This window comes from Rhodococcus sp. SMB37, from assembly GCF_004345605.1.
In the GTDB taxonomy this organism is placed as follows: Bacteria; Actinomycetota; Actinomycetes; order Mycobacteriales; family Mycobacteriaceae; genus Rhodococcus.
Map to the genome: position 1 here is coordinate 115,344 of NZ_SLVY01000001.1, position 461,373 is coordinate 576,716.

Annotated in this window: 428 protein-coding genes, 8 tRNA genes, 11 pseudogenes and 1 riboswitch (2 of these 448 running past the window's edge); of the genes and pseudogenes, 170 read left to right on the forward strand and 277 right to left on the reverse strand. The window is 66.1% G+C overall.

All coding sequences use genetic code 11. From position 1 onward, the window contains the following. The 16 genes from EV641_RS00570 to EV641_RS00645 form a co-directional block, all read right to left on the reverse strand. On the reverse strand, nucleotides 1-834 hold the start of the coding sequence (locus tag EV641_RS00570; RefSeq protein ID WP_132470086.1) for a primosomal protein N'. The gene continues 1,185 nt to the left of window position 1, outside the view; only the first 834 of its 2,019 coding nucleotides appear in the window; it begins with the start codon at nucleotides 832-834; its stop codon lies off the left edge, out of view. Between the two features lie 18 nt (nucleotides 835-852). Further along, nucleotides 853-2,067, reverse strand: coding sequence for a methionine adenosyltransferase (gene metK / locus EV641_RS00575; protein WP_132470088.1), 1,215 nt, complete (start codon nucleotides 2,065-2,067; stop codon nucleotides 853-855). 161 nt (nucleotides 2,068-2,228) lie between these two features. Next, complete coding sequence (coaBC, locus tag EV641_RS00580) at nucleotides 2,229-3,500, reverse strand: bifunctional phosphopantothenoylcysteine decarboxylase/phosphopantothenate--cysteine ligase CoaBC (RefSeq protein ID WP_132470090.1); 1,272 nt, start codon at nucleotides 3,498-3,500, stop codon at nucleotides 2,229-2,231. Then, nucleotides 3,497-3,799: a DNA-directed RNA polymerase subunit omega gene (rpoZ, locus tag EV641_RS00585; protein WP_054720830.1), complete on the reverse strand. Its 303-nt coding sequence runs from the start codon at nucleotides 3,797-3,799 to the stop codon at nucleotides 3,497-3,499. Before rpoZ ends, coaBC begins: the two co-directional genes overlap by 4 nt. 91 nt (nucleotides 3,800-3,890) lie before the next feature. Beyond that, a complete protein-coding gene (gene gmk, locus EV641_RS00590) occupies nucleotides 3,891-4,502 on the reverse strand; it encodes a guanylate kinase (protein ID WP_132470092.1) in 612 nt (203 codons plus the stop codon). A 5-nt stretch (nucleotides 4,503-4,507) separates the two neighbouring features. Further along, nucleotides 4,508-4,828, reverse strand: coding sequence for an integration host factor, actinobacterial type (gene mihF / locus EV641_RS00595; RefSeq protein WP_054720859.1), 321 nt, complete (start codon nucleotides 4,826-4,828; stop codon nucleotides 4,508-4,510). A gap of 400 nt (nucleotides 4,829-5,228) precedes the next feature. Continuing rightward, the gene (gene pyrF, locus EV641_RS00600; RefSeq protein WP_132470094.1) at nucleotides 5,229-6,071 is read right to left on the reverse strand and encodes an orotidine-5'-phosphate decarboxylase; all 843 of its coding nucleotides are present in this window, start codon (nucleotides 6,069-6,071) and stop codon (nucleotides 5,229-5,231) included. Beyond that, nucleotides 6,068-9,406 carry a carbamoyl-phosphate synthase large subunit gene (gene carB / locus EV641_RS00605; protein WP_132470095.1) on the reverse strand — a complete coding sequence of 1,113 codons (3,339 nt, stop codon included), beginning with the start codon at nucleotides 9,404-9,406 and terminating at the stop codon, nucleotides 6,068-6,070. Before carB ends, pyrF begins: the two co-directional genes overlap by 4 nt. Further along, entirely contained in the window at nucleotides 9,406-10,590 is a 1,185-nt protein-coding gene (gene carA / locus EV641_RS00610) for a glutamine-hydrolyzing carbamoyl-phosphate synthase small subunit (protein ID WP_054717519.1), read from the reverse strand. The genes carB and carA overlap by 1 nt, the downstream gene beginning before the upstream one ends. A gap of 105 nt (nucleotides 10,591-10,695) precedes the next feature. Then, a complete protein-coding gene (locus tag EV641_RS00615; RefSeq protein ID WP_132470096.1) occupies nucleotides 10,696-11,187 on the reverse strand; it encodes a transporter in 492 nt (163 codons plus the stop codon). Beyond that, a complete protein-coding gene (locus tag EV641_RS00620; RefSeq protein WP_132470750.1) occupies nucleotides 11,187-12,509 on the reverse strand; it encodes a dihydroorotase in 1,323 nt (440 codons plus the stop codon). The genes EV641_RS00615 and EV641_RS00620 overlap by 1 nt, the downstream gene beginning before the upstream one ends. 29 nt (nucleotides 12,510-12,538) lie before the next feature. After that, nucleotides 12,539-13,480, reverse strand: a complete 942-nt coding sequence (locus EV641_RS00625) for an aspartate carbamoyltransferase catalytic subunit (RefSeq protein WP_132470097.1) — start codon at nucleotides 13,478-13,480, stop codon at nucleotides 12,539-12,541. After that, nucleotides 13,477-14,094 carry a bifunctional pyr operon transcriptional regulator/uracil phosphoribosyltransferase PyrR gene (pyrR, locus tag EV641_RS00630; RefSeq protein WP_132470099.1) on the reverse strand — a complete coding sequence of 206 codons (618 nt, stop codon included), beginning with the start codon at nucleotides 14,092-14,094 and terminating at the stop codon, nucleotides 13,477-13,479. Before pyrR ends, EV641_RS00625 begins: the two co-directional genes overlap by 4 nt. A gap of 221 nt (nucleotides 14,095-14,315) precedes the next feature. Then, nucleotides 14,316-14,840, reverse strand: a complete 525-nt coding sequence (gene nusB, locus EV641_RS00635; RefSeq protein WP_132470101.1) for a transcription antitermination factor NusB — start codon at nucleotides 14,838-14,840, stop codon at nucleotides 14,316-14,318. Beyond that, a complete protein-coding gene (gene efp / locus EV641_RS00640; RefSeq protein WP_054719624.1) occupies nucleotides 14,841-15,404 on the reverse strand; it encodes an elongation factor P in 564 nt (187 codons plus the stop codon). A gap of 35 nt (nucleotides 15,405-15,439) precedes the next feature. Next, nucleotides 15,440-16,540, reverse strand: a complete 1,101-nt coding sequence (locus tag EV641_RS00645; protein WP_054719628.1) for an aminopeptidase P family protein — start codon at nucleotides 16,538-16,540, stop codon at nucleotides 15,440-15,442. Between the two features lie 75 nt (nucleotides 16,541-16,615). Here EV641_RS00645 and EV641_RS00650 point away from each other — a divergent pair, with 75 nt between their 5' ends. The 4 genes from EV641_RS00650 to EV641_RS00665 all read left to right on the forward strand — a co-directional run bounded on the left by EV641_RS00650 (nucleotide 16,616) and on the right by EV641_RS00665 (nucleotide 19,220). Further along, nucleotides 16,616-17,224, forward strand: coding sequence for a B-4DMT family transporter (locus EV641_RS00650; RefSeq protein ID WP_132470103.1), 609 nt, complete (start codon nucleotides 16,616-16,618; stop codon nucleotides 17,222-17,224). A 77-nt stretch (nucleotides 17,225-17,301) separates the two neighbouring features. Next, nucleotides 17,302-17,730 (forward strand): helix-turn-helix domain-containing protein, encoded by a 429-nt coding sequence (locus EV641_RS00655; protein ID WP_054719622.1) that lies wholly within the window; start codon nucleotides 17,302-17,304, stop codon nucleotides 17,728-17,730. Further along, complete coding sequence (locus EV641_RS00660) at nucleotides 17,727-18,563, forward strand: alpha/beta fold hydrolase (protein WP_132470105.1); 837 nt, start codon at nucleotides 17,727-17,729, stop codon at nucleotides 18,561-18,563. The genes EV641_RS00655 and EV641_RS00660 overlap by 4 nt, the downstream gene beginning before the upstream one ends. A gap of 63 nt (nucleotides 18,564-18,626) precedes the next feature. Further along, the gene (locus tag EV641_RS00665; RefSeq protein ID WP_132470106.1) at nucleotides 18,627-19,220 is read left to right on the forward strand and encodes a TIGR03086 family metal-binding protein; all 594 of its coding nucleotides are present in this window, start codon (nucleotides 18,627-18,629) and stop codon (nucleotides 19,218-19,220) included. Nucleotides 19,221-19,224: 4 nt separating this feature from the next. Here the strand turns inward: EV641_RS00665 and aroB are convergent, their stop codons facing one another. Genes aroB through EV641_RS00685 form a run of 4 tightly spaced genes read right to left on the reverse strand, consistent with a single transcriptional unit; the run spans nucleotide 19,225 to nucleotide 22,758 of the window. Next, complete coding sequence (gene aroB, locus EV641_RS00670) at nucleotides 19,225-20,334, reverse strand: 3-dehydroquinate synthase (protein ID WP_132470108.1); 1,110 nt, start codon at nucleotides 20,332-20,334, stop codon at nucleotides 19,225-19,227. Then, nucleotides 20,331-20,891: a shikimate kinase gene (locus EV641_RS00675; protein ID WP_054720107.1), complete on the reverse strand. Its 561-nt coding sequence runs from the start codon at nucleotides 20,889-20,891 to the stop codon at nucleotides 20,331-20,333. The genes aroB and EV641_RS00675 overlap by 4 nt, the downstream gene beginning before the upstream one ends. 4 nt (nucleotides 20,892-20,895) lie before the next feature. Continuing rightward, nucleotides 20,896-22,083 carry a chorismate synthase gene (gene aroC / locus EV641_RS00680; RefSeq protein ID WP_132470110.1) on the reverse strand — a complete coding sequence of 396 codons (1,188 nt, stop codon included), beginning with the start codon at nucleotides 22,081-22,083 and terminating at the stop codon, nucleotides 20,896-20,898. Between the two features lie 48 nt (nucleotides 22,084-22,131). Then, nucleotides 22,132-22,758: a prepilin peptidase gene (locus tag EV641_RS00685; protein WP_241996707.1), complete on the reverse strand. Its 627-nt coding sequence runs from the start codon at nucleotides 22,756-22,758 to the stop codon at nucleotides 22,132-22,134. A 153-nt stretch (nucleotides 22,759-22,911) separates the two neighbouring features. Between EV641_RS00685 and EV641_RS00690 the strand changes: the two genes are divergently transcribed. Beyond that, nucleotides 22,912-23,274, forward strand: a complete 363-nt coding sequence (locus tag EV641_RS00690; protein ID WP_132470752.1) for a DUF1622 domain-containing protein — start codon at nucleotides 22,912-22,914, stop codon at nucleotides 23,272-23,274. On the opposite strand, the pseudogene EV641_RS29610 reads toward EV641_RS00690, so the two are convergent. The 6 genes and pseudogenes from EV641_RS29610 to EV641_RS00715 all read right to left on the reverse strand — a co-directional run. After that, a pseudogene (locus EV641_RS29610) lies at nucleotides 23,261-23,798 on the reverse strand (DUF6596 domain-containing protein); the annotation flags it as partial. The gene EV641_RS00690 and the pseudogene EV641_RS29610 overlap by 14 nt on opposite strands. A gap of 181 nt (nucleotides 23,799-23,979) precedes the next feature. After that, complete coding sequence (locus EV641_RS00695) at nucleotides 23,980-24,825, reverse strand: shikimate dehydrogenase (protein WP_132470111.1); 846 nt, start codon at nucleotides 24,823-24,825, stop codon at nucleotides 23,980-23,982. Beyond that, nucleotides 24,815-26,494, reverse strand: coding sequence for an endolytic transglycosylase MltG (locus EV641_RS00700; protein WP_241996709.1), 1,680 nt, complete (start codon nucleotides 26,492-26,494; stop codon nucleotides 24,815-24,817). The genes EV641_RS00695 and EV641_RS00700 overlap by 11 nt, the downstream gene beginning before the upstream one ends. After that, a complete protein-coding gene (gene ruvX, locus EV641_RS00705; protein WP_199233112.1) occupies nucleotides 26,491-27,015 on the reverse strand; it encodes a Holliday junction resolvase RuvX in 525 nt (174 codons plus the stop codon). Before ruvX ends, EV641_RS00700 begins: the two co-directional genes overlap by 4 nt. Further along, nucleotides 27,012-29,678 carry an alanine--tRNA ligase gene (alaS, locus tag EV641_RS00710; RefSeq protein ID WP_132470115.1) on the reverse strand — a complete coding sequence of 889 codons (2,667 nt, stop codon included), beginning with the start codon at nucleotides 29,676-29,678 and terminating at the stop codon, nucleotides 27,012-27,014. Before alaS ends, ruvX begins: the two co-directional genes overlap by 4 nt. A gap of 121 nt (nucleotides 29,679-29,799) precedes the next feature. Next, nucleotides 29,800-31,212, reverse strand: coding sequence for a replication-associated recombination protein A (locus EV641_RS00715; RefSeq protein WP_132470117.1), 1,413 nt, complete (start codon nucleotides 31,210-31,212; stop codon nucleotides 29,800-29,802). A gap of 179 nt (nucleotides 31,213-31,391) precedes the next feature. On the opposite strand from EV641_RS00715, the gene EV641_RS00720 reads away from it, so the two are divergent. Next, on the forward strand, nucleotides 31,392-33,017 hold the full coding sequence (locus tag EV641_RS00720) for an alkaline phosphatase D family protein (RefSeq protein ID WP_241996711.1): 1,626 nt from the start codon (nucleotides 31,392-31,394) through the stop codon (nucleotides 33,015-33,017). Nucleotides 33,018-33,027: 10 nt separating this feature from the next. Here EV641_RS00720 and EV641_RS00725 read toward each other — a convergent pair whose 3' ends face one another. Together EV641_RS00725 and aspS are read right to left on the reverse strand one after the other, a co-directional pair. Then, nucleotides 33,028-34,194, reverse strand: a complete 1,167-nt coding sequence (locus EV641_RS00725; protein ID WP_054718223.1) for a hypothetical protein — start codon at nucleotides 34,192-34,194, stop codon at nucleotides 33,028-33,030. Between the two features lie 380 nt (nucleotides 34,195-34,574). Beyond that, a complete protein-coding gene (aspS, locus tag EV641_RS00730) occupies nucleotides 34,575-36,368 on the reverse strand; it encodes an aspartate--tRNA ligase (protein WP_054718231.1) in 1,794 nt (597 codons plus the stop codon). 139 nt (nucleotides 36,369-36,507) lie between these two features. Between aspS and EV641_RS00735 the strand changes: the two genes are divergently transcribed. Continuing rightward, complete coding sequence (locus tag EV641_RS00735) at nucleotides 36,508-37,422, forward strand: neutral zinc metallopeptidase (RefSeq protein WP_132470119.1); 915 nt, start codon at nucleotides 36,508-36,510, stop codon at nucleotides 37,420-37,422. 96 nt (nucleotides 37,423-37,518) lie between these two features. Here EV641_RS00735 and EV641_RS00740 read toward each other — a convergent pair whose 3' ends face one another. The 4 genes from EV641_RS00740 to EV641_RS00755 all read right to left on the reverse strand — a co-directional run bounded on the left by EV641_RS00740 (nucleotide 37,519) and on the right by EV641_RS00755 (nucleotide 40,214). Then, complete coding sequence (locus tag EV641_RS00740; protein ID WP_054713184.1) at nucleotides 37,519-38,295, reverse strand: hypothetical protein; 777 nt, start codon at nucleotides 38,293-38,295, stop codon at nucleotides 37,519-37,521. A gap of 26 nt (nucleotides 38,296-38,321) precedes the next feature. Beyond that, the gene (locus tag EV641_RS00745) at nucleotides 38,322-38,792 is read right to left on the reverse strand and encodes a nucleoside deaminase (RefSeq protein ID WP_132470121.1); all 471 of its coding nucleotides are present in this window, start codon (nucleotides 38,790-38,792) and stop codon (nucleotides 38,322-38,324) included. Between the two features lie 36 nt (nucleotides 38,793-38,828). Beyond that, on the reverse strand, nucleotides 38,829-39,128 hold the full coding sequence (locus EV641_RS00750; RefSeq protein WP_132470123.1) for a protease inhibitor I42 family protein: 300 nt from the start codon (nucleotides 39,126-39,128) through the stop codon (nucleotides 38,829-38,831). 213 nt (nucleotides 39,129-39,341) lie between these two features. Beyond that, on the reverse strand, nucleotides 39,342-40,214 hold the full coding sequence (locus tag EV641_RS00755; RefSeq protein WP_132470125.1) for a TIGR03620 family F420-dependent LLM class oxidoreductase: 873 nt from the start codon (nucleotides 40,212-40,214) through the stop codon (nucleotides 39,342-39,344). Nucleotides 40,215-40,254: 40 nt separating this feature from the next. On the opposite strand from EV641_RS00755, the gene EV641_RS00760 reads away from it, so the two are divergent. Continuing rightward, nucleotides 40,255-41,964 carry an alpha/beta hydrolase gene (locus EV641_RS00760; protein ID WP_132470127.1) on the forward strand — a complete coding sequence of 570 codons (1,710 nt, stop codon included), beginning with the start codon at nucleotides 40,255-40,257 and terminating at the stop codon, nucleotides 41,962-41,964. Between the two features lie 65 nt (nucleotides 41,965-42,029). On the opposite strand, the gene EV641_RS00765 is transcribed toward EV641_RS00760, so the two are convergent. Next, nucleotides 42,030-44,825 carry an aconitate hydratase gene (locus tag EV641_RS00765; protein ID WP_132470129.1) on the reverse strand — a complete coding sequence of 932 codons (2,796 nt, stop codon included), beginning with the start codon at nucleotides 44,823-44,825 and terminating at the stop codon, nucleotides 42,030-42,032. A gap of 212 nt (nucleotides 44,826-45,037) precedes the next feature. Here EV641_RS00765 and EV641_RS00770 point away from each other — a divergent pair, with 212 nt between their 5' ends. Continuing rightward, nucleotides 45,038-46,219, forward strand: coding sequence for an aminotransferase class I/II-fold pyridoxal phosphate-dependent enzyme (locus tag EV641_RS00770; RefSeq protein WP_132470131.1), 1,182 nt, complete (start codon nucleotides 45,038-45,040; stop codon nucleotides 46,217-46,219). Between the two features lie 42 nt (nucleotides 46,220-46,261). Here the strand turns inward: EV641_RS00770 and EV641_RS00775 are convergent, their stop codons facing one another. After that, complete coding sequence (locus tag EV641_RS00775; protein ID WP_054713187.1) at nucleotides 46,262-46,612, reverse strand: hypothetical protein; 351 nt, start codon at nucleotides 46,610-46,612, stop codon at nucleotides 46,262-46,264. A gap of 460 nt (nucleotides 46,613-47,072) precedes the next feature. Between EV641_RS00775 and EV641_RS00780 the strand changes: the two genes are divergently transcribed. From EV641_RS00780 to idi, 4 genes and pseudogenes are all read left to right on the forward strand, one after another. Beyond that, complete coding sequence (locus EV641_RS00780; protein WP_054713188.1) at nucleotides 47,073-47,171, forward strand: potassium-transporting ATPase subunit F; 99 nt, start codon at nucleotides 47,073-47,075, stop codon at nucleotides 47,169-47,171. A 7-nt stretch (nucleotides 47,172-47,178) separates the two neighbouring features. Then, nucleotides 47,179-48,876, forward strand: a pseudogene (gene kdpA, locus EV641_RS00785) (potassium-transporting ATPase subunit KdpA). Between the two features lie 89 nt (nucleotides 48,877-48,965). Further along, nucleotides 48,966-50,423: pseudogene (locus EV641_RS00790) on the forward strand (HAD-IC family P-type ATPase); the annotation flags it as partial. A gap of 82 nt (nucleotides 50,424-50,505) precedes the next feature. Then, nucleotides 50,506-51,063, forward strand: coding sequence for an isopentenyl-diphosphate Delta-isomerase (idi, locus tag EV641_RS00795; RefSeq protein ID WP_132470133.1), 558 nt, complete (start codon nucleotides 50,506-50,508; stop codon nucleotides 51,061-51,063). Between the two features lie 54 nt (nucleotides 51,064-51,117). On the opposite strand, the gene EV641_RS00800 is transcribed toward idi, so the two are convergent. After that, on the reverse strand, nucleotides 51,118-51,474 hold the full coding sequence (locus EV641_RS00800) for a VOC family protein (RefSeq protein ID WP_132470134.1): 357 nt from the start codon (nucleotides 51,472-51,474) through the stop codon (nucleotides 51,118-51,120). 224 nt (nucleotides 51,475-51,698) lie between these two features. Between EV641_RS00800 and EV641_RS30080 the strand changes: the two genes are divergently transcribed. Next, entirely contained in the window at nucleotides 51,699-51,833 is a 135-nt protein-coding gene (locus tag EV641_RS30080; RefSeq protein ID WP_277874470.1) for a hypothetical protein, read from the forward strand. A 233-nt stretch (nucleotides 51,834-52,066) separates the two neighbouring features. Here the strand turns inward: EV641_RS30080 and EV641_RS00805 are convergent, their stop codons facing one another. Next, nucleotides 52,067-52,657 (reverse strand): TetR/AcrR family transcriptional regulator, encoded by a 591-nt coding sequence (locus EV641_RS00805; protein WP_054713190.1) that lies wholly within the window; start codon nucleotides 52,655-52,657, stop codon nucleotides 52,067-52,069. A gap of 65 nt (nucleotides 52,658-52,722) precedes the next feature. Here EV641_RS00805 and EV641_RS00810 point away from each other — a divergent pair, with 65 nt between their 5' ends. Then, a complete protein-coding gene (locus EV641_RS00810; RefSeq protein ID WP_241996713.1) occupies nucleotides 52,723-53,775 on the forward strand; it encodes an alpha/beta hydrolase in 1,053 nt (350 codons plus the stop codon). A gap of 9 nt (nucleotides 53,776-53,784) precedes the next feature. Here the strand turns inward: EV641_RS00810 and EV641_RS00815 are convergent, their stop codons facing one another. Then, nucleotides 53,785-54,177, reverse strand: a complete 393-nt coding sequence (locus EV641_RS00815) for a hypothetical protein (protein WP_132470136.1) — start codon at nucleotides 54,175-54,177, stop codon at nucleotides 53,785-53,787. A 27-nt stretch (nucleotides 54,178-54,204) separates the two neighbouring features. Beyond that, nucleotides 54,205-54,317, reverse strand: a riboswitch (SAM riboswitch). A gap of 145 nt (nucleotides 54,318-54,462) precedes the next feature. Between EV641_RS00815 and EV641_RS00820 the strand changes: the two genes are divergently transcribed. The 3 genes from EV641_RS00820 to EV641_RS00830 are packed head-to-tail and all read left to right on the forward strand — an operon-like array spanning nucleotide 54,463 to nucleotide 56,443. After that, complete coding sequence (locus tag EV641_RS00820; protein WP_054713192.1) at nucleotides 54,463-55,326, forward strand: formate/nitrite transporter family protein; 864 nt, start codon at nucleotides 54,463-54,465, stop codon at nucleotides 55,324-55,326. An 11-nt stretch (nucleotides 55,327-55,337) separates the two neighbouring features. Beyond that, nucleotides 55,338-55,787: a cyanase gene (cynS, locus tag EV641_RS00825; protein ID WP_132470138.1), complete on the forward strand. Its 450-nt coding sequence runs from the start codon at nucleotides 55,338-55,340 to the stop codon at nucleotides 55,785-55,787. 44 nt (nucleotides 55,788-55,831) lie between these two features. Then, nucleotides 55,832-56,443, forward strand: a complete 612-nt coding sequence (locus tag EV641_RS00830) for a hypothetical protein (protein WP_054713193.1) — start codon at nucleotides 55,832-55,834, stop codon at nucleotides 56,441-56,443. Between the two features lies 1 nt (nucleotide 56,444). Here the strand turns inward: EV641_RS00830 and EV641_RS00835 are convergent, their stop codons facing one another. Beyond that, nucleotides 56,445-57,629: a winged helix DNA-binding domain-containing protein gene (locus EV641_RS00835; RefSeq protein WP_132470140.1), complete on the reverse strand. Its 1,185-nt coding sequence runs from the start codon at nucleotides 57,627-57,629 to the stop codon at nucleotides 56,445-56,447. 27 nt (nucleotides 57,630-57,656) lie between these two features. Here EV641_RS00835 and EV641_RS30225 point away from each other — a divergent pair, with 27 nt between their 5' ends. Beyond that, nucleotides 57,657-58,040, forward strand: coding sequence for a pyridoxamine 5'-phosphate oxidase family protein (locus tag EV641_RS30225; RefSeq protein ID WP_347238207.1), 384 nt, complete (start codon nucleotides 57,657-57,659; stop codon nucleotides 58,038-58,040). A gap of 272 nt (nucleotides 58,041-58,312) precedes the next feature. Here EV641_RS30225 and EV641_RS29370 read toward each other — a convergent pair. Further along, a pseudogene (locus tag EV641_RS29370) lies at nucleotides 58,313-58,729 on the reverse strand (PPOX class F420-dependent oxidoreductase); the annotation flags it as partial. An 850-nt stretch (nucleotides 58,730-59,579) separates the two neighbouring features. Here EV641_RS29370 and EV641_RS00845 point away from each other — a divergent pair. Both EV641_RS00845 and EV641_RS00850 read left to right on the forward strand, forming a co-directional pair. After that, nucleotides 59,580-60,995 (forward strand): hemolysin family protein, encoded by a 1,416-nt coding sequence (locus tag EV641_RS00845; RefSeq protein WP_054718120.1) that lies wholly within the window; start codon nucleotides 59,580-59,582, stop codon nucleotides 60,993-60,995. After that, nucleotides 60,988-62,001: a hemolysin family protein gene (locus EV641_RS00850; RefSeq protein WP_132470144.1), complete on the forward strand. Its 1,014-nt coding sequence runs from the start codon at nucleotides 60,988-60,990 to the stop codon at nucleotides 61,999-62,001. Before EV641_RS00845 ends, EV641_RS00850 begins: the two co-directional genes overlap by 8 nt. A gap of 12 nt (nucleotides 62,002-62,013) precedes the next feature. On the opposite strand, the gene EV641_RS00855 is transcribed toward EV641_RS00850, so the two are convergent. Beyond that, complete coding sequence (locus EV641_RS00855) at nucleotides 62,014-63,888, reverse strand: SEC-C metal-binding domain-containing protein (RefSeq protein ID WP_132470146.1); 1,875 nt, start codon at nucleotides 63,886-63,888, stop codon at nucleotides 62,014-62,016. Between the two features lie 78 nt (nucleotides 63,889-63,966). Here EV641_RS00855 and EV641_RS00860 point away from each other — a divergent pair, with 78 nt between their 5' ends. Beyond that, entirely contained in the window at nucleotides 63,967-65,472 is a 1,506-nt protein-coding gene (locus EV641_RS00860) for a glycosyltransferase family 39 protein (protein WP_132470148.1), read from the forward strand. A gap of 27 nt (nucleotides 65,473-65,499) precedes the next feature. On the opposite strand, the gene EV641_RS00865 is transcribed toward EV641_RS00860, so the two are convergent. The 3 genes from EV641_RS00865 to EV641_RS00875 form a co-directional block, all read right to left on the reverse strand. After that, a complete protein-coding gene (locus tag EV641_RS00865; RefSeq protein WP_132470150.1) occupies nucleotides 65,500-66,285 on the reverse strand; it encodes a pirin-like bicupin family protein in 786 nt (261 codons plus the stop codon). Between the two features lie 18 nt (nucleotides 66,286-66,303). Continuing rightward, nucleotides 66,304-67,311 carry a pirin family protein gene (locus EV641_RS00870; protein WP_132470755.1) on the reverse strand — a complete coding sequence of 336 codons (1,008 nt, stop codon included), beginning with the start codon at nucleotides 67,309-67,311 and terminating at the stop codon, nucleotides 66,304-66,306. Between the two features lie 82 nt (nucleotides 67,312-67,393). Next, a complete protein-coding gene (locus EV641_RS00875) occupies nucleotides 67,394-67,897 on the reverse strand; it encodes a VOC family protein (RefSeq protein ID WP_054713579.1) in 504 nt (167 codons plus the stop codon). A 108-nt stretch (nucleotides 67,898-68,005) separates the two neighbouring features. On the opposite strand from EV641_RS00875, the gene EV641_RS00880 reads away from it, so the two are divergent. The 3 genes from EV641_RS00880 to EV641_RS00890 all read left to right on the forward strand — a co-directional run bounded on the left by EV641_RS00880 (nucleotide 68,006) and on the right by EV641_RS00890 (nucleotide 69,359). Then, on the forward strand, nucleotides 68,006-68,476 hold the full coding sequence (locus EV641_RS00880) for a MarR family transcriptional regulator (RefSeq protein WP_054713578.1): 471 nt from the start codon (nucleotides 68,006-68,008) through the stop codon (nucleotides 68,474-68,476). A gap of 83 nt (nucleotides 68,477-68,559) precedes the next feature. Beyond that, nucleotides 68,560-68,889, forward strand: coding sequence for a GNAT family N-acetyltransferase (locus EV641_RS00885; RefSeq protein ID WP_132470152.1), 330 nt, complete (start codon nucleotides 68,560-68,562; stop codon nucleotides 68,887-68,889). Further along, nucleotides 68,886-69,359, forward strand: coding sequence for a carboxymuconolactone decarboxylase family protein (locus EV641_RS00890; RefSeq protein ID WP_132470154.1), 474 nt, complete (start codon nucleotides 68,886-68,888; stop codon nucleotides 69,357-69,359). Before EV641_RS00885 ends, EV641_RS00890 begins: the two co-directional genes overlap by 4 nt. Here EV641_RS00890 and EV641_RS00895 read toward each other — a convergent pair. Then, nucleotides 69,319-70,020, reverse strand: coding sequence for a phosphatase PAP2 family protein (locus tag EV641_RS00895; RefSeq protein WP_241996714.1), 702 nt, complete (start codon nucleotides 70,018-70,020; stop codon nucleotides 69,319-69,321). The two genes, EV641_RS00890 and EV641_RS00895, sit on opposite strands and share 41 nt — an antisense overlap. 79 nt (nucleotides 70,021-70,099) lie before the next feature. On the opposite strand from EV641_RS00895, the gene EV641_RS00900 reads away from it, so the two are divergent. Next, the gene (locus EV641_RS00900) at nucleotides 70,100-70,519 is read left to right on the forward strand and encodes a glutaredoxin domain-containing protein (RefSeq protein WP_132470156.1); all 420 of its coding nucleotides are present in this window, start codon (nucleotides 70,100-70,102) and stop codon (nucleotides 70,517-70,519) included. Continuing rightward, nucleotides 70,516-71,043, forward strand: a complete 528-nt coding sequence (locus EV641_RS00905; protein ID WP_241996716.1) for a thioesterase family protein — start codon at nucleotides 70,516-70,518, stop codon at nucleotides 71,041-71,043. The genes EV641_RS00900 and EV641_RS00905 overlap by 4 nt, the downstream gene beginning before the upstream one ends. Before the next feature lie 13 nt (nucleotides 71,044-71,056). Here EV641_RS00905 and EV641_RS00910 read toward each other — a convergent pair whose 3' ends face one another. Next, the gene (locus tag EV641_RS00910; protein ID WP_132470158.1) at nucleotides 71,057-71,965 is read right to left on the reverse strand and encodes a LysR substrate-binding domain-containing protein; all 909 of its coding nucleotides are present in this window, start codon (nucleotides 71,963-71,965) and stop codon (nucleotides 71,057-71,059) included. Nucleotides 71,966-72,055: 90 nt separating this feature from the next. Between EV641_RS00910 and mqo (EV641_RS00915) the strand changes: the two genes are divergently transcribed. After that, nucleotides 72,056-73,459 (forward strand): malate dehydrogenase (quinone), encoded by a 1,404-nt coding sequence (gene mqo, locus EV641_RS00915; protein ID WP_132470160.1) that lies wholly within the window; start codon nucleotides 72,056-72,058, stop codon nucleotides 73,457-73,459. Nucleotides 73,460-73,497: 38 nt separating this feature from the next. Here the strand turns inward: mqo (EV641_RS00915) and EV641_RS00920 are convergent, their stop codons facing one another. Continuing rightward, a complete protein-coding gene (locus EV641_RS00920; RefSeq protein ID WP_199233090.1) occupies nucleotides 73,498-76,086 on the reverse strand; it encodes a multicopper oxidase domain-containing protein in 2,589 nt (862 codons plus the stop codon). Between the two features lie 119 nt (nucleotides 76,087-76,205). Continuing rightward, nucleotides 76,206-77,228, reverse strand: a complete 1,023-nt coding sequence (locus EV641_RS00925; protein ID WP_132470162.1) for an Rv2578c family radical SAM protein — start codon at nucleotides 77,226-77,228, stop codon at nucleotides 76,206-76,208. Between the two features lie 153 nt (nucleotides 77,229-77,381). On the opposite strand from EV641_RS00925, the gene EV641_RS00930 reads away from it, so the two are divergent. Beyond that, nucleotides 77,382-77,720, forward strand: coding sequence for a type VII secretion target (locus EV641_RS00930; RefSeq protein WP_132470165.1), 339 nt, complete (start codon nucleotides 77,382-77,384; stop codon nucleotides 77,718-77,720). After that, nucleotides 77,717-78,943 (forward strand): hypothetical protein, encoded by a 1,227-nt coding sequence (locus EV641_RS00935; protein WP_132470168.1) that lies wholly within the window; start codon nucleotides 77,717-77,719, stop codon nucleotides 78,941-78,943. The genes EV641_RS00930 and EV641_RS00935 overlap by 4 nt, the downstream gene beginning before the upstream one ends. A 77-nt stretch (nucleotides 78,944-79,020) precedes the next feature. Here the strand turns inward: EV641_RS00935 and EV641_RS00940 are convergent, their stop codons facing one another. The 3 genes from EV641_RS00940 to EV641_RS00950 form a co-directional block, all read right to left on the reverse strand. Beyond that, nucleotides 79,021-79,575: a hypothetical protein gene (locus EV641_RS00940; RefSeq protein WP_241996781.1), complete on the reverse strand. Its 555-nt coding sequence runs from the start codon at nucleotides 79,573-79,575 to the stop codon at nucleotides 79,021-79,023. Nucleotides 79,576-79,660: 85 nt separating this feature from the next. Further along, nucleotides 79,661-80,935: a histidine--tRNA ligase gene (gene hisS / locus EV641_RS00945; RefSeq protein ID WP_132470174.1), complete on the reverse strand. Its 1,275-nt coding sequence runs from the start codon at nucleotides 80,933-80,935 to the stop codon at nucleotides 79,661-79,663. A gap of 60 nt (nucleotides 80,936-80,995) precedes the next feature. Continuing rightward, on the reverse strand, nucleotides 80,996-81,679 hold the full coding sequence (locus tag EV641_RS00950; protein WP_199233113.1) for an MBL fold metallo-hydrolase: 684 nt from the start codon (nucleotides 81,677-81,679) through the stop codon (nucleotides 80,996-80,998). Between the two features lie 149 nt (nucleotides 81,680-81,828). On the opposite strand from EV641_RS00950, the gene EV641_RS00955 reads away from it, so the two are divergent. From EV641_RS00955 to EV641_RS00965, 3 genes are all read left to right on the forward strand, one after another. Continuing rightward, the gene (locus EV641_RS00955) at nucleotides 81,829-82,701 is read left to right on the forward strand and encodes a peptidylprolyl isomerase (RefSeq protein ID WP_132470180.1); all 873 of its coding nucleotides are present in this window, start codon (nucleotides 81,829-81,831) and stop codon (nucleotides 82,699-82,701) included. Continuing rightward, complete coding sequence (locus tag EV641_RS00960) at nucleotides 82,701-83,471, forward strand: peptidylprolyl isomerase (protein WP_054716571.1); 771 nt, start codon at nucleotides 82,701-82,703, stop codon at nucleotides 83,469-83,471. The genes EV641_RS00955 and EV641_RS00960 overlap by 1 nt, the downstream gene beginning before the upstream one ends. Before the next feature lie 171 nt (nucleotides 83,472-83,642). Continuing rightward, nucleotides 83,643-84,461 carry a peptidylprolyl isomerase gene (locus EV641_RS00965; protein WP_241996718.1) on the forward strand — a complete coding sequence of 273 codons (819 nt, stop codon included), beginning with the start codon at nucleotides 83,643-83,645 and terminating at the stop codon, nucleotides 84,459-84,461. Nucleotides 84,462-84,479: 18 nt separating this feature from the next. On the opposite strand, the gene EV641_RS00970 is transcribed toward EV641_RS00965, so the two are convergent. The 21 genes from EV641_RS00970 to EV641_RS01070 all read right to left on the reverse strand — a co-directional run bounded on the left by EV641_RS00970 (nucleotide 84,480) and on the right by EV641_RS01070 (nucleotide 106,304). Further along, on the reverse strand, nucleotides 84,480-86,792 hold the full coding sequence (locus EV641_RS00970) for a RelA/SpoT family protein (protein WP_132470183.1): 2,313 nt from the start codon (nucleotides 86,790-86,792) through the stop codon (nucleotides 84,480-84,482). Nucleotides 86,793-86,847: 55 nt separating this feature from the next. Beyond that, on the reverse strand, nucleotides 86,848-87,375 hold the full coding sequence (locus tag EV641_RS00975) for an adenine phosphoribosyltransferase (protein ID WP_199233114.1): 528 nt from the start codon (nucleotides 87,373-87,375) through the stop codon (nucleotides 86,848-86,850). Nucleotides 87,376-87,401: 26 nt separating this feature from the next. After that, a complete protein-coding gene (locus EV641_RS00980) occupies nucleotides 87,402-89,156 on the reverse strand; it encodes an ABC transporter substrate-binding protein (RefSeq protein ID WP_132470189.1) in 1,755 nt (584 codons plus the stop codon). A gap of 1 nt (nucleotide 89,157) precedes the next feature. After that, nucleotides 89,158-90,363 (reverse strand): protein translocase subunit SecF, encoded by a 1,206-nt coding sequence (gene secF / locus EV641_RS00985; protein ID WP_132470192.1) that lies wholly within the window; start codon nucleotides 90,361-90,363, stop codon nucleotides 89,158-89,160. Then, nucleotides 90,360-92,135, reverse strand: coding sequence for a protein translocase subunit SecD (gene secD, locus EV641_RS00990; RefSeq protein WP_132470195.1), 1,776 nt, complete (start codon nucleotides 92,133-92,135; stop codon nucleotides 90,360-90,362). Before secD ends, secF begins: the two co-directional genes overlap by 4 nt. Before the next feature lie 134 nt (nucleotides 92,136-92,269). After that, nucleotides 92,270-92,608, reverse strand: a complete 339-nt coding sequence (yajC, locus tag EV641_RS00995) for a preprotein translocase subunit YajC (RefSeq protein WP_054713330.1) — start codon at nucleotides 92,606-92,608, stop codon at nucleotides 92,270-92,272. A 157-nt stretch (nucleotides 92,609-92,765) separates the two neighbouring features. Continuing rightward, the gene (ruvB, locus tag EV641_RS01000; protein ID WP_054713329.1) at nucleotides 92,766-93,857 is read right to left on the reverse strand and encodes a Holliday junction branch migration DNA helicase RuvB; all 1,092 of its coding nucleotides are present in this window, start codon (nucleotides 93,855-93,857) and stop codon (nucleotides 92,766-92,768) included. Next, nucleotides 93,854-94,453 (reverse strand): Holliday junction branch migration protein RuvA, encoded by a 600-nt coding sequence (gene ruvA, locus EV641_RS01005; protein WP_054713328.1) that lies wholly within the window; start codon nucleotides 94,451-94,453, stop codon nucleotides 93,854-93,856. The genes ruvB and ruvA overlap by 4 nt, the downstream gene beginning before the upstream one ends. Next, entirely contained in the window at nucleotides 94,450-95,028 is a 579-nt protein-coding gene (ruvC, locus tag EV641_RS01010; RefSeq protein WP_054713335.1) for a crossover junction endodeoxyribonuclease RuvC, read from the reverse strand. The genes ruvA and ruvC overlap by 4 nt, the downstream gene beginning before the upstream one ends. Before the next feature lie 135 nt (nucleotides 95,029-95,163). Next, nucleotides 95,164-95,916 (reverse strand): YebC/PmpR family DNA-binding transcriptional regulator, encoded by a 753-nt coding sequence (locus EV641_RS01015; RefSeq protein ID WP_132470198.1) that lies wholly within the window; start codon nucleotides 95,914-95,916, stop codon nucleotides 95,164-95,166. Between the two features lie 65 nt (nucleotides 95,917-95,981). After that, a complete protein-coding gene (pdxT, locus tag EV641_RS01020) occupies nucleotides 95,982-96,599 on the reverse strand; it encodes a pyridoxal 5'-phosphate synthase glutaminase subunit PdxT (RefSeq protein ID WP_132470759.1) in 618 nt (205 codons plus the stop codon). A 77-nt stretch (nucleotides 96,600-96,676) separates the two neighbouring features. Beyond that, nucleotides 96,677-97,507 carry an acyl-CoA thioesterase II gene (locus tag EV641_RS01025; RefSeq protein ID WP_132470201.1) on the reverse strand — a complete coding sequence of 277 codons (831 nt, stop codon included), beginning with the start codon at nucleotides 97,505-97,507 and terminating at the stop codon, nucleotides 96,677-96,679. Nucleotides 97,508-97,575: 68 nt separating this feature from the next. Then, nucleotides 97,576-98,478, reverse strand: coding sequence for a pyridoxal 5'-phosphate synthase lyase subunit PdxS (gene pdxS, locus EV641_RS01030; protein ID WP_132470204.1), 903 nt, complete (start codon nucleotides 98,476-98,478; stop codon nucleotides 97,576-97,578). 214 nt (nucleotides 98,479-98,692) lie between these two features. Then, nucleotides 98,693-99,772: an NUDIX domain-containing protein gene (locus EV641_RS01035; RefSeq protein ID WP_054713326.1), complete on the reverse strand. Its 1,080-nt coding sequence runs from the start codon at nucleotides 99,770-99,772 to the stop codon at nucleotides 98,693-98,695. Further along, entirely contained in the window at nucleotides 99,769-100,896 is a 1,128-nt protein-coding gene (locus EV641_RS01040; RefSeq protein ID WP_054713325.1) for a glycosyltransferase family 4 protein, read from the reverse strand. Before EV641_RS01040 ends, EV641_RS01035 begins: the two co-directional genes overlap by 4 nt. Beyond that, nucleotides 100,897-101,799: a phosphatidylinositol mannoside acyltransferase gene (locus tag EV641_RS01045; protein ID WP_132470207.1), complete on the reverse strand. Its 903-nt coding sequence runs from the start codon at nucleotides 101,797-101,799 to the stop codon at nucleotides 100,897-100,899. A 16-nt stretch (nucleotides 101,800-101,815) separates the two neighbouring features. Next, on the reverse strand, nucleotides 101,816-102,490 hold the full coding sequence (pgsA, locus tag EV641_RS01050; protein ID WP_132470210.1) for a phosphatidylinositol phosphate synthase: 675 nt from the start codon (nucleotides 102,488-102,490) through the stop codon (nucleotides 101,816-101,818). A gap of 109 nt (nucleotides 102,491-102,599) precedes the next feature. After that, nucleotides 102,600-103,121, reverse strand: coding sequence for an HIT domain-containing protein (locus EV641_RS01055; protein ID WP_054713333.1), 522 nt, complete (start codon nucleotides 103,119-103,121; stop codon nucleotides 102,600-102,602). Between the two features lie 41 nt (nucleotides 103,122-103,162). Beyond that, nucleotides 103,163-105,241 (reverse strand): threonine--tRNA ligase, encoded by a 2,079-nt coding sequence (gene thrS, locus EV641_RS01060; RefSeq protein WP_132470212.1) that lies wholly within the window; start codon nucleotides 105,239-105,241, stop codon nucleotides 103,163-103,165. Nucleotides 105,242-105,395: 154 nt separating this feature from the next. Further along, nucleotides 105,396-105,719 carry a DUF742 domain-containing protein gene (locus tag EV641_RS29615; protein ID WP_241996720.1) on the reverse strand — a complete coding sequence of 108 codons (324 nt, stop codon included), beginning with the start codon at nucleotides 105,717-105,719 and terminating at the stop codon, nucleotides 105,396-105,398. 513 nt (nucleotides 105,720-106,232) lie between these two features. Then, a tRNA-Val gene (locus EV641_RS01070) sits at nucleotides 106,233-106,304 on the reverse strand. Nucleotides 106,305-106,731: 427 nt separating this feature from the next. Between EV641_RS01070 and EV641_RS01075 the strand changes: the two genes are divergently transcribed. The 5 genes from EV641_RS01075 (at nucleotide 106,732) to EV641_RS01095 (ending at nucleotide 107,193) form a co-directional block, all read left to right on the forward strand. Beyond that, nucleotides 106,732-106,804: transfer RNA gene (locus EV641_RS01075), tRNA-Gly, on the forward strand. Between the two features lie 25 nt (nucleotides 106,805-106,829). Next, nucleotides 106,830-106,900, forward strand: a tRNA-Cys gene (locus EV641_RS01080). Nucleotide 106,901: 1 nt separating this feature from the next. Beyond that, nucleotides 106,902-106,976: transfer RNA gene (locus EV641_RS01085), tRNA-Val, on the forward strand. Between the two features lie 48 nt (nucleotides 106,977-107,024). Further along, a tRNA-Gly gene (locus tag EV641_RS01090) sits at nucleotides 107,025-107,100 on the forward strand. 18 nt (nucleotides 107,101-107,118) lie between these two features. Next, nucleotides 107,119-107,193: transfer RNA gene (locus tag EV641_RS01095), tRNA-Val, on the forward strand. A gap of 52 nt (nucleotides 107,194-107,245) precedes the next feature. Here EV641_RS01095 and EV641_RS01100 read toward each other — a convergent pair. Beyond that, a complete protein-coding gene (locus tag EV641_RS01100; RefSeq protein WP_054713324.1) occupies nucleotides 107,246-107,749 on the reverse strand; it encodes an alpha-isopropylmalate synthase regulatory domain-containing protein in 504 nt (167 codons plus the stop codon). 364 nt (nucleotides 107,750-108,113) lie between these two features. On the opposite strand from EV641_RS01100, the gene EV641_RS01105 reads away from it, so the two are divergent. After that, nucleotides 108,114-108,671 (forward strand): GNAT family N-acetyltransferase, encoded by a 558-nt coding sequence (locus tag EV641_RS01105; protein WP_132470218.1) that lies wholly within the window; start codon nucleotides 108,114-108,116, stop codon nucleotides 108,669-108,671. 101 nt (nucleotides 108,672-108,772) lie between these two features. On the opposite strand, the gene zapE is transcribed toward EV641_RS01105, so the two are convergent. Continuing rightward, on the reverse strand, nucleotides 108,773-109,783 hold the full coding sequence (zapE, locus tag EV641_RS01110) for a cell division protein ZapE (RefSeq protein WP_054713331.1): 1,011 nt from the start codon (nucleotides 109,781-109,783) through the stop codon (nucleotides 108,773-108,775). Between the two features lie 175 nt (nucleotides 109,784-109,958). On the opposite strand from zapE, the gene EV641_RS01115 reads away from it, so the two are divergent. From EV641_RS01115 to msrB, 3 genes are all read left to right on the forward strand, one after another. Next, nucleotides 109,959-111,518, forward strand: a complete 1,560-nt coding sequence (locus tag EV641_RS01115) for an alpha/beta fold hydrolase (RefSeq protein WP_199233092.1) — start codon at nucleotides 109,959-109,961, stop codon at nucleotides 111,516-111,518. 60 nt (nucleotides 111,519-111,578) lie between these two features. Continuing rightward, nucleotides 111,579-112,862: a glycosyltransferase family 87 protein gene (locus EV641_RS01120; RefSeq protein ID WP_241996721.1), complete on the forward strand. Its 1,284-nt coding sequence runs from the start codon at nucleotides 111,579-111,581 to the stop codon at nucleotides 112,860-112,862. A gap of 77 nt (nucleotides 112,863-112,939) precedes the next feature. Continuing rightward, a complete protein-coding gene (gene msrB, locus EV641_RS01125) occupies nucleotides 112,940-113,368 on the forward strand; it encodes a peptide-methionine (R)-S-oxide reductase MsrB (protein ID WP_054717584.1) in 429 nt (142 codons plus the stop codon). On the opposite strand, the gene EV641_RS01130 is transcribed toward msrB, so the two are convergent. The 6 genes from EV641_RS01130 to hemE form a co-directional block, all read right to left on the reverse strand. Next, nucleotides 113,331-114,056: an HAD family hydrolase gene (locus EV641_RS01130; protein ID WP_054717582.1), complete on the reverse strand. Its 726-nt coding sequence runs from the start codon at nucleotides 114,054-114,056 to the stop codon at nucleotides 113,331-113,333. The two genes, msrB and EV641_RS01130, sit on opposite strands and share 38 nt — an antisense overlap. Nucleotides 114,057-114,132: 76 nt before the next feature. Next, a complete protein-coding gene (locus EV641_RS01135; protein WP_132470224.1) occupies nucleotides 114,133-115,407 on the reverse strand; it encodes a serine hydrolase domain-containing protein in 1,275 nt (424 codons plus the stop codon). A gap of 43 nt (nucleotides 115,408-115,450) precedes the next feature. Beyond that, nucleotides 115,451-117,739, reverse strand: a complete 2,289-nt coding sequence (locus EV641_RS01140) for a molybdopterin-dependent oxidoreductase (protein WP_132470761.1) — start codon at nucleotides 117,737-117,739, stop codon at nucleotides 115,451-115,453. Nucleotides 117,740-117,768: 29 nt separating this feature from the next. Continuing rightward, on the reverse strand, nucleotides 117,769-118,464 hold the full coding sequence (hemQ, locus tag EV641_RS01145; RefSeq protein WP_132470226.1) for a hydrogen peroxide-dependent heme synthase: 696 nt from the start codon (nucleotides 118,462-118,464) through the stop codon (nucleotides 117,769-117,771). A gap of 5 nt (nucleotides 118,465-118,469) precedes the next feature. Further along, complete coding sequence (locus tag EV641_RS01150; protein WP_132470228.1) at nucleotides 118,470-119,828, reverse strand: protoporphyrinogen oxidase; 1,359 nt, start codon at nucleotides 119,826-119,828, stop codon at nucleotides 118,470-118,472. Further along, nucleotides 119,825-120,922 (reverse strand): uroporphyrinogen decarboxylase, encoded by a 1,098-nt coding sequence (gene hemE / locus EV641_RS01155; protein WP_132470232.1) that lies wholly within the window; start codon nucleotides 120,920-120,922, stop codon nucleotides 119,825-119,827. Before hemE ends, EV641_RS01150 begins: the two co-directional genes overlap by 4 nt. Before the next feature lie 117 nt (nucleotides 120,923-121,039). Between hemE and EV641_RS01160 the strand changes: the two genes are divergently transcribed. The 5 genes from EV641_RS01160 to EV641_RS01180 all read left to right on the forward strand — a co-directional run bounded on the left by EV641_RS01160 (nucleotide 121,040) and on the right by EV641_RS01180 (nucleotide 127,938). Further along, nucleotides 121,040-121,615 (forward strand): DUF3000 domain-containing protein, encoded by a 576-nt coding sequence (locus tag EV641_RS01160; protein WP_132470235.1) that lies wholly within the window; start codon nucleotides 121,040-121,042, stop codon nucleotides 121,613-121,615. Between the two features lie 10 nt (nucleotides 121,616-121,625). Beyond that, nucleotides 121,626-122,888 carry a ribonuclease D gene (locus tag EV641_RS01165; protein ID WP_132470238.1) on the forward strand — a complete coding sequence of 421 codons (1,263 nt, stop codon included), beginning with the start codon at nucleotides 121,626-121,628 and terminating at the stop codon, nucleotides 122,886-122,888. Between the two features lie 139 nt (nucleotides 122,889-123,027). Beyond that, complete coding sequence (locus EV641_RS01170) at nucleotides 123,028-124,236, forward strand: thiolase family protein (protein ID WP_132470240.1); 1,209 nt, start codon at nucleotides 123,028-123,030, stop codon at nucleotides 124,234-124,236. Between the two features lie 2 nt (nucleotides 124,237-124,238). Beyond that, the gene (locus EV641_RS01175) at nucleotides 124,239-126,347 is read left to right on the forward strand and encodes a 3-hydroxyacyl-CoA dehydrogenase NAD-binding domain-containing protein (protein ID WP_132470242.1); all 2,109 of its coding nucleotides are present in this window, start codon (nucleotides 124,239-124,241) and stop codon (nucleotides 126,345-126,347) included. A gap of 187 nt (nucleotides 126,348-126,534) precedes the next feature. After that, nucleotides 126,535-127,938, forward strand: coding sequence for a sugar porter family MFS transporter (locus tag EV641_RS01180; protein ID WP_277874471.1), 1,404 nt, complete (start codon nucleotides 126,535-126,537; stop codon nucleotides 127,936-127,938). Nucleotides 127,939-127,962: 24 nt separating this feature from the next. Here EV641_RS01180 and dxs read toward each other — a convergent pair whose 3' ends face one another. The 5 genes from dxs to EV641_RS01205 form a co-directional block, all read right to left on the reverse strand. Continuing rightward, nucleotides 127,963-129,876 carry a 1-deoxy-D-xylulose-5-phosphate synthase gene (gene dxs, locus EV641_RS01185; protein WP_132470245.1) on the reverse strand — a complete coding sequence of 638 codons (1,914 nt, stop codon included), beginning with the start codon at nucleotides 129,874-129,876 and terminating at the stop codon, nucleotides 127,963-127,965. Between the two features lie 152 nt (nucleotides 129,877-130,028). After that, nucleotides 130,029-131,648, reverse strand: a complete 1,620-nt coding sequence (locus EV641_RS01190; protein WP_132470248.1) for an MDR family MFS transporter — start codon at nucleotides 131,646-131,648, stop codon at nucleotides 130,029-130,031. Continuing rightward, complete coding sequence (locus EV641_RS01195) at nucleotides 131,645-132,130, reverse strand: MarR family transcriptional regulator (protein WP_132470251.1); 486 nt, start codon at nucleotides 132,128-132,130, stop codon at nucleotides 131,645-131,647. Before EV641_RS01195 ends, EV641_RS01190 begins: the two co-directional genes overlap by 4 nt. A gap of 119 nt (nucleotides 132,131-132,249) precedes the next feature. Next, nucleotides 132,250-133,542 (reverse strand): TRAM domain-containing protein, encoded by a 1,293-nt coding sequence (locus EV641_RS01200; protein ID WP_132470254.1) that lies wholly within the window; start codon nucleotides 133,540-133,542, stop codon nucleotides 132,250-132,252. After that, on the reverse strand, nucleotides 133,539-135,563 hold the full coding sequence (locus EV641_RS01205) for an APC family permease (RefSeq protein ID WP_132470256.1): 2,025 nt from the start codon (nucleotides 135,561-135,563) through the stop codon (nucleotides 133,539-133,541). Before EV641_RS01205 ends, EV641_RS01200 begins: the two co-directional genes overlap by 4 nt. 797 nt (nucleotides 135,564-136,360) lie before the next feature. On the opposite strand from EV641_RS01205, the gene EV641_RS01215 reads away from it, so the two are divergent. Together EV641_RS01215 and EV641_RS01220 are read left to right on the forward strand one after the other, a co-directional pair. Beyond that, nucleotides 136,361-137,029 carry a TrkA family potassium uptake protein gene (locus EV641_RS01215; protein WP_054717223.1) on the forward strand — a complete coding sequence of 223 codons (669 nt, stop codon included), beginning with the start codon at nucleotides 136,361-136,363 and terminating at the stop codon, nucleotides 137,027-137,029. Between the two features lie 10 nt (nucleotides 137,030-137,039). Then, nucleotides 137,040-137,693 carry a TrkA family potassium uptake protein gene (locus EV641_RS01220; protein WP_132470259.1) on the forward strand — a complete coding sequence of 218 codons (654 nt, stop codon included), beginning with the start codon at nucleotides 137,040-137,042 and terminating at the stop codon, nucleotides 137,691-137,693. Here EV641_RS01220 and EV641_RS01225 read toward each other — a convergent pair. Beyond that, nucleotides 137,690-138,400, reverse strand: a complete 711-nt coding sequence (locus EV641_RS01225; RefSeq protein ID WP_054717235.1) for a DUF3159 domain-containing protein — start codon at nucleotides 138,398-138,400, stop codon at nucleotides 137,690-137,692. The genes EV641_RS01220 and EV641_RS01225 overlap by 4 nt on opposite strands. Before the next feature lie 61 nt (nucleotides 138,401-138,461). Further along, the gene (locus tag EV641_RS01230; protein ID WP_054717226.1) at nucleotides 138,462-138,839 is read right to left on the reverse strand and encodes an OB-fold nucleic acid binding domain-containing protein; all 378 of its coding nucleotides are present in this window, start codon (nucleotides 138,837-138,839) and stop codon (nucleotides 138,462-138,464) included. A 132-nt stretch (nucleotides 138,840-138,971) separates the two neighbouring features. Here EV641_RS01230 and EV641_RS01235 point away from each other — a divergent pair, with 132 nt between their 5' ends. Then, nucleotides 138,972-139,718, forward strand: a complete 747-nt coding sequence (locus EV641_RS01235; RefSeq protein ID WP_054717229.1) for an alpha/beta hydrolase — start codon at nucleotides 138,972-138,974, stop codon at nucleotides 139,716-139,718. A gap of 48 nt (nucleotides 139,719-139,766) precedes the next feature. Here the strand turns inward: EV641_RS01235 and EV641_RS01240 are convergent, their stop codons facing one another. Continuing rightward, on the reverse strand, nucleotides 139,767-140,612 hold the full coding sequence (locus tag EV641_RS01240) for a DUF3710 domain-containing protein (protein ID WP_132470262.1): 846 nt from the start codon (nucleotides 140,610-140,612) through the stop codon (nucleotides 139,767-139,769). A 1-nt stretch (nucleotide 140,613) separates the two neighbouring features. Beyond that, nucleotides 140,614-141,084, reverse strand: a complete 471-nt coding sequence (gene dut, locus EV641_RS01245; protein WP_054714462.1) for a dUTP diphosphatase — start codon at nucleotides 141,082-141,084, stop codon at nucleotides 140,614-140,616. 60 nt (nucleotides 141,085-141,144) lie between these two features. On the opposite strand from dut, the gene EV641_RS01250 reads away from it, so the two are divergent. Next, nucleotides 141,145-141,648: a DUF3093 domain-containing protein gene (locus EV641_RS01250; protein ID WP_241996723.1), complete on the forward strand. Its 504-nt coding sequence runs from the start codon at nucleotides 141,145-141,147 to the stop codon at nucleotides 141,646-141,648. A gap of 92 nt (nucleotides 141,649-141,740) precedes the next feature. Here the strand turns inward: EV641_RS01250 and EV641_RS01255 are convergent, their stop codons facing one another. Further along, nucleotides 141,741-142,043 (reverse strand): DUF4193 domain-containing protein, encoded by a 303-nt coding sequence (locus tag EV641_RS01255; RefSeq protein WP_054714450.1) that lies wholly within the window; start codon nucleotides 142,041-142,043, stop codon nucleotides 141,741-141,743. A 420-nt stretch (nucleotides 142,044-142,463) separates the two neighbouring features. Between EV641_RS01255 and cei the strand changes: the two genes are divergently transcribed. Next, a complete protein-coding gene (gene cei / locus EV641_RS01260; RefSeq protein WP_054714468.1) occupies nucleotides 142,464-143,147 on the forward strand; it encodes an envelope integrity protein Cei in 684 nt (227 codons plus the stop codon). Between the two features lie 108 nt (nucleotides 143,148-143,255). Here the strand turns inward: cei and EV641_RS01265 are convergent, their stop codons facing one another. Continuing rightward, nucleotides 143,256-144,158: an inositol monophosphatase family protein gene (locus tag EV641_RS01265; RefSeq protein ID WP_241996724.1), complete on the reverse strand. Its 903-nt coding sequence runs from the start codon at nucleotides 144,156-144,158 to the stop codon at nucleotides 143,256-143,258. Between the two features lie 128 nt (nucleotides 144,159-144,286). Between EV641_RS01265 and ppgK the strand changes: the two genes are divergently transcribed. Next, nucleotides 144,287-145,072: a polyphosphate--glucose phosphotransferase gene (gene ppgK, locus EV641_RS01270; protein ID WP_054714471.1), complete on the forward strand. Its 786-nt coding sequence runs from the start codon at nucleotides 144,287-144,289 to the stop codon at nucleotides 145,070-145,072. Between the two features lie 134 nt (nucleotides 145,073-145,206). Further along, nucleotides 145,207-146,556 (forward strand): RNA polymerase sigma factor, encoded by a 1,350-nt coding sequence (locus tag EV641_RS01275; protein WP_054714453.1) that lies wholly within the window; start codon nucleotides 145,207-145,209, stop codon nucleotides 146,554-146,556. 99 nt (nucleotides 146,557-146,655) lie between these two features. Here EV641_RS01275 and EV641_RS01280 read toward each other — a convergent pair whose 3' ends face one another. Further along, complete coding sequence (locus tag EV641_RS01280) at nucleotides 146,656-147,000, reverse strand: DUF952 domain-containing protein (protein ID WP_132470267.1); 345 nt, start codon at nucleotides 146,998-147,000, stop codon at nucleotides 146,656-146,658. Nucleotides 147,001-147,285: 285 nt separating this feature from the next. Here EV641_RS01280 and EV641_RS01285 point away from each other — a divergent pair, with 285 nt between their 5' ends. Further along, nucleotides 147,286-147,486 (forward strand): hypothetical protein, encoded by a 201-nt coding sequence (locus tag EV641_RS01285; RefSeq protein WP_054714459.1) that lies wholly within the window; start codon nucleotides 147,286-147,288, stop codon nucleotides 147,484-147,486. A 113-nt stretch (nucleotides 147,487-147,599) separates the two neighbouring features. On the opposite strand, the gene EV641_RS01290 is transcribed toward EV641_RS01285, so the two are convergent. Continuing rightward, a complete protein-coding gene (locus tag EV641_RS01290) occupies nucleotides 147,600-149,327 on the reverse strand; it encodes a DEAD/DEAH box helicase (protein WP_132470270.1) in 1,728 nt (575 codons plus the stop codon). A 221-nt stretch (nucleotides 149,328-149,548) separates the two neighbouring features. Here EV641_RS01290 and EV641_RS01295 point away from each other — a divergent pair, with 221 nt between their 5' ends. Further along, nucleotides 149,549-150,835, forward strand: coding sequence for a YihY/virulence factor BrkB family protein (locus tag EV641_RS01295; protein WP_132470273.1), 1,287 nt, complete (start codon nucleotides 149,549-149,551; stop codon nucleotides 150,833-150,835). Here the strand turns inward: EV641_RS01295 and EV641_RS01300 are convergent. Beyond that, nucleotides 150,808-151,044, reverse strand: coding sequence for a DUF3039 domain-containing protein (locus EV641_RS01300; RefSeq protein ID WP_054714474.1), 237 nt, complete (start codon nucleotides 151,042-151,044; stop codon nucleotides 150,808-150,810). The two genes, EV641_RS01295 and EV641_RS01300, sit on opposite strands and share 28 nt — an antisense overlap. 73 nt (nucleotides 151,045-151,117) lie before the next feature. Here EV641_RS01300 and EV641_RS01305 point away from each other — a divergent pair, with 73 nt between their 5' ends. The 3 genes from EV641_RS01305 to EV641_RS01315 all read left to right on the forward strand — a co-directional run bounded on the left by EV641_RS01305 (nucleotide 151,118) and on the right by EV641_RS01315 (nucleotide 154,210). Then, nucleotides 151,118-151,477 carry a DUF3099 domain-containing protein gene (locus EV641_RS01305; RefSeq protein WP_132470275.1) on the forward strand — a complete coding sequence of 120 codons (360 nt, stop codon included), beginning with the start codon at nucleotides 151,118-151,120 and terminating at the stop codon, nucleotides 151,475-151,477. Nucleotides 151,478-151,573: 96 nt separating this feature from the next. Then, nucleotides 151,574-153,052 carry a methyltransferase gene (locus EV641_RS01310; protein ID WP_132470278.1) on the forward strand — a complete coding sequence of 493 codons (1,479 nt, stop codon included), beginning with the start codon at nucleotides 151,574-151,576 and terminating at the stop codon, nucleotides 153,050-153,052. A 195-nt stretch (nucleotides 153,053-153,247) separates the two neighbouring features. Further along, nucleotides 153,248-154,210: a sigma-70 family RNA polymerase sigma factor gene (locus EV641_RS01315; protein ID WP_132470281.1), complete on the forward strand. Its 963-nt coding sequence runs from the start codon at nucleotides 153,248-153,250 to the stop codon at nucleotides 154,208-154,210. Nucleotides 154,211-154,308: 98 nt separating this feature from the next. Here EV641_RS01315 and EV641_RS01320 read toward each other — a convergent pair whose 3' ends face one another. Both EV641_RS01320 and EV641_RS01325 read right to left on the reverse strand, forming a co-directional pair. Continuing rightward, nucleotides 154,309-156,960 (reverse strand): bifunctional GNAT family N-acetyltransferase/acetate--CoA ligase family protein, encoded by a 2,652-nt coding sequence (locus tag EV641_RS01320; RefSeq protein WP_132470763.1) that lies wholly within the window; start codon nucleotides 156,958-156,960, stop codon nucleotides 154,309-154,311. 88 nt (nucleotides 156,961-157,048) lie between these two features. Beyond that, nucleotides 157,049-158,320, reverse strand: coding sequence for an acetoin utilization protein AcuC (locus EV641_RS01325; protein ID WP_132470283.1), 1,272 nt, complete (start codon nucleotides 158,318-158,320; stop codon nucleotides 157,049-157,051). Nucleotides 158,321-158,423: 103 nt separating this feature from the next. On the opposite strand from EV641_RS01325, the gene EV641_RS01330 reads away from it, so the two are divergent. Together EV641_RS01330 and galE are read left to right on the forward strand one after the other, a co-directional pair. Further along, nucleotides 158,424-159,110: a metal-dependent transcriptional regulator gene (locus tag EV641_RS01330; RefSeq protein ID WP_054713536.1), complete on the forward strand. Its 687-nt coding sequence runs from the start codon at nucleotides 158,424-158,426 to the stop codon at nucleotides 159,108-159,110. Nucleotides 159,111-159,160: 50 nt separating this feature from the next. Beyond that, nucleotides 159,161-160,156 carry a UDP-glucose 4-epimerase GalE gene (gene galE / locus EV641_RS01335; protein ID WP_132470286.1) on the forward strand — a complete coding sequence of 332 codons (996 nt, stop codon included), beginning with the start codon at nucleotides 159,161-159,163 and terminating at the stop codon, nucleotides 160,154-160,156. Here galE and EV641_RS01340 read toward each other — a convergent pair whose 3' ends face one another. Continuing rightward, entirely contained in the window at nucleotides 160,157-161,287 is a 1,131-nt protein-coding gene (locus EV641_RS01340) for a DUF4192 domain-containing protein (RefSeq protein WP_132470289.1), read from the reverse strand. Between the two features lie 213 nt (nucleotides 161,288-161,500). Beyond that, nucleotides 161,501-162,247 (reverse strand): DUF5642 family protein, encoded by a 747-nt coding sequence (locus EV641_RS01345; RefSeq protein WP_241996731.1) that lies wholly within the window; start codon nucleotides 162,245-162,247, stop codon nucleotides 161,501-161,503. A gap of 144 nt (nucleotides 162,248-162,391) precedes the next feature. On the opposite strand from EV641_RS01345, the gene EV641_RS01350 reads away from it, so the two are divergent. From EV641_RS01350 to EV641_RS01365, 4 genes are all read left to right on the forward strand, one after another. Beyond that, nucleotides 162,392-163,333: a PAC2 family protein gene (locus EV641_RS01350; protein WP_054713537.1), complete on the forward strand. Its 942-nt coding sequence runs from the start codon at nucleotides 162,392-162,394 to the stop codon at nucleotides 163,331-163,333. 220 nt (nucleotides 163,334-163,553) lie between these two features. Next, nucleotides 163,554-164,591 (forward strand): alpha/beta hydrolase, encoded by a 1,038-nt coding sequence (locus tag EV641_RS01355; protein ID WP_132470292.1) that lies wholly within the window; start codon nucleotides 163,554-163,556, stop codon nucleotides 164,589-164,591. Nucleotides 164,592-164,623: 32 nt separating this feature from the next. Beyond that, the gene (locus tag EV641_RS01360) at nucleotides 164,624-167,128 is read left to right on the forward strand and encodes a DEAD/DEAH box helicase (protein WP_132470295.1); all 2,505 of its coding nucleotides are present in this window, start codon (nucleotides 164,624-164,626) and stop codon (nucleotides 167,126-167,128) included. 31 nt (nucleotides 167,129-167,159) lie between these two features. Then, nucleotides 167,160-167,933, forward strand: coding sequence for a LysR family substrate-binding domain-containing protein (locus tag EV641_RS01365; protein WP_132470298.1), 774 nt, complete (start codon nucleotides 167,160-167,162; stop codon nucleotides 167,931-167,933). A 25-nt stretch (nucleotides 167,934-167,958) separates the two neighbouring features. Here the strand turns inward: EV641_RS01365 and EV641_RS01370 are convergent, their stop codons facing one another. Further along, a complete protein-coding gene (locus EV641_RS01370) occupies nucleotides 167,959-168,888 on the reverse strand; it encodes a LysR substrate-binding domain-containing protein (RefSeq protein ID WP_132470301.1) in 930 nt (309 codons plus the stop codon). A 176-nt stretch (nucleotides 168,889-169,064) separates the two neighbouring features. Here EV641_RS01370 and EV641_RS01375 point away from each other — a divergent pair, with 176 nt between their 5' ends. Beyond that, nucleotides 169,065-169,655 carry a peroxiredoxin gene (locus EV641_RS01375; protein ID WP_054716170.1) on the forward strand — a complete coding sequence of 197 codons (591 nt, stop codon included), beginning with the start codon at nucleotides 169,065-169,067 and terminating at the stop codon, nucleotides 169,653-169,655. After that, nucleotides 169,652-170,191 (forward strand): carboxymuconolactone decarboxylase family protein, encoded by a 540-nt coding sequence (locus tag EV641_RS01380; protein ID WP_054716159.1) that lies wholly within the window; start codon nucleotides 169,652-169,654, stop codon nucleotides 170,189-170,191. The genes EV641_RS01375 and EV641_RS01380 overlap by 4 nt, the downstream gene beginning before the upstream one ends. 78 nt (nucleotides 170,192-170,269) lie before the next feature. Here EV641_RS01380 and EV641_RS01385 read toward each other — a convergent pair whose 3' ends face one another. Continuing rightward, nucleotides 170,270-170,986 (reverse strand): hypothetical protein, encoded by a 717-nt coding sequence (locus EV641_RS01385; RefSeq protein ID WP_132470304.1) that lies wholly within the window; start codon nucleotides 170,984-170,986, stop codon nucleotides 170,270-170,272. Between the two features lie 41 nt (nucleotides 170,987-171,027). Here EV641_RS01385 and EV641_RS01390 point away from each other — a divergent pair, with 41 nt between their 5' ends. Beyond that, entirely contained in the window at nucleotides 171,028-171,291 is a 264-nt protein-coding gene (locus EV641_RS01390; protein WP_132470307.1) for a hypothetical protein, read from the forward strand. Nucleotides 171,292-171,300: 9 nt separating this feature from the next. Here the strand turns inward: EV641_RS01390 and EV641_RS01395 are convergent, their stop codons facing one another. Beyond that, nucleotides 171,301-172,494 carry an aminotransferase class III-fold pyridoxal phosphate-dependent enzyme gene (locus tag EV641_RS01395; protein WP_054716173.1) on the reverse strand — a complete coding sequence of 398 codons (1,194 nt, stop codon included), beginning with the start codon at nucleotides 172,492-172,494 and terminating at the stop codon, nucleotides 171,301-171,303. A 124-nt stretch (nucleotides 172,495-172,618) separates the two neighbouring features. Between EV641_RS01395 and EV641_RS01400 the strand changes: the two genes are divergently transcribed. Together EV641_RS01400 and hrpA are read left to right on the forward strand one after the other, a co-directional pair. Beyond that, entirely contained in the window at nucleotides 172,619-173,566 is a 948-nt protein-coding gene (locus EV641_RS01400; RefSeq protein WP_054716167.1) for a TIGR03621 family F420-dependent LLM class oxidoreductase, read from the forward strand. Between the two features lie 63 nt (nucleotides 173,567-173,629). Then, a complete protein-coding gene (hrpA, locus tag EV641_RS01405) occupies nucleotides 173,630-177,523 on the forward strand; it encodes an ATP-dependent RNA helicase HrpA (protein ID WP_132470310.1) in 3,894 nt (1,297 codons plus the stop codon). Nucleotides 177,524-177,557: 34 nt separating this feature from the next. Here hrpA and nrdR read toward each other — a convergent pair whose 3' ends face one another. Together nrdR and EV641_RS01415 are read right to left on the reverse strand one after the other, a co-directional pair. Beyond that, nucleotides 177,558-178,034 carry a transcriptional regulator NrdR gene (gene nrdR / locus EV641_RS01410; RefSeq protein WP_054718166.1) on the reverse strand — a complete coding sequence of 159 codons (477 nt, stop codon included), beginning with the start codon at nucleotides 178,032-178,034 and terminating at the stop codon, nucleotides 177,558-177,560. A gap of 190 nt (nucleotides 178,035-178,224) precedes the next feature. After that, nucleotides 178,225-178,590 (reverse strand): hypothetical protein, encoded by a 366-nt coding sequence (locus tag EV641_RS01415; protein ID WP_054718155.1) that lies wholly within the window; start codon nucleotides 178,588-178,590, stop codon nucleotides 178,225-178,227. A 187-nt stretch (nucleotides 178,591-178,777) separates the two neighbouring features. Between EV641_RS01415 and lexA the strand changes: the two genes are divergently transcribed. Next, complete coding sequence (gene lexA, locus EV641_RS01420) at nucleotides 178,778-179,488, forward strand: transcriptional repressor LexA (protein WP_054718158.1); 711 nt, start codon at nucleotides 178,778-178,780, stop codon at nucleotides 179,486-179,488. A gap of 125 nt (nucleotides 179,489-179,613) precedes the next feature. Here lexA and EV641_RS01425 read toward each other — a convergent pair whose 3' ends face one another. From EV641_RS01425 to ptsP, 3 genes are all read right to left on the reverse strand, one after another. Then, the gene (locus EV641_RS01425; RefSeq protein WP_054718161.1) at nucleotides 179,614-180,756 is read right to left on the reverse strand and encodes an acyl-CoA dehydrogenase family protein; all 1,143 of its coding nucleotides are present in this window, start codon (nucleotides 180,754-180,756) and stop codon (nucleotides 179,614-179,616) included. A 106-nt stretch (nucleotides 180,757-180,862) separates the two neighbouring features. Continuing rightward, on the reverse strand, nucleotides 180,863-182,119 hold the full coding sequence (locus tag EV641_RS01430) for a solute carrier family 23 protein (protein ID WP_132470764.1): 1,257 nt from the start codon (nucleotides 182,117-182,119) through the stop codon (nucleotides 180,863-180,865). A 104-nt stretch (nucleotides 182,120-182,223) separates the two neighbouring features. After that, complete coding sequence (ptsP, locus tag EV641_RS01435; protein ID WP_132470313.1) at nucleotides 182,224-183,891, reverse strand: phosphoenolpyruvate--protein phosphotransferase; 1,668 nt, start codon at nucleotides 183,889-183,891, stop codon at nucleotides 182,224-182,226. A gap of 112 nt (nucleotides 183,892-184,003) precedes the next feature. Here ptsP and EV641_RS01440 point away from each other — a divergent pair, with 112 nt between their 5' ends. The 4 genes from EV641_RS01440 to EV641_RS01455 are packed head-to-tail and all read left to right on the forward strand — an operon-like array spanning nucleotide 184,004 to nucleotide 188,105. Next, nucleotides 184,004-184,771, forward strand: coding sequence for a DeoR/GlpR family DNA-binding transcription regulator (locus EV641_RS01440; RefSeq protein ID WP_132470315.1), 768 nt, complete (start codon nucleotides 184,004-184,006; stop codon nucleotides 184,769-184,771). Beyond that, nucleotides 184,768-185,772 (forward strand): 1-phosphofructokinase, encoded by a 1,005-nt coding sequence (pfkB, locus tag EV641_RS01445; RefSeq protein ID WP_132470318.1) that lies wholly within the window; start codon nucleotides 184,768-184,770, stop codon nucleotides 185,770-185,772. The genes EV641_RS01440 and pfkB overlap by 4 nt, the downstream gene beginning before the upstream one ends. Then, nucleotides 185,772-187,820, forward strand: coding sequence for a fructose-specific PTS transporter subunit EIIC (locus tag EV641_RS01450; protein WP_132470321.1), 2,049 nt, complete (start codon nucleotides 185,772-185,774; stop codon nucleotides 187,818-187,820). Before pfkB ends, EV641_RS01450 begins: the two co-directional genes overlap by 1 nt. 27 nt (nucleotides 187,821-187,847) lie before the next feature. Next, nucleotides 187,848-188,105 carry an HPr family phosphocarrier protein gene (locus EV641_RS01455; RefSeq protein WP_054718318.1) on the forward strand — a complete coding sequence of 86 codons (258 nt, stop codon included), beginning with the start codon at nucleotides 187,848-187,850 and terminating at the stop codon, nucleotides 188,103-188,105. Nucleotides 188,106-188,118: 13 nt separating this feature from the next. Here EV641_RS01455 and EV641_RS01460 read toward each other — a convergent pair whose 3' ends face one another. The 5 genes from EV641_RS01460 to EV641_RS01480 all read right to left on the reverse strand — a co-directional run bounded on the left by EV641_RS01460 (nucleotide 188,119) and on the right by EV641_RS01480 (nucleotide 193,275). Then, complete coding sequence (locus tag EV641_RS01460) at nucleotides 188,119-189,180, reverse strand: hypothetical protein (protein WP_054718323.1); 1,062 nt, start codon at nucleotides 189,178-189,180, stop codon at nucleotides 188,119-188,121. 8 nt (nucleotides 189,181-189,188) lie between these two features. Further along, nucleotides 189,189-190,652: a GTPase HflX gene (gene hflX, locus EV641_RS01465; RefSeq protein ID WP_132470324.1), complete on the reverse strand. Its 1,464-nt coding sequence runs from the start codon at nucleotides 190,650-190,652 to the stop codon at nucleotides 189,189-189,191. A gap of 73 nt (nucleotides 190,653-190,725) precedes the next feature. Continuing rightward, nucleotides 190,726-191,592 carry a diaminopimelate epimerase gene (gene dapF, locus EV641_RS01470; protein WP_132470327.1) on the reverse strand — a complete coding sequence of 289 codons (867 nt, stop codon included), beginning with the start codon at nucleotides 191,590-191,592 and terminating at the stop codon, nucleotides 190,726-190,728. 10 nt (nucleotides 191,593-191,602) lie between these two features. Next, a complete protein-coding gene (miaA, locus tag EV641_RS01475; protein ID WP_132470330.1) occupies nucleotides 191,603-192,547 on the reverse strand; it encodes a tRNA (adenosine(37)-N6)-dimethylallyltransferase MiaA in 945 nt (314 codons plus the stop codon). After that, nucleotides 192,544-193,275 carry a class III extradiol dioxygenase subunit B-like domain-containing protein gene (locus tag EV641_RS01480; RefSeq protein ID WP_241996734.1) on the reverse strand — a complete coding sequence of 244 codons (732 nt, stop codon included), beginning with the start codon at nucleotides 193,273-193,275 and terminating at the stop codon, nucleotides 192,544-192,546. The genes miaA and EV641_RS01480 overlap by 4 nt, the downstream gene beginning before the upstream one ends. Before the next feature lie 140 nt (nucleotides 193,276-193,415). Between EV641_RS01480 and EV641_RS01485 the strand changes: the two genes are divergently transcribed. Next, on the forward strand, nucleotides 193,416-194,831 hold the full coding sequence (locus tag EV641_RS01485; RefSeq protein ID WP_132470333.1) for a DUF349 domain-containing protein: 1,416 nt from the start codon (nucleotides 193,416-193,418) through the stop codon (nucleotides 194,829-194,831). An 80-nt stretch (nucleotides 194,832-194,911) separates the two neighbouring features. On the opposite strand, the gene EV641_RS01490 is transcribed toward EV641_RS01485, so the two are convergent. Both EV641_RS01490 and miaB read right to left on the reverse strand, forming a co-directional pair. Beyond that, nucleotides 194,912-195,544 (reverse strand): hypothetical protein, encoded by a 633-nt coding sequence (locus tag EV641_RS01490; protein ID WP_132470336.1) that lies wholly within the window; start codon nucleotides 195,542-195,544, stop codon nucleotides 194,912-194,914. Beyond that, on the reverse strand, nucleotides 195,532-197,061 hold the full coding sequence (miaB, locus tag EV641_RS01495; protein WP_132470339.1) for a tRNA (N6-isopentenyl adenosine(37)-C2)-methylthiotransferase MiaB: 1,530 nt from the start codon (nucleotides 197,059-197,061) through the stop codon (nucleotides 195,532-195,534). The genes EV641_RS01490 and miaB overlap by 13 nt, the downstream gene beginning before the upstream one ends. A gap of 271 nt (nucleotides 197,062-197,332) precedes the next feature. Here miaB and EV641_RS01500 point away from each other — a divergent pair, with 271 nt between their 5' ends. From EV641_RS01500 to EV641_RS01515, 4 genes are all read left to right on the forward strand, one after another. Next, nucleotides 197,333-198,061 carry an amino acid ABC transporter ATP-binding protein gene (locus EV641_RS01500; protein WP_054714974.1) on the forward strand — a complete coding sequence of 243 codons (729 nt, stop codon included), beginning with the start codon at nucleotides 197,333-197,335 and terminating at the stop codon, nucleotides 198,059-198,061. A gap of 47 nt (nucleotides 198,062-198,108) precedes the next feature. Next, nucleotides 198,109-198,942 (forward strand): glutamate ABC transporter substrate-binding protein, encoded by an 834-nt coding sequence (locus EV641_RS01505; protein WP_132470342.1) that lies wholly within the window; start codon nucleotides 198,109-198,111, stop codon nucleotides 198,940-198,942. Between the two features lie 104 nt (nucleotides 198,943-199,046). Continuing rightward, nucleotides 199,047-199,727: an amino acid ABC transporter permease gene (locus EV641_RS01510; RefSeq protein WP_132470345.1), complete on the forward strand. Its 681-nt coding sequence runs from the start codon at nucleotides 199,047-199,049 to the stop codon at nucleotides 199,725-199,727. Further along, entirely contained in the window at nucleotides 199,724-200,629 is a 906-nt protein-coding gene (locus tag EV641_RS01515) for an amino acid ABC transporter permease (RefSeq protein WP_054714965.1), read from the forward strand. Before EV641_RS01510 ends, EV641_RS01515 begins: the two co-directional genes overlap by 4 nt. A 17-nt stretch (nucleotides 200,630-200,646) precedes the next feature. Here the strand turns inward: EV641_RS01515 and recX are convergent, their stop codons facing one another. From recX to EV641_RS29375, 8 genes are all read right to left on the reverse strand, one after another. After that, nucleotides 200,647-201,261, reverse strand: a complete 615-nt coding sequence (gene recX, locus EV641_RS01520) for a recombination regulator RecX (RefSeq protein ID WP_132470348.1) — start codon at nucleotides 201,259-201,261, stop codon at nucleotides 200,647-200,649. A 10-nt stretch (nucleotides 201,262-201,271) separates the two neighbouring features. Continuing rightward, a complete protein-coding gene (locus EV641_RS01525) occupies nucleotides 201,272-201,904 on the reverse strand; it encodes a GDSL-type esterase/lipase family protein (protein WP_054714968.1) in 633 nt (210 codons plus the stop codon). A 33-nt stretch (nucleotides 201,905-201,937) separates the two neighbouring features. Continuing rightward, entirely contained in the window at nucleotides 201,938-202,423 is a 486-nt protein-coding gene (locus EV641_RS01530; protein WP_054714970.1) for a hypothetical protein, read from the reverse strand. Nucleotides 202,424-202,559: 136 nt separating this feature from the next. After that, nucleotides 202,560-204,695 (reverse strand): intein-containing recombinase RecA, encoded by a 2,136-nt coding sequence (gene recA, locus EV641_RS01535; RefSeq protein WP_132470351.1) that lies wholly within the window; start codon nucleotides 204,693-204,695, stop codon nucleotides 202,560-202,562. A gap of 191 nt (nucleotides 204,696-204,886) precedes the next feature. Next, nucleotides 204,887-205,081: a DUF3046 domain-containing protein gene (locus EV641_RS01540; protein ID WP_054714978.1), complete on the reverse strand. Its 195-nt coding sequence runs from the start codon at nucleotides 205,079-205,081 to the stop codon at nucleotides 204,887-204,889. Between the two features lie 59 nt (nucleotides 205,082-205,140). Continuing rightward, a complete protein-coding gene (locus EV641_RS01545; protein WP_199233093.1) occupies nucleotides 205,141-206,286 on the reverse strand; it encodes a nucleotide disphospho-sugar-binding domain-containing protein in 1,146 nt (381 codons plus the stop codon). Between the two features lie 73 nt (nucleotides 206,287-206,359). After that, nucleotides 206,360-207,082, reverse strand: coding sequence for a PIG-L deacetylase family protein (locus EV641_RS01550; protein ID WP_132470354.1), 723 nt, complete (start codon nucleotides 207,080-207,082; stop codon nucleotides 206,360-206,362). A 22-nt stretch (nucleotides 207,083-207,104) separates the two neighbouring features. Next, nucleotides 207,105-207,281, reverse strand: coding sequence for a hypothetical protein (locus EV641_RS29375; RefSeq protein WP_169688772.1), 177 nt, complete (start codon nucleotides 207,279-207,281; stop codon nucleotides 207,105-207,107). 246 nt (nucleotides 207,282-207,527) lie between these two features. On the opposite strand from EV641_RS29375, the gene EV641_RS01555 reads away from it, so the two are divergent. From EV641_RS01555 to EV641_RS01565, 3 genes are read left to right on the forward strand one after another with little or no spacing between them, the layout of a single operon-like run. Next, nucleotides 207,528-208,124 (forward strand): biotin transporter BioY, encoded by a 597-nt coding sequence (locus EV641_RS01555; RefSeq protein WP_054718942.1) that lies wholly within the window; start codon nucleotides 207,528-207,530, stop codon nucleotides 208,122-208,124. Between the two features lie 15 nt (nucleotides 208,125-208,139). After that, the gene (locus EV641_RS01560) at nucleotides 208,140-208,820 is read left to right on the forward strand and encodes an ABC transporter ATP-binding protein (protein WP_132470356.1); all 681 of its coding nucleotides are present in this window, start codon (nucleotides 208,140-208,142) and stop codon (nucleotides 208,818-208,820) included. Further along, on the forward strand, nucleotides 208,817-209,422 hold the full coding sequence (locus EV641_RS01565; RefSeq protein WP_132470359.1) for an energy-coupling factor transporter transmembrane protein EcfT: 606 nt from the start codon (nucleotides 208,817-208,819) through the stop codon (nucleotides 209,420-209,422). Before EV641_RS01560 ends, EV641_RS01565 begins: the two co-directional genes overlap by 4 nt. A 54-nt stretch (nucleotides 209,423-209,476) precedes the next feature. On the opposite strand, the gene EV641_RS01570 is transcribed toward EV641_RS01565, so the two are convergent. The 5 genes from EV641_RS01570 to pgsA (EV641_RS01590) all read right to left on the reverse strand — a co-directional run bounded on the left by EV641_RS01570 (nucleotide 209,477) and on the right by pgsA (EV641_RS01590) (nucleotide 213,049). Further along, on the reverse strand, nucleotides 209,477-210,286 hold the full coding sequence (locus tag EV641_RS01570) for a hypothetical protein (protein WP_132470362.1): 810 nt from the start codon (nucleotides 210,284-210,286) through the stop codon (nucleotides 209,477-209,479). Between the two features lie 36 nt (nucleotides 210,287-210,322). Beyond that, a complete protein-coding gene (locus EV641_RS01575) occupies nucleotides 210,323-211,135 on the reverse strand; it encodes a PspA/IM30 family protein (RefSeq protein WP_132470365.1) in 813 nt (270 codons plus the stop codon). Nucleotides 211,136-211,343: 208 nt separating this feature from the next. Further along, complete coding sequence (locus EV641_RS01580; protein WP_132470367.1) at nucleotides 211,344-211,772, reverse strand: helix-turn-helix transcriptional regulator; 429 nt, start codon at nucleotides 211,770-211,772, stop codon at nucleotides 211,344-211,346. Between the two features lie 102 nt (nucleotides 211,773-211,874). Next, entirely contained in the window at nucleotides 211,875-212,360 is a 486-nt protein-coding gene (locus tag EV641_RS01585) for a CinA family protein (protein WP_241996736.1), read from the reverse strand. A gap of 20 nt (nucleotides 212,361-212,380) precedes the next feature. Next, entirely contained in the window at nucleotides 212,381-213,049 is a 669-nt protein-coding gene (pgsA, locus tag EV641_RS01590) for a CDP-diacylglycerol--glycerol-3-phosphate 3-phosphatidyltransferase (protein WP_132470373.1), read from the reverse strand. Nucleotides 213,050-213,091: 42 nt separating this feature from the next. Here pgsA (EV641_RS01590) and EV641_RS01595 point away from each other — a divergent pair, with 42 nt between their 5' ends. Then, nucleotides 213,092-213,619: an amino-acid N-acetyltransferase gene (locus EV641_RS01595; protein WP_199233094.1), complete on the forward strand. Its 528-nt coding sequence runs from the start codon at nucleotides 213,092-213,094 to the stop codon at nucleotides 213,617-213,619. Between the two features lie 59 nt (nucleotides 213,620-213,678). Beyond that, nucleotides 213,679-213,963, forward strand: coding sequence for a YciI family protein (locus EV641_RS01600; protein WP_054718948.1), 285 nt, complete (start codon nucleotides 213,679-213,681; stop codon nucleotides 213,961-213,963). On the opposite strand, the gene EV641_RS01605 is transcribed toward EV641_RS01600, so the two are convergent. Further along, complete coding sequence (locus EV641_RS01605; RefSeq protein WP_054718955.1) at nucleotides 213,953-214,978, reverse strand: TerC family protein; 1,026 nt, start codon at nucleotides 214,976-214,978, stop codon at nucleotides 213,953-213,955. The two genes, EV641_RS01600 and EV641_RS01605, sit on opposite strands and share 11 nt — an antisense overlap. Before the next feature lie 190 nt (nucleotides 214,979-215,168). Next, nucleotides 215,169-217,586 carry a DNA translocase FtsK gene (locus tag EV641_RS01610; RefSeq protein WP_132470767.1) on the reverse strand — a complete coding sequence of 806 codons (2,418 nt, stop codon included), beginning with the start codon at nucleotides 217,584-217,586 and terminating at the stop codon, nucleotides 215,169-215,171. Between the two features lie 34 nt (nucleotides 217,587-217,620). Between EV641_RS01610 and EV641_RS29620 the strand changes: the two genes are divergently transcribed. After that, nucleotides 217,621-218,046, forward strand: coding sequence for a hypothetical protein (locus EV641_RS29620; RefSeq protein ID WP_132470376.1), 426 nt, complete (start codon nucleotides 217,621-217,623; stop codon nucleotides 218,044-218,046). 29 nt (nucleotides 218,047-218,075) lie between these two features. On the opposite strand, the gene EV641_RS01620 is transcribed toward EV641_RS29620, so the two are convergent. The 4 genes from EV641_RS01620 to thyX all read right to left on the reverse strand — a co-directional run bounded on the left by EV641_RS01620 (nucleotide 218,076) and on the right by thyX (nucleotide 222,298). Continuing rightward, the gene (locus tag EV641_RS01620; protein ID WP_054720249.1) at nucleotides 218,076-218,699 is read right to left on the reverse strand and encodes a TIGR03085 family metal-binding protein; all 624 of its coding nucleotides are present in this window, start codon (nucleotides 218,697-218,699) and stop codon (nucleotides 218,076-218,078) included. A gap of 55 nt (nucleotides 218,700-218,754) precedes the next feature. After that, entirely contained in the window at nucleotides 218,755-220,566 is a 1,812-nt protein-coding gene (locus EV641_RS01625; RefSeq protein ID WP_132470379.1) for a ribonuclease J, read from the reverse strand. Continuing rightward, complete coding sequence (gene dapA / locus EV641_RS01630) at nucleotides 220,566-221,471, reverse strand: 4-hydroxy-tetrahydrodipicolinate synthase (protein WP_132470382.1); 906 nt, start codon at nucleotides 221,469-221,471, stop codon at nucleotides 220,566-220,568. The genes EV641_RS01625 and dapA overlap by 1 nt, the downstream gene beginning before the upstream one ends. Before the next feature lie 71 nt (nucleotides 221,472-221,542). After that, nucleotides 221,543-222,298: an FAD-dependent thymidylate synthase gene (gene thyX, locus EV641_RS01635; RefSeq protein WP_054720473.1), complete on the reverse strand. Its 756-nt coding sequence runs from the start codon at nucleotides 222,296-222,298 to the stop codon at nucleotides 221,543-221,545. 125 nt (nucleotides 222,299-222,423) lie between these two features. Here thyX and EV641_RS01640 point away from each other — a divergent pair. Continuing rightward, a pseudogene (locus EV641_RS01640) lies at nucleotides 222,424-222,849 on the forward strand (toxin-antitoxin system HicB family antitoxin); the annotation flags it as partial. 299 nt (nucleotides 222,850-223,148) lie between these two features. After that, nucleotides 223,149-223,589 carry an SRPBCC family protein gene (locus EV641_RS01645; protein ID WP_054720546.1) on the forward strand — a complete coding sequence of 147 codons (441 nt, stop codon included), beginning with the start codon at nucleotides 223,149-223,151 and terminating at the stop codon, nucleotides 223,587-223,589. An 18-nt stretch (nucleotides 223,590-223,607) separates the two neighbouring features. On the opposite strand, the gene EV641_RS01650 is transcribed toward EV641_RS01645, so the two are convergent. The 12 genes from EV641_RS01650 to EV641_RS01705 all read right to left on the reverse strand — a co-directional run bounded on the left by EV641_RS01650 (nucleotide 223,608) and on the right by EV641_RS01705 (nucleotide 239,417). After that, nucleotides 223,608-224,075, reverse strand: a complete 468-nt coding sequence (locus EV641_RS01650) for an NAD(P)H-dependent oxidoreductase (RefSeq protein WP_132470387.1) — start codon at nucleotides 224,073-224,075, stop codon at nucleotides 223,608-223,610. A 39-nt stretch (nucleotides 224,076-224,114) separates the two neighbouring features. Next, nucleotides 224,115-224,606: a hypothetical protein gene (locus EV641_RS01655; protein WP_054720389.1), complete on the reverse strand. Its 492-nt coding sequence runs from the start codon at nucleotides 224,604-224,606 to the stop codon at nucleotides 224,115-224,117. Next, entirely contained in the window at nucleotides 224,603-225,361 is a 759-nt protein-coding gene (dapB, locus tag EV641_RS01660; protein WP_132470390.1) for a 4-hydroxy-tetrahydrodipicolinate reductase, read from the reverse strand. The genes EV641_RS01655 and dapB overlap by 4 nt, the downstream gene beginning before the upstream one ends. 83 nt (nucleotides 225,362-225,444) lie before the next feature. Further along, nucleotides 225,445-226,779, reverse strand: a complete 1,335-nt coding sequence (locus EV641_RS01665; RefSeq protein ID WP_132470393.1) for a pitrilysin family protein — start codon at nucleotides 226,777-226,779, stop codon at nucleotides 225,445-225,447. Between the two features lie 124 nt (nucleotides 226,780-226,903). Then, on the reverse strand, nucleotides 226,904-227,635 hold the full coding sequence (gene narI, locus EV641_RS01670) for a respiratory nitrate reductase subunit gamma (RefSeq protein WP_132470396.1): 732 nt from the start codon (nucleotides 227,633-227,635) through the stop codon (nucleotides 226,904-226,906). Beyond that, nucleotides 227,632-228,324 carry a nitrate reductase molybdenum cofactor assembly chaperone gene (narJ, locus tag EV641_RS01675; protein ID WP_132470399.1) on the reverse strand — a complete coding sequence of 231 codons (693 nt, stop codon included), beginning with the start codon at nucleotides 228,322-228,324 and terminating at the stop codon, nucleotides 227,632-227,634. Before narJ ends, narI begins: the two co-directional genes overlap by 4 nt. Further along, nucleotides 228,321-229,994 carry a nitrate reductase subunit beta gene (gene narH, locus EV641_RS01680; RefSeq protein ID WP_054713198.1) on the reverse strand — a complete coding sequence of 558 codons (1,674 nt, stop codon included), beginning with the start codon at nucleotides 229,992-229,994 and terminating at the stop codon, nucleotides 228,321-228,323. Before narH ends, narJ begins: the two co-directional genes overlap by 4 nt. Continuing rightward, the gene (locus EV641_RS01685) at nucleotides 229,994-233,692 is read right to left on the reverse strand and encodes a nitrate reductase subunit alpha (protein ID WP_132470402.1); all 3,699 of its coding nucleotides are present in this window, start codon (nucleotides 233,690-233,692) and stop codon (nucleotides 229,994-229,996) included. Before EV641_RS01685 ends, narH begins: the two co-directional genes overlap by 1 nt. After that, nucleotides 233,689-234,936, reverse strand: a complete 1,248-nt coding sequence (locus EV641_RS01690; RefSeq protein WP_132470405.1) for a nitrate/nitrite transporter — start codon at nucleotides 234,934-234,936, stop codon at nucleotides 233,689-233,691. The genes EV641_RS01685 and EV641_RS01690 overlap by 4 nt, the downstream gene beginning before the upstream one ends. Before the next feature lie 254 nt (nucleotides 234,937-235,190). Beyond that, on the reverse strand, nucleotides 235,191-237,491 hold the full coding sequence (locus tag EV641_RS01695) for a polyribonucleotide nucleotidyltransferase (protein ID WP_132470408.1): 2,301 nt from the start codon (nucleotides 237,489-237,491) through the stop codon (nucleotides 235,191-235,193). Between the two features lie 310 nt (nucleotides 237,492-237,801). After that, complete coding sequence (gene rpsO, locus EV641_RS01700) at nucleotides 237,802-238,071, reverse strand: 30S ribosomal protein S15 (protein WP_054713197.1); 270 nt, start codon at nucleotides 238,069-238,071, stop codon at nucleotides 237,802-237,804. Nucleotides 238,072-238,451: 380 nt separating this feature from the next. Beyond that, complete coding sequence (locus EV641_RS01705) at nucleotides 238,452-239,417, reverse strand: bifunctional riboflavin kinase/FAD synthetase (RefSeq protein ID WP_199233097.1); 966 nt, start codon at nucleotides 239,415-239,417, stop codon at nucleotides 238,452-238,454. A gap of 111 nt (nucleotides 239,418-239,528) precedes the next feature. Here EV641_RS01705 and EV641_RS01710 point away from each other — a divergent pair, with 111 nt between their 5' ends. Next, nucleotides 239,529-240,425 carry a metal ABC transporter substrate-binding protein gene (locus EV641_RS01710; RefSeq protein WP_132470413.1) on the forward strand — a complete coding sequence of 299 codons (897 nt, stop codon included), beginning with the start codon at nucleotides 239,529-239,531 and terminating at the stop codon, nucleotides 240,423-240,425. On the opposite strand, the gene EV641_RS01715 is transcribed toward EV641_RS01710, so the two are convergent. Then, a complete protein-coding gene (locus tag EV641_RS01715) occupies nucleotides 240,426-241,646 on the reverse strand; it encodes an RNA-guided endonuclease TnpB family protein (RefSeq protein ID WP_132470416.1) in 1,221 nt (406 codons plus the stop codon). An 83-nt stretch (nucleotides 241,647-241,729) separates the two neighbouring features. On the opposite strand from EV641_RS01715, the gene EV641_RS01720 reads away from it, so the two are divergent. The 4 genes from EV641_RS01720 (at nucleotide 241,730) to EV641_RS01740 (ending at nucleotide 244,733) form a co-directional block, all read left to right on the forward strand. Continuing rightward, the gene (locus EV641_RS01720) at nucleotides 241,730-242,512 is read left to right on the forward strand and encodes a metal ABC transporter ATP-binding protein (RefSeq protein ID WP_241996738.1); all 783 of its coding nucleotides are present in this window, start codon (nucleotides 241,730-241,732) and stop codon (nucleotides 242,510-242,512) included. Continuing rightward, complete coding sequence (locus tag EV641_RS01725) at nucleotides 242,512-243,387, forward strand: metal ABC transporter permease (RefSeq protein ID WP_132470769.1); 876 nt, start codon at nucleotides 242,512-242,514, stop codon at nucleotides 243,385-243,387. The genes EV641_RS01720 and EV641_RS01725 overlap by 1 nt, the downstream gene beginning before the upstream one ends. A 9-nt stretch (nucleotides 243,388-243,396) precedes the next feature. Further along, nucleotides 243,397-244,092, forward strand: a complete 696-nt coding sequence (locus tag EV641_RS01730) for a metal-dependent transcriptional regulator (protein WP_132470419.1) — start codon at nucleotides 243,397-243,399, stop codon at nucleotides 244,090-244,092. A gap of 374 nt (nucleotides 244,093-244,466) precedes the next feature. After that, entirely contained in the window at nucleotides 244,467-244,733 is a 267-nt protein-coding gene (locus EV641_RS01740; protein WP_241996739.1) for a hypothetical protein, read from the forward strand. Nucleotides 244,734-244,874: 141 nt separating this feature from the next. Here the strand turns inward: EV641_RS01740 and EV641_RS01745 are convergent, their stop codons facing one another. Next, nucleotides 244,875-245,588: a hemerythrin domain-containing protein gene (locus EV641_RS01745; protein ID WP_158289111.1), complete on the reverse strand. Its 714-nt coding sequence runs from the start codon at nucleotides 245,586-245,588 to the stop codon at nucleotides 244,875-244,877. 88 nt (nucleotides 245,589-245,676) lie between these two features. Between EV641_RS01745 and EV641_RS01750 the strand changes: the two genes are divergently transcribed. Next, nucleotides 245,677-246,600, forward strand: a complete 924-nt coding sequence (locus EV641_RS01750; RefSeq protein ID WP_132470425.1) for a LysR family transcriptional regulator — start codon at nucleotides 245,677-245,679, stop codon at nucleotides 246,598-246,600. Here EV641_RS01750 and truB read toward each other — a convergent pair. From truB to rimP, 11 genes are all read right to left on the reverse strand, one after another. Further along, nucleotides 246,565-247,482 carry a tRNA pseudouridine(55) synthase TruB gene (gene truB / locus EV641_RS01755; protein WP_132470428.1) on the reverse strand — a complete coding sequence of 306 codons (918 nt, stop codon included), beginning with the start codon at nucleotides 247,480-247,482 and terminating at the stop codon, nucleotides 246,565-246,567. The genes EV641_RS01750 and truB overlap by 36 nt on opposite strands. 2 nt (nucleotides 247,483-247,484) lie before the next feature. Then, nucleotides 247,485-248,147, reverse strand: coding sequence for a 4'-phosphopantetheinyl transferase Npt (gene npt, locus EV641_RS01760; protein ID WP_054717557.1), 663 nt, complete (start codon nucleotides 248,145-248,147; stop codon nucleotides 247,485-247,487). A 41-nt stretch (nucleotides 248,148-248,188) separates the two neighbouring features. Beyond that, a complete protein-coding gene (locus EV641_RS01765) occupies nucleotides 248,189-249,127 on the reverse strand; it encodes a metallophosphoesterase (protein WP_132470430.1) in 939 nt (312 codons plus the stop codon). Between the two features lie 6 nt (nucleotides 249,128-249,133). After that, nucleotides 249,134-250,483, reverse strand: coding sequence for an MATE family efflux transporter (locus tag EV641_RS01770; protein WP_241996741.1), 1,350 nt, complete (start codon nucleotides 250,481-250,483; stop codon nucleotides 249,134-249,136). Nucleotides 250,484-250,500: 17 nt separating this feature from the next. Continuing rightward, on the reverse strand, nucleotides 250,501-251,493 hold the full coding sequence (locus EV641_RS01775) for a bifunctional oligoribonuclease/PAP phosphatase NrnA (RefSeq protein WP_132470432.1): 993 nt from the start codon (nucleotides 251,491-251,493) through the stop codon (nucleotides 250,501-250,503). Between the two features lie 7 nt (nucleotides 251,494-251,500). After that, complete coding sequence (gene rbfA / locus EV641_RS01780) at nucleotides 251,501-251,950, reverse strand: 30S ribosome-binding factor RbfA (RefSeq protein ID WP_132470434.1); 450 nt, start codon at nucleotides 251,948-251,950, stop codon at nucleotides 251,501-251,503. A 61-nt stretch (nucleotides 251,951-252,011) separates the two neighbouring features. Further along, on the reverse strand, nucleotides 252,012-252,302 hold the full coding sequence (locus EV641_RS01785; protein WP_054717566.1) for a DUF503 domain-containing protein: 291 nt from the start codon (nucleotides 252,300-252,302) through the stop codon (nucleotides 252,012-252,014). Nucleotides 252,303-252,390: 88 nt separating this feature from the next. Beyond that, nucleotides 252,391-255,282 (reverse strand): translation initiation factor IF-2, encoded by a 2,892-nt coding sequence (infB, locus tag EV641_RS01790; protein WP_132470436.1) that lies wholly within the window; start codon nucleotides 255,280-255,282, stop codon nucleotides 252,391-252,393. 92 nt (nucleotides 255,283-255,374) lie between these two features. Further along, nucleotides 255,375-255,749 (reverse strand): YlxR family protein, encoded by a 375-nt coding sequence (locus tag EV641_RS01795; protein WP_199233098.1) that lies wholly within the window; start codon nucleotides 255,747-255,749, stop codon nucleotides 255,375-255,377. A gap of 54 nt (nucleotides 255,750-255,803) precedes the next feature. Next, entirely contained in the window at nucleotides 255,804-256,832 is a 1,029-nt protein-coding gene (gene nusA / locus EV641_RS01800; RefSeq protein WP_054720053.1) for a transcription termination factor NusA, read from the reverse strand. Then, nucleotides 256,829-257,449, reverse strand: a complete 621-nt coding sequence (gene rimP / locus EV641_RS01805; protein WP_132470438.1) for a ribosome maturation factor RimP — start codon at nucleotides 257,447-257,449, stop codon at nucleotides 256,829-256,831. Before rimP ends, nusA begins: the two co-directional genes overlap by 4 nt. A 174-nt stretch (nucleotides 257,450-257,623) precedes the next feature. Here rimP and EV641_RS01810 point away from each other — a divergent pair, with 174 nt between their 5' ends. The 3 genes from EV641_RS01810 to EV641_RS01820 all read left to right on the forward strand — a co-directional run bounded on the left by EV641_RS01810 (nucleotide 257,624) and on the right by EV641_RS01820 (nucleotide 259,050). Beyond that, on the forward strand, nucleotides 257,624-258,094 hold the full coding sequence (locus tag EV641_RS01810; RefSeq protein WP_241996743.1) for a hypothetical protein: 471 nt from the start codon (nucleotides 257,624-257,626) through the stop codon (nucleotides 258,092-258,094). Next, the gene (locus EV641_RS01815) at nucleotides 258,091-258,537 is read left to right on the forward strand and encodes a ferritin-like domain-containing protein (protein ID WP_132470442.1); all 447 of its coding nucleotides are present in this window, start codon (nucleotides 258,091-258,093) and stop codon (nucleotides 258,535-258,537) included. The genes EV641_RS01810 and EV641_RS01815 overlap by 4 nt, the downstream gene beginning before the upstream one ends. A 78-nt stretch (nucleotides 258,538-258,615) precedes the next feature. Continuing rightward, nucleotides 258,616-259,050 carry a VOC family protein gene (locus EV641_RS01820; RefSeq protein ID WP_054719527.1) on the forward strand — a complete coding sequence of 145 codons (435 nt, stop codon included), beginning with the start codon at nucleotides 258,616-258,618 and terminating at the stop codon, nucleotides 259,048-259,050. Between the two features lie 19 nt (nucleotides 259,051-259,069). Here the strand turns inward: EV641_RS01820 and EV641_RS01825 are convergent, their stop codons facing one another. The 4 genes and pseudogenes from EV641_RS01825 to EV641_RS01840 all read right to left on the reverse strand — a co-directional run bounded on the left by EV641_RS01825 (nucleotide 259,070) and on the right by EV641_RS01840 (nucleotide 263,171). Then, complete coding sequence (locus EV641_RS01825; protein WP_054719524.1) at nucleotides 259,070-259,549, reverse strand: carboxymuconolactone decarboxylase family protein; 480 nt, start codon at nucleotides 259,547-259,549, stop codon at nucleotides 259,070-259,072. Next, nucleotides 259,546-260,647 (reverse strand): annotated as a pseudogene (locus tag EV641_RS01830) (dihydrodipicolinate reductase). Before EV641_RS01830 ends, EV641_RS01825 begins: the two are co-directional and overlap by 4 nt. 80 nt (nucleotides 260,648-260,727) lie before the next feature. Then, nucleotides 260,728-261,381, reverse strand: coding sequence for an O-methyltransferase (locus EV641_RS01835; protein ID WP_132470444.1), 654 nt, complete (start codon nucleotides 261,379-261,381; stop codon nucleotides 260,728-260,730). Between the two features lie 47 nt (nucleotides 261,382-261,428). Continuing rightward, the gene (locus tag EV641_RS01840; RefSeq protein WP_132470446.1) at nucleotides 261,429-263,171 is read right to left on the reverse strand and encodes a proline--tRNA ligase; all 1,743 of its coding nucleotides are present in this window, start codon (nucleotides 263,169-263,171) and stop codon (nucleotides 261,429-261,431) included. Nucleotides 263,172-263,225: 54 nt separating this feature from the next. On the opposite strand from EV641_RS01840, the gene yaaA reads away from it, so the two are divergent. Next, nucleotides 263,226-263,969, forward strand: coding sequence for a peroxide stress protein YaaA (yaaA, locus tag EV641_RS01845; RefSeq protein WP_054715773.1), 744 nt, complete (start codon nucleotides 263,226-263,228; stop codon nucleotides 263,967-263,969). A gap of 48 nt (nucleotides 263,970-264,017) precedes the next feature. On the opposite strand, the gene EV641_RS01850 is transcribed toward yaaA, so the two are convergent. From EV641_RS01850 to mqo (EV641_RS01860), 3 genes are all read right to left on the reverse strand, one after another. Continuing rightward, nucleotides 264,018-265,445 (reverse strand): MFS transporter, encoded by a 1,428-nt coding sequence (locus tag EV641_RS01850; protein ID WP_132470770.1) that lies wholly within the window; start codon nucleotides 265,443-265,445, stop codon nucleotides 264,018-264,020. A 43-nt stretch (nucleotides 265,446-265,488) separates the two neighbouring features. Continuing rightward, nucleotides 265,489-266,721: a uroporphyrinogen-III C-methyltransferase gene (gene cobA, locus EV641_RS01855; RefSeq protein ID WP_054715776.1), complete on the reverse strand. Its 1,233-nt coding sequence runs from the start codon at nucleotides 266,719-266,721 to the stop codon at nucleotides 265,489-265,491. A 107-nt stretch (nucleotides 266,722-266,828) separates the two neighbouring features. Beyond that, the gene (gene mqo / locus EV641_RS01860) at nucleotides 266,829-268,355 is read right to left on the reverse strand and encodes a malate dehydrogenase (quinone) (protein ID WP_132470448.1); all 1,527 of its coding nucleotides are present in this window, start codon (nucleotides 268,353-268,355) and stop codon (nucleotides 266,829-266,831) included. A gap of 215 nt (nucleotides 268,356-268,570) precedes the next feature. Between mqo (EV641_RS01860) and EV641_RS01865 the strand changes: the two genes are divergently transcribed. Then, on the forward strand, nucleotides 268,571-269,614 hold the full coding sequence (locus EV641_RS01865) for an alpha/beta hydrolase (RefSeq protein ID WP_132470450.1): 1,044 nt from the start codon (nucleotides 268,571-268,573) through the stop codon (nucleotides 269,612-269,614). Then, nucleotides 269,611-270,984: a mycothione reductase gene (gene mtr, locus EV641_RS01870; RefSeq protein ID WP_132470452.1), complete on the forward strand. Its 1,374-nt coding sequence runs from the start codon at nucleotides 269,611-269,613 to the stop codon at nucleotides 270,982-270,984. The genes EV641_RS01865 and mtr overlap by 4 nt, the downstream gene beginning before the upstream one ends. Before the next feature lie 57 nt (nucleotides 270,985-271,041). Here mtr and EV641_RS01875 read toward each other — a convergent pair whose 3' ends face one another. Beyond that, nucleotides 271,042-271,593, reverse strand: coding sequence for an alpha/beta hydrolase (locus EV641_RS01875; RefSeq protein WP_132470771.1), 552 nt, complete (start codon nucleotides 271,591-271,593; stop codon nucleotides 271,042-271,044). Nucleotides 271,594-271,722: 129 nt separating this feature from the next. Between EV641_RS01875 and EV641_RS01880 the strand changes: the two genes are divergently transcribed. The 3 genes from EV641_RS01880 to EV641_RS01890 are packed head-to-tail and all read left to right on the forward strand — an operon-like array spanning nucleotide 271,723 to nucleotide 273,748. Beyond that, entirely contained in the window at nucleotides 271,723-272,079 is a 357-nt protein-coding gene (locus EV641_RS01880) for a GntR family transcriptional regulator (protein ID WP_199233119.1), read from the forward strand. Further along, the gene (locus EV641_RS01885; protein ID WP_132470457.1) at nucleotides 272,079-273,017 is read left to right on the forward strand and encodes an ABC transporter ATP-binding protein; all 939 of its coding nucleotides are present in this window, start codon (nucleotides 272,079-272,081) and stop codon (nucleotides 273,015-273,017) included. The genes EV641_RS01880 and EV641_RS01885 overlap by 1 nt, the downstream gene beginning before the upstream one ends. Further along, nucleotides 273,014-273,748, forward strand: a complete 735-nt coding sequence (locus tag EV641_RS01890; protein WP_132470460.1) for a hypothetical protein — start codon at nucleotides 273,014-273,016, stop codon at nucleotides 273,746-273,748. The genes EV641_RS01885 and EV641_RS01890 overlap by 4 nt, the downstream gene beginning before the upstream one ends. Nucleotides 273,749-273,768: 20 nt before the next feature. Here EV641_RS01890 and map read toward each other — a convergent pair whose 3' ends face one another. After that, entirely contained in the window at nucleotides 273,769-274,626 is an 858-nt protein-coding gene (gene map / locus EV641_RS01895; protein ID WP_132470463.1) for a type I methionyl aminopeptidase, read from the reverse strand. A 77-nt stretch (nucleotides 274,627-274,703) separates the two neighbouring features. After that, on the reverse strand, nucleotides 274,704-276,329 hold the full coding sequence (locus EV641_RS01900; RefSeq protein WP_132470466.1) for an AMP-binding protein: 1,626 nt from the start codon (nucleotides 276,327-276,329) through the stop codon (nucleotides 274,704-274,706). A gap of 114 nt (nucleotides 276,330-276,443) precedes the next feature. On the opposite strand from EV641_RS01900, the gene EV641_RS01905 reads away from it, so the two are divergent. Then, nucleotides 276,444-277,301 carry a LuxR C-terminal-related transcriptional regulator gene (locus EV641_RS01905; protein ID WP_132470469.1) on the forward strand — a complete coding sequence of 286 codons (858 nt, stop codon included), beginning with the start codon at nucleotides 276,444-276,446 and terminating at the stop codon, nucleotides 277,299-277,301. A 25-nt stretch (nucleotides 277,302-277,326) separates the two neighbouring features. On the opposite strand, the gene EV641_RS01910 is transcribed toward EV641_RS01905, so the two are convergent. The 5 genes from EV641_RS01910 to dxr form a co-directional block, all read right to left on the reverse strand. Beyond that, complete coding sequence (locus tag EV641_RS01910) at nucleotides 277,327-279,093, reverse strand: penicillin-binding transpeptidase domain-containing protein (RefSeq protein ID WP_241996790.1); 1,767 nt, start codon at nucleotides 279,091-279,093, stop codon at nucleotides 277,327-277,329. Nucleotides 279,094-279,210: 117 nt separating this feature from the next. Continuing rightward, a complete protein-coding gene (locus EV641_RS01915) occupies nucleotides 279,211-280,047 on the reverse strand; it encodes a GNAT family N-acetyltransferase (RefSeq protein WP_054717061.1) in 837 nt (278 codons plus the stop codon). A gap of 123 nt (nucleotides 280,048-280,170) precedes the next feature. Next, nucleotides 280,171-281,322, reverse strand: a complete 1,152-nt coding sequence (gene ispG, locus EV641_RS01920) for a flavodoxin-dependent (E)-4-hydroxy-3-methylbut-2-enyl-diphosphate synthase (protein ID WP_132470474.1) — start codon at nucleotides 281,320-281,322, stop codon at nucleotides 280,171-280,173. 45 nt (nucleotides 281,323-281,367) lie between these two features. Then, on the reverse strand, nucleotides 281,368-282,585 hold the full coding sequence (locus EV641_RS01925) for a site-2 protease family protein (protein WP_132470477.1): 1,218 nt from the start codon (nucleotides 282,583-282,585) through the stop codon (nucleotides 281,368-281,370). Nucleotides 282,586-282,600: 15 nt separating this feature from the next. Further along, nucleotides 282,601-283,755: a 1-deoxy-D-xylulose-5-phosphate reductoisomerase gene (gene dxr, locus EV641_RS01930; protein WP_241996745.1), complete on the reverse strand. Its 1,155-nt coding sequence runs from the start codon at nucleotides 283,753-283,755 to the stop codon at nucleotides 282,601-282,603. A 155-nt stretch (nucleotides 283,756-283,910) separates the two neighbouring features. On the opposite strand from dxr, the gene EV641_RS01935 reads away from it, so the two are divergent. Then, a complete protein-coding gene (locus EV641_RS01935; protein WP_132470483.1) occupies nucleotides 283,911-284,156 on the forward strand; it encodes a DUF2631 domain-containing protein in 246 nt (81 codons plus the stop codon). A gap of 114 nt (nucleotides 284,157-284,270) precedes the next feature. Here EV641_RS01935 and EV641_RS01940 read toward each other — a convergent pair whose 3' ends face one another. The 3 genes from EV641_RS01940 to EV641_RS01950 are packed head-to-tail and all read right to left on the reverse strand — an operon-like array spanning nucleotide 284,271 to nucleotide 287,507. After that, on the reverse strand, nucleotides 284,271-285,038 hold the full coding sequence (locus tag EV641_RS01940; RefSeq protein WP_132470486.1) for an enoyl-CoA hydratase-related protein: 768 nt from the start codon (nucleotides 285,036-285,038) through the stop codon (nucleotides 284,271-284,273). Nucleotide 285,039: 1 nt separating this feature from the next. Next, a complete protein-coding gene (locus tag EV641_RS01945) occupies nucleotides 285,040-286,308 on the reverse strand; it encodes an acetyl-CoA hydrolase/transferase C-terminal domain-containing protein (protein WP_132470489.1) in 1,269 nt (422 codons plus the stop codon). Beyond that, nucleotides 286,305-287,507 (reverse strand): CoA transferase, encoded by a 1,203-nt coding sequence (locus EV641_RS01950; RefSeq protein WP_132470491.1) that lies wholly within the window; start codon nucleotides 287,505-287,507, stop codon nucleotides 286,305-286,307. Before EV641_RS01950 ends, EV641_RS01945 begins: the two co-directional genes overlap by 4 nt. Nucleotides 287,508-287,613: 106 nt before the next feature. Between EV641_RS01950 and EV641_RS01955 the strand changes: the two genes are divergently transcribed. Continuing rightward, nucleotides 287,614-289,125, forward strand: coding sequence for a class I adenylate-forming enzyme family protein (locus EV641_RS01955; RefSeq protein ID WP_199233100.1), 1,512 nt, complete (start codon nucleotides 287,614-287,616; stop codon nucleotides 289,123-289,125). Nucleotides 289,126-289,216: 91 nt separating this feature from the next. Beyond that, a complete protein-coding gene (locus EV641_RS01960; protein WP_241996746.1) occupies nucleotides 289,217-289,993 on the forward strand; it encodes an SDR family oxidoreductase in 777 nt (258 codons plus the stop codon). Between the two features lie 15 nt (nucleotides 289,994-290,008). On the opposite strand, the gene EV641_RS01965 is transcribed toward EV641_RS01960, so the two are convergent. The 6 genes from EV641_RS01965 to EV641_RS01990 all read right to left on the reverse strand — a co-directional run bounded on the left by EV641_RS01965 (nucleotide 290,009) and on the right by EV641_RS01990 (nucleotide 297,327). After that, nucleotides 290,009-291,004 (reverse strand): oligopeptide/dipeptide ABC transporter ATP-binding protein, encoded by a 996-nt coding sequence (locus EV641_RS01965; protein WP_132470494.1) that lies wholly within the window; start codon nucleotides 291,002-291,004, stop codon nucleotides 290,009-290,011. Continuing rightward, complete coding sequence (locus EV641_RS01970; protein WP_132470497.1) at nucleotides 291,004-292,122, reverse strand: ABC transporter ATP-binding protein; 1,119 nt, start codon at nucleotides 292,120-292,122, stop codon at nucleotides 291,004-291,006. Before EV641_RS01970 ends, EV641_RS01965 begins: the two co-directional genes overlap by 1 nt. Next, a complete protein-coding gene (locus tag EV641_RS01975) occupies nucleotides 292,119-293,045 on the reverse strand; it encodes an ABC transporter permease (protein ID WP_054712547.1) in 927 nt (308 codons plus the stop codon). The genes EV641_RS01970 and EV641_RS01975 overlap by 4 nt, the downstream gene beginning before the upstream one ends. Further along, on the reverse strand, nucleotides 293,042-293,977 hold the full coding sequence (locus EV641_RS01980; RefSeq protein ID WP_241996747.1) for an ABC transporter permease: 936 nt from the start codon (nucleotides 293,975-293,977) through the stop codon (nucleotides 293,042-293,044). The genes EV641_RS01975 and EV641_RS01980 overlap by 4 nt, the downstream gene beginning before the upstream one ends. 80 nt (nucleotides 293,978-294,057) lie before the next feature. Further along, entirely contained in the window at nucleotides 294,058-295,659 is a 1,602-nt protein-coding gene (locus EV641_RS01985; RefSeq protein ID WP_132470503.1) for an ABC transporter substrate-binding protein, read from the reverse strand. A 93-nt stretch (nucleotides 295,660-295,752) separates the two neighbouring features. Continuing rightward, nucleotides 295,753-297,327: an ABC transporter substrate-binding protein gene (locus EV641_RS01990; protein ID WP_347238205.1), complete on the reverse strand. Its 1,575-nt coding sequence runs from the start codon at nucleotides 297,325-297,327 to the stop codon at nucleotides 295,753-295,755. A gap of 258 nt (nucleotides 297,328-297,585) precedes the next feature. On the opposite strand from EV641_RS01990, the gene EV641_RS01995 reads away from it, so the two are divergent. Genes EV641_RS01995 through EV641_RS02005 form a run of 3 tightly spaced genes read left to right on the forward strand, consistent with a single transcriptional unit; the run spans nucleotide 297,586 to nucleotide 301,514 of the window. Continuing rightward, on the forward strand, nucleotides 297,586-298,569 hold the full coding sequence (locus EV641_RS01995; RefSeq protein ID WP_132470506.1) for an MDR family oxidoreductase: 984 nt from the start codon (nucleotides 297,586-297,588) through the stop codon (nucleotides 298,567-298,569). Between the two features lie 11 nt (nucleotides 298,570-298,580). Beyond that, nucleotides 298,581-299,777, forward strand: a complete 1,197-nt coding sequence (locus EV641_RS02000; protein WP_132470508.1) for a MaoC family dehydratase N-terminal domain-containing protein — start codon at nucleotides 298,581-298,583, stop codon at nucleotides 299,775-299,777. Nucleotides 299,778-299,807: 30 nt separating this feature from the next. Further along, the gene (locus tag EV641_RS02005) at nucleotides 299,808-301,514 is read left to right on the forward strand and encodes a class I adenylate-forming enzyme family protein (RefSeq protein ID WP_241996748.1); all 1,707 of its coding nucleotides are present in this window, start codon (nucleotides 299,808-299,810) and stop codon (nucleotides 301,512-301,514) included. Nucleotides 301,515-301,589: 75 nt separating this feature from the next. Here the strand turns inward: EV641_RS02005 and EV641_RS02010 are convergent, their stop codons facing one another. From EV641_RS02010 to EV641_RS02030, 5 genes are read right to left on the reverse strand one after another with little or no spacing between them, the layout of a single operon-like run. Then, nucleotides 301,590-302,678, reverse strand: a complete 1,089-nt coding sequence (locus tag EV641_RS02010) for an acyl-CoA dehydrogenase family protein (protein WP_054712552.1) — start codon at nucleotides 302,676-302,678, stop codon at nucleotides 301,590-301,592. Further along, complete coding sequence (locus EV641_RS02015) at nucleotides 302,675-303,886, reverse strand: acyl-CoA dehydrogenase family protein (protein WP_132470511.1); 1,212 nt, start codon at nucleotides 303,884-303,886, stop codon at nucleotides 302,675-302,677. Before EV641_RS02015 ends, EV641_RS02010 begins: the two co-directional genes overlap by 4 nt. Next, complete coding sequence (locus EV641_RS02020) at nucleotides 303,883-304,713, reverse strand: enoyl-CoA hydratase/isomerase family protein (protein WP_054712555.1); 831 nt, start codon at nucleotides 304,711-304,713, stop codon at nucleotides 303,883-303,885. The genes EV641_RS02015 and EV641_RS02020 overlap by 4 nt, the downstream gene beginning before the upstream one ends. After that, nucleotides 304,710-305,681, reverse strand: a complete 972-nt coding sequence (locus EV641_RS02025) for an acyl-CoA dehydrogenase family protein (RefSeq protein ID WP_132470775.1) — start codon at nucleotides 305,679-305,681, stop codon at nucleotides 304,710-304,712. The genes EV641_RS02020 and EV641_RS02025 overlap by 4 nt, the downstream gene beginning before the upstream one ends. Continuing rightward, the gene (locus EV641_RS02030; RefSeq protein ID WP_132470514.1) at nucleotides 305,681-306,850 is read right to left on the reverse strand and encodes an acyl-CoA dehydrogenase family protein; all 1,170 of its coding nucleotides are present in this window, start codon (nucleotides 306,848-306,850) and stop codon (nucleotides 305,681-305,683) included. The genes EV641_RS02025 and EV641_RS02030 overlap by 1 nt, the downstream gene beginning before the upstream one ends. 121 nt (nucleotides 306,851-306,971) lie before the next feature. Between EV641_RS02030 and EV641_RS02035 the strand changes: the two genes are divergently transcribed. From EV641_RS02035 to EV641_RS02120, 18 genes are all read left to right on the forward strand, one after another. Then, nucleotides 306,972-307,775 carry an FCD domain-containing protein gene (locus EV641_RS02035; protein ID WP_132470516.1) on the forward strand — a complete coding sequence of 268 codons (804 nt, stop codon included), beginning with the start codon at nucleotides 306,972-306,974 and terminating at the stop codon, nucleotides 307,773-307,775. 369 nt (nucleotides 307,776-308,144) lie between these two features. Continuing rightward, the gene (locus EV641_RS02040) at nucleotides 308,145-309,734 is read left to right on the forward strand and encodes an SMP-30/gluconolactonase/LRE family protein (protein ID WP_241996750.1); all 1,590 of its coding nucleotides are present in this window, start codon (nucleotides 308,145-308,147) and stop codon (nucleotides 309,732-309,734) included. A 7-nt stretch (nucleotides 309,735-309,741) separates the two neighbouring features. Then, nucleotides 309,742-310,587, forward strand: coding sequence for an SDR family oxidoreductase (locus EV641_RS02045; RefSeq protein WP_132470519.1), 846 nt, complete (start codon nucleotides 309,742-309,744; stop codon nucleotides 310,585-310,587). Between the two features lie 27 nt (nucleotides 310,588-310,614). Continuing rightward, complete coding sequence (locus EV641_RS02050; RefSeq protein WP_132470522.1) at nucleotides 310,615-311,997, forward strand: aromatic ring-hydroxylating dioxygenase subunit alpha; 1,383 nt, start codon at nucleotides 310,615-310,617, stop codon at nucleotides 311,995-311,997. Between the two features lie 32 nt (nucleotides 311,998-312,029). Continuing rightward, nucleotides 312,030-313,856 (forward strand): NAD(P)/FAD-dependent oxidoreductase, encoded by a 1,827-nt coding sequence (locus EV641_RS02055; protein WP_132470525.1) that lies wholly within the window; start codon nucleotides 312,030-312,032, stop codon nucleotides 313,854-313,856. Further along, complete coding sequence (locus EV641_RS02060; protein ID WP_132470527.1) at nucleotides 313,853-314,773, forward strand: SDR family NAD(P)-dependent oxidoreductase; 921 nt, start codon at nucleotides 313,853-313,855, stop codon at nucleotides 314,771-314,773. Before EV641_RS02055 ends, EV641_RS02060 begins: the two co-directional genes overlap by 4 nt. After that, nucleotides 314,763-316,469: a thiamine pyrophosphate-binding protein gene (locus EV641_RS02065; protein ID WP_132470530.1), complete on the forward strand. Its 1,707-nt coding sequence runs from the start codon at nucleotides 314,763-314,765 to the stop codon at nucleotides 316,467-316,469. Before EV641_RS02060 ends, EV641_RS02065 begins: the two co-directional genes overlap by 11 nt. A 53-nt stretch (nucleotides 316,470-316,522) precedes the next feature. Then, complete coding sequence (locus tag EV641_RS02070; protein WP_132470533.1) at nucleotides 316,523-317,956, forward strand: aldehyde dehydrogenase family protein; 1,434 nt, start codon at nucleotides 316,523-316,525, stop codon at nucleotides 317,954-317,956. Nucleotide 317,957: 1 nt separating this feature from the next. Further along, the gene (locus tag EV641_RS02075) at nucleotides 317,958-318,503 is read left to right on the forward strand and encodes a nuclear transport factor 2 family protein (protein WP_199233101.1); all 546 of its coding nucleotides are present in this window, start codon (nucleotides 317,958-317,960) and stop codon (nucleotides 318,501-318,503) included. 25 nt (nucleotides 318,504-318,528) lie between these two features. Further along, complete coding sequence (locus EV641_RS02080) at nucleotides 318,529-319,464, forward strand: SDR family NAD(P)-dependent oxidoreductase (RefSeq protein ID WP_132470536.1); 936 nt, start codon at nucleotides 318,529-318,531, stop codon at nucleotides 319,462-319,464. Continuing rightward, the gene (locus EV641_RS02085; RefSeq protein WP_132470539.1) at nucleotides 319,461-320,030 is read left to right on the forward strand and encodes a nuclear transport factor 2 family protein; all 570 of its coding nucleotides are present in this window, start codon (nucleotides 319,461-319,463) and stop codon (nucleotides 320,028-320,030) included. Before EV641_RS02080 ends, EV641_RS02085 begins: the two co-directional genes overlap by 4 nt. A gap of 25 nt (nucleotides 320,031-320,055) precedes the next feature. After that, nucleotides 320,056-320,883 carry a TauD/TfdA family dioxygenase gene (locus EV641_RS02090; protein WP_132470541.1) on the forward strand — a complete coding sequence of 276 codons (828 nt, stop codon included), beginning with the start codon at nucleotides 320,056-320,058 and terminating at the stop codon, nucleotides 320,881-320,883. After that, nucleotides 320,880-321,623, forward strand: coding sequence for an SDR family NAD(P)-dependent oxidoreductase (locus tag EV641_RS02095; RefSeq protein WP_054712580.1), 744 nt, complete (start codon nucleotides 320,880-320,882; stop codon nucleotides 321,621-321,623). The genes EV641_RS02090 and EV641_RS02095 overlap by 4 nt, the downstream gene beginning before the upstream one ends. Nucleotides 321,624-321,661: 38 nt before the next feature. Further along, the gene (locus EV641_RS02100; protein WP_054712583.1) at nucleotides 321,662-322,258 is read left to right on the forward strand and encodes a carboxymuconolactone decarboxylase family protein; all 597 of its coding nucleotides are present in this window, start codon (nucleotides 321,662-321,664) and stop codon (nucleotides 322,256-322,258) included. 22 nt (nucleotides 322,259-322,280) lie between these two features. Next, the gene (locus EV641_RS02105) at nucleotides 322,281-323,507 is read left to right on the forward strand and encodes an ABC transporter substrate-binding protein (RefSeq protein WP_158289112.1); all 1,227 of its coding nucleotides are present in this window, start codon (nucleotides 322,281-322,283) and stop codon (nucleotides 323,505-323,507) included. Nucleotides 323,508-323,572: 65 nt separating this feature from the next. Continuing rightward, nucleotides 323,573-325,585: an ABC transporter permease gene (locus tag EV641_RS02110; protein ID WP_132470546.1), complete on the forward strand. Its 2,013-nt coding sequence runs from the start codon at nucleotides 323,573-323,575 to the stop codon at nucleotides 325,583-325,585. Then, nucleotides 325,578-326,411 carry an ABC transporter ATP-binding protein gene (locus EV641_RS02115; RefSeq protein WP_241996752.1) on the forward strand — a complete coding sequence of 278 codons (834 nt, stop codon included), beginning with the start codon at nucleotides 325,578-325,580 and terminating at the stop codon, nucleotides 326,409-326,411. Before EV641_RS02110 ends, EV641_RS02115 begins: the two co-directional genes overlap by 8 nt. Then, complete coding sequence (locus EV641_RS02120; RefSeq protein WP_132470548.1) at nucleotides 326,404-327,180, forward strand: ABC transporter ATP-binding protein; 777 nt, start codon at nucleotides 326,404-326,406, stop codon at nucleotides 327,178-327,180. The genes EV641_RS02115 and EV641_RS02120 overlap by 8 nt, the downstream gene beginning before the upstream one ends. Here the strand turns inward: EV641_RS02120 and rlmN are convergent. Beyond that, a complete protein-coding gene (gene rlmN, locus EV641_RS02125) occupies nucleotides 327,177-328,286 on the reverse strand; it encodes a 23S rRNA (adenine(2503)-C(2))-methyltransferase RlmN (RefSeq protein ID WP_132470551.1) in 1,110 nt (369 codons plus the stop codon). The two genes, EV641_RS02120 and rlmN, sit on opposite strands and share 4 nt — an antisense overlap. 121 nt (nucleotides 328,287-328,407) lie before the next feature. Here rlmN and EV641_RS02130 point away from each other — a divergent pair, with 121 nt between their 5' ends. After that, the gene (locus tag EV641_RS02130; RefSeq protein WP_132470553.1) at nucleotides 328,408-329,253 is read left to right on the forward strand and encodes a CoA ester lyase; all 846 of its coding nucleotides are present in this window, start codon (nucleotides 328,408-328,410) and stop codon (nucleotides 329,251-329,253) included. A gap of 47 nt (nucleotides 329,254-329,300) precedes the next feature. Here EV641_RS02130 and EV641_RS02135 read toward each other — a convergent pair whose 3' ends face one another. The 6 genes from EV641_RS02135 to rpsB form a co-directional block, all read right to left on the reverse strand. Then, entirely contained in the window at nucleotides 329,301-330,041 is a 741-nt protein-coding gene (locus EV641_RS02135; protein ID WP_199233102.1) for a class I SAM-dependent methyltransferase, read from the reverse strand. Between the two features lie 23 nt (nucleotides 330,042-330,064). After that, the gene (locus EV641_RS02140; RefSeq protein ID WP_132470555.1) at nucleotides 330,065-331,000 is read right to left on the reverse strand and encodes a phosphatidate cytidylyltransferase; all 936 of its coding nucleotides are present in this window, start codon (nucleotides 330,998-331,000) and stop codon (nucleotides 330,065-330,067) included. 2 nt (nucleotides 331,001-331,002) lie between these two features. After that, nucleotides 331,003-331,560, reverse strand: a complete 558-nt coding sequence (gene frr / locus EV641_RS02145) for a ribosome recycling factor (RefSeq protein ID WP_054719480.1) — start codon at nucleotides 331,558-331,560, stop codon at nucleotides 331,003-331,005. 28 nt (nucleotides 331,561-331,588) lie between these two features. Next, a complete protein-coding gene (gene pyrH, locus EV641_RS02150; RefSeq protein WP_132470557.1) occupies nucleotides 331,589-332,317 on the reverse strand; it encodes a UMP kinase in 729 nt (242 codons plus the stop codon). Nucleotides 332,318-332,494: 177 nt separating this feature from the next. Next, on the reverse strand, nucleotides 332,495-333,319 hold the full coding sequence (tsf, locus tag EV641_RS02155) for a translation elongation factor Ts (protein WP_132470559.1): 825 nt from the start codon (nucleotides 333,317-333,319) through the stop codon (nucleotides 332,495-332,497). Nucleotides 333,320-333,451: 132 nt separating this feature from the next. Then, on the reverse strand, nucleotides 333,452-334,279 hold the full coding sequence (gene rpsB / locus EV641_RS02160; protein ID WP_132470561.1) for a 30S ribosomal protein S2: 828 nt from the start codon (nucleotides 334,277-334,279) through the stop codon (nucleotides 333,452-333,454). A 320-nt stretch (nucleotides 334,280-334,599) separates the two neighbouring features. Between rpsB and EV641_RS02165 the strand changes: the two genes are divergently transcribed. Continuing rightward, complete coding sequence (locus EV641_RS02165) at nucleotides 334,600-335,082, forward strand: M23 family metallopeptidase (protein WP_132470563.1); 483 nt, start codon at nucleotides 334,600-334,602, stop codon at nucleotides 335,080-335,082. Between the two features lie 36 nt (nucleotides 335,083-335,118). On the opposite strand, the gene EV641_RS30230 is transcribed toward EV641_RS02165, so the two are convergent. Both EV641_RS30230 and EV641_RS02175 read right to left on the reverse strand, forming a co-directional pair. Continuing rightward, entirely contained in the window at nucleotides 335,119-336,108 is a 990-nt protein-coding gene (locus tag EV641_RS30230) for a MinD/ParA family protein (RefSeq protein ID WP_132470780.1), read from the reverse strand. 702 nt (nucleotides 336,109-336,810) lie between these two features. After that, nucleotides 336,811-337,749 (reverse strand): tyrosine recombinase XerC, encoded by a 939-nt coding sequence (locus EV641_RS02175; protein ID WP_132470565.1) that lies wholly within the window; start codon nucleotides 337,747-337,749, stop codon nucleotides 336,811-336,813. 87 nt (nucleotides 337,750-337,836) lie between these two features. On the opposite strand from EV641_RS02175, the gene EV641_RS02180 reads away from it, so the two are divergent. Next, nucleotides 337,837-339,000: a multidrug effflux MFS transporter gene (locus EV641_RS02180; RefSeq protein WP_054715256.1), complete on the forward strand. Its 1,164-nt coding sequence runs from the start codon at nucleotides 337,837-337,839 to the stop codon at nucleotides 338,998-339,000. Nucleotides 339,001-339,019: 19 nt separating this feature from the next. Here EV641_RS02180 and EV641_RS02185 read toward each other — a convergent pair whose 3' ends face one another. Further along, entirely contained in the window at nucleotides 339,020-339,802 is a 783-nt protein-coding gene (locus EV641_RS02185) for a siderophore-interacting protein (protein ID WP_054715254.1), read from the reverse strand. A gap of 96 nt (nucleotides 339,803-339,898) precedes the next feature. Between EV641_RS02185 and EV641_RS02190 the strand changes: the two genes are divergently transcribed. After that, entirely contained in the window at nucleotides 339,899-340,177 is a 279-nt protein-coding gene (locus EV641_RS02190; RefSeq protein ID WP_132470567.1) for a hypothetical protein, read from the forward strand. 80 nt (nucleotides 340,178-340,257) lie between these two features. Here the strand turns inward: EV641_RS02190 and EV641_RS02195 are convergent, their stop codons facing one another. From EV641_RS02195 to EV641_RS02240, 10 genes are all read right to left on the reverse strand, one after another. After that, entirely contained in the window at nucleotides 340,258-340,464 is a 207-nt protein-coding gene (locus EV641_RS02195) for a hypothetical protein (RefSeq protein ID WP_054715250.1), read from the reverse strand. Between the two features lie 60 nt (nucleotides 340,465-340,524). Beyond that, nucleotides 340,525-341,700 (reverse strand): DNA-processing protein DprA, encoded by a 1,176-nt coding sequence (gene dprA / locus EV641_RS02200; RefSeq protein WP_132470569.1) that lies wholly within the window; start codon nucleotides 341,698-341,700, stop codon nucleotides 340,525-340,527. Further along, nucleotides 341,697-343,205: a YifB family Mg chelatase-like AAA ATPase gene (locus tag EV641_RS02205; protein ID WP_054715246.1), complete on the reverse strand. Its 1,509-nt coding sequence runs from the start codon at nucleotides 343,203-343,205 to the stop codon at nucleotides 341,697-341,699. The genes dprA and EV641_RS02205 overlap by 4 nt, the downstream gene beginning before the upstream one ends. Beyond that, complete coding sequence (locus EV641_RS02210; RefSeq protein ID WP_132470571.1) at nucleotides 343,205-343,561, reverse strand: YraN family protein; 357 nt, start codon at nucleotides 343,559-343,561, stop codon at nucleotides 343,205-343,207. Before EV641_RS02210 ends, EV641_RS02205 begins: the two co-directional genes overlap by 1 nt. Before the next feature lie 170 nt (nucleotides 343,562-343,731). Next, nucleotides 343,732-344,046 carry a DUF2469 domain-containing protein gene (locus tag EV641_RS02215; protein ID WP_006550963.1) on the reverse strand — a complete coding sequence of 105 codons (315 nt, stop codon included), beginning with the start codon at nucleotides 344,044-344,046 and terminating at the stop codon, nucleotides 343,732-343,734. A gap of 37 nt (nucleotides 344,047-344,083) precedes the next feature. Beyond that, nucleotides 344,084-344,782, reverse strand: coding sequence for a ribonuclease HII (locus EV641_RS02220; protein ID WP_132470573.1), 699 nt, complete (start codon nucleotides 344,780-344,782; stop codon nucleotides 344,084-344,086). Next, on the reverse strand, nucleotides 344,779-345,519 hold the full coding sequence (lepB, locus tag EV641_RS02225; RefSeq protein WP_054715258.1) for a signal peptidase I: 741 nt from the start codon (nucleotides 345,517-345,519) through the stop codon (nucleotides 344,779-344,781). Before lepB ends, EV641_RS02220 begins: the two co-directional genes overlap by 4 nt. Before the next feature lie 290 nt (nucleotides 345,520-345,809). Further along, nucleotides 345,810-346,151: a 50S ribosomal protein L19 gene (rplS, locus tag EV641_RS02230; RefSeq protein WP_054715236.1), complete on the reverse strand. Its 342-nt coding sequence runs from the start codon at nucleotides 346,149-346,151 to the stop codon at nucleotides 345,810-345,812. Nucleotides 346,152-346,234: 83 nt separating this feature from the next. Further along, nucleotides 346,235-347,143 carry a hypothetical protein gene (locus EV641_RS02235; RefSeq protein ID WP_132470575.1) on the reverse strand — a complete coding sequence of 303 codons (909 nt, stop codon included), beginning with the start codon at nucleotides 347,141-347,143 and terminating at the stop codon, nucleotides 346,235-346,237. A 155-nt stretch (nucleotides 347,144-347,298) separates the two neighbouring features. Beyond that, nucleotides 347,299-349,665, reverse strand: coding sequence for a Tex family protein (locus tag EV641_RS02240; RefSeq protein ID WP_132470576.1), 2,367 nt, complete (start codon nucleotides 349,663-349,665; stop codon nucleotides 347,299-347,301). Between the two features lie 125 nt (nucleotides 349,666-349,790). On the opposite strand from EV641_RS02240, the gene EV641_RS02245 reads away from it, so the two are divergent. Beyond that, nucleotides 349,791-350,750 carry a serine hydrolase gene (locus EV641_RS02245; RefSeq protein ID WP_132470578.1) on the forward strand — a complete coding sequence of 320 codons (960 nt, stop codon included), beginning with the start codon at nucleotides 349,791-349,793 and terminating at the stop codon, nucleotides 350,748-350,750. Nucleotides 350,751-350,756: 6 nt separating this feature from the next. Here EV641_RS02245 and trmD read toward each other — a convergent pair whose 3' ends face one another. The 21 genes from trmD to EV641_RS02350 all read right to left on the reverse strand — a co-directional run bounded on the left by trmD (nucleotide 350,757) and on the right by EV641_RS02350 (nucleotide 374,187). Next, nucleotides 350,757-351,461, reverse strand: coding sequence for a tRNA (guanosine(37)-N1)-methyltransferase TrmD (trmD, locus tag EV641_RS02250; protein WP_132470579.1), 705 nt, complete (start codon nucleotides 351,459-351,461; stop codon nucleotides 350,757-350,759). A 3-nt stretch (nucleotides 351,462-351,464) separates the two neighbouring features. Next, nucleotides 351,465-352,079 carry a ribosome maturation factor RimM gene (rimM, locus tag EV641_RS02255; RefSeq protein ID WP_054718066.1) on the reverse strand — a complete coding sequence of 205 codons (615 nt, stop codon included), beginning with the start codon at nucleotides 352,077-352,079 and terminating at the stop codon, nucleotides 351,465-351,467. An 8-nt stretch (nucleotides 352,080-352,087) separates the two neighbouring features. Next, nucleotides 352,088-352,330: an RNA-binding protein gene (locus EV641_RS02260; RefSeq protein WP_054718064.1), complete on the reverse strand. Its 243-nt coding sequence runs from the start codon at nucleotides 352,328-352,330 to the stop codon at nucleotides 352,088-352,090. Continuing rightward, a complete protein-coding gene (rpsP, locus tag EV641_RS02265; protein ID WP_054718069.1) occupies nucleotides 352,330-352,770 on the reverse strand; it encodes a 30S ribosomal protein S16 in 441 nt (146 codons plus the stop codon). Before rpsP ends, EV641_RS02260 begins: the two co-directional genes overlap by 1 nt. Before the next feature lie 172 nt (nucleotides 352,771-352,942). Continuing rightward, nucleotides 352,943-354,010, reverse strand: coding sequence for an amidohydrolase family protein (locus tag EV641_RS02270; protein ID WP_241996755.1), 1,068 nt, complete (start codon nucleotides 354,008-354,010; stop codon nucleotides 352,943-352,945). A 65-nt stretch (nucleotides 354,011-354,075) separates the two neighbouring features. Beyond that, on the reverse strand, nucleotides 354,076-355,647 hold the full coding sequence (gene ffh, locus EV641_RS02275; protein WP_054717743.1) for a signal recognition particle protein: 1,572 nt from the start codon (nucleotides 355,645-355,647) through the stop codon (nucleotides 354,076-354,078). A gap of 136 nt (nucleotides 355,648-355,783) precedes the next feature. Beyond that, a complete protein-coding gene (locus EV641_RS02280; protein WP_132470583.1) occupies nucleotides 355,784-358,285 on the reverse strand; it encodes a [protein-PII] uridylyltransferase in 2,502 nt (833 codons plus the stop codon). After that, complete coding sequence (locus EV641_RS02285) at nucleotides 358,275-358,613, reverse strand: P-II family nitrogen regulator (protein WP_054717737.1); 339 nt, start codon at nucleotides 358,611-358,613, stop codon at nucleotides 358,275-358,277. The genes EV641_RS02280 and EV641_RS02285 overlap by 11 nt, the downstream gene beginning before the upstream one ends. Nucleotides 358,614-358,739: 126 nt before the next feature. Beyond that, entirely contained in the window at nucleotides 358,740-360,047 is a 1,308-nt protein-coding gene (locus EV641_RS02290) for an ammonium transporter (protein ID WP_132470585.1), read from the reverse strand. Between the two features lie 211 nt (nucleotides 360,048-360,258). Next, nucleotides 360,259-361,800, reverse strand: a complete 1,542-nt coding sequence (gene ftsY, locus EV641_RS02295; protein ID WP_132470586.1) for a signal recognition particle-docking protein FtsY — start codon at nucleotides 361,798-361,800, stop codon at nucleotides 360,259-360,261. Nucleotides 361,801-361,812: 12 nt separating this feature from the next. After that, nucleotides 361,813-365,439, reverse strand: coding sequence for a chromosome segregation protein SMC (smc, locus tag EV641_RS02300; protein WP_132470588.1), 3,627 nt, complete (start codon nucleotides 365,437-365,439; stop codon nucleotides 361,813-361,815). Between the two features lie 22 nt (nucleotides 365,440-365,461). Further along, a complete protein-coding gene (locus EV641_RS02305) occupies nucleotides 365,462-365,722 on the reverse strand; it encodes an acylphosphatase (protein ID WP_132470781.1) in 261 nt (86 codons plus the stop codon). 42 nt (nucleotides 365,723-365,764) lie between these two features. Continuing rightward, entirely contained in the window at nucleotides 365,765-366,202 is a 438-nt protein-coding gene (locus tag EV641_RS02310) for an OsmC family protein (RefSeq protein WP_132470590.1), read from the reverse strand. Between the two features lie 69 nt (nucleotides 366,203-366,271). After that, nucleotides 366,272-367,153, reverse strand: a complete 882-nt coding sequence (gene mutM / locus EV641_RS02315) for a bifunctional DNA-formamidopyrimidine glycosylase/DNA-(apurinic or apyrimidinic site) lyase (RefSeq protein ID WP_132470592.1) — start codon at nucleotides 367,151-367,153, stop codon at nucleotides 366,272-366,274. Between the two features lie 7 nt (nucleotides 367,154-367,160). Then, nucleotides 367,161-367,925: a ribonuclease III gene (gene rnc / locus EV641_RS02320; protein WP_132470594.1), complete on the reverse strand. Its 765-nt coding sequence runs from the start codon at nucleotides 367,923-367,925 to the stop codon at nucleotides 367,161-367,163. 11 nt (nucleotides 367,926-367,936) lie between these two features. Then, the gene (gene rpmF, locus EV641_RS02325; protein WP_006551208.1) at nucleotides 367,937-368,119 is read right to left on the reverse strand and encodes a 50S ribosomal protein L32; all 183 of its coding nucleotides are present in this window, start codon (nucleotides 368,117-368,119) and stop codon (nucleotides 367,937-367,939) included. 2 nt (nucleotides 368,120-368,121) lie between these two features. Further along, a complete protein-coding gene (locus EV641_RS02330) occupies nucleotides 368,122-368,685 on the reverse strand; it encodes a YceD family protein (RefSeq protein WP_132470782.1) in 564 nt (187 codons plus the stop codon). Between the two features lie 162 nt (nucleotides 368,686-368,847). Continuing rightward, a complete protein-coding gene (locus tag EV641_RS02335) occupies nucleotides 368,848-369,606 on the reverse strand; it encodes a DivIVA domain-containing protein (protein WP_132470596.1) in 759 nt (252 codons plus the stop codon). A 128-nt stretch (nucleotides 369,607-369,734) separates the two neighbouring features. Next, nucleotides 369,735-370,226 (reverse strand): pantetheine-phosphate adenylyltransferase, encoded by a 492-nt coding sequence (gene coaD, locus EV641_RS02340; protein WP_132470598.1) that lies wholly within the window; start codon nucleotides 370,224-370,226, stop codon nucleotides 369,735-369,737. Then, nucleotides 370,223-370,789, reverse strand: a complete 567-nt coding sequence (rsmD, locus tag EV641_RS02345) for a 16S rRNA (guanine(966)-N(2))-methyltransferase RsmD (protein WP_132470600.1) — start codon at nucleotides 370,787-370,789, stop codon at nucleotides 370,223-370,225. The genes coaD and rsmD overlap by 4 nt, the downstream gene beginning before the upstream one ends. Further along, nucleotides 370,786-374,187 carry a pyruvate carboxylase gene (locus EV641_RS02350; protein ID WP_132470602.1) on the reverse strand — a complete coding sequence of 1,134 codons (3,402 nt, stop codon included), beginning with the start codon at nucleotides 374,185-374,187 and terminating at the stop codon, nucleotides 370,786-370,788. The genes rsmD and EV641_RS02350 overlap by 4 nt, the downstream gene beginning before the upstream one ends. A 209-nt stretch (nucleotides 374,188-374,396) precedes the next feature. On the opposite strand from EV641_RS02350, the gene EV641_RS02355 reads away from it, so the two are divergent. Continuing rightward, nucleotides 374,397-374,582 (forward strand): hypothetical protein, encoded by a 186-nt coding sequence (locus tag EV641_RS02355; protein ID WP_054717699.1) that lies wholly within the window; start codon nucleotides 374,397-374,399, stop codon nucleotides 374,580-374,582. A 16-nt stretch (nucleotides 374,583-374,598) separates the two neighbouring features. Here EV641_RS02355 and recG read toward each other — a convergent pair whose 3' ends face one another. Further along, a complete protein-coding gene (gene recG / locus EV641_RS02360; RefSeq protein ID WP_132470604.1) occupies nucleotides 374,599-376,905 on the reverse strand; it encodes an ATP-dependent DNA helicase RecG in 2,307 nt (768 codons plus the stop codon). A gap of 44 nt (nucleotides 376,906-376,949) precedes the next feature. Next, nucleotides 376,950-378,611, reverse strand: coding sequence for a DAK2 domain-containing protein (locus EV641_RS02365; RefSeq protein ID WP_132470783.1), 1,662 nt, complete (start codon nucleotides 378,609-378,611; stop codon nucleotides 376,950-376,952). A 192-nt stretch (nucleotides 378,612-378,803) separates the two neighbouring features. On the opposite strand from EV641_RS02365, the gene rpmB reads away from it, so the two are divergent. Both rpmB and EV641_RS02375 read left to right on the forward strand, forming a co-directional pair. After that, on the forward strand, nucleotides 378,804-378,995 hold the full coding sequence (gene rpmB, locus EV641_RS02370; RefSeq protein ID WP_054720034.1) for a 50S ribosomal protein L28: 192 nt from the start codon (nucleotides 378,804-378,806) through the stop codon (nucleotides 378,993-378,995). An 88-nt stretch (nucleotides 378,996-379,083) separates the two neighbouring features. After that, nucleotides 379,084-379,884, forward strand: coding sequence for an enoyl-CoA hydratase-related protein (locus EV641_RS02375; protein ID WP_054720031.1), 801 nt, complete (start codon nucleotides 379,084-379,086; stop codon nucleotides 379,882-379,884). Nucleotides 379,885-379,909: 25 nt separating this feature from the next. On the opposite strand, the gene EV641_RS02380 is transcribed toward EV641_RS02375, so the two are convergent. From EV641_RS02380 to EV641_RS02390, 3 genes are all read right to left on the reverse strand, one after another. Further along, on the reverse strand, nucleotides 379,910-380,608 hold the full coding sequence (locus tag EV641_RS02380) for a uracil-DNA glycosylase (protein WP_132470606.1): 699 nt from the start codon (nucleotides 380,606-380,608) through the stop codon (nucleotides 379,910-379,912). A gap of 62 nt (nucleotides 380,609-380,670) precedes the next feature. Beyond that, complete coding sequence (locus EV641_RS02385; RefSeq protein WP_132470608.1) at nucleotides 380,671-381,192, reverse strand: gamma carbonic anhydrase family protein; 522 nt, start codon at nucleotides 381,190-381,192, stop codon at nucleotides 380,671-380,673. Between the two features lie 9 nt (nucleotides 381,193-381,201). Continuing rightward, nucleotides 381,202-382,197 carry a thiamine-phosphate kinase gene (locus tag EV641_RS02390; protein WP_277874472.1) on the reverse strand — a complete coding sequence of 332 codons (996 nt, stop codon included), beginning with the start codon at nucleotides 382,195-382,197 and terminating at the stop codon, nucleotides 381,202-381,204. 110 nt (nucleotides 382,198-382,307) lie between these two features. On the opposite strand from EV641_RS02390, the gene EV641_RS02395 reads away from it, so the two are divergent. Then, nucleotides 382,308-382,913 (forward strand): DUF3515 domain-containing protein, encoded by a 606-nt coding sequence (locus EV641_RS02395; protein ID WP_132470610.1) that lies wholly within the window; start codon nucleotides 382,308-382,310, stop codon nucleotides 382,911-382,913. Between the two features lie 10 nt (nucleotides 382,914-382,923). On the opposite strand, the gene EV641_RS02400 is transcribed toward EV641_RS02395, so the two are convergent. Beyond that, nucleotides 382,924-384,477 (reverse strand): acetyl-CoA hydrolase/transferase family protein, encoded by a 1,554-nt coding sequence (locus tag EV641_RS02400; protein WP_132470612.1) that lies wholly within the window; start codon nucleotides 384,475-384,477, stop codon nucleotides 382,924-382,926. Between the two features lie 159 nt (nucleotides 384,478-384,636). Here EV641_RS02400 and EV641_RS02405 point away from each other — a divergent pair, with 159 nt between their 5' ends. The 5 genes from EV641_RS02405 to EV641_RS02425 all read left to right on the forward strand — a co-directional run bounded on the left by EV641_RS02405 (nucleotide 384,637) and on the right by EV641_RS02425 (nucleotide 390,201). Then, nucleotides 384,637-386,739 carry a RecQ family ATP-dependent DNA helicase gene (locus EV641_RS02405; protein WP_132470614.1) on the forward strand — a complete coding sequence of 701 codons (2,103 nt, stop codon included), beginning with the start codon at nucleotides 384,637-384,639 and terminating at the stop codon, nucleotides 386,737-386,739. A gap of 142 nt (nucleotides 386,740-386,881) precedes the next feature. Then, nucleotides 386,882-387,400: a diaminobutyrate acetyltransferase gene (gene ectA, locus EV641_RS02410; protein ID WP_054717728.1), complete on the forward strand. Its 519-nt coding sequence runs from the start codon at nucleotides 386,882-386,884 to the stop codon at nucleotides 387,398-387,400. Between the two features lie 68 nt (nucleotides 387,401-387,468). Further along, nucleotides 387,469-388,752, forward strand: coding sequence for a diaminobutyrate--2-oxoglutarate transaminase (ectB, locus tag EV641_RS02415; protein WP_054717731.1), 1,284 nt, complete (start codon nucleotides 387,469-387,471; stop codon nucleotides 388,750-388,752). A 45-nt stretch (nucleotides 388,753-388,797) separates the two neighbouring features. Then, on the forward strand, nucleotides 388,798-389,199 hold the full coding sequence (locus EV641_RS02420) for an ectoine synthase (protein ID WP_054717734.1): 402 nt from the start codon (nucleotides 388,798-388,800) through the stop codon (nucleotides 389,197-389,199). Between the two features lie 63 nt (nucleotides 389,200-389,262). After that, on the forward strand, nucleotides 389,263-390,201 hold the full coding sequence (locus EV641_RS02425; protein ID WP_132470616.1) for a D-isomer specific 2-hydroxyacid dehydrogenase family protein: 939 nt from the start codon (nucleotides 389,263-389,265) through the stop codon (nucleotides 390,199-390,201). Here the strand turns inward: EV641_RS02425 and ligD are convergent. Continuing rightward, nucleotides 390,195-391,160 carry a non-homologous end-joining DNA ligase gene (gene ligD / locus EV641_RS02430; RefSeq protein ID WP_132470618.1) on the reverse strand — a complete coding sequence of 322 codons (966 nt, stop codon included), beginning with the start codon at nucleotides 391,158-391,160 and terminating at the stop codon, nucleotides 390,195-390,197. The two genes, EV641_RS02425 and ligD, sit on opposite strands and share 7 nt — an antisense overlap. Before the next feature lie 129 nt (nucleotides 391,161-391,289). On the opposite strand from ligD, the gene EV641_RS02435 reads away from it, so the two are divergent. The 5 genes from EV641_RS02435 to EV641_RS02450 all read left to right on the forward strand — a co-directional run bounded on the left by EV641_RS02435 (nucleotide 391,290) and on the right by EV641_RS02450 (nucleotide 395,141). Continuing rightward, entirely contained in the window at nucleotides 391,290-391,895 is a 606-nt protein-coding gene (locus tag EV641_RS02435) for a phosphoribosylanthranilate isomerase (protein ID WP_132470620.1), read from the forward strand. A 51-nt stretch (nucleotides 391,896-391,946) separates the two neighbouring features. Further along, nucleotides 391,947-393,485, forward strand: coding sequence for an ATP-dependent DNA ligase (locus EV641_RS02440; RefSeq protein WP_132470621.1), 1,539 nt, complete (start codon nucleotides 391,947-391,949; stop codon nucleotides 393,483-393,485). A gap of 24 nt (nucleotides 393,486-393,509) precedes the next feature. Beyond that, nucleotides 393,510-394,352, forward strand: a complete 843-nt coding sequence (locus EV641_RS02445) for a Sir2 family NAD-dependent protein deacetylase (RefSeq protein WP_132470623.1) — start codon at nucleotides 393,510-393,512, stop codon at nucleotides 394,350-394,352. 181 nt (nucleotides 394,353-394,533) lie between these two features. After that, a complete protein-coding gene (locus tag EV641_RS29120) occupies nucleotides 394,534-394,728 on the forward strand; it encodes a hypothetical protein (protein WP_158289113.1) in 195 nt (64 codons plus the stop codon). Next, a complete protein-coding gene (locus EV641_RS02450) occupies nucleotides 394,725-395,141 on the forward strand; it encodes a PIN domain-containing protein (protein WP_054719805.1) in 417 nt (138 codons plus the stop codon). The genes EV641_RS29120 and EV641_RS02450 overlap by 4 nt, the downstream gene beginning before the upstream one ends. Before the next feature lie 53 nt (nucleotides 395,142-395,194). Here EV641_RS02450 and EV641_RS02455 read toward each other — a convergent pair whose 3' ends face one another. From EV641_RS02455 to EV641_RS02505, 11 genes are all read right to left on the reverse strand, one after another. Then, the gene (locus tag EV641_RS02455) at nucleotides 395,195-395,689 is read right to left on the reverse strand and encodes a dihydrodipicolinate synthase family protein (RefSeq protein ID WP_054719810.1); all 495 of its coding nucleotides are present in this window, start codon (nucleotides 395,687-395,689) and stop codon (nucleotides 395,195-395,197) included. Nucleotides 395,690-395,980: 291 nt separating this feature from the next. Further along, the gene (gene proB / locus EV641_RS02460) at nucleotides 395,981-397,081 is read right to left on the reverse strand and encodes a glutamate 5-kinase (RefSeq protein WP_132470625.1); all 1,101 of its coding nucleotides are present in this window, start codon (nucleotides 397,079-397,081) and stop codon (nucleotides 395,981-395,983) included. Nucleotides 397,082-397,094: 13 nt separating this feature from the next. Then, nucleotides 397,095-398,549 (reverse strand): GTPase ObgE, encoded by a 1,455-nt coding sequence (gene obgE, locus EV641_RS02465; RefSeq protein WP_054720127.1) that lies wholly within the window; start codon nucleotides 398,547-398,549, stop codon nucleotides 397,095-397,097. A 135-nt stretch (nucleotides 398,550-398,684) separates the two neighbouring features. Beyond that, nucleotides 398,685-398,948: a 50S ribosomal protein L27 gene (gene rpmA / locus EV641_RS02470; protein WP_054720124.1), complete on the reverse strand. Its 264-nt coding sequence runs from the start codon at nucleotides 398,946-398,948 to the stop codon at nucleotides 398,685-398,687. A 36-nt stretch (nucleotides 398,949-398,984) separates the two neighbouring features. Beyond that, on the reverse strand, nucleotides 398,985-399,296 hold the full coding sequence (rplU, locus tag EV641_RS02475) for a 50S ribosomal protein L21 (protein ID WP_054720120.1): 312 nt from the start codon (nucleotides 399,294-399,296) through the stop codon (nucleotides 398,985-398,987). A 224-nt stretch (nucleotides 399,297-399,520) separates the two neighbouring features. After that, nucleotides 399,521-402,787, reverse strand: coding sequence for a translation initiation factor IF-2 N-terminal domain-containing protein (locus tag EV641_RS02480; RefSeq protein ID WP_132470626.1), 3,267 nt, complete (start codon nucleotides 402,785-402,787; stop codon nucleotides 399,521-399,523). A 389-nt stretch (nucleotides 402,788-403,176) separates the two neighbouring features. Then, entirely contained in the window at nucleotides 403,177-403,596 is a 420-nt protein-coding gene (gene ndk, locus EV641_RS02485; protein WP_054717293.1) for a nucleoside-diphosphate kinase, read from the reverse strand. A 17-nt stretch (nucleotides 403,597-403,613) separates the two neighbouring features. After that, a complete protein-coding gene (locus EV641_RS02490) occupies nucleotides 403,614-403,943 on the reverse strand; it encodes a DUF4233 domain-containing protein (protein WP_132470785.1) in 330 nt (109 codons plus the stop codon). A gap of 128 nt (nucleotides 403,944-404,071) precedes the next feature. Beyond that, entirely contained in the window at nucleotides 404,072-405,511 is a 1,440-nt protein-coding gene (locus tag EV641_RS02495; protein ID WP_132470628.1) for a folylpolyglutamate synthase/dihydrofolate synthase family protein, read from the reverse strand. Beyond that, nucleotides 405,508-408,177, reverse strand: a complete 2,670-nt coding sequence (locus tag EV641_RS02500) for a valine--tRNA ligase (protein WP_132470630.1) — start codon at nucleotides 408,175-408,177, stop codon at nucleotides 405,508-405,510. Before EV641_RS02500 ends, EV641_RS02495 begins: the two co-directional genes overlap by 4 nt. Before the next feature lie 61 nt (nucleotides 408,178-408,238). Further along, nucleotides 408,239-410,230, reverse strand: coding sequence for an alpha/beta fold hydrolase (locus EV641_RS02505; RefSeq protein ID WP_132470631.1), 1,992 nt, complete (start codon nucleotides 410,228-410,230; stop codon nucleotides 408,239-408,241). A 151-nt stretch (nucleotides 410,231-410,381) separates the two neighbouring features. Here EV641_RS02505 and EV641_RS02510 point away from each other — a divergent pair, with 151 nt between their 5' ends. From EV641_RS02510 to EV641_RS29125, 8 genes and pseudogenes are all read left to right on the forward strand, one after another. Next, on the forward strand, nucleotides 410,382-410,681 hold the full coding sequence (locus EV641_RS02510) for a hypothetical protein (RefSeq protein ID WP_132470632.1): 300 nt from the start codon (nucleotides 410,382-410,384) through the stop codon (nucleotides 410,679-410,681). A gap of 127 nt (nucleotides 410,682-410,808) precedes the next feature. Then, nucleotides 410,809-411,600, forward strand: a complete 792-nt coding sequence (thiD, locus tag EV641_RS02515) for a bifunctional hydroxymethylpyrimidine kinase/phosphomethylpyrimidine kinase (protein ID WP_132470634.1) — start codon at nucleotides 410,809-410,811, stop codon at nucleotides 411,598-411,600. 159 nt (nucleotides 411,601-411,759) lie between these two features. Beyond that, nucleotides 411,760-412,002: pseudogene (locus EV641_RS30235) on the forward strand (SAV_915 family protein); the annotation flags it as partial. Nucleotides 412,003-412,082: 80 nt separating this feature from the next. Then, complete coding sequence (locus tag EV641_RS02525; RefSeq protein WP_132470636.1) at nucleotides 412,083-412,367, forward strand: hypothetical protein; 285 nt, start codon at nucleotides 412,083-412,085, stop codon at nucleotides 412,365-412,367. Nucleotides 412,368-412,371: 4 nt separating this feature from the next. Further along, nucleotides 412,372-412,980, forward strand: a complete 609-nt coding sequence (locus EV641_RS02530) for a hypothetical protein (protein ID WP_132470638.1) — start codon at nucleotides 412,372-412,374, stop codon at nucleotides 412,978-412,980. After that, on the forward strand, nucleotides 412,956-413,309 hold the full coding sequence (locus EV641_RS02535) for a hypothetical protein (protein ID WP_054716514.1): 354 nt from the start codon (nucleotides 412,956-412,958) through the stop codon (nucleotides 413,307-413,309). The genes EV641_RS02530 and EV641_RS02535 overlap by 25 nt, the downstream gene beginning before the upstream one ends. Nucleotides 413,310-413,371: 62 nt before the next feature. Then, on the forward strand, nucleotides 413,372-413,905 hold the full coding sequence (locus EV641_RS02540; protein WP_132470642.1) for a hypothetical protein: 534 nt from the start codon (nucleotides 413,372-413,374) through the stop codon (nucleotides 413,903-413,905). Nucleotides 413,906-414,343: 438 nt separating this feature from the next. Further along, the gene (locus tag EV641_RS29125) at nucleotides 414,344-414,484 is read left to right on the forward strand and encodes a hypothetical protein (RefSeq protein ID WP_158289114.1); all 141 of its coding nucleotides are present in this window, start codon (nucleotides 414,344-414,346) and stop codon (nucleotides 414,482-414,484) included. A gap of 84 nt (nucleotides 414,485-414,568) precedes the next feature. On the opposite strand, the gene EV641_RS02545 is transcribed toward EV641_RS29125, so the two are convergent. The 4 genes from EV641_RS02545 to EV641_RS02560 all read right to left on the reverse strand — a co-directional run bounded on the left by EV641_RS02545 (nucleotide 414,569) and on the right by EV641_RS02560 (nucleotide 416,835). Beyond that, the gene (locus tag EV641_RS02545) at nucleotides 414,569-414,979 is read right to left on the reverse strand and encodes a DUF302 domain-containing protein (protein ID WP_054716536.1); all 411 of its coding nucleotides are present in this window, start codon (nucleotides 414,977-414,979) and stop codon (nucleotides 414,569-414,571) included. Between the two features lie 36 nt (nucleotides 414,980-415,015). Next, nucleotides 415,016-415,285, reverse strand: a complete 270-nt coding sequence (locus EV641_RS02550; RefSeq protein WP_054716523.1) for a metal-sensitive transcriptional regulator — start codon at nucleotides 415,283-415,285, stop codon at nucleotides 415,016-415,018. Nucleotides 415,286-415,354: 69 nt separating this feature from the next. Next, complete coding sequence (locus EV641_RS02555) at nucleotides 415,355-416,233, reverse strand: sulfite exporter TauE/SafE family protein (RefSeq protein WP_132470644.1); 879 nt, start codon at nucleotides 416,231-416,233, stop codon at nucleotides 415,355-415,357. Between the two features lie 2 nt (nucleotides 416,234-416,235). After that, nucleotides 416,236-416,835, reverse strand: a complete 600-nt coding sequence (locus EV641_RS02560) for a rhodanese-like domain-containing protein (protein WP_054716526.1) — start codon at nucleotides 416,833-416,835, stop codon at nucleotides 416,236-416,238. 124 nt (nucleotides 416,836-416,959) lie between these two features. On the opposite strand from EV641_RS02560, the gene EV641_RS02565 reads away from it, so the two are divergent. From EV641_RS02565 to EV641_RS02575, 3 genes are all read left to right on the forward strand, one after another. Beyond that, nucleotides 416,960-418,339, forward strand: coding sequence for an MBL fold metallo-hydrolase (locus EV641_RS02565; RefSeq protein ID WP_054716530.1), 1,380 nt, complete (start codon nucleotides 416,960-416,962; stop codon nucleotides 418,337-418,339). Between the two features lie 28 nt (nucleotides 418,340-418,367). Beyond that, nucleotides 418,368-418,550, forward strand: coding sequence for a hypothetical protein (locus EV641_RS29630; RefSeq protein ID WP_132470646.1), 183 nt, complete (start codon nucleotides 418,368-418,370; stop codon nucleotides 418,548-418,550). 139 nt (nucleotides 418,551-418,689) lie between these two features. Next, entirely contained in the window at nucleotides 418,690-419,685 is a 996-nt protein-coding gene (locus EV641_RS02575; RefSeq protein ID WP_132470648.1) for an iron-containing redox enzyme family protein, read from the forward strand. 43 nt (nucleotides 419,686-419,728) lie between these two features. Here the strand turns inward: EV641_RS02575 and EV641_RS02580 are convergent, their stop codons facing one another. After that, complete coding sequence (locus EV641_RS02580) at nucleotides 419,729-420,499, reverse strand: class I SAM-dependent methyltransferase (RefSeq protein ID WP_132470650.1); 771 nt, start codon at nucleotides 420,497-420,499, stop codon at nucleotides 419,729-419,731. 125 nt (nucleotides 420,500-420,624) lie between these two features. After that, a complete protein-coding gene (locus tag EV641_RS02585; RefSeq protein WP_054717439.1) occupies nucleotides 420,625-421,230 on the reverse strand; it encodes a GNAT family N-acetyltransferase in 606 nt (201 codons plus the stop codon). 155 nt (nucleotides 421,231-421,385) lie between these two features. Between EV641_RS02585 and EV641_RS02590 the strand changes: the two genes are divergently transcribed. After that, complete coding sequence (locus EV641_RS02590) at nucleotides 421,386-423,704, forward strand: FdhF/YdeP family oxidoreductase (protein ID WP_132470652.1); 2,319 nt, start codon at nucleotides 421,386-421,388, stop codon at nucleotides 423,702-423,704. After that, nucleotides 423,704-424,516, forward strand: a complete 813-nt coding sequence (gene fdhD, locus EV641_RS02595) for a formate dehydrogenase accessory sulfurtransferase FdhD (RefSeq protein WP_054717437.1) — start codon at nucleotides 423,704-423,706, stop codon at nucleotides 424,514-424,516. Before EV641_RS02590 ends, fdhD begins: the two co-directional genes overlap by 1 nt. 16 nt (nucleotides 424,517-424,532) lie before the next feature. Here fdhD and EV641_RS02600 read toward each other — a convergent pair whose 3' ends face one another. Further along, nucleotides 424,533-425,717 (reverse strand): alpha/beta fold hydrolase, encoded by a 1,185-nt coding sequence (locus EV641_RS02600; RefSeq protein ID WP_132470654.1) that lies wholly within the window; start codon nucleotides 425,715-425,717, stop codon nucleotides 424,533-424,535. A 61-nt stretch (nucleotides 425,718-425,778) separates the two neighbouring features. Between EV641_RS02600 and EV641_RS02605 the strand changes: the two genes are divergently transcribed. Then, the gene (locus tag EV641_RS02605; RefSeq protein ID WP_054717203.1) at nucleotides 425,779-426,420 is read left to right on the forward strand and encodes a helix-turn-helix domain-containing protein; all 642 of its coding nucleotides are present in this window, start codon (nucleotides 425,779-425,781) and stop codon (nucleotides 426,418-426,420) included. Nucleotides 426,421-426,456: 36 nt separating this feature from the next. Here the strand turns inward: EV641_RS02605 and EV641_RS02610 are convergent, their stop codons facing one another. From EV641_RS02610 to EV641_RS02635, 6 genes are all read right to left on the reverse strand, one after another. After that, nucleotides 426,457-427,245, reverse strand: a complete 789-nt coding sequence (locus tag EV641_RS02610; protein WP_054717205.1) for an SDR family oxidoreductase — start codon at nucleotides 427,243-427,245, stop codon at nucleotides 426,457-426,459. Nucleotides 427,246-427,294: 49 nt separating this feature from the next. Further along, a complete protein-coding gene (locus EV641_RS02615; RefSeq protein ID WP_054717212.1) occupies nucleotides 427,295-427,951 on the reverse strand; it encodes a PaaI family thioesterase in 657 nt (218 codons plus the stop codon). After that, the gene (locus tag EV641_RS02620; protein ID WP_132470656.1) at nucleotides 427,948-428,817 is read right to left on the reverse strand and encodes a MaoC/PaaZ C-terminal domain-containing protein; all 870 of its coding nucleotides are present in this window, start codon (nucleotides 428,815-428,817) and stop codon (nucleotides 427,948-427,950) included. Before EV641_RS02620 ends, EV641_RS02615 begins: the two co-directional genes overlap by 4 nt. Nucleotides 428,818-428,823: 6 nt before the next feature. After that, nucleotides 428,824-431,013 (reverse strand): acyl-CoA dehydrogenase, encoded by a 2,190-nt coding sequence (locus EV641_RS02625; protein WP_132470658.1) that lies wholly within the window; start codon nucleotides 431,011-431,013, stop codon nucleotides 428,824-428,826. Nucleotides 431,014-431,050: 37 nt separating this feature from the next. Next, entirely contained in the window at nucleotides 431,051-432,214 is a 1,164-nt protein-coding gene (locus tag EV641_RS02630; protein WP_132470660.1) for a steroid 3-ketoacyl-CoA thiolase, read from the reverse strand. A 122-nt stretch (nucleotides 432,215-432,336) separates the two neighbouring features. Continuing rightward, on the reverse strand, nucleotides 432,337-432,942 hold the full coding sequence (locus EV641_RS02635; RefSeq protein WP_132470662.1) for a TetR family transcriptional regulator: 606 nt from the start codon (nucleotides 432,940-432,942) through the stop codon (nucleotides 432,337-432,339). A gap of 227 nt (nucleotides 432,943-433,169) precedes the next feature. Between EV641_RS02635 and EV641_RS02640 the strand changes: the two genes are divergently transcribed. After that, complete coding sequence (locus EV641_RS02640) at nucleotides 433,170-434,093, forward strand: 3-oxoacyl-ACP reductase (protein WP_132470663.1); 924 nt, start codon at nucleotides 433,170-433,172, stop codon at nucleotides 434,091-434,093. Between the two features lie 24 nt (nucleotides 434,094-434,117). Further along, complete coding sequence (locus EV641_RS02645) at nucleotides 434,118-434,861, forward strand: SDR family oxidoreductase (protein ID WP_054716291.1); 744 nt, start codon at nucleotides 434,118-434,120, stop codon at nucleotides 434,859-434,861. A 72-nt stretch (nucleotides 434,862-434,933) separates the two neighbouring features. On the opposite strand, the gene clpX is transcribed toward EV641_RS02645, so the two are convergent. From clpX to EV641_RS02670, 5 genes are all read right to left on the reverse strand, one after another. Beyond that, on the reverse strand, nucleotides 434,934-436,211 hold the full coding sequence (gene clpX, locus EV641_RS02650; RefSeq protein WP_132470664.1) for an ATP-dependent Clp protease ATP-binding subunit ClpX: 1,278 nt from the start codon (nucleotides 436,209-436,211) through the stop codon (nucleotides 434,934-434,936). Between the two features lie 229 nt (nucleotides 436,212-436,440). Then, nucleotides 436,441-437,103, reverse strand: coding sequence for an ATP-dependent Clp protease proteolytic subunit (locus EV641_RS02655; protein WP_054716287.1), 663 nt, complete (start codon nucleotides 437,101-437,103; stop codon nucleotides 436,441-436,443). A gap of 49 nt (nucleotides 437,104-437,152) precedes the next feature. Further along, complete coding sequence (locus EV641_RS02660; protein ID WP_132470665.1) at nucleotides 437,153-437,779, reverse strand: ATP-dependent Clp protease proteolytic subunit; 627 nt, start codon at nucleotides 437,777-437,779, stop codon at nucleotides 437,153-437,155. Between the two features lie 110 nt (nucleotides 437,780-437,889). Next, nucleotides 437,890-439,278, reverse strand: a complete 1,389-nt coding sequence (gene tig, locus EV641_RS02665) for a trigger factor (protein ID WP_132470666.1) — start codon at nucleotides 439,276-439,278, stop codon at nucleotides 437,890-437,892. Between the two features lie 68 nt (nucleotides 439,279-439,346). Next, nucleotides 439,347-439,423, reverse strand: a tRNA-Pro gene (locus tag EV641_RS02670). A gap of 159 nt (nucleotides 439,424-439,582) precedes the next feature. On the opposite strand from EV641_RS02670, the gene EV641_RS02675 reads away from it, so the two are divergent. The 3 genes from EV641_RS02675 to EV641_RS02685 all read left to right on the forward strand — a co-directional run bounded on the left by EV641_RS02675 (nucleotide 439,583) and on the right by EV641_RS02685 (nucleotide 441,834). After that, a tRNA-Gly gene (locus EV641_RS02675) sits at nucleotides 439,583-439,656 on the forward strand. 138 nt (nucleotides 439,657-439,794) lie between these two features. After that, entirely contained in the window at nucleotides 439,795-440,976 is a 1,182-nt protein-coding gene (locus EV641_RS02680) for a WS/DGAT domain-containing protein (RefSeq protein ID WP_054716284.1), read from the forward strand. Between the two features lie 84 nt (nucleotides 440,977-441,060). Next, nucleotides 441,061-441,834, forward strand: coding sequence for a DUF1542 domain-containing protein (locus tag EV641_RS02685; protein WP_132470667.1), 774 nt, complete (start codon nucleotides 441,061-441,063; stop codon nucleotides 441,832-441,834). Between the two features lie 16 nt (nucleotides 441,835-441,850). On the opposite strand, the gene EV641_RS02690 is transcribed toward EV641_RS02685, so the two are convergent. Together EV641_RS02690 and EV641_RS02695 are read right to left on the reverse strand one after the other, a co-directional pair. Further along, nucleotides 441,851-442,648: a zinc finger domain-containing protein gene (locus EV641_RS02690; protein ID WP_132470668.1), complete on the reverse strand. Its 798-nt coding sequence runs from the start codon at nucleotides 442,646-442,648 to the stop codon at nucleotides 441,851-441,853. Nucleotides 442,649-442,652: 4 nt separating this feature from the next. Then, nucleotides 442,653-443,129, reverse strand: a complete 477-nt coding sequence (locus EV641_RS02695) for a ribose-5-phosphate isomerase (protein ID WP_054719228.1) — start codon at nucleotides 443,127-443,129, stop codon at nucleotides 442,653-442,655. 98 nt (nucleotides 443,130-443,227) lie between these two features. On the opposite strand from EV641_RS02695, the gene EV641_RS02700 reads away from it, so the two are divergent. Further along, nucleotides 443,228-444,169, forward strand: a complete 942-nt coding sequence (locus EV641_RS02700) for an iron-siderophore ABC transporter substrate-binding protein (RefSeq protein WP_054719225.1) — start codon at nucleotides 443,228-443,230, stop codon at nucleotides 444,167-444,169. 62 nt (nucleotides 444,170-444,231) lie between these two features. Here EV641_RS02700 and EV641_RS29380 read toward each other — a convergent pair. The 5 genes and pseudogenes from EV641_RS29380 to EV641_RS02720 form a co-directional block, all read right to left on the reverse strand. Continuing rightward, nucleotides 444,232-444,710, reverse strand: a pseudogene (locus EV641_RS29380) (LLM class flavin-dependent oxidoreductase); the annotation flags it as partial. Beyond that, nucleotides 444,708-445,673 (reverse strand): annotated as a pseudogene (locus EV641_RS29385) (styrene monooxygenase/indole monooxygenase family protein); the annotation flags it as partial. The pseudogenes EV641_RS29380 and EV641_RS29385, both read right to left, overlap by 3 nt. Further along, nucleotides 445,634-445,942: pseudogene (locus tag EV641_RS02710) on the reverse strand (acyl-CoA dehydrogenase); the annotation flags it as partial. The pseudogenes EV641_RS02710 and EV641_RS29385, both read right to left, overlap by 40 nt. A 180-nt stretch (nucleotides 445,943-446,122) precedes the next feature. Next, a pseudogene (locus tag EV641_RS02715) lies at nucleotides 446,123-447,261 on the reverse strand (acyl-CoA dehydrogenase family protein). 231 nt (nucleotides 447,262-447,492) lie between these two features. Then, nucleotides 447,493-448,122 carry a DsbA family protein gene (locus EV641_RS02720; protein ID WP_054720715.1) on the reverse strand — a complete coding sequence of 210 codons (630 nt, stop codon included), beginning with the start codon at nucleotides 448,120-448,122 and terminating at the stop codon, nucleotides 447,493-447,495. A 161-nt stretch (nucleotides 448,123-448,283) separates the two neighbouring features. Here EV641_RS02720 and EV641_RS02725 point away from each other — a divergent pair, with 161 nt between their 5' ends. Further along, nucleotides 448,284-449,525, forward strand: a complete 1,242-nt coding sequence (locus EV641_RS02725; RefSeq protein ID WP_132470670.1) for an FAD-dependent oxidoreductase — start codon at nucleotides 448,284-448,286, stop codon at nucleotides 449,523-449,525. Between the two features lie 63 nt (nucleotides 449,526-449,588). Continuing rightward, complete coding sequence (pepN, locus tag EV641_RS02730; RefSeq protein ID WP_132470671.1) at nucleotides 449,589-452,171, forward strand: aminopeptidase N; 2,583 nt, start codon at nucleotides 449,589-449,591, stop codon at nucleotides 452,169-452,171. Nucleotides 452,172-452,290: 119 nt separating this feature from the next. Here pepN and EV641_RS02735 read toward each other — a convergent pair whose 3' ends face one another. The 3 genes from EV641_RS02735 to EV641_RS02745 all read right to left on the reverse strand — a co-directional run bounded on the left by EV641_RS02735 (nucleotide 452,291) and on the right by EV641_RS02745 (nucleotide 453,728). Continuing rightward, a complete protein-coding gene (locus EV641_RS02735; protein WP_199233105.1) occupies nucleotides 452,291-452,761 on the reverse strand; it encodes a DUF5130 family protein in 471 nt (156 codons plus the stop codon). After that, the gene (locus tag EV641_RS02740; RefSeq protein ID WP_054719867.1) at nucleotides 452,748-453,014 is read right to left on the reverse strand and encodes a hypothetical protein; all 267 of its coding nucleotides are present in this window, start codon (nucleotides 453,012-453,014) and stop codon (nucleotides 452,748-452,750) included. The genes EV641_RS02735 and EV641_RS02740 overlap by 14 nt, the downstream gene beginning before the upstream one ends. An 87-nt stretch (nucleotides 453,015-453,101) precedes the next feature. Beyond that, nucleotides 453,102-453,728, reverse strand: a complete 627-nt coding sequence (locus EV641_RS02745; RefSeq protein WP_132470672.1) for an HNH endonuclease — start codon at nucleotides 453,726-453,728, stop codon at nucleotides 453,102-453,104. A gap of 189 nt (nucleotides 453,729-453,917) precedes the next feature. Here EV641_RS02745 and EV641_RS02750 point away from each other — a divergent pair, with 189 nt between their 5' ends. Then, complete coding sequence (locus EV641_RS02750; RefSeq protein WP_054719864.1) at nucleotides 453,918-454,310, forward strand: globin; 393 nt, start codon at nucleotides 453,918-453,920, stop codon at nucleotides 454,308-454,310. 28 nt (nucleotides 454,311-454,338) lie between these two features. On the opposite strand, the gene EV641_RS02755 is transcribed toward EV641_RS02750, so the two are convergent. The 5 genes from EV641_RS02755 to ettA all read right to left on the reverse strand — a co-directional run. Beyond that, nucleotides 454,339-455,034: a hypothetical protein gene (locus tag EV641_RS02755; RefSeq protein WP_132470673.1), complete on the reverse strand. Its 696-nt coding sequence runs from the start codon at nucleotides 455,032-455,034 to the stop codon at nucleotides 454,339-454,341. Continuing rightward, a complete protein-coding gene (locus tag EV641_RS02760; protein WP_241996756.1) occupies nucleotides 455,027-455,461 on the reverse strand; it encodes a thioesterase family protein in 435 nt (144 codons plus the stop codon). Before EV641_RS02760 ends, EV641_RS02755 begins: the two co-directional genes overlap by 8 nt. A gap of 3 nt (nucleotides 455,462-455,464) precedes the next feature. Next, nucleotides 455,465-460,255, reverse strand: coding sequence for an NAD-glutamate dehydrogenase (locus tag EV641_RS02765; protein WP_132470674.1), 4,791 nt, complete (start codon nucleotides 460,253-460,255; stop codon nucleotides 455,465-455,467). Between the two features lie 125 nt (nucleotides 460,256-460,380). After that, on the reverse strand, nucleotides 460,381-460,797 hold the full coding sequence (locus tag EV641_RS02770; protein WP_132470788.1) for an acyl-CoA thioesterase: 417 nt from the start codon (nucleotides 460,795-460,797) through the stop codon (nucleotides 460,381-460,383). Between the two features lie 7 nt (nucleotides 460,798-460,804). After that, nucleotides 460,805-461,373, reverse strand: partial view of an energy-dependent translational throttle protein EttA gene (ettA, locus tag EV641_RS02775; RefSeq protein WP_132470675.1) — the 3' portion only. The gene runs 1,105 nt beyond the window's last position; the window shows 569 of its 1,674 coding nt (coding positions 1,106-1,674); its start codon lies off the right edge, out of view; the stop codon is at nucleotides 460,805-460,807.

A 461,373-nucleotide genomic window follows, 5' to 3' on the forward strand; every position in this document is an offset into this window, starting at 1 on the left:
TGGGTAGGGCGAGCGTGGTTCACAGTGCAGGTCGTCGCCGTCGTCCCACACGACGAGCAGCCCGATACGCGGTGTGGGTGCGAACACCGCGGCGCGGGTACCGACGACGATGCGGGCCGAGCCGCGCAATGCGGCGAGCCAGCGTCGATACCGCTCGGCCGGGCCGAGCCCTGCGGCGAGACCGACGACGTGGTCGGCACCGGACACATCGACACACGCGGCCAGTACTCGATCGAGGTCGCGCTGATCGGGAACGACGAGGACCGCGGCGCGGTCGGTGGATGCGACGAACGCGGCGAGTTCAGCGAGCCGGCGTGGCCAGTCTTCCCCGGGCAGCGCCTGCCATGCGGCACGAACCGTGCGACCGGCGCCCAGGGCTTCGAGGAAGTTCTCGCCGTGCCGATAACGCACCCATGCCGCGTGATCCATCTCGGGTACCGCTGGTACGTCGGTGACTCGGGGGGCTTCGGCTTCGACGCGGGCGTGGCGCGGCGGGACCGCGAGCCGTAACACGTCGGCGCGGATTCCGGCGTAGCGGGTGGCCACCTCGTCGGCGAGTTCGACGATCTCCTCGGTGAGAACTACCTCGCCGGACACCACGCGGTCGAGCCAGCCGAGTTTTCCTGGATGGTCACTCGTGGCGACTCGGGACAGGAGGAATCCGTCGACGAGTCGCCCCGCGAACCGCACACGCACGCGGACGCCCGGTCGGGCATCCGCGTCGAGGTCGTGCGGGATCAGGTAGTCGAATTCGCGGTCGAGGTGCTGCAGCGGAAGCAACGGAAGTACCCGTGCGACCGGGTCGGCCTCGGCGGCGCGGCGCGGTTCGGCCACCACTGGCCCGTCGCCGGGTTACAGACCGGCAGCCGCGCGGAGCTTCTCGGCGCGGTCGATGCTCTCCCACGGCAGGGAGATGTCGGTGCGGCCGAAGTGGCCGTACGCAGCGGTCTGCGCGTAGATCGGGCGCAGCAGATCGAGGTCGCGGATGATCGCGCCGGGACGCAGATCGAACACCTCGCCGATGGCCTGCTGGATCTGCGCGGGATCTGTCTTCTCGGTGCCGAAGGTCTCCACGAACAGGCCCACGGGCGCGGCCTTCCCGATGGCATAGGCGACCTGCACCTCGATGCGGTCGGCCAGCCCGGCGGCGACGGCGTTCTTCGCGACCCACCGCATGGCGTAGGCGGCCGAACGGTCGACCTTCGACGGGTCCTTTCCGGAGAACGCACCGCCGCCGTGGCGGGCCATGCCACCGTAGGTGTCGACGATGATCTTGCGACCGGTCAGGCCGGCGTCGCCCATGGGGCCGCCCAGCACGAACGACCCCGACGGGTTGACCAGCAACCGGATGTCGGAGGTGTCGAGCTGCGCGAGGTTCGGGTCGGCCAACACGGCGTCGACGACATGGCTGCGCAGGTCGGGGGCGAGCAGGTTGTTCAGGTCGATGTCCGCGGCGTGCTGCGTGGAGATGACGATGGTGTCGAGGCGAACCGGAGTGTCACCGTCGTACTCGATGGTTACCTGGGTCTTGCCGTCGGGCCGCAGGTAGGGAAGCACTCCGGTCTTGCGGACCTCCGTGAGGCGGCGGGCGAGCCGGTGCGACAGGGAGATCGGAAGAGGCATCAGTTCCGGGGTATCGGAGCAGGCGTAGCCGAACATCAGGCCCTGGTCGCCGGCACCCTGAAGGGCCACCTCGTCGTCGGTCAGCGTGCCGGTACGTGCTTCGTGGGAGACGTCGACGCCGCCCGCAATTTCCGGCGACTGTGCACCGATCGCGACATTGACGCCGCACGAGTTTCCGTCGAACCCTTTGGAGGACGAGTCGTATCCGACTTCGAGGACACGGTCGCGCACGATCTTGGGGATGTCCGCGTAGGCGGAGGTCGTGACTTCACCGACGACGTGGACCTGCCCGGTGGTGACCAGGGTTTCCACCGCCACGCGCGAGCGAGGATCCGCGGTGAGCAGCGCGTCGAGGACGGAGTCGCTGATCGCGTCACAGATCTTGTCCGGGTGTCCTTCTGTCACGGACTCACTGGTGAAAAGCCGACCGCCGGTCTTGCTCACAGAACTCCCTCTCGACTGTTGGATGTAGCGCTGAACCGTACCTGGTGGAACACGAACGCTGCAGATCGGAACACATCCGACCCTGTGCCGACGCTACTGCTCCCGGCGCGTCGGCGCGAGTGCTGAAAATCACTCGAGCAAAAGTATCGAGCGCGGCCCGATCAACTCGACGGGGGAAGCAGCGGGCGCAATGCGTCGAGCACGCGACTTGCCATCAGCGCCTTGGAGCCGTGCGCGAGCGCGGTCTCCGAGCCGTCTGCCGCGAGCAGCCATCCGTCGTTGTGGTCGACTTCGAAGGCCTTGCCGTCACCGACCGCGTTGACCACGAGCAGATCGCATCCCTTGCGGGCGAGTTTCGCGCGGGCGTAGGTCAGGACGTCGCCCTGCTCGTCGCCGGTCTCGGCAGCGAACCCGACGATGACCGTCTCGGCCGACAGGGTGCCGTCGTTGCGGGACCGCACCAGGCCGGCGAGGATGTCGTCGTTCTTGGTCAGGGCCACCGAGTCCGGCTCCCCCGCCCCCTTCTTGATCTTGCTGCTGGCGAAGGCTGCCGGACGGAAATCGGCGACCGCCGCCGACATGATGACGGCATCGGCACCGACGGCGTGTTTGGCGACGGCATCACCCATCTGCTGTGCGGTCTGGACCCGCACCACGTCGACGGCGGCCGGATCGTCGAGTCCGGCGACGGCCCCGGCGACCAGGGTGACGTCGGCGCCACGCTGCGCGGCGAGGCGTGCGAGCGCGTAGCCCTGCTTGCCGGAGCTGCGGTTGCCGAGGAAACGGACGGGGTCGAGCGGTTCACGAGTACCGCCGGCGGAGATCACCAGACGGCGACCGGCGAGGTCTCGGGGCAGCGCATCGGCACGCTCGAGCAGCAGCGAGGCGAGCGCGAAGATCTCGTCCGGTTCGGGCAGGCGCCCGGCTCCGGTGTCCTTACCGGTCAGGCGTCCCGACGCGGGCTCGACGACGATGTTGCCGCGGCGGCGCAGGGTGGCGACATTCTCAACCGTGGCGGGGTGTTCCCACATCTCGGTGTGCATCGCGGGCACGAACATCACCGGACAACGCGCAGTGAGCAGCGTCGCGGTCAGCAGATCGTCGGCGCGTCCCGTCGTGGCACGCGCCATCAGGTCGGCGGTCGCGGGGGCGATCACGACCAGGTCGGCCTCCTGCCCGAGCCGCACGTGCGGTACTTGAGGCACATCGGTGAACACACCTGTGTGCACAGGGTTCCCGGAAAGCGCTTCGAAGGTGGCACTACCGACGAATTCCAGAGCGGATTCGGTTGGCACGACTCGAACCTGGTGCCCGGACTCGGTGAGTGCACGGATCAGGGCACAGGACTTGTAGGCGGCGATGCCACCGGCAACCCCGACGACGACGCGACGGCGCCCGGAGTCCGGGGCGCCGTCGACAGCCGGAGCGTTCACTCGCCTTCGGTGTGCTCGAGCAGATCCGAGTGGATCTCGCGCATCGCGATCGACAGCGGCTTCTCCTGCAGGCCCGGCTCGACCAAGGGGCCGACGTACTCGAGGATGCCGTCGCCGAGCTGGTTGTAGTAGTCGTTGATCTGGCGGGCACGCTTGGCCGCGTAGATCACCAGCGCGTACTTCGAGGACGCACGCTCGAGCAGCTCGTCGATCGGCGGGTTGGTGATACCCAGCGGGGGGTCGTAGACCGGGAGGGCGTTGCCCGCCGTGTCGGTCGCGGCTGCCTGAATGCTGCTCACTCGGTGTTCTCCTGAGTATTGGCGGGAATGAAAACTGGGGCGGACGCGCACCCGAACCGCCCTCGACCGACGTATCGGTCGCGAACATCGGCTAGGTGACGTGGGGTCCAACCAACAAGGATACCAACTCTGCACAAGCGCGGTCGACATCGTCGTTGACGATCACAGTGTCGAACTCGTCTTTCGCAGCGAGTTCGGTGCGCGCGGTCTCGAGCCGGCGGGCCACGACGTCGTCGGATTCGGTGCCACGACCGGTCAGGCGCTCGACGAGCACCTCCCAGCTGGGCGGTGCAAGGAACGCGAGTGTGGCCTCGGGCATCGCCGCGCGGACAGCGCGGGCTCCCGCGAGGTCGACCTCGACGAGGACGGGCCGTCCGGCGTCGAGAGCCTCCCTCACGGGTGCGGCCGGGGTTCCGGATCGTTGCAGGCCACCGTGGATGTCTGCCCATTCGAGTAACTCGCCGTTGACGATCATGCGGTCGAAGGCATCCCGGGTGACGAAGTAGTAGTCGTGTCCCTCGACTTCGCCGGGTCGCGGGTCGCGCGTCGTCGCCGACACGCTGAACAGCAGATCCGGGACGAGGGTGCGCAGGCGGCGCACGACAGTCGACTTCCCGACAGCGGAGGGGCCGGCCAGAACGACCAGCCGACCCCTTCGCGTCTCGGGTGCGCTGTCCGACACAGGTTGTGCGTCAGCTACCACGGTGCTCAGGCTTCGAAATCGAACCTGGCAAGCAGTGCCTTGCGCTGGCGATCGCCGAGTCCGCGCAGACGGCGGGTGGGAGCGATCTCCAGTTCGGTCATGATCTCCTGCGCCTTGACCTTGCCGACCTTCGGCAGTGCCTCGAGCAGGGCAGACACCTTCATCTTGCCGAGGATCTCGTCGTTCTCGGCATCAGCGAGCACCTGCTTGAGGTCGGTGCCGCCACGCTTCAGGCGCTCCTTGAGCTCTGCCCGGGCACGACGGGCAGCAGCCGCCTTCTCCAGAGCAGCGGCGCGCTGCTCGTCAGTCAGCTGGGGAAGGGCCACGGTTCCTCCGTCTCATCGTTGGAAAACAGTCTTCGACCGCTGTAACCAGCGGCGATAGCGACCGTACTCACGCACGCCGACGATTGCGAACCCGACCCCCGCCGTTCCACTCGAAAATCCGTGCGGTAGTGCACGCGGATCCCGCAGCGCGTAACGCGCAGGTCGAAGCACTCCCAGAACGACCACCAACTCCCCCACCGAAGAAAAACCGCAGGTGAGAGGCACATGACACCGCCTTGATCACCTTCCGGCGGCAGGTGCGCCCCGACGCCGCGCACGGAGCACAGCGTCCTCGGAGCGCGGCATGAAAAAAATCTGCGCCCTGCGCGTGTCGCGCAGGGCGCAGAGCTGGGAAAAGGCGTGCACCGTGCATGTTCAGGCCGTGGTCAGGCCCCGAGGGTCAGGCCCGGAGGAACGAGAACTCGTCGACCGTGCGGGCCACCGCAGCGCGCAACGCCGCGACGGACGGCCCGGCACGCAACACCTCACGTGAGACGTTCGGCACCACCGACCGGAGCGCATCGCCCGCGAGACGACGCACGTCGTCCGCGGTACCGCCCTGCGCCCCCACTCCCGGCATCAGAATCGGCCCGTGCAGCTCACTGAGGTCCGGCGCGGCGCCCAGGGTTGCCCCGACCACCACACCCACCGACCCGAGAGGCTCGGCGCCCGCGTTGCGGGCGGCCGCTTCGTCGACCATCACCTGAGCAACGGTGCGGCCGTCCTCCACCCTTGCGCGTTGCACCTGGGCGCCCTCAGGGTTGGAGGTGGCCGCGAGCACGAACACCCCACGCTGGGTCTGTGCGGCCAGCTCCAGGGCCGGAGCGAGCGCTCCGAAGCCCAGGTAGGGCGATACCGTGACAGCGTCGGAGCGCAACTCAGAAGTGCAGGAGAGCCAGGCACGTGCGTAGGCGTCCATCGTCGAGCCGATGTCACCCCGTTTGGCGTCGGCGAGCACCAGGGTGCCCGAACTCCGCAGCGCTCCGATGGTGCGTTCGAGGACGGCGATTCCCGCCGACCCGAACGCCTCGAAGAACGCCACCTGCGGCTTGACCAGTGCGACCCCGTCGAACGCCTCGACGCACCGTTCACTGAACGTCTCGAGCCCGGCTACATCGACGGACAGGCCCCATTCGCTGAGCAGCTGCGGGTGCGGGTCGATGCCCACGCACAGCGGCCCACGCTCGGCCAGAGCCGACGCGAGCCGCTCCCCGAACGGCGTCCCAGGTGTGTGCTCGGTCACTGTGCGACGCTGTCGCGCAGCCGCGCCTGCAGACGCTGGAGCGAGGAGACCCCGATGTCACCGCGCAGGGCCGCCTCGATGCCCTGGATCGCAGCGGACGCACCCTGCACGGTGGTGACACACGGAATGTTGGCCGCGACCGCCGCACTGCGGATCTCGTACCCGTCGACGCGAGGACCGGAGTTCCCCCACGGGGTGTTGATCACCATGTCGACATCGCCGGCGCGGATCCGGTCGACAATGTCCGGAGCGCCCTCCGGGCGGTCCTCACCTGACACCTTGTACACCTGCTCGCACGGGATACCGTTGCGACGCAACACCTCCGCAGTACCGACGGTGGCCATCACGTGGAACCCGAGATCTGCGAGACGCTTGACCGGGAAGATCATCGACCGCTTGTCCTTGTTGGCGAGCGAGACGAACACCACGCCGGAGGTGGGCAGCGGTCCGTACGCGGCGGCCTGGCTCTTGGCGAACGCGGTGCCGAAGTCTTCGTCGATTCCCATGACCTCACCCGTCGATTTCATCTCGGGGCTGAGCAGGGTATCGACGCCGGTGCCATCGGCGCGACGGAACCGGTTGAACGGCAGCACCGCTTCCTTGACCGCGACAGGGGTGTCGAGCCGGGTGTCGCTACCGTCGCCGGTCGCGGGCAGGATGCCCGAGGCACGCAGTTCGGCAATGCTCTCGCCGAGCATCACCCGTGCGCACGCCTTGGCGAGCTGCACCGCGGTGGCCTTCGACACGAACGGCACCGTGCGGCTCGCGCGGGGATTCGCCTCGAGGACGTACAGGATGTCGTCCTTGAGTGCGTACTGGACGTTCAGCAGACCTTTGACTCCGATGCCCTTCGCGAGCGCTGCCGTGGAACGGCGGACGTTCTCGATGTCGGCGCGGCCGAGGGTGATCGGGGGCAGCGCGCACGCCGAGTCGCCGGAGTGGATGCCGGCCTCCTCGATGTGCTCCATGATGCCGCCGATGTACACGTCGGTGCCGTCGCACAGGGCGTCGACGTCGATCTCGATCGCGTCGTCGAGGAACCGGTCCACCAGCACGGGACGGTCATCGGAGATCTCGGTGGCGTTCTCGATGTAGGTGGCAAGGGCCTTCTCGTCGTAGACGATCTCCATACCGCGCCCGCCGAGCACGTACGACGGGCGCACCAGCACCGGGTACCCGATTCCGGCGGCGATCTCGCGTGCGCCGTCGAAGGTGGTGGCGGTGCCGTACTTCGCTGCCGGCAGGTCCGCCTCGTCGAGGACACGACCGAACTCGCCGCGGTCCTCCGCCAGGTCGATCGCCTCGGGGCTGGTGCCCACGATCGGGACGCCCGCGTCCTTCAGCCGGCGCGCGAGCCCCAGCGGAGTCTGACCGCCGAGCTGCACGATCACGCCCTCCACCGTGCCGGATTCGCATTCGGCGCGATACACCTCGAGCACGTCCTCGAAGGTGAGCGGTTCGAAGTACAGGCGATCGGCCGTGTCGTAGTCGGTGGACACGGTCTCCGGGTTGCAGTTGACCATGACGGTCTCGTAGCCGGCCTCCGACAGGGTCAGCGCCGCATGCACACACGAGTAGTCGAACTCGATGCCCTGCCCGATGCGGTTCGGGCCCGAGCCGAGGATGAGTACCTTCGGCTTGTCCGGCTGGGGCGCGACCTCGGTCTCAGCGGCGGGGTCGAGCTCATACGTCGAGTAGTGGTAGGGGGTCTTCGCCTCGAACTCGGCGGCACAGGTGTCGACCGTCTTGTACACGGGGTGGACGCCGAGCTCCCCGCGAAGGGCTCGTACGTCGTTCTCGGACGAGAACTGTGCGGGACGCAGCTGCGCGATCTGACGGTCGGAGAACCCGTGGTGTTTGGCGTACCGCAACTCCGTCGCGCCGAACTCCTCGGCCGAGCGCACGTCCTCCCCCAGCTCGATGATCTGCTGGAACTGGTCGAGGAACCACGGGTCGATCTTGGTGGCGTCGAACAGCTGCTCGACGGTCGCGCCGAGATCGAGCGCGCGCGCGATCTGGTAGAACCGTCCGTCGGTAGGGGTCTTGATCGCCTCGAGCAGCTCGTCGAGAGTGCCCTCCACCTCGGGGCCGGTCCAGAATCCGGCACGCTTGGTTTCGAGCGAGCGCAGTACCTTGCCGAAGGCCTCGGTGAAATTGCGACCGATCGACATGGCCTCACCGACGGACTTCATGGTGGTGGTGAGGGTGCCATCGGCACCCGGGAACTTCTCGAACGCGAAGCGCGGGGCCTTGACCACGACGTAGTCGAGCGTCGGCTCGAAGCAGGCCGGGGTTTCCTTGGTGATGTCGTTGACGATCTCGTCGAGCGTGTAGCCGATCGCGAGCTTGGCTGCCATCTTCGCGATCGGATAGCCCGTCGCCTTCGAGGCGAGCGCCGAGGAACGAGACACGCGCGGATTCATCTCGATGACAACCAAACGTCCATCCCGCGGATCCATCGCGAACTGGATGTTACAGCCGCCGGTGTCGACACCGACCTCGCGCAGAATCGCGATCGACAGGTCGCGCATCGCCTGGTATTCGCGGTCGGTCAGCGTCATGGCGGGGGCGACGGTGATCGAATCACCGGTGTGCACACCGACCGGGTCGACGTTCTCGATCGAGCAGACGATCACGACGTTGTCGCGACCGTCGCGCATCAGCTCGAGCTCGTATTCCTTCCATCCGAGGATCGACTCCTCGATCAGGACGTTCGCGGTCGGCGATGCGGCCAGACCGCCACCGGCGATACGTTCGAGATCCTTCTCGTCGTATGCCATTCCGGAGCCGAGGCCACCCATCGTGAACGACGGGCGAACCACGACGGGGTAACCGAGCTCGGCCACGGTCGCGCGAACCTCGTCCATCGTGTAGCAGACGGCCGAGCGGGCGGATTCGCCGCCGCACTTCGCGACGATGTCCTTGAATTTCTGCCGGTCCTCGCCGCGCTGGATGGCGTCGAAGTCGGCGCCGATGAGTTCGACGTCGTACTTGTCGAGGATTCCTTGCTCGGACAGCGCAACCGCGGTGTTGAGTGCGGTCTGACCGCCGAGTGTCGCGAGCACCGCATCGATGGGGGTGCCGTTCGCGGCCTCGGTCGCGAAGACCTTCTCGACGAATTCGGCGGTGATCGGCTCGATGTAGGTCGAGTCGGCGAACTCCGGGTCGGTCATGATCGTGGCGGGGTTCGAGTTGACGAGCGAGACCCGCAGGCCTTCCTCGCGCAGCACACGGCAGGCCTGAGTGCCGGAGTAGTCGAACTCGCAGGCCTGACCGATGACGATCGGACCGGAGCCGATGACCAGGACGTGGGAGAGATCGGTACGGCGTGGCATCAGTTCTTCTCTCCCTCGAGCATGCGGGTGAAACGGTCGAACAGGTAGGCGGCGTCATGCGGTCCGGCGGCCGCTTCCGGGTGGTACTGCACGGAGAACGCGGAGCCGTCGGCGAGCTTGACGCCTTCGACGGCGCCGTCATTGGCACATGTGTGGCTGACCACCGCGCGTCCGAACGGGGTGTCGAACTCCTGGCCCGCCTCCCCTTCGAGCGCGAACCCGTGGTTCTGCGCGGTGATGGCGATTCGGCCGGTCTCGTGTTCGACGACCGGGATGTTGATGCCGCGGTGGCCGAACTTCATCTTGTAGGTGTCCAGTCCCAGCGCGCGGCCGAGGATCTGGTTGCCGAAGCAGATTCCGAACAACGGCAGACCCTGCCCGAGCACTTCCTTCGTCAGGTGCACCGCGCCGTCGGCGGTGGCCGGGTCGCCGGGTCCGTTGGACAGGAACACGCCGTCGGCCTTCAGATCCAGGATGTCGTGCAGCGTCGCGGTGGACGGCAGCACATGCACGCGGATACCGCGCTGCGCGAACATACGCGGGGTGTTGGTCTTGATGCCGAGGTCGATCGCCGCGACGGTGAAGCGGGCGTCACCGACGGTGGGTTCGACGACGTATCCGGTGCTGGTGCTCACCTCACCGGCGAGGTCGGCGCCGAGCATCGACGGCTGGCTCTTGACGCGATCGAGGAGGGCGTCGATGTCGAGGTCGTCACCTTTCCATGCGAGGGTGTCGCCGGAGAACACGCCCGCGCGCATCGACCCGCGGGTGCGCAGGTGCCGCACAAGCGCGCGGGTGTCGATGCCCGCGAGACCGACGACGTCCTGTCGCTCGAGTTCGTCCTGCAGCGATCCGGTGGCACGCCAGCTCGACGTGCGGCGGGACGGATCGCGGACCACGAATCCGGCCACCCAGATCTTCGATTCAGAGGCCTCGCCGGTCGGCCCGACCGATTCGTTGTCTTCCTGGTTCCAGCCGGTGTTGCCGATCTGCGGCGCGGTGGCCACGACGATCTGGCGGTGGTAGCTGGGGTCGGTCAAAGTTTCCTGGTATCCGGTCATGCCGGTGCTGAACACGGCCTCGCCGAGGGTCTGCCCGACCGCGCCGAAAGGGATACCTCGGAAGACGCGCCCGTCCTCGAGGACCAACACTGCGGTGCCACCGCCGAATGTTCTGCCGCTCATGCGTTGTCTCCGTTCTGTTCGACCTCACCAGAGCCGGCCGCAGGGGCTGAATTCTCGCGTGTCGTGATTGTCGTGATCGTCATCGTCGTTGTGATCGTCACAGTCCTATGAATTTTCGTTCTCGTCGCGGGTCCAAGCCGGGTACACCGACTTGTCGTCGCCGCGGAATCCGGTGTCGATCTCGGTACCCGAGGGCAACTCCCAGCGGATGACCAGGACTCCGCCCTTGGTCATCACCTTCCCCGCAAGTCCTCGTTCGGTTCGGATGGCGCGGATCGAGTCCTGCGGAATCCAGATTGGTGTCTCACCGGTGCGGCTCAGCAGGATTCCCTTGGTGTGGCGACTCAGCTCCGACTCTGCGCGGTGCCCGAGGTCGCCGACGGCGATGCGGTCCTGCCAGCTCGGCGCGAGGGTGCTGCCCACGTACAGGCCGGTGCTCGGGGCGATCAGTTCGCCGCCGAGATCATCGGGCAGCGCGGGCAGTTCCCCCACGACATCGGCCTGCCGCCGGGCGCGTCCCCGCCAGCCCTTCCACATCAGCAGGACCAACACCACCCACAGTGCGACGAAGGCCAGGGTCAGCAGAATGCGGTCCATCAGAGCACCCACTCTCCGCCGTGACGCGGGAACACTGCACCGTCACGGGCCGTGATCCGCCCGCGCAGCGCGGTGACCGTGACCTTGCCCGGCAGGGTCATCGCTTCGTACGGGGTGTTGTGCGAGATGCTTGCCAGGTCGGGTCCGCTCACGGTCCACTCGGTGTCCGGGTCGACGAGCACCACGTTGGCGGGTTCACCGACCGCGAGCGGCCGACCTTGATCGTCGAGTCCGACGATCTGCGCGGGCCGCTCGCTCATCACCTTCGCGACGCCGCGCCAGTCGAGCAGCCCGGGGCGCACCATCGTGTCGATCACGATCGACAGAGCCGTCTCGAGTCCCAGCATGCCCGGGCGGGCCTGGGAGAACTCGCAGCACTTGTCCTGCTCGGCGTGCGGAGCATGGTCGGTGGCCACACAGTCGATGATGCCTGCGGCCAGGCCTCGGCGGAGCGCTTCGACATCGGAACGTTCACGCAGCGGCGGGTTGACCTTGTTCACTGCGTCGTAGGTTTCGAGCCGCGAGTCGTCGAGCAACAGGTGGTGCGGTGTAACCTCGGAACTGATCGAAATACCTTGCGCGCGAGCCCATTCGACGAGCGCAACGGTGCCGGCGGTAGAAGCATGGCAGATGTGCACACGAGCCCCCGCATCGCGGGCGAGCAGTGCGTCGCGGGCGACGATCGACTCCTCGGCCGCGCGCGGCCACCCTGCCAGGCCGAGCCGCGCGGCGGTGGGGCCTTCGTGTGCAACCGCGCCGACCGTCAGGCGCGGTTCTTCCGCGTGCTGCGCGATGAGCACTCCGAGCGAGCCGGAGTATTCGAGCGCACGCCGCATGATCAGCGGGTCGTAGACGCATTTGCCGTCGTCGGAGAACATCTTGACCTGGCCGACGCCCGCGGCCATGGTGCCCATCTCGGCGAGCTGCTTGCCTTCGAGCCCCACGGTCACGGCGCCGACGGGGTGCACGTCGACGAGGCCGCATTCCTGGCCGCGGCGCCACACGTGGTCGGTGATGACCACCGAGTCGGCGACCGGGTCGGTATTGGCCATGGCGAAGACAGCGGTGTAACCGCCGAGCGCGGCGGCAGCAGAGCCCGTCTCGATCGTCTCGGTGTCCTCGCGGCCGGGTTCGCGCAGGTGGGTGTGCAGATCCACGAATCCGGGCAGCATGATCTGCCCGGTTCCGTCGATGATGGTCGCGTCGGCGGGCGCGGACACAGCGGTGCCGATCTCGAGGATCTGTTCGTCGCCGAGCAGGACGTCGACCGGATCTCCTTCGCCGTAGAGCCGGACGTTACGGATGAGCACCTGCGGCGTCACCGGTGTATCTCCTGTTCCTGAGGTGTGGGTCACGACAACTCCCCTTCCGCGCCGACGAGCAGCCGGAAGAGCACGGCCATGCGGACGTGCACACCGTTGGTGACCTGCTGGAGGACGGCGGTCTGCGGTGCATCGGCGACCGGAAATCCGATCTCCATGCCGCGCAGCATCGGACCGGGGTGCAACACCACGGCGTGCTCGGGCAGCATCGCGGCGCGGCGGGCGTTCAGTCCGTAGCGGATCGAATACTCACGCGCGGACGGAAAGAACCCGCCGTTCATGCGTTCGGCCTGCACGCGCAGCATCATCACCGCGTCGAGTGCGGGCAGTTCGGCGTCGAGCGAGTCCGCGACGGTCACCGGCCACGTTTCGACCCCGACGGGCAGCAGCGTGCGCGGGGCGACGAGCACGACCTCCGCGCCGAGCATGCTCAGCAGCAGCGCATTCGATCGGGCGACGCGGCTGTGCAGGACGTCGCCGACGATCGCGATGCGGCGACCCTCGACCGAGCCGAGCCGCTGGCGGATCGTCAGGGCGTCGAGCAGCGCCTGAGTGGGGTGTTCGTGGGTGCCGTCGCCGGCGTTGATCACCGCGGGGCCCGATCCGGATTCGTTGGTCCACTCCGCGATGCGGTGCGCGGCACCGGATGCGGGGTGTCGGATGATCAGGGCGTCCGCGCCGGCGGCGTGCAGGGTCAGTGCGGTGTCGCGCAGCGACTCGCCCTTTGCCACCGACGAACTCGACGCGGACACGTTGATCACATCCGCGCTCATCCATTTTCCGGCGACCTCGAAGGAGACGCGGGTACGGGTGGAGTTCTCGAAGAACACCGTCATGACGGTGCGGCCGCGCAGCGTGGGCAGCTTGCGGACCTCACGGCCGAGCAATGCCTGTTCGAAGCGTTCGGCGTCGTCGAGAAGCTCGGTCGCGGAGTCCCGGGTCAGGTCCGCGATGGAGAGCAGGTGCTTCACGAGATCTTGCCTCCCGAGATTTCCACGGCATCACGGCCGTCCTGTTCGTCGAGCAGTACCCGGACGTCTTCGGTACGCGCGGTCGGCACGTTCTTCCCGACGTAGTCGGCGCGCAGCGGCAGTTCGCGATGCCCGCGGTCGACGAGCACGGCCAGCTGGACGGCGTCGGGCCGGCCGAGGTCGCGCAACGCGTCGAGGGCGGCACGCACCGAACGGCCGGAGAAGAGCACGTCGTCGACGAGGACGACAAGCGTGTGATCGACGCCCCCTTCGGGCACCGAGGTGCGTTCGAGGGGGCGGTGCGGCTTGGTGCGCAGGTCGTCGCGGTAGAGGGTGATGTCGAGTGATCCCACGGGGACCCGCACACCGGAAAATTCTTCGATGCGGTCGGCGAGGCGGTTCGCCAGGGTGATGCCGCGGGTCGGGATTCCGAGCAGGACGACGCGGGGTGCGCGGTCGTCGGAGGCATCCAGTGCGGTCTTCTCGATGATCTGATGCGCGATTCGTGCGATGGTCCGGCTGACATCAGCAGCGGACAGTAGTTCGCGGGCCGGTGCGGCCACGTCGGGTGTCGACTCGGGTGAAGCTGTGGACCTGTCCTCGGACATGGCCATCCAGCGACCTCCTTCTCCGCCTCACTGGACGGGTCGTTAAAGGATGCCTGACGGTCAATGAGCCTATCAGCGGGCCGGGAGCGTCCGGCCTGGTTCGCAGGTGAAGCTCAACACAGCCGCTCGGGAACGTCGGCCGTCGACATCGAGGAAAACGTGTCGAGCGGGCCCGCCAGGCGAACCTGGGCGGACCCGCTCGACACGGAACAGCAGAGTGGGGCCCGTCAGGCCCGGTCGGTACCAGCCGAGTCCGTGTCGGGGGTCCTGCCCTCGGCGGCCGGACGTGCCGAGGTGGCCGCAGCTGCGGCACGCACCTGGTCGGCGAGGGCCACGATCTGGCCGAGCACACCGTTGATGAAGGCCGGCGAGTCGTCGGTCGAAAGCTGCTTGGCCAGCTCGACGGCCTCGTCGACGGCCACCACCGGCGGCACATCCGTGGTGTGGAAGAGCTCCCAAACCGACAGCCGCAGGATCGCGCGATCCACGGCCGGCAGACGATCGAGGGTCCACTCGTGCAGGTGGTCGGCGATCGTGCGGTCGATCTCGTCGAGGTGCTCGGCGACACCGCGGATGATCGTCTGTGCGTAGGGGGGCACCGGCGCAACCTGATCGTCGCGGACGGCGAGCGCCACCCGATCGGCCGCGAGGTCGACCGGGTGGGTATCGCGGGCTTCCGCCTCGAACAGCAGGTCGACGGCGCGCTTACGTGCCTTGTGACGGGCTCCGAGTTTCTTCTGGGTACCGGACACTCAGGAGTTCACTCGCCCCAGGTAGTTGCCGTCGCGGGAATCGACCTTGAGCTTGTCACCGGTGTTGATGAACAGTGGCACCTGGATCTCGGCGCCGGTCTCGAGGGTCGCAGGCTTGGTGCCGCCGGTCGAGCGGTCACCCTGCAGGCCGGGGTCGGTGTGCTTCACCACGAGCTCGATCGTGACGGGCAGCTCGACGAACAGCGGGACATCCTCGTGTGTCGCGACCTGGACCGGCATGTTCTCGAGCAGGAACTTCGCGGCATCGCCGAGCAGTTCGGGCGTGATCGAGATCTGGTCGTAGGTCTCGCCGTCCATGAAGACGTAGTCGGTGCCGTCGTTGTACAGGTAGGTCATGTCGCGACGGTCGACCGTGGCGGTCTCGACCTTGACACCGGCATTCCACGTCTTGTCGACAGTCTTGCCCGACGTCACATTCTTGAGCTTCGTGCGCACGAACGCGGGGCCCTTGCCCGGCTTGACGTGCTGGAACTCGATGATCTGCCAGAGCTGGCCTTCGATCTTCAGAACGAGCCCGTTCTTGAAATCACTGGTGTCAGCCACTTACTTCGCGTCTCCTAGAGTCGGGGGACCGCCCCTTATACGACGGTCAATGTCTTGGCGGTGAGCGTCAACAGCTCCGGAGTCTGCTCGCGCACCACGAGCGTGTCCTCGATCCGCACGCCTCCGCGCCCCGGGAAGTACACACCCGGCTCGACGGTCACCGCCGCACCGGCGACAAGTGTACCGGGCGCGGCGGCACCGATTCCCGGCGCTTCGTGGATCTCGAGGCCGACTCCGTGCCCGAGGCCGTGCAGGAACAACTCTGCGTGCCCGGCCGCGGCGATGATCGAGCGGGCGGCCGCGTCCACGGCTGCACACTCGATACCCGGCGCGAGGGCTTCCCTCCCGGCTCGTTGGGCACGCAGGACCACGTCGTAGACGTCACGTTGCCACTCGGCGGCGCGGTCGAGGACATAGGTGCGGGTCATGTCGGAGTGATACCCACCTATCTGCGCGCCGAAATCGAACTTGACGAAGTCACCGGACGCGAGGACCGCACCGGTCGGACGGTGGTGCGGTACGGCAGAATTGGCGCCGGTCGCGACGATCGTCTCGAACGAGATGCCGTCGGCTCCGTGCTCGAACATGCGCCATTCGAGGTCGCGCGCGACCTCTTTCTCCGTGCGCCCGGGCCGCAGGCCACCCGCGGAGATCAGGTCGGCGAGTGCTCGATCCGCGGCACCACACGCCTGACGGATCAGGTCGATCTCGTGCTCGTCCTTGACCATGCGCAGACGCTCGACGAGGCGTGGGGCGGCGACGAAGGACACACTGGAGTCGAGGGTGTCCCACTCGGCACGGTCGTCGACGGTCACGACATGACTTTCGAAACCCCATGATCTGCGCGGGCCCCGCCCTGCCGTACCCACCAGGTGACCGGCCGACGCGCGGGCGATCTCGGCGCGCAGGTCGGGAACCTGCTCGGCCACCTGGGACAGGTAGCGACCGTCGGTGCAGATCATGGTGCGCGACTCGTCGGCATCGTCGTCGGTCGATACGAGCAGCGCGGCATTGGATCCGGTGAATCCGGTGAGGTATCGGATGTTGAGCAGATCGGTCACCAGCAGGGCGTCGAGGCTGCGGTCGACAAGGAGTCCGCGCAGCGCCGCGCGGCGAGAAGCATGATCGGCGGGCATGTCGTTCAACCTACCGCGAAGACGGAATGTGGGACCGGCCACACTTCTCTCGAGGCAGGCGTTACTCTCGGGTACATGAAATCCTGGTTGCTTCGCGGGCTCGGGCTCGCCCTGGTCCACGTCGTCGTGCGTGTCCTGCTCGGTGCCGCACTGATCCAGTGGCCCCTACAGGGGTCGGTCCTGCGATGGGCCGGACTGGCCGTGGTCGTTCTCGCGGCGGTGGCATGGGCCGGCCTCGACGGGATCCGGGATCGTCGGGCCCACCCCGACGCGGACGACGGCGACGATCTGACGATGCGGTGGCTCGCTGCCGGTGCGGTCACAGGCCTCGTCGGCGGCTTCGTGACATGGCTGGTCGACACCGTCACCTCCATCCCGGTGGGCGTGAAGTCGTTGTTCTTCGAATTGACATCCGGCGCCGCCTTCACCGTGCTGCTGGTATTCCTTCCCGCGATGGCCGCGGTCGCGGTCGGCCGGTTCCTGGTACGGCACGACAAGCCCAGCGACGACGACTGGTCCGATCACTCGAACCGTCCGGAGCGCATACCCGCGATGGCTGCGACGGGCCCCTCCACCACGGACTCGACCCGAGGCATCGCCCCGACAGACGCGTGGAGCAACGACGAGGCACCGACGGAGGTGTTCCCGGCAGTCGATCCGACCACCCGGAACCGCGACGCCTGACACGACCACATAATTTCCCCAAACAACCCTATCGTTCCCTATTGATACATGCATATGGGTAACGATAGGGTTGTCTTATGTCTGAAGTCCTGTATTCGGTGGACCAGGTCGCAGAGCGCCTGGGACTGCACGTGCGCACCGTCCGCAACTACGTGCGTGACGGGAAGCTCCCCGCGGTACGCATCGGCAAGCAGTACCGGATCGCCCACGAAGATCTCGAGGCGTTCACCGGGCGACCCGTGCCACCACCGCTCCGCGACAGCACCCCGACCGAGAGGCACAGTGAGGTGTCGAGCATCGTCGAGATCGACGCCGTCGACCCCCACACCGCCTATCGCCTCAGCACCCTGCTCACCGCGTCGGTTGCGCATCGCGGCGATGGCCCGAAACTGCGTCTCGACACGGTCTACGACGAACAGCGCGGGCGTATGAAGGTGATCATCCTCGGCGGCCTCGCCGACACCGCACACCTGCTGGAATCCGTCGAGGCGGTGCTCGAGTCATGAGCGCCATCTACCGGTCCGAAGCCGGCGGTCGCCGGATCGTGCAGCGCTATCGCGAACAACTCGACGCGTGGCCCGTGCCGGCCGCGCACTTGCTGATCGACACCCGCGAGGGCGAGACCTTCGCGCTCGCGTGCGGTCCCGCCGATGCACCCCCCGTGGTGCTGTTGCACGGGTCCGGCGCGAACTCGTCGACGTGGCGGGGCGACATCGCATCCTGGTCTCGGAAGTTCCGAGTGTTCGCGGTGGACATGGTGGGCGAGCCCGGCCTCAGTGCCCCGTCCCGCCCACGCCTCGACACCGATGCGGTCACCCTGTGGCTCGACGACGTCCTCGACGGACTGGGCCTGACCCATTGCACCCTGGTGGGAATGTCGCTCGGCGGATGGAGCGCGCTCGACTACACCCTCCGCAGACCGGATCGGGTCGACCGACTTGCGCTGTTGTGCCCCGGCGGGATCGGACGGCAGACAACCGGACGTGTCGCCGCAGTCGCGGCGCTGAGCCTGTTCGGACAATCGGGTCGACGCCGATCCGCAGCGCGGATGACCGGGCTCGCCCCGGACGATCCCGTCCTCGACGAGATCACCGCCACCTTCGGAGTCTTCCGGCCCCGCACCGAGCGTCTTCCGGTGTTCGACGACGCTGCGCTGGCCGGCATCGGCGTTCCTGTGCTGGCGATCGTCGGTGACCGCGACCTGATGTTCGACTCTGCCGACACCGCGACACGGCTCGACCGTGCCCTGCCCGCCGCCCAGGTGCACATCCTGCCCGGTGTCGGGCACGCGATCCTCGGCCAGACCGAGACGGTTCTCGACTTCCTGCGTCAACCGTAGCGGCGCTCAGTTTCCCGCTCGGCCGCAGTCGGTACTGACAGAACCATCGACCGAGGAGAGACCATGTCCGAAATGCTCGACCTGTCCCCTGCCGCCGACCGGATGGCCGACGCCCTCGACGAGATCGACGACGATCACCTGGATCGGCCCACACCCTGTGATGGGATGCCGGTCCGGGTTCTCGTCGACCACGTGCTCGGCCTGTCGCTCGCGTTCGAGGCCGCCGCACGCAAGGATCTCGGTGCTCTCACCGAGAGTGCTCCCTCACCCGGCGCGGTCGACCTGCCCGACGGCTGGCGCACAGTGGGCCGGAACCGTCTCGACGCGCTCCGCCGGGCATGGGAAGATCCGACCGCGTGGTCGGGCCCGACCCGAGCGGGCGGCCTCGACCTACCCGGCAACATCGCGGGTCTCGTCACGCTCGACGAACTCGTCGTGCATGGCTGGGATCTCGCCGTCGCCACGGGTCGGTCGTACTCGTGCACGCCCGTCGACATCGCCGCGTGCACCGCATTCGCCGAGTCGATCACCGACGAACAGCGTGACGCCGGTGGCCTGTTCGGTCCGGCGGTTCCCGTTCCGGATAGCGCATCGGACCTCGATCGGTTGATCGGGCTCACCGGTCGCGATCCGACGTGGGCACCCGACGGCGCCTGACGGATTACAGCAGAACGGTGCCCGCATCGGCCGTGCCCTGCCGGGCCACCTCGGAATAGGCGGCCGCCAGCAGCGACGGATCCGGGCCCTCGAGCCGACCGGGCTTCGCGAGGCCGTCGAGCACCACGAACCTCAGCATGCCTGCGCGGTTCTTCTTGTCGGTCTGCATGCCCGCAAGCAGGTCGCCGAACGCATCCGACGCGTACGTGGTGGGCAGACCCACCGATTCGAGGACCGTGCGATGCCGGTCGGCGGTGGCGTCGTCGAGACGCCCCGCGAGCCTGCCCAGCTCGGCGGCGAATACCAGACCGACGGACACCGCCGCGCCGTGGCGCCACTTGTACCGCTCGCGGCGCTCGATCGCGTGACCGAGCGTGTGACCGTAGTTGAGGATCTCGCGCAGGCTCGATTCCAACAGATCCGCAGCGACGACTTTCGCCTTGACCTCGACAGACCGTCGGATCAGTTCGGGCAGCACGGTTCCGGTCGGGTCGAGTGCCGCCTCCGGGTTCTCCTCGATCAGCTCGAGGATCACCGGATCGGCGATGAAACCGGTCTTGATCACCTCTGCCATACCCGCGATGATCTCGTTGCGCGGCACTGTCTCGAGGGTCGCGAGGTCGACGAACACCGCTGACGGTTCGTGGAACGACCCCACGAGATTCTTGCCCGCCTCCGTGTTGATGCCGGTCTTGCCGCCCACGGCCGCGTCGACCATGGCGAGCAGCGTCGTCGGAATGTGGTAGACCCGCACACCGCGCATCCAGGTTGCGGCCACGAAACCCGCGAGGTCGGTAGCGGCGCCGCCACCGAGGCCGACGATCGCGTCCGAACGGGTGAGCCCGATCTTTCCGAGCACCTCCCAGCAGAAGCCCGCAACCGCAAGTTCCTTGCCGTCCTCGGCATCCGGGATCTCGATGCGATGTGCGTCGATGCCGGTCTCCGCCAGAGCTTCCCGCACTGCTTCCGCAGTGGCGGTCAACGTGGGTTGGTGGAAGATCGCGACGGTGCGAGTGCCCGCGAGTGTCTCGACGACGTCGCCGAGCAGTCCACGTCCGATGACAACCGGGTAAGGCTGGGAAGTTTCGACGTCGATGCGTACCGGTTCGGTCACGGTGTGCTGCTCCGATTCTCTTCGCTGGTCGTGGTCTTCGAGTCTTCTTGGGCCGGATCGAGTTTGGCGAGGACCTGCTGGACGACTCGGCCAGGGCTGCGGCCGTCGGTGCGCACCCGGATCGTCGCGGATTTCCGGTAGAGTGGCCGCCTACGCCGCATCAGATCGCGGTATTTCTGCGCGGGATCCCCGCCGTTGAGCAGGGGTCGGGTGGTGTTCGTTCCGGTCCTGCGCAAGCCTTCCGCGACGCTGATCTCGAGGTAGACCACCGTGCAGCCCACAAGCCGCTCACGAGTCCGCTCCGACAGGATCGCGCCGCCACCGAGCGACACCACTCCATCGTGCGAGGCCAGAGCCTCCGCGACGACCTGCTCCTCGATCCGGCGGAACTCCGGCTCTCCGTCCTCGGTGAAGATTTCGGGAATCGTTCGCCCGGTGGTGCGCTCGATCTCCACGTCGGTGTCGAGCAACGGCACATCGAGTGCCTGGGCGACCCGACGTCCGATGGTGGACTTTCCGGCTCCGGGTGGCCCGATCAGGATTGCGCGCGGCGCCATGATGTCACCGCGGCGGACGCGCCGCGATCCCCTTCACGTAATGGTCGACGTTGCTCGCCGTCTCGGCCAGCGAGTCACCACCGAACTTCTCGAGCGCGGCCTGCGCGACGACGAGAGCGACCATCGCTTCGGCCACCACACCCGCTGCAGGTACCGCACACACGTCGGAGCGCTGGTGGATCGCGACGGCCTCGTCACCCGTGCTCATGTCGATGGTGGAGAGGGCTCGCGGCACCGTCGAGATCGGCTTCATCGCCGCGCGCACGCGCAGCGCTTCACCGTTGGTCATGCCGCCTTCCAGCCCACCGGCGCGGTTGGTCGACCGGATCACCCCGTCCGGACCCGGTACCATCTCGTCGTGGGCGGCGCTGCCGCGGCGACGCGCGGTTTCGAAGCCGTCGCCGACCTCGACGCCCTTGATGGCCTGGATGCCCATCAGCGCAGCGGCGAGGCGGGAGTCGAGGCGCTCGGCGCCACTGACGAACGACCCGAGGCCCACCGGCAGGCCGTGCACCACGACCTCGACGACACCGCCGAGGGTGTCACCGTCGCGCTTGGCGGCCTCGATCTCGCTGATCATCGACTCTTCGGCTGCCTTGTCGAAGGCGCGAACAGGACTCGCATCGATCGCGTCGAGGTCTGCACCCGACGGCCCCGGGCCGACGTACGGATCGGAGGCGCCGATGGAGATGACATGAGAGACGACCTCGGCACCGAACACCTGGCGCAGGAAGTTGCGGGCCACGGTTCCGGCGGCGACGCGGGCCGCGGTCTCGCGCGCACTCGCGCGTTCGAGCACCGGGCGTGCGTCGTCGAAGCCATATTTGAGCATGCCCGAGTAGTCGGCGTGGCCGGGGCGGGGACGGGTCAGGGGTGCGTTGCGCGCCTGCCCGGCGAGCAGTTCCGGATCGACCGGGTCGGCAGCCATGATGGTTTCCCACTTGGGCCATTCGGTGTTGCCGATCTCGACGGCGACGGGGCCGCCGAGAGTGCGTCCGTGCCGGACGCCCCCGATGATGGTGACCTTGTCGGCCTCGAACTTCATGCGTGCGCCGCGTCCATAACCGAGGCGTCGCCGCGCGAGCTGCTCCGAGATGTCGTTCGACGTCACCTCGACACCAGCAACCATGCCCTCGAGCATCGCAACGAGGGCGGGACCATGGGATTCTCCGGCAGTTATCCAGCGCAGCACGCATCCATCCTTCCATGGTCTCCGGGTGAGTTGTGACGCCACCCTGGGTCAACCGGCGGCCAACACTGCGAGCACCGTCGCGACACACATCGACGGACCGTGCGGCACCACCGTCGACCCGGACGATCGCTCACCCGACGAGACTCGTTCGAAACGCCGGTACAGGAGCACGAGCGACCCGACGACGGCGGTCAGCAGAGGCGGGAGCAGCAGCGCGATCATCCATGCCTGTGCTCCGGCGACACCCGCGGCGCCGCCCAATCCGATCGCGAGTTTGACGTCGCCGGCACCCAGCGAGCGTGCGAAGAGTAGATGCGCGGTGAGCATCGTCGCGGTCAGCAGGGCCGCGCCGACGGCAGCCGCGCGACCGTGTCCCGCACAGGCCCCGATCGTCACGACCGTCAGTCCCCCACCGAGGGTCAGCACATTGGGAAGCCGTTGGACCAGCACATCGACCCCACTGCAGCACACGCACCACCACATCAAGAGGGCGAGCGCAGCCGTCTCGGGCCACGTCGTCGTGGTGGCGAGGGCCCCACCGGCCGCACACGCGGCCTCGCATGCGCCGCGCCACGGTTCCACTCCGGACAGTCGCGCCGTGAGCCTCCGCACACACACGCCGACCACCGCTCCGAGGAGCGCCATCACTACGGCCATCACAACAGCGGGGATCACCGTCGCAGCATGGGCCGTTCACGCCGACCGCGGATGCCGCCGAGCCCGGAATCGCCGAATCTGTGGATCGATGCGCCACCTGTGGACAACTCGGCGTGCAAGCATGATCAGGTCGGTCGTTTCGGTTACGCCGGGTGGGAGGGAGTTTCACTGATGCAGGTGGCAGAACTTCTCGAGCACGTGGGATCCGCGATCGATGTCGTCGGTGTCGCATGCATCGTTCTCGGCGCGGCCCTGTCCAGCTGGATCGCACTGGATTCGTGGCGGCGAAGGAGCGGGGCGAGGATCTACGAGCCTTATCGCCGAAATCTCGGGCGCTCCATCCTGCTCGGACTCGAGTTCCTGGTCGCGGCCGACATCATCAAGACCGTCGCGGTCACTCCCACGTTCACCTCGGTCGGAGTGCTCGCGATCATCGTCCTCATCCGGACCTTCCTCAGTTGGTCGCTCCAGCTCGAGATCGAAGGCCGGTGGCCATGGCAGAAGGAGGAGGAGCCCGCCGTTACGGTGAGCTGAGCTCATCGCGGCAACCCAGCAGGAACTGTCGTTCGACGTCGTTTCCGGTCTGTTCGGCCGCGAGGGTGTACTCGTCCGCGGCCTCCGTCCTGCGGCCGAGGCGTCGCAGCAGATCGGCGCGCACGGCGTGGGCGCGACCAGATACAGCCGGTCGTGGAGCTGCACGATCTGAGACCACTCGGTGGCGGCAACAGTGTGTGCATCCGAGTGCAGGCGGCGATGGCCGCCTGGATCTGGTACGGGCCCGGCGTGTTCCACCGCAGACAATGGCGGACGAGGGCCTGCCCCTCCTCGACGAGCGCGCGGTCCCACAGCGACCCGGTCCTGATCTGCGAAGAGCACGAGTTCACCATCGTCCGTCGTCCGTGCCGGACGGCGCGATTCACCGAGCAGCATCAGCGCGAGCAGGCCCGAGGTCTCTGGATCGTCGGGCAACAGCCCGGTCGGGGACGGGCCAGACGGATGGCTTCGGCACACAGGTCGACAGCGACGAGATCACTGCCCGAGCTCGACGTGTGCACTTCGGGCTTCCGCCTGGCTGGTCGTGCGGGTCTGCTCACATCGTGCGCGGTCTAGTGTGCGCCGCCGCGCGGTCGTGATGATCCAGTGTTCCCTTCGGGCCTGCGCCGGCATTTCCCGGCCTCTCACCTACTACACGAACGGTAGGCGCCGGATTCGACAACGATCCGAAGATTTCTCGATTCGCTAGCCGAGGCCGACGGCCGCAGCCATCGCGTCCCTCGGTGCGGGACTGCCCGTGAACTGTTCCACCTGACCGAACGCCTGATGCAGCAGCATCGTCAGTCCGGAGACGACGACGCTGCCACGCGCGTGTGCGGCCTCACCCAGCGGAGTCGGCCACGGGTCGTAGATCGCGTCGAGGATGAACGGTGCCTGCGCCAACGTGTCGGAATACGGTGCTGCCGCGGCAGCGGGCACCGTCGAGACCAACGCTCCGGACGCCGCACACACCTCACCCAGTGCCGGATCGTCGAACGACACCCACTGCGGCGTGACTCCCACGGCCTCGGCGCAGTCGAAGGTTTCGGCTGCTCGCTGCTCCGAGCGCGCCACGATGGTCACCTCTCGGGCACCCAGGTCGGCGAGGCCGACGATCGCGGGGCGGGAGGTGCCGCCGTTGCCGACGACGACCGCGGACCGTCCCGTCAGGTCGTTTACACCGATGGTGCCGAGCGCGCCGCTGACACCGTCGATGTCGGTGCAATCGGCACGCCAGCCGCCGTCGATGCGGACGAGGGTGTTCGCCGAGCCGATCGCGACCGCCCGCTCGGTGCGTTCCGTCGCGAACTCGAGCGCGGCGAACTTGCCGGGCATCGTGACGGACAGGCCGACCCACTCGTCGCCGAGACCGGACACGAGATCCGGTAGCTGCTCACCCGTGCATTCGATGCGCTCGTAGGTCCAGTCCGTCAGTCCGAGTGCCCGATACGCGGCGAGATGCAGCAGCGGGGACTTCGAATGACCGATCGGGCTGCCGAGTACTGCGGCCTTGCGGGGTCTTTTCGTACTGTTCGTACTGTCATCTACCACTGTCGAGGATTCCGCTTTCGAGAGCCAGCCGAGTATTGACGAGGTGTTCCTCGTAGGTGTCGGCGAACAGTGTCGTGCCCTGGTCGTCGATCGTCACGAAGTATGTCCATTCGCCCGGTTCCGGGTTTTCCACTGCCTGCAGGGCACCGATGCTCGGAGACGAGATCGGGGTGGCCGGCAGACCGACGCTCGCGTACGTGTTCCACGGCGTCACGCGGGCGCGGTCCGCATCGGTGGTCGCAAGTTCGGTCTCGTCGAGCGCATAGTTGACCGTCGAATCGAACTGCAGCATCTGGTCGATCTCGAGTCTGTTGAGGATCACCCGTGCGACCCGCGCGAAATCGTCCGGCATGGCTTCACGCTCGACCAGGGACGCAGCGACGAGCATCTCGTACGGTGTCAGGCCCACCGTCGGTGCTGCGGCTGCAATTCCCGTCTCGTCATATCGGTCGGCGCTACCGGTCACGAGTGTGCGCAGCACCTCGGTAGGTTCGGCCGAAGGGTCGAAATCCCAGCTACCGGCGGCGATCAGGCCTTCGAGTTGACGCTCCCGGTTCGGGACCTGCGCCACCGCGTCGCGCGCCCATACCGGGACCCCGAGTGCATCCAGTTCGGTGTTCGCCCCCGCTGCAACGAGTTCGTCGTAGGTCAGGCACTGTGTGACACCGGCATCGTCGTAGCAGCTTGCTTCCGCGATGAGGGTGTAGATGCCCTTGCGGACGGCGCCGGTGTTGACATCGCGGATGTCATGGAGCTGCCGGCCCTCCGAGATGACGAGCGCGCCTACCCGGCTTTCCGGGGCGACGAAGGCAGTGACCGCGTCGACACCGGAGATGTTGGTGGGGATCGCATAGAAGCCTGGGTGCACGGCGTTCATGCCGGCATTCTGCACCGCGGCATTGTAGAAAGCGCCGGCACTGGCGGTCACACCCTTGTCGGCGACTTCGCTGCTGATCTCGGATGCGGTCTCGCCGGGGTGCACCTGCACGATCGCGACGGGGCCCGCGGGTCCGGTGAAGTCGGGCGGCAGTCCCGGCCCCAAGAACCGGTTGTAAGCAAAGTAACCGCCGCCCACCACCACGATGAGCAGCAGCACGGCTGCCAGCGAGCCGACAACCTTGCCTCGCTTACGCCGCTTCGCCGATGCGGTGGTCTCGGCCCGCTGTACCGCCGAAGCGCCCACGGCGGCAGGGGCTGCGCGATCGTCGTCGTCATCCCGCCACTCGGCATCCGCGTCGTCGTCAGCGGGGATCGCGGCGATGGTCTCGGTCCGGTCGAACACACCTGGCTCGTCGTAGTCCGGCTCGTCGTAGCCTGACTCGCCGTAGCCCGCCGCGGCGTAGTGATCGTCTTCTCGACGATGAGCATATGAGTAACCACCGACGTATTCGTCGTCGTGACGGGTCCGCCGGGGTTCGTCCTCGAACGGTGCTTCCTGCTGTGGCGGAGGGCCATCGAACACCCCCTCCTCGAAATGCAGCACGTTGGTGGGGTCGTCGTCCGGATGCCGACCGGCTCCCGGTCGGTGCTGGCCGTATTCGTCGCGCTGGGGCGACGCGGGCGGGATGAAGCGACCTGCGGGGTCGTAGTGACCGGCGTAAGGGTCGCTGAACATTCCGCCCTGCCGAGCCTCGGGAGTGTCGTCGCCGTACCGTCCGTCCCGGCTCACCGGCCGCTCCCCTGGTCCCCGTCTGCCACGTTCAATGCTGCACTCCGCTCGTCCAACCAACCTTGCAAGATGGCGACGGCGGCGGCCTGGTCTATCACTGGCCGCGCACCGCGCGCGCTGACTCCGCTGTCGCGAAGCGCACGCGCCGCAGTGACCGTGGTGAAGCGTTCATCGGCCATCCGAACGGGAACCTCGGGAATTTGCCGACGAAGTCGACGCGCAAATTCGCTCGCCAGCTTCGCGGCCTTCCCCGGCTCGCCGCGCAGGGTCTGCGGCAGCCCGACGATAACCTCAACCGCCTCATATTCCATAACAATCTGGACAATGCGCCGGAGATCGGGCGCGTCGGGGCCACGTTGCTTGGACCGTGCCACAGTCTCGACCGGGGTCGCGAGGATACAGTCGGGGTCGCAGGACGCCACGCCGATCCGCACACTGCCGACATCGATACCGATTCGACGGCCCCGGCCAGGATCATCCGAACCGGGACGATCAGGGCCGGGTCGCTCGGCCACGATCAGCCGGCCAGCTCGCGCAGCCGACCGCGGAACGCATCGAGCGCCGCATCGATACCCGAGGCGTCCGAGCCTTGTCCCTGGGCCATGTCGGGCTTGCCGCCTCCGCGACCACCGATCGCCGGCCCGAAGCTCGACACGAGGTCGCCGGCCTTGATGCCCTTGCCCCGCGCAGCGTCGTTGGTCGCCACGACGAACGGCACTTTGCCGTCGGTGCTGCCGAGCAGCAGCACCACGGCCGGATCGCTGCCGAGCCGTCCACGGATGTCGGACACCAGGGTGCGCATGGCATTACCGGACACACCTTCCGGCGCCCGGCCCGCCACCACGAGGACGTCGCCGATGCGCTCCGCCTTGTCGGCGAACGAACCTGCCGCGGCAGCCACACTCGCGGCGCGACTCTTCTCGAGTTCCTTCTCGGCGACCTTGAGACGCTCGAGAAGCGATTCGACTCGTCCCGGAACCTCTTCCGAAGGCACCTTGAGGGTCGACGACAGACCCGCGAGCAACGCGCGTTCCTTGGCCAGGTGCCGGTAGGAATCAAGGCCGACGTAGGCCTCGACGCGGCGGACACCCGAGCCGACGGACTGCTCGCCGAGCAGCGTGACAGTGCCGACGTGCGACGAGTGCTGCACGTGCGTGCCACCGCACAGTTCCATCGAGAACGGCCCGCCCATCTCCACGACACGTACTTCGTCGCCGTAGTTCTCACCGAACAGCGCCATCGCGCCCATCTTCTTGGCCTTGTCCAGGTCGGTGACGAAGGTGTTCACCGGGTAGTTCGCGGCGACCGCCTCGTTGGTGACAGATTCGATGTCCCGCTTCTGCTGGTCCGACAGCGCACCCGGCCACGAGAAGTCGAAACGCAGATAGCCGGGCTTGTTGAGTGAACCGGCCTGCACGGCGTTCGGGCCGAGGACCTCCCGCAGCGCCGCGTGCACCAGGTGAGTACCCGAGTGCCCCTGGGTGGCGCCCTTGCGCCATTCCGGATCGACCTGAACGAGGACGGCGTCGCCTTCGACGATCTGGCCCTCGAGCACCGTGACCTTGTGCACCCACAGCTGCTTGGCGATCTTCTGCACATCGTTGACCTTCACGCGCAGGCCGGTGGCGGTGATGGTGCCGACATCGGCGATCTGACCGCCGGACTCCGCATACAGCGGGCTGCGGTCGAGGATCACTTCGACATCCTGTCCCGCGCTCGCGGCGTGCAGGCGCTCACCGCCGGTGATGACGGCAAGCACGTGTGCCTCCGAGACGAGCTCGCCGAAGCCGGTGAACTCAGTGGGGCCGCGGTCGAGCAGTTCCTTGTAGACCGTCAGGTCGGCGTGGGCGTGCTTGCGTGCGCGGGCATCGTCCTTCGCACGCTGCCGCTGCTCGGCCATGAGCGAGCGGAAGCCGTCCTCGTCGACTGTGAGACCGGCTTCCGACGCCATCTCGAGGGTCAGGTCGATCGGGAACCCGTAGGTGTCGTGCAGCGCGAAGGCCTCGGAGCCGCCGAGCACGGTCTTGCCCTGGGCCTTCACCGACTCGACAGCACCTTCGAACAGCTTGCTGCCGGTGCCGAGGGTCTTGAGGAACGCCGTCTCCTCACCGACAGCCACGGTCTCGATGCGCGCGAAATCGGTGGACAGCTCGGGGTACGACGGGGCCATGGTGTCGCGCACGACGGCCATGAACTCGGCCATCGTGGGCCGCTCGGCGCCGAGCAGGCGCGCGGAACGGACGATGCGGCGCAGCAAACGGCGCAGGACGTAACCGCGGCCGTCGTTGCCGGGGTTGACGCCGTCGACGATGAGCATCGCAGCGGTGCGCGCGTGGTCGGCGATGACACGGAAACGCACGTCGGAGCTGTGATCGGAGCCATAACGACTCCCGGTCAGTTCCTGCGCCTTGTCGATGACGGGGCGCAGCAGGTCCGTCTCGTAGACGTTCTCGACTCCCTGGAGCAGGAACGCGACACGTTCGACACCCATACCGGTATCGATGTTCTTCTTCGGCAGCGGGCCGAGGATCTCGAAGTCTTCCTTGCTGGTGCCCTCGCCACGCTCGTTCTGCATGAACACGAGATTCCAGATCTCGATATAGCGGTCCTCGTCGGCCTCCGGACCGCCTTCGACGCCGTAGTCGGGGCCGCGGTCGTAGAAGATCTCCGAGCACGGGCCGCACGGGCCGGGGATGCCCATCGACCAGTAGTTGTCCTTCATCCCGCGACGTTGGATCCGCTCGGCCGGGACACCGATCTTGTCGTGCCAAATCGAGTATGCATCGTCGTCGTCGAGATAGACAGTTGCCCAAAGCTTTTCGGGATCGATCCCGTAACCGCCCTTGTCGACGGAGTCTGTGAGCAGCGACCACGCGTGCGTGATGGCTTCTTCCTTGAAGTAGTCGCCGAACGAGAAGTTGCCGGCCATCTGGAAGAAGGTGTTGTGCCGGGTGGTGATCCCCACCTCTTCGATGTCGAGGGTGCGCACACACTTCTGCACCGAGGTCGCCCGCGAGTAGGGCGGAGTCTGCTGCCCGAGGAAGAACGGCACGAAGGGGACCATGCCTGCGTTGACGAACAGCAGGTTCGGATCGGCCAGGATCAGCGAGGCGCTCGGCACTTCGGTGTGGCCTGCCTTCACGAAGTGGTCGAGAAAGCGCCTGCGGATCTCGTGGGTCTGCACGTCGATGGTCCTTTGTGGTCTGACGGTGGCGGAGCTGCCCGGCAAGGGGCGGACGATCAAGTCAATCGGCCGCCTTTCAGCTTATCGCGCCACCGCGAGCGGATTATCAGGACCGCGGCGGCTACCGCGGTCCGCGCACGATCCGACGCAGCTTCGGCAGCCGCGACGACAGATCACGCTCGACGCCGCGGCCCGTCGGCTCGTAGTAGTCGACACCCACCAACTCGTCGGGCGGGTACTGCTGTGAGAGGACACCGTCCGGGTGGTCGTGGGGATATCGGTACCCGATGGCGTTACCGAGCTTCTGCGCACCCTGGTAGTGACCGTCACGCAGGTGACTCGGCACGGGCCCGGCCTTACCCGCCTTCACATCGCCGATAGCAGCGAACAGTGCGGCGGTCACCGATCCGGACTTCGGCGCGGTGGCAATGTGGATGGTGGCCTGCGCGAGGGCGAGCTGGGCCTCGGGCATACCGACCTGCTGGACCACCTGAGCCGCGGCCACTGCCGCCTGGAGCGCGGTGGGGTCGGCCATACCGACCTCCTCGCTGGCCTGGATCATCAGGCGCCGGGCAATGAACCGCGGGTCCTCCCCCGCCACGATCATCCGCGCAAGATAGTGCAAGGCGGCATCGACATCGGAGCCGCGCAGCGACTTGATGAAGGCACTGGCGACGTCGTAATGCTGATCGCCGTCGCGGTCGTACCGGACCGCGGCCCTGTCGATGCTGGATTCGACGGTCGGCAGGTCGATGACGGCATCGGTGTCGCCGGCCCGGTCGAGAGCGGTTTCCGCGGAGGCTTCCAACGCCGTCAGGGCGCGGCGGGCATCGCCGCCGGCGAGCCGGACGAGGTGATCGAGCGCGTCATCGGTGATCACGACCGCCCCGTCGAGCCCCCGCGGATCCGTGCGGGCCCGTTCGAGCAACGCGCGGATGTCTTCCGGGCCGAGAGGCTGCAACTGCAGCACCAGCGACCGCGACAGCAGAGGTGCGACGACGGAGAAGGACGGATTCTCGGTCGTGGCCGCCACCAGCAGAACGATCCGGTTCTCCACCGCGGCGAGCAGAGCGTCCTGCTGGGTCTTGGAGAAGCGGTGGACCTCGTCGATGAACAGCACGGTCTGCTCGCCGTGGGTGAGCCGGCGACGCGCGAGATCGATTACGGCGCGGACGTCCTTCACGCCTGCGGACAGCGCGGACAACGCTTCGAAGCGTCGACCCGTGGCCCCGGAGATGAGCGACGCGAGGGTGGTCTTGCCGGTTCCCGGAGGCCCGTAGAGGACGACGGAAGCGGCACCTGAGCCTTCGACGAGTCGCCGCAGCGGCGCACCCGGCTCGAGTAGGTGCTGCTGGCCGAGGACCTCGTCGAGGTTCGCCGGGCGCATCCGTGCCGCCAGCGGTGCGTTCGGCCCGGTCGGGCCGACCGGGGCGCGACGGATCGACGGTTCCAGGTCCGGCTCCGGTTCGCGCGGCGCTTCGAACAATGCGTCCGGTTCGGCCGACGGGTCGTTCGCACCGAAAAGATCACTCACGCCGACGACGCTACAAGCGCCACCGTCCTTCGAGCGAATGTGCAGTCGATCTCCTCGCATCGAAGGAGTGTGCCGTTCGCTCGGAAAGCGGTGCCCGGAAGACGAACGCTCGGTGAAATCTCGGAAGGAATTCCGCTCCTTCGTCGGACGCGCGCCGCGAACTGTGTTCGGATCGGTGCGTGATCTCTACGCGATTGTCCCGCCGCACTTTGCTCCGCTCCGGAGTCGGTGTCGCCGGCGCCGCCGCACTCGCCGCCACCGGGAGCACGGCATCGGCGTCACCAGAGATGTTCCACCACGGCGTCGCCTCCGGAGATCCGCTCCCGGACGCGGTGATCCTGTGGACACGGGTGACCCCGTCGCCTGAGGCAACACCCGGTTCGGGGCTCGGACCCGAGACAACGGTGCGGTGGGAACTCTCCCGCGACGCGAACTTCAGGACGATCGACGCGACCGGAACAGTCACCGCGTCCGCCGCATCGGACCACACCGTCAAGATCGATGCGACCGGACTCGCCCCAGCAACCGAGTATCACTACCGTTTCGTCGCCGGAGATATCGAGTCGCCGACGGGACGCACCCGCACCGCACCCGCACCGGGCGCACCGACGGGACAACTGCGCTTCGGGGTGGTGTCGTGCTCGAATTGGGAGGGCGGCTACTTCGGTGCGTACCGGCATCTCGCGGCCCGCGACGACCTGTTCGCGATCCTGCATCTCGGCGATTACTTGTATGAATACGCCGCCGGCAAGTTTCCTGTCTCCGAGACCACCCCCCGGACCCACGCACCGGCCAACGAGATCGTGACCGTGACCGACTACCGGATCCGGCACGGCCAGTACAAGACCGACCCCGATCTGCAGGCCCTCCATGCGACGGTGCCGTGGATCGTCGTGTGGGACGATCACGAATCGGCAAACGACGCCTACGCCGGCGGTGCGGAGAATCACGATCCGGCGACCGAGGGCGATTGGGCCACGCGCAAGGCCGCCTCGGTCAGGGCCTACTCGGAGTGGATGCCGGTCCGAATGGATGGCACCCGCCTCTACCGGCGACTCCAGTTCGGGGACCTCGCCGAACTGTCCATGCTCGATCTGCGCAGCTACCGGAGCCAGCAGGTCGGCCCGGGCGCGGAGTGGCGCACCGCCGACGACGACACCCGCACGATCACTGGGCCGGAACAGATGGCGTGGTTGACCGCGGGGCTGACGAGCTCGCAGACGAAGTGGCAGTTCGTGGGTAACTCGGTGATGATTGCACCGGTGCTCTTCCCGCCCCTGGACCCGCACACGACAGGCGCGCTGACCGAGCTCCTCGGTGTGCCGGCGAACGGGATCCCATACAACGCCGACCAGTGGGACGGCTACCCGTCCGACCGTCGCCGACTGCTCGACGCGATCACCGCGGCGGGCCGTCGCAACGTAGTGTTCCTCACCGGCGACATCCACACCTCGTGGGGTGCAGACATCCCGATCGACGCCGCCGCGTACCCGAGCGCAGGAACGGTGGCGACGGAGTTCGTCGTGCCGTCCGTGACCTCGGCGAACATCGACGAGTTGCTCGGGGTTCCGCCGCGGACGGTCGGCCCGGCGCTCGAATCGGCCATCCGATCCACCAATCGGCACATCGAGTACGTCGAACTCGACTCGCACGGCTACGGGGTACTCGACGTCGCACCGGAGGCGGTGCAGATGGAATGGTTCCACCTGCACAATCCCTCCGATCCCCGGACCGGCGTGACACGGGCCGCGGGGCTACGAGTTGCCGCAGACAGCGCGAGGACGGAGCCGGCACCACCGATCTAGAGCGACGACGTCAGGACTCCCCGCGCTGATCCAGATGCAACAGGACAGCGCGCGCGTGTGCCGCCACATCGTCGTGTCCGGTGTCGGTCGCGAAATCCGCCAGCAACGACCACCGCGAGCTCAGCGCAGGGATCCGCGCCACAGACAGTTCGTGCGTCCGCACCGACGCGATGCGGGCGTGATCCTCGGGCAGGAACAGGTGGGTGCTCAACCAGACGCAGGCGAGTTGAGCGTCGAGGAGACGCTCGGCGAGAACTTCGTCGTAAGCGAGTTGCGGCCACATGCCCACCACCTCGGCGCGCCAGGCATCCGCCATGGCCCGCACCCGCTCGGAGGTCAACGGTGCTGCACACAGGCACAGTGGGAACGAGGTGAGCGCGTACGCGATGTCGAGGGTCGCGTCGCGGAACCCACCCCATTCGTAATCGAGAAACTGCACCCCGTCGTCGCCGACGACGATGTTGTCGGGGCACAGATCCGACGGACTGAATGCGCGGAATCGGCCCCCGGTGAACAGTTTCGCTGCGCGTTCCGCGCGGTCGAGTACCGACTGGGAAACGGTGAGCCCGAAGTCGGTGGCAAGCAGTTCGGGCACGCCCCGGACCGCGTCGATGGCCTGTTCGGCCACCGCATCGCTGACGGATACGACGCCGGCTCTGCGGAGCAACGCCGAGAAGTCTTCCTCACGGCCGACGGTCGCGGCATGCATGCGACCGAGAGCCTGCGCGAGCGCCATGAGCGTGTTTCCGACGGTATCGGTGTCGCCGCTGCGCAATAGCGTCGCCAGCGGGGTGGCGTCGCCGAGGTCGCTGAGCACCAGCAACCGGGTCTCGAAGTCGTAGGCGAGCAGTTCCGCTCCGGGTCGATGGTCCTTGGCGAGCGCGGTTGCGAACTGGTACGACACGGCTTCGCGGAGGAAGGCGACCTCCTCGTCCGTCGTGGCGCCGCGGAGGTCGACATGGCCGGCGCCGCGGGTCGGCGGCACCTGCTTCAGGACGAGAGTGCGGGGCAGCGAGAAGGGGTTGGCAGCAACTCGCACGCGAAGAACCACCGAGCGGCCACTGCCGCCGAGATCCACAGGATCCGCGAGCGTAACCGGGGCGCCGGTGCGACGAGTGAGCAGCGTCTCCGCTGCTTGCACTACCTCCGAAACGGGGTCTGCCAATGTTGCGGTCATCACCGATCAATCTACATTGTCGCGGCCACCGACAGGGCGTGCGGAATTCCCCACCGACTCGGGACCAAGGTCCATTTCGACCGAATCAGCGACGCCGCATTGCCTCGCCCGGCCGAGTTGCGCCTGATCATCGACATGTTTCCCCGAAACGGACAATCCGCACCCGAGTGTCCGGCCTCCTCGAAAGTTCTTCTCGGAAGCGCGAATCGAGGAGGTCTTTTCGGTGCGAAGATCGTCGACAGTCACAACTTCGGTATATCAAGATGTTCCGTCGTATCCGAAATCCGTATCTCGAGATCGACGAACGGGGCGCGTTCACAGAGATGGACGCGCCCCGTCAGTGTGGGGGCAAGACTTCCGCGGCGGCCGCCGCGGTCAACCTACTGCGCGGCGGCTGCCGCGGTGTCCTTCACATCCTCGGGCTTGAAGTCCATTCCGGACTCCTTACGCTGCGCCTCGCTGATCGGGCCGGGCGCGTCGGTGAGCGGGTCGACTCCCCCACCCGACTTGGGGAACGCGATGACCTCGCGGATCGAGTCCACACCGGCGAGCAGTGCAGTGATCCGGTCCCAGCCGAAGGCGATACCGCCGTGCGGCGGCGCACCGTACTTGAATGCCTCGAGCAGGAAGCCGAACTTCTCGTTTGCTTCGTCCTCGGGAATTCCCATCACCTTGAACACACGTTCCTGGATGTCGGGCCGGTGGATACGAATCGAGCCGCCGCCGATCTCGTTGCCGTTGCAGACGATGTCGTAGGCGTAGGCCAGCGCCGAGCCCGGATCGGTGTCGAACGTGTCGAGGAATTCTGGCTTCGGCGAGGTGAATGCGTGGTGCACCGCCGTCCACGCGGACGAACCGAGAGCGACGTCACCGGACGCGGTCGCATCGGCGGCCGGCTCGAACATGGGGGCGTCGACCACCCACACGAACGCCCACGCATTCGGGTCGATGAGGTCGAGCTTGCGAGCGATCTCGCCGCGCGCTGCACCCAGCAGGGCCCGCATCGGTTTGGTCGCACCGGCCGCGAAGAAGATGCAGTCGCCGGGAACGGCACCCACATGTGCGGCGAGCCCGGCCCGCTCGGTGTCGGTGAGGTTCTTCGCGACGGGGCCGGTCAGCTCGCCGTCCTCGCCCACGAGTACGTACGCGAGGCCCTTGGCACCGCGCTGCTTCGCCCACTCCTGCCACGCGTCGAGCTGACGACGCGGCTGCGACGCACCTCCCGGCATGACGACCGCACCGACGTACTCCGCCTGAAAGACCCGGAAGGTGGTGTCCTTGAAGAACTCCTTGCACTCGACGAGCTCGATGTCGAAGCGCAGGTCCGGCTTGTCGCTGCCGAAACGTCGCATGGCGTCGGCGTACGTCATGCGCGGGATCGGTGTCTCGAGCTCGTATCCGACCAGGCGCCACAGCGCGTGCAGTACCTCTTCGGCGAGCAGGATCACGTCGTCCTGGTTCACGAACGCCATCTCGATGTCGAGCTGGGTGAACTCCGGCTGCCGGTCGGCGCGGAAGTCCTCGTCGCGGTAGCAGCGCGCGATCTGGTAGTACCGCTCGATGCCACCGGCCATGAGCAGCTGCTTGAACAGCTGCGGTGACTGCGGCAGAGCGTAGAAGTTGCCGGGCTGCAGGCGCGCAGGCACCAGGAAGTCACGGGCACCCTCGGGTGTCGAGCGCGTCAGCGTCGGAGTCTCGACCTCGACGAACTCGTGATGAGCGAGCACCGAGCGGGCAGCGGCGTTGACCTTGCTACGGAGCCGGATGGCCTTGCCCGGCCCTTCACGGCGCAAGTCCAGGTACCGGTACTTGAGGCGGGCCTCTTCGCCGGCCTGATCGTCGAGCTGGAACGGCAGTGGCGCCGCCTCACCCAGCACCTCGAGTTCGGTGGCGTTGACCTCCACCGCTCCCGTCGGGATCTCGAAGTTCTGATTGCCTTCGGGCCGGATCTCGACGACTCCGGTCACCTTCACGCAGTATTCGGCGCGCAGCTTGTGCGCCTGCTCGAGCACCTCTGCGTCACGGAACACCACCTGGGACACGCCGGAGGCGTCGCGCAGGTCGATGAAGATGACCCCGCCGTGGTCGCGGCGCCGGGCAACCCAACCGGTGAGGGTGACGGTTTGCTCGGCGTGCTCGGCTCGCAACGAGCCGGCGAGATGGGTGCGCAGCACGGAATTCCTTTCGAAACGATCATCGACGGGGTTCGTCGCTGCAATCCTACGAAAGACACGAATTGCCCGAGCACACACGTGCCGAATCGGTCGTGCCAGACTTGTGCGGCTCGAGTGGCTCGACGACAAGGCGGATGCGATGACGTTCAACCAAGGCGCACGTCGGGATGCGGACAGAATCCGTGTCGGCGGCGGGGGACGCGGCGGCAAGATCGCGCTCGGCGGCGGCGCCGGCGGCCTGATCGTCTTGATCCTGGCGCTGTTGTTCGGCGGCGATCCGTCGTCGTTGCTCGGCTCCGGCACCCCGGACCAATCCGGGCAGTACAGCCCCGGAGGCACACTCGAGGGATGCGAAACCGGAGCCGACGCCAACTCCGACGTCGACTGCCGTGTCGCCTTCACGGTCGAATCTCTCGACACGGTATGGGAGCAGGAGCTCGTCAGACAGACCGGTGTCGCCTACGAGCTGCCGGAGGTCGAGCTGTTCACCTCCGCGACCTCGACCGGGTGCGGCAACGCCACGAGCGACATCGGCCCGTTCTACTGTCCTGCGGATCGGACCGCGTATTTCGACACCAGCTTCTTCCAGCAGCTCGTGACACAGTTCGGTTCGAGCGGCGGACCGCTCGCCCAGGAGTACGTGGTCGCGCACGAGGTGGGTCATCACCTGCAAAATCAGCTCGGAGACCTCGGCCGCGCGCAGTCCGATCCCCGCGGCCCCGAGTCGGGCGCGGTACGCACCGAACTCCAGGCCGATTGCTACGCCGGGGTGTGGGCGCACTACGCGGACACCCTCCCCGACCCGGACACCGGAGTGCCGTTCCTGACACCGCTCAGCGAGAACGACATCCGCGACGCGCTGTCAGCGGCCTCTGCGGTCGGCGACGACCGCATCCAGTCCGCGGCGACGGGTCGCGTCAACCCGGAAGCATGGACCCACGGCTCGTCCGAGCAGCGCCAGAAGTGGTTCATCGCGGGATACAACACCGGGCAGATCGCAGCGTGCGACACCTACTCCGCTGCCGATCTGGACAACCCTGCCGCGCTTCGCTGACGACCGGCTTCACGAGACCTCAGGCCACCAGTCGTCCACCGTTCGGTCACACGTTGCGCGGCGGCCGAGTTGCCGCCCTGGCCACCGAGCAGCCGTTCACGGGACGGGGTCCACGACGAGCCGCACCACCTCGTCGTCGGTCCTCCACCATGCGTCCGGATTCTCTCGCGCTGCGGTGTAGACGACGGCGGCGGCATCCCCGGTGATCACTCCTGGCGATCCGGGGTCTCCCGTCATGAACGTTGCGGGATCGGGACCGGGCCACGACGGGACATCGTCGTCCGGGGCGGTCCCCGCGGTCGGTGCGTGGACGTGCACAGTGTCCGGATCATAAGGCTCGGCGTCACCCTCGGCCAGGTCCCAGGCGCCCTCGATCACGCCGCGCAGTGCTTCTCGATTCTCGAGCGCGCTCGACGGGAGATCCCGCTCGAATCGCGTACCGAACGCGTAGACACGCAATTCGGAGGCGTCACCACGTCCGTGGAAGGTGATGGTGGTCGTCGCTTGATCGGTCACACCGGGACTTCCGACATCGGTGCCCAGATCGATGAGGTACTGCCCCTCGAGTTCGTCGGCGAAACGAGCGACATCGTCCGGATCCGCCTGTACCACCAGATATTCCGGCGGAGCCATAGTGGCGGGTTCGTTTCGCCCGGTGAAGACCACACGGCCGTCGCCGTAGACCGAGATCACCGGTGACCGAATCGCCTCGACCACGTACGGCGTCCATCCGTGGCCGCTGGACCCGACGCTGAACACCAACTGGTCGGCCGGTAGCGGTTCCGAGTGCTCGCTCGGTGAGCCGCATGAGACCACCACGAGCGCAGCGACACCGACCCAGGCGAGCTCGAGCGGTCGATGCGCCGACGACACTGTTCCCCCCGTCCGTTGCCTCCGATTCAGGGTAGGCGATCGGATGACGGAGCGACGCCGATATCTTCATCCCACAGTTCCGGCGACTCATCGATGAACCGGGTCATCAGCGCGACACAGCGAGGGTCGTCCAGCACAGTCACCGACACTCCGTTGTCGGCAAGCCAATCGTGACCACCGTAGAACGTGACCGCTTCCCCGACGATGACCGACCCGATACCGAACTGGCGCACCAGGCCACTGCAGTACCAGCACGGCGACAGCGTCGTCACCATGACCGTCGACCTGTAATCGCGTCGGCGGCCGGCCGCGCGGAACGCAGCGGTCTCGGCGTGGATCGTCGGATCGTCGTCTTGGACGCGTCTGTTGCGCCCCCGGCCGAGCAGTGCGCCATCGGCGTCGAACAGCGCCGCTCCGATCGGTATGCCACCCTCGGAAAGTCCCTGCTCGGCCTCGGTGAGGGCGACGTCGAGGAGCGCGTATGCGTCGATGTCCATCCCGCGAAACCTCAGGTCACCTTCAGTGAAGAAGACTCACGTCACCGTGACGGTCATATCGGCGAGCGCCGCGGACAGGTCCAGGTGCCGGCGCATCCGCAGCGACAACGGCCATGCCCCCGGCCGCTTCGCACGGAGATAGAACACCCGTTCGCTCGTGGCTCCGGGCAACGGATTCTTCGAGGGGACGAACCTGATGTCGCGCAGGTTGAGTCCCTTCCCGATCCGGGTCGTCGACCAGCAGTAGTCGCGGGAAGTGTTCTCCGGCAGATGCAATTCGATGGTGTCCCCCACATCGACCGTCAAATCGCGCGGACCAGTGGTGATGTGCTTCATGGATCCAGGGTACGGCGATAATGTGATGTAGACCACCACTATGGACCGTGACCACCACCTTCGCCGACGGCGTCGGCACCGGGTCGTCGTTCCGGTAGACCCGGCTGTCCAGCCGGTCCGGTTGCTCACACCGGGCCGAGCGAGTGGCTCACTCGTCTCGTTCAGGAGATCCAGCGATACATTCGCTCGGGCGCGGGTGGGGTTTTCTTCGAGTCAGGCGATGAGTGCGGCGGCGAGGTCTCGGTATGCCTGTGTGGGGAACGATGTCGGGTCTGCTGTCAGTACCTGGATGGGCACCTCGTCGGCGCCGGCCTCGTAGTGCCGTTCGATCCCGGCGACGACACGTTCGATGCTGCCCGACGGAATCAGTGCCTCGCGCAACCGCTCGCTGCCTGCTCCCGCCACATCGACCTCGGTGTAACCGAGACGCAGGAGATTGTTGGAGTAGTTCGGAAGCGACAGGTAGCCCCGCATGTACTCCTGTGCGATTCCTCGGGCGGTGTCTTCGTTCTCGTCGAGCACCACGGCGACTTCGGGTGCCAGAAGCGGGCCGTCGCCGAGAATTTCCCGGGCCTGTGCAGTGTGTTCGGCGGGAACGAAATAGGGATGTGCGCCCGCGGTGCGCTCGGCCGACAGCGTCAGCATGCGGGGACCGAGCGCTGCCAGCGCGACACGACCCGCGGGAACCGGGGTGTCCGTTGCATCCAACGCATCGAGGTAGTCGACCATGCGGCTGTAGGGCTTCGTGTAGCGGCCGGCTTCGGTCGCGTCGACGACGGGCCCGTGGCTCGTGCCCAGGCCCAGCAGGAAACGTCCGGGATGGTCTCGCTCGAATCCGTCGACGGACGCCGCGGCGTCCGACGGGTCCGCGTGCCAGATACTGATGATTCCACTCGCAACACCGAGCTTCGATGTCGCAGCGAGCACCTCGCCGTAGATCGAGGGCACCCCCTCGCCGAACCCACCCGACGTCCATAGCCTCGAATAGCCCAACTCGTCGAGTTCCCGCGCCGCATCGAGAGCGGCTTCCCTGGTTTTCCGACTCAGCCAGAATCCGCCGCCCCATACACTCACTCGTCGTGTCATGATCCGACACTATCTGCCCGCGTCGGGATACCGTCGGCGGATGACGACCGCATCGGCCCTCGACGGCACCCCGACCGTCGAACAGCGGCCGTACTACTCTGTATTCGGGCTGGATTTCGTCGGGCTCGTGGTTGCGGTGTTCTTCTTCGCGTGGAGTCTGAGTCCGTCGCTGATTCCCCGGGAATGGCTGTATCAAGGTCTCATCAGCGGAATCACGAGCGTCACAGGATACGGAATCGGAGTTCTGCTCGCCTATCCGGCGCGCCGCTGGATCGCACCGCGACTCACATGGTGGCGCAGGCGACGCACCGCCCGCATCATTGCGCAGATCGTCGTGACTGTTCTTGCTCTCGTCACGGTGACCGGATCCCTGCTGGTCGCGGCGAACTGGCAGAACGATATCCGCGCGCTCATGGGTATCGAGGACACCACGTCGTTCGCGTATCTGCGTACCGGACTGGTCAGTGTCGCGATCTTCGCTGTTCTCCTGCTGATCGGGCGTGGCCTGCGCCGCGTGGCCCGCGGGTTCGCGCAGTTCCTCAGTGCACGGCTGCGCATCCCGGTTCCCGCAGCTCATGTGATCGCACCAGCGGTGCTGGCGGTGGCGGCGGTGGTCTTCGTCGACCAGGTGATCCTCGCGAGCACGTCGACCGCCGCACGATTCGTGTTCGCGTCCGACAACAACAGCACCGATCCGGGCGTCGCACAACCGCTGGAACCGGAACGGTCCGGCAGTTCTGCGTCGACATCGTCGTGGGACAGTCTCGGCAGGCAGGGCCGCACGTTTGCCGACGGTGGCCTGCGGGCCGACGAATTGACCGAACTCAACGGCACTCCCGCCCGTGAACCGATCCGGGTGTACGCGGGGCTTCAGGCCGATACCTCCACCGAATCACAGGTGCAGTTGATTCTCGACGAACTGGACCGGACCGAGGCGTGGGAGCGGGACATCCTGGTGGTGTCGGGGACGACGGGCACCGGGTGGGTCAATCCGGTTGCGGCGGATTCGATCGAAATGATCTACAACGGTGATTCGGCGATCGCGGCGATCCAATATTCGTTCCTGCCGAGCTGGATTTCGTTCCTCGTCGACGGTTCGGCCGCGAAAGCGGCCGGTGACGCGCTCATCCACGGCGTGCACGAGCGATGGGCGCAACTTCCCGAGGATCGACGCCCGAAGCTGGTGGTGTACGGCGAGAGTCTCGGATCGCAGTCTGCCGAGGCGGCGTTCGACGGCCTCGTCGATCTGCGCAGTGACATCGACGGCGCACTGTTCGTGGGTCCGCCCAACTCCAACTCGCTGTGGCGGAGCATCGTCGCCGCTCGCGATCCCGGCTCGCCGGAGGTACTTCCGGAGTACCACGACGGTCTCGAAGTGCGTTTCGCTGCGAGTCGTCAGGATCTGGGATCCTCCGACGGACCATGGCACGATCCGCGCGTGCTGTACCTGCAGCATGCATCGGACCCGGTGGTGTGGTGGGGCCCCGGGTTGCTGTTCGAGCGACCCGATTGGCTCGCCGAGCCACCGGGCGCGGACCGGGTGCCGTCGATGCGCTGGTATCCGATCGTCACGTTCTGGCAGGTGGCGGCGGACATCATGGTCGGCACGTCGCCTCCGGTCGGGCATGGTCACAACTACGAGGACGTCATCCCGTACGGGTGGGCGGCGGTCACGGCGCCCGGCGAGTGGACGGACGCCGACACCCAGCGGGTCGCGGACGCGATCTCCGACATGCACCTCGGCGACTGAACCGCTCGAATCGGCCTACCGCGCCGATGGTCCGAACATGTCGGCAGGCAGTCCGGCAGACGCGGTCATACGGCGAGCCGGCGGAGCACGTACTGCAGGATGCCGCCGTGCCGGAAGTATTCCGCCTCTGCCGGGGTGTCGATGCGCACCTTCGCATCGAACTCGATGTCTCCCGCGCGCACGTGCACGGTCTCGGGTATCGCATCGACTCCCGCCAGCCCGGTGATCTCGAATTCTTCCTCCCCTGTCAGGCCCACGCTCTCGGCCGAAGCGCCGTCGGGGAATTGCAGTGGCAGCACTCCCATTCCGATGAGGTTCGAACGGTGGATACGTTCGTACGACTGAGCGATCACCGCGCGCACTCCCAGCAGCAGAGTGCCCTTGGCCGCCCAATCACGCGACGAGCCCGATCCGTACTCGGCGCCGGCCAGTACGACCAACGGTGTGCCGTCGTCCGCGTATCTCTGTGCGGCGTCGTAGATGTCCATCTGTTCGCCGGTGGGAAGGTACCGGGTCACCCCCCCTTCGACGTCGGGGACGAGTTGGTTCCGCAGCCGAATGTTGGCGAAGGTGCCGCGGATCATCACCTCGTGATTGCCGCGCCGCGACCCGTACGAATTGAAGTCCGCCGCATCGACACCGTGCTCCTGTAGATAGCGTCCGGCGGGACTCTCGCGGCGGATCGCGCCGGCCGGGGAGATGTGGTCGGTGGTGACCGAGTCGCCGAGGAGTGCCAGCACCCGCCCACCCGCGATGTCGCGCAGCGGCTCGGGTTCGGCTGTCATCCCGTCGAAGTACGGTGGGCGCCGCACATATGTCGAATCGTCCTTCCACTCGAACACCTCACCGGTGGGGACATCCAGGTTCCGCCATGTGTCGTCGCCGTGATACACGTCGGCGTAGCCGGATTCGAACATCTCCGAGCGCACGCACTCGTCGATGACGGATTGGATCTCCTCGGTGGACGGCCAGATGTCGCGCAGGAACACGGGGTTGCCGTCGGTGTCGGTGCCGAGTTCGCCCTCGAGGAGGTCGACGAGCATCGACCCCGCGAGTGCATAGGTGATCACCAACGGCGGCGAGGCGAGGAAGTTCATCTTCGTCTGCGGATGGATCCTGCCTTCGAAATTACGGTTGCCCGACAGAACGGCCGACACGTTGAGATCGTGTTCGTCGACCGCGGAGGCGATTTCGTCGAGCAGGGGACCGGAGTTGCCGATACACGTGGTGCATCCGTATCCCACGAGGTTGAAGCCGAGCTTCTCGAGATACGGCGTGAGTCCCGCGCGTTCGTAATAGTCGGTGACGATCCTCGACCCGGGTGCGAGGGTGGTCTTCACCCACGGTTTGCTGCGCAAACCCTTCTCCACCGCCTTCTTGGCAAGTAGGCCCGCAGCGATCATCACCGAGGGGTTCGACGTATTGGTACACGACGTGATCGCCGCGATCACGACGTGACCGTGGTCGAGTTCGAATTCGGGCCCGTCGCCGATGCGCACGGGCACCTTTTTCGACGGCGGATCGGCTGCGGCGAAGTCGTCGGGCAGGGGATTACGCGGTGGTGCGCTGGTGTCCTTACCGAAGATGGCGACGGGATCGCTCGCAGGAAACGACTCGATCGAGCCTTCGTCGAGACCCACCTCCTGCACTTGTGCGACGACGCCGGGCACATCAGCGCCTGCGAGCAGCGCGCCGACCGCCTGGGGTGCGAGAGCCACCGGGATCCGGTCCTGTGGCCGTTTGGGGCCGGCGATCGACGGCCGCACTGTCGACAGGTCGAGTTCGACGACCTGGCTGTATGCGGGTTCGCGGGCGGGATCGTGCCACAACCCTTGTTCCTTCGCGTACGCCTCGACGAGACGCACCTGATCGTCGGATCGGCCGGTGAGGCGCATGTAGTCGAGGGTGATGTCGTCGATCGGGAAGATGGAGATGGTCGAGCCGTATTCGGGACTCATGTTGCCGATCGTGGCGCGATTGGCAAGCGGCACATTCGCTACGCCGGGTCCGAAGAACTCGACGAATTTTCCCACCACGCCGGTCTTGCGCAGCATTTCGGCGACGGTGAGAACCAGGTCGGTGGCGGTGGTGCCCTCCCCCAGTTCTCCCTTGAGCTTGAATCCTACGACTTGCGGGATCAGCATCGAGGCGGGCTGGCCCAGCATCGCGGCCTCGGCTTCGATTCCGCCGACGCCCCACCCGACGACACCGATTCCGTTGATCATCGGGGTATGCGAATCAGTTCCGACCAGCGAATCCGGGTAGGCCAGCGTCTCTCCGTCTTCGGTCTCGCGGGTGAAGACGACCCGACCGAGATACTCGAGGTTGACCTGGTGGCAGATGCCGGTGCCCGGTGGGACGACCTTGAAGTCGTCGAAGGCGCCCTGCGCCCACCGCAACAGTTCGTAGCGTTCGCGGTTACGTGAGAATTCGAGATCGGTGTTGATGCGGAATGCGTCCTCGGTGCCGAACACGTCGGCGATCACCGAGTGGTCGATGACGAGTTCGGTGGGGATGAGCGGATTGATCCGGGTGGCGTCGCCACCGCGGGTCGTCACGGCATCGCGCATCGCGACGAGGTCCACCACGCACGGCACACCGGTGAAATCCTGCATGAGCACGCGGGCCGGCGAGAACTGGATTTCAGGATTGTGGGTGGAGGCCGGATCCCATCCCGCGACCGCTTCGATCTGTTCCCGCGTGACCAGCCGGCCGTCCTCGGTGCGCAGCAGATTCTCGAGCAGGACCTTGAGGCTGTAAGGAAGATGGTCCGCGCCCGGCACGCCGTCGATGCGATAGATGCGGTAGTCGGTGTCTCCGACGGTGAGTGTGTCTCGTGTGCTGAAACTGTCGTGACTCATATCGTGCCTCCTGGGCTGCACAGCTGGAGTGCGTGTTCGACACCGTCGCACCTCGATCACCGTGCCGAAACGGTGTCACCTCGACGCTACGACACCTGCCGCAGTCCGTCAGAGGATCTGACGGTAGGGAGCATCGGCGCGTACTCGGCACAGCGGCCCACGCAATACTCGTGGAGGTCCCCTCGAACGCAATTCGTGAACGGAGTTCAGGCGTGAAGCAGAAATCAGCAGGTCAGTCGACCCAGGCCATCCACGGCACCAGCATCACCGATGCCCACGGCGCGCCGCACCTGCCGGTCTACAACACGACGACCTTCGCGTTCGAGAACACTGCGGCGCTGCTCGACGTCGCCGATGGCCGCCGGAAGGGCCCGCTCTACACGCGCTACGGGCTCAATCCGACGATCTTCGCGCTAGAGGAGACGATGACGTCGATCGAAGGCGCCGGGAGCGCATTGGCCTTCTGCTCGGGCATGGCCGCGGAGACCGCACTGTTCGCTCAGTACGGACGCGAGGGCATCGTGTGCGTCGGCGACGCCTACGGCGGCACCATGGAACTGCTCACCACGCAACTGTCCCAGCTCGGCATCACCACCACATTCCTGCTCGGCGACGAAGTCGATCGTCTGGACGAGGTGCTCCGCGGAGGGCCGAAACTGGTGTTCTTCGAAACCCCCACGAACCCCGCACTCGGCATCTACGACGTCGCCGCGATCGCCGAGACCGCGCACCGTCACGGTGCGCTCGTGGCGGTCGACAACACGTTCGCCTCGCCCGTCAACCAGCGGCCACTCGCACTCGGCGCCGACCTCGTCTCGTACTCGGCTACCAAGTATCTCGGCGGGCATTCGGATGTCACGGCCGGGCTCGTGCTCGGCGCGGACGAGCTGATCGAACCGTTGAAGCCGTGGCGCAAGAGTTTCGGGTCGTGTATTGCACCAGAGCCGGCAGCGTTGTTGTCGCGGAGCCTGCGCACACTGATCGTCCGCGTCAAGCAGCACAACGCGAATGCACAGGCGGTTGCGGAAGCGATGGAAGCCGACCCTCGGGTCGCACGGGTGCTGTACCCGGGTCTGCCGAGCTTCCCCGGGCACGCGCTCGCCGCGAAGCAGATGTCAGGTTTCGGCGGCATCGTGACGATCGAGATCGCCGGTGACACCGAGACGACCGTGCAGGTGGTCGACCGCCTGGACCTGTTCGCGTTGGCGCCGAGTCTCGGTGGCGTCGAAAGCCTGGTGACGCAACCGGTGACCACCACCCACTACGACCTCTCACCTCAGGAGCGGCGACGACGCGGAATCACCGGCTCGATGATTCGGCTGTCGGTCGGCCTCGAGGATGCCGACGACCTCATCGCCGACCTCACACAGGCCCTCGAGGTCGTCACCATATGATTGCCGACGACGGCCCCCGAACGGCCCGTCTCGCCGCGCTCGTCACCTCAGCGCTCGAGCACTCACCGGATCGAGATGGGACCTGAAGACAGAGGTCAGCCACGTCAGTGTGGCCATCACGAATCCGAATCCGGTGACGAACAAGGGATGCGTGACAGCACCCACCAGACTTCGGTCGCCGGCGTCGGTGCTCGCGGCCACCCGAGCCGTTTCTGTGAGGTGACCCGACGGAATCCACGTCGGCGCGGGGTCGGAGTCGCCCGACCGGAAGTACCACAATCCGGACGGGTAGATCCGGTACGGGCCGGACACTTCGAGCTTTCGGCCCTCGTAGCGTGCTGACACAATCTGTGCCGGGTCGTCGGTTCGGGCGGTGGGTGCGTTATTGCTCATGCGATCACGTCCCGGTACATCGGAGGTTGTGCGTTGGGGCACCGTGTGCTGTGGGTGACATCTGCGGCAACTACCACGCCCGAGCCTAGCCCCGAGTGCGGGCGGTCGCAGTGCCGAGCAGTGCGAGAAGAAACACCGCAACAAACGTCGAGGGCGGTTCGATACCGGCGAACGACGCTTCCCCGGTTCGGACGGATCTCCCCGAGGCCGACCCGGATCACTCGGCGACATGGCGTAAGCAAATCGTCAGGACACCGGATGGCAGCGTCAAGATTTCGTTTGGATCGAAGCCGAGCGGGCCTCTCCGGCGCGATGGTGTTATGCGGCGCCGACCGGCGCCGATCCGTGTCGACGACAGGAAAAGAGCCTATGTGGCGCTGATGATCGCTGGGATCGTGATGTGTGCCCTGACATTGCGTGCCCTCCACAGCATCGATCTCCACAGGACTGGAGAACGCAGATGACGTGGGCCGGAGTGACGAGCACCGTCCTCACCGTGGTCGCAGCGGTGATCGTGGTGTATCTCCTGGTCGCATTGCTCGATCCGGAGAGATTCTGAGGCCGCGATGACTCCTGCTGTTGCTGCGGGACTGCAGATCGCTCTGGTCATCGCAGTCCTCGCAGCGGTATACGTCCCCCTCGGCGACTACATGGCAAAGGTCTACACCACCGACACCGACCTACGGGCGAACGACCTGAGGATCGAGTCGCTGGTCTACCGTGCCTCCCGTATCGACTCCCGCGCTGAACAGACCTGGTAGGGATACGGCACGAGTGTGCTGGGATTCTCCCTCGCGAGCATCATGCTCCTCTACGGTCTGCAACGCCTCCAAGGTGTATTGCCCGTTGAACAACGGACTCGAGGGCGTGAGTCCCGCGGTCGCGTTCAACACCGCCATCTCGTTCGTCACCAACACGAAACTGGCAGTCGTACGTTCCTGAAACCACGATGAGCCCGCTGATCCAATCGGCCGGACTCGCGGTGCAGAACTTCGTGTCCGCCGCGGTGGGCATGGGTGTCGCCGTCGCGTTGATCGCGGGCTCGTACGCGTCGGACGGGGCGGGGAGATCGGCAATTTCTCGGTGGATCTCACCCGCGGCACGCTACGCATCCTGCTCCCCCTCTCGTTCGTCATCGCGATGATCCTGCTGAGTCAGGGAGTGATTCAGTCCTACCGGATCGGTTTCGCCGCACCGGGACTCGATGGGCACGCGATGACCACAGCGTTGGCTCCGGTCGCGTCACAGGAGGCGATCAAGGAACTCGGCACAACAGTGGCGGCGTGCTCGCCGCAAACTCGGCGCATCCGTTCGAGAACCCGACGCCGGTGAGCAACATCGTGGAGGTCATTGCAATCCTGCTCATCCCGGTCGCGCTCACCCGCACATTCGGCACCATGATCGGTCATCGCCGACAAGGCCTGACGGTGCTGGCCGTGATGGCGACGCTCTACACCGTGGTACTCGCAGTGACTCTCGCGGCCGAATCCCGCACACACGGTGTCGCCGCCGATGCAGCCGGCGCGATGCTCGAGGGCAAGGAAGTGTGCTTCGGCATTCCGGGATCGGTGCTGTTCGTGGTTTCCACCACGGGCACGAGCACCGGTGCGGTGAACTCCGCCCACGACAGCATGTCGCCGCTCGGAGGGGCGCCGTTCTGCTGAACATGCTGTTCAGCGAGATCGCGTCGGGTGGCGTCGGAACCGGACCATACGGAATTCTCGTCATCGCGATGGTGGCGGTGTTCGTCGGTGGTCTGCTCGTCGGTCGTACACCGGAATTCCTCGGCAAGAAACTTCGCACGCGGGAGATCACCCTCGCCGCGCTGAGCATCCTGGTGATGCCGGCCCTCATGCTGGTCGGCACTGAAATCGCCGTCATCCTGCCGGCAACGGCCGGTGCTCTCGGCAACTCGGGAGATCCCGGAACGCCCGGTGTGATCCACGGATTCACCGAGGTGCTCTACGCGTACGCGTCGGCGGCGAACAACAACGGCAGCGCCTTCGGCGGTCTCACCGTCACGAACGACTGGTTCCAGGCGAGCCTCGGGATGCATGTTGTTCGGGCGATTCCTGCCGATCGTCTTCGTCCTCGCTCTCGCCGGGTCCCTGGCGTCCGCGCAACGTGTACACGCAGGCGCCGGCACTCTGCCCACCTCGGGTGTCGCGTTCGCCGGACTTCTGACCGGCACAGCCGTTCTGGTGGCGGCACTGACCTTCTTCCCCGCCCTTGTGCTGGGCCCGATCGCGGAGGCATTGCATTGACCGCGTCCACTACTCCCCTCACGTCCCCCGACTCTCGACCCTCCGACTCTCGAACCTCCGGGGCGCGCACCGACCGCGTCACCGCGGGCGTGTTCGACTCCCGTCAACTCGCCTCCGCCGTACCCGGCGCATTCCGCAAACTCGACCCGCGCCACGTCGCACGCAATCCCGTGATGTTCGTCGTGCTGGTGGGATCGGTGATCGCAACGGTCACGGCCGTCGTCGACCCGAACATGTTCGCGTGGGCGATCGCCGTGTGGCTCTGGTTCACCCTGCTGTTCGCCAACTTCGCCGAATCCGTAGCCGAAGGGCGCGGCAAAGCCCAGGCCGAGTCGCTGCGAAAGACCAAGCAGAACACCATGGCCCGGCGGTTGACCACCCCGGATCACGAGGAGCCCGTCAACGGCACCGAGCTGCGGGTCAGCGACCTCGTGGTGGTCGAAGCCGGAGAGCTCATCCCCGGCGACGGCGATGTGGTGGAAGGCATCGCGACGGTCGACGAATCCGCGATCACCGGCGAATCCGGGCACACGTTCGTCGACCGCATGATCGCGCTCGTCGAAGGTGCCGTCCGGCAGAAGACGCCCAACGAGATCGCGTTGAACATCCTTCTCGCGCTCTGACCATCGTGCTGCTGCTCGCGGTGGTCGCCGTCGGGCCGATGAGCGCGTACACCGGCGCGGAGCAGGAGCCGCTAGAGCTGATCGCGCTGCTGGTGTGCCTGATCCCCACCACGATCGGCGCGCCGCTGTCCGCGATCGGTATCGCCGGGATGGACCGGCTCGTGCAGCGCAACGTCCTGGCCAAGTCGGGTCGTGCGGTCGAGGCGGCCGGCGACATCGACACGCTACTACTCGACAAGACCGGCATCATCACCTATGGCAATCGGCGCGCCACCGCTTTGCACCCCGCACCCTGGGTCACCGAACACGATCTGGCCGGTGCAGCGAGATTGTCCAGCCTGTCGGACGGCACCCCGGAGGGGCGCAGCATCGTCGAACTGTGCGCCGAGCGGTACCGGCTCGACTCCCACAGTTCGACCGCCGAGGGACGGCGCCGATTTCGTGCCGTTCACCGCCCAGACCCGGATGAGTGGCGTCGACATCCGTGACAACGGAACTATCGTCCATATCCGCAAGGGCGCCGCCGACACCGTCGCACACTGGCTGCGCGAACAACAGGGCACCGTCCCCGGCGAAGTGACCGCAACGGTCGACGACATCGCGCGTCGCGGCGGCACGCCGCTGGTGGTCGCACGCGGGGCCGAGGTCGCCGGCGTCGTAGAACTCTCCGATGTCGTCAAAACCGGCATGGCCCAACGATTCGCGCAGCTGCGTGCGATGGGCGTCCGCACCGTGATGATCACCGGCGACAACCCGCTGACCGCCAAGGCCATCGCGGCAGAAGCGGGCGTAGACGACTATCTCGCCGAGGCGACACCCGAGGACAAGCTGGCACTGATCCGCTCGGAAAAGCAGGGTGGCCGTCTCGTCGCGATGACCGGCGACGGCACCAACGACGGACCCGCGCTCGCGCAGGCGGACGTCGCCGACCCTGGACGCACAGGTAGGCTCGATCCGGGGAATGTCAGACGTCGCCCGACACTCATGAGCACCTACGGAGACCCAGATGACTGCGCTTGCCCACGAGGAACTCGTGGTTCTGCTCGACGAGGACGAGCGACCCATCGGTACAGCTCCGAAAGCCACCGTCCACCACACGGACACCCCGCTCCACCTGGCGTTCTCCTGCTACGTGTTCGATGACGCGGGTCGAGTCCTCACCACGCGACGTGCGCTGAGCAAGATCACGTGGCCCGGTGTGTGGACGAACGCGTGCTGTGGTCATCCCGGGCCGGACGAATCCTTCGAGGACGCTGTGCGCCGCCGCCTCGAGCAGGAACTGGGCCTCGCGGTCGAGGACGTCACGTGCGTGTTGCCGCACTTCCGGTACCGCGCGACGGCAGCCGACGGAACCGTCGAGAACGAGGTCTGCCCGGTATTCTGCGCACGTGCCACATCCGGCCTCGAACCCGAACCGTCCGAGGTGATGGAGTGGTCGTGGGTGTCGTGGGCCGATATGCAGACCGCGGCAACCGTTCCGTGGCTGATCAGCCCGTGGGCAGCCGAGCAGATCCCGCAACTCTCGCACGCCGGAGTTGCACGGTGGTCCGACGCCGCAGGCTGACCTTCCCTGGCGCTTGCCAGGCTACGGTCCCCGACGTCCGACCGCCGAGATGATTCACGCTTCGGACCACACACCCAATTCGTTTCCACTCGGATCGAGGAAGGTGAACCGGCGCCCACCCGGAAAGTCGTACGGTCCCGACGAGATGATGCCTCCGGCACGCTCGACCGCACCGACGGAGGCGTCGAGGTCTCGGGAGTACAGCAAGACCAGTGGTCCGGCTGCGCCCGGTGCGCGCAGAGTTGTCAGTCCGCCGACCTCCCCGTCACCCCCGACTGCGCGAATACCGGCGTACTCAAGCCCGTAGTCGTTGAAGTTCCAGCCGAAGGCGGTTTCGTAGAAGGCACGTAATGCAGGAAGGTCGGTAGCGCCGAGTTCGATGTAGTCGATTGCGTGATGTGTGTTTCCCATGAGGCCATGGTGAACCTACCCACCGACATGCACCGAGGGCCCCAGCATCCCGTCACGACGCCCGTGCCTCGCTCGATCGAGGCGGCGACGGGATCGTCTCCGCGCTCTCCGACCGCCTCCGCGGGCCGACGATCACCGATCGCACTCCCCCCCCGGGCGATCATCGAACGGACGATGCCGGATTTGCGGAGGACTCGTGCGAGAGCATCCGCGGCGCCGGTCTCGTGGAGTGGTTGCGACGCGGTGCCGAGCAGGATCTGCGGTTCGGGGCCCGATCGGCTTCCTTCGATGAGCAGCGCTTCCTCGTCGACCTCGCGAACCACGACCTCGCTGTGCCCGGACATCTCCCCGAGCAGTAGAAGCACGTATTCGATATCGGTGCCGGGGTCGTGCGTGGCGATCAATCGAGCCCGGTGACCGCCGCACGTCAGGGCCTCGTCCAATTCCAAGGGCACCCGATCGGAGTCCGAGATGTCGATCCGATTGGCGGTATCGTACGAATGTGTCGTCGATGTCCTCATGACATCCTCCGATCTTCGTTCCTTGCCACACCAGCATCGCAGTGAGGTCCGACACAAACTCGGGTAGTTCACTACTCGCTCCCGCCCGTGATGTCTCCGATGGTGCGGTCGATCTCGCGGGTGACGAGATCGACCGCACCATCGGCGTCCATCCCCGCAACCAGCACGGATTGCGTCGCGCCGTTGCTCAGTGCCACCAACCTCATGGCCTCGTCGTGCGCATCGGCCTCGGACAGGCCGGCGCGACGAAGAAGTCGATCGGCCTCGCCGACGGTCCCCCGCGACGCCTCGGCAAGGAACGACCTGATCCACGGGTCGTTCGTCGCCTTCGCGAGGTAGGCATACCAGACCGACACACCCACACGCGAGGGTGCATCGGTGGGAACAGGCTGGATGAGCAATGCCGCGAGGGCTGATCTCGGGTCGCCTGAGGATCCACGTTCGCGATAGTTCTTCTCGGCACCGGAGACCATTTCCTGTGCTCCGGACCGGATCAGATGTTGTTTCGATTCGAAGTAGTGCTGGATCCTGCCGATCGAGACGCCGGCCTCGACCGCCACCGCCTGGAAGGTCACCCCGTCGATACCTCGTTCGTGGATCACGGCCCACAGTGCCCACACGATCTCTCTGCGACGCTCGGCATGGTCGACCAATTTCGGCATGACAGAATTTTACAATATTTCTATACTGCAAACAGTATGGATCGTCGAAATCGAGGAGAAGACACGTGAGTGAGCACACCGCAGGCACAGACGCCCGGTCCGACCATCCACCACCCACCCGTCTTCACCATCGACTGCTCGGTCACCGATGGTTTCTCCGTAGCGGATTCGTCGTGATTGCCGCGCTTGCCGCACTTGGCGCAATAAGCGTGGGGCAGTTCTTCTTCGGAGCTCCGAAAGTCGGGCACTTCCGCGACGCAGAGGGGCGCCGTACCTACGTCGAAGCGTATGAACAGGCAATGTCCGCACTCCCCTCCCCTACGGCAACCCTCGACGTCGCGACCCGTTTCGGCTCGGTTCGTGTCTACGAGTGGAGTTCACCGGAAACCGAGGACACCGCTCCGGTCGTCCTGGTACCCGGTCGGTCGTCGGGTGTCCCGATGTGGGCCGAAAACCTCACCGCGTTCCTGCCACACCGCCGCGTCCTCGCCTTCGACTCGCTCGGTGATGCCGGGTTGTCGGTGCAGAGCGTTCCGCTGGTCTCCTTCGGTGACCAGGCAACGTGGATCGACGACGCACTCGACGAGCTCGCCGCCGAACCCGTCCACATCGTCGGCCATTCGTTCGGTGGCGCAATTGCAGCGACATACGCACGGCAATTCCCTGATCGCGTGCGATCGCTGACGCTCCTCGAACCCGTCTTCACCTTCGCGTATCCGTCCACTCGCATGATGGCCTGGACGATGGTGTCGAGCCTCCCGCTCCTGCCGAAGACCTGGCGCAACACCGCCCTCGGCAAGGTCGGCGGGGCCGAGTTCGACCCGAGTGACGACATGGCAAAGATGATCGCCGCGGGTTCGGAGCACTATTCGGCAGCACTGCCGACGCCCTCACCCTTCAACGACGACGAGATGGACGCTCTCACCATGCCCACCTATGTCGCCATCGCGGAACGGGATTCACTCGCCGGCGGCGACACCGCCGCGCAGCGGGCACGAACGCTCCCGCGCGCGACGGTCGACATCTTTCCCGAGACCACCCATTCTTTACCGATGCAGGCGAAAGATATTCTGGCGGTGGATCTTCCCTCGTTCTGGATCGAGGCCGAAGAGAGTTGATCCGAATCGTCACCGCCCGGGCACGTAGGTCAGCGCCGGGACACGCCCCGGCACACACTCGTTCCAGTGATCAGGAGCTGCGAGGGTGAAGGTCGCGGGCACATGAGGATCGGAACCCGGCAGAATCAGCACCCTCCACTGCGGAACCCAGGTCCCGATCTCCCCACCCGCGTGGACCGCACGGGCGATCGCGGCGGTGTCGTGGTGCCGGAATGCGAGCCGTATTCCGTCCCAGGACAATTCGACGTGGGTATCGTCCAGCACGCACACGAGCGCACCGACACTGAGGTCGGAATCGTCGAACGCCTTACGGGCGCGGATGAAATGGACGTGGTGACCGTCGCCGAACGAGGAGCACTCGTGGACGTCTGCGCGATCGGTACTGCGGATACGGTCGGTCATCTTCATTCCTCCGGGTCGGCCCCGGGCGGGGCGCTCGTGCCCGGGCCGGTCGGCCGCGAGCCGCTTCGTCATCCGAGCCACCCGCGAGCGTGGGGTTGGCGTGCCGTCGAGTCGGAGCTTGGCGACGGCATCTCGTGAAGCACCGCCAATATACATGAGCGAGAGACCTCACAACCAGAGCGACCCCCCTCGGAGGAGAACGCAACGCATCCTTATTGCCCCGAAACGCACTGGTGACGGGCACTACTGACACTGGTCGGGCACTGTTCGCACCAGGAGGTTGCTGTGTCCTACGTTCCACCCGCCGAGTTGGCCCGCGCGATGGTCGACGCCGGCCAGAGCAAGGTCCTCATGTCCACCCGCGACACCCTGATCAGGGCGTACATGGCCGGTGCCATCCTCACGCTCGGAGCGGCGTTCGCGATCACCGTCACGGTGCAGACCGGCAACGCGCTCCTCGGAGCGATCCTCTTCCCGGTCGGATTCTGCCTGCTCTACCTGCTGGGTTTCGATCTGCTCACCGGAGTGTTCACGATGGTCCCCATCGCCTATCTGGACAAACGTCCGGGGGTGACGATCGGATCGATGCTCCGGAACTGGGGACTGGTCTTCGTCGGCAATTTCTTGGGCGCCTTCACGGTGGCCGTGCTGATCACATTCATCCTCACCTACGGTTACTCGATCCCGCCGGACGCGGTCGGTGAGCGTCTCGGCGAGATCGGCGAGGCCCGCACCCTCGGGTATGCAGAGCATGGTGCTGCCGGCATGGCGACCCTGTTCTTCCGTGGAATGCTGTGCAACTGGATGGTGTCCACCGGCGTCGTCGCAGCGATGATGTCGAAGAGTGTGCCGGGCAAGGTTCTCGTCATGTGGATGCCCGTCATGCTGTTCTTCTACATGGGATTCGAGCACTCGGTCGTCAACATGTTCCTGTTCCCGTCCGGTCTGCTGCTCGGTGGAGACTTCACCCTCGGTGACTACCTGATCTGGAACGAGATCCCGACGGTTCTGGGCAATCTGGTCGGCGGTGTCGTGTTCGTCGGTCTCGCCCTCTACATCACCCACGTACGGACGCAGCCCACACGTTCGGTCGCGACACCGGCCCCGGACTCTGTCATGGTGGCGGACAAGACACCCGAAACCGTGTGAAGGGACCTTCCATGACTCCGATTCTTCCGAAGCACGAAGCTGCAACCCTGATCGACGCTGCCCGTCTCCGTCAGGGACTCACCTGGGCGGAATTGGCCGATCTCCTCGGCACCCCCTTGGTGTGGACCACGGCAGCGCTGCTCGGGCAGCACCCGATGACCCTCGAGCAGGCACGGTCGGTGTGCGAGCGACTCGGCCTCGACGAGACGGTGGAGGAAAGCCTGAGGCTTCAGCCGAGCCGGGGCACGTCGCCGGAGGTGATGGCGGATCCGACGATCTACCGCTTCACCGAAGCCCTGTCGGTCTACGGTCAGGCACTGAAGGCGCTGATCCACGAGGAATTCGGCGACGGCATCATGAGCGCCATCAACTTCGAAGTCGACATCGCGCGGCGCCCGCATCCGGACGGGGACCGGGTGGTGGTGACACTCGACGGAAAGTTTCTCGACTATCGCTGGTAGGAGAGAGGGTCCGGCCGAGAACGTGCCGACGCTAGCGTGATCGGATGGCCTCGTTCACTCCGATCTCTCCGGTCAAGCTGGCCGAACTCCTCACCGAGCAAGTGCGCGCACGACCGGGCCCGGTCGTCGTGGGGATCTCGGCCTCGGATGCCGCGGAGCCCATCGTTCTGGCGAACCGGGTGGTCGAAAACCTTCGCGCCGCAGGACGTCCCGCGAACGCAGTCTCACTGCACGATTTCGTCCGGCCGGCGTCGCTCCGTCTCGAACACGGACGCACCGATGAGCAGAGCTACCGGTCGAGCTGGTTCGACTACGACGCACTGGACCGTGAGGTGGTCTCGTCCCTGAAGAAACGGCAGCGTTTCCTGCCGCGGCTGTGGGACGAGGCCACCGATCGTTCGGCTCGTGCCCACCGGATGGATGCCGCCGACGATCACGTGGTGGTCGTCGCGGGTCCGATGCTCCTCGGCCGCGCGCTCAGGTTCGATATGACCGTCGAGCTGAGAATGTCCCGGGGCGCGCTCGAGCGGCGGACTCCTTCGGATGATCGGTGGACGATCGCGCCATTGCTCGCACACGGCGCCGACGTCTCTTCCGAGGCCGACATCGTCGTGCGTTTCGAGCACCCCGATCGGCCCGCGGTGCACGACGGTTGAGCTACCGACTCGCCAGGGTCTTGGCCAATGGCGAGGGGAATCTCGGCATCACCCGCACACTGCCGAGCCATTGGTCGAGCCGGGCGGCTTCGTCGGTGAGGAATGCTTCGGCATCCTTCCCTGCATCCTCGAGCATGTGGAGTCGGACGGCGCCGTCGTCGTCCTGCCACCACGTACCGACGATCCTGCCGTCCCACCACGCCGTCGGTCCGGCGTTTCCGTTTGTGTCGAAGAGTTGCTGCTTGTACGGGCCGAGGTACCACTCTCGCTCGAACCACCCCATCGTCGTGGGATCGAGCGACGGCAACAACGCGCCCCACGGCTCGACAGCCGGCGCAGGGTCGAGATCGTCGGGAAGCAGGTAGCCGGTACGTCCGTCGAGGTCCACTTCCACGGCCGCGAGTTCGGTCAAGGCGGCCCGGACCCCTCTGAACGTAGAGCCGAGCCACCACTTGATGTCGGCTTCGGTGCCCGGCCCGAATGCGCGCAGCCACATCTCGACGAGGTCCCGAAGTCCTTCGGCTTCGCTTCGCGCTTCGACCTCCTCCCCCAACCACGCGGCAGTGCGCGCCCAGTTCGGTCGCGAGATTCGCCATGGTCCGTTGTTGGAGGCCCTGACCACCTCACCCGAGGCCGAGAGCACCGTCATCACGCGCGGAGCGAACGGAACTTTCCCGCCCCATGATTTTCCGATGCCGTAATCGATCGATGCGTCGAGAATAGGTATTTCGGAACGTAATTCGGATGAGGTGGCTTCCCGGCCGCCGGCCAGGGCATCGAGGACCTCCACGGTGGCCTCGTCGAGCCACTGTGCGCCGTCCTGGTGCAACCCGGCACGTTCGACGTCTTTGATCACGCTGCGGCGCTGGGCAGCTGCGACCCGACTGCTTGCGCCGGCCTGCGCCGCCGGCAGCGCCGCACGCGGAAACACGAAGACGGTGCGACGCATCGCGAGGTGCTTGACCAGAGTTCGGTCCGTGTAGAGCGCGTCGTCGAGTTCGGCCACGGAGAAGTCGTCGACGCGCGACCACGCCGAGAGATACACGGTCGCGGGATCGGTGCCGTGCAGGCACACCATACTCTTGGCGGCCTCGACTGCATCGGGGGCGCGATGCGCCGGGGAAATTCGGTGGCGAGCCGCGAGGCGCGCTCTGCGTTCACCTAAGTCGACAGTCCGAAGCACCATGCGCTCACTCTAGATGCGGGGGCCGACATGCGTTGTTACTGTCCTGTCGTGACCTGGAGCGAAATTCGCGATTCCGCCGAGTTGACCGAACTTTTCGGCGAGCCGACCTTCCGCGCGGCGCACAAGGTACGTGCAAGGTTGCATCCGTACGACGTGGATTGGCTTGCCGCATCACTGTTCTGTGTCGTCGTCACGACCGACGAGACCGGTCGATGCGACGCATCACCCAAAGGTGGTCGACCCGGCAAGGTGGCGTATGTGATCGACGACCGCACCATCGAACTCGCCGGGCGCCCCGGCAACCGGCGCATGGACGGCTTCCGAAACATCCTGCGAAACCCGTTCGTGGGCACGAACTTCTTCATCCCAGGACGCGGCGACACTCTACGGTCAACGGTCGCGCGCGCCTGATCACCGATGCGCCGTTCTTCGACGACCTCGTCGTCCATGATCACCGTCCGATCCTGTGCCTCGTGATCGAGATCGAAGAGATCTTCCATCACTGTGCCAAGGCATTCATGCGGTCCGCGTTGTGGGACCCGGACACCTGAGATCCGGACGCGCTGCCCTCGGTGGCGACACTGTCGAAGACGATGGTCCTCGACGGTCCCGAGACCCTCGAAGAACTCGAACGGTATTACGGTCCGTCCTACGCCGACCAGCTCTATCGCCCGCAGCAGCCGTCCCCACGAGTCGATGGTGATCCGGATGAGCGATTTGTCCTGCGCGCGCATCGCGTCGCGGTATTCGTCCCAGTCCGGGTGCTCCCCGGAGATGCAACGGAAGTAATCGACGAGCGGTTCCACCGCGTCAGGCATGTCGAGCACCTCTGCGACGCCGTCGACCTGGACGTACGCGCCGTTGAACTCGTCGGACAGGACGCACACGGTTGCGCGGGGGTTGCGGCGCAGGTTCACCGATTTGGCCCGCTGCGGGTAGGTGGCGATGACGATTCTTCCGTCGTCGTCGACTCCGAGAGTCACGGGCGAGACCTGCGGCGTGCCCGATTCCCGCCACGTGATCAGTACGCCGCGATGACGGGGGCGGACGAAGCCGAGCAGATCGTCGCGCGAGACGTGGTCAGCGGTTGCAATTACCATGACGCCCAGGATAGGCGGCGTGTCCGCACCCGGCCTCGATGTTCGGAAACGACTCGGACCCGGAGGCCGTAGCCCCCGGGTCCGACAGTCGACGGCCTTACTGCTGGGCGCTGCTGATTCCTTCAGCGGAACCGGTGAAGAAGTCGAGTGCGCCGAAGAGATCAGCGGCGTTGACGAAGAATTCGGCCAGGTCAGCGAGCATGATGTAAATCCCATCTGTGGAGAATCAACAGCGGTCCGGTCGCGGCAGCGACCGCGACTCAATTGTTACCTGAGAAATCGGATTCCGCAGCGCGGACGCACTGAGAAACAAATCACATTCCGCTGATTCGAGTTGAATCACGAACTGATCACGAATATGAGAGAATTTTCATTTATGCAGTTCAAGTGCATGAACATGCCTCGACCCTCCCCTTCGTGGAGCATTTTGGCAGCGCTCGAAATTGATCTCGAAAAATATCCGGGAGAAGATCGAATTACACACCATGGAGCAAACTTTGCGCTCCGCATAATTCACACAACGGACAAAAGGAAATTACCCCCCAATTCGATTGCCAGGTTTTTCACGACATGCCGAACCGGGTCCTTCCACACATTCACCCGTGGCTGTTCGACGGCCTGCCGTCCCTCATGACGGGGTCGCACACCGACAGACACCGATACCTCGGGGGCGGTCGGCACCCTGCGCCAGCGTCGGCCCCCTATCCTGAGTGGGTATCTGTCCGCGTATACACACAGAGAGAACTATGAGACGCGCCAAGCGCAAACCTCGAAGACCCGCCCCGTCCCCTTCCGTGGACGACCACCCCGTCCCTGAACCTCGGTTCGTTCCCGACACCCGGGATCCCCGATGCTGACCGCGCTCGGGATCGCCTTCGGAATCTTGGTAGTCCTGGCCATCACCGCTCTGACCGGTTACTTCGTGGCCCAGGAATTCGCCTACATGGCGGTCGACCGCTCTCGGATGAAGGCCCGCGCCGAAAGCGGAGACAAATCCGCCTCGCGCGTCCTGTCGGTCACTCGCCGCACCTCCTTCATGCTCTCCGGCGCACAGCTGGGTATCACCGTCACAGGCCTGCTCGTCGGCTACGTCGCCGAACCTCTGATCGGTAGCGGCCTCGGTGTGGCGCTCGGAGGCGTGGGTGTGCCCACAGCAGTCGGCATCGCGGTCGGCACCGTCCTCGCGGTGTTGTTCTCCACCGTGGTCCAGATGGTGTTCGGTGAGCTCGTCCCGAAGAACCTTGCGATCGCACGGCCCGAATCCGTCGCCCGGTGGCTCGCGCTGTCCACCACGGTGTATCTGAAGATCTTCGGGTGGCTGATCCGCCTGTTCGATGCTTCGTCGAACCTGCTGCTGAAGGCGTTGCGGATCGAGCCGGTCCATGACGTGGAGCATTCGGCTACCCCCCGCGACCTCGAGCACATCGTTGCGGAATCCCGCGACACCGGTGAACTGCCGCCCGAACTGTCGAAGCTGCTCGACCGGATCCTCGACTTCCCGACCCGCACCGCGGAACACGCGATGATTCCCCGTGCCCGTGTGGACTTCGTCGATGTCGACGAATCCGTCGCCAGTGTCCTCGAGAAGATGGGCGGCGGTCACACCCGCTACCCGGTCACCGGCACCTCGTCGGACGACGTTCGGGGTGTCGTGCATCTGCACGACCTCCTGAAGACCGAGAATCCGGCAGGTACAGCAGGAGACCTGTGCCGACCCGCGGTGATCGTCCCGACGACCCTGGCGTTGCCCGAGGTGCTTGCGCAGCTCAACGCCGAAGGCGAGGAGATGGCGCTGGTGATCGACGAATACGGCGGATTTGCCGGAGTCGTCACTGTCGAGGACATCGCCGAGGAAGTCGTGGGCGAGATAGCCGACGAGCACGATCCGGCACTCGAAACCCAGGTGATTACCCGATCAGGTGACGGATGGCTCATCCGAGGCGATGCACACCTCGACGAAGTGGTCCGCACGCTCGACGCCGAGCTCCCCGAGGGCGATTACGAGACCCTCGCAGGCCTGGTGATCGCAGAGTTCGGCGGGCTCCCCGAGGTCGGTGACACGGTGACGATCGAAGTCGATCCGGATCCGGCCGATCTGGTACGCGAGTCGCATCCCGCCGCGAAGTTCCTCGTTGCCGAGGTTCGTGCGGTCGACAAGCATGTTCCGTCCTCGGTGCACGTGACGCTACACACCGACGGCGAGACGAACGACAACACAGTGGGAAACGACGACAAGACGGACGGCGAGGTGAAGAACCATGAGTAGTCCCTGGGTGGTCGCAGTCGCGACCGTGGTGTTGATCGCAGCGAGCGCGTTCTTCGTCGCCGTCGAGTTCGCGCTGATCGCCGCGCGGCGTCACCGACTCGAGGATGCGGCGCCGGAGAGTCGTTCGGCTCGTGCTGCATTGCGCAGCGCCTCGGAATTGTCGGTGCTGCTGGCCGGTTCGCAGCTCGGGATCACCGTGTGCACCCTGGCTCTCGGTGCGATCACCAAGCCGGCGGTCCACCACTGGCTCACTCCGGTGTTCGAGAGCTGGGGTGCGCCGTTGTGGCTCGCCGACGTCGCCGGATTCGTGCTGGCGCTGATCATCGTCACCTTCCTGCACCTCGTTGTCGGTGAGATGGCTCCGAAGTCCTGGGCTATCGCGCATCCGGAGAAGTCGGCGACTTTGCTCGCGCTTCCGATGCGCGCCTTCATGTGGGTCACGCGACCGGTCATCGTGCGGCTCAACCACATGGCGAACTGGGTGCTCCGCAAGCTCGGAGTGGAGCCGGTGGACCAGGTCGCGTCGGGTCAGGACCCGGATGCCCTACGTCATCTCGTCGAGCATTCGGCCACGGTCGGGACACTCGACGAGCGGTACCACGGTCATCTGAGCAGTGCACTCGAACTCGAGTCGCTCACGGTCGGTGACATCGTCACACCCGACGCGCATCCGAGCAGTGTCCGGCCCGAGGCCACCGTGGCGCAGATTCAGGCCGTGGTGCGCCGCACCGGGCACCTTCGCCTCCTCGTGCGTGGCAACGGGCACATCGACGGTGTCGTCCACGTGCGCGACAGCCTGCAGGCCGGTGACGGTGTCACTGCCGCAGACCTGATGCGCCCGGCGCTGACATTCGATGCGGCGATTCCGGTGTACGAAGCGCTGGCGACGATGCGCGAGACGAGGAATCATCTCGCGACGGTGACCGATGACGGTCGGGTCGTCGGGCTGATCACCCTCACCGACGTGCTGGCACGATTGCTCCCGTCGGAGCAGGACGCCGCCTGAGGTCCTTCGACGTCACCGGTCGCTGTCCCCGAGCACACGCCCCACGGCCTGCGGGGACAGCTCCGGTGCGTCGAGGAGCGCGCGCATCGCCTCGTGCCGGCCGTCCGGAACCGGGTGCACACCGATGTAGTTGTGCCACTCGCCACCGACCGGCAGTGGTCGGACCACGACGGTTGCGCCGGCGCTCACGTCGTTGCCCACGGTCCGGTCCATCACCCGTGTTCGCTCGCCGTTCCTCGTGTCGCGAAGGGTGAACCCCTCGCCGGAACGCACCTCGTCGAGTACACCCATGACGAGCGGCGCACCTCGCCACCGTTGCGCGAGGTCGCGTTCGTCGTCGGGAAGCGTTGTGGCCCAGTGTTCGACGAAATCGTCGAACGCTCCACCATCGAACAGGACGACGTCCGATACCAGTCGCACGTCGTCGTTGGCCTGATCGACCTCGGCGAAAAGCCGTTGCCAACGCGGTTGGTCGATGATCAGACCGGCCTTCGCGTACAACCAGACGGCGCGGCGCTCGAGCGGCGCGTCGCTCCTACCGAGATGGCACACCTTGTACTTGTGGCCGGAACCGCACCAACAGCGGTCGTTGCGGCCCAGCTCGGGGTGCTCGACCGGTTTGAAATGCTGCAGGAAGGGATACATCGCGTGCTGTGTTCCGGTGGGGGTGCGCTCGAGCAGCAGCAGACCTGCAGTCGCATCGCCTCGCATCGAGGCGAAGGTCGCGAGGCCTTCCAGTGCCGGTGAGAAGCCGGGATTCTCGGATGTTGCGAGCTGGTAGCGCCGCTCCGCCTCGTGCACGTCGCCGCGCGCGAGCTCGGCCTGTCCGATCATCCAGTGTGCAGCAGCCCGGGTGACGCGGGGCCCGCGCCGCAGGAGTTGTTCGGCGGCGCGGGCGACCTCGTACGGCTCGATCCCGAGCCGGAGCAGGGCCTCATCCTGCACCAGTCGTGCAACAGCCGGATCTGCGAGTGGTGTCAGTGTTTCGGGGTCCTCGAAGTATTCCTCCGGGTACGCATCGAGCGAAAATTCGACGTCGTCTTCCTCTAGTGACCACGACATCAGAAGCGCCAGGAAACGTGTGGCGGCGCGCGCCGAGCCCGCGTCGAGCCCGAACGCTTTGCCGAACCATCCGGACGCGGCCGTCTCGTGTTCGGCCGGACTCGCGGCCGGCTCAGTACCCGTCCGGGTCAGCTTGTTGCCGGTGCGTTCGAATCCGGTGCCGGCGAGTTGTTCGCTCACCGGAGCGCACGTGTCGCGGGCCAGGTGTGGGTCGGCGACGAGTGCCTCGAGCAGCTGGAGTTCGATGAAGAGGTCGGTTTCGCCTGCGCGTGCCGACATCGCCGATACCCACTCACCGAGTGTGCCCGGTGCCGGTTCTTCGCTGACCTGCCGGACGGTGACATCACCGTGTCGGACGGTGAGGGCGACGAGGTCGCCGGCCCTGCACGAGGCCAGGAAATCCTCGGGCAGGACGACGACCCCGAATTGCGCCCAGGGCTTGTCGGTCAGCGAACGGGACGCGAGGATCTCGTCGTGGAATCCGGGAACGCCCACACTGATCGGCGGTTGGTTCGGGAGAACCAGTGCAGGGAGCAACACGTCGAACATCTCGAGGGCATTCGCCGCGATCTCTTCCGCGGTGAGCCGATGAGTGAAGACGCGCCCGTCCAGGACGGCGTCGAGTGCGACGTAGCGCCCGTCGCGCAACTCGGTTATCACGGGGTCGACGAGAGCATCGTCGAGTTCGATCGCGGCCTCGATCCGCGCGGCGTCGCCGAAGCCTCGGCCGGAGAGCGCAGCGGCGAGCTCCGAGAGGGTGTGCGGGCCGTTCTCGCGGAGCAGTGCTGTCGCGGCGGCAGAGAGGTCGGCCGAAGAGGAATCCACATTCTGAGCCTACGGCGGCCGCCCGACAGGCACGATAAGCTCTGCATCGCCCGACCATCGAGGGATGGCGCGACACACATGACGACATCACGTTCTCGACCGACACCGTCGCGTGAACCTACGGTGGTGTGGCCGTGGCTCGGAGGCCTCGCGCTGCTCGTCTCGCTCGTGCTGCTCGCCACCGCCGGCCGGTACGGATATCACCGTGACGAGTTGTATTTCGTTCGTGCTGGGCAGGAACCGGCGTTCGGATACGTCGATCAACCGCCGCTCACACCGCTGTTCGCACGGGCTGCGGCCGAGCTCTTCGGTGAGTCACTCGTGGGTCTGCGTGTGTTCTCTGCAGTCGCTGCAGGCCTGATCGTGTTGTGCACCGGTCTGATAGCGCGCGAGTTCGGGGCTGGTCGCACCGCTGCGGTGCTCGCAGCCGCGTGCATGTCGGTGTCGGCGTGTCTCGCAGCTGTGGGACATCTGTTGTCGACCTCCACGTTCGATCTGCTCGCGTGGACGGTTCTGAGTTGGCTGTTGGTGCGTGCCCTGCGAGATGGCGGACCCACCTGGTTACTCGTCGGCGTGGTGGCGGGAATCGCCTTGCAGAACAAGGTGCTCGTCGCGATCTTCCTCCTGGCTGTCTTCGTCGGGGTGCTGGCGACCGGACCGCGTTCGGCGCTGCGCACCGCATGGATCCCCGTGAGTATGCTCGCCGCAGTGGCGGTGTGGTCGCCGTACCTGATCTGGCAGGCCGGGCACGGATGGCCGCAACTCGAGTTGTCGACCGCGATCGCCGCGGGAAGCTCGGGCACGAGCGAGTCACGGTGGCTGATTCTGCCGTTCCAACTGGTGATGGTGAGCATCTGGCTGGCGCCCGTATGGATCGCCGGTCTCTGGCGGCTCACGTACGACCCAACTGTGCGAACCTACCGGGCATTCGCAGTTGCGTACGCGCTGCTCGCGATCCTCTTCCTGGTGACCGGCGGTAAGCCCTACTACCTGGCCGGGATGTTCCCGATCCTGCTTGCAGCGGGTGCAGCGCCGGTCGTGCGATGGGCACACACGAGGCTTCGGGCAGGCCTGGTGGGTGTCGCGCTGGCGTTGAGCGCCGTAACCTCGGCGTTCCTGTTCCTGCCGCTCGTTCCCGCGGAGGATCTGCGGGAGACCCCGGTCGTGGCGCTGAACTACGACGCGGGGGAAACCGTGGGCTGGCCCGAATTCGCGGCCACTGTCGCCGACGTGTACGCCGCCCTACCCGCGTTCGAGCACCCCGACACCGTCTTTCTCGGCGGGAACTACGGCGAGGCCGGCGCGATCGATCTGTACTCGTCACATGTGGTTCTGCCGCCCGCGTACAGCGGGCACAACAGCTACGCGTCGTGGGGCCCACCGCCCGAGTCCACTCGCACCGTCATCGCGGTCGGGTTCGACGAGTCGGTGCTGCGCCGCTGGTTCGGGTCGGTGACACCGGCCGCGCGCGTCGACAACGACGTCGATCTCGACAACGACGAACAAGGCGAGACGATTTGGGTGTGCCGCGACCGCACCTCGTCGTGGGACGAGATGTGGCTGCGGCTGCAGACCATCGGTTAGGACAGTCCGGGGACCCGCGGGTTGGATTCAACCTCCGACGGTGGCGTGCATCTCCCATACGAGAACTTCGGCGCCGGTATCGGTGGTCAGTTGTTGCCCACCGCCGCCGCTGACGCGCACTGCGTCTCCTTCGGCGAGTAACCCCACCCCTTCGAGAGCAGCGTTGCCACGCGCGACGAACAGGTGCAGGAACGGTGCGTCGGGAAGTGAGACCGGGTGCCCGGGCTGCATCCGCGACACATGCAGCGCCGCATGTTGATTCCGGATACGGATCGCCGCATGGCCGGCGTGGTCCTTCATTCCGGAGGCGACGGGAACGAGGCCTCCGGAGAGCAGTTCGTGGTCGATCTCGAGTTGCTCGTATCCCGGGGTCACCCCGGCCTCGTCGGGCAGCACCCACATCTGGACGAAGTGCACCGGTGTGTCGTGCTGCTCGGCGTGCAGGCCGGTGGCGCCGTCGAAGCGCCACGAGTCGTTCTTCTCCGAATGCAGAATTCCGGAGCCGGCAGTCATGCGCTGAGCCAGCCCCGGGTAGATGACACCGGAATGGCCGGTCGAATCCTGGTGGACGAGTGAACCCTGCAGCACCCAGGTGACGATCTCCATGTCCTGATGGGGGTGCGTGTCGAAGCCCTGGCCGGGTGTGACGGTGTCGTCGTTGTTGACCATCAGAACACCGTGGTGGGTGTTTGCGGGGTCATAGTGGTGGCCGAAGGAAAAGGAATGCTTCGAATCGAGCCAGGCGATCTTCGTCTTCAGTCGGTCGTCTGCACGGCGGACATCGAGGCGAGGTTCGTGGACGGTGGTGCTCATGATGATCAGTTCTCCGGGTCAGCAGTTCGGATCTACGGTGGGCGGGTTGCGACGGGAGCGGATCTGCGCGTTCGGCAGACTCGGCGCGGGCAGGCGCGCGACGTCACCCACGTAGCCTTCGACGCTCCCGAATCTGTCGGATTCGTTCTGCCACGCGTCGCGGTAGGCGACGATCTCGTCGTGGGAACCAGCGACGAAGTTCCACCACATGACGATCTCCTCGCCGAACGGCGTCCCTCCCAGCAGGATCAGGCGAGCGGGTTCGCCGGCGCGGTTGGTCAGGGTCAGCCGGGGTACGCCGGTGCCGACGTAGCCGAGCGCTGCTCGTGGCAGAACGGTGTCGAAGAGTGCCACTTCTCCGGTGTCGACGAGGACTCCGTGTTCGAACTCGTGGTCGACGTCGAGCGTGAGGGTGGCGTCGGGGTCGACAATGATCTCGACACCGAGCAGCGGTGTGAAGGTGTGCACCGGCGAGGTGTCGCCGGCGAGGCTGCCGAGGAAAACCTTGCCGGTGCCGCCGCCGAGGTCGGTCGGCTCGGGCACGTGATGCTGGAAGTCGCGAGGAGCGTCGCGGTCGGAGTCGGGCAGCGCCACCCACAGCTGGACTCCGTGAAGGGTGCTCGTCGCCGGTGTCGAGACCTCCGAGTGGCAGATGCCGTGGCCACCGGTCATCAGGTTCATCTCGCCCGGCAACACCATGGCGTGCACCCCGTTGCTGTCCCGGTGCTCGACCTCCCCCGTGAAAAGCCAGCTCACGGTCTGCAGACCGGTATGAGGGTGGGGTGCGACATCCATGCCGCCGGTGACGGAGACGTCGTCGGGTCCGTAATGGTCGACGAAACACCACGCGCCGATGAGTGAGCGCTGTCGTTGGGGCAGCGTGCGTCGCACGGGCATGGCACGCGGACCACCGAGAGGCACCTCGCGTGAGGTGATGATCTCGACGCGTGGATTCCGGGTGTCGCCGACCGGATGGTTCTCGGCCTGGCAGAAGATCTCGGTGGGGGTGCCGTCCGTGTTGCTCATCTCGATCGTGGCCTTCCGGTCTGGTGCGGAACTCATGGTTCAGTCTGCGCTACCGGCGCTGTAGACACCGGCGGGAACTGACTCAGAGGATGGTCGAGCCGTACATTTCCCCGAGCGGATCGGCGATGAGCTCGAGACGTTCGCCGTCAGGTCCCGGGAAGTACAGCGAGACCTCGCTGTGTTCGACGAGTTCTATGTCGGCGGCGACGAGTTTGTCGCGCAGGTATTCCCACTTGGAGGGGTCGATGCTGATCGCGATGTGATGCAATCCGCCCAGCACCTCCCGGTAGGATCCGACATCGAGCCCGGGGAAGTCGAAGAACGCCAAGAGGTTTCCGTTGCCGATGTCGAAGAAGAAGTGCGACGATCCGGGATAGTCGCGGTTCTCGATGAGTTCGACCAGCGGAAATTCGAGCAGTTCCTGATAGAACTTCACGGTGCGCTCGACGTCGCTGCTCACGATCGCCGTGTGGTGCAATCCGCGCGCCGACGACTCCGGACGTGAGCCCTCGGGCCGCAGATAGCGCTCGCGGATTTCCTCGCGTCGTTGCGCAAACGAATCATGGACCTGCGCGGTGGCGGTCATGTCGGCCCTCTTTCACTCACCGGCAGCGGACACCTGCCGACTAGTTGATCCCTCAATCATTATGACAGAGTTATAGTTGCGTCGTCAACTACCTGCTACGGTTGAGGTATGGAACCGACAAATTGGCTGACCCACGACGAGCACCGGTTGTGGCGGTCCTACCTCGACGCCACCCGCATGCTCATCCAGGACCTGGACAAGCAGCTGGTACGCGACTCAGGGATTTCGTTCGCCGACTACGAGATTCTCGTCCTGCTCTCCGAAGCAGAAGACCGCAGGCTTCGGATGCGAGAACTCTCCGACGCAAGCACCACGACACGCAGCGGCATCACCCGCGCGATCACCCGAATGGAGGCCGCCGGGTGGGTGGAACGCGTCGAATGCGAATCCGACAAGCGTGGTGCCTGGGCCGCATTGACCGACAAGGGCGCCGCGACACTCGCCGACGCCGGGCCCGGACATGTCGCCGCGGTACGCGCAACGATGTTCGACGTCCTCTCCCCCGACGACATCACCGTGATGGCCGACGTCTTCACCGCGATGCGCGACCACATGCAGTTACACCGGCGCACCGGCTGACCTGCGAAACGCTCATACGACCGATACCCGCACCCTTCGCAGCTACGCTCGAAGCCGACCGCCATTTCCGGAAGGATGCAGAAATGCCCACGGACACCCCCGATCCCCGCCTCGCCGATATCACCATCTCCCACAATCCCCAGCAGAACCGCTACGAGATTCTCGACGGCGACACGGTGATCGGACACACCGACTACCGCGCAGGTGAAGGCACCCAGCGCGTATTCGTCCACACCGAGGTGGACGAGAACTACGGCGGTCTCGGCCTCGCCGGCCGCCTCGTGAAGTTCGCTCTCGACGACGTCGCGTCACATGGCGGGCGCATCGTTCCGGTATGCCCGTACGTCGCGAAGTACGTGACCAAGCATCACGACTACGACGACATCGTCGACCGGCCCGGTGGACCGGCATGAACCACGCCGACCGCATCTCCATCGACAAGCAGACCCGCCCGGTATACCGCGCGCAAGTGGCCGTCGCGGTCGCCGTCCGGGACGCCGTGAGTGAAGCAGGCCTCGATCGAAAGCTCGCCGAGCTCGTCAATATCCGCGTCTCGCAGATCAACGGGTGTGCCTACTGCCTCGACGTACATATTCGTGACGCACTGAAAGCGGGCGAGAAGGCCCAGCGCCTCGCCGTACTGCCCGCATGGCGCGACACCGACCTGTTCACCGACGCAGAGTGCGCCGCACTGACACTCGCCGAACTGGTGACCACCTTGCCGTCGTCGTACGAACAGGACTGCCGCTACGCCGAGGCCCGGACGGCATTGAACGACGAGCAAATCTCCGCGATCATCTGGGTCGCGATTGCCATGAACTCGTTCAATCGCATCTCGATTCTCAGCCGCCACCGAGTTCGCCCGGACGACTGGAAGGCCTGACCGGCTCGGATCCCGAGGGTCGTCCGATCCGAGCCGCGACCGGGAGTAGCGCCGCGGTCACCAACGAGACCACCAGCACACCCAACGCCATACCCGAGAACACGTCGTGTACGTAGTGCACACCGACGGTCACGCGCGAAAGACCGAGCACCATGGCCAGCGGGGCGACCAACCAGAGTGACCGTCGGACGGCGAGCACACACGCGGTGGCGAACGACGCTGCGATCACGGAATGATTCGACGGCCATGACCAGTCACCGATCTCCGGACACTCCAGAACGGTCGCGATACCCAGGGTCCGGCACGGCCGCGGTTCGGTCACCACCAGCTTGATGAATTCGCTGAGCAGGTATGCGGCGACCACCCCGGCCCCGGCGACCACGAGAGTGCGGAAAGCACGTCGATCCTCACGCCAGGACCACACGGCGAGTGCACCTGCGGTGGCCACGAGGACAAGCAGTCCTTTGTCTGCGACGACACCCGCTGCCGGCCCCAGGAACGACGCTTCGAATGTCTGCGCGACCGCAAGATAGAGCTCATCACGGACGGGCACGGCTGCCACAGCGAGCAGTGCCAGGACGACCGCTGTCGGCATGGCAGGGAGAAGCATCGACTGGACCAACCTCGGGGGAATACGAGGTGAACGCTCGGTGACAACCATGATCGACAACGCTAGCGTGACGGCTCTCCCTCTCCGAGTCCGGCTCGCCCGAGATGCGAGCGCCAGTACGCTGTGACCCATGTGGAGAACCTGGGTTCCGTCGCTGGCGATCGTCGCAGTCGCGGTGCTCGTTCTGACAACCGGAGCGCTCACCCCGGCCTCGATCGCCATCACGGTCGTTCTGCTCGCGCTCGCCTGGATCGGATCTCCGTTGGTCTTCCCGCGCCATGTCGACGATGCGACCGCCCGCCGCGAGGCCGCCGATACGAACACTCCGGTGATCTACTGGCGTCCGGGGTGCATGTTCTGCATGCGCCTGCGGGCATCCCTGCTCCGCCGCGCCGATCAGGCAATCTGGGTGAACATCTGGCGCGACCCCGCAGCAGCGGAACGGGTCCGGGAGGTCAACGACGGCAACGAGACCGTGCCGACCGTGTTCGTCGCAGGGAGTGCGCACAGCAACCCCGCCCCCGAGTGGATGCGCGCGCAACTCCGTTGAGCGAGATCGACGCCGCCTCCCTCGTCTCACCCCGGGTATCGTGGACCGACGATCACACCTGCACGCGAAAGGCCGAACCCTCGATGCGCCACGATCCGCGACGTCTGTCGCAGGACCTGTATCCGCTGCGCCGTACAGTCACTCCGTTGTTCGGAGACGTCGACGCGCTCGGACACGTCAACAACGTCTCGATCGCCCGATACTTCGAGCAGGCCCGTGTCCTCGTGATGGAGGAACTCACCTCCGCTCTCGGCGGACCCGCGTTCGAACGCGCGGTGCTGGCCCGGATCGAGATCGATTATCTCGCCGAGGTCTTCTATCCCCACGAAGTCGTGATCTCCACCGGCGTGTCGAAGGTGGGTACCTCGTCGCTGGTACTCGGCTCGGCGCTGTTCCAGCACGGCCGGTGCGTTGCGCTGGCGACCTCCATCGACGTCGGCACGAAACCGGAAGGCGGTGCGGCGCCGATCTCCGACGAGGTGCGCGCTGTGCTCGACAAGTATCTGCTCGATCTCCCGAACTGATCGTCTCTGCCGATCACCGTCCTCCGGGAACGAACGCTCCTGCTCTGCGCACGATGTGTTCGTGCAACCGCGCGACGGCCGGAGTCGGGCGGTGGTGTCCGCTGACGAGCCCGATGTCGCGGTCCCGGTTGCCCGTCAACGGAATCCCGACGAGGTCGTCGCGGGACACGGAAGCCGGCAACAACGCAACACCCAACCCCTGTGCGACGAGTGCGCGGGCCGTCTCGAACTCACCGATCTCGAATGCGACGTTCGGAACGAACCCTGCCTCCTTGCACCAGGAATCGAGAAGTCGACGCAGGTGGAATACGGGCGGATTCGCGATGAAGTGCTCTGCGGCGAGGTCTGTGAGGGCGACCTCGCCACGGTCGGCAAGCCGATGCGACGGGGCGACATACAGCAGAATGCGTTGCTTCCCGAGTAGCACGACAGCCAGATCGTCCGGGGGTGGAATCACGACGGCGAGATCGAGACGACCCTCGCGGACCATCGCGCACAGCGCTTCGCCGTGAGCCTGGACGAGACCGAACCGGATGCGCGGTGCCGTGTCGTGGAATTCGGCGAGCAGCGAGGGAATGCTCACCGGGCCGAGCGTGAGGGGAAACCCGAAACGAACCGATCCACTGTCGGGGTCAGCGTTGCTGCGTACGACATTCACTGCGTCGTCGAGCACCCTGACCACGCCGCGGGTACGTTCGTGCAGTTCGCGACCAGCAGCGGTCAGTGCGACACCCCGACCGACCGGCTGGAACAGCGCCACCCCGAGGATCTGCTCGAGCGATTTCAGTCGCCTGCTCAGTGACGACTGCGGCACACCGAGGACAGCGGCCGCGTGAGTGATGTGTCCTTCCGTCGCGGCGGTATCGAACGCTGCGAGCAGTGGCACGATCTCGGCGATCCGACCCGACCTGTATCCATCCATATTCGGATGATAATCCACAAAATATCTCATTGGACGGATTGATATCTGCGGAGGAAGCTGGGGACACCAGCGAGAGAAGGAGTGTTTCCCATGAGCGACAACACATCCGACACCATCCACGATGTCGTCCTGATCGGAGGCGGGATCATGTCCGCCACCCTCGGCGCCATGATGTCCCGCCTCGAACCCGACGCCTCGATAGTCCTCCTCGAGCGCCTAGACGAAATCGCCGGTGAGAGTTCCAGCGCATGGAACAACGCCGGCACCGGACACTCCGGCTACGCGGAACTCAACTACATGCCCGACCCCACCGACGGCGCGACAGCGCAGGACATCGCGCACCGATTCCGCCTCTCCCGACGGTTCTGGTCGTCACTGGCAGCCGATGACACCATGCCGGAGTTCCTCACTCCCGCACCGCACATGGACATCGTGTTCGGCGAACGAGACGTCGAATACCTGCGCGCCCGGGTCGACACCCTGCGGACATCGCCGACGTTCTCCGACATGGAATTCACCGAGGACCCCGAGACCATCCGCGAGTGGGCTCCCCTGCTGGTCGAGGGCCGCACCCACACCGGACCCATGGCCGCCTCACGCCACCACGCCGGCACCGACGTCGATTTCGGTGCACTGACCAGATGGCTCGTCGACGACATCGCGACCCGCGGCACCGACGTACGTCTGCACCACGAAGTCATTCGGCTGCACCGCTGCGACGACGGACTGTGGGTGATCACCGGTCGAGACCGGGCAAGTGGGCAAGGTTTCCGTCTCACATCACGGTTCGTCTTCGTCGGTGCCGGCGGCTACGCACTGGAGTTGCTCCAGAAGGCCCGGGTCGATGAGGTGCGTGGATACGCCGTGTTCCCCGTCGGCGCACAGTTCTTTCGCACCGACAACCCGGTGGTCGTCGCACGGCACGACGCGAAAGTCTACGGCCAGGCCGACGTCGGTGCTCCGCCGATGTCGGTGCCGCACCTCGACGTGCGCGTGGTCGACGGGACACGGTCGTTGATGTTCGGACCGTACGCAACATTCAGCACCCGGCTACTCCGACACGGCCGGCTGTCCGACCTGTTCCGCACGATCCGCCTGCGCAACGCCGCCGTGATGGTCACCGCAGGCCTGCGCAACCTGGCTCTCGTGCGATACCTCCTCGGGCAACTCGCCTCGTCGAAGAACCGCAAGTTCGCGCAACTCCTCCGGTTCTACCCGGGCGCAGATCCCGCTGACTGGTACCTCGTGCAGGCCGGACAGCGTGCACAGCTCATCAAGCCGGACGAGCACGGCCACGGCGTACTGACATTCGGAACCGAGCTCGTCACGAGCGCCGACGGGACGATCGCGGGACTTCTCGGTGCGTCACCGGGAGCGTCCATCGCCCCTGCCGTCATGGTCGATCTGCTCACACGGTGTTTCCCGGACCGGCAGGACGCGTGGGCATCAATGCTCGGCAACCTGATGCCGAACCGGTCACACGACGCAGCGTGATCCGACTCTGCACTGGTCTCATTCGATTGTGCCCCACGTCATCCGACGACGATCCTGCCCATCGCGCCGCGGTCACCGTCGACCATCCGATGATTGAGGAATGTGTAGATGCCGGGTTCGAGGAACCGGAGTTCGACGAACCCGCCCTGCGCGACCGCGAGGTCGAGGACCTGCGAGCCCCCGCTGTCGGGGTCGCCGGCGCGCAACAGGTAGGTGCCCTCCTTGTATACAGTGTCGAATTGCGAACCGACGATGTGGAAGGCGACCGGCTCGTTGGGGCCGGCATCGAGGACCCAGATGCGCAGGCGGTCCCCGACCTCGGCGTGCAGTGGGCGGTGCACGTACTGGTCGGCGAACGCGTTGAACATCACCAGATCCGGAGTGCCGGCGGCGACCTTCACAGCGTCGACCTCTCCGTCGCCGAGATAGGCGTCCGACTGCACCATCAGGTATTCCGCGTCGACCGCTGAGAGGCTCGGCGGGTCGATGACGACGGCTCCGAACATCCCGGCAGCGATGTGAACGGCCATCGGCGTAGTAGCGCAGTGGTACAGCCAGATTCCACTGTGCTCGGCACGGAAGCGATAGATCAGCTCCTCACCCGGGTTGATCGTGCGCATCGGCCCGTCAGGCCCGACCATGCCGGCATGGAAATCGATGGAGTGCCCCATACTGCCGTGGTTGACCATCGTGATCTCGAAGACGTCGCCGACCCTCCCCCGCAGGGTCGGGCCCATCGCTTGTCCGTTGTAGGTCCACATGGTCTGCGGTACACCCACGGCGTATTCACCCGGGACCTCGGTGATCTCGAAGGTGTACCGATGTAACGTCCCGTCGGATGCGGGCGCGAGCAACGGGTCGCGGGCCACGAAATCCGTGTCGGGTTCGGCGGCGAGGTCCACCGTCGGCGCTCCCGCTGCCGAGCCGTGGTCGTGGACCATCGCGCCGCCGCCACCGCCGTCCGCGACGATGTGGACCACCATGCCCTGCTGCCGATGCCCGACGATCGAACACCACCCGTCGATATCGGCACCGACCACACCGACCTCGAGGGTCGACGACTCCCCTGGCGCCAGCCTGCCTGTGTCGTGTCCGGTCGCGAGAACCAGATCGTGCACCTGATCGTCGGAGTTGGTGACGGTGAGGACGAGACGATCACCTGCCGGAACAGTGATGGTATCGGGTGTGAAGCGCATCCCGACCGCTTCGATGTGGACCTCGGTGGTGTTCCCGGTCGGGGTGACACCGGCCGATGCGTCCTGACCACCGAAATCCCCACCGATACCCGACATGACGGCGGCCACGAGCGCAAGGCACGCCAACGCGGAGGTCGCCTGAAGCCCACGCTGATGGGTGGCCGGGACGTAGTCGGGTACGGTCCGCCCCGACATCACCGCCCGACGACCCGCCACCGACGCCTTGGCGCTGGTGATCATGACCGGCAGGAACATCACGAATGCGATCATGACCAGCGCGGTGCCCCCGACCCGCATCCAACTCTCGAGTGGCATCAGGAACAGCAACAGACCGATGTTGATGACGACGATTCGCCAGACCCACCACCGATTCATCTTGTCGACGCCCGCGCTGACGACCGCGGGCCCCCCACCCATCAGCGTGGGCAGCAGATGGCTCATGACGCCGAACAACAGTTGCGCCGCGAATCCGGCCAAGAAGGGAACGGTCATCAGCGTTGCCCGGTCCGGATCCATCGGACCGGTCGCGAGGACGATCGCCAGGACCGCAAGCGACCCGAGCAGCCACAATATCGCCGCGGTCACGGACGCGACGGCATATCCGTTGGGCGGATGCGAGAAGGCGCCGCGCAACAGCGGTGCTGCCACAACGATCCACCCGATGAGATAGACCGCGCAGCCGGCCGCCGCGATGAGCGGATACCCGGCCAAGGCACCCACCATCAGCGCGGCGATACCGACGAGCAGGATCGCCAGAGCCGCGGGACGTCGCTCCACACCGGCCTTGTCCATCCCGATCAGATTCGGATACATCACGGTGAGCACACCCGCGGCGGCCAGACCCAGGAACCCGAGCAGATTCATGGCCTGGTGGGCCAGAAGGAATCCGGCTTCTGCCTGCTCGGTCGCCCCGTACGCCAACACCGCACCGAATCCGGCGCCGAACGGCAACATCGCCGACGAGGCGACGAGGAACCACACGCTCTGCGCGTGCTCCGCCGGGCTGTCACCCGCCTCGACTCTCGCGCGCTGCGCTCGCCGGATCAGTAACAGCAGCGAGATCGCATGCCACGCCACCATCGCTCCGATGAGCACCGCTCCGACGAAGGTGACGGGGAACCACCCGCCGACGACACCGATGATCGTGACGACGATGCCTGCGTTGAGGAGATAGATCTTGACGAGTTGAGGTCTCCGCTCCGATTCGGGGAGGTGATACCCCAGGAAGCGTTCGGCAAGAGTCTGCGACCACACCACGATCGAGTTGGTGACAGCGCCGAGGGTGAACAGATGCACGAGCAGCCATCGCGACTCAGGAAGGAACGGGTGGGTGAGCCCGGCAACGATCAGGAGTACGAGCCATACCCGCACGGGCATGCCCGCTCGCTGGTGCCAACTCTTGGGTCGTTTCACCGTTCTCGTGGTGGTCACGGATCGATCGTAGGACTGCACCGACGATGAATACTACCCATTGTCGTAGCCCCCACGTCAAGGAAAACCGAAGGTCCTCGAATCGGCCGACCTAAGGCTCTATCATAGGGTTTCACACCTCAGAAGAGCGTCGGAGGACCCACCGGCAGGGGCTCCCGAGACCGATCCGGAACCTCGGCGCTTCGATGCCCCGAGCGCCCAACTCCCAGCCCGTACTGCTCGACGAGCGGATCGACCCGGGCATCGAGCCAGCGCGTGTACTCCCGGGATACATAGGCACCCCGACCGTAGAGTCGCCGGTACCGCGGCAGCAGAGCGGGATGCTCCGAACCCAACCACGACAGGAACCATCCCCGCGTGGATCCGCGCAGGTGCATCGGGATCACGGTGACCCCCGACGCTCCCGCCACCGCGAGGTCGGCAAAGAGCCCCTCGAGGTGCCGCTTCGAATCCGTGAGGTACGGGATGACCGGGGCAACCATCACATGACAGGACATCCCCGCATCGGCGATCGCACGAATGAGATCGAGTCTGGCCTTCGGGGACGGCGTGCCCGGCTCGATCTGTTGTTGCAGTTCATGGTCTCCGATAGCCAACGAGACGGAGACGCTCACGTCGACCTGACGCGACGCGAGCGTGAGCAGTGGCAGGTCGCGTCGGAGAAGTGTGCCCTTCGTCAGAATCGAGAACGGGGTGCCGGATTCCGCGAGAGCTCGGATGACGCCCGGCATCAACCGATATCGACCCTCGGCGCGCTGATACGGATCGGTGTTGGTACCGAGCGCAACGTGCTCGCGCTTCCAGGACTTGCGCGCGAGTTCCCGGCGAAGGACGGCTGCGACGTTGGTCTTGACCACGAGCTGAGTGTCGAAGTCATGACCGGCGTCGAGGTCGAGGTACTCGTGCGTGGGGCGCGCGAAACAATATCGGCACGCGTGACTGCAACCTCGGAACGTGTTGACCGTGTACTCGAACGGCAGACGGGACGCCTCGGGCGTCTTGTTCAGCGCGCTCTTGCACAACACCTCGTGGAAGGTGACGCCGTCGAATTCGGGTGTCCGCACGCGGCGCACAAGACCGGAGCGCTCGAGCCCGGGCAGCGCACCGTCGTCTGGATCTACCGCCTGCGTCGTCCACCGCATACCCACAGTCGAACACTCGTACGAGCAGGTGTCAACCGTTTCCTCGAATCGGTGTTCGACCGACACCGCCGCCCACTCGGCCCCGGAGTCCCGGTCGCACCCTCGGACACCTCGAGCTAAAGTGCTCCTCACGTTGATATCGAGGGGGGTTCGATGAGCGGTTTGTTGCCCGGTGCCGGAATCCGGGTGGTTCCCGATGGTGTCCGAATGTATGGAAGCACTAATCTTCATGCAGCAGAACAGGTTGCACGTGCCGGATCGATGGACCTGGGGACGAATGTCGCGTCACTGAGTCCGGCCATGGGACTGATCGGTGCCGATTTTCTCGCGGCCTTCGCGGCTGCACAGAGCGAACACACGCGCGCGGTGGGGCAACTGACCCTCGCGTACGCATCCAATGGCGTTGCGGCACATGAGGCCGCCGCCGCGTACGACGGCACCGACGCTGCCACCACCATCGCGCTCGCACGTTCCGGTGGGAGCCCGGCGTGAAATCCGTCGCGCCGATCCAGGCGCCCGAGGTATCCCCCACCGTGCTCGACGCCTTGCGCGCATCACCGGTGGCGCCCGTACTCGACATGCCGCTTCCACCGGCTCCTGAGCTTCCTGCCTTCGTGCCGCCGGCAACACCCGGACCGGAAGCGGTCGAGGAACTGCTGCAGTCCATTCCGGTTCCCACACTGCCCGAGCTCGACGAACTGCTCCGCCCCATCGTCGAGCTCGGAAACATGTTCGGTACCGGTGTCTGCGAGACACTCGACCCCTCGACCATCCTGCAGCAGGGTTCACGGCTGCTCGACGGCGCTGCTTCACTCGGCCGATCGGCGCTGTCCGCCCTTCCCGAATCGTGGGAGGGCAGCGCCGCCGACATGACAGCCGATCACTCGACCAGGGCGCAGCTCGCGTCCTACGAATTGAGTGAGCGCGGAAACCTCATCGGTCAGGTGACCCGCGCGGCGACCGCTACCGTGGAGCGAGGGAATATCGAGTTGACCGGCATCGCACAGTCTTTCATCGCCTCCGCTGTCGCGACCGCCCCGGTCGCGATGACTCCGCCCGGGCAGGCGGCGCTGATCGCGTCGGCAGTCGAGCACGTCAGTTCTGCGCTTGCCGTCGTCGCACGCACCCGCGGAGAACTCACCGGGCACACCGTGGCGATGAATGCATTGACTCCCCCGATCCCGGTGCCGGCACCGACCATGACCTCGATGCCGCTCGATCCGGGTGTGCTCGCGAGCACGGTCTCGGGGACGGTGCCGCACATCGGTGGGGTCTTCTCCGGCGCTGCCGGCGAACCGATCTCGACCCTCCCCACCTCCACCGCGCCCACCGGCGCAGCCGCCACGATGGCGACCTCGGTCACGTCGGGTGTCGGTGCCGCAGGTCTCGGCGCGGGAAGTATGGGAACGGCGTACGGCAGTGCTGTCGGCAGCTACGGTGCGGCGAACGCCGGCGCGACAGCGATACCGTCTGCCGGGGCACCTTTAGCCATGGCACCGCCCTCCGGCACAGGCGCAGCCGGTAGCACGGGCACCGGGACCACCCGCGGCCCTGTCCTCGGCGGCGCACCTGTGGCCGCAGCGAACCGCACCGAGGACACCGCGCACCGCAGTTCTCGGGGAATTCTCGTCACCTCCGGCACCAGCAGCGAAGTGGTCGGAGAACTGCCGTTCGTGACCCCTGCGGTGATCGGGGCCGTCGACGACGAGTGGTGATCGGACCGGCGGCCAGCACATCCGCCGGGATTTCCGCTCAGGGTGGCCCTTCCGGATCCCGAGAAGATCCGGAAGGGCTACTCGACGAGTGATGCCACCTCATGATCGGTCAGCGTCGTCTGCGGAACTCGTCCCGCGGCGCGGGCCAGTTCGACCGCGCGATACAACGGGCGTTCGCCCAGCCCGGCACCGCGCGCTTCCGCGCGCAGTTGCTCTACGAACACCGACGAAATCGCCGCCGCGGACGCGAGTTCACTCGACGCGAAGGCGTCCGCCAACTTCCGTAGTGCAACGATGTCCAGCTCACGGCCACCTTCGCCGCTGTACAACGCGACCGGAACCAGGATCAGGCCGTGGCTGCCATCGTTGACCCGCACGATGACCTGCGACACCCGGGCCGCACGCACGAGGAGTTCGATCCCCGCGAGGTGCTCGAGTTCGACGCGACGTGATCGGAACAGTCCACTCGCAGTGATCACCGTTCCGTCGAGCCGGATATGCCGCTTCGTCGCGGCGAACGCGCCGAGAGCGGGCGCGAGGCCTACGACGGCGGCGATCAGGGCCGCAACCCACCAGGGAGCAACGAGCCACACGACCGCGCCCACGATCAGACCCGCGAGAACAGCCAGCATCGCGAGTTTCCGGGCGCGCGGCGCCAGCAGCCGCGCCGGAATCAGATCGAGGGCCACCGGCTCCGGCCTCGGCGCTTGCCGACCGTCAGGCGCGGTCAACTGCCTCACCCACGCGTGCGACGACGTCGGTAAGCGGCACTGTCTCCTGCTCACCGTTGCGGAGATCTTTCACGACGATCTCCCCGTCCTCGAGTTCCCGGTCGCCGAGCACCAGGGCGACGACGGCACCGGACTTGTCGGCCGCCTTCATCGCACCCTTGAGACCGCGACCGCCGTAAGCCAGGTCGACGCGGATTCCCGCGGTCCTCAGCCGGTGAGCCACCGGGACGAGCGCTGCCTTGGCTGCATCGCCCATCGGAATGCCGTAGACCTCGCACCGTGCCGGGCTGGCCGCCGTCTTACCCTCCGCGGCGAGCGCGAGGATCGTGCGATCGACGCCGAGTCCGAATCCGATGCCGGACAACGGCTGTCCGCCGAGCTGTTCCATGAGTCCGTCGTATCGGCCACCGCCGCCGATGCCGGATTGTGCGCCGAGTCCGTCGTGCACGAACTCGAACGTGGTCTTGGTGTAGTAGTCGAGTCCGCGCACCATGCGGGGGTTGACCACGTACGGCACGCCGAGGGCGTCGAGGTGTGCGCGCACCTCGTCGAAGTGCGCCTGCGCTGTGCCGGACAGATGGTCGAGCATCAGCGGTGCGTCGGCGGTCATCTCCCGAACCTCGGGACGCTTGTCGTCGAGCACGCGCAGCGGATTGATCTCCGCACGGCGACGCGTCTCCTCATCGAGGGGCAGACCGAAGAGGAACTCCTGCAACCTTTCCCGATATTGCGGCCGGCAGGTGTCGTCGCCCAGCGAAGTGAGCTCGAGGCGGAAATCCTCGAGCCCCAGAGCACGGAAGCCCGAATCTGCAATGGCGATGACCTCGGCGTCGAGTGCAGGATCGTCGATGCCGATTGCCTCGACTCCGACCTGCTGCAACTGCCGATAGCGCCCTGCCTGGGGTCGTTCGTAGCGGAAGAACGGGCCCGAGTACGACAACTTGACAGGCAGCTGTCCGCGGTCAAGGCCGTGCTCGATCACCGCACGCACGACGCCGGCGGTGCCCTCCGGTCGGAGTGTCACCGATCGATCACCGCGATCGGCGAACGTGTACATCTCCTTGGAGACCACATCGGTCGACTCACCGACACCACGCGCGAACAGTCCGGTGTCCTCGAAGATCGGCAGCTCGATATGCCCGTATCCCGCCAGGCGCGCGGCTCGGGTCAAACCGTCGCGTACCGCCACGAACTCGGCGGACTGGGGGGGAACGTAATCGGGCACGCCTTTGGGAGCCGAAAACGTGGAGGCCTTGCTCACTGTCGCTGCTTTCTCTCGTCGGAAGATTCGGGGCCCCGGCAATGGCGGGCAGAGCCGCTGTCAGCGGGATCCGGTGAGGCCGACCAGGAACGGGTTCGAGGCCCGTTCCTGCCCGATCGTGCTGGAACCGCCGTGCCCGGGCAGGATCGCTGTGGTGTCGTCGAGCACGAGCAGCTTCGCAGCGATCGACTCGAGCAGTTGCTCGTGGTTTCCGCCCGGCAGGTCGGAACGGCCGATCGATCCCTGGAACAACGTGTCGCCGGTCAGGGCAACGTCGAACTCGACACCGTCCGGGTTGCTCGTGCGGGTGCGCAGCACGACGGAGCCCTGGGTGTGGCCGGGTGTGTGATCGACGACGAACCTCATGCCCGCGTGCTCGATTTCGTCGCCGTCGGCGAGTTCGATGACCTCGTGCGGCTCGGTGAACGTGGTTCCCTCGAGCAATGGGGCCAGGCTGGAGCCCAATCCCACCCCGGGATCGCTGAGCATGTGGCGATCGTCCGGGTGGATGTAGGTGGGGATCGAGAACCGATCGGCAACGGACTGAGCGGACCAGACATGATCGAGGTGACCGTGTGTGAGCAACACCGCACGCGGCGTCATGTCGGAGCCGGTGAGGAACTCGATCAATGGCTCCGCGGCGTCCTGGCCCGGGTCGACGACGACGCACTCTTTCGCGTTGTCCTGCGCAAGGATGTAGCAGTTCGTCTGGAACATCCCCGCGGGAAATCCGGTTACGAGCACGAGCATCGCTCCTACGGTGTGGGCATTCGTGGTCTCGTACAGCCTAAGCGCTGTGCCCTGACGCCCCGTTCTCAGGTTGGGGTGGCAAACTCGACTCGGCCTGAACGCGGGCACCAGCACATCGATCGGTTCACGGGAGGACAACTGCAGTGCCGAGCAATGCACAGCGGCGCCAGGCCGCGAAACGCAAACTCGAGCGTCAGCTCGAGCGCCGAGCGGAACGCGAGCGCAAACGGCGTCGTCTGACTATCGGATTGTCGGCACTCGGGGTCGTCGTGGTGGTCGGCGTGGCCGCTGCCCTCTGGTCCATGAACGGGGACTCCGAAGACACCGCCACCGACACCACCGCCACCGACTCGTCCGAACCCGACTACCCGACAGTGCCCGACGGCCGGGCCGAAGCTCTCGCCGAGTCGGTGAGCTGCGAGTATCCGGCCGACGGCCGCGAACCGTCGAAGCCGGTGGAGCCACCGCGCACCGACGGGATCCTCACCTCCGGCGAGGCCAACACCGACATCAGCGTCAGTGTCGAGACGACCCAGGGCAACATCGGGTTGATCCTGCACAACGACGATTCGCCGTGCACGGTCAACAGCTTCCTGTCCCTCGCAGCCCAGGGCTACTTCGACGCCACCACCTGCCACCGGCTGACGACGGCCCCCAGCCTGCAGGTGCTGCAGTGTGGCGACCCGACGGGGTCCGGGTCCGGTGGGCCCGGCTACCAGTTCGCGAACGAGTTCCCCACCGACCAGTTCGCGGCCGATGACCCCGCATCGCAGGAACCGATGACCTACAAGCGCGGCACCCTCGCGATGGCGAACGCCGGACCGGGGACCAATGGGAGCCAGTTCTTCCTGGTGTACGGCGATTCCGTCCTGCCACCGCAGTACACGGTATTCGGTGAGATCGACGAGACCGGGCTCCGGACCCTCGACAAGATCGCGGCGGACGGAGTTGCCGGTGGCGGCCAGGACGGCGCCCCGGCCCTCGAAACAACTCTCACGAGTGTGAGGATGGACTGATGATCCGATTGCGCACCACCGTTGCCGCCGGCGCAGGCCTGGCCCTTCTGCTGGCCGGCTGTACCGATGACTCCGCGAGCGAGACCACGAGCACATCCATCAGCTCCGAAGCCGAGCAGCCGCCGGCGATGGGTGTGCTGCCGGAGCGTCCCACGGACGGCGACCCCGTCTCGTGCACCTACACACCGGACGGACAAGCCGCGAAGGATGTGACCCCGCCGTCCGACTCGGACGTGCCGGCGGCCGGCATCTCCGAAGTGTCGATGACAACGAGCGCCGGACCCATCGGGTTGCTGTTGGATCGGGCGTCCGCACCGTGCACGGTGAACAGCTTCGTCTCACTCGCCGAACAGGGCTATTTCGACGACACCCCCTGTCACCGGCTCGTGACGTCGCCGGGGCTGCAGGTGCTTCAGTGCGGTGACCCGACCGGCGCCGGGACCGGTGGCCCGGGTTACGGCTTCGACACCGAGTACCCGGAGAACGTCTACGCACAGGGCTCCCCGCAGCTGCGCCAGCCGGTGGTCTACCCACGCGGCACGATCGCCATGGCCAACACCGGACAGCCAGGCAGCAACGGCAGCCAGTTCTTCCTCGTCTACGAGGACTCGCAGCTGCCTCCGATGTACACGGTGTTCGGCACGGTCGACGAGGCCGGCCTCGCAGTCATCGAGGAGGTCGCCGCTGCAGGCGACGATGGTTCGATGTCCGCCGGCGGCGGAGCCCCGAACCTTCCTGTCCAGATCGAATCGGTGACCGTCTCGTCGTAGACCACAGCTACCGAATGCACGGGGTGCTCCTCGCCACCACGCGGGGAGCACCCTGTCTTCTGTGTCGACCTGAGTCTTCTGTGTCGACCGCCGCATCGCCCGCCTGCAGTTTACGGAAAAGCGACAACACCTCTATCAAATCGTGATTCGGTCCGCTACGCTTCCGACCCTGTGATATCTCCTACATCGACCGGCTCGTCCGGATTGCGCGGTCTCGCCGCCGCCGCAGGCGTGCTCCTCGGTGCAGCACTGACGGCCGGGTGCTCGAGCGGCGAGGCCTCGACTCCCCCACCCACCACCACAACAACGCAGGCCCCCAGCCACGCACTGACCAGCGAATCCGTATCGCGATACCCCCGTCTCCCCGATGTGCCGCCGTTGGATACCACCACCGTCTCCTGCTCGTACACAACTTCGGGATCGGCCGCACGGACCGCGACACTTCCCTCGACGTCCGCATCGACGACCGGCACCGCCGAAGTAGCGTTCGAGACATCGATCGGCCGTATCGATCTCGTCCTCGACAGAGGCCATGCCCCCTGCACGGTCAACAGTTTCGTCAGCCTCGCGCAACAGGGCTTCTACAGTGGCACCTCATGCCATCGACTCTCCGACGAAATCGGTCAGCAGTACTACCAGTGCGGGGATCCGACCGGTACCGGCACCGGAGGCCCCGGCTACACCTTCCCCGACGAATATCCCGTGCAGCAGTTGACGGCACAGACCGCCACGGGAAGGCCTCCGGAAATAGTCGCCTACCCGCGCGGGACCGTAGCCGTGGCGGACAGCGGCCGAGCCGACACGAACGGGAGTCAGTTCTTCCTCGTCACCGGCGACACGCTGCTGCGCCCCGATTACACCGTCTTCGGTCGCATCACCGACGAGTCACTGGCACTTCTCGATGCCGCAGCGGCGACAGGTCACGACGCCAGCTCGGTTCTGGGCGGCGGCGTACCGAACACCCCTGTGACGATCACGTCGGTGGGGTGACCGCTCGGTCGGCCGACGCTAGGCCGCCGACGTCACGCGGTAGACGTCGTACACACCCTCCACGTTGCGGACCACGTTCAGCACGTGACCGAGATGCTTCGGATCACCCATTTCGAAGGTGAAGCGGCTCACCGCGACCCGGTCACCGGTCGTGGTGACGGACGCGGACAGGATGTTGACCTTCTCGTCGGCCAGCGCCTTCGTCACATCCGAGAGCAATCGGTGCCGATCGAGTGCCTCGATCTGGATCGCGACGAGGAACACCGATGACGGCGACGGCGCCCACTCGACCTCGATGATCCGTTCCGACTGCTCACGCAGGGAACCCGCATTCGTGCAGTCGGTGCGGTGCACACTCACCGATCCGGTGCGCGTCACGAATCCCATGATCTCGTCACCCGGGACCGGGGTGCAGCACTTCGCCAGCTTCGACACGGTGCCCGGTGCGCCGGGGACGAGGATCCCGGAGTCGCCGCTCTGCCGCGACCGGGTGGGGATCGTGGATGGAGTGGACCGTTCGGCGAGTTCTTCTTCGACGCCGCCGACGCCGCCGAGCAACGCCACAAGGCGCTGCACGGCGTGCTGGGCCGACACATGATGCTCGCCGACCGCGGTGTAGAGCGCCGACACATCGGCGTAGTGCAATTCCTTGGCGACGGCAACCATCAGGTCCGCGTTCATCAACCGCTGCAAGGGCAGCCCGACCCGGCGGACTTCCTTCCCGATCGCGTCCTTGCCCGCTTCGAGCGCCTCTTCACGGCGTTCCTTCGCGAACCACTGCCGGATCTTCGCCTTCGCGCGGGGCGAGACGACGAACGTCTGCCAATCGCGGCTCGGTCCGGCATTCGGGTCCTTCGACGTGAATACCTCGACGACTTCGCCGTTCTCCAGCTTGCGTTCGAGAGCGACGAGCCGCCCGTTGACCCGAGCACCGATACAACGATGCCCGACCTCGGTGTGTACCGCGTACGCGAAGTCCACCGGCGTCGAACCCGACGGCAGTGTGATCACTTCCCCTTTCGGGGTGAACACGAAGATCTCCTTGACCGCGAGGTCGTAACGCAGTGATTCGAGGAATTCCCCCGGATCGGCCGCTTCACGCTGCCAGTCGAGGAGTTGGCGCATCCAGGCCATGTCGTCGACCTCGGCGACATCGCCCGAGTGCCGGCCCTTCGTCTCCTTGTACCGCCAGTGCGCGGCGATGCCGAACTCGGCGGTCCGGTGCATGTCGCGGGTCCGGATCTGCACTTCGAGCGGCTTGCCTTCGGGACCGATGACCGTGGTATGCAGCGACTGATACACGCCGTACCTGGGCTGCGCGATGTAGTCCTTGAACCGCCCCGCCATCGGTTGCCACAGGGAATGCACGACGCCGACAGCCGCGTAACAATCACGGACCTCGTTGCACAGGATCCGCATTCCCACCAGGTCGTGGATGTCGTCGAAGTCGCGGCCTTTGACGATCATCTTCTGGTAGATCGACCAGTAATGCTTGGGGCGGCCCTCGACGGTTGCGTCGATCCGGGAGGCAGCGAGCGACGACCCGATCTCGTCGCGGACTTTGGCCAGGTAGGTGTCGCGGGACGGGGCACGGTTCGCGACCAGTCGCACGATCTCCTCGTACTTCTTCGGATGCAGGATCGCGAACGAGAGGTCCTCGAGTTCCCACTTGACGGTCGCCATCCCGAGCCGGTGGGCGAGCGGCGCGATGACCTCGAGGGTCTCGCGGGCCTTGCGTGCCTGCTTCTCGGGCGGCAGGAAGCGCATCGTGCGCATGTTGTGCAAGCGGTCCGCCACCTTGATCACCAGCACCCGAGGATCGCGGGCCATTGCGATGATCATCTTGCGGATGGTCTCGGCCTCCGCGGCGTTGCCGAGCACCACCTTGTCTAGCTTGGTGACACCGTCGACGAGGTGCGCAACCTCCTCACCGAACTCCGAGGTGAGCTGTTCGAGGCTGTACCCGGTGTCTTCGACCGTGTCGTGCAGCAACGCTGCGATCAACGTCGTCGTGTCCATGCCGAGTTCGGCGAGGATCGTCGCGACCGCCAGCGGATGAGTGATGTACGGATCGCCGGACTTGCGACGCTGACTCGCGTGCCGTTCCTCCGCGACGTCGTAGGCCCGTTGCAGCTGCGACAGGTCGGCCTTGGGATACAGCTCCCGGTGGATCGTCACCAGCGGTTCGAGCACCGGTTTGACGGTGGCGCCGCGCTGCCCGGTGATCCGGCGTGCGAGCCGGGCCCGCACGCGCCGCGACGCCGAACTCGACGCGGGTGTCGGTGCCGGTGCCGCACCAGCGCTCTGGGACTTGTCAAGATTCTGGGTCATCCCCGCTCCTCCCATCGCTGGCTCCGGCACTCCGGCTTCCCGCCAACTGTAATCCTCAGAGACGCACGAGCGACGTCAGCGGGTAGCTTTCCAGCCGTGCGCGCCCGCCGAGCGCTTCGAGCTCGGTCACCACCGTGACCCCGACGATGTCCGCCCCGACCCGCTCGAGCAGTTCGAGAGTGGCGCGCAGTGTCCCGCCGGTGGCGAGCACATCATCCACAACGAGCACTCTGCGCCCACGCAGCGACGGCGACTCGTCGGGGATCTCGATGGCAGCCGTGCCGTACTCGAGCGAGTACTCGCACTTCTGCACCGGCGGCGGAAGCTTGCCCGCTTTGCGCACAGCGAGCACCCCCACACCGAGCTCGCGCGCCATTCCTCCGCCGAGCAGGAATCCACGGGCATCGATCCCGGCGACGAGCTCGGCATCCGGAGCAGCCGAGGCCAGCGCCGAGACGACTGCCGAGTATGCCGGGCCGTGGGCGAACACCGGCGTGAGGTCGGCAAAGCGAACACCGGGGCTCGGGAAATCATCGACCCAACGCGTGTGGGCCGTCACCGCAGCAGCGGCCTCTCGGAGCAGGTCAGGATCGGCAGTGCGAAGAGCGTTCACCCCGTAAGTATCCACCGATCCATGTTCCACCCTGCACCTGCAGCCGTCGGGTTGGCGACAGCTGCGCGCATGTCCGGGGCGAACCCGATCGTGCGCGGCTGCAGGAACAGCGGCAATGTGGGCATCTCGTCCCACAGAATCCGCTCACCTTCCTCCGCCAGGCCCAGTACCGCCGCGTTGTCACCGGCAACCAGGAGACCGTCGAGAATCTCGTCGATACGCCCGTTCGCGTAGCCACCGATGTTGCTTCCCGCACGGGAATTCAGTGCACTGCGTGCGTCTTCCATGTCGGCCCGGCCACCTGCTCCGGACACTCCGGCGGTTCCGCTGAGGACGGCGTCGATCTCGCCCGAACCCAGCTGTGACGGGACGAACGTCTCGGACCCCGCGTCGACGACATCGATACCCGCGTCACGACACGACTCGGCGATCAATTCGACGGTGCGCGCGCGGCGCATGTCCGGTGCGGTATACCCGATCCGCACCTGAATCCGCTCTTGCCCCGAACGTTCACGTTCACTGCGCGCAACATCGACATCCACCGTGTCGAACCGCTCGGACGGACCGGACACGAGTGGATACAGCGGCGAGCCGCTCGGTAGCAAGCGCGACCCCACCGGGCCCGACTCCTCGTCATCGGTCGCGGCGCCGAGTTCGTCGAACAGTTGCTGCCGCGGTACACACGACGCCAGGGCTCGACGAGCCGCGGGGTTCTCGAAGACTCCGTTCGTCGCGAGGACCAGCTGTTCGAGGTTTCGCGAGACCACGGTGGCCTCGTCGACCGTCTCCCCGAGCTCCGAGGTGTGACCGAGTGCTCCGTCGGCACTGTCGACGACCTGCACACGCCCTTCTTCTGCCGCGGTCTGCGCTGCGGTCCCGCGTGGCCACACGACGATCCGGTCGGTGCCCGGTGGGTTGCCCCACCACCGCTCGTTCGCCACGAGGACGAGACCGTCTTCCGCGGTGTAGGACTCGATCCGATACGGCCCCGACGACGGCAACAGGGTCGGGTCCAGGGCACCCGGCGTCAATGTCCATCCGGTGTTCCAGAACTCGGCGATCGGCCGGGCAGCGTCGACATCGTCGCCGGTCAGAACTCCGACGAGGTCGGTGACCCCGGATGCCCGCGCTACGACGTGCGACGGCATCAACGCGGTTGCACCGAACAGCGACCTCCAGTCGGTGTCACCGCGACCCGGCCGGAACACCACGGTGGCGTCCTTCGAACCCGGTGCGCAGTCGATGCGCTCGATGTCGGCGTATCCGCCGCGCAGCGCCGCATCGAAGAGGTTGGATTCGGCACCCGACTCGTCCGACTCGGTGAATCGGCCGCTCGCAGCGGCCCAGGTGAGCACAAGATCGTCGCACGACATCGGCACACCGTCGGAGTAGACACTCCCCGGGGACAGCCGGTATTGAACGGTGAGCTGCTCACCCGGGACCGCGGTCGCGGTGCCGATGTCGGTATCGGCGATGACGCGACCCGCCGGGCCCACATACCCGAAGCCCGGCAGAACCCTGGCCAGGGCCTGCGGCGCACCCGAGGCGGCACCGTCGACCGTATTCGCGTTGTACCCGGTCACCGTGTTGTCGATCATGTAACCGATCGACGGCAGCGGCTCCTCGTCCGTGCTACAGGCCACGGTGGTCGCGGCGGCCGCGGCGAGCGCCGCGCCGACCGCGACCATCCGTCGGGAGAATCGGCTGCGTCGTGTGTGGGGTCGTCGCTCGTTGCATTCACTCGCAGCCATGTCAGGACCTTCTCTTGGCGCGCTTTCCGGTCGGGCGGGCACCTGGTTTCGGCGTCCTCTGTGGCACGGCCGGGCGCGGTGCAGCATGGCGCGCAGCAGTGGGCACCGCCGACGAGGTCTCGACCCCCGCCGGTGCAAGCTCGCCCGTACGGCCGTTCTCCGCCCGCGCAGCTGCTTCTTCCCGCTTCGCCAGCACCTTGCGGGTGTGCTTCGCGATCGGGCCGCGCCATTCCTTGAGCGTAACGAGGAGGGGGCTCGCGAAGAACACCGACGAGTACGCACCGACCACGATGCCAACCAACTGCACGAGAGCGAGGTCCTTGAGCGTTCCCACGCCGAGCATCCACACGGCGATCACCATGAGCGCGATCACCGGGAGCACGGAGATGACCGTGGTGTTGATCGACCGCATGAGGGTCTGATTGACGGCGAGGTTGGCCTGCTCCGCGTAGGTACGTCGGTGCAGGTGCAGGATTCCACGGGTGTTCTCCTCGACCTTGTCGAAGACGACCACCGTGTCGTACAACGAGAATCCGAGGATCGTGAGCAAGCCGATGACTGTCGCCGGTGTCACCTCGAATCCGACCAGGGAGTAGACACCGGCGGTCACGATGATGTCGAAGAACATCGCGGCGATCGCGGCGATCGCCATGTCACGCTCGTACCGCACCCCGATGTAGACGCTGACGATCACCAGGAACACCAAGAGTGCGATCAGTGCCTTCTGGGTGATCTGCCCACCCCAGGTCTCGCTGACGTCGGCGACGCTGATCGCATTGCGCGAGGGCTCGCCCTCGGCATCCACCGGCTGGAACTCGTCGAAGAGCGCTGTCTGTACCGCTTCGACCTGGCCGAGGTCGAGAGCCTCGGACCGGATCTGGAAGGTCGCGCCCGCGCCCGCGCCCACGGTCTGTACCGATTCCGGTTCGAATCCGACCGCGTCCTCGAACACCGTTTCGACGTCCGTGGCGGTCGCCTCGGCAACCACCGGCATCTGGATCCGGGTGCCACCCTCGAAATCGATACCCCACGTGAAGCCCCGTAGGAGCATGCTCAGCAGTGCAACCGCGACGATCGCACCCGTGAGCATGTAATACCGTTTGCGCTGCCCGATGATCTCGAACGCGCCTGTGCCTGTGTACAGGCCGGAAAGCCGGCCCTTCCTCGAGACGGTCGATGCCGTTGTCGTCGTGTCGGTCACCGTCACGCCTCCTTCGCCGCAGCCGCAGCGAGCTGACGCTCACGCGCCACCTCTTGAATCGCGCCGAGACCGTTCATGCTCGGCTTGGACCACGTCTTCGACTTGGACGCGAGATGCACGAGTGGCCAGGTCACCAGGAAGACCACGACGACATCGAGGATCGTCGTCAGGCCCAGGGTGAATGCGAAGCCTCGCACCTGACCGACCGCCAGCACGTACAGCACCGCGGCTGCAATGAAGCTCACCGCGTTGCCCGACAGGATGGTGCGACGGGCACGAGCCCATCCGCGCGGCACCGCCGACCGGAAACTGCGTCCCTCACGGATCTCGTCCTTGATTCGTTCGAAGAAGACCACGAACGAATCAGCGGTCATACCGATACCGATGATCAGACCGGCAATACCCGCGAGGTCGAGCGTGTACCCGATGTACCGCCCGAGCAGCACCATGATGGCGTAGACAGCGAGACCCGCAAGCACCAGCGACAACGCGGTGAGCAGACCCAGCATCCGGTAGTACACCAGGCAGAAGAGCAGAACCAGAACCAGACCGACTGCGCCCGCGATCAGGCCTGCTTCGAGCGACGCGAAGCCCAAGGTTGCAGAGACCGTTTGCGCCTCGGACGCGACGAACGACAACGGGAGCGAACCGTACTTGAGGGTGTTCGCCAACTCGGTCGCCTGGGTATTGGTGAACTGGCCCGTGATCGATGTGGCGCTACCTGCCGGCGTCGCGCCCTGGATGACCGGGGCGCTCACCACCTTGGAGTCGAGCACGAACGCGGCCTGCGAACCGATGTTCGCGGCGGTGTACTGCGCCCAGGTGTTGCTGCCCTCGTTGTCGAACGTCAGGCTCACCTCGTAGCGCGACTGCTGACTGTTGAAACCGGAGGTCGCGTCGTCGATCTGCTGACCGTCGATGATGCTCGGTCCGAGCAGATAGATCGCCGTGCCATCGGTCGAACACGCCACCAGCGGCAGCGCAGGGTCATCGTTGCCCGCCAACGGATCGGGGGCCGAGCAGTCGAGTGCCAGCGCGGCCTCCTGCTGCACCATCGGGTCGTCGCTCTGGCGGGTTGCCATTGCTGCGGCGATGTCGGCCGCGGCCTGCTCCTGCTGAGTGAGCGGCTCGGAATCCTCCGGAGCCGGGGCAGGCTCGTCCGTCGGTGGTGCTGGCTCGGCCCCCGGCTCAACGGGAGCATCGGTCGGATCCTGCGCGGGGAACGGCCGGCCCTGCGGTTCCGGAGCATCGTTCGCGGGCTGCTCCGCAGTCTCGGGCTGTGCGGGTGCTGCCGGGTCGGTGCCCTCCGGTGCCAGTGGGTCGGTGCCCTCCGGTGTCAGTGGGTCGGTGCCCTCCGCCGGCGCCTGTTCGGTCAGCTGATCCGCCGTCATGGAACTGTCGATCGGGCCACCGATCACGGGACGGATGTACAGACGGGCTGTCTGGCCCAGCGTCTTGGCCTGCGAACTGTCGTCGCCGGGCACGGTGATCACCAAGTTGTCGCCGTCGACGACCACTTCGGAACCCGACACGCCGAGACCGTTGACGCGGGTCTCGATGATCTGCTGAGCCTGCGACAGGCTCTCCCGGCTCGGCGTGCTCCCGTCAGGTGTGCGCGCTGTCAGCGTCACCCGCGTGCCGCCCTGCAGATCGATGCCGAGTTTCGGAGCCGGCGACTTGTCCCCGGTGAAGAAGACCAGTGCATACAGCGCGACGAGAATCACCCCGAACAGGGTGAGTGCGCGCGCGGGATGCACCGATCCATTGGAAGGTGCCACGGTCTGTCAGTCTCCTCGATACGAGTGAGTGGGTCGGTGAAAACGGCCGCGCAGGGCGCGGCGGATCGACACCGGCTACTGCGGTGTCGACCACGCTGGACGTGTCGGCCGGTCGAGACGGCCGAGCGTACGCCTCAGTGCTCGCTCGGGCCCGTCTCGGGTGATGCGGCGTTGTCATCCTTGCGCAGCGAAATCGAATCGAGGTCGTCGGCCACGGCCGACTCCTCGATCCGCTCACGGATGACCAGGCGCGACCAGACCGTCACCACGCCCGGGGCAACCTCGAGATCGACCGTGTCGTCGCGCAGTTCTGTGACTGTGGCGTGCAGGCCCGCTGTGGTCACGACGCGGTCGCCGACGCGCAGGGAGTCCTGGAGCGCAGTGACCTTCTGCATCTCCTTCTTCTGCCGCCGCACGCCCAGGAATGTGGGCACGAGCAGGGCAAGAATCAGGAGCGGGAAGAGCAATTCCATCGTTGAAGTCAGTCCTCGGGTTCGTAACCGGTGTCACGGTGGCATCCACCACAGCAACGCTCTGTCGGCCCCCGTGGACCGACGCAATAGACCAGTGTGCCACTACCGCGCATGCGAAGGTATGTCCCGCCGTCCGGTTTGCCGCGATAGGGCCCGTTCACTCCTCGGCAGACAAATCGACCTGCGGCTCGCGAGCACGCACCTCGATCCCCCCGGCTGCCGCGTCCGGAGGGGGTGTCAACCCCAACTGCAACCATGCGGCCTGCGTCGCGACCCGTCCCCTCGGAGTGCGCGCCACCATGCCCGCACGCACGAGAAACGGCTCGCAGACCTCCTCGACGGTGGCAGGCTCCTCCCCCACGGCGACCGCAAGCGTCGACACGCCTACCGGCCCGCCGCCGAAGCTGCGCACGAGCGCGCCGAGCACTGCGCGATCGAGCCGATCGAGCCCGATCGGATCCACGTCGTACACCTCGAGGGCGGCCTGCGCGATCGCGCGTGTGACGATTCCGTCGGCGCGAACATCGGCGTAGTCGCGGACACGCCGCAGCAGCCGGTTCGCGATACGCGGAGTACCGCGGGAACGATCGGCGATCTCCGCGCTCGCATCCTCGTGCAGTTCGATACCGAGGATGCGCGCCGAACGCTGAAGAATCCGCCGGAGTTCGGGCGGGTCGTAGAAGTCCATGTGGGCGGTGAAGCCGAACCGGTCGCGCAGCGGACCGGTCAGGGCACCGGAACGCGTGGTCGCGCCGACCAGTGTGAACGGGGCGACCTCGAGTGGGATCGACGTGGCGCCCGGGCCCTTGCCGACGACGACATCCACACGGAAGTCCTCCATCGCCAAATAGAGCATCTCCTCTGCCGGTCGGGCGATCCGGTGGATCTCGTCGATGAAGAGAACATCGCCTTCCACCAGGTTCGACAGCATCGCGGCGAGGTCGCCGGCACGTTCGAGTGCCGGCCCGGACGTCAGCCGGAGCGAGGACCCGAGTTCCCCGGCGATGATCATCGCCATCGAGGTCTTCCCCAGTCCGGGCGGACCGGACAGGAGGATGTGGTCGGGCGTACCGCCGCGCATCTTGGCACCGCGAAGCACCAATTGCAGCTGCTCCCGCACCCGGGGTTGGCCGATGAAGTCGTCGAGGCTCTTCGGACGCAGGCTCGCTTCGATCTCGCCGTCGGACGAGGTGTACTCCGCCGTGACCGCCGATTCCTCGGCGAAAGGATCGGGAGTGTCGTCGGTCATCGTGACTTACCCAACGCCGACAGCGCCGCACGCAACGCAGCGGACGTGTCGGCAGCGGGGTCCGCGTTCAACACCGCTTCGGTCGACTGCTCCGCTTGCTTGAGCGGAAAGCCCAGGCCGACGAGTGCCTCGACGACCTGCTCCCTGATCGGCGAGGACACCGCAGACGGAGTCGGCGAGTCCTCACCGACTCCGTATGCGGCGACCTTGTCTCGCAGTTCGACGATCATTCGCTCGGCGCCGCGCTTGCCGATGCCGGGAACCCGGGTGAGCGCCGCGGTGTTCCCGTCCGCGAGGGCCGCGCGCAGCGCTGTGGGCTCGAGGACGGCAAGGGTCGCCATCGCGAGACGCGGGCCCACACCCGACACGGTCTGCAGCAGTCCGAAGAGGTCGCGCGCCTCCGGATCGGCGAATCCGTAGAGGGTCATGGAGTCCTCGCGGACGATCATCGCCGTCACGAGTCGTATTTCGGCGCCACGACGCAATGTCGCGAGGGTCGCCGGCGTGGCATTGACGCGGTACCCGATTCCCCCTGATTCGACGACGACGTGGTCGAGCGCAATCTCGAGGACTTCCCCGCGCACCGAGGCGATCACCGTGTCCCTGCCTTCCGGGCCGCGACCTGGTCGCGTAACCGTTGCTCGTACCGTCGCTTCTGTTCTTCTGCCGCAGCTTCCGCTGCTGCCAGCCTCGCCAGCATCGGCGCCCGCCAACAGTGACAGATGGCCAGGGCCAATGCGTCGGCCGCGTCGGCCGGTTTCGGTGGAGTGTCGAGCCCGAGAATGCGGGTGACCATCGCGGTCATCTGTTTCTTGTCGGCATTGCCGTTACCGGTGACCGCGGATTTGACCTGGCTGGGGGTGTGGAACATTACCGGGATGCCACGTCGAGCGGCGGACAGGGCGACCACGCCCCCGGCCTGCGCGGTTCCCATCGCGGTGCGGACATTGTTCTGCGAGAAGACGCGCTCGACGGCGACGACATCCGGCTTGTAGCGGTCGAGCCAGTCTTCGGCGGCATCGGAGATCAGCAGCAGCCGACCGGCGAGGTCGAGATCGGTGGGCGTGCGGATCACATCGACGGCAACGGGCACGACGACCCGGCCTCGACCGGTGTCGACCATCCCGAATCCACATCGTGTCAGCCCGGGGTCGACACCCATCACACGCAACCGCCACACCCCTTCACACACTACGAACAGTTGTTCGAGAGCCTAGCGGAACACTCCGACTGTCGCCCGAACGACACGCGCCGCGCGAACGACCTGCCGTGGCGCCGACCCGAGGGCCGGTGCCACGGCGGTGGGTCAGGCGTCGAGTTCGGCGAGTACCTCGTCGGGGATGTCGACGTTCGAGTAGACGTCCTGCACATCGTCGCAGTCTTCGAGCGCATCGATGAGCTTCATGACCTTCCGTGCGCCCTCCGCATCGACAGGCACTTCGACCGACGCACGGAAGTCGGGATCCGCCGCGTCGTAGTCGATTCCCGCATCGATGAGCGCGGTACGCACGGCAATGAGATCAGTCGGCTCGGACACGATCTCGAACGAGTCTCCGAGGTCGTTGATCTCTTCGGCGCCCGCGTCGAGGACGATCTCGAGGAGGTCGTCGTCGGACCGGCCGTTCTTCTCGAGCGTGACGACGCCCTTGCGGGTGAACAGGTAGGCGACCGAGCCCGGATCGGCCATGTTGCCGCCGTTCCGTGTCATCGCGGTCCGCACCTCGCCCGCAGCACGATTGCGGTTGTCGGTCAGGCACTCGATGAGCAGTGCTACACCGTTGGGGCCGTATCCCTCGTACGTGATGTTCTGCCAGTCGGCGCCGCCGGCTTCTTCGCCCCCACCGCGCTTGCGAGCGCGTTCGATGTTGTCGTTCGGTACCGAACTCTTCTTCGCCTTCTGGATGGCGTCGAACAGGGTCGGATTCCCGCTGGGGTCACCACCGCCGGTACGAGCTGCCACCTCGATGTTCTTGATGAGTTTCGCGAACATCTTGCCGCGCTTGGCGTCGATGGCCGCCTTCTTGTGCTTGGTGGTGGCCCATTTGGAGTGGCCGCTCATTCGCTTCGAGCCCCTTCCGGCGATGTGAAGTCGGTGAAACCGACAGTTCGGAGAGTCGAGTCTACCTACCGGGCCCCAGCGTGTGAGCGCACAGCCTCGACGAAGAGTCGATGGACCCGCAGATCACCCGTCACCTCCGGGTGGAAGGAGGTCGCGAACACCCCGTCCTGCCGCACCGCCACGACCCGCCCCTCGGCCGGACCCCGGGGAACCCGGGCGAGGACCTCGATGTCGGGTCCGACCCGCTCCACCCAGGGCGCGCGGATGAACACCGCCCGCACCGGACCGCCGTCGACTCCTGTCATATCGAGGTCGGTCTCGAACGAATCCACCTGGCGACCGAAGGCGTTCCGCCGCACGGTGATGTCGAGCGCGTCGAGATGCTCGGCATCCGGCCGAGTGTCGAGCACCTCGGTGGCAAGCAGGATCATCCCGGCGCACGAGCCGTAGGCAGGGAGTCCCTCCTTCAGCCGCGCCCGCAGCGGTTCGAGTAGGTCGAACACCCGGAGCAACCTGCTCATCGTCGTCGATTCGCCACCGGGAATCACGATGCCGTCGACCGCGTCGAGTTCACTTTCGCGGCGCAGCGCGACGGTGCGCGCACCGACCGCTTCGAGCGCGGCTCGATGCTCCCGCACGTCGCCTTGGAGTGCGAGCACCCCGATCGTCGGAGTTGTGTGCAGCAGCGAAGTCGCCACGGCGGTCCCCCTTCCTCTCGTGTCGTCGGTGGCCGCCGCACTCACTACCGGGGGTCGGCAGATCAGGAGTCACGCAGGTAGCGCGTGAGTCCTTCCTGCACGACTGCCGCGACCATGTTTCCTCTGTTGTCGTAGATCCGGCCCTGTGTCAACGCACGGCCGAACCCCGCGGAGGGTGACGTCTGGTCGTAGAGCAACCAGTCGTCGGCTCGGAACGGTCGCAGGAACCACATGGCGTGGTCGAGCGACGCGTCCTGGGTCTTTTCGTCGGGGTGGATGACGTGGGCGGAGCCGAGCAGGGTCATATCGCTCATGTAGGCGAGGGTGCACACGTGGAAGACCGGATCGTCCGGAAGCGTTGCACGCGAGCGGAACCACACCCGCTGGTGCGCGGCCACCCCGCGGTCGGCAACCATGTGCTCCGGCGGCACGAATCGGAAATCCCAGTTCGACCACTCATGCAGCGCCCACGCGAACTCTTCGCGCCCCTGTTCGACGAGTGTCTTCGCGTCGGGGAGCTCCTCAGGCTTGGGCACCGTGGGCATCTCGTCCTGATGTTCGAGGCCCCGATCGTCGTCGTGGAAAGACGCCGACATCGTGAAGATCGCACGGCCTCCCTGCACGGCGGTGACCCGGCGCGTGCAGAAAGAGCGCCCGTCCCGGATCCGGTCGACCTGGTACACGATGCCCTTCGTGGGGTCTCCTGGACGGAGGAAATAGCCGTGCAGGGAGTGGACCTGAAATTCCGGGACCACGGTGCGTACTGCCGATACCAGCGCCTGCCCCGCCACTTGGCCGCCGAAGGTCCGTGGCAGCAACGTCTCCGTTGCGATGCCGCGGAAGATGTTCTCTTCGATTCGTTCGAGCTCGAGGATGTCTTCGATCTTCGCCATGCGGGACCTTTCCGTCTTGTACCCGGAAGTAGGTTATCCGCCGGACGACCCGGACAAGTCAGGGACGGCTACCATCCGCGCTCGGCGAGCCGGTGCGGCACCGGGATGTCGTCGACGTTGATGCCGACCATGGCCTCGCCCAGTCCGCGCGACACCTTCGCGAGCACATCGGGGTCTTCGTAGAAGGTAGTGGCCTTGACGATTGCGGCGGCGCGCTGTTCGGGGTTGCCGGACTTGAAGATTCCGGAACCGACGAACACGCCTTCCGCACCGAGCTGCATCATCATTGCGGCATCCGCGGGGGTGGCGATACCCCCCGCCGTGAACAATGTCACCGGCAGCTTCCCTGCTTTCGCGACCTCGACCACGAGGTCGTAAGGAGCCTGCAGTTCCTTCGCCGCGACGTAGAGCTCGTCCTCGGGAAGCGAGCTCAGCCGCCGGAGCTGCTGCCGGATCTGCCGCATGTGAGTCGTGGCGTTGGAGACGTCGCCGGTGCCGGCCTCACCCTTGGAGCGGATCATCGCCGCACCTTCGTTGATACGCCGCAGCGCTTCCCCGAGGTTGGTCGCGCCACACACGAACGGAACCGTGAATGCGAACTTGTCGATGTGGTTCTCGTAATCGGCCGGCGTGAGGACCTCGGACTCGTCGATGTAGTCGACCCCGAGGGCCTGCAACACCTGGGCCTCGACGAAGTGTCCGATACGGGCCTTGGCCATCACCGGAATGGAGACCGCGCTGATGATCCCGTCGATCATGTCGGGATCGCTCATCCGGGACACCCCACCCTGCGCGCGGATGTCCGCGGGCACGCGTTCGAGTGCCATGACTGCCACCGCGCCCGCGTCCTCGGCGATCTTGGCCTGGTCGGGGGTGACCACATCCATGATCACACCGCCCTTGAGCATTTCGGCCATGCCACGCTTGACGCGGGCGGTACCGGTGGGGGCAGTGGTGTCCGGGGTACTCACAGCTGAACTCCTCAGAAGAAACTCGACACAGAACTCGGGTGCAGCGAACCGACACAGCAGTCCGGCGCAGCAAATCCGGCACGATGAAGTCGGCGCGGAAGGGCGTCGCGCAGAAGTGCATCGCGACCCGCCGAGCCTATGACCGCAAGCCGGTGGTTCCCCATATCCAGTCGCGATGCGCTGGCCTTCTCAGGTCGCTGTCGGAATTCTCGGGTCAGCGAATGGCGCGCAGTGGAGTGTTCGGTGCGGTTTCCTCGTGCGTGCCGGCAATACGTCTGGCCTCGTCGAGAAGCTGCGGGAGATCCTGCGGATACAGCGGTTCTCCCGAGGCGACGAGTTCGCTGAGTCCTTCGGTGTCGAACCACCTGAACTCGAGGCCCATTCGATGCTCGAGCTCGGTGAACCCTTCCGAGCCTGGCTCGAATCCGGGTGTCTGCAGGACGAAGAACAGTTCTTCGGAATGAAGGACCTCACCGTTGAACGGGAAGACGGCCACTCGCCGCCACACGGGTCCGACGAGCTGCTCGGCTGCGACGACGTGCCCGGTCTCCTCTGCGAGTTCCCGGACGGCCGCGACACGCAGGTCCTCACCCGGCTCTACGGCACCACCGACGGTGAACCAGAAGCACACCTCCGGACGGGCCGGATCGTGACCGCGAAGCAGGAGCACGCGTCCGGTGTCGTCGAGCAGCACCACCCGGGCCGAGGTGCGGGCCCGGTCCGGTGTCGGCGACTGTGATGGGCCGGCACCGACATTCTCGACGGTCTCGTATCTCTCGACAGTGCCTCCCTTGTCGACTTCGCGTTCGGCGATCTCGAAATAGGTCGGCAGCGGCGCGGTGCCACCGAGGTGGAGCCACCGCACCGGGCGACGAGTGCGCAACGCAAGTGTGTCGCGCACAGCGTCGTTGTGGAATCGTCTGGCGATGAGAACCCGGGCCTCGGCGTCGGCAAGTTCGGCGACCAGTTGCGGGCGCAGACGCTCGACGTCGAGACCGGCCAGTGCAACGGAGAGTTCGTTCTCCGCGGTCTCCCGATGCGCACGGTCCGCACGTTCCGCCCGGTCGGCCAGCACCGACAACCGACGACCGTCCGAGGCGGACGTGGATGCCGCGATGCTCCGCACCACCACGGCACGGCGGGCGAGGGCAGCATCGAGCGCATGCCACGACAGGTTCGACCGCACGTGCAGCCGGTCGAGGCGATTCGCTGTCCCGTACGCCCACAGTCCGAGCAACAGGACAACGGCTGCGATCAACGCCAGGACGAAGACCGTCAGAGCGCTGAGCGTCACGACCGCACCTCCCGTACCGGCCCCGCGCCGACAGTGACCGTCTCGTACACCCGCAGGATCTGGTCGGCCACCACGGGCCAGTCGTAGGTCTCCACGACCTCGGATCCGGCCTCGACCAACGCGGCACGGCGGTCGTCGTCATCGAGGACCTCCAGGATGCCGTCGGCGAGCGCCTTCGAGTCACCGATAGGGACGAGCACCCCTGCTCGGCCGTCGCGCAGCACCCGCCTGAACGCATCGAGTTCGGAGGCGACGACGGCGGTGCCGGCCGCCATTGCCTCGACGAGCACGATTCCGAAGCTTTCTCCGCCGAGGTTCGGTGCGCAGTACACGTCGGCGCCACGCATCGCGGAGGCCTTCTCGTCGTCGTCCACCTGTCCGAGGAACCGGAGGTGACCTGCGTGGGGTCCGGCATCCTTGCGGAGTCCGTCCTCGTCGCCGCGACCCACGACCAGGATCTCGATGTCCGGGTATCGCGCCACCAGTGCGGGCAGCGCCCCGACGAGCACGTCCATGCCCTTGCGGGATTCGTCGAATCGGCCGAGAAAGAGCACAGTCCGGCCCGCTCGCGGATAACCGGGGAGGGGCGGAGAGTGTCGGAAGAACGGAACGTCGACCCCGTTCGGGACTTCCACGGCGTCGGCTCCGAGGGAGGTGACCTGCCAGCGGCGGGCCAGCTCGGAGACTGCAATGCGACCGCTGATCTTCTCGAGAAACGGCTGCAGAACCCCTTGGAAGGTGCTCAGTACCAACGACTTCGTCGTCGACGTGTGGAACGTCGCGACGATCGGCCCCTCGGCGATCTTCAATGCGAGCATCGACAAGCTCGGTGCGTTCGGTTCGTGGATGTGGAGGACGTCGAAGTTGTTGTCGTTGATCCAGCGGCGCACCCGCGCGTAGGAGACCGGCCCGAAGCTCAGCCGGGCCACCGATCCGTTGTACGGGATCGCGACTGCTCTACCTGCAGAGACGACGAAGTCGGGCAGCGTAGTGGTCTCGGAGGCGGGCGCAAGCACGCTCACCTCGTGACCGCGGGCGATGAGAACCTCGGCGAGGTCCACGACGTGGGCCTGGACACCACCCGGTACATCGAACGAGTACGGGCACACCATTCCGATCCTCACTCACTCCTCCATTCGGGCGCGTCGTGAGTCGGACAGATCGTCCATCCACAGTGGTTGCAACATGTGCCAGTCTGCAGGGTGTGCCGCTATATCGGCGGCGAATCGGTCGGCCAGTTGCTGCGTGGCGCTGCCGATACCGCCGCTGACATCGACCTCCGGGTGGACCTGGAATCCCCACCCGTCGTCGGTGAACCAGCAATGCACGGGAAGTAGCGCCGCGCCGGTGTCGATCGCCAGTTTCGCGGGTCCGGCAGGCATCCGCGTGGGTTCTCCCATGAACGTCACTGGCACGCCCTTGCGCGCGAGATCGCGCTCCCCAAGCAGGCAGACGACCTTGTTGTCGCGCAGACGTGCCGACAGCTCGACGAACGGGGGACTCTCGCCACCCGAGAGCGGGAACACCTCGAATCCGAGGCCTTCCCGGTACTCGACGAAACGGCGGAACAACGACTCGGGGCGCAGACGCTCGGCCACCGTGGACAACCCGCCGTATGTGCGGACGCACCACACTCCGGCCATGTCCCAGTTGCCGCTGTGCGGCAGAGCCAGAACCGCGCCACGTCCGGCAGTCAACGCTGCCTCGATGTGTTCGCGACCCTCGACCGCAGAATCGATCGCCGCCGCGGTGGCGTCGAGATCCATCGACGGAAGACGGAAGGATTCGCGCCAATAACGCGCATACGACCGGACCGAAGCCCTGATCAGATCATCGGGTACCTGTTCTGGAGAAACCTCGAGAACGCGGGCGAGATTGCGGCGCAGTTGATTCGGTCCGCCGTCCCGGCGAGCAGCGAAGTCGGCGCCCGCATCGAACAGCCGTGTCGCTACACGTTCCGGCAACAGTCGCACCAGCCGCCATCCCGCTGCGTACCCGAGGTCCGAGAGCCGCTCGGCCGTATTCATGCCCGACCCTCGCCGTTCACGACCGCTCCCCGTTGTCGGTGTCCGTCTCGGGCGTCGGGGCCGATGTCGGCGCGATCGGCAGCAGTTCACGTGCTCCCGGCGAGTTCCGCACCGCGAGTACCCGCTGGATCACTGTGATGACCGATCCCACAGCGAGCGACCACATCGCGATGTGAATGGCCCAGTCGAGACCGAGGCCGGTCAGGCCGGAGCCGACGAGCACGATCACGAGGCGATCCGGACGCTCGATGAGACCGCCGTCGGCCGACAGGCCGCTCGCCTCGGCACGCGCCTTGGCGTACGAGATCACCTGCGAGGACACGAGGCAGATCAGCGTCGCGACCACCAACGGCCTGCTCTGCTCGTGATAGATCGCCCACCACGCGAGACCTGCGAAGATCGCTCCGTCTGCAACTCGATCGCACGTGGCGTCCAGGACCGCACCGAAACGTGTTCCGCCGCCGCGGGCACGTGCCATTGCACCGTCGAGCATGTCGAACATCACGAACAGCCAGATGACGAGTGTGCCGACGAACAGGTGGCCGGCCGGGAACAGTGTGAGGGCAGCTGCGATCGTGGCAACAGTGCCGATGATGGTTACCGCGTCCGGGGTCAGCCCCGTGCGGTTCAGGGCATGACCGAGCGGTGCGGTCACCTTCGATACCGATGCGCGACCGAAGAAGCTCAGCATTCCGAGACCCCCGAATTTCCCATCGACCGACGTATCCGGAATCCGATCCTGCCATGATGCACCGTGAGACCGCGGATGCGGTCGGGAGCGTGCCCGTCTCCGGCCGGCGTCACTCGTCCCATGCCGAGGCCAGCAATGCGCGGGTGTCGCGCAGCAGCTGCACCATCACCTTGGATCCACCGAGGACGGTGATGAAGTTCGCGTCGCCACCCCACCGCGGCACCACATGCAGGTGCAGATGTTCGGACAGCGAACCTCCCGCGGCGGCGCCCAGATTGAGTCCGACGTTGAACCCGTGGGGACGCGACACCTTCTTGATCACCCGAAGCGCCCGCTGAGCGAACGCCATGAGCTCGGTGCTCTCGTCCACCGTGAGATCTTCGAGATTCGCCACCCGCCGGTAAGGCACCACCATGAGGTGGCCCGGGTTGTACGGGTAGAGGTTGAGCACCGCGTAGACGGTTTCGCCGCGGGCGACGACCAGGCCCTCTTCGTCGGCCATCTTCGGGATCTCGGTGAACGGCTCGTACGGCTCGCTCCGCAGTCCCGGGGATTCGGTGATGTACGACATGCGGTGCGGGGACCACAGCCGCTGCAGGTCGTCGGATTCACCGACACCGCGGTCGATCATCGAATCGGCGGTGTCGGCGGGCCCGGGAGTTCCCTCGCCTGTCAAGAGCTCGCTCCCTGCTCTGCCGGACGTACCAGCTCCGCGGTGGGAGAGGCGTTCTCGCGTCGGCGAACCCACTCGGACACCATGCTCACGGCCTCGCCGACGGGCACACCGTTGACCTGGGTGCCGTCACGGAACCGGAAGCTCACCGCACCGGAAGCCACGTCGCGTTCGCCGGCGAGCAGCATGAAGGGAACCTTCTGCTTGGTGTGGGTTCGGATCTTCTTCTGCATGCGATCGTCGGACACATCCACCTCGGCGCGGATCCCGGCCGACTTCAGTTCGGCGACGACGTCGAAGAGGTGATCCTCGAACTCGGCGGCGACAGGGATACCGACCACCTGGACCGGCGAGAGCCAGGCGGGGAATGCGCCGGCGTAGTGCTCGGTGAGTACACCGAAGAATCGCTCGATCGAGCCGAACAACGCACGGTGAATCATTACCGGACGGTGCTTGATGCCGTCGGATCCGGTGTACTCGAGTTCGAAGAGCTCGGGCAGATTGAAGTCGAGCTGAATGGTCGACATCTGCCAGTTACGACCGAGCGCGTCGTTGACCTGGACGGAGATCTTCGGCCCGTAGAACGCGGCGCCGCCCGGATCCGGCACCAACGTCAGGCCCGAGGACTCCGCGACCTCACGCAACGTCTCGGTGGCCGTCTCCCACAATTCGTCGCTCCCGACGAACTTCTTCGGGTTCTTCGTCGACAACTCGAGGTAGTAGTCGTCGAGGCCGTAATCCTTGAGCACGTCGAGGATGAAATTCAAGATCGTGGTGAGCTCGTCGCGCATCTGCTCCGGCGTACAGAAGATATGCGCGTCGTCCTGCGTCATGCCGCGCACACGGGTGAGCCCGTGCACGACACCCGATTTCTCGTAGCGGTAGACCGAGCCGAACTCGAACATCCGCAGTGGCAACTCTCGGTACGAACGCCCCCTCGACCGGAAGATCAGATCGTGCATCGGGCAGTTCATCGGCTTGAGGTAGTAGTCCTGGCCGGGCTTGCGGATCGTGCCGTCGTCGTTCAGTTCCTCGTCGATATGCATCGCGGGGAACATGCCGTCCTTGTACCAATCGAGGTGGCCCGAGACTTCGTAGAGGTGCCCCTTCGTGATGTGCGGGGTGTTGACGAAGTCGTATCCTGCGTCGACGTGGCGCTGGCGCGAGTAGTTCTCCATCTCCTGACGGATGATGCCGCCCTTGGGATGGAACACCGGCAGACCCGAACCGAGCTCATCGGGGAACGAGAACAGGTCGAGTTCAGCACCGAGCTTGCGATGATCGCGGCGCTCCGCCTCGGCGAGCAGCTCCAGGTGGCGGTCGAGTGCCTCGGAGGATTCCCACGCAGTACCGTAGATCCGCTGGAGGTCGGCATTGTCCTGGTCGCCGCGCCAGTACGCGGCGGAGCTACGGGTGAGCTTGAACGCGGGGATGAACTTGGTGGTAGGCAGGTGCGGGCCGCGGCACAGGTCCTTCCACACCAGCTCGCCCGTGCGGGGATTGAGGTTGTCGTAGATGGTCAGCTCTTTGCCGCCGACCTCCATGATCTCGGGGTCCGGCTCGAAATCGCTGCTACCCGACTTGTCGTCGATGAGCTCGAGCTTGAACGGCTCGTTCTTCAGTTCTTCGCGGGCGTCGTCGATGTTCTCGACGACGCGGCGGGAGAAGCGCTGCGCATCCTTGACGATCTTCTTCATTCGCTTCTCGAGCTTCGCGAGATCCTCCGGGGTGAAGGGCCGCTCGACCTGGAAGTCGTAGTAGAAGCCGTCCTTGATGGGCGGGCCGATGCCGAGCTTCGCTTCGGGGAATTCCTGCTGGACGGCCTGGGCAAGAACATGCGCGGCCGAGTGCCGGATCACGCTGCGGCCGTCCTCGGTGTCGGCACGGACTGCCTCGACCTCGACGTCCGCGTCGGGAATCCAGGCGAGGTCGCGCAGCGCACCTTCGTCGTCCCGGACGACCACGATGGCGTCGGGACCCTTGGCGGGGAGTCCTGCGTCACGCACCGCGGAAGCGGCAGTGGTCCCCGCAGGCACCCGGACGAGCGTGGCTGGATTCGCGGATGCGGGCGTGGTCACTGTGCTGGACTCCTCGGCTGGATGCCTGTTCTGGGGGCTGCTACCGGGCGCGTCGGCGATGCGCGACGGCAACCTCCCCATGCTATCGATATGCGCTCACGCCGCCGAACACAGGGCATGCCGAGCGAAACACGGCAACGACGCACCCGAACCGTCAGAGCGAGTGCAGCCCCGTGAGGACCCGTTCGAGAAGCTCACTGCCCGGCCCGACCCGGTCCACCGTGCTGTGCACGGTCAGGATGCCCGCGCCTGCGAGGTCGCCGATCAGCACACGGGCCACTCCGAGGGGAATTCCCGCCAGAGCGGCCACCTCCATGGTCGAGCGCGGTTGTCCACACAGGCCGACGACCACACGGTGCTCCTCCGCGAACTTGCCGGCCATCATGCTCGTCGACGACGGGACCGTGGACACCAGCGCCTCGAGCGGCAGGTCCACTTCGGCCCGGGTACGGCCACCGATACGGACGAACGGCCTCACGAACGATGATGTGTGATCTTCCAATTTCCCGACTCCCCCAGTGCTTTCGTACACAGTGCCGTCGAACGTCCGATCCATCGTGCGCGAGTCCCGGCGCACCACCTCACCGGCAGCCACCTGACCTCCGGTAGTCGGCTCCGCCCCCTCGGCCGACGCCGGTGTCACAGCAGCGTCCCACTCCGACGACCGCTCCCCCTCTTCAGAGGGCGAATATACAAGATCGTCCCGCTTCGTGCGGTGGCGTGGACGCCTGGACCCGAAGCGGGCACCTGTCGTCCCCACTGCGGGCCATGCACCGTCTGCGACACTCATCTGACGAATCCTCCTCGAACCACCGCGGTCTGCACCTGCATCGCCCATACGGACTTCGATGGCCGCAGACGTGCACATTGTCGTCGAGCCGGCAACGAGCCACTCGTCCCATCGGATCACACAGCCACGGCTGCGCTCGACAGTTGCATGCCAAGATACGCAAAAAGGGCACCCTGTGCAGGGTGCCCTTGTGCGAACCTGTGGTCCCGGCTGGGATCGAACCAGCGACCTTCCCGGTGTGAACGGGACGCTCTTCCACTGAGCCACGGGACCGTTCCGCTTTGCAGCGGCTCGAACGCAAAGAAATTTAACATGCCCTCGCGTGCGAACACGAATCAGCAGGTCACACCACTTTTCGCGGTATCGCGCCCGAACCGATGGGCTCCTACGTCGGCCTCTCGGGACCTCGCCCCACAAGGGCAGCCCCCCGAGTAGAGGACCGCCTGACGCAGCGATCCTCCGAACATCGGGGAGCGGCACATCGGATGGCAGCACCTCGGGCGCGCCGTCCTTTCGGTCGTTCACTCCCACGTTCCGGGCCCACTCGATGCCCCTCAATCCGCCCCAACGACGGCCCCACACCCTTTCCAACGCCGTCCTGGCTGAGTTTTCTTGCGCTGACCTGCAGATTTGTGTGTTTCCTCGATGGTCGGCTAAGTTTTTAACCGCACCACGGAGAGCACGACGCCACGGTGCAAGTGCGGATGTAGCGCAGCTGGTAGCGCATCACCTTGCCAAGGTGAGGGTCGCGGGTTCGAATCCCGTCATCCGCTCGAGAGGTTGGACTCGACCTTTTATGGTGGAGTGGCCGAGTGGTGAGGCAACGGCCTGCAAAGCCGTGCACACGGGTTCGATTCCCGTCTCCACCTCGCGCGATTAGCTCAGCGGGAGAGCGCTTCCCTGACACGGAAGAGGTCACTGGTTCAATCCCAGTATCGCGCACCAGGGTCGACCAGCACGTGGGTCGATTCGAGTTTCACCCAACGTGCATATGCGGATGTAGCGCAGCTGGTAGCGCATCACCTTGCCAAGGTGAGGGTCGCGGGTTCGAATCCCGTCATCCGCTCCACACCGGCGTTCAGTGCCGGCGCGATTAGCTCAGCGGGAGAGCGCTTCCCTGACACGGAAGAGGTCACTGGTTCAATCCCAGTATCGCGCACCAGAAAACAGTGAAGTCCCCCTTCGGATTCCGAAGGGGGACTTCACTTTCTCGGTCAACGCGCGGCGTCGAGCCGATTCGCTCCGGAAATCATGGCGCGCAGGGTGGATTCGGTCGCAGTCTGCCCCATACCCAAGGCCCACTTCTGCTGTTCCCCCTCGCGACAGAGGAGGAACGTCGCACGCGTTCCACCGAGTTCGCGCTGATGGAACGAGAGGATCTCGAGATTGATTCCGAGATCGTGGAGCATCGCGGTCATTCCCGCCACAGGACCGTTCGCGACAGCCGACGCCGTGTGGATCGATGCATCCACCGCGAATGTCGCCTCGTATTCGCTGCGACCCGCAGCCTGCGCAGTGACGGTCCATCCACCGAGCCGCACCGGACCGTTCTGCGGCGCGTGGACGGCAGCGAATCGTTCCCAGGTCAGTCCCGCAGCATCAGCCCGCAACGGCAGGGGCAGACGATCCCGCCACGATCGCTCGGAGGTACGGTCACGGGACGAAGCAGACGCGAGGGAAGCGGCCGAATCGAAAGAAGTGGAATCGAAAGCGTTCATCGGGGTGGTCTTCCACGAGAAGGGAGGACCGACACGTAGCTCAATGACCCGCAGCGAGGGGTCGGTCCGAATCAGACCCCGCTACGGCGGTGAACTACGAGTACGCGCTTCATGACGCCCACCTTAGAACCTCGATGTGACGAGTGCAAACCTCTGACCGGAAATCATGTGACGAAACCGTGACCGCACGAACAGAGCCGCAACTTGGAAGCTGAGGAATCCCTCATGTATCGTGGGAAGTGCCATCCCCCCCGATGGTAATGAACCCCAGCCATGACCCCCCATCCAAGGCTGGGGTTCAGCCATATCCGGGCACTTTCCGGGCCGGCGTACGTCGAGCCTCGTCGGCTGGTTCACTGGAATCATGCCGACACCACTCGAAGAAACCACCGCACCTATTTCCGTGGAACGTGCAGGGATCTGGGACGCCGAGAGCATCGCCGACGTGGCGGCAGCAACATTTCCGTTGGCGTGCCCACCCGATTCGACGAGCGCGGACGTTGCCGCTTTCATCGAGGCCACACTCACGGCCGAACGATTCAGCGAGTACCTCACGGACCCGACACGGATCGTTCTCAAAGCCTCCGTCGACGGTGAGATCGTCGGATATCTGATGGCAATCGATGCTCCTCCCGAAGACCCGGAAATCGCCGAGATGATCACCGCGCGCCCGGCGATCGAGATCAGTAAGTTCTACGTCCTCCCGGGCCGGCACGGTACGGGGGTCTCGAAAGCGCTCATGGCAGCCATCGTCGAGCTCGGCCGCTCAGCCGGTCACGCCGGATTGTGGCTCGGAGTCAATCAGCAGAATGCGCGAGCGCGTCGCTTCTACGCGAAGGAAGGGTTCGACGTCGTCGGTGAGCGCACGTTCACGGTGGGGTCGCAGATCCACGACGACCACGTGATGCAGCGCACCCTGTAGGGCGCGCTGCATCACGGTTGCAGTCACATCATCAGACTTGCAGAGGCATCCGAACTGCGGGAGTCTGGGCTGCGGACATGCCCGTCGATCGGACCGCGAGGTCAGGCGGGAACCTCGAAGCGCGACAGCGCGAGCAGACGCGAGGTGGCGCGCAGATACTTCTTACGGTAGCCACCGGCCACCATTTCGGGCGTGAAGATCTCGTCGAGCTTCGCGCCCGCCACCGTCACGGGAATACTCGCGTCGTAGAGACGGTCGGCGAGGACCACCAGTCGCAGGGCAACGGACTGATCCTGTGCCGGGTGGACACCGTTGAGGAACACCGCGCTCACACCCTCGACCAGTTTTCCGTAGCGCGAGGGGTGCAGCGTGCTGAGGTGGGCGCACAACTCGTCGAAATCGTCGAGCGTCGCGCCGGGAACCTCGTTGGCTCGTTCGACGAGGACCTTCGAGTCGACCGGTTCGGGCGCGGGGGGAAGATCACGGTGACGGTAGTCGGGGCCGTCGACGCGGAGTGTCTCGAAGATGGAGCCGAGCTTCTTGATCTCGCGGAGGAAGTCCTGCGCCGCGAACCGGCCCTCGCCGAGCTGACCGGGAAGGGTGTTCGAGGTGGCAACGATCGAGACCCCACGTGCCGACAGCTCGGTCAGCAGCCGGGACACGAGCATGGTGTCGCCGGGATCGTCCAGTTCGAACTCGTCGATGCACAGCACGCTGTGACTCGACAGTTCCTCGACGGCCTTGTTGAAGCCGAGGGCACCGACGACGTGGGTGAGTTCGACGAACGTGCCGAATGCCTTGGGCGAAGGGGCACTGTGGAAGATCGAGGCGAGGAGGTGCGTCTTGCCGACACCGAACCCGCCGTCGAGGTACAGACCGGCACCCGTGGACGGCGCCTTGCGGCCGAACAGCCCGCGCTTACCACTGCGGATCTTCCCGACCTTCCCGACGAACGCCTCGGCTGCGGCCACGGCAGCTGCCTGGCTGGGCTCCTCAGGATCCGGGATGTACGACGCGAAACTCACCTCGTCGAACATCGCGGGCGGCACCATTTGCGCCACCAGTTGGTCTGCGGGCACCACCGGATTCCGGTCGACGAGACGTTCGTGCATCACACCAGGATAGTGGCGGCGAATGGCACATCCAGCACAGGACGGGGTAATGGGATCTACTTCACAGGCCGTTCACAGTGAGTTCACCGCATCGGAGCATGACAGGGGTACACCTCGTCCCCTTCTGGGCGCACCGGTGCACACCGCAGCTACGCGCACCTGGCAGGCTGTCCGCATGCGCAGAACCGGGGTGCTCGCTGTGTGTTGGCTCGCAGTTGCGTCGGTGGTGGCCGCATGCGGAGCGGGTCCCTCGATCCGTCCCGACGTGGCGGTCGTCCAGGACGTGGGAGGCGAGCAACCGGCCGAGCCCGAAGAGAGCGACCCGGGCGCCACCGAACTTCCGGTACCGCCGAGCGACCTCGCCTGGCGCGACTGCACGGCCGAAACGATCGGCGGTTTCGGACTGCCACCAGGCCCGACCGGGCTTGTTCTCGAATGTGCACAAGTTCCCACACCGATCGACGTCACGGGCGCGGTACCCGGATCGTTCCCGCTCGGAGTACTCCGGGCGCGGATCGCCGATACTCCCGACGACGTCGCGCCACTGGTCGTGACGACCGGCTCCGATCTTCCGTCGAGCCGGGCGCTCGCCGCACTCGCGACCGGCCCGATGTCGGCGATCCTGACCGCCCGCCCGCTGGTCGCTGTCGACCGTCGCGGGCTCGGGATGTCCCAGGAGATCGACTGCATCTTCGGGGCCGATCGCCGTGCCCTCGCAGACCTCGGGCAATTCGGTCGCAGCGGAGATGCGTCCGATCGCGTCGCCGAACTCGGTCGACAGGCGACCATCTCGTGCACCGACTACCTGCAACCGCAGCAACTGATGTTCGGTGCATCGCATGCCGCCAGCGATATCGAGCAGCTGCGCCGCGCCTGGGATGTCGACCGGTTGGGTCTGCTCGGTATCGGCAACGGCGCGACCGTCGCGCTGGCATACGCAGCCGCCTATCCGGGTGGTGTCGGGCGGCTGATCCTGGACTCACCCTCCGCAGCGACCGCGGACGCCGAATTACTCGCCGAATCCAGTGCGCGAGGGGCGGAGGCCGCCGTCGACGAATTCTCTCGCCGATGTGCTGCCCTGGAGTGCTCACTGGGGCCGGATCCTCGCGGAGCGATCGAGGAACTCTACGGTCGCGCAGCGGATGGCCTGCTCGCGCCGGTGTCGTCGAATGCGCTTCTGACAGCGATCACTGCCTTCCTGGGTACACCCCGCGCAGACCTGCAGGCCCGCATCCGCGAGTTGTCCGACATGCTGGCCGCCGCCCGGGACGGCGACGTCATGCCACTGCTCGAATCCGTGGGGGCAGCCGAGGCGATGCTGTCGACGGACGGCCAGTGGGTGTCGCAATGCAGCGACGGGCAGCGATGGCCGACCGCGATGCGCGCCGTTGAACTACAGAAGATCTGGTCCACGTCGTATCCGTTGTTCGGTGGAGATGCCGCCGTCGCGGCGACGTCGTGTGCGGCGTGGCCGAGCATGGCGCCGCCGCCGCTCCCGGCAGCCCTCGACGTACCGGTGCTCGTCACCAGTGCGGCCGCAGATCCGATCGTCGGAAACGCCGGCTTGGAATCGGTCACAGGAGCACTGACTGCGAGCGGTATCCGATGGACGGCTCTGGCATGGCAGGGCGCCGGATACTCGGCGACACTCCATTCGACGTGTGCCCAGAGCCGCGCCGAGGCATATGTGGCCGATGGTGTGCTTCCACCGAACGGGAGCCTCTGCCCGGCCTGATCGCAGCCTGCAGAGTCCCTGGATGCGTGGTTCGGTCCGATTGCGGTGTACCGTGCCGTAGTGTTCCTCAGCAGTCTCGAGCCTCGCACCGCCCGCACCACAGCGGAAGTGGTCAAGTGCGTCGTATGGCCATTGGCCGTACTGACGGTGTTGCATCGGGTCGTCATCAAAGCTGTCAACGGCTTCCGGACCGACGACTTCAAGCCAGTGTACGAGGCCGCGTTGGCGTTCCTCAATCGTCGCCCGGTATACACCGCCAACTTCGATTGGGTGGATCCGCACTACCTGTATCCACCGTCGGGGACGCTGCTGATATCACCGATTGCCGTAATCGATCCCGAGCGCTCCCGGTGGTTGTTCATCCTCGCGAACGCGATCGCGATCCTGATTGCCCTCTATCTGCTGCTGCGGATGTTCGGGTTGCGTCTCGATTCTCCGGTCGCGCCGATCCTCGTGCTGGCCGCGTTCTCATCCGAGACTGTGACCAACACTCTCGTCTTCACCAACATCAACGGCCTCGTGTTGCTCGGCGAGGTGGCGTTCCTGACGCTGTTGCTCAAACGTCGCGACCTGTGGGCGGGTGTTGCACTCGGCCTCACCTTCGCAGTGAAACCGATTCTGGCGCCCTTGCTGTTGCTACCGCTGGTGCGAGGCCAGTGGAAGGTGTTCGTCACCGCCGCCGGTGTTCCCTTGGCACTGACTGCCATCGCGTGGCCGTTGTCGGTCGACGCATGGCAGTTCGTCGAGCACACTGTGCCGTACCTGCTCGAGTCGCGCGACTACTTCAACAGCGCGATCGTCGGCAACGGCATGTATTACGGACTGCCGGGCTGGCTCGTCGCGGGTCTGCGGGTCGTGCTCGGGCTGATGTTCGTGGCGTCGATGTGGCTGCTGTACCGCTACTGCCGCGACGACGAACTGTTCTTCGTGTGCACGAGCACCGGCGTGCTTCTGGGTGCATCGTTCCTGCTCAGCTCGCTCGGCCAGATGTACTACTCGATGATGCTGTTCCCACTGCTCATGACCGTCTTGCTTCCGAACTCGGTCATGCGTAACTGGCCGGCATGGCTCGCCGTCTACGGTTTCCTCAGCTACGACTCATGGCTGTCCGGACGTTGGGTCGAGGCCGGTCGTGCGGCCGAGTACATGAAGACGACGTTCGGCTGGTCCCTGCTGCTCATCGTGGTCTTCGCAGTCCTCTTCGACCGCTATCTGGCCGCGCGCCGAGAGGGTCGTCTCGACGGTGGTATCGAACCGTCGCACCTGTTGCGTTCGGCCGAGTCGGAGACCATGGCCCGGTCGAAGCCGGACCAGGAACCGGAGCACGAAACCACAACACGTTGACCTGACGCCTCGTCATCCGCCTCGTGGCCGCACCCACTTGATGGCACAGTCACTCGCGCACCGCTAGCGTGGATACCATGACTAGCACCCCCCGATCGGAACCCGCACCGAAGGTCACGCTCAGCGACGACGAGTGGCGCGCCAAGCTGACCCCGGCCGAGTACGCGGTGCTGCGCCAGGCGGGTACCGAACGTCCGCACACCGGCGAATACACCGATACCGAAACCGAGGGCGTCTACGAGTGCCGCGCGTGTGGTGCGGAGTTGTTCCGAAGCTCGGAGAAGTTCCATTCCCACTGTGGCTGGCCGTCGTTCTTCGATCCGTCCGAGTCCGACGCCGTGATCCTGCGTGCCGACGACAGCCTCGGAATGCGGCGGGTCGAGGTTCTGTGCGCGTCGTGCCACAGCCACATGGGCCACGTGTTCGAGGGTGAGGGCTATCCGACGCCCACCGATCAGCGGTACTGCATCAACTCGATTTCCCTGCGCCTGGTTCCGAAGGCCTGATGCCTGCGGCCGACAGTGCTCTCCACAATGCATCGGGTCGTTCGGCGGTGGGACGAGGTTCGACGAGCTCGAACGAGCATCCGATCTTGCGGGCGGCACCGTCGGCCTTCTCACTGTCGCCGATCATGAGGGTGCGAGTGGGATCGACTCCCAGCGTCTCGACGGCGTACCGGAAGATCTCCGGTTCCGGTTTGACAGCCCCCACTTCGAACGACAACGTGAACGCCGAGACGAGATCGTCGACACCGAGTACGGCGAAGGCCGGCCGGATGTCGAAGGCAATGTTGCTGAGCACCCCGATTCGGTAGCCCTCGCCCGACAGAGCCTCGATCACCGGGACCGTGTCGGGATATACGGTCCAGCAGGCCGGGTCCGTCACCTTCGCGTACAAATTCTGGGCCTGCTGTGGGTCGGCGACACCGGACTTCCTCAGCACCGTGAGATAGGCCTCCCGATGCCACGCCGGGTCGCGGTCACGATTGGTCCAGGCGTGATGCTCTTCGGCGTCCATCTCGACAGGTTGCCCGGTCGGGGCCGTGAGGCGTCGCATCAATTCGGCCTGCTGGTGCACATCGAACTGTGCACCAGCGTTGTCGGTGATCTGCTCCATCCAGCTGTCGTCCTCTTCCAGCCTGAACAGCGTGCCGGAGAAGTCGAACAGGACGGCGTCGAACGAAGTCGTGCCCATACCTCGAAAGGCTAACAACGGTGGCTGACAACAGACGAATGGAAGTCTGATACTCGGTGCCGACACCGAGCTGCTCTCAGTCGGCGTACATTCCGTCGATCAAGCCCTTAGCGATCGTAGAGGCCGGATCACGGCCGTCGACGCCGGGCGCCAAGTTTGCCCAGACAACGAGCGTGATGCCGTTCTCAGGATCCGATCCCATGAACGAGTTGTATCCGGGCAGTTCGCCGGTGTGCCCGTACATCGGTCCCATCTTGGCGATCCCCCAGCCGTAGCCTGCCGAGTCGGGCACGGACGGGTCGGTCGGGAGGATGCTGTCCATCCGCTGTCGTTGCAGGTCCACATCGAGTACCGAACCGTCGGTGAGCGCCTCGACCCAGGTCGCCAGGTCGTTCGCAGTCGCGATACCCGCCCCGGCGGCCCACGCCCACGACGGATCGGTGTTCGTGACGTCCGTGGGGGCAAGGGTTCCGTTTTCGGCTTCGGTCTGCATTTCCTCGGGCAGAGCAGGATCGGTGAGGGTGAGCATGTTGGTGCCGAAGAAGTAGCCGTGAGAATAGGGCGTGGGGAGCGCCACCTCGGTAGCGTCCGGGAACGACGAATTCGTCATCCTGGTCGTCCGGAAGATCCGTTCGTCGAAGATATCCGACAACGGCTGGCCATCGAGCTGTTCTGCGATCAGGCCGAGCAGGATGTAGTTGGTGTTCGAGTAGTGGTAGCCCTCCCCCGGCGGGAAATACGGCGGGTGGGCGTAGGCGAGTGCGAGCAGTTCATCGGGCTCCCAGACCCGCTCCGGATCATTGTCGAGTGCCTCATTGAGTTCCGGGGTCTCGCTGTAGTTGTACAGGCCCGACCTCATGTTCAGAAGCTGTTCGATGGTGATGTTCTCGCCGTTCGGGACATCGGGCCGGTGTTCCGACACCGGATCCGACAGCGACAGTGCACCCTCGGACACCATCTGGAGGATGACGGTCGCCGTCCAGGTCTTCGTATTGGAGCCGATGCGGATGTGATCGTCGAGAGAGACCGGATCGCCTCCATCACGCTCGGTGGTTCCGTAGGTCGCGGTGATCGTGCCCGACGGCGTGCGCAGCAGCGCGACCGCTCCGGGTAGGAGGAATTCCTGCGCGCCCGACTCGAGCGCGGACTGCAATTCGGCTTGATCCACCGGGCTCGGGGTCCCGGCCGCGGGCGCTTCGGAACCCGATGTCGTGGCCGTCGCCGTTTCCGTTGCCGATGTGGCGGAGGATGTGTCGTCCCCCGAATCCGCGCATGCACCGGCGAACAGAACCACTGCGACTGCGGCGCCGGCAGCCCGCAGACGACGATCGCTTACCGCACGGCGCTTCATGAGTATTCAGACTACTGCGACATCACTCGAATAGTGACGTGTTTCACAGACGACGCCGGATGGTCGGTGGGTCGTATGCCCGAATCGGTGGGAGTTCACCGTCGAAGTGCTCGATCTCGACGAGCACGTGCTGCCCGGTGCAGCCGTGCGACAGGCGCGAGGTCCCCACGTCGGCGGTGAGCACGTTCGGGTTTCCGTGCACACACATCGACCCGGGGTCCTGCGGGTCGACGGGGTCGTACCACGCACCGGTCGAGAGCTGGACGACGCCGCGCAGCACCCCGTCGTCGAGTACCACCCCGGCGAGGCAGGCACCACGGTCGTTGAACACCCGCACCACATCACCTTCCGAGAGGTTGCGCGCTGCGGCGTCGCCGGGATGCATCCGGATCGGCTCGCGCCCCCGAATTTTCGAGGCCTGGCTGACCGCACCGTGGTCGAGCTGGCCGTGGAGTCGGGTGCGCGGCTGATTCGCGATCAGGTGCAGCGGGAACTGCTCGGCACGTGCGCCTCCGAGCCACTCCTCCGGCTCGTACCACTTCGGATGGCCGGCGCAGTCCTCGTAGCCGAACCCGTCGATGTCCGCGGAGAAGATCTCGATGCGGCCGCTCGGGGTCCGCAGCGGGTCGCGTTGCGGGTCGTCGCGAAACTCCTCGAACAACGTCAGATCGTCCTCGGTACGCATCCGCACGTGACCACGACGCCAGAACCCGTCGAACTCGGGCGGATCCTCGACTCTGGCGGGGTCCGCGAGGACGAATCCGCGCCACTGCCCGTAGAGATACTCGAGCCACTCCTGCGCGCTGCGTTTCTCGGTGAACCGGTCGCCGAAACCGAGCCGGTACGCGAGCGCCGAGAACGTATCGTAGTCGTCGCGGGCGTCCTCGAATCGGGGTACCGCCGCCTGCATCGCAACCAGCAAGGGGTCGCTGCGCGTGCAGGTCAGGTCGTTGCGTTCGAGGGTCGTGGTGGAGGGCACGACGATGTCGGCGTGCTTGGCCATCGGTGTCCAATACGGATCGTGGACCACGATCGTGTCGGGGCGCCCCAGTGCGTGGCGGAGGCGACCGATGTCCTGATGGTGGTGGAACGGATTTCCGCCCGCCCAGTAGACGAGCCGGATGTCGGGGAACGTGTACTGCTTGCCGTCGTAGTCGAACTTCTCCCCCGGTCGCAGCAACAGATCGGAGATCGCGGCCACCGGGATGAAATCGTCCACGTCGTTGTTGCCCTGGAACAGCGTGGGCAACGGATACGGCACCGGCGCGGTGCCCGGTTCGTTCATCGATCCGTACCCGTGGCCGAAGCCTCCACCCGGTACACCGATCTGTCCGAGCATGGCCGCCAAGGTGATTCCGGTCCACGGAGCCTGCTCGCCGTACCGCACTCGCTGCAGCGACCACGACACCGTCACCAACGTCCGTGAGGACGCCATTCGATGTGCGAGTTCGATCAAAGTGTGCGCGGACAGTCCCGACAGCTCCGCGGCCCACTGCGGCGATTTCGGGACCCCGTCCGTGCGGCCCAGCAGATAGTCCTCGAACTTGTCGTAGCCCGTGCAGTACCGGTCGAGGAAGCAACGGTCGGCGAGGCCCTCGGTGGCCAGGACGTAGGCCAACGCAAGCATGATCGCGACATCGCTGCCGGGCCGAGGTGCGAGCCACTCGCACTCGCCGTGCGTGTCGTCACGCAGCGGGCTGATCGACACGATTCGCCCCCCGCGAGCCCGCATCCGATCGAGTGCATCGCGGGTGGGGTGGTCACTGTTCCCGCCGTCGTTGATGGAGGTGTTCTTGACGGGAACACCGCCGAAGCACACGAACAGTTCCGTGTGCCGCGCGATGAGATCCCAGTTGGTCGAGCGCGCGAACAGTTTCCAGTGGGTTCCGACGACGCGGGGCATCACCACACCGGTCGCACCGAGCGAATAGCTGTGCACCGACCGCGTGTATCCGCCGAACATCTTGAGGAAACGGTGCACCTGGCTCTGCGCGTGATGGAACCGTCCGGGCGCCGACCATCCGTAGGAACCGCCGAAGATCGAGCGATTCCCGTAGCGATCCGCGACACGTCGCAATTCACGGGCGAGCAGTTCGGTCAGTTCGTCCCACGACACGGCGACGAACTCGTCGCTGCCACGGCGTGTGGAGGGCCCTGGCCCGTTCTCGAGCCACCCGCGGCGCACCACCGGGCCGGCGATGCGGGCGCGGTGCCGCACCGAGCCCGGCACGTTCCCGAGGATGGGTGACGGGTCGCGGTCGCCGGCGAAGGGGTGCACTGCGACGACTTCGCCGCCACGCGCCTCCGCCGCATACATCCCCCAGTGCGCCATATGGGAGGACCGCGCCCCGTCGGACATCATCAGGGAAGCGAGGCGATAAGCGTCTCAGGAGCGACACGAGGCCCCGAGAAGAACGGTGTCTCCTCTCGGACATGCCGCCGTGCCTCGGTGGCACGCAGGTCGCGCATCAGGTCGACGATCCGGTCGAGTGCGGGCGCCTCGAACGCGAGGATCCACTCGTAGTCTCCGAGCGCGAACGCCGGGACCGTGTTGGCCCGCACTTCCGGGTACGGGCGAGCTTCCTTGCCGTGATCGGCGAGCATCTTGCGGCGCTCGGCGTCGGGAAGCAGGTACCAGTCGTAGGACCGCACGAACGGGTACACGCAGATGTAGTCGCCGGGTTCCTCGCCCGCGATGAATGCCGGGAGGTGGCTCTTGTTGAACTCCGCCGGCCGGTGCAACGCGGTGTTCGACCACACGGCGGTACTCGCGCGCCCGAGGATCGTGGTGCGGCGGAAGTCCGCGTAGAACTTCTGCAGATCCTCGATGTGCTCCGCGTGGGTCCAGATCATGAAGTCTGCGTCGGCGCGCATCCCTGCAATGTCGTAGATCCCCCGAACGATCACGTCGGTGCCCTCGAACGAGGCGAGGAACTTCTGGAGGTCCTCGATCGCCTCCGTCCGGTCGTCACCGAGAACGCCCGGCCTGACCTGGAACACCGACCACATCGCGTACCGAAGTGTGGAATTGAGCTTGTCGAAATCGAGACGTGCCATGCCACTCATCCTGCCATTCGTGCCGCAAGCCGTGCTGCGGCCTTTGTGCCTGATTCGACACACGCCGGGACACCCACTCCGTGCAGCATCGCGCCGGCCACGGCGAGACCTTCGATTCCCTCGATTTCCCGCTCGAACGCCGCCACGATCGCGGTGTGTCCGGACCGGTACTGGGGTAGACCGCCGTACCACCGCTGCACGAAGGCCGCCGCGGGTTCGTCGGCGACGCCGGTGACGGTCGCGAGATCGGCACGGGCAAGGGTGATCAGCTGTTCGTCGGGTGCATCGACGAGCCTGTCGTCGCCGAACCTGCCGAACGACGCGCGTACGAGAGCGACATCGCGCTCGGCGAGGTGCGGCCACTTCCGCCCGGAGAGGGTGAACGCCTTGGCCGACAGTTCCTCCCCGGTCGCGACGAGGATGCCCGAGTTCTGCGGCAGTGCCGCCTCCGACGGCAACGCGAGCGAGACGGTCACCGACGATGCGAGCGGAATCTCGGCGGCGTGCGCCGCAGCGGCCGGGATCGACCCGGCCAGCAGGGCCGCCGCCTCCGGTGCCGGTACCGCCAGTACCACGCCGTCGACCTCGCCGACCGGATCGAGTGACCAGCGATCGCTGATACGACGCAGTTTCGACACTGTGGTTCCGTAATGGATCTCGGCTCCTGCCGCCTGCTCGAGCGCATCGAGGAGCACTCCGTAGCCGCCGCGCAAGGTGCCGAACACCGGTTTGCCGGAGGGAACCGGCAGCGCACGCGCGACTGCCTCCGTCAGGCTGGCCGCACCCTCGTCGAGGGCCCGCGCGAGGGCCGGCACCGTGGCACGCACTCCCGCGGTGTCGGACAATCCGGAGTAGACGCCGCCGAGCAGCGGGTCGACGCTGCGGCGCACGACCTGCTCACCGAATCGCGACCCCACCAACTGCGCGACCGACATGTCACCGTCGCTGTCCCAGTCCAGAGGGATCTCGGGCTCCCTCGCAATGCGGGCGAGGGTGTCGTCGTCGACGAGTCCGTCGAGCTCCCGAGCACCTGCGGGGATCCCCATCAATGTTCCGGAAGGAAGGGGGTGCAGTGCCGCGCCCGCGTAGACGAGGGGGCGCGCCCCGGAAGGATGCACGAGTTGCTCGGTGAGCCCGAGTTCGTCGAGCAGCGCGGGCACCTCGGGTCGCCTGCCGATGAACGCCTCGGCACCGACGTCGACGGGACCACCGGCCAGCAGAACTGTACGTAGTTTGCCGCCGAGCCGATCCGACCGCTCGAGCAGCACGATCCGGGCGTCCTGGCCGAAGGTGGCCCGTAGCCGGTATGCCGCAACGAGCCCGGTGATGCCACCGCCGACAACGGCGACGACGGGCCCGCTCACAGCGAATGCACCAGCTCGACCACACCGGTGAGGATGCTCGGATCGGTATCGGGGAGCACACCGTGACCGAGGTTGAAGATGTGTCCGGTCGCACCGGCAGCGAGGGCACGGTCGGCCGAGGCGATCACGCGACGGACCTCGGCGTCGACGACGTCCCGGCCTGCGAACAGCAGCGCTGGGTCGAGGTTGCCCTGCAGGGCCTTGCCCGCGCCGACACGCTGCGCCGCGACATCGAGCGGCACCCGCCAGTCGACGCCCACGACATCCGCTCCGACCTCTCCCATCGCGCCGAGGAGTTCGCCCGTTCCGACACCGAAGTGGATTCGGGGAACGCCGAAGGATTCGATCTCGGCGAACACCCGCTGTGAATGCGGCATGACGAATTCTCGGTAGTCGCCGAGCGAGAGGGCACCCGCCCACGAATCGAAGAGCTGGACGGCGTCGACACCCGCTTCGAGCTGCGCGCGCAGGAAGACGATGGCGACGTCGGCGAGCCGGCCGAGCAGTGTGTGCCAGGTCTCCGGGTCCGCGTGCATGAGTGCCTTGGTGCGTTCGTGATTGCGGCTCGGTCCGCCTTCGACCAGGTACGACGCGAGTGTGAACGGCGCGCCGGCAAATCCGATCAGCGGTGTGTCGCCCAGTTCGCGGGTCAGCAGGGTCACAGCGCGCGCGACGGCACCGACCTCGTCCTGCTCGAGATGCGGCAGCGCGGCCACATCGGCAGCCGTGCGGATGGGGTTCGCGACCACGGGGCCGGTCCCGGCGACGATGTCGAGGTCGATGCCCGCCGCCTTGAGGGGCACGACGATATCGGAGAACAGGATCGCTGCATCGACCTTGTGGCGGCGCACAGGCTGCAGGGTGATCTCGCACACGAGCTCAGGGTCGAAGCAGGATTCGAGCATGCCGATACCCGCTCGGATCTCGCGGTATTCCGGCAGCGAGCGGCCCGCCTGACGCATGAACCACACCGGCCGGTGTGCCGGTTGCTCGCCGCGCGCCGCGGCGAGCAGCGGAGCGTGCGGGAGAGCCCGCCGTGTGGGGTACTGCGTGGCCGCAGTGGAGCCGACGTTCGTGTTCTCCAAGCCGGTCATCGATCCTCGTTCTTCCGAAAGGCACGGGTCGCTGCCCATGCTGCCACGCGTGTCCGGTTCGCTGGAATCGGCGCGCCTCCCGCGTGTGCTCGGTCACCGGCACTAACGTCCGCTTGCGTGACCACCTCGCCTGCCGAGCCGGCCCGTTTTCGCGCTGCTGTCGCCGCGATGAAGGCGGCCACCGTGCGCCCGGAGATCGAGGTCGAGCCGATCCGGCCACCGCAGCGACTCGCTCCGTTCAGCTATGCGCTCGGTGCCGAGGTGCTCCATCCCGACGAGACCGAGGTTCCGGAGGAGTCGGAAGGCGACGCATTCGGGCGGCTGATTCTGTTGTACGACCCCGACGGCGACGAGGCCTGGCACGGGACCACCCGGCTCGTCTCGTACATCCAGGCCGATGTCGACGCGTCATTGGCCTCCGACCCACTGCTACCCGAGGTGGCGTGGAGCTGGCTCGTCGATGCGCTCGAGGCCCATGAGCAACCTCTCACCGCGCTCGGGGGCACAGTGACCTCGACGAGTTCGGTGCGTTTCGGTGATATCGCGGGACCGGCGCGCGCACATCAGCTGGAATTGCGTGCGTCATGGACGCCGACCTCGGAGGTTCTCGCGCCTCACGTCGAGGCGTTCTGCGAGGTCCTCGCGTATGCGGCGGGGCTGCCACCGGTCGGGGTCGCCCGCTTGCAGCGATAGAGTCACCGCCATGTCGGCAGGAAACGATCACGACCCGATCCCCTCGGACGACGTCCCCGCTGCGGCCAGCGAGCCGTTGCTGGCCCCGCGCGACGGTGTCCCCGATGTCGTCACCACGGCGGCCGGCGCCGAGGAGGCCGCCGCACTGATCGCGCGCGGCCACGGTCCTCTCGCAGTCGACGCCGAACGTGCCTCGGGTTATCGGTATTCCGCCCGCGCGTATCTCATCCAACTCCGCCGTGACGGTGCGGGCACCGTCCTACTCGATCCGATCCCGACCGCCGCGGATCTCGGGTCTCTCGCTTCGGTGATCAACGAACTCGAGTGGGTTCTGCATTCCGCCGATCAGGATCTGCCGGGGCTGGAGGAACTCGGCCTGCGTCCGGCGGCGCTCTACGACACCGAACTTGCCGGGCGGCTCGCGGGGTTCCCACGGGTCGGGCTGGCCGCAATCGTCGCGCAGACACTCGGCCTCGAGCTGAAGAAGGGACACGGCGCCGCCGACTGGTCGAAACGCCCGCTGCCCGACTCGTGGCTCAACTATGCGGCGCTCGACGTCGAGATCCTCGTCGAGCTCCGCGCCGAGATGGCGGCCGAATTGGACAGGCAGGGCAAATCAGATTGGGCTGCACAGGAATTCGAGCACATCCGGCTCTCGGGCCCGCCGAAGCCGAAGCCCGAGCGGTGGCGTCGCACCTCAGGGATCCACGCGATGAAGAATGCCCGCAAGCTTGCGATCGTTCGTGAATTGTGGTCGACGCGAGACGAAATCGCCGCCCGTCGCGACATCGCCCCCGGACGGATCCTTCCGGATTCCGCGATCGTCGCAGCGGCACAGGCCGTTCCACGGACGATCGGAGACCTCCGCGAGCTGCCCGTCTTCGGCGGGCCGCGTCAACGCCGCTCCTCCCGGGCGTGGATCTCGGCAATCGAACGCGCCCGCGCACTGCCCGACTCAGAGCTTCCACCACTGACACAGCAGTTCGACGGACCCCCTCCCGCGGCGCGCTGGTCGCGCCACCATCCTGAGGCCGCGGCCCGCCTCACGGCCGCTCGTACCGAACTCTCCGCGTTGAGCGAGGAGGTCTCGGTCCCGGTCGAGAATCTCGTGAGCCCCGAACTCGTGCGGCGACTGTGTTGGGACTGGGATCTCCCCGCAACCGCCGATACGGTCGAGTACATCGACTCCAGGTTCACCGCAGGCGATGCACGTCCGTGGCAGCGTGAGCTCACGGTCCCCCGACTCGCGAAGGCGCTCACGGACGAGCAGTAGACACTTCCACCCACATAAGTTACTGACCGGTAATGAGGATGTAAGGTGGTGCCGAGTCCGGTCGCCGCTCGGTGCCCGGTCCGATCGCCTCGCCGCGGAACGTGTCGGCGAGGACACCGCTCCACCGGGAGGAAAACGCGTGGCTTCCACCACCTCGAACCAACGCAACGTCGTCTTCGTCGACGGCATACGTACCCCGTTCGGCAAGGCGGGCCCGAAAGGCATCTACGCCGACACTCGCGCCGACGATCTCGTCGTCAAGGCCATCCGGGAACTGATGCGCCGCAACCCCCAACTCGACCCCGCCCACATCGACGAGGTCGCTGTCGCGGCGACCACGCAAACCGGCGACCAGGGACTGACGATCGGACGCACCTCCGCGATCCTCGCCGGGCTTCCCGAAACCGTGCCGGGCTTCGCCATCGACCGCATGTGCGCCGGCGCGATGACCGCCGTGACCACCACCGCATCGGGAATCGGCTTCGGCCAGTACGACGTCGTCATCGCCGGCGGCGTCGAGCACATGGGCCGCCACCCCATGGGTGAGGGCGCCGACCCCAACCCCCGCTTCCTCGCCGACAAACTCGTCGACCCGAGCGCGCTCGTCATGGGCAACACCGCCGAGAACCTGCACGATCGGTTCCCCAGCATCACCAAGGCCCGCACCGACGCCTACGCGGTGAACAGCCAGAACAAGTACGACGCCGCCAAGAAAGCCGGCTGGATCGCCGACACCCTCGTGCCCGTCGCGACCCGCTCGAGCGCGGGCTGGGGCCTGGCCACCGAGGACGAGCCGCCCCGCCCCGGGACCACGATCGAGGATCTCGCGAAGCTCAAGACCCCGTTCCGGCCCGCCGGTCGGATCACCGCGGGTAACGCCGCCGGTCTCAACGACGGCGCCACCGCCGCGATCCTCGCCGGAGAGGACACCGCGCGCGAACTCGGCCTGCCGATCGGCATGCGCATGGTCGGCTTCGCGTTCCAGGGTGTCGACCCCGCCGTCATGGGCATCGGCCCCGTTCCTGCGACCGAGAAGGTTCTGGCCCGCACCGGCCTGAGCATCGACGACATCGGCCTGTTCGAGATCAACGAGGCGTTCGCCGTGCAGGTGCTCGCCTTCCTCGAGCACTACGGCATCGCCGACGACGACCCCCGCGTCAACCAGTGGGGCGGCGCGATCGCGTGCGGCCACCCGCTCGCATCGTCGGGTGTACGCCTGATGACCCAACTCTCCCACCAGTTCGCGCAGCATCCCGAGGTGCGCTACGGACTGACCACCATGTGCATCGGTCTCGGCATGGGCGGCACCGTGATCTGGGAGAACCCGAACTTCGAGGGAGACAAATAGTCATGACCGATCTTTCGTCCCTGTTCGCCGACGAGGTCGTGACGAACGCCTACACCAGATTCGTGTCCGTTCCCGGCCTCGACGGGCAGATCGCCCTGGTCACCCTCGACAACGGGTTCGACCACACCAAGCCGAACTCGTTCGGCCCCGCCGGCCTGACCGCGTTCGGCGCTGCCCTCGACGAGGCGTTCGCCGCGAACCCCGCCGCCGTCGCCATCACCGGCAAGCCGTTCATCTTCGCTGCCGGCGCCGACCTCAAGGGTGTTCCCGCAGTCACCGAGCACGCGCAGGGCGTCGAGCTCGGCACGCTCGGCCACGACGTGTTCAGGAAGCTACGCGAGTCGTCGATCCCGACGTTCGCGTTCGTCAACGGTCTGGCGCTCGGCGGCGGACTCGAAGTGGGTCTGCACGCGCACTACCGCACCGTCGCGGACAATGTTCCGGCCCTGGGCCTGCCCGAGACCATGCTGGGCCTCGTCCCCGGATGGGGCGGCACCCAGTTGCTGCCGAACATCATCGGTCCGGAGCACGCGGTCACGCTCATCCTCGAGAACCCGCTCAACAACGGGCGCACCATCCGCGCAGCGCAGGCGAAGAAGCTCGGCTACGCCGACGAGGTCTTCGGCTCGGCGGACTTCCTCGAGCAGTCACTCGCCTGGGCCACGAAGGTCATCAACGGCGAGATCACGCCGGCACGCCCCGAGATCGACCGCGGCGCCGGCTGGGATGCGGCGATCGCCCGGGCGAAGGCCCTCGTCGACGGCAAGACCCGCGGTTTCGCTCCCGCTGCCCTGCGCGCGATCGAGCTGCTCGAACTCGCCCGCGGCACGGACATCTCGGACTCCGCGTCGCTCGACAAGGGTTTCGCTGCCGAGGACGAAGCACTCGCGGACCTGCTGCTGACCGATGAGCTGCGCGCGGGCCTGTACTCGTTCGATCTCGTCAACAAGCGCGCCAAGCGTCCGGCCGGTGCTCCGGACAAGTCGCTCGCCCGGAAGATCACCGGTGTGGGCATCGTCGGTGCCGGACTGATGGCCAGTCAGCTCGCGTTGCTGTTCGTGCGGCAGTTGAAGGTGCCGGTGATCCTCACCGACATCGATCAGGAGCGCATCGACAAGGGCGTGGGCTATGTGCACACCGAGATCGACACGCTGCAGGGCAAAGGCCGTCTGTCCCCGGACGCGGCGAATCGTCTCAAGGCTCTCGTGTCCGGCTCTCTCGACAAGGCGGCCTTCTCGACGACGGACTTCGTCATCGAAGCCGTCTTCGAGAACATGGACGTCAAGAAGAACGTGTTCGCCGAACTCGAGCAGCACGTCTCGCCCGAGACGATTCTCGCGACCAACACCTCGTCGCTGTCGATCACGGAGATGGCCGCGGATCTGCAGCACCCGGAGCGGGTCGTGGGCTTCCACTTCTTCAACCCGGTCGCGGTCCTGCCGCTGCTCGAGGTGATCAAGGGCGTCGAGACCGACGATGCGACCCTCGCAACGGCGTTCGCCACTGCGAAGTCGTTGAAGAAGTCTGCGGTGTTGTGCGGCGACAAGCCCGGTTTCGTGTTCAACCGTCTCGTCACCCGCACGCTCGGTGAGGTCATGACCGCGGTGGACGAGGGCACCCCGTTCGAGGTGGCGGACAATGCCGTCGGTGCGTTGGGCATGCCGATGTCGCCGTTCACGCTGCTCGCACTCGTCGGCCCTGCCATCGCGCTGCACACCGGTGAGACGCTCCAGGCCGCGTACCCGGATCGCTTCGTCTCCTCCCCCGGACTCGAAGCGCTCGTCGCGGCGAATAAGCCCGGTGTGTGGTCCTACGAGGGCGGCAAGCAGGTCGTCGATCCCGAGGTCTCTGCATTGTGGCCGCAGGGAGACACTCCGTCGACCGCCGACGAGGTACTCGACCGCACTCGCCGTGCGTTCGCCGAGGAGATCCGCATCATGCTCGACGAGGGTGTGGTCGCGGCTGCCGAGGACATCGATCTGTGCCTGATCCTCGGTGGCGGGTTCGCGTTCTGGAACGGCGGGATCACCCCGTACCTCGATCGCACCGGTGCGTCCGACGCGGTCAACGGACAGCGTTTCCTGGCACCGGGAGTCGCCAGCGTGTCGTGACGTTTCCGATCCACGAGAACGAGGGCGTGTCACCTGTCGGTGGCACGCCCTCGTTCTTCGATCCGCCCTCGTGGAGGGTGCCGACGGCGTAGCGTGAATTCGGTTTGTCCGTGACGACGATTCGGGAATTTCGAGTTGTCGCAGCGCAGTACAGCTGCTTCGCGTATCGGTACCTCATAGAGAGCAGGTGGACATGACTCAGCCCTCGGGCGGGCACGCCGCCAAGGTCATCGCGGTCACTGTTGCCGCCGCGGTCGGCGGATTCCTCTTCGGTTTCGACAGCTCGGTCATCAACGGAGCCGTCGATTCCATCCAAGGACATTTCGAGCTCGGGTCGTTCTTCACAGGATTCGCCGTCGCCATCGCGCTGCTCGGATGTGCCGCGGGTGCCTGGTTCGCCGGCCAGCTCGCCGATCGTTGGGGCCGCAAGAAGGTCATGTTGCTCGGCTCGGCACTGTTCACGATCTCGTCGATCGGTTCGGGGCTCGCGTTCAGCGTGCCGGACCTGATGTTGTGGCGTGTCCTCGGCGGCCTCGGCATCGGCATCGCGTCCGTCATCGCACCGACCTACATCTCGGAGATCGCACCGGCGCGTTACCGAGGCAGCCTGGCGTCGCTACAACAGCTCGCCATCACACTGGGTATCTTCGCCGCACTGCTGTCCGACGCGATCCTGCAGAATGCCGCGGGCGGCGCCTCGAACGAACTGTGGTGGAACCTGGAGGCGTGGCGGTGGATGTTCCTCGTGGGCGTGGTCCCCGCCCTCGTCTACGGTGTACTGGCGCTGATGATCCCGGAGTCCCCGCGCTTCCTGGTCGGCAAAGACCTCGACGAGGAAGCCGCCCGGGTTCTCGCCGACGTCACCGGAGATCTCCACCCGGACGAACGTGTCGCCGAGATCCGGCTGACGCTGCGCCGCGAGACGGCGCGGTCGTGGGACGACATCCGCGGCCCGGTCTTCGGATTGCAGTCCCTGGTGTGGGTCGGCATCACGATGGCGATCTTCCAGCAGTTCGTCGGTATCAACGCGATCTTCTACTACTCGACGACGCTGTGGAAGTCGGTGGGGTTCAGTGAGAACCAGTCGTTCACGACGTCCGTGATCACCGCGGTCATCAACGTCGTCATGACGTTCGTGGCGATTCTGTTCGTCGACAAGATCGGGCGGCGACCTCTGCTCATGGTGGGGTCGATCGGCATGTTCGTCAGCCTTCTTCTCGCCGCCGTCGCGTTCTCGCAGGCGACCGGGAGCGGCGACGACCTACAGCTCCCGGCTCCGTGGGGCACGGTGGCACTCATCGGCGCGAACGCGTTCGTGGTCTTCTTCGCCGCCACCTGGGGTCCGATCATGTGGGTGATGCTCGGCGAGATGTTCCCGAACCGGATGCGAGCGCTGGCACTCGGTCTGAGTACCGCCGCCAACTGGATCGCGAACTTCACCGTCACCCTGGCCTTCCCGCCTCTCACGGAGTCGGTCGGGTTGTGGTTCCTCTACGGTCTGTTCGCGTTCTTCGCGCTGCTGTCGTTCTTCTTCGTCAAGTCGAAGATCCCGGAGACCAAAGGCATGGAACTCGAGGACATGCACACCTGACACCGCAGTACGCGATCCGCCGGCTCAGCGTTGCGCGATCGTCTCCGAGGCATCACTGCCGTCGAGGCCCACCACCCAGCCCGTGACCTGACGCGCAACATCCTGCGCGGTCAGGCCGAGCTGCTGGTGGATCTCGCCGCGTGAGGCATGGTCGAGGAACTGCTGGGGCACCGCGAGGTCACGGGCAGGCACATCGATGTCGTTGTTGCGCAAGGCCGAGGACACCGCCGATCCCACTCCACCGTGCACTCCACCGTCTTCGACGGTGACGACGAGCCGGAATCCGACCGCGAGGTCGATCATCGCGTCGGGTACCGGGAGCACCCACCGCGGGTCGACCACGGCAGCAGTGATGCCCTGCTTGGCCAGGCGGTCGGCCGCGTCGAGCGCCAGGGATGCGAATGCTCCGACCGCGACGAGCAGGACGTCGCCCCTCCGCGTCTCCGGCATCCGCAGCACATCGACCGTGCCGTCGAGGCGTTCGATCGCCGGGAGGTCGTCTCCGACAGCGCCCTTCGGGAAGCGGAGGACGGTCGGTCCGTCGTCGACAGCGAGGGCTTCACCGAGCTCTTCGCGGAGGGTGGCGCCGTCGCGCGGCGCTGCCACGCGGATGCCGGGCACGATGCCGAGAAGCGACATGTCCCACATGCCGTTGTGGCTCGCGCCGTCCGTGCCCGTGATCCCGGCTCGATCGAGAACGAGCGTTACGGGTTGCTTCAGCAGTGCCACGTCCATGAGCAGCTGATCGAACGCCCGATTGAGGAACGTCGAATACACAGCGACGACGGGGTGCATACCACCGAGGGCCAGACCTGCCGCGGAGGTCACCGCGTGTTGCTCGGCGATCCCCACGTCGAAGGTCCGGTCGGGGAATCGGTCACCGAACTTCGCAAGCCCGGTCGGACCGGCCATCGCGGCGGTGATCGCGACGATGTCTTCGCGGGATTCGGCACGCGCGATGAGTTCCTCCGCGAACACGGACGTCCAGTCCGGTTTCGACGACGAGGTGGCGCGTCCTGTGCGCGGGTCCATCACTCCGGTAGCGTGCATCTGGTCGGCCTCATGATTCTCGGCCGGCGCGTACCCCGCGCCCTTCCTGGTGACCGCGTGCACGATCACAGGTCCGCCGTACGCCTTCGCGCGGCGCAGAGCAGCTTCGAGGGCCGGTTCGTCGTGGCCGTCGACCGGCCCGAGGTACTTGATCCCGAGATCAGTGAACAGCACCTGCGGGCTCACCGCATCCTTGATCCCGCTTTTCATCCCGTGCAGCACGGAGTAGGCCGCGGCGCCGAGCCACGGGATCTTCTTGACCATGCGGCGACCGTTGTCGAGCGCACGCTCGTAGCCGGGCCGTAGACGCAGCGCCGCCAAGTGCTCGGCGAGACCACCGATCGTCGGCGCGTACGAACGGCCGTTGTCGTTGACCACCATCACCAGCGAGCGCGTGCTGCCGGCGGCGATGTTGTTGAGCGCTTCCCAGCACATTCCGCCGGTGAGGGCTCCGTCTCCGACCACTGCGACGACCGTGCGGTCCTGACCACCGAGTTCGTATGCCTTGGCGAGACCATCGGCGTAGGACAGCGCGGCGGACGCGTGCGACGACTCGATCCAGTCGTGCTCGCTTTCGGCCCGGCACGGGTACCCGGACAGGCCACCGCGCTGCCGCAGCGTGTCGAAGTCGTCCTTGCGACCAGTGAGAATCTTGTGGACGTAGGCCTGATGACCGGTGTCGAACAGGATCGGGTCGTGCGGCGAGTCGAACACGCGATGGAGTGCGAGCGTCAGCTCGACGACACCGAGGTTGGGGCCGAGGTGTCCCCCGGTTGCCGCCACCTTCTCGACGAGGAAGCCTCGGATCTCACCTGCGAGTTGCGTGACCTCACTCGGCGAGAGACGACGCACATCGTCGGGTGACTGGATGCGGGACAGGACACCCAACTGATCTAGCTCCCTCCGGATCGTGATTCCCGCGGCGGTGCGCGAGCAGTTACTGCATTCTACGGAGCGGCGGCACGGTTCTGACCGTCACATCACTCACATCCACGAGACGCACAGGTCGGGCGACACATGTGCGCCTCGCCGATGCCTCCTCACACTTCGGCGGCCGGGGCACGACGTTCGGTCGCGGGCTCCTCGTCGACGAGGTCGATCGTGGTGCGCAGCTCACGGTTCGGGATGAGCACCACTGCCACCAGAGTAATCAGTGCGAACCCGGCGGCTACGAGGAAGAGCGTACCTGTGGCGTCTCCGTAGGCCGTATGCACGACCTCCGCGACCGGTGCGGGGAGCGCGTCGAGATCCAGATTGGCACTGCCCCCACCCGACGCCGAGGCGTCGATTCCGAGCTTCGCGAATCCGTCGGCGGAGAGAGTGGAGACACGGGCCGCCAGGATCGAACCCAGGATCGACACACCGATGGCGCCGCCGAACGTGCGGAAGAACGCGACCGAGCTGCTCGCTGCGCCGATGTTCTTCACGCTCACGGTGTTCTGCACTGCAAGCACCAGGTTCTGCATCAGCATGCCGGTGCCGAGGCCCACGATCGCGATGTAGATGCCGATGACGACGAGTGAGGTGGTGTGATCGATGGTGCCGAGGAGCGCGAACCCGACGAACTGGAGCACAGCCCCACCGACGATGAACGGCTTCCACTGACCGAACCGGGTGATCAGCTGTCCCGACAGGGTCGACGACACCAGCGTGCCCGCGACCATCGGGATTGTGAGCAGACCCGCAGCGGTCGGGCTGAAGCTGCGAGCCGTCTGGAAGTACTGGGTGAGGAACGTGGTGGCACCGAACAGGCCGACTCCGACGGCGATCGATGCGATGATCGCCAGCGCGGTCGTACGTTCGGTGACGATCTTCAGCGGGATGATCGGATCTGCAACCTTCGACTCCACGAACACGGTGGCGGCGAGCAACGCCAAGCCTGCGACGACGTAGGCGCCGGACTCGAGGGAGAACCACTCGTAGTAGCCCTCCTTGCCTGCGAACGACACCCAGATGAGCAGGACACTCACACCGGCGGTGATCAAGGTCGCACCGAACCAGTCGATCTTCACATTCGTCTTGCGCTCCGTCGCGATCTTCAGGGTGCGCTGCAGGAGCACCAGCGCGATGACCGCGAGTGGGACGCACACGTAGAAGCACCAGCGCCACCCGAGCGGGCTGTCGACGATCACGCCACCGAGCACCGGTCCCCCCGACATGGCGACAGCCATCACTGCACCCATGTAACCGGAGTAGCGACCGCGTTCACGCGGCGGGATGATGCTGCCGATGATCGCCACGACCAGCGCGGTCAGACCGCCCATTCCGATGCCCTGGATGACTCGGGCACCGAGGAGCACGGTGACGTCCTGTGCTAGGCCGGCCAGCACCGAACCGCCGACGAAGATCAGGATCGACAGCTGGACGAGGAGCTTCTTGTTGAACAGGTCGGACAGCTTGCCCCAGATCGGGGTGGACGCAGCGTTCGCGAGCAACGCCGTGGTGATCACCCAGGCGTACTGGGTCTGGGTTCCCTGCAGGTCGGCGATGATCGTCGGCAGGGCGGTCGAGACGATCGTGCTGCTGAGCAGCGCGGTGAACAATGCGGCGAGAAGGCCTGCGAGGACCGTGAGGATCTCGCGATGGGTCAACAGCGACTCGGCATCCTGACCGGGACCGGGCGGCGTCGAAGCTCCGTCCGTGACGGCGGTAGTACTCATGAACATGTCCTTTGGAGATCGGTCGTGGTGGCCGCGTCTGCGGCGGCGATGGGACTCAGGGCTGCGTCGAGCCTGGCGACGACATCGAGAGCGTCGGCAACCTGCGCCTCGCTCCAGTCGTCGAGTTGAGCAGCCAGCCGCTCGGTACGTCGAGCGCGAATGGCTGCGAGCATGTCGAGCCCTTCCGGCGAACAGGTCACGAGGTGTGCCCGTTTGTCGTCGGGATCGGGATCCCGACGTATGAACCCACGGTCGACGAGCTCACCGATGTGCCGACTGAGAGATGACTGACCGAGGTGCATTTCGGCAGCCAGCACGCTCGGTCGACACTGCCCCGTGCGGGCCAGAAGGAAGAGCACGCCTGCGAGCGCATTGGGGAGCAGATCCGGCTCGCTCCGCGTCAGCGCGGCACGCAGGGTTCGGCCGAACAGGAAAATCGAGTCGGCGAGCGCGTGCACCGTGTCGGGTTGAACAGCAGTCAACGCGGACCTCCGAAAATTACGAAATCAATTGCTTGCGGCATGCAACTATACAGTTAGTTGCATGCCGCAAGCAATTACTTCGCGAATCGGACACCCTGCATTGCCGCCCAGGGAGGACGTCAGCGCGTGAACAGCGCGAGGCACTCCACGTGGTGCGTCGACGGGAATGCAGCGAACGCGCGCAGGTCCGCCAGCTCGAATCCTTGTGCGCGATAGAGACCCACATCACGCCCGAACGACGCCGGGTCGCAACCGACATGGATGACTCGCAGAGGCGCCGCGTCGGCGATCGCAGCGACGACCTCCTTGCCTGCACCTGCGCGCGGCGGATCGAGGATCACCACGTCGGGGGCGGCAAGTGTCCCGATGACACGCTCGACCCGACCGTGCCGGAACGACACCTGCGACAGGTCCGCGAGCGCCTCCGCACCGTCGTCCACCGCCCGACGGGACGTCTCCACCGACTCGACGCGCCCTGATAGGCCGACCTGGTCGGCCACTGCCGCCGCGAACACGCCGACCCCGCCGTAGAGATCCCACACAGTGCTGCCTGCCGTCGCGTCGGCCCACTCGCTCACGACGGTCGAGTACGTCTGCGCGGAACCTCGGTGGGCCTGCCAGAATCCCGTGGCAGCCAACCGCCACTCCCGCGACCCGACCCGCTCGACCGGGCGACCGGAACCCTCGACCACCTTCTCCGCGCGGGGTGCATTCACCGCGGCGCGCCGCGCGGATGCGCCGCGGCGGCCCGGGCTGCGCCGACCGGTACGTGACACCACCGGTGGTGCGATCTCCACCACGTGCCGTTGCCCGTCCGCGTCGAGGACGACCTGCAGGTCGGCACCCGGCTGCCACACGTGTTCGACCAGGTCGGTATACGCGCGCTGATCGATCTGGGTGCAACCGAGGTCGGGTACCACCTCGTTGCTGTGGTAGCGCCGGTATCCCGGCGTTCCCGCCGCATCGACCGCCAATCGCACCCGCGTTCGCCACCGGGTGCCGTCCTCCGCGCCCCCGGGTACCTCCTCGACGAGGACGTCACGCTTCACACCGCCCAGGCGACGCAATTGTTCGGCGACCACGGCCGCCGCGATATGCCGCTGAGCCGATGGCGTGGCATGCGACATGTCACAGCATCCTGCACCGCCGGGGCCGGCGACGGGACACACGCGGTCGACTCGATCATCCGACGCTTCCAAGATCTCCACCGCGTCGGCGAAACAGAAAGAGCCTCCGCGATCCTCGGTGACGACCGCGAAGACCCGCTCCCCCGGCAGGCCGTGTCGCACGAACACCACACGCCCCTCTCGGCGGGCGACGCAGAAGCCGCCGTGTGCGGGATTGCCGAGCGTCACCTCGATCCGTTGCCCGGACCAGTCGGTTCCTGCACGCTTCTGCTCCTGGCGGCTCACTGATCTTCCTCCTGTTTCGCGGGTCTGTGACCCGCTTCGTTCTCCAACCCGCGGCGGATCGCCCCGGGCACAGTGTCGATCCGGTCCTTGGGGACCCTCGCAGACGAGCGCAACTGCCACGGCACACTCGTGACCATCACTCCCGGCTGGAAGAGCAGACGGCTCTTCAATCTCAGGGCGCTCTGGTTGTGAAGGATCTGCTCCCACCAGTGCCCGACCACGTACTCCGGAATGAACACGGTGACGACGTCACGCGGAGAATCTCGCCGGACGCGCCGCACGTAGTCCAGCACCGGCCGGGTGATCTCGCGATACGGCGACTCGACGACCTTCAACGGTACCGTGATGTCGCTGGCGTCCCAGTCGCGGACCAGTTGACGGGTATTCGCGTCGTCGACGTTGACCGTGATCGCCTCGAGCGTGTCGGGACGCGTCGCCCGGGCGAAGGCCAAGGCCCGACGGGTCGGCATGTGCAGCGTCGACACGAGGACGATCGAGTGCGTGCGGCTGGGCAGGACTCCGTCCCATTCTGCCGCCTCGAGTTCGGCGGCCACGCTGTCGTAATGACGCCGGATCGCTTTCATCAGCACGAAGATCACCAGGATCATGAGAACGGCAATCCACGCCCCACCGGAGAATTTGGTGGCCAGCACGATGATCAACACCGCTGTGGTGGCAATCAACCCGAGACCGTTGATCACGCGCCCGCGCATCATCCGTCCCCGCACTGCGGGGTCGGTTTCGACCGCCAGGTGCCGCGTCCAGTGCCGCACCATGCCCGCCTGGCCGAGCGTGAACGCGACGAACACCCCCACGATGTACAGCTGAATCAGCTGGGTGACCCGAGCATCGAACACCCACACGAACACGACCGCCACGCCCGACAGGAACAGGATCCCGTTACTGAACGCCAGCTTGTCGCCACGAGTGTGCAACTGCCGCGGAAGATACCGATTCTGCGCGAGCACCGACGCGAGCGCCGGGAACCCACTGAATGCGGTGTTCGCGGCAAGCAGCAGGATCAACGCGGTGGCCACGGTGACGAGGAAGAAGCCGACGGGAAACCCTGCGAACACCGTATGCGCGAGTTGCGCAACGAGTGTCTTCTGTTCGTAGCCCTCGGGTGCACCCTTCAATTGGGTGGCGGGATGCTCTGCCACCACGACACCGATCCGACCTGCAAGGAACACGACTCCGAGGAAGAGCGGCACCGCCACCGCGCCCAGCAACAGCAGCGTGGTCGCAGCGTTGCGGGCCTTCGGCTTACGGAACGCGGGAACGCCCGTGCTGATCGCTTCCACACCTGTGAGGGCCGCGCACCCGGACGAGAACGCACGCGCGATCAGGAACACGAAGGCGATCGCGGTCAGATCGGTTTGCTCCGCCACGAGTTCGAAGTCGGCGGACTCCGCGCGCAGATCCTCCCCGAGCACGAATATCTGTACGAACCCCCAGACGATCATGATGGCCATGGCCGCCATGAACGCGTAGGTGGGGATCGCGAACGCAGTTCCCGCCTCCCTCATTCCGCGCAGGTTCATGGCGGTGAGGAGACCGATCGCCAGGATCGCGAACAGCACCTTGTGCTGTGCGACGAACGGCACAGCCGAGCCGATGTTGGCCGCGGCCGACGAAATCGACACCGCGAGGATGAGCACGTAGTCCACGAGCAATGCACTGCCGACCGTGAGCCCCGCGATGGGCCCGAGATTCTTCGTCGCGACCTCGTAGTCACCACCACCGGAGGGGTAGGCGCGCACATTCTGGCGGTAACTCGCCACCACGATGACCAGCACGACGGCAACCGCGATACCGACCCACGGCGTGAAGGCGTACGCCGACAGGCCTGCGACCGACAGGACCAGGAAGATCTCCTCCGGCGCGTACGCGATCGACGAGAGTGCATCGGAGGCGAACACCGGCAGCGCGATGCGCTTGGGGAGCAGCGTGTGCCCGAGGGTGTCACTTCGAAACGGCCGACCCAGCAGAAGCCGCTTCGTGGCGGTGGAAAGCTTGGACACGGGCCCAGCCTAAGCCGTACCCGGCCCGTCACGACCCCATGTCCGGGTCATCTGGTGTTCAACGCGGATACTCCCACGTTCACGAGGGAGTAGAAGCGCCTACTTCCTCTGGAACAGTGTCAACGAAACATGTCGGTGGGCCGGGCTACGGTGCCGAACATGTGGAACGAAGCCGTCCACCAATTCAAGACGGTCGGAAACCGAACTCCACGAAACTCAGCACCATGTTGACCGAGACCCGAGCCCCGCTCGTCGTGGCTGCAAGGCGGCTCCCAGGTCGCGTAGCAGCAGATGCTCCGCGCCTACGCGCAAGCGTTGGAGGCCTCGTACACCGTCAAAGTCCGCGGGTCGTCCCCGCTACGAATCCCGGAAGAAAACCTTGCCGTCGCTCGAACACACCCAACGAGGTTTCCGGATCCGCGACAAGCAAGTGGTCTTGCCGAAGGGCGTGACCATGCCAATGGTGTGGTCACGGGACCTGCCGTCGGAGCCGTCGAGTGTGCGCATCACTCATGATTCGCTCGGGCACTGGCACGCCTCGTTCGTGGTCACCCGCGAGAGACAACCGATACCGATCACAGACGACAGTGGTGTCGGGATCGACTGGGCGTGAGCAGGACCGCGACGGTGTCGACGACGTAGGTCACTGGGATCCGCCTCCTTCGGAGGGGGTTCGGGTGCGGGTCTGAGCTGGGAATCTCCTACCAACAGGCAGGAGAGACGTTAATCCACCCGCTGTTGCCGTCGGAGCGGTACGGTTTCCGTTCGGCAGGACGGGCCGACGAACGGAGTACGCCGTGTACGTGGTGGTCATGGGTTGTGGCCGGGTGGGATCGGCGGTGGCCACCGCGCTTGCCCGACTCGGTCACGACGTGGCGGTCATCGACCGGGACGCAGGAGCGTTCCTCCGGTTGGGCGACGACTTCCCCGGCCGCACGGTCCTCGGGATGGGCTTCGATCGTGACGTCCTGATCGACGCCGGAATCGAGCGCGCCGAGGCGTTCGCTGCAGTGTCCTCCGGAGACAATTCCAACATCATCTCCGCTCGCACAGCCCGCGAGACCTTCGGCGTGGAACGTGTGGTCGCACGGATCTACGACGCGAAACGCGCCGCCGTGTACGAACGGCTCGGGATTCCCACCATCGCCACGGTGCCGTGGACCACCGATCGGCTCCTGCACACGCTCACCCACGAGAGTGAGAACGCGCGCTGGCGCGACCCGTCAGGTTCGGTCGCGGTCTGCGAGGTCAATGTCCACGAGGAGTGGGTCGGCCGACGTGTGACAGATCTCGAGGCAGCCACGGGAGCCAGAGTCGCCTTCCTCATCCGATTCGGTGCGGGCGTGCTCCCGGACCGGAAGACCCTGATCCAGGCCGACGACCAGGTCTACATCGCGGCGGTCTCGGGAAGCGTCGCCGAATCGATTGTGCTGGCCGAGAATCCGCCCGCCGACAACGACGAGTGAGGACATGCCGATGAAGGTGGCCATCGCAGGTGCAGGCGCAGTCGGACGTTCCATCGCCCGCGAGCTCCTGCGTAACGAGCACGAGGTGATGCTCGTCGAGCGCAAGCTCGATCACGTCGACCCCACGGCCGTGCCCGATGCGAAATGGGTCCACGGCGATGCCTGTGAACTCAGCCTGCTCGAGACGGCAGGACTCGAGCAGTACGACGTGGTGATCGCCGCGACAGGCGACGACAAGGCGAATCTGGTGCTGAGCCTGCTCGCCACCACAGAGTTCGGAGTCGCGCGGGTCGTGGCCCGGGTCAACGATCCACGCAACGAATGGCTGTTCGACGAGTCGTGGGGCGTCGACGTAGCGGTGTCCACTCCGAGGATGCTGGCCTCCCTCGTCGAGGAAGCGGTCTCCGTCGGCGATCTCGTTCGGCTGATGACACTGCGCAAGGGCGCGAATCTCGTCGAGATCACACTGCCCGACACCACCGCGCTGGCCGGCAAACCGGTCCGCAAGCTCGCACTCCCCCGCGACGTTGCGCTCGTGACGATCCTGCGCGGAGACCGCGTGATCGTCCCGCAGGCCGACGATCCGCTCGAGGGCGGGGACGAACTGCTGTTCGTTGCAGCGGAGGAGGTCGAGGACGAGCTTCGCGCCCTGATCGAGCGCTAACGTTTGTCGCGCGGTGCGGGTGTTTCGTGAGATGCGGCACCAGTGTCTGCCGCGATGTCGGTGTCCGCTGCGACGTCGGAGCCCGCCTCGTCCTCGTCCACCGGCAGCTCGACCAACCTGTCGGCCCTGCGGACCGCCCAGAGGGTCACAAGCAGCGCAAGCGCGGTCAGGGGCCAACCCATACCGATTCGAGCGGCCGCGAGCCAGCCGGTCTGATCCTGGTCGTAGAGATGGTTCTGCACGAGATAGCGCACCACGAACACCAGCGCCCACGCGGTCGTCGCGATGTCATAGGCCCGCACAGCGTCGCGATGGGCACGCCATCGCGAACCCTGCCCGTTGAGCATCCCCCAGATCACGCCGACCAGAGGTCGCCGCACGAGCACCGACAGCACGAACGCGCCGCCGTAGACCAGGCTCGCATAGATGCCGAACAGAAAGTAGCCTTTCGCGTCGCCCGTCCGATGCGCAATGAAGGCACACAGGGCCACGCCCATGAATCCGGAGATGGCCGGTTGGATGGGTGTCCGCCGGATCAGTCGCCACACCAGGACACCGCAGGCGACCGCGATCGCCGACCAGATCGCGGCTGTAAGACCCCACACGCTGTTGATCGGCACGAACACCAGCACGGGCAGTGTCGAGTACACCAACCCGCTGAGTCCACCGAGTTGTTCGAGAAGGGTCTGCCGACTGGTATCGCTCACGTATACGAGGGTGCCATACTCGGGCGCACCCACCCCTCACGCCGAGCTGCGGGTACGTCGTTCAGGCAGGGTCTCTGAGCTCGTAGTACGGGTTGTAGATCGCCTTGCGGCCGTCCCGCTCGCCGACCCGCCCGCGGACCTGCAGGGTCTTACCTGGTTCGATGCCGGGGATACGCCGACGCCCGATCCATACGAGCAGAATCGAGTCAGTTCCGTCGAAGAGTTCCGCCTCGACCGAGGCACAAGCAGCCTTCGGCGACGACTCCACACTTCTCAGTCGCCCGAACATCGTCACTTCCTGCCCCCGAGTACAGGACACGACAGGCAGCGCGCCCGTCGCGTGTGATGATTCGGCCATCTCCTCCGCATCGAGTTCTTCGAGATCCTCGGTGAGGCGACGGGTGAGCCGACGAATGTAGCCGGCTGCGGCGGATGCCATAGCGCGCTCCTGAAACGGGCGGCACGGGTCTCGTGCCGCGACACTTCCTTCGTCCGCCACTGTAGACCGATCCACAGGAGAGACAACCACACCGGGTCGACAGCCTTCGAGTCGATTCGGCACGATCACACCATGAAGCAAGATTCTGCCATCGCACCGTACGACACCGCCGTGACCGCAGTCGTCCTACCTGGGACGGGGTCAGACGCGCGGTTCGCCCACGATGCCTTCGCAGTTCCACTGCAGGGTCGTGGGATCGCCACCGTTGCGGTCGAACCGGATCCTCGCGGTGTGGTCGCGAGCTACTCCGAGGCGATGGACCGTGCCGCTCTCGACGGCCCCATCCTCGTCGGTGGTGTGTCCATCGGAGCGGCTGTCGCACTGCACTGGGCTGCACTGCACCCGGAGCTCACCGTCGGTGTGCTTGCGGCTCTCCCCGCCTGGACGGGAAGGCCCGACGACTCCCCTGCCGCCGCCAGTGCCCGCTGGACGGCATCGCAGCTACGTGCTCGCGGCCTGGAGTCGGTCGCTGCAGCAATGGTCGAGTCGAGCCCCTCATGGCTGGGAGCCACGCTGTCACGTTCGTGGCGCTCCCAGTGGCCGGATCTTCCCGAAGCGCTCGAGGAGGCCGCCGGCTATCGGGCACTCGACATCACCGAACTGCGTTCGGTGACGGTACCCGTCGGTGTCACCGCCGCAGTCGACGATGCGGTTCATCCGCTCGACGTCGCGAGTGAGTGGGTGACCGCGTTGCCGTTCGCGTCCCTGACGACCGTCGCCCTGGACGATGTCGGAACCGATCCGTCGGTCCTCGGCGAGGGATGCATACGGGCACTCGACCCGGCGACCCGGGCGAAGCGGGCCATCGCGACTCGTTGAGCGCACCGCACCGAGGTGGGAGCGGCACACCGAGGTGACGGTTGCGGGTCAGAAGCCCAATTGCTGCATGGCCGAACCCGACCCACCGGTGCGGGGGCGAGGCTGCGGCTGCGCAGGAGGAACCTGCCGTCCTGCTGTCGGTGCTCCCGGCTGCTGCGGGCGGGACTGCCCCTGCTGCCCCTGCTGCCCCTGCTGCGGCCCACCGGCCTGGCGCGCCGCCTGCTGCTGTTGTTGCTGGGCCGCAGCGGCGAGCTGGTCCGCGAGCGCCTGGGGAAGGACGACCGGCAGCGGGGTGCGGACAGGGTGAGGTTCCTTGCCTCGTCGCACGACCGTATCGGCGAGCACTGCGTGAGCTGCCGCAACCAACGGCCCATCCGCCGCAGCGGCCCCCGCTGGGCCTGCGGCGACACATCGGATCATCCACCGGTAGCCGTCGATACCGATGAATCGCATGTCTGCATTCGGAGTGCTTCCGTGCAGCTCCCGGCCCCATGGGCCGCTCTCCATGCTCACCGAGGCGTTGTCGTTGCGCAGCGTCTCGGCCAGTTCGGCAGCCACTTCACGCCACTGTCCGGGCGATTTGGGCGCTGCGTAGGCCGCGACGGTGATCCGCCCGTGCTGTGTCACCAGGTGCACCGCCTGCGGGCTCCCGTTGGGAGCCATCTCCACCTGGATCTGACCGCCTTGGGGGATCGGGACGAGCACTGAGCCGAGGTCGAGTCGGGAAGTTCCGACCTCGTCCTCGTCGAGAGCATCGATGTCGTACGGACCACCGTCGAAAAATGCGACGTCGTCGGGGTTGTCGCCCGGGGCGGAGCCCTCGACGCGTGCGAATTCGTCGGTCGTCGGGTCGTCGAGGTGGTCGGAGCGGTTCTTGCGGCGTCGTCCGAACATGTCAGGACCCTTCCTTCACGAGGCCGGCGTGGCCACCACTCGAGCCGTAACCACCGGAACCACGGGTGGTGTCGTCGAGCTCCTCGACCTCCACGAAGTCGACGAGTTCGACCCGCTGTACAAGGAGTTGTGCGATGCGGTCGCCCCGATTCACCTCGATGGCGTGCTCGGTGTCGTGGTTGATCAAGCACACCTTGATCTCTCCTCGGTAGCCGGCATCGACGGTTCCCGGTGTGTTCACCACGGAAAGTCCGAACTTGGCTGCGAGCCCCGAGCGCGGGTGGATCAACCCGACAGTCCCCACCGGCAACGCTACGGCTACTCCGGTTCCGACGAGCACCCGTTGCCCGGGTTCGATCGTCACATCGCTGGTGGCACACAGATCCACGCCCGCGTCGCCTGCGTGCGCCCGTGTCGGCATGGGGACACCCGGGTCGAGACGACGCAGCGGGATGGGGGAAAGGTCGGTCACGTGCACCGAGACTACTCTCCGGATGTCGATGCCCCATCTCCAGGCGACTATCCTGGGTGCGTGTCTGATACCTCCAGCTCCGGCAGCACCGCCGGTTCGTTGACCCACACGCCGACCTACTCCGAACGGTTGTGGGTTCCGATCTGGTGGTGGCCCATCGGTATCGGAATCGCAGCGTTGCTCGCAGCCGAACTGCACATGGGTGCACCCGGGATGTACGCGTGGCTGCCGTATGCCGTACTGATCCCATGTGCCCTGTGGGTTCTGGTGTGGCTCTCACGACGGCGCATCGAGGTCATCGACGGTGAGCTCGTCGTCGAACAGGCCCACCTTCCGGTGGAGTTGATCTCACGCGGAGTCGTCGTTCCGGGCTCCGCGAAGAGCGCCGCGCTCGGCCGACAGCTCGATCCCGCGGCGTTCGTGCGACATCGCCCGTGGATCAAGACGATGGCTCTGGTCGTCCTCGACGATCCGGAGGATCCGACCCCCTACTGGCTGATCAGCACGAGACGACCGGCGGAACTTCTGGCTGCCCTGGGACACGAGGAGCCGTCTACGAGCTGACGACTCCCTCACAGCTCATACTTCTACGCCGCAGCAGTGGCCCTCGGGTCACTGCTGCGGCGTTTCGAAGTCGATTCAGCGCGGGTGCTTCGTCACCAGGCGCAGTCACGGCAGATCATCTGTCCGCCCTCCTCGCTCGCGAGGCGGCTCCGGTGATGTACCAGGAAGCAGCTCGAGCAGGTGAATTCATCAGCCTGTTTCGGCACCACGCGCACCGACAATTCCTCGCCGGACAGGTCCGCACCCGGGAGCTCGAAGGATTCGGCCGTGTCCGATTCATCGACGTCCACTACCGCGGACTGCGCCTCGTTGCGCCGTGCCTTCAGTTCTTCGAGTGAGTCTTCCGACACATCGTCGCTATCGGTCCGCCGCGGTGCGTCGTAGTCAGTCGCCATTTCCCTCTTACCTCTTAGTCCTCTTACAGGTGCTCGACAGGGAACCACGGTGATGCTCCCGGCCATGGCAACGCCCGACCGCGCGGTGAAGTTCCCACGGGTATCGGCTTGTCGTCGGTATCCCCGAAATACCTCGAGTCCGAACCCGTCGCCCTCGTCGATGGACGACGCTCGGCCGCCGAACAATAGCCGACAGCAGAGCGGAATATGCAATCGATTCACGATTTCATCGAAATCGACCGGAAATCGTCACCCACATCACGGTGACCGTGACATACCTGACCCGGTACGCCTCCATCGCACCGGTCGGACAGCCCTCTACAGTGAACGACGCACAGAAACGCACGGCAGTGAACGACGCACCGTTCCACGGCAGTGAACGACGCCGTTCCACGGCGAGGAGACGAAAGGCAGACCTGCGTGGTTTCCCTGATCACCGAAGGCAGCGCAACCGACAAGCGCGGTCGCCCGTTCCATCGTCGCCGCTGGGTGCCCGCCGCGCTCGCGGGTGCCGTCCTCGCCGCAGGCACGATCGTGGTCTGGACCTCGGTGTTCGCCACGGCCGAGACCACGACGACCACGGTGGCATGCCCGGCTCCACCGACAGCACCTACCGATCCCGAGGGCCCCGCACCTGCCCCGCTCGGGCAGGTCGTGGACCGTTCGACCATGGTCGATGTCGATCCGGCCCCTCTCGCCGCCACCCGAGTGCGGGTGTTCAACGCGAATGGTGAGCGCGGCCAGGCGTCCACGGTCGCGGCACAGCTCAGCGACTACGGTTTTGCGAGCGCGCCGGATGTGCAGGCGGGTAACGATCCGGTGTACGTCGATCAGAACATGCAATGCCACGGTCAGGTCCGGTTCGGTGAGACCGGTCGCGCCGCGGCGAACACCGCGCGCCTCGTCGCACCGTGTGCCGAGCTGATTCTGGACGATCGCCAGGACGACACGATCGATCTGGCGCTGGGCACGTATTTCCGCGACATGACGCCGAGCGCCGACGCCGAAGAACTGTTGCGCACGTTGCGGGAAGCACCTGTGGACGAGAAGTCCGCGCCGCTCGATGTGGAACTCCTCGACGCCGCGCTCAACGCACCCTGCTGACCGCGCACACAATTCAGAAAATCGGGCAAAATTCCCTTTCATCCGATTTCACCCAGATTTCGGGTCCGAATTCACAGCGGTTCCCGAACGAAGAAACCGACGGCGCTGTTACGCAGGGACAGGTCCAGCTGCGCCGATTTCCGCAAGCACCGCCGCGAATTCGTCCGCCACGCCCGACGCCGCGGCAGTCATGATCTCGCCGTGGTCGCCGAATCCCGTAGGCAACCGGACCTCGGCGCCCGCTTCGGACGCGATGAGCGCACCGGCCGCCCAGTCCCAGGGATTGAGGCCGTGCTCGTAGTGAGCGTCGACCCGCCCCGACGCCACCATGCACAGATCCAGTGCCGCAGCCCCCATACGCCGGATATCTCGCACCCGCGGCAACAGTTCCGCCACCAACCTGCCCTGGATCGCCCTACGTTCCGCCGAGTAGGAAAACCCGGTGGCGACGAGCGCAAGCCCGAGATCCGAGACAGGCGTGCAGCGCAGCGTCGTCACTCCCCCGTCTGCATCGGTACACGTCGCGCCGAGGCCGGCCGCCGCCGAGTAGAGGTCTCCCGACGCGACATCGACCACGGCGCCTGCCACCGACACGCCGCCGATCCGGGCCGCCACACTCACTGCATACGCGGGAATCCCGTAGACGAAGTTCACCGTGCCGTCGATGGGATCGACGACCCACTGGACTCCGGCCTCCCCCACGCCGCCCTCACCTGCGCCGTGGCTGCCTCCGCTCTCCTCGCCGAGGAATCCGTCGCCAGGCCTCAACTGTCCGAGGCGGCTGCGGATGAGGTCCTCGGACTCGGTGTCGGCGATGGTGACCGGGTCGGTGTCGGTGGACTTCGTCTGCACCGCATTTCCCTCACCACCCAACGGCCGGGCCGAACCGAACAGCTCGGCACGGCGACGACGCACATGTGCGGCCGCTTCCAGTGCAACGGTGACGGCGACCGCTCGGAGCGCGGCGGGATCGGACTCGGACACGGCGCGGGAATCGATGACATCGGACACTCGACCATCGGAACACACGCGCATCGCCCGCACCACCCGCCCAATCGTGACTTTCGAACTATCGTTGCCCCACAAGCGTTGCGGCCGACCGACCAGTGTTGTGGACCGACCCGGAGAGTGAGTACCTCATGGCGCAGGAAACAGCCCCCACCTCGACCGACTCCCCCGACGTGGGATTCGGCGTCGACGTCGGCGGCAGCGGAGTGAAAGGCGGCCTGGTCGACCTGTCGACAGGTCAGTTGATCGGCGACCGGATCAAGATCCTCACGCCACAACCGTCGACTCCCGACGCCGTGGCCGGGACGGTGGCCGAGATCGTCGAGCAGGCGGATTGGGACGGCCCCGTCGGTATCACCCTCCCGAGCGTGGTGGTCGGAGGCGTTGCCAGGACAGCCGCCAACATCGATTCGTCGTGGATCGGGACGGACGCTCGAGCCCTGTTCTCGACCGCGCTCGACGAACGACACGTCACGGTCCTCAACGATGCCGACGCCGCGGGTATCGCCGAGGATCGGTTCGGCGCGGCGGCCGACACCGACGGCGTGGTCATCCTTCTGACCTTCGGTACCGGTATCGGCTCGGCAGTCCTGCACAACGGTGTTCTGCTCCCGAATACAGAATTCGGACACATGGAGGTCGACGGTAAGGAAGCCGAGCATCGCGCCGCCTCGTCGGCCAAGGAGCACCACGACTGGTCGTACAAACGGTGGGCCCAGGAGGTCTCCCGGGTCCTGGAGCGATTCGAGGCCCTGCTGTGGCCCGATCTGTTCATCGCGGGCGGTGGCATCAGCCGCAAGCACGACAAGTGGATTCCACTGCTGACGAACGACACTCCCGTGGTGCCGGCCGAACTGCGCAATACCGCGGGGATCGTCGGCGCTGCATACGCTGCGAAAACTGGCACCACTCCTTGAGTCCGACACATGCTCGGTCACAGGGATCGTTACAATGGTGCACAGCCGGCCGGAACCCGGCCTGATCCCGACAGACCTCTCCGCCGGAACACCTCTGGCGCGACGCCGCACTACCTCGTCACGAAAGGGCGTACGTGGCAGCCACCGACATCCACACCGCTGATTCACAGAAGGAATCGGCACCCGTCGCGGACGCTTCGGGCGCCGCCGACGCTGCAGACACTGCGACACCCGCGGCGAAGCCACCGGCCAAGAAGGCCGCCGCGAAGAAGGCACCCGCCAAGAAGGCCGCCGCGAAGAAGGCGCCGGCCAAGAAGGCCGCCAAGAAGACTGCGGCGAAGAAGACCGCAGCCAAGGGCGGGAAGGCCGGCGAGGACGACTTCGACGGTGCAGCCGAACCGGAACTCGAAGACATCGACGTGGCGGAAGGCGAACTCGTCGCCGGAGACACGCCGGCCGAGGACGACGAGCCCAGCGAAAAGGACAAGGCGTCCGGCGATTTCGTGTGGGACGAAGAGGAGTCCGAGGCGCTACGCCAGGCGCGCAAGGACGCCGAGCTCACCGCCTCCGCCGACTCCGTCCGTGCCTACCTCAAGCAGATCGGCAAGGTTGCGCTCCTCAACGCAGAGGAGGAGGTCGAGCTCGCCAAGCGCATCGAGGCCGGCCTGTACGCGACGTTCCGCTTGCAGGAACTCGCCGCAAAGGGCGAAAAGCTCCCCGTGGCCCAGCGCCGCGACATGAACTGGATCTGCCGCGACGGCAATCGCGCCAAGAACCATCTCCTCGAGGCCAACCTTCGACTTGTCGTCTCCCTCGCCAAGCGTTACACGGGCCGCGGTATGGCGTTCCTGGACCTCATCCAGGAAGGCAACTTGGGCCTGATCCGCGCGGTGGAGAAGTTCGACTACACCAAGGGCTACAAGTTCTCGACGTACGCGACGTGGTGGATCCGTCAGGCCATCACCCGCGCCATGGCCGACCAGGCCCGCACCATTCGCATCCCTGTTCACATGGTCGAGGTCATCAACAAGCTCGGTCGTATCCAGCGCGAGCTGCTCCAGGATCTGGGTCGCGAGCCCACTCCCGAGGAACTCGCGAAGGAAATGGATATCACGCCGGAGAAGGTGCTGGAGATCCAGCAGTACGCGCGTGAACCCATTTCGCTCGACCAGACCATCGGCGACGAGGGCGATAGCCAGCTCGGCGACTTCATCGAGGATTCCGAGGCGGTCGTCGCGGTCGATGCTGTGTCGTTCACGCTCCTTCAGGATCAGCTGCAGTCCGTCCTCGAGACGCTTTCCGAGCGTGAGGCCGGTGTCGTACGACTGCGCTTCGGCCTCACCGACGGTCAGCCCCGCACTCTCGACGAGATCGGCCAGGTCTACGGGGTGACCCGTGAACGCATCCGCCAGATCGAGTCGAAGACCATGTCCAAGCTGCGCCACCCGTCGCGGTCCCAGGTCCTGCGCGACTACCTCGATTAGTCACGTAGTTCCACCGGCCACCGCAAGGTGGGCCACGGGCGGTTCGGAACGGCGAAGGGGCGTCACCGTCCCTTCGCCGTTCCGCGCGTCAGGCCTCGATCACAGGGACGAGAATCGTCCGTCGTCACCCGGCCGGAAGTCGACCACCTCGACGACCGCGTCGACCGGTAGCGGCCCGTACAGATGCGGGAACCTCATCGACTCGGGATCCTCCGGCACCCCCGGCTCGAAGCGCACATCTGCGGCCAGGCGGGACGGATCGATGTGGAGCAGGACAAGATCCGTGCGCCCGTGGAACAAGCGATTCGCGGGCAGGTGGACCTGGTCGGGCGTCGACAGGTGCACGAATCCCATGTCCTCCAGTGACGGGGGTGTGACAGCGCCTGTCGCACGGGCGCGAAGCCACTCGTCCCGCGGGCAGATGTGAAGCAGAGTTCCACTCATGCCCCCATTGTCCGCACCGTCGAAGGGCGGACCGCACCGCGACGCGCCGTGCATTACTGCTGCGCTGTGAGCGAACAATCGCGCTGTGAGACAACCAACAGATCCGCAAATGCCCACGTCCTGGGGTTTCTCCAGGTGAATTCGTGAAACACAACACGAATCGACGATGAGGGGAACAACCCACGAACGCGAATCGTCTGTAAGAGTAGATCTACCGCGCTACCCCCGGCGCGGCGGACCAGACCCCAGGCGACCGTTGTCGAAGGTGGCCAGTTTGGAGGAGTCATGCCCGGTACGTTGACCACCCCGAAGTTGACCGCCGCCGACAGGTGCGATCGGTGCAATGCCGCCGCTCGCGTACGCGCTGTCCTTCCCACAGGCGGCGAACTGTTGTTCTGCGGTCATCACGCGAACGAACACACCGATCGGCTCCGTGAGCTCGGTGCCACGATTGTCACCGAGGCCGACGCCGACGCAACCGTCTGATCCGCCGTCCGGAACCCACGGTTCCGCGACCCGACCCCGAGAACGGGCGACTGCTTTCCAGCAGTCGCCCGTTCTCGTCGTTCACGGCCGATTCCTCACCGGCAGTCGGTTCGTCACCAGCTCCGCAGAATTGCGATGCGGTCGCGCAACTGTTCGGCGCTCGCCATGGCGGTCGGTGGGCCGCCGCACTGACGCCGTAGCTCCCCGTGGATCACGCCGTGCGGTTTGCGCGTGCGATGGTGCACGACCGCCACCAAGGAATTGAGTTCGCGGCGCAGCTGGGGTAGCTCATCGGCCGCGGCGACGCGTTCCGCCACCTGCTGCGGCGGGGTCGGCGCCTGCTGGACCGCAGGTTTTTCCAGCTGCTTCTCCTGCCGCTGACGCAACAAGGCCCTCATCTGATCTGCATCCAGCAGCCCGGGTAGACCGAGATAGTCCGCTTCCTCGTCACTGCCCGAGAACGTGGCGGTGCCGAAGGAGGAACCGTCGTAGATCACCTGGTCGAGTTCGGCCTCCGCACCGATCGAGGTGTAGGCCTTCTCATCCTCGCCGGGCTCGTCCTTCCTGCGGTTGGCGTCGGCGAGCAGTTCGTCATCGAAGCCTTCCTTGACCCGATGCGGCTTGCCCAGAATGTGGTCGCGTTGCGCTTCGAGCTGGCTGGCGAGTTCGAGCAGCACCGGCACCGACGGCAGGAACACACTGGCCGTCTCGCCCTTCTGCCTCGCACGCACGAAGCGTCCGATCGCCTGAGCGAAGAACAGTGGGGTCGATGCGCTGGTCGCGTACACACCGACGGCGAGCCGCGGGACGTCGACACCTTCCGACACCATTCGAACGGCAACCATCCACCGCTGGGTTCCCGCGCTGAACTCGGAGATCCGCGAGGAGGCGGTGGGATCGTCGGACAGGACGACGGCGGGCGACTCCCCGGTGAGGCGTTCGAGAGTCCTCGCATAGGCGCGAGCGACCGTCTGATCGGTCGCGATCACGAGGCCACCGGCATCCGGCATGCCCCCTGCACGCAATTGTTCGAGGCGGGTGTTGGCGGCACCCAGTACGGCCGGCACCCAGTCGCCCTCCGGGTCCAGCGCGGTACGCCACGCACGCGCCGTGTGCTCGGCGCTGAGCGGCTCACCGAGCCGGGCGGTGTACTCCTCCCCCGCACTGGTCCGCCAACGGGCCTCACCGGAGTAAGCGAGGAATACGACCGGCCGCACCACGCCGTCTGCGAGCGCATCGGAGTATCCATAGGCGTGGTCGGCCTTCGATTGCATCAGGCCTTCCTCGTTCGGTTCGTACGTCACGAACGGAATGGCGCTGTCGTCGCTGCGGAACGGTGTGCCGGTCAGCGCCAATCGTCGTGTCGCGTCGCCGAATGCCTCGAGAATCCCCTCACCCCAACTCTTGGCATCCCCGCCGTGGTGGATCTCGTCGAGGATGACCAGCGTGCGGCGCGCTTCGGTGCGTACACGGTGCTTGAACGGGTGGGATGCGACCTGCGCGTAGGTCACGACAACACCCTGGTAGTCGCTCGAGGTCTGCCCCGCGGAGTTGGTGAAGTTCGAGTCCAGCGCGATGCCGACTCGTGTCGCTGCCGACGACCACTGGTGCTTGAGGTGTTCGGTCGGTGCAACGACCGTGACCTGATCGACGGTCCGGTCCTTCAACAGTTCCGACGCGACCCTCAGCGCGAATGTGGTCTTACCGGCCCCAGGTGTGGCCACCGCGAGGAAATCGCGAGGTTTGGTGGCGAGGTACTTGGTCAGGGCGCGACGCTGCCACGCGCGCAGCTGTCCCCCCGAGGCGGAGGTCGTAGCCTGTCCGACGGTTTCGATGCTCACCGGTTCTTCGTGCTCCTTGTCCGCTCAACTCCGGTCGGCGACGGCAGAACCCGAAATCCCGGTCACCGACCGCCATGCAGCCTATCGCCTACGCCCACCGATCGACGCCTCGAACCGCCAGGGCGATGAGGATCGGAAGTGATGGTCGTGACAGAATCCGAGACACGACAACCGCATGTGGGGCGCGCATTACGCCGTGTCATCAGGAATGCTGGAAGTAGATGAACACCACAGCTGTGCCTCCCGCGAAAGGATCGCGCCGCATCCGGCGCGCAGTGCGCGCGTGCGGTCGGGTACTCGGCCACACCGCGCAATCCGCGTGGAACCACTCGATCTTCAGCAAGGCCGCGACAGCCGCGTTCTGGCAGACCCTGTCGCTGCCCCCGCTGCTCCTGGGACTTCTCGGCAGCCTCGGTTACGTGGGCGGATGGTTCGGCCCCGACATCCCCGACATCATCGTGTCCAAGATCGTCACGTTCACTCGCACCGCATTCAGCGACAGCGTCGTCGACGAGATCATCGCGCCGACGGTCTACGACGTGCTCAATCGCGGGCGGGCGGATGTGATGTCACTGGGTTTCATCCTGTCGCTCTGGGCAGGCTCGTCGGCGATCTCGACGTTCGTCGATTCGATCGTCGAAGCACACGGCCAACAGGATCACCGCCACCCGGTCTGGCAGCGCGTGTTCGGCCTTTTGCTGTACGTGATGTTTCTCATCCTGGCTGTCGTCACACTGCCTTTGGTGGCGCTCGGACCGACGATGATCGGCCGTCTACTACCTCAATCCTGGTACACGGTGGGGTCGCAGATCGTCGACACCTTCTACTACCCGGGAGTCGGGCTACTGTTGCTCGTCGCCCTGACCACCTTGTACAAGGTGGCGCTGCCGAAGTCCTTGCCGTGGCACCGGCTGCTCGGTGGCGCGATTCTCGCAGGAGCGTTCTTCATCCTCGCAAGCGCAGGACTGCGCAGGTATCTGACGTGGATCGCCGAGCACGGGTACACCTACGGCGCTCTGGCCGCGCCCATTGCGTTCCTGTTGTTCACGTTCTTCCTCGGTTTCGCCGTCGTCATCGGAGCCGAGTTCAACGCCACTGTCCAGGAAATGTGGCCCGCGCGAGCAACACGGATCGAACAATGGCGTGTGTGGCTCGCCGAGCAGGCAGACAAGCAGCCGTCACCTGCGGAAGGTCCGGTCACCAACCTGACGCGGCGGATCACGATGGCAAGCCCGATCCGGCTCACCGATCTTCTACGTTCCGATCAGCTTCCCGGCTACGACGACGCGTTCGTGTCCGATGAGAAGGTGCCCGACGCGTGCCCGATAGACCGCCCGGACCGCTCGGCCGCGTCAGGGCACCCGCCGGTGTCCGCACACGACGAATCGGCCGAGGAGGCTTCGATCACCTCGGCCGATGACGGTCCGATCCCGCCCCGAGACCCCGGGCCGGCGGAAAACGCTCCCCTGACCCGACTACCTCAGTCGCCCTTGCGCAGGCCGTCGTAGACCTTCTTGCATTCGGGGCACACCGGGGAGCCGGGCTTCGCCGACTTGGTCACCGGAAAGACCTCCCCGCACAGCGCAACCACGTGGGTGCCCATAACGGCGCTTTCAGCGATCTTGTTCTTCTTCACGTAGTGGAAGAACTTGGGAGTGTCGTCGCTGGTGGTTTCGTCGGTGGTGGTATCCGGCCGTTCCTTGATATCCGTACTCACGTGTCCATGATGCCGCACGGAGACCCCGGACCGGTATGTGCATTCGATCTATGGGCGTGGGAAGGTAGTAGATATGGCACGAACACCTGGTTTCGGCGGATCCCACGAGAGCGGATCGCCCGATAACCCGGTCCTGATCACGGAGGCGGAGGCGTCTCTCGAGGACCAGCACCGAGCGCGGGTCCGTAAGTACATGACACTGATGGCGTTCCGAATTCCCGCCCTGATCCTGGCCGCCGTCTCGTACGGCGTGTGGGCGAACCCGTGGATCGCGATGGCGATCATCGGGCTCTCGATCCCCCTGCCGTGGATCGCGGTACTGATCGCCAACGACCGGCCACCGCGACGGAAGGGCGAGCCGAGCCGCTGGGACGGCCGGCGTCAGGAGCTCGCGGAGCTCGAGGCAGACGAGCACCGTGTGATCGACGGCTAATGGGAGGTATCAAGCCTGGCCGATCCGGCAGACTTGATACCTGGTAGCCACATGGGCGCGTCATCGAGTGGTACGTACAGCTGCGAGAATGTTCCCGTGGACCGCGACCTGCTCTTGTCGATCTGCCCCTCTCTACGTAGTGCGTTGACCCGGTGTCGCTACGACATCGACAACGTACGCGAACTCCTGGGCACCGAAGCTCACGCCGCACTGGGGCGCAGCGAACCCGTTGCCGCGCGACGCGCCTCGCGCGACGCGGGTGATCTGGGTGTGTTGGTGCGTCTGTTCCTGTTGCAGGACACCTGCCCGGCCGGCGAGGTCGCCGCGGCCCTCGCACCTCTGGACCTCGACGCCGCGGTCGCCGCGGGGCTGCTCGAGGGCGATGCGGATTGTGTGCGGTCCGCGCTGGATCTGCGGCCGCTGGACGCGGGCGGAGGCAATCTCTGGGTTCTGTCGGACCTCGACGGTGCGCTTCGCCCTTCGCCGACCCGTCCTGATCATGTGCTGGGGGTCGGGCAGGCGTCCCTGTCGCTGTTGCAGGCCACCCCAGTCGACCCTGTCGGTTCCGTGCTCGATCTCGGCACCGGATGCGGAGTCCAGGCAATCCACGCGACCGAGTACGCCGACACAGTGACCGCCACCGACATCACTCCGCGGTGCCTCACGCTCGCCGCGGCCTCGGCCGCGTTGAACGAGCTGGACCTCGAGTTGCTGGAAGGCTCGTGGTTCGAGCCGGTGGCGGGACGCCACTTCGATCGGATCGTCGCGAATCCGCCGTTCGTGGTGAGCAGCGGCCAGGTGGAGCACAGCTACCGCGATTCGGGACTCGACCTCGACGGCGCCAGCAAGCTGATGCTCTCGCAGGCCGCCGACCACCTGAACCCGGGTGGGACCGCGTGCATCCTCGCGTCATGGGTCCATATCGAGGGCCAGGACTGGCGGGCACGCGTCGCGTCCTGGTTGCCCGCGCACGGGGTGGACGCGTGGATCGTGCAACGTGATGTCGCCGATCCCGCTCTGTACATCGGGACGTGGCTCCGGGACGGCGACGCCGATCAGCGCGACCCAGCCGTCGCGGTGCGCGCCGAGGACTGGTTCGACCACTTCGCACGCAACGGCGTCGAAGGCGTCGGTTTCGGGTTCGTCTATCTGCGACGTACGGATGAGCCGTCGGATGTGCTGGCCGAAGACCTGCGCCATGCCTTCACCGATGCGCTCGGCCCCGAATCGATCGACTATTTCGCACGTCTTCAGTGGCTCCGGGACCACGACGTCCTCGAATCACGGTTCCGGGTACGCGCCGACACCGCGCTCGAGCGTGTGTTCCTGCCCGGCGAGGAAGGCTGGGCCCAGGTCGTCGCACGGGTGCATCGTGGAGATGGGCCCGCGTGGCAGCACGAGGTGGACGACCTGGCGGCGAACCTGCTCGGTGGCCTGCGCGCCGATGGCCTGCAGCTGGTTGATCTGGTCGGTCTGCTCGCGGCAGCACACGGAGAGGACGAGGACGAACTGGCGGCCATGGCGGTACCACTGATGCAAGGGCTCGTCCGGCACGGTCTCGTCGAGCCGGTGTAGGTCCCAGGCGGTGTAGGTCCCAGGTGTCAGGGCACAGTTCCCCCACCGACGTCCTCCGCGGATCTCTCAGCAACTTCTCAGACGAGGCTCCAGATTTGTGCAGGTCGCGGCACTGGGGCTCGGGAACCGGTGGGAACTTTCCCGGGTGACCCGAGCGTTGAACCCTGTGAGACACCACCGATGAGGAGGCACGTCATGGCACGCCCCGCAACAACCGCTCGAGTCAATTCCGACCTCGACAATCAAAGTCCCGCCGCCGATCTTGTACGCGTTTATCTGAACGGCATCGGAAAGACGGCACTGCTGACTGCAGCGGACGAGGTCGAACTGGCAAAGCGGATCGAGGCCGGCCTCTACGCCAAGCACGTGCTCGAGACCAAGAAGCGTCTCTCACCTGCAAAGAAGCGTGACCTCGCGATCGTCATACGCGAGGGCCAAGCGGCTCGTAGCCACCTGCTCGAAGCGAACTTGCGCCTCGTGGTGTCGCTCGCCAAGCGCTACACCGGACGCGGAATGCCGCTGCTCGACCTGATCCAGGAAGGCAACCTCGGCCTCATCCGAGCAATGGAGAAGTTCGACTACGCGAAGGGCTTCAAGTTCTCGACCTACGCCACGTGGTGGATCCGTCAGGCCATCACGCGCGGTATGGCCGATCAGAGCCGCACCATCCGGCTCCCCGTCCACCTCGTCGAGCAGGTCAACAAGCTCGCCAGGATCAAGCGGGAACTGCACCAGCAGCTCGGCCGCGAGGCCACCGACGACGAACTGGCGGAAGAGTCCGGCATCCCGGTCACGAAGATCGCCGATCTGCTCGACCACAGCCGCGACCCGGTGAGCCTGGACATGCCGGTCGGCAGTGACGAGGAAGCACCGCTCGGCGACTTCATCGAGGACGCCGAGGCGACCTCCGCCGAGACCGCGGTGATCGCCGGGCTCCTGCACAGTGATGTCCGTAGCGTTCTCGGAACCCTCGACGAGCGGGAGCAGCAGGTCATCCGCCTGCGGTACGGGCTCGACGACGGCCAGCCGCGCACGCTCGACCAGATCGGCAAGCTGTTCGGTCTCTCGCGCGAGCGCGTGCGGCAGATCGAACGCGAAGTGATGGGCAAACTCCGCGAAGGCGAGCGCGCAGAACGCCTCCGCGCATATGCAAGCTGACCGGGCGCGTCAGCTGTAACGATCCCCGAGAACCGGGCTGGGTTCTCGGGGATCGCGCTGTCGAAGGGCTGTGCTGTTCGATCATCCGATGTGGTCGATCACCGCAGCCGGCGCGGCCCCAGGTCGAGCGGATGCTGCGGTTCCGGGCCGACCCGTAAATGCGCGTCGGTGAGTTCGGCGCCGATCGGAGACGCCAGCACCGGTTCACACACGAGTTCACGAACCTCGGGCAGGTCGTCGGCGAGCGCTGAGATGCGCTGCACGATATCGACGAGCGCAGCGCGATTCGCCGGCGCTGCATTGCGGTAGCCGGTCAGCAGCGGCGCGGCCTTGGGCGCGTCGATCAATTCGACGGCTTCGTCCTCGGTCAGCGGCAACACCTGGTAGGCGCGGTCACCCAGCAGATCGGAGATCACGCCCGCGACACCGAAGGAGATCAACGACCCGAACGAGGGATCGTCCTGCACTCGAATCGCGCATCCGATCCCCTTGGTCGCCATCTTCTGCACGTGAAGCAGCGGCTCCCCGGACACTGCGGCGAGGTCACGGTAGGCAATCCGGACCGAATCGTCGTCGACGAGGTCCAGTCGGACACCGGTCAGATCCGGCCTGTGACGCCATTGCGCTCCCGTGGCCTTGACCGCGACAGGGAAGCCGATTTCGTGGGCCGCAGCGACCGCTTCGTCCTCGGTGGTCACCGAGCGGAACGGGGCGATGTGCACGCCGTAGCATGCGAGCAGCAACGCAGCCTCGGTGTCGGACAGGTAGCGCCCGTTCGGCGTGGTGTCGAGCCAGCCGTCGACGAGAGTGCGGGCACGTTCCGGGTCGATCCCCACCGGACGGACGACCTGCGACTGCGGGCGAGACCGCCACTTGGCATACCGCCACGCGCGTGCCAGCGCGGTCGCAGCCCGTTCCGGCCCGGGATACGAGGGCACCGACCCTCTGACCGGATTGCCTTCCTCATCACGGACCGCGAGGACGTCGGGGATACCCTCGGTCGCAAGGAATGTGGTGACCACCGGCTTCTCCGCACCTGCCACCGCATCGCGCAGTGCCTGTGCGTAGGGCTCGACCGTCACCGCTACCGGGGGAACGAACACCGCGATGACCGCATCGATTTCGGGCGCTCCGACCGCCTGGGTGACGGCCTCGGCGAACTCCTCCGGAGTGGCCTGCGCACCGAGATCCACTGCGTCGGCGGGCTTGAGGCCCTGCCCTCTCGCCGCATCCACAGCGAGCACCCCGAGCGCCGTGGAGTTACCCACCACCGCGACCCGCGGACCCGCCGGCAGCGGCTGGTAACTGAACAACAACGCCGAATCGAACAGCTGCGCAATGGATTCGACCTGGACGACGCCGGCCTGCTCGAACAGGTGGCGCACGATCGCGTCGTCCATTTCACCCGTGCGGGCCTCGAGCGCGGGGGGCACCGCGTGCCGACCCGATTTGACCGCCACGATCGGCTTGCTCCGGGCGACGCGACGCGCGATGCGTGAGAACTTGCGCGGGTTGCCGAAGCTTTCCAAGTAGAGGAGCACCACCTCGGTTGCGGGGTCGGTGTCCCAGTACTGCAACAGGTCGTTGCCCGACAGATCGGCGCGGTTGCCCGCCGATACGAACGAGGACAACCCCACTCCCGTCTTGGCGGCCTCGTCGAGAATTGCGATGCCCAATGCACCCGACTGGCAGAAGAATCCGACGTTGCCCGCAGCCGGCAGAATCGGAGCGAGCGTCGCATTGAGCCGGAATGCCGGATCGTTGTTGGCGACTCCGAGGGCGTTCGGTCCGATCAGCCGCATCCCGTGAGCACGCGCAGCGTGCGCCAAGCGCCGTTCCGCATCGCGCCCCTCGGGTCCGGTCTCACCGAATCCGGACGACACGACGAGAAGCGCTTTGACGCCTTTCGCGAGGCAGTCGTCGAGGACCGCGTCGATCGATTCGGCGGGGACCGCGGCGATCGCGAGGTCGATCTCGTCGGGGATGTCGCGCACCGTCGGGTAGGCACGCACGCCCCGTACCGACCGGTGTTCGGCGTTGACCGGATAGACCGGACCGGTGAATCCGCTGCGCAGCATGTTCACCAGGACGGCGTTGCCGACCTTCCGGCTGTCGGTGGACGCACCGATCACTGCGACGCTTTCCGGGCTCAGGATGTTGCGAACGCTACGAGCCTCGGCGGCGCGCTCGCGCGCGTTGCGTACCGAGACGAGCGCCTCGGTAGGGTCGATGTCGAACTCCAACCGCACCACACCGCCCTCGAAACTGCGGCTGACCTGGTACCCGGCCTCACGGAACACCGAGATCATGTGACGGTTCTCGGCGAGAACCTCGGCAACGAAGCGCCGGAGTCCGTTTTCCGCGGCCGCTCCAGCGAGATGCTCGAGCAGGATGGGCCCCAGCCCGCGCCCCTGATGCGAGTCCGACACGGTGAATGCAACTTCGGCGGAGAGTCCGTCCCCCTCCGACGGCAGCCCTTCGTAGCGGCCGACCGCGATGATCTCGTCGCCGAGCAGAGCCACGAACGCCACCCGTTTGCGGTGATCGACGACAGTGAAATTGAACAGGTCGCGCTTCGAGATGGTCGGATAGGGCCCGAAATAGCGGAGGTATCGCGTCCGTTCGGACAGCTTGCCGTGGAATTCGACGACCTTGTCGGCATCCTCCGGAACGATCGGCCGCAGATGGACGACACCACCATCGGAGGCAAGCACATCGGCAACCCAGTGCCGAGGATAGTCACGAGCGATCGCAAGCGCCCGCTCACGCTCGGGATCGACACCGGCATCAGATGTGCGGATCGACCCGTCGTCCGCAGGTGTCCGCTCGCTCTCCGAATCAGTCACGAGGATCCTCCGGGTCCAGCCCGAGAAGCGGGAAGCTTGCTCGGCGCGTAGCGATGATCGCGGAATCGATTCGGGTCAGTGCGCGATCGAGAGACGCCACACCGGTTTCGGGTGTGCCACCGGGGCCGTCCCACGGTAGATAGGACAAGTCGGCTCCTTCACCCATTTCGGTGGGAAGTTCGACTCCCGGGGCCATCGCTCCGACACGTTCACGCCAGTCGTCGGGAACCTTTGTGGTGAGGTCGATCTCACGGTCGAGCGCCGCGGCGATCAGGTGTGTCCACGAGCGTGGCACAACCCGGACCAGACCGTATCCTCCCCCGCCCAACGCGAGCCAACGCCCCTCGCAGTACCGATCGGCGAGATCACGCATCACGAGATACGACGCGCGTTGCCCGTCGACGGTGAGCGACAGATCGGCCAACGGATCTTCGCGGTGGCTGTCGGCTCCGCACTGACTGATGAGGATCTGCGGACGAAACGCGGCGATCGCGCCGGGAACGACGGCGTGGAACGCCCGCAACCACAATGAATCGACCGTGCCGGGGAGCACAGGCAGATTGATGGCGGTACCTTCGGCCGCTCCCGCCCCGACCTCACTCGACCAGCCGGTGTTCGGCCACAGCGTCGCGGGGTGTTGATGAATCGACACTGTCAGCACACGCGGGTCGTCCAGGAACGCGTGCTGGACCCCGTCGCCGTGATGGGCGTCGACGTCGACATAGGCGATGCGATCGTAGCCCTGATCGAGCAACCACGAGATGGCGATCGCTGCGTCGTTGTAGACGCAGAAGCCGGCGGCCCAGTCCGCCATCGCGTGGTGCATGCCACCACCGATGCTCACCGCCCTGCGGGTTCTGCCGGATACGATCTCGCGGGCAGCGGCCAACGTGCCCCCCGCCAGTGTGGCGCTCGCCTCATGCATTTTCGGGAAGATCGGATTGTCTTCGGTACCGAGACCGTGCGGTGTATCGGCCGGAGGCTCCGCCCCGGCGGGCGCCGAACCTGCCTTCTTGACTGCATCGACGTACCCGGAGGTATGAATGCGGAGTAGATCTGCGTCGCCCGCAGGGTCCGGGCGCACCGTTTCGACGCCCTCGAGCAGCCCGATGCTGCGCGTGAGCGCCATCGTCAGGTCGAGCCGGGTCGGGTTCATCGGATGGCTCGGACCCCACCGATAGTCGAGGTAATCGGGACTCCAGACCACCACACGGTCGCCGCCCAGATGTGTCGAACCGCCTGCCGCGGTGGAGCTCGTGGTCATGAACACAGACGCTACTTGCCCGCCTCGGGTCGCGCGAGCATCGGACCTCACCCACCACCTCAGCGCCACGGTTAGAATCGGGCGCAGACGAAGGGGTGTGAGAGTGAAGGACCTGGTCGATACAACGGAGATGTATCTCCGGACGATCTACGACTTGGAGGAGGAAGGTGTGGTGCCCCTGAGGGCACGCATTGCCGAACGCCTCGAACAGAGCGGTCCGACGGTGAGCCAGACCGTCGCCCGCATGGAACGCGACGGATTGCTACGCGTCGCAGGAGACCGCCATCTGCAACTGACGGAGAAGGGACGGGATCTTGCCGTCTCCGTCATGCGTAAGCACCGTCTCGCAGAGCGGTTGCTCGTCGACGTGATTGGGCTCGACTGGGAGAACGTGCACGCCGAGGCGTGCCGCTGGGAGCACGTGATGAGCGAGGAGGTGGAACGTCGCCTCGTCGAGGTACTCAACAATCCGACCACCTCGCCGTACGGCAATCCCATCCCCGGGCTCGCGGAACTGGGTATCGACAAGGCCGTCGTCTCCGACGAGAAGCTGGTCCGATTGACGGAGATCCCGAGTGGGCAGCCGACGGCCGTCGTGGTGCGCAGGCTCGCCGAGTACGTCCAGTCGGACCCCGACGTGATCGCTCGACTGCGTGAGGCGGGCGTCGTGCCCGACGCACGCGTTACAGTCGAGACGCGGCCAGGTTCGGTGATGATCACCGTGACCGGTCACAGCACATTCGAGCTTTCCGACGAGATGGCCCATGCCGTGCAGGTGAAGCAGGTCTGACGCCGGGCCTCTTCCACCGGCCCGGTGGGCCGGTGGAAGAGGAGACCAGCGTGAAACTTCTGGTGACCGGCGGCGCCGGCTATGTGGGCAGCGTGTGCAGCACCGTGTTGCTCGAGAACGGCCACGACGTGGTCGTCGTCGACGATCTGTCCACCGGTAACGCCGACGCCGTCCCGTCCGGTGCCGAATTCATCCACGCCGATATCGCCGATATCGCCGCGGAGGTGCTGAGTGTCGGAGGTGGTTCACCTCGGTTCGACGGTGTTCTCCACTTCGGCGCGCAATCACTCGTCGGGGAATCGGTCGAGTTCCCCGAGAAGTACTGGCAGGGCAACGTCGTCACCACGCTCGCACTGCTCGAAGCGATGCGGTTGTCGGGTACGCCGCGGCTGGTCTTCTCGTCCACCGCAGCCACCTACGGCGAGCCCGAGCAGGTGCCGATTACCGAGGATGCACCCACCCGGCCCACCAATCCGTACGGTGCCTCCAAACTCGCGATCGATCATGCGATCTCCTCGTATGCCCGCGCCCACGGTCTGGCCGCGACCAGTCTGCGCTACTTCAACGTGGCGGGAGCTTATGGAGGCGCCGGCGAGAATCGTGTCGTCGAGACACATCTGATCCCACTCGTGCTGCAGGTCGCCCTGGGCCAACGCGAGCGCATTTCGGTGTTCGGGACGGATTGGCCGACCAAGGACGGCACCGCGATCCGCGATTACATCCACGTCAAGGACCTTGCCGACGCGCACATGCTGGCACTGTCGAAGGCAACTGCGGGATCGCATCGCATCTACAACCTCGGCAGCGGTGAGGGCTTCACCGTGCGCGAGGTCATCTCATCGTGCGAGCGAATCACCGGACTCCCCATCTCCGCTGCCGATGCACCACGACGCGCAGGTGATCCTGCCGTGCTGATCGCGTCGAGCGCCCGCGCGATCGATGAGCTCGGCTGGAAGCCCGAACACACGGATCTCGACGAGATCGTCGCGGACGCCTGGGAATTCATGCGCAATCTCGGTGATCGCGCGCACGCTGCCCGTCGCTGATCATTCCGGCGGACCCGGCGGGGGCAGCACCACGCCCAGTCTGGCAGCTATCTCATAGCCGGTGTCGGCGAGCCCTCGGATGGCTTCGGGACGCAGTCCGGCTTGCAATGCCTGATCGAGGAGATCCGAGAGACGATGTCGGGGGTTCGATTCCAGCGCCACACCGAGCGCAACGCCCGCGAACGGGCCGTCTCCTCGCACGTAGGCACTGAAGGCGACGAGTGCGGCGGCGTCTGCTCGTTCCGGATCCGGTAGCGCACGGGCAAGATCGACCCACATGCGTTCGGCAGCACGCGCCTGCGCTCCTGCCGCCAACGCGAGTACCGAGTCACGGACCGTCGGATTCGCCAGGAGTACAGCCACTTCTGCGCATTCCCGGTCCTCGAGCCCGGCACCGTCGCCGAAGGTCGCGAGACGTCCGAGCAGTGATTCGAGTTCCATTCGGTCTGCACGGTCGGTGCCGCCGGCCCGTGCCGCGTGCTCGTATGCCAGGTCGCGGGCATCGATCACGTCGTCGATGCACTGCCCCACCCGGCGGCGACGCTCCGGCGGCGAGGGAGCGAGCAGCGCCTCGAGTTCGTTCCGCGACCGCCGGATCGGACTACCACCGAACACTCGTGTTGCGGCAACGACCGAACTCTCGGGATCGGGAATGGTCCCGTTCACTTCCCCTTCGGGCGTGAACCACATGCGCCCGCGGGCAATTTCGGGGGTGGCGTGAACCCCGGCCAATTCGATGCCGGACAGTGCGAGTTCGTCGGCGAATTCCTCGACCAGGCGCACTGCGGAACCGGAGGCATGGTTGCGTGGATGGTCGAGCCTGTCGTCGACGAGCACCACCAGGACGGCGCGCGCCCCTTCGCGGACGCAGACCGTGCAGAACCTCTCGAATGCGGCGCTCATCGGTGCAGGAATCGGTTCTTCAGCGCGCGGCAGCAGAAGGTCGTGCCGCATGATGGCACCGATCGCGTCGCCTCGCCCGTCGTTGTTCGGTGATCGTTGCGCGGGAGAGAGGCTCAACACGAGGAACGAGCGTGTCGGGTGGAAGCCGAGCATGGCGGGAACTGCCGCGAGGAGTTCGCCGATGTCCGACAGATGCAGTGGCTGGGAGGAGGATGTCGATGCGGTCATGCCCAGCACGATCCAGGGTAGAGCCCACCGAAATCCGGCCTCGGGCGCGGAATCCGCGAATCTGTGGATGAATGAGGCGACTGTGGACAACCAGAGCGCCGAGCCGGAGCCCGGGGGCGGGAGCTGCGAGCAGTGTCGGCACAGAATGTTAGCGCCGCACCCCTGCGGGGTGGACGACATGACGAGCGACATCGTGCCCCTGAGGTACCCGGGTCAGCCCCCGAACGCGTACACCACCGCATCGTGAAATGCGATGTCGAGGGCGTCGCGGTCGACATCGCGGTCGTCGAAGGTCATGTAGGTCACCAGAATCCTGGCATCTCCGAGTTGAGCGCCACGGGTCTCCATGGACTGGATCAGCTCGTGGCCGGGCTGCCCCGAGGTCACAGTGCGGGTGTACGCCAACGTCCGGACGCCACCTATCGGTGGAAGCGGATTCGGCGCGGCGACGGTGGTGACGGTGGAGGTCACGCCCCGGTGAGTGACATCGACCTCACCACACTCTCCCAGGTGTTTCCTCAGTTCGGGGAGTTCCGGAGCCGGGACTACTACTTCGACGCTGATGGTGGCTCCGCCGTCCGCGGAGGTCCCCACGGCCATCGCAGTCCCCTCGGGGCCGTAGTTCTGCGGGAGCGGGAGACATCCGGGTGGTTCGACCTTCGCTCCGATCGGAATCCCTGCCAGGTCGGGAGCAGCCTGTGCCACTGCCGAAGGAGGCAGCGTCACGGCGTGGTACGAGGCGTGGAACCGTTCGGGGGGCAGCAGAAGCGCGGCGGGCAACGGCCGGTCCAGGGTGGGATCGGACATCCCGGTCACGGAGATGGCCTTCGACGCGGATTCGGGCGTTGCGGTGCCGGCCACCGTGGTCGAGCATCCCGATGCAGTGACGATCAGCGCCGCGCACATGACCACACGACCCATATGCCACTCGTGCCGGCGACGCACTGCGTTCACGGCCACCCGAACCTCCGCTGTTCCCGTTCACACGGAGCAGAACACCCCGTCGAGCGCTGTTTTCGGTTCAATTAGACTCGAACACCACCATGCCACGCCGGTGCGCCACCGGGCAGAAGGCTACGACGACCTGATCGGAGTGGTTCGGATATGGACGAGCAGTCCCGGATGTACGAGCTGGAGTTTCCCGCTCCTCGACTGACAGCGGCCGATGGGCAAGGCCCTGTGCTGGTGCACGGGCTGGAAGGTTTCTCCGATGCCGGGCACGCTGTGCATCTTGCCACCACGCATCTGCGCGAGCAGCTCGAGACGGAGGTCGTGGCGTCCTTCGCAGTCGATGAACTGGTCGACTACCGCTCTCGTCGGCCGATGATGACGTTCGAATCGGATCATTTCTCCGAGTACGCCGCGCCCGAACTCAACCTCTATGCGCTCGTCGACAACGCGGGCACCCCGTTCCTGCTGCTCGCCGGCACCGAACCGGATCTGAAATGGGAGCGTTTCATCACGGCGGTCCGCCTGTTGGCGGAGCAGTTCGGGGTCCGCCGCACGATCGGCCTGAACTCGATCCCCATGGCGATTCCACACACCCGTCCGCTGGGGGTGACCGCCCATTCGACCAACAGGGACCTGATCGCTGATCATCACCGCTGGTCCGGTCAGTTGCAGGTCCCGGCGGGCGCGTCGTCGTTGCTCGAGTTCCGGATGGCGCAGCACGGGCACGAGGCCGTCGGGTTCTCGGTACACGTCCCGCACTACCTGGCGCAGACCGACTACCCGGCCGCCGCCGAGTCGCTGCTGATCAATGTCGCCGAGGTCGGGAATCTCGACCTTCCGCTGGGTGCGTTGGGCGAGGCTGCCGCGCGTGTTCGCGAGCAGGTCGACGAGCATATCGAGGGCAACGAGGAGGTGCTGTCGGTCGTGCAGGCGCTCGAACGGCAGTACGACAGCTACGTGGCGGCACAGGAGCAGCAGTCCACTCCCCTGCCGACCGATGAAAGCCTTCCCAGTGGGGACGAACTCGGAGCCGAGTTCGAACGATTCCTCGCCGAGTACGAGCGCAGGGACGGCGACACGGACTCCGAGTCCTGACATCTGCGCCTGAGAATCAGGAGGGGTTCGGCGCGACCGATCCGAGAACCGGCCCGGTGTCGCTACTGCAGCATTACGTACCGGTCACGATCGTTATTGCTGGCGTCACATACAAAAAGTATGCTCGGCCGGCATGCAAGGCTGAGCACACAACGATCACCTCCCGAGTCAGATCGGAGACCGGCCGGCTACAGCCCCGTGGACACGGCAGGAGAGACTGATGGCTACATCGCGAGCGCGTACCTTGCGTCCGGTTCCCGATACGGAACCACGAATGGTCTTCCGGACAATTCACGGGTACCGACGCGCCTTCCGCCTCGCAGGCAGCGGCCCGGTACTGGTGCTGATCCACGGTATCGGCGACAACTCGTCCACCTGGCTCGATGTCATTCCACATCTTGCGAAGAAGTACACCGTCATCGCGCCTGATCTGCTCGGTCACGGGCGGTCCGACAAGCCTCGCGCCGACTACTCCGTCGCCGCATACGCCAACGGTGTTCGCGACCTGCTGTCGGTACTCGGTGTCGAGCGAGCCACGATCATCGGCCACTCCCTCGGGGGCGGCGTTGCGATGCAGTTCGGCTACCAGTTCCCGGAGATGATCGAGCGTCTCGTGCTGGTCTCGTCCGGCGGTGTCACCAAGGGCGTCCATCCAGCCCTGCGGCTGGTGTCCTTGCCGGGGGTGAGCGACCTGCTCAAACTGCTCAGAATTCCCGGTGCAGTGCCTGCGGTGAAGCTCGCAGGCGCCGTCCTCGGCCACATCAACGGCTCCCCGCTCCGACCCGGGACGATGCTGCACGATACGAGCGATCTCGTCCGCATCCTCTCCGGTTTACCCGATCCGACCGCGTACGAGGCCTATCTGCGCACCCTGCGGGCGGTTGTCGATTGGCGCGGTCAGGTGGTGACCATGCTCGATCGTTGTTATCTCACGGAGGATGTCCCAGTGCAGTTGATCTGGGGTGACCGGGACAGTGTGATCCCCGTCGGGCACGCATACCTTGCGCACTCGGCCATGCCGAGGTCGCGGCTCGAGGTGTTCCACGGTTCGGGGCACTTCCCCTTCCGGGACGACCCGATCCGATTCTTGCGAGTAGTCGAGCATTTCCTCGACTCCACGACGCCGCTCGAGTTCGACGAGGAGAAGTGGCGTCAGCTCCTGCTCACCGGCGTGAGCGAATCCCGGATCACCGGTGGACCGGCCACCCGCACCGCTGTCCTGGGCGCGATGGGATCGGACGAACGCAGCGCGACGTAGGGGCCGGCCGGCATTCCGACTAGCCTGGAGCGGTGCTGCTTCCGGATCTGATACCCGACCCTGTCGACGACGACTCTCTGTTCGACGCGTTCACCTCCTGGACGACGGACCGGGGCATCACGCTCTACCCAGCGCAGGAAGAGGCGCTGATGGAGCTCGTCTCCGGCGCCAACGTCATCCTCGCGACCCCCACCGGCTCGGGCAAGTCCATGGTCGCGCTCGGAGCTCATTTCCACGCGCTGGCCACGGGAAAGCGCACCTTCTACACTGCGCCGATCAAGGCGCTCGTGAGCGAGAAGTTCTTCGCGCTGTGCGACGTGTTCGGAGCAGACCTCGTCGGGATGATGACCGGTGACGCGTCCGTCAATGCGGGGGCCCCGATCATCTGCGCGACCGCCGAGATCGTCGCGAACCTCGCGTTGCGTGAGGGCGCGGACTCCGACATCGGCCAGGTCGTGATGGACGAATTCCATTTCTATTCGGAACCCGAACGCGGCTGGGCGTGGCAGGTACCGATCGTCGAACTCCCGAACGCGCAGTTCCTGCTCATGTCGGCGACCCTCGGTGACGTCACCTTTCTGAAGGACGATCTCACGCGGCGAACGGGGCGGCCCACGGTCGAGGTCTCGGGCTCCGAGCGCCCGGTTCCCCTGACGTTCTCGTACTCTCAGGTTCCGATCGGCGAGGCCATCGAAGAACTCGTCACCACCCATCAGGCCCCGGTCTACGTCGTGCACTTCACGCAGGCCGCCGCGCTCGAGCGGGCGCAGGCCCTCACCAGTGTCAACATGTGTTCCAAGGACGAAAAGGCGGCCATCGCCGAGGCCCTGGGCGCGTTCCGATTCACCACCGGATTCGGCAAGACACTCTCTCGGTTGGTCCGGCACGGAATCGGCGTCCACCACGCGGGCATGCTGCCCAAGTACCGGCGCCTGATCGAGAAGCTCGCACAGGACGGCCTTCTCAAGGTCATCTGCGGCACCGACACTCTCGGCGTCGGCATCAACGTGCCGATCCGCACAGTACTGCTCACGGGGCTGACCAAATACGACGGCACCCGAACGCGGCAGCTCAAGGCACGCGAGTTCCACCAGATCGCGGGGCGGGCCGGGCGCGCCGGCTACGACACGATGGGAAGCGTCGTCGTGCAGGCACCCGAGCACGAGATCGAGAACATCCGTGCGCTCGCCAAGGCCGGTGAGGATCCCAAGAAGCGACGCAAGGTCCAACGGAAGAAGGCGCCCGAGGGATTCGTCTCCTGGGGGCAGGGAACCTTCGACAAGCTCATCGCTGCATCCCCGGAGCCACTGCACTCTCGGTTCGCGGTGAGCAACTCGATGCTTCTCAACGTCATCGCGCGACCCGGCAACTGCTTCGATGCGATGCGTCACCTCCTCGAGGACAACCACGAGCAGCGGCCCGCACAGCGCAAGCACATCCTCAAGGCGATTTCGTTGTACCGCGGCCTGGTGCAGGCGGGGGTCGTGCAGCAGCTCGACGAACCCGATGAGGACGGACGGATGGCGCGTCTGACCGTCGATCTGCAGCGCGACTTCGCGCTGAATCAGCCCCTGTCCCCGTTCGCGCTGGCCGCGATCGAGCTGCTCGACATCGAGTCGACCACGTACGCACTCGACGTGGTGTCGGTGATCGAGTCGACCCTCGACAATCCTCGTCAGATCCTGATGGCGCAGCAGCATGCTGCGCGTGGTGAAGCGGTCGCCGAGATGAAGGCCGACGGCATCGAGTACGACGAGCGGATGGAACTGCTCGAAGAGATCACCTGGCCCAAGCCCCTCGTGGAGCTACTCGAGCCCGCATTCGAAACCTACCGTGGCGGGCACCCGTGGGTCTCCGAGTTCCCGCTGTCGCCGAAGTCCGTCGTGCGCGACATGATCGAGCGTGCGATGACGTTCGCGGAGTTGGTGAGCCACTACGGACTGGCGCGGTCGGAAGGTCTGGTGCTTCGGTACCTCGCGGATGCGTACCGGGCGCTGCGTCAGACGGTTCCCGACGCCGCACGCACCGAGGAACTCGAGGACATCACGGAGTGGCTCGGCGAGCTGATCCGGCAGGTCGATTCGTCTCTGCTCGACGAGTGGGAGTCGCTCACCAACCCGGGTTCGGAATCGGACGATCAGCAGATCGCGTTCGGGGCGGACACACCGCGGCCGCTCTCGGCGAACACGCGTGCGTTCCGGGTGATGGTGCGCAACGCGATGTTCAAGCGTGTCGAGCTCGCGTCGCGGAAACGCTGGAACGATCTGGCCGAACTCGGTGACGGGCTGGATGCGGAGGACTGGTCGGATCTGCTCGAGCTCTACTTCGACGAGTACGACGAGATCGGCACCGGGCCCGATGCGCGCGGCCCGTTGTTGTTCTCGGCCGAGACGGGTTCCGAGTTGTGGCGGGTTCGTCAGACGCTTGCCGATCCGGACGGCGATCACGGCTGGGCATTGATCGGGGAGGTCAACCTCGCCGAGTCGGACGCCGCCGGTGAGGTGGTCTTCGACGAGTTCGAGATCGTCGAAGGCTGAGCACCGGGTCAGGACCGGTACCGTGGGCCCGGTGAACGATGAGTCCGCTGCGAGGTTTCGCCTGTCCTACGTCCCCGGCGTGACCCCGGCCAAGTGGGTTCGGGTGTGGAAGGAACGGATTCCGGACGTACCGATCGAGCTGGTTCCGATCGAGTCGACATCGGGAGCGGACTGCGTACGGGACGGCACCGCGGACATCGCGCTGCTGCGGTTGCCACTCGAGCGTGACGGACTGTCGGTGATCACCCTCTACACCGAGACCTCCGTGGTGGTGGTGCCGAAGGAGCACGCGATCGCCGCGGTCGACGAGGTGACGGTGTCGGACCTTGCGGACGAGACCGTGTTGCATCCCCTCGACGATGTGCTCGATTGGGTGAGCCTGCCCGGCGAAGAGTCGTTCGAGCGGCCTGAGACCACGGAGGACGCGATCTCGCATGTCGCGTCGGAGGTGGGAGTGCTCGTGACGCCGCAATCGCTCGCTCGTCTGCACCATCGCAAGGATCTGACCTATCGACCGGTCGTCGACGCTCCTCAGTCGCAGGTCGGTCTCGTCTGGCTCACCGACCACACCACCGATCATGTGGACGAGTTCGTCGGCATCGTCCGGGGCCGAACCGCGAACAGTTCCCGTGGTCGGCGGGGCGACTCCGGAACCGAGGACGCGCCGAAGAGCCCGGGCAAACGTCGGGGCGAGCGTCAAGGTTCGCAACCGAGAAAGATCGTCGGCGACAAGAAGCCGAAGTCACGTCGAGGTACCACCGGTCGCGGCAAGAACGCCGGGCGTTCCCGCCGCGGTCGCGGTTGATCGGACTCCTCCGCAGCGCAACTGATCAGCCGATGGCTCGGGACTGCGGCGGCGCCTGCGACCGCAACACGTCCGCCAACGCTCGGTAGTCGTCGGCGCGGGCACTCGAGGCCCGGAAGACCAGACCGATGGTGCGCCCCGGCTCGGGTGCAGCGAAGTGCGCCACGGCCAGATCACCTCCGGCAGTCTCCACCGGTATCGCCGACGCGGGAACGAGCGTGACGCCGAGACCACCTGCTACGCACCGCACGACCGTTGCCAGCGATGTTGCGCGCGTGTCACCTGCATCGGGCCTGGCGTCGACGGATCGACACAGGTCGAGTGTCTGGTCGCGGAGGCAGTGGCCCTCGTCGAGCAGCAACAGTGGCAGTTCGTCGAGGATCGACAGTGGGAGATCCACTCGTCCGGCCAGAGGATGGTCGGCGGGGACGACGAGGATGAAATCCTCGGTGTACAGCGGAATCTCCACGACACCGGCAACCTCGGACGGTAACGCGAGTACGGCGACGTCCAGGGTGCCCGAGCGCAACGACCCGAGGAGCCGGGCGGTCTGATCCTCGATCACGTGCACTGCAAGATTGGGCATACGCGTGCGGAATTCGGGTAGCAGGCCGGGAAGGAAATAGGGCGCGACGGTGGGAATCAGCCCGATCCTCAGCGGGCCCGAGAATCCGTCGGAGACACCGGCCGCCGCCGCGACGAACCCATCTGCGGCGTCGAGGATCGCCTTGGCCTGGGCGAGGAGTCGCGCGCCGGCGGGGGTGACGAGCACACGACGGGTACTTCTCTCGATCAACTGCACGCCGAGCCCGTTCTCGAGCGACGCGAGCCCCTGCGACAGTGTGGGTTGGCTCACACTCAAACGCGCTGCGGCCGTTCCGAAGTGCTTATAGGTGGCGACGGCCACGAACGCACGCAGCTGTGACAGGGTCGGGTGATAAGTCTGATCGGACATGCCTATCAGTATAGTGCGAGCAATCACCTTTACCTTTTGAAAATTTTCCGGCAAGATGAATCTCATACCGGAGATCGGACCGCAAGGATCGTCCGGCAAAGCACATACCCACGTCATCGGGCGTGGCGTGCGCGATCGACTCGCTTGTTCACGAGACACCCACGAGAGGACCGAAAATGGCATTGCTGACCATCGGCGATCAGTTCCCCGCTTTCAACCTGAAGGCCCTCATCGGCGGCGACCTGTCGCAGGTCGACGCCGCGCAGCCCGACGACTACTTCACCACCATCACCAGCGATGACTACGCCGGCAAGTGGAAGGTCGTCTTCTTCTGGCCGAAGGACTTCACCTTCATCTGCCCGACCGAGATCGCCGCATTCGGCAAGCTGAACGAGGAGTTCGCAGACCGCGACACGCAGGTCCTGGGCGCGTCTGTCGACAACGAGTTCGTGCACTTCCAGTGGCGTGCACAGCACGAGGATCTCAAGACCCTCCCCTTCCCGATGCTGTCGGACCTCAACCGTGAGCTCGTCTCGGCCACCGGCGTCCTGAACGCCGACGGTGTTGCCGATCGCGCCACCTTCATCATCGACCCGAACAACGAGATCCAGTTCGTGTCCGTCACAGCCGGTTCCGTGGGCCGCAACGTCGACGAGGTCCTCCGTGTCCTCGACGCCCTGCAGTCCGACGAGCTGTGCGCATGCAACTGGAAGAAGAACGACCCGACCCTCAACGCGGGTGAGCTCGTCAAGGCGGCGCTGCAGTGAGTGTCGACAACCTGAAGAACGCTCTTCCCGAGTACGCGAAGGATCTCAAGCTCAACCTGAGCTCGCTCGCTCGCTCGACCGAGCTCAACGAGCAGCAGCTGTGGGGCACGTTCCTCGCGGCCGCGGCCGCCACCAAGTCGGCGACCGTGCTCGCAGAGATCTCAGAGGAAGCCGCTGACGTGCTGTCGGCGGAGGCGTACAACGCCGCACTCGGCGCAGCGTCGATCATGGGCATGAACAATGTCGCCTACCGGGCCAAGAGCTTCCTCGGCGACGAATACACCCAGGTGCGTATGGGCCTGCGGATGAACATCATCGGCAGCCCCGGAGTGGAGAAGTCCGACTTCGAGCTGTGGTCGCTGGCAGTGTCCACGATCAACGGATGCCACGACTGCACCGCAGCGCACGACAGCGTCGTCCGCAAGGAAGGCCTCACCAAGGAGCAAGTCTGGGAGGCCGTCAAGGTCGCCGCGACCCTTCAGGGCGTGGCCCAGGCGATCACCGCCAGCGAGATCCTCGCCGGCGCCAACGCCTGATCTACTGCATCATCGGAAAGGGGTCCCTCTTCGGAGGGGTCCCTTTCCGCGCGCTCCGGCCGGCATGAAGATGCACGGCTATGGGCTCAGGTGCGGCGGATTTCCGCCGAGTGCCTCGCCTGCCGCGATATCACTCGCCTCGAGTGCTACTTCGATCTCACCACCGAACTCGACACCCGGCGCCAGCGGCAATCTGTCACCGCTCCAGAACCTCCCCGGGTCATACCAACTGCTCCCGCGACGTCGTTGTTCGAGCAGCCCCATCGCCTCCATCGTCACTGCGACGACCTCGGCGCAGTACGCACTTTCGAGGCCGGACTCGCGGCGCTTCAGCCGAGGCACGCGACCCGCGAACCATCGTCCGGCGAGTTTTGCTGTGGATGGGAAGGGTGTTCCGTCCAGGCGAGCGATGGTACGCAGGAGCTGATCCTCTTGTTCCCCGGTGACAGGAACAGAGAGTTGACGAAGCCAACCGCGCTGCCCGTAGCGCGCTCCCCATACCTGTACCGCGCTGCGCAGATCGTGAAGTTGGACGCCGCGTTGATGCCGTCCCGTCCACATGTCGGGCAGGCTCCGACCCAGTTCGGCATGCCACATCAGCGGAGGCAGGTCCGCGAATGCCACCGTCATGCCTACGTGGTTGACAGGGGCATTGGTGAGGGTCTGGATAGCCCTGTCCGCCCCACTGGTACCGCGGAAGACCCAGATGTCGCCCGTACGTGTGAGATCCACCGCCTCGTCCAGAGTGATGCGCGACGGCGTCGGGCCAGGTTGCAGGGTGCCTCGGGGGTGCATGGGGAAAGCGTGCCATGGGCCGTCCCGGTTAGGCTCGCTGCATGGCCCTTCGTACCAGCACGCTGTGGAAGCTGCTCGGACTCGCCGGCGTCGTGGGCGTCGCGGCGACCGGTGCGATCACCCTGCGCAACGAACGCAGGCGTCGCGACTACAGCCCCGAGGAGATCCGGTCGGTCCTGCATGAACGGTATGCACGAGCGGTCGCAGCGCGGGACGGCACCGAGGAAGTGCCGCTCACCGAGGTACCGATGAGCGCGAAGACCAGGATCCGCCGCCTGTTGCGGCGGGTCCGGAGTCGACGTTGATCGATTCGGTCAGCCCAGTGCTGCAGCGAAACCGTCGGCCAGGTCCTGCACCTGCTCGTCCGTCATGACGAACGACGGTGAGATCTGCATCGCGCCCTGACCGGCCGCGCGGCCCGAGATGCCATGCTCCCTCAGGGTTTTGACGAAGCCCAAGGCCTCACCTGGATCAGCGAGCTGCACAGCCGCGACTGCACCGATCCCGCTACGCACCTCCGCGATACGCGGATGATCGGCGAGCGGGGCGAGTTTTTCGTGGAGTGTCTTCTCGAGGCGTGCGGATTCGTCGAGCAGGTTCTCGCGTTCGAAGATGTCGAGGTTGGCGTGCGCCGCGGCGGCTGCCGCCGCGTGACCTCCGTAGGTGTAGCCGTGGCGCCACCACACACCACCGGCGAAGAACGGTTCGGCGACCCTCGGCGCCACGAACACCGCACCCATCGGCAGATAGCCCGACGTCAGTCCCTTGGCTGTCGTCACGATATCGGGCTGCAGATCAAACCTGGTCGACGCGAACCACGAGCCTCCGATCCGGCCGAACCCGGTCACCACCTCGTCGGTGACGAACAGGATGTCGTGGTCGCGGCAGATGTCGCGGATCTCCGTGAGGTAGCCGTCCGGCGGAAGATACACGCCCCCGGCGCCGATGATCGGTTCGCAGAAGAACGCAGCGATGTTGTCGGCCCCGACCTTCTCGATGAGTTCGAGCAGACCTTTGGCGTCGTCCCAGGGCACGGTGGCGGTGTCGGTCCACAGCGAGCCGTAGCCCTCTGCGTTGACGGGGATACCCGCCATCGACGTACCGCCGACGTGCATCCCGTGATACGCCTTCTCGCGGCTGACGATCAGCGTCTTGCTCGACCTGCCGATCTCCTGCCAGTAGCGGCGGGCGAGCTTCGCTGCGGTATCGATCGAGTCGGAGCCGCCCGAGGTGAAGAAGATCTTGCTGCCGGGGATCGGTGCGATTGCCGCGAGCCGCTCGGCAAGGGCGATCGTGGGTTCGGTAGCGAAATCACCGAAATTCGAGAAGTGCGCGACCTTCGCGAGCTGCGCGGCAACGGCCTCCCCGATCTCGGTGCGACCGTGGCCGACGTTGGCGAACCACAGTCCCGCCGTCGCGTCGAGATAGCGGGTGCCGGCGTCATCCCAGATGTATGCGCCCTCTCCGCGGGCCACAACGAAGGCTCCATCCCGCTCCACGACACCCATATCGGCGAATCCGTGCCACAACGCACCCACAGCCAGCTCCTGTCCACGACTACCGGTTTTCCGCCATCGTATGGGCTTGCGCCGAGGCTGGCGGATCGGCCCGCTCACAGGGGACCCTCGACGTATGACGTTCCGATTCTCGGTCAACATTTTCGGTCTCGAATCCCGCCGCGCATTCGTCGTCTTCTGCCGTGACGCAGAGCGGGAGGGCTACGACGCTGTCGACACGACCGACCACCTCGGTGTGGGGTCACCCTTCCCGCTTCTCGTCGCGGCAGCAGACGCAACCCGTCGTCTGCGCGTGGGCACCCTGGTGCTCAATGTCGAGTTCTGGAACCCGGTATTGCTGGCACGCGATATCGCGACCACGGACATTCTCACCGACGGCCGCCTCGAGATCGGGCTCGGAGCGGGACACATGAAGTGGGAGTTCGACCGGGCCGATATCGAATGGGAGGGTTTCACCGCACGCACGCGCCGGCTCGAATCGACGATCACCACGCTCCGGGACCACTTCGGTGGCGACGGGTATTCCGAACAGGAGACACTCCGCGCGGAGTACGACATCCCTGTCCTGCGGCCGATCCAGCGCCGTGGATTCGGCCGTCAGGGGCCACCACTGATCGTCGGTGGTACCGGCGAGCGGGTCCTGCGGGTCGCGGCCGAGTACGCGGACATCATCAGTGTCGCCGGCGCGTTCCAGATCCAGGGCCGACCACCCGGCACCTTCCGGATCGGTACTGCCGCGGAGGCCGCAGCACGGGTCGCCTTCACTCGCGAATGTGCCGGCGACCGGGCGAACACCATCGAGTGGCACACCCTGTTGCAGGCCGTCTGTGAAACCGAGGACAGGCGTGGCACGGCGGAAGTGCTGCTCCGGCGCACCGGCATCGAGATGCCGGTCGACCGGCTCCTCGATTCGCCTTTCCTCCTGATCGGCACGGTCGACGAGATGGCACGACAAATCCTCGACAACCGTGATCGCCTCGGGTTGTCGCACTACACCGTGCATGCGCCCTATCGAGAAGCGTTCGCACCGGTCATGGCGCGGACGCGGGCACTGGCCGGCTGACGTACTCGCTCGCCCACCGGTGTCGCCGCGCGACCTCGACAGTCGCTAGGCTGTGTGACCAGCATGTCCATCTCTCCTGCCCCGAACCGTCGCGAGCTTCGCGCAGCCCTGACCGAGGTGTCGCTCAGCGACGAACATCGGTTCCGCCGCCGTCTCGATCGAGCCCGCGGCGACGACGCACTCGCCAAGATCGCCCGTGACATCGATTCCGCGCGGGCCCGCCAGACGCAGCGCGTCGAGTCCGTCCCCCCGATCCGGTATCCGGAAGACCTTCCGGTCTCCCAGCGCAAGGACGACATCGCGGACGCAATCCGCGACCACCAGGTCGTCGTGGTTGCGGGTGAGACAGGGTCCGGCAAGACCACTCAGATCCCCAAGATCTGTCTCGAACTCGGACGCGGTGTGCGTGGCCTCGTCGGGCACACCCAGCCCCGTCGTATCGCGGCGCGTGCAGTGGCCGAGCGTCTGTCGGAAGAACTCGATTCCGAACTCGGCGACACCGTCGGCTACACAGTGCGCTTCACCGACCAGGTATCCGATCACACCCTGGTCAAGCTGATGACCGACGGCATTCTGCTCGCCGAGATCCAGCGCGACCGTATGCTGCGCCGCTACGACACCTTGATCATCGACGAGGCGCACGAACGCAGCCTCAACATCGATTTCCTCCTCGGGTATCTCGCGCAGCTGCTCCCGCGCCGACCCGACCTGAAGGTGATCATCACCTCGGCGACGATCGACCCGGAACGGTTCGCCACGCACTTCGCGGACGCGGACGGGACGCCGGCTCCTATCGTCGAGGTCTCCGGGCGCACGTATCCGGTAGAGGTGCGGTACCGTCCGCTGACCGTCGAGCGGGGTGACGAACTCGTCGACCGCGACCCCGTCGACGCTGTGTGCGAGGCGGTCGAGGAACTGCAGTCGGCCGGCGACGGCGACATCCTCGTGTTCCTGTCGGGTGAGCGCGAGATCCGGGACACCGCCGACGCACTGCGCGACCGCAAGTTGCACAACACCGAAATCCTCCCCCTCTACGGCCGACTGTCTGCTGCCGAACAGCATCGCGTCTTCACCGGGCACAACGGACGGCGCGTAGTGCTGTCGACCAACGTCGCCGAGACCTCGTTGACGGTGCCCGGCATCCGCTACGTCGTCGACCCCGGAACTGCCCGCATCTCGCGGTACTCGGTGCGGACGAAGGTCCAGAGACTACCCATCGAGGAAATCTCCCAGGCGTCCGCTCGGCAGCGTGCCGGTCGTTGCGGTCGTGTCGCCGACGGCATCTGCATCCGTCTCTACTCGGAGGACGATTTCGAGTCGCGCTCCGAGTTCACCGAGCCCGAGATCCTGCGCACCAATCTCGCGTCGGTCGTCCTGCAGATGACGGCACTCGGTCTCGGCGATATCGCTTCGTTCCCGTTCGTCGAGCCGCCCGACCCACGCGCGATCCGCGACGGTGTCGCGCTGCTGCACGAACTGGGCGCGATCGAACCCGCCGGCAAGGACGAAACCCCGCGTTTGACCGGCACCGGACGGGAACTCGCGCGGCTGCCCGTCGATCCCCGCATGGCGCGCATGATCGTCGAGGGTCACCGCAATGGATGTCTGCGCGAGGTCCTCATCATCGTGTCGGCGTTGTCGATCCAAGATGTCCGCGAGCGGCCGACCGAGCATCAGCAGGCCGCGGACGAGAAGCATGCGCGGTTCAATGTCGACGGATCGGATTTCCTCGCCTTCCTTCGCCTGTGGGACTACCTCAAGGAACAGCGGAAAGAGCTGTCGTCCAATCAGTTCCGAAAGTTGTGTCGTGCCGAGTTCCTCCACTGGATGCGCATCCGGGAGTGGCAGGATCTACAGGGGCAGCTTCGCCAGATCACGCTGAGCCTGGGCTGGGAGACCGCACATCAGGAGGTCTCCGACGACGCAATCCACCAGTCGCTGCTCGCCGGCCTGCTCTCACATGTCGGGCTGCGCGAAGGCGACAAACGCGACTTCCTCGGCGCGCGCGGGGCACGCTTCGCGATCTTCCCCGGCTCGTCCCTGTTCAAGAAACCACCGCGGTGGGTCATGGCCGGCGAACTGGTCGAGACGTCGCGGCTGTGGGGCCGGATGGCGGCGCGGATCGAACCCGAGTGGGCGGAGAAGCTCGCTCCGCACCTGGTCAAGCGCACCTACTCCGAGCCGCATTGGTCGACTAAGCAGCAGGCCGCAATGGCGTACGAGCGCGTCACGCTCTACGGCATCCCGCTTGTCGCGCAACGACGGGTGCAGTACGGACGGATCGATCCCGAGGTCTCGCGCGAGCTGTTCATCAGGCACGCACTCGTACAGGGCGAGTGGCAGACCCGTCACAAATTCTTCCACGAGAACCGGGCACTGCTCGACGACGTCGAAGAACTCGAACACCGCGCGCGGCGGCGGGACCTCGTCGTCGACGACGACACACTGTTCGAATTCTACGACCGGCGTGTGGGGCCGGAAGTCGTCTCGGCCAGGCATTTCGACACCTGGTGGAAGAAGACCCGGCAGGAACAACCGGATCTGCTGACCTTCACACCCGAGACGGTGGTCAACCAGGACGCGGCCGCGATTCTGGAGGGCGACTATCCCGACGCATGGCGACAGGGCGAGCTGCAATTCCCCCTGACCTACCAGTTCGAGCCTGGCACCGAGGACGACGGAGTCACCGCCAGGATCCCGTTGGCGCTGCTCGCTGGAGTCCGACCCGTCGGATTCGACTGGCTGGTCCCGGGGCTTCGGCACGAACTCGTTACCGCCCTGATCAAGAGCCTGCCGAAACAGATTCGACGCCAGGTGGTTCCGGCACCCGATTTCGCGAAGGCCGCCCTCGCCTCGGTGACCGCGCGTAGCGAACCACTCGTCAACGCACTCGCCCGCGAGTTGTCGCGGCTCGGGAACTGCAGGATCGAACCGAGCGACTTCACCCCATCGACACTGCCCGATCACCTGAAGATGACGTTCGTTGCTGTCGACGAGAGCGGAAAGGTACTGGGCCGTAGCAAGAGTCTCACCGCGCTGCGAAAGCAGCTCTCGAAGCGAGTCGACGCCGAGGTCGCGCGCGCCGCCTCGGGTACCGAACGCGCACCGGCGGTCGTATGGACGGCCGAGACCCTCGGCACCCTGCCGCAGACGGTCACGCGCGAGGTCGGCGGGCAACAGGTGACCGGCTATCCCGCCCTGGTGTCCGAGGGCGAGGGTGTGGCGGTACGCGTTCTGGCCACGCCGCAGGCACAACGCGCCGCCACCCGCGCCGGGTTGCGCGCGCTCCTCCTCGCCGCTGCACCCACCAAGGCGAAGGTCGTGACCGCCGGGTTGACGAATTCGGAGCGACTGGCACTCGGCCGCAACCCGGACGGTTCGTTCGACGCTCTCGTCGAGGACTGCCGGGCGTGCGCGGTCGACGAATTGATCGCGGCGCACGGGAAGCCGGTACGGGCACCCGAGGAATTCGACGCGCTCGCCGCGGTCGTGCGCAGCGAACTCCCCCGGCGAGTCGCGCATCTGCTGAAATCCGTGGTCCCGGCACTGAGCAAGGCCCATGAGGTGGGCGTGCTGCTGGATCGGGTTCGCGGCGAGGCTGCGGACGACGTCCGAGAGCAACTGTCCTCGTTGCTCTTCGCCGGGTTCGTCACCGACCTGGGTACTCGTCGCCTGACCGACCTCCCGCGTTATCTCGCTGCCGCCGCCCAGCGCCTCGAAGCGCTGCCGGCAAGCGCGAATCGCGACGCGCAGGCCATGGATGTCCTCGATCGGGTGTACGCGGCCTACGACAAGCTGCTCGCACGGTTACCCGAGGAACGCCGTGCCGCGCGCGACGTCGTGGACATCTACTGGATGATCGAAGAACTGCGCGTGAGCTTGTTCGCCCAGGGAATGGGCACGCGGGGTCCGGTATCGGAGAAACGGGTACTCAAGGCCATCGATTCGATCCGCTGACGAGGCAGACGGCCTCGGGGCCCGGTCCGGCAGGTCAATCCATGTCGGCGGCGACATCTCGGGTGCGTTGGTGTTCGCGCAACTCCGTGATCTCGCGTTCGAAATCCTCGGCGGAGCTGAACGACCGGTATACCGAGGCGAATCGGAGGTAGGCGACCTCGTCGAGGTCGCGCAGCGGTCCGAGAATCGCAAGCCCCACCTCGTGACTGGGGACCTCCGGTGCACCCTTGGCCCGCACGGCGTCTTCGACCTGTTGCGCAAGCTTGTTCAGGGCGTCGTTGTCGACATCGCGTCCTTGGCAGGCGCGCGCGACACCGCGCACGACCTTCTCGCGGCTGAAGGGCTCGGTCACGCCGCTGCGCTTGACGACGGACAGCACGGCGGCCTCGACCGTGGTGAATCGGCGACCGCACTCCGGGCAGGCCCGACGGCGGCGAATCGCGGCGCCCTCGTCGGCTTCTCGCGAATCGACGACCCTGGAGTCGGGGTGCCGGCAATACGGGCAGTACATGTCGATTCCTTCGTCGCTGCCGTGAGGGCCGCGACGTCGCCGACGAAACGATGCCGTGTTCGAAGGATCGATCTCGCCCGGGGGCAGGGTCGTCCCGACGCGACCACACGGGGTGGTGTGACTGACAGATTCAGACAATACCCGCACGTGTGGTGTGCTCCTCGAGTCCGGGTGGGTCTTCACCACACCGTCATCTACCACCGGTGACCGCTTCCCCCACCCCGGCGGGCGACGCAGCGTCGGTCACGACCGGTATCGAGTGGGTAGCTTCCGCTACGACCTGACTCGTACGGATGTGCGCGAGGCACAGGATCGCCGTGACCGCGACGGCCGTGAACACCACCGTGGCGAGCACCTGCCACAGCGGGTGCCCGTGGCCGGCGCGGGCAGCGGGCGGGTGAGCGCAGGACCTCCCCGCGTACCGCAGCGGGTATCGATGGTCGCCTCCCACCCACAGTGGTGATGCAGCCGGCGCGATCTCGACCGTCCCGATCGGATCGATCGTCCGGAATTCCGTCAACAGTGCTGTGCCCATCGGATCCTCCGTGGCAGTCATGGGTCGGTAGGTTCGCCCACACATTCGAACGAATACCTGTTCGAAGTTTCTATCACGCGGAGGTCGTCCGTGTCGCTGGTTTGTTCGAAACAATCTCGAACAGATGTTTGATATACCGCACGGATCCGGTTAGATTCGAAAGATCACACGCAACACATCAGAAACTCGACGCACGGAGGTCACGACCATGACGGACGCCAGCTCCGCGACCAGCCGGCCGAAGAAGTCGTCCGGCACCGACGGTACAGCGCTCACCGAGCGCCAACGCCGCGTCCTCGAGGTGATTCGCACATCGGTCGCCGAGCGGGGCTACCCGCCGAGCATCCGAGAAATCGGAGACGCGGTCGGCCTCAACAGCACGTCCTCGGTCGCACACCAGCTGCGCACGCTCGAGCGCAAGGGCCTGCTGCGCCGCGATCCCAACCGCCCCCGCGCGGTGGACGTACGCGGATTCGACGATCCGCAGGTAGCGTCCGACGTCGTCGGCGAGGTGATTCCGGCGGTGTCCTCCGACGACATCCCGTCGGCCGCACTCGTTCCCGTGGTCGGACGGATCGCAGCGGGCGGCCCGATCCTGGCGGAGGAGGCCATCGAGAACGTCTTTCCGCTGCCCCGCGAGGTCGTGGGCCAGGGGTCGTTGTTCCTGCTGAAGGTTGTCGGCGAATCGATGATCAACGCGGCAATCTGCGACGGCGACTGGGTCGTGGTTCGCCAGCAGAATGTGGCCGAGAGCGGCGACATCGTCGCAGCCATGCTCGACGGCGAGGCCACGGTCAAGACGTTCAAGCGGGTGAAGAACGATGTCTGGTTGATGCCGCACAACCCGATGTTCGAGCCGATCCCCGGTAACGACGCCGTCATTCTCGGCAAGGTGGTCACGGTCATCCGCAAGCTCTGACCCGCGCATTCGGCCGCACACCAGGGCGGCTCCTACACATTCCGACATGCCGAGGCCGGTGTGGTTCCATCTCGATGGAACCACACCGGCCTCGTGCAGTGCGTCTGCGATCAACCGCGCATCGATCAGATGTTCAGGCCGCGGCCGATGACCTCCTTCATGATCTCGTTGGTACCGCCATAGATCTTCTGGACCCGAGAATCAAGGTACGCCTTGGCAATCGGGTACTCACGCATGTATCCGTAGCCGCCGTGCAGCTGGAGGCAGCGGTCGATGAGCTCGACCTGCTTGTCCGTGGTCCAGTACTTGGCCATCGCCGCTTCCTGCACAGTGAGGGCACCGACATTGAGCAGCTCGACGCACTTGTCGACGAACACCCGAGCAAGCAGAGCTTCCGTCGATAGCTCGGCGAGCTCGAATCGGCTGTTCTGGAACCGTCCGATCGGCTTACCGAATGCCTTGCGATCGCGGCAGTACTGGATTGTGTCCTCGAGAACCTGCTCCATCGCTGCGGCCGCGACCACAGCAATCGAGAGCCTCTCCTGCGGAAGATTCTGCATCAGGTAGATGAAGCCCAGACCCTCCTCGCCGAGCATATTGGCGGCGGGAACACGCACGTCGTCGAAGGTGAGCTCGGCGGTATCCTGCGCGTCGAGACCGATCTTGTCGAGGTTGCGGCCACGCTCGAAGCCGGGCATACCGCGTTCGACGACGAGCAGGGAGAAGCCCTGTGCACCCTTCTCCGGGTCGGTGCAGGCAACCACGATCACCAGGTCGGCATTGATCCCGTTGGTGATGAACGTCTTGGATCCGCTCAGGACCCAGTCGTCACCGTCGCGAACCGCGCGGGTCTTGATGCTTTGGAGATCGCTGCCGGTACCGGGCTCGGTCATCGCGATCGCAGTGATGATCTCGCCGGAACAGAATCCGGGCAGCCACCGCTTCTTCTGCTCCTCGTTCGCGAGGTTGAGCAGGTACGGCGCCACGACATCGTTGTGCAACATGAAACCGACGCCGCTGTACCCGCCGCGGGTGGTCTCCTCCGTCAGGACGACGTTGTAGCGGAAATCGTCGACGCCGCCACCACCGAATTCTTCGGGTACCGCCATCCCCAGGAAACCTTGGGCGCCCGCCTTCTTCCACACCTCGCGATCGACGATCTTGTCCTTCTCCCACTGCTCGTGGAAGGGTGCCACCTCCTGTTCGAGGAACTTCCGGTACGACTCACGGAACAGGTCGTGTTCGGGCTCGAAAAGGGTGCGTTCCATCTGCGCTCCTGTCAGTGACGACGTGGACATACCCACGGTATGCACGTGGCCTGACCGTGACGCTGACAGGAGCGAGCGGATTTTGTGACCGGGACAACCTCGATCGTCAGCGGCGCAGATCGGCCGATCGGCGAAGGATCGGGTATGCCACGAGGATTCCCATCGAACCCCATGCGATGCCGCCGAGTTCGACCGATCCGATGGACAACGTCAGGTCGCCGATACCTGCAACGAGTGCAGCCGCCACGACAGTGAGATTCACCGGGTCGGTGAAGTCGATCTTCGCATCCATCCAGATCCGCACGCCCAGAAGTCCGATCAACCCGTACAGGACGAGCGTGGCACCGCCCAGAACCCCGTCGGGCACTGTGAACACGAGTGCCCCGAATTTCGGAGAGAACGCCAGAATCACCGCAGTCACCGCAGCCACCCAGTACGCGGCCGTCGAGTACACCCGGGTCGCGGCCATCACGCCGATGTTCTCGGCGTACGTGGTGGTTCCCGATCCTCCGCCGGCTCCCGCAAGCGTGGTGGCCAGACCGTCGGCGAGCAGTGCGTCGCCTGCGACATCGTCGAGATTGCGGCCCGTCATTGCGGCAACGGCCTTGACGTGACCCACGTTCTCTGCGACCAGGACGATGACCACCGGCAGAGCGAGCAGCACAACCGACAACTCGAAGGTCGGCGCGCGCAACTCGGGCAGACCGAACCAGGATGCCGCCTTCAATGCCTCGACGCGATCGGGCGCAAGCCCTCCGGTCACCCATGCGAAAATCCATCCGATGACCACGCCGACGAGGATGCCCAGCCGGCCGAAAAGACCGCGGCCGAGCACAGTCACCACAAGGATCGATACGAGTGTGACAGCACCGATCAACGGTTGGGCTTCGAACGATCCGGCAGCGGTCGGTGCGAGATTGAGCCCGATCAGTGCGACCACGGCGCCGGTTACGACAGGGGGCATCACGGCGTCGATCACCCGCGAACCGAGCACCTTGACAATCAGGCCGATGACGGCGAGCACGACGCCGGCCGCCACGATACCGCCGAGCTGCGCGGCCGGACCGCTCCCCGCCGATGCCGTCAAGGGCGCGATGAACGCGAAGGACGATCCGAGATAGCTCGGTACGCGCCCTCGGGTGATGAGCAGGAACAACACCGTGCCGATGCCGGAGAACAGCAACGTGGTGGTCACCGGGAATCCGGTGATCGTGGGCACGAGCAGCGTGGCACCGAACATGGCGATCACATGCTGCATTCCGATGCCGATGGTGCGCGGCCACGACAGCCGCTCGTCGGGAGCGACGACCGCCCCTGCATTGATCTGTCGCCCGTCGCCGTGCAGGTCCCAGCCGAATCCCATGTTGCGACTCGTCGGTCGCACGCGTTCACTCACGACGGAGATCGTAAGACTCGGGAAAGGCGCATGTGACATCGGTCGAGAAAGTGCAACGCCGCTTTCCTACCTCAACCGAGGATGAGCGACGCCGCAGAACGCGCCGCTGCAGGGTCGTCGGTGCTCAGGACTGCCTGTGCAGCGTCCTGACACTGCGCCGCGGTCACCGCTGACAGTCGCGCACCGACCGCGGCAACGGCCGATGCCGCGCACGACAGCGACGACACTCCCATCCCGACGAGAACGCAGGCGAGGAGCGGATCGGCAGCGGCCTCGCCGCACACCCCCACGGGCTTGCCCGCGACGGACCCCGCCTCTGCCGTGCGCGCGACGAGGGCGAGCACCGCCGGCTGCCAGGCATCGGTCAGCGACGCCAATGCCGGCGACATGCGGTCTGCCGCCATCGTGTACTGCGCGAGGTCGTTCGTCCCGATCGAGAGGAAATCGACGTGGGCGAGCACGCGGTCGGCGAGCAATGCCGCGGACGGCACCTCGATCATCACGCCGGGTACCAGGTTGCGGGAACGGACCTGTTCGGCGAACGCTGCGGCCTCGGCCACGGTGGCGATCATCGGAGCCATCACCCACGGCGTCGCGCCGGTGCGTTCCGCGGCGGCCGCGACCGCATCGAGTTGCCGTTCGAGGATTCCTGGGGTCGCTGCGGCGATGCGGATGCCTCGGACACCGAGCGCGGGGTTGTGCTCGTCCGGATGGTCGGCGAATCGCAACGGTTTGTCGGAACCCGCGTCGAGGGTGCGGAGCACGACCTTGCGGCCCTGGTACGCCTCGAACACCTCGGAATAGATGTCGATCTGCTCATCGACGGTCGGTTCTGTATCGCGATCGAGGAAACACAATTCGGTACGGAACAAGCCCACACCTTCGGCCGGGGTCGACCGAGCGGCGCGTGCGCCTGCACCGTCCTGGACGTTGGCGAGGATCGCGATCGGGTGTCCATCGGAGGTCTGTCCGGGTCCGGTCCACACCGCGATGCGGGCACGGTCCGCCCTGTCTCTCTCGATGACAGCTTCCGCATCCTCGTGGTCCGGTTCGACCACGATCTGCCCGGTCCCGCCGTCGACCAGGACTGCGGTTCCGGCTTCGATATCGTCGATGCCTGCCGCCGCGACGATGCACGGGATACCCAGTTGCCGCGCGATGATCGCGGTGTGACTGGTGGGTCCACCGAGCGTTGTCGCTATTGCGATGACAAGTGTGGGGTCGAGAGCGGCGGTGTCGGCCGGTGCGAGGTCATCGGCCAGGAGGACCGAGGGAACTTCGGGTATGTCGATGCCGGGCTCGGGCTCACCGTTCAATTCGGCGAGTACTCGATCACGGATGTCGATCAGGTCGGTGACTCGCTCCGCCTGAAGTCCGCCGATCTTCTCGAAGATCGTGACGAACTGGTCGGTCGCGCCGACAGTGGCGGCCACTGCGTCCGCCCCCGCTCGGATCTTCCCCTCCGCGGCCCCGCGCCACGCGCGGTCCTCCACCAGCACCGCGTTGGCCTGAAGCACTTCCGCGGCAGCTCCTGAGGCGCGTGCGGCTCGCACCCTCAGGCGAGCAGCAACCACGTCCACGGCTGCTTCGAACCGAGCGGCCTCGGCTTCTCGCGCAGTATCGGGCACAACATCCGACGACGTGGTGATCTGGGGACGCTGGGCGGGCCGGATGACCGGCCCGTATCCGATCCCGGGCACCACCGGCGTGCCCTGCAGAACTGGTGCCTCGTTCGTCATTCCGTCTCCTCACCACGACTTCATCTGTGACTCAGATTACTCGTAGGCATTGACATGTCAACACATACGGGCGTAAAACAACATTATCCAACATCTAGCGCAAGGGGTTCGGGTGTACCCAGAGGAACGTCAACAGGCGATCGCAGACCTGATAGGGCGACAGGGTCGTGTGTCCGTCACCGATCTCGCCGAGCGCTACGACGTCACATCGGAGACCGTGCGCCGCGACCTCGCGCTCCTCGAACGTCTCGGGCACGTCCGGCGCGTACACGGTGGGGCGGTTCCTGCAGCGGCGCTCACAGTGTCCGAGCCCGGACTCGCCGAACGAGAGAACACCCGTGCGGGTCACAAAGACCGGATCGCAGCGGCAGCGGCACGCTTCCTACCCGGCTCGGGAGGCAGCGTGATCCTCGACGCCGGCACCACCACCAGCAGAGTCGCCGCAGCCCTGCCGGGTGATACCGAGATCACGGTCGCAACCAACTCGGTGCCGATTGCCGCGCGTCTGGCCGGTATGGGGTGGGTGCAGCTGCACTTGATCGGTGGTCGGGTACGCGGCACGACCCAGGCCGCCGTGGGACCAGAAGCCCTTCGCTTCCTGGAGATCCTCAACGTGGATGTGGCGTTCATCGGAACGAATGCCCTCACGATCGAACATGGGCTGTCCACGCCCGACTCGGACGAGGCCGCTGTCAAACGCGCGATGGTTCGATGTGCCGATCGGGTGGTCGTCGTTGCGGATTCGTCGAAGATCGGCCGACGCCACCTCTTGAGCTTCGCACCACTCGATGCCGTCGACGTCCTGGTGACCGACACTGACCTCGACGACACAGATCGAGACCGCCTGACCGACCACGGAATCGAGGTGGTGACGGCATGATCGTCACACTGACCGCCAATCCCAGCCTGGACCGCACTGTCGATCTGGACGGGCCGCTCCGACGCGGGACTGTGCACCGTGCCACCGGAACAACCGTCGATCCCGGCGGCAAGGGAATCAACGTCGCACGTGTCCTGCATCGATCAGGCCACGACGTTCTCGCAGTGCTACCCGGCAACCCCAGCGACCCGCTACTCGCGGCCTTGGACGAGCGCGGAATTCCGTACCGCGCGGTGCCGACCTCCGCACATGCCCGTACGAATATCACCATCGCCGAATCCGACGGAACCACGACGAAACTCAACGAGCCCGGCGCCTTGTGCCCGGCCGCCACCCGAACAGAACTGGTCGAGGCGATGGTCGGGAACGCTCGGGCAGCCGACTGGGTCGTGCTGTCCGGCTCACTTCCACCCGGCATTCCGGATGAGTTCTACGCAGAGCTCGTACGCGCACTGCGACCCACCGGATGCCGCGTCGCAGTCGACACCTCTGAAGCTCCGTTGCTCGCCCTTGCAGTCGGATTCCCCGAGACCGCCCCCGATCTCATCAAGCCGAATTCCGACGAGCTCGCCCAACTGACCGGCTGCGACGCGAAGTCGCTCGAGGACGACGCTGCGCGCGGCGACGTCGGATCCGTCGCAACGGCCGGGCGCTTGCTCGTGGCACGAGGTGTGGGAGCCGTGCTCGCCACCCTCGGGTCTGCAGGCGCCGTGCTGGTCACGTCCGAGGGGGTCTGGCGTGCCACACCCCCTCCTGTTGTCGCCCGCAGCACCGTCGGGGCCGGTGATTCCTCCCTCGCCGGCTATCTCGTCGCCGAGCGGGCGGGCGCCGCACCGGCCGACCGACTCCGCCACGCCGTCGCCTACGGCAGCGCCGCAGTGGCTCTGCCCGGGACACGTATTCCAGGCCCCGACTCCGTCGACCCCTCCGCCGTTGCCACCGAACCCGTACCAGACGACCCCGACCGCACGAATCGCCCACTCTCCCGTAAGGACATGTGATGTCAGACAGCGCTTCCGGCCCTGCCCGTAGCCCGGCGATCATCGATTCCCGGCTCATCGCACTCGACGCCGACCTCGGTTCCGACAAGGAGTCGGTGATCACGGCGCTTGCCGACCGGCTCACAGCTGCGGGTCGCGCGACCGATCGCGACGCACTCGCCGGCGCCGTGCTCGATCGCGAGACCAAGTCGGCGACCGGACTGCCCGGCGGAATCGCGATCCCCCACTGTCGGCACGAGACGATCACCACCCCGTCGCTCGGATTCGCCCGACTCTCGCCGAAGGTCGACTTCGGCGCTCCCGACGGCCCTGCCGACCTGGTGTTCCTCATCGCCGCCCCCGAAGGCGCCGGCGCAGATCACATGCGTCTTCTCACCGCTCTGGCTCGCGCACTCGTCCGGCCCGATTTCGTCACAGCACTCCGCGACGCGCCCGGGCCCGACGACGTGATCGCCCTGGTCGAAGACGTCCTGCCTGCGGCTCCCGCTGCCATGCCGGTCGGGGCCACCGCAGGGTCGGCCGACAGAAGTCAGCAAGCACCCGAGCCCGAACCGTCCGAGCGGTCCGTGGTCGCGGTTACCGCGTGCCCCACAGGAATCGCGCACACCTATATGGCGGCCGATGCGCTCACAGCCGCAGCCGAGCGCGCCGGAGTCGCGCTGCACGTCGAGACGCAAGGTTCGAGCGGAAGTACTCCGATTCCGGCATCCGTCATCGCTGCCGCCGATGCCGTCATCTTCGCGACCGATGTCGGAGTCAAGGGAAAAGAGCGGTTCGCGGGCAAGCCGGTGATCGCCTCCGGCGTCAAGCGCGCGATCAACGAACCGGATGTGATGGTCGCCGAAGCCCTGCGTGCGGGCGCTGATCCGAATGCACCCCGGGTGGAGGCGGGTGCGACGGACACCACCGGCGACACCGATTCCGCCGACCTCGGCTGGGGCACCCGGCTGAGGCAGATCCTGCTGACCGGCGTCAGCTATATGATCCCGTTCGTCGCAGCCGGTGGTCTGCTCATCGCCCTCGGGTTCCTGTTCGGCGGCTACGACATCTCCGACTCCGCGTCCACCATCGTCGTGGACAATTCGTTGACGAATCTGCCGGACGGCGGACTCGCGATCTACCTCGGCGCCGTGCTGTACCAGATCGGCTCGCTCGCATTCTCCTTCCTCGTACCCGCGCTTGCCGGGTACATCGCCTACGCAATCGCCGACCGCCCCGGTCTCGCGCCCGGCTTCACCGCCGGTGCCGTCGCGGTGTTCGTCGGGGCCGGGTTCATCGGCGGTCTGGTCGGCGGTCTCATCGCTGGTTTCGCAGCCTTGTGGGTCGGTCGGATTCCACTGCCCACGTGGGCACGTGGGCTGATGCCCGTGGTGATCATTCCCCTGCTCGCGAGCCTGATCGTCGGTGGACTCATGTTCCTCGTCCTGGGTAGGCCGCTCGCCGCGATCACCACCGGTCTCACCGACTGGCTCAACGGCCTGTCCGGCGGCTCTGCCGTAGCGCTCGGCGTCATCCTCGGTCTCATGATGTGTTTCGACCTCGGAGGACCGGTCAACAAGGCGGCGTATGCGTTCGCCGTGGCAGGCCTCGACGTCTCCAACCATGCGTCACTGCAGATCATGGCCGCCGTAATGGCGGCCGGTATGGTGCCTCCACTCGCGATGGCACTCTCCTCACAGGTTCGGCCGCGCCTCTACAGCGCCGCTGAACGTGAGAACGGCAAAGCCGCATGGCTTCTCGGCGCCTCCTTCATCTCGGAAGGTGCCATCCCCTTCGCAGCAGCGGATCCGTTCCGGGTGATCCCGTCGATGATGCTCGGCGGCGCAGTCACCGGCGGCATCATCATGGCGACCGATGTGACGTTGAGCGCGCCTCACGGTGGCATCTTCGTGGTCTTCGCGATGGATCGCGTGCTGTGGTTCTTCGTCGCACTCGTGGTGGGCACGGTCGTCGCCGCGCTCAGCGTCACTCTCGCAAAGGAGTTCACACGTTCCGAATCCCGCAGTCCCGCCGCACCTGAAGCCGGATCTCAGCCGGCCGCCGTCTGATCCTCCCCCTCACACAAAGGAGTTCCCATGCCCGCCAATACCGTCAAGGTCGGCTCGTCCATCGGCCTGCACGCACGTCCCGCCGGAATCATCGCCGAAGCGGTCGTTGCCGCAGGAGTTCCGGTGACGCTGTCGGTCGACGGAGGCGATCCCGTCGATGCGGGATCCGCCTTGATGATCATGACGCTCGGCGCCTCACAAGGTGTCGCTGTCACGGTCCAGTGCGACGACGAGACCGTCCTCGCGCACGTCAGCGAGCTCGTCGCCGCTGACCTCGACGCCTGACCCGCTCTGACGGTCAGGTACGCCGGGCGCGCAGACGCCACACGAGCGTGGCAGCTGCGATCAGGACCACCGAGCCGACCGCTGCTGCGGCTCCGATCCGCCCGGCATCGCCCGATCCGGGGTCGGACTCGGCCTCCGCCCCCGGATCGGCGGCGAAGTAGTCGGCCACCCCACGAATCACCCGGATCGGAGGCAGCTCACCGGTGGCGGCGCCGCCCCGGAGAATCGCCTCGGATCCGGTCAGCAGGTCGCCCGCATCGGTGAACGCCATCGCCTCACCCTGGGGTTCGTCGGGAACGGGGATTCGAAAAACCGGACCCGCAGCGATCGCGGCCGCGAGATCCGAGTCCGGCGCGTGGAAGACGTAGACGTCGGTATAGGTACGAACAGCCGCGACTGTGCCGTCCGCACTCACTGCGCCGCCGGTGATCAACGTCGACGATGCTCCTGGGAGCGGGCCTCCGGGGGTATCGGTGGGACCGAGGGAAAGGGAACCGACCTTCTCGAGCGGCACTGGCCCTGGCGTCTCGAGCTGGTCGACCGTCCGACCGCGCACCGGCCGATACACACCGCTCGCACCGAACAGCGCCTTGGTGACGATCACCGGTTCTCCGCTCGCCGAGACCAGCAGGGCCTCCGCGTCGCGTGGACCGTCCGGGTAGGTCAGGCGGTGAAGGTCGCCAGCACCGCTGGCAGGGTCGAGTGAGATCAGTGCCACCGTCTGTCGCGCGGAGGTGTTGTCGCCGATGTCCGCAAGCCACAATCTACCGTCGGGGGCGGCCGCGAGGTCTTCGATGTCGTAGGGGTCCACCGGGACCGGAAACCGTTGCACCACTGTGCAGTCCGCGTCGAGTTCAACCACCGACTCGTCCGCACCCGCGTCAGGTGTAGCGAACAGCCGCCCCCCGGCCTCGGCGAGCCCGGACAGCTCGACCAGGACAGGATCGTCCGGTGTACACAGGACCTCCGCCGAGAAATCCGCGACCGGTACTTCCGCGACGTCCGCCCCGGCGGGCGCCGCACCCGGCAGTGTGCAGACGAGCGCAACGACGGTCGTGACACCGGCGTCGCGCAGCGAACCCATCAGGCGGCGTACTCGTCCAATGCGGAGGCGAGTGCCCGCGGAACCCTGGCGTGTACACGGGTGCCGTCGGCCTCGTGCGCGGAATGGAGGATCTGGCCGTCCGAGTGGATTCGGGACAGCAGGTCGCCGCGGGTGTACGGCACGAGGACCTTCACCTCCACGTCCGGGTCCTCGAGCAGACGAGCGAGCCGTTCGCGCAGTTCTTCGATACCCTCGCCGGTGTACGCAGATACGAACACCGAGTCGGTCAGGAGCCCGCGCAGCTGGGTCAGGGTGACCGGATCGGCCGCATCGACCTTGTTGACGACGATCAACTCGGGCGGCGGGGGGCCGTCGGATTCGCGCAGAACATCGGTCAGGACCTCGCGGACCGCCTTGATCTGCTCGGTCGGGAGCGGATCGGATCCGTCGACCACGTGCAGCAGAAGATCGGCGTCGGCGACTTCTTCGAGGGTCGACCGGAAGGCCTCCACGAGCTGAGTCGGCAGGTGACGCACGAATCCGACCGTGTCGGTCAGGACGAATTCCCGGCCGTCGGGTAGTGCTGCGCGTCGTGTCGTCGGGTCCAAGGTGGCGAACAGTGCGTTCTCCACCAGGACACCCGAGCCGGTGAGCCGGTTGAGCAGACTCGATTTGCCGGCGTTGGTGTAGCCGACAATCGCAACAGAGGGGATCCCGTTGCGCAGCCGGCGAGTCCGCTTCGTGTCGCGGGCCGCCTTCATTCCCTTGATCTCGCGGCGCAGCTTCGCCATCCGTTCCCGGATTCGACGACGGTCGGTTTCGATCTTGGTTTCACCGGGACCGCGGAGACCCACGCCGCCGTTGCTGCCGGCCCGACCGCCCGCCTGACGCGACATCGATTCACCCCAGCCACGCAGTCGCGGCAGCATGTACTCCATCTGCGCGAGAGAGACCTGGGCTTTACCTTCACGTGAGGTCGCGTGTTGGGCGAAGATGTCGAGGATGAGCGCCGTCCGGTCGATGACCTTGACCTTGACGACCTTCTCCAATGCGGTGAGCTGGGCGGGAGTGAGTTCGCCGTCGCAGATCACGGTGTCGGCGCCGGTGGCGAGCACGATCTCGCGTAGCTCCTCGGCCTTGCCCGAACCGATGTAGGTGGCGGCGTCCGGCTTGTCGCGGCGCTGGACCATCCCCTCGAGCACCTCGGAACCCGCGGTTTCGGCGAGTGCGGCGAGCTCGGTGAGGCTCGCATCGGCCTGGGCGGCGGTGCCACCGGTCCATACACCGGCCAGCACGACCCGTTCGAGACGGAGCTGCCGATATTCGACCTCGGTGATGTCTTCGAGTTCGGTGGACAGACCCGCGACGCGCCGGAGGGCGCTGCGGTCTTCGAGCTGCATCTCGCCCACCGAAGGATCGTCGTGGGCCCAGCCTTCGGGACCGTCGTACCCGGTGCGATCGGTGTCGTCTGTCGTGTTGCGAGTGCGCGATGTGTTCGTCATACAGGTCCCATAGTCCCACGAAGCCCGATTCGGTGCATTCGAGTTTTTCGGACGTCCCGGGATCGCGCGATGCTCATGCGAGCGCCGACCACCATTCGTCGCTGATCGCGCCGTGCGCGACCAGCACCGACGGCCCCCGCAACCAGGCGTGTTCGTCCTCGATCCGCACCTCCACGGCACCGCCGGGGATCCGCACTCGGACGACACCGGCGTCGGCACCGTCGTGCCGCAGGGCTGCTGCGGCGGCCGCGACCGTGCCGGTGCCGCACGAGCGTGTCTCGCCGACGCCCCGCTCGTGCACACGCATGTCGACGGCTCCCGACTCGATCGGGGTCAGGAATTCGATGTTGACGCCCTGAGGGAAGAATCCGGGGTCGTACCCGGGCGAGGTGAGATCGAGTGCGGCGAGGCTCGCGCCGGTCAGATTCGGATCGACACAGGCCAGATGCGGGTTGCCGACATCGATACCGATTCCGTGGTAGACGCGGCCGTCGATTGTGGCGGACGACTCGCCGAGTTGCGCGACCCTCCCCATCTCCACGGTGACCTCACCCGCAACCGGTCCGGTCGAGTGGACCTGCACGGGTTTTCCGCCCGCCCTCGACCCGACGACGAAGCTCTCCCGGCTCTCGAGCCCCTCGGCGGTGAGGTAGTGCGCGAATACCCGTACCCCGTTGCCACACATCTCGGCGATCGACCCGTCGGCATTGCGGTAGTCCATGAACCAGTCGTCGGCGCTCATACCCTCCGGGAGCGCATCGAGCAGACCGGAATCGACCAGCGCTCCGGTACGCGCGACACGCAGCACGCCGTCGGCTCCGAGTCCGCGACGTCGATCGCACAGCGCTGCGATTCGGTCGGATGTGAGAGTCAGCCGGGCATCGGGATCGGGAAGGATGACGAAATCGTTCTCGGTGCCGTGGCCTTTGCTGAACTCCATGCCGTCAACCTTAGCGAGAGCCCCGCTGCTCGCCGCCGCAGGACTCGACGATCCGCAGCGCTTCGGCAGCGAGATTCGGATCGGCGCCGTCGAGCCAGTGGATCCGGTGGTCGCGGCGGAACCACGAGCGCTGCCGCCGGACGTACCGCCGGGTACCGATGAACGTCCGCTCGCGGGCGTAGTCGAGGTCGCACTCGCCCTCCAGATACTCGAGAACCTGTGCGTATCCGATCGCGCGGCGTGCTGTCACGCCATCACGTAGTCCGAGTTCGATCAGTGCACGTACCTCGTCGACGAGTCCGAGTTCGAACATGAGATCGGTGCGCTTCTCGATGCGCTCGTCCAGATCTGTCGTGTCGCGGTCGACGCCCAGGATCAGCGTGTCCCATCGTGGGTCGCCGACGGTCGGTTGCGACGCCGCGAAGGGAAGACCGGTCAGTTCGACGACTTCCAACGCACGGACCATGCGGCGTCCGTCCGTGGGCAGGATCGTGGCGGCCGCAGCGGGGTCGGCGCAGCGCAGCGCCTCGTGCACAGCGGACACTCCCCCGTCGGCGAGAACGGATTCCCACTTCGCGCGGACCTCGGGGTCGGTCGCGGGGAACTGCCACTCGTCGAGCAGGGACTGCACGTACATCATCGACCCGCCGACGACAACCGGCACCCGGCCGGACGCGAGGATGCGCTCGACGTCGGCGGTCGCGGCCTCCTGGTAACGCGCGACTGTCGCGGTTTCGGTGACATCGAGGACGTCCAGTTGGTGGTGCGGAATCCCGCGTCGCTCGCCTACCGGCAGTTTCGCGGTGCCGATGTCCATGCCGCGGTACTGCTGCATCGCGTCGATGTTGACGATCTCGCCTCCGAGGGCTTCGGCGAGGTCCAGACCGAGATCCGACTTCCCTGTCGCGGTCGGACCTACGACAGCAATCGGGCGGTGATGCCCCGGAGTGCTCACGGGCGCCAGATTCCCACGTGGTACCCCACACCGTACGGTGCGGCGCTGTACTCGATCGTCGCCTCGGACGGGGGCTGGGTGAATATCCCTGCGAGGACCTGCCACGCGGCACGCCCCGCGAGTGCGATCTCCTCGCACAGCACGGCGTCGAACGCGGCGAGTCCGTGTGGATCTCCGGCCGCGAGTGCTGCGCGCAGGCTCTCCTCGACCGCGGCAGATCTCTCGTCGAGTGCGCCGGGCGCCTTCGCTGTCAGTGTTGCGGCGCCGTCGGCGACGATGAGCAACCCGCGTCGCGTCGTATCGGCATCGAGACGTGTTCGCAGTGTCTTGCCCAGTTGCGCGCAGTCGGCCGGGTCCGTGTCTCGGGCGAGGACGTGCACCTCGGCGCGCGCACCGGGCGCTGCACGCTCGCGGAGCCATCCGGCGACCAGTGCGGCCAGCGGCATGTCGGCATCCGGTGTTCCAGGGGTCTCATCTGCTGCGGGGCCGAGCGCAACCCGGACGTCGGCACCGAATCCGCGGAAGGTGCCCACCGCGTCGGACGGGACTTCCGCGGAGTCTGCTCCGGTGCCCACCACGATCCATTCGTCGACGTCGCCGATCCGGCTCGCCGCGTCGAGTACAGCGCGCCGGAGGTCGTCGGTCTCGGAAGCGGCGAGCCCGATCAATTCGGGCACGAGAAGAGGTGGGGAAGGCATGAACACCGCAGCGATCAACACATCGGCCACGGTAGTCGACCGGACCCGGAGCCCCGCAGGCGCGCGACCTGTTTCAATAGGGGGCGGACGTGATCACGGATGCCCGTGACCGGACCTGCGGTAAGCGATGCGATCAGGCAGCCGTGCCGCGCGGCAGAGATGAGGTAGCGATGACCGACCCGAACGCACAGGACCCGACGCCAGAGCAGGTGTCCGGCACACCGCCGCGTCCTGGTCCCCCGAAGCCGGGAGCCCCACGCCCGGGTGCGCCGAGGCCCGCCCCGACCGAGCATACGACCGCGTCGGAGCATGCGCCCAAGCCTCATCCGGTCCCGGGACAGACACATCCGCACGCCCCCTCAGTGCCGGCGAGCGATCCGAGCAAGTTCGGGCGTGTCGACGAGGACGGCACCGCGTGGGTCCTGACTGCCGAGGGTGAGCGGTGCATCGGTTCGTGGCAGGCGGGCAACGCCGCCGAAGGCCTGGAGCATTTCGGTCGGCGTTACGACGATCTCGCCACTGAAGTCGCACTGTTGGAGACGCGTCTGACGTCCGGCTCCGGCGATGCCAAGAAGACCCGGGCGGCAGCCGAGGCCCTGCTCGAGTCGTTGCCGACCGCTGCAGTGATCGGCGACCTGGACGCGCTCTCGACACGGCTCACCGGGGTGGTCGAGGAGTCCGAGAAGGCGGCGGTCGCCCAGAAACAGGAGAAGGAACAGCACCGCGCAGAGGCCACCGCCCGCAAGGAGGCGCTCGCGGCTGAGGCCGAGGAGATCGGCGCCGACTCGACCCACTGGAAGGCCGCGGGCGACCGCCTGCGGGAGATCCTCGACGAGTGGAAGTCGATCCGCGGTGTCGACCGCAAGACCGACGACGTGCTGTGGCGCCGGTATTCGAAGGCGCGAGAGGCATTCAACCGTCGTCGCGGCGCTCACTTCGCCGAACTCGATCGTGAACGTGCCTCCGCGAAGACCAAGAAGGAAGAACTGGTCGCGCGCGCCGAGGCAATGCAGGACTCGACCGATTGGGGAGCGACCGCCGCAGCATTCCGCGATCTGCTGGCCGAGTGGAAGGCGTCGGGACGTGCCCCGCGCGAAGCCGACGACCAGTTGTGGAAGCGCTTCAAGGGCGCGCAGGACGTCTTCTTCGCCGCGCGCAACGCCGCATCCGCCGAGCGCGACGCCGAGTTCGAGGACAACGCCCGCGCCAAGGAGGCTCTGCTCGAGTCGGCGTCGACCATCGACCCAGCGGCCGATCTGGAGGCGGCGCGTACCCGGCTGCGCGAGTTGCAGGAGCGGTGGGAGGCGATCGGCAAGGTTCCCCGCGACCGGATGCACGATCTCGAGGCCCGCCTCCGCGCGATCGAGAAGCGGGTCCGTGAGGTATCCGACAGTGAGTGGCGGCGGACCGACCCCGAAGCCCTGGCCCGCGCTGCCCAGTTCCGCGAACGAGTCCAGCAGTTCGAGGAACAAGCGGAAAAGGCCCAGGCGAAGGGCCGCACCAAGGACGCCGATGCGGCGCTCGCCCAGGCTGCACAATGGCGGGAGTGGGCGGAAGCGGCGGAAAGCGCCGTCGGAGAACGCTGACCGCCTCGCGGAGTAAGGACGAGCCCCGTTCGTGCCGGCCGGCCGGAACGAACGGGGCTCGTCTCGTGTCTGTGGGCGGCCTATTTCAGATGGCCACCGAACATTCCCCGACGGTCGTCCTCCTCGGCTACACGTCGCAATTCGGCCTCGGCTGCGAGCTGCGCGGACGTACGGGACCAGGCCACGCGGACCCAGTGGAAGGTCAGGACCATCACGGCAAGCCAGCCGAGGAACAGCCCGACTCCGGGTCCGGACGCGGCGGAGTCGACAGGGAGCGTCTGACGTGACCACACCGTGAGCAACCCGAAGATGATCGACACAGCAGAGCCGGCGGCCGCGGCCCACGCCAGGAACCACTTTCGGGTCACGAGCGCGAGAATCGAGGCGACCGCCCCGAAGCCGAGCGCGAGCCAGGTGAAGATTCGGGACGGAAGCGCAATCGATTCTGCCGTCGCGTCGGAGGCGAACGAGAGCACCTCCCACCCGTTGGCGGCACCGGCGTGCGGGAGGCTGAACGAACCGAGCAGCACGAGCACCGCGACGGCGACGAACATCGCGCGGGTTCCGGGGTCGATCTCACCTGCGATCCTGCGTTCGGCTGCCTCGAGGTCGGCGCGGGCCTCCCTGAGTCCGTGGTCGCTCAGCCGGTCGGTGTCACCATCCGTGCCCGTGTGGGTGTTCGGACTGTTCTCGCCCGTGGTCATGCGTTGCATCCCATCTGTGTCGGTAGAGGATCAGGGGCACCGATGCTCGGCAGGCCGAGTCCCACACCGATCGGTTTCGTCTTGGGCAGGCGCCCCTGTTCGAAGTGATCGCCCGCACGGGTGCGGCGGTGGGTGAGGATCGGGTTGTCGGCGACGAGATGATGCGGCGCGGCATCGCTGACGACGATCGTGACGATGTCGCCGGGCCGAACCGCGGTGTCGATGTTGCCTTCGGGCCGGAAGTGCACGAGACGCCCGTCGCGCGCGCGTCCGCTCATTCGGGCGGTTGCCGCGTTCTTTCGGCCTTCACCGGCCGCCACGAGAAGTTCGACTTCGGTACCTACGAGCATGCGGTTCTCTTCGAGGGTGATGCGCTCCTGCAGCGCGATCAGCCGCTCGTACCGCTCCTGCACGACAGCCTTCGGGAGCTGCTCGTCCATCTCGGCCGCGGGTGTGCCGGGTCGCTTGGAGTACTGGAACGTGAAAGCACTGGTGAATCGCGCCTTCTCGACGACGTCGAGGGTGTCCTGGAAGTCCTCTTCGGTCTCGCCGGGAAATCCGACGATGATGTCGGTGGTGATCGCCGCGTGCGGCATGGCTGCACGGACCCGCTCGATGATGCCGAGGAACTTCTCTTTGCGATACGAGCGGCGCATCGCCCGCAGGATCCTGTCGCTGCCCGACTGCAGCGGCATGTGGAGCTGCGGACAGACGTTGGGCGTCGATGCCATCGCTTCGATGACGTCGTCGGTGAACTCCGCGGGATGTGGCGAGGTGAACCGCACGCGTTCGAGCCCGTCGATGTCGCCGCACGCGCGGAGCAGCGACGCGAACGCACCGCGGTCGCGGGGCTGTTCCGGATCGGCGAAGGAGCGCCCGTACGAGTTGACGTTCTGCCCGAGCAGTGTCACTTCGAGTACACCCTCGTCGACGAGTGCCTGTACCTCGGCGAGGATGTCACCGGGTCGGCGGTCGACCTCTTTGCCGCGCAGGGCCGGCACGATACAGAAGGTGCACGTGTTGTTGCATCCGACCGAGATCGACACCCAGCCCGCGTAGGGTGACTCGCGCTTCGCCGGAAGCGTCGAAGGGAATGCTTCGAGCGACTCGAGGATCTCGACCTCGGCCTTCCGATTGTGGCGTGCACGGTCGAGGAGCGCCGGGAGGTTGCCGATGTTGTGGGTGCCGAACACGACATCGACCCACGGAGCCTTCTTGACGACGGTGGCGCGATCCTTCTGCGCGAGACAACCCCCGACCGCGATCTGCATGTTCGGGTTCTCGTCCTTGACCGGCCGGAGATGGCTCAGATTGCCGTACAGCTTGTTGTCGGCGTTCTCGCGAACCGCGCACGTGTTGAAGACGACCAGGTCGGGCGACCCGCCGGGCTCGGCGCGGGTGAATCCGGCGTCTTCCAACAGGCCGGACAAACGCTCCGAATCGTGCACGTTCATCTGGCAGCCGTAGGTGCGGACCTCGTAGGTCCGGGCACCTGTGTTCGGGGCAACATCGTCGATCAATGACACGTCTCAGGGTAGCTCACGAGAATAACCGACCGTCCCAGCGGTGACCGTGTCCGCCGCGCCGCGCCGACGGCCGGGAAGGCGACGGTCCGGTCTCGTCACCCCGTTGCTGTAAAAGTTGAATGTCGATGGGACGAAATGTGGAGGTTCCGGACAGCGACCGCATAGGGTCTTGATCATGACACCAGCGGACGCGGGTTCGGCGAAGCCCTCGGAGGACTCGGGCGGTACAGGCGCAGTGGCCGGTACCGGGAAATCGGCCGGCGCGCCCCCGATGATCACGATGACGAACGTGAACAAGCACTTCGGTGCTCTGCATGTCCTCCAGGACATCGACATCGAGGTTCCGAGTGGCCAGGTGGTCATCGTGGTCGGCCCGTCGGGATCCGGAAAGTCCACACTGTGCCGGACCATCAACCGGCTCGAGCCGATCGACTCCGGCGAGATCCAGGTCGACGGCAAGACCCTCCCGGCCGAAGGCAAGGCCCTGGCAGCACTGCGCGCCGACGTCGGCATGGTGTTCCAGTCGTTCAACCTCTTCGCGCACAAGACGATCCTCGAGAACGTGATGCTGGGCCCACTCAAGGTCCGCAAGCAGAAGAAGGACGCGGCACAGAAGAGCGCTCTGCAGTTGCTCGAACGCGTGGGTATCGCGAACCAGGCCGACAAGTACCCCGCACAGCTGTCCGGCGGTCAGCAGCAACGTGTCGCGATCGCCCGCGCACTGGCCATGAATCCGAAGGTGATGCTGTTCGACGAGCCCACCTCGGCACTCGACCCCGAGATGGTCCAGGAGGTTCTCGACGTGATGACCTCACTCGCCAAGGAGGGGATGACGATGGTCGTCGTCACCCACGAGATGGGCTTCGCCCGCAAGGCCGGGGACCGAGTGCTGTTCATGGCCGACGGCCGCATCGTCGAGGACACCGACCCCACCACGTTCTTCACCGCTCCGGCATCCGATCGGGCCAAGGATTTCCTCGGCAAGATCCTCAGCCATTAGCGCCTCTCCACGACAGCCCGATCGAACACCACAACCGGAGGTCCTCGATGAAAATCTCTCGCTCGATCCGCCTGGGCATCGGCGCGATCGCCGTCGCTCTCGCCGCCACAGCGTGCGGTGGCGACGAATCACGCAGTGTCACGTCCTCCGCCGAGAACGGAAACCTCGTGGTGGGCATCAAATTCGACCAGCCCGGACTCGGCCTCCGAAACCCTGACGGCACGTTCAGCGGATTCGATGTCGAGGTCGCCAAGTATGTGGCCGGCCAACTCGGAGTATCCGAGGAGAACATCGAGTTCAAGGAGTCGCCGTCGGCTCAGCGCGAAACGCTGATCCAGAACGGCGAGGTCGACTACATCGTCGCAACCTACTCGATCACCGACGCCCGCAAGGAGAAGGTCGATTTCGCGGGTCCGTACTTCATCGCGGGCCAGTCGCTGCTGGTGCGCTCCGACGAAGCCGATATCACCGGTCCGGAATCGCTCAACGGCGGCAAACGCCTGTGCTCGGTGACGGGGTCGACGCCGGCACAGAACGTCAAGGACACCTACGCACAGGATGTGCAGTTGCAGGAGTTCGACACCTACTCCGCATGCGTCGAGGCCCTGCGCAACGGTGCAGTCGATGCGGTGACCACCGACGACATCATCCTCGCCGGTTACGCAGCGCAGAGCCCCGGTGACTTCAAGGTGGTCGGTGAGCCGTTCACCGAGGAGCTGTACGGCATCGGCCTGGCCCAGGGCGACGACGCGTCACGCACTGCCATCAACGATGCGATCGAGGAAATGATCGCCAGCGGAGCCTGGGCGGAGGCCTTCGAGGCCACCGTCGGTGCATCCGGATACCCGCTGCCGGATCCGCCGACCGTCGATCGGTACTGATCCGACTCCGCGTCCCGAGGTTCGACCGGCCGGTTCGTGACGAGTTCACGGACCGGCCGGTTCCACCCCTCACAGTCCCGTCCCGTCGATCCCGGAGTTGACCTGTGGATCTGTTCAGCAAGTACGGCAGTCAGCTGCTCGAGGCATTCTGGACGACAATCCAGCTGACGGTGTTGTCCGCGATCGGTTCGCTGATCCTCGGCACAATCCTCGCCGCCATGCGGGTGTCACCGATCCCCGTCGCCCGGGCAGTCGGAACCGCATACGTGACGATCTTCCGAAACACACCACTGACCCTGATCATCATCTTCTGCCTGTTCGGGTTGTCGCAGACCCTCCAGATCCATCTCGCACCGCAGTCGTCGCCCACATTCTTGGTGGACAACAACTTCCGTCTCGCGGTTCTCGGCTTGACCGTCTACACCGCCGCCTTCGTATGCGAGTCGTTACGCTCCGGTATCAACACCGTCCACCTCGGACAGTCCGAAGCAGGTCGCTCCCTGGGCCTGACGTTCGGCCAGAATCTCCGGGTCATCGTGCTGCCGCAGGCGTTCCGCGCGGTCATCGCACCGCTCGGTTCCGTGCTCATCGCCCTCACCAAGAACTCGACCATCGCGTCGGTGATCGGTGTGGCCGAGGCGTCGCTGCTGATGAAGACGATGATCGAGAACGAGGCGGCGATCTTCGTCATCGGCGGAATCTTCGCCTTGGGCTTCGTCATCCTGACCCTCCCGACCGGCCTGCTGTTCGGCTGGCTCAGCAAGCGATTCGAGGTAGCCCGATGAGTTCGGAAGGCACTGTTCTCTACGACGCTCCCGGTCCGAAGGCGCGCGCGCTCTACCGTGCGCTGTCCGTCGTCGTAGCCGTCGTTCTCCTGGTCATCGCATACGTCGTGTACCGCGCACTGGACTCCCAAGGCCAGCTCACTGCAGCGAAATGGGAGCCGTTCCTCGAGTCGTCGAGCTGGACGACATATTTGATCCCCGGCATCCGAGGCACACTCGTCGCTGCCGCGCTGTCGATCGTGCTCGCCTTGATTCTGGGCGCGGTACTGGGTATCGGGCGCATGTCCGAGCATCGCCCCGTTCGGATGGTGTCCGGGTTCATCGTCGAACTGTTCCGCGCGATCCCCGTCCTCATCCTGATGATCTTCGCGTACCAGGTGTTCGCCGAGTACCGCCTGTTCAAGTCCGATTACCTGGCACTCGCCGCAGTCGTGACCGGCCTGACTCTCTACAACGGTTCCGTGATCGCCGAGATCGTGCGCGCAGGTATCAACTCACTGCCGAAGGGCCAGACCGAAGCAGCATCTGCCATCGGTCTGCGCAAGGGCCAGACCATGCGGCTGATCCTCCTGCCGCAGGCGGTGACCGTGATGCTGCCGGCGATCGTCTCGCAGATGGTGATCGCGCTCAAGGACTCCGCACTCGGCTATCTCATCGGTTACGTCGAAGTGGTGCGGTCGGGTCAGCAGCTCGGCGCCTACTTCCAGAACTACCTGCCGTCCTTGCTGGTGGTGGCTGCGATCATGATCATCCTCAACAGTGCGTTGACCCGATTCGCGACATGGCTCGAGAAGCGGATGCGGTCCAGTCGGCGCAGAGCTCCCGGCGTCGGCGGTGAGCCCGATGCCCCGGTCCCCGTGGCGGCAGTGCCCGGGATGGACATCACCGGGCCCCCTCGGTGAAGTGACGAGCGGAAAGTTCAGTCGAGTGGTTCATTCGCGTCGGCTTCGAAGGCCGCGAGTTCGTCGCGGACCACCTCGAAGGCCATTCCCTGCGCATAACCGCGACGGGCGAGCATCCCGACGAGGCGCCGCACCACCTTGTCGCGTACGGCTGCGATCTCACGACGGTCGCCCTCCGTGGGCAACGGCGCCTGAGTGCGGAGTTTCTTCCTGACCAGTTCTACTGCCCGGTCTCGTTCGGATGCACTGTCGATCGTGTCGAGAGCATCGGCCGCGTCCTGCTGGTCGATGCCCTTACGACGCAACTCCAGTGCTATCGCACGCTTACCCTTCCCCGAGTACAGATGCCGCGAGCGCACCCACTGCTGGGCGAAGTCGGCGTCGTCGATCAACCCGACCTCGGTGAGGCGATCGAGAGTACGCTCGGCCACCTCGGCTGTGAAGCCCCTCTGCTCGAGTTTGGTGGCGAGTTCGGCGCGACTCCGGGCCCGATCGGTGAGAAGCCTCAGACATGCGTCCTTGGCCTGCGCTTCTGTACCGCCTCCGGGTTCGGGCCGAACACGACGTCGGCGACCACCGGATGCGCCGGCCGTCGCAGGTTCGGATGGTCCGACATCTTCAGGATCGTCCATGGTGAGAACCCTAGACGCGGCCACCGACCGAATCCGCGGGCATGCCGAGCCAGGCAGTGATGTCTGCGCACACGAGGTCGGCGAGGTCGGCGTAGCCCCGTGCACCCGGGTGCGCACCATCCCCCTGCGCCGCTTCCCGCGTCCACGACGTCACGCCGGCAAGATGCGAAAACGTGTGGATGTAGGGCACAGCGCGCCCCTGGCACAGCAGGGCGAACCGCTCGTCGAGGACGGCGGTGCTCACATTCTGCCGCTGGTCTGCGATCGGTGGCGGCCCGACCACGAGTGTCGCCCATCCGTGGGACGCTGCCCGGTCGAGGATCGCGGCGAGATTGGATTCGGACTCGTCAGGCTCGACACGATATGAGCCGTCCTGCAATGTCGTGTCGTTGACGCCGAAAGACACGACCACCCGGTTGTCGCACTCGTCGGAAAACCGCGCGAGCGCTTCGCGGTGCCAACGCTCCCCCACATCGGAGGACGTGTCGCGCCTGACGCCGAGATTGTAGACAGTGAGGTCGATGGACAACTCGCCGAGTACATACTCGGCGACTCTGCCCACCCAACCGCGATGCGTCGGGTCCCCGACACCCGCGACGAAGGAATCACCGAAGACACACAACCGTATGGGACGCACCGTCATCCCACCGATGCTGCCAGACGATCGGTGGAGCGCTCAGGGAACGAACACCTCGAGGGGCGCTGGAACGACGTGGTGCAGACTCGTGGTGGCGACGGAGAACAGGACTCGCCCCGGCCCCGTGGGGATATCCACGTATCCGCCGTCCTGACGACTCGGCGCGAGCCCCCTCGAATGGTTCACTATGTACTCCGAAACCGAACCCGAAGCGCCGGTATCGAGGTTGTTCCAGTTCACCAACGCGGTCACGGCGCACGTCGGCTTTCCTCCGCTCGCCGTCCCGAGGTAGGGCGCGAATGTCATCGACACCAGCGCGGCGCCGGGATGATCGTGAGGAGATCGGATACTCGTAGTGATCTGGCCGGCGCACAGCGGATCGTTGCCTTCACCGAGGGTGTGCGTGTGGCCGGGAACGATCATGTAGTCGGTGTGATCAGCGGCTGCGGTCCCGGTGGCACCGAGAATCGTTGCGGCGCTCAATCCGGCCAGGACGGCGATCCTTGCTGAATGTCGTGTTTCCACAAGACCGAAGACTACTTTTCGAGATCAACTTCCGCAGCGCTTGTCCGAACTGTCGCGCCTGCCCGGACACGCCCGTGTCGGACATGAGGGAGGCACGGACCAATGGCCCGTGCCTCCCCAGGACTGATGCCGGCGGCTAGAAGTCGGCCTCTTCTTCTGCTGCGTCGGGGTCGGTCAGAACTGCACCGATACCGAGCTTCTCCTTGATCTTCTTCTCGACCTCATCGCGGATGTCGGTGTTCTCGAGCAGGAACTTGCGGGCGTTCTCCTTGCCCTGACCGAGCTGATCACCTTCGTACGTGTACCAGGACCCGGACTTTCGGATGAAGCCATGCTCGACACCCATGTCGATCAGCGAGCCCTCCTTGCTGATGCCCTGCCCGTAGAGGATGTCGAACTCCGCCTGCTTGAACGGCGGCGACACCTTGTTCTTGACGACCTTGACGCGGGTGCGGTTACCGACCGCGTCTCCGCCGTCCTTGAGTGTCTCGATGCGTCGGACGTCCAGCCGGACGGAGGCATAGAACTTCAAAGCCTTACCACCCGTGGTCGTTTCAGGAGAATTGTGCACCATGACGCCGTCGACGAAATAGTTGTGGTTGCCCTCGACCTCGATATCGAACCGGTGCATCGAGCGGGTTTCGGGCTTGACGTGGACATCGAGCACCCGCGCGGGCACCAGACGTTGCGTGGACTCGACGAACTGCGGCGTCACCGTACCGAGACCACGGAAGCGGGGCAGCAACTTGTATTCCATGGACGGAGCCATGTGCGGAGCCACAATCTCCTGGAACTTGATGCTCGACTCGGTGGTGAACGTCAGGTATGCCGCGCCAGCGGCACCTGCGCTGCGGAGCTTCACGTCGAGATCATGAGTGTCGCGCAGGTAATCGCGCAACCGCACACGGGAGCCTTCACTGAATGCCTCGACGCAGATCTCGATTCTCCCGCTGCCACCCACAGTTCTCTGCTGGAGCCCTTTCGAGCGCACGGAGAACGAGCCGTAATCCATGTACCAGACCGCGAGAGACAGCGGGGTGAGCGCCTTCAGGTACTCCTCGGACAGGAACTTCTTGCCGTCGCCGAGATACACCGCGCGCTGCAGTTCGGCGAGTTCGGGCAGCGGGGTGAAATCGACGAACTTGGCGCCCTTGTCGTTGATGTGCGTCGAATGGTCGATGTTGCCGAGGAGCTCGGTCTTCCAGTCGAGGTACTCGTGCTGCTGCGCGCCGTGGCCCAACCGGAAACGAACACCGTTGCGGTCTCGACGGTTCGGCGACAGGTTGCCGTCGCCCAGCAACGAGCCGAGAACAACCTCGAACTGCTGGTCACTCAGACGGTGCGGCTCCATGGCGAGAACACGGTCGCCCGCGATGATCTCGCCGGCGTGCGTCCAGCCGCCGGGGGTCCGGATGAGATGGTTCGGTGTGGCCGCGAACTGGGAACGACCGTTGCCGCCGGACTTCTCGACGGTGAACTGCAGGAAGTGGTCGGCCGGGCCGTTGTCGAACCAATTGACGATGCGACGAGCCACGATCTTGTCGGTGTCGGGGTCGTAGGACATGACCTCGACGTCCATCTTCTGATTGACGATCTTGCCGATCTTCTCGGTCGTGCCGTCGGCCAACTGCACCCTCGTGGAGTAGTTGAAGCAGCCGAACATCACGCCGATTTTTTCACGCAGCTGGTTGATGAAGATGGCGGTGGTGCCGGAGTTGCTGAGCGCACCCGTCATCTTGCGCAACGCCTGACTCATGAGCCGGGCCTGCAGGCCGACGTGACTGTCGCCCATCTCGCCTTCGATCTCGGCGCGCGGCACGAGGGCTGCGACCGAGTCGATGACGAGGATGTCGAGCGCGCCGGAGCGGATCAACATGTCGGCGATCTCGAGCGCCTGCTCGCCGGTGTCCGGCTGCGACACGAGCAGGGCGTCGGTGTCGACCCCGAGCTTGCGCGCATACTCCGGGTCGAGGGCGTGCTCCGCGTCGATGAATGCGGCGATACCGCCGGCAGCCTGAGCGTTGGCCACCGCGTGGAGCGCGACCGTGGTCTTACCCGAAGATTCCGGGCCATAGATCTCGACCACTCGGCCGCGCGGCAGACCACCGATACCGAGGGCTACGTCGAGCGCGATCGACCCGGTCGGGATCACGGCAATGGGAGCACGCGCCTCCTCCCCCAGACGCATCACCGAACCCTTGCCGAAATTCTTGTCGATCTGCGCCAGGGCGAGCTCGAGCGCCTTCTCGCGATCGTGTGCCTGTGCTGCCATCTTGGTCCCCTTCATCGTGTCTCGTCCTGCTTGCCGACGACGCTATATCCGGGCACCGACACTTTCGCTGCCACGACTGCGGAGCCGCCTGATCTGTGGATGAACGCGGCGCCTGTGGACAGACGCACTTCACCGCCGAACACCCCCAGCATAGGGGAACGTTTGTTCGAATACATGCAAAATGTGTTCGATCAACGACGTACAGCGGGCACGTCGAACTCCTCACACAGCGCCCGCCACACCTCACGAGGCTCCCGACCTGCTTCGATCGCCTGGGCGGCGGTGCGCCCGCCCAACTCGAGCAGTATGTGGTCACGCAACAGCGCATCGCCGTACACCTGCCCGAATTCGTCTCGGACCATCTCGTGGAACTCGGTCAATCGCACGCCACCACCGTAACGGCCCGAGCGAACTGCATGCAGCGGCGTCGAGGCCGGCACGGCCGTCAGTGAACTGCACCCAGGCACACCGCGACGGGATCCTGCACGTCCGTCGCCGTGTCGGCGGCGCGACGGGCCGCCTCGGTGAACCTCGGTTCCGCCAGGACACCTGTGACCGCGTCCCGGACCGCCGCGGCGTCGAGGGGCCGGACCACCACTGCGCTCCCCTGCCGCGCAGCCCGGTTCGCGAGTTCCCACTGATCGCCCCCACCCGGCACGATCACAGCCGGCACCCCTGCGCTCAAGGCCTTGGCGAGCATCCCGTGCCCGCCACCGCAGACCACGACATCGACATCACGGAGAAGGACATCCTGGCGACCCTGCCCTGCCACCGCCCATTCCGGGAGCACATTCGCGGGCGGGTCGAGCATCGTGGCAACGACACGCATCCCCAGCCCGCCCAGCCCCTCGCACACCGCGTCGAGCATCCCGACGACTCCGGTGGCCGCAGTCGACGGCGCGACCATCACAAGAGGGCCGTCACCCGGAGGCGGTTCGAGAACGGCGCAGGTCGGCTCCCAATGCAACGGGCCGACGACGTGTGCGTTCGACGGCCAATCCGGCCGCGGCACCTCGAGGGCAGGCACGGTCGCGACGAGTCTCGCGTTCGGCCCCGGATCCTGTGCCGGGAGACCGATCCCGACGCGCGCAGCGGAACGCTGGCGTTTTCCCTGCTTCAACGACCGCGCCGTGAGTCCGCGCAACACCGCATCGCGTGCCCGCCCGCGGAGTCCCGTCCCGGGCTCGAGCCCGCTACCGATGGGGGGCAGGCCGCGCGACGGCAAGTACAACGGGTGCGGAGACAACTCGACCCACGGGATCCCGAGCCGCTCGGCAGCCATTCCGCCTCCCGCGGTGATGACGTCGGAGACGACAAGATCCGGCAGAAGCGCGCTGAGACCGGGCAGCAGGAGGGTCGCGATGTGCGCGGCCCGCGCATGAATCTTCGCACCGGCATCGCCGTCGTCGTCGTCGGCTCTCGGCGTCAGCCCGTCGAGCGGCGCCACCGTGACCCCGGGCACGCCGATGTCGAACCAGCGTTCGCCGGTGAAGAGCACCGCTTCGTGACCGGCATCGACGAACCGCTTGCTCAGCGCAATGGCCGGAAACGCGTGTCCTGCATCGGGCCCGGCCACCACTGCCACTCGCATCGGCCCAGACTGCCACACGATCGTGCTCACCGGAGCAGGCGGTCACCTCGGTCGCCGACGCCGGCCTCCAGGTCTAGCCGGAGAAAGTATAGAGGTCGAAGCCCACGGCGCGAGGCGCCGGAAACCCGGGCAGCGACTCCGTCGCCATCTCGACCTGCGCTCGGGCCTGCTCCACGACGTCCGTACCGGAAAGCGCCTCGAGATACCGGCGATGCGCGGCGAGCGACTCCACCGCCACGTCGACGGTGTCGGTGACATCGACCGCGTGCGATGCGCCCGGGAGGTTGACCGCTGCCCACCGCACTCCCGACCACGGCGCCAGTCCCTGTTCCTCGGTGAGTTCCGGGAAGATCCATTCGTTGGCCGCATCGGACACGGCGTCGAGCACACTCAGGCCCAACGCGCGATGATCGGCACTGTTCAGCGCTCCGGGAAACCACGTGAGCCCGAAATTCGCGGTGACCACCATCTCGGGCCGATGCCGTCGGATCGCCGCCGCCACGTCACGCCGCAGATCCGGTCCGGCGACGAGTCGCCCGTCCGGGTATCCGAGGAACTCGACGGTCTCGACGCCGACGATCGCCGCCGATGCCCGTTCCTCTTCCTCCCGGAGCGGACCGCACTCCGCGGGCGGCAGGCCCGCTATCCCCGCCTCACCGCTGGTGGCGAGGACATACCGGATGTCCTTGCCCTGCCGAGTCCACCGGGCCACCGCCGCAGCGGCTCCGTACTCGATGTCGTCGGGATGCGCGACGACGACGATTCCCCGCGTCCAGTCCTCCGGCACGTGTTCCATACGTTCCACTATGCGGTCCGGATCAGACCCTCGTGATGTCGTCGCGCCGATTTCCTCCGGAGATGGCCTTGTACAGCATGTAACCGCCGAACGCGATCGCACCCAGCACCAGGATCCCGAAGAGGTGGTCGAACACTGCGCCGATCACCGCAAGTCCGATCCACACGAGCACCACTACACCGACAATCTTCCAGAACATCGTCTTCTCCCGCCTCGTGCCTGAGCACGTTCCGTGTCGTACTCACACGATCCTGGCACGACAACGTCGATAAAACACCAGCTCAGAGCATAAATCAGGGAAAGATCAGGGGATACCCGCAGAACCCTGGGGCACCTCTCGGGGTCCGCGTTCACCCAGGGCGGTGGTGCGAATCCGTCCGTATCCGCCTACGCTCGACGGGTTTGGTCCTCTATTCGGAAGTCGACTGTCGGAAGCTGAGTGAACGTGTCCCCGAGCCGCCCTACCCCCGCCCGCGACCTGGCACAGATCGCGGTGTTCGCCGCCCTCATCATCGCGCTCGGCCTGCCGGGCCAGATCACGATCGGGTCCTCGGGTGTCCCCATCACCCTGCAGACTCTCGGCGTGATGCTCGCCGGCGCGCTGCTCGGTGCACGTAAGGGCATGCTGTCGGTCTCGACCGTGATTCTGCTGGGTCTTGCGCTGCCGGTACTCGCGGGGGGACGGACCACACTCACCTCGCTCGCCGGACCGACAGCAGGCTTCCTGATCGGCTGGATTCCGGCCGTCGCGGTCATCGGTTGGCTCAGCGCCCGCATGCTCCCCCGTTATCGCCTTCTGCCGGGCATTGCGGTCAATGTGCTCGGTGGCATCGTGGTGCTGTACGTGTTCGGAATCGCCGGGATGGTGCTGCGAACCGATCTGACCGTGTGGGCCGCGGCCGCAGCCAACGTCGCGTTCCTCCCGGGCGACCTCTTCAAGGCCGTCGTAGCCGCCGCGGTGGCTGCCCAGGTCCATCGGGCCTACCCGGCCCTGCTGATGTCCCCGATCCGACCTGCGCCCACGGCCGACCCCGCACACTGATCGCTGCACGACCCGATGAGCGAGATTCGTTTCCAGCAGGTCCGCCACGCCTACGGTGAGCGCGCCGTCCTCGACGACGTGAACCTCATCCTCACCGAACAGCGCATCGGCATCGTCGGCGCGAACGGCAGTGGGAAGTCGACGCTCGCACGGATGATCAACGGGTTGGTCGTCCCCACCTCAGGTTCGGTGACCGTCGACGGACTGGACACCGACCGCAAGGGGCGCGAGGTCCGCAAACACGTGGGATTCGTCTTCACCGATCCGGATCATCAGATCGTGATGCCGACGGTCGCAGAAGACGTCGCGTTCTCCTTGCGGCGTAGCCCGCTCGGTAAGACCGAGCGGGCTATGCGGGTCCGGCAGGTGCTCGACGACTTCGGTCTCGCTGCGCATCACGATCACCCGAGTCATCTCCTGTCGGGTGGCCAGAAACAATTGCTCGCGCTCGCGGCGATCATGGTCACGGACCCGCAGGTCCTGGTCGCCGACGAACCCACCACCCTGCTCGACCTGCGCAACACCAAGCTGATCGCTCGGACGTTCGCGAGCCTCGATCAACAATTGGTCGTCGTGACCCACCACCTCGATCTGCTCGGCGATTTCGATCGGGTCCTCGTCGTCGATTCCGGCCGGATCGTCGCCGACGACGTACCGGACCCGGCGATCGCGTACTACCGGGACCTGATCGGGTGAGCATCGTCGGCCTGCACCATCCTGGGAACTCGCCGCTGCATCGCATGCCGGCGGGGGTGAAGCTCATCGTCGTCGCACTCGCGATCGTGGCCATGACCCTGTGGATCCGGCAACCGTGGCAGGTCCTTCCCTGCGCGGTCGTCGTCGCGGGTACCTACGCCCTCGCCCGGATCCCGGTACGCCTCGCCGTGACGCAGTTGCGGCCACTGCTGTGGATGCTCGCGATCATCGCGGTGTTCCAGGTGATCGTGGCGGGATGGGAACGTGCCGTGGTGATCTGCGGATCACTGTTTCTGGCGATCGCCTTCGCCCTGCTGATCACGCTGACCACCCGCATGACGGACATGCTCGACGCGATTGTCTCGGGAGTGCGACCGCTTCGCCGGGTGGGAGTGGATCCCGATCGAGTGGGTCTCGTCCTCGTGATGACGATCCGCTGCATTCCGCTCCTGGCCTCGATGGTCGCGCGGGTCACCGAGGCGCGCAAGGCACGGGGGCTGGGTTTCTCGTTGCGGGCTCTGGTGGTGCCTGTCGTGGTGGGCGCACTCATGACCGCAGAGGCCATGGGTGAGGCACTCGCTGCACGCGGTATCGACGACTGACAGAGGTGCGTGCCCGATTTCTCGTGGCCGATTCTCGCGAAATGAACTCTCAGTTCAGTGCCGGTGACGCTGGTGGATCTGCTCGATCTCCCGCCAGGACTGCGCCCAGCTCTCGAGCCGATCCGACGCGTCGATGAGTTCGGAGCGCTGCCGGTCGAGTAGCGCCATCGACCGGGTGCCTTCGGGTGCTGCCGCGAGTTTCGCAGCAGCGGAGACGAGATGTTCGTATTGATCGACGCCCGCGTCGAGCTGCTCACCCGCTGCCGTGATGGCGGGACCCAGGTGAACGCCCGCCGCCGCACTGGCCCGAGCCGCCGATTCGAGGGCCACGATGTCTTCGACCACGCTGCCCAGCGCAGACGACGCCGACCGCGCGGCCTCCCCGATCTCCGCGAGGTCGTCGCCTGCGACAGCACCGGACTTCGACACGACTGCGAGCAATCGTGCGAGGCCCTGCTCATTGCTCGACAGCCGTTCCATTGCCGCTCGGGCCACCGATCCCACCGGCGGCAGCGACCGGCGCGGCGGAAGCTCAGGTGGAAGAGGTACTGAGGCGAGCCGGCGGAACCGGCGCAGCGCGAACACCGCGGGCACCGCGAAGGCTGCTGTCGCGCCGCCGGTGGCCACGATCGTCCAATCGGGGGCCGATGCCGCGACCAGAGTTGCGGTACCGATACCCCATGTTCCGGCCGTCGCGCCGAAGAACCCGGCGCTCCGACGGGCGCGGCGCTTCTTACGTCGTAGCTTCGCTGCGGGGTCGCGCCATCGACGCGCGACGTCCACCGCCGCGTCGGTCACGTCTCGGAGCGCGGCGACGGCCGGACCGGTAGTCGTTCCGGTCCGGCCGTCGTCGGGTGTGCTCATGCTTTCCGAGTTCCGCGTCGATGGAGGGTCGAGCGACTACTGGGCCCCGGCGGAGCCTGCAGCGTTAGGCGGTTCCTTGGCGGTGTTGACAGCGGGACTCGCCGGTGCGCCGCCCGGCAGGGCGTCGCCCTTCATGGAGGCACGGATCTGTTCGAGACGACTGTGGCCCGCCATCTGGACGGTCGCTTGCTGTACCTCGAGCATGCGGCCCTGTACCGAGTTCTGCGCGAGTTCGGCCGAACCCAGCGCGGTAGCGTAGCGCTGCTCGATCTTCTCCCGCACGGCATCAAGGCTCGGAGTGGTGCCCGGCGCGGACAGCGTCGAGTCCATGGACCGCAGCGATTCGCTGACGCGTTCCTGCATCTTCGCCTGCTCGAGCTGGCTGAGCAGCTTGGTGCGCTCCGCCACCTTCTGCTGGAGCGCCATGGCGTTCTGCTCGACGGCCTTCTTGGCCTGCGCCGCTGCTTGCAGTGACTGATCGTGCAGGACCTTCAGATCCTCGACCGACTGTTCAGCGGTGACGAGCTGCGCAGCGAATGCCTCCGCTGCATTCGTGTACTGGATCGCCTTCTCCGTATCGCCTGTGTTGCTGGCCTGGTCGGCCATCATCACGGCCTGGCGAGCACTCGCGTTCAGCTTCTCGACCTCGTCCAGCTGCCGGTTCAGCTTCATCTCCAGCTGGCGCTGATTGCCGATCACGGATGCTGCCTGCTGCGACAGGGCCTGGTGCTGACGCTGTGCGTCTTCGATCGCCTGCTGAATCTGGACCTTCGGATCGGCCTTCTCATCGATCTTGGAGTTGAAGAGCGCCATGAGGTACTTCCAACCCTTGACGAACGGATTAGCCATGGGTGTGATCCCGCCTCCATCTGTACGCCGCGCCGAACGCGACCCGGTGCGCGACCCTCGCACACCGGTTCCGGTCCGTCGTGCCGGTCACCTTCGCCTCGACCGGTCCGACGATCCCACCTGGCGACTTGGGCCACCCCCCGGACGGTGACCCACGCTATGTCGCTTTCGTCCGTATCCGGCGAGGCCGACACGGTCGTGATCCATGTTAGGCCGCAGCGAGCGCCCGCGCCGCAGGTGCCGGAATCACCACGCGGGTCTCCTGCGTGATGAGCGAATCCTGGGCAAGCAGCGGGTCCTGGGTCAGCAGGGCGGCGTCAACCGTCTCCGACTCGGAGTGCGCCGCATCCGAGCCCGCATACGTACCCGGCATCACGACGTCCGCGCCGGCGTGCTGCAGAGTCCGATCCGCAAGCGACTCGCTGACGTCGAAAAGCACGTCGGACAGGGGTACGTCGAGTGCGTCGCAGATGGCGGCGAGCAACTCGCTCGACGCCTCCTTCCGCCCTCGTTCGACCTCCGAGAGATAACCGAGGCTGACCCGGGCGCTGCTGGACACTTCACGCAGGGTGCGGCTCTGCGAAACACGGGTGCGCCGAAGGCTGTCACCGAGTGCCTCACGCAACAACAGCGCCATCGCATCCTCCTTCGTCCGTCGTGCCTACACCTCGTCAACGCGCGACCCGCTCGCGAGGTTCCCGGGCATCCTCCGGACTTCGAATACCGCGGTGCACAGACATTACAACGCCGACGAAGAACCCAAGCGCGTGAGTAGCCCCGACACGGCCGCTTCGACCGCTCCGAGCCTGATCTGCCATCGATCGCCGCCGACTTCCGGTCGCGTGACGCAGGTCCCGGTCGGTCCGCTGATCCCGAGAAACAGGGTTCCCGGAGGATGCCCGTCCTGGTCGTCGGGACCGGCGACACCCGTGAGCCCGACGCCCCACGTCGCATCGCATCGCCGCAGCGCACCCTCGGCGAGCGCAGCGGCGGTCGAAGCCGCCACCGGACCGTCGAGAGCCAACTGCTCGGCTTGCGCACCGGCGAGTGTCGCCTTGAGATCGGTCGCGTAGACAACCAATCCTCCACGTAGGACCGCACTCGCCCCCGGAACACCAGCGATTGCGGCCGAGAGCAACCCGGCGGTCAGCGACTCCGCGGTCGCCACCGTCTCCCCACGCACTGCCAGGGCCGCGACGAGTTCCCGCGCACGGGTGGCCGCCACCAGAGGGTCCCCGCCCTGTGTCACGCCTGTTCGCCGTTCCGGTGCTCATGTTCGGCGCGACGCACTCCGGCGCGCAGCCTCGCCGCCTGGACCACGTAATCGAGACCGGTGACGACCGTGAGCATCACCGCCAGCACGATCAACGCCATGGCGAACGGCGCGACGGCGTCAGGTAGCGGAAGCAGATACACACCGATCGCGACGGTCTGCACCAACGTCTTGAGTTTGCCGCCGCGACTGGCGGGTATGACAGCGTGCCGCAGCACGGCGAAGCGCAGCGCCGTGATCCCCAGTTCGCGCGCGGCGATGATGCCCGTGACCCACCATGACAGGTCGCCGAGCAGCGACAGCCCCACCAGCGCAGCCCCGATGAGCGCCTTGTCGGCGATCGGGTCGGCCATCTTCCCGAAATCCGTGACCAGGCCGAACCTGCGGGCGAGCTGACCGTCGATACGGTCGGTGATCGCAGCGATTGCGAAGACCCCGGCCGCAGCGAGCCGCCAGACCGTCTCCTGTCCGTCACCGACGAACAGGAGGACGAGGAACACAGGGACCAGCGCAATGCGCATCACCGTGAGGATGTTGGCGATGTTCCACAGTGGGACAGGGTCGTGCGCGGAACCGGCATGCGGTCCCGGTGCGGCGCCGCTCCCGCCCGATGCGGCAACGGACTGGCGGGGCGTGCTCATGCGCCCACAATATCGGTACATTCACGCGCTACTGTTCACCGCATGACTTCACCGGCCCACGAACAGGACACGAACGACCGGATTGTCGTGCGGCGCGCCCGAACATCCGACGTGCCGGGGATCAAACAGTTGATCGACATCTATGCCGGGAAGATCCTCCTCGAGAAGAATCTCGTGACGCTGTACGAATCCGTTCAGGAGTTCTGGGTCGCCGAACTGGCAGGCCGACCGGTCGGGTGCGGAGCCCTCCACGTCCTGTGGTCGGACCTCGGCGAAATCCGCACCGTCGCGGTGGATCCGCAGGTCACGGGACGCGGCACAGGGCACCTCATCGTCTCGCGCTTGATCGAGGTGGCGCGCGAACTCGAGCTCGAGCGGCTCTTCGTCCTGACATTCGAGGTCTCGTTCTTCGCGCGCCACGGGTTCGCGGAGATCGACGGAACGCCGGTCACCTCCGAGGTCTTCGCGGAGATGTGCCGGTCGTACGATACGGGCGTCGCCGAGTTCCTGGACTTGAGCTACGTGAAGCCCAACACGCTCGGTAACACCCGGATGCTGCTCACCTTGTGAGCGCACCCTCGAGAACGTAGAGCCCCCGAACGGTCGATCCTGCACGGAAGTGAGAACCCATGGCCCTGTTCGCCGTCGAATACACCTACTCCGAGGCCACCGCTACGGCCCGCGACGAGCACCGACCGAAACACCGCGCCTGGCTCGGTGATCTGGTCGAGGCAGGCACGGTGCGAGCGACCGGGCCGTGGGTCGACGGTTCCGGCGCGTTGATCCTCATCGACGTTGCCGACGAGGCGGCCGCACGCGATCTGATGGCGCAGGATCCGTTCGCTCAGTTGACGTTGATCGACGCTGTCCGCATCACCGGCTGGACTCCGGTGATGGGCATGTTCAACGACTGAGGTTCTTTGCTCCGGTCGAGCTGTCGCCGGGCTTGTCGTCGCCATGGTCCTTGTCGTTCCTGGTCTTGATCAGGCTTGCGACCGTGGTGACGATGAGCACCCCCACGATCACGATCAGCGACACGGACGTCGAGATCTCGGGGACCGCCACGTGCTCGCCGCCGTTGATGAAGCCGAGCGTGTTCTCGTGCAGAGCATGCAGGATGAGCTTGACTGCGATGAACCCGAGGATCACCGACAGGCCGTACGAGAGATAGACGAGGCGCTCGAGCAGGCCACCGATGAGGAAGAACAGCTGGCGCAGACCCATCAGCGCGAAGGCGTTGGCGGTGAACACCAGGTACGGCTCGCTGGTCAGTCCGTAGATCGCGGGGATGGAGTCGAGCGCGAAGAGGATGTCGGTGAACCCGATCGCGATCAACGCGAGCAGCATCGGGGTGACCATCTTCTTGCCGTCGATCCGGGTGACCAGCTTGTCGCCGTCGTACTCGTCGTGGACGGGGAGGAATTTCCGTGCCAGCGAGACGACCTTGTTCTCGGACGGTGTCTCGTTCGCCTCGCCGTTCTCGCGCATGAGCTTGATCGCGGTGAACAGCAGGAAGAAACCGAAGATGTAGAAGACCCAGCTGTACGCGTTGATTGCAGCCGCGCCGACAGCAATGAAGGCACCGCGCATGATCAGCGCGAGAACGATGCCGATCGTCAGGACCTTCTGCTGGAATTCCCGTGGCACCGCGAATGTGGCCATGATGATCACGAAGACGAACAGGTTGTCGACCGAGAGGGCCTTCTCGGTGATGTACCCGGCGAAGAACTCGCCGCCGTATGTCGGGCCCCATATCGCGAATACGATGAAGCCGAACACGATCGATATTGCGATGAACACCATCGACCAGAATCCGGATTCCCGGAGGGTCGGAGCGTGGGGTTTACGCACGTGCGCAAAGAAATCGAAGACGAACAACCCGATGATGACGGCAATCGTGATCAACCAGGTCATCAATGTGACGTGCATGTGCACCTCGGCCTTCCGGTAGGTATGTGTACCTGCCGGAGGTCTCTCCCGCCCGACGTGCATCTCGGACCGACAGTCCCGGATCGGCAACGGTGCCGAACGTGTTGACGAGACTGCCACGGATCAGGGGATACTCCCCTCCACAGCTTCCCCGATTGTGCCACACGCCCGCGCGGCGCGCCCCGACACCTCACATGTCGCCGGTGTCTCCTTCGGCCGGGTCGCCACCGCCCCGGATCGAGTAGAGCAGGCCGTCCAGTTCGTCCGGCTTGACGAGCACCTCGCGGGCCTTGCTCCCTTCGCTCGGCCCCACGACGCCTCGGGTCTCCATGAGATCCATCAATCGGCCGGCCTTCGCGAAGCCGACGCGAAGCTTGCGCTGCAGCATCGAGGTCGATCCGAACTGGCTCGTGACGACGAGCTCCACCGCCTGCAGGAACACGTCGAGGTCGTCGCCGATGTCAGGGTCGACATCCTTCTTCTCCCCGGCCTTCGGGACCGTGACGCCCTCGTTGTATTCGGGCTCGGCCTGGGTCTTGGCGAACTCGACGACCGCCGAGATCTCCTCGTCGGTGATGAACGCGCCCTGCATGCGGACCGGTTTGCCGGCGCCCATCGGCAGGAACAGCCCATCGCCCATACCGATGAGCTTCTCGGCGCCGGGCTGGTCGAGGATGACCCGCGAGTCGGTCAGCGAACTCGTCGCGAACGCGAGTCGCGACGGCACGTTCGTCTTGATCAGACCGGTCACGACGTCGACAGACGGCCGCTGGGTTGCCAGAACGAGGTGAATACCGGCGGCACGGGCCTTCTGGGTGATCCTGACGATCGCGTCCTCGACGTCGCGCGGCGCGGTCATCATGAGGTCGGCGAGCTCGTCGACGATGGCCAGAATGTACGGGTACGGACGGTAGACACGCTCGCTGCCCAGAGGCGCGGTGATCTCGCCCGACTTCACCTTCGTATTGAAGTCGTCGATGTGCCGCACCCGGTTCGCCTGCATGTCCTGGTAGCGCTGCTCCATCTCTTCGACGAGCCACGCCAACGCGGCGGCAGCCTTCTTCGGCTGGGTGATGATCGGTGTGATCAGATGCGGAATGCCTTCGTACGGTGTGAGCTCGACCATCTTCGGGTCGATGAGGATCATCCGTACTTCCTCCGGTGTCGCCCGGATCAGCAGCGACACCAGCATGGAGTTGACGAAACTCGACTTGCCGGAACCGGTGGAACCCGCAACCAGCAAGTGCGGCATCTTCGCCAGGTTCGCGGAGACGAAGTCTCCCTCGATATCCTTCCCGAGTCCGATGACCAGCGGATGGTGGTCGCGTCGGGTCGAGGGCGCAGCGAGCACGTCGGACAGGCGCACGAGTTCACGATCGGAGTTGGGCACCTCTATACCGACTGCAGATTTGCCGGGGATCGGCGCGAGCAGCCGAACATTGTCGGTTGCGACGGCGTACGCGATGTTGCGGGCGAGCGCGGTGATCTTCTCCACCTTCACCCCAGGTCCGAGCTCCACCTCGTAGCGGGTGACCGTCGGGCCACGAGTGAAACCGGTGACCGCCGCATCGATCTTGAACTGCTCGAGAACCTCGGTGATCGACTCGATCATCTCGTCATTGGCGGCGGACCGAGTCTTCGGCGGATCGCCCGCCATCAGAAGATTCAGAGACGGAAGGATGTAGTCGCCGTCGACGACGCGGTCGGGAACCATCGGTTCGATGACGTCCGGATCGGGATCCGGCGGCGCGGGGGTCGGTACTGCTGCTGCAGCCGACGCCGGCTTGGTCTTCGCGCGAGCCCGTGGCTTCGGGGCTTCCGGTTCCGGTTCTGGCACCGGGGCGGCTTCGGGCTCCGGCTCGTCCCACAGCGGCAGGACCTCGGTACGTGCATCGCCGTCGAACTCGTCGGTCGGGTAGTTCTCGCTGGGGGTTCGGCGACGACGCGATCGCGGCTTCTCGGTGCCGTCCTCGTAGAGCAACGGGTTGAGATGGTCTGAGTAGCCGTCGTGCTCGGGGTCGTATTCACCGTTCTCGTCGTAGTGCCCGTACCCGTCGTCGTAGCGGTAGGGCAGGCCGAAGTAGTCGCGGAAGAGATCGGGGAGTTCGCGGATCGTAGTGCCTGTGATCAACAGGATCCCGAAGCCCATGGCCATCAGCATGAGCGGCACCGACAACCACACCGTCAGGCCGGCGGTGATCGGACCGCCGATGACAGCACCGACGAATCCGGCGCCCTCCGAGCGACCTTCGGCATCGGTGGGTGAACCGGACGCGATGTGCCAGAGCCCCAGCGCGGGGATCGCGACGAGCAGCGACCCGAGCACCAGGCGTGGGCGAGCCTCCGGCCACGGTTCGGTCCGCATGAGGACCACCGCGACACCGACGGCGACGAGGGGCAACACCGCGCTCGCCCCGCCCGTGACGGCACGTACTCCGGTTTCGACCCACTCGCCGACGGGGCCGCCCACGCCGAACCACACCGAGCCGGCGACTACCACTGCGAATGCGACGAGACCGAGTGCGATTCCGTCACGCCGGTGACCGTGTTCGATATCGGTCGCGCGTCCCATCGTCCGTGTGGTGGCACCGAGCCCGCGGGCGATCATGAACCAGCCGGCACCGACACTCTTGCCGATCGCTGTGAGCAACCCTCCTGATCCTCGACGAGGCTGCGGTGCGGGGCCACCACGCGGACGCGCCGCGCTTGATCGGCGTGCCGTGGATGAGGCCCGCGAACCGGAGGCCTGCGGTTTCCGCTTGGCGGGAGACTTCGACGTCGATGCCTTCGCGGTCGATGTCCTGGGAGTCGGTTTCTTCGGTGTCGATCCCTTCGCGGAACGCGCGGAAGATGCCCTCGCGGAGGAGGTCGATTTGGAGGCAGCGGCGCCCGCCCGACCGGAAGCGGCCGACGCGCGCGTCCCCGCCCGCGACCGAGAGGTCGCGGTGGACGATGCGCGGCTGCCCGACTTTCCTGCCATATCCGCCAGGGTAGCCGCATCGACCACTCACGAACCATCAGCAACACGGGGCGCACGCGGCGGCACTGATCACAACACCGAACCGTGACCGGATGCCACGGAGGCGGTACGTCCTGTTCAGAGCCCTCTTCGGGATCCGGTGAGCTCGGCGATATCCGCCTCGTTCCCGTCCCGCTCGAGGCGAACTTCGTCGCGGCCGAATGCGTGGAGGAGCAGTTCGGACGGCTCCCCACGCAGCACTACGGTCCGCGGGCCTCGCTTGCGGACCGTGACCCGGTCGCCACCGGGCCGCTCGAAGACGACCGTGATGTCGGTGCCCCCGTAACTGGTGCGGCCGATGGCCCGGGCGTACTTCCAGAGCGCGTCCTGGTCTTCCACGGACAACGGGCGCGGTTCCCATCCGGATTCGCCTCGTCGAACGTCCTCGTGGTGCACGAACATCTCGGTGGCGTTCGCGACAGAGTCGACGAGATACAGGGGCGACCACTTGGGCGGCCCGGAATCGATATCGGCGAGCAGGTGCGCCCACTGCCGGTCGGTCAACTCGCGCCGGACCTTCTCCGTGTGGTCGGCCAGCGCAGGAATCATGATTCCGGGCATCGCGTCGACGCGACGTTCGCGCACCATTAGGTGCGCCGCGAGGTCGCGGGTCGTCCAGTCACCGCACAGCGTGCGGGCGTCCGGGCCGACCTCCGACATGGTCTTGACCAAGGCGTGCCGTTCGCGTCGAGCAAGGCTCATTCGGCCACTCTAACGAGCAATCCGTGCGGCGGCACGAACGATCGCGGTGTGTGTCTCAGGAGACCGCGATGACCGTGGGCACGATCATCGGCCGCCGACGATAGGTGTCGGCCACCCATCGGCCGACGACACGGCGGATCCCCTGCGCGATGCGATGCGTCTCGGTGACACCCTCGGCGGCGAGCTCGTTGAGCGCCTTGTCGACCAGCTGCGCCGCTTCGTTGAGTGCAGTCGGGTCGTCGGAGAAACCGCGCCCCGACACCTCGGGTGCTGTCACCGCACGACCGGTTGCGGCATCGACAGCGACGGAGATCGAGATGAAGCCGCCTTCGCCGAGAATCAACCGGTCCGACAGAGTGGACTCACCCACGTCACCGACCGAAAGCCCGTCGACGTACACATGCCCGACCGGTACCCGGCCGACGATCTCCGCGAGGCCGTCCACCATATCGACGACGACGCCGTCCTCCGCGAGCACGATCCGTTCCTTCGGCACACCGGTGGCCTCGGCGAGTGCCGCGTTGGCCCGGAGGTGGCGCCACTCGCCGTGCACCGGCATCGCGTTGGTCGGTCGCACCGCGTTGTACAGGTACAGCAGTTCACCCGCCGATGCGTGGCCGGAGACGTGCACCTTCGCGTTCTGCTGCGTAACGACGGTGGCACCGCGCTTGGCGAGCCCGTTCACGACCGCGAACACCGAGTTCTCGTTGCCCGGGATCAGCGACGACGCGAGTACCACGAGGTCGTTTTCCTTGATGTTGATCTGGCGGTGTTCGCCGCGCGCCATACGCGAGAGCGCTGACAACGGCTCGCCCTGCGAACCCGTCGACACCAGCACGAGCCGATCGTCGGGCAGCGATGCCGCAGTATCGATGTTGACCTCGAGGCCGTCCGGCACGTTGAGGTAACCGAGGTCTTGCGCGATCTGCATGTTGCGGACCATCGAGCGCCCGACGAACGCGACGCGCCGGTTGTAGCGGTGTGCGACGTCGACGACCTGCTGGATCCGGTGCACGTGGCTGGCGAACGACGCGACGATGACCCGGTTCTTCGCTTTGCCGATGACGTTGTCGAGCACTCCGCCGATCTCGCGTTCCGGGGTCACGAACCCGGGAACCTCTGCGTTGGTGGAGTCGACGAGGAACAGGTCGACGCCCTCGTCACCGAGGCGTGAGAATCCAGCGAGGTCGGTGAGCCGATTGTCGAGCGGTAGCTGGTCGAGCTTGATGTCGCCGGTGTGCAACACGACGCCGGCATCGGTGTGGATCGCGACCGCGATCGCGTCCGGGATCGAGTGGTTGACGGCGAAGTACTCGCACTCGAACGGGCCGTGGGTGGTCCGCTCTCCCTCGGTGACCTCGGTGAGGTTCGGCCGCAGCCGGTGCTCGCGACACTTTGCCGAGACGAGCGCGAGCGTGAACTTCGAGCCGACGACCGGGATGTCCGGGCGCAGGCGCAGCAGGAAGGGCAACGCACCGATGTGATCTTCGTGACCGTGGGTCAGGACGACCGCTTCGATGTCGTCCATCCGGTTCTCGATGTACCGGAAGTCGGGGAGAATGAGGTCGACGCCGGGCTGCTGATCCTCGGGGAAGAGCACACCGCAGTCGACGATGAGTAGACGGCCCTGATGCTCGAACACCGTCATGTTCCGGCCGATTTCGCCGATGCCACCGAGAGCGACAACTCGCAGCCCGGTCTTCGGTGCCTTCGGCGGCGTTCCCAGACGCGCGGTGGGGTCCGGCGCGGGCCGGGGGTCGGGCCGCTTCGTCGCGGCCGAGGTCTGGGCGACACGGCGTGCCGGCTTGGAGGCCGGCGGGCCCGCATTGCGGGTGACGCGACCACGGCCACGGTTGGGACGACTCATCACAGCACCCCCGCTGCATGCAGATCTGCGGCCAGCGCATCGATCTGGGCGGTCACCGGCGCAACCTGTGGTAGTCGAGGTTCCCCGACATCGATACCCATCAGGTGCAGACCGGCCTTGGACGCACTCACGCCACCGAGTCGCGCCACCGCGCGGTAGATGGGAATCAACGAAAGGTTGATCTTCCGTGCGAGTTCGAGGTCGCCGGCGGCGAATGCGGTGTGCAGTTCGCGCAGACGCCCGGGCACCAAGTGCCCGATGACGCTCACGAAACCCACCGCGCCGACTGACAGCCATGGCAGATTCAGTGGGTCATCGCCCGAATAGAACTTCAGGTCGGTGGTGCCGATCAGTTCCGCACCGGCGTTGAGGTCACCTTTGGCGTCCTTGACCGCAACGATGCGGGGATGCTCCGCCAGAAGCCGCAGGGTCTCCGTCTCGACCGGGACGACCGAACGCGGTGGAATGTCGTAGATCATGACCGGTAGGTCGGTGGCGTCGGCCACGGCGACGAAATGCGCGTAGAGGCCGGCCTGCGGCGGGCGAGAGTAGTAGGGCGTGACGACAAGCAGGCCGTGAGCTCCGGCACGAGCGGCATCGCGGGCCAGCTCGACGCTGTGGGCGGTGTCGTTGCTTCCGGCGCCCGCGATGATCTTTGCGCGGTCTCCGACGGCCGCGAGTACGGCCCGCATGAGTTCGATCTTCTCGTTCTCGGTGGTGGTGGGGGATTCTCCGGTGGTACCTGCGAGAACCAGTGCGTCGCAGCCGCCATCGACGAGATAGGTCGCGAGGCGCACACCCGCATCGACATCGAGCTTGCCCTCGGCAGTGAACGGGGTCACCATCGCTGTTGCGATGGTGCCGAACGGAAGCTCGACAGCAGTTGCGGAATCACCGTTGGTCATGGTCAGAAGGCTACCGCGTGGAAGCTGCCACCCGGAACACGGCTCGCGCACGACCCCAACCGGCAGCGCTGTCAGCCGTCGATCTGGAAGCCTCCCGAGGCAACCTCGGTACCGTCGGCAAGCGCGCTGATCGTGAAGTCGCAGAAGGCGTTCGGCGCCGCCTCGGCAAGCTGCCGCAGACATTCCACGGCGAGTCTCCGGATCTCGACGTCGGCGTGCTCGGTGGCACGCATCGCGATGAAGTGCCGCCACGACCGGTAGTTGCCGGTCACCACGATCCGGGTCTCGGTGGCGTTCGGAAGGACCGCTCGCGCGGCTTCGCGGACCTGCTTGGCCCTCAGGGGGCCGGGCGGGAGGTGCGACAGCTTCTCCTCGAGCGCATCGATGAGTTCGACGTACGCATCGCGGCTGCGCTCGGCGGCGCGGAAGAACACGGCCTCGAGTTCGGCGTCTCCCTCGATGGCCGGGGGGACGACGACAGGTGCGTCCCCGCCCGGGACGAACCGTTGTGAGAGCTGCGAGAAGGAGAAGTGCCGATGCCGGATCAGTTCGTGCGTGCACGACCGGGAGATGCCGGTGATGTAGAAGGTGACCGTCGCGTGCTCGAGCACCGAATCGTGTCCGACGGCGAGGAGGTGGTTGAGGTACCCGCCGTTGGTGGCGGTGCGAGGGTTCGGCTTCGACCAGCTCTGATAGCAAGCCCGACCGGCGAACTCGACGAGCGCTTCCCCACCGTCCGCGTCGGTCTCCCAGGGCACGTCCTCGGGAGGCAGGAATTCCGTCTTGGCGATGAGCCTGACCTTCAGTCCGATCGGTTCCGGCGCCATGCTCGTCTCCCTCCACGGTTCCGCACGGTATTTCTGCACGACCTTAGCGCCCGGTCATTCGAAACTCCCGAATGACATCATTAATGACGGTTGACTGACATCAAATGTGGCGTCAAACTGGCGTCATGAACATCGATGTCTATACCGACGCCATCACCGACTCCGTGCGGAACGCAGCAGAACTGGGCGACGAGCAGACCCGACGCACCGCCGCAGCCCTCGCCACCGCCATCGCAGCGCCCGCCCGGCTCGCCGTCCTGAGCGCACTGTCCGATCTGGCCTCCGAGGTGTCCGAACAACTCGGGGACCGCAGGGTCACCGTCCGCCTCGAGGGAACCGACGCCGTCGTCGAAGTTCACGACGGCCCGGCACCCGAAGCCGACGACACTCCCCCGACCTTCGAGGAGATGACCGGCGACATCAGCCGCGTCACGCTGCGGCTGGTCGAACAGATCAAGACCCGCGCCGAGGAGGCAGCCGCACAGAGCGGGGTCTCGCTCAATTCGTGGGTGGGACAGGCGGTCCAGGGCGCACTGCGCGAGCAGATGCGCTACCAGCGTCGCGCAGACGAATGGCGTTGGCCGACCTCGAAGCCGACCACCACGTCGCCGGCACCCGAGACCCGATCCGACGCCGACGCAGGGGTCGACACCGAGAAGACCACACCCACCGGGGCCGCTGATGCCGACAACCACGACACCACCGACGGCACCGACGGCACCGACGGCACCGACGGCACCGACGAGCGACACACAGACTGACCACTCCCTCCGCGTATCCGTGCGGTAGATTTCCGTCGCACGTGAAGGTGTGGTTCGCGAAGGGTGCGGACCCGAGGGGTGGAGTAGATATGGCCGTCAGCAGCACCAAGAGCTTCGAGATCAACGCGACTCCGAAACAGGTGATGGCGGGGATCGCGGCAGTCGATCGCCTGCCCGAATGGTCGTCGACGCACAAGTCGGTGACGGTCGAGAGCTCTCACCCCGACGGCCGGCCGCACCGTGTGCGCATGACCGTGTCGATCATCGGGATCACCGACGAACAGGTCGTCGACTACACGTGGAGCGGCGACGAATCGATGTCCTGGACTCTCGTCGAGAGCGCCCAGCAGAACGTACAGGACGGCTCCTACACTCTCACCGCGACTGACAAGGGGACCAAGGTCGACTTCAGCCTCGCCATCGACCCGAAGATCCCGGTGCCCGGCTTCCTGGTGCGCCGCGCGGAGAAGACAGCGATCGAAACCGCAGGCAAGGGCCTGACCAAGTTCGTGGAGAAGAACTTCCGATAGCGAGTTCGGCCGTCGCGCTCACTCCATCAGCTGAGCGGCGACGGTCGCTCCGAGTTCCCAGCAGGCCTCGAGATCACTCTTGCTCGGCTTACCCGATGCGACGACGTAGTCGGCAGCCTTGGCCCACCCGAGCCCTGTCGTGATGGTGTCGACGGCGCGCTCGGCGCCTTCGGTGCCCTCGTTGCCGTGGATGTACAACCCATACGGCCGACCTCGCGTCGAGTCGAGGCACGGGTAGTAACAGACGTCGAAAGCGTGCTTGAGTGCACCGCTGATGTACCCGAGGTTGGCGGGTGTTCCGAGCAGATATCCGTCCGCCTCGAGCATGTCGGTCGGTGAGACCGTGAGGGCCGGCCGCCGGACCACTTTCACGCCTTCGATCTCGGGATCGGTGGCGCCCGCCAGTACGGCTTCGAACATCGCCTGCATGAACGGCGACGGGGTGTGGTGCACCACGAGCAGAGTACGGAAGTTCTCTTCGGTCATGCCCGCAGACTACGCATTGCCGCAGGCGACGACGAGCGGCTATCCAGCGTCGTCACGCTCGGACTTCTCCAGGGCCACGGCGCGTTTCATCGTCTCGCGTGCCCGGCTGCGGTCGCCCGCGAAATCGTAGGCACGGGCGAGGCGATACGAGTTGCGCCAGTTGTCCGGGTCGGCCTCCCACTCGGCTTTCACCGACTGGAACAGTTCGTCCGCGGCGTCACGCTCGATACGACCCGACGCCATTCGCGGAAGATCGCTGACGTCGAGGTCGAGGCCCTCTTCGTGGATACGCCGGGACAGTCGCTGATGGTCCAGCCCTGCGCGCAGGGTCGCGTACACGATCCACACACCCACCAGCGGGAGTAGGAACACGCCGATTCCGAACACGATCGACACCGCCTCGCCGCTCGTGATCAACGAGATCCCGGTGTGCCCCAGTCGCACGAAGTAGAACGCGAGCGCCGCGACGATGAAGGCGATCGCGATGACCACCTTCGCGACATCGCGACCGGCGGACGCTGAGGAACTCACAGGTCGAGGAGGGGGTCGATTCCCACGGTCAGCCCCGGACGGGAACCGATCTCGCGGACGCCGAGGAGCACTCCGGGAGCGAACGACGACCGATCGATCGAGTCGTGCCGGATCGTCAGTGTCTCCCCCTGCGTGCCGAGGAGCACTTCCTGGTGGGCGACGAGGCCTGCCACACGCACCGAATGCACCCGCACGCCGTCGACGTCCGCGCCGCGCGCGCCGTCGAGTTCGGTGCTGGTGGCGTCAGGGCTGCGACCCACGCCGGCCGCGGCGCGAGCCTCGGCGATCAACCGGGCGGTGCGGTACGCGGTGCCGGACGGCGCGTCGGCCTTGTTCGGATGATGCAGTTCGATGACCTCGACGGAATCGAAGAAGCGCGCGGCGGCCTGCGCGAATCGCATGGACAGCACGGCGCCGATCGCGAAGTTGGGGGCGATGAGCACGCCGACCTCGGGTTTCGCGGCGAGCCATTCCCGAACCTGCGCGAGGCGCGCGTCGTCGAATCCGGTGGTGCCGACAACGGCGTGGATACCGTTCTCGATCAGGAACTGCAGATTGCCCATCACGACATCGGGGTGGGTGAAGTCGACGACGACCCGGGTTCCGGACGTGACGAAGGCATCGAGGTCGTCGCCCTTGTCGACCGTCGCGGCCAGTTCGAGGTCGGCGGCTGCATCCACTGCGTCGCAGATGGCCTGGCCCACCTTGCCCTTCGCTCCGAGGACCCCTACCCGAAGAGCTGTCTTGTCCGCCACCGATCCACGTCCTTCCGTCGCCGTACTCTCGGAGAGCCTACGCAACCGGCCTGACCACCGGGTGGGCGGGAGGAGGCACTACCTCAGGCCACGATCCCGCGCACGGATGCAGGAAGGTCGCGCGACCGCCGGTAGGGTCCGACGATGGCCGCCGCGTAGGGGCGGTGGAGCAGTTCACCGGCCACCTCACGCACCTGCTCGGTGGTGACGCTGGCGATGCGCTCGAGCGTATCCGTGATCCCCCAATGTCGTCCGTAGCTCAGTTCGCTGCGGCCGATCCGATGCATGCGGGCACCGGTGTCCTCGAGTCCGAGGACGAGTCCGCCGCGCAGCGACCCTTTCGCGCGTGCACACTCCGCGTCGGTGATGCCGTGCTCGGCAACCTCGGTGAGGACTTCACGCACCACCGAGGCGACGTCGCCGAGGTTCTCCGGCTGACATCCGACGTAGGTCGAGAACGCACCGGTGTCGGCGAACGTGTCGACGCCCGAGTAGACGGAGTACGCAAGCCCTCGCTTTTCGCGTACCTCCTGGAACAGCCGTGAGCTCAGGCCGCCTCCGATCGCGGTGTTGAGGACCGAGAGTGCCCAACGTCGGGGATCGTGCCGGCCGAACGCGCGGACACCGAGACTGAAGTGTGCTTGTTCGTGGTCCTGATCGGTGATGCTCAGGGTGGGTGCGGTGCGCAACCGCAGCGTCCCCTCGCGACGCGGCGCCGCGTGGGCGGACTCGTCGAGGTGACCGGCAAACGCCCGCCGGACGAGTTCGACCGTGTGTGCGTGATCGACGTTGCCCGCCACCGCCACCACCATCCGCTGCGGCGTGTACCGGCGCACATGGAACGAGTGCAGCTGGTTGCGGGTCATCGATTCGATCGATTCCGTCGAGCCGATGATCGGACGTCCGACCGGGTGATCACCGTAGAGCGCGGTCAGCAGGGCGTCGCCGAGCAGATCCTCGGGGTCGTCGTCACGGATGGCGATCTCTTCGAGCACCACTTGGCGCTCCACATCGACGTCGGTGCTGCGGCACTTGCCACGCAACACCACGTCCGCGACGACATCGATGGCGATCGGCAGATCGTCGTCGAGCACATGCGCGTAGAAGCAGGTGTGTTCCTTGCTGGTGAACGCGTTGAGCTCACCGCCGATCCCGTCGACGAGTTCGGCGATGTCGAGGGCGGATCGGGTGGGAGTCGCCTTGAACAGCAGATGTTCGAGAAAATGGGCAGCTCCCGCGACCGAGGGTTGCTCGTCACGGGAGCCGACACCCACCCACACGCCCACTGCTGCCGATCGCACGCCCGGTACGTGTTCGGTGACCACACGCACGCCGCCGGGCAACACGGTGCGCCGCACGCCGGTGTCCGCGGCCGCCGACGGGGTGTCGAGTGAAAGAGAATCGAAGGTTGTTGCCATGGGTTGTTCTACGGTCCTGCGCTGTCGGTGATTCGTCTGTGGTGAGAGCTGTGTTCAAGGCACGGAACACCACACACTACACGCGACTACCTCTGTATTCTCGTCGCCAACCGCTGCGTTCCCGTCACCAACCTCGACGCCTGGGCTGCGAACCGACGAGCTGTCCCTTCGCCGCTTCGTCGCGACCGCGGTACACGATGTACGGGCGGAACAAGTACGCGACAGGGGCGCTGAAAGCGTGGACCAGTCGCGTGAACGGCCAGATCGCGAACAACACCAGCGCGACCGTCACGTGGATGTGGAACGAGAGTGGCGCCTCGGCCATCAGGTCGCCCCGGGGCTGCAGGATCCAGATCGACCGGAACCACGGGGATACCGTCTCGCGGTAATTGTGCGCTTCGTTGGCCTCGAACGCGCCGATCATCGTCGTGGCGAGCCCGGCGACGATCGCGGCGACCAATACGACATACATGACTTTGTCGTTGACTGTGGTCGCACTGAACACGGGCCCCCTGGTGCGCCGACGGTAGACGAGCAGAGCCACGCCGAGCAGCGTCGCGACACCCGCGATGATGCCCGGAACCGCCGCGCCCCAGTGGTACATGTGTTCGCTGATACCGACGGCCTCCGTCCAGGACTCCGGGATCACCAGACCGATGAAGTGCCCGAGAATCACCACGAGAATGCCGAAGTGGAACAGCGGACTGCCGATCCGCAACAGCCGGCTCTCGTACAGCTGCGACGAGCGGGTCGTCCACCCGAACTTGTCGTAGCGGTACCTCCACCAGGTGCCGACTATCAGCATGGCGAGGGCCACGTACGGCACGATGTCCCAGTAGATCTCGCCTGCACTCATGCCGGCCGACCTCCTTCTCGAACGGAACTGCCGTCGCGGCGCGGCGGCACGGTGAGGGCGAAGGGCTGCAGTCCGATCGCCTCGGCGGGCGGCCCTGCTTCCGCCAGGTGCCGTGCCCGCTGCACCTCTTGGTCCGTGACCGGCGGAAGCGTGGCACACACCGCGGTCACCGGGTCTGCGTACGGAGAGCCGCATTCGACGAGCGCGGTCTGCAGCACGTCCAGGGGAGCCCGATGCGCGGCGAGCAACTGCTCCCCCACTTCGGCGTCGACCGTCGCAGCGAACTCGAGCACAACGGGCAAGTGGTCGGGAGCCTCCCCGGCAGGTGGCTCGACTCCCGCATCGCGATAGGCACGTGCGAACGCGTGGATCTCGGTGCCGCGGTTGCGTGTGTCCCCGCCGGTCCAGTAGGTCAGGTACATCGTCGAGCGGCGTCGCATGTCGAACGTCTCGACGTACTCACGTGCCGCCACGAGGGGCTCGGTCGCGCGGAGATACGACGCGGTGCGCTCCAGGGCCTCGCGTTCGGGGCCGGTGACGTGCTCGAGCAGAGCGTCGACGGTGACGAGCCTCGACGTTGTCCGTTCGTCGGGATACGCGAGCAACAGGGAGGCAGCCTGCCTGATCGCGCGGTGTTGCAACCTCACCGACGCGAGGTCACGTCGCGTCGGCCGTCGAAGGAGTTTCATCGGTTCTCCTCCACATCACCACTGCGGTGTTGCGGGAATATGCCTGCGGGAACGCCTTTTCCGTCCCAGTTCAGCAGGTTCACCCTCGAGGGGTTGCTCGCGTTCGCGGCCATCCCCTCCGAGGTCTGCCGCTGTTCGAGCGCGTGGAACGTCTCGACGGCAACCGGTACCGGTCCGCCGCTGGACTCGCCGAACGGACCGGATTCGTACATTCCGGGTCCGCCGTCGAACGACAACGCGCAGTCCGTGGCCGTCTCCTCGAGCTTGTGGCCCTCGTTCGCGTACGCAGTCGGAATGACGTACCGCTCGTCGTACTTGGCGAGCGCCAGCAGCCGGTACATCTCGTAGATCTCTTCCTCGGTCATGCCCACCGCCTGCGGGATGTGCGGTTGGGTGTCCCGCCCGAGGTTGACGTCGCGCATGTACGAGCGCATCGCCGAGAGCCGGTGCAACACGCCTTCGACCACGTCGGTGTCGCCCGCGGTGAACAGTTCCGCGAGATACCGGATGGGGATGCGCAGTGATTCGAGTGCCCCGAACAGGTTTCCGAGGTCCTCGCCGTCGTGACCGTCACGGCTCACGGCATCGACGACCGGCGACAGCGGCGGGATGTACCAGACCATCGGCATGGTCCGGTATTCCGGATGCAGCGGCAACGCCACCTTGTACTTGTTGATCAGCGCGTGGATCGGCGACCGCCCGGCTGCGGTGATCCACTCGTCGGAAATCCCTTCGGCCCGCGCACCGGCGATGACGTCCGGATCGTTCGGGTCCAGGATGAGCTGCCGCTGCGCCTCGTACAGATCCTTGTCGTCCTCGACGGACGCGGCTTCGAGCACCTTGTCGACGTCGTAGAGCACGAGACCGATGTATCGGAGCCGGCCGACGCAGGTCTCTGCGCACACCGTCGGCAATCCGACCTCGATCCTCGGATAGCAGAAGGTGCACTTCTCGGCCTTGCCCGTCTTGTGGTTGAAATACACCTTCTTGTAGGGGCAGCCCGACACGCACATCCGCCAGCCCCGGCAGCGGTCCTGGTCGACGAGCACTATGCCGTCCTCGCTGCGCTTGTAGATGGCACCCGACGGGCACGAGGCCACGCACGACGGGTTCAGGCAGTGCTCACAGATCCGTGGGAGGTAGAACATGAAGGTCTCTTCGAGCTGGAGTTTGACCTCCTCGTTGACCTTCTGCAGTATCGGGTCCTCCGGCACGATCTCGGGAGACCCGCCGAGGTCGTCGTCCCAGTTCGCCGACCACTCCACCTTCATCGGTTTGCCGCTGATGAGACTACGTGGCGGCGCGACCGGAATGTCGTTGCCGAGCGGCGCGGTGGTGAGATTCTCGTAGTCGTAGGTCCACGGCTCGTAGTAGTCGCCGATCGACGGCATCTTCGGGTTCGAGAAGATGCGGGTGAGCTTGTGGATGCGCCCGCCGTCGCGCAGGCGCAGCCGGCCCTTCTTGTCGCGGACCCAGCCTCCCCGCCACCTCTCCTGATCCTCGTATCGGCGCGGATACCCTTGTCCCGGTCGTGTTTCCACATTGTTGAACCACACGTACTCGGTGCCCGAGCGGTTGGTCCAGGCCTGCTTGCAGGTCACCGAACAGGTGTGGCATCCGATGCACTTGTCGAGGTTCATCACCATCGCCATTTGCGCCATGACCTTCATCAGTACGTCACCTCCTGGCTGCGGCGGCGAACCACCGTCACTTCGTCACGCTGGTTTCCGGTGGGCCCGAGATAGTTGAAGGCGTACGACGTTTGCGCGTACCCGCCCGCCAGGTGCGTCGGTTTGATGAGAATTCTGGTGATCGAGTTGTGGATGCCGCCGCGCTTGCCGGTGGTCTCGGTCAGCGGAACGTCGATCGTGCGTTCCTGGGCGTGGTAGACGTACACGACCCCTTCGGGCATACGATGCGAGACGATCGCGCGGCACACCACCACACCGTTGCGATTGACGGCCTCGACCCAATCGTTGTCCCGTACCGAGATCTTCGCCGCGTCGGCGGGGCTCATCCACATCGTCGGGCCACCGCGCGAGAGCGACAGCATGAACAGGTTGTCCTGGTATTCGGAGTGGATGGACCACTTGGAGTGCGGCGTCAGATACCGCACTGTCAGACCTATTCCGTCCGTCGTTCCGATGGCGGACTCACCGAACAGTCTCGACATGTCCAGCGGCGGCCGGTAGGTGGGCAGCTGCTCTCCGACCTCTTCGATCCAGTCGTGGTCGAGGTAGAAGTGCATGCGACCGGTGAGGGTGTGGAACGGTTTGAGTTCTTCGATGTTCACGGTGAACGGGGCATAGCGCCGGCCACCGGTCTCGCTGCCGGACCATTCGGGGCTGGTGATCACCGGGACCGGTCTGGCCTGGGTGTCTGCGTAGGTGATCCGGCGTTCTTCGCTGCCCTCGGCCAGGTGAACGAGGCGCCGGCCAGTGCGTCTCTCGAGTTCGCGGAATCCTTCGACGGCCAGCCGGCCGTTGGAGGTTCCGGACAGCGCCAGAATCACGTCGGCCATCCGTTCCGCGGTGGTGATCGCCGGGCGGCCCGCACCGGCGCCGGTGTTCATCACACCGAACTTCGCGGCGAGTTCGGCGACTTCCTCGGTGGGATGGGTGGTCACGCCCTTGGTCGTCAGCCCGAGTTTGTCCACGAGTGGTCCGAGTGTTGCCCACTTGTCGGCGATGGCGGCGTAGTCACGTTCGACGGCCACGAGCGGACCCATCGTCTTTCCCGGGACCGGAACCTCACCGGTCTTGCGCCAGTCGTTCTCGGTTCCGGACGGGAAGGCCATCGCTCCGGGAGTGTCGTGCTGGAGCGTGCCCATCACGACGTCGGTGCGGGTACCCAGGTGCGTACGCGCCTGCGCACTGAAAGCCTTCGCGATGGCACCGAATGCTTCGTAGTCCGAACGGGTTTCCCAGGGCGGGTCGATCGCGGGACTGAACGCGTGGATGTAGGGATGCATGTCGGTGCTCGACAGGTCGCCCTTCTCGTACCACGTCGCGGCAGGCAGCACGACATCCGAGAACAGCGTGGTGGACGTCATCCGGAAGTCGATCGACATCAGCATGTCGAGCTTGCCCTCCGGCACGGTGTCGGGCGACGTCACCTCGCTCGGGCGCAGACCGTCGGCGGCCGGCTCGCCCTGCAGGTTCGAGTCTGTTCCGAGCAGATGCTGCAAGAAGTACTCGTTGCCCTTGCTCGAGGAGCCGAGCAGGTTCGAGCGCCACACGCTCAGTACGCGTGGCCAGTTCTTCGGGTTGTCGGGATCGGTCACCGACAGTGTCAGATCCCCACTCGCCAACTGCTCCGCGACGTAGACCGGGATCTCCTTTCCGGCGGCACGTGCCTCGTCTGCGACGTCGAGATTGTTCCGGTCGAACTGCGGATAGAACGGGGTCCATCCCATCGCGACGGCGGAGGCCATCACATCCATCGTGTGCTTGTCGCGGAATCGACCACGCCCGAGCGGGCTCGCCAAGGCGTCGGCACGGTAGCCGTCGTAGCGCCATTGATCGGTGTGCACATACCAGTACGAGGTACCGGCCATCTGTCGCGGCGGCCGACTCCAGTCGGTTCCCATCGCCATCGCCGCCCACCCGGTGACAGGACGGCACTTCTCCTGGCCGACGTAATGCGCCCAGCCTCCACCGTTTCGGCCCATCGAACCGGTGAGCAAGAGCAACGCCAGCACCGCGCGGTAGGTGGCGTCGCCGTGGAACCACTGGCAGATACCCGCGCCCATGATGATCATCGAGCGACCGCCCGATTCCTCGGCGTTACGAGCGAATTCCTTCGCGATCCGGATTGCCTGTTCCGCCGACACTCCGGTGATCGCTTCCTGCCACGCCGGTGTATAAGGCGAATCCGCATCGTCGTATCCCGTAGGCCAGTGTCCCGGCAAGCGCAGATCCTGCCGGTTCACGCCGTACTGGGCGAGCATGAGGTCGAACACCGTGCACACCAGGTGTTCTCCGACCCGGCGTACCGGGACACCGCGTTCGATGCTCTCACCGTGGCCGTCGATCGAGTCGAAGCTCGGCAGATGCACCGCCGCGGTCTCCCCCGCTCCGCCACCGGCCGGAGCGACGGTCAACGTCGGTACGAGGTCGCCGAGATCCAGGTTCCATTTCCCGACGCCGTCGTCGCCGTAGCGGTGTCCGAGCGAGCCGTTCGGCGCGACGACGTTGTCGGTGGCGCCGTCGAGCAGGACCGGCTTGAACGCGGCGTTCTCGACATCGTGGCCGAGGTCGGCGGCGGTGAGGTTCTTACCCGGCACGAGCCTGCCGTCGCGGTCTTCGAGTCTCACCAGGAACGGCAGATCCGTGTACTGCCTCACGTAGTCGACGAAGAACGGGACCCGCTGCCGGACGTAGAACTCGTTGAGCAACACGTGGCCCATCGACATCGCGAGGGCGCCGTCTGTGCCCGCAGCACACGGCATCCATTCGTCGGCGAACTTGGTGTTGTCGGCGTAGTCGGGACTGATAGAGACGACTTTCGTGCCGCGATAGCGGACCTCCGCCATCCAGTGGGCGTCGGGGGTCCGGGTGACAGGGACGTTCGAGCCCCACATCATCAAGTACGCGGCGTCCCACCAGTCACCGGACTCGGGCACGTCCGTCTGGTCACCGAACACCTGCGGGGATGCGACGGGAAGGTCCGCATACCAGTCGTAGAACGAGGTCATGACGCCGCCGAGCAGTTCGATGAACCGCGAGCCCGCCGCGAACGACACCATCGACATCGCCGGAATCGGTGAGAATCCCGAGACGCGGTCGGGACCGTACTCCTTGATCGTGTGCACGTGCGCGGCCGCGATCATCTCGGTGGCCTCGGTCCACGTGACGCGGACGAGACCGCCCTTGCCGCGGACCTGTTGGTAGCGGGCGCGCCGCTCGGGATCGTTCTGGATATCGGCCCAGGCAAGGACCGGGTCGCCGAGTCGTTCTCTGGCCTCGCGGTACATCTCGACGAGCACACCGCGCGCGTACGGATACCGCACCCGGGTCGGCGAATACGTGTACCAGGAGAACGCGGCGCCGCGGGGACATCCTCGCGGTTCGTATTCGGGGCGGTCGGGACCGACCGACGGGTAGTCGGTTTCCTGTGTCTCCCAGGTGATGATCCCGTCCTTGACGTAGATCTTCCACGAACACGACCCGGTGCAGTTGACGCCGTGCGTGGAGCGAACTACCTTGTCGTGGCTCCAGCGGTCGCGATAGAACACATCGCCCTGGCGACCGCCCTCGCGGGTGACGGTGCGGCCGTCGCCGGAACCCTGTCCGGGAGTGAAGAATCGACCACTTCTGACCAGGAGCTCTTCGAGCGCTCCACCCGTACCGGTCTTCTCTGTGGTCACTTCGATTCCTCCTGCGGCTGCGGCGTGCCGGCTGCCGAATCGGTCACCGGTTCACGTGTCTTCAGTTTCAGTGCGGTGTAGGCCAGTGCGATCAGGGCTGTCGCGACGAGCAGCAACAGGCCGACCGTGTAGTCGTTGTCGACCGGGTCGTAGGTCGCGCCCATCACCAGCGGCGGGAAGTAGCCACCCAAACCTCCTGCTGCCGCGACGATTCCGGTGACGCTACCGACCGACTTGGCGGGCGACCGACGCGCAACCCAGGCGAAAACGCCGCCGGTGCCGATGCCCAGGAAGATCGCCATCGCGATGAAGTCGGTGGCCGACCAGACGTCCGGTGGAGGCTTCAGGGTGGCGATGAACGCCGTGACAGCGGTGCCGGCGAGGGACGCGAGCACAACGTACTTCGGTGGGATCCGGTCGGAGAGTGCACCGCCGATGGGGCGGGCGATGACCGCGGCGACCGCGAATCCGGCCGTCCTCGTTCCCGCGTCGACAGCCGAGAAGTCGTAGATCGTCTTGATGTACGTGGGCAGGTAGTTGCTGAATGCCACGAACCCACCGAACACGATCGCGTAAAGGAACGACATCTCCCATGTCACTCGCAGCTTGCAGGCCGCAATCAGCTTCGGAGTCACCTTGTCGGTGTTCGGGGTGAACGTCGGCGAGTTCTTCATCGCGACGACACACAGCACGGCCGTGAGCGCGAGCGCGATCGCGATGATCACGTGGGTGGCGATCGTCCCGAACCAGCCGACGAAGCGCGGAGTGAAGAATGCGGACAGCGCGGTACCGACCATGCCGGCTCCGAACACGCCGGTGGCGAATCCCCGGCGGGACGGGTCGTACCAGCTGTTCGCGAACGGGATTCCGACAGCGAAGATCGTGCCCGCGATGCCGAGTAAGAATCCGAATACCAGGAGCAGCGGGTAGGACCCCGCCTCACCTGCGAAGCCGACCGCGAGCACCGGGATTATCGAGGCGACCGTGACGAGGATGAACATGAACCGACCGCCGTACCGGTCGGTGAGGGGTCCGACGGCGATTCTGCCGAGTGAGCCCACGAGGATGGGCGTCGCGACGAGCATGGACGCCTCACTACTGCTGAGCGACATGTCGCCCGCATATGTGGTGGATAAGGGCCCGATCATGTTCCAGGCCCAGAAGTTTATGGCAGATACCCAGGTGGCCAGTGCCAGGTTGAACCCGGGTCGTGCCCCGATGCCACTTGATGCAACCGTGTTCACTCCCTCAGATAACCACTCCGGAGTGGAGGCGCGTGCATATTTGGGTAAACGTTACAACTGACGATTTTTGTGAGTTCGAACTTGGGTACCAAAGCCCCTGGCTGTCGCCATCGCCTACCGCCTAAAGTGCGAACTGAGCGAAAGACCCCGGTTCACAAGGACTTTCTCCGGTATTCCGAAGGCCGGATACGACAACGCCCGCGGGCAGTTCTCCCCATTCGGGGAGAACCACACGCGGGCGGCTGTGCGAGAGATCAGGAGTCGGCGGCCTCGGTGGCGGCCTCTACGGCGGCAGCCGGTTCGGCGGCGGCCTCCTCCTCGACGGGGATCAGGCTGATCTTGCCGCGGTTGTCGATGTCGGCAATCTCGACGCGGATCTTCGACCCGACGTTGACGACATCTTCGACCTTGGCGATCCGCTTGCCGTTACCCAGCTTGCTGATGTGCACGAGACCGTCGCGGCCCGGGAGGAGCGACACGAACGCACCGAAGGCGGTGGTCTTGACGACCGTGCCCAGGAAGCGCTCGCCGACCTTCGGCAACTGCGGGTTCGCGATGGCGTTGATCTTGTCGATCGCGGCCTGTGCGGACGGGCCGTCCGCAGCACCGACGTAGACGGTGCCGTCATCTTCGATCGAGATGTTGGCGCCGGTCTCCTCGGTGATCGAGTTGATCATCTTGCCCTTGGGGCCGATGACCTCGCCGATCTTGTCGACGGGGACCTTGATGGTCGTGATGCGCGGTGCGAACTGGCTCATCTCGTCGGGCGTGTCGATGGCCTCGGCCATGACCTCGAGAATCGTGGCCCGGGCGTCGTGCGCCTGCGACAGCGCACCGGCGAGAACCTGCGACGGGATGCCGTCGAGCTTCGTGTCGAGCTGAAGAGCCGTGACGAAGTCCTTGGTACCCGCGACCTTGAAGTCCATGTCGCCGAATGCGTCCTCGGCTCCGAGGATGTCGGTGAGAGCGACGTACCGGGTCTCGCGGCTGCCGTCCTCGAGCTCGATCTCGTCGGAGACCAGGCCCATCGCGATGCCTGCAACCGGCGCCTTGAGCGGCACACCTGCGTTGAGCAGCGACAGGGTCGACGCGCACACCGAACCCATCGACGTCGAACCGTTGGAGCTCAGCGCCTCGGACACCTGACGGATCGCGTACGGGAACTCTTCCTGGCTCGGGAGCACCGGGATGAGGGCGCGCTCGGCGAGTGCGCCGTGGCCGATCTCGCGGCGCTTCGGCGAACCCACACGACCGGTCTCACCGGTCGAGTACGGCGGGAAGTTGTAATGGTGCATGTAGCGCTTGCTCGTCTCGGGACCGAGCGAGTCGACCTGCTGCGCCATCTTGACCATGTCGAGGGTGGTGACACCCATGATCTGGGTCTCGCCGCGCTCGAACAGTGCGGAACCGTGGGCGCGCGGCACGACGGCGACCTCGGCCGACAATGCACGGATATCGGTGATGCCGCGACCGTCGATGCGGAACTGGTCGCGGAGGATGCGCTCGCGTACCAGCTCCTTCGTCAGCGAGCGGAATGCTGCGCCGATCTCCTTCTCGCGACCTTCGAACGACGGTGCGACCTGTTCGAGGATCTCGACCTTCACCTCGTCGGTGCGGTCGTCGCGCTCCTGCTTGCCGGCGATCGTGAGAGCCTCGGCGAGCTTGGTGGACGCAGCGGCCTCGACCGCGGCGTACACATCGTCCTGGTATGCGGGGTACAGCGGGAAATCACCGGTCGGCTTCGCGGCAGCAGCGGCGAGCTGCTGCTGGGCGATGCACAGCCGTGCGATGAACGGCTTCGCCGCTTCGAGCCCCTCGGCGACGATCGTCTCGGTGGGCGCCTGCGCGCCACCCTCGACGAGTTCGATCACCTTGTCGGTGGCTTCTGCCTCGACCATCATGATGGCGACATCGGCAGAATCCGGGTTGTCGCCACCGCCGACGATGCGGCCCGCGACGACCATGTCGAACACTGCGTTCTCGAGCTGCTCGACGGTCGGGAACGCCACCCACTGGCCGGCCTTGTTCTCGTCCGAGGTGATGAGCGCGACACGCACGCCACCGACCGGACCGGAGAACGGCAGACCCGCGATCTGGGTGGACGCCGAGGCCGCGTTGATCGCGACGACGTCATAGAGATCGTTCGGGTTCAGGCTCAGGACCGTGACCACGACCTGGATCTCGTTGCGCAGGCCGTCGACGAACGACGGACGCAGCGGCCGGTCGATGAGGCGGCAGGTGAGGATCGCGTCGGTCGAGGGACGGCCCTCACGACGGAAGAACGAGCCGGGGATGCGGCCCGCTGCATACATACGTTCTTCGACGTCCACCGTCAGCGGGAAGAAGTCGAAATGTTCCTTGGGCTGCTTCGAGGCGCTCGTGGCCGACAGCAGCATGGTCTCGTCGTCGAGGTATGCGACGACGGAGCCGGCGGCCTGCTGAGCAAGGCGGCCGGTCTCGAATCGAATGGTGCGGGTGCCGAAGGACCCGTTGTCGAGCGTGGCGACGGTTTCGAATACGCCCTCGTCGACCTCGACTGCGGTGTTACTGGTCATCTGTGAAATCTTCTCTTCCCTCTTCGTCTTCGCCGTACCCGCGCGGGCGCCGGGCCCCCTTGGCCGCGGCTGCGCACCGACTCACGGAGGCGGTCGTCGATCGAAACCCACCGGCACTTCTCGTGCGGCCGGGGGGTCACTACCGAAGACCGACACCGTCGGTGCGTACGGATCATCGCCGTCGGCGGCGATGTTCTGCGCCGGCACATGCGGCGCATACACCGATAGCCAACGAGGCCCAGTCTAAGGGGTATCCCGTTGGCTATCGGAAAAGATCAGCGAATGCAGATTGTGTCGCTTCCGAACTGCGTCAGCGACGCAGGCCCAGACGCTGGATGAGCGAGCGGTAGCGCTCGACGTCGACCTTCTCGACGTACTTGAGCAGACGGCGACGACGACCGACCAGCAGCAGCAGGCCGCGGCGGGAGTGGTGGTCGTGCTTGTGCTGCTTCAAGTGCTCGGTCAGATCGGTGATGCGCTTGGTGAGCATCGCCACCTGCGCCTCCGGCGAACCGGTGTCGGTCTCGTGGAGACCGTACTCGCCGAGGATCTGCTTCTTCTGCTCGGTGGTCAATGCCACTGTTGTACTCCTGATCACTGACGTTCGCGTGATGAAAAACGGGCCGGGCCCGGCGGTGCGGCCGCCGCGAACCGCAGCACACACCGACCGACAACGTTACCAGACGTCCACCGCGCCTCTTGCCGAGCGCTTCACGGACGATCTCCCGAACTCACCGGACCGCGCAAACCCAGAACTTCGGCGAAGGAGTCCTCCAACAGTTCGACGTAGCGCTCGACCCGGCGTGCAGCATCCGATTCACCTTCGTGCAGGCGACCCAATAATTGTCGGCATCGACCCACGAGAGGCGTGCCTGCCGCCAATCACGAAACAACATGCCCCGAATTGTGATCGGCTACAACCCGAAAAGACCCCCGTACCGCGGGTTTCATCCGAACGGACTACGCGTCGCCCGCCAACAGATCACGGGCTCGGTCCGCGTCGCGATGCATCGCGGAAACCAATGCCTCGACGGAATCGAACTTCTCCATGCCTCGGAGTCGCTCGACGAAGTCGACCGCGACGTGCTGCCCGTAGAGATCGGCCTCTTCATCGAGCACGAATGCCTCGACCGTGCGGTTACGGCCCGAGAAGGTGGGGTTCGTCCCCACCGACACGGCCGCACGATAGCGCAGGCCCGTCTCGAGCCCGTCCACGGGAGATCCCGAATCGAGGGCTGTGAACCATGCGGCGTAGACGCCATCCGCCGGAATGGCCGCGTACATCGGAGGTGCGATGTTCGCCGTGGGGAACCCCAGCCCGCGGCCTCGTCCGTCGCCGTGCACGACAACACCTTCCACCCGGTGGGGGCGGCCGAGAGCATCGGTGGCGGCGGCCATGTCGCCGGCGTCGACGCACGACCGGATGTAGGTCGACGAGAACGTCACCGCATGCTCGGCAAGCAGGGTCTGCCCGTCGACCGCGAAACCGAAGCGTTCACCGATGGTGCGGAGCATTTCCACGGTCCCCGCGGCCTTCTTGCCGAAAGTGAAGTTCTCCCCCACGACGACCTCGGCGACGTGCAATCGCTCGACGAGGATTTCGCGGGCGTAGCGCTCGGGCGAGAGCTTCATGAACTCGGGAGTGAACGGCATCACACAGAACACGTCGACGCCGAGTTCCTCGGCGAGTTCGGCGCGCCGGGCCAAGGTGGTCAGTTGGGCCGGATGGCTCCCAGGACGAACCACTTCCATCGGGTGCGGGTCGAAGGTCATCAACACACTGGCGATGCCCCGCTCCTTCGCCGACTTCACCGCACGGGTGATCAGTTGCTGGTGACCTCGATGCACGCCGTCGAACACGCCGATCGTGACCACGCACCGACCCCAGTCCGCAGGTATCTCGTCCAGACCTCGCCATCTCTGCACATCGGAAAGCCTACGACCCCGACCACGGACCGGCATCCTTGCCCTCTCACTCGACCCCAGTGGACAACCCTGACCGGCGCTCTGCATAATTTCGGGGTGCCGAACTTTTTGATGAGACCAGCCAAATTAACCGTCGCGGCCACCTCACTCGTTGCCCTCGTCGCACTCACCGCATGTGGCACCGCGCAATCCGACGACGAGCCCCTCGTGCTGACGACGTTCACCGTGCTTGCCGATATGACGCGCACCGTCGCAGGCGACCACGTACGGGTGGAATCGATCACGAAACCCGGCGCCGAAGTGCACGGGTACGAGCCGACACCCGGCGACCTGAGGCATGCGGCCGAGGCAGATCTCGTCCTCGACAACGGACTGGGTCTCGAACGTTGGTTCGAGCAGTTCCTCGCCGACACCGACGCCGCACACGTAGTGCTGACCGAGGGTGTCGAGCCCCTGCCGATCAGCGACGACTCCTCCACACAGCTCAATCCCCACGCGTGGATGTCACCGCTGACCGCGCAGATCTACGTCGACAACATCGAGGCCGCGCTCAGCGACCTCGCTCCCGAGCACGCCGCGGATTTCGCGACCAACGCCGACACATACCGGTCCGAACTCCAGGCTGTACACGACGAACTGATCACGACGCTGGCGGCCGTTCCTGAGCACCAACGAGCACTGGTCACCTGCGAGGGAGCCTTCGGCTATCTCGTGCGCGACGCCGGAATGCGCGAGGCCTACCTGTGGCCGGTCAATTCCGACCAGCAGGGCACCCCACAACAGATCGCCCGCACAGTCGATTTCGTACGCGACAACGATATTCCGGCGGTGTTCTGCGAATCCACCGTCTCCGACAAGGCACAGCGGCAGGTCGCCGCCGACACCGGCGCCGCGTACGGAGGCACCCTCTACGTCGATTCCCTGTCCGAACCCGACGGCCCCGTGCCCACCTATCTCGATCTTCTGCGCCACGATGTCGCAACCATCACGTCAGGACTGAACCCTTGACTACTCCCCGCCCCGAAGGACAGGGATTCTCGGACTCACATCCGGGAGTTCCTGTTTCACCGGCGAGTGCGGACGGGAAGACCCGTGCCGTCTGACATCGCCTCCACAGGCGTTTCGTGTCTCCGCCAGCCCGGCGGCGACGAGGATGTTCTTCGCGGCATTGACGTCCCGATCATGCCGGGTACCGCAGTCGGGGCACGTCCAGCGGCGTGTCCCGAGAGACAGCACGGCGAGCAGATACCCGCACACGCTGCACGTCTTCGAGCTCGGATACCAGCGGTCGATCACCACGAACCGGCGACCGGCCCGCTCGGCCTTGTACTCGAGCATCGACCGGAACTCACCCCACCCGCATTCGCTGATCGACTTCGCCACGCTGCGGTTGCGGACCATGTTGCGCGGGGCGAGGTCTTCGACGGCGATGGTGTCGAACCGCGCCACGAGATCCGTGCTGGTCTTGTGGAGGAAGTCACGGCGGGCATCGCGAACACGGGAGTGCTTGCGGGCCACCTTCCGGTGTTGCTTGGCGCGGTTGTTCGAGCCTTTCTGCATCCGCGCCAGGCGCCTCTGGTGGCGGCGCAGGCCGCGTTCGTGCCGGGCCATGTGCTTCGGGTTCCCGATCTTCTCCCCGGTCGAGAAGACCGCGAAGTCCTTGATCCCGAGATCCACACCGACCGACTCGTCGGTCTCCGGAAGCGGAGCGGGGTCGGTCGTGTCGACGGCGAACGTCACGAACCACCGCCCGTCCGCCTCGCGGGAGACGATCACCATTGTCGGGTCGAGAGTGGCGAGGTCGATGTCCGGCCAGGACCACGCGACCCGCAGCGGCGCGGTGGTCTTCGCGAGCCACAGCCCGTCCGGTTTGATGCGGAACGCCGAGCGTGTGTAGTGCGCGGACTGGCGAGAATGCCGGTTCTTGAACCGTGGGTACTTGGCGACGCCCTTGAAGAACGACTGGAACGCGGCGTGCTGGTGGCGCAGCGTCTGCTGAAGCGGCACCGAGGACACCTCGCCGAGGAACGCAAGCTCCTCGGTTTTCTTCCACTCGGACAGTGCGGCGTCGGTGTCCTTGTACGAGGTCGATTTCCGCTCGGTGGTGTACCGGCGTTGCCGGTCGGCGAGGGTCTTGTTCCACACGACGCGCACGCAGCCGAACGTGCGGCGCAGCAGCGTCGCCTGTTCGGGGTCCGGGTAGGCCCGGACCTTGTACGCGGTCCTCATTTCCTCATGACAACAGAAGGGTCCGACATGTCGAACGCCATTCCTGCCCGCCGTGAGCGGCGGGGCATCCTGGCGAGGTCCCGGTGACACGCTCCGACCACGCCCGACCATCCGGCACTGCACTGAGCCTGGATACTGCACTGAGCCTGGATCACGTCACGGTCCGATACGATTCCGTCGTCGCACTTGACGGAGTAAGCCTCGAAGTCACCCCTGGCAGAGTCTGCGGCCTCGTCGGCACCAACGGCTCGGGAAAATCCACCCTGTTCAAGAGCATCATGGGGCTGGTCAAACCGGACGAAGGCGACATCGCCATCGGCGGCGTCGGAATCAGCGCTGCACGGAAGTCCGGCGCCGTGGCGTACGTCCCGCAGGCCGAGGGCGTCGACTGGGACTTCCCGATCGGTGTTCGCGACGTCGTGATGACCGGGCGCTACGGACACCAGGGATGGATGCGCCGAGCACGTCGAGTCGACCACGATGCGATCGCGGAGGCACTCGACCGCGTCGGCATGACCGCGTTCGCCCACCGTCAGATCGGGCAGTTGTCCGGTGGCCAACGCAAACGTGTGTTCGTCGCGCGAGCCATCGCGCAGCGTGCGCCGCTGTTGCTCCTCGACGAGCCCTTCGCCGGCGTCGACACGACCACCCAGGCCGCGCTGACCGACGTATTCCGCGGTCTCGCCGCCGACGGACACACGCTGCTCGTCGCCACCCACGATCTCGCGGGTCTGTCGCAACTGTGCGACGAGGCGGTTCTGCTGCAGAAACGGGTCGTCCTGCACAGCACACCCGACGACGTACTACGGCCGGAGAACCTTGCGCGCGCGTTCGGTGCGAGCACCGAACCACAGGATGTGTCGTGATGCTCGATCTGATCCTCGAACCGCTGCAGTACGGGTTCATGCAACGCGCTCTCGTCGTCGCGGTTGTCGCAACCGTGATATGTGCCCTGCTGAGCTGCTGGCTCGTGTTGATCGGCTGGTCGCTGATGGGCGATGCGGTTTCACACGCGGTCCTACCCGGAGTGGTCCTGGCCTACCTCGTGGGTGCGCCGTTCACCCTGGGCGCGTTGTTGTTCGCGGGTCTCGCTGTGGCGTTGATCTGGCTGGTCCGCGGGACCACAAAGATCAAGGAGGACGCCGCAATCGGAACGGTATTCACCACGCTGTTCGCTCTCGGTGTCGTGCTGATCTCGAAGAATCCCAGCCAGATCGACCTGCACCACGTGCTGTTCGGCAATCTACTGGGCCTGTCGACATCCGACGTGTGGCAGATCTCCGGCCTCGCGGCGGCGGTCTTCGTGGTTCTCGTCGCGAAACGCCGCGATCTGACCTTGTTCGCGTTCGACCGGGTCCAGGCGCACACACTCGGCATCTCCCCCGCCAGGCTCTCGGCACTGCTGCTCGCCCTGCTCGCCATCACGATCGTGAGCGCGATCCAGGCCGTCGGCGTGATTCTCGTGGTCGCGATGCTGATCATCCCCGGTGCCACCGCGTACCTGCTGACCGACAGGATGTCTCGAATGCTGGTCATCGCGCCGGTGCTCGGCGCACTCGGTTCGGTGGTCGGGGTGTACACGAGCTACTACACCGACGCGGCGACCGGCGGCGTGGTGGTGCTCGCTCAGGCCACTCTGTTCACTGCCGCATACCTCTTCGCACCGAGACAGGGCCTGGTGACCACGGCACTGCGCCGGCGACCGGCCCGAGAAGATGATTCTTCGCTGATGGTTACCTAAGCTGGTCACGTGCCTGACACTCGTGAGCCCTCCACCGTGACCGACACGTTGTCCTCGGTCGCCCAGGACTACCTGAAGCTCATCTGGACCATCCAGGAATGGTCGGGTGAGAAGGTCTCGACAAAGCTGCTCGCCGAGCGTCTCGGTGTCTCGGCGTCGACGGTGTCCGAAGCCGTCCGCAGGCTCGCCGACCAGGGAATGGTCGACCACGCACGCTACGGGTCCATCTCGCTCACCGACAACGGCCGCGACGCCGCCGTCGCCATGGTGCGCAGACACCGCCTCATCGAGACCTTCCTCGTGCGCGAACTCGGCTACGGCTGGGACGAGGTACACGACGAAGCGGAAGTTCTCGAGCACGCGGTCTCCGAGCGCATGATCACGGCGATCGACGCAAAACTCGGCCATCCCGAACGCGACCCGCACGGTGATCCGATTCCCACTGCGGGCGGCTCGATTCCCGCGCCGCCCGCCCGCGCACTCAGCGAGTTCGGAGACGGAGAGGGCGGGCGTGTCGCCCGGATCTCCGACTCCGACCCCGCGATGCTGCGCTACTTCGACGAGGTCGGTATCGCTCTCGACACCGACATCGAAGTGGTCGAACGTCGCGACTTCGCCGGTACCGTCTCGGTGCGGATCGGAAGCCCGGACAGCGCCACAGTGGATCTCGGAAATCCTGCGGCCGAGTCCATCTGGCTCGTCTGACCCAGCCCGTCAGCAATCGCGACGACGGAGCCCGCACCAACGGCCAGTACAGCCGCACCCGCCCACATCGCGGTCACGGCCAGACCCGCCCAAGGTCCCGGCGAGCCGACCGGATCCAGCGCGAGCACCTGACGACCCGCGATCGGGCAGATAGTCGGCGACCCCGCTGCTGCCTGCGACATCTCCGAGCACGAACGACAGCAGCAGCACGAGCGCGACGGAATCCCCAGTGTGGCTGCGGAGCTTCATACCAGAGTTGCCACCCTCTACGGCCACAGCCGTGCGCACTCGTGCGATGTGGGCGGTCACCGTCACCACGCAGGACAGGCCTGTCGAGGCGAGTTCCTGATGGCCGGATTCGAGATCCCGCACAGATGGACGGCGCAAGCCTACCGGTCGCGCTCGATCCCGCCCCCGCCCCGGTGCGGGCGTTCCGCTCGCACGCCGGCGGGGTACGCACGGCACACAACACGATGCTCGCGCTGGTGAAAGCCGTGATGGACCAGCGGCAGGCCGAACGCACCTACGAGATCGCCGAGGACGAGTTGACACCGGCGTTGGGGTTGTCACTGCCCGCATTGCGCAAGCAGCAGTCGCTGGGTGAGACCGGGACTGTTTCACCGGAAGGTGAGGCTGCCTGATGGGCGAAGCAAACCGAGTGTGCTTATGTTTGCTCACCAGAAGGCAACGGTTCGTCACGACGTGAGCGTGCCCGGATCGATGTTCGGCATCCCACGCATGCTTCGCGAGCAGGCGCCCGACGCCGCCGAATACGATCGGTCTCATGCGACGCGGCTCCTCACCCGGGCGGCAGGCGTGCCCGCCCAGATACTGAGGCCAGGGACGTGAGCAATGAGCGCCAGCGGCTTCACGACGGCCCAGTAGATCGGAGCCGGCAGACCTGCCCGCCGACGGATCGGTCTGTTCCACTCGACACCGTCGACCATCCAGGCGACGAAGCGGACGGATTCCCACACGGTGTACCCGTCGATCCACGCGCGTTGCTCGAAGTCGTTCCAGTCCCGGTGGTTGAGCACTCGGGACACGATCTCCATGGCCTCGTCTTCTTCGTGTGCGAGATGTTCCATCAGTGGTTTTGCCAGCGTCTTCACTGCGTCCATCACATCGCGAGGCTCCGTCCGCCCGGCGACAAGTCCGCGCGCGTGAGCTTCGAGGGCGAGCACCGGCCCGTCGATCGCGTGGTGCTCGGCCTGCATCGCGTCGAGTACCGCCGAACTTCCGGGTTCGCGCTCGAGGAGCAGCGGCCAGAGGTGATGGTCTTCCCCTTCGTGATGCCATCGAAGTGTGTGCATCATCCACTGGAGGTGACGACCCAGGCGCCGACTGCGACGGGGCGACAGGTTCTCGGGAGATCCCAGGAGAATCTCGGATCGCTCGAGGTCGCGGCGAAGTGCGTTGTGGAACACGGACATGGTCAATGTGTCGGCCGCGAGCCATGGCAATCCATCCACCACTCCGACCTCCGGATTCGTCATGTCATCCTCCCTTGTCTCGTGCATCCCAGTCTCTGCGTCATTCAATGATTAATCCAACCGATAGGTTCGATCAGTAGCATCGAAAATCATGATGGACGTGTTGAAGCTCCAAGCGTTTGTCGCCGTGGCCGAGGAAGAGTCCTTCGGGGCCGCCGCCGACCGGCTCGGGATCGCGCAATCGACGATCAGCTCTCGGATCAAAGAACTCGAATCGATTCTCGGGCAACGACTGTTCACCCGCACGAGCCGTCAGGTGCGGCTTTCGTATCCGGGCGAGGCGGCTCTACCGAGGGCCCGAGCCGCACTTACCGCACTCGACGGCGTGCAGCAGGCAGTCGACGACGTTGCAGGAATTCGTCGCGGACGGGTACGACTGGGTCTCGTGACGGGCGCCGAACTTCCTGAACTGGGCGACACTCTGGCGGCGTTCGCATCCGAGTTCCCCGGTGTCGCACTCGTCCTCACGTCCGCGTCGAGCGACGACCTGGTGCAGTCGGTATCCGACGGAGCACTCGACATCGCGATTGTGGTGCGCACCGACCCGACGCACCTGCGGTGGGTGGAACTGATGCGCGACCCACTCATAGTGGTCGGCCTTCCGGCCACGACACGCACCGTCGCGATCACCGATCTGAGTACCGAACCTCTTGTGGTCCTCGATGCCGGCGCGGGCGCACGCGACGCCCTCGAATCCGCGGCGCAGCGAGCCCGGACCCGTCTCGCGATCGCCGTCCAGGTCTCGACACCTGGCATGGCATGGGACCTCCACACACGGGGTATGGGTCTACTGGTCATCCCGCGTAGCCTCGCCCCCGGCGGTGGGGCCCTGCTCGTCGATGCCGACGAGGCAGAGACCAGCGTCATGGTCGGCCTCGTCGGTCACCCCGAAATACGGACGCCCGCCACAGAGCTACTCCTCGAACGACTCACGCTTCACATGGGCCCTGTCTCGGACCCGCTCGCCGACGGAACGTCCTCAGATGTTCGACGGGCGAACCACGAACACCGATGACGCCCGCTTCCCCTTCTCCTGCAGCAGCGCCACCGCGCGCCCCTGAGGGTCGATCGCCGCGTACACACCCGGCACACCGATCGGATCGAGCCAACGGCCGTGTGAGAGCACCACGGCCTCGTCGTCCGTCACGGAGCGTGTGGGGAACGCCGTGAGGATTGCCGCGTCGAGGTCGAGGCTCGGGACCGGATCGTCCGCCAACTGCTCGAGGGTGCGTGCATGCTCGAGCCCGAACGGGCCGACGGTCGTGCGCCGCAGGGCCGTGAGATGCCCCCCGACACCCAGGGCTGCTCCCAGATCTCTCGCGAGAGCCCGGATGTACGTCCCGGACGAACAGTCCACCTCGACGTCGAGGTCGACGAACCCTCCCTCGGGCGTGTCGTGGCGCGCGAGTACCTCGAACCGCGACACGGTGACAGGACGCGCCGGGATCTCGACCACTTCACCCTCGCGCATCCGCGCGTACGCGCGCTTCCCGTCGATCTTGATGGCGCTGACACTGGCCGGGACCTGCTCGATATCGCCGGTGAGCACGGCGACCTCCGCAGCGATCCGGTCGTCGCGCACCGTCGACGCGTCGACGGTCTCGAGAACCTCACCTTCCGCATCGTCGGTGACGGTGTTCTGCCCCAACCGGATCGTGGCGCTGTACGACTTCGTGGTCAGCGCCAACAGACCCAGCAGTTTGGTGGCGCGTTCGACGCCGAGCACCAGGACTCCGGTGGCCATCGGATCGAGGGTGCCGGCGTGGCCGACCTTGCGGGTACCCATCAGTTTTCGACACCGAGCGACGACATCGTGGCTGGTCATGCCCGCAGGCTTGTCGACGACGAGAAGCCCGGCGCGGGTGAGGGCGGGGTTCTCGGAGGCGGATTCGGTCATGGTCAGCGCACCGTGATCGCGGTGAGCACCAGGCCGTCGTCCACCAGCCAACGACCTTCGAAATCGGTCAGCGGCGATCCGTCCGAGGTGTCGCCGGGGACCAGCAGCTTCGACCGGAACGTGCCCGAGGTCGCGCCCGACTCGTCGCGTTCGAAAGTGATGTGGGCGTCTTCGAAACCGAGCCACCGGCCGGTGAGCGGGAACCACGCCTTGTAGGTGGCTTCCTTGGCGCAGAACAGCACCCGATCCCAATGCAGGTCGGTGTCGGTGGTCGAGGCGAGCCATGTGCGTTCGACGTCGAGACTGACGGCGTCGAGGACACCGTCCGGGAGGCGGTCGTGCGGCTCGGCGTCGATCCCGAGCGAACGGACCTGCAGCGAGTAGCCGAGGACGGCTCCGCGGTAGCCGTCACAGTGCGTGAGGCTACCGACCACTCCGCGTGGCCAGACCGGTGCACCCTTGTCGCCCTTGAGGATCGGGGCCGGTTCAACGCCGAGCCGGCTCATCGCCTGACGCGCACAGTGTCGCGCGCCGATGAACTCGCGGCGACGCTTCTCGACCGCTCTGGCGATGAGGGGTTCCTCCTGCGGGTGGGCCACCAGGCCCGGTGGGTCGGAGAACAGTTCCGCGGCAGCGACGCCGTCCGGAACGATCCGCGCGATCAGACCGTCTCGTGCACCGACCTGGGATTCGGTCGTCGACTCCGTCACCGCAGTTCCTTCTCTCGTTGCGCCCGAAACTTCTCGGCTTCGGCTTCCATCTCGGGGGTCACCGTGAAGTGACCGCCCCACTTGTTGAGCGTGCCCGGCGGGTAGTCCGGGACGGGCAGGATCTGGCGCAGCACGTTGTCGGGGAGGCCCCGTCGCTGCCATTCGCGCGGATAACCCACCGATACCTCTTCGAAGCGCACCCCGTCGTAGTAGGTGGTCCGCGGGATGTGGAGATGCCCGTACACGCTGCACAAAGCCCGGTAACGCACGTGCCAGTCGGCGGTTTCGGTTGTGCCGCACCAGAGTGCGAACTCGGGATAGAACAGCATTCGAGTGGGTTCGCGCACGAGCGGAAAGTGATTGATCAGCACCGTCGGCAGCGTCGGATCGAGCGCGTCGAGCCGTGCACGGGTCTGCTCGAGGCGTGCGCGGCACCACGTGTCGCGGGTGATGTAGGGGTCGGGTTTCAGCAGGAACTCGTCGGTCGCGACCACATTGCGCGAGCGCGCCAGTGCGAGTCCGTCCGCTTTCGTCGTCGTGCCGTCCGGCAGGAACGAGTAGTCGTACAGCAGGAACATCGGCACCAGCGTGACGGGGCTGCCGTCTCCCTCCCAGACCGGATACGGATCTTCCGGTGTGACGACACCGAGCTCGCGGCACATGGTCACGAGATAGTCGTAGCGAGCCACCCCGTGCATCTGCACGGGATCCTTCGCAGTCGTCCACAGCTCGTGGTTGCCGGGAACCCAGATCACCTTCGCGAAGCGTTCACTGAGCAGCTTCAACGCCCATCGGATGTCGTCGGTCTTCTCCGAGACGTCGCCGGCCACGATGAGCCAGTCGTCGGGAGATTCGGGGAACAGGTCCTCGGTGACAGGCCGGTTACCCCGGTGCGCCACATGGATGTCACTGACCGCCCACAGTTTCGCTGCCACCGGTTTCTATCCTCCAGTTCCGTCGTCTGCGTGGACCTGCCGGTCCGCGCCCGTCACTGCCCAACGCCCCGTCCGGGTGCGCCACACGACGGCAATCATCCGAAACACGATGAACACCGTAAGCCCGGTCCAAATTCCCGCTAGCCCCCAGTCGAAGGCGAGCGAACACCAGATCAGCGGCAAGAACCCCACCAGCGCGGCCGTGAGCGTGGCGTTGCGCAGGAACGCGGCGTCGCCCGCGCCGAGCAGTACTCCGTCGAGCGCGAACACCACACCGGCCAGCGGCATGATCGCGATGAAGAACCACCACGCGACATCGATCTGGTCGAGCACCGCGTCGTCGGCCGTGAACAGGCCGGGGATCAGTGTCCGCCCCACCAGGAAGAACACTGCGAGGACCATCGCGAACAGGACCGACCACGCCGTCACCCGCCAGGCGATCCGGCTTGCACCGCGGGTGTCCTTGGCCCCGAGCGCCGCACCGACGAGCGCCTGCGCGGCGATGGCGAGCGAGTCGAGGGCGAGCGTGACGAAGTTCCACAGTTGCAGAACCACCTGGTGCCCTGCGACTGCAGCGGCACCGAACCTCGCTGCGACCGCGGCTGCAGACAGGAAGCAGGCCTGGAACGCCAGGCTCCGGGCGATGAGGTCGCGGCCGAGTTGCAACTGGGCGACGAGCACGGAGCGGAGCGGCCGGCGCGACACTCCCGTCCGCAACAACGCCACCACGAACAGCGTCGCCGCGACGAACTGCCCCACGACGTTGGCGACCGCTGAACCGACGAGTTCCCAGCGTGGAGCGCCGAGCAGACCGTGTACCAGGATCGGGCACAACACCGCCGAGAGTCCCAATCCCAGCACCACGTATCGCAGTGGTCGTGCGGTGTCTTGTATGCCACGCATCCACCCGTTGCCCGCCAGGCTGATGAGGATCAGCGGCGCACCGAACAGTGCGACACGCAGCCAGGACACGGCGGCGGTCGCGATCTCCTCGTCGCCGGCGATCAGGCCCGCAACGGGTGCCGCAAGCAACTGGCCGATCACGACGATCACGGCACCGACACACACCGCGAGCCAGGTGGCCTGGATGCCTTCCGTGACGGCGTCGTCGTGCCGGTCGGCACCGTGGAACCGCGAGGCCCGGGCGGTCGTCCCATAGGACAGAAAGGTCAGCTGGGTCGTGACCTGGGCGAGGACGAGACCGCCGATGGCCAGTCCGGCGAGCGGAAGCGCGCCGAGTCGTCCCACGACAGCGATATCGAACAGCAGGTAGAGAGGCTCGGCGGCCAGCACTCCGAGCGCCGGCAGCGCGAGTCCTAGGATTCGCCGACCGGACAGGTCGAGTGGGGTCGACACGGGTTCTGCCGACTCCATCACCCGAGCGCGGAGCACAGGGCAGCGACGATTCCCTCGGAGTCGCCGTGTGCGGTGTATCCGGACGCGAAGCGGTGTCCGCCACCTCCGAGGGTCGTCGCCACGAGGGAGACGTCCACGTCGCGTTTGGAACGCAGCGAGACGGTCCATTCCTGCGGACCGACTTCCTTGAACACCGCCGCAACCTCGGCCTCCACCGTGGTGCGCACGATGTCGATGACGCTTTCGATCTCCTCGGCTCCGAGGTGAGCGGAGTCCGCGCGACGCACCAACGCGTAGACCAACCCACGGTTGCTCGCGGCCTCCGGCAGGAGCGTCGCGGACGCCAGAACCGACGACAGCATCGGCAACCACCCGAACGGGTGCGTGTCGAGAAGCGTGCGGGTGATGGTCGCACCGTCGATACCAGTCGCGAGAAGCCGCTCCGCGAGTGTGTGTGTACCCGGGCGCACCCACCGGAAGGATCCGGTGTCGGTGGCGAGCCCCGCGAACAGGCAGTGTGCGATGTCCGCATCGATCTCGACACTCCACGCGTCGAAGATGTCCGCGAGTACCGCCGCGGTAGCCTCGGCATCTGCGTCGATGAGATTGTGGGTCCCGAACCGGGTATTGGATCGATGGTGGTCGATGACCAACGAGCTCCGGGCGCCGTCCAGACGGGTACGCAACTCACCGAGCCGACCGGCGGTGCCGCAATCCACGGCGACCAGTAGATCCACCTCGTCCCGGACCGCCTCCGCGGCGGTGACCAGATGTGTACCCGGCAAGCCCCGCATCGACAGAGGCACCGCGTCCGGAGCTGCGAAGGCCACCTGCACGGGAATCCCCCGTCGTTCGAGCGCCAGACCGAGTGCCAGACCGCTGCCCAGGGTGTCGGCGTCGGGCTGAACGTGGCACAGCACAGTCACCGTCTGTGCAGCGGAGAGCAGCGCGACAGCGCCGTCGAGATCGACTGCGCTGTCGTGGCCGGTCGACACTTCGAAGTCTGACATGGTGTCGCTATTCGTCGTCGCCACGTTCGCGAGGTTCCTTGTACGGGTCGGAGTCGCCGGCCGGTACCGCACCCTCCCGCGCGCGTGCCACCTCGTCGTCCGCCGCACGTGCACGCTCGAGGAGTTCTTCCATGTGACGGGCGGTGTCCGGGACGGTGTCGGTCACGAACGTCAGCGTCGGGGTGAATCGGACACCGGTCGCCGCACCGACCTTCGAACGCAGGATGCCCTTGGCCTTCTCGAGGCCCGCGGCTGCCGACACGAGGTCGGGCTCGGTCTTCAGGTCTGCGCCGCGCACGGTGTAGTAGACCGTCGCGTCGTGCAGGTCGGCGGTGACCTTCGCGTCGGTGATGGTGATGAATTCGAGCCGTGGGTCCTTGATCTCATGGTCGATCGCGGTGGCCACGATGGTGGAGATGCGCTTCGCGAGGCGGCGCGCGCGTGCTGGATCGGCCATGTCGTTCGTTCCTCCTCGGCCGCCGGTCTCCGGCGACCACTCTCTGTGTTGTGTCGGTCCGTCAGTCTTCCGGGCCGAACACTCTTCGTCTGGTGGAGAGCAACTCCAGTTCGGGACGGTCCGCGGCGAGCCTCTCGCACTTGTCGAGTATGTCGCGAACGTGCGCGAGGTCGGGCGCGGCCACCGCTACGCCCAGTTTCGCTCGTCGATGCAGATCCTGGTCTCCGGTCTCCGAAGCCGAGACACCGAGGCGACGTAGCTCGGCGAGCACCGGCCTGATCAACGACCGCTTCCCCTTGAGCGAATGGACGTCTCCCAGGAGAATGTCCAGCTCGAGTGCTCCCAGATACATCGTCGGCCTTCCCCCGTCGGATCCGGATCTCTCGACATGCCCGTGGCGGCAGACGACATGGTCGTCCACCGCCACCGGTCGAGATGTGTCAGTCGCGCGGCTTCTCGCGCAACTCGTAGGCCTCGATCACGTCGCCGACCTTGATGTCGGAGTAGGTGACCGTCAGACCACATTCGTAGCCTTCACGCACCTCGACGACGTCGTCCTTCTCACGCCGCAGCGACGAGATCGTGACGGTCTCCGCAACCACGTTGTTGTCGCGGAGCAGACGTGCCTTGGCGTTGCGCTTGACGATGCCCGACTGCACGAGGCAACCGGCGATGTTGCCGACCTTCGACGACTTGAAGATCGCGCGGATCTCGGCGCGGCCGAGCTCGACCTCCTCGTAGATCGGCTTGAGCATGCCCTTGAGAGCCTTCTCCACCTCATCGATCGCCTGGTAGATGATCGAGTAGTAGCGGATGTCGACGCCCTCGCGGTTCGCCAGCTCCGTCGCCTTGCCTTCTGCGCGAACGTTGAAGCCGATGATCACGGCGTTCGACGCCGCGGCGAGGTTGACGTTGGTCTCGGTGACGCCACCGACACCGCGGTCGATGACCCGCAGACGCACCTCGTCGTCGATCTCGATACCCATGAGCGCCTCTTCGAGGGCCTCGACGGTACCCGAGTTGTCGCCCTTGAGGATGAGGTTGAGCTCGTTGTGCTCCTTGAGAGCTGCATCGAGATCCTCGAGGCTGATCCGCTTGCGGCTCTTCGCGGCCAGAGCGTTGCGCTTGCGCGCATTGCGCCGGTCGGCGATCTGCCGGGCGATGCGGTCTTCCTCGACAACGACAAGGTTGTCGCCGGCGCCGGGCACCGAGGTGAAGCCGATGACCTGGACGGGCCGCGACGGAAGCGCCTCGTGCACGTCCTCACCGAACTCGTCGACCATACGTCGCACGCGGCCGTACGCGTCGCCGGCGACGATGGAGTCGCCGACACGCAGGGTGCCGCGCTGGATCAGGACCGTGGCCACCGGACCGCGACCGCGGTCGAGGTGCGCCTCGATGGCGACGCCCTGCGCCTCCATGTCGGGGTTGGCCCGCAGGTCGAGGGACGCATCTGCGGTGAGCAGCACGGCCTCGAGCAGTTCGTCGATGTGCAGACCCTGCTTGGCCGAGATGTCGACGAACATGGTGTCGCCGCCGTATTCCTCGGTGACCAGGCCGTACTCGGTGAGCTGCTGACGGATCTTCTGAGGGTTCGCGCCCTCCTTGTCGATCTTGTTCACCGCGACCACGATCGGCACGTCGGCCGCCTGAGCGTGGTTGATCGCCTCGACCGTCTGCGGCATGACGCCGTCGTCCGCGGCGACCACGAGGATCGCGAGGTCGGTCGACTTCGCACCGCGGGCACGCATGGCGGTGAACGCCTCGTGACCAGGGGTGTCGATGAAGGTGATCAGGCGATCTTCACCGTTGAGGTGCGTCATGACCTGGTAGGCACCGATGTGCTGCGTGATGCCACCGGCCTCCGCCTCGCGGACGTTGGCCTTACGGATGGTGTCGAGCAGTCGGGTCTTGCCGTGGTCGACGTGACCCATGACCGTGACCACCGGAGGACGCTGCTGGAGGTCTTCCTCGCCGCCTTCGTCCTCGCCGTACTGAATGTCGAACGACTCGAGCAGCTCGCGGTCTTCGTCCTCGGGCGAGACGACCTGAACGACGTAGTTCATCTCGGAGCCGAGCAGCTCGAGCGTCTCGTCGTTGACCGACTGAGTGGCCGTGACCATCTCACCGAGGTTGAACAGGGCCTGCACGAGTGCTGCCGGGTTCGCGTCGATCTTCTCCGCGAAGTCGGACAGCGACGCGCCACGTGCGAGACGGATCGTCTCACCGCTGCCACGCGGCAACCGCACGCCACCGACGGCGGGCGCCTGCATCGAATCGTATTCCTGCCGCTTCTGTCGCTTCGACTTGCGGCCACGACGCGGAGCTCCACCGGGACGACCGAACGCACCGGCTGCACCGCCGCGTCCACGCCCACCGCCGCCGCCGGGACGACCCCGGAAGCCGCCGGGAGCACCTGCTCCAGCGCCGGCACCGGCACCGCCGGCGCCACCACCGGGTCCGCCACCGCGGTAACCGCCGCCACCGCCGGGACGACCGCCGGGTGCGCCACCCGGGCGACCCGGACGACCGGACGGGGCCGGACGTGCAGCACGCTGCGGCATCGCACCCGGGTTCGGACGAGGAGGCATGGATCCGGGAGACGGACGAGGTCCGCCCTGGCCGGGAGACGGACGAGGGCCACCCTGGCCCGGAGCCGGACGCTGACCGCCGGCGGCCGGACGTCCCTGACCCGGAGTCGGGCGGGGGCCACCCTGGCCCGGAGCCGGACGAGGTCCGCCGGGTCCCGGGCGGGGACCGGCCGGACGCGGAGCAGGCCGCTCGGCAGGAGCAGAAGAGTACGGGTTGTTACCGACGCGCGGGGACTTCGGACCCGGACGCGGGGCCGGCTTGGGACCCGGTGTCGGCGCCTTCGGTGCCGGCTTCGCAGCGGGAGCCTGGGCATCCGCCGGTGCAGTCGTGTCGGCGGCCGGCGCTGCGGGAGCCTCAGGCGCCGAGGGAACCGGCGCTGCGGGCTTGGGAGCACCGGGCTTCGGCCGTGCCGAAGGGGCCGGCGCCGCTGGTGCTTCCTGAGCCGGAGCTGCAGGCGCGGCGGGAGCTGGGGCCGCCGGAGCCGGGGCTGGTGTTGCCGGACGCGGGCCCGGACGCGGTGCGCCGGGACGGGGGCCGGGGGTGGGTGCGGCCTTCGCTGCCGGCGCGTCGGTGCTCTGCGCCTTACCGAAGGACTCGCGCAGACGACGGGCCACCGGGGGCTCCACCGTCGACGACGCTGACTTCACGAACTCGCCTTGCTCCTTGAGCTTTGCGAGTAGTTCCTTACTTGTGACACCGAGTTCTTTTGCCAACTCGTGCACGCGGGCCTTGCCTGCCACTGCTCTCCTCACTGATGAGGTCGAGCGGCCAATGCCCGCACGACCTCGGGTTATCTCCGATGGACGTTCATCGCTGGTGCTTCACGGTGTGCTCATGAGTGTTCGTGCCTGTTCTTCTCAGAGTTCGATGTCACTGTTGGTGTCCCGCCGTCGGGGTCGCTGTGCGACCTCTCCGCCATGGACCCGACCAGCTGATCCAGCGCTGAGATATCCGGACCTCCGGACACCTTCAGTGCTCTGCCGAGTGCTCGACGCCGAACAGCCAGGTTCAGGCACTCCGCGGTGGGATGCATCCATGCACCTCGCCCGGGAAGCCTGCGCCGCAGATCGGGGACGACCACGAAACCTTCCGGTTCCGAGCCCCGCGCCACGATCCTCAGCAGTTCGGCAGCCAGCGTTCGCTGCCGGCAACCGACGCAAGTGCGCACCGGGCCGGTGCGCTCCGGGGCCGACGGAGGGCAGGTCATGCTGAACCATCGACTACTGTACCGCTGTTTTGCCCGAAATCCCGCATCCCGCCTTCACCTGCCTGTCGGAGACTCGCCCGCGTCCTCGACCTCGACCGGTGCGGCGTCGCTCCGGATGTCGATTCGCCATCCCGTCAGGCGCGCTGCGAGACGCGCGTTTTGCCCTTCTTTGCCGATCGCGAGCGACAACTGGAAGTCGGGGACGACCACCCGTGCAGCACGCGCGTCCGGGTCCACCACCGTGACGGACACCACCTTCGACGGCGACAGTGCATTGCCGACGAACTTCGCGGGATCCTCGTCGAAGTCGATGATGTCGATCTTCTCTTCACCGAGTTCGCGCATCACATTGCGCACCCGCTGCCCCATCGGCCCGATGCACGCGCCCTTCGCGTTGAGCCCGGGCACGAGCGAGTGCACAGCGATCTTCGAACGGTGGCCGGACTCCCGCGCGACCGCGACGATCTCGACGGACTCGTCGGCGATCTCGGGCACCTCGAGTGCGAACAGCTTGCGAACCAGGTTCGGGTGCGTGCGCGACAGTGTGATCTGAGGTCCGCGCTGGCCGCGCGAGACGCCCACGACGTAGCACTTGATGCGGTCGCCGTGTTCGTAGCTCTCCCCCGGAACCTGCTCGGCCGGCGGGATCAGCCCTTCGGTGGCACTGGCGTCGCCCCCGATCTTGACGACCACCATGCCGCGGGCGTTGGCACGGGAGTCGCGCTGGACGACGCCGCTGACGATCTCACCCTCGTGGGTGGAGAACTCACCGAACCGCTGCTCGTGTTCCGCGTCGCGGATCCGCTGCATGATCACCTGGCGGGCGGTGGTCGCAGCGATGCGCCCGAAGTTCTCGGGGGTGTCGTCCCATTCGGCGATGACGTTGCCGTCCTCGTCGCGTTCCTCGGCGAGCACCTGGATCGCTCCGGTCTTGACGTCGACCACGACCCGCGCGTGCGGCTGATGTCCGTCGACATGCCGGTAGGCCGTGAGCAGTGCCGTCTCGAGCGTCTCGATGAGCTCGTCGAACGGAATGTTCTTCTCCGACTCCAGCATCCGCAGAGCCGCAATTTCGATATTCACTTGTCCATCCTCGGTTCGTTGCTTTCGGTGCCGTCGTCCACCGTGTTCGCGTCGTCGTCGCTTGCGTCCTCGCCCACCGCGTTCTCGTCGATCTCGCCGGCCTGCACACGCCCGTCCGGCAGTCCTCCGGCGAGTTCCAACTCCCGCGCATTCGGGGGCGAGAACTCGATCTCGACCACCGCCTTGCGCACGTCGGACAGCGGTAAGGACCGGACGAAAGGACCCTGTTTGTCGGACGCCACCACACGTATGGTGTCGCCGACGAGCTCTCCGATCCGAGCGACGAACGTCTCGTCGGCGGTTTCGATCAGAGCCTTGCGACCCTGAGCCCGCCGCCAATGCCGATCGAGCGTGAGCGGTCTGCCGATGCCCGGACTCGTCACTTCGAGGACGTACGGGGACTCCCCGAAATCGGAGACGGAATCGAACGCTTCGGATACCAGACGGCTCAGGCGGGCCGCCTCGTCGAGTCCGAGACCTGCGTCACTGTCGACCATCAGACGAACGGTGCTGTGCTTTCCGGCGGCGGTCACGACCACGTCCTCGAGGTCGTAGCCCTCGTTGTCGAGAAGATCCGTGACGAGCTCGACGATCCTCTCCGGGGGTGGCACAGGCATGGTGAGCGGGCTCCTCGTTCAGTTGTGATCGCAGCGGACACCGGCCGGGACGGACGCTCCGGCAGATATCCAGCCTAACGTGCAACTCGCCGCGCCGTGACCAGGCCGGGGTCGTTGTCCGTCACACACGACTGGCAAGATGGTCCGGTGCCGATGCCAGTGACGCGATCCGCGATGTCCCGACGAACCCTGTTGCGATGGTGCTCGGCTGCGGCGGGAGGAGTCTCGGTCGCTGCTGTCACCGGATGCGGAATCTCGGACGAAGAGCCCGAACCCGACCCACTGCTCGCACAGGCCGCGCGCGCCCGCACCGATGCGTCGACCGCGACGACCCTGGTTGCACTCGCTCCCGACCTCGCGGAACCGCTCACCACGATCAGCTCCGAACGCACAGCACACGCCGACGCGCTCGAAGCCGAGATCGCGCGCGCGGCAGGCGCCACGACGAGTTACACCCCTCCCTCGGCGACGACCACGACCGCTGCGGCCGGTGAAACTCCGACCGTCGACCTGCTGCGCGAGCGCCTGACCCAGTCGCAGCGCAGCGCGGCCGACGTCGGCCGCACCCTGCAGGGGTTCCGCGCGGGCGTGCTCGCCTCCATCAGCGCCGCGTGCGCCGTCCAGACGGCGGTGTTGCTGCCGTGACATCACCCGAGCTCGGTCCCGAACAGCAGTCCCTCGTCGATGCCCTCGAAGCCGAACACTCCGCTGTGTTCGGGTACGGCGTCGTGTCCGCATTCGCGGATCCGGCGCGCGCCGACGACGTGGCGGCCCACACCGCGGCGCATCGTGCGCGCCGCGACGCCACGATCGACGCGCTGATCACCGTCGGTGTCGAACCACCTGTCGCGGCACCCGGATACACAGTGCCGTTCCCTGTCGTCGACCCGGCGAGCGCCGCACAACTCGCGCTGCAGATCGAGACCGATACCGCGGTCGCATGGCGCTCGGTGGCCGAGCGAGCACGGAGCGAATCGACGCGGGCGACCGCGATCGAGGCGCTCACCGACACCGCGGTGCGGGCCGCGCAGTGGCGGATCCACCTCGGTATCGTTCCACCGACGGTGCCGTTCCCCGGTCGGTCCTGAGAACCCACCCGTGGTCGACGCGTCGGCGCAATAGACTGCGGGTGCGCGACCGTCCGTACAGAGACATGGGAGCACACCATGAAATCAGTCGATCCATACCTGAATTTCAACGGCAATACCGAAGAAGTATTCACCTTCTACCAATCCGTTTTCGGCGGGGAACTGCAGCTGGCACGTTTCAGCGACATGGACACCGGCGACATGGACCTGACCGAGGAACAGAAGAACGGCGTCGCGCACGTCGCGCTTCCGTTGGGCAAGAGCATGCTCATGGGATCCGATGTCCCCGAAGCGATGGGTACCGTCACCGCCGGAACGAATTTCGCGATCTCGATCGACGCAGAGAGCGCCGACGAGGCCGATCGGATGTTCGCCGGGCTGTCCGATGGCGGTGAGGTGTCCATGCCACTGGGGAAGGTGGAATGGGCCGAGCGCTTCGGCATGTGCACCGACAAGTACGGCGTGCAGTGGATGATCGGCTACACCGGGGACGTGGTGTTCGGCGCACCCTGATCATTCGGTGCACTGTCGGTCAGTGCCCGGGTAGTACGCACGCGGTGTCCAACCCGAGCACGTGATTGAGCCGGCCGAACGCCAGCCACGATCCGATGCTCATCGACAACTCGACGATCTCGGCGTCGGAGTACTCGGACTTCATCCGAACCCAGAACGCGTCGTCGAGACCGTGGTGATCGAGCGCGTATCGCTCGGCGTACTCGGTGGCCAGTCTTGTTCGCTCGTCGAAGTGCTCGGTGGTGCGCCAGTTCTCGACGTCTCGGTCGAAACCGGGCTCTACTTTGATGCCGTCCCGCTCGGTGCGCCAGTCCTGGCAGAACACACAGCCGTTGATCTGCGCGATCCGCAGCCGCGCGGCTTCGAACGCGCGCAGGTCGATGGTCGAGTGCTCGTACACGGAAAGCGAGAACTGGGAAGCGGGGATCCCGATCCCGGGGACCATCTCGGCCCAGACATAGCCGATCGGGTCCTTGTCCTCGGGGATGTCGATGATCATGCGGGGGCTCCTTCCGCGGCGCTGAGTTTGCCGGCAGCTGGGCGCAGCGGAACTTCGAGCGCGTCGTAGAGGCCCGGTTCGTGCTCGACGAGCCAGTCGATCGCGCCGACGAGCCGACCCACCGCCGTCGCATTCCCGCCTGCCGCTCGGCTCCCTCCTTCATCCTCCTTCATCGTCGGCCTCGATACTGGCTTCGATCCGAGGGCGTCCCTCGATGATCACCCGGTGTGCGCCCGCACCGCCGTCGGGTGGGGTCGGCCAGTCCGGCGCGCAACCCGGGTGGATGCGGGTGACGTGTTCGATGACGATTCGGGGCTGCCCGCCGACGATGCCCTGCAGCTCGAATCGCACCGCGCCCTGTGTGCCCGCCTCGAAGTCACCCATCGTCGCAGTGGTGATGGTGTTGTCGAGGGCCCGCCGGTCGCAGACCTCGCGGATCTCATCGAGTTCCACGCCGAGGCCTCGCGCCATCAACCGCACCTGTCCGCCCCACACCATCGTCGGGATCGACGGCGCGAGCATCGGAGGTTCGTAGTCCATCGGCTGCCCCATCCCGACGAGGTACCGCACCGAGTCGGGCTGGTCGTAGGTCGAGTAATCGAAGATCTCCTGGCAGCGGATGCCGTCGACCGTCGTGCCGAGTCCGCTGAGCAGCAACGGCAGCACGTCGTTGCCCCACCCGGGGTCGATGCCCGACACGAACAGCGACCCACCTGCCTCTTCTATCGCCGCCAGGACCGGTTCTCTCATCTCGGGCGGTGCACTGCGGTGGTCGTACAGCGGGAACAGCGCGGGTGTGACGACGACGGCACCGGTGCGCAGTGCACGGAGGATATCGGCGAATGCGTCGTCGGGGCGGATCTCTCCGGTCGCCGCGTACACGATGGCGGCGGGGTCCTCGGACAGCACGGCGTCGATATCTGCTCTCGCCCTGATACCGATCTCACGGCCGAGATCGCCCAGGTCCCCGGCGTCGCGCCCGACCTTGTCCGGATTGTGGACAAGAACCGCTGCGAGGTCGAGTGCGGGGTGAGCATCGACGGCGCGAATTGCCGCGCGCCCGACATTTCCTGTGCCCCAGACAACCGTGGAGATCATGGCTGCGCACATTACGACAATGGAACAGGTTCTCGTGGCGGATCAGGACAATTCGGAGAGAACCTGTCCGGCAGCGCCCGTCAGTGGACGACCAGCGCCATCGCGAAACCATCCCAGTTCTTCGCCCCCACCGTCTGCAGTGCAGTGGCGTCGAGGCGAGGTTCGGACGCGAACAACGCAAGGACATCCCGAGACGCACGGACCCGTTCGTCATCTTCGTCCGGATCGGATATCGCACCGCCGCGGACGATGTTGTCGACGATGATGACGCTGCCCGGGCGGGTGAGTCGCAGGGCCTCGTGCACGTAGTTGGAGTTGTTCTCCTTGTCCGCGTCGATGAACACCAGATCGAACGGGCCTTCGAGGTGCGGCAACGAGTCCAGGGCGGGGCTGACGCGGATGTCGACGACACCGCCGACGCCGGCGCGGTCCAGATTTGCGCGGGCGACCTCGGCGTGGCGGGGCTCGAATTCGAGTGTGACCACCCGTCCTTCGTCGCCGACGGCCCGTGCGAGCCAGATCGTGCTGTATCCGCCGAGCGTGCCGATCTCGAGGACCGTCCGTGCGCCCATCGCGCGTGCGAGCAGGTGCAGGAACTTCCCCTGCATGCGTGAGACGTCGATGGCGGGCAGACCGGCCTCGGCGTTCTCGGTGAGTGCGGACTCGCTGGCTCGATCGTTGCCGATGAGGAGGTCGGAGAGGTAGGTGTCGGTACGTTCCCAGTCGGCAGTCATGGACACAGTGTCCCCCGTCACCGCCTCATCGGCAGCCGTCGGTCGTTTCAGCGGCGGGTCGCTGCGAGAACCTCGTTCACCGCGTCACCGACCGGAACCTCGCGGGCCTCTCCAGTGAAGCGGTCTCGCAGTTCGACATGACCGTCGGCGAAACCGCGGCCGACGACGACGACGAGCGGCATTCCGAGCAGTTCGGAGTCCTTGAACTTCACACCCGGGGATGCCTTGCGGTCGTCGAAGAGCAGGTCGACGCCGGCGTCGGACAGTTCCTGCGCGAGGGCCTCGGCGCCCGCGCGGGCCTGCTCGTCCTTGTTGGCGATCACGAGGTGCACGTCGAACGGCGCGATCTCGGCGGGCCAGCGCAGGCCCTTGTCGTCGTGTTGCTGCTCGGCGACCACGGCGACGAGGCGTGAGACACCCACGCCGTAGGAGCCCATGGTGGGACGCACAGGCTTGCCGTTCTCGCCGAGGACGTTCACCTCGAACGCATCGGTGTACTTGCGACCGAGCTGGAACACGTGGCCGATCTCGATGCCGCGGGCGGACACGAGCGGACCTGCGCCGTCGGGCGACGGGTCGCCGTCGCGCACCTCGGCCGCCTCGATCGTGCCGTCCGGGACGAAGTCGCGGCCGGCGACAAGTCCGAACACGTGCTTGCCGTGCTGGTCGGCGCCGGTGATCCACGAGCTGCCGTCGACCACCCGCGGGTCGACGAGGTAGCGCACACCGTTGGCGAGCAATGCCTTGGGCCCGATGTACCCCTTGGCAAGGAACGGGTTGGCTGCGAAGTCGGCTTCGTCGAGCAGCGCGAATTCGGCCGGCTCGAGCGAAGCTTCGAGGCGCTTCTCGTCGACGTCACGGTCGCCGGGCACACCGATACCGAGGAGTTCCCACTCGCCACCGGGCTGCCGGACCTTCACGAGGATGTTCTTGAGCGTCTCCGAGGCGTCGACCTTGCGGCCGAGGATCTGTGAAGACGCTGCGACGAGGGTGTCGATCGTGGGAGTGTCGGGGGTGTCGTGGACAACCGCCTCCGGCTGACCCTCGATCGGGATGGGTGCCGGGGCCAATGTCTTCACGGCCTCGACGTTGGCGGCGTACCCGGATTCGAGGCACCGTACGTAGGTGTCCTCACCCGCGGGCGACTCGGCAAGGAACTCCTCCGAGGCGCTGCCGCCCATCGCACCGGACGTCGCCGACACGATCACGTACTCGACGCCGAGGCGCGCGAAGATCCGCTCGTAGGCGTCGCGGTGTGCGCGGTACGACTCTGCGAGGCCCTCGTCGGTGAGGTCGAAGCTGTAGGAGTCCTTCATCGTGAACTCGCGGCCCCGCAGGATCCCAGCGCGCGGCCGCTCCTCATCGCGGTACTTGGTCTGGATCTGGTAGAGCGTGACAGGGAAATCCTTGTACGAGTTGTATTCGCCCTTGACGGTGAGCGCGAACATCTCCTCGTGGGTGGGCCCGAGCAGGTAGTCGCCGCCCTTGCGATCCTGGAGACGGAACAGCCCGGGGCCGTACTCGGTCCAGCGGTTCGTCGTTTCGTAGGGGTCGCGCGGGAGCAGTGCAGGCAGGGAGATCTCCTGCGCGCCGATACCGTTCATCTCCTCGCGGACGACCCGCTCCACCTCACGCAGCACCTTCAGGCCCAGTGGCAGCCACGAGTACACGCCCGGCGCGATGCGGCGCACGTAGCCGGCGCGGACGAGCAGCTTGTGGCTGGCAACCTCGGCGTCTGCCGGGTCGTCGCGAAGCGTGCGGAGGAACAGGTGCGACATGCGGGTGATCACGATCGGTCAGCCTACCTCGCGACCCGATCCACCCGATCGGTACGGTTGTCGTTTGTGCTGGTACTTCTTCCCCCTTCCGAGACGAAGTCCGACGGCGGCGACGGCGCCCCACTCGATCTCGGGGACCTGTCGATGCCGCAACTGACCGAGACACGCGAACTACTCGTGCAGGCCCTCGTCGATCTCGCCGCAGATCCGGACGCGTCGTGCCGGGCCCTCGGATTGGGTGCCACGCAATTCGACGAGGTCGAACGGAACGCGAAACTGTGGGTCTCCCCGACCCGGCCGGCGCTCTTGCGCTACACGGGAGTCTTGTTCGACGCGCTCGATGCCGCGTCCTTCACCAAGCCTCAACGCGACAAGGCCTACCGGCGACTGGGCATCGGGTCGGCGCTGTTCGGTGCGGTCCGTGCCGCCGACCCGGTTCCCGCGTACCGGCTGTCAGGCGGATCGAAGCTGCCCGGTTTCGGGACGCTCGCGGCGCTGTGGCGCCCGGAGCTGTCCGACGCGATCGTGACGGAGGCGAACGGTGATCTCGTCGTCGACCTGCGCTCGGGTGTCTATCAGCAGCTCGGTCCAGTGCCCGGCTCGGTGACCGCCACGGTGCTCACCGAGCAGCCCGACGGCACCCGCAAGGTGGTCAGCCACTTCAACAAGCACCACAAGGGCCTGCTTGCGAGAGCGCTGGTGCTCACACGCGCCGAGCCGACCGACCTCGAGGGTGTGGCTCGGGTCGCGTCGAAAGCGGGACTGCGAGTCGAGGTCGAATCGCCGACCGAGCTGATCGTCCTGACGTGAATCGAAACCGGCCCCGCCGTGGGCGAGGCCGGTCCGGTATTCGGAACCTCAGATGGTCTGGACCGACTTCTCGGCTTCCTGTGCCTGCGCAACCTGTTCGGGTGTGAACCGGATGAACAACGCCGAGATACCCGCAATCACCGCACATACCGCGCAGCCCACGAGCGCGAACATGTAGCCCGCGCCCTGTGCGGCGAGCTGGGCCTCTGTCATGTCGGCCACCGCGCCGGACGTACCACCGAGCGACAGCGTCTTCGACGTCGCCATCGCTCCGATGATGCCGAGTCCCACGGGCCCGCCGAGCGTCTGAGCGACCTGCGCGATCGCCGACAGTGGACCGATCTCGTGCGACCCCACCCCGGCAATCGCGCACAAGGGCAGCGGGACCACGGCGAGTCCGACGCCGAACCCGACGACGAGTACCAACACGAACAGGGTGGGGAGGTAACGGACGGTGCCATCCATCGTCGACCCGTACAGCAGGCTCGCGGTCATGATGACGGTGCCGGTGACAATCAGCCAGCGCGGCTCGATGCGCGCCACGAGCTTCGAGGACGCGGCAGCCGCAGCACCGAGACCGAACGCGAAAGGCACGAACGCGAGACCCGCCTGCAGCGGGGTGTAGCCGAGGACGTCCTGTACGAACAGTGCAACGAACGCAGCGAGGCTGAACATCACCGCGCCCGCGAAGAAGATCGACACGAACACCGCGACGCGGTCCTTGTTGCGGAACAGGACGAACGGCAGCAGTGGATTCTCGGCGCGACGCTCGACCAGCAGGAAGACTCCGAGCAGCACGACCCCGGCAACGAGCGCCCCGATTACTGCGGGACTCCCCCAACCCAGTTCGGGCCCCTCCGTCAGCGCGAAAACCAGACCGGTGCATCCGAGAGTCGCGAGAATTGCACCGGGTACGTCGAGCGCGAGCCGCTCGGCTGCGGTCTCTCGTAGCGCGACCACCGCGAGACCCACGATGAGCGCCCCGATGGGCACGTTGATCAGGAAGATCCATCGCCACGACACCTGGGTGAGCGCCCCGCCGAGGATCAGACCTGCAATGGACCCGACCCCCGTCATCGCGGCGAACACTGCAATCGCCCGGTTGCGGGCGGGTCCCGCCGCGAAGGTCGTCGCCACGAGAGCAAGGGCAGTGGGCGACGCGACGGCCGCGCCCACGCCCTGCAGGGCACGCGCACCGATGAGCATCGCCTCGTTGTTCGCGAGACCGCACAGCAGTGATGCAACGGTGAAGAGCCCGACACCTGCGATGAACATCTTCTTGCGGCCGTAGCTGTCGCCGAGGCGCCCGCCGAGCAGCATCAGGCCGCCGAAGGCCAGCGCGTACGACGTGAGGACCCAGTTACGGCCCGCGTCGGAGAGTTCGAGTTCGCTCTGCAACGGCGCGAGAGCGAGGTTCGCAACGGTGCCGTCGAGCACAACCATGAGCTGCAGCCCACTCAGGACCAGAGTCGCCATGGCGACCGCGCGTGCCGTCAGCTGCTTCGATGTCTCGGTCACGTCACACACCTTCCGCGGTGAAACCCGCGACGGGGCCGATGACGATGATCGCGGGCGGACGAATGCCTTCATCGCGTACGCGGGTGGCAACGGTGGCGAGGTCGGCACGCAACACTCGCTGACTGCGCAGCGTTCCCTCCTGCACGACGGCTACCGGGGTGTCCGCGGGGCGTCCACCAGTGAGCAGGGCGTCGGCGAACTGTTCGATACGCGCCACCGCCATCAGCAGCACGAGCGTGCCCCGAAGCTTCGCGAGCGCACCCCAGTCGGTCAACGAATCCGGATGGTCGGGAGCGACGTGGCCGCTGACCACTACGAACTCGTGGGTCACCCCGCGGTGAGTGACGGGGATTCCGGCGGCCGACGGCACCGAGATCGCACTGGTGATGCCCGGCACCACCGTCACCGGCACGCCGGCCTCGGCACAGGCTTCGAGTTCTTCGAAGCCACGTCCGAATACGTACGGATCGCCGCCCTTGAGCCGGACGACGAACTTCCCGGCGTTGGCGCGGTCGACGAGGGTCTCGTTGATGACCTGCTGCGCCATCGCCCTGCCGTAGGGCAGTTTCGCGGCGTCGATCACCTCGACGTGGGGGGCGAGTTCGGCGAGCAGCGGCTGCGGCGCCAGATGGTCGGCTACCACGACATCGGCCTGCGAAAGCAGGCGACGTCCTCGGACGGTGATCAGGTCCGGGTCGCCCGGTCCGCCACCGACCAGTGCGACACCGACCGGCTTGTTGCCGGTGTCGGAGATCCCGGAGGCATCCGAACCTGCCAGTGCATCGCGGATCGAGCTGCGGACGGAGGCCGAGCGCCGATGGTCCCCACCTGCCAGCACACCGACGGTCAGACCGTCGTGCTGTGCCGTCGCGGGGGTGACCGCACTTCCCTCTCGCGCGTTGTCGGCGCGCACGCAGAACACCCTGCGCCGTTCGGCTTCCGACACGATCGCGGCATTGGTGTCGGCTTCGTCGGTGCATGCCATCGCGTACCACGCGCCGTCGAGATCACCCTCGACGTAGTCACGGAGTTCGAGGGTGATCTGTCCTCTCGCGGCCATGCTCTCGATCACCGGCGTCGCTGCGCGCGCCACCACGTGGATGTCCGCGCCCGAGGAGGCAAGCAATCCGAGGCGACGCTGCGCGACGGACCCGCCTCCCACCACAACGACGCGGCGCCCGGACAGATTCAGGCCGACGAGGTAATTCGTCTCGCCGACGCTCTCGGTTGGCACCCGGTGGTCCCCACTTTCCGATCCGATGTGAGTACAGGCCGGTCCGCTCCCCACTGGGCGCGAACCGGCCTGCGACGACTTGTGTGACTGTCAGACTGCCGGAGCTGTCAGACTGCTGCGGCCTCGACAGGTGCGGTCGGCACAGGATCCGACGCGACGTCGAGCTCGAGCGTCTTGGTGCTCCAATTCCACACCTGCTCGAACAACGCGGGATTCTCGGACAGTTTGATGCCCAGCGACGGAACCATCTCCTTCAGCTTCGGCTGCCATCCTGCCCACTGCTGCGGGAAGCACCGCTCGAGTACGTCGAGCATTGCGGGGACAGCGGTGGACGCTCCAGGCGACGCACCGAGGAGGCCTGCGATCGTTCCGTCGGCGGCGTTGACCACTGCAGTACCGAACTCGAGGACACCGCCCGCGCCCTTACGACGGATGACCTGGACACGCTGACCGGCGACGATCAGCTCCCAATCCTCGAGACGAGCCTCGGGGGCGAACTCGGACAGCGTCACGATGCGGTCGGCGGGCGACTGGCTCAGCTCACTGACCAGGTACTTGACGAGGCCGAGTTCCGTCATTCCCACCCCGAGCATCGACATCAGGTTGTTCGGCTTGACCGACTTGGGCAGGTCCATCACGCCGCCCTGCTTGAGGAACTTCGGCGACCAACCGGCGTACGGACCGAAGAGCAGGCCCTGCTCACCGTTGATCACGCGGGTGTCGAGGTGGGGCACCGACATCGGAGGTGCACCGACAGCGGCCTTACCGTAGACCTTGGCGCTGTGCCGAGCGATGACCTCGGGGTTGGTGCAGCGCAGGAACGCACCCGAGACGGGGAACCCGCCGAAGCCCTTGGCCTCGGCGATACCCGACTTCTGAAGCAGGTGCAGTGCACCGCCGCCTGCACCGACGAACACGAACTTGGCGTGAACCTTGCGGGACTCACCGGTACGACGATTGCGGACCTTGACGATCCAGCTGCCGTCGGATTGCTTGGAGAGGTTGGTGACCTCATGGCCGAAGAACACCGTGCCGCCGGACGCGGCGACGTTGTTGACGAGCTGCTTGGTGAGCGCACCGAAGTCGACGTCGGTGCCGGTTTCGGTCCAGTTCAGCGCGACCGGGTCGGAGAAGTCGCGGCCCTCGGCCATCAGCGGCAGGCGCTCGGAGAACCATTCGGGGCTCTCGGAGTACTCCATGTCGGCGAAGAGCGGGTGTCCGGCAAGGGCGTCGTAGCGGGCGCGCAGGTACTTCACGTTGTCGGCGCCGTGCACGAAGCTGACATGCGGAATCGGGTTGATGAAGTTCTTCGGATCCGACAGGATTCCCTTGTCGATCGCGTAGGCCCAGAACTGGCGCGATACCTGGAACTGCTCGTTGACGTTGATCGCCTTGGTGATGTCGACCGAGCCGTCGGGCTTCGCGGGGGTGTAGTTGAGCTCACACAGGGCGGAATGTCCGGTGCCCGCGTTGTTCCACGGGTCGCTGCTCTCCGCGGCGGCGGCGTCGAGCCGCTCGAACGCCGTGATGGACCACTCCGGCTGCAGCTGGCGCAGCAGCGCTCCGAGGGTCGCGCTCATAATGCCCGCGCCTACGAGCACTACATCGGTCTTCGCCTCTACGTTCTCTGACACTGGGAAATCGACTTCCTTGTCTGTTCGCACGCGCCGCCGCGGTGGTGGTCCGCCCGCGTGAGTGTCCCGTACACGGACATGGACGCTCTCGTACACCGAGATCACCACGATCGTGCCGACTGCGACGAACAGGTTACCCGGATGTTGACCGGCGTTTCACTTCACCCAATTGTGTACCCACTTCCGTCTACCGCAGTCACCAATACAGTGTGATAGTGACAACTTGGCAGCCCGACATCCTCGGCGACGGATACCAGCAGCTCAGTCTACCTCTGGGCACCGACCCGGACGGGGAAGGACAGATCAGCGCGACGCTCGTCCGGTATCAGCCGGACGAAGCCGATCTCCCCGATCGCGCGGTCCTCTACGTCCACGGTTTCACCGACTACTTCTTCCAACAGCACCTGGCCGAGCACTTCGCCGCGCAGGGCTACCGATTCTATGCGCTGGACCTGCGTAAATGCGGTCGATCACTGAGGCCTGAGCACACCCCCCACTTCGTCACCGACCTGAAATTCTACGATTCCGAACTCGACCGGGCGTTGCGCCTCGTGCGCGACGAGGTGCGCGGGGGTGTCCTGCTCGCCGCCCATTCGACCGGCGGTCTCGTGCTCCCGCTGTGGCTCGACCGCCTTCAGCGACGCCCCGGCGGCGCCCGCGGAGCGGGTGTGACAGGTCTGATCCTGAACAGCCCGTGGTTCGACCTGCAGGGGCCCTCCTATCTGCGCAATGTCGGCACGGCCGCGATCGATCTCATCGGCCGGCTCCGCCCCAAGGACGCGGTCCCCGGCCCGAAGCTCGAGACCTACGGGGCGAGCCTGCAGCAGGGCGGCTGGACCTACGACCTCGACTGGAAACCGCTGACGGGATTCCCGATCAGGTTCGGCTGGATCCGCGCGGTCCGGCACGGACATGCGCAGCTGCACCGCGGGCTCGATATCGGAGTACCGTCGCTCATCCTGCGTTCGGGGAAGAGCGGTTCGGCGCCCGCATACGACCCCGAGATCGATACCGTCGATGCCGTCCTCGATGTCCGGCAGATCGCCCGGTGGGCGGGGTGCCTCGGCAACCGGACGACGATCGTGCCCATCGACGGCGCTCGGCACGATGTGTTCCTTTCCACACCGCTGCCGCTGAGTGAGGCGTTCCGGGAATTGGACCTGTGGCTGGAATGGTTGGACGGTCACAGGACCGGCGACGAGACCGCCGGCGCCCGGGCGGATGACGCCCGGCCACGAACCACGGGAGAGCATGCGTGACCCACTACGACCTCGCGATCATCGGCACCGGATCGGGTAATTCACTCATCGACGAACGCTACGACGACAAGCGCGTCGCGCTCCTGGAAGAGGGCACCTTCGGGGGTACCTGCCTCAACGTCGGGTGCATCCCGACCAAGATGTACGTATATGCAGCCGAGGTCGCACGCACGATCCGAACCGCGGGCAAGTACGGTGTCGACGCTTCGATCGACGGTGTGCGCTGGAACGACATCGTCGACCGAGTGTTCGGACGAATCGACCCGATCGCAGCGGGCGGCGAACGCTACCGCCGCGAAGACTGCGACAACGTGACCGTGTATGGCGGGCATGCCCGGTTCGTCGGTGAGCGCAGGATCGACACAGGCACAGGCGAGACCATCACAGCCGACCAGGTGGTCGTGGCCGCAGGCTCACGTGCGAGTGTCCCCCGCAGCGTTGTGGCCAGCGGCGTGCGCTATTACACGAGCGACGACATCATGCGTCTGCCGAAGCTTCCCGAATCGTTGGTGATTCTCGGAACCGGATTCATCGCCATGGAGTTCGCGCATGTGTTCTCTGCGCTGGGCACCAGGGTGTCGGTGATCGCGCGCAGCGGCTCGCTGCTGCGCCACCTCGACACCGAGGTCTCGGAGCGATTCACGTCGCTGGCGTGCGAGAAGTGGGACGTGCATCTGACCGATCCGGCCCGCCGATTCCGGCCCGTCGGCGACGGCGTCGAAGTGGAACTCGAGAACGGCACCGTCGTCTCCGGTGATGCACTGTTGGTCGCGACCGGTCGCGAGCCCAACGGCGACCTGCTCGACGTAGCGAAGGCGGGGATCGAGCTGGACGACGAGGGTCGCATCGTCGTCGACGAGTTCCAGCGCACCACCGCGCGCGGCGTCTTCGCGCTCGGTGACGTGTCGTCGTCGTACCAGCTCAAGCACGTAGCGAACCACGAGGCTCGCGTCGTGCAGTACAACCTGCTCCACGACGCGTGGAGCAGCGACACATCCGAGCTGCGGCGGTCCGATCACCGTTTCGTGCCTGCGGCGGTCTTCACCGATCCGCAGATCGCGACCGTCGGGTTGACGGAGGAGCAGGCCCGCGCCGCCGGGTACGACATCTCGGTCAAAGTCCAGAACTACGGCGACGTCGCCTACGGCTGGGCGATGGAGGACACCGAGGGCTTCTGCAAGCTGATCGCCGATAGGTCCACCGGCCTGCTGCTCGGTGCGCACATCATCGGGGCACAGGCGTCGACCGTGATCCAGCCGCTGATCCAGGCGATGAGCTTCGGTCTGGCAGCAAAGGAAATGGCCACCGGCCAGTACTGGATCCATCCGGCACTACCCGAGGTCGTCGAGAACGCGCTGCTCGGTCTCTGACCCGATCGGTGAACGGCACCTCCCGGATCGTCGGATCCGGGAGGTGCCGTCGTTCGTCTACCAGCTTCCGGTGCGGAGCGCGATCGCCGACGCGAAGTCGGCCGGTGCGTGCGCCGGGATGTTCTCGACACCGTCGAGTTCGACCACGCGGAATTCACCGGTGACGTAGCGCATCGAGCCATCGGCCTCCGCGCGCCGCGCGGCGCTCCCGATCACGATGGTGGTGGGGACCTCCGCGGCCGGCGCCGAAGCGTCACGCACGGTGCCGTCGATGTCCGCGACGGCCGGATGCCCACGTTCGGCGACCACGAGACTCGCGAACCGCCCGAATCGTCCTGCCGCAACCGCCCACGCGAGTTCTGCGCCGGCTCCGCTGCCCACGAGATGCACCCACGGCAGCGTCAGGTCATCGAGTATCGCGAACACATCGGCCGGACCGAGACCGTCGATGTCGTCGACGACGACCGTGCGGAGATCCGAATTGTGCAGCCGCTCGCACACGACGTCGTATACGTCTGCAGACTCCCCTGCGTCGGGAAGCAGCAGAACCGTATGCCGACTGTCGGGCCCCCCGACATACACCCGAACACTCCCCCCTGGGGCGCTCACCGTCCTGGTTTCCATGCGCGCAAACGCTACACGCCGGGCCATCCCGCCTCGGGTATTGCACCCCGCCCGTCGCGGTTCTATGGTTAATTACATGAGTAATGAACCGACGAACACCACGTCGATCTCATGTTGACCGACGGCGGACAGCCTCTCTTCCGTCAGATCGCGGAACTCGTGGAGAACTCGATCATCGACGGCTCACTCTGCGAAGAAGAGCAAGCGCCGTCGACGAACGAGCTCGCGGCGTTCCACCGCATCAATCCGGCCACTGCAGCCAAGGGGCTGAATGCCCTGGTCACCGACGGAATTCTCTACAAGAAACGGGGAATCGGCATGTTCGTCAGCACCGGCGCCCGCGACACACTCAGGGTGCGTCGCCGTGAACGGTTCGCGCTCCAGTACATCGCGCCACTCCTCCGCGAAGCGGACAAGCTCGGGGTCACGACCGAAGAACTCAAAGCGATGCTCGACAACTGGGAGGCCTGATGCCCGCCACACCCGCACCTCCACTCGTCCGCGCAAGAGGGCTACGGCAGCAGTTCGGCGCCTTCACCGCACTCGACGACGTGGATTTCGAACTACAGGACCACACCATCTACGGACTGCTCGGCCGCAACGGCGCTGGGAAGACCACCCTGATGCAGATCCTCACCGGGCAAACACTCCCGAGCTCCGGGCGGATCGAGGTCTTAGGAACCGACCCGTACGAGAGCGCCGCAATCATGCAGCAGATGTGCTTCGTCGCGGACACCCAGCGCTATCCCGACTCCGTCTGTGTCCGGCACGTCCTCAGTTCCGCGGAACTACTCGTCCCCCGGTGGGACAGCGACTACGCGCACCACCTCGTCGAGAAGTTCGCGCTGCCCGAGAACCGCCGGGTCAAGAAGCTGTCGCGCGGTATGACGTCTGCGCTGGGAATCGTGGTCGGATTGGCCTCGCGGGCACCGCTGACCGTCTTCGACGAGCCCTACCTCGGCCTCGACGCCGTCGCACGGAAGATGTTCTACGACGAACTGATCGCCGACTACGCGGAGCATCCGCGCACGATCGTCCTGTCGACACACCTCATCGACGAGGTCGCCGACCTTCTCGAACATGTACTCGTGCTCGACCGCGGCCGACTGGTCCTCGACGTCGACACCGACACCGCACGCGCCAGCGCCGCGGTGGCCGAGGGCCCGGCCGCCGACGTCGCCCGAGTCGTCGGCAGCCACACCGTGCTCCACCACGAGAGCCTCGGGAACACCGTCCGCACAACCTTCCTCAGCGGGACCGACGGTATCGACGAGACCGACCGGCCGGCCGGCGTGAGCATCCACGCCGTGTCGCTGCAGGACCTCGTCGTACATCTCCACACTGACCCAGCGGCCGGGTCGCACGCGCGCATCAGGACTGCATCGACAACACAGGAGGCTCCGCTGTGACCGCCGCGCTCGCCCTACCCGCTCCCGTCACCACCGGAGCAGCACGCGTGTGGTCCGTCGCACGCATCCAGACGGTCGCGTGGCCCCTGCTGATCGCCTGGCCCGCCGGGATACTCGCCACTGCGTTCGCGATCCCGTGGGTCATCTTCGCCCTGGTCACGACCGACCAGCAGTACAACGTCACCGGTAGTGTGCTCTCGCTCTACGGATTCGTCGTCGCCTTCTACCTACTGTCGATGACGCAGATGTTCCCGTTCTCGCTGCGGTTGGGCAGCACTCGCGCACATTTCATGTCGTCGATCGTGTTGATCGGACTTGTCCAATCGTTCGTGTTCGCGGCGGTCCTCCAGGCGCTCTCGGTGGTCGAGGAAGCGACGGACGGCTGGGGCGTACGGATGCGCATGTTCGGCGTACTCCGGTTCCTGACCGACAGCGCCCTGATCCAGTTCACCGGCTACTTCGCCACCTTGACACTCGTCGTCGGGCTGTCCGTACTCGCCGGCGTGATCCACCACCGCTGGCGCGCAATGGGGCTGCTGACCGCAGGCACCGCCATCATCGTGGCCGGCGGGCTCGCATCGATCCTGCTGACGTGGACGCAGTCGTGGTCGTGCCTGTGGTCGTGGTTCGCCGACACACCCCGCGTGGTGACCCTCGTGTTGCTACCGATCGCGATCGCGGCAGTGTGTACTGCCACAGCGTGGCGAATCCTGCATCGATCGGCACCCTGATCTCAGGCAGGGTCCAGATCTCAAGGAAGGGTGAGGATCTCGCTACCGGTCTCGGTGACGACGAGTGTGTGCTCGAACTGCGCGCTCCACTTGCGGTCCTTGGTGACCACGGTCCAGCCGTCGTCCCAGATCTCGTAATCCGGGGTGCCGAGGTTGATCATCGGCTCGATGGTGAACACCATGCCCGGCTCGATGACGGTGTCGATGTCAGGGCGGTCGTAGTGCAGGATCACGAGTCCGTTGTGGAAGGTCTCGCCGATCCCGTGACCGGTGAAGTCGCGCACTACGCCGTATCCGAACCGGTTGGCGTACGACTCGATGACACGGCCGATGACGTTGAGAGCCCGGCCCGGCTTGACTGCCTTGATCGCGCGCATCGTCGCCTCGTGGGTGCGCTCGACGAGCAGGCGTGCGTCCTCGGACACGTCGCCGGCCAGGAAGGTGGCGTTGGTGTCGCCGTGGACGCCGTGGATGTAGGCGGTCACGTCGATGTTGACGATGTCGCCGTCCTCGATCACGGTGGTGTCCGGAATTCCGTGGCAGATCACCTCGTTGAGCGACACGCACACCGACTTCGAGAATCCGCGGTAACCGAGGTCGGACGGGTACGACCCGTGATCGCACATGAACTCGTGTGCGATGCGGTCGATCTCATCGGTCGTCACGCCGGGGGAAACTGCCTTGCCCGCCTCGACGAGCGCCTGCGCCGCGATCTTCGATGCAATGCGCATCTTCTCGATCGTCTCCGGAGTCTGTACCCACGGCTCGTTGCCTTCGTTCGCCGTGGGCTTCCAGACGTACTCGGGGCGCTCGATGGACTTGGGGACCTCACGGATGGGGGTCGGGGTTCCGGGGACGAGCGGGGCACGGGTAGACATGCGGTCCAGGTTAGTCGCTCCCGACCACCTCGTTGCCTCGTGCCCCGCTCGCCGATCCCGGTTCGCACGACGGACGCTCAGGACGTGGTCCCTTGCCGCAACAGGAACCTCTGGACCTTGCCGCTCGGAGTCTTGGGCAGATGCGGGACGAAATGGACTGCACGCGGGTAGGCGTGCGCCGCGAACTTCTTCTTCACGAGTTGTTGCAGGTCCGATTCGAGCGCATCGTCGCCGTCGACACCGTCGCGGAGCACCACGAATGCTTCGAGAACCTCACCGCGCAGTTCGTCGGGAAGACCGACGACCGCCGCCTCGACCACGTCCGGATGCATCACCAGCACGGATTCGACGTCGAAGGGCCCGATCCGGTAGCCGGCCATGATGATGACGTCGTCGTCACGCGAGGAGAAGAAGTAGAAACCGTTCTCGTCGACCTTCCCGGCGTCGCCGGTCAGGTACCAGCGACCGTCGTCGGTGAATCGGGTAGCGGTCTTGTCGGGGGCATCGACGTATCCCGTGAACCACACCAGCGGGCTGTTCTCGACGTCGATCGCGACCCGGCCGAGCTCGCCGGGTTCGGCGATGTCGTCACTGTCGTCGCGCAGGACCGCGCAGGTCCATCCCGGCAGTGGCTTCCCCATCGATCGCTCCGGCACATCGTCGCGGAGCCCGTCGGCCCACGCATCGACGACGAACATGCCGTGCTCGGTCTGCCCGTACTGGTCGCGCACCACCACACCGAGTTCCTCGCGCGACCAGGCCAGCACGTCGGGAGTCAGCGGCTCCCCCGCCGACGATGCCCGCCGAAGACGGATCCGGGCGTGAGGGGCGGAGTCGGCGCGCAGCGACCGATACACCGTCGGCGCCGCCGCGAAGTTGGTGACGCCGAAAGTGTCGAGCACCTGCCAGGTGAGTGCCGGGGAGAACCCGGCGTGCAGCAACAGACTCCGGCGGCCCGCGGCCAGAGGTCCGAGCAGCGCGTAGTAGAGCCCGTACGCCCAGCCTGGATCGGCCGCGTTCCAGAACACGTCGTCCTCACGGACGTCGAGACCGAATTCGAGGTAGGCGTGGAACGAAGCCAAGGCCTTGACCGGCACCGGGACACCCTTGGGGGTGCCGGTGGTGCCCGATGTGAAGAGCTGGACCAGACCACCGTCTCCGCCCACCGACACCGCGCTACCTCGCGGATCGTCAGCGGAATGGGATTCGACGAGCTCGGCGAAGTCCAATCCGACACCGTCCCCATCGCCTACGACGATCACCTGCCACGGCGCATCGTGCGGGATGTCTTCGCCGGGAGCGAGCTTGCCCACCTGATCACCGTCTGCGACGACAACCTTCGCGCCGCTCGCACCGAGACGGAACGCGATCGCGGACGGCGCGAACGCGGTGAACAACGGGACATGGACGGCGCCGCGGCGCCAGATTCCGAGCAGCGCGACGACGAGGTCAGCGGATTTTCCCATCAGGGTCGCGACGTGGTCGCCCGGTTCCACACCCAGATCGGCGAGCGCCGTCGCGAATCGCGCCGACCGCTCTGACAGGTCGCCGTACGTCAGGTCGGTCGATCCGAGATCGGGGTCGATCACCGTGAATGCCACCGCATCGGCCGGGTGGTCGTCGCACAACAGACGGGCAGCAGTGGCGTCGGATGTATCGTAGCGGTCCAGAAGTTCCTGCACACGGGTCGCTGTGTCGGCCATCGGTCCGTCCTTTCGTAGCGCATCGGCGTGGGCCCCGGGCCCACTCGACCCTGGCACGATCTATGATTCCTGTCACAGAAACCTCCCGATACCCCCGGAAAGGGGTGGCCGACCGTGTCCACCGCTGCCTCATCCCTGCTTCGCCCCCGAGACGGCGACGCACTGCGGAGCGAGCTGCGCCGTACCGCCTCGCACGCGCAAGTTCCCGTTGTCTTCGCCGGTGAGGTGAAGAGCGGGCATCTGCACCTCAGCGAGTTCCTCGGTACCCGGACGAACGGTCTGGCGGGAGTGGTCGTGCCGCCGCGCGCGGGTCTCGGCGGCCGCGCACTCGACGAGGCACGCCCGGTGACCGTCGCCGACTACGGAAGCGCGTCGTCGATCACCCATCACTTCGACCGTCCGGTACTCGGCGAGGGGCTGCGCTCGATCCTGGCGGTACCGGTCGTGGTCGGTGGTGCCGCACGCGCCGTGCTGTACGGCGCAGTACGCGAGCGAATCCAATTCGGAGATCGGGCCGTGAACGCGTTCGTTCACGCTGCGACCCGGCTCGCGAGCGAGATCACGGTGCGTGACGAGGTGGACCGACGGGTCGCTATGCTCGGTTACCTCACCTCCGACACGAAGGAGCCGATCGCCACCACCGAAGTGCGGGAGGTGCACGCGGAGTTGCGCGCGCTGGCACAGGACGTCGACGATGCCGAGCTCCAGCAACATCTCAGAGCCCTGTCCGACCGTCTCGCGTCGGCCCTCGTCGGGAAATCGCCGTCGGATACCGAGGTCACGCTCTCGGCGCGGGAGACGGACGTCCTGTCCTACGTGGCGTTGGGCTGCACCAACGCCGAGATCGCCCGGCGCCTGGCGGTGGGGTCCGAGACCGTCAAGAGCTACCTGCGCAGCACCATGAACAAACTCGACGTGCATTCCCGCCACGAAGCAGTCACCGTCGCGAGAAAGCTGGGCCTGCTGCCCTGAGCGTGTCGCGGCTGCGGCGCACCGTTCATGCCCCGTCCGACCGGTACTCGGGTGGCAGCGCGGCGAACATGTCGCGCGTGACGCCGACCGCGTTGTCCGAGCTCCCGCCGCGGACCACAAGTGTCGCGAAGGCGAGATCACCGCGGTAGCCGACGAACCACGAGTGCGACCCACCCTCGACCTCGGCCTCACCCGTCTTACCGTAGACGTCCCCCTGATCGCGGATTCGGTCGGCGGTACCGCTCGTGATGACCAGGCGCATCATTCCGCGCAATCCGTCGACCACCTCCGCGGAGATCGGCGGCGCCTCATCCTCCACGAGCGTCTCCCGCCCCTGGATGAGATACGGGATCGGGGTGTGCCCGCTCGACACCGTCGCCGCAGCGAGCGCCATTCCGAACGGGCTGACGACCACCTTGCCCTGCCCGAATCCGTCCTCGGTGCGCTCGACGAGATCCTCTGCGGGCGGGACGGATCCCGAGTCCGTCGGCATGCCCACCACGTCGTGGCCGACACCGATACCGAACTGGGCGGCAGCAACGGTGAGCGCGTCGGACTCCATCTCGGAAGCGAGCTTGGCGAATGTCGTGTTGCACGAGCGCGCGAACGCGGTAGCCATCGAGACCGTGCCGAGCGCGAACTCGTTGTAGTTGGGAACACTGCGCTCGCCGATCGTGATCCGGCCGGGGCACGGCACCATCGTCTCCGGGGTCGCGATCCCGTTCGCGATCGCCGCACCCGAGGTGATGATCTTGAACGTGGAGCCGGGTGGATACTGGCCCATCAGCGCGACCGGGCCATCCTTGTCGGCGGCCTCGTTCTGCGCGACCGCAAGCACGGCACCCGTCGAGGCCTCGATGACGACCATCATCGCCTGCTCGGTACGACCGTCCACCGCTGCTTGAGCAGCCACCTGGATCGGGCGGTCGAGGCTGATCGAGAACGACGGCACAGGTTGGGGTGCGGTTTCAGTGAGAACACCGGTTTCGACGCCGTACTGGTTGACGAGTACCACGCTCCAGCCGGCGGTTCCGTCGACCTGGTCGATGACGGTCTTCTTGACCTGGCCGACCAGGTCCGGGGCGAAGGTGCGGTCGGTCGCGACCATGTCTGCCTGTTCGGTGACGACGACACCTGGGATCGACGACAGCGCGACGGCGACGAGGTCGTAGTCGTCTTGACGAAGGCGTACGACCGCGCGCGGACCATCGGCTGCGGTGACGGACTCGGCGATCGACTGGGCCTTCAGAGACCTGTCGAACTGCGAGAGTATGGCCGACAGCGACCGGGCGGCAGCCGGAATATCGGAGCTCAGGGATGCGTCGAACGCGATCCCGTACACGACGCCCGGCACGAGGACGTCACTCCCTGCGTGCTCGTTGACCCTGGCCCGCGGCGCAGGATCGCTCCTCAGGAACATCGTCTGACGATCACCGAGTTGCGGATGCACGGCGGATTTGGACCAGCGCACCACCCAGTCCTCGCCGCTGCGACCCATCTGCAACTGACCGGCGTACTGCCACACCCGATCCTTGGGGAGGTGCCATTCGTAGCTGTAGTCGACGACAGCGGAGTCACCGGCGATCCGGACTCCCGCCGTAGTCGCCGTGAGCGACTCCGCCTGCAATCCGTCCCAGACCTCGACAAGCGAGCTCTCTGCGTCGTCCGGCCGGTCGGTGTGGGTGGCCGCCCGCGCGAAATCCTGCTCCGCCAAGGCATTCAGGAAAAGCTGGGCCGCCGGTTCCGGACCCACTGCGCGCGGCGTGCAGGCGGCGACGAGCCCGAGGAGCATCAGCAGCGTCGTGACGACAGCTGCGGATCTCCCCGCGGCACGCCACGACGGAGCAGATCGAGGTCTCATCGCCGTCATCGTAAGGGCTCACGGCCCGGATTCGGCTCAGGCGCCGCGTCAATCCAGGAGCACGGTGCAGAATGTCGCAACCTGACGGAACCCTGCACGCGCGTAGGCGGCACGCGCCCGGACGTTGAAACTGTTGACGTACAGACTCGGGAGACGACCGCTCGCGGTGACCGAAACGGCGACCGCGGCGGTGCCGGCTGTGCCGAGACCCTGACCGCGCATTTCCGGGTCCACCCAGACACCTTGGATCTGTCCCACGGCCGACGACACCGATCCGACCTCGGCCTTGAACACGACACGGCCGCGTTCGAATCGCGCCCACGCCCGTCCAGCGGCGATGAGGCTCGCAACACGACGCCGGTAGCTCGCTCCCCCGTCGCCGGACCGGGGATCGATTCCGACCTCCTCGATGAACATGGCGATCGCTGCGGGCAGATACCGGTCGAGTTCCTCGGGCCGGACGCGCCGCACGCGTGAATCGGGTTCGATGAGGGGTTCGCGGTCGAGGACGAGCAGCGGTTGCTCCGCGCGCACCTCACGCGGCGGGCCCCACGTCGATTCCAGCAGTTCCCACATCGGGAGTGCGTACTCGACGCGGCCCACCACCGAGGAGCACAGGCGGGGGCCGCGCGCCGCCCGTTCGGCGAAAGCGTGGATGTCGTCCGGATCGCCCAGGAGCGGAATCAGGTTCGCACCCGAGAAACACAACGATTGGTCTGGACCACCGCGACTCCACATCTCACCGCCGAACGAGCGGTGGTCGAGTCCGTACTCCTCCACACGCCCGGCGACCATGCACGATGCCACAGGGTCACGGGCGAGCACCCGTTGCACCGCGACCGTGTCGCGGCCTCCCAGCGACCGGACACCAAGAAGCTTGAGCACTCGCTCACCACCCGTCGACAAGCCGATACGAAATCAGAGTGCCATGTGTCACGCCGTCGGGGAAATCGTGTCCTACTCCATGGGTCCGAGTACCCTGCAGGCGCCTCACACGCCCCATCGGTATCAGGAGATGGACACCGTCGGGGATCCTGCTCCGGCGTCTTCCATCTCCTCCGCGATCCGCATTGCTTCTTCGATGAGCGTTTCGACGATCTGCGCCTCGGGCACGGTCTTGATGACCTTCCCCTTGACGAAGATCTGACCCTTGCCGTTTCCGGAGGCGACGCCGAGGTCGGCCTCCCGGGCTTCGCCGGGACCGTTGACGACACAGCCCATCACCGCGACACGCAGCGGGACCTCCATGCCTTCGAGACCCGCGGTGACTTCGTCGGCGAGCTTGTAGACGTCGACCTGAGCACGACCGCACGACGGGCACGAGACGATCTCGAGCTTGCGCGGTCGGAGATTCAGCGACTGCAGGATCTGCCCGCCGACCTTGATCTCCTCGGCGGGCGGGGCGGACAACGACACCCGGATCGTGTCGCCGATACCCTGCGAGAGCAATGCACCGAATGCGACGGCCGACTTGATGGTGCCCTGGAATGCCGGGCCCGCCTCGGTGACACCGAGGTGAAGCGGGTAGTCGGACCGGGCGGCCAGCTGACGGTAGGCCTCGACCATGACGACGGGATCGTTGTGCTTGACGGAGATCTTGATGTCGCCGAAGCCGTATTCCTCGAACAGGCCTGCTTCCCACAACGCCGATTCGACGAGCGCCTCGGGTGTGGCCTTGCCGTACTTGGCCATGATGCGTGGGTCGAGGGAACCGGCGTTGACACCGATACGGATCGGGATGCCCGCGTCACCGGCCGCCTTGGCGACCTCCTTGACGCGGCCGTCGAACTCCTTGATGTTGCCCGGGTTGACGCGGACTGCCGCGCAGCCGGCGTCGATCGCCGCGAAGATGTAGCGCGGCTGGAAGTGGATATCGGCGATGACCGGGATCTGGCTCTTCTTTGCGATCGCGGACAGCGCGTCGGCGTCTTCCTGGCGCGGGCACGCGACACGGACCATGTCGCATCCGGCAGCAGTGAGCTCTGCGATCTGCTGAAGGGTCGCGTTGATGTCGTGGGTCTTGGTGGTGCACATCGACTGCACCGAGATGGGATGGTCGCTTCCGACACCCACGCCACCGACCATGAGCTGCCGGGTCTTTCGTCGAGGCGCGAGGACGGCAGGGATCTCGGGCATGCCCAATCCGACGGGGCTGGTCACAGTTCGCCTTCTTTCGTAGCTACTGCGCGATTCTACCGGCGCAGGTCAGAACAGCTGGATGGGGTTGACGATGTCTGCTGTGAGAGTGAGCACCATGAACGCACCGCCGATGACCACTGCGACATAGGTCAGTGGCAGCAGTTTCATGTAGTCGACGGGTGCGCCGACCGGGAGTCCGCGCATATTCCGGGACCAGTTGCGGATGCGTTCGTAGATCGCGACGGCCATGTGCCCGCCGTCGAGCGGCAGCAACGGCAGCAGATTGAAAGCCCCGAGGAAGAAGTTCAGCTGCGCGAGCAGCAGCACGAACGACTCCCAGATTCCGCGTTCGGCGAACTGCCCACCGATGACACTGGCGCCGACGACACTCACGGGTGTGTCGATGGACCGTTCCCCGCCCGTCACCGCAGTCCACAGGTCGGCGACCTTGCTCGGCAACGACACCAAGGCTTCGGCGGTGCGCACCGCGAGAAAACCGGTGAACTCGAAGGTGGCCGGCACCGCCGACATCGGGGTGTATTCGAGGACGGTCGGCTCGCCACCGACGCCGATTGCGCCGACCTCCCGCGAGACGGGCTCCGCCTCGGGGGCAGTGCTCTCGTACACCCAGCGCTGCACCTGCTGGATTGCGACCGGGAACGTCAGGGTTTCGTCGCCGCGCTCGACGGTGAAGTCCGCGGTGCCCGCCAGTGCCTGCGTCTCCGTGACGAGATCACGGAAGGTCTCGACGGGCGTGCCGTCGACCGCCACGACCACATCGCCGACCTCGATGCCGGCCTGCTGAGCCGGACCGGTTCCCGAGCACTCGGCCGGCTTGTAATCCGGCGGCCCGGCCTGAGTCGGCGCTGCGCAGTCCAGCGCCCCGACCACAGCGCGGTTGTCGGTATTGGGAAGCCCTCCGGTCACCGCCAGCCCGTAGATGAGAACAATGCCGAGCAGGAAGTTCATGGCGATGCCGCCGGACATGACGACCAGGCGTTTCCATGTCTTCTGCTTGTACATCGCGCGGTCGTGTTCGTCGGGCTCGAGTTCGTCGAGCGCGGTCATTCCCGCGATGTCGCAGAAGCCTCCGGCCGGGATCGCTTTGAGGCCGTACTCGGTCTCTCCGCGTCGGAAGGAGAACACACGGGGCCCGAAGCCGATGTAGTAACGCCGGACCTTCATGCCGAGCTTCTGTGCGGTCCACATATGACCGGCCTCGTGCAAGGCGATGGATACGGCGATGCCGAGGGCGAAGAGCACGACGCCCAAAACGAACAGCATGTGTGGCCGATCCTCCTACTTGACGAGTGTGCGAGCCCGCTCACGGGCCCAGCTGTCGGCAGCGAGCACATCGTCAACGGTAGCGGGTTCGGCCGACCACTGATCGGCGTCGCCGAGCACCGCCTCCACAGTACCGACGATCCGGGGGAACGAGAGCGCACCGTCGAGGAATGCCTCGGCAGCCACCTCATTGGCCGCGTTGTACACCGCGGTGAGGCATCCGCCGCCCCGCCCGGCCGCACGCGCGAGTTCGATCGCGGGGAATACATCGTTGTCGACGGGTTCGAAGTGCCATGTCGAGGCTGTCGCGAAGTCGAGTGCCGGCGCCGCGTCGGAGACCCGATGGGGCCATCCGAGGGCGAGTGCGATCGGCAGTTTCATGGACGGTGGCGACGCCTGCGCAAGGGTGGAACCGTCGACGAAGGTGACCATCGAGTGCACGATCGACTGCGGGTGCACGGTGACGTCGATGCGGTCGTAGTCGATTCCGAACAGCAGGTGGGTCTCGATGAGCTCGAGACCCTTGTTGACGAGTGACGCCGAGTTGAGCGTGTTCATCGGTCCCATCGACCACGTCGGGTGCGCGCCCGCCTGTTCCGGGGTCACGGAGTCGAGTTGCGCGGCCGTCCAGCCGCGGAACGGTCCGCCCGATGCGGTGAGCACGAGCCGCGCGACCTCGTCGCCGGTGCCGCCCCTCAGACATTGCGCGAGCGCAGAATGTTCGGAGTCCACCGGCACGATCTGCCCGGGTGCTGCCGCCGCGGTCACCAATCCCCCACCTGCGACCAGCGACTCCTTGTTGGCCAGTGCCAGTCGTGCACCGGTCGCGAGGGCGGCGAGGGTGGGTTCGAGCCCGAGAGAGCCGACCAAGGCGTTGAGGACGACGTCCGCTTCGGTTTCCTGCACGAGCCGGGTGACGGAGTCGGAGCCGCTCCGAACGGGGAGGTCGAGTCGGGATGCCGCGACCGGATCGGCGACCGCGATGTCGGTGACACCGGTCGTGCGGATCTGTTCCTGCAGCAGGTCGATGTTGCCGCCCCCGGCGGCGAGGCCGACGACCTCGAACTTGTCGGGGTTCGCGGCGATCACCTCGAGCGCCTGGGTTCCGATGGAGCCGGTGCTGCCGAGAAGCAGCACCCGCGTGCGGTCAAAGGTCTCTGTGTCGGCCACGCACACATTGTCGCTGATGCGACCGAGGGTTCCGTCGAGCGGTGGCGGACCGGGACGAATGCGACGCGCAGAGTACGGCCCCCACTTCATACGACGGGCGGTCGTATGTCACGATTAGCGGCAACACCAGCATTTGGCGAGCAGGAGGAACAACGGTGGCCGGTACCGAGTTGCAGCCCACTCACGTCTCTACGGCGGAAGTGCCGTCGGCCGAGTGGGGATGGAGCGGTGAAGCTCCGCGGCTGTTCCGCGCCCTGGGTTGGATCTTCGCAGTGTTCCTGCTGCTGATGATGATCGGCAACCACAGCGGCTGGGTCGAGAACCTGTACCTGATCGGCTTCGCGGCCGCGATCGTCTTCCTTCTGGTTCGCGACATCGTCAGGCGCCGCAAGCCCCGGTAGATCCGCGGATCCGTCAGAGAAGGACGCACACGAACACCCGAGAGTGCACGAACGCGCACCTCGGGTGTTGTCGTCTCCGGGACAGTTCCCTCTCTCACCCCCGCGATCGTGCTGTCAGTGCCCGGACCACTCGGGCGCGCGCCGCTCCGCGAACGCCCTCGGTCCTTCCTGTGCGTCGTCGCTGGTATAGCAGTACTCGGACGCGTGCCGCGCGGCCTGCAGAGCGGCCGATCGACCCATCTCCGTGGCGAGCATCACCGTCTCCCGTGCCGCTCGGACCGACAACGGCGCGCCGGCGAGGATCTCGCGAGCGAATTCGAGTGCAGAGTCGAGCAACGCGGGTGGTTCCGCGATCCGGTTGACGAGTCCGATCTCGTAGGCGCGCTGGGCCGTGATGGGTTTGCCGGTGAGCAGGATCTCCATCATGATCCGCTGCGGAATCATGTGGATCAGGGGCGACGCCCACGGTGAGCTCCTGCCCACCTTCACCTCGGTCACCGCGAATGTGGCAGTGGCGCTCGCGACGGCCAGGTCGCAGGACTGGGCAAGGAGCCATCCACCGGCGAACGCGGCGCCGTTGACCGCCGCGATGGTCGGTTTGGTCAGCTCGACGTTGTCGTACGGCACAGGGATCAGATCGCGGGGCGGCACCCTCATCCCGGTCTGCACCATCTCCTTGAGGTCGCCGCCGGCGCAGAACGCCCTGTCGCCCGCTCCGGTGAGGATCGCGACGCGCAGCGCAGGGTCGGACTCGAACCGTTCCCACGCTGCATACAAGCCCTCGCGGACATCCTTGGCGAGGCAATTTCGCGCCTCTGGGCGGTTGAGTGTGATGATCGCGATACCGTCCTCGCGGGCATCGAACAATACGGCGTCGCTCATTTCAGAAACCTCGCTGCTCGATCGTGTGGGCGTCACGCGCCAGGTCTTCTCTGAAGTCGTGGTGGGCGACGGCGATCAGTCGCCGGGCCCGCTCGGCGAGTGAGCGCCCGCGAAGATCCGCCGCGCCGAACTCCGTGACGATCACGTCGACATCGCTGCGGGCTGTGGTGACCGGGCCCGACAACGTCGCGGTGATCCGGCTGATCGTGCCGGCCTTCGCAGTCGCGGGCAGGGCCATGATGGCGTGACCTCCCGGCGACCGCGATCCCGCGCGCACGAAATCCACCTGGCCGCCGGTCCCCCCGAGATAGGCGGCGCCGCTCTGCTCTGCGTTGACCTGACCGGTCAGATCCACCTCCATCGCCGAATTGATGGTGACCAGCCGCTCCAACTGCGCGAGCACGGCCGCGTCGTGGGTGTACGAGGTGGGGCACATTCTGATCCGCGGGTTGTCGTGCGCGAAATCATAGAGGCGCCGGGTCCCGATGAGTGCACCGGTGATGGACACCCCCTGGTCGATTCGCTTGCGCGCGTTGGTCACCGCACCGGCTTCGACGAGATCGACGAGGCCGTCCCCGAGCATCCCCGAATGGACGCCGAGGTCCTTGCGATCCGACAGCAACCGCAACAGCGCGTCGGGGACCGCGCCGACTCCCATCTGGATGACGGAGCCGTCGCCGATGTAGTCGGCGGCATGTCGCGCGATCGCCTCGTCGATATCGCTGATCCGGGCCGGTGGCACCTCGACGGGCGGACGCGAAGTGTGCACGGCGTAGTCGATCCTCGACGCGGGCAGCATCAGGCCTTGTGTGAACGGCACCTGGTCGTTGACTTCCGCGACCACGACACGGGCCTTGCCCACCGCGGCCTGCACGTAGTCGCTGATGAGCCCGTAGCTGTGATTCCCGTCGGCATCGGCTTCGCTCACCTGGACGAAGGCCACGTCACATCCGAGGATGCCGGCCTCGATCATCGACCCGACCTGGCTGACGTGGCACGGGATGACGTCGAGGCAATGCGCTTTCGTCATCGACCGCAGCGCGCCGATCGCGCCCATGCTCGACAGCCTGAAGCTGCCTGCCGTCTCGGGGCCGAAGATCCCGGAGAAGCTGGTCGCGACGAACGCAGTGAGGTCGCCGATGTCGTTGCCCTGGGCGATCAAGGCTTCTATGAGGGTCGTGGGTTCGCCGCAGGCCTGCCCGATGACGATGCGGTCGCCGGGGCGTAGGAACTCACGGATATCGATATCGGGTGCCGCCAGGACGTTCATGCGTCACGCTCGGTGTTTTCGAGCCGCACCGCGGCGGTGTTCTCGTGCCGCACCGCGGCGGGGACACGCAGGTCGTCGATGATCTCGTCGGTGTGCGCCCCGAGCCTGGGCGCGGGCCCCGAGATGCGTCCGGGTGTGCGCGAGAACCAGGCAGGGGGCCCGGGGAATCGGACCGTGCCGTAAGGCGATTCGACCTCCTCGAAGAAGCCGACTTCCTCGAGGTGTCGGTTCTCGAACAGCTCATCGAGCGTTCGGACGGGTGCCGCCGGGATGTCATGGGAGCGCAGAAGATCGAGCCACTCCTGTGTCGTGCGTTCGAGGAACGTGTCGCCGAGCAGCCGGTAGACCTCGTCGATGCGTGCGGCTCGCTGAGCGAGCGTCGCGAAATGTTCGCCGGCCCAAGGCGGTTTCACGGCGTCGACGAACGCGCTCCACTGCTTGTCGTTGTAGACGAGCGCTGCGATCCGACCGTCCTTGGTGCGATACGGCTTCCGGTTGGGCGCCACCACTCGGGGATACACCGCGGGTCCCAGCGGCGGCGTGAACATCGCCCCGTTGCCGTGTTCGACGAGCATGAAGGCCGCCATGGTCTCGAACATGGCGACCTCGACCTCTTGGCCCTCCCCCGTCCGTTCACGATGGAACAGCGCCATCATGGTGGCGTAGAGCGCGGTCAGTCCGGCCACCTTGTCCGCGATGATGGTGCCGACGTAGCCGGATTCGCCCGTCAACTGCTCCTGCACGGAAGGAAGTCCACATTCGGCCTGGATGGTGTCGTCGTACGCGGTGAGATTCGAGTCGGGGCCGCCGCGGCCGTACCCATAGCAATTCGTGTACACGATCGACGGGTTCAGGGCCGCCACCTCGTCGTATCCGAATCCGAGGTGGGCGATCGCGGTAGCGCGCATCGAGTGGATGAACACGTCGGCCTCGGCGATGAGTTCGCGCAGTGCCGCTGCACCCTCGTCGGATCGAAGATCGAGGACGACGCTGCGTTTGCCCCGGTTGACATTGACGAACACGCCGCCCATTCCCGGCTCAGGCCCGACCGAGATATATCGGGTGTTGTCGCCGGCAGGCGGTTCGATCTTGACGACGTCGGCTCCCATGTCGGCCATGATCTGGGTGCAATAGGGACCCATCACCATCGCCGTCAGATCGACGACGCGCACTCCGGACAGGGGACCTGGGTGTTTCATCGAACGAACCTCGCTGCGTCGGGTCGGAAGTCCCGGATGCGCATCCGTCCGGGTGGGCGCAAAACTATCAGATGAATCTTTACAAGGATAGTGGTATGACTGGTGGGTGGACGAAAACAACGCCATCCCGGGAACGATCGACAAAGTCCTCGATGCCGCGCTCGCGGAGCGCCCGAATGCGCCCGCCGTCGAGGCCGCCTCGGGGACCTGGTCGTACTCGGACCTCGACGACCAGGCCCGCCGGGCCGCCGGTGCACTGTGGTCACTCGGGGTGCGCGCCGGAGACCGGGTCGCGGCATGCCTCCCCAACGATCTGGACATCGTCGCGGCCTTCCACGGCACCCAACGAATAGGAGCCGTCTGGGCCGGCATCGGCGAAGCCCTCCCCGCCGCCGAACAGCAATACCTCCACGACCTCAGCACACCGAAAGTTGTCCTCGCCGGTGAACACTGCAAGCTCAGCACTCCCGGCCGTGCGGATCCGGACAGGTGGGCGGAACTGCTGGCGCGCGGGGACCATGCGCCCTTGCTCGACCTCGACATCGATGCACCCGCCGGAATCGCCTTCACGAGTGGCACGTCCGGAAAGCCCAAGGCAGTGGTCCACAGCCAGCGCAATCTCCTGCTTCCGGGCGCGGTCCTCGTCGCCACCCGGGGGTACGGCCCGGATCTACGTAAGGGCGACAGCTTCCCGTTCACGATCCTCAACCTCATGGTGCTGTCCACTCTGCTCACCGCGCAGGCCGGCGGATGCGCCGTCGTCATGAACCGGCGGGATCTCGAGGGCGTCGCCGAATGGATCGCCACACGTGAGGTGACCGTGTGGAACGGAGCCCCCGCTCAGATCTACGACCTCGCCGCGCGCCCCGACCTCGACCTCGGCTCTCTGGAAGAGGTCTGGAGTGGCGGTAGCGACACACCGGATGAACTGCGCCGTGCATTCGCCGACGCACACCATCTCGATCCCCGCGTCACCTACGGCCTGACCGAGGCACCTACCGTCGTGTCGATCGATCCGGTGGGCGTCGAGTGGCAGCCGCGCTCGAGCGGAACGGTCCTCCCGCATCTCGATGTGGCCGCCTACGACGACGCGGGCCAGCGCCTCCCCCCTGGTGAGCTGGGTGAGCTGCAGCTGACCGCGGCGAGCAGCGGTCCGTGGGCGCACGTGTGGACTCCGATGCTCGGATATCTGGAGGACGGCGCAGTGCGCCCGCCGGAGCCCGGACCCGTTGCCACCGGTGACATCGGAACCGTCGACGAGCACGGCAGGCTGACGGTGCTGGACCGCAAGAAGCTCGTCATCATCCGGGGCGGCGCCAACGTGTACCCGCTCGAGGTCGAACGGGTCATCGGCAGCCACGCGGACGTCACCAAGGTCGCCGTATATCCGATCCCCGACGACCGGCTCGGGCAACGGGTCGCCGCGGTGATCGAAAGCCCGGTCGAGCAACCCGATTTCGAGGCACTCACCGAACTATGCCGACGCGAGCTCTCACCGTACAAGGTTCCGGAGGTCTGGACGCGGGTCGACGCACTACCCGTCAACGCGATGGGCAAGATCCAACGCGCCGGGCTTCCCGAGCTGATCGACGCGCACCGTCGTTCCGGCGTGCCCTGACGAGTAGTCCCGGCGCGATCCGACGATCGGCCGACACCGCCGCCCAACACTGCAAGAATTCGTCCTGCATTTCGAATCCGAGGAGACCCCTGTGGCACTGAACCCCGACACCGCCGCACGAATGTTCGGCCTCGAAGGCCGGGTTGCGATCGTGACCGGTGCATCGTCGGGTCTCGGCGCCACGGTGGCCGAAACGCTCGCGTCCTTCGGTGCGAGGGTTGCCGTGGTGGCCCGGCGAAAGGATCGGCTCGAGGAGCTCGCCGAGCGGATCGGGGGCGTCGCGGTCGCGTGCGACCTGTCGGATCTCGATCAGGTCGGCATCGTCGTACCGGCCGTGGCCGAACTGCTAGGCCCACCGGAGATCCTCGTCAACGGTGCGGGCAGCATGTTCACCGAAGAGCGAGCCGAGGACGAGCCGCTCGACGCGATCCGGCGCACCATGGACCTCAACCTGCTCGCGCCGTTCCAACTCGCCCAGGACGTGTTCCCGCACATGCGCACCGTCGGTCGAGGCGCGATCATCAACATCTCGTCGATCAGTGGCCGCGTGGGCGTCCCCGGAATCCCCCAGGCTTCCTATGCGGCAAGCAAACTCGGACTGTCGGGCCTCACCTCGGAACTGGCCGTGCAGTGGGCACGGCATTCGATCCGCGTCAACACGATTGCGCCGGGGTTCTTCCGCAGCGAGATCACGGGCCCCCTCTACGAGAGCGAACGCGCGACCGAGTACCTGCGCCGCAACACCCCGCTCCCGAAAGAGGGCACCCCCGACGACATCGTCGGTGCCGTCGTATGGCTGGCCGGCGACTCGGGAAGCTATGTCACGGGCCAGACCGTCGTTGTCGACGGCGGCTGGACGGCGCGATAGCCGAGCCGGGGCTCCTCACTCGACTCCGACGGGGAAGTGGCATGCCGCGAAATGTCCCGGTCGCAGCTCACGAATCTCCGGTTCCTCGGCCGCACACCGCGCCTGTGCGGCCGGGCACCTGGTGCGGAACCGACATCCGCTCGGTGGATTCAACGGCGACGGCAGGTCGCCGCTCAGGACGGCCGACGGCAACTGCGCGTCGGGATCCGGATCGGGAATCGAGTCGATCAGCGCACGAGTATAGGGATGCACGGGGGATGTGAACAGGTCGTCGGAACCAGCGACCTCACAGACTTTTCCGAGATACATGACGACCACGCGGTCGCTCACGTTCTTCACCACCGCCAGATCGTGCGCGATGAACACCATGGTGAGTCGGTAGCGCTGTTTCATCTCTGCGAGCAGGTTGATGATCTGCGCCTGTACCGAGACGTCGAGAGCCGACACGGGTTCGTCGCAGATCACGATCTCCGGGTCCAGGATCATCGCGCGGGCGATCGAGATCCGCTGGCACTGGCCACCGGAGAACTCGTGAGGTCGGCGATCCGGGGCGGTTGCGGGGTCTAGCCCGACCCGTTCGATCATGTCTCTGGTTCGCTTGTCGACGTCGGGCTTGCTCACGTCTCCCTGGATCCTCAACCCCTCCGCAATGATGTCCTTGACCTTGCGCAGCGGATTCAAGGAGGAAATCGGGTCCTGGAAGATCATTTGCAGTTTCCGCCGGTGTCCGCGCAATGCGGATGCGCGGAGCCCGACGATGTCCGATCCGTCGACGACCACAGATCCCGACGTGGGCGCAGGTAGCTGCATGATCGCCTTGGCGACACTCGACTTTCCGCATCCCGATTCGCCGACCAGACCGATGGTTTCTCCCCGCTTGGCGTCCAGGCTCACATCGGATACGGCGAAAACCCGCTCTCTCCCCTGTCCGGCGTACTCCACCGTGAGGTTCCGCACGCTCAGCACCACGTCGTCATCGGCGCGCAGGTGCGCCACTCCACTGCCCGCCATCAGTTCACGTCCCTCGAGTCGACGAGTGTGCCCGCCGCGGTGATACCCGCGGCGACGTTCGTTGCACGGGCGCTCTCCCCCGCCGCGGTCCCGAGAGGAAAGAAGCACGCCGCGGAATGTGCGCGCGAATCGGGTGAGGCAACGAGCACCGGCGATTCGATCAGGCATCGTGATTGCGCCGAGGGGCATCGCGGCGCGAAACTGCATCCCCGCGGAGGATCGATGATCGTGGGAGGACGCCCCGGAATCGAAGGCAGGTAGGTGCGGCTCGGGTGGGCAAGCCGCGGAATCGCATCGATCAGAGCCCGAGTGTACGGATGTCGCATGTGCGCGAACAGTTGACGCGTCGGCCCTGCTTCCACGACCCTGCCCGCGTACATGACGGCGATCGAGTCGGCACGCCCCGCCACGACACCGAGGTCGTGGGTGATCAGGATCATTCCCATCTTCGATTTCTGTTGCAGGTCTTGGAGAAAATCGAGGATCTGCTGCTGCACCGTGACATCGAGGGCCGTGGTCGGTTCATCGGCGATCAGCAGCTTCGGCGAGCACGCGATCGCCAGCGCGATCGTGACGCGTTGCCGCATGCCACCGGACAGGTGGTGCGGATGCTGAGCGAACCGGCTTTCGGGTTCGGGTATCCCCACCAACGTCAGCAATCGGATCGCTTCGGCCTTGGCCTGCGCCCGATCGAGGTCGAGGTGGAATCGGAGGGTTTCGGTGAGTTGCCGCCCGATCGTCATGACCGGAGTGAGGGAGGTCATCGGGTCCTGGAACACCATCGACAGATCGACTCCCCACAGGTGCTTGTTCTTCTTCGGCGACACGGTCGCCAGATCCACACCGTTGAAGCGGATCTCACTGGCCGGATGCACCTGAGCACTGGGCGCGAGAATCTTCATGATCGCCCGGGACAGCACAGACTTTCCCGAGCCTGATTCGCCGACGATGCCGAGTGTCCGTCCGGCATCGACATTCAGATCGACGCCGTCGACCGCACGGACCAGGCCGCGTGGCGTATCGAACCACACCCGCAGATCACGCACCTCCAGCAGTGACGCCCGCTGCGTAGCCTCCGACCCCTCGGACTCCTTCTCGAGACTCTCGACACCACTCATACGGACGACTCCTTCCCGACCCGGCCACGCACCCAGTCCCCGAGTTTGTTGAACGAGTACACGGTGAGAAAGAAGAACAGCATGGGAATGAGTACGAGATGGGGGTATTCCCTCAGGGATTCGCGTCCGGCCGCGAGCATCCCGCCCCAACTCGGCGTGGGTGGGGGAACACCCAGTCCGAGAAAGCTCAAACTGCCTTCCGCGACGACGAGCGTCGCCATCACCACGAGCGCGAGCGACATGACAGGCAACATCACGTTGGCGAGCAGTTCCCGAGTGAGTACCCGCCACGTTCCCGCTCCGAGCGCCTTCGCCGCCGTGACGAATTCACGTTCCGAGAAGGCGATCGTGTTGGCCCGCGCGACACGCGCGAAGTTGGGGATACCGAGCAGTGCTAGGCCGAGCACCAGTGTCGACAGACTCGGACCGAGTGCGGCCACCAGTGCGATGAGGAAGATCAGTGCCGGGAACGAGAGCAGGAAGTTGATGACCAGTGAGATCGCCCGGTCCAGAAAGCCTCCGACGTATCCGGCAACCATCCCGGCAGTGACTCCGATGATCATCGCCACGGTCGTACCGACGATGGCCACCGTCATCGACACCCGCGCGCCGTAGATGCATCGCGAGAGGGTGTCGCGACCCAACGAGTCGGTCCCGAGCGGGTGCGCTCCCCATCCAGGAGTCGCGCTGAACTCGTCGGTGATCTCGTTGGGGTCGGGTAGAGGCAACCACTGCGCGGTCAGGGCCGCGAGGACGACGAGTCCGATCCAGACAGCACCGAGCAACGCACCGTACTCGCGTCGCCGACCTCGGCGTCGGCGAGACGAGGGCGCAGCAACCGGCACCGCGCTGGTGGTCGCACCGATCGCGGTCCCCGGCTCGGGTGCTCCGATGTGACTGTCCTTCCCGACGAGATCTGTCACGTTCCACTCACTTTCCGCACGCGCGGGTCGAGCCACGGGTAGGCGACGTCGACGGCGGTATTGATCAGCAGGTAGAGCAACGCGCTGAGCAGAACCACGGCCTGCACGACGATGAAGTCGCGCGACAGGATGGAATTGACGACCAGCGTGCCCATGCCCGGTATCGAGAAGATCAGTTCGACGATGACTGTTCCGCCGATGAGCCGGCCGATCACCACCCCGGACACGGTGATCAGGGAGAACGAGGATTGCCGCAGCGAATGCCCGGTCAGGATGCGCCAGGTGGGCAGCCCGCGTGCCCGCGCCGAGAGCACGTGATCCTGCTGGAGCGTCGCCATCATGTCGCCTTTGAGCAGGCGGGTGAACAGAACGCATTCACCCGCCGCCAAGGTCATGACGGGCAGTATGAGGTACCGGATGTGCTCGATAGGGTCCTCGGAGAAGGGTGTCCAACCGAGGGTCGGAAGCCACCCGAGCAGCACGCCGAACACGAAGACGAGCAGGACTCCCAGCGCGAACGACGGTATGGCGAGTGTCGCCGACGTCAGCGCTGTCGCAATCCTGTCGACGCGGCCGCCGGGCCGGTATGCCGACCAGATACCGACGGGTAGCGAAATCGCGAGCGCTACCAGCATCGACAGGATCGCGAGTTCCAGAGATACCGGTGCTCGTTCGGCGATCGAGGTCAGTACCGGCGTCTGTGTGGTGAAGGAGCGTCCGAAGTCGCCTTGGAGAACTCCGCCGATCCACGAGAAGTATCGCTGCACGAGCGGGTCGGACAGTCCGTAACTCTCGCGGGCGAGCTCGCGCATCTCGTCGGACGCACCCGGTGGCACCAGTGCGTCGACGGGGTCGCCGGGAATCAACTCCAGAAGCAGGAACACCGCCGCGCTGACCATCCAGACCAGCAGGAGAAAGTTCCCGACGGACACCGCGCTTCGCCTCATCGAGGGTCCGACCACGTTTCGATCACCTCTTCCTCTCTCGTCGCCCCGCTACTCGGCCTCCCCGGCTACTTGTCGACCCATGCCTCGTCCAGGTAGACGCCCGCTCCACTCGGCGTGCCCGTGATGATCAGGTCCTTCACGTAGTCCTGGGTGAAGAGGTATCCGGTCTGGTATCGCCAGTTCCGCAGTGGGGCGTCGTTGGAGATCTCCCCGTTGACCACTTCGTATGCCTCCGAGACCGCCTCCGGATCCTGTGATGCCCGACTCGTCTCGAATGCTTCGTCCACCTTGGGATTCGAGTAGCCGGTGATATTGCGCGTGCCGTTGGAGTGGAACCGCTCGTAGATGCCGTCCATGTTCTGCGACAGGGCGGCCGCGATCCCGAGCTGGAACTCACCCGCGTTGAGGGCACCTTCGAGCGTGGCGTAGTCCATAGCGTCGATCTGGATGGTGAGTCCGTCGATCTGTTGTGCCTGCGACTGCAGGACCTGCGACACCTGCTCGAGTGCGGGAAGACCCGCGAATGTGCTCAGACGCAAGGTCAGATCGGACTTGCCGGTGCGGTCCAGATACTCGTCGAACAGCTTCTGTGCCTCTTCGATGTCCTTCTCGGGGAACTTCCCGAGCGAGTCGTCGCGGTAGGGACTGTCCGGATAGAGGAACGCGTCGACCGGTTCGTCGCCCGGGTACACGGCGCTGTTGATCTGGGCGCTGTCGAACGTCTTCAGGATCGCGAGGCGTAACTGCGGGTCCTTCAGGTCGGGGTCTTCGAGGTTGAAATTCAAGCCGGTTCCGCCGACGAGGGGCAGGCTGTGGACCGTGTACCCTTCCGCTTCGATCGCCTTGGCATCCTTCGCCAGCAGCGACCAGTCGATGTCGATCTCGCCGGCACGCAACGCGTTCAGACGCTGGTCGTCCTGGCCGATCACTTCGAGTACGTAACTGTCGAGGTACGGGGCGCCTTCGTTCCAGTAACCGGGGTTGGCCGTGTAGGTTGCTTTCGAATTCCGGACCCAGGTGTCGAGGGTGAAAGGACCGGCACCGATCGGCGCGTTTCCGAAATCGGGGCCCAGCTGCGTGATCGCTGTCGGCGACCCGATCATGCCGAGGCCCTGTGTCAATGCCCAGGGAAGCTGGAAGTTCGTCTGTTCCGAGACGACTTCGACTGTGAGTGGGTCGACGACCCGCCACGTGAGCGGAGCCGCGACCAGAGCAGAGGGCGAGAGATTCGCTGGATCCTTGATGCGATCCCAGTTGAAGACGACAGCGTCGGCGTCGAACGGGGTGCCGTCGGTGAACTGGACACCGTCCCGAAGTGTCAAGGTCCATGTCCGGCCGTCCTCGGAGTCGAACGACGACGCCATCGAGGGCACGAACTGTTCGTCCTCGACGTCGTAACGTATGAGGGTGCCGAAGACGGGCACACACCGTTCGAATGCGTTGCTGGCACACCAGACCGGATCCATCGTCTTGCCCTCGACGTTGATGGCCATCACCAGTTCGCCGCCGGGTACGGGCGTGTCGGAACCTGTGCCTCCACCTCCCGACGAATTCCCACCACCGCACCCGGCGGCCACCATCACCGACGCGACGGCCAGAAGCAACGGTCGAGAAATCCCTCGTCGTGCACCGACTCGCGGCAACACGTGCAGTCGACTCACTGGCACTTGCACTCCTGTCGTAGTTCCGGGCCTGCTGCGGGTACCAGCCCCATCGGGACCACTACCCGCAGCAGGCACTTCCGAGATTCGCGGTCAGGGTTATTCGGTAACCCAGATTTCCTCGGGCAGCGGCGATCCGAGCGCATACACCTCGACACCGTGCACGTTGTCGGCCCATACGACTCCGGGGACGGCGCGGTAGTACCAGATGCCCGGGACGAGTTCGGTCAGACGTTCCTGCACCGTGTTGTACGCGGGCTTACGCTCGTCGACATCCTCCGAGATGCGGCCGGCATCGAGCGCGGCATCGAGCTCGGGATCGGACACGCCCACGTTGTTGCCGGCCGAGGCACTGTGGAAGGCCAGCCACAGCGGGGAGTCGGGGTCCTGGATGACGGCCGAGGAAATCAGCATGTCGAAGTCATGGGATCCGGTCCGCGCCACAGCCTGGGGGTAGTCGACCACGTCGACGTTCATCTCGACGTTCTCGAATGCGCTGAGCTGCGCCTGGAGTGCCTCACCGAGGGTCCTGCTCTCGGTGGTCGGGTACGACAGGAACGAGAACGACACCGGCTTGCCTTCTCCGGCGAGTTCGTCGAACAGCTTCTGGGCAGTCTCCGGATCGGTCTCCTTGAGCGGGATGTCGGTGAAGAACGGTGAGCTATCGGCGAAGAGCGTTTCCGGGACCTCGCCCAGTCCGTTGTAGACAGCGGTGTTGATCGCGTCGAGGTCGACGGCGAGTGCCACGGCGCGACGGGCACGCTCATCGTCGAACGGTGCGCGCCGGAAGTTCATGCCCATGAACTGACCGCCACCGGTCGCCACGACTTCCGCGTTGAGGCCCGCACTCTCGAGCTTGTCGATGCTCTCCCAGTTCGTCTCCGACGCGAGATCCGCTGCGCCGGTGGTCATCGCGTTCACGCGCTGGTTGGTGTCGCTCACCGTGCGGATCGTGAGGCTGTCCAGATACGGTTTGGGCGCATCCCAGTAGTCCGGGTTCTTGGTCAGTTTCACGGCGTCCTGACGTGACCACGATTCCAGAGTGAACGGTCCGGCACCGATGGGGTTCTCGTCGAATGCGGCCTGACCCTGTTCGAGCGCGGCGGGGGACGCGATCCAGTTCAGCGAACTCCCCACGACCGCCTGAGCGTAGTGCGGGTTCTCCGATCGCATCGTGACCGTGAGAGTGGTCGGATCCTCGACGCGTGTCTCCTCGATCTGCGCTGCCCACCGTCCCGAAGTGGATCCCAGCGTGGGATCGGTCAGACGATCCCAGTTGTACTTCACTGCGGCGGCGTCGAGCGGTGTGCCGTCGGTGAAGACGAGGTCGGGCCGAAGCTTCAGGGTGAACGTCTTGCCGCCGTCGAGGGTCGAGAACTCGGTGGCCATCCTGTAGTCGATCTCGAGGCTCTCGATATCGTTGATCATCAAGGTGCCGTACAGCGCGTTGCCGAGCGTGGGCTGGAATGCCCAGTAGTTGGTCAATGCGGCGGGATCGAGCGACCGTGGCTCACCCGTCTGCAATACCTCGAGGGTGCCTCCCGCGACCGGATCCCCCGATTCGATCGGCGCGCTCGGACCATCCGAACCCGAGTCGCCGCACGAGCTCAGGAGGAGGACGGCAGCGAACGCAGCTGCGCCTGCTGACAGTACACGTCTGTGTCGAAACATCATGGCCTCTCACAAGAATGGGGTCGTCCCGGACGATGCCCGTGGACGGTCGGAGGTCGAGGTACGGCAACGGATATCGGCGTACAGAGATCGACAGCCCGGACAATCGAGACGCCCGAGCGTGACGGCGATCACAGGAAGTATCACCATTCCCGCGCCAACATTCAAGTATTGCCATCCTTGTAATGATTGAAGTAGCGTGCGAACCGAGCGCAACCTCCGTACGTGCCCGGGTGGGCTGAGGAAGGAATTCGGTTTCTGATGTTTTCGGCAGTAGTGATCGAGAAGGGCGAAACCGGCCAGACGGTGACGCGCACGAGCATTGAAGAAACGGCACTCCCCGAAGGGGACGTGACCGTCGACGTGGAATATTCCACACTGAATTTCAAGGACGCATTGGCCATCACCGGCAAATCCCCTGTGGTGCGGAAATTTCCGATGGTCCCCGGTATCGACCTCGCCGGCGTCGTCTCCGACAGCTCCCACCCGGAGTGGAAGGCCGGCGACCGCGTCGTCCTCAACGGCTGGGGCGTCGGCGAGACCCACTGGGGTGGATTCGCCCAGAAGGCACGTCCGAAGGGCGACTGGCTGATCCCCCTGCCCGACGCGTTCAGTGCACGCCAGGCGATGGCGATCGGCACCGCCGGGTACACGGCGAGCCTGTGTGTGGATGCCCTGGTGGACTTCGGCGTGGCCCCCGAGCAGGGCGAAATCCTGGTCACCGGCGCAACGGGTGGTGTCGGCAGCGTCGCGATCGCTCTGTTGACGAAGGCCGGGTTCACCGTGGCCGCTGCGACCGGCAAGACAGCCGAGGCCGAATACCTGCAACAGCTGGGTGCCTCCACCGTCATCGACCGCGCCGAACTCGCCTCGGCCGGAAAGCCCATGCAGAAGGAGCGGTGGGCCGGCGTCATCGATACCGCAGGTAGCCATACCCTTGCCAATGCGTGCGCGCAGACCCGCTACGGCGGTGCAGTCGCCGCGTGCGGCCTGGCACAGGGCATGGATTTCCCGGCCTCGGTGGCGCCCTTCATCCTTCGCGGAGTGTCGCTGCTCGGGATCGACAGCGTGATGGCGCCGCGCGAACGACGCCTGACCGCGTGGGCACGCCTGTCCCGCGATCTCGAGGCGAGCACGCTCGACACGATCACCCAGGAGGTGTCGCTGGAGGAGGCGATCACCGCGGCGAACCAGCTCATGGACGGCACGGTGCGCGGCCGCATCGTCGTCGACGTCAATCGATAACAGGAGCACCAGTGACAAAGAAGTCCGAAAACACCAGCCCTGTCGAACTCGACCTGTCCGACGTCGACCATCGCGTCGGAAAACCAATCGGTGGCGGGCAACTGTGGGATCCGTGCAGCACCTCCGACATCCGTCGGTGGGTGATGGCGATGGACAACCCCAATCCGATCCACTGGGATCACGAATTCGCACGTAATTCGCGATACGGCGGCATCATCGCCCCGCAGTCGATCGCCGTAGGATTGGACTACGGCCACGGCGCGGCGCCGGCGTGCGTGGGACGCATCCCCGAGAGTCATCTCATCTTCGGCGGCGAGGAATGGTGGTTCTACGGCTGCCCGGTCCGCCCGGGCGACAAGCTGTTCCAGGAGCGGCGCTTCCACGACTACAAGGTGGCCGAGACGAAGTTCGCCGGCCCCACCATGTTCTCGCGGGGCGACACCGTCCACAAGAATCAGAACGGTGTCCTCGTCGCCAAGGAGCGTTCCACCGCCATCCGGTATCTGTCCGCCGAGGCCACCAAGCGCGGGATGTACGAGAACCAACTCGGCGAGAAGAAGAAGTGGACCAACGCCGAGCTGCTCGACATCGAGAATCTCCGCTACGAATGGCTCCTGACCACCCGGTCCGGAATCTCTCCGCGTTTCGACGAGGTGAAGATCGGCGACACACTGCCCCGACGGGTCCTCGGGCCCCACACCATCGCCTCGTTCACCACCGAGTACCGTGCATTCCTCTTCAACATCTGGGGCACGTTCGAGTGGGTGGCACCCGAAGGCATCGAGGATCCGTGGGTCTACCAGGATCCGGGCTGGGTCGAAGGTTTCGGCTTCGACGAGGAAGGCGCCAAGATCGATCCGCGTAAGCGCGACGGTCTTTACGTCGGCCCGTCCCGCGGACACATCGACGAGGAGAAGGCCGGCGAAGTCGGCATGGCGCGCGCCTACGGATACGGCGCGACGATGGGCGCCTGGTGCACCGACTTCCTTGCCAACTGGGCCGGCCTCGACGGCATGGTGCGCCACATCAAATCGGATTTCCGCGGGCCTGCCTTCGAAGGCGATGTCACGTACTTCGACGCCGAGATCGTCGACAAGGAGCCCATGTCGACCTGGGGCGTACCGCTCGTCCAGGTCAAGCTCCGACTGACCAACCAGGACGGCACCGTCCTCGTGTCCTCCCTCGCCGAGGTCGAGCTGCCGCTCTAGCGGCACCGCGCAGACAACAGGAAGTCATCCATGAGTACTGAGACGAAGGCAGAAGCGGTGGACTCTGTTTCGATCGTGTCGGGACCACCGCTGAGCGACGAACCCGGGCTCGGAGCACTCACCCTGCCCGGTTTCCTGCGTGAGGTGACCGAGCTGTACGGCGATCGCGAAGCGCTCGTGATGCACGGAGCCGACGGCGTCACGCGATGGACCTACTCCGAATTGTGGGAGCGGGCGATCGACGTCGCGCGCGCACTGCGGGGGCTCGGCCTCGCGAAGGACGGGCGCGTGGGCGTGCTGATGACGAACCGCCCGGAGTGGATCACGGCGGTCTTCGGCGCCTCCCTTGCGGGAGGCGTCGCAGTCACACTCAGCACGTTCTCGACCCCGTCGGAGCTCGAGTACATGCTCGAGACCTCGGGCGTGGAGATCCTGCTGTTCGAGCGCAATGTCCTGAAGACGGACTTCGCTGCAGCCCTGACCGATCTGGAACCGCAGATCGGGGCGGCCGGGAGCGCCGAGGTGCATTCGGCGAAGTTTCCTTTCCTCCGTCACGTCGCGATGGTCGGGAAGAAGGCCGAAGGCGAGTCGATCGAGTCGTGGGACGAGTTCCTCATCCACGGACAATCTCAGCCCCGCGAACTGGTCGAGGCGTCCGCCGCGGCAGTACAGCCCAGCGATGTGGCCGTGCTGTTCTTCTCCTCCGGTTCGACCAGCAAGCCGAAGGGCATTCTGAGCGCGCATCGCGGGGTGTCCATTCAGATGTGGCGATTCCGGCGGATGTACGGATTCTCGCCCGAGCTGAACATTCGATGCTGGACGGCGAACGGCTACTTCTGGTCGGGGAACTTCGCGATGGCGCTCGGCAACACCCTTGCCAGTGGTGGGTCACTGGTCCTGCAACCGACCTTCGATCCGGGCGAAGCACTCGAGCTCATCGAGAAAGAACGGGTGAACTTCCCGTTCGCCTGGCCGCACCAATGGGCTCAGCTCGTCGGCGCACCGAACTGGGACAAGGCGGATCTGAGCAGCCTCCGCTACGTCGACTTCAATACCCCGGTTGCACGTCACCCCACGGTGACAGACGAGTGGCACGAGCCTGGCCACGCGTACGGAAATACCGAAACCTTCACGATCAGTACGTGTTACCCCGCCAATACCCCGCCCGATGTGGCCGCGGGCAGCAGCGGAAAGCCGTTGCCCGGAGTGACGATCCGAATCGTCGATGCATTGACCGGCGAGGTCGTTCCCCGAGGTGAGCGAGGCGAGATCTGTGTCAAGGGACCGACGTTGATGCTCGGCTACATCGGCACTCCGCTCAGTGAGACGGTCGACGATCACGGGTTCTTCCACACCGGCGACGGCGGCTACGTCGACGACACCGGGCGCCTCTACTGGGAGGGCCGGCTCACCGACATCATCAAGACCGGCGGCGCGAACGTGTCTCCCCTCGAGGTCGACGAAGCACTCGTCGCGTACCCCGGGGTCAAGGTGGCGCGCACGGTCGGTGTCCCCCACGACACGCTCGGGGAGGTCGTCGTCTCCTGCATAGTGGCGCACGCAGGAGCCGACCTCGATGTCGCCGGGGTTCGTGGATACCTACGCGAACGGCTTGCCAGTTACAAGGTTCCGCGGGAGGTTCTGTTCTTCGACAACGACGAGATCAGCCTCACCGGCACCGCGAAGATCAAGTCGAGCGACATCAAGGAGCTCGCCATCAAGCGTCTCCAGAAATAGCCGACCGCCACCAGAGCGAGAGGTCCTGCACACGTCGGCAGTGTGTGCAGGACCTCTCGCTTCTCGCGTTCGGATTCAGGAGGCGGGCCGGTACCGCTGTGCGAGGTACGCCCGGTGCAGAGCAGGTGAGCCGAACAGCGAGCGGTTGAGCGTCGCGCGCTTGAGATACACGTGGATGCCGCTCTCCCACGTGTAGCCCATTCCTCCGTGCAACTGCATGGCCTTGCCGGCGATCTCGACGGCCGCCGCACAGCTGTAGACCTTGGCCATCGAGGTCGCAGTCGTCGCCTCCGGGTCTTCGGACACCAGGCTGCGCACTGCCGCGTCGACCAGTGTTCGGGCCACCGTCACCTGGACGAGCATGTCGGCGCAGGCGTGCTTGACCGCCTGGAACGAGCCGATCTTGCGCCCGAACTGCTCGCGCATCCCGGCGTAGGCAACGGTAGCGTCGAGCATCGCCTCGCTCGAGCCGAGACTGTCGCAGGCCACGCCCACAGCAGCACGGTCGTGCAGCCGGTGCAGTGCCTCCTGCGGATCACCGTGGAATCGCCACAACGATTCCGGCGGGATCGCCACCCCCTCGGCGAGCACCGTGCCGAAACTGCGTGTCGCGTCCACGACCGGCTGTTCGGTCACCACGAGTCCGGGCGCCCGCGGGTCGAGATCGATGACGACGATCGTGCCATCGGGTTCTCGCGCCGGTACGAGGAGCCGGTCTGCGCCGGGAGCGTCGAGCACGAACGCCGCGGCGCCCCGCAGAAACGCTCCCTGCGGCTCGACCTCCACCTGGAACTGGGCCCGGCCTGCTGATTCCCCGCCGAGGACGAACACCGGAACGGTGCTTCCCGAGGCTGTGTCGCGGAGTAGACGCTCACGCTCGGGGCCGGATTCGAGGAGCGCGAGGGCCGCCACGGTGAGTGACGCGACCGCCGGATAGGGCCCGCGTGCGGACGCGCGGCCGATCTCCCGGAGAATCACGGCAACCTCGGCGAAGGTGCCGTCGGCACCGTCGAATTCGCTCGGAACTTCGAGGCCGAGCCATCCGGACGTGCTGATCGACTCCCAGTCGACCGGCGCGTCGTGGCCTGACCGTGCCAACAGGCCTCGCGCGACGGACCGTAGTTCGTCGTGGAACTCGGACAGGTCTGGGAGTGAGTCGGTCATCGATGTCCTGTCGGCTCGCGGGGCAGACCGAGGCCACGTTCCCCGATGATGGTGCGTTGGATTTCGCTGGTTCCGCCCGGGATCGTCCACTCCCACGAGCCGATGAAATCGAGCATCCATGCCCCTGATTCCCACCCGCTGGACTGAGGTTTCCGCAGATCCGTGTGTGCGGCGAGACCCGCGATCTCTGTGCCGAAATCGGTCATGCGCTGGAGCAACTCGCTGTAGTAGAGCTTGACGATCGACGCGTCGGCCGGCCCCGGCCGGTCGGCGGCGACGAAATCCGTCACCAATGCGCGCAGCCCCGTGAGTTCGATCTCGAGTGTGGCGAGCCTGTCTGCGACACGAGTGTCGTCGAGTGGGGTCGTCCCGTCGGGGCCCGGTCGGGTGCACAGGTCGACGAGCAGGCGGAACCCGCCGTGACTCAGTCGCTCGGTGAGTTCGAGCATGGTCATGCCGCGCTCGGCTCCGAGTGTTTCCTGCGCGACCCGCCATCCTTCGTTCTCGGGTCCGACGAGGTTCGTCGCAGGAATGGCGACATCGTTGAGGAATATCTCGCAGAAGTGCGCTTCGCCGGTCGCTTGCCTGATCGGACGCACTTCGACTCCGGGGGTACGCATGTCCATCAGGAAGTACGAGATGCCCTTGCGCTTCGGGGCGTCGGGATCGGTGCGGGCCAGCAGCAGGCACCGGTCGGCGTACAACGCGCCGCTGGCCCACAGTTTCTGACCGTTGACGATGTAGACGTCGCCGTCCTTGCGGGCGCTGGTCGCGAGTGCCGCCATGTCGGATCCTGCGCCGGGCTCGGAGAAGCCCTGGCACCAGATCTCGCCGTCGAGGATCGCGGGGAGATGGCGGTTCCGTTGTTCGTCGGTGCCGGCGGCAAGAAGCGTCGATGCGGCGTGATGGATCGAGACGAAGGGCAGAACCAGTCGGGGTGCGTCGTGGGCGGCCAGTTCCTGGTACAGCACGACCTGTTCGGCGACGGACATGCCGCCTCCCCATTCCTCCGGCCAGTGCGGCACGGCGAAGCCGGCTCCGCGTAGTTCCTGGAACCAGGACTTCTGGAAGCGGACGAATTCGTCGTCGTGGACATCGGTTTGGGCCCGGCGCCAGTCTGCGGGGATATGGTCGCGGCACCAGCTGCGGACCGAGGTCCGGAAGTCCTCGAGTGTGGACGCTCCGACGCTTGTCGCCCCAGCACTCATCGCGCTTCTTCCTTCTCCCTCGGCGTAGTCTTCCTCACCGCATTCTCCCGGTTGACTGCATTCTCCCGGAGAGCGAGCAATCTGTCGCGATGCTCGGCGGACTGCATGGTCGCGATCTCCGCCGCGAAACCGGCCTGCAACGGACCGCCGAGCGCTTGGGACAGATACATGTTGACCACACGTTTGGTACTACGCAACGCCTGTGCGGGTTGTGCCGCGAGGCGTTCGGCGAGGCGTCGCGCCTCGGACAACAGGTCGTCGGGCGCAGTGACGCGCGAAGCCAGGCCGAGTTCGACGGCCGTCGTCGCCGGAATCCTATCGCCGGTGTAGAGGTATTCCCGCGAGCGCAGGATGGGGGTGAGCAGCGGCCAGAAGGCCGCGCCCCCGTCGCCCGCGACGAGCCCTACTGCGACGTGCGGGTCGGCCAGGTACGCCTTGTCGGACATGAGGACCACATCGGACAGCACCGCAACGCTACAGCCGAGCCCCACCGCGGGCCCGTTGACTGCCGCGATCACGGGCAGCGGGAAGCGGAGCATCTCGTCGATGATCTCGGCGCCTTCCCGGACGCTCTCGTCGCGCGCGACCGGATCGTCGAGGAACGAGATGATCCAGTCGAGATCACCACCCGCGCTGAAAGCACGGCCCGCTCCGGTGAGGATCACCACGGCAGCGTCGGTGTCGGCGGCGAGCTGACGCCACACGTGCGCGAGCGCCCAGTGCAGGTCCTTGTCGACGGCGTTGAGTTCATCGGGCCGGTTGATCGTCACGATGCGGACGGGGCCTTCGCACTCGACGGTCAGTGCGTCCGGGAGTTCGTACTTCACAGCATCGCCTTCTCGGGAGCTATCGCCTTCTCGGGAGCTTCGGAGAACAGGCCGGTGAGCCCGCGCCGATCGATCCGTTTGGTCAGTGCGTCGACGGTTCCGGACGGTCCCCACGGGATTCGTCGCAACGGAATGCTGTATCGGGAGATCCAGGACACCGTGGTTTCGTCGCAGAATCCGCTCGCTCCGTGCAGTTGGTGCGCGACCCGGAACACGATCTGTGCCGCTTCGACGGCAGCCAACCGGAACGCGAGGGCGTCGTCGAGTGCCTCGTCGTTACCCGCCTGGATGCTCCACAGCGTGTACTTGGCGAGCACGTCGAGTCCGGTTCGTTCCACCTCCGCCTCCGTGAGCTGGAACTGGACGCCCTGCAGTTTCGCGAGGGGCGCCCCGAACTGTTCGCGCAGGAGCACGTGCGAGCGGGTCAGATCCATTGCCCGATCGAGCATTCCGAGGAGGGTCCAGCACGGGAGTGTCAACGCGAGGGCCAGGTCCTTCGCGCCGTCGTCGTCGATCGGCCGGAGGTCGAGCTGGGAGGTGAACGCCGACATGCGCGGCGGAGTGCTCGGTGGGCGGGCGTCCACGAGACTGCGCCGCCCGTCGACACTCACCGCGGCCCACCGGAGGTCGAGACACGCGATGGGCGCTTTCGGGTCGGCATCGTCCACTACGACCAGTCCATCGACATCGAGGTCTGCGGGTCGTGCGAGCCTTTCTGCCACAGGATAGGGCACCGCCCAGAAACCCACGCTGCGGCACAGCGCTGCGGCCGCTTCGAGTTCGTCCGCATCTCCGCGGGGATCGAGCTCCCAGGCGCCGAGCTCACCGAGTGTCGGCTCGACGGTGTTTCTGCGGTGATCGGGATCGCTTTCGATCAGCTGGGCGAGATCGTCGCCCCCCGCGGCTTCCAGAGCACGGAGCGCTTCGCGCCCGTAGTCGGTTGCTTCTTTGCTCAGTTCAGTGTTCATCATGCCGCCAGGAGGGCTCGGGCCAAGAGAATCCGCTGCATCTCGATGCTGCCGGAGGCCACCGTGGCTGCCTGTGAGTAGCGCCAGTGATCTTCGACCGCGCGGCGGAACCACTTGGCGGTGTCGTCGTCGAAATCGTTGGTGTCGGCGCTCGGTGGCGTCGCATACGTGGCGATCTCGGTGAGGACCTCAGCGCTGTCCTGATCGAGAGTCGTCACCGCGATCCGGTACGCCGCGGCGTCGCCGGGCTGGACAGCGCCTCCGCTCTGCATCGACACCACCCGGTACGCCAGCAGCCGTGCGCGACGGCAGTGCGTGAGCATTCGCGCCCACCGCGCCTTCAGTTCTCCCGGCAGGTCGTCCCATCGCGCACCGAGGACCGACGGTGCGGCCTGCAGCAGGCGCTCGCAGCGGGCGTATCGGGCAATGCCCACGCGCTCGTACGCGAGTACTTCCTGCACGACCTTCCATCCCTCGTCGACCGTGCCGAGTACATCGGCATCGGTGACGCGGAGGTCGTTGAAGAAGACTTCGTTGAGATGGTGCGGGCCCAGCATCGCCCGGATCGGGCGGACTTCGATGGCCGGATCGGACATCGGGACGAGAAAGACGGTGAGTCCCTGCTGTTTCCGCCCGTTGTTGGAGGTGCGGGCCAACAGGAAGCACCATTGCGCCATCGTGGCGTAGGACGTCCAGATCTTCTGCCCGGAGATGAGCCAGCCGTCGCCGTCCCGGCGCGCGGCGGTACGCAACGACGCGAGGTCGGAGCCGGCTTCGGGTTCGCTGAATCCTTGACACCAGATCACTTCGCCACGCGCAATGGGCGGAAGGTGAATGTCCTGCTGTTCCGCGGTTCCGTGACGCATGATCGTGGGACCCACCCAATTGACGCCCATGTACTGCGCGCCGCGGGGCTCATGGTGCGCCCACATCTCCTCTCGCACCACTGTCTGTTCCCAGATCGATGCACCACGTCCGCCGAATTCCTCGGGCCACGTCATGCACAACAGCCCGCTGTCCGCAAGGAGGCGGCAGAACGCTTGCGCCGCTTCGAGATCACTCGGGTCGTCGGTGAATGCTCCGAGGAAATGCGGGGGGACGTGCTCATGCACCAGCCGGCGCAGCTCACCCCGGAGTTCAGGGGCGGCACCACCCATCGTGAAGTCCATGCCCGGACATTACGTCAATCCTCACAAGGATAGCAATGCTTGCCAATTTGAAACCTCTCAATACTTGGAAGAAAAGACACCCTGTCGTTAGACTGCAACCCATGCGTGAAAGGCGAGTTTCTTGACGACCCCGCGGCGTGGCCGAGTGCCACAGCGCCGTATCGCCGAAACCGTCGCCGACGAATTACGCGACCACATTCTTTCCGATGACGATTACCGCCTGCCGACACAGGACCAATTGGTCAAGGACTTCGGCGTCAGCTACCCCTCGGTGCGAGAAGCCCTCCGCATTCTGGAAACCGAAGGACTTGTCACTGTACGCCGCGGCAACGTCGGCGGCGCCGACGTGCATCGCCCCGACGAATTCTCCGCCGCGTACCACCTCGGGCTCTCGCTTCAGGCCGGCCGGGTCACACTCGAAGATCTCGCAGCCGGTCTCCAGCTACTCGAGCCGATGTGCGTCACCGAGTGCGCGAAGCGCCCGGACCGCGCCGAGATCGTCGTCCCGGCCCTCAACGCATCCATCGACGCCTCCGCCGAACTCGTCGGCGACGGAGTCGCATTCACGCAGGCCGCCCGCGAGTTCCACGATCTGATCGTCTCGTTCACGCCGAATGCCACGATCCGTTACGCAGTGCGCAGTTACGTCGCCCTGTGGTCCGCGCAGGAGGAAGCCTGGGCCGAGGCCCTCACCCGCCGCGGCGAGTACCCGTCCGAGGGCAAGGCCGAAGACGCCGTCCACGCACACCGCCGCATCGTCAAGGAAATCGCCGACGGGCGCGTGGCCGAAGCCGAACGACTCGCACGCTCCCACCTCGCAGCAACCCAGACGCTCGTCCTCGACCGGTTCGGCGACACCATCGTCAACGCGTCAGCGGCAATGACGCGCAACACGTTCCCTGCACGCCAACGCCCACGGAACTGACTCCGGGGCACCCCGCCCCGCACTGCTGCCCCGAGAACGGCCGGGCTCGGTCTCCTGACCGAGCCCGGCCGTTCCGCTCTACACCGACGCCGACGCCTTGCCCACCCACTCCACGGGGCGCACACTCACGAGAACGTGATTCTCTTCACATCAGACCAGCCTAGCTCAATCCTTACAAGGATAACAATACTTGTAGCGCTGGCCGGTTCGTGATTAACTGCCAGACACCACTCGGGAGTGGCTTGCATCACTAAATACCCATGAGAACCGGACATAGACCCATAAACCGGAGTCACTCCCTCTCGAACACTGCGGAACAACGTTCTCGCTGAGTGCGGATCCGCGTTCTCACACAGGAGGAGACCTACCTTGACGCAAGGGTCGCGCTACACAGGTCCAACGACACACCTCGCCGAAGGGTGGAGTCTCAAACGACTCACTCCCCCGAGCCGCCTGTTCGGCGCAAACGGCATCCGAGCCGGCGCAGACGGTCGCATCTACGTCGCGCAGGTGGCCGGTAGCCAGATCAGCGCGTTCGATCCCGACAACGGCGCAGTGGAGACCATCAGCCCCAAGGGTAGCGACATCGTCGCCCCCGACGACCTGGCCTTCCACCCCGACGGGGAGCTCTACATCACCGAGTACTACGACGGACGAGTCAGCATCCGCTCCGACGACGGAAGCACGCGCCTGCTGCGCGACGACCTCCCCGGCGTCAACGGCATCACCTTCCATCAGGGCCGGCTCTTCGTCGACGAGTGCCGCCCCGACGGACGCCTGATGGAAATCGACCTCAACGGCGGCGCACCGAAGGTGCTCGTCGAGGGTCTCCAGTTGCCCAACGCCCTCGAGGTCGGCCCGGACGGCAAGCTGTACTACCCAGCGCTCGGCACCAACGACATCTGGCGTATCGATCCGGACGGCGGCGAACCCGAACGCGTCGCCGGCGATCTCGGTGTTCCGGTCGCATTGAAGTTCGACTCCGAGGGCTACATCATCTCCCCGCAGGTGGGCTCCGGACAGGTACTCCGAATCGACCCGCGCACCGGCGACAGCACCGTGCTGGCCGATATCGGATCGGGTCTCGACAATCTCACCTTCATCGGCGACCGCCTGTTCGTCTCGAGCTTCACCGGCCAAATCACCGAGGTCCTCGGCGGCGGCGAGACGAAGACCGCGCTCGCAGACGGCCTCACGTGGCCCTTGGACCTGACCGTGGGAACGGACGGCACACTCTACGTCGCCGACGGCACCTTCCTGCTCGCACTCGAGGCGAGCGGCGAACTTCGCACCGTCGCAATGCTCTTCCATCCCGGATGGCCCGGGTACATCCGGGGCATCACCTCGGTCGGCGACGGCGAGTTCATCGTCGCCGGCGATACCACGGTCTCGCGGTACCGGCCCGCCGCCGCCGAGAGCGAGCTGCTGTTCGGCGGGCTCGAACAGGCCTACGGCGTGGCAGTGTCCGCCACCGGAACCGTTGCGGTGGCAGATATCGGCACGGGCAAGGTCCATTCCGTCGGATCCGGGCAGGCGGAGGTGCTGGCGGCGGGTCTGCAGGACCCGACGGGGCTTGCATTCACCTCGGACAGCACTCTCCTCGTCTCCGAAGCCGGAGCGGGAAGGATCATCTCGGTGACGAGCGCCGGCATCGACACCCTCGTCGACGGTCTCGAGCGGCCACAGGGAATCCTGGTGCGCGGAGGAAAGCTCTACGTCGTCGACGTCGACGCCAAGACGCTGATCAGTGTGGATCTCGAGACCAAGGCCCAGCAGGTCATCGCACGCCATCTGCCCGTGGGCGCACCCGAGGGGATCACCCCGAAGCCACTGAAGGGTCTCGTTCCGTTTGCCGGTCCACAGGGGCCCTTCGCCGGAATCACCGCGGGCCCCGACGGCACCCTCTACATCTCCGCAGACGCCGAAGGCAGCGTCCTCGCGATCCGCGAAGGGAAGTGAGCATCCGATGAGCAACGATTTCCTCGATCTCACCGGTCGTATCGTCATCGTCTCGGGAGCGGCAGGCGGTGGCATCGGCACCTCGGTGACCCGCACGGTCGCGCAGGCAGGAGCCACCGTCATCGCTGTGAGCCGCTCCGAAGAGAACCTCAACAAACACATCGAACCTCTTGTTTCCGAGGGTCTTTCGGTAGTTCCTGTTGCAGCGGACGCATCGACCGACGACGGTATCGCCACTGTTCTCGACACCGCCCGCCGAACCGACGGCAACCTGTACGGGCTCGTGAACGTCGCCGGCGGCGCAGCACCTGCCACCTGGATGCCGGCCACCCGGGTGACGCGGGAGGATTGGCGCGCCCTGATGACGCAGAACCTCGAAACGATGTTCTTCATGAGCCAGGCGGTCGCAGCTGAGCTGAAGAAGAACTCGCTGCCGGGCTCGATCGTCTCGATCTCGTCGATCAGCGGTATGAACACCGCACCGTTCCACATCGCATACGGAACCGCGAAGGCGGCGCTCGTCGCCGCGACACGCACCATGGCAGTCGAACTCGCCACCGACAACATCCGGGTCAACGCCATTGCACCCGGCGTCACCGCGACACCTGCCTCAGGCACATACGTCGATGCCGACCCCGAGCGCGATCGTCAGGCCATCGCGATGGGCCGGCGAGGCACACCCGAGGAGCAGGCAGGTGCAATCCTCTTCCTGCTGTCCGACCTCTCCGGTTACGTCACGGGACAGACAGTACTCGTCGACGGAGGCTTGAACCTCAAATGGACCCATATGGGTGCCGACCACACGTCTCTGTTCCTCAAGGACGAAACCTTCCGCGCCGCCATCACTCGCTGAATCAGCCCAGTTTCAGAGGAGGATCTCATGACCGACACTGTCGACAACATCCAGAAAACCGATTCCGTAGCAACCGAACCGCTCTCCGAACCCCTGACGATCGGCGTCGAGGCGTACCTCTCGAGGGACTACGCACGCGCCGAAGGCGACAAGCTGTGGGCCAAAGTGTGGCAGCAGGTCGGCCGTGTCGAGGAGATCCCCAAGGTCGGCGATTACCTCACGTACGAAATCATGGACGATTCGCTGATCATTACACGAACGTCGCCCGACACGATCCGCGCCTATCACAACGTCTGTTCGCACCGAGGTCGCCGCCTCGTCGACACCCCCGATGGACAGCGTCAGGCCCGTGGCTGCGCCAAGCAGTTCGTGTGCGGCTTCCACGGCTGGCGCTACGACATCGAGGGCAACAACACGTTCGCCGCGGAGGAGGTCGACTGGAAGGACCAGCTGACCGCCGACAAAGCGCGACTCAAGGACGTCCGGGTCGACACCTGGGGCGGATGGATCTGGATCAACATGGATCCGGACTGCGAGCCTCTGCGGGACTACCTCGAACCCGCTGCATCGCTCCTCGATCCCTTCCAGCTGGAGAACATGCGCTACCGCTGGCGCAAGTGGCTCGTATTCGACTGCAATTGGAAGGTCGCCCTCGAGGCGTTCATGGAGACCTACCACGTGCCGTACACCCACCCGGAGTTCATGAACTTCGGCAAGTTCCTCGGCTGGTCGAGGGCTCAGGGCAAGCACAGCAACATCGGCTACGACGCGCCCAAGGGCATGGAGGAGAACCAGGCCAAGCTCCGGATCGGCAGCGGGCCGGACGCTCGCAAGGCGACGATCGACATGCAGAACTTCACGTGGGAGAACGCGAACACCAACACCACGCGGACCCTCGTCGACGCTGCACAGCGACTCGTCGACGAACTGCCCGAAGGCACCCCTCCCGAACAGGTCCTACGCCACTGGCTCGATTCCGCTCGTCGCGACGACGCCGAGCGCGGCGTGATCTGGCCGACAGTCCCGCCCGAGATCGTCGCCAAGAGCGGTACCGCGTGGCAGATCTTCCCGAACTTCCAGATCGGCCACGCCCTGAACAACATGCTCTGCTACAGCGCACGCCCGTACGGCGACGATCCCGACAAGTGCATCTTCGAAGCGGCAGTGTACGAACTCTTCCCGGCAGGCGAGGAGCCCCAGACCGAGTGGGAGTTCACCCCGCCGGACGATCCGGGCTGGCGCACGGTGCTTCCGCAGGACTTCCACAACATGTCCGCGGTGCAGAAGGGCATGAAGACCCGGGGCTTCTCGGGTCCGGTCCCCAACCCGTATCGCGAACGCAGCGTCGTCAACCTTCACCATAACCTGGCCACCTACATGGGCACCGGCGCTCCTCGCGATCTCGCCTGACTCCCGAACCCCCACTAACCGAGGACATTCACATGCAACCCTGCGCCCCAACGCAGACACCCGAGGTCGATCAGGAAGCCCTGCACCGGAAGTATCTCCTCGAGCGCGACAAGCGTCTTCGTTCCGACGGCCAGCAGCAATACCTCGAGGCCGACGATGAATTCGAAGAGTTCTACACAGGAGATCCGCACCTCCCGGTGGAACCACGCGAGCCGATCACCGGCGAGATCGAGGTGGTGATCCTCGGTGGTGGCTTCAGCGGCCTGATCACCGCGCACCGGCTCCAGCAACAAGGTGTCGAGGACTACAAGATAATCGAGCTCGGCGGTGACTTCGGCGGCGTCTGGTACTGGAACCGCTATCCCGGAATCCAGATCGACTCGGATGCATACTGCTATCTACCGCTACTCGAGGAAACCGGCTACATGCCCAAGGAGAAATTCTCCAAGGGCGATGAATGTTTCGAGCACGCCCAGCGCATCGGCAAGCACTTCGGGCTCTACGACCACGCGATCTTCCACACCCTCATCCGGTCGCTGGAGTGGGACGAAGAGATCAAGCGCTGGCGCATCAGTACCAACCGCGGCGACGAGATCCTCGCTCGCTTCGTCGTGATGTGCCAGGGCCCGTACAACCGGCCGAAGCTCCCCGGCATCCCGGGCATCAAGGACTTCAAGGGCCATACCTTCCACACTGCCCGCTGGGACTTCGACTACACCGGCGGTGACCTCCACGGTGGACTCGACAAGATCGGCGACAAGCGGATCGCCGTCATCGGCACGGGTTCGAGTGGAATCCAGGCGATCCCGCACCTTGCGCGGGGGGCGAAGCACTTGACCGTCTTCCAGCGGACACCGTCGTACGTCTTCGAACGCGCCAACTACCCGACCGACCCGGAATGGGTGAAGAGCCTGAAGCCCGGTTGGCGGGCAGAGCGGCAGCGCAACTTCCACAACGCCGCATTCGCGTTCTACAACCCGGGCGAGCCCGACCTCATCTGCGACGGTTGGACCGAGGTCGCGCGCAACCTTGCCGCGAAACTCAACGAGACGAACGGCTGGGCGGCACTCGCCGATCCGAAGAAGTTCCTCGAGCTCAAGGAGATCGAGGACTACAAGGCGATGGAACGGCTCCGTCAGCGGGTCGAGGCGATCGTCGAAGACCCGGAGACCGCGGAGAAGTTGAAGCCGTACTACCGCAACATGTGCAAGCGCCCGGTATTCAACGACGAGTTTCTGCCCACCTTCAACCGTGACAACGTCACCCTCATCGACGTGTCCGAAACGAAGGGTGTCGAACGCATCACGGAGAAGGGGATCATCGCGGACGGTGTCGAGCACGAGTTCGACTGCATCGTCTTCGCCAGCGGATTCGAGATCACCACTGCCCTCGAGCGTCAGTTCGATATCGCGCCGTTCACCGGCCGCGAGGGAACCTCGCTCTACGACCACTGGGGCAAGGGCTTCCGTACCCTGCACGGAATCATGGCGCACGGATTCCCTAACCACTTCGCGACCGGGTTCGTTCAGGGCGGTGTCACGGCGGCCACCACGCTGATGTTCGAGCAGCAGGCCGACCACATCGCGTACATCATCAAACAGGCGCAGTCTCGCGGGGTCACGCACGTCGAGCCGACGTCGGAAGCCGAAGAGGGCTGGGTCCAGACAGTTCGCCAGTACTCGGTCGACAACAGCACGTTCACGACGGAATGCACGCCCGGCTACTACAACAGTGAGGGCGAGCCGAACGGACGGTCGTTCCTCGGCGATCCGTTCTGGGGCGGATTCTACGAGCTCACCGAGCTGCTCGAAAACTGGCGCAGCACCGGCGATCTGGAAGGCCTGGTGCTCGAGAAGTGACACTTCGATTCGACGATCGTGTCGCCGTCATCACCGGTGCCGGACGAGGGCTGGGACGCGACTATGCACTGCTGCTCGCGTCGCTCGGAGCGAAGGTCGTCGTCAACGACCCCGGCGCCGCGATCAACGGAGAGAACCTCGACGCGGGGCCGGCCGAGGACGTGGTCCGGGAGATCCGGGCCGCCGGCGGTGAGGCGGTTGCGTGTGTCGAGTCCGTCGCGACCGCCGAGGGTGGCCGGGCGATCGTCCAGGCCGCACTCGACAGCTACGGCCGCATCGACATCCTCATCCACAATGCCGGCAACAATCGCTATGCGTCGTTGTCGGAGATGTCGTACGAGGATTTCGACGCGGTACTCGACGTCCACCTGCGAGGCGCGTTCCACGTTGTCCGTCCGGCATTTCCGCTGATGTGTGAGGCCGGGTACGGCCGGATCGTGCTGACCTCGTCGATCGGGGGTATCTACGGCAACGCGAACGTCGCCAACTACGCGGCGTCGAAGGCCGGGATGATCGGGCTGTCCAACGTAGCCGCGATCGAAGGGGCGGATCACGGGGTCCGGTCCAATGTGATCGTTCCCGCCGCGCTGACCAGACTGGCCGAGGGACTCGACACCTCTGCTTACCCACCCATGGGTCCGGAACTCGCGGCGCCGGTCGTCGGATGGCTCGCTCACGAGTCATGCTCGGTCACCGGCGAAATGTTCGCTGCCATCGCCGGCCGGGTCGCGAAGGTCTACATCGCCGAGACCCCGGGCGTGTATCGCCCGTCCTGGTCGATCGACGAGGTCGCCGACAACATCGATGTCATCCGCGATACGAGCGACCCGTGGATTCTGCCCGCAGTGTCGGGCCACGTCGACCACATCACGAAAAGCTTTGCGATAGCCATGGAGGGCACTACACATGTCGGTTAAGGTCTACGAACGAATTCTGGATCTCTTCGAAGCCGAGGGAATCAACACACTCTTCGGCATTCCGGATCCGAACTTCGTTCATCTGTTCCGCCTCGCGGAGGAACGCGGCTGGACAGTGGTGGCTCCTCACCACGAGGAGTCCGCCGGATTCATGGCGGAGGCCGTTTCCCGCATGACCGGCAAAGCCGCGGTGTGCATCGGTACGCTCGGCCCCGGTCTCGCTAACCTGTCCGGCGCGATCATGTGCGCCAAGGTCGAGAACTCGCCGGTGATCTTCCTCGGTGGTCAACGCGCCCGCATCACCGAGCAGCGTGTTCGGCGTGGCCGGATCCAGTTCGTCCAGCAGATGGCGCTCGTCGAGAATTCCGTGAAGTACCACGCGAGCATCGAGTACCCCGAGCAGACCGACGAGATCATCCGTGAGGGCCTGCGTAAGGCACTGTCCGGTACCCCCGGGCCGGTCTACATCGAGTACCCGCAGAACGTCATCCTCGAAGAGATCGACGCTCCCCCGGTTCTCCCGCCCGAGAAGTACCGCCTCGTGGGCCAGACCGCCGGAGCCGACCTGATCGCCAAGGCAGCCGAATTGATCGGGGCCGCAAAACAACCCGTTCTCCTCGTCGGTCATGGCGTGCACACCTCCAGGGCGGGCGCGTCCGTCAAGGAACTCGCCGACCTCATGGCATGCCCGGTCATCCAGACGTCCGGCGGCACATCCTTCATCGAAGGCCTCGAGGACCGCACCTTCCCGTACGGTTTCTCGGCAGCATCCATCGATGCCGTCGTGAACTCCGACCTGTGCCTCGCCATCGGCACCGAACTCGGCGAGCCCGTCCATTTCGGACGTGGTCGGCACTGGGTCGCGAACGAAGCGAACCGCAACTGGATCCTCATCGAGCAGGATCCGACGTCCATCGGGGTCAACCGCCCGATCGATGTTCCACTGGTCGGCGATCTGCGAGCGATCGTCCCGCAGCTCGTCGATGCCCTGAAGGATTCTCCGCGTACCCCGACCCCCGAACTCGAGGGCTGGATCAAGCAGGAAGCCGAACAGCTCGCCGAACTTGCCGAAACCGCACCGTCCGGGATGTCCCCCGTGCATCCGGCTCGCCTGATCGTCGAGGCCACCAAGGCGTTCCCCGCCGACGGCATCATGGTCCGCGACGGTGGCGCCACCACGATCTTCGGCTGGACCTACTCGCAGGCCAAGCCGCACGACGTGATGTGGAACCAGAACTTCGGGCACCTCGGCACCGGTCTCCCCTACGCTGTCGGCGCCGGTGTCGCTGCCGGCGGTAAGCGCCCGATGATGCTGATCACCGGCGACTCGTCGTTCCAGTTCCACATCGCCGAACTGGAGACGGCCGCGCGAGTGGGTCTTCCCCTCGTCTGTGTCGTCGGTGTCGACTACGCCTGGGGTCTCGAAGTCGGCGTCTACAAGCGCACCTTCGGTCACGACTCGCTCGAGACAGGCGTCCACTGGAGCAAGGAAACCCGCCTCGACAAGGTCGCGGAAGGATTCGGCTGCTACGGCGAGTACGTCGAACGCGACGAAGACATCGCACCCGCAATCAAGCGGGCCTACGCCAGCGGTAAGCCGGGCGTCATCCACGTCGCCGTGGATCCCAAGGCCAACTCGGAGGAAATGCCGAGCTACGACGAATTCCGCACCTGGTACGCCGAAGGCCAGCAGTGACATTCGCTCAGCAGTGAACTTCGTACAGGATCAGACGAGAGAACCGGGTAGCCATGCGTGAATATCTGAAGTTCTACATCGATGGACAGTGGACCGATCCGGCCCAGTCCGACACCTTCGAGGTCATCAATCCGGCGACCGAAGAGGTCGCCGGTACGGTGTCGCTCGGATCGTCGGCAGACGTCGACAAGGCCGTCGCCGCCGCGCGACGCGCCTTCCCCGCGTGGTCGGCGACCAGCCGCGAGGAGCGACTCGCACTGCTCGAGAAGATCCTCGACGTGTACCAGCGTCGGATGGGCGACATCGCTACCGCACTGACCGAGGAAATGGGTGCACCCGCTGCATTGGCGAGCGGCTTCCAGGTCAATCTCGGCCTCGGGCATCTCACCACCGCGATCGAGGTGCTCCGGAACTTCGTCTTCGAGGAGCAGCGCGGCGGCAGCCTCGTCGTCAAGGAACCCATCGGTGTCTGCGGCCTGATCACGCCGTGGAATTGGCCGATCAGCCTGATCGCTGTCAAGGTGTTCCCGGCCCTGGCCACCGGCTGCACGATGGTGCTCAAGCCGTCGGAGCAGTCACCCTTCAACGGCCAGGTCTTCGCCGAGGTTCTCGACGAGGCCGGAGTTCCCGCCGGTGTGTTCAACCTCGTCCAGGGCGACGGCCCCGGCGTAGGGCGAGCGCTGTCCGGGCACCCCGATGTCGACATGGTGTCGTTCACCGGGTCGACACGCGCGGGCATCGACGTCGCGGCCAATGCCGCAGCCGGCGTCAAGCGAGTCACGCAGGAGCTCGGCGGAAAAGGCCCGAACATCATCCTCGACGACGCCGACCTTGCTGAGAATGTCGGCAAGGGTGTCGCAACGATGATGATGAACTCGGGCCAGACCTGCAGTGCTCCTTCGCGAATGCTGGTCCCTGGGGAGCGCATGGAGGAAGCCATCGCCGCAGCACGCGAGGCGGCATCGCAGGTGACCGTGGGCGACCCGACCGGCGATGCCGCGATCGGTCCCGTCGTGTCGAAGGCCCAGTTCGAGAAGGTTCAAGGTCTCATCAAGAAGGGTATCGACGAGGGGGCGAACCTCGTGGCCGGTGGTGTCGGGCGGCCCGAGGGCTTGACCACCGGCTACTTCGTGCAGCCCACCGTCTTCGCCGATGTCAAGAACGACATGACGATCGCCCGCGAGGAGATCTTCGGCCCGGTCCTCACGATTCTGGGTTACGACAGCATCGACCACGCGATCGAGATTGCGAACGACACCGACTACGGACTGGCCGGATTCGTGGCGGGCGCGGATCTCGAGCTGGCCCGAAACGTGGCGCGACGGATCCGCGCTGGAAACATTGCGATCAATGACGCGTTCGACTTCGGGGCACCGTTCGGGGGCTACAAGAAGAGCGGAAACGGGCGTGAGTGGGGCGAATTCGGTTTCGACGACTACCTCGAGATCAAGGGCATTCTCGGTTACTCTCCCGAGGACGGCAGCTAGCATGGGTGCCGCCGACATGCGGGTTCTCCTCGCGCATCACGAGGTCCGAGCGTGCATCGTGCGCCTCGCGCGCGGGGAGGACCGTCGAGACGGCGAGGCGGTCAGTTCTTCGTTCTGGCCGGACGCCATCGTGGATTTCGGGATCTTCGCCGGCTCGTTCGACGACTACCTCGCGTGGGTGGTCCCGGGGTCTCCCGCCGTGCTGGTCACCCAGCACCTGCTCGGGCAGACGCACATCGAACTGGACGGCAACACAGCCCTGGCCGAAACCCATGTCACCGCGTACCACCGCGTCGACGTGGGAACCGAAGAGCGCGACACGGTGCTCGGCGGGCGCTACCTCGACCGTCTCGAAGAGCGCGACGGGCAGTGGCGAATTGCGGAGCGCACCATGCTCTACGACTGGTCCCGCGACGACGGTGTGTCCGCGGATTGGTCGCAGGGCCTCATGGGCACCCCGTTCAGCGGTGACCACTTCACAGGCAAGGCCACCGGTGATCACAGCGAGACCTTCTTCGGCACCGGCCCCTTCGCGATACAGAAATAACTCACAACACAGTCAGGAGTCGGGAATGGGTGCGCTGTCGAGCAGGGTCGCCGTTGTCACGGGTGCCAGCCGCGGGATCGGTAAGGGCATCGCCCTTGCGCTCGCGGAGCACGGCGCCACGGTCTACGTCACCGGACGCACGGTAGCACCCGGCTCGCACCCACTTCCGGGCACCGTCGGCGACACCGCCGCGGAGTGTGATCGCCGCGGAGGCACAGGTGTTGCGGTCCAGATCGATCACGCGAACGATGAGCAGGTGGCCGCGCTCTTCGAGCGCGTCGAACGCGAGCAGGGCCGCCTCGACATCCTGGTCAACAATGCATTCTCCCTCCCCGACGACCTGACCGATCCCGAGCCGTTCTGGGAGAAGCCACTGTCGAATTGGGAGATGGTGGATGTCGGTGTGCGATCGAACTTCGTGGCGGCGCGGCACGCTGCCATGATCATGGCGCCCCAGAAGTCGGGACTCATCGTGGCCGTCTCCGGGTACACCGGTGTGGCGTACACCTACGGTGTCCTCTTCGGGATGGCCAAGTCCGCGGTGGATCGAATGGCACGCGACATGGCCGTTGAGTTGCAACCGTACGACGTGGCGTCCGTGTCGATCTGGCAGGGCCTGACCTTCACGGAGCGCGCCGAGCGGAACCTGGCGGCCATTCCCGGACTCACGGAGGGCGCCGCCACCCGCCCCGAGAACGGCTGCTCACCGGAGTTCGCCGGTCGCGTCATCGCCGCTCTCGCACAGGATCCCGCAATCATGAGCCGCTCGGGCGGCACCTTCATCACCGCCGAACTGGCGGAGGAGTACGGCGTCACAGATATCGACGGCCGCGAGATCCCCTCACTTCGATCGACCCGCGGCGAACCGATCTGGTCCCCGATCGCGGGAGCAGATAGTTCAGGGCTCGGTGTCGGGCCGGCCCCCTCCCCTTCCTCCTCACTGCAACGGAGCACATCATGAGCACGCCGGTGGCATCCCTCTCGTCCGACAGGGTCGCCAAGCTCGAGGCCCTTCTGGATCGCCAGGAGATCCTCGATACGCTGACCCGCTTCAGCCGGGCAATGGACCGATTCGATCGCGACTTGTTCCTCTCCGCCTTCCACACCGACGCGACGATCGCCGCAGGTAGTTTCGTCGGTGGCCCTGTCGACCTCTACGACTGGTCCACCGCGATGCACGCGCAGGGACAGAAGGCCACCCACCACAATCTGCTGAACCACACCTGCGATCTCGACGGCGATACTGCCCATACCGAAACGTATTACCTGTTCGCCGCCCGGAACGTCGACGACAGCAACTGGATTGCGGGCGGACGGTACATCGACCGCCTCGAACGCCGCGACGGCGAGTGGCGGATAGCCCTCCGCACCAACATCATCGAATGGTCCGGCATGGTTCCGTCAATGGACATTCCCTTCTCTGATGTCCCCGACGTCTTCGCCAACGGTGCACCGTCACGCAGCACGACAGATCCGTCCTACACCCGCCCACTCACCAACGTCCGACAGCCGAACATCCCGAGTTGACGCGGGCGCATCGAGGAGAGACCACATGCACACGCTTGCTACCAAGAAGCTCGGAGACCTCGTCGGTGTCGAGGTGACGGGGGTCGACGTCGATCGTCTGCTCACCGATGACGCGCTCCCCGCTGCACTTCTCGACCTGCTCGAACAACACAGCGTCATCCTGTTCCGAGAACTGCACATCGACGATCCGGCGCAGGTCGCGTTCTGCCGCAGACTCGGTGAGCTCGCACTGTTCCCCAAGTACCGGATCCCGGAGGTCATGGAGATCAGTTTCGAGCCGGACAACCCGAACAAGGAATACTTCGCCAGCAACGACTACTGGCACATCGACGGCGCTCTGGACGCTATTCCCGCAAAAGCGTCGGTTCTGACCGCTCACGTCACGGCAGCGCAGGGCGGCGAGACCGAGTTCGCGAGTACCTACGCCGCCTACGATGCACTGTCGGACGAGGAGAAGGAGTACTTCGGTACGTTGCGGGTCGTCCACACCTTCGAGGCCATTCAGCGCCTGACCTATCCGAACCCGACCGAGGATCAGGTGGCAGAGTGGGCCTCCCGCGCCGCCCGTGAGCTGCCGCTCGTGTGGGAACACGAATCCGGAAGGCGCTCGATGGTATTCGGCGCCACGGCGTCCCATATCGTCGGGATGGACATCGACGAAGGTCGAGCATTGCTCCGCGATCTCGAACGGCGTGCCACCGCCCCGGATCTGGTGTACCGGCACAGCTGGTCGGTGGGCGACACGGTGATCTGGGACAACACCGGGCTCATGCACCGAGCCTGCACGTTCGACCGAGAAAAGCCCCGCAGAATGCACCGGTCGACCCTCATCGGAACCGAGCCGATCCAGTGACCGACCGCACGGCGATCATCACCGGTGGCGCTTCCGGAATCGGCGAGGCGATTGCCCGGCGCCTCGCCGCCGACGGCAACATGGTCGCCATCTTCGACCTCGACGGTGACGCGGCCGAATCCGTCGCCGCGTCGATCGCAGACAGGGGCGGCAAGGCCGTCGGTCTGCAGGTCGATGTCACCGATCGCAGTGCACTCGAAACGGCCGTCGAGGACGTGCGAGCACGGCTGGCTCGTCCGACGGTCCTGGTCAACAACGCCGGGATGTCGGTTCCGTCACCGTTCCTCGACATCACCGCCGACGCGTGGCAGCGATCACTCGCCGTGAACCTCACCGCAGCATTCGACTGCTGCCAGCTCGTGCTTCCGGACATGATCGACGAGGGGTGGGGACGCATCGTCAACATCTCGTCGTCGAGCGTGCACAGTGGCTCCCCCGGCCTCTCCCCCTACGTGTCCGCGAAGTCCGGCGTCGTCGGGCTCACGAAGAGCCTGGCGCTCGAGTTCGGCAAACTCGGGATCACGGTCAACACGATTCCGCCGGGCTTCATCGACACCCCGATGTTGCGGAACACCGTCGCCAAGGGCTTCGTCGATCTCGATCTTCAGACCGCCAAGACGCCAGTGGGCAGGATCGGGCGGCCCGAGGACATCGCCGCTACATGCGCGTTCCTGGTGAGCGACGAAGCCGGCTACATCACCGGGCAGATGATCGGCGTCAACGGTGGACGCAATACCTGACCTGCCCGCCGCCCGAATCGAAAGGACACCTCCGCACAATGTCCCGGATACCCCCTCTTCCCGAGGACGACTGGACCGAAGAGATCGCAACGTACATCAACGGCTTCCGATCGGCCGTAGCGAGCACCTCGGACGAAGACAACAGGCAGCCCGGGACGAACCTGCTCGGAACCCTGGCGCAGCATCCTTCGCTGGCGATGGCGTTCCTGAGCTTCAACCGGCACCTGCTGGCGCACTCCACCCTGTCGGTCCGGCACCGGGAGCTTCTCGTTCTTCGTATCGCCTACCTCCGTCGCGCAGAGTACGAATGGGCCCAACACGTCATCCTCGCGGAGCGAGCGGGCATCACCGCCGACGAGATCGCCCGCATCGAAGACGGACCCGACACGGTCGGCTGGTCACCGATCGAGCGGGCACTGCTGACCGCCACCGACGAGCTGATCGTCGGCGGCGCGATCGGCGACGATACGTGGGCTGTGCTCGCTGGCAAGTTCGACCGTGAGCAGCTGATGGATGTCGTGTTCACCGTGGGCTGCTACTCGATGCTCGCGACCGCGCTGCGCTCGTTCGGGGTCCGGCCCGAACCCGGTCTCGTTCCGTATCTGCCCAACCATTCTGTCTCCTCCCGCGACTGATTCGAGAAAGTGGGACGTACACGTGAAGAAGCGACATATCGGCGTCATCGCTGCGGTTGCTGCACTTGCCCTGTCGGCATGCAGCTCCGACGGCGGGGACAGCAGTGCCGGGGCCACTCCCAGCGGTGAGCCGATCGTCATCGGCGCGTTGGCACCGATCAAGGGCGCGTCCGCGTATCCGCAGACAGCGTACGGGCTCGAAGCCGGCGTGCATTACGTCAACGAGGTGCTCGGTGGTATCGACGGGCGTCCCCTCGAAGTCGATGTGTGCGGTGGCGACGGCAGCCCCGAGACCGCGATCAGCTGCGCCAACGGCTTCGTCTCGAAGGGTCTTCCGCTCGTGATCGACGCGGTCGACCAGAGCATGGGGGCGGCGGTGCCGATTCTGGCGTCGGCGGAGATCCCTATCGTCGGTACGCTCGCAGGATCGTTCGTCGCGGATTCCGCCGAGTACGGGCAAGCGTTCTACTTCACCGGGCCGGTGTCGTTCGCCGCGCTCTCGAGCATGTCGGTGCTCGACACCATGGGGAAGACGAAGGCCTCGCTCGCCGTCAACGAGTCGCCCACTTCCCACGCGTACGTCGACGATCTGATCATGCCGATCGCCGACAAGATGGGGATCGACGTCGCCGTCCAGTACCCGCCGGCTTCGGGCGCCAACTTGAATGTCGTGGCAGCGACGCAACTTTCCGACGACCCGGATATGGCCGGCGTCATCGCCCTCCCCGAGGACGGCTGCACCGGCCTGTTCCAGGCCCTGCGCCGGCAGGGTTACGACGACACGATCCTGGCCGGATCATGCTCACAGTTCATCGACGATATGGGAGCCGATGCCGCAGGCATCGTCACCCAGCCCCGACTGTGGGTACCTCTCGCCAAGGACTCCGCGCCCGCCGAGGTCCAGGAACAGTTGGACATCTTCGCGGACTCCATGGATGCCGTCGGATACGGCGACGAGCTCTCCTCCCGGTCGATCTACACATTCGCAGCGCTGGTCAACATCGCGGAGATCCTTTCCGGGTCGGAGGAGATCACCACAACTACCGTCACCGACGCGTTCAAGGGACTGAAGGACTTCCCGACCTTCGCCGGCCCGTCCGTGACCTGCGACGGGCAGCAGTGGCCGGGTGTGGCTACCACGTGCAATGCACAGGCGATCTTCTTCGAAGTGCAGGAGGACGGAACGCTCCGGTCGGTGGAGGAAGCCGGATACATCGATCTCGATCCTTCGCTGATGCCCACCTCCTGATGGCACCACCGTGCTCGAGGAGGCCATTCGACCTCGTTGACGACATACACGCAACGGAGTAGCGCATGAGCACGTATCTGCAGTTCATCGTCCTGGGGTTCGGCCTCGCCGCGGTGTATATCGGCCTCGCCAACGGATTGCTCCTCGTCTATCGCTCGACGGGGATCATCAACTTCGCGCAAGGTGCGACCGCCATGTGGGGCGCGTACGTGTACGCGCAGTTGCTCATCGACGGCACCCTGGTCCTGCCGATCGGCAGTATCGAGTTCGACGAGGCGCCGTCGGTACCTGTTGCCTTGGCAATCGGCCTCGTGATGGCTGTCCTGCTCGGGGTCGTGACCCACTACCTGGTGTTCAGGCCGGTACGTCGTGCACCGGCCCTGGCCCAGGTGGTGGTCTCCGTCGCGCTGATGCTCACCGTCCAAGCGTTGGTGGTCATCAGGTTCGGGCCGAACAGCATCCCGATCGAATCGATGATTCCCTCCGGGTCGATCTCGCTGTTCGGCACATCGGTGTCGTCGGCGGAGGTCGTGATGGTCGCGATCATGGCCGTGTTCTCGGTGCTGGTGTGGGCCTACTTCCGCTTCACCAGAGCCGGCGCAGCAACTCGTGCGGCAGCCGAGAATGAGCGGGGCGCCACGCTTCTGGGGTTCTCACCGGATCGGCTCGCAGCGATCGCGATGGTCATGGCCTCGGTGGTCAGCACGGTCGGTGTCCTGCTCGGGGCATCCCTGACGGGCCTCAATCCGCTGAATTATTCCCTGCTCGTCGTTCCGGCGCTCGCGGTGCTCCTGGTCGCGCGGATGGAATCCGTCGCGACGATCGTGATCGCGTCGCTGGTGCTCGGGGCGTTCCAGTCGGTGCTCAACCTGCTCGCCGGTGAGAGTTGGTGGCCCACGTGGGCGCAGTCCGGCGTCGATCAGGTCGTGCCGTTCGTCGTGGTCATCGTCGTACTGTTCGTCTTCGGGGGACGGTTGCCCTCGCGCGGTTCACTGCAGGCCATCAAGCTGCCGGACGTTGTGGTGCCTCGCTTCCGTCCGATCCCCGCCGCACTCGTGATCGTGGTGACCGGTGTGCTCCTCGCGGTGTCGTCCGGCACCTACCGATTCGGTCTGACGTACTCGATCATCCTGATGCTGCTGGCGTTGTCGTATGTGGTCATCACCGGTTACCTCGGGCAGATCTCGCTGGCCCAGGCGGCGTTCGCGGGTGCAGCGGGATTCACGCTCTCCAAGGTGACGACGAACTGGAGCATGCCGTTCCCGATTGCGCTCGTCTTCTGCTCACTCGTGGCAGCCCTGCTCGGCATGCTGGTGGCATTGCCTGCCTTCCGGATTCGTGGTGCACAGCTGGCCATCGTGACCATCGCGGCAGCCCTGGCCATCGAGCGGTTCATCTTCAACAACTACAGTCTCACGCCGCCGTCGGGGAATCCCATCGCGAATCCCACGCTGTTCGGCCTGAACCTCGGTGTGCGCGAGGGCAGCGACATCGCACGTCTGTCGTTCTCGTTCACAGTCCTGGTCGTGGCCGCGATCGTGGTGTGGGCGTTCATGCGGATCGCCTCGGGCGACACCGGGCGCGCCTTCCTCACAGTGCGGGCGAACGAGCGGGCCGCCGCGGCCGCGGGAATCGACGTCCGATTGACCAAGCTCATCGGGTTCGGGCTGTCCGCGTTCATCGCCGGTGTCGCGGGCTGTCTCATCGGATACAGCGCCGGTCAACTTTCGGCCGAGTCGTTCACCGTGTTCGTCGGACTGCAGGTGCTGGCGGTTGCGTATCTCGGCGGCATCACCTCGTTCAGTGGCGCGGCAATCGCTGGCATCATCGGTCCGCTGGGAATCGTCTACGTGCTGGTGCACAATATCTTCGACCTGGGCGACTACTACGCTCTGATCTCCGGGATCGCGCTGATCATCACTGCGATCATGAATCCGATCGGAATCGCCGGTGAGGCCGGCAGAGTCAGCGCACTGCTACGTGCCAGGCTGCGCGGCCCAGCGGCCGCGACAGATTCTCCGGTATCCGACACCGGTGACGAGGTCGACCACGGGAAGGTGGCGGTGGCAGATGCCTGACTCCACGGAAACCGATTCCGCACAACCTGATTCTCCGCGGCCTGATTCCGGATCGCCGGATGAGGTACGGGGCGGCTTGTCGGCGCAGGACATCACCGTGCGCTACGGCGGTGTCGTGGCGAACGAGAATGTGTCGCTCGAGGTTCATCCCGGTGAGATCGTCGGCCTGATCGGACCGAACGGTGCCGGTAAGACGACGTTCGTGGACGCGGTCACCGGATTCATCGACTACGAGGGAACGATCAGCGTCGACAGCAGTCCGATGAACGGCCTTCCGCCACATCAGCGTCGTCGCACCGGTCTCTCACGCACGTGGCAGTCGGGTGAGCTCTTTCCGAACCTGAGCGTGAACCAGAATGTGATCGCCGCAATGCGGCCGGGCGGTCTTGCAACACTGTGGCGCGACCTGGTCGGGCGTCGGCGGGGCGGAAGCAACGAGGTCGTGGACGCGACCCTGCGGTCGGTGGGGCTCGGCGATGTCGGCGACACTCTCGCACGGGATCTCACGCTCGGGCAACAGAAACTCGTCGGTGTCGCACGGGCACTCGTGGGTAATTGTCGTGTCCTTCTGCTCGACGAGCCCGCTGCGGGCCTCGACAGTCAGGAGAGTGTCGAGTTCGCCGAACGCATTCGGGCGGTCGTGCGGGATGGGCCCGGTGCACTGCTGATCGACCACGACATGTCGCTCGTACTGGGCGTGTGCGATCGCATCTACGTCCTCGAATTCGGCAAGGTCATCTTCTCGGGAACTCCGGACCAGGCCAGAAAGGATCCCGCCGTGATCGCTGCATATCTGGGTGCACCGATGGAGACCACTCATGGCTGATTCTGTCCCCGCCGAAGACCCCGTGCTCACGGCAGAGTCCCTGACCGCCGGCTACAACGGCGTCGTCGCGGTCGCCGACGTGAACCTCTCGGTCTCGGCCGGTGAAGTCCTCTCGATCCTGGGGCCCAACGGCGCAGGAAAGACCACCTCCCTGTTGTCGCTCGCCGGTGTGCTCCCCACGATGAGTGGACGGGTGACGGTCCTGGGCGAGCCGGTCGACAGCAGGCGGCCCTACCGAATGGCGCGCAGAGGCATGCGCTTCGTCCCCGACGACCGAGGGCTCTTCCCGTCCATGACGGTGAGTGAGCATCTCCGGCTGGCCCGCCGACGACCCGACAAACGCCGCGAGCACTCGGTGTTGGAACGGTTTCCGGCCCTGGCGAAACTACAGTCCCGAAGGGTGGGTCTGCTCTCCGGCGGTGAGCAGCAGATGCTCGCGATCGCGGTGGCGCTACTGGCCGAGCCTCGGTTGCTCATGGTCGACGAGATGAGCCTCGGGTTGGCGCCGATGATCGTCGAGGAAATGCTCCCTGCTATCCGCGACCTGGCACGCGCTGAAGGGATCGCCGTCGTGCTCGTCGAACAGCATGTGGGTCTAGCACTGGCAGTGTCCGACCGGGCGGTGGTGCTCAACCACGGCCGGGTCGTTCTCGAAGGAGAGGCCGGAGCGCTCCTTCGAGAACGCGATCGGGTCGAATCCGCCTACTTCGGTGCCGGTGAATTCGCCGACGAGGAACACGGTGACGCGGACCGTCCGAGCGTGGTCTAGGCTTCCGCGGCGAGCTGACCGCAGGCCGCAGCGATCTCCTGGCCGCGGGTGTCGCGGACGGTGCAGGAGACGCCCTGCGCGATGACCCGGCGGACGAACTCCCGCTCGACAGGTTTGGGACTTGCGTCCCATTCGCTGCCCGGGGTGGGATTGAGTGGAATCAGATTCACGTGCACGAGAGGGCCGAGCGCCTTGCGCAGCTTCTTACCCAGCAGATCTGCGCGCCACGGCTGGTCGTTCACGTCGCGGATCAGCGCGTATTCGATCGAGACCCGGCGGCCGGTCTTGTCGGCGTAGTACCGGGCGGCGTCGAGAACCTCGGCGATGGGCCATCGGTTGTTGACCGGCACAAGGGTGTCGCGGAGTTCGTCGTCGGGGGTGTGCAAGGAGACGGCGAGGGTGACATGCAGGCCCTCGTCGGCGAGCTTGCGGATGGCGGGCGCGAGTCCCACCGTCGAGACAGTGACCGAACGCTGCGACAGCCCGAAGCCTTCGGGTGCGGGCGAGGTGATCCGGCGAACCGCCGCGACGACCCGCTTGTAGTTCGCGAGCGGCTCGCCCATGCCCATGAACACGATGTTCGAGAGTCGGCCCGGACCACCGGCGACGTCGCCGTCGCGCAGCGCCGCCGCGGCCGCCCGAACCTGATCGACGATCTCTGCGGTGGTCAGGTTCCGGTCGAGGCCCCCCTGCCCGGTCGCGCAGAACGGGCAGGCCATGCCACACCCGGCCTGACTCGAGATGCACAGGGTCGCGCGCTCCGGGTATCGCATGAGCACGCTCTCGAGGAGAGTTCCGTCGCCCGCGCGCCACAGCGTCTTGCGGGTCTCCCCGCCGTCGCAGGCGATGTGCTTGACCGGGGTCAGCAACGGCGGGAACAGTGCCTCACCGATCTTGTCGCGCACCGCAGCGGGAAGGTCGGTCATCTTCTCCGGGTCAGCTTCGAGCCGACCGTAGTACTGCCGGGCGATCTGGTCGGCGCGGAAGGCCGGAAGCCCCAGTTCCTTCACGGCCTCACGCCGCTGCTCGGTATCGAGGTCGGCGAGGTGCCGCGGGGGCATACCGCGCTTGGGAGCATCGAAGACGAGGGGCAGGGAGGAAGCCATAATGATCCATTCTCCCATGCTTTGCGAGCTGACTGTCCGGTCTGCACTGTGATACTCACCCCCAACCGCCCGGAAATTCACACCCCATGAATTCACACGTCGATGGGGGGAAGATCGAGACATGACCACCCGAATTGCTCCCGAGTTCGCCCGATCCTGGCTTCTTGTCCCCGGTAATGCCCCCGAGCGGTTCGAGCCTGCTGCCACTTCCCCCGCCGATGCCGTCGTGCTCGATCTCGAAGACGCGGTCGCTGCCGAGGGCAAGGCACCCGCCCGTGCCGGTGTCGTCGAGTGGCTGCGAGGCGGCGGCAGGGCGTGGGTCCGCATCAACGACACCACCACGTCGCACTGGTGCGACGACGTCGACGCCCTCGCGGGCGTGCCCGGCCTCGAAGGGGTCATGCTCGCGAAAGCCGAAAGTGGGCAGCAGGTGGACGCCACCGCCGACGCCCTGCCGGACGACACCAAGATCCTCGTGTTGATCGAATCTGCGATGGGGCTCGAGGCAGCACCCGAAATCGCCCGCGCCGAAGGTGTGTTCCGGCTGGTGTTCGGCAGTGGCGACTTCCGCTGCGACACCGGGATGAGCGCGTCGCCCCTCGCCATGGCGTATCCGCGCTCGAGGCTTGTCGTCACGAGCCGCGCCGCGAAACTTCCCGGGCCGATCGACGGCCCGTCCCTTACCGACGATCCCACGATCCTCGAGCAGGAGGCGCAGCTGACCCAGTCGATGGGCATGACCGGGAAACTGTGTATGACACCGGATCGGGCACAGTTCCCGAATGCCGCGCTGAGCCCCAGCACCGACGACATCGGCTGGGCTCACACCATCATCGATCGTCTGGGCGAAGACGGACACGGCGTCAAGGACGGGAGCGACCTACCGAAGCTGGCGCGGGCGAAGAAGATCAAAGAACTCGCTCGGGTGTTCCGGCTTCAGGGCGCGAGCCGAGCTGCCCGCGACTAGCCGAACGTCACCTTCGCACACTGGAGTGACCCGAGGTGACATTCGGCTCAGCCGCGGAGGCCGCCCAGTTCGATGCCGCGCGGCTTGCGTCGGATGTGCAGGCGGTAGCGCACCGCCAAGCTCGTTCCGGGTGTCTCCCGGATCGCGCGAGCTGCGACCTTCGGACCGAACTCGATTCCGAGGACACGCTCGAGGGTGTCACGGTCCGGGAAGTTCCATTCGGTGTCGATCCGCCGAAGTGAGAATCCCTGGGCGTCGAAGAAAGCCTCGACGACACGAGGTCGGTAGTGCGGGAGATCGGCGAGCATCCATTCGCCGTACGGGTGCGCCGTCGCGTCGAGATCGATGATCGCGAGTGCTCCGCCCGGGCGCAGGACCCTCATCGCTTCGGTGATGCCGGCGCCGCAGCCCGGACCGAAGAAGTACGCCGTCCGGGCGTGTACGAGATCCACGGATCCCTCCGGCAGCGGCATGTGCGCGGCGGATCCGGGCAGGACCCGGACCGTGTCGAGGTGGCCGACCCGCCGCCGTGCCGCTTCGGCGAGCGGCGGGTGAGGTTCGACCCCGATCACCGACCGGGCCGTCTCCGCGAACATTCCGAGATGGAAACCGGTGCCACAGCCGACGTCGACGACGTGGAGGCCGGCCCAGTCGGCGTCCTCCCTCAGCGCTGAATACACGGCGCCGTGGGTGTCCTGGGCGCGGTTCTCCTGTTCGTACACCTCCGGCCAGTGCCAGATGTTGGGGCTGGCGATCACGCCCCTGTCGTCGCCTCGATGCTCGCCCATCGTCCAGACCTGTGGGCCCCGGCCTACACGAAGATCGTGAGGATCAGCCAGGTCACGAATGCCGACGGAAGGATCGAGTCGAGTCGGTCCATGATGCCGCCGTGGCCGGGAAGGAGCGTGCCCATGTCCTTGATACCGAGGTCGCGCTTGACCTGCGATTCGATGAGGTCACCGGCAGTGGCCGTCAACACGAGGACGACGCCGAGGAGCGCACCGATCCACCACTGTCCGTCGAGCAGGAACATGACGGTGAGTGTTCCGACGGCCACACACGCGACCAGGGATCCACCGAATCCTTCCCACGACTTCTTGGGGCTGATCGCGGGTGCCATGGTGTGCTTGCCGAACAGCACACCGGCGGCATAACCGCCGACGTCCGACGCCACGCACACGAGCATCAGGCAGAACACCCGTGCGGCGCCTTGGTCCTCGAGGACCATCAGGGTCGCGAAGGACGCGAGCAGCGGTAACCACGCCGCGGTGAACACCGCGACCGCCGTGTCGCGCAGGTAGTTGTGTGGTTGCGCGGCCAGACCGTGGTCGAACAGTCGCCACAGCATCGTCACCACCACGGTCCCCGCGAATGCTCCGAGGACACCGGTGGCTCCGTAGGGCCAGCCCAGCCAGATGATCGCCTGGCCGCCGAGGAGCAGCGGGAGACGCGGCACGAGCACGCTCGCTTCACGCAGCCGCTTGGTGACCTCCCACGTGGCGATCGCGATCGCTGCCGCAACCACACCGAGCCAGGCGGTGGGAGCGAACAGCAGAATCACGATCACGAGTGCGCCCAGGCCGACCCCGACCGCTATGGCGGCAGGAAGGTTCCGGCCTGCGCGTGACGTCTTGGCGGGGCGTGTCGCGTCGTCGGGTGGTGATGCTGCGTCGGCAGCGGCGACGTCGGAGGTATCTCCGGCGTCGAGTGGAAGCTGCGGGTCGGAGGACCCGTCGGCTCTGCCCACCGTCAGACCTCCATCAGCTCGGCTTCCTTGTGCTTGACCAGCTCGTCGATCTGCGCCACGTACTTGGCCGTGGTCTTGTCGAGCTCCTTCTCCGCGCGCCCGACCTCGTCCTCGCCCGCTTCGCCGTCCTTCTGGATGCGGCCGAGTTCCTCCATCGCCTTGCGCCGAACGTTCCGCAAGGCCACCTTGGAATCTTCGCCCTTGGCCTTCGCCTGCTTGACGAGTTCGCGGCGGCGCTCTTCGGTGAGCTGAGGCACGGAGATGCGGATGATGTTGCCGTCGTTGGTGGGGTTGACCCCGAGATCGGAGTTGCGAATCGCGGTCTCGATCGCACCGAGCTGCGATGCCTCGTAGGGCTTGATGATGACCATCCGGGCCTCGGGCACGTTGATGCTGGCGATCTGCGTCACGGGAGTGGGCGATCCGTAGTAGTCGACGACGATCCGGTTGAACATTCCCGCGTTCGCGCGGCCGGTGCGGATACCGCCGAGATCGTCCTTGGCCACCGTGATGGCCTTCTCCATCTTCTCCTCGGCCTCGAAGAGAGCTTCATCGATCACGGCAGTTCCTCCATGTTCCGTTGTCCAATCATGACCGTACGAGCGTTCCGATCTTCTCACCGGCCACGGCACGAGCGATATTGCCCTTGGTCAGCAGATTGAAGACCATGATCGGCATGGCGTTGTCCATGCACAGGCTGAACGCGGTCGCGTCCGCGACCTTGAGGCCGTTCTCGATGACCTCGCGATGGGTGACCTCCTCGTACAACTCGGCATCGGGATCGATGCGAGGGTCCGCGGAGTAGATGCCGTCGACGGCCTTGGCCATCAGAACGACGTCGGCGCCGATCTCCAGGGCGCGTTGCGCCGCGGTGGTATCGGTGGAGAAGTAGGGCATTCCCATACCCGCACCGAAGATGACGACCCGACCCTTCTCGAGGTGGCGCCGCGCACGAAGTGGCAGGTAGGGCTCGGCGACCTGACCCATCGTGATCGCCGTCTGAACACGGGTGTCGATGCCCTGCTTCTCGAGGAAATCCTGGAGCGCGAGGGAGTTCATGACGGTTCCGAGCATCCCCATGTAGTCCGAGCGAGCACGCTCGAGTCCGCGCTGCTGCAGTTCGGCGCCGCGGAAGAAGTTGCCACCACCGATGACCACGGCGACCTCGACACCGCTACGCACGACCTCGGCGATCTGTTGAGCGACGGTCGTCACGACATCGGGATCGAGTCCGACCTTGCCGCCACCGAACATCTCGCCGCCGAGTTTGAGAAGCACCCGGCGGAAACCGGGCCGATCGTGGGCATGCTCGGACATGACTCTCCTCTGGTTGCGCATGAATCGGCCCTTTCATCCTGCCTCATCCACCCGGTGGAACCGAGACCGGGAGCGAGGCGACACGCCATGGGTGACCGCCGGATGCTGATCACCTGGAGGCGTCGGACACACCACGACCCCGCCGGCAACAGCCGACGGGGTCGATCGATCGGTGGACTAGCTGGCGCCGACCTCGAACCGCACGAAGCGGGTCACGGTCGCTCCGGCCTCGTCGAGGATCGCCTTGACGGTCTTCTTCGAATCCGTCACCGACGACTGCTCGAGGAGCACGACGTCCTTGAAGTAGCCGTTCACGCGGCCTTCGACGATCTTCGGCAGAGCCTGCTCCGGCTTGCCTTCCGCCTTGGCGGTCTCCTCGGCGATACGACGCTCGTTGGCGACGACGTCCTCGGGAACCTCGTCGCGGGTGGTGTACTTCGCCTTGAGAGCAGCGACCTGCATGGCAGCGCTCTTGGCAGCCTCGGCTGCGGCGTCGCCCTCACCGGTGTACTCGACGAGCACGCCGACGGCCGGGGGCAGGTCCGATGCACGCTTGTGCAAGTAGACCGACACCTGGCCGTCGAATGCTGCGACGCGCCGGATCTCGAGCTTCTCACCGATCTTGGCGGAGAGCTCCTGAACCAGGGCGTCCACGGTCTTGCCGTCGATCTCGACGGCCTTGAGTGCCTCGACGTCGGCCGGGCGGGCCTCCGCAGCGGCAGCGACGATCGTGTTGGCGAGAGCCTGGAACTCGTCGTTCTTCGCGACGAAGTCGGTCTCGGAGTTCAGCTCGACCAGAACGCCGTCCTTCGCGACGACGAGGCCTTCTGCAGTGGAGCGCTCGGCGCGCTTGCCCACATCCTTGGCGCCCTTGATGCGCAGCTGCTCGACGGCCTTGTCGAAGTCGCCGTCGTTGTCGGCGAGAGCATTCTTGCAGTCCAGCATTCCGGAGCCGGTGAGCTCGCGGAGACGCTTGACATCAGCGGCGGTGTAGTTCGCCATCTTGAGCGGGCCTCCTGTGTCTGTGGTGGAAAGTCTCGGGTGCGGATGGCGCCGCGTGTGTGCGGGCCGGGCCGCGATGCGACGGCCCCGACCATGATCTCTCGATCGTCCGGTCGGGGCCGTGCAAACGAATCAGGCCTCGGGGGCTGCGTCCGCGGCGGGCGCTTCCGCTTCGCCGGTGGAGGCGGCCTGCGCGAGCAGCTCCTGCTCCCACTCGGGCAGCGGCTCTGCGGCTGCTGCCTCGGGCTTGGCGTCGGCGTCGGTGTTCTTGCCGGCGCGGGCCTGGAGGCCCTCTGCGACTGCGGACGCGACGACCTTGGTCAGCAACGCCGCGGAGCGGATCGCATCGTCGTTGCCCGGGATCGGGAAGTCGACGAGGTCCGGATCGCAGTTGGTGTCCAGGATTGCGACGACCGGGATGTTCAGCTTGCGAGCCTCACCGACAGCGATGTGCTCCTTGTTGGTGTCGACGACCCACACGGCCGACGGAACCTTGGCCATGTCGCGGATGCCGCCGAGGGTCCGGTCGAGCTTGTTCATCTCACGCGTGAGCATGAGGATTTCCTTCTTGGTGCGACCCTCGAAACCACCGGTCTGCTCCATGGCCTCCAGCTCCTTCAGGCGCTGCAGGCGCTTGTGGACGGTGGAGAAGTTGGTGAGCATGCCGCCGAGCCAACGCTGGTTCACGTACGGCATGCCGACGCGGGTGGCCTCTTCGGCGATGGATTCCTGAGCCTGCTTCTTGGTGCCGACGAACAGGATCGTTCCACCGTGAGCGACGGTCTCCTTGACGAACTCGTACGCCTTGTCGATGTACGTCAGGGTCTGCTGCAGGTCGATGATGTAGATACCGTTGCGGTCGGTGAAGATGAACCGCTTCATCTTCGGGTTCCAGCGACGAGTCTGGTGTCCGAAGTGGGCGCCGCTGTCGAGCAGCTGCCTCATAGTTACAACAGGCATGCCTGTTTCTCTCTTTCATGTCGGTTGCCGCGGGTGATCTTGCGATCCCCGCCCTGGCGTCCGCATGCCCGTCGACCCTTGCGGGACCGGCGACGGCCATTTACGGTGCATCCGTACAGACGGATTTGCACCGACGCGCGGACGCGCGAAGTCGATCTGCGAACACAGACCGCTCGACAAGCATACGACCCGGACGCCTCGAACTACCAACCGCCTCGTCAGAACGGTCTCTTCATCCGATCCTGTGGACAACCGCAGAGTTGTCCACATTCGTCGATTCGGGGTATCGCGGCAGTCTCCCGGCGGCAAGTGTGGGACGCATGCGATTTCCGGTACTCGCGTTACTGACGACTCTCGTATTCCTCATGGGTACTGCGCCTGCAGCCGCGGACAACACCTTCGTCTGGCCTCTCGAACCGCGTCCGACGGTGGCCCGGCCGTTCGATCCACCCGAGCAGAACTGGCTCCCGGGTCACCGCGGCGTCGATCTCGCGTCGCGTGCTGGACAGACAGTGCTCGCGGCCGGTGACGGGATCGTCGTGTTCGCCGGAACCGTCGCGGGGAAACCTGTCGTGTCGATCGACCATCCGGGCGGCCTGCGCACCACCTACGAACCCGTGGCCGCGACGGTGGCGACGGGCCGCCGGATCTCCGCCGGCGACCCACTGGGCACTGTGGAAGCGGGACACGAGGGCTGCCCCGTCGAGGCGTGCCTGCATTGGGGCCTGCGCCGCGATCGCGACAGCTATCTGAATCCGCTCCCCCTCGTCGAGCGCACGGTGATCCGACTCGAACCGGTGTGACCTCGATGTTGTGAGCAGTCCATCGGCACGTCCTCGTCACCACTGCGCGGAATGCCGCCCGGTCAGAACCGGAAAATCGTCGGCGACCATGGCCGCGAGCTCGGCGAACGCCCGTCGCGTCGCGGGACGCAGCAGGTTCAGGTCGATCTCGGCCCCCTCCGCCAGGTGCTCGTCGAACGGCACCACCTGCACCGCGCGGCAGCGCGCGAGGAAGTGCGCGGTCAACGCACCGAGGTCGATGCTGGAGGTACCCGGTCGCGGCGAACTGATCACCACGACCGTGCGGTCGACGAGGTCGCCGTAGCCGTGATGCTCGAGCCAGTCCAGTGTCGCGGCGGCGCTGCGAGCACCATCGACGGCCGGTGACCCGACGAGCACGAGGGCATTCGCCAGATCGAGCACACCCCTCATCGCGGAGTGCATGATGCCGGTTCCGCAGTCGGTGAGAATGATGTTGTAGTAGACCTGCAGGATATCGATGACCCGGCGATAGTCGTCCTCGCTGAACGCCTCCGACACCGCGGGATCACGTTCACTGGCAAGCACTTCGAGCCGACTCGGAGCCTGCGACGTGTGAGCGCGCACATCCGAATAGCGTTCGATGCGGTCCGCAATCGCGATCAGATCCCGCACCGTCGACTGCGTCTGCTCCGGAATCCGCTGCGCGAGGGTTCCGAAATCCGGGTTGGCGTCGACAGCGATCACACAGTCACCACGCATCGACGCGAAGGTCGAGCCGAGCCCGATCGTCGTCGTGGTCTTGCCGACACCGCCTTTGAGTGAGAGCACCGCGATGCGGTAATCGCCGCCGATCGGCTGGCGGATGCGTGCGACGAGATCGTCGTGGTGCGCGTCGTCGGAGGATTCTCCGGGATCGAACAATCCCCCGGTGAGCCGATGCACACCGCGCCGCCACCCGCGGCTCGGCGCACGCTGGGAACGACGGACGAGCACTCCCGACGCGAGGTCGAGGTTCGACGGTTGATGGTCCGGCGCCGTCGTAGCGCTCGGAGCCGGATCGTGCATGACATCCGGATCTGGGCCTCCGACAGGAGCGGGGTCGGGTTCGCGAACCGGCGCCGGCGCCTGGACTGCCTCCGTTTCGACAGCACGCTCCGGTTCCAGCAGAGGCTCGCCCTCGACTACGGGCTCACGCACGGGCGCCGATTCCGGGTCAGACACCGTTTCCGCGTCAGGCGCGAGTTCAGGCAGATCTTCGGATTCGCGCATAACCGCTACGGGCTCCAGCTCCACCGGCTCCATCGGCTCCGGCTCTACCGGCTCCGGTGCGGCCGGCACGGGCGGCTCCGGATCACGCGCAACCGGAATGATCGAAAACGGCACCGACGCCGGCGGCGCGATCGAGGCGGGTGTCGATGAGATCGGTGCTGCGCTGGAAGGGACCGGGACCGGTGGTGCGCCGGGCGGAGCCGAGAGTGCTGCAGCGGAGCGTGCGGGCGCTGTGGTCTGCACCGAGCCCGCCATCGGTCCTGTCTGCGACGCGGGATCCTCGGTGTGCGGTTCCGTCGCGCGTGCAGCACTACGGCGCAGACCACGGCGCGGCGTGACCGGCGCCGGCCGAACATCGGGTTCGTCTTGCAACCACGCAGGCAGCGCATGGTTCGACTCGTCACGTATCATCAGATCCCCCCGAAATCCCCCACTGTCGACCGGCTGGGACGCTACCAAAGCGGACTGAGCTGCGTACACCTCAGGCGCATGCACAGCTCAGGCACGGGGGTGCGCCTGCTCGTGGACCGCACGCAGCCGCGCAACCGACACATGCGTGTACAGCTGAGTGGTCGCGAGACTCGAATGACCGAGGACCTCCTGGACGACGCGCAGATCGGCGCCGCCTTCGAGCAGATGGGTCGCTGCCGTGTGTCGCAACCCGTGCGGCGCGAGATCAGGCGCTCCGGGAACGGCCCCGACCGCCTCGTGCACCACCGTGCGTACCTGCCGTTGCCCGATGCGCCCGCCACGCTTTCCGAGGAGCAGCGCCGGCCCGGACGCCGCTGTCACCAGGGCCGGCCGGCCGATGGCCACCCACCGTTCCAGCGCATCCGCGGCGGGCACCCCGTAGGGCACCGTTCGTTCCTTGTCGCCTTTGCCCAGCACCCGCACGACACGCCGCTCGGAGTCCACGTCGTCGAGGTCGAGCCCGCACAGTTCCCCAACCCGGATACCGGTCGCGTAGAGCAGTTCGACGATCACGCGGTCTCGTAACGCAACCGGGTGTTCCTCCCGAGCGCCGGACTCCGCAGCCACCATCACTTCCGACGCCTGCTCGGCGTGCAGAACAGTGGGCAATGTCCGGTGTGCACCTGCAGATGCGAGGCGCGTTCCGGGATCGTGTTCTGCGCGTCCCGAGCGTACTAGCCAGGCAGTGAAAGTCCGGACCGACGATGTGCGTCGCGCGATCGTGCTGCGAGCAGCACCGGAGGCCACCTGCCGCGCGAGCCATGCCCGCAGAGTCCCGAGGTCGATATCGGACACCCGCGCGTCCGGCTTCCCGTCTGCGAGGTGAGTGAGCAACGAACGCACGTCCGTCGTGTACGCGCGGACCGTATGCACCGACCGGTTCGACTGCAATGTCAGATGCTCCGCGAAATCCTCGACATGGACGGCGAGCGCGGGAGGCAGCGCCGATGCCGGATCATGGGCCATGCGCACCACCGTGCGCGGTGTTCCGGATCCACGCAAGCCAACGCGCCTCGATAGTGTTCGTTCGTGAGTAAAACAATCTCTTGGCCGATGTTGTGCGCACTGGCTCTACTGTCGGCCACAGCGCCGCTGGCGACGGATATGTATCTTCCCGGCCTGCCGATCATGTCCGAGAGTCTCGGAACCTCGACCGTCGGCATTCAGCTCACGCTCACGACGTTCATGGCGGGCCTGGGCATCGGCCAGCTGGTCACCGGTCCCCTCTCCGACGGGTGGGGCCGACGCCGTCTACTCATCATCGGCACCATCGTGCTTGCGGTGAGTAGCGCCGTGTGCGCGCTTGCACCGACGGTCGAGGTCCTGATCGGAGCACGAGCGATTCAGGGCTTCAGCGGGGGTATCGGTATCGTGCTCGCCCGCGCGGTCATCGCCGATCGCACGAGCGGCCACGAATCTGCTCGCTTGTTCAGCTTCATGATGATCATCGGCGGCATCGCACCCATAGCCGCGCCCGTCATCGGCGGTGCACTTCTCGACCCCATCGGGTGGCGCGGTATTTTCTGGGTCCTGACCGGCGCCTCCATCGCGATGCTCGCTGGGGTTCTCGTGTTCATCCCCGAAACGCTGCCACCAGAGAAGCGTCACGGCGGCGGGTTCGCAGCGCTTGCAGGGAACTTCGGCTACGTCCTCGGCAACCGCCGGTTCATCGGGTACGCCGCGTCGTTCGCGCTCGGCTTCGGCGCGATGTTCGCCTACATCTCGGCATCGCCGTTCGTGGTGCAGAGCGTACTGGGAATGTCCGCCACGCAATTCTCGCTGGTCTTCGCAGCCAACTCGGTGGGATTGGTGACCGCGAACATCATCAACACCCGGCTGATCGGCAGGTTCGAGGTGCGGTCCCTTCTGCTGTTCGGTGTCACCCTCATGTTGACTGCGGGAACACTGCTGCTGGTCACCACGGTGATTCTCGGCGCTCACCGCTGGCTCCTGCTGCCATTGCTGTTCGCCGTCGTGTTCAGCCTCGGATTCACGATGGGTAATTCCACAGCTCTCGGTCAGGGCGAAGTGCCGTCTGCAGCAGGCACCGGCTCGGCAATCATGGGTGCGTCCCAGTTCGGCCTTGCCGCGATCGTCTCGCCGCTGGTCGGTTTGGGTGGAGAGGACACCGCCGCTCCCATGGCGATCGCGATCGTCGTCTCGGCGGGACTCGCGATGACCGCGCTGCTCACGCTCACTCGCGTGCCCCGCACCTGACCGTCGGACGGATTCGGCTCTAGACGGCCTCGACCTCGGCGAGTTCTCGCTTCCAGGTGCGGAAGCCTTCCTCGGTCCTGCCGCGGCGCCAGTAACCGGAGATCGACGCGCGCACCGGTTTCACTCCCCGTTCCTTACGCAGGTAGGGACGGATGTGCTTCATGACGGTTTCCGCCTCACCGTGCACGAACACCTGGACGTCGCCTTCGGGCCACGGCAGTCCCCGCACCGCGGCAACGAGCGGTGCATTGCCGTCGATCCGGTCCGGGCCTGCATCGCCGGCCGCGACACCTCGATGGAGCCACGTCACGGTCACCCCGGACGGTGCCGCAAGTTCGAGTTCGTCGGTTTCGCCGGCAACCTCGATGAACGCCGCTCCGGCAGCATCGGCCGGGAGGGATTCGAGTGCCGCCGCGATCGCGGGTACTGCTGTTTCGTCGCCCGCCAGCAGGTGGAAGTCCGCCGCCGGATCGGGCAGGTAGCCCGCTCCGGGGCCTCGAAGCACGACCTCGGCTCCGGGTTGGACGGAGCGCGCCCACGGTCCGGCGACCCCCTCGTCGCCATGGACGACGAAGTCGATCCAGATCTCCTCGGCGTCCGGGTCCACGCGGCGCACCGTGTAGGTACGCACCACAGTGTCGTCACCCGCCTGGAGTTCGATCTTGACGTAGCTGTCGGTTTCGGGTCGAGGAGTGAAGTCGGCGAACCCGTCACCTCCCAGCACCACACGAACGAAATGCTCGGACACAACCTCCGTGCGCAGAACTGTCAACGTTGTCGATTGCGGACCCTTGGGTGCCACCCTGCCTCCTTATTAGGATTACCTTCCTTCAGGGACACTACCCGTTGTTCGACGTCAGGCGCAGTGGCCCGATGTCGTCCGACTACGCTCGAGACCATGAATACCAGTGCGTCCGACATTGCCACCTGGATGGTCGACATCATCACCACCGAACGCCGGGTCGGTCAGGCCGACATGGTCGACGCCATCGAATCCAAGTTCGGGTCGGAGTGGATCTACGTGGGCGACAGCGGTCACCCGTCGATCGACCGAGCCGTCCTCAAGGAGTTCCGCAAGGCCCACCGCGGCGCCGTGAAGTGGCATCGCGAGGATCTCGCCTGGTACATCGGCGACGAGCCCGAAGCCGAGTCCGCCGAACCCTCGGCAGCCGAGTAACCCACCTACAACGAAGAGGTCGTGCCCCCCACTACGGAGAACACGACCTCTTCATCGTCCGAACGTCAGGTTGCCCGAGCTCAGAACGAAGAACCGGAATCCGCCGACCCTGTCACCAGATTGAACAGGAATCCCTCCACCATGCACTGCAGTTGCGTCGTGAAGCAGCCGTTGTGGTCGAGAATCGGCAACGGACTGACGGGCGGTGCATCGGCGGCAGCGGTCCCTGCCGATCCCACACCGAGCGCGGCGGCCACAGCAACAATCACGACGAACTTTCGAATCATCGGGATTCCCTTCCGAATTGACGTATTTGCGTAGACTGCATCGCGTTGCGCGGCGGAACGTTACCTGCCCGCGACGCGCGACCAGCCGTCCTCGTCACGCCGGACGAGTCCTTCCATCTCGAGCAGGGGCAACGCTGCGCGCACGCGGTCGACCGAGACACCCGCGGATTCTGCGACCGCGATCGGCTCACACGCATCTGTCGCAGGCAAGGCCTCATAGACGAGTGCCAGGTCGCCCGAGACCCCGTCGAGTGCGCGCACGAACTGCGCATCTCGGTCGTCGTCGACTCCGAGAAGTGAACCGCATTCCTCGACGATGTCCCGCGCATTCCCGACCAGCCGCGCTTCGCCCTCGCGAATCATGCGGTGGCATCCCTGGGACGCCGCTGAGGTGACCGGCCCGGGCACCGCCATCACCGCTCTGCCGAACCGGCGAGCCCACGCTGCCGTGTTGCGGGCGCCACTGCGCCACCCCGCCTCTACGACGACAGTTCCTCCGGACAACGCCGCGATGAGCCGATTACGCGCCAGGAATCGATACCGCGCGGGCACGGTGCCGGGCGAGTATTCGCTGATCACCAGGCCGGATTCGGAGATGCCTCGCAGAAGTTTCGCGTGCGCGGCAGGATAGGCCCGGTCCACACCGCACGCGAGCACCGCAACGGTTGTTCCCCCGACACCGAGGGCAGCGCGATGTGCCGCGGCATCGATCCCGAATGCTGCCCCGGACACCACCGCCCACCCGTCGACGGCGAGGTCGCCCGCGATCTCCGCCGTCACGTGTTCGCCGTAGCCGCTGGCAGCGCGGGTGCCGACGATCCCGATGGCACGTTCGACGAGTTCGTCGAGCCGCAGCTGTCCCCACACCCACAGCGCCAACGGCGGCCCTTCCGCGTCGGTGGCGGTGTCCAGTTGATCGAACCCGAGCATCTGCCACGCGGGCCATTCGTCGTCGTCCGGGGTGACGAGGCGTCCGCCTGCCTGGTTCAGCCGTTCCAGATCAGTGGCAGCGGTGTCGAGGTGGGCGCGAGGCTCGAGTTTCGCGGTGAGTTCGGCACCCGCCGAACCTTTCCGCACAGCCTCTGCGACCTCGACGACTCCGTGTTCGGCGATGGCCGCGGACACCGTCCTCGACGCGCCTTGGGTAACCGCCGAGAGATATGCCCACGCGCGCCGTCTCTCATCTCCCTTCGGTGCCCCGTTCACGGATGATCCGCTGGTAGCACGACTGGTCATGCGGCACCGCGGTCCCGGAAGTCGAGCGCAGCGGCCACGTGGATCTCTGTCGGCCGCGACTCCCCCTCCAAATCGCACAGCGTCCAAGCAACTCTCAGTGCCCGGTCCGCCCCACGAGCGGTGATTGCACCCTTTCGCAGTGCCCACTCCACCGGTTTCACAACGGTGGCAGGCAACCGGAATCTCTGGCGCAGGGCCGGCCCCGGAACCTCCGCATTCGTCGCCCACCCGAACTCCTTCCACCGCTCCGCGGCAGCGGCACGCGCAGTCGCGACTCGGGCCCGTACGTCGTCGGTGCTCTCCCCTACCTCCCCCATCAGCGCGCTGGTCGCGACGGATTGCATCCGCACCCGCAGATCGACACGGTCGAGCAATGGACCCGACAGTCGCCCGAGATATCGGCGCCGCGCAGTGGGCACACACACGCAATCGGCGTCGCGAGCCGGCGCGCACGGGCAGGGATTCGCTGCCAGGACCAGTTGGAACCGGGCAGGATAGCGGGCCACGCCGTCTCGACGGGCGATGCGCACTTCTCCGTCTTCGAGGGGTGTTCGCAACGCCTCGAGAGTCTTCGTTCCCATCTCGGCGACCTCGTCGAGAAACAACACTCCACGGTGCGCACGGCTGACCGCCCCCGGTGTAGCCATACCCGTCCCACCACCGATGAGCGAGGCCACCGTCGCGGTGTGGTGCGGCGCGATGAACGGCGGTTCCGTGACAAGGGGGCGGTCCGATGTGAGGGTCCCTGCGACCGAATGAACAGCAGTCACCTCGAGGGCATGGGTTTCGCTCAGCTCGGGGAGTATTCCCGGAAGACGCTGGGCGAGCATCGTCTTTCCGATCCCTGGCGGACCGGTGAGCATGAGGTGATGCGCGCCCGCCGCGGCGACTTCGATCGCGCGGCGCGCCTCGTGTTGTCCGACGACCTCGCTGAGGTCCGCACGCAGAGTTCGTGGCGGAGCTGCACGGGGATCGGGGCGTTCGAGCGGACCGTCGCCTTGCAGCCACAGCACCACGTCGCGCAGGTTGTCAGCGCCGTACACATCGATTCCCGCGACGAGCGACGCCTCGGTCATCATCATGGTGGGCACCACGACTCGCGGCCATCCGTAGTTCTTCGCCGTGACAACGGCAGGCAGTACTCCTCGGATCGGTCGCAACCGGCCGTCGAGTGCGAGTTCGCCCAGCAAGATCGTCTTCGTCATCGCTTCGAGCGGTACGACATCGGCGGCGTTGAGCACCGCGCACGCGAGAGCGACATCGTAGACACTGCCCACCTTCGGCAGTGTCGCGGGCGACAGCGCCAAGACCACCTTCGAATCCGGCCATTTCCCACCGGAGTTCGACACCGCCGCGCGTACGCGGTCACGCGATTCCTGCAGTGCCGTGTCGGGCAGGCCGACCATCTTCACGCCCGGCAATCCCCCGCCGATATCGGCTTCGATCTCGACGACGTGGCCGTCGACACCCGCCACGGCCACCGACCATGCCTTTCCCAACGCCATCAGAGCACCTGCTTGCGGTGGGTGATCTCGGGGGCGTTCCCCCGAACCAGCACGACCGTGACGACGTCGATGCGAATCCGGTCCCATCGGCGGTCCTGGTCGGCGAGCCACAGTCCGGCCAGGCGCCGCAGCCGCTCCGCCTTCACACGTGTGACGGCTTCGGCGGGTGTGCCGTAACCGAGCCCGGTTCGGGTCTTGACCTCCACGAACACGAGGACTGCACCGTCCTGCGCGATCAGGTCCAGCTCGCCGTACCGGCACCGCCAGTTGCGTTCGAGGACCACCATCCCCGTGGACTCGAGGTGTTCGGCCGCGAGTTCCTCACCGTGGATCCCCACTTCTTGATTTCGTCCCATCCCTGTTCCTCTCCCTGCGTGCACACACTGTGCAGCAGGGAGATCAGGTCAATGGGGCGTCGATGCCCGATAGAGGAAATCTGTGGATGAAACGACCGGGTGTGGACAACCACCGGCGCATCGGCCGGCGCACGGCAGCCCTGTCCGCGGCTTTCGCTATGGTGCGGGGCTCATCCGAGCTTGTCGGGCAGACGGAGTTCGGGCTTGTCGAGCTCTTCGATGTTGACGTCCTTGAACGTGATCACCCGGACATGCTTGACGAACCGCGCGGGGCGGTACATGTCCCACACCCAGGCGTCCGACATCCGAACCTCGAAATACACCTCACCGTTGGCGTTGTGCGGAAGCAGCTCGACGGCGTTGGCAAGATAGAAACGCCGCTCGGTTTCGACGACGTAGGCGAACTGACCGACGATGTCCCGGTACTCCCGATACAGCGAGAGTTCCATCTCGGTTTCGTACTTCTCGAGATCCTCGGCACTCATCGGTCTCGGTGTCCTCCCACTCTGGTGTGTTCTGTCATCATCCCGCATCCATTCCGGCACCGACGAGTCGGCGTCGGAACGGTGCTTCGCCGCACGCTGCGGCAACGTTCGCCCATGATCTCCGATGCTCGGGTGACGGGCCGAGTTCGCGCAGTGCCGCCATGTGTACCGCCGTGCTGTAGCCCTTGTGTATCGCGAAACCGTACCCCGGATACGTTGAGTCCAGCCCGACCATGATCCGGTCGCGGGTTACCTTTGCGAGCACACTCGCCGCGGCGATGCACGATGCAGCGCCGTCCCCGCCGATCACCGGCAGCGACGGCGCCGGCAGACCTGGGACCCGGAATCCGTCGGTGAGGACGTATCCGGGTGCGAGCGACAATCCCGCGACGGCACGCCGCATCCCCTCGATGTTGGCCACGTGGATGCCGATGGCATCCACTTCGGCGGCCGGCACCTCCACCACGCTCCACGCCAGTGCACGACGCACGATGGCGTCGTAAAGCTCTTCACGGGTTTTCTCGGTCAGCTTCTTCGAATCGTCCAGGCGATCCAGAGATCGGTGCGGCTTCGGTTCCAGAATGCAGGCGGCGATGACCAGCGGGCCGGCACACGGCCCGCGACCGGCTTCATCGACACCGGCGACCGGACCGAGCCCGCATCGCAGCAGCGTCGATTCCATCGTCCGTAGACCCGATGATCGGCGGATCACCGGTCGCGGTGGCCAAGTACTCACGAAGGCATGATCTCCGGGGAATCGATGAGGCCCCATCGGCCGGGGGGCAGCACGATGAAGCGCGCCTTTCCTATCACATTTTCCAACGGAATAGACCCTTGATGCTCGTCGCCGACGTGATAGCGCGAGTCCGCGGAGTTGCTGCGGTTGTCGCCCATCACCCACACGTGCCCCTCCGGCACCGTGACGGGACCGAAACAGCGTCCGGACGGCACCTCGGTGTCGCAAGTGACGACGCCGGGTGTGAACGGGTAATCCATCTTCACGTAGGGCTCGTCGATCGGTTGTCCGTCGACGAGGATCCGGCCTTGGTCGTCGCAGCATTCGACGGTCTGTCCACCCACCGCGATGACACGCTTGACGAGATCGTTCTCGTCCGGCGGGACCAGCCCGACGAGCGAGCCGACTTCCTGGATCCCGCGGAGGACGGGGTTCTCGGAGCGCGTCGAGGAATATCCCTCGGACCACGAATCGGGTCCCTTGAACACGATGACGTCCCCGGGTCGCGGATCACCGAATCGGTAGCCGATCTTCTCGACGACGATGCGGTCGCCGGTGCAGCCCGGACACCCGTGCAGTGTCGGTTCCATCGATTCGGACGGGATCAGGTACACGCGGGCAACGAAGGTCTGAAGGAGAAAACTCAGCGCGAGCGCGACGACGATGAGGATCGGGAGTTCACGCCAGAACGACTTCTGCTTCTTCGTTTTCTTCGTGGTGCCGCTGTCGTCGTTCAGGTCGTCCGGTTCCTCTCTCCTGTGGTGAGCACCGTACGTCCGGTTGTGTGCCGGGAGTCGGTCGTCGCCATGTCGGTTCGCGTCCGGCCCGGCCGGTTCGTGCGGTGAATCTGCCACCGGACAAGACTAGCGTCTACGCAATTCTCGTACCTGTGGCCACTGAATCGGCGGCCGGGGGCGTCGTACGTGCGTCACAAGTCCGATGGTCCGGTAACCGACCAGGTACGACAGAACCCGGCCCGGATATGTATCCGGACCGGGCTCGTAGATATGCCGTCAGGCAGCGACGATCAGCGCTTTTCCTTGATCTTCGCAGCCTTGCCGCGCAGCTCGCGCAGGTAGTACAGCTTCGCGCGACGGACGTCGCCGCGGGTGAGGACGTCGATCTTCGCGAGGTTCGGGCTGTGCACCGGGAAGGTGCGCTCGACACCGACGCCGAACGAGATCTTGCGGACGGTGAAGGTCTCACGGATGCCGCCGCCCTGGCGACGAATCACGACGCCCTTGAAGACCTGCACACGCTCCTTCGAGCCCTCGATAACCTTGACGTGCACGTCGAGCGTGTCGCCGGGGCGGAAGTTCGGAATGTCGTCGCGCAGCGACTTTGCGTCCAAAAAGTCCAGGGTGTTCATCGGTGTTCTATCCTCTTGTTCGCTCGAGCAGAGGAACCTGGCGGCGACCGCCGTAAGGCGGGCTCGACCGGTTCGTGCCCAGGTCAGGTAGGCGTGCCCGAACGGGGCAACCTGTCTATAGTGCCAGACTCCACCGGGTTGGGTGAAATCACGGGCGCCGGAGCCGCATGGACCGTCCTGTCGAGGACGGCTTCCGCAGCAATTCGCGAATGCTCGACACTCCCGAGCACCGCTTCCAGGGTCGGGGCACCCGCGACGAGATCCTGTACGAAGATCTTCGCTCGGATCACCGGTCTGCGGAATCGGCGTTCACGCGCGATCGCACGGGTCATCTTCCGCGTCTTCCCCTGGTAGCGCCAGCGAGCCCACGGCGCCCCTGGCCGCGACAGGCGCAACGCGCCGACCCAGAGCAACGGGACTACGAACAGCCCGACCAGACCGGTCCAGATCTTGCCCTTGGCGAGCACCACGCCTGCGAGCAGCAGATTCACGAGGACCGATACCACCAGAACGAACCGATTCGCCCAGTCGCCACCGTCGTCGAAGTTGGTGAGGTCGACGAGATCGAGGGGTTGCAGGCCGAGCATGAGCATTCCGGTCACTGCAATGGCAACGAACACCGCGTCGACGGAGACCCGCCCCTCTTCCTCCCAATAGACGTCGTGAAGATAGAAGATGAGCGCGAACTCGTCGAGAGTCAGCGCCGCTCCCACCCCGAACAGTGCAGCAAAAACGGCAACGACAGCCCTGGTGCCCACCTCGTACACCGAGATGAGACCGCCGCCCGCGATGACCATCGTGACCACCCCGAACACCATGTGGTGCACGTGCAGCCCACCGGGCGTGATGTTGCCGGGCCACCACCGCACCTTCGCCCGTATCATCCGGACGCTGATGCGAATGAAGACGAAAGCCACGACGAAGCCCAGAAGGAAGCACAACAGCGGCAGGCGCCCGTGATCGACGATCTCGGTTCGAAGCCAGTTCATCATCGCGGCACCGTAGTCCTCATTGCGGCCCCGTAGTCCTCATCACGACACTGCCCGAGACGACACTGTCCGAGCTTCGCGACCGTGAAACCCGCACGTGTTTCAGCATCCCAGGCGCCGGTCGCTCGCGGTGCGATACGACCGGCACCCGTGCACGGCTATTTGCCGAAGCCGGCGCGACGCAGAGCGTCGGCCATCGATCCGCTGGCGGGTGCAGCTTCGGGGCGCCGGCCCTGCTTGCCACCTCCTTGCCTGCCACCACCTTGCTTGCCGCCGCCCTGCCCACGGCCGCCGCCCTGCTGACCGCGAGGTGCAGGCCGGGATCCGCCCTGGCGACCTCCGCGCGCGGTGGTGCCTTCGCTGTCCGATCCTGACGGGATCTCGTCGTCGAGGCGCAAGGTGAGGCTGATGCGCTGTCGCGGAACATCGACATCGAGGACCTTGACCTTGACGACCTCACCCGACTTCACGACATCGTGGGGGTCCTGGACGAAGCTGCGCGACATCGCGGAGACGTGCACGAGTCCGTCCTGGTGAACTCCGACGTCGACGAACGCACCGAAGGCGGCGACGTTCGTGACGACACCCTCGAGCACCATGCCCGGCACCAGGTCGCCGACCTTCTCGATTCCCGCAGCGAAAGTCGCGGTCTTGAACTCGGGGCGCGGATCACGGCCCGGCTTCTCGAGTTCGCTGATGATGTCGGTGACGGTCGGAAGACCGAACTTGTCGTCGACGAACTCCTCCGCCCGCAGCTTGGAGAGCAGAGCAGAGCTGCCGATGAGTTCGAGGACGCCGGTGCCGCTGCGGTCGACGATCCGCCGGACCACCGGGTAGGCCTCGGGGTGCACCGCTGAGGCGTCGAGCGGATCGTCACCGCCTGGGATGCGAAGGAAGCCTGCGCACTGTTCGAAGGCCTTCGGCCCGAGCCGCGCGACGTCCTTGAGTGCCTTGCGGGTGCGGAAAGGGCCGTTCTGGTCGCGGTGGGTGACGATGCTCTCGGCGAGTGATCCGGTGATGCCCGAGACGCGGGAAAGCAAGGGCACCGAGGCGGTGTTGACGTCGACTCCGACTGCGTTCACCGCATCCTCGACGACCGCACCGAGCGACCGGGCGAGCATCGTCTCGGACACGTCGTGCTGGTACTGCCCGACACCGATCGACTTGGGGTCGATCTTGACGAGTTCGGCGAGTGGATCCTGCAGGCGTCGCGCGATCGAGACCGCACCGCGGATCGATACGTCCAGGTCAGGAAGTTCCTGGGATGCGTAGGCGGATGCCGAATACACCGATGCCCCGGCTTCCGACACAACGATCTTGGTCACACCGGTGACACCGGACTTGGCGATCAGCTCTGTGGCAAGGGCGTCTGTCTCGCGGGAAGCAGTGCCGTTGCCGATCGCGATGAGTTCGACACCGTGCTCGGCCACCAGAGTCGCGAGGGTCGCGAGCGCCTGGTCGTGCTTGTTGTGCGGCTGGTGCGGGTAGATCGTCGTGTGGTCGACGACCTTGCCCGTCGCATCGACGACGGCGACCTTGGTGCCCGTACGGAAGCCGGGGTCGAGGCCCATCGTGGGGCGGCTTCCCGCCGGCGCTGCCAGCAACAGGTCGCGCAGGTTCGCGGCGAACACGTCGACGGCGTCGCTCTCGGCCGACTGTTTGAGCCGCATCCGCACGTCGACACCCATCGAGACCTGCAGCCGGGTGCGCCACGCCCAACGGACTGTGTCGAGCAGCCAGCGGTCGGCGGCACGCCCCTGATCGGCGATCCCGAAACGGCCGGCGATCCGGCCTTCGTAGTACGACGGTTCTCCGGGTTCCTGCTCTTCGAGGTCCGGCTCCAGCGACAGGCTGAGAACTTCTTCCTTCTCGCCGCGTAGAACGGCGAGGATACGGTGCGACGGCAGGTCGGCGAACGGCTCCGAGAACTCGAAGTAGTCGGCGAACTTCGCGCCGTCGGTTTCCTTCCCCGGCCGCACCGTGGACTTCAGGCCGCCACGGCTCCACATGGCCTCACGCAGCTCACCGACGAGGTCGGCGTCCTCGGCGAACCGTTCGACGAGGATTGCCCGGGCACCGTCGAGCTGTTCGGCGCTGTACTGCGCCGGATCGGTGGTCGGGTCGCCGATCAGTGCGTCGGCGACGGGCTCGTGCCCGGCCTCACGGGCGATCTGGGCCTTCGTGCGGCGTTTGGGCTTGTAGGGCAGGTAGATGTCTTCGAGCCGGGCCTTCGTCTCGGCAAGCATGATCTGTCCGCGGAGCTCGTCGTCGAGCTTGCCCTGCTCTTCGATCGAATCGAGGATCGCAGCGCGGCGTTCGTCGAGTTCGCGAAGATACCTCAGGCGCTCTTCGAGGGTGCGGAGCTGGGCGTCGTCGAGCCCGCCGGTGACCTCCTTGCGGTAGCGCGCGACGAAGGGCACGGTCGCGCCGCCGTCGAGCAGTTCCACCGCCGCAGCCACCTGGTTTTCGCGGACGTCGAGTTCGTCGGCGATGCGCCGGTTCACGGTGTCGAGTTGGGTCGTCACGACGATCGACCCTACCTTTATCCTTTCGTATGTTCCCCGTGGTGCCTCGAGCACCTGTTCTCCGGGACCCCGAACCTCGACCACCGGCGCGCTGTGCGTCGCACAATGGAATACAGGAGTGTTGGATGACCCGGGATCGGTTCCGGTCGGGCCTCGCGTTGCTGGTCGTGACAGCAACGTTGTCGGCGTGCGGAGCGCCCCTGCACGGGGCACCCGCCGTCGGGTCCGAGGTGTCCGCTGGGGGCCTGCACGTCGAGGCAGACGCAGGCACCAGCATCAGCGACCCGATCAGGATGGACGCACTCGCGGACCGAATCGGCAGGGCGACACAACTCGCCGCCGAGCGTGGCGCGGAGGTCACGGTCGCCGTTCTGGACCGGGCAACGGGTGCGCGATCGGTCGGCGGCGTGGACGAGCCCATCGAAACTGCGTCCGTGGTCAAACTGTTCATTGCCGACGACCTGCTGTTCCGGGAAGCGATCGGCGAGATCATGCTGACCGACGACGACTACGATCTGATCGGCGCCATGCTCACGCGGTCGGACGATTCGGCCGCGAGCCTGCTGTGGGATTCGTTCGACGGCCCTGAGATCGTCGATCGCGTCGTCGCGAGGCACAGCCTCCGAGGCACGGTCGCCCCTGCCGACTTCTGGTGGAACACCGTGACGACAGCATCGGACATCCTGACCTGGTACGACGACCTGCTCAGCGGCAGAGCGGGACTGGACGAGCCCGCCTCCGCCCGTATCGTCGGGTACCTGATCGAGTCCGAACCCACCGGAACAGACGGCTACGACCAGCAGTTCGGCCTACCCGACGGACTCTCGTATGCCGTAGACCTCGGATCCAAGGCCGGGTGGATGTGCTGCCTCGACTCGCAGTGGATTCATCTGTCGACCGGGTTCTTCGGCAACGACCACCGATATGTGGTCGCCGTGTTGTCGCGCGAGACGGTGACCTACCAGGACCCCGAGTACGACGGCCGGTTCCTTCCGGACACCTCGATGTACGACGCGTCCGATGACGAAAGTGCCCGTCATGCACGTGAGACTGTGACGATGGTGGTGGAAACCGTGTTCGGCTGATCCCGCTCAGTTGTCGGTGAGCAGATCAGGACGCCGCTCGCGCGTCCGGATCAGCGACTGTTCGCGGCGCCACTGTGCGACCTTGCCGTGGTCACCGGAGAGCAGTACCGGAGGAACGTCGAGCCCTCGCCAGGACGCGGGCCGCGTGTAACTGGGGCCTTCGAGCAATCCGTCGGAGAACGAATCCTCCTGGTGCGACAGCTGATTGCCGAGCACCCCGGGGATCAGGCGTACGACTGCCTCGACCATCACCAGTACGGCGACCTCACCGCCGATCAGCACGTAGTCGCCGATGCTGACTTCCTCGACGCGGACGCGCTTCGCGGCATCGTCGAAGACTCGTTGGTCGATTCCCTCGTATCGACCGCACGCGAAGACGATGCGCTTCTCGGTCGACCACCGCTGCGCGGTCGCCTGATCGAAAGGCCTGCCCGCAGGGGTGGGGACGACGAGCAACACATCCGGGTCGGTCGATCCGTCGTCGACGCCGACGACATCGTCGAGAGCCGGTCCCCAGACAGTAGGTTTCATGACCATGCCGGGCCCGCCGCCGTAGGGTGAATCATCGACGGCCTTGTGGACATTGTGCGTCCAGTCGCGCAGGTTGTGCACGCCTACGGAAATCAGACCCTTGTCGATCGCCTTGCCGAGCAGGGCCGCGCGCAGTGGTTCGAGATACTCAGGAAATATGGTCACCACGTCGAGCCGCACGGACTACTCGTTCTCCTCGGTCGCCCGGCGCAGCTTCATTTCCTGCTGCTTCTTCGCTTTGGTGGGTGGCTCCCCGAAATCGGGATCGAGCAGACCGTCGGGTGGATCGATCTCGATCACGCCGTCTGCGACCGACACCGTGGGAACGATCTCGGTGACGAACGGGATGAGGATCTCCCGGCTCGCGTCGTCGGCAGGCCGGATCGACAGAAGTTCACCTGCGGCGGTGTGCAGGACCTCACGTACGGTGCCGATCTCGGTACCGCCGTCGGGGCGGCCGGCCACGATCCGGACCGGTAATCCTTCGAGTTCGTGATCGTAGAACTCGTCGGGATCGTCGGACGGGGCCAGGTCCTCACTGTCGATGACGAACAGGACGCCGCGCAGCGCGTCGGATCCGGTGCGGTCGGTGACACCGTTCAGACGCAGCAGAAGCCGCCCGGAGTGTTCCCGGGCGGCTTCCACCGTGTAGTTGTGCAGTTTCTGCTCGCGGGGCTTACGGCCACGCAGCACCGCGCCCACAGCGAAGCGCTCGTCGGGTTCGTCGGTGCGAACCTCGACGACCACCTCACCTTTGATGCCGTGCGACTTCACCACACGGCCTACCACGAGCTCCACCGACTCTCCTAGCGGTCGGTGTCGACGACGTCGACGCGGATTCCTCGGCCACCGATTCCGGTGACGAGGGTCCGCAGTGCCGTCGCGGTGCGGCCACCGCGACCGATCACCTTGCCGAGGTCGTCAGGATTGACGTGGACCTCGACGGTGCGGCCGCGGCGACCGGTGATGAGGTCGACGCGCACGTCATCGGGATGCGCGACGATGCCACGGACGAGATGCTCGACCGCATCGGCCACCACGGCGCTCATTACTCGGCGGCCTCGGTGGACTCAGCAGCAGCCTCGGAAGCCTCTTCCTTGGCAGCCTTCTTCTTCTTGGGGGTGATCGCCTCAGCGGCCGGCTCGTTCTCGGCCTGCGCGAGAGCGGCCTGGAACAGCTCGAGCTTGGTCGGCTTGGGCTCTGCCTTCCTCAGGGTGCCCTCGGCGCCCGGCAGGCCCTTGAACTTCTGCCAGTCACCGGTGATCTTGAGGAGGTTGAGAACAGGCTCGGTGGGCTGGGCACCGACGCTCAGCCAGTACTGTGCGCGCTCCGAATCGATCTCGATGATCGACGGATCTTCCTTCGGCTGGTAGCGGCCGATGGTCTCGATCGCACGGCCGTTGCGGCGGGTGCGCGAGTCGGCGACGACGACGCGGTACTGCGGGTTGCGGATCTTGCCGAGTCGGGTGAGCTTGATCTTGACAGACACTGCTGTGTTCTCCTTCGCGCGCGGGGCGCGCATGTCACGTGCAATTCGGACGACGCGCCCGATTGGCACGCCCGGTTTTGCCTCTAACCTGTGACCGCCGCGCGGTACGGAACCGGATGCGACGACAGCGGTCCATTCTGCCAGACGTGGGATCGGGACGGGAAATCGACGGTCAGGCGGAGCCCACGACAACGGCGCCACGTAGAACTACCAGGTCGGGGCGGGCCGATCCCGGATCGATGCGGGGGTCGTCCGCATAGACGATCAGGTCGGCGGAGGTACCCGGTTCGAGGCTCGGATGGCCGAGCCAGGCGCGTGCCGCCCAACTCGCTGCCGCGAAGGCCTCGTCGGCGTCGAGTCCGACCTTGCCCAGTGCTGCGATCTCGTCGGCGATCCGGCCGTGCTGCACCTGCCCACCGGCGTCGGTGCCCGCGTAGATCGGGATGCCGGCGTCGTGGGCGGCGCCGATGGTGTCGGCGACACGCGAATGGAGGTCGCGCATGTGCGCGGCATACACGGGGAAGCGTGTGGCCGAGTCCGCGATATCGGGGAAGTTCTCGATGTTTACCAGGGTCGGGACCAGTGCGGTGCCCTTCGCCGCCATCGTCGCGATCGTGTCGTCGGTCAGGCCGGTGCCGTGTTCGATGCAGTCGATGCCGGCGGCGAGCAGGCCGGGCAGCGCGTCCTCACCGAACACGTGCGCCGTGACGCGGGCACCCTCATGATGTGCCGCGGCAATCGCCTCGACGAGGATCGCATCGCTCCACAGCGGTGCCAGGTCACCTGTCTCCCGGTCGATCCAGTCTCCGATGAGTTTGACCCAGCCGTCGCCGGCGCGGGCCTGCCGCGCGACCTCGTCAGGAAGTTGCGACTCGTCCTCGAGGTCGACCGGCAGACCACGGATGTAGCGCTTCGGCAGCGCGATGTGCCGTCCTGCCCGGATGATCGTCGGCAGATCGCGGCGGGCATCGAAGGCGCGTGTGTCGACCGGGGATCCGGCGTCGCGAAGAAGCAGGACACCCGCGTCGCGTTCGATGACGGCCTGCGCGAGCGCACCCGCTTCGTCTTCGACTCCCCCACCGAACCGGATCCCGACGTGACAATGCGCGTCGACCAGGCCCGGCAGCACCCACCCGCCGGTCGAGAGCACCTCCGCTCCGGGAATCGGCTCACGGGAGAATTCGCCGTCGGCGATCCACAATTCGACCGGTCCACCGTCCGGCAGTGTTCTGCCGCGCACGACGAACGGACCTCCAGCACCGACCCCGACCACGACTGGGCCTCCCGTTTTCTCGCGAATGCGTTCTAGTTCTTGGGAAACTTCAACTTCGACAGATCGAAGCCCTCGAGACCCGGAGGGACTTCGTCGAGGCCCTTCGGCATGTTGGACAGGTCGGGCATGCCCGCACCGAGCCCCGGGAACCCGGCGGGCATGCCGCCGGGAAGACCACCCCGCACCTTCGGCGGTGTCGGCCCGCGGCCGCCCTTCTTTCCCTTCTTGCCCTTCTTCGAACGCTGGTTGCGCCGGGCGCCGGGCATACCCATTTGGCCGGCCATCGCGGACATCATCTTCCGCGCTTCGAAGAAGCGGTCGACGAGCTGGTTCACATCGGAAACCTTCACGCCGGAGCCGTTGGCGATGCGCAGTCGACGGGAGCCATTGATGATTTTCGGGTTGGCACGCTCCGCAGGGGTCATGCCGCGGATGATCGCCTGGATCCGGTCGAGTTGCTTCTCGTCGACGCCCGCGAGCGCGTCCTTCATCTGGCCCGCTCCGGGGAGCATACCGAGCAGGTTCGCGATGGGACCCATCTTGCGCACGGCCATCATCTGTTCGAGGAAGTCTTCGAGGGTGAGCTCGCCGCTCCCGATCTTGGCGGCGGTCGCTTCGGCCTGTGTGGCGTCGAAGTGCTGCTCGGCCTGCTCGATGAGGGTGAGCACATCGCCCATACCGAGGATGCGGCTGGCCATACGCTCGGGGTGGAAGACGTCGAAGTCCTCGAGCTTCTCACCCGTGGATGCGAACAGGATCGGCCGGCCTGTCAGTTCGCGGACGCTGAGCGCGGCACCGCCGCGCGCATCGCCGTCGAGCTTGGTGAGCACGACGCCGGTGAAGCCGACACCCTCGCGGAACGCCTCAGCGGTGCTCACGGCATCCTGGCCGATCATCGCGTCGAGAACGAACAGGGTCTCGTCAGGCTGGACGGCGTCGCGGATGCCTGCGGCCTGCGCCATCAGTTCCTGATCGATGCCGAGGCGGCCGGCGGTGTCGACGACGACCACGTCGTACTGCTTGTTCTTCGCCTCCGCGATGCCCTGCTGTGCGACCGCGATCGGGTCGGCGGCCGTGACACCGAGTTCGTTCTCGCCACCACCGATCGACGTTCCCGGATGCGGCGCGAACACCGACACGCCGGCACGTTCCCCGACGACCTGCAGCTGCGTGACCGCGCCGGGACGTTGGAGGTCGCACGCGACCAGCATCGGGGTGTGACCCTGATCCTTGAGCCACCTGGCGAGCTTGCCGGCGAGCGTGGTCTTACCCGCACCCTGCAGACCTGCCAGCATGATGACGGTCGGTGGGGTCTTCGCGAACTGGAGCCGGCGGGTCTCACCGCCGAGGATCCCGACGAGTTCGTCGTTGACGATCTTGACGACCTGCTGAGCCGGGTTCAGCGCGCCGTGAACCTCGGCGCCCTTGGCGCGTTCCTTGATTTTCTTGATGAACGAGCGCACGACGGGCAGCGCCACGTCCGCGTCGAGGAGGGCAAGGCGGATTTCGCGGCACGTTGCGTCGATGTCCGCGTCGGACAGGCGCCCCTTGCCGCGCAGGTCCTTGAGGACCCCTGTCAACCTGTCGGAAAGGGATTCGAACACCGAATGCGCTCCTGCGGTCTGACGAGAACACGGACAATACTGCGCTCCAGGGTAGCCGCTCCGATCCACCCGCAACCGGGGGTGGGGCCGTCCGGCCGACCGACAGACGGCAGGAGACCCGGGATCGCGGGTCAGCTCACGACGCCGTGGAGGGCTTCTTCGGCTCAGGAGTGGGAAGAACGGCCAGCAGAGCCTGCTCGAGCCGTTCCCGTGACGCCCTCGTTCCGGCGGTGGACAGATCGACGCAGAACGAGTCGACCACGGTCGATCCGATCGTCGTCACCGTCGCCCACCGCACGTCGGCCCCGAGATCCTCGAACACGCCGGCGAGGCGACAGAGCATCCCGACGCGGTCCTCCGCCCTGACCTCCAGCACAACCTGCCCCGGGTCCGTCGTGTCGAGCCAGATCAGCCGTGGTGGGGCCTGCGAATACGTGCCGGGCACCGCGCGCTCGGGACGTACCGACGGTGCGGACTCGCGTGCCGCGCGATCCTTCGCCTCGAGTTCCGCGAGCAGATCCAGATCACCGGACCGTGCGCGTACGAATTCCTGCCGCAGCAGACCCGCCGCAGGCGGCTCACCGAACCGTGGCACCACCACGAACGTATTGACCGTGCTTCCTGCGTGGCTTCCGATGGAGGCCGACTGCACTCTCAGCCCGTGCAGAGCCAGCACTCCCGCGGTGTCGGACAACACGCCGGGCTCGTCCGGAGCCACCACCGTCGCGGTGTAGCCACGACCGTCGGGCCGCGGGTCGAGCGAGACATGCATGGCACCGTCCTCGGCGAGTTGCGCGAGTTCGGGGTCGATCGGGGACGGAGCAGGGAGGTCCTCCCCTGCCATCATCAGCCGGCAGCGTCGCACCAGTTCCCGGATGAGCGAGGCTTTCCACTCGCCCCACACACCGGGTCCGGTGGCCTGCGAATCTGCTTCCGCGAGCGCGTGCAGCAGTTCGAGGAGCAGTGGGTCGCCGCCCAATGTGTCCACCACCGACGCGACGGTTGCCGGATCGTCCAGGTCGCGCCGGGTCGCCGTGTGCGGGAGCAACAGGTGGTGCCGGACCATCGCCGTGAGCACGGCCAGATCGGACGGCCACAAGCCCATGCGCGTTCCGATCTGGTCGGCGACCTCGGCACCGACCACACTGTGGTCGCCGCCGCGGCCCTTGCCGATGTCGTGGAGGAGCGCACCGAGGAGCAGCAGATCAGGGCGGGACACCCGCGTCGTGAGTGCACTCGCGTGCACTGCGGTTTCCACCAGATGGCGATCGACGGTCCAGGTGTGAACGGCGTCGCGGGGTGGCAGGTCGCGGACCGCTCCCCACTCGGGCAACAGACGTCCCCACAATCCAGTGCGATCGAGGGCCTCCACGACGTCGACAGCAGCAGGTCCTGACGCGAGCAGCACGATCAGGTCGTCGAGCGCCTGGCGAGGCCACGGCTCCCGCAATTCCGGTGCGTGATCCGACAGCCGGGTCAACGTCGCCGCGGAGATCGGTAGACCCGATCGTGCAGCTGCAGCCGCTACCCTGGTGATCAGGCCCGGGTCCTTGCTCGGCTGGGCATCGCGGGCCAACGCGACCTCGCCGCCGTGCTCGACGACGCCTTCGTCGAGGGGGTGGCGCACCGGTCCACGCCGCAGGCGCGACAAGCCCTTGCGCGGCAGCGAGTTACCCGCGGTGCGAACACCGACCTCGACAGAATAGCTGATCGTTCGCGCCGCCTCCGTGAGCAGACGTGCCAGGTCGAAACGGTCGCCGATGCGCAGTGCAGCGCCGATCTCGTCAGCGTCCTGAGCCTGCAGTTGATCGCGGCCACGACCCGCGACACGGTGCAGTTCGGTGCGGACGTCGAGAAGGTGACGATGTGCTGCCGCGAGCCCGCCCCCGGGTGCATCCGGTCCGAGGCCAGGCATGCCGTCGGTGAGCTGCGCGACGGACAACGCGTTGAGCAGTTGTACGTCCCGCAACCCTCCCCGACCGCTCTTGAGATCGGGCTCGGCGCGGTGCGCGATCTGGCCGGACCGCTCCCACCGCGCTTCCGTCATCTCGATCAGCTCGTCGAAACGGTTCCGTATCCCGGTGCGCCACTGTCTGCGCACGCCACCGATGAGCAAGTTGCTCAGTTCCTGGTCGCCGGCGATGTGTCGGGCTTCGAGCATCCCGAGCGCTGCGGGAAGGTCACCGGAAGCCACCTGTAGAGCCTGCGGGACCGTCCGGACGCTGTGATCGAGCCGGAGATGTGCGTCCCACAGCGGGTACCACAGCCGGTCCGCCACCGACGACACCGTCTCGGGATCGATATTGTCGTGGAGCAGGATGAGATCGAGATCGGAGTGCGGCAGCATCTCACGTCGGCCTAAGCCCCCGACCGCGACGAGTGCGAACCCGCTGTCCGGTCTGATGCCGAGGTCGGAACCCTCGGTGGTCAACCAGAAATCGAACAGGTCGACGAGCGCGTCGCGCAGCGCTTGGGTGTCGAGGCGACGAGTTCGGCCGGAGCTGGAGACGAGTGCGTCCCGGGCCGCCGAGAGGTCTGTCGCCGTGGCCGGGGTCGAAGAGGCCGAAGGCCCACGACCCGCCGCGTGAGCAGCGTGTCCTGGGCCTCGGTTCTCTGCCCCTCGGGGGTCAGAGTGCATCCGTACCTCTTTCTCCGGTGCGGACTCGAATCACCGATTCCACCGGGGTGACCCACACCTTGCCGTCACCGATCTTTCCAGTGCGTGAGGCCTCGACGATCGTGTCGACCACCTTGTCCACAACGGAGTCGTCGACGACGACCTCGACGCGCACCTTCGGCACGAAGTCGACCGAGTACTCGGCTCCGCGATACACCTCGGTGTGGCCCTTCTGGCGTCCGTAGCCCTGCACTTCGCTCACGGTCATTCCGAGCACCCCGGCCTGTTCGAGCCCTGCCTTGACGTCCTCGAGCGTGAACGGCTTCACGATTGCCGTGATCAACTTCATTTCTCATCCCTTCCCGGTGCCCACCGGACGTTGTCGTTGGTGTCCGCGTAATCCTTGCCCGCTATCTTCGTCCACTTTCCACCTCAGCGACGAGGTGAGGCGTTACTTCGGTGACGAGGTGAAGTATCACTTCAGTGCAGTGGCGAAGTCGTATGCGGATTCCGCGTGCTCGGTCTCGTCGATTCCGCGAGCTTCGTCCTCGGGCGAGATGCGCCAACCCAGGGGCCGCAGAGCGAGGGCGATCACGGCGGTGACGATGGCAGTGAACACCAGGGCGACCAGGGCGATCACGATCTGGATGACGAGTTGCTTGTAGTCGCCTCCGTAGAACAGGCCGGTCTCGGTGCCGAGTAGGCCGATGGCGACCGTGCCCCACAGACCGGACACGAGGTGCACGCCCACGACATCGAGCGAGTCGTCGTAGCCGAACTTGTACTTCAGGCCGACTGCGAGGGCCGAGAGGATGCCTGCGACAACACCGAGGACGATGGATCCGACGGGGCTGAGGGAACCGGCAGCGGGCGTGATGGCGACCAGACCGGCGACGGCACCCGATGCGGCGCCGAGGCTGGTGGCCTTGCCGTCCCGGACACGCTCGGTCGCGAGCCAGCCGAGGATTGCGGCGGCGGTGGCCACGGTGGTGTTGAGCCAGGCGAGGCCGGCAACACCGTCGGCAGCGAACGCGGATCCACCGTTGAACCCGAACCAGCCGAACCACAGAAGCGCGGCGCCGAGCATCACGAACGGGAGATTGTGCGGGCGGAACGCGGTCTTACCGAAGCCAGTGCGCTTGCCGACGATGAGTGCGAGTACCAGCGCGGCAATACCGGCGTTGATGTGGACCACCGTGCCGCCTGCGAAGTCGATCGGGTGGACTGCAGCGGTGAGTCCGCCTTCACCGTCGTCGACGGTGCCGAAGAGCATTGCAGCGATGCTGTCCTCGGAGCCGGAGAGCAGGCCGCCGCCCCACACCATGTGGGCGAGCGGGAAGTATGCGAGGGTCACCCAGACTCCGACGAACACCATCCACGTGCCGAACTTCACGCGCTCGGCAAGTGCGCCGCTGATGAGCGCGGTGGTGATGATCGCGAAGGTGACCTGGAACCCGATATCGATGACCTGCGGGTAGTTGCCCAGGCCCGGCAGGAATCCACCTTCGTCGTCGTAGATGGCGCCCTGCAGACCGAACATCTCGAACGGGTTCGCGAAGATACCGCCGATGCTCTCGGAGCCGTACGACATCGACCAGCCCCACAGCACATAGATCACGCCGATCAGCGCCATCGCGCCGAACGACATCATCATCATGTTCAGGACCGACTTGGCGCGTGACATGCCGCCGTAGAAGAACGCCAGACCCGGTGTCATCAGCAGCACGAGCGATGCCGCCATGAGCATCCATGCGGCGTCGCCGGTGTTCACCACTTCCTCCACTTGCACACCTCCCAGTTGTCCGCGCCGATGAGCGCGTCGTTGGGGAAAGCTTCCTGCGGAGATGTTTCAGCAGAAGCGCCGTCCTGTTTCGACGGCGTGAACGCGTGGAGGGACGGTGTTTCGTTCATGTTTCACGGCGGAGCCCGCATCGGGAAGCGACGAGGCCGCCCCGCCGTAGCGGAAGCGGCCTCGAGTCGAAAGATGGAAGGTGTCAGCCCAGCAGCGCGTCGACGAACGCACCCGGTTCGAAAGGAGCGAGGTCGTCCGCACCCTCACCCAGGCCGACGAGCTTGACCGGAACGCCCAGCTCGTGTTGCACCTGGAAGACGATTCCGCCCTTTGCGGTGCCGTCCAGCTTCGTCAGTACCACGCCGGTGATGTCGACGACCTCGGCGAACACGCGGGCCTGCATGAGTCCGTTCTGCCCGATGGTGGCGTCGAGCACCAGCAGGACCTCGTCGACGGCGGCCTTCTTCTCGACCACGCGCTTGACCTTGCCCAGCTCGTCCATCAGGCCGGTCTTCGTGTGCAGGCGACCTGCGGTGTCGATGAGGACTGCGTCGACCCCGTTGTCGATGCCCTTCGCGACGGAGTCGAACGCGACTGCTGCGGGGTCGGCTGCTTCCTTGCCGCGCACTACCTCGGCACCTACACGCTCGGCCCAGGTTTGGAGCTGATCGGCCGCAGCAGCACGGAAGGTGTCGGCGGCGCCGAGCAGGACTCGACGTCCGTCTGCGACGAGAACGCGGGCGAGTTTTCCGGTCGTGGTCGTCTTACCCGTGCCGTTGACGCCGACGATGAGCAGGACCGACGGGAGGTTGTCGTGCGGCAGGGCTCGGATGGAACGGTCGAGGTCGGGCCGCAGTTCGTCGACGAGCACCGTGCGGAGCACCGCGCGCGCATCGGCCTCGGACCGGATGTTGCTCGCTGCCATCTCCTCTCGCAGCCGGTCCACGATCTTCGCGGTGGTGGCGGAACCGAGATCGGCGATCAGGAGTGTGTCCTCGATCTCCTCCCACGAATCCTCGTCCAGATCGCCGCCGCCGAGCAGGCCGAGCAGGCTCTTGCCCACAGCATTCTGCGAGCGGGCCAGCCGACCCCGGAGGCGGACGAGTCGTCCCGAGGTCGGCTCGATCTCGTCGAGCGCCGGTGCAACGGGTGTTTCGACAGGCGCGGGGGTAGGCACGGCTTCGACGGGAGCAGCCGTCGTCGGTGCAGCGTCGACGGGCGCCTCGGGCTCCGCTGCCTCGGGGGCTACCTTGGGCTCCGGGACCACCTCGGGCGCAGTAATGACCTCGGGCGCGCTCTCCGGCTCCGCAGGCTCAGGTTCTGCGACGGCGGGGCCGGGTGCGGCCTCCGGTTCGACGGGCTCAGGCTCCGCAGGTTTCGGCTCTGCAGGCTTCGGCTCGCTCGGCGGCACCACCGGGGTCCGCGGGGTGGGCGGCGCCTCGGTGACCTCCTCGGGCAACGGCACAGTGCGAGGCTCCGGCGCCGGTGTCGGCGCGGGTTCCGGGGTAGGCCGTTCGACCGGTTGCGGCGGCGCGGTGGCAGTCGTTCCCTGACTGAAACTGAATCCGCTCTGCGCTTTGTAACCGCCCGAGCGATCCTTGCCTTCTGCGGTGTCGAGCTGCCGGGTCTCCTCCTTCGCCGTCAGCGACACCTGCCGTCGCCGATAGAGCGTCAGACCCACGACGAGCGCGACGAGAACAACCGCGAGGGCGGCCGCGATGATTATCCAAGCTCCGGTACTCACGCACCCATACTGTCAGGCCTGGAGCTCGTCTTCCGGTTCAGGGACAGGTGTTGTGACATTCTGCCCGCGCAGACGCTGGGAGATCACACGGGTGATGCCGTCACCCCGCATGCTGACGCCGTACAGCGCGTCGGCAACCTCCATCGTCGGTTTCTGGTGGGTGATGACGATCAGCTGAGATTTTTCGCGCAGCTGCTCGAACAACCCGATCAGTCTCCGCAGGTTCGTGTCGTCGAGCGCTGCCTCCACCTCGTCCATGACGTAGAACGGGGACGGCCGGGCGCGGAAGATCGCCACGAGCATCGCGACGGCGGTCAGTGACTTCTCACCTCCGGACAGCAGCGACAACCGCTTGACTTTCTTACCCGGGGGCCGGGCTTCCACCTCGATGCCCGTCGTGAGCATGTCCTTCGGGTCGGTGAGGACGAGTCGACCTTCACCGCCGGGGAACAACTTTGCGAACACCTGCTCGAATTCGCGCTCGACGTCGGCGTAGGCCTCGGTGAACACCTGCAGGATCCGCGCGTCGACCTCGTCGACCACGGCCAGCAGATCCTTGCGGGCGTTCTTGACGTCCTCGAGTTGCGTCGCGAGGAAGTTGTACCGCTCCTCGAGAGCGGCGAACTCCTCGAGAGCGAGCGGGTTGACCTTGCCGAGCGTCGAGAGATCCTTCTGGGCACGCTTCGCGCGGCGTTCCTGCGTCGCGCGATCGTAGGGCTGCGGCTGCGGGGCGACCACCTGTTCGCCGCGTTCGCGTGCCTGCTCGTACTCGGCGATTTCGAGATCGGTCGGCGGGAGCGGGACGTCCGGGCCGTACTCGGCAACGAGGTCGTCGAGTGCGATGCTGAACTGCTCGAGAATTGTCTGCTCGAGCTGTTCGATGCGCAGCGCGGCCTGCGCCCGCGCCACCTCGTCGCGGTGCACGGCGTCGGTGAGCTGGTCGCGCTGGGTGGAGAACTCGCGCACGAGTTCCTTGGCCCGGTCGAGTTGCTCGGCACATTCGGTGCGGCGGCGGGTCAGTTCCTCCCGATGCGCGTGCGCGGTGGCGACCGCGGTCTCGAGTTCCCCGGTCACGCGGGCACCGGCCGCAGCGACCGCCGCGGCCACCGCAGCAGCCTGCCGACGGGTCGCGCGCGCTCGCTCGGCGCGTGCGCGGGCTTCACGTTCGGCCTGTGCGGCGCGGCGTAGCGAGTCGGCCTTGCCGCGTAGCGATTCGGCGCGTTCTTCCGCAGTACGCGCGGCGAGCCTGGACTCCATCTCGACGGCACGCACCTCGGCGAGAGCTGCCGCGGCCATCTCACGCTCGGCGGCGGTCGATTCGGTGCCGGCGCTGTCGCCGGTGCCCTCCTGCTCGCCCTCCGCGAGCCGCAAACGCTCCTCGAGTTCTACGAGCTTCTCCCGGGCCGCATCGCGTTCTTTCTCCGCTGCTGCACGCTGCGTGACGAGACGTTCGGATTCGGCGTGCGCGTTGCGAGCGGCCTGGCCGAGACGTCCGAGCTGTTCGTAGACCGCCGACATCGCCGCGTCGGATTCGTTGAGGGCCGCGAGTGTCTGCTCGGCGTATTCGGCGCGTGCCTTCTGCTCCTCGGCGGCACCGGTCAGCGCTGCGGCAAGTTCTTCCGAGCGGCGCTCCGCTGCCTCGAGCCCCTCCCGCGAGGAATCGATCGCCGCTTGGATCTCGAGCGTGCTCGGCGCACGATCGGAGCCTCCGACGACCCATCCGGAGCCGGTGAGGTCACCGCGGCGGGTGACCGCACGCAGATCCGGTCGCTGCGAGCACACCGTCGCAGCGGCCGCGAGGTCGTCGACCACAACGATTCCGGCGAGGATGGCATCGAGTCCTCCGCGCAGTTCATCGGGGCATACGACCACGTCGCGAACCCACCGAGCGTCCGCGGGCAGCGACCCGGACTCGTCGGGCGCCTCGGCCCCGACCGCGAGGAACGCAACCCTGCCCTGGTCGGCGTCGGCGAGAGCGGTGGCCAGCGAATTCGCTGCGGCCACCGACGTGACAGTGAGGGCGTCGGAGGCGGGTCCGAGTGCGGCGGCGACTGCCGCCTCGAAACCGGGTTCGACACGCAGACGGTCTGCGAGCGGACCCAGCACACCCGAGTCGGCGTGGTGCTCGAGCAGCCATGCAGCACCGTCCTTACGCTCGAGTCCCATCGACAGGGCCTCGATGCGAGCGCCGAGCGAAGCGACCTCCTTACCCGCAGTGCGTTCGGCGTTCTGGAGTTCCTCGACGCGTTCGTCGGCGATGCGGGCCGCCTCGACGGCTCGTTCGTGTTGGGCGTCTGCGTCGATCTCCCCCGCATCGAGATCGTCGATGCGGCCCTGCGCGGTTTCGAACTCTGCCTGCGCGTCGACTCCGCGGCGACGGGCCTCCTCGATCGCAACAGTGAGTCGCGTGATCTCGCCGTCGATCGAGTCCGTGCGGGTCCGGACGGTGTCGACCTGGCCGGTGAGGCGGGCGAGTCCCTCGCGGCGGTCGGCGATGGCGCGGACCGCCGCCATGTGCGCCCGTTCGGCCGCTGCCGCGTGTTCCTCTTGCGCGATGAGTTGTTCCTTCGCCGCTTCGAGGGTGCCGTGCGCGATCTCGACGGCCTCGATCAGTTCGGCTTCTTCGGCGGCGATCCGGTCGGCGCGTGCTTCCATCTCGTCTGGATCCTGCCCGGCGCGGACCTCGGGTTCTGCATCGAGGTGGCGGGCGCGTTCCTGCGCGATTCGCACAGTCGCGGACACGCGTTCGGCGAGGGCCGAGAGCCGGAACCAGGTCTGGGAGGCCGCTTCGGCGCTCGGGGTGAGTTGAGCAAGGGCCTGTTCGTGGCGGGCGAGGTCGGCGGTGGCCTCGTCGAGCATCACATTGACGTGGTCGAGGCGCTCGCGCAGGACTTGTTCCTGCTCGTCCTGGCCCACGAACTCGGCGCGACGGGTCACGAGGTCGTCGGCAGCCAGGCGAAGCCGCGCATCACGAAGGTCGGCCTGCACAGTCTGGGCGCGGCGCGCGACCTCGGCCTGTCGTCCGAGTGGTTTGAGCTGGCGGCGCAGTTCGGCAGTGAGGTCGGTCAGCCGAGCGAGATTGGCCTGCATCGAATCGAGCTTGCGGACCGCCTTCTCCTTGCGACGGCGGTGCTTGAGCACCCCGGCGGCCTCTTCGATGAATGCCCGCCGGTCTTCCGGGCGAGATTCGAGGATCGCAGCCAGACGCCCCTGCCCGACGATCACGTGCATTTCACGGCCGATACCGGAGTCGGAGAGAAGTTCCTGCACATCCATCAGGCGGCACGAGTTGCCGTTGATCTCGTACTCGCCGGCGCCGTCGCGGAACATGCGCCGCGTAACGGACACCTCCGAGTACTCGATCGGAAGGGCGCCGTCCGAATTGTCGATCGTCAGTGTCACCTCGGCGCGACCGAGCGGCGGGCGTCCCGCAGTGCCCGCGAAGATGACGTCCTGCATCTTCCCGCCGCGAAGCGCTTTGGCGCCTTGTTCCCCCATCACCCAGGTGAGGGCATCTACCACATTGGACTTACCCGAGCCGTTGGGTCCGACGACACAGGTGATGCCGGGCTCGAAGCGCAGAGTCGTCGACGAAGCGAAGGACTTGAAGCCCTTCAGTGTCAGACTCTTGAGATGCATGAGGAAAAACCTTACCGGGACGTCAGCGCTCGACGAATCCGGTGAGGTCGCCGCGTGCCGGTTCCCAACTCTCGACCACGAGTCGCACCTCCCCCGGTGTCAGGTCGGATCGCAGCCAGTCGAGCAGCATTTCGAGGGCGTGACGCGGGCCCTCGGCGATGACGAGAACCCGACCGTCCGCATGGTTGGTGGCGTGGCCTACGAGTCCGAGTTCGAGCGCTCGGGCACGAGTGAACCAGCGGAAGCCGACACCCTTGACCCTGCCGTGCACCCAGGCCGTCATGCGTTCGGTGTCGTCGGGATGTTCCGGTGCCACAGTGCTCCTCTAGACGTCTGCGGTGATGGTCAACGACACCTTCGTGCCGGCCTTCAGCGTGCGGCCGACGGTGCAGACCTTGTCGACGGATCGCTCGACAAGCGCGACTAGTCGCTGTTGGGCTTCGGCGTCGAGTTCGGAGAGGTCGAGGATCAGTTCTTCTTCGAGGTGCGGGTAGACCTCGTTCTCGCGGTCGGCTGCGCCGGACACCTTGATCGTCGCGTCGTAGTCGTCGCCGAGCCGCCGTGACAGGGGGAAATCGGAACTCATACCGGAACACGCGGCAAGGGCGATCTTCAGCAGCTCGCCTGGGGTGAAGACACCGTCGACGCTCTCGGAGCCGATGAGCACCTCGGCGCCGCGTGAGCTGCGGCCGGTGTAACGGCGGGTGCCGGTGCGCTCGACCCACAGTTCGGTGGGTGTGGTCGCGGAGTTCTGGTCAGCCATGCAGGAAATCCTGCCATGCTGTGCCGACACTGGGCGCAGGACGGGGCCCACACCGAGCACAGGACGGTCTCACGCCCTGGTATTCGCTCCGCTGAGGCTCCACGGCCTGGGCTGGCAGCGCGGACACGAAAAGGACGAGCGGTTCATGAATTTCTCGCGCCGGATCGGTGCGCCGCACCGCCGGCACGGCCTGTCTTCCTGGCCGTACGCGTTCAAGGAGCGCTCGAAATAGCCGGACTCTCCGTTGACGTTCACGTACAGCGCATCGAACGACGTGCCACCCTGATCGAGCGCTTCAGCCATCACGTCGTGGGCGGCAGAGAGCACAGCACGCAGTTTCGGGCCGGTCAGTTTGTCGGTCGGCCGGTTGCCGTGGATCTGCGCACGCCACAGCGCTTCGTCCGCGTAGATGTTGCCGATACCGGAGACGATGGTCTGGTCGAGCAATGCGCGTTTGATCTCGGTGTGCTTGCTGCGCAAGACCTTCACCACCGCGGATGGATCGAATCGCGGGTCCATCGGATCCCGCGCGATGTGCGCGACGGGCATCGGCAATCGATCACCATCGACCTCGACGAGCGGTGCGAGTGCCCAACCTCCGAAAGTGCGCTGGTCGACGAAACGCAGGTCGGCTCCGCTGTCGAGCACCGCGCGGATCCGCAGGTGCTTCTCGTCCGCAACCGTGGGCGGCTGCACCAACATCTGACCGCTCATCCCGAGGTGCACGACTACCGCCAGGTCAGTCGGTTCGAGGACGAGCCAGAGGTATTTTCCACGTCGTTCGACGGCGGAGACGGTCTGTCCGGTCAACTGCAGTGCGAGATCACGCGGTCCGGGTTCGTGGCGCCGCGCCGCCCTCGGGTGCAGGACCTCGACGGACTCCATGGTGGCGCCCAGGACGTGGGTGGTGAGCCCACGTCGAACGACTTCGACCTCGGGGAGTTCGGGCACAGCAGAGTCAGTTCGTCCCGGTCGAGGTATCGGAGTTCTCGCCGGCCTCGCCCGACAACAGCTGCCACGCGGTGGAGGCGGCCTTCTGCTCGGCTTCCTTCTTCGTCCGTCCCACGCCGACCCCGTACGGCTTTCCTGCCACGAGAGCGGTGGCAGTGAATTCCTTGTCGTGGTCGGGACCGGTCGCGGTGATCTCGTAGACGGGAACACCGGCCCCGCGTTCGGCCGTGAGTTCCTGCAGGCTGGTCTTCCAATCCAAGCCGGCGCCCAGACGTGGGCCACGGTCGAGCAGTTCGGCGAACAGACGCAGGACCACCTCGCGGGCGACCTCGATGCCGTGCTGCAGGTGGACCGCTCCGAGCAACGACTCCATTCCGTCGGCGAGGATGCTCGCCTTGTCGCGACCGCCGGTCATCTCCTCGCCTTTGCCGAGCAGGAGGTGAACGCCCAGTCCGCCGTCACCGAGCCCGCGCGCCACTTCGGCGAGCGCGTGCATGTTGACCACGCTCGCGCGGATCTTCGCGAGTTCACCTTCGGGTTTGTCCGGGTGGGTCAGATACAGGTATTCGGTCACGGACAGACCCAGCACGGCATCGCCGAGGAACTCGAGTCGTTCGTTGGTCGGCAGCCCGCCCTTCTCGTACGCGTACGAGCGGTGAGTCAATGCCAGGGTCAGCAGGTCAGGGGCCACCGGGACACCGAGGGCGGCGAGGAGAGACGCATGTTCTCCCTCGCCGCCCTCGGGTGCGGTATCGATCGACTTGGTCGTCACGTATGTACCGATCAGACGGGCGCGGTCACCTGACGGCCGTTGTAGGTACCACACGACGGGCACGCCACATGCGGCAGCTTCTTCTCACCGCAGCCGCGGTTCGGGCAGGTAACGAGCGTCGGCGCAGTGGTGTTCCACTGGCTGCGCCGCGACCGGGTGTTGGAACGCGACATTCTGCGCTTGGGGACGGCCACGTCTACTTCTCCTCGTTGTTCTTGCTGTCGGATGCACTGCTGGATTCTTCGGAGCCTGCGCCGAACGCGGCTGCCAACCCAGCCCAGCGAGGATCCAGTATTTCATGTCCGTGCCCGGATTCCGCAATCGCCAGGCGAATGCCACATTCCGCGCACAGTCCCGCGCAGTCGTCGGTGCACAACGGACGTAGCGGAAGTTCCAATCCGACCGCGTCGACGATCGCAGGCTCGAGATCTATCAGATCGTCTTCGATCCGATAGACCTCGTCTTCCTGCGTGGTCTGGTCGGTCACACTGTTCGGGTAGGCGAACAGCTCGGTGAGGTACAAACTCACCTCGCCCGTGAACGGCTCGAGGCATCGAGAGCATTCACCGACGGTGTCGGCACGAACTGTACCGGTCACCAGAACACCCTCCGACACCGACTCCAACCGAAGGTCGAGGTCGATGTCGCCGCCTTCACGGATCGCGATCATCTCGAGTCCGATGCGCGACGGAGACGCGATGTGCCGCTGCACCGTACGCATCGACCCGGGACGACGCCCCAGCGAGAGCGTATCCAGCACAAGACCGGCTTCCCGTTCGGGATGCCGCGTACCGGAGCGGTGGGTAGACACGTCGATCTCACTTTCGAATAGAAGACAGTGCGAATTCACTGGGCAACCGCTCTATGATACGCGATGACCCTACGATTTACGAAAAAACAGTGCTTCACCACACTCGACGGTTCACCGACGCCACCCTGCACGATGGTCCGCCTCGGCATAGTCGGGCCTGCCCGAAGTCCTCAACTGCTGACGACCACGACCGACCGAACGCAAAGTGGTGTCGAGGACTTCCTCGAACTCGGCAAGCTTGCCGTCGACGTACTCGTCGCACTCCGTGCGCAGCCGATCGGATTCGGCATGGGCACCATCGATGACGCGCGCCGACTCCGCGTGCGCTGACTGCACGACCTCGGTCTGAGACACCAGCCGTGCCTGCTCGGCCTCGCCGTCGGCGACCGATCTGTCGTACGCGGCCTTGCCGGCCTCGATCATGCGATCCGCCTCGGACCGAGCCCGACCGGTGACGGCGTCGTACTGCCGTTTGCCGTCGGCGATGAGTCCGTCTGCCTCCGCCTGCGCATCGGCGACCAGCTCGTCCGCATGTGCGCGCGCTTCCGCCACCATGCGATCTGCCTGCGCCTTCGCATCGGACAGCATGCGGTCGGCGTCGGCTCGGGCGTCCTCGATCAGTGTGCGCGCTTCGTCGTCTGCGTCACCGACCGTTTTGTCCGCCAGGGCCCGTGCGTCGCCGACCAGCTTGTCGCGGTGATCGAGAACGTCCTGAGCGTCGTCCAGTTCGGCGGGAAGAGCGTCCCTCACGTCGTCGAGAAGTTCGAGCACATCGCCGCGCGGGACCACGCAGCTCGCCGTCATGGGAACGCTTCGTGCCTCTTCGGTGATCGCGACAAGTTCGTCGAGTGCCTCGAATACCCGGTACACGCCAACCCCAATCCTGATCCGTCGACCCGGCCGGTGCGACCGCGCCGTGTCCAGTCTGCCGCAGCTCGGGCTCCGGTTCCGGTCCACGCGCCGGTGTGTCGGATCACGGTTCGGTGGTGTGAGGGGAGTTACTTGTCGGCGGCCCGTTCGGCGAGACGCGCGAGGAGCCGCTTGTGCACGGCCTCGGGCAGCATGTCGGAGACATCGCCGCCGTAGGTGGCGACCTCCTTGACGAGCGAACTCGACAGGTAGCTGTACACGGGGTTCGTGGCCACGAACAGGGTGTCGACGCCCGTGAGCTTGTGGTTCATCTGCGCCATCTGCAGCTCGTAGTCGAAGTCGTTGGCGCCGCGCAGCCCCTTGACGATCGCGGAGATCCCGTTGGCGGTCGCGTACTCGACCAGCAGGCCCTGCCACGAATCGACGCGCACGTTGCCGAGATGCGCGGTGGCATCAGCGAGCATCTCGAGGCGTTCGGGCACCGTGAACATCCCCTGCTTGTTGGGGTTGATCACGACGGTGACCACGACCTCGTCGAATTGCACCGCAGTACGGGCGATGACATCGAGGTGTCCGTTGGTGACCGGGTCGAAGGATCCTGGGCATACCGCGCGGCTCATGAGTCAGCACCGTAACAGGCCGCGATCTCCACGCGCGTCTCACCGTACTTACGGACCCGATCGACGCCGAAGCCGGTGGGCCACGCGGTTTCCGGTGCTCGGGTGGAGCGTTCGAGGACCACGATCGAGTCCTCCCCCACCCAACCGTGCTCGAGGAGCGCAGTGAGCACATCCGACACCGCGTTCTCCGCGATCGCGTACGGAGGATCCGCGAAGACCACGTCGTATTCGCGGTCTGCACCCCCAGCGAGGACTGCGGCGACCGGCGCGGAGCGAAGCACCGCACCGGTCAGTCCGACGGAGGAGATGTTGTCGCGGATCACCGCGGACGCTTTCGCATCCGATTCGACGAGCATCGCGTGCGAGGCCCCCCGGGACAGTGCTTCGAGGCCGAGCGCGCCGGACCCGGCATAGAGGTCCAGCACGATGGCCCCGTCGAGATCGATCCGTGCATCGAGCGAACTGAACAGTGCCTCTCGGACCCGCTCGGATGTCGGGCGAGTACCGCGGGGCGGCACCGCAAGGCGCCGCCCCCCAGCTCGACCAGCGACAATACGTGTCACTCGGCGCTGTCCTCCGTCGCCACCACCACGAGCAGATCTCCGCCTTCGACCTGCTGTACCGGACCGGCGGCGATACGCGTGATCAGTCCGCCGCGAGGCGCGGTGATCGCCGCTTCCATCTTCATCGCCTCGATCGTGGCCACCGTGTCGCCGGCAGCGACCTTGTCGCCCTCGGACACGACGAGTGTGACCGTGCCCGCGAACGGAGCCGCGACATGCCCCGGATCGTTGCGGTCCGCCTTCTCCGCAGCCGGAACTTCGCTCGCGATCGACCGGTCACGCACCGACACAGGGCGGAGCTGGCCGTTGAGCAGGCACATCACGGTACGGAAACCACGCTCGTCCGCATCGGAGATCGCCTCGAGGCCGATGAGCAGCTCGACGCCCTTGCCGAGCCGGACCCGGTGCTCCTCGCCGTGCCGCAGCCCGTAGAAGAACTGGTTCGCCGACAGCTCGCTGGTGTCGCCGTACTGCTCACGATGCTGCTCGAATTCGCGGGCAGGGCCGGGGAACAACAACCGGTTGAGGGTCTGACGTCGCTCGAGAGACGACCCGGCCAGGCCCTTCTCCTCGTCGGCGGTCAGCGGCGTCTCGGGCTTCGGATCCTTGCGGCCGGAGAGTGCCTTGGACCGGAACGGCTCCGGCCAGCCACCGGCCGGCGTCCCGAGGTCGCCGCGTAGGAACCCGATGACCGAATCCGGGATGTCGAACTTTCCGGGGTCTGCGGCGAACTCGTCGACCGACACGCCCGCACCGACCAGGTGCAGGGCGAGGTCACCGACCACCTTCGACGACGGCGTCACCTTGATCAACCGGCCCAGCAGTCGATCCGCGCCGGCGTAGGCGGCCTCGACGTCCTCGAACCGGTCGCCGAGGCCGAGCGCGATCGCCTGCTGTCGGAGGTTCGACAGCTGTCCGCCCGGAATCTCGTGCGTGTAGACACGACCGGTCGGCGCGGGCAGACCCGACTCGAACGGCGCGTACACGCGGCGCAGGGCCTCCCAGTACGGCTCGAGATCGCACACTGCCTGCAGGTCCAGACCGGTGTCGAATTCGCTGTGCGCAGCTGCCGCGACGATCGCCGACAGCGCCGGCTGGCTGGTGGTACCCGCGAGCGCCGCCGATGCACCGTCGACGGCGTCGGCTCCCGCGTGCCATGCCGCGACGTAAGTCGCGAGCTGGCCACCGGGGGTGTCGTGCGTGTGTACGTGCACCGGGAGATCGAAGTTGCTGCGCAGCGCCTTGACCAAGGTGGCCGCGGCGGGCGCGCGGAGCAGACCTGCCATGTCCTTGATCGCGATGATGTGCGCACCGGCATCGACGATCTGCTCGGCCAGCTTCAGATAGTAGTCGAGCGTGTAGAGCGTCTCGTTCGGGTTCGACAGGTCGCCCGTGTAGGAGAGAGCCACCTCGGCGAGCGTGGTTCCCGTCTCGCGGACCGCGTCGATCGCCGGACGCATCTGATCGACATTGTTGAGCGCGTCGAAGATGCGGAAGATATCGATGCCGGTGTCGGCGGCCTCCTGCACGAACGCGCGGGTCACGGCTTCCGGGTACGGGGTGTATCCGACGGTGTTGCGGCCTCGCAGCAGCATCTGCAGGTTGATGTTCGGGATCGCCTCGCGGAGCGCCGCGAGCCGCTCCCACGGGTCCTCGTGCAGGAAACGCAGTGCCACATCGTAGGTCGCGCCGCCCCACGCCTCGATCGACAGCAGTTCCGGTGTCATGCGGGCGACGTGACCGGCCACCGTGAGCAGATCCTTGCTACGCACGCGCGTCGCGAGCAGCGACTGGTGCGCGTCGCGGAACGTCGTGTCGGTGACACCGACGCTTTTCTGCTCACGCAGTGCCCGCGCGAAGCCCTCTGGTCCGAGTTCGAGCAGACGCTGCCGCGACCCGGGAGCCGGGGGTGCCGACAGGTCGATCGCAGGAAGCTTGTCGTGCGGATACACCGTCGCAACCCGCTCACCGTGCGGCTTGTTGACGGTGACATCGGCGAGGTACTCGAGGATCTTCGTGCCGCGGTCGGCCGAGCGTCGCAGCGTCAGCAGGTGCGGGCGTTCCTCGATGAACGACGTGGTCACCCGGCCCGCACGGAAATCCTCGTCGTCGAGCACGGCCTGCAGGAACGGTATGTTCGTAGACACACCGCGAATACGGAACTCGGTCACCGCACGACGGGCACGGGCGACAGCCGCTTCGAGGTCACGGCCGCGGCACGTGAGTTTGACCAGCATCGAGTCGAAGTGCGCCGAGATCTCTGCGCCGACCGAAGTACCACCGTCGAGGCGGATACCCGCACCACCGGGGGTGCGGTAGCCGGTGATCCGGCCGGTGTCCGGGCGGAAGCCGTTGGCCGGATCCTCCGTGGTGATACGGCACTGCAGAGCCGCACCGTGGATGCGGATCGTGTCCTGGCTCAAGCCCAGATCGGCCAAGGATTCACCCGACGCGATCCGCAGCTGCGCCTGCACCAGGTCCACATCGGTGATCTCCTCGGTCACCGTGTGCTCGACCTGGATGCGCGGGTTCATCTCGATGAACACGTGCTTGCCACGCTCGTCGAGGAGGAACTCGACCGTTCCCGCACACTGGTAGCCGATCTGCTCGGCGAACGCGACAGCGTCCGCACAGATCCGGTCGCGGAGTTCAGGGTCCAGGTTCGGGGCCGGAGCAAGCTCGATGACCTTCTGGTGTCGACGCTGCACCGAGCAGTCCCGCTCGTACAGGTGGACGACGTTGCCGTGCTTGTCGGCGAGGATCTGCACCTCGATGTGACGAGGGTTGACCACTGCCTGTTCGAGGAAGACCGTCGGATCACCGAATGCCGCATCGGCCTCGCGGGATGCCGCCTCGATGGACTCGCGCAGCTGCGCGGGCTCGGCGACTCGTCGCATACCGCGACCACCGCCACCTGCGACGGCCTTGACGAACACCGGGAAAGTCATCTTCTCCGACGCCGCGATGAGCGCGTCGATGTCGGCAGACGGCTCCGACGATGCCAGCACCGGCAGACCTGCTGCCTTCGCAGCCGCGATCGCGCGTGCTTTGTTTCCGGTCAGCTCCAGGATCTCGGTCGACGGACCGACGAACGTGATGCCCGCACGATCGCACGCCGCGGCGAGATCCGGATTCTCCGACAGGAAGCCGTAACCGGGGTAGATGGCGTCGGCACCCACCGACGAGGCTGCATTCACGATCTCGTCCACCGACAGGTACGCCCGAACCGGGTGACCTTCTTCACCGATCTGGTAGGCCTCGTCGGCCTTCAGACGATGCAGGGACTTGCGGTCTTCGTACGGAAACACCGCAACCGTTTCTGCACCCAGTTCGTAGGCAGCACGAAACGCGCGGATTGCGATCTCGCCTCGGTTGGCGACAAGCACTTTGGAGAACATTGCACGACGGTACCGCGCCCCAACAGCACTTCCTTCCCCGGGATTCCACATCTCGAGACGCTGCTGTGTTCCTCCGGGACTGTAACGATGCAGTCGTCCACCAGGTAACACACACGAAACCTGCGCGGTCGCAAGGCCGTAACACCGCGCCGGGGAGCCGGTCGCGCTCGAAAACCTGCACCGGTGAATTTTCTCGAAGGACAACGCACATGGCCCGCAGGACCACCGCGCATCTGTTCAGCTCCGTCAACTGCGTTGTCGAGTCACCCGACAAGTTCCAGCTCGACGCCTTCGGCCCCGAAGAGGGCGAGTTGATGACCGAATCGCTGGACGAGGTGACAGATGTCGTCATCGGCCATGGCAACGCCGTCCTGACCTACACACTGCGCGACTGACCACAACCGCCCTCGATCACGATTTCTCGAGGTATTCGGCTTTCCTGGTGTCGAGCGCGGCGTCCATCATGCTCGCGAGTCCCGGATGCTGCTTCAGTTCCGGGTCTTTCTCCGTGATCTCCCGGGCGAAGCGCTGTGCAGCGGCGATCACCTCGACGTCGTCGACGAGCGACAGCAGACGCAGAGTCGACACCGTTCCGGACTGAGCGACACCGAGCACGTCGCCTTCACGACGCAGCTGCAGGTCGAGTTGGGCGAGTTCGAATCCGTCGGCCGTGCCGGCGACCGCCTCCAACCTGGTCATCGTCGGGCTACCAGGCCTGGTGTCGGTGATGAGCAGGCACAGCCCCTGATGGCCACCTCGGCCGACTCGGCCACGAAGCTGATGGAGCTGACTGACACCGAACCGGTCGGCATCGACGATCACCATCACCGTCGCATTCGGTACGTCGACTCCGACCTCGACGACCGTGGTGCACACCAGTACGTCGATGTCGCCCGCCCCGAAGTCGCGCATCACGGCGTCCTTCTCGTCGCCGGGAAGCCGCCCGTGCAGCAACCCGACACGCAGATCGGCCAGCGGACCGGAGGCCAGTTCGTCGAACTGTTGCAGGACCGATTTCGTGTCGGGCGGCTTCTGCTTTCCCTTCTTCCCGGTGGCGGACTCGTCGAGAAGCTCGAAGGCTGCGGGGTCGAAAGCAGCGTCGTCGTCGGCCTCTCCGTCACCGATCCGCGAACACACGACGTACGCCTGGCGACCTTCCGCCACCTCCTCACGAATGCGTTCCCACGCCCGCTCGACCCACGTCGGATGGGCTTTCGCTGCGACGACACGGCTGACGATCGGGGAACGCCCCTTCGGTAGCTGACGCAGCGTCGACACCTCGAGATCGCCGAGCACCGTCATCGCGATGGTGCGCGGGATCGGCGTCGCGGTCATCACCAGCACGTGTGGGGCCGCCCCGTCGCGCCCGCGGGAACGCAACTTGTCGCGTTGCTCCACACCGAACCTGTGTTGCTCATCGATCACGACCAATCCGAGATCGAAGAAGCTGACATTGTCCTCGATCAGGGCGTGGGTGCCGATCATGATGCCCGCGTCGCCGGTCATCGCCTCGTTCAGTGCCTGCCGCTTCTGCGCTGTCTTCATCGATCCGGTCAGGAGCGTGATGCGGGTGGCGAGGTCGTGGGCGCCGAGTTCACCAGCGGCGGCGAGGTCACCGAGCATGGCGGTGAGTGAGCGTGCATGCTGGGCTGCGAGGACCTCGGTGGGTGCGAGCAGCGCGCACTGGTGACCGGCATCGATCACCTGCAGCATCGCGCGCAACGCCACGATCGTCTTGCCGGAACCCACCTCGCCCTGCAGCAATCGGTTCATCGGGTGCTGCTGCGACAGATCCGCGGAGATCTCCTCCGCCACAGACAGCTGTCCCTCGGTCAGCTCGAACGGCAACCTGCGATCGAACTCGTCAGCGAGCGCATCGGCCCGGCGCGGACACTTCGGTGCGCTGCGTACCTCGACGTCGTGGCGCCGACGCGCCATCACCAGCTGCACCGCGGCAGCCTCGTCGAACCGCAACCGTTCCCGCGCGCGGGTGACGTCGTCCTTGGAATCGGGCATGTGAATGGTCCGCAAGGCTGCGTCGAGTCCGATCAGGGAATGTTCGCTGCGCACCCCGTCCGGGAGGGGGTCGTCGACGGAGTCGAGCTGATCGAGGACCTGCCGGACACATCGCATCACGGTCCACGACTCCACGTCGCGGGTGGCCGGGTACATCGGGATCAGGGCGCGATCGAAGATCGACATGTCGATGCCATCGCTGCCTTGGGCGCTGCGCGCCAACCCCGCCAACGCACCGGCTCCGCGGACACGTACCGGTGCGGGTGCGGCACCGCCGACCTCCGGGTCGCGCGGTTCGGGCAGGATCACATAACTCGGATGCGCCAGGCTCCACTTGTCGCGGAAGTACTTCACGGTGCCCGAGAACATGCCGCGCACACCGGGCTTGATGTTGTATTTCACCTTGTGCGGATTGAAGAAGGTGACGTCGATCTTGTGGCGGTCGGACACCAGCACCACGGCCAGCCGCGTGCCGGGTCGGCTCTTCATCCGCACCTCGTCGGCCTTCTCCACGCGAGCGATGATCGTCACGTGCTCGCCCTCGGCCGGTTGGGTGTCGCCGAGTTCGGCGCCCTGGGTGGCGTAGCGGTGCGGGTAGTGCCGCAGCAGGTCTTCCACGGTGGTCATCCCGAACGCTTCGGACAGCTTGTCGGCGGTCTTCCGGCCGAGGAGATGATCGAGGCGGTCCGCGAGTGTCGCCACTGCCGTCCCTTCCGTTCCGTGCGGTGACCGTCCGAGGTCACCGGCTACTCGACGCCGAGCTGCAGCAGGTCGCTGCGCTGGCCCCCCTGGTACACCACAACCTCGAGTTCGGGGTGGCGGTCGTCGAGGTGGCGGGTCAGTTGTTCGGCGAGACCGTCGGGGGCGCCGTCGCCGACCAGCATCGTCACGAGCTCACCGCCCGCAGCGAGGATCTTGTCGAGCAGCGACACACCCGCTGCCACAAGATCATGCTCGATGACTACGACATCTCGACCTGCGAGCCCGAGACTGTCGCCCGGTTCGCACGTCCCGACCCAGGTCAAGGCACGTTCGGTCGCGTACCGCAACGATCCCCAGCGGGTCGCGGCCGCCGCTTCCGACATCGCGAACGCGTCGTCGACGGTCGCGCGTCCCGCGTCGTGCACCGCAAGGGACGCCAATCCCTGGACCATCGAGGAACACGGTAGGAACATCACCTCGCGGTGGCCATCTCTGGCCTGCGCACCCACTGCAACGACGTCCTGCTCGGACACCCACCCGTTGGGAAGGACGAGGACGTCCGTGCTCGGCAACGAGCGGATCGCGTCGAGCAGCAGACGGGGGTCGACGGCTGTCTCTGCAGTGAGGACGGTAGCGCCCTCGGCGTCGAACAATCCCTCGGCGCCGGCACCCGAGACGATTGCGAGGACCGCTCGGCCGGAGGCGGACGCCGAAGCACCCGGGGCACTCGTGACGCACTGCTCGACACGGCCTGCTTCCAGCGTGAAGCAGGTGATCGCGATGCGGCGCAGCCTGCCCGCCGCGATTCCCGCCTCGATCGCAGCACCGGCGTCGCAGCAGTGCACGTGGACCGACCATCCTGCAGAGCCGTCCCCCACGATCGCAACCGAGTCGCCCAGTTCGTCGAGCCGGGCCCGGAGCTCCGCGATCCGCGCGCGATCGGACCCGTCGACGATGTACATGACCTCGTAGTCCTGCGACTCGACGTCGTGTTCGGCAGCGTTGTGATCCGGGACGCTCTGACCACCGGTGTCGGGGACCGGAGTGCTGGTGAGTCGTAGGTGACGGTCGGGGCGATGTCCCGACACGATTTCGACCAGGCAGTCGAGCAGGATCAGCAGGCCGAGACCGCCGGCGTCGACGACTCCGGCCGCTGCAAGAACCTCGAGCTGTTCCGGTGTGACCTCGAGGGCGGTCGCCGCGGCGTCGGCGGCAGCCCCGACCGCGACCTTCAACGACGTCGTCTCGGCGGCAGCGAGTCCTGCTCCGTCCGCAGCGGCGCGCAGTACGGTGACGACAGTGCCCTCCGCGGGGGTGCTCAATGCGCCCGTCACGGTCGTGGCCGCCCTGTCCAGAGCGCGAGCGAAGTCGCGGCCGTCGACGGTGCTCAGACCCGCGATCGAGTCCGCGACACCGCGCAGTCCCTGCGCAAGGATCACCCCGGAGTTGCCGCGTGCTCCGACGAACGCACCGCGTGCGAGTGCCTCGGCGACCGCACCCACCGTGAGTGCACCGTCGACGGGTCCGCCGAGTTCGTCGGCGGCGGCGCGCAAGGTGGCGAGCAGGTTGGTGCCGGTATCGCCATCCGGAACCGGGAAGACATTGAGGGTGTTGATCTCGTGGCGGCGTTCCTCGAGGGTCGTCAGACCGAGATCGACCCACCGGCGCAACGCTCGACCGTCGACGCCCTCACCGACTTCGAGCACCCGATCACCCCCTGTTCCTGCGCCCTCGTACACTCGTGGAAATCCTAGCTGCGCCGCGTTCTCGCGTCCGGTTTGGTCTTACGCAGTCCGGTTCGCTAAGCTGGTCCGGTTGCCTGACACGGGTGACGACGATCCCCGTGTCTGAAGCATGCACAGACAGAAGATATCCACTAGACACAAGGAGTTCGCGACATGGCTGCCGTCTGCGACGTATGCGCCAAGGGCCCCGGCTTCGGGAAGTCGGTCTCGCACTCGCACCGGCGTACCAACCGTCGCTGGAACCCGAACATCCAGAGCGTCCGCGCTCAGGTTGCACCGGGCAACACCCGCAAGATGAACGTGTGCACCTCCTGCCTGAAGGCAGGAAAGGTTGCTCGCGGCTGATCCCGGTCGAGATGTGGATCAAGGCCCTCGGTGCGTAATGCACCGGGGGCCTTGATCGTTCGGTAACCGATACCGATATGGTGCGACGGTGACCGATAACCTACAGTCCCTCGTACGCGTGGAGGACGGTGTGCTGCGGATCGCCGTGGCCACCGCCGAACACGGCACGTCGTTGTCCCCCGAAGGCATGCGACAGGGCATCGACGCCCTGCGTTCGGCCGGCCCCGAGATCGGTGCAGTCCTCCTCGTCGGCGAGGGCGCGAACTTCTGCGCGGGTGGAAACGTCCGCGGCTTCGCCGCGGCGGAAGACCGCAGCGCCCACCTGTTCGACATCGCGAACCTGTTCCACGACTTCGTTCGCGCACTCGACGCCATCGCAGTTCCTGTCGTCGCCGCGGTGCACGGCTGGGCGGCAGGCGCGGGCATGAGTATCGTGCTGCACGCAGACATCGCGTTCGCAGGTCCTGGAACGAAGCTGCGGGCCGCCTACCCGTCGATCGGGTTCACCCCGGACGGCGGCATGTCGTGGACTCTGCCGCGCGTCGTGGGGCTCGCCCGTGCGCGCGAACTCATCCTCACCGACGCTGTGATCAGCGCCGAGGAAGGTGTCAGGCTCGGGCTGCTCAGCCGGATCGTCGGCGACGACGAGATCCAGGGCGAGGCCCTGAGGATCGCACGCACCCTGGCGCACGGCCCGACCGCGGCCTACGCGGGCATCCACCGTCTGGTGAACGACTCCGTGCATCGGTCGCTGTCCGAACAGATGGACGCCGAGGCCGCATCGATCTCTGCCGCATCGACCACCCCCACCGGCATCGAAGGTGTGAACTCGTTCGTCGAGAAACGCCGCCCCGACTGGTCGCTAGGCGCCAACGCCGACCAGCAGTGATCGCCGCGAGCCGCTGGGCGACGTGCTAGGGCAGACGCCAGTCCACCGGCTCGCCACCCTGCTCCACCAGCAACGCGTTCGCGCGGCTGAAGGGTTTCGATCCGAAGAATCCGCGCGACGCCGACAGCGGCGACGGGTGCGCAGACTCGACGGTCGGGATGTCGCCGAGCATCGGGCGCAGGGTGGCTGCGTCGCGGCCCCACAGAATCGCGACGAGCGGCGTTCCCCGCGCGACGAGCGCTCGAATCGCCTGTTCGGTGACGCCCTCCCACCCTTTACGCCGATGCGATGCCGGCTCCCCCGGTTGCACGGTGAGCACCCTGTTCAGCAACAGCACGCCCTGTTCCGACCAGGGAGTGAGATCGCCGTTGGTGGGCTGGGGCAGTCCCAGGTCGTCGCCGTACTCGCGGTAGATGTTGGCGAGACTACGCGGAATGGGCCGCACGTCCGGTGCCACGGAGAAACTCAGCCCGACCGCGTGGCCGGGCGTGGGGTACGGGTCCTGGCCGACGATCAGCACCCGCACGCGGTCGAACGGGTGGGTGAACGCACGAAGGACGTTCTCGCCTGCGGGTAGGTACCTGCGCCCGCCTGCGATCTCCGCCCTGAGGAACGCGCCCATCGCAGTGATGTCGTCGGCGACGGGTGCGAGAGCCTCCGCCCAGCCAGGGTCGACGATCTCGGACAGAGGCTTCGGTGACCGCTCGGTCGTCTGCTCGCTCACGTCGGAAACTCCTCCGGTCGGTCTTCTGTCGATACGGTTCTGGTGGATAGATCGAGACCCGATCAGTCGATACGACGCAGGTCCGTGCGGTAATAGTCGGCGTTCGCGGCATACATCTTCGCGTTCGCGTCGAAGTGGCCCTCGGGCAACTCGAATCCTTCACGGATCTTCGCGGGGATCCCCATAGCCATCCGCCGTGCCGGAAGCTCGAAGCGCGGCGGGATCAGGGCACCGGCCGCAACCTGCGCGCCCTCCCCGATCGTCGATCCGTTGAGCACGAGCGAACCCGACCCGATCAGAGCACCGTCGCCGATCGTGGCGCCCTCGATGTGGGTGTTGTGCCCGACCACACACCGTGCGCCGAGGATCGTATCGTCGATCGCGGTGCAGTGGATGATGGTGCCGTCCTGGATGTTGGTCTCTTCACCGACGACGATCCGGCCGTAGTCGGCCCTCAGCACCGCGGTCGGCCACACCGAGGCGTGAGCACCGAGGGTGACGTTGCCGATGACCACCGCGTCGGGGTGCACATAGGCGGTGGAGTGGATGTCGGGCGTGCGGTCGCCGAGAGCGTAAACAGCCATCGGAAAAACCTATCTCGAGGTCGCGGACCCGAAACTCTCCCACCCACCCGGTGCGCCCCAGCTCCGGCCGTCGACCGTCACGCCGCTGCCGTCGTGCACGCGGCCGATCCGGCGCCATCCGTCCGGCAGATCCGCCTCGGGTGGGAAGCATGCGGCGAGGGCGTGGTCTTCGCCGCCGGTGAACACCCAGGTCCACGGGTCGGTTCCGAGGTTCCCCGCCGCGGCTCTCAGGCGCGGCCCGGGTTCGAGGGTGTGCTGTTCCACGGTGATCCCGACGCCCGATGCGACCGCGATGTGCCCGAGGTCGGCGAGCAGACCGTCGGAGATGTCGGTGCCGGCCCGAGCCCCGGCGAGTACGGCGCTGACGCCGGCCTCGTAGGGCGGTGACGGAACCCGGTGTACGTCGACGAGGTCGACGAATCCGGTGTGCTCGGCCGCAAGCAGGGCCAGCCCCGCCGCGGACGCTCCGGTGGTACCGGCGAGCGCGACGATGTCACCCGCGCGTGCCTCCGAGCGCAGCAGCGGTGCGCGTCCCTCCAGGTCACCGAGGACGGTGACGGCGACGATCACCTGTTCGGCCTGAACGAGGTCTCCGCCGATCACGCCGGCGCCGATCGCTTCGGCGGACTCACCGATGCCCGCAGAGATCCCGTCGAGCACTGAGACCGGAGTGTCGGGCGGGCAGCCGAGTCCCACGAGGAAGGCGATGGGTCGCGCTCCCATCGCGGCGACGTCCGCACCGTTCTGCGCCACCGCCTTGCGCCCGACGTCCTGCGGCGACGACCAGTCCAACCGAAAATGTCGGCCTTCGACGAGCATGTCGGTGGAGACCGCGACCCGGCCGTCCGCCGCCGCCACGATCGCGGCGTCGTGTCCCGGTCCCACCAGCGTCGTGGCGGGCTGTCGCCGACCGGCGACCGCCCGGGCGATCGTGGGAAACTCCCCCACCTCGGCAACGGTGGGTTCCCGCCCGGGGCTGCTGAACGAACCGATCGGATCCGACACGGTGACTGGCGCCTCTTTCTCGATCGGCTGTGGTCGGGCGGAGTGCCTGCCCTGCTAGCGTCGTCAAACGCTACCTTCCTACCCGCTCACTCTCCGATTCCGGGAAATAGATGAACGACAACTCTGCGCCCGAACCCGACCCGACCGCGACAGATGTCCCCGAAACCGCCGCTGATGAGCCCCGCCGCAGCCCCGCGATGATCGCCACCGCGGTCGCGCTCCCCGTCGCGCTGCTCACGGGGATCATCCTGGCGGCCGTCATGGTGTCGCGGGATCCCGTAACAAGTCCGGTGGGGCTGGGGCCGGTTCCCGCGCCGGAAGCGGAATCGGCCTCGTGCTCGGACCTGCTCGGCGCGCTTCCCGAGAACATGGGCGACTTCGCCCGTGCGGAGCTGGCCGATCCTGCCCCGGTCGGGGCGGCAGCGTGGCAGGCTCCCGACGCGTCCGAGGTCGTCCTGCGGTGCGGTCTCGACCGGCCCGCCGACTTCGATCAGGCTGCCGCGCTGCAGATCATCGACGGAGTGCAGTGGTTCGAGGTGTCGGGCGCCGAGCAGGGCATCGATGCCAGCACGTGGTATGTCGTGGACCGTCCGGTCTACGTCGCGCTGACGGTCCCGAACGGCTCGGGCGCGACTCCTCTGCAGGACATCTCGGCGGCCGTGATCGAAGTTCTACCTCAGCAGGAGATCGACCCCGCTCCGATCGAAGGTCCCTGAGCCGGTACACTCAGCGCGCGTGCATGGTTCCGGTCTGCTGGAACCGCTGGTGGAATCCGAAGGCTTCCCCGAGCAGGTGCGGGGTGTGACCCGTGCCCTCGGCTGCTTCGGCCCGCTCGACGTAATCGGTCAATTCCGCGCGGTAGTCGGGGTGTGCGCACTTCTCGATCACGACCCGCGAACGACGGCGCGGTGCAAGTCCACGCAGGTCCGCGAGCCCCTGCTCGGTGACGAGAATCTGCACATCGTGCTCAGTGTGGTCGATATGCGGCACCATCGGCACGATCGAGGAAATTGCACCGCCCCGCGCGGTGGATGGGCTCAAGAACATCGACAGGTAGCCGTTGCGGGCGAAATCTCCCGAACCACCGATCCCGTTCATCATCCGTGTCCCCATCACGTGGGTGGAGTTGACGTTGCCGTATATATCGGCCTCGAGCATTCCGTTCATCGCGATGACGCCGAGGCGCCGGACGATCTCCGGATGGTTGCTGATCTCCTGCGGTCTGAGCAGGATGTGCTCACGGTAGAAATCGATGTTCCGCACCAGCTTGTCGAGCCCTTCGGCCGACAGCGCGAATGCCGTCGAGGAGGCGAAGCGCACCGTACCGTCGTCGATGAGCTGAAGCATGCCGTCCTGGATGACCTCCGAATAGCAGGTCAGTCCACGGTAAGGGCCGTTGGAGAGCCCTGTGAGCACCGCGTTGGCAACGTTCCCGATGCCCGATTGCAGGGGCAGAAGCGTATCGGCGGGCAGGCGACCGGCCTGGACCTCGTGACCGAAGAAGTCCAGAACGTGCGCAGCGATGGCGTCGCTGGTCGCGTCCGGTGGTGTCAGCTTCGCGGTGGTGTCGGGCGATTCGGTCTCCACCACGGCGACGACACGCTCGGGGTCCACCCGGAAGAAGGGCTGCCCGATCCGGTCGTCCACATCGGTGAGGAGGATCGGTGTGCGATGCGGCGGCAGCGCGGTGCCGTAGTAGATGTCGTGACTACCCGCGAGTCCCTCCGGAATCCACGAGTTGACCTCGAGGATGATCTTCTCGGCCACATCGAGCCAGGTCTTGCTGTTGCCGACGGACGTCGCGGGTATCAACTCCCCGGACTCCGTGATTCCGGCAACTTCCACCACCGCGACGTCGACGTTGCCGTAGTAGCCCTCCCACACCTGCTGTGCGACGTGCGACAGGTGGATGTCCACGTAGTCGATGCGTCCCTCGTTGATGCGTGCCCGAGCGGTCGGCTCGGCCTGGTAGGGCATCCGTAGAGCGATCCCGTCCGTCTCGGCGAGCAGCCGCTCGGTCTCCGCCGAGACCGACGCACCGGTCAGTAGATCGACCGCGAACTCGTCACCGGCCACGCGGGCGGCACGGATCCGCTCGGCGAGCGCACCGGTGACAGCTTTCGGGGTGCCGGCACTGGCGAAACCACTGATCGCCACGGTATCCCCGCGGTGGATGTGCCGCACTGCCTCCTCCGCCGAGACGACTTTCTTGCGGAATTCTCGGTTCTTGATCCGATCCGTGCTGGAGACCGGAACGGTGGGGGCAGAGCTCATCGACATGCAGGCAGTTTAGCGGCGCTAAAGATCGGTGGATCACACTGCCCGTGTCCGAGGGAACGAGGTCACCGTAACGTACAGCGGGTAGGTGACCTCCCGATTGCTCCACACCTGTCCCGTGCACACCGGGTGAGCGTCGGAGCCGTCGTGCACGATGGGCGCATGGGCACTCCGATGATCGATCTGCGCGACGAGGCCGAACGACTGCTCGGCGAACTGGCCGGCCCCGGCGCGAAACTCCGCGACGACCAATGGACGGCGATCGAGGCGCTCGTGGTGCACCGTCGTCGCGCTCTCGTCGTGCAACGCACCGGCTGGGGTAAGTCCGCGGTGTACTTCATCTCCGCCAAACTTCTCCGCGCACACGGCCACGGGCCCACCGTGATCGTCTCTCCACTGCTTGCCCTGATGCGCAATCAGGTGGAGGCCGCCGAGCGGGCAGGCGTGCATGCCGCGACGATCAACTCCGGAAATGTCACCGAGTGGGGTGGCATCCATCAGCGCATCGCGGACGGCGAGATCGACGTCCTGCTCGTCAGCCCCGAGCGACTCAACAATCCGGACTTCCGCGACCAGGTCCTGCCCTCACTTGCCCGTGATGCCGGACTCGTCGTGGTCGACGAAGCGCACTGCGTGTCGGACTGGGGCCACGATTTCCGTCCCGACTATCGGCGCATCCGCACGCTGGTCGCAGAACTCGGTCAGGGCATCCCGGTCCTGGCGACCACGGCGACCGCGAACAACCGGGTGGTCGCGGATGTCGCTACCCAGCTCGGTGTGGGGGCGGGCAGCGACGACACCCTGGTCCTGCGAGGTGGGCTCGACCGACCGTCACTGCACCTGTCGGTGGTTCGGATCGACGAGCCTGCGCGACGCGCCGCATGGCTTGCACAGCACCTGCACGAGCTCCCCGGCTCCGGCATCATCTATGCGCTGACCGTGTCCGCAGCACGCGATCTTGCGTCGTTGCTCGCCGAACACGGCCACACCGTGGCCGCATACACCGGGCAGACCGATACCGCCGAGCGTGAGCAACTCGAGGCCGATCTCCTCGCGAACCGCGTCAAGGCGTTGGTCGCCACGTCGGCGCTCGGAATGGGCTTCGACAAACCCGACCTCGGGTTCGTGGTGCACCTGGGCGCCCCGTCGTCGCCGATCTCGTACTACCAGCAGGTCGGGCGCGCGGGGAGATCCACCGATCGTGCCGAAGTGATCCTTCTGCCCGGCAGTGAGGACCGGCAGATATGGAAGTGGTTCGCTTCGGTCGCGTTCCCGGAGGAGTCGCTGGTTCGCCGCGTGATCGGCGCGCTGGATGATGAGCGCCCGCTGTCCACGCAGGCACTCGAGCCCCGCGTCGACCTCAATCGGTCCCGGCTCGAGATGGTGCTCAAGGTCCTCGATGTCGACGGCGCGGTGCGCCGCGTCAAGGGGGGCTGGATCGCGACCGGGCAGTCATGGGAGTACGACGCCGAACGTTATGCCCGCCTCGAGGCGGCGCGTGCGGCCGAGCAGGAGGCAATGCTCGAATACGAGAGGACCGCGGGTTGCCGGATGGTCTTCCTACGGCGCCAGCTGGACGACCCCGAGTCGAGCCCGGACATGCCCGGGTGCGGTCGGTGCGACAACTGCACCGGAGTTCGCTGGGACTCCGGAGTCGACGACGAAGAGGTACAGCGCACCCGTGCCCGACTCGAACGCCCAGGTGTCGATCTACCTCCCCGCAAGCAGTGGCCCACCGGCATGGCCACACTCGGCGTGAAGCTGTCCGGGAAGATCACCGACGGGCCGGAGCCCGGGCGAGTACTCGGCCGGCTGTCGGATCTCGGGTGGGGCCCGCGGCTGCGAACGCTGCTGGACGGCCCCGATGCCGAGGCGCCCGAATCCGTCGTGAAGGCCGCAGTGGCCGTGCTCGCGGCGTGGGACTGGGCCGAACGCCCGACCGCAGTGATGGCAATCGACTCGGCCGACCATCCAGTGTTGGTGGGCTCGCTCGCCGCGCAGCTCGCCCGACTCGGACGCCTGCAGAACTTGGGGGTCCTGCGACGCCGCCCGGGACAACCCACCGTGACCGCCGCCAATTCTGCGTACCGCATCGCAGCGTTGGTCGACGCGTGGGAGCCGGTGGATCTCGAGGCGCACCACGGACCGATACTCCTCGTCGACGCCGTGACGGACACTGGGTGGACCTTGACGATGGCGGCGCGTCATCTCGCCGCGGCGGGAGCAGAAGCCATTCTCCCGTTCGCGCTGGCGAGCCCGAAGTAATCGCTCCGGCAACGCCAACCGATACACAATTGTGACTGGCCTCACAACCGGCGCCTCACCTGCACAGAGCCCGGGTAATCCCCCACCGATTCGGACCAAAGGGGTGATTTCGATCCGGACTCTTGTTAGGTTCGAACTACTTATGAAGCCCGTTATGGAGAGTAGTACCCCAACGACCGAACCGGCTGAATTGAGTTTTCGGAGCCCACAGATATCCGACGGAAAGCGTTTGTGGCAGATTGCCCGCGATTCCGAGGTGCTCGACGTCAATTCCGGTTATGCGTACGTCCTGTGGTGTCGCGATTTCGCCGACACATCGGTTGTCGCAACGGACGAGACCGACCGCCCGGTCGGATTCATCACCGGCTACCGTAGGCAGAACTCCCCCCAGACACTGTTCGTATGGCAGGTTGCTGTCGATGCTGATCAGCGTGGTCGCGGAGTCGCCGGACGCATGCTCGACGCGCTCCTCGACCGCCTCCGTCCGTCCGGTGTGACGCGGCTGGAAACCACCGTCAGCCCCGACAACGCCGCATCGATCGCCATGTTCACGGCTCTGGCACGACGCCGTGGCACTCATATCACGCGAACAGATTTGTTCGCTCCCGATGATTTTCCCGATTCACATCTGGCGGAAGATCTTTACACGATCGGCGACTGATCAGGCGTTACGGAGAATTCTCCGTGCCGAGTTCGTCATCGAAATTCATCACAGGAGGACCAGAGAAAATGACCATCCTGGAAGACAAGCCCGGCACCCACGCTGGTAACGACATCTTCGAGCACCTCGAATCCGAGGTCCGCAGTTACAGCCGTGGGTGGCCCACAGTATTCGAAACCGCGTCCGGCTCCTGGTTGCGGAGCGAGGACGGCAAGGACTACCTGGACTTCTTCGCCGGCGCAGGGGCCCTGAACTACGGCCACAACAACCCGATCCTGAAGTCCGCCTTGGTGGACTACATCATGAAGGACGGGGTCACCCACGGCCTCGACATGATGACTACCGCGAAGCGCGATCTCCTCGAGACGTTCGAGCGTGTGATCCTGCAGCCTCGTGGGCTCGACTACAAGGTCCAGTTCCCCGGACCGACCGGCACCAACACGGTCGAAGCCGCGCTCAAGCTGGCTCGCAAGGTCACCGGCCGCGAATCGATCATCAACTTCACCAACGCATTCCACGGCATGACGCTGGGGGCACTCTCGGTGACCGGCAACTCGATGAAGCGCGCCGGCGCAGGCGTTCCGCTCGTGCACGCCACCCCGATGCCGTTCGACAACTACTTCAACGGTGTCACCGAGGACTTCCAGTGGTTCTCCCGCGTACTCGACGATTCCGGCAGTGGTCTCAACCGGCCCGCCGCGGTGATCGTGGAGACCGTCCAGGGTGAGGGCGGCGTCAATGTCGCGCGCGCCGAATGGCTTCGCGCCCTGGCGGATCTGTGCTCCGAGCGTGAGATCCTGCTGATCGTCGACGACGTTCAGATGGGTTGCGGCCGCACCGGCAAGTTCTTCTCCTTCGAGGAAGCCGGCATCACCCCCGACATCGTGACGCTGTCGAAGTCCATCGGTGGATACGGCTTGCCGATGGCCCTCACACTGTTCAAGCGCGAACTCGACGTCTGGGGCCCGGGCGAGCACAACGGCACCTTCCGCGGCAACAGCCCGTCGTTCATCACCGCGACCGAAGCCCTGAAACACTACTGGACCAACGACGAACTCGAGCGCGGCACGCTGCGCAAGGGCGAGCGTATCCACCAGACCTTCATGAACCTGTCCGACATGTTCGAGGGTGTGTCCACCCGCGGCCGCGGTCTGGTCCAGGGGCTGGTGTTCGAAGACCCGTCCGATGCTCAGAAGGTATGTGCCCTCGCATTCGAGAAGGGACTGCTGGCCGAGACGTCGGGTCCGTCCGACCAGGTCGTCAAGCTGCTGCCGCCGCTGACCATCACCGACGACGAACTCGAGTACGGTCTGAACATCCTCGCCGAGGCCACCGCCAAGGTCCGTTCCTGACCTGCCCCGTCCCCCAGTTCACCAGTAGAAAGAGCATCGCTTCACATGATCGTGCGTACCACCGAGGAAATCACCGATACCGAGCGTGACATCACGTCCGAGGACGGACAGTGGCGCAGCAAGCGCATCGTCCTCGCCGGTGACAAAGTCGGCTTCTCGTTCCACGAGACGACCATCGAAGCCGGGACGATCAACGAGTTCCACTACGCCAACCACATCGAGGCGGTCTGGTTGGTGGAGGGCACCGGCAAGCTGCGCGACCTCGACAACGATGTGGTGTACGACATCGGTCCCGGGTCGATGTACCTGCTCAACGGACACGAGCGGCACCGTGTCGAGCCGGAGACCCGTATGCGGATGCTGTGCGTGTTCAACCCCCCGGTCACCGGCCGTGAGGTGCACGACGAGAACGGGGTCTACCCGCTCATCGTCGAAGAGACTGCCTGACCGACCCCATGATCGGGGTCACCCAGCGTGACCGATGCGGGGCGGACGCATAGAGTCGAGGCCATGGCCTCCACTCAGCGTTCGCCCCGCATTGCTGTCGGTCCCCGGCCCGACGACATGTTCGTCCGGGCGGTCGCCAGCGGAGGCGGGATCACCGTCTCTCTCGACGAGAGTCCCGACGCCCTGATCTGGACCAGCGGCCCGGACACCTTTCCCGCAGCCCTTCCCGAATCGGTGCGCTGGGTGCAGCTGTCTTCTGCCGGGGTCGAGAACTGGCTCGCGGAGGGCATCATCAAGCGGCACCCGCAGGTGCTGTGGACGTCCGCGGCCGGAGCGTATTCCGCCACGGTCGCCGAACATGCCCTGATGTTGCTGCTCGCTGGTGTGCGGGCGCTCCCCCACCATCTCGCGGCGTCGTCATGGGCGCCCGAAGAGTTCTATCCACATCTGGGCACACTGCGCGGAGCCACGATCGGCATCATCGGCGCAGGCGGGATCGGACGCGCCCTCATCCCGATGCTCGCGGCGCTCGGCGCTCAGACGCTGGCCGTCAATCGCAGCGGACGTCCCGTCCCCGGCGCAGTCGAAACCTTCCCAGTAGAGCGAATCGACGAAATCTGGCCGCTCGCAGACCATTTCGTGATCTCGGCAGCGGCCACACCGGACACCGAGCAGCTGATCGGCGCGAAGGAGTTGGCCGCGATGAAGCCGACCGCGTGGCTGGTCAACATTGCGCGGGGCAGCCTCATAGACACCGACGCGCTGGTCGGCGCCCTGACGGCGGGCACCATCGCGGGTGCCGGACTCGATGTCACCGATCCCGAACCTCTTCCCGTCGGGCATCCCTTATGGTCGCTGCCGAATGCGATGATCACGCCACACGATTCGAATCCCCCGGCCCTTCGCGTGCCCGCCTACGTGGAACGTGTGGTCGAGAACGTCACGCGGTTCGCGTCGGGCGTCGAACCTGTCGCGGTGATCGATGTGAGCGCCGGTTACTGAGATCCGCTCTCCTCCGGTGCGTTTCGCTCGTCCCGATCGGCCCGTTCCAGCAGCCGATCGAGCGAGAACGCGTCGTCGTCGATTCCTGCATGCAGATCACCGAGTTCTGCGAATCGGCGGGGGACGGTCTCGATGGTGAAGTCGCGCGGTTCGAGGTCACCGATCTCGTTCCATCGCACCGGCGCCGAGACTGTTCGTTCCGGAACGCCGCGCACCGAGTACGCGCTCGCGATCGTGTGGTCGCGAGCGTTCTGGTTGTAGTCGACGAAGACCGCAGTGGGATCCCTGTCCTTGCGCCACCACGCGGTGGTGACATCATCCGGCGTGCGACGCTCGACTTCGCGCGCGAAAGCCAGTGCAGCCCTGCGCACATCCTCGAATCCCCAGTTCGGCTCGATCCGCACGTAGACGTGCAACCCGCGCCGACCCGAGGTCTTCGGCCACCCCACCGCACCCAGCTCGTCGAGCACCTCGTGCACCACCGACGCGACGCGGCGCACCTTCCCGAAGTCGCATTCGGGCATCGGGTCGAGATCGATCCGCCACTCGTCGGGCTTCTCCACATCGGCGCGGCGCGAGTTCCACGGGTGGAATTCCACCGTCGACATCTGTACCGCCCACACGACATCCGCGAGGTGTGTGACGCACAGTTCGTCGACGTCGCGGTTGTATCGGGGGAAGTGCACACGGACGGTCTGAACCCACTCCGGTGCGCCGCGCGGCAGCCGCTTCTGATGGACCTTGTCACCCTCGAGACCATCGGGGAACCGGTGCAGCATGCACGGCCGGTCCCGCAGCGCTCGGACGATGCCGTCTCCCACGGCGATGTAGTACCGGGCCAGGTCGAGCTTGGTGACGCCGAGCGCCGGAAAGTAGACACGCTCGGGATGCGATATCCGCACCGTTCGGCCCCCGACGTCCAACTCGACAGCCGTCGACGAACCCTTTGCTGCTCCCATTCCCCGACTCCCGTCGTCGATCCGCCTCGCAGTCCATGGTCGCCCGTGGCCGCGCTCCGCATACTGCATTCGCCGACATCGAGGAACGCCGGAGTTACCGCAGAGCGACGGCGACGTAAGGTTCAGTGCATGTTCGTCAAGATCTGCGGCCTCCGGGAGCCCGAGCACGTTGCGGCAGCCGTCTCGGCCGGCGCCGACGCCATCGGGTTCGTCCTGACGGAGAGCCCCCGGAAGGTCACCCCGGAACGCGCGGCCGAACTGGCCGCCGGAGTACCCGAGAACGTACTCACCGTCGGCGTGTTCGCCGGACAATCGGTCGCGGAGGTGCGGGCACTCGCCGACATATCCGGGATCCGAGCGATCCAGCTGCACGGCAACTACCCGGCGGAGTCCTTCGCCGCGCTCGCAGAGCACCCCGCTCGGCTGATCCGCGCAGTGGGGGCCGACACCGCCCAGCCATTGACTGCCGGTGCATTCGGCGAGGACCTGCTGCTGGTGGACGCACCGAAACCGGGCAGTGGTGAATCATGGGACCCTGCGGTATTGCCGTCACTGCCCACCGGGCGCTGGCTGCTGGCCGGTGGCCTGTACCCAGATACCGTCGCCGCGGCCATCACTGCGGTCCGCCCCTGGGGTGTCGACGTCTCGAGCGGTGTCGAAGTATCGCGCGGGGTGAAGGATTGCGACGCGATCCGCCGATTCGTCGCCGCCGCCAAGAGCTCCGGCCCGCACTGATACGCGCGGCATTCTCCGACATCGAGAACCGTCCGGCGATACCGTCGAACCGTGTTGTTCACCCAGGTGGTCGAGACGTCCGCAGCGGTTGCCGCGACCCGGTCGAGGAAGATCAAGACGGCTGCCCTGCGAGCCCTGCTGGCACAGGCGACTCCCGATGAGGTCGAGCCTGTGGTGTCGTGGCTGTCCGGTGTACTTCCGCAAGGGCGCATCGGCGTCGGGTACCGCACCCTGGCAGCGTTGCAGGCAGCGCCCGCCGACGATCCGACTCTGACAGTGACGGAGGTCGGCACACTCGTCGACCGGATCGCAGACCTGTCCGGCCCAGGATCGACCGGACTGAGAAAGGAACTGCTGTCCGACCTGTTCACCCGCGCAACCGCGTACGAACAGGCCTTCCTGGTGCAGTTGCTCGGTGGAGAGCTCCGACAGGGCGCGCTCGAAGGCGTCATGACCGACGCCGTGGCGGCCACCGCGGAGCTGCCGGCCGACGCCGTGCGACGCGCGGTGATGCTCTCGGGGCAGCTTCCCCGCGCGGCAGTCGCCGCGTTCACCGGTGGGCTCGACGCCCTCTCCGAGTTCCGGCTAGAGCTCGGGCGTCCGGTCCGGCCGATGCTCGCCGTACCCGCCGAGTCGGTCGAATCTGCACTCGACGAGTTCGCCGGCGACTGTAGCGTCGAGTACAAGCTCGACGGCGCGCGCATCCAGGTGCATCGCAGCGGCGACTCGGTATGGGTGTTCACTCGGACTCTGCGCGAGATCACCTCGTCGGTACCCGAACTCGTCGAGCTCGTTGCAGGCCTGCCCTGCCGCAGTGTCGTGTTGGACGGCGAGACGCTCGCCCTCACCGATTCCGGGCGTCCCCGGCCGTTCCAGGAAACCATGAGCCGTTTCGGAGCGAGCACCGCGCGAGAGCTGCTCCTCCGTCCGTATTTCTTCGACTGCCTTCATCTCGACGGCGCCGATCTGCTCGATCTCCCACTGTCCGAACGTCTTACCTCCCTCGAGCGTGTCGCGGGTGCGCATCGGATTCCGGCGGTGGTGTCGCCGGACCCGGCCGCAGCGCGCGCCCACTTCGATGCCGCGCTCGAGCACGGCCACGAGGGCATCATGGTCAAGTCCCTGTCGTCGCCGTATCTGGCCGGCCGCCGAGGGCATGCGTGGCAGAAGATCAAACCCGAGCACACCCTCGACCTCATCGTCCTGGCCGCCGAATGGGGCTACGGGCGCCGCACCGGGTTCTTGTCCAACCTGCACCTCGGCGCCCGCGACCCCGACGGCGGTCCCCCGATCATGGTCGGTAAGACCTTCAAGGGCCTGACCGACGAACTGCTGCGATGGCAGACCACTCGGTTTCCGGACTTCGAATCCCACCGTGACCACCACACCGTGTACCTACGACCGGAGTTGGTCGTGGAGATCGAACTCGATGGTGTGCAGGCCAGCACCCGCTATCCGGGTGGTGTCGCATTGCGCTTCGCCCGGGTTCTGCGCTATCGACCCGACAAGTCTCCTGCTGACGCCGACAGTATCGACGCGGTCCGAAGCCTACTCCCCGCCCGAGGAACGAACACGACAACGCAGGAATAACATGGAGGCCGCGAAGGAGGGCCTGTGTTCGGTACCCGAGAGTCGACGGTGACGAACCCGTCCGAGGAGTTGCATGCGCTCGTGGAGGGGCGACGCGTCGCCGTCCTCACCGGAGCCGGGGTGTCGACGGATTCCGGGATCCCCGATTACCGGGGCCCCGATTCACCGCCGCGCAATCCGATGACGTTCCAGCAATTCGTGGGCGATCCGGTCTTCCGCCAGCGCTACTGGGCGCGCAACCACATCGGCTGGCGACACATGGATGCAGCACGACCGAATGCCGGTCACCGCGCTGTCGCCTCGCTCGAACGGAAGGGAACCGTCCTCGGCGTCATCACTCAGAACGTCGACCTGCTGCACACGAAAGCGGGAAGCCGTCGAGTGATCGACCTGCACGGCTCGTACGCTCAGGTGCGGTGCCTTACGTGCGAGAACCGCATCTCACGGTTCACGCTGCACGAACGGTTGTCGGCAGCGAACCCGGGCTTCGCGGAGCGCGCACATAACGTCACCGGGCTCGAGGTCGCGCCCGATGCCGACGCCGTCGTCACCGACACCAGTGATTTCGTCGTCGTCGATTGCGACCGGTGCGGCGGGATGCTCAAACCCGACATCGTGTACTTCGGTGAGATCGTGCCGCGTTCCCGGGTCGACGCGGCCTTCGAATTGGTGGACGAGGCGGATGTGCTTCTCGTAGCAGGGAGTTCACTGGCCGTGCAGTCGGGGTTGCGTTTCGTCCGTCGCGCGGTCGCACGGGATATCCCGGTCGCGATCGTGAACCGCGGCCCGAGTCGCGGAGACACCCACGCGACGGTGAAGGTCGATGCGGGCACCTCCGAGATGCTCGGCGCACTCGCCGGATCATGACTTGCGCGCGACGTAGTAGAGGTTGAACGGCTCGGTCTCGACCTCGTGGACCGCCACGTCGGTGAAGCCGGCCTCTGCCAGCGTCGACGTGGCCTTCTGCCTACCCCATCCGGCGCCCAGCCCGGCTCCGTTCAGTACGAGGGAGAGACACCGGCAGCAATGGAGGAGCCATCATGAGAGGGTGATAGCAGGTGCAGTGGGGTTGCCATCATTGATTGCATTTGAGACCGAGGCGGTAAAACCGCCCGAGCGGATCAAGCTCGGCACGCTACTCGCGGGCGTCATCAGCGAGGAGAACCGGCTCACCGAGGACGAGCAGGCCGCCTACTTCGGCCGCAGCAAGGCGCCCCACGAACCGATGGTGTTCGGCCAGTGATCATCCTGGACACCAACGTCAGCAGCGAGTCCACCACCAAAGCCCCGGACGAGCGGGTGACAACGTGGCTGGATGCCCAGGCCAGCGAGACCCTGTATCTGTCGGCGGTCACCGTTGGCGAACTCCGGTACGGCATCGCGACGATGCCCGCGGGCCGCCGCCGCGACGAGTACACAGATTGGCTGGAGAACTACACCGTGCCCGCGTTCACCGGCCGCATCCTGGCATACGACCTGGACGCCACCGCGGAATATGCCCGCCTGATGTCGCAGGCCCGCGCTGCAGAGCCCGCCATCGCCATCGCCGACGGGATGATTGCCGCGACGGCGGCTGCTGCCGGCTTCACCGTCGCCACCCGCGACCGGTCGCCGTTCGAGGCCGCCGGAGTACCCACTATCGACCCGTGGCAATAGTCCACGGCCACACGTCGGTCGGAAGCAACTTCCGCGGCACAGGGCACCGGACCTCAGGGTGCACGACTGGTCGAGGGATCGACTACATCACCACGTTCAGGGAGCAGACGTGCAGGGAGCAGCGGCAGCCGCACGTCGGGCGTGGAGATCCGACCCCGCGCATGAAGAACCGCCTTGATGAGCGTCGGGTTGGGTTGGGACATCAGCGTGCATGCCGGCCCGACGAGCCGATTACCCGATTCCCGCGCCCGCACACAATCTCCACCGCTCCACAACTGGTACAGCTCCACGAACTCGCGCGTGTAGACGTTCGCGGTTGCCAGGATCGCTCCGTCGGCACCCATCGCCAGCAAGGGCGAGACCAGCGTGTCTTCACCGGCGAGGATCGAGAACGAATCCGAAGACTCCGCGAGCAAGTGCGCGGTGTCGGTATCCACCGATCCCACCGCCTGCTTGATCCCGACGATCCGGGGATGCTCCGACAACCGCACGATCGACTCCCAGCCCAAATGCTGCCCGGTGCGGTACGGCACGTTGTACAAGATCACAGGCACGGGCTGCGCTCGGCGACGTACACGAAGTGCGCTACGACTCTCGGTTCGGACGGGCGGATGTAGAGTGCTCGGTCTGGTTGCGACCGGAGCCGGTGCCGCGCTGGTACCACAACTCGGCGCCATCGACGTCCCGCCCGGAGTTGTGCTCACAGCTCTCCCGATCGGGAGACGGACCCGCATCGCATACCGCTCAGGCAGCAAGGGCCGACCGGTCTTTGCGGCAGTGAGCACCGAACTGCATCGTGCGGCCGCACCTTTTCGCGGGCGCGCCGGGAACCCATCGACCTAGATTCGCACCAGATCGTCGGCATGCACGACCGGCCGCTGCAGATCCTGAGGCAGCTGTCGCGTGGAGAATCCGATCATGAAGTCGAGCTCACTCGGTTCGTAGGCCACGACGCCACGCGCAACAGTGCGTTCATCCGGGCCCACAAGCGCGACAACGTCGCCCGCATGGAAGCTGCCGCTCATACCCGTAACGCCTGCCGCGAGTAGCGACCTGCGTCGTTCGACGATGGCACGCACTGCACCCGCATCCAGGTGCAAGGTGCCGACGGTGTCGGCCGCGTGCCGAACCCAGAAGTGGCGGGCCGACATTCGCTCGGGACGTGCAGCGAACGCGGTGCCCACATCGGCAGCGCTCAATGCCCGTGCGGCATCCGACGCGGCAGCCAGCAGCACCGGCACCCCGGAGTCGGCCGCGAGTCTGGCCGCGGAGAGTTTGGTCGCCATCCCCCCGGTTCCGAGTGCACCGCCCGAGCCGGCCACAACGCCGTCGAGATCTTCCGGGCTCGTGACCTCCGGGATCAAGGTCGCTCCCCCATTGCGCGGATCGCCGTCGTAGAGCCCGTCGACATCAGAGAGGAGCACGAGTGCATCCGCGCCGGTGAGGTGCGATACGAGCGCGGCGAGGCGGTCGTTGTCGCCGAAGCGCAGCTCGACCGTCGCGACGGTGTCGTTCTCGTTGACCACCGGCACTGCGCCCAGTGAGCGGAGGCGGTCGAGGGTGCGCTGCGCGTTGCGATGCTGGGTCCGCCGGGCGATGTCGTCGGCGGTGAGGAGCACCTGACCGACGGTGCGGTCGTACCGGGCGAACGACGTCCCCCACGCGTGCGCGAGCGCAAGCTGTCCCACACTCGCGGCCGCCTGCTTGGTGGCGAGGTCGCGTGGTCGCGTGGTCAGACCGAGCGGTGCCAGCCCGGCACCGACTGCACCCGACGACACCACAGTGACGTTCGAGCCGGCCCTCATGCGCCCTTCGATGGCGTCGACGAGTTGATCGAGGCGTTCACGGTCGAGACCGCCGGCCAGACTCGTGATTGCCGACGATCCGATCTTGACGACAATGCTGCGTGCGGAAGCGATGACCCCGCGGGTGTCGCTCACTGTTCTCCTCGGTTCAGAACTCGTCGTCGCTGGCGAGACCGCGGCGGACCTTCTTGGCGTGACGACGTTCGGCCGCGCCCACGCGATCGGTCTGATCGAGGCGCGAGTCGGTGCCGCGCCCCGTGGGCACCACGTCGACACCCGCATGGGTCTGCGGTTCCCATTCGAAGCTGACGTCGCCGATCGTGACGGAGCAACCCGGTTGGGCGCCCTGTTTGACCAGCTCGTCCTCGACGCCGAGCCGCGCGAGGCGATCGGCGAGATAGCCGACGGCCTCGTCGTTGTCGAAGGCGGTCTGGCGGATCCAGCGCTCAGGCCGGGTACCGCGCACGATGAAGCCGCCCGGCTCGTTCGGGTCGGCGACGACGCTGAAGCCGGTCTCGTTGCGGGCGACCGGACGGATGATGGGACGCGCCGGAGCGGCGGGCGGATGAGCCGCGCGGTACTCTTCGACCATCTTCGCCAAGGCGAAGGTCAACGGGCGCAATCCTTCTCGACTGACCGCAGAGATCGTGAACACGGGCCATCCGCGGGCTTCGAACTCGGGCGTGACGAACTCGGCAAGTTCGGCGGCGTCGGGAACGTCGGCCTTGTTGAGAATGACGATGCGGGGGCGCTCGGAGAGCTCACCGAGGCTGCTGTCGCCGGACAGCGCCGGCTGGTACGCGGCGAGTTCCGCTTCGAGAGCGTCGACGTCGGAGATCGGATCGCGGCCCGGTTCGAGGGTTGCGCAGTCCACAACGTGCGCGAGCACGGCGCAGCGCTCGAGGTGCCGGAGGAAGTCGAGCCCGAGACCGCGGCCTTCACTGGCGCCGGGGATGAGCCCCGGCACGTCGGCGACGGTGAACGTCGTATCGCCCGACTGCACGACACCGAGATTCGGAACCAGCGTGGTGAACGGGTAGTCGGCGATCTTCGGCTTCGCGGCGGACAACACCGAGACGAGCGAGGACTTGCCCGCCGACGGGAACCCGACGAGACCGACGTCGGCGACCGACTTCAGTTCGAGGACGAGGTCGAGCTCCTGGCCTTCCTCACCGAGGAGCGCGAAGCCGGGTGCTTTGCGGGCGCGCGACGCGAGCGCAGCATTGCCGAGACCACCACGGCCGCCGTGCGCCGCGACGTATCGGGTGCCTGCGCCGATCATGTCGACGAGCACATGGCCGTCCTTGTCGAGGACCACCGTGCCGTCCGGCACCTTGAGTACGAGATGGTTTCCGTTCGCGCCCTCACGGTTGCCACCGGCACCCTGCGCGCCGTTCGTCGCCTTCGCGTGCTGGTGGAAATGGAAGTCGAGCAGGGTGTGCACGCCCTCGTCGACCTCGAGGATGACGTCGCCGCCATTGCCCCCGTTGCCGCCGTCGGGGCCTCCGAGCGGCTTGAACTTCTCGCGGTGGACAGAGGCGCAGCCGTTGCCACCCTTGCCGGCGCTGACGTGCAGCACAACCCGGTCGATGAAACGGGACATGGGTGGACCTCTCTCCGAACGAAAACTACCGATGAAACCAACAATAGGGGCGGGTCAGGGTGTGCGACCCTGGCCCGCCCCTATTGGGAGTATGTCGCGAGAATACTCTCGCTGTGTCCTTATCGGACGGCTGACTCAGGCGTCTGCCGTGACCGGGACGATGTTGACGGTCTTGCGACCACGCTTGCTGCCGAACTCGACAGCACCGGCCTCGAGAGCGAACAGTGTGTCGTCGCCGCCGCGTCCCACGTTCACGCCCGGGTGGAAGTGGGTGCCACGCTGACGCACGATGATCTCGCCTGCGTTGACGGACTGCCCGCCGAAACGCTTGACGCCGAGTCGCTGTGCGTTCGAATCGCGACCGTTGCGGGAGCTGGATGCGCCCTTCTTGTGTGCCATGACGAACCCTCCTGGGTTGTGAAGCCGAAGTTCGAGTTACTTGATACCGGTGACCTTGACGACCGTCAGCTTCTGACGGTGGCCCTGGCGCTTGTGGTACCCGGTCTTGTTCTTGAACTTGTGGATGCGGATCTTCGGACCCTTGGTGTGCTCGACGATCTCGGCGGTGACCGAAACCTTGGCCAGCGCATCACTGTCGGTGGTCAGCGCGGACCCGTCGACGACGAGGACCGGAGCAAGCGAGACAGCCGTGCCGGGCTCACCCTCGATCTTCTCGACCTTGACGAGATCGCCCTCAGCGACCTTGTACTGCTTACCGCCGGTCTTGACGATCGCGTACGTTGCCATCGGACGGCTACCCCTTGCTTCTTCGAACGTGCTCGCGTCACAGTGTTGCGACACGACTGGTCTGGTGTGGCTGCTGACTCGGGTCCCGCCGACTTCCTGAATCCAGGCGCAGCTGGGCAGTATCGCCGAGTAGCGACTGTGCAAGATTACGGGAAGGTGACTACCAGGGTCAAACCAGGCGTGACCGAAGCCGGATCGACGCGCGCCGACCCGGCTTCAGCGGGTCACACCTGGGCGTCGACCGGCGGCCCCGCAGGCCGCCCTGCAGCGCGACGACGACGGGGACGGCGAACGATCTCCACCTCATCGGCTCCGTCGTTCGACGGCACTGCCGGTGCCGACGCCGCGGGCTCCGGAGTGGCCTCGGACGTAGGCACCGGCACCACGAACACCCGGGGTTCACCTGCAACATCGTCGACCGGCGCCGCTGCTGCCCGCGATACCCTGCGGGCACGCCGACGGCGCGGAGCCGGCTCGGTCTGCTCGGCCTCGGGCTTCGCGGGCTCGGGCTCCGCGACCCGGTCAGACTCGGCCTTCACAGGCTCTGGCTGCTCGCTGCGTTCCGGCGCCACCGGCTCCGCCGAAGCCTTCGATTCCTTTGTGAGATCTGCCACGGGATCACCGGAAACCTCGGAGGACCGCTCTTCCGGCTCGACGTCCGGCTTCTCTGCGACCACAGCGTCTTCCTCCGGGGCGGCCTTGCCGGCGTCCGGTGCCGGCTCCGCAGTTGTCTCGGTGTCGTCGGCAGGCTTGTCGTGCGTCTGGTGCGCAGCCATCGCCAGCGCCACCGGATGCGCCGCGCGCTTGGCGGCCTCCTCCGGGTCGGTAGCGGGCACCGGGGACGCGGCCACAGGCTCGGCCACGGGCTCCTGCTGCTGGTTGCTCTTGTCACGACCACGCTTGCGTCGCGACCCCCCACCCTGCGACGACCGTCCGGAGTCCTCCGCAGGCTTCGCCTCGATCGGCTCGGAATGCACGATGATGCCACGACCCTGGCAATGCTCACAGGTCGTGGAGAACGCCTCCACAAGCCCGGTTCCGAGACGCTTACGCGTCATCTGCACGAGGCCGAGCGACGTCACCTCGGACACCTGATGCCGGGTGCGATCGCGCCCGAGCGCCTCGGTGAGGCGGCGCAGCACCAGATCGCGGTTGGACTCGAGCACCATGTCGATGAAGTCGACGACGATCATGCCGCCGATGTCGCGCAGGCGCATCTGCCGAACGATCTCCTCGGCAGCTTCGAGGTTGTTGCGGGTGACGGTCTCCTCGAGGTTTCCGCCCGCTCCGGTGAATTTGCCGGTGTTGACGTCGACCACGGTCATCGCCTCGGTGCGATCGATGACGAGGGTGCCGCCGGACGGCAGCCACACCTTGCGGTCCAGCGCCTTCGCGAGCTGCTCATCGATCCGGTGCGCACCGAAGACATCGACCGTCGAGTCCGATTGGTAACGCGCCACCCGCGGAAGCAGGTCGGGCGCAACGGTACGGATGTAGTGCTCGACGGTGTTCCAGGATTTCTCACCTTCGATGACCAGCTTGGAGAAGTCCTCGTTGAACAGGTCGCGGACGACCTTCACCAGCAGGTCCGGCTCCTCGTACAACGCCTTCGGCTGGCCCGATCCATCGGACTGCACCTTGTCGGCCTGTTCGCGGACGGCTTCCCACTGCGACTGCAGGCGTGCGACGTCGCGGGCGAGTTCGTCCTCGCTGACGCCTTCCGCGGCGGTGCGGATGATCACGCCGGCATCGGCCGGGACGATCTCGCGGAGGATGTCCTTGAGACGCTTGCGTTCGGTGTCGGGCAACTTGCGGCTGATACCCGTCGACGAGCCGCCCGGCACGTACACGAGGAATCGTCCTGCAAGGCTGATCTGGGTGGTCAGACGTGCGCCCTTGTGGCCGACCGGATCCTTGCTCACCTGCACGACCACCTGGTCGCCCGGCTTGAGGGCCTGCTCGATCTTGCGGGACTGGCCACCGAGGCCGGCCGCTTCCCAGTTCACCTCACCGGCGTAGAGCACGCCGTTGCGGCCGCGGCCGATGTCGATGAACGCAGCTTCCATCGAGGGAAGCACGTTCTGGACCCGCCCGATGTAGATGTTGCCGACCATCGATGCCGATCCGGCACTGGTCACGAAGTGTTCGACGAGGATGCCGTCCTCGAGCACGGCCACCTGGGTCATGCCGACGTGCGGTCCGTCGACCTTCTCGCGGACGACCATGACACGCTCGACGGCCTCGCGGCGGGCGAGGAACTCCGATTCGGTGAGGATCGGCGGGCGCCGGCGCCCGGCCTCGCGACCGTCGCGACGACGCTGACGCTTCGCTTCGAGGCGGGTCGACCCACTGATGCCCTGGACCTCGTCCTTCGCAGCCCGCGCCTTGGTCCGCGGTTCCCGCTCGTGGACGACGGTGTTGGGCGGGTCGTCCTCGGACGTGGCCTCGGCTGTGTCGCCGGTACCACGCCGACGACGACGCCGCCGACGACGCCGGGAGGTGCCGTCGCCCTGGGTGTCGTCTTCCGAGCTGTCCTCGGACTCGTCGGACGTACTGTCCTCGGCACCGTCGGCAGCGGTCTCGTCCGCGGCGGTCTCTGCAGCCTTCACGTCGGGGCCGCCGGTCTCGGAGTCTCCGGACTTCGCCTGGTCGGACTTCTCGCTGTCGGACTGCTCGGCGGACCCGTCCTGCTGCTCGTTCTCGGCGCTGTCACCACGGCCACGGCCACGGCCACGGCGGCCTCGGCGACGACGCCGGGGATGCTCGTCCTGCTCGTCGCGATCCTCGGCCGGGGCGGACTCCGTCGACTCCGCGGACGCCTCGGTCTCCGCCCCGGTGTCGGCGGCGGCTTCCGCGGGCGCAGCAGCCTCGTCAGCAGCCGACGTCGCAGTGCCACGGCGGGCGCGGCGACGGCGCGGACGAGTTTCGCCCTCTTCGTCCGAGGGAGTCTCGGGCTGGAGGAACAGCGGTGCGGCAACCTGCTCGGTCGACGAAGCGGGCGCCGGTTCGGGCATCTCGAACAGCGGTGTGTCCTGCTCGAGAGAGGTGAACAATCCGGTCGGGCCGCCCACTGAAGCAGCGGCAAACGGCTCGGTGGCTGCAGCGTCCTGCGTGTCGTCGAGCTCGAGGGTCGTGCCGGTCGACGCCTCATCGACCGCCGGTATTTCTTCGCGTACTGGGGCCTCGTCGACGACGGGCTCCTCGACCACCTCCGGTGCCTCGGCAGGCTCCACGGTGTCCGCTGGTGCTGCCTGCGCCGCGGGGGCTTGTTCGGCTGGACCGCTCAACGCGGCGTGCAGTTCCTCCGCGGCCTCGCGGGGAAGCGTCGAGTGGGCGCTACGGAGCTCGGTACCGAGTTCACCGGCCTTTGCGATCACCTGCTTGCTGGTCAATCCGAGAAGCTTGGCAAGAGCGTGCACGCGGATCTTCGCGGGCAAGTTCAGGGCATTCGCCTCGGTTGAGTTGTTCTCCTGCGGCTCTTGATCGGCCACGTAAGTCTCCTAAGACCCCCGGGCGCGTCCATCACCGCGGAAAGGCGATGTGAGCGGCCACACGGGGGCGCTGCTTGTGTACTCACGCAGTCAGCGCGAGTTCTTCCGGTCTCGCATCACTCGGTCGTCCGGTGCCCGTTTTCACTGCACGGCCGAGAGGTGCCTGGCTTGATCGCAGTTCGAGCGCCGGTGCATCCAGCATGCGGCCGAGCGAGGTATCTCCTGCGTTCCTCGGCCACAGCGATGTCGGGCATCGATCCGTGATGTCTTCGGTCGTGCCGCGCGGGCTCGTGCGGTACAACCTCCCCCAGTATCCCATACAGACATGCACAGATACGCCAACGGCGCCCCGAAGGGCGCCGCTCCGCATGTTCGGAAGGGTCGGATGTCTACGCCGACGTGAGTGCGGGGAACCACAGCGCGATCTCGCGCTCGGCCGATTCGACGGAATCGGATCCGTGCACCAGATTCTCTCCGGCCTCGAGTCCGAGGTCGCCGCGGATCGAACCCGGGACGGCCTTCTCGACGGGGTCGGTTCCGCCGGCGAGCTGACGGAACGCGGCGATCGCGCGCGGCCCTTCGAGCACTGCAGCGACCAGCGGGCCACCGGTGATGAACTCGAGCAGGCCCGGGTAGAAAGGCTTGCCTTCGTGCTCCGCGTAGTGGGCCGCCGCGATGTCTGCGGGGGCGGTGCGCAGCTCGAGAGCCACGATGTTCAATCCCTTGCGCTCGATACGCGACAGGATTTCTCCGACATGACGGCGGGCAACGCCGTCGGGCTTGATGAGTACCAGGGTCCGCTCAGTCACGGAGACAGCGTAGTGGTTCAGCCACGCTGGCCGGGAAGCAGACCCCGTCGCTCACGGTCTTTGATGTCTTTACGCAGGTAGAGGATGTATGCCCAGACGACACAGAACAGGATGCCGATCGCCCCGAACGCGAGGTCGACGAAGAACCCCAGCACCGTCAGAACCTGCAGGACGATGTTGAACGGAATCGCCCACGACCGTCCCTGGACACCCGCACCGAGGAACATCAACACGGCAAGCCCCACGACGTATCCGGTGGACACGGGCGTCAATCCGCCACCGAGCGTCGCGATCACCGGGAGCACCAGCAGCACGACGATCGCTTCGAGCACGAGCGTGCCGGCCATCACACCGCGGAATCCCTTCCACGGGTCGGTCGTCGGCGGGAGGAACTGCGGCGACTCGGCGCCGGCCTCCCCCGTCTCGTTGCCGTCGGAGATCTCGGAGTTGTCCCCGGCCGTTGGGTTATCGCTGCTCACGCAGGGTCCTTTCCGAAAAGTGTGCGCGCCGCTCCGGCAGTCACGACCGAGCCGGTCACGACGACACCGGCGCCCGACACCGCTTCGCCCGGATCGCCGACCTCCTCCGCGATCGCGATGGCGGTCTCGATCGCGTCGGGCAGGTCGGCTGCGGTGACCACGCGTTCGTCACCGAAACGCGCGACTGCGACGTTCGCGAGATCATCGACGTCCATGGCGCGCGGCGAACCGTTGTGGGTCACCACGATCTCGTCGAACACCGGCTCGAGTGCCTCGATGAGTCCCGCGACGTCCTTGTCGGCCATCACGCTGACCACGCCGACGAGTTTGCGGAAATCGAATTCGCCTGCCAGCGCTGCGGCGAGGGCCTTGGCGCCGTGCGGATTGTGCGCGGCGTCGAGGAACACCGTCGGTGCATTCCGCACCCGTTCGAGGCGGCCAGGGTTGACGACCGACGCGAAGGCTTCGCGCACGGTGTCGACGTCGAGCTGCTTGTCGGGCCCTGCCCCGAAGAAGGCTTCGACGGCGGCGAGGGCGAGGGATGCATTGAACGCCTGATGCTCGCCGTGGAGTGGCAGGAAGATGTCGGTGTACAGGCCGCCGAGCCCCTGCAGATCGAACTGCTGCCCCCCGACCGCAACGGCGCGGCGCACTACGGAGAACTCCGAGCCCTGACGAGCGACCGCGGCGTCGGCCTCGACGGCCTGCCGCAGCAACACATCCATCGCTTCGGGTTCCTGCTGCGCGATGATCGCGACGGTGTCGCGGGGCACGAGCCCGTCCTCGGGGGCTTTCTTGATGATCCCGGCCTTCTCCCCCGCGATCTCGGTGAGCGACTCACCGAGATACCCGGTGTGGTCGATGCCGATCGGGGTGATCACGGCAACCTGACCGGTGACGACGTTCGTGGCGTCCCAGCGTCCGCCCAGTCCGACCTCGACGATAGCGACGTCGACGGGCGCATCGGCGAACGCCGCGAAGGCCATCGCGGTGGTCACCTCGAACTTGCTCATCTTCGGGCCGCCTGCAGCCTCGGACTGTTCGTCGACCATCCGGACATACGGCTCGATGTCGCGGTAGGTGTCGACGTAGGTGCGTGGCGAGATCGGGGCGCCGTCGACGCTGATCCGTTCTGTGGCGATCTGCAGGTGCGGACTTGTCGTCCGACCGGTCCGATGTTGCATCCGGGTCAGCAGCGCATCGATCATCCGCGCCACCGAGGTCTTGCCGTTCGTCCCCGCAACGTGGATCGACGGGTAGTTGTGCTGCGGCGAACCGAGGATGTCCATCAACGCGGAGATCCGGGCGAGCGACGGCTCGATCCTCGTCTCCGGCCAGCGTCGGTCGAGTTCCGCTTCGACCAGCGTCAACTCCGCGAGGTCGACCGGGGACGGGACGTCCGGCCGATCTGCGGATGCCGGATTGTCGGCACTCATGCCTGTCCCAGCTCCTTCAGCCGCGCGGTGATGCGGGCGATTTCTTCCTCGGCGATCTGCTTGCGGCTCGTGATCTTCTCGACGACCGGAGCGGGTGCCTTCGACAGGAAGGCCTCGTTGCCGAGCTTGGCCGTCGTACCGGCGAGTTCCTTCTCCGCTGCCGTGAGGTCCTTGCGCAGACGCGCGATCTCCGCGCCGATGTCGATCGTGCCCGACGTGTCGAGCTCGACGGTGACGGTGGCGCGGCTCAGGCGCACCTCGATCGATGCCGACGCGCTGAATCCGTCGTCCGGAGAGGTGAGCCGCGCCAGCGACTGCACCGCAGGCACCTGCGCTTCGAGGTCCGCAGAGTCGATACTCACAAGGCGTGCCGCGACCTTCTGCGACGGCTTGAGTCCCTGATCGCTACGGAAACGACGGATCTCGGTGACGAGTTTCTGCAGGTCTTCGATGCGACGGGAGGAGTCGGCGTCGGCCGCGACACCGGATGCCGCCGGCCACTCGGCGATCACGAGGGATTCGCCACCGGTCAGCACCTTCCACAGGGTCTCGGTGACGAACGGGATCACCGGGTGCAGCAGGCGCAGCAGTGCGTCGAGAACCGTCCCGAGGACGACCTTGGTGCCGTCGACGTAGGCGCTGCCCTCGGTGAGCTGGACCTTGGCGAGCTCGAGATACCAGTCGCAGACCTCGTCCCACGCGAAGTGGTAGAGCGCCTCGCAGGCCTTGGAGAACTCGTAGCGGTCGAATGCCTCGTCGACCTCGGTGCGAACCTGATCGAGCCGGTCGAGGATCCAGCGGTCTGCGTCGGTGAGAGCATCGCGGGCGGGAAGCTCTCCGATGACCGCGCCGTTCATGAGCGCGAACTTCGTCGCGTTGAACAGCTTGTTCGCGAAGTTCCGCGACGACTGCGCGTGGTCTTCACCGACGGCGAGGTCGCTGCCGGGGTTCGCACCGCGCGCAAGGGTGAAGCGCAGGGCATCGGCACCGAACCGGTCTACCCAGTCGAGAGGATCGATACCGTTGCCGCGCGACTTCGACATCTTCTTGCCGAACTGGTCGCGGACCAGGCCGTGCAGGAACAGGTCCTTGAACGGAACCGTTCCGCCCTCACCGCCGCCCAGCGACTCGTCACCGGAGACGTAGGTGCCGAACATCATCATGCGGGCGACCCAGAAGAACAGGATGTCGTAGCCGGTGACGAGAACGCTTGTGGGATAGAACTTGTCGAGCTCGGAGGTCTGCGCCGGCCAGCCCATGGTGGAGAACGGCCACAGACCCGAGGAGAACCACGTGTCGAGCACGTCGGGGTCCTGCTCCCAGCCCTCGGGGGCTGTCTCGTCGGGGCCGAAGCACTCGACCTCGCCGTCGGGGCCGTACCAGATCGGGATGCGGTGACCCCACCACAGCTGACGCGAGATGCACCAGTCGTGCATGTTGTCGATCCAGTCGAACCAGCGCGGTTCCTGGCTCTTGGGGTGGATCACCATGTCGCCGCCGCGCACAGCGTCACCGGCGGACTTGGCCAAAGCTTCGACCTTGACCCACCACTGCATCGACAGGCGCGGTTCGATGGTCTCGCCGGAACGCTCCGAGTGCCCGACGCTGTGCAGGTAGGGGCGCTTCTCGGCGACGACGCGGCCTTGCTCGGCAAGTTCCTCACGGATCTTGACACGGGCTTCGAAGCGGTCCATGCCGTCGAATCGGGTGCCCGAGTCGGCGATCTTGCCGGTCTTGTCCATGATCGTGGGCATCGGCAGGTTGTGCCGCAGGCCCATCTCGAAGTCGTTGGGGTCGTGAGCCGGGGTGATTTTCACGGCGCCGGTACCGAACTCGGGGTCGACGTACTCGTCGGCGATGATCGGGATCTGCCGGCCGGTGATCGGGTGCTCGAGGGTGGTGCCGAGTAGGTGCTTGTAGCGCTCGTCCTCGGGGTGGACGGCCACCGCGGTATCGCCGAGCATCGTCTCGACACGGGTGGTCGCGACGATGACGTGAGGCTCGTCGTCGTCGAGGGAGCCGTAGCGCAGGGAGACGAGTTCGCCCTCGACCTCTTCGAACTTGACCTCGATGTCGGAGATCGCGGTCTGCAGCACAGGTGACCAGTTCACGAGTCGTTCGGCGCGGTAGATGAGGCCGTCGTCGTACATCCGCTTGAAGATGGTCTGGACGGCGCGGGACAGGCCGTCGTCCATCGTGAAGCGGTCGCGGGACCAGTCCACTCCATCACCGATGCGCCGCATCTGGCCCTGGATGGTGCCGCCGGACTCACGTTTCCAGTCCCAGACCTTGTCGATGAACAGTTCGCGGCCGAAGTCTTCCTTGGTCTTGCCGTCGACCGCTAGTTGCTTCTCGACCACGGTCTGCGTCGCGATGCCGGCGTGGTCCATGCCGGGCAACCACAGCACCTCGAAGCCCTGCATCCGCTTGCGGCGCGTGAGCGCATCCATAAGCGTGTGGTCGAGCGCGTGGCCCATGTGCAGACTGCCGGTGACGTTCGGAGGCGGCAGCACGATCGAGTATCCGGGCTTGTCGCTCGCCGGGTCGGCCTCGAAGTACCCGGCGTCGACCCAGCGCTGATACAGCTCACCTTCTACTGCGCTGGGGTCCCAGCTCTTGGGGAGGGCGTCGGCGGGGTTCTGCGGGTTCTCTGGCGCACTGGTCACCCGACAATCGTAAGCGGATGGCCCAAATCACCAGGACACGGCCCGGGAGTGCCTTCCGGACTCACCCGAGAACCTCCGGCAGCTCGATCGGCGCGCCGAGGACGTGTTCGGACAAGAATGCCTCGACGGCCTGATACCAGATCTTGGTGTGCTGTGGGCTGAGCACCCAGTGGTTCTCGTTCGGGAAGTAGAGGAAGCGGTGGGCGGTGGTGCCGTCGTCCTCCGCGGGCAAACCGGATTCGTTGAGCAACTCGTACCAGAGGCGCAGTGCTTCCCCAATGGGCACACGATAATCCTTGTCGCCGTGGATGACGAGCATCGGCGTGACGATGTCGGCGACATACAGATGCGGCGAGTTCTCGACGGCCATCTCGGGTGTCATCTCCCGCTGCCAATACCACGCAACGTCGGTGGTGGGGACGAACTGATCGAGAGCCCACAGGCTCGCGTGCGTGACGATCGCCCGGAAGCGGTCGGTGTGCCCTGCGACCCAGTTGGCCATGTACCCACCGAAAGATCCACCCATCGCAGCGGTCCGCTCGGCATCGATGTCCGGGCGGGACTCAGCAGCGTCGGTGATCGCCATGAGGTCGGTATACGGCTCCCTTCCCCATCGGCCCCAGCCGCGGCGGATGAAATCGTCGCCATATCCGGTCGACAACGCCGGGTCGGGTAGCAGGACCGCGTAGCCGCGCGCAACCAGCAGCCACGGATTCCACCTCCACGACCATGTATTCCAGCTGCTCAGCGGACCGCCGTGGATCCACAGCAGCAGCGGTGCCGGGGTATCCGTCGTCGCGGTGTCCGGGAGAGCGAGCCAGCCTCGGACAGGAGTGCCGTCGTCGGCCGTGGCGGTGACGTCGACCAGATGTCCCGGCAGATCCGGTAGCAGCGCGGGCGCGCGGAGCGGTGTCACCGTTCCGGCGTCGGGGCCGGTCAACGCGACACGCACAGGGTGCGGCGGCGCCGCGCACGATGCGCGAAGTGCATACAGCGCGGAGCCGTCGGGGGCGACGGACACGTCGGTGTATACGGCGTCGTCGACTGTGAGCCGCTCGGGATGGCCGGTTCCTGGCCGCTGCACGAAGATCGGGCCGCGGCCGTGCTCGTCTGCCGTGAGTACGAGGCCTGTGCTGTCGGGCAGCCACGCGATGGACATGGGTCGACGGTCCCAGTCGGGAACTTCGACGGTGGTGGTTCCGCGGGCGATGTCGAGTACACGCAGAGTGATCCGCGGCGGCGTGTCCGAATCGCTCAGCGCTTCGTGTAGATACGCGAGCCTGCTTCCGTCCGGCGACAGCATCGGATGGGTCGCGTCGCCTGTCTCGTCGTCCACCAGCGGCGTGCGTAGTCCGGTGGTCAGGTCGATCCGCACGAGTGTCGTGCGCCGCGAAGCTAGCGGCCCGGCCACGACCCAGGTCGACGCGGCGAACGTGCCGTCCGCAGCGACGTCGAGGTGCACGTTGCGCAGCGAGCTGCGGACGCCCGGTGTCAGGTCGGTGGGCTCTCCGTCGGCTCCGATGGTGAGCAGGTGTGGGCGGTCCGGGCCGAGGTCGTGGTCCCAGTACCGGACCGGGTATCCGGTGTGCATCACGGCCGAAACTCCGAGGTCCTTGCGTGTGGCACGGACGCGTTCGTCGTCGGTGTCGCTGTGGCCGAGCACGTTCGCGGCGAGCACGATCCGGTCTGCATGGGAGGCGGAATGCACTCCTGCAACACCACCTTTTCGAGCGACCACCTGCTCGGCTTCACCACCGGCGGCAGGAAGGCGCCACAGCGTCGCCGGCTCGTCGTCTCCTCCCCGGACCGCGGTGAAGAGGACATCGCCGGTGGCACTGAACGCGGGGTTCGACTCCCCCTTCGGACCATGAGTCAGCCGGCGTGCTGGTTCGCCGCCCGAGGGGTCGATATCCCATAGTGCACCGACGAACGACGTGGCCGTGTCGTCGAGGGTCGATTGCGCGAGAACCAGCCGGGCGCCATCGGGCGACATCACAAGCCTCGTGGCACGCGGTAGCGCAAGGTAGTCGTCGAGGTCGTCGAAGGCCGTCATGCCCAGAACCTTAGAGCGCGGCCGGGAACTCCGGCACGCGTCACGCCGTTCGATCGAGTCGGCCGAGATGGCGACCATCGTGACGATGGGCAGATTCGCAGTCGGGTTACCGTGAAGGGAAAGCTGGACAAGCACCCAGTAAGGAGATCTCATGGCCCTGAACAAGACCGCCGTGTCCGCCCTCGCCGCAGGCGGACTCGTCGGCGGCTACGCCGTCGCACGCCGGACCGGTAACCGTCCGCTCGGGGGCGCTGTGCTGGGCGTCGTCGGCGCCGTATGTGGGACGCATTGGGCACGCACGAGCGGTCCCGCCCGCACGGCGGTGCTCGTCGCCACCTACGTGGGCGCGTTCGGCGCGTCGCATCCCTTGGCGAAGCAGATCGGTGCCTGGCCGGCGGTCGGCGTCGTCGCCGCAGGCACCGCAGTGGCGTCTCAGCTCGTCAGCAGGTGACACCCAGGGATACGCTTCGGACGCTCTGAGTGACGCGATCAGCGGGAGTCCGGCCGCCGGTTGTAACCTGGTCGGTCGACGAAACAGTTCGGGTTTCGTCTCCCCGATATCGAACGGAGAACGTACAGTGGTCGATCTCGCATATACCATCGCCGGGTCGGAAGCGACCGGCGGCGCAGGCCTGCAGGTCGATCTCAAGACGTTCCAGCAGCTCGGGGTGTACGGCGTCGGCACGACGACGTGCATCGTCTCGTTCGATCCGAAGAACAACTGGGGTCACCGCTTCTTCCCGGTGCCGGCCGAGGTCATCGCCGATCAGATCGAGGCCGCCACGTCCGCGCACAACCTGGACGTCGTGAAGATCGGAATGCTGGGCACGCCTGCGACCATCGACGTCGTCGCGGACGGGCTGGGCAAATCCTCCTGGCGGCACGTGGTGCTCGATCCGGTTCTGATCTGCAAGGGTCAGGAACCCGGCGCAGCCCTCGACACCGACAACGCATTGCGTCGACATATCCTGCCCCATGCGACGGTGATCACCCCCAACCTGTTCGAAGCTCAGACGCTGTCGGGTATGGACGCCATCGAGTCGATCGAAGACCTGACCGAGGCGGCTCGCCGTATCCACGATCTCGGCCCGAAGTACGTGGTGGCGAAGGGCGGCGTGGAGTTGCCCGGTGACGAAGCGGTCGATGTGTTGTTCGACGGCGAGAACGTCACACTCCTGACCGCGCCGAAGGTCGGCAACGAACGCGTGTCCGGCGCCGGCTGCACGCTGGCAGCCGCTATCACCGCGGAACTCGCGAAGGGCACCGAGGTCTCCGAAGCCGTCAAGGCCGCAAAGGATTTCGTCACGAATGGCATCAAGGGTCGCGTCTCGGCGCACACCCCGTTCGACACGGTTTGGCAAGGCGCGTAGCCGCACCCGTGCGTGCTTTTGGTAGCCCCTGCTACCAGAAGCACACACCGAAGTATCGCGTCACGCTGCCGGGTCGGGAACCGATCTTGCTATTGTCGGCGTCGACGTGTTCGGCCTGGGGGGTCGAGCATTTGCTGACACGATCGTGGGGGGATCGTCGTGACCGACGCACCACCGGCGCTGCCGCCGTATCTGTATCTTCCGTGCGCCCAGGCGGTTTCCGACCCGGCTGATGCCGTCGTCGATCTGAGATACCTCAGCGACGGTCGCATGGCCTTGCTCGCCTACACGGCCCTCGATCGTCTGGCGTCCTGCTGCGGCGACATGCAACCCTGGCTTGTCGTTCCCGCGCAGTTACTCCCACGACTGCGCGAGGTGTACTCGTGGGACGTGCTCGTGCTCGACATGGAGATCCCCGAGCACGAACGCCGGGGCGCGTACCACAACGGGAACACACCGACGCAGCAGCCCACGCGATTACGTTGTACGTCGATCCCGACGAACTCGACCGTGCCGCAGAGCGATACGAAACATCCGCCTATGCTGCAGCCGACATCGGTCGACATCTCCCCGATTCGGTGCGCGCAGGTGCCGCAACAGGCGCACTCACCGGAATCCTCGCGCAGGTGGCCGCCGACCTCACCGGTCTCGTCGCGACACTCGGTTCGAGTGGGATGGTTCTCGGCGGATGCGCGGCCGCATACCGCCGAACCGACGACGACACTGCTACGTACCTCGTGGCCCGCCTGTCCGACATGGACGAGTGATCCGATGCCGATCGACACATTCATCGACGGCGATCCCGCAGACATCTCCCGGATCGGAGATTGGATCCGCCGAAGTCTTGCGGCCGCTGTCGAGGGCACAGGGGACAACGCAACCGCCGCCTTGGCTTCGGTGCTCGCCGATATGGCGGAGCTCTGTGATCGAGCCGCGGCCTCTGGATTGTCCGTGGTGTGCAACACCATTGCCGATCCCGCTCCCGATTCGGACGAGACCGTCCTCCGCGCGTACAACGACGCCGCAGCCGCGGCGCAGGACATTCACGCGCGCTGGGCGCGTGAGGTGGCCGCAGTCGCCAACCGATGGGCGGGTGAAGTGTGGGCTGCGTCGTTCACCACCAGTACCGGGCTCGACTACCTGACCGCAGAATTGAAGAAGACGGTGCAAGGTCTCGCAGAATACGCCGAGGGCCTCACGCGGCAATCTCTGCAGTCGATGCAGTTTGTACCCGACCTACCTGACGGGACGCCGTACGACGAGGTGCGGCGGCTCTACGGGCAGCTCAGGGCACCGCCGACGATCTCGCCGCAACGACTACACGCCACGCACAGCTGGCGGACGTTCCGGGGCGGATGGCTGTCGGCGTGGGAGCGCTGAGCCTGGTCGCCGGTGTCGGTGTCGACTACAACGGCGGTGGAGAATCACTCGAACAAGCCGTGGTCTCCAACTCCGCCGGCCTCGCGACTTCGATTGCCGCTGGAGCACTGATCGGATCAGCGTTTCCCGGGCTCGGCACCCTCGGCGGCGCGCTGGCCGGGACAGTGGTCGGCATCTTCGCCTCAGGCGGGGTCGACCATCTCTACGAAGACTCCTCGGCTGGCATCATGAGCACACTCGACGCCGGCGGCAGCGAATTGGTCGAAGCCGCACTCTCCCTCAAAGATCTCGGGGTCGCGGTCAACTCGCCGCGGCCACCGCAGTCCTGATCATGATGGTGAATCTCGGATTCGGTCCTGGACCCCACCCGTTTGCCTCAGGTTGGACACTGATGATCGTCATCGTCTCGGGCTGGCAGGTGGGAGTCGTTGCCCTGATGGCGCTTCATCGTATCTGTCCCGGCTACATCGCCATTCGACATGACGGGATTCGGATACGGGGCTACGTCAACGATGCGTGGGTGCCCTGGGACAGCGTCAGTCAATACTTGTTCAACAGCGACAGCCTGTTCGCGAGGGTCCACATCGGACCCGAGCACCGAGTGGTCATCTCCTCCCGCGTGCCGCGCCTGTGGATGAACATCGACAAGCGCCACACCTTTCATGCTCACCCGTCACGGCCACGCAAGCCCATCATCACCGTCAGCACCGATCGTCGCCGCTACCGTATTGCTCCTGAAATCATCGACGCAGCCCTCAACCGGTACACCGAAAACCCCACAGCCCGCGAGGAACTGCGCGACGCCGCGGCCATCGCACGCACCGTCGATGCCCTTCGCTCCCACGCGCCCAAGACATGGTGGCGATCCCAGACACAACCCGTACCCCTCCCCACTCTCACGGTAGATCCCCACCAACTGTCATGACCAGGCCATACCCCCACGGTCACAGACTCGCTGGTGCCCACGGCATCTGAATTCCGACTCCTCTCGAGCATCCGTGATGAGGCTCGCCGGATATCTCACCCCGATCGGCTGACCGCTCGGCAATCTGTTCGCCAGCGCCCTCAGCGAACCCGAACATCGAATGGTTTCCGGGTTGCCCCCGAAATCGCATTGGAGCAGGAGCGACGCACCCACCACAGATCGGCCCTCTGGTTCGGTTGCGCGGTCAACACTGGCTGCCTCGATACGATCCGAAGAGCTCAGGTGGAGGGGCTTGCGCGCAATCACAATGCCGAAGCTTGTCCATCGACCCGCATCGACGCGCCGAGTCGTCGGGTCGCCGTCGGGCTCGGCTTCGGCGAAGGGGTCATGACGCGCGACTTCGTCCCACCATTCGGTGGCATCGGGAGCATACTCCGCGTGGACTATTTCGAACCCCGCCGCAGCGACGGCAGCGCGGTGACCGAGGCAGTGAAGACGGCCGAAGAGTCCGTGACCGCAGGCATCAAGGCTCAGGTATCGGCGCACACCCCGTTCGACACGGTGCGGCAAGGCGCGTAACACCTTTCGAATCGGAATCGCGAAAACCGGACCCGCGGGCGGGAAGAGCGCGGGTCGAGCTCCGATCGCCAGCAGCAGGAGTTGTCAGTTCGACTCGTCGCTCGACAACGAGTCGATCGCCGACTGCAACGCGGCGGTGGCGGCCTCCGCCACCTCACGGAGCCCCTCCTCATCGGCGAACTGCATCATCAACTGCGGATTCATCGCATCGATCACGACGGCTTCGGGGTCGGTGCGGTCGCGGCGGACCACGACATTACAGGGCAACAGCAACCCGATTTGCGGATCCGCGGTGACTGCCCGGTGCGCAAGCGGCGGATTACAGGCGCCGAGGATGATGTAGTCCTCCAGGTCCGCGTCGAGCTTCGACTTCAAGGTCGCTTGCATATCGATCTCGGTGAGAACGCCGAAACCTTGTTCGGACAGTGCTTTACGAGTGCGCTCTACAGCTTCGGCAAGCGGCGCGCGAAGTGTCGTCGACAGTGCAAGATCCATGTTCGTCATCCTTCCTCGGCATGACCGACCGGCGTCCTACGCCAGGGCCAGGAACAATTTCTCCAGTTCGGCCACGCTCATCGGTTCCTTGCCGTCCTCCTTCTCGTTGGTCAGGCATTCCTGCAGACCGGTAGCGACTATTTTGAAACCCGCGCGATCCAGGGCCTTGGACACTGCCGCGAGCTGAGTAACGACGTCCTTGCAGTCACGACCCTGCTCGATCATCGAGATCACGCCGGCAAGTTGCCCTTGAGCTCGACGCAACCGGTTCAGTACGAGCGCGATGCTTTCTTCGTCTCCAACCACGGAAATCGTCCCTTCTCCAGTTTCCCACCACTGTACCCCCTAGGGTATTTGCGAGGGTGTGTCGATGTTTCATCCCACCACGGCGTGAGCACCGCGCCGGACCAGCAGCCGCCGAAGCGGACAGAACTCACGGCGGGCGCACGCATACGTGGTGCCGGCTGCAGTGAGAGTAAGTACCGCGACCGCGACGCCGACGGCCGGATGAATCTCCTGGGCCAAGATCACCGATGACATGAGCAGGACGAACCAGCCGAAGCCCTTGCGCAGGGCATCAGGATCCACGATCGAGGTCAATCTGCCGCCCATGACGGTGCCGACAACCGCCGCACCGGTCACCATCGCCGCCAGACGCCAGTCGATCTGCACGGCCGACAGATATCCTCCCAGGCCCGCGAACGACTTCATCGCGATGACGATCAGCGAGGTTCCGATCGCGAGAGGCATGGACAGTCCGCCGAGAAGAGCCAGCGCCGGGACCACGAGGAAGCCACCTCCGGCGCCGACAAGCCCGGTGACCAGACCGACGACCACCCCGTCGAGAAGCACCTTGCCGATCGGCATCGAATGCGATCCGCCCTCCGCAGTCGACTTGCTCTTGCGACCACGCAGCATTGCCACCGCCGTGGCAACCATCATCACAGCGAACGCGAGGAGCAGCACGGTACCGGGAACGAACTGCGAGAGCAGACCGCCCGCGTACGCACCGACCATCCCGGCCAGACCGAAGAAGATACCGGTGCGCCACTGCACGCGACCCGCGCGTGCGTGGGAGATCGCACCGACCGCACTGGTCACACCGACGACGAGCAGCGATGTGGCGATGGCCTCCTTGGCATCCATGCCCGCAACATAGGCGAGCAACGGAACTGTGAGTATCGATCCCCCGCCGCCGAGCAATCCGAGTGTGACGCCGACGAGAACTGCCAGCGCAACGGTCAGCGCGATCACGATCAGTTCCTTTCGGCGGAGACGGTCTTCGCCGCGACGAGCCGGGCGACGACGGACTGTGCGTCACACGAGGCCGAGCGGTTGTACGGCAGCTTCGACAGCACCATGCCCATTGCGCAGGTATTCGACAAGGCAGCGAAGGTGAGACCCCCGCCGATTCCGGCCGCCAACCACTTCAACTTGGGTACCGCGACACTGGCGAGTACCGAGCCGAACACGATCGAGCCTGCCACCAGTCGTACCTGCCGTTCGAGATCCCACCGACTCGCACCGCGATTGACGGGCAGCCCCTCCCCTTCCCATCCGAGCATGCCGCCGTCGAGGAGATGAACGTTGATCAGGCCCGCAGCCCGCAGGTCTTCTTCCGCCTGCACGGCGCGCCGGCCCGAGCGGCACATCAGCACGACATCTTCGTCGAGATGTGCACAGAACTCGTCACGATGCTCGCGGAGCAGGTCCAGTGGAACGTTGTACGCGCCGGGGATGTGAACGGTGTCGAATTCACCGGGGGTGCGCACATCGATGACTCGGATGCCCTTGCCCGACTCCATCAGCTCGAGCAGTTCGGCCGGATAGAGGGTGGCAGCAGAGAAGGCAGTCATGGGGACCTTTCGAGAGGAGTTGCCCTGGATACCCCAGGGGGTACTTGACATACCCTAGGGGGTATATGCCAATCTGTCTACACGCCCCCGGGAGTCACCCGGCAACCACACCTCGGAGGAAGCAATGATTCTCGAGCAGTACTACATCGAGTGCCTGTCCCATGCGTCGTACCTGCTCGGCGATGAAAGCACCGGCCGCGCGGTCGTTGTCGACCCGCGCCGTGACATCACCGAATACCTCGACGACGCAAGAAAATACGGACTGACCATCGAAGGCGTCATCAATACGCACTTCCACGCCGACTTCGTCTCCGGCCACCTCGAACTGGTCGACGCCACCGGCGCCTGGATCGGATTCGGCGAGGCCGCGGAAACCGACTACCCGATCCGCCGTCTGAGCGACGGCGAGAAGCTGTCCCTCGGCGAGGTCGAACTCGAGATCATCGCCACACCCGGACACACCTGGGAATCGATCTCGGTACTGCTGCGCGAACGACCCGGAACCACACCCAGCGCAGTACTGACCGGCGATTCACTGTTCATCGGCGATGTCGGTCGTCCCGACCTGGTCAACCTCGGCGGCGGATCGAGCATCGACCTGGCGCGCGCGATGTACCACACCGTGCACAAGAAGCTGCTGTCCCTGCCCGACGAGGTTGTCGTCATGCCCGCCCACGGTGCGGGATCGTCGTGCGGGAAGAACCTGTCGACCGAGCTGACCTCCACCATCGGCGAGCAGCGCGCGTCCAACCCGTCGGTGCAGCCGATGAGCGAAGATGTGTTCGTCGCCATGATCACCGACGGCCAGCCCGCGGCTCCGGCCTACTTCTCGGTCGATGCCGCGATGAACAAGCGCGTCCACCCCCTGCTCGCCCAAAACCACGCCATTCCCGAGCTCACGCCTGTGCAGGTGATGACCGCACTCATCACCGGCACAAGAATCCTCGATGCCCGCGGTGTTGACGACTTCGCCGCCGGCCACCTGCGCGGCTCAGTCAACGTCGGGTTCGACGGACGCTTCGCCGAAACGGGAGGGATGGTCGCCGAGGTCGGCGAGAAGATCGTGCTCATCACCTATCCCGGCGAGGAGCAGGACGCAGCGATGCGCCTGGCCCGGATCGGATCCGACGGCGCCGCAGGCTATCTGAACGTCGATCACGACGGGATCTTCCCCGCAGAACTCGCCGAGCTGATCGAGACCGCCCCCCGCACGAGCGTCGAGGATCTCGACCGATTGCTCGCAGCCGGCTCGGTGACCCTCGTCGACATCCGGAATCCCGGCGAGCGCGCTTCCGGATCGATTGCGGGTTCGGTTCCGATTCCATTGGCACAGTTGCAGTTACGGCTCGATGAGGTGCCGGACGACAAGCCGATCGTGGTGCACTGCGCGGGCGGGTGGCGCTCGAGCGTCGCGGCATCGCTGTTGCGTGCGCAGGGCTTCACCAACGTCTCGGATTTGCTGGGCGGATACAACGCCTGGGCCGAATCCCACGCCGCTGCCTGACCATACGAATCATTCCTGGAGGTTCCTCATGTGCTATCCCGTCGCCTGTTCCCGTTGCAACAAGACCGGATGGGGAGGTTGCGGACAGCATGTCGACGTCGTCATGCGGTCCGTGCCCGCCGCCGACCGCTGCACCTGCGATCAGAGCACCGCAGTGTCGACGCGGCGCCCGCGGCCGGGTCTGCGCTCGCTCTTTCGGTCCGGCCGCTGACCGCGAGGGGGTCTACGCTCGGTGCGCACGAGACCGCAGCACGCCAGGTGACGAGACCCCCACGGTCGCGGGACAGGCCGATCAGCGAGATCGTGGGCATTCGGTCGAAGAAGTGTCCCTACCGCGATAGCGTGAGTACATGCGGTCCACCAGTGAACTCCACGCGCACCTGCTACCTGCAGCGCGCGGCCCCCTGTCGGATGCTGTGATCACCGCGCTCTCATCCGGCCCCGAAGATCGCGTGGAACTACCCGAGCCCGACACGACCGTCGATCCTTTCGGGCACGACGTACAACTCACGCTCTACATCTGCTACGAACTTCACTACCAGGGTTTTTCCACGGTGGACGACTCCTGGGAATGGCAGCCGGATCTCCTGCGACTGCGTGCGCAGCTCGAGCGACTCTTTCTCGCGGAACTGCGCGTACGAGTCGACCCCGGCGACGACGCCGTCGGCGAGATGGATGCCCTCGCAATCGAGCCGAAAACCGGAACGGGTCCTTCGTGGCACCTGCTCGAACAGGGCACATGGGCGCAGATGCAGGAGTATTTCATGCATCGATCGCTGTACCACCTCAAGGAGGCCGACCCACACGCGTGGGCGATCCCACGATTGACCGGGCAAGCGAAAGCGTCTTTCGTTGCTGTTGAGTTCGATGAGTACGGGGGCGGTCGCGGAGATCGGATACATGCGCAATTGTTCGCCGACCTCCTCGACGCCGCAGACCTCGATTCGACCTACCTCGGCTATATCGACCAGGTCCCGGCCGAAACCCTGATGCTCGTCAACCTCATGTCGCTGTTCGGGCTCCACCGAGCTCTCCGAGGAGCGGCGGTGGGACACCTCGCCGCCACGGAGATCACGTCATCGCCCGGCTCGAAACGTTTGGTCCAGGCACTGGTCCGCCTCGGGGCGCCGGCGCCGTGCCTGCAGTTCTACCAAGAGCACGTTCACGCGGACGCGGTACACGAGTTGGTACTCCGCACCGACGTCGTAGGTGATCTGCTGACCCGCGAGCCCTCGCTCGCCGCAGACGTCGTCTTCGGGATCCGCGCGTTCGGGTTCGTCGAGGACAGGTTCGCCGAGCATGTGATGTCGGCGTGGTCGAGCGGGCGCACCTCGCTACTGCGCTAGGAGCCCGACCAGGGTGCCGGAAGTCGTTCACCAACGGAGCGACCTACGTCGGTGGGACGGTCCCACGCGCGTACCACGCATGTGCGTCGAGTGTGAATGCTCCCAGCGGCAGCGCCTCGCGGCAGAGCTCACGCACTCGGGCCTTGTCCTTCTCGGGAAGTGCCACGAACGACTGACCGGCCGGACCTACGCCGTAGGCGAACGGCTCCCAGAAGTCGTCGAAGTCTACGTAGGATGCCTCGGCGGTGATCGTTCCATCCACTACGGCAAGCAGGCCTGCTCGACGGAACCGGGCGGCGATGTCTCCCTCCGAGGTGCCCGCCATCCGGGTCTCGCCGATGATTGCGGGGTCGACCTGACGCACAGCCGTCCAGAACACGCGGAGCATCGTCATGCGGCCGCCTACGACGTCCCACATACACGACGCCACCGCACCGCCCGGGCGGGTCACGCGCGCCATCTCCCGAACACCACCGTCGGGGTCGTTCATGAAGCCGATCACGAGGGACGACAGAGTCGTGTCGAATGCGCCGTCGGGCCAGGGCAGCTCCTCGGCCACGCCCTCGCGTACGTCTACCCCCGGGTTGCGTTCGCGGCACGCCACGGCAAACCGGTGTGCCGGATCTATCGCCGCGACGTTCCCGGCACCGACCCGCGTGACGAGTTCGCGCGTGAGACCACCGGGCCCGCATCCCACATCACACACGTGCTGGCCAGGTACAACGCCGGCAGCGTCGGCAAGCGCCACCGCCAGCGACGGTGTATAGCGCCCCATGAAACGGTCGTAGTGCTCGGCCGGACCGGCGAACGACATGTACCCATTAGGCGCCGGTGCAATGACCAGGTCAAGCCTCCGTGCGCCGTTCACGGGCGATCACGGCCGGACGATGCAACGGAAGCCGATGTGACATGCCGGGATTTCGACACTTTCGCCTTGCCTCATCGTGGGTCTCGCCACATCGCCCACAGGGTCGGGCCACCGCCCGGGACGTGGATCTCCCTGGTGACGGTGAATCCGAACCGCTCGTAGTACGGAACGTTCGATTCCTTGCTCGATTCGAGGTACGCGGGAGCGTGCTCGGAATCGATCCGGTCGAGGCGAGACTTCAGCAGCGCCGTGCCGCATCCCGCGCCGCGCGCATGGGATGCGGTTCCGATCGTCGACAGATACCAGTGCGGCTCCGCGGGGTGCGCAGATTCGAGCGCGGAATCCACCGAGCGTCCCACATCGACGTTCCGCCCGAGAGCCCACAGAAGTTGCGGCAGCATGCGCAGCGTGGCACCGACCGGTGCGCGCCATCGATCCGGAGGCGCCCACATCGCGGCACCACCGACCCGGCCGTCCCGTTCGACGATCTCCGTGCCCCCGAGTGCAAGCATGTGGTGACGGGCCTCGGCCTCGAAAAATCGTGCCGAGCGGCGGATGCGGCTGTTGTCGTCCGGGAACATCCATGTGAACACGGGGTCGTCGAAGAAGGCGTCTGCGAATACGGCGCCGAGAGCGGCAAGGTCGTTACGTGTAGCGGCCCGGACCGTAACAGTCATGTGTGCAGCTTACGACGGATCCGGCCGGATTCGGCCGAAGCCGGACATGCACCGTCTTGCCGGCTGAGGATGATCACCGTTCCGAAAAGTGAACGCAGGTAAGGTCCACAGCAGCCCAGCGTGAATTACTCGTAGCGACGGGCCACTATGGAGGAATGATGCGACACGGTCCCGGCGCGGATATCGACGAGCCCGATCTCGAGATTTCGCCCCCGAAGGACTACGCCGCGGGTGTCCCCGCAGTACTGGTGTCATTGGAACGCGCTTACGAACAGATGGGCGTGATCCGCACAGCGAAGACGTTGACACGTCTCAATCAGCGCCACGGCTTCGACTGCCCCGGCTGCGCGTGGCCGGAGACGCCCGGACACCGTAAGCCCGCAGAATTCTGCGAGAACGGCGCAAAAGCCGTCGCGGAGGAAGCCACCCTCAGAACGGTGACACCGGCGTTCTTCGCCGAGTACTCCGTCGACGAGCTCGCCACCAAGACCGATTACTGGCTCGGCCAGCAGGGCCGACTCACCCGGCCGATGATATTGAGGGACGGCACGGACCACTACGAACCCATCTCATGGGACGACGCGTACCGCGTGATCGCCGATCACCTGGGGGCATTGCCTTCGCCCGATGAGGCCGTGTTCTACACCTCTGGACGCACCAGCAACGAAGCGGCATTCCTCTATCAGTTACTGATTCGCAGCTATGGCACGAACAATATGCCCGACTGCTCCAACATGTGCCACGAATCATCCGGTACCGCACTGAACGACTCGATCGGAATCGGTAAGGGCTCGGTGTCGGTGCCCGACCTCGAGGCTGCCGATCTCATCCTCATCGCCGGCCAGAATCCCGGAACGAATCATCCACGCATGCTCTCGACGCTCGAGAAGGCCAAGGCGAACGGCGCGCGGATCATTGCGATCAATCCCCTTCCCGAGGCCGGGCTGAAACGATTCAAGGATCCCCAGAAGGTGTCCGGTGTGGTCGGCCGCGGCGTCGACATGGCCGACGAGTTCCTGCAGATTCGCCTCGGCGGCGATATGGCCCTGTTCCAGGGGCTCGGGAAACTGCTGTTCGAGGCCGAGGATGCGGCACCCGGCACGGTCGTCGATCGTGCGTTCGTCGACGCCCACTGCGCGGGCTTCGACGACTACGAAACCCACATCCGAAACGTCGACCTCGACACCGTGCTCGAGGCAAGTGGTTTGACGCTCGCTCAATTGCGCGAGACCACAGCCGAACTCATCGCCTCACAGCGAACCGTCATCTGCTGGGCAATGGGGCTGACTCAGCACACACACGCCGTCGCAACGATCGGCGAAGCAGTGAACCTACTGCTTGCCCGGGGCATGATCGGCAAACGCGGTGCCGGTGTGTGCCCGGTGCGTGGGCACTCCAACGTGCAGGGCGACCGCACGATGGGCATCTGGGAGAAGATGCCCGAATCATTCCTCGCCGCGTTGGACACCGAATTCGGCATCGGGGCTCCCCGCAAGCACGGTTTCGACACGGTCGACTCCATCCGCGCAATGCGTGATGGGCAGGCGTCGGTGTTCATAGCGATGGGCGGCAACTTCGTCTCTGCCACACCGGACACCGCAGCCACCGAGATCGCGCTCCGCAACTGCGCGCTCACGGTGCAGGTGTCGACGAAACTCAACCGAAGTCACGCCGTGCACGGGCGCACCGCGCTGATCCTGCCGACTCTCGGCCGCACCGACCTCGACGTCCAGTCGAGCGGGAGACAACAAGTCTCCGTCGAGGATTCGATGTCGATGGTGCATCTTTCCCGGGGCCGGTTGACGCCGGTGTCCGAACATCTGCGCAGCGAGGTAGCCATTGTGTGCCAGCTCGCCCGTACTCTGTTCGGTCCGGATCATTCGGTGCCGTGGGGTCGTTTCGAAGCGGACTACGATCGCATCCGCGACGCGATCTCGCGTGTCGTTCCGGGATTCGAGGACTACAACACACGGGTGCGGCAGCCCGACGGATTCCCGCTTCCCCATCCCCCGCGCGACGCTCGTGAATTCCACACCGAGACCGGGCGCGCGAACTTCTCCGTCAATGAACTCGAATGGGTTCCCACACCCGACGGACGGCTGATCCTGCAGACGATGCGGAGCCACGACCAGTACAACACCACCATCTACGGCCTCGACGACCGCTATCGCGGTGTCAAGGGGAGCCGCAAAGTAATCCTGGTCGATCCCGGTGACATCACAGATCTGGGTTTCCGCGATGGCGACCTCGTCGATATCGTCTCCGAGTTCACCGGCGTCGACGGCCGGTTGGAGGAACGTCGCGTCAGCAACTTCCGCATAGTGGCTTACAGCACCCCGAAAGGTAACGCGGCCGCCTACTACCCCGAGACCAACCCTCTGGTTCCGCTCGACCATGTCGCCAAGAGGTCCAACACTCCGGCGTCGAAGGCGATCACCGTGCGTCTCGAGGCCGCGTCGGTCAGGGATTCGTAGTGGGACGCGTAACTACCCGACGGTCGGTCCTGCGGGTCACTGCCGACCGCACGACACGGCGTCCCGACACCCTCGCCGTCGAGGAGCCTCTGGAGATCCGCCTCGACGGGCAGTCGTTGACAGTCACGATGCGCACCCCCGGTAGCGACGTCGAGTTGGCGCACGGATTCCTGCTCGCAGAGGGAATCATCGCCAGTCGCGATGACATTGCGGTCGCACGCTATTGCGATGGTGTCGACGATTCCGGCGCGAATACGTACAACGTTCTCGACATCCAACTCGCCCCAGGGGTCACTATTCCGCACGGCGCGGGCGCGCGGAACTTCGTTACCACCTCGGCGTGCGGGGTGTGCGGCAAGGAGTCTCTCGACCAGGTCCGTACCCGCACCCGGTTTCCGATCGTCGGCACTGTCACGGTGTCCTCCCGCTCACTTGCGGAAATGCCCCATCGGATGCGTCGGCAGCAGAAGGTCTTCCAAACCACCGGAGGCCTGCACGCTGCAGCCTTGTTCACCACCGAAGGATCACTTCTGCAGCTTCGCGAGGACGTGGGCAGGCACAACGCAGTCGACAAAGTGCTCGGGTGGGCGCTGTCGGAAGGCAAGGTGCCGCTGTCCGGCAGCGTCCTCGTCGTCAGTGGTCGCGCGTCGTTCGAGCTCGTCCAGAAGGCCGTGATGGCCGGTGTGCCGGTACTCGGTGCGGTATCGGCGCCGTCGTCACTCGCCGTCGACCTCGCCGAGGAGTCGGGTCTGACATTGGTCGGCTTCCTGCGCGACGACTCGATGAACGTCTACACGGGAACGGTGCTCTGACGACGCCGCACCGGCCTCAGCTGCAGGTGTTCCCTGCGTCCTCCCCCGAGCGGACGGTCTCGACGAACGCGTGTACGTCGTCGAACGACGCTTCGAGTACCGCGCGATGGTCCGCGCCGTCGTACACCCGGTAGGTCAGGTCTGCGTCGTTGCCGCACAGCGCCTCGGTGACCTGGTCGGTGATGGCACGCGACACCAGAGCGTCCTCACTGCCCTGTACGACGAGCGTCGGCACCGAGAGATCGAGGGGTTCGACTTCTTGTGTGGCGTAGTACTCGCGCAAGCCGTCGAGATCCGCGTCGGGTGCAAAGATCCGGTCGTCGGGAACGGATGCGGCAGCCGCCCACACGTCGTTCATGCACCCGGTGCGCGCCGCTGCGAGCAGCGGACGGGATTCGTCGGTGAGCATCGCGTCGGCGGAAAGTTCGGGTTGTGCCGCTTCCGCACCGAGAAGAAGAATCGGCAGGAAGCCGAGCGCCTGTGCGATACCTGGGCCGCCTGCCGCGAAGTAGGCGGCGGTCTCGCTGGTGCGGCTGCCCGGCGCGAACGACACCACCGCTTGCAGGTCGAGCTCGGGCGCGCGCTCGGACCCGAGCGCGCCGGTGTACAGCGCGGCATGACCGCCCTGGCTGTGTCCCATTGCGATCCACTTCTCCCCGATGGCGGGCTCGAGGTCGCGGGCGGCCCGGACGATGTCGACGACGGAGTTCGAGGCGCTCGTGCCGTTCATGTAGGGATGTCCGCCGGGGGTGCCGAGACCTTCGTAGTCGGTCTGGACCACGGCGTATCCGTCGGCGACCCACCGGTCGAGCATGGCCGAGGTCCGTTCGACGTAGGAATGCGCGGGTCCGCCGACCGTGTCTGCGGATGGTGCACAGGCGTCCCCTACCCCGGTGGTGCCATGAGCCCAGCTGATCACGGGCCATCCGCCTTCTGGCGCCTGGCCCTTCGGAATCGCAACGGTGCCCGAGACCAACGTGGAGCCTCCATCGGCACCCTCGGAGATGTAGGTGACCAGGTCGGTGCGCTCGGCGCTGGGGAGCGCCGCGGCGCTGATGATCGGACGGTCGGTGACAAGCGTTCCCGGAGCCATGGCACCGGATTCGGGCGGCTCCGGAGCCGGACTCGAACATGCTCCGAGGCCGAGTGCCGAGGCGAACGCAAGTGCCACGACAGCGTGCCGTGACTGGAAGGTCTTCATCAAGCCTCCGTTAAGAAGAACGTATTAACCCTGAAGTCAATGTTCTTAGTACAGTGGTCGCATGACGATGTCAACGGGACGTCTCGCACTGCTCGAGGCCGCGGAGCGGCTCATCGCACACCGCGGCATCCATGGCGTGGCCGCACGCGAGGTGGTCAAAGAGGCTGGGCAGCGGAACAACTCGGCCGTCGCGTACCATTTCGGCTCGTGGCACGGACTCCTCGATGAGATCTGGAGCAGGCACGCTCCCCGGATGAACGCCGAGCGCGCCGCACTGCTTGCCGCAGCAGAGCTCGAGACGACCCCCGCCCTGGACCGGCTCGTCCACGCGTACGTACATCCGCTCGCCGCGCAGATCGCGCAGAACGAGCCCAGTTATTGGGCACGATTCAACGAACAGTGGCTCTCCACAGCGCCACTCGATGTCCTGGCGATCCCGGCGCCGACCGACGTACAGGCCGATTACTATCCGTCGGACGACTCGCTCGATGTCCTGTCGGCACTCTTGATGAGGATGGCCGATCGGCTCGACCTCCCAGCACCTGACGCGCGACGCCGAGTGAGCTTGATGGTGCGTTTCGTCATCGGCGCGTTCGCCGCATACGAGCGCGCACAGGAGGCAGGCGCTGCACCTGATCTCGCATCGTTCGAGGCGGAGATTCTGCAACTCGCAAACAGAATGCTCGACCTGTCCCGGCCGTAGCCGGGCAGATCGAGCATTCGATTCGTCTACGGGTGGTCAGTCGACCTGCGGGGCCCACTGCACACCGTTGATATGACTTCCGCCATCGACGAACAGGGTATTGCCCGTCAGATAACGAGAATCATCACTCGCCAGGAACGCGGCGACGGTACCGATGTCATCGAGCGGATCACCGATCCGCCCCATCGGATTGGCGGCTTCCTGCGCCGCGGCCATCTGCGGATTCGCCGCGGCGACGCGCTCGTAGGCCGCACTCTTCGCCCCCGGGCAGATCACGTTGCAGCACACGTGCTTCGGCGCCCACTCGCGCGCCGCTGTGCGCGTCATGCTGCGTAGCGCTTCCTTGGCGGTGTTGTAGTACACCGAGTACATGTGGGCATTGACGCCGTTGAGACTGCACATGTTGATCACTCGGCCGGTCCCGTGCTCGGCAAGTGCCGGATACGCGCGCTGCATCGCCCAGAATGCCGCCATCACACCCATGTCGAAACCGGCCCGCATGTTCTCTTCGGCGGTCTTCTCGAGCCGTGCGTAGCCCAGCGGGCGCCAGGCATTGTTGACCAGTATGTCGAGCCGTCCGAACTCCGCCGTGGCAGCGTCGACCATCGCGTGCACCTGATCACGCTCGGTGACATCGGTGCGCATGACCTTCGCCTGCACACCCCACTCGTCGATGAGCCATTTCGCGGCGCCGGCTCCCGCCGTCTCATCGACGTCGGCAACGATGACGTTCGCACCCTCATGTGCCAGTGCACCCGCAACACCCCGGCCGATACCCATTGCGGCGCCGGTGACGATGGCTACCCGCCCGTCCAACTTCCCCATGGTCGTATGCCCTCTCCCGATGTCGGTGATCTACCCAGGTGACGTCCTCTCAGCGAGGACGAGGAACCGTCTTGTCGATGAAGAGCGCCTCGACGGACACGCACACCGTGCCATCAGCAGTCGCGATCTCACCCACGGTGTTGATCTTGCGACCGTTCTCTTCGACCAGGCGGCCACGAACAGTCAACGGCTCGAACAGTGGGGTCGGGCGGTGGTATCGGACATTGAGCTGCGCAGTGGCACCGCTTCGTCCGGCCCACGCGTTTGCGACACCCAGGGTGTGGTCGATCAGCAACGCGGCGACACCGCCGTGGACGTGTCCGGGAGGGCCCTGGTACGGGAAGGTCAACTCGACGATCCCTTCGACCCACCCGTCCTCGCGGCCGGCAAGAACGAGCGGCGGTGCCAGCGCGTTCTCCGGCCCGGTGACCGGATCGTGCCGGGTGACACCTTCTCCGTGCCACATGTCGATCAGCCGCTCCTTCACCTCCGGTGCGTGTTCTTCGAGGTGCACGGCAACACTGTCGAGCTCCTCCGCGACCCGCTCGAGATTCGCGTTGGCCCGATCGGTGCGCAGCAGCGCGTCGACCACGCGTCGGGCGGCAGCGGTGGCGCGGTCCATCGCGGAGTCCTGAGGCGCCGAGGTCAGTACCGTGCCGTCGGGGGCGTTGCCGACTGTGGGATGTGTATCGGGATCGACCTTCATCGGACCTCCATCGTCGCGTGCGTGAGCACCGGCTGCCCGTCGCGCTCGGGGCAGGTCGCCAACAGCGTGAGAGTGTCCCCGTCGCGCCACACCGAGGTCTCGATGGTCTCCCCCGGGTACAGCGATCCGGCGAAGCGCACCGAAAATGACTGCACCCGAGTCGGATCCCCGGCAAGCACCCCGTCGACGACGGCCTTGCACACCACTCCGTAGGAAGCGAGCCCGTGCAGGATCGGCCGATCGAAACCGGCCATCTTCGCAAACGCCGGGTCGGCGTGCAGGGGGTTCATGTCCCCGCTGAGGCGGTATACCAATGCCTGCGCCGTACCGGTCGGGGTCACCACAACCTGGTCGGCCGCACGTTCCGGCGCCGACGCAGCCGACTCCGGCCCGGAGTCGCCACCGAAACCACCTTCGCCGCGTGCCCAGATCTGCATTGCGGAAGTCCACAGCGGACTTCCGTCAGCGCCGCGTGCCGACTGTTCGAGGACGATCACGGCAGCCTTACCCTTGTCCCACACATCGGCCACCCGCGACGAGATGGTCGCGGAGCCCGCCGCTGGGATCGGAGCGTGCACAGTCAAGGACTGCCCACCGTGCAGGATCTTGCGCAGGTCGATGTCGATGCCCGGCAGGTTCATCGACACCGGCCTGGCAGGACCCGCGGAGACGCCCTGCCCTGCAACCATCGCGAAGGTCGGCACCACTTGCAGGTCCTTCTCGTATGCCCAGCGCAGCTCAGCGGAGTCCATCGAGTTGGTCCCGGCACCCAGGCCCAGGTGGTAGAGGATCACATCGCGCTCGGTCCACGCCGCTTCGCGGAGGGTCGGCTCTGCCGACAGCGCGGCATTCACATCAATCGGCATGGGTGATCACTTTCCGGGTTCGGGGTCGCGCGGCAAACCGAGAATCCGCTCACCAATGATGTTGAGCTGGACATTCGTCGTGCCACCAGCGATGGACAGGTTCTGCGAGTTCAGGAACATCTGGGTGTTGGACCAGCGATCCTGCTCGCCGAGCAGCGACGACGGGCCCGCCCAGTCCATCGCAACCTCCCACACCTGCTGGATGTGCTCGACACCGACGAGTTTCGCGATCGACGACTCGGCGCCGGGTTGCGCGCCGGTGAGCGAGCGCAGCGTGGTGCGTAATCCCATGAGCCCACCACTCTGGGCGTCACACAGCACCTTGCCCAGGACAGTGAGCTGTTCGTCGTCCAGCCCTCCCGGAATCGTCGAGGCGAGAGTCAGGAGCGCCTCGCCACCGGAGCCGAGTGAAGAGTCGACCGACAGCGAGACCCGCTCGTTCGCGAGGGTGGTGCGGGCCAGCTTCCATCCGTCTCCAGGCTCGCCGACCAGGCATTCGTCGGGCACGAACACGTCGTCGAAGAACACCTCGTTGAACAGCGCCTCGCCCGTGATCTCACGCAGCGGACGAATGTCGAGGCCCTTCGTGTTCCTGATGTCGATCAGGAAATAGGACAGGCCCTTGTGCTTGGGTGCATCCGCTTCGGTGCGTGCCAAACAGATTCCCCAGTCCGCGACCCGGGCCATCGACGTCCATACCTTCTGGCCGTTCAGCTTCCAGCCACCGTCGACCTTCACTGCTTTGGTGGACAGCGAGGCGAGGTCGGAGCCGGCACCAGGCTCGGAGAACAACTGGCACCAGGTGATGTCGCCGCGCAACGATCCGGGCAGGAATCGTGCGAGCTGCTCCTCGTTGCCGTGTGCGATCAGAGTGGGGACGACCCAGTTGCCGATGATCATGTCGTGCGGAGTCAGCTCGGCGGTGCGCAATTCCTCGGCGATGACGAGCTGCGTGACGGCATCGGCCGTTTTGCCCCACGGCGCCGGTAGATGCGGTGTGGTGTAACCCTTCTCGGCAAGGTATGCCTTCTGTTCAGCACCTTCGAGAGCCTTCGCCGCGTCGAGTTCCGCACGAACGTCGGCCCGAATCTGCTCGGCCTCCGCCGGTAGATCGATGCTCAGTACGCGGCGAACTCCGTCGAGGGTCAGGGCCGCGACCCGGCGCTTCCACGATGCGGTGGAGCCCGACAGGATCCGCAGCGACTGCGCCCGCCGCATGTAGAGATGCGCGTCGTGTTCCCAGGTGTAGCCGATGCCACCCAGGACCTGGATGCACGTCCTGGTGACCTGGAAGCCGGCCTCGAGCGCCGTTGCCGCGGCGACGGCGACGGCGAGCGACGCCTCCTTCTCCGAAATGTCCTCCCCGAGTGCACGGGCCGCGTCCCACGCGGTGACGCGGGACTGCTCTGTCAGACTCAGCATCCGCGCAACGGTGTGCTTGACACCCTGGAACTGGCCGATGACCCGGCCGAACTGCCTGCGGACACGCGCGTAGTCGGCGGCTGTGGTGGTCGCCCAGTCGGCGAGACCTGCCGTCTCCGCTGCGAACAGTGTGACTGCGATGTCGACGACGCGCTGCGGATCCAGTGTCAGGACGTCGCCTTCGGCAAGGACCAGTCCATCCACCGAGACCTCGGCGTTGCGTCGCACGACGTCGTAACTGGGCAGGTCGGTCACGTCGAGCCGGTCACGGTCGACGACGACGAACACGAGCCTGCCGTCGTCGTCGGCTGCGAGCAGGAAGACGTCAGCGACCTGGCCGCCGAGGACATGACTCGACGTACCGGACAGTGCGACGTCGTCGCCGTCCCGGACGATCTTCAGGTCGCCGGGCTGCAGGGAGAGGCCGCCGAACAGTGAACCATCGGCCAGGCCTGCGAGCCGGTCGGTACGTCCGCCCCTGTGAAGGACGGCGGACACCACGACGGTCGGCAGGAATGGACCCGGCACCATCGCGCGCCCGAGTTCCTCGACGACGATGGCCGTTTCGAGGAGGCCACACCCTGCGCCGCCGAACTCTTCGGGCAGATGCAGCCCCAGCACGCCGAGTTCGACGAGCGAGGCCCAGTACGTGGGGCGGGCCTCGGCCTTTGCCTCGACCGCTTCACGGATCACTTCGGGCGTGGCGTGACGTGCGGCCCAGCCGCGCACGGAATCGCGGAGGTCGCGATCGTCGTCACTCAATCCAATGGTCATTCACAGGTCCTTCGATAGGAGCAGAAAGTCGGGTCGGCTAGATGCGTTCGATGATGGTCGCGGTGGACAGCGCGCCACCCGCGCACATCGTGATCAGCGCGGTCGAGCGGTTCGAGCGCTCGAGTTCGTGCAACGCACTGGTGATCAGCCGGGACCCGGTGGAGCCGACCGGATGTCCGAGGGCGATCGCACCGCCGTTGACGTTGACCTTGTCCATGTCGGCTCCGTGAACCTGGGCCCACGACAGCACGACCGACGCGAATGCCTCGTTGATCTCGACGATGTCGATGTCCGACAACGACATTCCGGTTCGCTCGAGCACGGCGCGGGTGGAGGAGATCGGACCGTCGAGGTGGTAGTACGGGTCGGAGCCGACCAAGGTGGAGGCGAGGATGCGGGCCCGCGGGCGCAGACCTGCCTCACGCGCCTTGTCCTCGCTCATGAGGAGCACTGCCGCGGCGCCGTCACTGACCTGCGACGAGTTACCGGCGGTGTGGATGCCGCCCTCGATGACGGGCTTCAGGCCTGCCAGGCCCTCCGCAGTGGTCTCGCGGAGGCCGCCGTCGCGGGTGACCGTCGCGATCTCACCGGTGGGCTCGCCCTCCTTCGTGACGATGGGAGCGTCGACAGGAACGATCTCGCGGTCGAACCGGCCCTCGGCCCATGCCTGGGCTGCCCGCCGCTGCGATTCGAGTCCGAGTGCGTCGACGTCGTCGCGCTTGATGCCGCGCAGGTCGGCGATGCGCTCGGCGGAGGTGAACTGGTCACCCATGTCGATGGTCCAGTCGGCCGGGTAGGGGTTTCCCGTGCCGGGGGCGTTGGCCTGGCCGAGGAACACCCGGCTCATCACCTCTACGCCGCAACCGATTCCGGCGTCGATCTGACCGGAGGCGATCAGGCCGGCGACCATGTGCACGGCCTGCTGCGACGAACCGCAGGCGCAGTCGATGGTGGTCGCCGCGGTCGTGTACGGGAGGCCGGCGTGCAGCCACGCCTGCCGGGTCACGTTGTTCGACTGCTCCCCCGCCTGGGTTACGGCGCCACCGACGAGCTGGCCGACCTGTTCGGCAGGCAGCCCGGTCCGCTCCAGGACTCCCTTCTGGGCGGCGCCCAGCAACACTGCGGGGTGCACCCCGGCCAGCTGGCCGCGGCGACGCCCGATCGGCGTCCGTGCGGCTTCGACGATGACGACGTTGTTCATGCCACTCCCTGCGTTTCGGCGATACTGAAATTTATTCTATTTCCGCGGTCGGGCCGGGACCTGCACCGTCCCACCGAGCGGGACCCCCCTGGTCACGAACACGAATCGATGCAGCCGGACCGTCAGACGAGGTCGCCGAGCAACCGCTCGCACGCCACCCGCAGATCCGATTCGATCTCGGGGATCGACGTACGCCCGTTGAGCGCCGACTGCACCAGCCCGAACCACAACGCGACGACGAGCCGGAGCACAGTCGCGTCCAGGACTGTCGGCTCCTCTATCCCCGCCGCATCGAGAAGTAACCGATCGAAAAGCTGGTCGATCCTCGCCACATCGGGGATCGTGGCCGCGTTCGACATCGCGGCCGACTGAATCATGGCAGTCGCGAGCCGCGGCGTACGCAACAGCCCTCGCGTGGCCTGCAGCAACGCATCGCACACCGCCTCCGAAGGCGCCATCGCAGCGCGCGCGCGCCTCGAGAGTTGAGCGCCCATCCGGTCGATCTGGTCGACCATGACCGCAACGAACAGATGCGTCTTCGACGGGAAGTAGCGGTAGAGCGTGCCGATCGCGACACCGGCCAGCCTCGCGACCTCCTGCATCTGGACACGTTCGAGCTCGTTCTCCGCACCGAGCTGGGCAGCCGCCTTCAGGATCCGGCCGTGCCGCGCACGCTGTTCCATCGAACTCGGCTCGGCCGCATCACGAGCCTCTGAGAGCCTGGGCATTCCTCACCTCTTCCTTTGCCCGATCGGGGCCCCGACAGTAGAGCCGGCAACACCGCGCGAGCGATTCGGTCCTGGTCAGCAGGATCCGCACCACCCGGTCAACCCACTCCCGCACAGCGGGACAACATCCACCTGTCGAGACCACCGCACTCAAACTAGAATGAATACTAATTCCGGTTCGGAGCCGCTTCCGAGGAGCCGAACCGACCGAACACGGGAGACTTTCCATGAGTGAATCTGTCAGCCTGGCCGGACGCGCGGCAGTAGTCACGGGCGCCGGAGCCGGCCTCGGCCGCTCCGAGGCTCTCGCACTGGCCGCAGCCGGTGCTGCCGTCGTCGTCAACGACATGGGCGACGCTGCACACGCGGTCGCGGAGGAGATCGTTGCGGCAGGCGGACAGGCGATCGCCGTGACCGGTGACGTGTCCGACTGGTCGCTCGGTGGCCGCCTCGTCGAGGAGTCCGTCAAGGCATTCGGCTCGTTCGACATCCTCGTCAACAACGCCGGCATCATCCGCGACAAGATGATCTTCAATCTCACCGAATCCGATTGGGACGACGTGATTCGCGTGCACCTCAAGGGCCACGCCGCAACCTCCCACGCTGCCGCGGTCCACTGGCGTGCAGCCAGTAAGGAGACCGGTGGCCCCGTGTACGGCCGCGTCATCAACACCTCGTCGGAAGCATTCCTGTTCGGTTCAGCCGGACAGCCCAACTACTCGGCAGCCAAGGCCGGCATCACCGCACTGACACTGTCCACCGCGCAGGGACTCTCCCGATACGGCGTGACCGCGAACGCGATCTGCCCCCGCGCCCGGACGGCGATGACCGCCGAAGCCTTCGGCGAGGCCGACTCCGCGACCGCCGGTCTCGACCCGCTCGCACCCGAGCGCGTCGGCACCCTCGTCTCGTACCTCGCCTCCCCCGCCTCGCACGAGATCAACGGCCAGGTGTTCGTGGTGTACGGCAAGATGGTCGCGCTCATGGCATCCCCGAAGGTCGAGAACCGTTTCGACGCGGCAGGTTCCGCATTCACGGTGGAAGAGCTCGACGAGCAGCTGTCGTCGTACTTCACCGGCCGCGGCCAGTACGAGACCTACGCTGCCTACAGCATTGCGGAACTGGAGAAGGCCGCACTCGCACTCGACTGATCACTTCACCCGAAGGAGCACGGCATGAGACTTGCAGGGAAGGTCGCGATCGTCACCGGCGGAGCCGGCGGTATCGGTCGCGGTATCGTCCGAGCATTCGCCAAGGAGGGCGCGCGCGTCCTCGTCGTCGACATCGACGAAGCCAAGGGCGCCGCCCTCGAGACCGAACTCGACGGCGCAGGGAAGTTCTTGAACATCGATATCTCCCAGAAGGACAGCGCCGCACTGATTGTCGACGCCGCTGTACAAGCGTTCGGGAAGGTCGACGTACTCGTCAACAACGCTCATGCATCCCGGCAGGCACCGCTGCTCGAGACCACTCAGGAAATGCTCGATCTGTCGTTCGGGACAGGCTTCTACCCCACCCTCTGGCTCATGCAGGCGGCACACGCACAACTCGCCGCGAATCAGGGTTCGGTGATCAACTTCGCGTCCGGAGCAGGCATCGACGGCAACGTGACGCAGACGTCGTACGCCGCAGCCAAGGAAGCGATCCGCGGGATCAGCCGGGTCGCCGCCAACGAGTGGGCCCCCGACAACATCAACGTCAATCTCATCTCGCCGCTCGCCTTGACGGAAGGCGTCGAGGCATACATAGAGGCCAATCCCGGCGTGGAGGAGGTGTTGCTCGCCAAGACACCGCTGCACCGGTTCGGCGACCCCGAATCCGACATCGGACGTGTCGCGGTGTTCCTCGCGAGCGACGACGCGTCGTACATCACCGGCCAGACCCTGATGGTCGACGGCGGCAGCATCAAATTGCGCTAGCGGGACCCTTCGCCGAACAGACCTCGGCCCCGGCAGGGTTTCCTGCCGGGGCCGAGTCGTGTCGTTGGACTCTCAGGCGCTCTTGTCGCGGCGTTCGCGGTCGGGCTTGCGCGGCACGATCGTCGGCAGCACGTTGTCGGTCACGGTTTCCGCGGTGATGACGACCTTCTCGACGTCGTCGCGGCTCGGGATGTCGTACATCACCGGCAGCAGGACCTCTTCGATGATCGCTCGGAGCCCGCGTGCGCCGGTACCACGCAGGATTGCCTGGTCGGCGACGGCTTCGAGTCCGTCCCTGGTGAAATCGAGTTCCACACCGTCCATCTCGAACAGTCGCACGTACTGCTTGACGAGTGCGTTCTTCGGCTCCGAGAGGATCTCGACGAGCGAGTCCTTGTCGAGGTTGGTCACCGACGCGACGATCGGCAGGCGGCCGATGAACTCGGGAATGAGCCCGAACTTGATCAGGTCTTCCGGCATGACGTCGGCGAAGTGATCGGTGGTGTCGATCTCGGCCTTCGACCGCACCTCCGCGCCGAAGCCGATCCCCCGCTTGCCAACGCGGTCGGAGACGATCCGCTCGAGACCCGCGAAGGCGCCGGCGACAATGAACAGCACGTTCGTCGTGTCGATCTGGATGAACTCCTGGTGCGGATGCTTGCGACCACCCTGCGGGGGCACCGATGCCTGCGTGCCCTCGAGGATCTTCAGCAACGCCTGTTGGACGCCCTCGCCCGACACGTCGCGGGTGATCGAGGGGTTCTCGCTCTTACGCGCGATCTTGTCGACCTCGTCGATGTAGATGATGCCGGTCTCGGCGCGCTTGACGTCGTAGTCGGCCGCCTGGATCAGCTTGAGGAGGATGTTCTCGACGTCCTCACCGACATAACCGGCCTCCGTCAGGGCGGTGGCATCGGCGATCGCGAACGGCACATTGAGCATCTTCGCGAGAGTCTGGGCGAGGTAGGTCTTACCGCAGCCCGTGGGTCCGAGCAGAAGGATGTTCGACTTGGCGAGTTCGACCGACTCACCGCGTGCGTCGCGAGTCTTGTCGCCTGCCTGAATGCGCTTGTAATGGTTGTAGACGGCCACTGCGAGCGACCTCTTCGCAGAATCCTGGCCGATCACGTAATTGTCGAGGAATTCCCGGATCTCGGCAGGCTTGGGCAGTTCGTCGAGTTTGACCTCACTGGTTTCGGCGAGTTCCTCCTCGATGATCTCGTTGCAGAGGTCGATGCACTCGTCGCAGATGTAGACCCCGGGGCCCGCAATGAGCTTCTTGACCTGCTTCTGGCTCTTTCCGCAGAACGAGCACTTGAGCAGATCCCCGCCGTCACCGATACGTGCCATCTGTCAGGTCCCTACTTCCTCGTGTGCGTGCAACCGATCCCGTGTCCGTCAACGAGCGCCGGCCCGGGGAGCGGGCCCTTTGATCGACCGTACCCGGACTCCGGTACGCGGGTCGACAGGTTCTCCGCGTTTCCGGTCATATTTGTGCGCGCCGATCATGGCGCAACTCACACCCTGCACAACGGCCCGGCCGAACACACTCAGGAGATTCGACCGGGCCGGGTGTGACTTATGCCTGAGCAGACAACTTGCGGTATTCGAGCACGTTGTCGATCAGACCGTACTCGACTGCCTCGGCTGCCGTGAGGATCTTGTCCCGATCCGTGTCCTTGCGGATCTGCTCGGGATCCTTGCCGGTGTGCTTGGCCAGCGTCGTCTCCATCAGACGACGCATGCGCTCGATCTCCGCGGCCTGGATCTCGAGGTCGGAGACCTGGCCTTGGATGCCGCCGGTGGCGGGCTGGTGGATCAGCACGCGGGCGTTCGGCAAGGCGAGTCGCTTGCCCGGCGTGCCTGCCGCGAGCAGCACGGCTGCAGCCGATGCCGCCTGGCCGAGGCACACCGTGGTGATGTCGGCGCGGACGTACTGCATGGTGTCGTAGATCGCCATCAGCGACGTGAACGAACCACCGGGCGAGTTGATGTACATGGTGATGTCGCGGTCGGGGTCGAGCGACTCGAGCACGAGCAACTGCGCCATGACATCGTTCGCGGACGCATCGTCGACCTGGACGCCCAGGAAAATGATGCGCTCCTCGAAGAGCTTGTTGTACGGGTTGGATTCCTTGACGCCGTAGCTCGAGTGCTCGATGAACGACGGGAGGATGTAACGGCTCGCCGGTGAATTCGGGGCCTGGCCGCCGAGCTGGCGCGGATCGAACATGTTGGTCATCGCTTCTCCAAGAAAGTGTGGGACGTGGAGCGGGTCGGGGCCTCGGGAACTAGTTCGACGTGCCGCCGGCCTGCTGGGCCCGCGCGACGACGTGGTCGACGAAGCCGTATTCGAGTGCCTGCTGCGCCGTGAACCAGCGGTCGCGGTCCGAGTCGAGGGTGATCTGCTCGACGGTCTGCCCGGTGTGCTCGGCGATCAGCTCGGCCATCTCACGCTTGGTGTGTGCGAACTGCTCGGCCATGATGGCGATATCGCTGGCAGTACCACCGATACCGGCAGACGGCTGGTGCATCATGATCCGCGCGTGAGGCAGAGCGTAGCGCTTGCCCTTGGTGCCTGCCGAGAGGAGGAACTGGCCCATCGAGGCAGCCAAGCCCATCGCAAACGTCGCCACATCGCACTCCACGAACTTCATCGTGTCGTAGATCGCCATGCCCGAGGTGACCGAACCACCCGGGGAGTTGATGTACAGCGAGATGTCGCGGGTCGGGTCTTCCGCCGACAGCAGCAGGATCTGCGCGCAGAGCTTGTTGGCGATGTCGTCGTCGACCTGCGTGCCGAGGAAGATGATGCGCTCACGGAGCAGGCGTTCGTACACCGAGTCGCTGAGGTTCAACCCAGCGGTGGCCGAGGTCATCGTCGGACCGATGGATGTCGCCGGATTCTGAGGAGTCACGGGTACCTGCCTTCTCGTCAATCGTGGATTGCTGTCACTGACACTAACGAAACAGGGCGGCACCGGATGCCCGGTGCCGCCCATCTTCGCTCAAAGCGGAAAAGATCCGACTACTCGGATACCTTCTCCTCTGTCGCCTCGGCGTCCTCGGCAGCCTCATCCGAGTCGGCCTTCGCGCCACCGAAAAGCTCGGAGGTGTCGACGGTCGCGCCGGTGGTGTCGGTGACATCGACCCGGTCGACGACCGTGCCGAGAGCCTTGCCGCGGCGGACGTCGGCGAAGATCGCGCCGAGCTGGTTTGCCTGGCTGATCTGCTGGATGAACTGCTCCGGCGGGATGCCGTAGCGCTGCGCCTGGAAGAAGATGCGCTCGGTCAGCTCTTCCTGCTCGACCGTGGTGTTCTCCGACTCGGCGATCGCGTCGAGGAGCAGCTGGGTCTTGACGGACCGCTCTGCCGACTCGCGGGCTTCCTTGTCGAACTCCTCGCGGCTCGAGCCCTGAGCTTCGAGCAGCTTGTCGAGCTCGGCCTCGTTGTGGTCGAGCTCGTGGATCGCGTCGTGCAGTGCGCTGTCGATCTCGGCCTGAACGACGGCCTCCGGCAGCGGAACCTCGACCTTTTCGAGGAGCTCATCGAGCACCTTGTCGCGGATCTGACCGGCCTGCTCGACCTGCTTGACGCGGCCGACACGCTCACGCAGGTCTGCCTTCAATTCGTCGAGGGTGTCGAACTCGCTGGCGAGCTGCGCGAACTCGTCGTCCTCAGCGGGCAGTTCACGTTCCTTGACCGAGTTCACCTTGACGGTGACGACGGCTTCCTTGCCCGCGTACTCACCCGCAACGAGCGTGGAGGTGAACTCCTTCGACCCGCCGGCCTCGAGACCGATGATGGCCTCGTCGAGACCCTCGATGAGCTGCCCGGAGCCGACCTCGTGGGACAGGCCCTCGGTGGCGGCCTCGGTGACCTCTTCGCCGTCGACCGTGGCCGACAGGTCGATCGACACGAAGTCGCCGTCCTGCACGGCGCGCTCGACACCGGTGAGGGTGCCGAAACGCTGGCGCAGAGAGAGCAGCTGCTCTTCGATGTCCTCGTCGGAGATCTCGACGGGATCGACGGTGACCGCGATCTCGGAGAAGTCGGGAAGCGTGACCTCGGGGCGCACGTCGACCTCCGCCGCGAAGACCAGTTCGACGTTGTCCTCGAGCTTCGTGATGTCGATCTCCGGCTGGCCGATGGCCTTGACCTCGTTCGCGGTCACTGCCTCGGAGTAGCGCGACTGGATCGCGTCGTTGACGACCTGCTCGAGCACCGCACCGCGACCGACGCGAGCCTCGAGGATCTTGCGTGGGGCCTTGCCGGGACGGAATCCGGGGATCCGCACCTGGCCGGCGAGGGATTGGAAGGCGCGGTCGAAATCAGGCTGGAGCTCCTCGAAGGGCACCTCAACATTGATACGGACTCGCGTCGGGCTCAGCTGCTCGACGGTGCTCTTCACGGACATGACTCCTTCTTGTCGTGCTCTTGTCGGTCGATCGTTCTCACTACTGAGCGCCCTGACGCTGTTCGATCTGGTCGGGATGACAGGATTCGAACCTGCGACCCTCCGCTCCCAAAGCGGATGCGCTACCAAGCTGCGCCACATCCCGTCGTACTGCTCCCGCCGTGGTGCCGGGAGCCGGAGTGAATCCTACGGCCCCCCGATTATGAAATCCAAAGCCGGGTTCGGTACAGTCTCATCCTGCAAGCGGCGAGCGCCGGAGAGCACCGGAAAACCACCTGGTGAACACCGACAAAGCCGCAAGCGCGGGGATGTAGCTCAATGGTAGAGCCCCAGTCTTCCAAACTGGCTACGCGGGTTCGATTCCCGTCATCCCCTCCAAGAGAACCGCCCGCGATCTCCTCGAGATCGCGGGCGGTTCTCGTTTCTGCAGCCGTCGGATCACCGTTTCGACTCGATCCTCGGGTACCGACTCGAATCCGAGACCGAACGCCCGCCTGCTGTGAGAGCGTCGCCAGTGTGAGCGAGACACCCGACCGCACGTCGATGAGGTCCGGCGAGGCGGCAGCAGTGTCCGCCGTCGCCGTCGCCGCCCCGCGGTCTTCCGTCGTCGCAGCAGTCCTTCTCGACGCCGTTCCGGAATGGGATCGCGTCACAGCGATGCTCGCGCCCGGAAATCTGGAAGCAGCAGCATTCCGGCACCGGGTGGTCGAGGTCCCCATCGGGCTCGATGCCACCCGACGCAACGGCGACCTCGACGACACGCCGTGGCATCTCGACCGGGTGTCACTGACGGGCACGGCCGGGTTCTCGGACGTGCTGTCGCTGTCTCCCACGGTTCCCGAGACCATCGACCTCCATCGTCCGAGCTGGGGCCTCACCCTGGTGGACGGGCTCACCGGTGGACAGGCGGCACTCGTGATCAGCATCGTCCGCCCCGAACGCAACGGGCACAGTGCACCCGCGCAGAACAACGGCGACCAGCACGGCTCGGTGTGGTCGTGGCTGCGCAGCCTCACGGAACACACCGCGGAGGCAATTCGCTCGTCGACCGAGCTCGTCGTGGACAGCACCACCGGATTGGTGAAGGCGATCGTCGCGCCCACGTCACAACCCCTCCCACAGCGCGCGATCCCGATGGGCGGACCGCACCGTCTACACACTCTCGACATCCCCGGACGCGAGATCCGCGACGCAGCGGATCGCGCCGGCTGCGGACTCGAAAGCGGTGTCGCGGCTGCGGTGCTCCTCGGATATGCGTCGTACCGGCACACCCACGGCTCGCCCGCGGACGATCTGTTCGCCGCGATCCCGGGCACCGGATCCGAGGAGCCCGCCCAGGTCGCGCTCGGCGGCACCGAGATCGACGACGGGCCGGTGGCCTTGATGCAGCGCATCGATCGCGTGAGCGCGGGCATGCCCGACGACCCGAGTGTGCTTCCCGCGACTCGAATGTTCGGTCACGACGACGTGCTGACCTGCACGGTCCCTGGTTCAGCGACAACCCTGTTCGTAGCGGGCGCGGGTATCGACCGCTATTACGGTTTCGGCCGCACCCTCGGATCGGCGATCAACGCGACACTGATGTCCTACCGCGACATGTGCTGCGTCGGGCTCACCGTCGACCCCGCCGCAGTGCCCGACAACAAGGCCTTCGACGAGTGTCTACGGACGGGTCTACGGACCGTCCTCGACAGCTGATCGGATCGGTACGCTGGAGCCTGTACCGAACGCACTGTTGTTGACGCGCTGTTGCTACTGCACTCGCCGTCGTGAGGGGCCACCGTGGAACTTCTGCTCATCGTCGCCGCCTTGGCTGTCGTGGTGTACTTCGTATCCCGCTCGCAGAAGAGCACCACACGACACGCTGCCGGAAACCTCGACGACGCCAAGGCCGACGCTCGTCAAGCCATCGAACGGCTCGGCGGCCAGATCTACAACCTCACCGGTACCGACGACGCCTCCCGTCAGGCCCTCGCCGACGCCGCCGAGCGCTACACAGCGGCCGGCTCGCAGATCGACCAGGCGCAGTCCCCCGTCCAAGCTCGGCTTGCGAAACAGACCGCGCTCGAAGGTCTGTACTACATTCGCGCTGCCCGCACCGCGATGGGCATGGATCCGGGGCCCGAGATTCCCACTCTGGACGGCCAGAAGTCGGCGGGTGCCGTCACCGAGGACCGGCAGGTCGAGTTCGAGGGTCGCCAGGTCGCAGCGTCACCGTCCCCGTCGGCGCGCACCCCCAACTACTATCCGGGCGGCCGCGTCGCGGGTCGGCCGGTTCCCGCAGGTTGGTACTCCGAGCCGTGGTGGAAACCCGCGCTGGTCGCGGGCGCATGGGGTGTCGGTTCGATGCTGCTGTTCTCATCGTTGTTCGCAGGCATGGCGGGTGTGCCGTACGACGCGCAGGCATTCGAGAGCGGCGCGGCGGACGGCTCGGACGGCGCATCCGGTGACGACTTCGGCGGTGGAGACGACATCGGCGGCGACGGATTCGATGGTGGAGACAGCGCAGGTTTCGACGGCGGCGACGGATTCGGTTTCGACGGGTTCGATTTCTGACGTCGACGATGCTCGGTCAGACCGGCTGGCAGACCGGGCACCAGAACAGATTCCGTGCGCCCATCACCTTGTGGAGCACCGGCGTGCCGCACACCCGGCACGGTTCCCCTGCGCGCCGGTACACGTAGGTGCGGGGCCGATCCTTTGCATACGCCGGTGCGCCGTGGTCGTGTTCGGGGCGCACGACGTGCATACGCCCTCGTTCCATCCCCACGTGCATCAGCTCGACGAGGTCGACCCAGATCTCGTCGAATTCGGCGCGTGAGAGGTTCTTGCCAGGGCGTCCGGGGTGGATTCCGTGCCGGAACAGCACTTCGGCGCGGTACACGTTGCCGACTCCCGCGATCACCGACTGGTCCATGAGCAGGCCACCGATCGGACTACGGGACCGGCTGATCCTCGCCCATGCCTGCTCCGGATCGGCGTCGGCGCGCAACGGGTCGGGGCCGAGACGCGCTTCGATCGCGTCGACCTCGCCCTCGGTAAGGACCTCGCATGCGGCCGGTCCGCGCAGGTCACTGCCGTGTCCGGACCCGATCATCCGCATGCGAACCTGCCCCGTGGGTTCCCCGAGAGGGAGTTCGGAATCGGTGAACGCCCCGTAGATTCCGAGGTGCACATGCACCGTCAGCGCACCCTCGTAATGATGGAACAGGTGCTTACCCCACGCGTCGGCGTGCGTGAGAACCCGTCCGTTCACCGTCGCCGCGCCGTCGACGAAACGCCCCTGGGGGCTGGACACCCGCACCGGCGCACCCGCATACCAATCGTGGTGCAACCGGGCGAGCCGGTGCAGGATGTGTCCTTCGGGCACCGGATCAGTTCGCGCCCGGCACCGCGGGTGCGTCGCCGGACTTCTCGTACTCGGCGAGGATGTCGATGCGACGCTGGTGCCGCTCCTCGTTCGACCACTCGGTCGCGAGGAAGGCGTCGACGATCGCGAGGGTCTCCTCGAGGGAGTGCATCCGGCCGCCGATACCGATCAGCTGGGCATTGTTGTGCTCGCGGGCGAGCTTCGCCGTCTCGACGCTCCAGGCCAGCGCGCAGCGCGCACCGGGGACCTTGTTCGCGGCGATCTGCTCGCCGTTGCCGCTGCCGCCGAGGACGAGGCCGAGGCTGCCCGGATCTGCAACGGTGCGACGGGCTGCTTCGATGCAGAACGCCGGGTAGTCGTCGAGTGCGTCGTATTCGAAGGCACCGCAGTCGACGGCTTCGTGACCGTTCGCCGTCAGGTGTTCGATGATCTGATTCTTCCGTTCGAAACCGGCGTGGTCGGCTCCCAGGTAAACGCGCATGGGCAGAGTCTAGCCAGGAGCCCCCCGCGGACTTGAACCGCTGGCACTCCTCAGGAGTGAGGTTTCCCTCACCTAATCGGACCGGCTAAGTTGAGCGAATGTTCACATCACAAGGACGATCGGCACGCATCCTCCTGGGCGCGGCAGCTGCCGCCGCAGCCGTTCTCCTGTCTGCTTGCGGCTCGACCTCGTCCGACGAGGCGGCGCCCTCCGACGAGTCCTACACCGTGGAGCACGCCATGGGTGAGACGACGATCGAAGGCACTCCCGAGCGCATCGTCGTCATCGACTCCCCGCACCTCGACGCCCTCGTCGCACTCGGCATCACGCCGGTCGGCGCCACCGAATCGGGTGCGGCGACCGGTGTCCCCGCGTACCTCGCCGACGACCTCGAGGGCACCGAGATCGTGGGCCCCACGATGGAGCCCGACCTCGAGGCCATCGCAAGCCTGAACCCCGACCTGATCATCGGTGCACAGGTCCGACACGAGGCGCTCTACGAGCAGCTCTCCGCGATCGCTCCGACCGTCTTCTCCGTGAACTCGGGTACCGACTGGGAAGAACAGGCCCGCATCACCGCCGCCGCCGTGGGCGAGACGGACGAGATGGAAACCCTCCTCACCGGTGTCGAGGAACGCGCCGCGCAGATCGGCAAGGAGATCGGTGCCGAAGGTCAGACCGCTTCGATGGTGCGTTTCCGCCCGGACAACTTCCGCCTGTACGGTCCCGACACCTTCTCTGGCACGATCCTCACGCAGGTCGGGTACGACCTCGGTGCGGATCGCGCCTGGAACGAGTACTCGATGCTCGAGCTCAGCCCCGAGAACTACACCGAGATCGACGGCGACGTCGTCTTCTTCACCAATCCCGGCGGCGATCCGGCCGCGACCACAATGGCTGCGGTGACCGGTCTGTGGGGCGCACAGCCCGGAGTCGCGGCAGGAAACGTCCACGAGTTCGAGGACGAGACCTGGATGGTCGGCATCGGTGTGGTCGGCGCGAACACCATCCTCGACGACCTCGAGGCAACCCTGGGCTAACGCGGGCCCCCGCCCCCACCCCATCCCCAGCAGACCACCGAGCCCGGCGTCGTCGAACCCTCTCAGACGACGGCGGGCTCTCGATCTGCCTGCGCCTCGAGCTCCCGCACCAACGGCAGCACCTTGGCGCCGAAGTACTCGACTTCCTCCTGGAAGTGCAGGAAGCCCGCGAGAACAAGGTCGACTCCGCGGCGGCGGTACTCGACGATGCGCCGCGCGACCTGCTCGGGAGTGCCGATCAACTGCGTGCGAAACCGTCGTTGTACTGCACCAGATCCTCGAACGACGAGTCCGCCCACATGCCCTTGCCGTCGCCGGTGGACGAACCGGCCTGCTTGACTGCATTGCGGAATCCTTCGACCGCGGGCCTGTTCGCCTTGGCGACGATCTCCCGGAGCGTCTCGCGAGCTTCCTTCTCCGTGTCGCGGGCGATGATGAAGCCGTTGAGCCCCACTTTCACCTCCCGCTTGTGCGCGCGGGCGACCTCGCGCAACTCGTCGATCTGCGCGGTGATGCCGTCGTAGTCCTTGCCGTTGCTGAACAACCGGGTCGTTTCCGCCGCGCCGTGCCCGCGGGCCTCCCAATGCTTCTCGAACTGGGCGGACAGCCACTGCTCCGTGAAGTCCCCGACGTGATCACGCACAGCGGCGACCAGCGCCGCGACCTGCACGACCGTGTTCTGCGCGCCCTGCCCCGCCACGGGGTCGAAGGAAATCGCGGTGTCACCGATCGCCGCGACGACGTGACCACCGGCAGTTCGCCCGACACCTCGCCGCACCGTCGGGGTCACAGCACCGCGCAGCCACGAGTGCGGATCCTGTTCGATGACCCGCAACTGTTCGACCTCGACGGCGTCCTTCGGGAAGTACTCGCGGTAGAGGTCGACGACCGCCTGGCGGGCGCTGTGCGCGTCGGTGGCGGTGTCGAAACGCTCCACCCACGGCGAATCCGGCTTTGCGAATCCCCGGAAACTCCAGGACGGCCCGACGTCCTTGTGGAGATACGGGCCGATCCATGCCTCACCGAAATCGGCATGCAGATTGAAAACACTGTGGGTGCCGCCGGCGCTTCGATAGCCCCAGGTCTCGTCACTGTGATCGGGCCCCTGCAGGGTCACCATCAGCAACTGGCGCTGGGGCTCTGTGTAGACGGTGCGCTCCGCATCGAGCGGGAACAGCGACGCCAGGCCGCCCTTGCCCGTCGCCACCAGTGTCAGGTCGCTGCCGGACGCGATCTCGTCGAGACTGTCGAGATCCACTGTGCGCACCTCGAATCGACCACCACGGTCGTGAAATCGGCCGAGACGATCATCCGCACGCAGACGTACATCCACTCCCTGCGCGAGATAACGGAAGTCGGGATCGAATTCGAGCACCTCACCATAGGACTCCCCCACCCCGGCGTGCAGGCGCGCACTCATCCCGGTCGACAGCGGACCGTCGGCGTACAGATCCTCGATGATGTCTGCATCCGACTCCAGTGCACCCGCAGTGCCTGTGGCAGGTTCGATTCCGCCGCGGCCAGATCCATCAACAGTCCGAACAACTGCCGGACGCTCGCGCCGAAGCCCCCGTGCTCGACCGACACGCGCACCGCCCCGAAACGGGCTTCACGCAGCCACCCGACCTCTTCGAACGGCAGGCGCCGGGCCTGCTCCCGCGCACTCGCACCCTGAGCGACCCGGTCGAAGACCGGGGCGAAGCGCTCCCGGAGCTCCCGATCGGTCGCGGCCCTGCCATCGGTCACGGCATTCTCGATGGTCGCACTACTCACGGCGCACACTCCTCGTCGGACGGTCTCATCCACCCTGCAGTGCGGAGCCGACGATGGCGCCACTTCTGCTCTACCAGAATGTGATTCGACTCGACAGCGCAAAAGCCGCGCCGTGCCCGACGGCACGACGCGGCGTCGGCTCCGTCAGACGACTCCGTGGCGCGGGGGGGTGGGTACCGCTCAACGTCCATCGGCCGAGTGCTGCAACTTCCATCGGGTTGCATCGTGCAGGGTATGTGTGCGGGCATCACGCCAGTACCGCGCCAGATTGGCCGAACCCGACGCGCTGCGGGTGCCACCGAGCTCGAACAACGCGTTCGCAGCCTCGAGTGCCGCGCGGGCCGCGCGGGCCGCGCGGGCCGCGCGGGCCGCGCGGGCCGCGACGACCTTGGCCGTCGCGACCTCGATGGATGCCTCAGCGGTCGTATCCTCGGTCGGAGTCGCCCGTGCCGCATCGACCGCACGCGCGGCAGCGGCGAGGAGCACCTGCGCAGACCGCACCGTCACGGTGGCCTCACCGGCGAGCTGAATCAGCAGGGGTCTTCGACGGCACGTCGGACGTCGGCCTCGAAGTGCGGTCGTGCGCGTCTCGCCTGGACTGTGGCTTCCACCAATGCGCCGGTGGCGATTCCCACGTCGATCGCAGCGTGGACGAGCTGGGCCTGGGCACCGTAGGTGGTCGGCCCCGAGAAGAGCGGCGAATACGGCACCACCGACGACGCGGGCACCGCGATGTCGTCGAGGACCACGGTGCCGCTCGCAGTGGTGCGCTGCCCCATTCCGTCCCAGTCGTCGACGATCGTGAGACCGTCGGTCCCGCGAGGAACGAACGCGATCACCTTGGGGGTGCCCGCATCCGGCGTATCCGAATCGTCGGACAGGCTGGCGCGCACCACGATCACGTCCGCGAACAAGGCGCCGGTGCTGTAGAACTTGCGGCCCGACAGGATGTAGTCGTCGCCCCGGCGACGCAGCACCGTGGTGTCGACGTTGATCGGGTGCGGTCCACGCTCGCTCTGCGCGTTGGCCAGCAACGTGCCGCCGAGGACCTTGCCGTAGAAGAAGCGACACTGTTCGGCACTACCCTGCGTGCGCAGCGCCTCGAGAAAGGTGAAATGCGACTGCGGGATCTGTGCGATGCTCGGATCCGCCGCAGCGAGCAGACCGGATTCGGCGAGGGCACGCACCTCGTCGCGCGGCAGGTCTCGGTTCGCGTCGCGCTGCCCGGCCTCGGCGGCGAAACTGTCGGCCAGCTGCGCAGCGACGCGGAGAGCCTCCTCGCAGCTCCCGAGCCGGGCTGCCGTCGTCGACGCCGTCACCGTGTGCCCGCCGCAGGCTACCGAACGCTGCCGGCGGTGAGCCGGCTGTCGTCGTAGGTGAGCGGGGACCGGTGGAGCTCACAGGACATGATCCGGAATCGTAGAGCGCAACCACTCGGCTATCGACCATTGCGCTCGCCGTGATCTCAACTCCCGCCCGAAAGGCACCGGTGGTGGAGCGGACGGTCCACTCCACCACCGGAGGCCTCCGCCTGCCGGGTTCTGTCGGCGCTAGTCGAAGCTGGGGTCTTCGTTGCGGCTGCGCTTGAGCTCGAAGAAGTGCGGGTAGGACGCGAGTGCGACGACGCCGTCCCACACCTTGCCGGCTTCTTCGCCGCGCGGGATCTTCGACAGCACCGGCCCGAAGAACGCGACACCGTTGACGTGGATAGTGGGGGTTCCCACGTCCGGGCCTACGGCGTCCATCCCCGCCGCGTGGCTTGCGCGCAGCGCCTCGTCGTATTCTTCGCTTTCGGCAGCCTGCGCGAGGACAGGGTCGAGGTCGAGTTCGGCGAGAGCACCGGCGATGACGTCGGTGAAGTCCTTGTTGCCCTCGTTGTGGATGCGAGTGCCCATCGCGGTGTAGAGGCTCTCGAGGATCTCGTCACCGTACTTCTGCGACGCCGCGATCGCGACACGCACCGGTCCCCACGCCTTCTTCATCATCTCGGAGTACTCGTCGGGCAGGTCGCGGCCCTCGTTGAGGACGGCGAGGCTCATGACGTGGAAGCGTGCCTCGATGTCGCGTACCCGGGTGACCTCGAGGATCCACCGCGAGGTGATCCAACACCACGGGCACAACGGGTCGAACCAGAAATCGGCTGTGTCCTTACCGGCGGTACCGGTGGTCTGGTCACTCAAAATGATCTCCTCACACGAATCGGTTTCCAGAGAGTGCAACACCACCCCGCGGGGCATTCTTCCCGATCTTCGCCGCGGCAGTGCGCGGTCCCCGTACCGTCGGACACGAGGACCGGGACGCAAAGCGTGTGAGCGCGCACAAATGAACGAGAGGTCATGCGATGGCGGGTGAGAAGACGTTCGTGATCGTCGGCGCCGGACTCGCCGGCGCCAAGGTGGCGGAAGAACTGCGGGCACGAGATTTCCCAGGGCACGTGGTATTGATCGGCACCGAGGAACATCTGCCGTACGAACGACCGCCGCTGTCGAAGGAGTATTTCGCCGGCGACAAGAGACTTCTCGACTTCACCGTGCAGCGCGGCGACTGGTACCGAGACCATCGTGTCGATCTTCGCCTCGGCACGACGGTCACCGCGATCGACCCGGCCGCGCACACGGTCTCCTTACCGGACGGTTCGACCGTGCACTACGACAAGTTGGCGCTCGCGACGGGATCACGGTCTCGGCGTCTGCCGCTTTCCGGGGCCGACAGTTCGGGCGTCCACGTCCTGCGCACGGTCTCGGAGGCCGACGACCTGCTCGCCGCGATCCGGCGCGACGACGGCACCGCCGCGCGCCTCGCGATCATCGGCGCGGGATGGATCGGACTCGAGATAGCGGCGGGTGCGCGGGGGCACGGCGCCGACGTGACGGTGATCGAATCCGCGGCCACTCCCCTGTCCGGATCGCTGGGCCCGCAGATCGGCGCGGTGTTCTCCGACCTGCACCGGGCGCACGGAGTCGACATGAGGCTCGACGCGTCGGTCCGGGAGATCGCCGTCGACGGCGGCCGCGCCGCAGGTGTCGTCCTTGCCGACGGGAGCACCCTGCCGGCAGATGCGGTGCTTGTCGCGGTGGGTGCGGCACCCAACATCGAGCTCGCCGAGGACGCGGGCCTCGCTGTCGACGGCGGGGTCCTCGTCGACTCGTCGCTGGCCACGAGTGATCCGGACATCGTCGCGGTCGGCGACATTGCGGCGGCCGAGCACCCCACACTCGGCGGCCGGGTGCGGGTAGAGCACTGGGCCAACGCACTGAACCAACCTGCGGTGGCCGCGGCGACGATGCTCGGCATCGATGCCTCCTACGACCGCTTGCCGTACTTCTTCACCGACCAGTACGACCTCGGGATGGAGTACGTCGGGCTGGCACCACCCGATTCACGGGTAGTCACCCGCGGAGATGTCGACATGCGCGAGTTCCTCGCGTTCTGGCTCGACGACGACAACAAGGTGCTGGCCGGGATGAACGTGAACATCTGGGACGCCGGCGACGACATCCGTGCACTCGTCTCGTCGGGTTCACCCGTCGATCCGGCCCGCCTCGCGGACACGAGCGTGCCGTTGTCGGACGTCGCCACCTGAGCGCGCCCCGACCATGATGGGATGGGTTCCGACCGACATCCCGTCGTGAGAAGGAGTTCTCCTGTGGCACCACCGAACCTGACCCGCGAGCAGGCCGCCGAGCGGGCAGCGGTCCTGCACGTCGACAATTACACCGTCGTCCTCGACCTGACCGACGGGTCCGGAGCACCGGGGGCCACTACGTTCCGGTCCGTCACCACGGTGACGTTCGATGCGACCGAGGGTGCGTCGACCTTCATCGATCTCGTCGCACAGACCGTGCATTCGGCCACGCTCAACGGCTCACCCGTGGACGTGTCCGGATACACCGAGGACACCGGGATAGCACTGACCGGCCTCGCCGCGCACAACGAGCTCGTCGTCGACGCCGACTGCCTCTACACGAACACCGGCGAGGGGCTTCACCGGTTCGTCGATCCGACCGACGACGCGGTGTACCTGTACTCACAGTTCGAGACAGCCGACGCCAAGCGGATGTTCGCGTGCTTCGACCAGCCCGATCTCAAGGCCACCTTCGATCTGTCGGTCACCGCACCTGCCGAATGGAAGGTGATCTCGAACTCCGAGACCGTGCAGACCACCGCGGCATCGCCCGGTCAGCACGTCTTCCGTACCACCCCGCGGATGAGCACCTACCTCGTCGCGCTCATCGCGGGTCCGTATGCCGAGTGGACCGACACCTACACCGACGAGCATGGCACGATCCCGCTCGGCCTCTACTGCCGCGCGTCCCTCGCCGAGTTCATGGACGCCGAGCGTCTGTTCACGGAGACCAAGCAGGGCTTCGGTTTCTACCACGAGAATTTCGGCGTCCCGTACGCGTTCGGGAAGTACGACCAGCTGTTCGTGCCGGAGTTCAACGCGGGAGCGATGGAAAATGCCGGCGCGGTGACGTTCCTCGAGGACTACGTCTTCCGGTCCAAGGTCACCCGCTATTCCTACGAGCGGCGAGCCGAGACGATCCTGCACGAGATGGCGCACATGTGGTTCGGCGACCTCGTCACCATGCGCTGGTGGGACGATCTGTGGCTCAACGAGTCCTTCGCGACGTTCGCGTCCGTGCTCTCCCAGGTTTCGGCCACCGAATACACCAACGCATGGACGACGTTCGCGAACGTCGAGAAGTCGTGGGCGTACCGGCAGGATCAGCTGCCGTCCACACATCCGATCGCTGCGGACATCCCCGATCTTGCCGCCGTCGAGGTCAACTTCGACGGCATCACCTACGCGAAGGGCGCGTCGGTGCTCAAGCAGCTCGTCGCCTACGTCGGGCAGGAGCCGTTCCTCGAAGGTCTGCGCGCATACTTCCGCGACCACGCCTTCGACAACGCGACCTTCGACGACCTGCTGGCCGCGCTCGAGAAGTCGTCGGGCCGCGACCTGTCGGGCTGGGGCGCCCAGTGGCTCAAGACGACGGGGCTGAACATCCTGCGCCCCGACTTCGAGGTCGGCGCCGACGGCAAGTTCACCCGCTTCTCAGTGCTGCAGGAGGGCGCGCAACCCGGCGCCGGTGAGTTCCGCGTGCATCGCCTCGCGATCGGTGTCTACGACGACGACGGCTCAGGCAAGCTCGTGCGCACCCACCGCGTCGAGATCGATGTCGACGCTGCCGCGAGCACCGACGTCCCCGAACTCGTCGGTGTGGATCGGGGCAAGTTCGTGCTCGTCAACGACGACGATCTGACCTACTGCTCCGTCCGGCTCGACGACGAGTCGCTCAGCACTGTGATAGAACGCGTCGGCGACATCGCCGACTCGCTGCCGCGCACATTGGTGTGGTCGGCTGCATGGGAGATGACCCGGCAGGCCGAGCTCGCGGCCCGCGATTTCGTGGCGCTGGTGAAGCGAGGTATCGCTGCGGAGACCGAGGTGGGTGTCGTGCAGCGTTTGCTGATGCAGGCGCATACGGCGGTCGGCAGCTATGCCGACCCCGCGTGGGCCGAGGCATCGGGCTGGAGCGACTACGCGAACCGCCTGCTCGAACTGGCGCGCGCAGCCGAGCCGGCCTCCGACCATCAGCTCACGTTCGTCAACGCCCTGTCCACCGCCCGGCTCTCACCGTGGCACACGGAGGTGTTCGAGGAGCTGCTCGGCGGCGATCCGGCAAAGGTCGGACTGCCCGGTCTGGTCGTGGATACCGATCTCCGGTGGCGCCTCGTGCAGGCGCTCGCAGCCGCCGGTGAGATCGACGCCGAGGGCGTCGAGTCGCCGTTCATCGACGCGGAAGCCGAGCGCGACCCGACCGCGGCGGGTGCCCGGCAGGCAGCGGCGGCACGCGCGGCCCGTCCGCAGGAAGCGGTCAAGGCCCAGGTCTGGCAGACGGTGGTCGGTGACGACACCGTGCCGAACATCACTGCTCGTTCGATCATCGGTGGTTTCGCGCCGGTCGGTCAATCGGAACTGCTCGAGCCCTACGTGGCGCGATACTTCGCTGAGGTGCCCGAGGTGTGGGAACGCCGGTCGAGTGAGGTCGCGCAGACCGTGGTCGTGGGCCTGTACCCGTCATGGTCGATCAGTGAGGCCTCGGTCACAGCAGCCGACGAGTTCCTCGCCGGTGATCGACCGCCGGCGCTGCGCCGATTGATCATCGAGGGGCGCGCGGGGATCGTGCGGTCGCTGCGAGCTCAGGCGTTCGACGCGTCCTGACCGGCACCCCGGCAACGTACTCGGCCCGATGTCACCTTCGGTCACTTCGAGTGACCGAAGGTGACATCGGGCCGATGCGTGGCAGCAGTGCTGCCGATGTCCTACGGTGCTGCAGGGTCCTACGGGGCGATGATCGCGTTGGCGATCACGCGAATGGCACTGATGATGCCGTCGATGAGCTGTCCCTGGCCGAACGGTCCGACCGCTGCGGTCACACCGAGTTGAGCGATCCGGTCGGTGACCTGGGTGGCGTCGCGTCCGCTGCGGATCTCGACGGCCTTCTGGTTCGGGTACACCGCGATGAGCACCGAGTTCTCGGCCTCGGGCGTCGACGGGAAAACCGTGTCCGTGGCGGCGGCCGGGTCGGCTGCGTCGGCGATGTACACGTTGAAGCGCACGCCGGTGGCGCGGATTGCTGACGTGAGCGTGTCGTCGAGGGCGATCATCTCATCGTCCTCGAACGGCGGGCCGGCGAACTCGATGCCGTCGGCACGAGCCTCGGAGATCCGGCCGCTCGAGGTCAGTACCGCAGCGTGCGGCAGGGGCGCGTCGCTGCGCGCGGGGGCATGAATCACGTCACCACTTGCCACTTGCGGTACCTCCGATCAGCTCTGCCGGTGCACCGGCCGCGTGCCCATGCTGTGCATGACGACCGTGCTCGGTCACCTCGTCGGCGGCGGTCCACAGCAGTGCACTGTGGTTCCACTTGTCGCCGAGCTTGTACGGGTGGTCGGACGCAGCCGGGCCGGGCTTGCGGGGCGCGGTCCAGGAGATAGCCCCGAAGACCAGAACGATCAGCAGCGGGATGCCGACGAATATCAGCGTTGTCTCGAGAATGCTCACAGGGAGAAGGTATCCCAGGTGGCTGCGAAAGACCTCACATGCCCCGGATTTGGTCCCGTCCGGGGAGCGATTCCCCGACCTCGCCCGTCAGGCAGCGCCCTCGCCCAGGTACGGAAGCCAGGTCGGATGCAGGTCCTGCAGTGTGGCCAGCAGACGCCAGTGTCTGCCCTTCGGTGGAACCAGGGACGCGCGCAACGTCCACCCGAGTTCGCTGAGCAGTTTGTCGGCCTTCTTGTGGTTGCAGGGTGCACAGCAGGCCACGCAGTTCTCCCACGCGTGCGCTCCACCGCGACTGCGGGGAATGACGTGATCGATGGTCTCGGCCTTGGAACCGCAGTACGCGCAGCGATTGCCGTCGCGATGCATGAGCGCGGCCCGGGTCATGGGCACCCGCGCGTGGTAGGGAACCCGCACGTACGTGCGTAGCCGGATGACGGACGGCAACTGCACCGACCATTCGGCCGATCGAACCATCGGTGCGAGCGGGTCGTCGTGCACCGTGTCTGCCTTGCCGCCGGCCATCAGAACGACGGCACGTCGCGCGGGCAGTGCGGTGAGCGGCTCGTAGGTGGCATTGAGCAGCAGCACCCGACGTTTCACCCAGTCGGGAAGACCGACGTCATCGCGTACTACGTGCAGGGTGGTGGCCCCCGGCGCCCTGATCGGGGCATCCGCGGGCGGAAGTTGTCGATGTGCTGTGCTGCCGTGCTTCATACGACCTCCGGAAGACTGGAAACAGTGCACCACGGATATCTCGAAATCGCACCCGAAATCCGCGGACGAATCAAGGTCTGCCCGGTGAACATCCTGTGTCGTGGGTACCGGCGGGTACGCGACCCCGTACGGGCGCGCTTGCGTCGGTGCGGGCACAATGGCCGTTGAGAGGGAGGTACGCAGAACACGATGACCGACCAGCAGACCTTCTACGACGAGATCGGCGGCGCCGAGACCTTCCACAAGATCGTCGCGCGCTTCTACGAAGAGGTGGCGAAGGACGAGATCGTCCGCCCCCTCTACCCCGAGGAAGACCTCGGCCCGGCGGAGCGCCGCATGCGGATGTTCCTCGAGCAGTATTGGGGTGGTCCACGCACCTACTCGGACGAGCGCGGTCACCCGCGACTGCGGATGCGCCATCATCCGTTCAAGATCGGCCCGCTCGAGCGCGATGCCTGGTTGCGATGCATGCACACCGCGATCGCGTCGATCGACGATCGAACCCTCGATGCCGCGCACCGTCGTCAGCTCGTCGACTACATCGATATGGCGGCGGATTCACTGATGAACTCGCCGATCTGACCGGCCGGGTCGCCGGCCTGAGCGGTCGTCAGATGACACTCAGGCCGAGGCCTCCGCTCTTGCGCAGGTAGACCGAGCCGAAGCGGGCATCGAGCCGGAGCCAGGTGTTCGAGGCACGTACCCGTACCACTTCGTCTGCGGCGATTCCATCGGCGACCATCGTGTCGCGGCCCGTGGTGGGCACGAACCCCATCGCCCCGAGCGCGAACACCATCCGCATGGGCACCCCGACCGTGGTCTCGCCTCCACTGACCTCGAGGACCTCCTGCGCCAGCAGCGACGCCGGTGGTCCCTGTGCTCCCGCGTCGCGGGTCAGCGCGACACCCTGCTGGGCGAGTTCGACGAGAACCCTGGCCGGAACATCGTCGACATGTACGAATCCTTCGTCCGGCGGTAGCGCTCCCCGCCATGCCGAATCCATCGCCCACCCCGGGTCGATCGCATTCGCAGTGCCTACCGACGCGGTCAGTGCTGCCCGCAGCGAATCAGCAGCGACGCAGAGGTCGGCGGGGTGGACGGTTCCTCGGACGATCCGGGCAGCGAGGACCTCGAAGCCCGTCTGGATCCAGGCACCGAGCACGCCGTCCCCCCGACGTCGCAGCCGCACGACCGCGGCCTCGTCGAGACGCACCGCGCGGGTGAGGAATGCGGCGAGGTCGGTGCGGTCGTTCTCGCCGGCGACAGCGACTGCCCGCTCGCCGAATCCCGTCGTAGTGTCAGTCACGTTTCCACCGAAGCAGGTAGGCCCGCTCCTCGCCGGTGAGCCGACGGAGTCGCTGCGTGTCGATGTCGAACGCGGCGATCTGGGTGGACGCGATGATCGAGGGCGTCGAGTCGGCGGGAGCACCGCCGGGCCGCACCTCGTAGCCGATCGTGAAGTCCACCGCGCGCACCTTCTCGGTCCACATCATGACGTCGAGGGGGCCGTCTTCGTGCCGCAATTGGCCACGATAGCGGACATGGAGGTCGGCGATCACGGCCCCTTCACGCAGACTCTGGGTGGGTCGCCCGTCGGCGAACAGCCACGGTATGCGGGCTTCTTCGAGCAGGGTCACCATCCGCGCGTGGTTGATGTGCTGGAAGACGTCCATGTCGGACCACCGCACGGTGACTTCCGTGTGGAATCCGAACTGCTCGCCCGCATCGCTCACGCGTTACCTCCGATCGGGTGCGCCGGTGCGCACCATGCTCCTGATCTGTCGTGCGGCCACCGACAGGGTGGCCAGGTCCAGACTCCCAGACGCGAAGATCTCGTCGAGTGCCGACCTCGCGCGCACGAGCCGAGAGCCGTTCGACATCTCCCAGTCCTCGATCATCTCCGGGCACGTTTCCCCCGGCTCTGCCCCGGCGAGGACGTCGAGGACGAGCGAGCGCAACGATCCGTACAGTTCGTCGCGCAGGGCAAGGCGCGCAAGGGAATGCCACCGGTCACCACGTTCGAGTCCGGTGACCGCGGACAGCAACCTGTCGATACCCAGGTGCGCGTCCATCGCGTAGTACAACTCCGCGACCTCTGCCTCCTCCCGCTCCACGATGTCCGCGATGTCGATGACATCGAGTAGCGGGAATTGGTCGAGCAGCCGGTACACCATCGCGACCATGTCCGGCGGCGCCTCGTGCGACAGGATGTGCCGGGTCCGTTCCTCCAGGTCCTCTACGTGGTGACCGCGCATCCACTCCCCCACCTGCGGCGCAAGATTCGCGAACAACTTCCGGTATCGGCTGATCTCGGCCCCCACTGCCAGCGGCTGTGGCCGATTCGACAGGAGCCACCGCGACGCGCGGTCGAGTACACGACGGGATTCGAGCAGCAGATCGTCCGCGATGTCGGTGGAAAGGTCAGCCGATCGGATCCGGTCCCAGATCCCGCGTAGGCCGAAGATCTCGGTGACCGCCGCGAACGCGCGGACCGCGTCGGTACGGGAGGCGCCCGTCTCCTCGCAGAGGCGGAAGACGAAGGAGACGCCGCCGTTGTCGACTGTGTCGTTGGCCAGGATCGTCGCGACGATCTGCCGGCGGAGCGGATGCGCCTTGATACCTGCGCGGAACCTCGTACGGAGCGCCCGCGGAAAGTAACCGGGCAACCGGGTCGCGAAAGTGTCACTGTCCGGCAGGTCGGTGTCGAGCAGGTCGTCGACGAGGGACAGCTTGACGTGGGCGAGCAGTTGCGCCAGTTCCGGAGAGCTCAGTCCCTCTCCGTCTGCGCGGAGTTGTTCGATCCGGGTGTCGTCGGGGAGTGCGTCGAGGATGCGGTCGATCCGCCGCTCCTTCTCGAGTTCGGCGATGAGCCGCTGGTGGACACCGAGCAACGCGGGCGCGGAGTCCCGTTCCAGGCCGAGGACGCTGTTCTGGTCGATGTTGTCCGCGAGTACGAGTTCGGCGACGTCGTCGGTCATGGAGGCGAGCAGTGGGTTGCGGTCCTCGGCCTGGAGGTCGCCGGAGGTGACCATCGAGTCGAGCAGGATCTTGATGTTGACCTCGTGGTCGGAGCAGTCGACACCGGCCGAGTTGTCGATCGCATCAGTGTTGATCTTTCCGCCGTTGCGGGCGTATTCGATCCGGCCCAGTTGGGTGACACCGAGATTGCCGCCCTCTCCGACGACCCGGACACGCAGATCGGCGCCGTCGACGCGGACCGTGTCGTTGGCCTTGTCGCCGACGTCCGCGTGCGATTCGGATCGCGCCTTGATGTAGGTGCCGATGCCCCCGTTCCACAACAGATCGACGGGCGAGCGCAAGACCGCGCGAATCAGTTCGGGCGGTGTGAGTTCGGTGACGTGACCGGGCAATCCGAGTGCCGCGCGGGCCTGTTCGCTGATCGGGATCGACTTGCGGGTGCGTTCCCAGACACCACCTCCCGTCCCGATCAGTGCCGGATTGTAGTCCGCCCAGGACGAGCGGGGCTTCTCGAACAGCCGGCTCCGTTCCGCAAACGACGGCGCCGCCTGCGGGTTCGGGTCGAGGAAGATGTGGCGGTGGTCGAACGCGGCGACCAACCGGATGTGTTCGCTGAGGAGCATTCCGTTGCCGAACACGTCGCCGCTCATGTCACCGACGCCCACCGCGGTGAAGTCCTGACTCTGGGTGTCGACACCGAGTTCACGGAAGTGCCGTTTGACGCTCTCCCATGCCCCGCGGGCGGTGATCCCCATTTCCTTGTGGTCGTATCCGGCCGACCCGCCGGACGCGAATGCGTCGCCGAGCCAGTACTTGTACTCGGCGGCGACCGAGTTGGCGAGATCGGAGAAGGTGGCGGTGCCCTTGTCCGCGGCGACGACGAGGTAGGTGTCGTCCTCGTCGTGCCGTACCACTCGCTGCGGCGGAGTCGCTGTACCGCTCGTTCGGTCGAGGTTGTCGGTGAGACCGAGCAGGGCAGCGATGAATCGTCGGTAGCAGGACTCGCCGGATGCCCGTACGGCCTGCCGATCCGCGGCGGCGTCGCCGGTGGGTGCCGGTGGGTGTTTGACGACGAACCCGCCTTTCGCGCCGACCGGGACGATCACCGCGTTCTTCACGGCCTGCGCTTTCACCAGGCCGAGGATCTCGGTGCGGAAGTCCTCGTGGCGGTCGGACCAGCGGAGTCCGCCGCGCGCGACCGCACCGAATCGCATGTGGACGCCCTCGACTTCCGGTGAGTACACGAACACCTCGAACTTCGGCCGTGGCTCCGGCAGTTCCGAGACGCCGCTGGGATCGAACTTGAACGCCAGGGTCTGGACCCGCGCCTCGTCGTCCGTTTCGGGTACGAAGAAGTTGGTCCGCAAAGTGGATCGGATCAACGACAGCATCGCCCGTAGGATGCGATCGGCAACGAGTGCGGTGACGGCGTCGATCTTCTCGAGCAGTTCGTCGGTGATGGTCTGCTCGCGGACGTCGGATACGTGATCGGGATCGAATCGGGCAGCGAACAGCTCCACGAGCAGCGCGGTCGTGCCGGGCGTGCCCAGCAGAACACCTTCGATATTGTACTGACTGTACGGAAAACCGGTCTGCCGAAGGAATTTCGCGTATGCGCGGAGCATTGTGGCCTGCCGCCAGGTGAGCCCGGCGCGGAGCACGAGTTCGTTGAAGCGATCCGTCTCCGCGTGACCACGCCAGACAGCGGCGAACATGTCTGTGATCCGGTCGGCGAGAGTGGGGTCTGCGTCGAACGCTCCGGGGTCGAGGTCGTTCGGGAGGTGCAGGCCGAAGTCGTAGATCCAGCAATCGACGCCGTCGGATCTCGGCAACAGGTAGGGCCGTTCGTCGACGACCTCCACGCCGAGGCTCTGCAACACCGGTAGGACGCGGCCGAGCGTCACCGGTTCCGACCCGATGTAGAGAGTGAAGCGCCAACTACGGTGATCTTCGGTGTCGGACCGGTACACCCGCATGTCGAAGTCGCCCGGGCCGAGGGCTTCGAGGCGCATCAGGTCGGAGAGCGCACGCTCGGAACTGAAGTCCTCCTTGTACGCTTCGGGTGCGGCGTCGACATACCGCTGGACCAGCGCCGGATCGATACTCGGATGGGCCCCGGCCACCTCCGCGAGCCGGTCTTCCCAGCTGCGGCTGACCTCCGCGAGGAGCGCCTGGATTCGTTGCCTGTTGCTGTCGGAGGTGTCGACCCGAGGATGCGCGTGTTCGGGGAAACGGACGGTCACGTGTAGCAGCGCAAGGTCGCCCTCGGACACCCGCGCAGTGTAATCGAGCGTGGCACCGCCGAATTCGTGGAGCAGTATGTTCTGCATCCGGACCCGGACCTTCGTCGTGTACCGGTCGCGGGGAAGGTACACCAGGCACGACACGTATCGCCCGTATGTGTCGACCCGGACGAAGAGCCGCACCTGCCGACGGATCTCGACCACGGACGTCACCGTCGTGTAAAGAGTCTCCTGGTCCATCGACAGCAGTTCCGCGCGTGGCAGGGTCTGCATGATCTCGAGCATCGACTGACCGCCGTACGACGACAGCTCGACACCGGCACGGGCGATCACTGTCCGGGCACGCCGACGCAGCAGCGGGATGTCGAGGATGTTCTCGTGCATCGCAGTCACGGTGAGTACACCGAGGAAGCGATGCTCACCGACTGTGTGTCCCTCGGTGTCGAGGATGCCCACGCCGACGAAGTACGGGTACACCGAGCGGTGCACGGTCGCGGGCCGCGCGCCCTGGGTGAGCACGAGAAGTGGTCTGCGTTCCGGATACACCTCGGCGGGCAGATCGATCGGATCTGCAGTCTCGGACACCGTGCGCAGCACTCCGAGGCCGCTGCGCGGGACCGGGCGGGACAGGCAGGCTCCGTCGGCGTCGGGCACACCGAATTCGTAACGGCGGTACCCGAGACCCGCATAGTTGCCGCGGGCCAGCCACCTCAGCAGCTCGGCGGTCTCGGCGAGATCGGTCGTCACGTGGCCGAAGGTCGGATCGACAGCGAGCGTGTCGAGCTCGTCGGCGAGCCGGTTCTGCAGAGTGCGCATGGCATCGGTGTCGACCACGACCTGCCGCACATCGTCGAGCACACCGTCGATTTCACCGTCGATCCCGGCCAGGACATCCGGCGGGGTGGTCGGGTGCAACTGGATGTGTATCCACGATTCCGCAGGCTCGTCGATCTGCAGTGCGCCGTCCGGTGCCATGTCGAGGAGCACACCGTCCGGGTCGCGGTGGACCGCGAAGACGGGGTGGACCAATGCGGTGATCATCGCACCGAGACGAGAGAGCAGTGCGGTGACCGACTCCACCAGCAGTGGCATGTCGTCGGTGACGATCTGGACGGCGGCACCCACCGCGTCGTCCGGCCGGTACACACGCGTCGCGGTCGTGCCGGCGGGACGGTCGAGTCCGAGCGCCAGATGCGACGCCGCGGCGGCCTCGGGATCGCGGATTCCGTCCTGAGACTGCAGATACGCGCCCTCCAGGACTCGCACCGTAGACGAAAGATCGCGCGAAGCCGCGGATTCCGTCATCAACATCACTCTCCTCGCTCGCCGCCGAAACCACAGACACCGCGGACGGGCCCGTTGTCGAGCCTATCCGCGGCGTCCGATGCCAGGAGGCGAAAGCGTGAGCGTTCACCGATCCGATCCTGTTGTCAGGTCGTCGCAGCAACCCGATGCCGGGCGAGTACCGAGCGTTCACCGTCGGTGATGGGTCTCGGACGCTCGGTCGTCATATCGAACCCGACCAGGACCGCGTCGCCGCGGGCGCACACCCCGCCGTTGCGATCGAGCACCGTGTGCCTGAGCGTGTAGGAGGTGTTCCCCACATGCATCGCGGTGATCTCGACCGTGACCGGCCCCGACTCGTATTTGATGGGAAGAAGGAACTCGACGTCCATCTTCCGCACGACGATCGCGAGGTGCCGCATCTCGTCGGACTGCAGGAACTTGATGCGTCCCTCCTGCATGTATTCGACGACCTTGGCGTTGTTGACGTGTCCGAGCTGATCCGAATCGCCCCAACGAACCTCGACCTGAGCCCGATAGGGCTCGACCGAGATCGCGGCCATTTCCTGATCAGTCACGTGTCAGCTTCCGGTGCGTGACGCGGTGCGGGCGTGCCGCGTCGGCGCCCAGTCGCTCGACCTTGTTCGCTTCGTACGCTTCGAAGTTGCCTTCGAACCAGAACCACTTGCCCTCTTCGACGTTGCCTTCCCACGCGAGGATGTGGGTACAGGTGCGGTCGAGGAACCAGCGGTCGTGGGAGATCACGACGGCGCAACCCGGGAACTGCTGCAGCGCGTTCTCGAGCGAACTCAAGGTTTCGACGTCGAGGTCGTTGGTCGGTTCGTCCAGCAGGATCAGGTTGCCGCCCTCTTTGAGGGTCAGCGCCAGGTTCAGGCGGTTGCGCTCACCACCGGAGAGCACCTCGGCCTTCTTCTGCTGGTCCGGTCCCTTGAACCCGAAGGCGGAGACGTACGCGCGGGACGGCATCTCGTTCTGGCCGACCTCGATGAAATCGAGTCCGTCGGAGACCACCTCGAACACGCTCTTCTTCGGATCGATGTTCGCACGGGACTGGTCGACGTAGCTGAGCTTGACCGTATCGCCGACCTTGACGCTGCCGCTGTCGGGCTCTTCGAGGC

What these genes read in the sequence shown, in the direction of transcription:
- EV641_RS02210 (WP_132470571.1), bottom strand. Translation starts at nt 343,561, where the DNA reads ATGGGACGAAATCAAGAAGTGGGGATCCACGGTGAGGAACTCGCGGCC.
- narJ (WP_132470399.1), bottom strand. Translation starts at nt 228,324, where the DNA reads ATGAAACTCCTTCGACGGCCGACGCGACGTGACCTCGCGTCGGTGAGG.
- EV641_RS02765 (WP_132470674.1), bottom strand. Translation starts at nt 460,255, where the DNA reads ATGACGGAATCCGCGGCTTCGCGCGATCTTTCGTCTACGGTGCGAGTC.
- EV641_RS01970 (WP_132470497.1), bottom strand. Translation starts at nt 292,122, where the DNA reads ATGAGTGGTGTCGAGAGTCTCGAGAAGGAGTCCGAGGGGTCGGAGGCT.
- EV641_RS01945 (WP_132470489.1), bottom strand. Translation starts at nt 286,308, where the DNA reads ATGAACGTCCTGGCGGCACCCGATATCGATATCCGTGAGTTCCTACGC.
- EV641_RS02280 (WP_132470583.1), bottom strand. Translation starts at nt 358,285, where the DNA reads ATGCACTCTGACCCCCGAGGGGCAGAGAACCGAGGCCCAGGACACGCT.
- EV641_RS02065 (WP_132470530.1), top strand. Translation starts at nt 314,763, where the DNA reads ATGTCGGTTAAGGTCTACGAACGAATTCTGGATCTCTTCGAAGCCGAG.
- EV641_RS29630 (WP_132470646.1), top strand. Translation starts at nt 418,368, where the DNA reads ATGTGCTATCCCGTCGCCTGTTCCCGTTGCAACAAGACCGGATGGGGA.
- EV641_RS01545 (WP_199233093.1), bottom strand. Translation starts at nt 206,286, where the DNA reads ATGCGAGTGGCAGTGGTGGCCGGGCCCGATGCAGGACACGCGTTTCCG.
- EV641_RS00615 (WP_132470096.1), bottom strand. Translation starts at nt 11,187, where the DNA reads ATGGACCGCATTCTGCTGACCCTGGCCTTCGTCGCACTGTGGGTGGTG.
- EV641_RS01995 (WP_132470506.1), top strand. Translation starts at nt 297,586, where the DNA reads ATGTTTTCGGCAGTAGTGATCGAGAAGGGCGAAACCGGCCAGACGGTG.
- EV641_RS01135 (WP_132470224.1), bottom strand. Translation starts at nt 115,407, where the DNA reads ATGAAGCGCCGTGCGGTAAGCGATCGTCGTCTGCGGGCTGCCGGCGCC.
- EV641_RS01045 (WP_132470207.1), bottom strand. Translation starts at nt 101,799, where the DNA reads ATGAATACGGCCGAGCGGCTCTCGGACCTCGGGTACGCAGCGGGATGG.
- EV641_RS01055 (WP_054713333.1), bottom strand. Translation starts at nt 103,121, where the DNA reads ATGATCGACCGCGGTGTCGGTGAATCCGACGACCTGCAGCGGCTGTGG.
- EV641_RS01910 (WP_241996790.1), bottom strand. Translation starts at nt 279,093, where the DNA reads ATGCTCCTCGGGCTCGTCGCCGCCTGCACGCCGCGCGCAGTGGGTCCG.
- EV641_RS02645 (WP_054716291.1), top strand. Translation starts at nt 434,118, where the DNA reads ATGAGACTTGCAGGGAAGGTCGCGATCGTCACCGGCGGAGCCGGCGGT.
- EV641_RS02090 (WP_132470541.1), top strand. Translation starts at nt 320,056, where the DNA reads ATGCACACGCTTGCTACCAAGAAGCTCGGAGACCTCGTCGGTGTCGAG.
- EV641_RS02530 (WP_132470638.1), top strand. Translation starts at nt 412,372, where the DNA reads ATGCCGATCGACACATTCATCGACGGCGATCCCGCAGACATCTCCCGG.
- EV641_RS00875 (WP_054713579.1), bottom strand. Translation starts at nt 67,897, where the DNA reads ATGACCGCCACCGCGCAGGTCCATGATTCGTTTGCGCAACGACGCGAG.
- EV641_RS02420 (WP_054717734.1), top strand. Translation starts at nt 388,798, where the DNA reads ATGATCGTGCGTACCACCGAGGAAATCACCGATACCGAGCGTGACATC.
- EV641_RS02425 (WP_132470616.1), top strand. Translation starts at nt 389,263, where the DNA reads ATGGCCTCCACTCAGCGTTCGCCCCGCATTGCTGTCGGTCCCCGGCCC.
- EV641_RS02725 (WP_132470670.1), top strand. Translation starts at nt 448,284, where the DNA reads ATGGCGGGTGAGAAGACGTTCGTGATCGTCGGCGCCGGACTCGCCGGC.
- EV641_RS01745 (WP_158289111.1), bottom strand. Translation starts at nt 245,588, where the DNA reads ATGACGAATCCGGAGGTCGGAGTGGTGGATGGATTGCCATGGCTCGCG.
- EV641_RS02750 (WP_054719864.1), top strand. Translation starts at nt 453,918, where the DNA reads ATGACCGACCAGCAGACCTTCTACGACGAGATCGGCGGCGCCGAGACC.
- EV641_RS00850 (WP_132470144.1), top strand. Translation starts at nt 60,988, where the DNA reads ATGAGTAGTCCCTGGGTGGTCGCAGTCGCGACCGTGGTGTTGATCGCA.
- ectB (WP_054717731.1), top strand. Translation starts at nt 387,469, where the DNA reads ATGACCATCCTGGAAGACAAGCCCGGCACCCACGCTGGTAACGACATC.
- EV641_RS01650 (WP_132470387.1), bottom strand. Translation starts at nt 224,075, where the DNA reads ATGACCGAAGAGAACTTCCGTACTCTGCTCGTGGTGCACCACACCCCG.
- ligD (WP_132470618.1), bottom strand. Translation starts at nt 391,160, where the DNA reads ATGGGAGCAGCAAAGGGTTCGTCGACGGCTGTCGAGTTGGACGTCGGG.
- EV641_RS02120 (WP_132470548.1), top strand. Translation starts at nt 326,404, where the DNA reads ATGGCTGATTCTGTCCCCGCCGAAGACCCCGTGCTCACGGCAGAGTCC.
- EV641_RS02600 (WP_132470654.1), bottom strand. Translation starts at nt 425,717, where the DNA reads ATGAAGACCTTCCAGTCACGGCACGCTGTCGTGGCACTTGCGTTCGCC.
- ectA (WP_054717728.1), top strand. Translation starts at nt 386,882, where the DNA reads ATGAAGCCCGTTATGGAGAGTAGTACCCCAACGACCGAACCGGCTGAA.
- EV641_RS01665 (WP_132470393.1), bottom strand. Translation starts at nt 226,779, where the DNA reads ATGGCAACAACCTTCGATTCTCTTTCACTCGACACCCCGTCGGCGGCC.
- EV641_RS00890 (WP_132470154.1), top strand. Translation starts at nt 68,886, where the DNA reads ATGAACCACGCCGACCGCATCTCCATCGACAAGCAGACCCGCCCGGTA.
- EV641_RS02575 (WP_132470648.1), top strand. Translation starts at nt 418,690, where the DNA reads ATGCGGTCCACCAGTGAACTCCACGCGCACCTGCTACCTGCAGCGCGC.
- EV641_RS01825 (WP_054719524.1), bottom strand. Translation starts at nt 259,549, where the DNA reads ATGATCATCGACATCCCCGAGGACAAGGACCCGATCGGCTATGTCTGG.
- EV641_RS01775 (WP_132470432.1), bottom strand. Translation starts at nt 251,493, where the DNA reads ATGTCAGACTTCGAAGTGTCGACCGGCCACGACAGCGCAGTCGATCTC.
- rlmN (WP_132470551.1), bottom strand. Translation starts at nt 328,286, where the DNA reads ATGGCTTCCTCCCTGCCCCTCGTCTTCGATGCTCCCAAGCGCGGTATG.
- EV641_RS00780 (WP_054713188.1), top strand. Translation starts at nt 47,073, where the DNA reads ATGACGTGGGCCGGAGTGACGAGCACCGTCCTCACCGTGGTCGCAGCG.
- EV641_RS01240 (WP_132470262.1), bottom strand. Translation starts at nt 140,612, where the DNA reads ATGTTCGGACGACGCCGCAAGAACCGCTCCGACCACCTCGACGACCCG.
- hflX (WP_132470324.1), bottom strand. Translation starts at nt 190,652, where the DNA reads ATGACGAACACATCGCGCACTCGCAACACGACAGACGACACCGATCGC.
- EV641_RS30225 (WP_347238207.1), top strand. Translation starts at nt 57,657, where the DNA reads ATGCGTTGTTACTGTCCTGTCGTGACCTGGAGCGAAATTCGCGATTCC.
- EV641_RS01415 (WP_054718155.1), bottom strand. Translation starts at nt 178,590, where the DNA reads ATGACTGCCACGGAGGATCCGATGGGCACAGCACTGTTGACGGAATTC.
- EV641_RS01810 (WP_241996743.1), top strand. Translation starts at nt 257,624, where the DNA reads ATGTCCCGACGAACCCTGTTGCGATGGTGCTCGGCTGCGGCGGGAGGA.
- EV641_RS01835 (WP_132470444.1), bottom strand. Translation starts at nt 261,381, where the DNA reads ATGACTGCCGACTGGGAACGTACCGACACCTACCTCTCCGACCTCCTC.
- EV641_RS00760 (WP_132470127.1), top strand. Translation starts at nt 40,255, where the DNA reads ATGACGACCGCATCGGCCCTCGACGGCACCCCGACCGTCGAACAGCGG.
- EV641_RS01325 (WP_132470283.1), bottom strand. Translation starts at nt 158,320, where the DNA reads ATGACCACGAGCTCCACCGCGGCAGGCGGTTCGACACATCTGGGCGGC.
- rpmA (WP_054720124.1), bottom strand. Translation starts at nt 398,948, where the DNA reads ATGGCACACAAGAAGGGCGCATCCAGCTCCCGCAACGGTCGCGATTCG.
- map (WP_132470463.1), bottom strand. Translation starts at nt 274,626, where the DNA reads ATGTCTACCCGTGCCCCGCTCGTCCCCGGAACCCCGACCCCCATCCGT.
- EV641_RS02285 (WP_054717737.1), bottom strand. Translation starts at nt 358,613, where the DNA reads ATGAAGTTGATCACGGCAATCGTGAAGCCGTTCACGCTCGAGGACGTC.
- EV641_RS00830 (WP_054713193.1), top strand. Translation starts at nt 55,832, where the DNA reads ATGGCCTCGTTCACTCCGATCTCTCCGGTCAAGCTGGCCGAACTCCTC.
- EV641_RS00885 (WP_132470152.1), top strand. Translation starts at nt 68,560, where the DNA reads ATGCCCACGGACACCCCCGATCCCCGCCTCGCCGATATCACCATCTCC.
- EV641_RS30230 (WP_132470780.1), bottom strand. Translation starts at nt 336,108, where the DNA reads ATGCACGATCCGGCTCCGAGCGCTACGACGGCGCCGGACCATCAACCG.
- EV641_RS02635 (WP_132470662.1), bottom strand. Translation starts at nt 432,942, where the DNA reads ATGCCCAGGCTCTCAGAGGCTCGTGATGCGGCCGAGCCGAGTTCGATG.
- EV641_RS00910 (WP_132470158.1), bottom strand. Translation starts at nt 71,965, where the DNA reads ATGGATGGATACAGGTCGGGTCGGATCGCCGAGATCGTGCCACTGCTC.
- EV641_RS01105 (WP_132470218.1), top strand. Translation starts at nt 108,114, where the DNA reads ATGCCGACACCACTCGAAGAAACCACCGCACCTATTTCCGTGGAACGT.
- EV641_RS00645 (WP_054719628.1), bottom strand. Translation starts at nt 16,540, where the DNA reads ATGCCCGCCGATCATGCTTCTCGCCGCGCGGCGCTGCGCGGACTCCTT.
- EV641_RS01485 (WP_132470333.1), top strand. Translation starts at nt 193,416, where the DNA reads ATGACCGACCCGAACGCACAGGACCCGACGCCAGAGCAGGTGTCCGGC.
- EV641_RS00815 (WP_132470136.1), bottom strand. Translation starts at nt 54,177, where the DNA reads ATGACCGACCGTATCCGCAGTACCGATCGCGCAGACGTCCACGAGTGC.
- EV641_RS02180 (WP_054715256.1), top strand. Translation starts at nt 337,837, where the DNA reads ATGTTGTGCGCACTGGCTCTACTGTCGGCCACAGCGCCGCTGGCGACG.
- EV641_RS01925 (WP_132470477.1), bottom strand. Translation starts at nt 282,585, where the DNA reads ATGCTGTTCGTTTTGGGCGTCGTGCTCTTCGCCCTCGGCATCGCCGTA.
- EV641_RS00725 (WP_054718223.1), bottom strand. Translation starts at nt 34,194, where the DNA reads ATGACCGCAACATTGGCAGACCCCGTTTCGGAGGTAGTGCAAGCAGCG.
- EV641_RS01965 (WP_132470494.1), bottom strand. Translation starts at nt 291,004, where the DNA reads ATGGCGGGCAGTGGAGTGGCGCACCTGCGCGCCGATGACGACGTGGTG.
- EV641_RS02395 (WP_132470610.1), top strand. Translation starts at nt 382,308, where the DNA reads ATGAACGACAACTCTGCGCCCGAACCCGACCCGACCGCGACAGATGTC.
- EV641_RS01620 (WP_054720249.1), bottom strand. Translation starts at nt 218,699, where the DNA reads ATGAGCCTTGCTCGACGCGAACGGCACGCCTTGGTCAAGACCATGTCG.
- EV641_RS00690 (WP_132470752.1), top strand. Translation starts at nt 22,912, where the DNA reads ATGCAGGTGGCAGAACTTCTCGAGCACGTGGGATCCGCGATCGATGTC.
- EV641_RS01740 (WP_241996739.1), top strand. Translation starts at nt 244,467, where the DNA reads ATGGACGGCGCAAGCCTACCGGTCGCGCTCGATCCCGCCCCCGCCCCG.
- EV641_RS02385 (WP_132470608.1), bottom strand. Translation starts at nt 381,192, where the DNA reads ATGGCTGTTTACGCTCTCGGCGACCGCACGCCCGACATCCACTCCACC.
- EV641_RS01025 (WP_132470201.1), bottom strand. Translation starts at nt 97,507, where the DNA reads ATGGCGAAGATCGAAGACATCCTCGAGCTCGAACGAATCGAAGAGAAC.
- EV641_RS00800 (WP_132470134.1), bottom strand. Translation starts at nt 51,474, where the DNA reads ATGGGAAACACACATCACGCAATCGACTACATCGAACTCGGCGCTACC.
- EV641_RS00835 (WP_132470140.1), bottom strand. Translation starts at nt 57,629, where the DNA reads ATGGTGCTTCGGACTGTCGACTTAGGTGAACGCAGAGCGCGCCTCGCG.
- pyrR (WP_132470099.1), bottom strand. Translation starts at nt 14,094, where the DNA reads ATGGCCATGTCCGAGGACAGGTCCACAGCTTCACCCGAGTCGACACCC.
- EV641_RS02235 (WP_132470575.1), bottom strand. Translation starts at nt 347,143, where the DNA reads ATGATGAACTGGCTTCGAACCGAGATCGTCGATCACGGGCGCCTGCCG.
- pgsA (WP_132470373.1), bottom strand. Translation starts at nt 213,049, where the DNA reads ATGAGCACGCCCCGCCAGTCCGTTGCCGCATCGGGCGGGAGCGGCGCC.
- EV641_RS02505 (WP_132470631.1), bottom strand. Translation starts at nt 410,230, where the DNA reads ATGACGGCCTTCGACGACCTCGACGACTACCTTGCGCTACCGCGTGCC.
- EV641_RS02310 (WP_132470590.1), bottom strand. Translation starts at nt 366,202, where the DNA reads ATGGCTGACCAGAACTCCGCGACCACACCCACCGAACTGTGGGTCGAG.
- EV641_RS02610 (WP_054717205.1), bottom strand. Translation starts at nt 427,245, where the DNA reads ATGGGGAAGTTGGACGGGCGGGTAGCCATCGTCACCGGCGCCGCAATG.
- EV641_RS02075 (WP_199233101.1), top strand. Translation starts at nt 317,958, where the DNA reads ATGGGTGCCGCCGACATGCGGGTTCTCCTCGCGCATCACGAGGTCCGA.
- EV641_RS01950 (WP_132470491.1), bottom strand. Translation starts at nt 287,507, where the DNA reads ATGAAACACCCAGGTCCCCTGTCCGGAGTGCGCGTCGTCGATCTGACG.
- EV641_RS01600 (WP_054718948.1), top strand. Translation starts at nt 213,679, where the DNA reads ATGGCCCTGTTCGCCGTCGAATACACCTACTCCGAGGCCACCGCTACG.
- EV641_RS02205 (WP_054715246.1), bottom strand. Translation starts at nt 343,205, where the DNA reads ATGGCGTTGGGAAAGGCATGGTCGGTGGCCGTGGCGGGTGTCGACGGC.
- EV641_RS02135 (WP_199233102.1), bottom strand. Translation starts at nt 330,041, where the DNA reads ATGGGCGAGCATCGAGGCGACGACAGGGGCGTGATCGCCAGCCCCAAC.
- recX (WP_132470348.1), bottom strand. Translation starts at nt 201,261, where the DNA reads ATGGACGATCCTGAAGATGTCGGACCATCCGAACCTGCGACGGCCGGC.
- EV641_RS02580 (WP_132470650.1), bottom strand. Translation starts at nt 420,499, where the DNA reads ATGTCGTTCGCCGGTCCGGCCGAGCACTACGACCGTTTCATGGGGCGC.
- EV641_RS02435 (WP_132470620.1), top strand. Translation starts at nt 391,290, where the DNA reads ATGTTCGTCAAGATCTGCGGCCTCCGGGAGCCCGAGCACGTTGCGGCA.
- EV641_RS02305 (WP_132470781.1), bottom strand. Translation starts at nt 365,722, where the DNA reads ATGACGGCCTGGGTGCACGGCAGGGTCAAGGGTGTCGGCTTCCGCTGG.
- cynS (WP_132470138.1), top strand. Translation starts at nt 55,338, where the DNA reads ATGACTCCGATTCTTCCGAAGCACGAAGCTGCAACCCTGATCGACGCT.
- dapA (WP_132470382.1), bottom strand. Translation starts at nt 221,471, where the DNA reads ATGACCAACGGTGATTCCGCAACTGCTGTCGAGCTTCCGTTCGGCACC.
- EV641_RS01725 (WP_132470769.1), top strand. Translation starts at nt 242,512, where the DNA reads ATGCTCGATCTGATCCTCGAACCGCTGCAGTACGGGTTCATGCAACGC.
- EV641_RS02025 (WP_132470775.1), bottom strand. Translation starts at nt 305,681, where the DNA reads ATGAACACTGAACTGAGCAAAGAAGCAACCGACTACGGGCGCGAAGCG.
- EV641_RS01285 (WP_054714459.1), top strand. Translation starts at nt 147,286, where the DNA reads ATGCCCGGTACGTTGACCACCCCGAAGTTGACCGCCGCCGACAGGTGC.
- EV641_RS00750 (WP_132470123.1), bottom strand. Translation starts at nt 39,128, where the DNA reads ATGAAGCACATCACCACTGGTCCGCGCGATTTGACGGTCGATGTGGGG.
- EV641_RS02085 (WP_132470539.1), top strand. Translation starts at nt 319,461, where the DNA reads ATGAGCACGCCGGTGGCATCCCTCTCGTCCGACAGGGTCGCCAAGCTC.
- EV641_RS02400 (WP_132470612.1), bottom strand. Translation starts at nt 384,477, where the DNA reads ATGTCGATGAGCTCTGCCCCCACCGTTCCGGTCTCCAGCACGGATCGG.
- EV641_RS02540 (WP_132470642.1), top strand. Translation starts at nt 413,372, where the DNA reads ATGATCGTCATCGTCTCGGGCTGGCAGGTGGGAGTCGTTGCCCTGATG.
- tsf (WP_132470559.1), bottom strand. Translation starts at nt 333,319, where the DNA reads ATGGCGAACTACACCGCCGCTGATGTCAAGCGTCTCCGCGAGCTCACC.
- EV641_RS02080 (WP_132470536.1), top strand. Translation starts at nt 318,529, where the DNA reads ATGGGTGCGCTGTCGAGCAGGGTCGCCGTTGTCACGGGTGCCAGCCGC.
- rplS (WP_054715236.1), bottom strand. Translation starts at nt 346,151, where the DNA reads ATGAACACCCTGGACTTTTTGGACGCAAAGTCGCTGCGCGACGACATT.
- EV641_RS01570 (WP_132470362.1), bottom strand. Translation starts at nt 210,286, where the DNA reads ATGAGCACACCCGACGACGGCCGGACCGGAACGACTACCGGTCCGGCC.
- idi (WP_132470133.1), top strand. Translation starts at nt 50,506, where the DNA reads ATGACTGCGCTTGCCCACGAGGAACTCGTGGTTCTGCTCGACGAGGAC.
- EV641_RS01595 (WP_199233094.1), top strand. Translation starts at nt 213,092, where the DNA reads ATGACTTCACCGGCCCACGAACAGGACACGAACGACCGGATTGTCGTG.
- EV641_RS01625 (WP_132470379.1), bottom strand. Translation starts at nt 220,566, where the DNA reads ATGAGTCGTCCCAACCGTGGCCGTGGTCGCGTCACCCGCAATGCGGGC.
- hemQ (WP_132470226.1), bottom strand. Translation starts at nt 118,464, where the DNA reads ATGGCACGTCTCGATTTCGACAAGCTCAATTCCACACTTCGGTACGCG.
- rplU (WP_054720120.1), bottom strand. Translation starts at nt 399,296, where the DNA reads ATGGCAACGTACGCGATCGTCAAGACCGGCGGTAAGCAGTACAAGGTC.
- zapE (WP_054713331.1), bottom strand. Translation starts at nt 109,783, where the DNA reads ATGCACGAACGTCTCGTCGACCGGAATCCGGTGGTGCCCGCAGACCAA.
- carB (WP_132470095.1), bottom strand. Translation starts at nt 9,406, where the DNA reads ATGCCACGCCGTACCGATCTCTCCCACGTCCTGGTCATCGGCTCCGGT.
- EV641_RS02355 (WP_054717699.1), top strand. Translation starts at nt 374,397, where the DNA reads ATGGCCCGCAGGACCACCGCGCATCTGTTCAGCTCCGTCAACTGCGTT.
- EV641_RS01280 (WP_132470267.1), bottom strand. Translation starts at nt 147,000, where the DNA reads ATGAGTGGAACTCTGCTTCACATCTGCCCGCGGGACGAGTGGCTTCGC.
- EV641_RS00650 (WP_132470103.1), top strand. Translation starts at nt 16,616, where the DNA reads ATGAAATCCTGGTTGCTTCGCGGGCTCGGGCTCGCCCTGGTCCACGTC.
- EV641_RS01560 (WP_132470356.1), top strand. Translation starts at nt 208,140, where the DNA reads ATGAGCGAGATTCGTTTCCAGCAGGTCCGCCACGCCTACGGTGAGCGC.
- EV641_RS01490 (WP_132470336.1), bottom strand. Translation starts at nt 195,544, where the DNA reads ATGCAACGCATGACCACGGGCGAGAACAGTCCGAACACCCACACGGGC.
- EV641_RS02005 (WP_241996748.1), top strand. Translation starts at nt 299,808, where the DNA reads ATGAGTACTGAGACGAAGGCAGAAGCGGTGGACTCTGTTTCGATCGTG.
- EV641_RS02215 (WP_006550963.1), bottom strand. Translation starts at nt 344,046, where the DNA reads ATGAGTGCCGAGGATCTCGAGAAGTACGAAACCGAGATGGAACTCTCG.
- EV641_RS00665 (WP_132470106.1), top strand. Translation starts at nt 18,627, where the DNA reads ATGTCCGAAATGCTCGACCTGTCCCCTGCCGCCGACCGGATGGCCGAC.
- EV641_RS01390 (WP_132470307.1), top strand. Translation starts at nt 171,028, where the DNA reads ATGGCCCTTCGTACCAGCACGCTGTGGAAGCTGCTCGGACTCGCCGGC.
- EV641_RS00865 (WP_132470150.1), bottom strand. Translation starts at nt 66,285, where the DNA reads ATGAGCACCACCGTCCACGAACCTCGCCTCGATGTCCGCCGTGCAGAC.
- EV641_RS01500 (WP_054714974.1), top strand. Translation starts at nt 197,333, where the DNA reads ATGATCACGATGACGAACGTGAACAAGCACTTCGGTGCTCTGCATGTC.
- EV641_RS00940 (WP_241996781.1), bottom strand. Translation starts at nt 79,575, where the DNA reads ATGCTGGCTGTTCTCGCGGGTCTGATCGTGGGCGCGGTCGTGTGGCTC.
- EV641_RS02260 (WP_054718064.1), bottom strand. Translation starts at nt 352,330, where the DNA reads ATGAGCGCCGTGGTGGCCGATGCGGTCGAGCATCTCGTCCGTGGCATC.
- EV641_RS01605 (WP_054718955.1), bottom strand. Translation starts at nt 214,978, where the DNA reads ATGCACGTCACATTGATGACCTGGTTGATCACGATTGCCGTCATCATC.
- EV641_RS01940 (WP_132470486.1), bottom strand. Translation starts at nt 285,038, where the DNA reads ATGAGCGACGCCGTATTGTTCGATGCCCGCGAGGACGGTATCGCGATC.
- EV641_RS01580 (WP_132470367.1), bottom strand. Translation starts at nt 211,772, where the DNA reads ATGGCGCTGTTGTTGCGTGAGGCACTCGGTGACAGCCTTCGGCGCACC.
- EV641_RS01990 (WP_347238205.1), bottom strand. Translation starts at nt 297,327, where the DNA reads ATGATGTTTCGACACAGACGTGTACTGTCAGCAGGCGCAGCTGCGTTC.
- EV641_RS00775 (WP_054713187.1), bottom strand. Translation starts at nt 46,612, where the DNA reads ATGAGCAATAACGCACCCACCGCCCGAACCGACGACCCGGCACAGATT.
- EV641_RS01505 (WP_132470342.1), top strand. Translation starts at nt 198,109, where the DNA reads ATGAAAATCTCTCGCTCGATCCGCCTGGGCATCGGCGCGATCGCCGTC.
- EV641_RS01785 (WP_054717566.1), bottom strand. Translation starts at nt 252,302, where the DNA reads ATGTATCTGGGAGCACTCGAGCTGGACATTCTCCTGGGAGACGTCCAT.
- EV641_RS02590 (WP_132470652.1), top strand. Translation starts at nt 421,386, where the DNA reads ATGATGCGACACGGTCCCGGCGCGGATATCGACGAGCCCGATCTCGAG.
- EV641_RS00745 (WP_132470121.1), bottom strand. Translation starts at nt 38,792, where the DNA reads ATGGACATCGACGCATACGCGCTCCTCGACGTCGCCCTCACCGAGGCC.
- EV641_RS02195 (WP_054715250.1), bottom strand. Translation starts at nt 340,464, where the DNA reads ATGATTCGAAAGTTCGTCGTGATTGTTGCTGTGGCCGCCGCGCTCGGT.
- EV641_RS02695 (WP_054719228.1), bottom strand. Translation starts at nt 443,129, where the DNA reads ATGCGCGTTTACCTGGGAGCCGACCACGCCGGTTTCGAACGGAAGAAT.
- EV641_RS02245 (WP_132470578.1), top strand. Translation starts at nt 349,791, where the DNA reads ATGACCCGGGATCGGTTCCGGTCGGGCCTCGCGTTGCTGGTCGTGACA.
- carA (WP_054717519.1), bottom strand. Translation starts at nt 10,590, where the DNA reads ATGAGCGGCAGAACATTCGGCGGTGGCACCGCAGTGTTGGTCCTCGAG.
- EV641_RS01230 (WP_054717226.1), bottom strand. Translation starts at nt 138,839, where the DNA reads ATGGCATCCGCCGCAGCCGGCTACATTCGTCGGCTCACCCGTCGCCTC.
- thyX (WP_054720473.1), bottom strand. Translation starts at nt 222,298, where the DNA reads ATGGCGCCGGAACCGATCGGACTGAAGGTCAGGCTCATCGCCAAGACG.
- EV641_RS01550 (WP_132470354.1), bottom strand. Translation starts at nt 207,082, where the DNA reads ATGGAACACGTGCCGGAGGACTGGACGCGGGGAATCGTCGTCGTCGCG.
- EV641_RS02510 (WP_132470632.1), top strand. Translation starts at nt 410,382, where the DNA reads ATGGCCCTGAACAAGACCGCCGTGTCCGCCCTCGCCGCAGGCGGACTC.
- EV641_RS01220 (WP_132470259.1), top strand. Translation starts at nt 137,040, where the DNA reads ATGAAGGTGGCCATCGCAGGTGCAGGCGCAGTCGGACGTTCCATCGCC.
- EV641_RS01645 (WP_054720546.1), top strand. Translation starts at nt 223,149, where the DNA reads ATGGCCGTCAGCAGCACCAAGAGCTTCGAGATCAACGCGACTCCGAAA.
- EV641_RS01430 (WP_132470764.1), bottom strand. Translation starts at nt 182,119, where the DNA reads ATGGGATTCGGCTGGGACCTGCACGGCGACGGGCGACAGATCAATGCA.
- hemE (WP_132470232.1), bottom strand. Translation starts at nt 120,922, where the DNA reads ATGACCGGCTTGGAGAACACGAACGTCGGCTCCACTGCGGCCACGCAG.
- rpsB (WP_132470561.1), bottom strand. Translation starts at nt 334,279, where the DNA reads ATGCCTGTTGTAACTATGAGGCAGCTGCTCGACAGCGGCGCCCACTTC.
- EV641_RS00895 (WP_241996714.1), bottom strand. Translation starts at nt 70,020, where the DNA reads ATGGTTGTCACCGAGCGTTCACCTCGTATTCCCCCGAGGTTGGTCCAG.
- EV641_RS01340 (WP_132470289.1), bottom strand. Translation starts at nt 161,287, where the DNA reads ATGACCGCATCGACATCCTCCTCCCAGCCACTGCATCTGTCGGACATC.
- pyrH (WP_132470557.1), bottom strand. Translation starts at nt 332,317, where the DNA reads ATGTCCGAGCATGCCCACGATCGGCCCGGTTTCCGCCGGGTGCTTCTC.
- EV641_RS02100 (WP_054712583.1), top strand. Translation starts at nt 321,662, where the DNA reads ATGTCCCGGATACCCCCTCTTCCCGAGGACGACTGGACCGAAGAGATC.
- lexA (WP_054718158.1), top strand. Translation starts at nt 178,778, where the DNA reads ATGACGGACGCCAGCTCCGCGACCAGCCGGCCGAAGAAGTCGTCCGGC.
- EV641_RS02585 (WP_054717439.1), bottom strand. Translation starts at nt 421,230, where the DNA reads ATGACTGTTACGGTCCGGGCCGCTACACGTAACGACCTTGCCGCTCTC.
- EV641_RS02010 (WP_054712552.1), bottom strand. Translation starts at nt 302,678, where the DNA reads ATGACCGACTCACTCCCAGACCTGTCCGAGTTCCACGACGAACTACGG.
- EV641_RS01695 (WP_132470408.1), bottom strand. Translation starts at nt 237,491, where the DNA reads ATGACCAGTAACACCGCAGTCGAGGTCGACGAGGGCGTATTCGAAACC.
- EV641_RS00860 (WP_132470148.1), top strand. Translation starts at nt 63,967, where the DNA reads ATGACGACATCACGTTCTCGACCGACACCGTCGCGTGAACCTACGGTG.
- EV641_RS00925 (WP_132470162.1), bottom strand. Translation starts at nt 77,228, where the DNA reads ATGCGGTGGACGACGCAGGCGGTAGATCCAGACGACGGTGCGCTGCCC.
- EV641_RS01455 (WP_054718318.1), top strand. Translation starts at nt 187,848, where the DNA reads ATGCCCGCCAATACCGTCAAGGTCGGCTCGTCCATCGGCCTGCACGCA.
- ppgK (WP_054714471.1), top strand. Translation starts at nt 144,287, where the DNA reads ATGGCGCAGGAAACAGCCCCCACCTCGACCGACTCCCCCGACGTGGGA.
- EV641_RS02350 (WP_132470602.1), bottom strand. Translation starts at nt 374,187, where the DNA reads ATGTTCTCCAAAGTGCTTGTCGCCAACCGAGGCGAGATCGCAATCCGC.
- ptsP (WP_132470313.1), bottom strand. Translation starts at nt 183,891, where the DNA reads ATGACGAACGAGGCACCAGTTCTGCAGGGCACGCCGGTGGTGCCCGGG.
- clpX (WP_132470664.1), bottom strand. Translation starts at nt 436,211, where the DNA reads ATGGCACGTATCGGTGACGGCGGGGATCTGCTCAAGTGCTCGTTCTGC.
- EV641_RS02070 (WP_132470533.1), top strand. Translation starts at nt 316,523, where the DNA reads ATGCGTGAATATCTGAAGTTCTACATCGATGGACAGTGGACCGATCCG.
- EV641_RS02560 (WP_054716526.1), bottom strand. Translation starts at nt 416,835, where the DNA reads ATGACTGCCTTCTCTGCTGCCACCCTCTATCCGGCCGAACTGCTCGAG.
- EV641_RS02055 (WP_132470525.1), top strand. Translation starts at nt 312,030, where the DNA reads ATGCAACCCTGCGCCCCAACGCAGACACCCGAGGTCGATCAGGAAGCC.
- EV641_RS01175 (WP_132470242.1), top strand. Translation starts at nt 124,239, where the DNA reads ATGACCGATCTTTCGTCCCTGTTCGCCGACGAGGTCGTGACGAACGCC.
- EV641_RS01900 (WP_132470466.1), bottom strand. Translation starts at nt 276,329, where the DNA reads ATGGCCGACACAGCGACCCGTGTGCAGGAACTTCTGGACCGCTACGAT.
- EV641_RS02655 (WP_054716287.1), bottom strand. Translation starts at nt 437,103, where the DNA reads ATGACCAACATGTTCGATCCGCGCCAGCTCGGCGGCCAGGCCCCGAAT.
- EV641_RS00980 (WP_132470189.1), bottom strand. Translation starts at nt 89,156, where the DNA reads ATGGCTGCGAGTGAATGCAACGAGCGACGACCCCACACACGACGCAGC.
- EV641_RS02630 (WP_132470660.1), bottom strand. Translation starts at nt 432,214, where the DNA reads ATGAACAACGTCGTCATCGTCGAAGCCGCACGGACGCCGATCGGGCGT.
- EV641_RS00805 (WP_054713190.1), bottom strand. Translation starts at nt 52,657, where the DNA reads ATGCCGAAATTGGTCGACCATGCCGAGCGTCGCAGAGAGATCGTGTGG.
- EV641_RS00660 (WP_132470105.1), top strand. Translation starts at nt 17,727, where the DNA reads ATGAGCGCCATCTACCGGTCCGAAGCCGGCGGTCGCCGGATCGTGCAG.
- EV641_RS02605 (WP_054717203.1), top strand. Translation starts at nt 425,779, where the DNA reads ATGACGATGTCAACGGGACGTCTCGCACTGCTCGAGGCCGCGGAGCGG.
- EV641_RS02405 (WP_132470614.1), top strand. Translation starts at nt 384,637, where the DNA reads ATGGGCACTCCGATGATCGATCTGCGCGACGAGGCCGAACGACTGCTC.
- EV641_RS01715 (WP_132470416.1), bottom strand. Translation starts at nt 241,646, where the DNA reads ATGAGGACCGCGTACAAGGTCCGGGCCTACCCGGACCCCGAACAGGCG.
- EV641_RS02015 (WP_132470511.1), bottom strand. Translation starts at nt 303,886, where the DNA reads ATGAGTGCTGGGGCGACAAGCGTCGGAGCGTCCACACTCGAGGACTTC.
- EV641_RS01610 (WP_132470767.1), bottom strand. Translation starts at nt 217,586, where the DNA reads ATGATCGCCCGCGGGCTCGGTGCCACCACACGGACGATGGGACGCGCG.
- rbfA (WP_132470434.1), bottom strand. Translation starts at nt 251,950, where the DNA reads ATGGCCGATCCAGCACGCGCGCGCCGCCTCGCGAAGCGCATCTCCACC.
- EV641_RS01710 (WP_132470413.1), top strand. Translation starts at nt 239,529, where the DNA reads ATGAGACCAGCCAAATTAACCGTCGCGGCCACCTCACTCGTTGCCCTC.
- EV641_RS01400 (WP_054716167.1), top strand. Translation starts at nt 172,619, where the DNA reads ATGACGTTCCGATTCTCGGTCAACATTTTCGGTCTCGAATCCCGCCGC.
- EV641_RS02745 (WP_132470672.1), bottom strand. Translation starts at nt 453,728, where the DNA reads ATGAAGCACGGCAGCACAGCACATCGACAACTTCCGCCCGCGGATGCC.
- EV641_RS02115 (WP_241996752.1), top strand. Translation starts at nt 325,578, where the DNA reads ATGCCTGACTCCACGGAAACCGATTCCGCACAACCTGATTCTCCGCGG.
- coaD (WP_132470598.1), bottom strand. Translation starts at nt 370,226, where the DNA reads ATGAGCCGCGCGGTATGCCCAGGATCCTTCGACCCGGTCACCAACGGA.
- rimP (WP_132470438.1), bottom strand. Translation starts at nt 257,449, where the DNA reads ATGCCTGTGCCACCCCCGGAGAGGATCGTCGAGCTCGTCACGGATCTT.
- EV641_RS01235 (WP_054717229.1), top strand. Translation starts at nt 138,972, where the DNA reads ATGAAGCAAGATTCTGCCATCGCACCGTACGACACCGCCGTGACCGCA.
- EV641_RS00930 (WP_132470165.1), top strand. Translation starts at nt 77,382, where the DNA reads ATGAGCGGTTTGTTGCCCGGTGCCGGAATCCGGGTGGTTCCCGATGGT.
- EV641_RS01375 (WP_054716170.1), top strand. Translation starts at nt 169,065, where the DNA reads ATGGCATTGCTGACCATCGGCGATCAGTTCCCCGCTTTCAACCTGAAG.
- EV641_RS00765 (WP_132470129.1), bottom strand. Translation starts at nt 44,825, where the DNA reads ATGAGTCACGACAGTTTCAGCACACGAGACACACTCACCGTCGGAGAC.
- pgsA (WP_132470210.1), bottom strand. Translation starts at nt 102,490, where the DNA reads ATGCTGAGCTTCTTCGGTCGCGCATCGGTATCGAAGGTGACCGCACCG.
- EV641_RS01305 (WP_132470275.1), top strand. Translation starts at nt 151,118, where the DNA reads ATGGCACGAACACCTGGTTTCGGCGGATCCCACGAGAGCGGATCGCCC.
- EV641_RS00870 (WP_132470755.1), bottom strand. Translation starts at nt 67,311, where the DNA reads ATGAGCAACACGGACGGCACCCCCACCGAGATCTTCTGCCAGGCCGAG.
- EV641_RS02640 (WP_132470663.1), top strand. Translation starts at nt 433,170, where the DNA reads ATGAGTGAATCTGTCAGCCTGGCCGGACGCGCGGCAGTAGTCACGGGC.
- EV641_RS01140 (WP_132470761.1), bottom strand. Translation starts at nt 117,739, where the DNA reads ATGGCGCACTGGGGGATGTATGCGGCGGAGGCGCGTGGCGGCGAAGTC.
- EV641_RS01515 (WP_054714965.1), top strand. Translation starts at nt 199,724, where the DNA reads ATGAGTTCGGAAGGCACTGTTCTCTACGACGCTCCCGGTCCGAAGGCG.
- EV641_RS02190 (WP_132470567.1), top strand. Translation starts at nt 339,899, where the DNA reads ATGAATACCAGTGCGTCCGACATTGCCACCTGGATGGTCGACATCATC.
- EV641_RS01100 (WP_054713324.1), bottom strand. Translation starts at nt 107,749, where the DNA reads ATGAACGCTTTCGATTCCACTTCTTTCGATTCGGCCGCTTCCCTCGCG.
- EV641_RS01350 (WP_054713537.1), top strand. Translation starts at nt 162,392, where the DNA reads ATGGACGAGCAGTCCCGGATGTACGAGCTGGAGTTTCCCGCTCCTCGA.
- tig (WP_132470666.1), bottom strand. Translation starts at nt 439,278, where the DNA reads ATGTCCGTGAAGAGCACCGTCGAGCAGCTGAGCCCGACGCGAGTCCGT.
- EV641_RS01115 (WP_199233092.1), top strand. Translation starts at nt 109,959, where the DNA reads ATGCGCAGAACCGGGGTGCTCGCTGTGTGTTGGCTCGCAGTTGCGTCG.
- EV641_RS01295 (WP_132470273.1), top strand. Translation starts at nt 149,549, where the DNA reads ATGAACACCACAGCTGTGCCTCCCGCGAAAGGATCGCGCCGCATCCGG.
- EV641_RS00755 (WP_132470125.1), bottom strand. Translation starts at nt 40,214, where the DNA reads ATGACACGACGAGTGAGTGTATGGGGCGGCGGATTCTGGCTGAGTCGG.
- rpmB (WP_054720034.1), top strand. Translation starts at nt 378,804, where the DNA reads ATGGCTGCCGTCTGCGACGTATGCGCCAAGGGCCCCGGCTTCGGGAAG.
- EV641_RS01190 (WP_132470248.1), bottom strand. Translation starts at nt 131,648, where the DNA reads ATGAGTACTACCGCCGTCACGGACGGAGCTTCGACGCCGCCCGGTCCC.
- dapF (WP_132470327.1), bottom strand. Translation starts at nt 191,592, where the DNA reads ATGGAGTTCAGCAAAGGCCACGGCACCGAGAACGATTTCGTCATCCTT.
- recA (WP_132470351.1), bottom strand. Translation starts at nt 204,695, where the DNA reads ATGGCAGCACAGGCACACGATCGCGAGAAGGCGCTCGAGCTCGCCCTG.
- mqo (WP_132470160.1), top strand. Translation starts at nt 72,056, where the DNA reads ATGAGCGACAACACATCCGACACCATCCACGATGTCGTCCTGATCGGA.
- EV641_RS02165 (WP_132470563.1), top strand. Translation starts at nt 334,600, where the DNA reads ATGCGATTTCCGGTACTCGCGTTACTGACGACTCTCGTATTCCTCATG.
- EV641_RS02545 (WP_054716536.1), bottom strand. Translation starts at nt 414,979, where the DNA reads ATGGATCTTGCACTGTCGACGACACTTCGCGCGCCGCTTGCCGAAGCT.
- EV641_RS01355 (WP_132470292.1), top strand. Translation starts at nt 163,554, where the DNA reads ATGGCTACATCGCGAGCGCGTACCTTGCGTCCGGTTCCCGATACGGAA.
- EV641_RS01820 (WP_054719527.1), top strand. Translation starts at nt 258,616, where the DNA reads ATGAAATCAGTCGATCCATACCTGAATTTCAACGGCAATACCGAAGAA.
- EV641_RS00960 (WP_054716571.1), top strand. Translation starts at nt 82,701, where the DNA reads ATGATCCGATTGCGCACCACCGTTGCCGCCGGCGCAGGCCTGGCCCTT.
- msrB (WP_054717584.1), top strand. Translation starts at nt 112,940, where the DNA reads ATGACTAGCACCCCCCGATCGGAACCCGCACCGAAGGTCACGCTCAGC.
- EV641_RS01255 (WP_054714450.1), bottom strand. Translation starts at nt 142,043, where the DNA reads ATGGCGACTGACTACGACGCACCGCGGCGGACCGATAGCGACGATGTG.
- EV641_RS02620 (WP_132470656.1), bottom strand. Translation starts at nt 428,817, where the DNA reads ATGCCGATTGATGTGAATGCCGCGCTGTCGGCAGAGCCGACCCTCCGC.
- EV641_RS00655 (WP_054719622.1), top strand. Translation starts at nt 17,302, where the DNA reads ATGTCTGAAGTCCTGTATTCGGTGGACCAGGTCGCAGAGCGCCTGGGA.
- EV641_RS01795 (WP_199233098.1), bottom strand. Translation starts at nt 255,749, where the DNA reads ATGACCTGCCCTCCGTCGGCCCCGGAGCGCACCGGCCCGGTGCGCACT.
- EV641_RS02050 (WP_132470522.1), top strand. Translation starts at nt 310,615, where the DNA reads ATGACCGACACTGTCGACAACATCCAGAAAACCGATTCCGTAGCAACC.
- pfkB (WP_132470318.1), top strand. Translation starts at nt 184,768, where the DNA reads ATGATCGTCACACTGACCGCCAATCCCAGCCTGGACCGCACTGTCGAT.
- EV641_RS01015 (WP_132470198.1), bottom strand. Translation starts at nt 95,916, where the DNA reads ATGAGCGGCCACTCCAAATGGGCCACCACCAAGCACAAGAAGGCGGCC.
- EV641_RS01450 (WP_132470321.1), top strand. Translation starts at nt 185,772, where the DNA reads ATGTCAGACAGCGCTTCCGGCCCTGCCCGTAGCCCGGCGATCATCGAT.
- dprA (WP_132470569.1), bottom strand. Translation starts at nt 341,700, where the DNA reads ATGACCAGTCGTGCTACCAGCGGATCATCCGTGAACGGGGCACCGAAG.
- EV641_RS02495 (WP_132470628.1), bottom strand. Translation starts at nt 405,511, where the DNA reads ATGAGTGCCGACAATCCGGCATCCGCAGATCGGCCGGACGTCCCGTCC.
- EV641_RS29375 (WP_169688772.1), bottom strand. Translation starts at nt 207,281, where the DNA reads ATGTTCTGGAAGATTGTCGGTGTAGTGGTGCTCGTGTGGATCGGACTT.
- EV641_RS02770 (WP_132470788.1), bottom strand. Translation starts at nt 460,797, where the DNA reads ATGGCCGCGATCTCGGTCGAGCCCTATCGGGCTCAGGTCGAGGTTCGT.
- EV641_RS02130 (WP_132470553.1), top strand. Translation starts at nt 328,408, where the DNA reads ATGACCACCCGAATTGCTCCCGAGTTCGCCCGATCCTGGCTTCTTGTC.
- EV641_RS02030 (WP_132470514.1), bottom strand. Translation starts at nt 306,850, where the DNA reads ATGGACTTCACGATGGGTGGTGCCGCCCCTGAACTCCGGGGTGAGCTG.
- smc (WP_132470588.1), bottom strand. Translation starts at nt 365,439, where the DNA reads ATGCATCTCAAGAGTCTGACACTGAAGGGCTTCAAGTCCTTCGCTTCG.
- EV641_RS00900 (WP_132470156.1), top strand. Translation starts at nt 70,100, where the DNA reads ATGTGGAGAACCTGGGTTCCGTCGCTGGCGATCGTCGCAGTCGCGGTG.
- EV641_RS01750 (WP_132470425.1), top strand. Translation starts at nt 245,677, where the DNA reads ATGATGGACGTGTTGAAGCTCCAAGCGTTTGTCGCCGTGGCCGAGGAA.
- EV641_RS02565 (WP_054716530.1), top strand. Translation starts at nt 416,960, where the DNA reads ATGATTCTCGAGCAGTACTACATCGAGTGCCTGTCCCATGCGTCGTAC.
- EV641_RS02615 (WP_054717212.1), bottom strand. Translation starts at nt 427,951, where the DNA reads ATGAAGGTCGATCCCGATACACATCCCACAGTCGGCAACGCCCCCGAC.
- EV641_RS01315 (WP_132470281.1), top strand. Translation starts at nt 153,248, where the DNA reads ATGGCACGCCCCGCAACAACCGCTCGAGTCAATTCCGACCTCGACAAT.
- EV641_RS01885 (WP_132470457.1), top strand. Translation starts at nt 272,079, where the DNA reads ATGCCCGCCACACCCGCACCTCCACTCGTCCGCGCAAGAGGGCTACGG.
- EV641_RS02700 (WP_054719225.1), top strand. Translation starts at nt 443,228, where the DNA reads ATGTTCACATCACAAGGACGATCGGCACGCATCCTCCTGGGCGCGGCA.
- EV641_RS01575 (WP_132470365.1), bottom strand. Translation starts at nt 211,135, where the DNA reads ATGGCTAATCCGTTCGTCAAGGGTTGGAAGTACCTCATGGCGCTCTTC.
- ruvB (WP_054713329.1), bottom strand. Translation starts at nt 93,857, where the DNA reads ATGACCGACGACACTCCCGATCCTTTCGCCGAGGAATCGGCGGTCACG.
- EV641_RS00845 (WP_054718120.1), top strand. Translation starts at nt 59,580, where the DNA reads ATGCTGACCGCGCTCGGGATCGCCTTCGGAATCTTGGTAGTCCTGGCC.
- EV641_RS01395 (WP_054716173.1), bottom strand. Translation starts at nt 172,494, where the DNA reads ATGGGTGTCGTGGAGCGGGATGGAGCCTTCGTTGTGGCCCGCGGAGAG.
- EV641_RS01385 (WP_132470304.1), bottom strand. Translation starts at nt 170,986, where the DNA reads ATGCACCCCCGAGGCACCCTGCAACCTGGCCCGACGCCGTCGCGCATC.
- EV641_RS01165 (WP_132470238.1), top strand. Translation starts at nt 121,626, where the DNA reads ATGTCGGCAGGAAACGATCACGACCCGATCCCCTCGGACGACGTCCCC.
- EV641_RS00880 (WP_054713578.1), top strand. Translation starts at nt 68,006, where the DNA reads ATGGAACCGACAAATTGGCTGACCCACGACGAGCACCGGTTGTGGCGG.
- truB (WP_132470428.1), bottom strand. Translation starts at nt 247,482, where the DNA reads ATGACCGAATCCGCCTCCGAGAACCCCGCCCTCACCCGCGCCGGGCTT.
- EV641_RS02490 (WP_132470785.1), bottom strand. Translation starts at nt 403,943, where the DNA reads ATGGCCGGCACGCTCGTGCTCGAAGCGATCGTCGTGCTGCTGGTGCTC.
- EV641_RS02175 (WP_132470565.1), bottom strand. Translation starts at nt 337,749, where the DNA reads ATGGCCCATGATCCGGCATCGGCGCTGCCTCCCGCGCTCGCCGTCCAT.
- narI (WP_132470396.1), bottom strand. Translation starts at nt 227,635, where the DNA reads ATGAGTGCAGGCGAGATCTACTGGGACATCGTGCCGTACGTGGCCCTC.
- EV641_RS01130 (WP_054717582.1), bottom strand. Translation starts at nt 114,056, where the DNA reads ATGGGCACGACTTCGTTCGACGCCGTCCTGTTCGACTTCTCCGGCACG.
- obgE (WP_054720127.1), bottom strand. Translation starts at nt 398,549, where the DNA reads ATGTCCCGTTTCATCGACCGGGTTGTGCTGCACGTCAGCGCCGGCAAG.
- EV641_RS01370 (WP_132470301.1), bottom strand. Translation starts at nt 168,888, where the DNA reads ATGTCCGATCAGACTTATCACCCGACCCTGTCACAGCTGCGTGCGTTC.
- EV641_RS02110 (WP_132470546.1), top strand. Translation starts at nt 323,573, where the DNA reads ATGAGCACGTATCTGCAGTTCATCGTCCTGGGGTTCGGCCTCGCCGCG.
- EV641_RS00735 (WP_132470119.1), top strand. Translation starts at nt 36,508, where the DNA reads ATGACGTTCAACCAAGGCGCACGTCGGGATGCGGACAGAATCCGTGTC.
- narH (WP_054713198.1), bottom strand. Translation starts at nt 229,994, where the DNA reads ATGAAGGTCATGGCGCAAATGGCGATGGTGATGAACCTCGACAAGTGC.
- EV641_RS02625 (WP_132470658.1), bottom strand. Translation starts at nt 431,013, where the DNA reads ATGACCATTGGATTGAGTGACGACGATCGCGACCTCCGCGATTCCGTG.
- EV641_RS02045 (WP_132470519.1), top strand. Translation starts at nt 309,742, where the DNA reads ATGAGCAACGATTTCCTCGATCTCACCGGTCGTATCGTCATCGTCTCG.
- hrpA (WP_132470310.1), top strand. Translation starts at nt 173,630, where the DNA reads ATGTCCATCTCTCCTGCCCCGAACCGTCGCGAGCTTCGCGCAGCCCTG.
- EV641_RS02535 (WP_054716514.1), top strand. Translation starts at nt 412,956, where the DNA reads ATGGCTGTCGGCGTGGGAGCGCTGAGCCTGGTCGCCGGTGTCGGTGTC.
- EV641_RS00970 (WP_132470183.1), bottom strand. Translation starts at nt 86,792, where the DNA reads ATGACCCAGAATCTTGACAAGTCCCAGAGCGCTGGTGCGGCACCGGCA.
- EV641_RS01850 (WP_132470770.1), bottom strand. Translation starts at nt 265,445, where the DNA reads ATGGCGACTCTGGTCCTGAGTGGGCTGCAGCTCATGGTTGTGCTCGAC.
- yajC (WP_054713330.1), bottom strand. Translation starts at nt 92,608, where the DNA reads ATGGAATTGCTCTTCCCGCTCCTGATTCTTGCCCTGCTCGTGCCCACA.
- nrdR (WP_054718166.1), bottom strand. Translation starts at nt 178,034, where the DNA reads ATGTACTGCCCGTATTGCCGGCACCCCGACTCCAGGGTCGTCGATTCG.
- EV641_RS00675 (WP_054720107.1), bottom strand. Translation starts at nt 20,891, where the DNA reads ATGGCGCCGCGCGCAATCCTGATCGGGCCACCCGGAGCCGGAAAGTCC.
- EV641_RS01525 (WP_054714968.1), bottom strand. Translation starts at nt 201,904, where the DNA reads ATGACGGTGCGTCCCATACGGTTGTGTGTCTTCGGTGATTCCTTCGTC.
- EV641_RS01425 (WP_054718161.1), bottom strand. Translation starts at nt 180,756, where the DNA reads ATGGAACGCACCCTTTTCGAGCCCGAACACGACCTGTTCCGTGAGTCG.